The 461,373-nt window shown below is 45.4% G+C and carries 436 protein-coding genes, 8 tRNA genes, 7 pseudogenes, 3 riboswitches and 1 other annotated feature (2 of these 455 cut by a window edge); of the genes and pseudogenes, 234 read left to right on the top strand and 217 right to left on the bottom strand.

Going from position 1 to position 461,373, the window contains the following annotated elements; translation table 11 throughout:
• Together ushA and ybaK are read left to right on the top strand one after the other, a co-directional pair.
• A protein-coding gene (gene ushA, locus VIC_RS24475; protein WP_006963096.1) for a bifunctional UDP-sugar hydrolase/5'-nucleotidase UshA crosses the window boundary here: on the top strand, nucleotides 1-551 show its final stretch. 1,111 nt of this gene lie to the left of the window's left edge; only the last 551 of its 1,662 coding nucleotides appear in the window; its start codon lies off the left edge, out of view; its stop codon occupies nucleotides 549-551.
• Nucleotides 552-636: 85 nt separating this feature from the next.
• Entirely contained in the window at nucleotides 637-1,110 is a 474-nt protein-coding gene (ybaK, locus tag VIC_RS24470; protein WP_006963095.1) for a Cys-tRNA(Pro) deacylase, read from the top strand.
• Between the two features lie 71 nt (nucleotides 1,111-1,181).
• On the opposite strand, the gene VIC_RS24465 is transcribed toward ybaK, so the two are convergent.
• Entirely contained in the window at nucleotides 1,182-2,426 is a 1,245-nt protein-coding gene (locus tag VIC_RS24465) for a uracil-xanthine permease family protein (protein ID WP_006963094.1), read from the bottom strand.
• Nucleotides 2,427-2,675: 249 nt separating this feature from the next.
• Here VIC_RS24465 and VIC_RS24460 point away from each other — a divergent pair, with 249 nt between their 5' ends.
• Nucleotides 2,676-3,896 (top strand): DUF2066 domain-containing protein, encoded by a 1,221-nt coding sequence (locus VIC_RS24460; protein ID WP_006963093.1) that lies wholly within the window; start codon nucleotides 2,676-2,678, stop codon nucleotides 3,894-3,896.
• A 31-nt stretch (nucleotides 3,897-3,927) separates the two neighbouring features.
• Here VIC_RS24460 and VIC_RS24455 read toward each other — a convergent pair whose 3' ends face one another.
• Genes VIC_RS24455 through bepA form a run of 4 tightly spaced genes read right to left on the bottom strand, consistent with a single transcriptional unit; the run spans nucleotide 3,928 to nucleotide 6,761 of the window.
• Entirely contained in the window at nucleotides 3,928-4,347 is a 420-nt protein-coding gene (locus VIC_RS24455; protein WP_006963092.1) for a DUF2069 domain-containing protein, read from the bottom strand.
• A gap of 3 nt (nucleotides 4,348-4,350) precedes the next feature.
• Nucleotides 4,351-4,917, bottom strand: coding sequence for an NAD(P)H:quinone oxidoreductase (gene wrbA, locus VIC_RS24450; RefSeq protein ID WP_006963091.1), 567 nt, complete (start codon nucleotides 4,915-4,917; stop codon nucleotides 4,351-4,353).
• A complete protein-coding gene (gene arsC, locus VIC_RS24445; RefSeq protein ID WP_006963090.1) occupies nucleotides 4,914-5,258 on the bottom strand; it encodes an arsenate reductase (glutaredoxin) in 345 nt (114 codons plus the stop codon). Before arsC ends, wrbA begins: the two co-directional genes overlap by 4 nt.
• Nucleotides 5,259-5,306: 48 nt before the next feature.
• Nucleotides 5,307-6,761, bottom strand: a complete 1,455-nt coding sequence (gene bepA / locus VIC_RS24440; RefSeq protein ID WP_039952595.1) for a beta-barrel assembly-enhancing protease — start codon at nucleotides 6,759-6,761, stop codon at nucleotides 5,307-5,309.
• A 301-nt stretch (nucleotides 6,762-7,062) separates the two neighbouring features.
• Between bepA and VIC_RS24435 the strand changes: the two genes are divergently transcribed.
• The 3 genes from VIC_RS24435 to VIC_RS24425 all read left to right on the top strand — a co-directional run bounded on the left by VIC_RS24435 (nucleotide 7,063) and on the right by VIC_RS24425 (nucleotide 10,449).
• Nucleotides 7,063-7,299 carry a sulfurtransferase TusA family protein gene (locus VIC_RS24435; RefSeq protein ID WP_006963088.1) on the top strand — a complete coding sequence of 79 codons (237 nt, stop codon included), beginning with the start codon at nucleotides 7,063-7,065 and terminating at the stop codon, nucleotides 7,297-7,299.
• Nucleotides 7,292-8,368: an AI-2E family transporter gene (locus VIC_RS24430; protein WP_006963087.1), complete on the top strand. Its 1,077-nt coding sequence runs from the start codon at nucleotides 7,292-7,294 to the stop codon at nucleotides 8,366-8,368. The genes VIC_RS24435 and VIC_RS24430 overlap by 8 nt, the downstream gene beginning before the upstream one ends.
• A 209-nt stretch (nucleotides 8,369-8,577) precedes the next feature.
• Nucleotides 8,578-10,449 carry a methyl-accepting chemotaxis protein gene (locus tag VIC_RS24425; RefSeq protein WP_006963086.1) on the top strand — a complete coding sequence of 624 codons (1,872 nt, stop codon included), beginning with the start codon at nucleotides 8,578-8,580 and terminating at the stop codon, nucleotides 10,447-10,449.
• A 54-nt stretch (nucleotides 10,450-10,503) separates the two neighbouring features.
• Here VIC_RS24425 and bcp read toward each other — a convergent pair whose 3' ends face one another.
• Together bcp and VIC_RS24415 are read right to left on the bottom strand one after the other, a co-directional pair.
• Nucleotides 10,504-10,974: a thioredoxin-dependent thiol peroxidase gene (gene bcp / locus VIC_RS24420; RefSeq protein ID WP_006963085.1), complete on the bottom strand. Its 471-nt coding sequence runs from the start codon at nucleotides 10,972-10,974 to the stop codon at nucleotides 10,504-10,506.
• Nucleotides 10,975-10,986: 12 nt separating this feature from the next.
• Nucleotides 10,987-11,529 (bottom strand): glycine cleavage system transcriptional repressor, encoded by a 543-nt coding sequence (locus VIC_RS24415; protein WP_006963084.1) that lies wholly within the window; start codon nucleotides 11,527-11,529, stop codon nucleotides 10,987-10,989.
• Nucleotides 11,530-11,829: 300 nt separating this feature from the next.
• On the opposite strand from VIC_RS24415, the gene dapA reads away from it, so the two are divergent.
• Nucleotides 11,830-12,708: a 4-hydroxy-tetrahydrodipicolinate synthase gene (gene dapA / locus VIC_RS24410; RefSeq protein WP_006963083.1), complete on the top strand. Its 879-nt coding sequence runs from the start codon at nucleotides 11,830-11,832 to the stop codon at nucleotides 12,706-12,708.
• Nucleotides 12,709-12,763: 55 nt separating this feature from the next.
• Nucleotides 12,764-13,789 carry an outer membrane protein assembly factor BamC gene (bamC, locus tag VIC_RS24405; protein ID WP_006963082.1) on the top strand — a complete coding sequence of 342 codons (1,026 nt, stop codon included), beginning with the start codon at nucleotides 12,764-12,766 and terminating at the stop codon, nucleotides 13,787-13,789.
• A 74-nt stretch (nucleotides 13,790-13,863) separates the two neighbouring features.
• On the opposite strand, the gene VIC_RS24400 is transcribed toward bamC, so the two are convergent.
• The gene (locus VIC_RS24400) at nucleotides 13,864-15,189 is read right to left on the bottom strand and encodes a Na+/H+ antiporter family protein (RefSeq protein WP_006963081.1); all 1,326 of its coding nucleotides are present in this window, start codon (nucleotides 15,187-15,189) and stop codon (nucleotides 13,864-13,866) included.
• Nucleotides 15,190-15,217: 28 nt separating this feature from the next.
• Nucleotides 15,218-15,877, bottom strand: coding sequence for a ribonuclease T (gene rnt / locus VIC_RS24395; RefSeq protein ID WP_006963080.1), 660 nt, complete (start codon nucleotides 15,875-15,877; stop codon nucleotides 15,218-15,220).
• 204 nt (nucleotides 15,878-16,081) lie between these two features.
• Between rnt and motY the strand changes: the two genes are divergently transcribed.
• Nucleotides 16,082-16,963, top strand: a complete 882-nt coding sequence (gene motY, locus VIC_RS24390; protein ID WP_006963079.1) for a flagellar protein MotY — start codon at nucleotides 16,082-16,084, stop codon at nucleotides 16,961-16,963.
• A 47-nt stretch (nucleotides 16,964-17,010) separates the two neighbouring features.
• On the opposite strand, the gene VIC_RS24385 is transcribed toward motY, so the two are convergent.
• The 13 genes and pseudogenes from VIC_RS24385 to flgA form a co-directional block, all read right to left on the bottom strand.
• The gene (locus VIC_RS24385; protein WP_006963078.1) at nucleotides 17,011-17,448 is read right to left on the bottom strand and encodes a DUF2753 domain-containing protein; all 438 of its coding nucleotides are present in this window, start codon (nucleotides 17,446-17,448) and stop codon (nucleotides 17,011-17,013) included.
• Between the two features lie 116 nt (nucleotides 17,449-17,564).
• Nucleotides 17,565-17,981, bottom strand: a complete 417-nt coding sequence (gene gloA, locus VIC_RS24380) for a lactoylglutathione lyase (protein WP_006963077.1) — start codon at nucleotides 17,979-17,981, stop codon at nucleotides 17,565-17,567.
• 12 nt (nucleotides 17,982-17,993) lie between these two features.
• Nucleotides 17,994-18,635, bottom strand: a complete 642-nt coding sequence (nth, locus tag VIC_RS24375; protein ID WP_006963075.1) for an endonuclease III — start codon at nucleotides 18,633-18,635, stop codon at nucleotides 17,994-17,996.
• A 33-nt stretch (nucleotides 18,636-18,668) separates the two neighbouring features.
• Nucleotides 18,669-19,361, bottom strand: coding sequence for an electron transport complex subunit E (locus VIC_RS26945; protein ID WP_019277143.1), 693 nt, complete (start codon nucleotides 19,359-19,361; stop codon nucleotides 18,669-18,671).
• A pseudogene (rsxG, locus tag VIC_RS26940) lies at nucleotides 19,354-19,988 on the bottom strand (electron transport complex subunit RsxG). Before rsxG ends, VIC_RS26945 begins: the two are co-directional and overlap by 8 nt.
• An 8-nt stretch (nucleotides 19,989-19,996) precedes the next feature.
• Nucleotides 19,997-21,043 (bottom strand): electron transport complex subunit RsxD, encoded by a 1,047-nt coding sequence (gene rsxD, locus VIC_RS24365; protein ID WP_006963070.1) that lies wholly within the window; start codon nucleotides 21,041-21,043, stop codon nucleotides 19,997-19,999.
• On the bottom strand, nucleotides 21,043-23,814 hold the full coding sequence (gene rsxC, locus VIC_RS24360) for an electron transport complex subunit RsxC (RefSeq protein WP_006963068.1): 2,772 nt from the start codon (nucleotides 23,812-23,814) through the stop codon (nucleotides 21,043-21,045). The genes rsxD and rsxC overlap by 1 nt, the downstream gene beginning before the upstream one ends.
• 8 nt (nucleotides 23,815-23,822) lie before the next feature.
• Nucleotides 23,823-24,407, bottom strand: a complete 585-nt coding sequence (rsxB, locus tag VIC_RS24355) for an electron transport complex subunit RsxB (protein ID WP_006963067.1) — start codon at nucleotides 24,405-24,407, stop codon at nucleotides 23,823-23,825.
• Entirely contained in the window at nucleotides 24,407-24,988 is a 582-nt protein-coding gene (rsxA, locus tag VIC_RS24350) for an electron transport complex subunit RsxA (protein WP_006963066.1), read from the bottom strand. Before rsxA ends, rsxB begins: the two co-directional genes overlap by 1 nt.
• Nucleotides 24,989-25,256: 268 nt before the next feature.
• Nucleotides 25,257-25,949, bottom strand: coding sequence for a lytic transglycosylase domain-containing protein (locus VIC_RS24345; RefSeq protein WP_006963065.1), 693 nt, complete (start codon nucleotides 25,947-25,949; stop codon nucleotides 25,257-25,259).
• On the bottom strand, nucleotides 25,946-26,389 hold the full coding sequence (gene flgN / locus VIC_RS24340) for a flagellar protein FlgN (RefSeq protein ID WP_006963064.1): 444 nt from the start codon (nucleotides 26,387-26,389) through the stop codon (nucleotides 25,946-25,948). Before flgN ends, VIC_RS24345 begins: the two co-directional genes overlap by 4 nt.
• Before the next feature lie 18 nt (nucleotides 26,390-26,407).
• A complete protein-coding gene (flgM, locus tag VIC_RS24335) occupies nucleotides 26,408-26,689 on the bottom strand; it encodes a flagellar biosynthesis anti-sigma factor FlgM (protein WP_006963063.1) in 282 nt (93 codons plus the stop codon).
• Between the two features lie 150 nt (nucleotides 26,690-26,839).
• Nucleotides 26,840-27,637, bottom strand: a complete 798-nt coding sequence (gene flgA / locus VIC_RS24330; RefSeq protein WP_006963062.1) for a flagellar basal body P-ring formation chaperone FlgA — start codon at nucleotides 27,635-27,637, stop codon at nucleotides 26,840-26,842.
• Nucleotides 27,638-27,715: 78 nt separating this feature from the next.
• Here flgA and flgB point away from each other — a divergent pair, with 78 nt between their 5' ends.
• From flgB to VIC_RS24270, 12 genes and pseudogenes are all read left to right on the top strand, one after another.
• Complete coding sequence (gene flgB / locus VIC_RS24325; RefSeq protein WP_006963061.1) at nucleotides 27,716-28,078, top strand: flagellar basal body rod protein FlgB; 363 nt, start codon at nucleotides 27,716-27,718, stop codon at nucleotides 28,076-28,078.
• A 2-nt stretch (nucleotides 28,079-28,080) separates the two neighbouring features.
• A complete protein-coding gene (gene flgC / locus VIC_RS24320) occupies nucleotides 28,081-28,515 on the top strand; it encodes a flagellar basal body rod protein FlgC (protein WP_006963060.1) in 435 nt (144 codons plus the stop codon).
• On the top strand, nucleotides 28,515-29,195 hold the full coding sequence (gene flgD, locus VIC_RS24315) for a flagellar hook assembly protein FlgD (protein WP_006963059.1): 681 nt from the start codon (nucleotides 28,515-28,517) through the stop codon (nucleotides 29,193-29,195). Before flgC ends, flgD begins: the two co-directional genes overlap by 1 nt.
• A gap of 25 nt (nucleotides 29,196-29,220) precedes the next feature.
• Nucleotides 29,221-30,416 (top strand): annotated as a pseudogene (gene flgE, locus VIC_RS24310) (flagellar hook protein FlgE).
• Between the two features lie 11 nt (nucleotides 30,417-30,427).
• Entirely contained in the window at nucleotides 30,428-31,159 is a 732-nt protein-coding gene (gene flgF / locus VIC_RS24305) for a flagellar basal-body rod protein FlgF (RefSeq protein ID WP_006963057.1), read from the top strand.
• Nucleotides 31,160-31,180: 21 nt separating this feature from the next.
• Entirely contained in the window at nucleotides 31,181-31,966 is a 786-nt protein-coding gene (gene flgG / locus VIC_RS24300; RefSeq protein ID WP_006963056.1) for a flagellar basal-body rod protein FlgG, read from the top strand.
• Between the two features lie 25 nt (nucleotides 31,967-31,991).
• A complete protein-coding gene (gene flgH / locus VIC_RS24295; protein ID WP_006963055.1) occupies nucleotides 31,992-32,663 on the top strand; it encodes a flagellar basal body L-ring protein FlgH in 672 nt (223 codons plus the stop codon).
• 113 nt (nucleotides 32,664-32,776) lie between these two features.
• Nucleotides 32,777-33,874, top strand: coding sequence for a flagellar basal body P-ring protein FlgI (locus VIC_RS24290; RefSeq protein ID WP_269148053.1), 1,098 nt, complete (start codon nucleotides 32,777-32,779; stop codon nucleotides 33,872-33,874).
• Between the two features lie 9 nt (nucleotides 33,875-33,883).
• A complete protein-coding gene (locus VIC_RS24285; protein ID WP_006963053.1) occupies nucleotides 33,884-34,429 on the top strand; it encodes a rod-binding protein in 546 nt (181 codons plus the stop codon).
• Entirely contained in the window at nucleotides 34,430-35,803 is a 1,374-nt protein-coding gene (gene flgK / locus VIC_RS24280; RefSeq protein WP_006963052.1) for a flagellar hook-associated protein FlgK, read from the top strand.
• Between the two features lie 15 nt (nucleotides 35,804-35,818).
• Complete coding sequence (gene flgL, locus VIC_RS24275) at nucleotides 35,819-36,715, top strand: flagellar hook-associated protein FlgL (RefSeq protein WP_006963051.1); 897 nt, start codon at nucleotides 35,819-35,821, stop codon at nucleotides 36,713-36,715.
• A gap of 17 nt (nucleotides 36,716-36,732) precedes the next feature.
• Nucleotides 36,733-37,776 carry a hypothetical protein gene (locus VIC_RS24270; protein WP_006963050.1) on the top strand — a complete coding sequence of 348 codons (1,044 nt, stop codon included), beginning with the start codon at nucleotides 36,733-36,735 and terminating at the stop codon, nucleotides 37,774-37,776.
• Between the two features lie 94 nt (nucleotides 37,777-37,870).
• Here VIC_RS24270 and VIC_RS24265 read toward each other — a convergent pair whose 3' ends face one another.
• From VIC_RS24265 to VIC_RS24180, 18 genes are all read right to left on the bottom strand, one after another.
• On the bottom strand, nucleotides 37,871-38,158 hold the full coding sequence (locus tag VIC_RS24265) for a hypothetical protein (RefSeq protein WP_019277544.1): 288 nt from the start codon (nucleotides 38,156-38,158) through the stop codon (nucleotides 37,871-37,873).
• Nucleotides 38,159-38,206: 48 nt separating this feature from the next.
• Nucleotides 38,207-39,199, bottom strand: a complete 993-nt coding sequence (locus tag VIC_RS24260) for a flagellar motor protein MotB (RefSeq protein ID WP_006963048.1) — start codon at nucleotides 39,197-39,199, stop codon at nucleotides 38,207-38,209.
• Entirely contained in the window at nucleotides 39,199-40,056 is an 858-nt protein-coding gene (motA, locus tag VIC_RS24255; protein ID WP_006963047.1) for a flagellar motor stator protein MotA, read from the bottom strand. Before motA ends, VIC_RS24260 begins: the two co-directional genes overlap by 1 nt.
• Before the next feature lie 9 nt (nucleotides 40,057-40,065).
• The gene (locus VIC_RS24250) at nucleotides 40,066-40,794 is read right to left on the bottom strand and encodes a FliA/WhiG family RNA polymerase sigma factor (protein ID WP_006963046.1); all 729 of its coding nucleotides are present in this window, start codon (nucleotides 40,792-40,794) and stop codon (nucleotides 40,066-40,068) included.
• Nucleotides 40,795-40,806: 12 nt separating this feature from the next.
• On the bottom strand, nucleotides 40,807-41,304 hold the full coding sequence (locus tag VIC_RS24245; RefSeq protein ID WP_021458718.1) for a flagellar basal body-associated FliL family protein: 498 nt from the start codon (nucleotides 41,302-41,304) through the stop codon (nucleotides 40,807-40,809).
• Nucleotides 41,305-41,318: 14 nt separating this feature from the next.
• Complete coding sequence (locus tag VIC_RS24240) at nucleotides 41,319-42,326, bottom strand: flagellar hook-length control protein FliK (RefSeq protein WP_006963044.1); 1,008 nt, start codon at nucleotides 42,324-42,326, stop codon at nucleotides 41,319-41,321.
• A 2-nt stretch (nucleotides 42,327-42,328) separates the two neighbouring features.
• A complete protein-coding gene (locus tag VIC_RS24235; RefSeq protein WP_019277547.1) occupies nucleotides 42,329-42,643 on the bottom strand; it encodes a hypothetical protein in 315 nt (104 codons plus the stop codon).
• Complete coding sequence (gene fliS / locus VIC_RS24230; protein WP_006963042.1) at nucleotides 42,627-43,013, bottom strand: flagellar export chaperone FliS; 387 nt, start codon at nucleotides 43,011-43,013, stop codon at nucleotides 42,627-42,629. Before fliS ends, VIC_RS24235 begins: the two co-directional genes overlap by 17 nt.
• Nucleotides 43,014-43,034: 21 nt before the next feature.
• On the bottom strand, nucleotides 43,035-44,372 hold the full coding sequence (fliD, locus tag VIC_RS24225) for a flagellar filament capping protein FliD (protein WP_006963041.1): 1,338 nt from the start codon (nucleotides 44,370-44,372) through the stop codon (nucleotides 43,035-43,037).
• Nucleotides 44,373-44,714: 342 nt separating this feature from the next.
• A complete protein-coding gene (gene lafA, locus VIC_RS24220) occupies nucleotides 44,715-45,548 on the bottom strand; it encodes a lateral flagellin LafA (RefSeq protein ID WP_006963040.1) in 834 nt (277 codons plus the stop codon).
• 191 nt (nucleotides 45,549-45,739) lie between these two features.
• A complete protein-coding gene (locus VIC_RS24215) occupies nucleotides 45,740-46,546 on the bottom strand; it encodes a hypothetical protein (RefSeq protein WP_006963039.1) in 807 nt (268 codons plus the stop codon).
• Nucleotides 46,539-48,629 carry a flagellar biosynthesis protein FlhA gene (gene flhA / locus VIC_RS24210; protein ID WP_006963038.1) on the bottom strand — a complete coding sequence of 697 codons (2,091 nt, stop codon included), beginning with the start codon at nucleotides 48,627-48,629 and terminating at the stop codon, nucleotides 46,539-46,541. The genes VIC_RS24215 and flhA overlap by 8 nt, the downstream gene beginning before the upstream one ends.
• 30 nt (nucleotides 48,630-48,659) lie before the next feature.
• Nucleotides 48,660-49,787, bottom strand: coding sequence for a flagellar biosynthesis protein FlhB (flhB, locus tag VIC_RS24205; RefSeq protein WP_006963037.1), 1,128 nt, complete (start codon nucleotides 49,785-49,787; stop codon nucleotides 48,660-48,662).
• Complete coding sequence (gene fliR, locus VIC_RS24200) at nucleotides 49,784-50,560, bottom strand: flagellar biosynthetic protein FliR (RefSeq protein WP_006963036.1); 777 nt, start codon at nucleotides 50,558-50,560, stop codon at nucleotides 49,784-49,786. The genes flhB and fliR overlap by 4 nt, the downstream gene beginning before the upstream one ends.
• Nucleotides 50,560-50,829 carry a flagellar biosynthesis protein FliQ gene (fliQ, locus tag VIC_RS24195; protein WP_006963035.1) on the bottom strand — a complete coding sequence of 90 codons (270 nt, stop codon included), beginning with the start codon at nucleotides 50,827-50,829 and terminating at the stop codon, nucleotides 50,560-50,562. Before fliQ ends, fliR begins: the two co-directional genes overlap by 1 nt.
• 11 nt (nucleotides 50,830-50,840) lie before the next feature.
• On the bottom strand, nucleotides 50,841-51,599 hold the full coding sequence (gene fliP, locus VIC_RS24190; protein ID WP_006963034.1) for a flagellar type III secretion system pore protein FliP: 759 nt from the start codon (nucleotides 51,597-51,599) through the stop codon (nucleotides 50,841-50,843).
• A 14-nt stretch (nucleotides 51,600-51,613) separates the two neighbouring features.
• Nucleotides 51,614-51,982: a flagellar motor switch protein FliN gene (gene fliN / locus VIC_RS24185; RefSeq protein WP_006963033.1), complete on the bottom strand. Its 369-nt coding sequence runs from the start codon at nucleotides 51,980-51,982 to the stop codon at nucleotides 51,614-51,616.
• Nucleotides 51,982-52,797: a FliM/FliN family flagellar motor switch protein gene (locus VIC_RS24180; RefSeq protein ID WP_006963032.1), complete on the bottom strand. Its 816-nt coding sequence runs from the start codon at nucleotides 52,795-52,797 to the stop codon at nucleotides 51,982-51,984. The genes fliN and VIC_RS24180 overlap by 1 nt, the downstream gene beginning before the upstream one ends.
• Nucleotides 52,798-53,299: 502 nt before the next feature.
• On the opposite strand from VIC_RS24180, the gene VIC_RS24175 reads away from it, so the two are divergent.
• From VIC_RS24175 to VIC_RS26480, 11 genes are all read left to right on the top strand, one after another.
• Nucleotides 53,300-54,124 (top strand): MotY family protein, encoded by an 825-nt coding sequence (locus VIC_RS24175; RefSeq protein WP_039952640.1) that lies wholly within the window; start codon nucleotides 53,300-53,302, stop codon nucleotides 54,122-54,124.
• A gap of 2 nt (nucleotides 54,125-54,126) precedes the next feature.
• Nucleotides 54,127-55,458, top strand: coding sequence for a sigma-54 interaction domain-containing protein (locus VIC_RS24170; protein WP_006963030.1), 1,332 nt, complete (start codon nucleotides 54,127-54,129; stop codon nucleotides 55,456-55,458).
• A gap of 12 nt (nucleotides 55,459-55,470) precedes the next feature.
• Nucleotides 55,471-55,827, top strand: coding sequence for a flagellar hook-basal body complex protein FliE (gene fliE / locus VIC_RS24165; RefSeq protein WP_006963029.1), 357 nt, complete (start codon nucleotides 55,471-55,473; stop codon nucleotides 55,825-55,827).
• 3 nt (nucleotides 55,828-55,830) lie between these two features.
• Nucleotides 55,831-57,579: a flagellar basal-body MS-ring/collar protein FliF gene (gene fliF / locus VIC_RS24160; RefSeq protein WP_039952585.1), complete on the top strand. Its 1,749-nt coding sequence runs from the start codon at nucleotides 55,831-55,833 to the stop codon at nucleotides 57,577-57,579.
• The gene (locus VIC_RS24155) at nucleotides 57,542-58,561 is read left to right on the top strand and encodes a flagellar motor switch protein FliG (RefSeq protein ID WP_019275543.1); all 1,020 of its coding nucleotides are present in this window, start codon (nucleotides 57,542-57,544) and stop codon (nucleotides 58,559-58,561) included. The genes fliF and VIC_RS24155 overlap by 38 nt, the downstream gene beginning before the upstream one ends.
• Before the next feature lie 3 nt (nucleotides 58,562-58,564).
• The gene (gene fliH, locus VIC_RS24150) at nucleotides 58,565-59,314 is read left to right on the top strand and encodes a flagellar assembly protein FliH (RefSeq protein ID WP_006963026.1); all 750 of its coding nucleotides are present in this window, start codon (nucleotides 58,565-58,567) and stop codon (nucleotides 59,312-59,314) included.
• Nucleotides 59,307-60,653 (top strand): FliI/YscN family ATPase, encoded by a 1,347-nt coding sequence (locus VIC_RS24145; RefSeq protein WP_006963025.1) that lies wholly within the window; start codon nucleotides 59,307-59,309, stop codon nucleotides 60,651-60,653. The genes fliH and VIC_RS24145 overlap by 8 nt, the downstream gene beginning before the upstream one ends.
• A gap of 10 nt (nucleotides 60,654-60,663) precedes the next feature.
• Nucleotides 60,664-61,104, top strand: coding sequence for a flagellar export protein FliJ (locus VIC_RS24140; RefSeq protein ID WP_006963024.1), 441 nt, complete (start codon nucleotides 60,664-60,666; stop codon nucleotides 61,102-61,104).
• A 76-nt stretch (nucleotides 61,105-61,180) separates the two neighbouring features.
• Entirely contained in the window at nucleotides 61,181-62,551 is a 1,371-nt protein-coding gene (locus tag VIC_RS24135) for a response regulator (RefSeq protein WP_039952584.1), read from the top strand.
• 179 nt (nucleotides 62,552-62,730) lie between these two features.
• Nucleotides 62,731-63,699, top strand: a complete 969-nt coding sequence (locus VIC_RS24130) for a M23 family metallopeptidase (protein ID WP_006963022.1) — start codon at nucleotides 62,731-62,733, stop codon at nucleotides 63,697-63,699.
• Nucleotides 63,585-64,025 (top strand): bactofilin family protein, encoded by a 441-nt coding sequence (locus tag VIC_RS26480; protein ID WP_129542192.1) that lies wholly within the window; start codon nucleotides 63,585-63,587, stop codon nucleotides 64,023-64,025. Before VIC_RS24130 ends, VIC_RS26480 begins: the two co-directional genes overlap by 115 nt.
• Before the next feature lie 77 nt (nucleotides 64,026-64,102).
• On the opposite strand, the gene VIC_RS24125 is transcribed toward VIC_RS26480, so the two are convergent.
• Together VIC_RS24125 and VIC_RS24120 are read right to left on the bottom strand one after the other, a co-directional pair.
• The gene (locus tag VIC_RS24125) at nucleotides 64,103-64,696 is read right to left on the bottom strand and encodes an outer membrane beta-barrel protein (RefSeq protein WP_006963020.1); all 594 of its coding nucleotides are present in this window, start codon (nucleotides 64,694-64,696) and stop codon (nucleotides 64,103-64,105) included.
• Nucleotides 64,697-65,094: 398 nt separating this feature from the next.
• Nucleotides 65,095-65,170 (bottom strand) — tRNA-Asn (locus tag VIC_RS24120).
• A 550-nt stretch (nucleotides 65,171-65,720) separates the two neighbouring features.
• On the opposite strand from VIC_RS24120, the gene uvrB reads away from it, so the two are divergent.
• From uvrB to luxU, 3 genes are all read left to right on the top strand, one after another.
• Nucleotides 65,721-67,751 carry an excinuclease ABC subunit UvrB gene (uvrB, locus tag VIC_RS24115; RefSeq protein WP_006963019.1) on the top strand — a complete coding sequence of 677 codons (2,031 nt, stop codon included), beginning with the start codon at nucleotides 65,721-65,723 and terminating at the stop codon, nucleotides 67,749-67,751.
• A gap of 263 nt (nucleotides 67,752-68,014) precedes the next feature.
• Nucleotides 68,015-69,409, top strand: coding sequence for a quorum-sensing sigma-54 dependent transcriptional regulator LuxO (gene luxO / locus VIC_RS24110; RefSeq protein ID WP_019275536.1), 1,395 nt, complete (start codon nucleotides 68,015-68,017; stop codon nucleotides 69,407-69,409).
• Between the two features lie 3 nt (nucleotides 69,410-69,412).
• On the top strand, nucleotides 69,413-69,757 hold the full coding sequence (gene luxU, locus VIC_RS24105) for a quorum-sensing phosphorelay protein LuxU (RefSeq protein ID WP_029236080.1): 345 nt from the start codon (nucleotides 69,413-69,415) through the stop codon (nucleotides 69,755-69,757).
• Here the strand turns inward: luxU and VIC_RS24100 are convergent.
• On the bottom strand, nucleotides 69,743-70,630 hold the full coding sequence (locus tag VIC_RS24100; protein ID WP_006963016.1) for a YvcK family protein: 888 nt from the start codon (nucleotides 70,628-70,630) through the stop codon (nucleotides 69,743-69,745). The two genes, luxU and VIC_RS24100, sit on opposite strands and share 15 nt — an antisense overlap.
• A 179-nt stretch (nucleotides 70,631-70,809) precedes the next feature.
• Nucleotides 70,810-70,947: riboswitch (molybdenum cofactor riboswitch) on the top strand.
• Here VIC_RS24100 and moaA point away from each other — a divergent pair.
• The 5 genes from moaA to moaE all read left to right on the top strand — a co-directional run bounded on the left by moaA (nucleotide 70,936) and on the right by moaE (nucleotide 73,716).
• Nucleotides 70,936-71,925 carry a GTP 3',8-cyclase MoaA gene (gene moaA, locus VIC_RS24095; RefSeq protein WP_006963015.1) on the top strand — a complete coding sequence of 330 codons (990 nt, stop codon included), beginning with the start codon at nucleotides 70,936-70,938 and terminating at the stop codon, nucleotides 71,923-71,925. It overlaps the preceding riboswitch by 12 nt.
• A gap of 89 nt (nucleotides 71,926-72,014) precedes the next feature.
• The gene (moaB, locus tag VIC_RS24090; RefSeq protein WP_006963014.1) at nucleotides 72,015-72,527 is read left to right on the top strand and encodes a molybdenum cofactor biosynthesis protein B; all 513 of its coding nucleotides are present in this window, start codon (nucleotides 72,015-72,017) and stop codon (nucleotides 72,525-72,527) included.
• 12 nt (nucleotides 72,528-72,539) lie between these two features.
• On the top strand, nucleotides 72,540-73,019 hold the full coding sequence (gene moaC / locus VIC_RS24085) for a cyclic pyranopterin monophosphate synthase MoaC (RefSeq protein ID WP_006963013.1): 480 nt from the start codon (nucleotides 72,540-72,542) through the stop codon (nucleotides 73,017-73,019).
• The gene (gene moaD / locus VIC_RS24080) at nucleotides 73,016-73,261 is read left to right on the top strand and encodes a molybdopterin synthase sulfur carrier subunit (protein WP_006963012.1); all 246 of its coding nucleotides are present in this window, start codon (nucleotides 73,016-73,018) and stop codon (nucleotides 73,259-73,261) included. Before moaC ends, moaD begins: the two co-directional genes overlap by 4 nt.
• Nucleotides 73,261-73,716: a molybdopterin synthase catalytic subunit MoaE gene (gene moaE / locus VIC_RS24075; RefSeq protein WP_006963011.1), complete on the top strand. Its 456-nt coding sequence runs from the start codon at nucleotides 73,261-73,263 to the stop codon at nucleotides 73,714-73,716. The genes moaD and moaE overlap by 1 nt, the downstream gene beginning before the upstream one ends.
• Nucleotides 73,717-73,759: 43 nt before the next feature.
• Here the strand turns inward: moaE and VIC_RS24070 are convergent, their stop codons facing one another.
• Nucleotides 73,760-74,713 carry a GGDEF domain-containing protein gene (locus VIC_RS24070; protein ID WP_006963010.1) on the bottom strand — a complete coding sequence of 318 codons (954 nt, stop codon included), beginning with the start codon at nucleotides 74,711-74,713 and terminating at the stop codon, nucleotides 73,760-73,762.
• A gap of 85 nt (nucleotides 74,714-74,798) precedes the next feature.
• Between VIC_RS24070 and nrtS (VIC_RS24065) the strand changes: the two genes are divergently transcribed.
• The 6 genes from nrtS (VIC_RS24065) (at nucleotide 74,799) to VIC_RS24040 (ending at nucleotide 81,422) form a co-directional block, all read left to right on the top strand.
• Nucleotides 74,799-75,008, top strand: coding sequence for a nitrate/nitrite transporter NrtS (gene nrtS, locus VIC_RS24065; protein WP_006963009.1), 210 nt, complete (start codon nucleotides 74,799-74,801; stop codon nucleotides 75,006-75,008).
• A gap of 114 nt (nucleotides 75,009-75,122) precedes the next feature.
• A complete protein-coding gene (locus VIC_RS24060; protein ID WP_006963008.1) occupies nucleotides 75,123-75,539 on the top strand; it encodes a CBS domain-containing protein in 417 nt (138 codons plus the stop codon).
• Between the two features lie 79 nt (nucleotides 75,540-75,618).
• Complete coding sequence (locus VIC_RS24055) at nucleotides 75,619-77,085, top strand: MATE family efflux transporter (protein ID WP_006963007.1); 1,467 nt, start codon at nucleotides 75,619-75,621, stop codon at nucleotides 77,083-77,085.
• Nucleotides 77,086-77,142: 57 nt separating this feature from the next.
• Nucleotides 77,143-79,449, top strand: a complete 2,307-nt coding sequence (locus VIC_RS24050; protein ID WP_006963006.1) for a zinc/cadmium/mercury/lead-transporting ATPase — start codon at nucleotides 77,143-77,145, stop codon at nucleotides 79,447-79,449.
• Between the two features lie 268 nt (nucleotides 79,450-79,717).
• Nucleotides 79,718-80,476, top strand: a complete 759-nt coding sequence (gene udp / locus VIC_RS24045) for a uridine phosphorylase (RefSeq protein WP_006963005.1) — start codon at nucleotides 79,718-79,720, stop codon at nucleotides 80,474-80,476.
• 217 nt (nucleotides 80,477-80,693) lie between these two features.
• Nucleotides 80,694-81,422 carry an outer membrane beta-barrel protein gene (locus VIC_RS24040; protein WP_006963004.1) on the top strand — a complete coding sequence of 243 codons (729 nt, stop codon included), beginning with the start codon at nucleotides 80,694-80,696 and terminating at the stop codon, nucleotides 81,420-81,422.
• Between the two features lie 35 nt (nucleotides 81,423-81,457).
• On the opposite strand, the gene VIC_RS24035 is transcribed toward VIC_RS24040, so the two are convergent.
• The 4 genes from VIC_RS24035 to metG form a co-directional block, all read right to left on the bottom strand.
• On the bottom strand, nucleotides 81,458-81,928 hold the full coding sequence (locus VIC_RS24035; protein WP_006963003.1) for a hypothetical protein: 471 nt from the start codon (nucleotides 81,926-81,928) through the stop codon (nucleotides 81,458-81,460).
• The gene (locus VIC_RS26065) at nucleotides 81,925-82,587 is read right to left on the bottom strand and encodes a winged helix-turn-helix domain-containing protein (protein ID WP_157622148.1); all 663 of its coding nucleotides are present in this window, start codon (nucleotides 82,585-82,587) and stop codon (nucleotides 81,925-81,927) included. Before VIC_RS26065 ends, VIC_RS24035 begins: the two co-directional genes overlap by 4 nt.
• A gap of 187 nt (nucleotides 82,588-82,774) precedes the next feature.
• Nucleotides 82,775-83,587, bottom strand: coding sequence for a hypothetical protein (locus VIC_RS24025; protein WP_039952580.1), 813 nt, complete (start codon nucleotides 83,585-83,587; stop codon nucleotides 82,775-82,777).
• A 202-nt stretch (nucleotides 83,588-83,789) separates the two neighbouring features.
• A complete protein-coding gene (metG, locus tag VIC_RS24020; RefSeq protein ID WP_039952579.1) occupies nucleotides 83,790-85,850 on the bottom strand; it encodes a methionine--tRNA ligase in 2,061 nt (686 codons plus the stop codon).
• A 155-nt stretch (nucleotides 85,851-86,005) separates the two neighbouring features.
• Between metG and apbC the strand changes: the two genes are divergently transcribed.
• The 4 genes from apbC (at nucleotide 86,006) to VIC_RS24000 (ending at nucleotide 91,189) form a co-directional block, all read left to right on the top strand.
• Nucleotides 86,006-87,079 carry an iron-sulfur cluster carrier protein ApbC gene (apbC, locus tag VIC_RS24015; protein WP_006962999.1) on the top strand — a complete coding sequence of 358 codons (1,074 nt, stop codon included), beginning with the start codon at nucleotides 86,006-86,008 and terminating at the stop codon, nucleotides 87,077-87,079.
• A gap of 235 nt (nucleotides 87,080-87,314) precedes the next feature.
• A complete protein-coding gene (gene udk, locus VIC_RS24010; RefSeq protein WP_006962998.1) occupies nucleotides 87,315-87,956 on the top strand; it encodes a uridine kinase in 642 nt (213 codons plus the stop codon).
• A gap of 157 nt (nucleotides 87,957-88,113) precedes the next feature.
• Nucleotides 88,114-90,279, top strand: a complete 2,166-nt coding sequence (locus tag VIC_RS24005) for an AsmA family protein (protein ID WP_006962997.1) — start codon at nucleotides 88,114-88,116, stop codon at nucleotides 90,277-90,279.
• 136 nt (nucleotides 90,280-90,415) lie between these two features.
• On the top strand, nucleotides 90,416-91,189 hold the full coding sequence (locus VIC_RS24000) for a hypothetical protein (RefSeq protein ID WP_006962996.1): 774 nt from the start codon (nucleotides 90,416-90,418) through the stop codon (nucleotides 91,187-91,189).
• 63 nt (nucleotides 91,190-91,252) lie between these two features.
• Here the strand turns inward: VIC_RS24000 and VIC_RS26475 are convergent.
• Nucleotides 91,253-91,429: pseudogene (locus VIC_RS26475) on the bottom strand (cob(I)yrinic acid a,c-diamide adenosyltransferase); the annotation flags it as partial.
• 221 nt (nucleotides 91,430-91,650) lie between these two features.
• On the opposite strand from VIC_RS26475, the gene VIC_RS23995 reads away from it, so the two are divergent.
• From VIC_RS23995 to VIC_RS23980, 4 genes are read left to right on the top strand one after another with little or no spacing between them, the layout of a single operon-like run.
• Nucleotides 91,651-92,151 carry a toxin-activating lysine-acyltransferase gene (locus tag VIC_RS23995; RefSeq protein WP_039952578.1) on the top strand — a complete coding sequence of 167 codons (501 nt, stop codon included), beginning with the start codon at nucleotides 91,651-91,653 and terminating at the stop codon, nucleotides 92,149-92,151.
• Nucleotides 92,141-93,502 carry a protein adenylyltransferase SelO family protein gene (locus tag VIC_RS23990; protein ID WP_006962994.1) on the top strand — a complete coding sequence of 454 codons (1,362 nt, stop codon included), beginning with the start codon at nucleotides 92,141-92,143 and terminating at the stop codon, nucleotides 93,500-93,502. Before VIC_RS23995 ends, VIC_RS23990 begins: the two co-directional genes overlap by 11 nt.
• Nucleotides 93,503-93,513: 11 nt before the next feature.
• Nucleotides 93,514-94,689, top strand: coding sequence for a glycosyltransferase family 2 protein (locus VIC_RS23985; RefSeq protein WP_006962993.1), 1,176 nt, complete (start codon nucleotides 93,514-93,516; stop codon nucleotides 94,687-94,689).
• Between the two features lie 51 nt (nucleotides 94,690-94,740).
• On the top strand, nucleotides 94,741-95,007 hold the full coding sequence (locus tag VIC_RS23980) for a hypothetical protein (protein ID WP_006962992.1): 267 nt from the start codon (nucleotides 94,741-94,743) through the stop codon (nucleotides 95,005-95,007).
• Between the two features lie 196 nt (nucleotides 95,008-95,203).
• Here VIC_RS23980 and VIC_RS23975 read toward each other — a convergent pair whose 3' ends face one another.
• Nucleotides 95,204-95,461: a hypothetical protein gene (locus tag VIC_RS23975; RefSeq protein ID WP_039952576.1), complete on the bottom strand. Its 258-nt coding sequence runs from the start codon at nucleotides 95,459-95,461 to the stop codon at nucleotides 95,204-95,206.
• A gap of 185 nt (nucleotides 95,462-95,646) precedes the next feature.
• Between VIC_RS23975 and VIC_RS23970 the strand changes: the two genes are divergently transcribed.
• Genes VIC_RS23970 through VIC_RS23955 form a run of 4 tightly spaced genes read left to right on the top strand, consistent with a single transcriptional unit; the run spans nucleotide 95,647 to nucleotide 100,744 of the window.
• On the top strand, nucleotides 95,647-96,633 hold the full coding sequence (locus VIC_RS23970; protein ID WP_006962991.1) for a radical SAM protein: 987 nt from the start codon (nucleotides 95,647-95,649) through the stop codon (nucleotides 96,631-96,633).
• Nucleotides 96,634-96,661: 28 nt separating this feature from the next.
• A complete protein-coding gene (locus VIC_RS23965) occupies nucleotides 96,662-97,948 on the top strand; it encodes an HlyD family secretion protein (RefSeq protein WP_006962990.1) in 1,287 nt (428 codons plus the stop codon).
• 2 nt (nucleotides 97,949-97,950) lie between these two features.
• Nucleotides 97,951-100,101 (top strand): peptidase domain-containing ABC transporter, encoded by a 2,151-nt coding sequence (locus tag VIC_RS23960; protein ID WP_006962989.1) that lies wholly within the window; start codon nucleotides 97,951-97,953, stop codon nucleotides 100,099-100,101.
• Nucleotides 100,088-100,744, top strand: coding sequence for an acyltransferase (locus VIC_RS23955; RefSeq protein WP_006962988.1), 657 nt, complete (start codon nucleotides 100,088-100,090; stop codon nucleotides 100,742-100,744). Before VIC_RS23960 ends, VIC_RS23955 begins: the two co-directional genes overlap by 14 nt.
• Before the next feature lie 56 nt (nucleotides 100,745-100,800).
• Here VIC_RS23955 and cobO read toward each other — a convergent pair whose 3' ends face one another.
• The 5 genes from cobO to folK all read right to left on the bottom strand — a co-directional run bounded on the left by cobO (nucleotide 100,801) and on the right by folK (nucleotide 103,806).
• Entirely contained in the window at nucleotides 100,801-101,406 is a 606-nt protein-coding gene (gene cobO, locus VIC_RS23950) for a cob(I)yrinic acid a,c-diamide adenosyltransferase (protein WP_006962987.1), read from the bottom strand.
• A 72-nt stretch (nucleotides 101,407-101,478) separates the two neighbouring features.
• Nucleotides 101,479-102,192 carry a dihydromonapterin reductase gene (gene folM / locus VIC_RS23945; protein ID WP_006962986.1) on the bottom strand — a complete coding sequence of 238 codons (714 nt, stop codon included), beginning with the start codon at nucleotides 102,190-102,192 and terminating at the stop codon, nucleotides 101,479-101,481.
• Nucleotides 102,189-102,827: a GTP cyclohydrolase I FolE gene (gene folE, locus VIC_RS23940; protein WP_006962985.1), complete on the bottom strand. Its 639-nt coding sequence runs from the start codon at nucleotides 102,825-102,827 to the stop codon at nucleotides 102,189-102,191. Before folE ends, folM begins: the two co-directional genes overlap by 4 nt.
• The gene (folX, locus tag VIC_RS23935; protein ID WP_006962984.1) at nucleotides 102,824-103,201 is read right to left on the bottom strand and encodes a dihydroneopterin triphosphate 2'-epimerase; all 378 of its coding nucleotides are present in this window, start codon (nucleotides 103,199-103,201) and stop codon (nucleotides 102,824-102,826) included. Before folX ends, folE begins: the two co-directional genes overlap by 4 nt.
• A gap of 113 nt (nucleotides 103,202-103,314) precedes the next feature.
• The gene (folK, locus tag VIC_RS23930) at nucleotides 103,315-103,806 is read right to left on the bottom strand and encodes a 2-amino-4-hydroxy-6-hydroxymethyldihydropteridine diphosphokinase (protein ID WP_006962983.1); all 492 of its coding nucleotides are present in this window, start codon (nucleotides 103,804-103,806) and stop codon (nucleotides 103,315-103,317) included.
• A gap of 264 nt (nucleotides 103,807-104,070) precedes the next feature.
• Here folK and VIC_RS23925 point away from each other — a divergent pair, with 264 nt between their 5' ends.
• A complete protein-coding gene (locus VIC_RS23925) occupies nucleotides 104,071-104,535 on the top strand; it encodes a low molecular weight protein-tyrosine-phosphatase (protein WP_413788337.1) in 465 nt (154 codons plus the stop codon).
• A 1-nt stretch (nucleotide 104,536) separates the two neighbouring features.
• Here the strand turns inward: VIC_RS23925 and VIC_RS23920 are convergent, their stop codons facing one another.
• From VIC_RS23920 to sodB, 3 genes are all read right to left on the bottom strand, one after another.
• Nucleotides 104,537-105,199, bottom strand: a complete 663-nt coding sequence (locus tag VIC_RS23920) for an SDR family oxidoreductase (RefSeq protein ID WP_006962981.1) — start codon at nucleotides 105,197-105,199, stop codon at nucleotides 104,537-104,539.
• A gap of 198 nt (nucleotides 105,200-105,397) precedes the next feature.
• Nucleotides 105,398-105,907, bottom strand: coding sequence for a VC2046/SO_2500 family protein (locus VIC_RS23915; RefSeq protein WP_006962980.1), 510 nt, complete (start codon nucleotides 105,905-105,907; stop codon nucleotides 105,398-105,400).
• A 132-nt stretch (nucleotides 105,908-106,039) separates the two neighbouring features.
• Nucleotides 106,040-106,624: a superoxide dismutase [Fe] gene (gene sodB, locus VIC_RS23910; RefSeq protein WP_006962979.1), complete on the bottom strand. Its 585-nt coding sequence runs from the start codon at nucleotides 106,622-106,624 to the stop codon at nucleotides 106,040-106,042.
• Nucleotides 106,625-106,879: 255 nt separating this feature from the next.
• On the opposite strand from sodB, the gene VIC_RS23905 reads away from it, so the two are divergent.
• Together VIC_RS23905 and VIC_RS23900 are read left to right on the top strand one after the other, a co-directional pair.
• Nucleotides 106,880-107,215: a Grx4 family monothiol glutaredoxin gene (locus VIC_RS23905; RefSeq protein ID WP_006962978.1), complete on the top strand. Its 336-nt coding sequence runs from the start codon at nucleotides 106,880-106,882 to the stop codon at nucleotides 107,213-107,215.
• Nucleotides 107,216-107,309: 94 nt separating this feature from the next.
• Nucleotides 107,310-109,274, top strand: a complete 1,965-nt coding sequence (locus VIC_RS23900; protein WP_006962977.1) for a DNA topoisomerase III — start codon at nucleotides 107,310-107,312, stop codon at nucleotides 109,272-109,274.
• Here the strand turns inward: VIC_RS23900 and VIC_RS23895 are convergent.
• From VIC_RS23895 to VIC_RS23885, 3 genes are all read right to left on the bottom strand, one after another.
• Nucleotides 109,271-110,056, bottom strand: coding sequence for a helix-turn-helix domain-containing protein (locus VIC_RS23895; protein ID WP_006962976.1), 786 nt, complete (start codon nucleotides 110,054-110,056; stop codon nucleotides 109,271-109,273). The genes VIC_RS23900 and VIC_RS23895 overlap by 4 nt on opposite strands.
• Nucleotides 110,057-110,070: 14 nt before the next feature.
• Entirely contained in the window at nucleotides 110,071-110,604 is a 534-nt protein-coding gene (locus VIC_RS23890; protein WP_006962975.1) for a YbhB/YbcL family Raf kinase inhibitor-like protein, read from the bottom strand.
• A 121-nt stretch (nucleotides 110,605-110,725) separates the two neighbouring features.
• On the bottom strand, nucleotides 110,726-111,406 hold the full coding sequence (locus VIC_RS23885; protein ID WP_006962974.1) for an SDR family oxidoreductase: 681 nt from the start codon (nucleotides 111,404-111,406) through the stop codon (nucleotides 110,726-110,728).
• 258 nt (nucleotides 111,407-111,664) lie between these two features.
• On the opposite strand from VIC_RS23885, the gene VIC_RS23880 reads away from it, so the two are divergent.
• Both VIC_RS23880 and VIC_RS23875 read left to right on the top strand, forming a co-directional pair.
• A complete protein-coding gene (locus VIC_RS23880; RefSeq protein ID WP_006962973.1) occupies nucleotides 111,665-112,591 on the top strand; it encodes a histone deacetylase family protein in 927 nt (308 codons plus the stop codon).
• Nucleotides 112,592-112,600: 9 nt separating this feature from the next.
• Nucleotides 112,601-113,083, top strand: coding sequence for an NUDIX domain-containing protein (locus VIC_RS23875; protein WP_006962972.1), 483 nt, complete (start codon nucleotides 112,601-112,603; stop codon nucleotides 113,081-113,083).
• 177 nt (nucleotides 113,084-113,260) lie between these two features.
• Here VIC_RS23875 and VIC_RS23870 read toward each other — a convergent pair.
• The 4 genes from VIC_RS23870 to VIC_RS23855 form a co-directional block, all read right to left on the bottom strand.
• Nucleotides 113,261-113,351, bottom strand: a tRNA-Ser gene (locus VIC_RS23870).
• A gap of 246 nt (nucleotides 113,352-113,597) precedes the next feature.
• Nucleotides 113,598-115,724 carry a TRAP transporter permease gene (locus tag VIC_RS23865; RefSeq protein ID WP_006962971.1) on the bottom strand — a complete coding sequence of 709 codons (2,127 nt, stop codon included), beginning with the start codon at nucleotides 115,722-115,724 and terminating at the stop codon, nucleotides 113,598-113,600.
• Between the two features lie 31 nt (nucleotides 115,725-115,755).
• Nucleotides 115,756-116,766 (bottom strand): TAXI family TRAP transporter solute-binding subunit, encoded by a 1,011-nt coding sequence (locus VIC_RS23860; RefSeq protein ID WP_006962970.1) that lies wholly within the window; start codon nucleotides 116,764-116,766, stop codon nucleotides 115,756-115,758.
• A gap of 290 nt (nucleotides 116,767-117,056) precedes the next feature.
• Nucleotides 117,057-118,412, bottom strand: coding sequence for a sigma-54-dependent transcriptional regulator (locus VIC_RS23855; RefSeq protein WP_006962969.1), 1,356 nt, complete (start codon nucleotides 118,410-118,412; stop codon nucleotides 117,057-117,059).
• A gap of 166 nt (nucleotides 118,413-118,578) precedes the next feature.
• Here VIC_RS23855 and VIC_RS23850 point away from each other — a divergent pair, with 166 nt between their 5' ends.
• Nucleotides 118,579-120,633 carry an ATP-binding protein gene (locus VIC_RS23850; protein ID WP_006962968.1) on the top strand — a complete coding sequence of 685 codons (2,055 nt, stop codon included), beginning with the start codon at nucleotides 118,579-118,581 and terminating at the stop codon, nucleotides 120,631-120,633.
• A gap of 60 nt (nucleotides 120,634-120,693) precedes the next feature.
• Here VIC_RS23850 and VIC_RS23845 read toward each other — a convergent pair whose 3' ends face one another.
• From VIC_RS23845 to nrtS (VIC_RS26935), 4 genes are all read right to left on the bottom strand, one after another.
• Nucleotides 120,694-121,443, bottom strand: a complete 750-nt coding sequence (locus tag VIC_RS23845; RefSeq protein ID WP_006962967.1) for a putative quinol monooxygenase — start codon at nucleotides 121,441-121,443, stop codon at nucleotides 120,694-120,696.
• 168 nt (nucleotides 121,444-121,611) lie between these two features.
• Nucleotides 121,612-122,331: an EAL domain-containing protein gene (locus VIC_RS23840; protein ID WP_006962966.1), complete on the bottom strand. Its 720-nt coding sequence runs from the start codon at nucleotides 122,329-122,331 to the stop codon at nucleotides 121,612-121,614.
• Between the two features lie 37 nt (nucleotides 122,332-122,368).
• Nucleotides 122,369-123,298, bottom strand: a complete 930-nt coding sequence (locus VIC_RS23835; protein ID WP_006962965.1) for a methyl-accepting chemotaxis protein — start codon at nucleotides 123,296-123,298, stop codon at nucleotides 122,369-122,371.
• A 2-nt stretch (nucleotides 123,299-123,300) separates the two neighbouring features.
• Nucleotides 123,301-123,540 carry a nitrate/nitrite transporter NrtS gene (gene nrtS / locus VIC_RS26935; RefSeq protein WP_050778651.1) on the bottom strand — a complete coding sequence of 80 codons (240 nt, stop codon included), beginning with the start codon at nucleotides 123,538-123,540 and terminating at the stop codon, nucleotides 123,301-123,303.
• 426 nt (nucleotides 123,541-123,966) lie between these two features.
• On the opposite strand from nrtS (VIC_RS26935), the gene VIC_RS23825 reads away from it, so the two are divergent.
• Nucleotides 123,967-125,880: a methyl-accepting chemotaxis protein gene (locus VIC_RS23825; RefSeq protein ID WP_039952572.1), complete on the top strand. Its 1,914-nt coding sequence runs from the start codon at nucleotides 123,967-123,969 to the stop codon at nucleotides 125,878-125,880.
• Between the two features lie 156 nt (nucleotides 125,881-126,036).
• On the opposite strand, the gene VIC_RS23820 is transcribed toward VIC_RS23825, so the two are convergent.
• The 3 genes from VIC_RS23820 to VIC_RS23810 form a co-directional block, all read right to left on the bottom strand.
• Nucleotides 126,037-126,113, bottom strand: a tRNA-Pro gene (locus tag VIC_RS23820).
• Nucleotides 126,114-126,166: 53 nt separating this feature from the next.
• Complete coding sequence (locus VIC_RS23815; RefSeq protein WP_006962963.1) at nucleotides 126,167-127,972, bottom strand: DUF3413 domain-containing protein; 1,806 nt, start codon at nucleotides 127,970-127,972, stop codon at nucleotides 126,167-126,169.
• A gap of 27 nt (nucleotides 127,973-127,999) precedes the next feature.
• Nucleotides 128,000-128,224, bottom strand: coding sequence for a YejL family protein (locus VIC_RS23810; RefSeq protein ID WP_006962962.1), 225 nt, complete (start codon nucleotides 128,222-128,224; stop codon nucleotides 128,000-128,002).
• Nucleotides 128,225-128,309: 85 nt separating this feature from the next.
• On the opposite strand from VIC_RS23810, the gene yejK reads away from it, so the two are divergent.
• Both yejK and VIC_RS23800 read left to right on the top strand, forming a co-directional pair.
• Complete coding sequence (gene yejK / locus VIC_RS23805) at nucleotides 128,310-129,311, top strand: nucleoid-associated protein YejK (RefSeq protein ID WP_006962961.1); 1,002 nt, start codon at nucleotides 128,310-128,312, stop codon at nucleotides 129,309-129,311.
• 109 nt (nucleotides 129,312-129,420) lie between these two features.
• Nucleotides 129,421-130,653 carry an Hpt domain-containing protein gene (locus VIC_RS23800; protein WP_006962960.1) on the top strand — a complete coding sequence of 411 codons (1,233 nt, stop codon included), beginning with the start codon at nucleotides 129,421-129,423 and terminating at the stop codon, nucleotides 130,651-130,653.
• A gap of 58 nt (nucleotides 130,654-130,711) precedes the next feature.
• Here VIC_RS23800 and VIC_RS23795 read toward each other — a convergent pair whose 3' ends face one another.
• Nucleotides 130,712-131,314, bottom strand: a complete 603-nt coding sequence (locus tag VIC_RS23795) for a class I SAM-dependent methyltransferase (RefSeq protein ID WP_039952569.1) — start codon at nucleotides 131,312-131,314, stop codon at nucleotides 130,712-130,714.
• Nucleotides 131,315-131,531: 217 nt separating this feature from the next.
• Between VIC_RS23795 and VIC_RS23790 the strand changes: the two genes are divergently transcribed.
• The gene (locus VIC_RS23790) at nucleotides 131,532-131,960 is read left to right on the top strand and encodes a VOC family protein (RefSeq protein ID WP_006962957.1); all 429 of its coding nucleotides are present in this window, start codon (nucleotides 131,532-131,534) and stop codon (nucleotides 131,958-131,960) included.
• A gap of 47 nt (nucleotides 131,961-132,007) precedes the next feature.
• Here VIC_RS23790 and nhaC read toward each other — a convergent pair whose 3' ends face one another.
• Entirely contained in the window at nucleotides 132,008-133,441 is a 1,434-nt protein-coding gene (gene nhaC, locus VIC_RS23785; RefSeq protein WP_006962956.1) for a Na+/H+ antiporter NhaC, read from the bottom strand.
• A gap of 448 nt (nucleotides 133,442-133,889) precedes the next feature.
• On the opposite strand from nhaC, the gene asd reads away from it, so the two are divergent.
• A complete protein-coding gene (asd, locus tag VIC_RS23780; RefSeq protein ID WP_039952568.1) occupies nucleotides 133,890-135,005 on the top strand; it encodes an aspartate-semialdehyde dehydrogenase in 1,116 nt (371 codons plus the stop codon).
• A 102-nt stretch (nucleotides 135,006-135,107) separates the two neighbouring features.
• On the opposite strand, the gene VIC_RS23775 is transcribed toward asd, so the two are convergent.
• Nucleotides 135,108-135,950: an ion transporter gene (locus VIC_RS23775; RefSeq protein WP_006962954.1), complete on the bottom strand. Its 843-nt coding sequence runs from the start codon at nucleotides 135,948-135,950 to the stop codon at nucleotides 135,108-135,110.
• 51 nt (nucleotides 135,951-136,001) lie between these two features.
• Nucleotides 136,002-136,640: a YchE family NAAT transporter gene (locus tag VIC_RS23770; protein ID WP_006962953.1), complete on the bottom strand. Its 639-nt coding sequence runs from the start codon at nucleotides 136,638-136,640 to the stop codon at nucleotides 136,002-136,004.
• Between the two features lie 637 nt (nucleotides 136,641-137,277).
• On the opposite strand from VIC_RS23770, the gene adhE reads away from it, so the two are divergent.
• Nucleotides 137,278-139,980 carry a bifunctional acetaldehyde-CoA/alcohol dehydrogenase gene (adhE, locus tag VIC_RS23765; RefSeq protein ID WP_006962952.1) on the top strand — a complete coding sequence of 901 codons (2,703 nt, stop codon included), beginning with the start codon at nucleotides 137,278-137,280 and terminating at the stop codon, nucleotides 139,978-139,980.
• A gap of 204 nt (nucleotides 139,981-140,184) precedes the next feature.
• Here adhE and minE read toward each other — a convergent pair whose 3' ends face one another.
• From minE to minC, 3 genes are read right to left on the bottom strand one after another with little or no spacing between them, the layout of a single operon-like run.
• Nucleotides 140,185-140,448, bottom strand: coding sequence for a cell division topological specificity factor MinE (minE, locus tag VIC_RS23760; RefSeq protein ID WP_006962951.1), 264 nt, complete (start codon nucleotides 140,446-140,448; stop codon nucleotides 140,185-140,187).
• On the bottom strand, nucleotides 140,449-141,261 hold the full coding sequence (minD, locus tag VIC_RS23755; protein ID WP_006962950.1) for a septum site-determining protein MinD: 813 nt from the start codon (nucleotides 141,259-141,261) through the stop codon (nucleotides 140,449-140,451).
• Nucleotides 141,262-141,281: 20 nt separating this feature from the next.
• Nucleotides 141,282-141,944 (bottom strand): septum site-determining protein MinC, encoded by a 663-nt coding sequence (minC, locus tag VIC_RS23750; protein WP_006962949.1) that lies wholly within the window; start codon nucleotides 141,942-141,944, stop codon nucleotides 141,282-141,284.
• 162 nt (nucleotides 141,945-142,106) lie between these two features.
• Between minC and VIC_RS23745 the strand changes: the two genes are divergently transcribed.
• From VIC_RS23745 to VIC_RS23730, 4 genes are all read left to right on the top strand, one after another.
• Nucleotides 142,107-142,388: a YcgL domain-containing protein gene (locus VIC_RS23745; protein ID WP_006962948.1), complete on the top strand. Its 282-nt coding sequence runs from the start codon at nucleotides 142,107-142,109 to the stop codon at nucleotides 142,386-142,388.
• A 61-nt stretch (nucleotides 142,389-142,449) separates the two neighbouring features.
• Nucleotides 142,450-143,421 carry a lytic murein transglycosylase gene (locus tag VIC_RS23740; protein WP_006962947.1) on the top strand — a complete coding sequence of 324 codons (972 nt, stop codon included), beginning with the start codon at nucleotides 142,450-142,452 and terminating at the stop codon, nucleotides 143,419-143,421.
• A 50-nt stretch (nucleotides 143,422-143,471) separates the two neighbouring features.
• A complete protein-coding gene (locus VIC_RS23735; RefSeq protein WP_006962946.1) occupies nucleotides 143,472-144,419 on the top strand; it encodes a LysR family transcriptional regulator in 948 nt (315 codons plus the stop codon).
• Between the two features lie 222 nt (nucleotides 144,420-144,641).
• Nucleotides 144,642-145,841 carry a NupC/NupG family nucleoside CNT transporter gene (locus VIC_RS23730; RefSeq protein WP_006962945.1) on the top strand — a complete coding sequence of 400 codons (1,200 nt, stop codon included), beginning with the start codon at nucleotides 144,642-144,644 and terminating at the stop codon, nucleotides 145,839-145,841.
• Nucleotides 145,842-145,875: 34 nt separating this feature from the next.
• Here VIC_RS23730 and VIC_RS26470 read toward each other — a convergent pair whose 3' ends face one another.
• Nucleotides 145,876-146,124 (bottom strand): YkgJ family cysteine cluster protein, encoded by a 249-nt coding sequence (locus VIC_RS26470; protein ID WP_006962944.1) that lies wholly within the window; start codon nucleotides 146,122-146,124, stop codon nucleotides 145,876-145,878.
• Nucleotides 146,125-146,386: 262 nt separating this feature from the next.
• On the opposite strand from VIC_RS26470, the gene VIC_RS23725 reads away from it, so the two are divergent.
• The 3 genes from VIC_RS23725 (at nucleotide 146,387) to VIC_RS23715 (ending at nucleotide 149,205) form a co-directional block, all read left to right on the top strand.
• Nucleotides 146,387-146,794 carry a DUF2850 domain-containing protein gene (locus VIC_RS23725; protein ID WP_006962943.1) on the top strand — a complete coding sequence of 136 codons (408 nt, stop codon included), beginning with the start codon at nucleotides 146,387-146,389 and terminating at the stop codon, nucleotides 146,792-146,794.
• Nucleotides 146,795-146,942: 148 nt separating this feature from the next.
• Nucleotides 146,943-147,386: a YcgN family cysteine cluster protein gene (locus tag VIC_RS23720; protein WP_006962942.1), complete on the top strand. Its 444-nt coding sequence runs from the start codon at nucleotides 146,943-146,945 to the stop codon at nucleotides 147,384-147,386.
• A gap of 157 nt (nucleotides 147,387-147,543) precedes the next feature.
• Nucleotides 147,544-149,205 (top strand): mechanosensitive ion channel family protein, encoded by a 1,662-nt coding sequence (locus VIC_RS23715; protein ID WP_006962941.1) that lies wholly within the window; start codon nucleotides 147,544-147,546, stop codon nucleotides 149,203-149,205.
• A gap of 35 nt (nucleotides 149,206-149,240) precedes the next feature.
• Here the strand turns inward: VIC_RS23715 and VIC_RS23710 are convergent, their stop codons facing one another.
• The 10 genes from VIC_RS23710 to gap all read right to left on the bottom strand — a co-directional run bounded on the left by VIC_RS23710 (nucleotide 149,241) and on the right by gap (nucleotide 159,290).
• Complete coding sequence (locus VIC_RS23710) at nucleotides 149,241-149,525, bottom strand: putative quinol monooxygenase (protein ID WP_039952567.1); 285 nt, start codon at nucleotides 149,523-149,525, stop codon at nucleotides 149,241-149,243.
• Nucleotides 149,526-149,562: 37 nt separating this feature from the next.
• The gene (locus VIC_RS23705) at nucleotides 149,563-149,958 is read right to left on the bottom strand and encodes a VOC family protein (protein WP_006962939.1); all 396 of its coding nucleotides are present in this window, start codon (nucleotides 149,956-149,958) and stop codon (nucleotides 149,563-149,565) included.
• Between the two features lie 84 nt (nucleotides 149,959-150,042).
• Nucleotides 150,043-150,348, bottom strand: a complete 306-nt coding sequence (locus tag VIC_RS23700; RefSeq protein WP_006962938.1) for a ribbon-helix-helix domain-containing protein — start codon at nucleotides 150,346-150,348, stop codon at nucleotides 150,043-150,045.
• A gap of 126 nt (nucleotides 150,349-150,474) precedes the next feature.
• Nucleotides 150,475-152,052: an alkaline phosphatase gene (locus VIC_RS23695; RefSeq protein ID WP_006962937.1), complete on the bottom strand. Its 1,578-nt coding sequence runs from the start codon at nucleotides 152,050-152,052 to the stop codon at nucleotides 150,475-150,477.
• A 414-nt stretch (nucleotides 152,053-152,466) separates the two neighbouring features.
• On the bottom strand, nucleotides 152,467-152,823 hold the full coding sequence (locus VIC_RS23690) for a hypothetical protein (RefSeq protein ID WP_006962936.1): 357 nt from the start codon (nucleotides 152,821-152,823) through the stop codon (nucleotides 152,467-152,469).
• Nucleotides 152,824-153,024: 201 nt separating this feature from the next.
• Nucleotides 153,025-153,951: a ChaN family lipoprotein gene (locus VIC_RS23685; protein ID WP_006962935.1), complete on the bottom strand. Its 927-nt coding sequence runs from the start codon at nucleotides 153,949-153,951 to the stop codon at nucleotides 153,025-153,027.
• A gap of 83 nt (nucleotides 153,952-154,034) precedes the next feature.
• Nucleotides 154,035-154,859, bottom strand: a complete 825-nt coding sequence (rlmA, locus tag VIC_RS23680; protein ID WP_006962934.1) for a 23S rRNA (guanine(745)-N(1))-methyltransferase — start codon at nucleotides 154,857-154,859, stop codon at nucleotides 154,035-154,037.
• Between the two features lie 120 nt (nucleotides 154,860-154,979).
• Nucleotides 154,980-157,016: a methyl-accepting chemotaxis protein gene (locus VIC_RS23675; protein ID WP_006962933.1), complete on the bottom strand. Its 2,037-nt coding sequence runs from the start codon at nucleotides 157,014-157,016 to the stop codon at nucleotides 154,980-154,982.
• 238 nt (nucleotides 157,017-157,254) lie between these two features.
• A complete protein-coding gene (locus VIC_RS23670; protein WP_006962932.1) occupies nucleotides 157,255-158,139 on the bottom strand; it encodes a D-hexose-6-phosphate mutarotase in 885 nt (294 codons plus the stop codon).
• 155 nt (nucleotides 158,140-158,294) lie between these two features.
• The gene (gene gap / locus VIC_RS23665) at nucleotides 158,295-159,290 is read right to left on the bottom strand and encodes a type I glyceraldehyde-3-phosphate dehydrogenase (RefSeq protein ID WP_006962931.1); all 996 of its coding nucleotides are present in this window, start codon (nucleotides 159,288-159,290) and stop codon (nucleotides 158,295-158,297) included.
• 336 nt (nucleotides 159,291-159,626) lie between these two features.
• Between gap and msrB the strand changes: the two genes are divergently transcribed.
• On the top strand, nucleotides 159,627-160,046 hold the full coding sequence (gene msrB, locus VIC_RS26465) for a peptide-methionine (R)-S-oxide reductase MsrB (protein WP_006962930.1): 420 nt from the start codon (nucleotides 159,627-159,629) through the stop codon (nucleotides 160,044-160,046).
• A 38-nt stretch (nucleotides 160,047-160,084) separates the two neighbouring features.
• Here the strand turns inward: msrB and VIC_RS23655 are convergent, their stop codons facing one another.
• Nucleotides 160,085-160,906, bottom strand: a complete 822-nt coding sequence (locus VIC_RS23655; protein WP_021454951.1) for a DUF2989 domain-containing protein — start codon at nucleotides 160,904-160,906, stop codon at nucleotides 160,085-160,087.
• 107 nt (nucleotides 160,907-161,013) lie between these two features.
• Here VIC_RS23655 and VIC_RS23650 point away from each other — a divergent pair, with 107 nt between their 5' ends.
• Nucleotides 161,014-161,301, top strand: coding sequence for a YeaC family protein (locus VIC_RS23650; RefSeq protein WP_006962928.1), 288 nt, complete (start codon nucleotides 161,014-161,016; stop codon nucleotides 161,299-161,301).
• A gap of 66 nt (nucleotides 161,302-161,367) precedes the next feature.
• On the opposite strand, the gene VIC_RS23645 is transcribed toward VIC_RS23650, so the two are convergent.
• The 4 genes from VIC_RS23645 to VIC_RS23630 all read right to left on the bottom strand — a co-directional run bounded on the left by VIC_RS23645 (nucleotide 161,368) and on the right by VIC_RS23630 (nucleotide 164,460).
• A complete protein-coding gene (locus VIC_RS23645) occupies nucleotides 161,368-161,862 on the bottom strand; it encodes a YchJ family protein (protein ID WP_006962927.1) in 495 nt (164 codons plus the stop codon).
• 18 nt (nucleotides 161,863-161,880) lie between these two features.
• The gene (locus VIC_RS23640; RefSeq protein ID WP_006962926.1) at nucleotides 161,881-163,098 is read right to left on the bottom strand and encodes an EAL and HDOD domain-containing protein; all 1,218 of its coding nucleotides are present in this window, start codon (nucleotides 163,096-163,098) and stop codon (nucleotides 161,881-161,883) included.
• Nucleotides 163,099-163,162: 64 nt separating this feature from the next.
• Nucleotides 163,163-163,909, bottom strand: a complete 747-nt coding sequence (gene lpxH, locus VIC_RS23635; RefSeq protein ID WP_006962925.1) for a UDP-2,3-diacylglucosamine diphosphatase — start codon at nucleotides 163,907-163,909, stop codon at nucleotides 163,163-163,165.
• A 56-nt stretch (nucleotides 163,910-163,965) separates the two neighbouring features.
• Entirely contained in the window at nucleotides 163,966-164,460 is a 495-nt protein-coding gene (locus tag VIC_RS23630; protein ID WP_006962924.1) for a peptidylprolyl isomerase, read from the bottom strand.
• A 203-nt stretch (nucleotides 164,461-164,663) separates the two neighbouring features.
• On the opposite strand from VIC_RS23630, the gene cysS reads away from it, so the two are divergent.
• Nucleotides 164,664-166,046 carry a cysteine--tRNA ligase gene (gene cysS, locus VIC_RS23625; RefSeq protein WP_006962923.1) on the top strand — a complete coding sequence of 461 codons (1,383 nt, stop codon included), beginning with the start codon at nucleotides 164,664-164,666 and terminating at the stop codon, nucleotides 166,044-166,046.
• Between the two features lie 71 nt (nucleotides 166,047-166,117).
• Complete coding sequence (locus VIC_RS23620) at nucleotides 166,118-166,696, top strand: thymidine kinase (RefSeq protein WP_021454953.1); 579 nt, start codon at nucleotides 166,118-166,120, stop codon at nucleotides 166,694-166,696.
• A gap of 90 nt (nucleotides 166,697-166,786) precedes the next feature.
• On the opposite strand, the gene infA is transcribed toward VIC_RS23620, so the two are convergent.
• The 3 genes from infA to aat all read right to left on the bottom strand — a co-directional run bounded on the left by infA (nucleotide 166,787) and on the right by aat (nucleotide 168,503).
• Nucleotides 166,787-167,005 (bottom strand): translation initiation factor IF-1, encoded by a 219-nt coding sequence (gene infA, locus VIC_RS23615; protein ID WP_001040192.1) that lies wholly within the window; start codon nucleotides 167,003-167,005, stop codon nucleotides 166,787-166,789.
• 80 nt (nucleotides 167,006-167,085) lie between these two features.
• On the bottom strand, nucleotides 167,086-167,784 hold the full coding sequence (locus VIC_RS23610; protein ID WP_006962921.1) for an arginyltransferase: 699 nt from the start codon (nucleotides 167,782-167,784) through the stop codon (nucleotides 167,086-167,088).
• Nucleotides 167,781-168,503 (bottom strand): leucyl/phenylalanyl-tRNA--protein transferase, encoded by a 723-nt coding sequence (gene aat, locus VIC_RS23605; protein WP_006962920.1) that lies wholly within the window; start codon nucleotides 168,501-168,503, stop codon nucleotides 167,781-167,783. Before aat ends, VIC_RS23610 begins: the two co-directional genes overlap by 4 nt.
• A 17-nt stretch (nucleotides 168,504-168,520) precedes the next feature.
• Between aat and VIC_RS23600 the strand changes: the two genes are divergently transcribed.
• Both VIC_RS23600 and aroA read left to right on the top strand, forming a co-directional pair.
• Nucleotides 168,521-168,976, top strand: coding sequence for an outer membrane lipoprotein (locus tag VIC_RS23600; RefSeq protein WP_019277764.1), 456 nt, complete (start codon nucleotides 168,521-168,523; stop codon nucleotides 168,974-168,976).
• Nucleotides 168,977-169,135: 159 nt separating this feature from the next.
• On the top strand, nucleotides 169,136-170,416 hold the full coding sequence (gene aroA / locus VIC_RS23595) for a 3-phosphoshikimate 1-carboxyvinyltransferase (RefSeq protein WP_006962918.1): 1,281 nt from the start codon (nucleotides 169,136-169,138) through the stop codon (nucleotides 170,414-170,416).
• Nucleotides 170,417-170,460: 44 nt separating this feature from the next.
• Here the strand turns inward: aroA and VIC_RS23590 are convergent, their stop codons facing one another.
• On the bottom strand, nucleotides 170,461-170,709 hold the full coding sequence (locus VIC_RS23590) for a YciN family protein (protein ID WP_006962917.1): 249 nt from the start codon (nucleotides 170,707-170,709) through the stop codon (nucleotides 170,461-170,463).
• A 365-nt stretch (nucleotides 170,710-171,074) separates the two neighbouring features.
• Here VIC_RS23590 and topA point away from each other — a divergent pair, with 365 nt between their 5' ends.
• From topA to VIC_RS23570, 4 genes are all read left to right on the top strand, one after another.
• Nucleotides 171,075-173,702, top strand: a complete 2,628-nt coding sequence (gene topA, locus VIC_RS23585; RefSeq protein WP_006962916.1) for a type I DNA topoisomerase — start codon at nucleotides 171,075-171,077, stop codon at nucleotides 173,700-173,702.
• Nucleotides 173,703-174,221: 519 nt separating this feature from the next.
• A complete protein-coding gene (gene glgC, locus VIC_RS23580; protein ID WP_006962915.1) occupies nucleotides 174,222-175,439 on the top strand; it encodes a glucose-1-phosphate adenylyltransferase in 1,218 nt (405 codons plus the stop codon).
• Complete coding sequence (gene glgA / locus VIC_RS23575; protein ID WP_006962914.1) at nucleotides 175,429-176,886, top strand: glycogen synthase GlgA; 1,458 nt, start codon at nucleotides 175,429-175,431, stop codon at nucleotides 176,884-176,886. The genes glgC and glgA overlap by 11 nt, the downstream gene beginning before the upstream one ends.
• Before the next feature lie 166 nt (nucleotides 176,887-177,052).
• Nucleotides 177,053-177,856 (top strand): alpha/beta fold hydrolase, encoded by an 804-nt coding sequence (locus tag VIC_RS23570; protein WP_006962913.1) that lies wholly within the window; start codon nucleotides 177,053-177,055, stop codon nucleotides 177,854-177,856.
• Here VIC_RS23570 and VIC_RS23565 read toward each other — a convergent pair.
• The 5 genes from VIC_RS23565 to torD form a co-directional block, all read right to left on the bottom strand.
• The gene (locus tag VIC_RS23565) at nucleotides 177,853-178,164 is read right to left on the bottom strand and encodes a putative signal transducing protein (RefSeq protein WP_039952560.1); all 312 of its coding nucleotides are present in this window, start codon (nucleotides 178,162-178,164) and stop codon (nucleotides 177,853-177,855) included. The genes VIC_RS23570 and VIC_RS23565 overlap by 4 nt on opposite strands.
• The gene (locus tag VIC_RS23560) at nucleotides 178,161-178,856 is read right to left on the bottom strand and encodes a TVP38/TMEM64 family protein (RefSeq protein WP_006962911.1); all 696 of its coding nucleotides are present in this window, start codon (nucleotides 178,854-178,856) and stop codon (nucleotides 178,161-178,163) included. The genes VIC_RS23565 and VIC_RS23560 overlap by 4 nt, the downstream gene beginning before the upstream one ends.
• A 139-nt stretch (nucleotides 178,857-178,995) precedes the next feature.
• The gene (locus tag VIC_RS23555; protein ID WP_006962910.1) at nucleotides 178,996-179,589 is read right to left on the bottom strand and encodes a TfoX/Sxy family DNA transformation protein; all 594 of its coding nucleotides are present in this window, start codon (nucleotides 179,587-179,589) and stop codon (nucleotides 178,996-178,998) included.
• A 186-nt stretch (nucleotides 179,590-179,775) separates the two neighbouring features.
• A riboswitch (cyclic di-GMP riboswitch) is annotated at nucleotides 179,776-179,862 on the bottom strand.
• A 145-nt stretch (nucleotides 179,863-180,007) separates the two neighbouring features.
• The gene (gene purR / locus VIC_RS23550; RefSeq protein ID WP_006962909.1) at nucleotides 180,008-181,015 is read right to left on the bottom strand and encodes an HTH-type transcriptional repressor PurR; all 1,008 of its coding nucleotides are present in this window, start codon (nucleotides 181,013-181,015) and stop codon (nucleotides 180,008-180,010) included.
• Nucleotides 181,016-181,231: 216 nt separating this feature from the next.
• Nucleotides 181,232-181,879, bottom strand: coding sequence for a molecular chaperone TorD (gene torD / locus VIC_RS23545; RefSeq protein ID WP_006962908.1), 648 nt, complete (start codon nucleotides 181,877-181,879; stop codon nucleotides 181,232-181,234).
• Nucleotides 181,880-182,116: 237 nt separating this feature from the next.
• Here torD and torR point away from each other — a divergent pair, with 237 nt between their 5' ends.
• Entirely contained in the window at nucleotides 182,117-182,830 is a 714-nt protein-coding gene (torR, locus tag VIC_RS23540; protein ID WP_006962907.1) for a two-component system response regulator TorR, read from the top strand.
• Between the two features lie 52 nt (nucleotides 182,831-182,882).
• Here the strand turns inward: torR and elyC are convergent, their stop codons facing one another.
• The gene (gene elyC / locus VIC_RS23535) at nucleotides 182,883-183,686 is read right to left on the bottom strand and encodes an envelope biogenesis factor ElyC (RefSeq protein WP_006962906.1); all 804 of its coding nucleotides are present in this window, start codon (nucleotides 183,684-183,686) and stop codon (nucleotides 182,883-182,885) included.
• 114 nt (nucleotides 183,687-183,800) lie between these two features.
• Here elyC and cmoM point away from each other — a divergent pair, with 114 nt between their 5' ends.
• The 4 genes from cmoM to mukB are packed head-to-tail and all read left to right on the top strand — an operon-like array spanning nucleotide 183,801 to nucleotide 191,098.
• A complete protein-coding gene (gene cmoM, locus VIC_RS23530) occupies nucleotides 183,801-184,592 on the top strand; it encodes a tRNA uridine 5-oxyacetic acid(34) methyltransferase CmoM (RefSeq protein WP_006962905.1) in 792 nt (263 codons plus the stop codon).
• A 2-nt stretch (nucleotides 184,593-184,594) separates the two neighbouring features.
• A complete protein-coding gene (gene mukF / locus VIC_RS23525; RefSeq protein ID WP_006962904.1) occupies nucleotides 184,595-185,932 on the top strand; it encodes a chromosome partition protein MukF in 1,338 nt (445 codons plus the stop codon).
• Nucleotides 185,913-186,641, top strand: a complete 729-nt coding sequence (gene mukE / locus VIC_RS23520; RefSeq protein WP_006962903.1) for a chromosome partition protein MukE — start codon at nucleotides 185,913-185,915, stop codon at nucleotides 186,639-186,641. The genes mukF and mukE overlap by 20 nt, the downstream gene beginning before the upstream one ends.
• A complete protein-coding gene (mukB, locus tag VIC_RS23515; RefSeq protein WP_006962902.1) occupies nucleotides 186,638-191,098 on the top strand; it encodes a chromosome partition protein MukB in 4,461 nt (1,486 codons plus the stop codon). The genes mukE and mukB overlap by 4 nt, the downstream gene beginning before the upstream one ends.
• A 29-nt stretch (nucleotides 191,099-191,127) precedes the next feature.
• On the opposite strand, the gene VIC_RS23510 is transcribed toward mukB, so the two are convergent.
• The gene (locus VIC_RS23510; protein ID WP_006962901.1) at nucleotides 191,128-192,177 is read right to left on the bottom strand and encodes an AraC family transcriptional regulator; all 1,050 of its coding nucleotides are present in this window, start codon (nucleotides 192,175-192,177) and stop codon (nucleotides 191,128-191,130) included.
• A 175-nt stretch (nucleotides 192,178-192,352) separates the two neighbouring features.
• On the opposite strand from VIC_RS23510, the gene VIC_RS23505 reads away from it, so the two are divergent.
• Together VIC_RS23505 and VIC_RS23500 are read left to right on the top strand one after the other, a co-directional pair.
• Nucleotides 192,353-193,831 carry a coniferyl aldehyde dehydrogenase gene (locus VIC_RS23505; RefSeq protein WP_006962900.1) on the top strand — a complete coding sequence of 493 codons (1,479 nt, stop codon included), beginning with the start codon at nucleotides 192,353-192,355 and terminating at the stop codon, nucleotides 193,829-193,831.
• 98 nt (nucleotides 193,832-193,929) lie between these two features.
• Nucleotides 193,930-195,564, top strand: coding sequence for a GMC family oxidoreductase (locus tag VIC_RS23500; RefSeq protein WP_006962899.1), 1,635 nt, complete (start codon nucleotides 193,930-193,932; stop codon nucleotides 195,562-195,564).
• A gap of 60 nt (nucleotides 195,565-195,624) precedes the next feature.
• Here the strand turns inward: VIC_RS23500 and VIC_RS23495 are convergent, their stop codons facing one another.
• The 6 genes and pseudogenes from VIC_RS23495 to VIC_RS23470 form a co-directional block, all read right to left on the bottom strand.
• Nucleotides 195,625-196,614 carry an alpha-L-glutamate ligase-like protein gene (locus VIC_RS23495; RefSeq protein ID WP_006962898.1) on the bottom strand — a complete coding sequence of 330 codons (990 nt, stop codon included), beginning with the start codon at nucleotides 196,612-196,614 and terminating at the stop codon, nucleotides 195,625-195,627.
• Nucleotides 196,615-196,617: 3 nt separating this feature from the next.
• Nucleotides 196,618-198,123: an inactive transglutaminase family protein gene (locus VIC_RS23490; protein WP_006962897.1), complete on the bottom strand. Its 1,506-nt coding sequence runs from the start codon at nucleotides 198,121-198,123 to the stop codon at nucleotides 196,618-196,620.
• 8 nt (nucleotides 198,124-198,131) lie between these two features.
• Nucleotides 198,132-198,878, bottom strand: coding sequence for an ATP-dependent zinc protease family protein (locus VIC_RS23485; protein WP_006962895.1), 747 nt, complete (start codon nucleotides 198,876-198,878; stop codon nucleotides 198,132-198,134).
• Nucleotides 198,879-199,094: 216 nt separating this feature from the next.
• Entirely contained in the window at nucleotides 199,095-200,075 is a 981-nt protein-coding gene (cmoB, locus tag VIC_RS23480; RefSeq protein ID WP_006962894.1) for a tRNA 5-methoxyuridine(34)/uridine 5-oxyacetic acid(34) synthase CmoB, read from the bottom strand.
• A gap of 65 nt (nucleotides 200,076-200,140) precedes the next feature.
• Nucleotides 200,141-200,877 (bottom strand): annotated as a pseudogene (cmoA, locus tag VIC_RS23475) (carboxy-S-adenosyl-L-methionine synthase CmoA).
• 93 nt (nucleotides 200,878-200,970) lie between these two features.
• Nucleotides 200,971-201,838, bottom strand: a pseudogene (locus tag VIC_RS23470) (DUF72 domain-containing protein).
• Nucleotides 201,839-202,114: 276 nt separating this feature from the next.
• On the opposite strand from VIC_RS23470, the gene aspS reads away from it, so the two are divergent.
• Nucleotides 202,115-203,893: an aspartate--tRNA ligase gene (aspS, locus tag VIC_RS23465; RefSeq protein ID WP_006962888.1), complete on the top strand. Its 1,779-nt coding sequence runs from the start codon at nucleotides 202,115-202,117 to the stop codon at nucleotides 203,891-203,893.
• A 79-nt stretch (nucleotides 203,894-203,972) separates the two neighbouring features.
• Here aspS and VIC_RS23460 read toward each other — a convergent pair whose 3' ends face one another.
• Complete coding sequence (locus VIC_RS23460) at nucleotides 203,973-204,665, bottom strand: pseudouridine synthase (protein WP_039952555.1); 693 nt, start codon at nucleotides 204,663-204,665, stop codon at nucleotides 203,973-203,975.
• A gap of 302 nt (nucleotides 204,666-204,967) precedes the next feature.
• On the opposite strand from VIC_RS23460, the gene VIC_RS23455 reads away from it, so the two are divergent.
• A complete protein-coding gene (locus VIC_RS23455) occupies nucleotides 204,968-207,193 on the top strand; it encodes an NADP-dependent isocitrate dehydrogenase (protein ID WP_006962884.1) in 2,226 nt (741 codons plus the stop codon).
• Between the two features lie 94 nt (nucleotides 207,194-207,287).
• Here VIC_RS23455 and cspD read toward each other — a convergent pair whose 3' ends face one another.
• Nucleotides 207,288-207,509, bottom strand: coding sequence for a cold shock domain-containing protein CspD (gene cspD, locus VIC_RS23450; RefSeq protein ID WP_006962882.1), 222 nt, complete (start codon nucleotides 207,507-207,509; stop codon nucleotides 207,288-207,290).
• Nucleotides 207,510-207,973: 464 nt separating this feature from the next.
• On the opposite strand from cspD, the gene clpS reads away from it, so the two are divergent.
• Entirely contained in the window at nucleotides 207,974-208,294 is a 321-nt protein-coding gene (gene clpS, locus VIC_RS23445) for an ATP-dependent Clp protease adapter ClpS (protein ID WP_006962880.1), read from the top strand.
• 42 nt (nucleotides 208,295-208,336) lie between these two features.
• Nucleotides 208,337-210,610, top strand: coding sequence for an ATP-dependent Clp protease ATP-binding subunit ClpA (gene clpA / locus VIC_RS23440; protein ID WP_006962878.1), 2,274 nt, complete (start codon nucleotides 208,337-208,339; stop codon nucleotides 210,608-210,610).
• A gap of 52 nt (nucleotides 210,611-210,662) precedes the next feature.
• On the opposite strand, the gene VIC_RS23435 is transcribed toward clpA, so the two are convergent.
• Both VIC_RS23435 and VIC_RS23430 read right to left on the bottom strand, forming a co-directional pair.
• Nucleotides 210,663-211,295 (bottom strand): YdcF family protein, encoded by a 633-nt coding sequence (locus tag VIC_RS23435; RefSeq protein WP_021454975.1) that lies wholly within the window; start codon nucleotides 211,293-211,295, stop codon nucleotides 210,663-210,665.
• Nucleotides 211,296-211,310: 15 nt separating this feature from the next.
• On the bottom strand, nucleotides 211,311-212,132 hold the full coding sequence (locus VIC_RS23430; RefSeq protein WP_006962877.1) for an NAD-dependent epimerase/dehydratase family protein: 822 nt from the start codon (nucleotides 212,130-212,132) through the stop codon (nucleotides 211,311-211,313).
• A 181-nt stretch (nucleotides 212,133-212,313) separates the two neighbouring features.
• Between VIC_RS23430 and VIC_RS23425 the strand changes: the two genes are divergently transcribed.
• Nucleotides 212,314-213,090 (top strand): substrate-binding periplasmic protein, encoded by a 777-nt coding sequence (locus tag VIC_RS23425; RefSeq protein WP_006962875.1) that lies wholly within the window; start codon nucleotides 212,314-212,316, stop codon nucleotides 213,088-213,090.
• Here the strand turns inward: VIC_RS23425 and VIC_RS23420 are convergent.
• Nucleotides 213,083-213,316, bottom strand: a complete 234-nt coding sequence (locus VIC_RS23420; RefSeq protein WP_006962874.1) for a TIGR02647 family protein — start codon at nucleotides 213,314-213,316, stop codon at nucleotides 213,083-213,085. The two genes, VIC_RS23425 and VIC_RS23420, sit on opposite strands and share 8 nt — an antisense overlap.
• Before the next feature lie 457 nt (nucleotides 213,317-213,773).
• Between VIC_RS23420 and focA the strand changes: the two genes are divergently transcribed.
• Complete coding sequence (focA, locus tag VIC_RS23415) at nucleotides 213,774-214,616, top strand: formate transporter FocA (RefSeq protein ID WP_029236100.1); 843 nt, start codon at nucleotides 213,774-213,776, stop codon at nucleotides 214,614-214,616.
• 58 nt (nucleotides 214,617-214,674) lie between these two features.
• On the opposite strand, the gene VIC_RS26930 is transcribed toward focA, so the two are convergent.
• Both VIC_RS26930 and VIC_RS23410 read right to left on the bottom strand, forming a co-directional pair.
• Complete coding sequence (locus VIC_RS26930; protein ID WP_006962870.1) at nucleotides 214,675-214,815, bottom strand: hypothetical protein; 141 nt, start codon at nucleotides 214,813-214,815, stop codon at nucleotides 214,675-214,677.
• A 215-nt stretch (nucleotides 214,816-215,030) separates the two neighbouring features.
• Entirely contained in the window at nucleotides 215,031-215,828 is a 798-nt protein-coding gene (locus VIC_RS23410) for an ABC transporter permease (RefSeq protein ID WP_006962868.1), read from the bottom strand.
• A gap of 485 nt (nucleotides 215,829-216,313) precedes the next feature.
• Between VIC_RS23410 and torE the strand changes: the two genes are divergently transcribed.
• The 4 genes from torE (at nucleotide 216,314) to VIC_RS23390 (ending at nucleotide 222,524) form a co-directional block, all read left to right on the top strand.
• A complete protein-coding gene (gene torE, locus VIC_RS23405) occupies nucleotides 216,314-216,493 on the top strand; it encodes a trimethylamine N-oxide reductase system protein TorE (RefSeq protein WP_006962866.1) in 180 nt (59 codons plus the stop codon).
• A gap of 50 nt (nucleotides 216,494-216,543) precedes the next feature.
• Nucleotides 216,544-217,728: a pentaheme c-type cytochrome TorC gene (torC, locus tag VIC_RS23400; protein ID WP_006962865.1), complete on the top strand. Its 1,185-nt coding sequence runs from the start codon at nucleotides 216,544-216,546 to the stop codon at nucleotides 217,726-217,728.
• 24 nt (nucleotides 217,729-217,752) lie between these two features.
• On the top strand, nucleotides 217,753-220,215 hold the full coding sequence (gene torA / locus VIC_RS23395; protein ID WP_006962863.1) for a trimethylamine-N-oxide reductase TorA: 2,463 nt from the start codon (nucleotides 217,753-217,755) through the stop codon (nucleotides 220,213-220,215).
• A gap of 347 nt (nucleotides 220,216-220,562) precedes the next feature.
• Nucleotides 220,563-222,524 (top strand): metallophosphoesterase family protein, encoded by a 1,962-nt coding sequence (locus tag VIC_RS23390; RefSeq protein WP_006962861.1) that lies wholly within the window; start codon nucleotides 220,563-220,565, stop codon nucleotides 222,522-222,524.
• Between the two features lie 132 nt (nucleotides 222,525-222,656).
• On the opposite strand, the gene VIC_RS23385 is transcribed toward VIC_RS23390, so the two are convergent.
• Nucleotides 222,657-224,360, bottom strand: coding sequence for a protein adenylyltransferase SelO family protein (locus VIC_RS23385; protein WP_006962858.1), 1,704 nt, complete (start codon nucleotides 224,358-224,360; stop codon nucleotides 222,657-222,659).
• Nucleotides 224,361-224,524: 164 nt separating this feature from the next.
• Between VIC_RS23385 and VIC_RS23380 the strand changes: the two genes are divergently transcribed.
• Nucleotides 224,525-225,190 (top strand): SDR family NAD(P)-dependent oxidoreductase, encoded by a 666-nt coding sequence (locus VIC_RS23380; protein ID WP_006962857.1) that lies wholly within the window; start codon nucleotides 224,525-224,527, stop codon nucleotides 225,188-225,190.
• 20 nt (nucleotides 225,191-225,210) lie between these two features.
• Here VIC_RS23380 and VIC_RS23375 read toward each other — a convergent pair whose 3' ends face one another.
• Nucleotides 225,211-225,951, bottom strand: a complete 741-nt coding sequence (locus VIC_RS23375; RefSeq protein ID WP_006962856.1) for a substrate-binding periplasmic protein — start codon at nucleotides 225,949-225,951, stop codon at nucleotides 225,211-225,213.
• 353 nt (nucleotides 225,952-226,304) lie between these two features.
• Between VIC_RS23375 and VIC_RS23370 the strand changes: the two genes are divergently transcribed.
• The 18 genes from VIC_RS23370 (at nucleotide 226,305) to nadA (ending at nucleotide 243,674) form a co-directional block, all read left to right on the top strand.
• On the top strand, nucleotides 226,305-227,297 hold the full coding sequence (locus VIC_RS23370; protein ID WP_006962855.1) for a porin: 993 nt from the start codon (nucleotides 226,305-226,307) through the stop codon (nucleotides 227,295-227,297).
• Between the two features lie 378 nt (nucleotides 227,298-227,675).
• On the top strand, nucleotides 227,676-229,415 hold the full coding sequence (locus VIC_RS23365) for a glycoside hydrolase family 36 protein (RefSeq protein WP_006962854.1): 1,740 nt from the start codon (nucleotides 227,676-227,678) through the stop codon (nucleotides 229,413-229,415).
• A gap of 68 nt (nucleotides 229,416-229,483) precedes the next feature.
• On the top strand, nucleotides 229,484-230,005 hold the full coding sequence (ruvC, locus tag VIC_RS23360; protein WP_006962853.1) for a crossover junction endodeoxyribonuclease RuvC: 522 nt from the start codon (nucleotides 229,484-229,486) through the stop codon (nucleotides 230,003-230,005).
• Between the two features lie 123 nt (nucleotides 230,006-230,128).
• Nucleotides 230,129-231,580, top strand: a complete 1,452-nt coding sequence (locus tag VIC_RS23355) for a methyl-accepting chemotaxis protein (protein ID WP_006962852.1) — start codon at nucleotides 230,129-230,131, stop codon at nucleotides 231,578-231,580.
• A gap of 78 nt (nucleotides 231,581-231,658) precedes the next feature.
• Complete coding sequence (gene ruvA / locus VIC_RS23350; protein WP_029236098.1) at nucleotides 231,659-232,276, top strand: Holliday junction branch migration protein RuvA; 618 nt, start codon at nucleotides 231,659-231,661, stop codon at nucleotides 232,274-232,276.
• 20 nt (nucleotides 232,277-232,296) lie between these two features.
• Nucleotides 232,297-233,301: a Holliday junction branch migration DNA helicase RuvB gene (gene ruvB / locus VIC_RS23345; protein ID WP_006962850.1), complete on the top strand. Its 1,005-nt coding sequence runs from the start codon at nucleotides 232,297-232,299 to the stop codon at nucleotides 233,299-233,301.
• A 459-nt stretch (nucleotides 233,302-233,760) separates the two neighbouring features.
• A complete protein-coding gene (gene cydA / locus VIC_RS23340; protein ID WP_006962849.1) occupies nucleotides 233,761-235,347 on the top strand; it encodes a cytochrome ubiquinol oxidase subunit I in 1,587 nt (528 codons plus the stop codon).
• A 15-nt stretch (nucleotides 235,348-235,362) separates the two neighbouring features.
• Nucleotides 235,363-236,499, top strand: coding sequence for a cytochrome d ubiquinol oxidase subunit II (gene cydB / locus VIC_RS23335; RefSeq protein ID WP_006962848.1), 1,137 nt, complete (start codon nucleotides 235,363-235,365; stop codon nucleotides 236,497-236,499).
• 12 nt (nucleotides 236,500-236,511) lie between these two features.
• Complete coding sequence (gene cydX, locus VIC_RS26460) at nucleotides 236,512-236,619, top strand: cytochrome bd-I oxidase subunit CydX (RefSeq protein ID WP_000270284.1); 108 nt, start codon at nucleotides 236,512-236,514, stop codon at nucleotides 236,617-236,619.
• Nucleotides 236,612-236,914 carry a cyd operon protein YbgE gene (ybgE, locus tag VIC_RS23325; protein ID WP_006962847.1) on the top strand — a complete coding sequence of 101 codons (303 nt, stop codon included), beginning with the start codon at nucleotides 236,612-236,614 and terminating at the stop codon, nucleotides 236,912-236,914. The genes cydX and ybgE overlap by 8 nt, the downstream gene beginning before the upstream one ends.
• A gap of 165 nt (nucleotides 236,915-237,079) precedes the next feature.
• The gene (gene ybgC, locus VIC_RS23320; RefSeq protein ID WP_006962846.1) at nucleotides 237,080-237,499 is read left to right on the top strand and encodes a tol-pal system-associated acyl-CoA thioesterase; all 420 of its coding nucleotides are present in this window, start codon (nucleotides 237,080-237,082) and stop codon (nucleotides 237,497-237,499) included.
• Nucleotides 237,489-238,187 (top strand): protein TolQ, encoded by a 699-nt coding sequence (gene tolQ, locus VIC_RS23315; protein ID WP_006962845.1) that lies wholly within the window; start codon nucleotides 237,489-237,491, stop codon nucleotides 238,185-238,187. The genes ybgC and tolQ overlap by 11 nt, the downstream gene beginning before the upstream one ends.
• A gap of 5 nt (nucleotides 238,188-238,192) precedes the next feature.
• On the top strand, nucleotides 238,193-238,636 hold the full coding sequence (locus tag VIC_RS23310; protein ID WP_006962844.1) for an ExbD/TolR family protein: 444 nt from the start codon (nucleotides 238,193-238,195) through the stop codon (nucleotides 238,634-238,636).
• A 13-nt stretch (nucleotides 238,637-238,649) separates the two neighbouring features.
• Nucleotides 238,650-239,723, top strand: coding sequence for a cell envelope integrity protein TolA (gene tolA, locus VIC_RS23305; RefSeq protein WP_006962843.1), 1,074 nt, complete (start codon nucleotides 238,650-238,652; stop codon nucleotides 239,721-239,723).
• A gap of 49 nt (nucleotides 239,724-239,772) precedes the next feature.
• Entirely contained in the window at nucleotides 239,773-241,086 is a 1,314-nt protein-coding gene (gene tolB / locus VIC_RS23300; protein ID WP_050778648.1) for a Tol-Pal system beta propeller repeat protein TolB, read from the top strand.
• Between the two features lie 37 nt (nucleotides 241,087-241,123).
• Nucleotides 241,124-241,663 carry a peptidoglycan-associated lipoprotein Pal gene (gene pal / locus VIC_RS23295; protein WP_006962841.1) on the top strand — a complete coding sequence of 180 codons (540 nt, stop codon included), beginning with the start codon at nucleotides 241,124-241,126 and terminating at the stop codon, nucleotides 241,661-241,663.
• 15 nt (nucleotides 241,664-241,678) lie between these two features.
• The gene (ybgF, locus tag VIC_RS23290; protein ID WP_006962840.1) at nucleotides 241,679-242,455 is read left to right on the top strand and encodes a tol-pal system protein YbgF; all 777 of its coding nucleotides are present in this window, start codon (nucleotides 241,679-241,681) and stop codon (nucleotides 242,453-242,455) included.
• A 157-nt stretch (nucleotides 242,456-242,612) separates the two neighbouring features.
• Nucleotides 242,613-243,674 (top strand): quinolinate synthase NadA, encoded by a 1,062-nt coding sequence (nadA, locus tag VIC_RS23285; RefSeq protein ID WP_006962839.1) that lies wholly within the window; start codon nucleotides 242,613-242,615, stop codon nucleotides 243,672-243,674.
• Nucleotides 243,675-243,742: 68 nt separating this feature from the next.
• Here the strand turns inward: nadA and VIC_RS23280 are convergent, their stop codons facing one another.
• Both VIC_RS23280 and VIC_RS26925 read right to left on the bottom strand, forming a co-directional pair.
• Nucleotides 243,743-244,282, bottom strand: coding sequence for a disulfide bond formation protein B (locus tag VIC_RS23280; protein WP_006962838.1), 540 nt, complete (start codon nucleotides 244,280-244,282; stop codon nucleotides 243,743-243,745).
• A 10-nt stretch (nucleotides 244,283-244,292) separates the two neighbouring features.
• The gene (locus tag VIC_RS26925) at nucleotides 244,293-244,448 is read right to left on the bottom strand and encodes a DUF5993 family protein (protein WP_006962837.1); all 156 of its coding nucleotides are present in this window, start codon (nucleotides 244,446-244,448) and stop codon (nucleotides 244,293-244,295) included.
• Nucleotides 244,449-244,738: 290 nt separating this feature from the next.
• On the opposite strand from VIC_RS26925, the gene VIC_RS23270 reads away from it, so the two are divergent.
• A complete protein-coding gene (locus VIC_RS23270) occupies nucleotides 244,739-245,773 on the top strand; it encodes a potassium channel family protein (protein ID WP_006962836.1) in 1,035 nt (344 codons plus the stop codon).
• 58 nt (nucleotides 245,774-245,831) lie between these two features.
• Here VIC_RS23270 and VIC_RS23265 read toward each other — a convergent pair whose 3' ends face one another.
• Nucleotides 245,832-246,401: a UPF0149 family protein gene (locus VIC_RS23265; RefSeq protein ID WP_006962835.1), complete on the bottom strand. Its 570-nt coding sequence runs from the start codon at nucleotides 246,399-246,401 to the stop codon at nucleotides 245,832-245,834.
• A 123-nt stretch (nucleotides 246,402-246,524) separates the two neighbouring features.
• Between VIC_RS23265 and VIC_RS23260 the strand changes: the two genes are divergently transcribed.
• The 3 genes from VIC_RS23260 to VIC_RS23250 all read left to right on the top strand — a co-directional run bounded on the left by VIC_RS23260 (nucleotide 246,525) and on the right by VIC_RS23250 (nucleotide 249,862).
• Nucleotides 246,525-248,954, top strand: coding sequence for a hybrid sensor histidine kinase/response regulator (locus tag VIC_RS23260; RefSeq protein WP_039952549.1), 2,430 nt, complete (start codon nucleotides 246,525-246,527; stop codon nucleotides 248,952-248,954).
• A 224-nt stretch (nucleotides 248,955-249,178) separates the two neighbouring features.
• Nucleotides 249,179-249,628 carry an L-alanine exporter AlaE gene (locus VIC_RS23255; RefSeq protein WP_006962833.1) on the top strand — a complete coding sequence of 150 codons (450 nt, stop codon included), beginning with the start codon at nucleotides 249,179-249,181 and terminating at the stop codon, nucleotides 249,626-249,628.
• A 146-nt stretch (nucleotides 249,629-249,774) separates the two neighbouring features.
• A tRNA-Ser gene (locus VIC_RS23250) sits at nucleotides 249,775-249,862 on the top strand.
• A gap of 249 nt (nucleotides 249,863-250,111) precedes the next feature.
• Here VIC_RS23250 and VIC_RS23245 read toward each other — a convergent pair.
• The gene (locus tag VIC_RS23245) at nucleotides 250,112-250,573 is read right to left on the bottom strand and encodes a VOC family protein (RefSeq protein WP_038510532.1); all 462 of its coding nucleotides are present in this window, start codon (nucleotides 250,571-250,573) and stop codon (nucleotides 250,112-250,114) included.
• A gap of 388 nt (nucleotides 250,574-250,961) precedes the next feature.
• Here VIC_RS23245 and VIC_RS23240 point away from each other — a divergent pair, with 388 nt between their 5' ends.
• The gene (locus VIC_RS23240; RefSeq protein WP_006962831.1) at nucleotides 250,962-252,053 is read left to right on the top strand and encodes an alkene reductase; all 1,092 of its coding nucleotides are present in this window, start codon (nucleotides 250,962-250,964) and stop codon (nucleotides 252,051-252,053) included.
• Nucleotides 252,054-252,104: 51 nt separating this feature from the next.
• Nucleotides 252,105-252,638 (top strand): YbhB/YbcL family Raf kinase inhibitor-like protein, encoded by a 534-nt coding sequence (locus VIC_RS23235; protein WP_006962830.1) that lies wholly within the window; start codon nucleotides 252,105-252,107, stop codon nucleotides 252,636-252,638.
• A gap of 280 nt (nucleotides 252,639-252,918) precedes the next feature.
• On the opposite strand, the gene VIC_RS23230 is transcribed toward VIC_RS23235, so the two are convergent.
• The 3 genes from VIC_RS23230 to manA all read right to left on the bottom strand — a co-directional run bounded on the left by VIC_RS23230 (nucleotide 252,919) and on the right by manA (nucleotide 256,077).
• Nucleotides 252,919-253,329, bottom strand: a complete 411-nt coding sequence (locus tag VIC_RS23230) for a PPC domain-containing DNA-binding protein (RefSeq protein WP_006962829.1) — start codon at nucleotides 253,327-253,329, stop codon at nucleotides 252,919-252,921.
• 98 nt (nucleotides 253,330-253,427) lie between these two features.
• Nucleotides 253,428-254,585, bottom strand: a complete 1,158-nt coding sequence (locus VIC_RS23225) for a hypothetical protein (protein WP_006962828.1) — start codon at nucleotides 254,583-254,585, stop codon at nucleotides 253,428-253,430.
• 307 nt (nucleotides 254,586-254,892) lie between these two features.
• A complete protein-coding gene (manA, locus tag VIC_RS23220) occupies nucleotides 254,893-256,077 on the bottom strand; it encodes a mannose-6-phosphate isomerase, class I (protein ID WP_006962827.1) in 1,185 nt (394 codons plus the stop codon).
• Between the two features lie 151 nt (nucleotides 256,078-256,228).
• On the opposite strand from manA, the gene VIC_RS23215 reads away from it, so the two are divergent.
• The gene (locus tag VIC_RS23215; protein ID WP_236612205.1) at nucleotides 256,229-257,143 is read left to right on the top strand and encodes an ROK family protein; all 915 of its coding nucleotides are present in this window, start codon (nucleotides 256,229-256,231) and stop codon (nucleotides 257,141-257,143) included.
• 8 nt (nucleotides 257,144-257,151) lie between these two features.
• Here VIC_RS23215 and VIC_RS23210 read toward each other — a convergent pair whose 3' ends face one another.
• The 4 genes from VIC_RS23210 to VIC_RS23195 all read right to left on the bottom strand — a co-directional run bounded on the left by VIC_RS23210 (nucleotide 257,152) and on the right by VIC_RS23195 (nucleotide 260,451).
• A complete protein-coding gene (locus tag VIC_RS23210; protein ID WP_006962825.1) occupies nucleotides 257,152-257,457 on the bottom strand; it encodes a DUF1496 domain-containing protein in 306 nt (101 codons plus the stop codon).
• Between the two features lie 97 nt (nucleotides 257,458-257,554).
• On the bottom strand, nucleotides 257,555-258,448 hold the full coding sequence (locus tag VIC_RS23205) for a 1-aminocyclopropane-1-carboxylate deaminase/D-cysteine desulfhydrase (protein ID WP_006962824.1): 894 nt from the start codon (nucleotides 258,446-258,448) through the stop codon (nucleotides 257,555-257,557).
• Nucleotides 258,449-258,515: 67 nt separating this feature from the next.
• Complete coding sequence (locus tag VIC_RS23200) at nucleotides 258,516-259,784, bottom strand: sensor histidine kinase (protein ID WP_039952547.1); 1,269 nt, start codon at nucleotides 259,782-259,784, stop codon at nucleotides 258,516-258,518.
• The gene (locus VIC_RS23195) at nucleotides 259,777-260,451 is read right to left on the bottom strand and encodes a response regulator transcription factor (protein WP_006962822.1); all 675 of its coding nucleotides are present in this window, start codon (nucleotides 260,449-260,451) and stop codon (nucleotides 259,777-259,779) included. The genes VIC_RS23200 and VIC_RS23195 overlap by 8 nt, the downstream gene beginning before the upstream one ends.
• Before the next feature lie 214 nt (nucleotides 260,452-260,665).
• Between VIC_RS23195 and VIC_RS23190 the strand changes: the two genes are divergently transcribed.
• The 6 genes from VIC_RS23190 (at nucleotide 260,666) to fabV (ending at nucleotide 268,170) form a co-directional block, all read left to right on the top strand.
• Nucleotides 260,666-261,667 (top strand): glycosyltransferase family 2 protein, encoded by a 1,002-nt coding sequence (locus tag VIC_RS23190; protein WP_006962821.1) that lies wholly within the window; start codon nucleotides 260,666-260,668, stop codon nucleotides 261,665-261,667.
• Entirely contained in the window at nucleotides 261,664-263,067 is a 1,404-nt protein-coding gene (locus VIC_RS23185; RefSeq protein ID WP_006962820.1) for an ArnT family glycosyltransferase, read from the top strand. Before VIC_RS23190 ends, VIC_RS23185 begins: the two co-directional genes overlap by 4 nt.
• A complete protein-coding gene (locus VIC_RS23180; protein ID WP_039952545.1) occupies nucleotides 263,064-263,474 on the top strand; it encodes a GtrA family protein in 411 nt (136 codons plus the stop codon). Before VIC_RS23185 ends, VIC_RS23180 begins: the two co-directional genes overlap by 4 nt.
• A 336-nt stretch (nucleotides 263,475-263,810) precedes the next feature.
• Nucleotides 263,811-264,437: a TetR family transcriptional repressor PsrA gene (locus tag VIC_RS23170; RefSeq protein WP_006962818.1), complete on the top strand. Its 627-nt coding sequence runs from the start codon at nucleotides 263,811-263,813 to the stop codon at nucleotides 264,435-264,437.
• 65 nt (nucleotides 264,438-264,502) lie between these two features.
• The gene (locus VIC_RS23165; protein ID WP_006962817.1) at nucleotides 264,503-266,788 is read left to right on the top strand and encodes an acyl-CoA dehydrogenase; all 2,286 of its coding nucleotides are present in this window, start codon (nucleotides 264,503-264,505) and stop codon (nucleotides 266,786-266,788) included.
• A gap of 179 nt (nucleotides 266,789-266,967) precedes the next feature.
• Nucleotides 266,968-268,170 carry an enoyl-ACP reductase FabV gene (fabV, locus tag VIC_RS23160; RefSeq protein WP_006962816.1) on the top strand — a complete coding sequence of 401 codons (1,203 nt, stop codon included), beginning with the start codon at nucleotides 266,968-266,970 and terminating at the stop codon, nucleotides 268,168-268,170.
• 55 nt (nucleotides 268,171-268,225) lie between these two features.
• On the opposite strand, the gene xthA is transcribed toward fabV, so the two are convergent.
• Nucleotides 268,226-269,032, bottom strand: a complete 807-nt coding sequence (gene xthA, locus VIC_RS23155; RefSeq protein ID WP_006962815.1) for an exodeoxyribonuclease III — start codon at nucleotides 269,030-269,032, stop codon at nucleotides 268,226-268,228.
• A gap of 222 nt (nucleotides 269,033-269,254) precedes the next feature.
• Here xthA and VIC_RS23150 point away from each other — a divergent pair, with 222 nt between their 5' ends.
• Complete coding sequence (locus tag VIC_RS23150) at nucleotides 269,255-271,372, top strand: methyl-accepting chemotaxis protein (protein WP_006962814.1); 2,118 nt, start codon at nucleotides 269,255-269,257, stop codon at nucleotides 271,370-271,372.
• A gap of 35 nt (nucleotides 271,373-271,407) precedes the next feature.
• Here VIC_RS23150 and VIC_RS23145 read toward each other — a convergent pair whose 3' ends face one another.
• Genes VIC_RS23145 through dinG form a run of 5 tightly spaced genes read right to left on the bottom strand, consistent with a single transcriptional unit; the run spans nucleotide 271,408 to nucleotide 276,123 of the window.
• Entirely contained in the window at nucleotides 271,408-272,544 is a 1,137-nt protein-coding gene (locus VIC_RS23145) for a ribosomal protein uL16 3-hydroxylase (RefSeq protein ID WP_006962813.1), read from the bottom strand.
• Nucleotides 272,541-272,705, bottom strand: coding sequence for a pleiotropic regulatory protein RsmS (gene rsmS / locus VIC_RS23140; RefSeq protein ID WP_006962812.1), 165 nt, complete (start codon nucleotides 272,703-272,705; stop codon nucleotides 272,541-272,543). The genes VIC_RS23145 and rsmS overlap by 4 nt, the downstream gene beginning before the upstream one ends.
• A gap of 1 nt (nucleotide 272,706) precedes the next feature.
• Complete coding sequence (locus VIC_RS23135) at nucleotides 272,707-273,255, bottom strand: primosomal replication protein (RefSeq protein ID WP_006962811.1); 549 nt, start codon at nucleotides 273,253-273,255, stop codon at nucleotides 272,707-272,709.
• Nucleotides 273,252-274,031, bottom strand: coding sequence for a sulfite exporter TauE/SafE family protein (locus VIC_RS23130; protein ID WP_006962810.1), 780 nt, complete (start codon nucleotides 274,029-274,031; stop codon nucleotides 273,252-273,254). Before VIC_RS23130 ends, VIC_RS23135 begins: the two co-directional genes overlap by 4 nt.
• A 19-nt stretch (nucleotides 274,032-274,050) precedes the next feature.
• Nucleotides 274,051-276,123: an ATP-dependent DNA helicase DinG gene (gene dinG / locus VIC_RS23125; RefSeq protein WP_006962809.1), complete on the bottom strand. Its 2,073-nt coding sequence runs from the start codon at nucleotides 276,121-276,123 to the stop codon at nucleotides 274,051-274,053.
• Nucleotides 276,124-276,640: 517 nt separating this feature from the next.
• Here dinG and VIC_RS23120 point away from each other — a divergent pair.
• From VIC_RS23120 to VIC_RS23115, 3 genes are all read left to right on the top strand, one after another.
• Nucleotides 276,641-277,420 (top strand): porin family protein, encoded by a 780-nt coding sequence (locus VIC_RS23120; RefSeq protein ID WP_236612204.1) that lies wholly within the window; start codon nucleotides 276,641-276,643, stop codon nucleotides 277,418-277,420.
• Entirely contained in the window at nucleotides 277,380-277,736 is a 357-nt protein-coding gene (locus VIC_RS27100) for a porin (RefSeq protein WP_236612203.1), read from the top strand. The genes VIC_RS23120 and VIC_RS27100 overlap by 41 nt, the downstream gene beginning before the upstream one ends.
• 75 nt (nucleotides 277,737-277,811) lie before the next feature.
• Nucleotides 277,812-278,477: a DUF2057 family protein gene (locus VIC_RS23115; protein ID WP_006962808.1), complete on the top strand. Its 666-nt coding sequence runs from the start codon at nucleotides 277,812-277,814 to the stop codon at nucleotides 278,475-278,477.
• A 45-nt stretch (nucleotides 278,478-278,522) separates the two neighbouring features.
• Here the strand turns inward: VIC_RS23115 and bioA are convergent, their stop codons facing one another.
• Entirely contained in the window at nucleotides 278,523-279,800 is a 1,278-nt protein-coding gene (gene bioA / locus VIC_RS23110) for an adenosylmethionine--8-amino-7-oxononanoate transaminase (RefSeq protein ID WP_006962807.1), read from the bottom strand.
• Nucleotides 279,801-279,933: 133 nt separating this feature from the next.
• Here bioA and bioB point away from each other — a divergent pair, with 133 nt between their 5' ends.
• From bioB to bioD, 4 genes are read left to right on the top strand one after another with little or no spacing between them, the layout of a single operon-like run.
• Nucleotides 279,934-280,986, top strand: coding sequence for a biotin synthase BioB (gene bioB, locus VIC_RS23105; protein ID WP_006962806.1), 1,053 nt, complete (start codon nucleotides 279,934-279,936; stop codon nucleotides 280,984-280,986).
• Nucleotides 280,973-282,118, top strand: coding sequence for an 8-amino-7-oxononanoate synthase (locus VIC_RS23100; RefSeq protein ID WP_006962805.1), 1,146 nt, complete (start codon nucleotides 280,973-280,975; stop codon nucleotides 282,116-282,118). The genes bioB and VIC_RS23100 overlap by 14 nt, the downstream gene beginning before the upstream one ends.
• Nucleotides 282,118-282,921 carry a malonyl-ACP O-methyltransferase BioC gene (gene bioC / locus VIC_RS23095; RefSeq protein WP_006962804.1) on the top strand — a complete coding sequence of 268 codons (804 nt, stop codon included), beginning with the start codon at nucleotides 282,118-282,120 and terminating at the stop codon, nucleotides 282,919-282,921. Before VIC_RS23100 ends, bioC begins: the two co-directional genes overlap by 1 nt.
• Nucleotides 282,918-283,601 (top strand): dethiobiotin synthase, encoded by a 684-nt coding sequence (bioD, locus tag VIC_RS23090; protein WP_006962803.1) that lies wholly within the window; start codon nucleotides 282,918-282,920, stop codon nucleotides 283,599-283,601. The genes bioC and bioD overlap by 4 nt, the downstream gene beginning before the upstream one ends.
• Nucleotides 283,602-283,669: 68 nt before the next feature.
• Here bioD and VIC_RS26920 read toward each other — a convergent pair whose 3' ends face one another.
• A complete protein-coding gene (locus VIC_RS26920) occupies nucleotides 283,670-283,837 on the bottom strand; it encodes a hypothetical protein (protein ID WP_006962802.1) in 168 nt (55 codons plus the stop codon).
• Between the two features lie 308 nt (nucleotides 283,838-284,145).
• On the opposite strand from VIC_RS26920, the gene htpX reads away from it, so the two are divergent.
• The 9 genes from htpX to VIC_RS23045 all read left to right on the top strand — a co-directional run bounded on the left by htpX (nucleotide 284,146) and on the right by VIC_RS23045 (nucleotide 291,225).
• Nucleotides 284,146-285,006 (top strand): protease HtpX, encoded by an 861-nt coding sequence (gene htpX, locus VIC_RS23085; protein WP_006962801.1) that lies wholly within the window; start codon nucleotides 284,146-284,148, stop codon nucleotides 285,004-285,006.
• Between the two features lie 185 nt (nucleotides 285,007-285,191).
• Nucleotides 285,192-285,611: a nuclear transport factor 2 family protein gene (locus VIC_RS23080; RefSeq protein ID WP_006962799.1), complete on the top strand. Its 420-nt coding sequence runs from the start codon at nucleotides 285,192-285,194 to the stop codon at nucleotides 285,609-285,611.
• Nucleotides 285,608-286,333, top strand: coding sequence for an SDR family NAD(P)-dependent oxidoreductase (locus tag VIC_RS23075; RefSeq protein WP_006962797.1), 726 nt, complete (start codon nucleotides 285,608-285,610; stop codon nucleotides 286,331-286,333). The genes VIC_RS23080 and VIC_RS23075 overlap by 4 nt, the downstream gene beginning before the upstream one ends.
• A 12-nt stretch (nucleotides 286,334-286,345) precedes the next feature.
• Nucleotides 286,346-287,626 carry an NAD(P)/FAD-dependent oxidoreductase gene (locus VIC_RS23070; RefSeq protein ID WP_006962795.1) on the top strand — a complete coding sequence of 427 codons (1,281 nt, stop codon included), beginning with the start codon at nucleotides 286,346-286,348 and terminating at the stop codon, nucleotides 287,624-287,626.
• On the top strand, nucleotides 287,626-288,423 hold the full coding sequence (locus tag VIC_RS23065) for a DUF1365 domain-containing protein (protein ID WP_006962793.1): 798 nt from the start codon (nucleotides 287,626-287,628) through the stop codon (nucleotides 288,421-288,423). The genes VIC_RS23070 and VIC_RS23065 overlap by 1 nt, the downstream gene beginning before the upstream one ends.
• On the top strand, nucleotides 288,420-289,658 hold the full coding sequence (locus VIC_RS23060) for an SAM-dependent methyltransferase (RefSeq protein WP_006962791.1): 1,239 nt from the start codon (nucleotides 288,420-288,422) through the stop codon (nucleotides 289,656-289,658). The genes VIC_RS23065 and VIC_RS23060 overlap by 4 nt, the downstream gene beginning before the upstream one ends.
• A gap of 2 nt (nucleotides 289,659-289,660) precedes the next feature.
• Nucleotides 289,661-290,185 carry a DUF2878 domain-containing protein gene (locus VIC_RS23055; RefSeq protein WP_006962789.1) on the top strand — a complete coding sequence of 175 codons (525 nt, stop codon included), beginning with the start codon at nucleotides 289,661-289,663 and terminating at the stop codon, nucleotides 290,183-290,185.
• On the top strand, nucleotides 290,142-290,690 hold the full coding sequence (locus VIC_RS23050; protein WP_172974063.1) for a chalcone isomerase family protein: 549 nt from the start codon (nucleotides 290,142-290,144) through the stop codon (nucleotides 290,688-290,690). Before VIC_RS23055 ends, VIC_RS23050 begins: the two co-directional genes overlap by 44 nt.
• 1 nt (nucleotide 290,691) lies before the next feature.
• Nucleotides 290,692-291,225, top strand: coding sequence for a DUF3833 domain-containing protein (locus tag VIC_RS23045; RefSeq protein WP_006962787.1), 534 nt, complete (start codon nucleotides 290,692-290,694; stop codon nucleotides 291,223-291,225).
• Between the two features lie 83 nt (nucleotides 291,226-291,308).
• Here the strand turns inward: VIC_RS23045 and purB are convergent, their stop codons facing one another.
• From purB to mnmA, 3 genes are all read right to left on the bottom strand, one after another.
• On the bottom strand, nucleotides 291,309-292,679 hold the full coding sequence (gene purB / locus VIC_RS23040; protein ID WP_006962786.1) for an adenylosuccinate lyase: 1,371 nt from the start codon (nucleotides 292,677-292,679) through the stop codon (nucleotides 291,309-291,311).
• Between the two features lie 149 nt (nucleotides 292,680-292,828).
• A complete protein-coding gene (hflD, locus tag VIC_RS23035; RefSeq protein WP_006962785.1) occupies nucleotides 292,829-293,446 on the bottom strand; it encodes a high frequency lysogenization protein HflD in 618 nt (205 codons plus the stop codon).
• A gap of 28 nt (nucleotides 293,447-293,474) precedes the next feature.
• A complete protein-coding gene (mnmA, locus tag VIC_RS23030; RefSeq protein ID WP_006962784.1) occupies nucleotides 293,475-294,596 on the bottom strand; it encodes a tRNA 2-thiouridine(34) synthase MnmA in 1,122 nt (373 codons plus the stop codon).
• Nucleotides 294,597-294,790: 194 nt separating this feature from the next.
• Between mnmA and VIC_RS23025 the strand changes: the two genes are divergently transcribed.
• Both VIC_RS23025 and VIC_RS23020 read left to right on the top strand, forming a co-directional pair.
• Nucleotides 294,791-295,060: a hypothetical protein gene (locus VIC_RS23025; protein ID WP_006962783.1), complete on the top strand. Its 270-nt coding sequence runs from the start codon at nucleotides 294,791-294,793 to the stop codon at nucleotides 295,058-295,060.
• 243 nt (nucleotides 295,061-295,303) lie between these two features.
• A complete protein-coding gene (locus VIC_RS23020; RefSeq protein WP_019275705.1) occupies nucleotides 295,304-296,608 on the top strand; it encodes an inosine/guanosine kinase in 1,305 nt (434 codons plus the stop codon).
• Nucleotides 296,609-296,700: 92 nt separating this feature from the next.
• Here VIC_RS23020 and VIC_RS23015 read toward each other — a convergent pair whose 3' ends face one another.
• Complete coding sequence (locus VIC_RS23015) at nucleotides 296,701-297,108, bottom strand: H-NS family histone-like protein (RefSeq protein WP_006962781.1); 408 nt, start codon at nucleotides 297,106-297,108, stop codon at nucleotides 296,701-296,703.
• Between the two features lie 611 nt (nucleotides 297,109-297,719).
• Nucleotides 297,720-297,902: riboswitch (Lysine riboswitch) on the top strand.
• A gap of 113 nt (nucleotides 297,903-298,015) precedes the next feature.
• Here VIC_RS23015 and VIC_RS23010 point away from each other — a divergent pair.
• From VIC_RS23010 to VIC_RS22965, 10 genes are all read left to right on the top strand, one after another.
• The gene (locus tag VIC_RS23010) at nucleotides 298,016-299,617 is read left to right on the top strand and encodes a Na+/H+ antiporter NhaC family protein (RefSeq protein WP_006962780.1); all 1,602 of its coding nucleotides are present in this window, start codon (nucleotides 298,016-298,018) and stop codon (nucleotides 299,615-299,617) included.
• 174 nt (nucleotides 299,618-299,791) lie between these two features.
• Nucleotides 299,792-299,928: a sequence feature (His leader region), on the top strand.
• A 40-nt stretch (nucleotides 299,929-299,968) separates the two neighbouring features.
• Nucleotides 299,969-300,865: an ATP phosphoribosyltransferase gene (hisG, locus tag VIC_RS23005; protein ID WP_006962779.1), complete on the top strand. Its 897-nt coding sequence runs from the start codon at nucleotides 299,969-299,971 to the stop codon at nucleotides 300,863-300,865.
• A gap of 5 nt (nucleotides 300,866-300,870) precedes the next feature.
• Nucleotides 300,871-302,163 (top strand): histidinol dehydrogenase, encoded by a 1,293-nt coding sequence (hisD, locus tag VIC_RS23000; RefSeq protein WP_006962778.1) that lies wholly within the window; start codon nucleotides 300,871-300,873, stop codon nucleotides 302,161-302,163.
• Between the two features lie 12 nt (nucleotides 302,164-302,175).
• The gene (hisC, locus tag VIC_RS22995) at nucleotides 302,176-303,216 is read left to right on the top strand and encodes a histidinol-phosphate transaminase (protein ID WP_006962777.1); all 1,041 of its coding nucleotides are present in this window, start codon (nucleotides 302,176-302,178) and stop codon (nucleotides 303,214-303,216) included.
• A 69-nt stretch (nucleotides 303,217-303,285) separates the two neighbouring features.
• Nucleotides 303,286-304,359 (top strand): bifunctional histidinol-phosphatase/imidazoleglycerol-phosphate dehydratase HisB, encoded by a 1,074-nt coding sequence (gene hisB, locus VIC_RS22990; RefSeq protein WP_006962776.1) that lies wholly within the window; start codon nucleotides 303,286-303,288, stop codon nucleotides 304,357-304,359.
• 26 nt (nucleotides 304,360-304,385) lie between these two features.
• Nucleotides 304,386-305,000, top strand: coding sequence for an imidazole glycerol phosphate synthase subunit HisH (gene hisH, locus VIC_RS22985; RefSeq protein ID WP_006962775.1), 615 nt, complete (start codon nucleotides 304,386-304,388; stop codon nucleotides 304,998-305,000).
• A gap of 12 nt (nucleotides 305,001-305,012) precedes the next feature.
• On the top strand, nucleotides 305,013-305,750 hold the full coding sequence (gene hisA, locus VIC_RS22980) for a 1-(5-phosphoribosyl)-5-[(5-phosphoribosylamino)methylideneamino]imidazole-4-carboxamide isomerase (RefSeq protein ID WP_006962774.1): 738 nt from the start codon (nucleotides 305,013-305,015) through the stop codon (nucleotides 305,748-305,750).
• Nucleotides 305,732-306,505, top strand: a complete 774-nt coding sequence (gene hisF, locus VIC_RS22975; protein WP_006962773.1) for an imidazole glycerol phosphate synthase subunit HisF — start codon at nucleotides 305,732-305,734, stop codon at nucleotides 306,503-306,505. The genes hisA and hisF overlap by 19 nt, the downstream gene beginning before the upstream one ends.
• Nucleotides 306,502-307,137, top strand: coding sequence for a bifunctional phosphoribosyl-AMP cyclohydrolase/phosphoribosyl-ATP diphosphatase HisIE (gene hisIE, locus VIC_RS22970; protein WP_006962772.1), 636 nt, complete (start codon nucleotides 306,502-306,504; stop codon nucleotides 307,135-307,137). Before hisF ends, hisIE begins: the two co-directional genes overlap by 4 nt.
• A gap of 86 nt (nucleotides 307,138-307,223) precedes the next feature.
• Complete coding sequence (locus VIC_RS22965; RefSeq protein WP_006962771.1) at nucleotides 307,224-307,967, top strand: YebC/PmpR family DNA-binding transcriptional regulator; 744 nt, start codon at nucleotides 307,224-307,226, stop codon at nucleotides 307,965-307,967.
• 66 nt (nucleotides 307,968-308,033) lie between these two features.
• On the opposite strand, the gene VIC_RS22960 is transcribed toward VIC_RS22965, so the two are convergent.
• Nucleotides 308,034-309,248 carry a putative manganese transporter gene (locus VIC_RS22960; RefSeq protein WP_039952536.1) on the bottom strand — a complete coding sequence of 405 codons (1,215 nt, stop codon included), beginning with the start codon at nucleotides 309,246-309,248 and terminating at the stop codon, nucleotides 308,034-308,036.
• A gap of 184 nt (nucleotides 309,249-309,432) precedes the next feature.
• On the opposite strand from VIC_RS22960, the gene VIC_RS22955 reads away from it, so the two are divergent.
• Complete coding sequence (locus VIC_RS22955; RefSeq protein ID WP_006962769.1) at nucleotides 309,433-310,338, top strand: manganese-dependent inorganic pyrophosphatase; 906 nt, start codon at nucleotides 309,433-309,435, stop codon at nucleotides 310,336-310,338.
• Between the two features lie 69 nt (nucleotides 310,339-310,407).
• The gene (locus tag VIC_RS22950; RefSeq protein WP_006962768.1) at nucleotides 310,408-310,797 is read left to right on the top strand and encodes a DUF2750 domain-containing protein; all 390 of its coding nucleotides are present in this window, start codon (nucleotides 310,408-310,410) and stop codon (nucleotides 310,795-310,797) included.
• 9 nt (nucleotides 310,798-310,806) lie between these two features.
• Here VIC_RS22950 and VIC_RS22945 read toward each other — a convergent pair whose 3' ends face one another.
• The 7 genes from VIC_RS22945 to pspF all read right to left on the bottom strand — a co-directional run bounded on the left by VIC_RS22945 (nucleotide 310,807) and on the right by pspF (nucleotide 317,964).
• Nucleotides 310,807-311,592, bottom strand: coding sequence for a DUF2927 domain-containing protein (locus VIC_RS22945; RefSeq protein WP_006962767.1), 786 nt, complete (start codon nucleotides 311,590-311,592; stop codon nucleotides 310,807-310,809).
• Between the two features lie 28 nt (nucleotides 311,593-311,620).
• Nucleotides 311,621-312,406: a peptide ABC transporter ATP-binding protein gene (locus VIC_RS22940; protein ID WP_006962766.1), complete on the bottom strand. Its 786-nt coding sequence runs from the start codon at nucleotides 312,404-312,406 to the stop codon at nucleotides 311,621-311,623.
• The gene (locus tag VIC_RS22935; RefSeq protein ID WP_006962765.1) at nucleotides 312,403-313,401 is read right to left on the bottom strand and encodes a peptide ABC transporter ATP-binding protein; all 999 of its coding nucleotides are present in this window, start codon (nucleotides 313,399-313,401) and stop codon (nucleotides 312,403-312,405) included. Before VIC_RS22935 ends, VIC_RS22940 begins: the two co-directional genes overlap by 4 nt.
• Entirely contained in the window at nucleotides 313,401-314,288 is an 888-nt protein-coding gene (gene sapC / locus VIC_RS22930) for a putrescine export ABC transporter permease SapC (RefSeq protein ID WP_006962764.1), read from the bottom strand. The genes VIC_RS22935 and sapC overlap by 1 nt, the downstream gene beginning before the upstream one ends.
• On the bottom strand, nucleotides 314,275-315,237 hold the full coding sequence (locus tag VIC_RS22925; protein ID WP_006962763.1) for an ABC transporter permease: 963 nt from the start codon (nucleotides 315,235-315,237) through the stop codon (nucleotides 314,275-314,277). The genes sapC and VIC_RS22925 overlap by 14 nt, the downstream gene beginning before the upstream one ends.
• A complete protein-coding gene (locus VIC_RS22920) occupies nucleotides 315,237-316,856 on the bottom strand; it encodes an ABC transporter substrate-binding protein (protein WP_039952533.1) in 1,620 nt (539 codons plus the stop codon). Before VIC_RS22920 ends, VIC_RS22925 begins: the two co-directional genes overlap by 1 nt.
• A 109-nt stretch (nucleotides 316,857-316,965) precedes the next feature.
• On the bottom strand, nucleotides 316,966-317,964 hold the full coding sequence (pspF, locus tag VIC_RS22915; protein WP_006962761.1) for a phage shock protein operon transcriptional activator: 999 nt from the start codon (nucleotides 317,962-317,964) through the stop codon (nucleotides 316,966-316,968).
• A 215-nt stretch (nucleotides 317,965-318,179) separates the two neighbouring features.
• Between pspF and pspA the strand changes: the two genes are divergently transcribed.
• The 7 genes from pspA (at nucleotide 318,180) to VIC_RS22880 (ending at nucleotide 325,616) form a co-directional block, all read left to right on the top strand.
• A complete protein-coding gene (pspA, locus tag VIC_RS22910; protein WP_006962760.1) occupies nucleotides 318,180-318,848 on the top strand; it encodes a phage shock protein PspA in 669 nt (222 codons plus the stop codon).
• 183 nt (nucleotides 318,849-319,031) lie between these two features.
• Nucleotides 319,032-319,265, top strand: a complete 234-nt coding sequence (gene pspB, locus VIC_RS22905; RefSeq protein ID WP_006962759.1) for an envelope stress response membrane protein PspB — start codon at nucleotides 319,032-319,034, stop codon at nucleotides 319,263-319,265.
• Nucleotides 319,258-319,647 (top strand): envelope stress response membrane protein PspC, encoded by a 390-nt coding sequence (pspC, locus tag VIC_RS22900; RefSeq protein WP_006962758.1) that lies wholly within the window; start codon nucleotides 319,258-319,260, stop codon nucleotides 319,645-319,647. Before pspB ends, pspC begins: the two co-directional genes overlap by 8 nt.
• Nucleotides 319,648-319,781: 134 nt before the next feature.
• Entirely contained in the window at nucleotides 319,782-320,813 is a 1,032-nt protein-coding gene (locus VIC_RS22895; protein ID WP_006962757.1) for an efflux RND transporter periplasmic adaptor subunit, read from the top strand.
• Between the two features lies 1 nt (nucleotide 320,814).
• A complete protein-coding gene (locus VIC_RS22890; RefSeq protein WP_006962756.1) occupies nucleotides 320,815-321,900 on the top strand; it encodes an efflux RND transporter periplasmic adaptor subunit in 1,086 nt (361 codons plus the stop codon).
• Nucleotides 321,893-324,994 carry an efflux RND transporter permease subunit gene (locus VIC_RS22885; protein ID WP_006962755.1) on the top strand — a complete coding sequence of 1,034 codons (3,102 nt, stop codon included), beginning with the start codon at nucleotides 321,893-321,895 and terminating at the stop codon, nucleotides 324,992-324,994. Before VIC_RS22890 ends, VIC_RS22885 begins: the two co-directional genes overlap by 8 nt.
• 61 nt (nucleotides 324,995-325,055) lie before the next feature.
• A complete protein-coding gene (locus tag VIC_RS22880) occupies nucleotides 325,056-325,616 on the top strand; it encodes a DNA-3-methyladenine glycosylase I (protein ID WP_006962754.1) in 561 nt (186 codons plus the stop codon).
• 21 nt (nucleotides 325,617-325,637) lie between these two features.
• Here VIC_RS22880 and VIC_RS22875 read toward each other — a convergent pair whose 3' ends face one another.
• The 4 genes from VIC_RS22875 to cls form a co-directional block, all read right to left on the bottom strand.
• Nucleotides 325,638-326,495, bottom strand: coding sequence for a lipase secretion chaperone (locus VIC_RS22875; RefSeq protein ID WP_006962753.1), 858 nt, complete (start codon nucleotides 326,493-326,495; stop codon nucleotides 325,638-325,640).
• Between the two features lie 10 nt (nucleotides 326,496-326,505).
• Nucleotides 326,506-327,429 (bottom strand): esterase/lipase family protein, encoded by a 924-nt coding sequence (locus VIC_RS22870; RefSeq protein ID WP_086026974.1) that lies wholly within the window; start codon nucleotides 327,427-327,429, stop codon nucleotides 326,506-326,508.
• Between the two features lie 241 nt (nucleotides 327,430-327,670).
• Nucleotides 327,671-328,876 carry a cystathionine beta-lyase gene (locus tag VIC_RS22865; protein WP_006962751.1) on the bottom strand — a complete coding sequence of 402 codons (1,206 nt, stop codon included), beginning with the start codon at nucleotides 328,874-328,876 and terminating at the stop codon, nucleotides 327,671-327,673.
• 87 nt (nucleotides 328,877-328,963) lie between these two features.
• Nucleotides 328,964-330,418: a cardiolipin synthase gene (cls, locus tag VIC_RS22860; RefSeq protein WP_006962750.1), complete on the bottom strand. Its 1,455-nt coding sequence runs from the start codon at nucleotides 330,416-330,418 to the stop codon at nucleotides 328,964-328,966.
• Between the two features lie 406 nt (nucleotides 330,419-330,824).
• On the opposite strand from cls, the gene VIC_RS22855 reads away from it, so the two are divergent.
• The 3 genes from VIC_RS22855 to VIC_RS22845 all read left to right on the top strand — a co-directional run bounded on the left by VIC_RS22855 (nucleotide 330,825) and on the right by VIC_RS22845 (nucleotide 334,017).
• On the top strand, nucleotides 330,825-332,255 hold the full coding sequence (locus VIC_RS22855; protein ID WP_029236244.1) for a sodium-dependent transporter: 1,431 nt from the start codon (nucleotides 330,825-330,827) through the stop codon (nucleotides 332,253-332,255).
• Nucleotides 332,256-332,377: 122 nt separating this feature from the next.
• Nucleotides 332,378-333,073 (top strand): TIGR01621 family pseudouridine synthase, encoded by a 696-nt coding sequence (locus VIC_RS22850; protein ID WP_006962748.1) that lies wholly within the window; start codon nucleotides 332,378-332,380, stop codon nucleotides 333,071-333,073.
• A gap of 11 nt (nucleotides 333,074-333,084) precedes the next feature.
• Nucleotides 333,085-334,017 carry a class I SAM-dependent methyltransferase gene (locus VIC_RS22845; RefSeq protein WP_006962747.1) on the top strand — a complete coding sequence of 311 codons (933 nt, stop codon included), beginning with the start codon at nucleotides 333,085-333,087 and terminating at the stop codon, nucleotides 334,015-334,017.
• A 272-nt stretch (nucleotides 334,018-334,289) separates the two neighbouring features.
• Here the strand turns inward: VIC_RS22845 and VIC_RS22840 are convergent, their stop codons facing one another.
• From VIC_RS22840 to VIC_RS22820, 5 genes are all read right to left on the bottom strand, one after another.
• On the bottom strand, nucleotides 334,290-334,895 hold the full coding sequence (locus VIC_RS22840; RefSeq protein ID WP_006962745.1) for a CDP-alcohol phosphatidyltransferase family protein: 606 nt from the start codon (nucleotides 334,893-334,895) through the stop codon (nucleotides 334,290-334,292).
• The gene (locus tag VIC_RS22835; protein ID WP_006962744.1) at nucleotides 334,888-335,535 is read right to left on the bottom strand and encodes an ATP-binding cassette domain-containing protein; all 648 of its coding nucleotides are present in this window, start codon (nucleotides 335,533-335,535) and stop codon (nucleotides 334,888-334,890) included. The genes VIC_RS22840 and VIC_RS22835 overlap by 8 nt, the downstream gene beginning before the upstream one ends.
• Complete coding sequence (locus tag VIC_RS22830; RefSeq protein ID WP_006962743.1) at nucleotides 335,501-337,210, bottom strand: ABC transporter permease; 1,710 nt, start codon at nucleotides 337,208-337,210, stop codon at nucleotides 335,501-335,503. Before VIC_RS22830 ends, VIC_RS22835 begins: the two co-directional genes overlap by 35 nt.
• A gap of 27 nt (nucleotides 337,211-337,237) precedes the next feature.
• The gene (locus VIC_RS22825) at nucleotides 337,238-338,380 is read right to left on the bottom strand and encodes an ABC transporter substrate-binding protein (protein WP_006962742.1); all 1,143 of its coding nucleotides are present in this window, start codon (nucleotides 338,378-338,380) and stop codon (nucleotides 337,238-337,240) included.
• Nucleotides 338,381-338,583: 203 nt separating this feature from the next.
• Nucleotides 338,584-339,030, bottom strand: a complete 447-nt coding sequence (locus tag VIC_RS22820) for an META domain-containing protein (protein WP_006962741.1) — start codon at nucleotides 339,028-339,030, stop codon at nucleotides 338,584-338,586.
• Nucleotides 339,031-339,243: 213 nt separating this feature from the next.
• On the opposite strand from VIC_RS22820, the gene VIC_RS22815 reads away from it, so the two are divergent.
• Nucleotides 339,244-339,492 (top strand): DUF1289 domain-containing protein, encoded by a 249-nt coding sequence (locus VIC_RS22815; RefSeq protein WP_006962740.1) that lies wholly within the window; start codon nucleotides 339,244-339,246, stop codon nucleotides 339,490-339,492.
• Nucleotides 339,493-339,564: 72 nt separating this feature from the next.
• Here the strand turns inward: VIC_RS22815 and VIC_RS22810 are convergent, their stop codons facing one another.
• The 9 genes from VIC_RS22810 to VIC_RS22770 form a co-directional block, all read right to left on the bottom strand.
• Entirely contained in the window at nucleotides 339,565-339,786 is a 222-nt protein-coding gene (locus VIC_RS22810; RefSeq protein ID WP_006962739.1) for a hypothetical protein, read from the bottom strand.
• Nucleotides 339,787-340,125: 339 nt separating this feature from the next.
• Complete coding sequence (locus VIC_RS22805; protein ID WP_006962738.1) at nucleotides 340,126-340,518, bottom strand: GspS/AspS pilotin family protein; 393 nt, start codon at nucleotides 340,516-340,518, stop codon at nucleotides 340,126-340,128.
• Between the two features lie 7 nt (nucleotides 340,519-340,525).
• On the bottom strand, nucleotides 340,526-340,822 hold the full coding sequence (locus tag VIC_RS22800; protein WP_006962737.1) for a YciI family protein: 297 nt from the start codon (nucleotides 340,820-340,822) through the stop codon (nucleotides 340,526-340,528).
• A 113-nt stretch (nucleotides 340,823-340,935) separates the two neighbouring features.
• Nucleotides 340,936-341,334: an acyl-CoA thioester hydrolase YciA gene (gene yciA / locus VIC_RS22795; protein ID WP_006962736.1), complete on the bottom strand. Its 399-nt coding sequence runs from the start codon at nucleotides 341,332-341,334 to the stop codon at nucleotides 340,936-340,938.
• 92 nt (nucleotides 341,335-341,426) lie between these two features.
• On the bottom strand, nucleotides 341,427-341,978 hold the full coding sequence (locus tag VIC_RS22790) for a septation protein A (protein ID WP_006962735.1): 552 nt from the start codon (nucleotides 341,976-341,978) through the stop codon (nucleotides 341,427-341,429).
• 125 nt (nucleotides 341,979-342,103) lie between these two features.
• Complete coding sequence (locus VIC_RS22785; RefSeq protein WP_006962734.1) at nucleotides 342,104-342,346, bottom strand: hypothetical protein; 243 nt, start codon at nucleotides 342,344-342,346, stop codon at nucleotides 342,104-342,106.
• Nucleotides 342,347-342,637: 291 nt separating this feature from the next.
• Complete coding sequence (locus VIC_RS22780; protein WP_006962733.1) at nucleotides 342,638-345,151, bottom strand: response regulator; 2,514 nt, start codon at nucleotides 345,149-345,151, stop codon at nucleotides 342,638-342,640.
• 481 nt (nucleotides 345,152-345,632) lie between these two features.
• Nucleotides 345,633-348,158 (bottom strand): hybrid sensor histidine kinase/response regulator, encoded by a 2,526-nt coding sequence (locus VIC_RS22775; RefSeq protein WP_006962732.1) that lies wholly within the window; start codon nucleotides 348,156-348,158, stop codon nucleotides 345,633-345,635.
• Complete coding sequence (locus tag VIC_RS22770) at nucleotides 348,151-349,332, bottom strand: acyl-homoserine-lactone synthase (RefSeq protein WP_039952531.1); 1,182 nt, start codon at nucleotides 349,330-349,332, stop codon at nucleotides 348,151-348,153. Before VIC_RS22770 ends, VIC_RS22775 begins: the two co-directional genes overlap by 8 nt.
• Before the next feature lie 708 nt (nucleotides 349,333-350,040).
• Here VIC_RS22770 and ihfA point away from each other — a divergent pair.
• Nucleotides 350,041-350,337 carry an integration host factor subunit alpha gene (gene ihfA, locus VIC_RS22765; protein WP_006962729.1) on the top strand — a complete coding sequence of 99 codons (297 nt, stop codon included), beginning with the start codon at nucleotides 350,041-350,043 and terminating at the stop codon, nucleotides 350,335-350,337.
• A 119-nt stretch (nucleotides 350,338-350,456) separates the two neighbouring features.
• On the opposite strand, the gene VIC_RS22760 is transcribed toward ihfA, so the two are convergent.
• Both VIC_RS22760 and yeiP read right to left on the bottom strand, forming a co-directional pair.
• A complete protein-coding gene (locus tag VIC_RS22760; RefSeq protein ID WP_006962728.1) occupies nucleotides 350,457-350,777 on the bottom strand; it encodes an HI1450 family dsDNA-mimic protein in 321 nt (106 codons plus the stop codon).
• Nucleotides 350,778-350,779: 2 nt separating this feature from the next.
• On the bottom strand, nucleotides 350,780-351,346 hold the full coding sequence (yeiP, locus tag VIC_RS22755; protein ID WP_006962727.1) for an elongation factor P-like protein YeiP: 567 nt from the start codon (nucleotides 351,344-351,346) through the stop codon (nucleotides 350,780-350,782).
• Between the two features lie 136 nt (nucleotides 351,347-351,482).
• Here yeiP and VIC_RS22750 point away from each other — a divergent pair, with 136 nt between their 5' ends.
• Nucleotides 351,483-352,250 (top strand): nucleotidyltransferase domain-containing protein, encoded by a 768-nt coding sequence (locus tag VIC_RS22750; protein ID WP_006962726.1) that lies wholly within the window; start codon nucleotides 351,483-351,485, stop codon nucleotides 352,248-352,250.
• A 76-nt stretch (nucleotides 352,251-352,326) separates the two neighbouring features.
• Here the strand turns inward: VIC_RS22750 and VIC_RS22745 are convergent, their stop codons facing one another.
• From VIC_RS22745 to VIC_RS22730, 4 genes are all read right to left on the bottom strand, one after another.
• Complete coding sequence (locus VIC_RS22745) at nucleotides 352,327-354,177, bottom strand: leukocidin family pore-forming toxin (RefSeq protein WP_006962725.1); 1,851 nt, start codon at nucleotides 354,175-354,177, stop codon at nucleotides 352,327-352,329.
• 383 nt (nucleotides 354,178-354,560) lie between these two features.
• A complete protein-coding gene (locus VIC_RS22740) occupies nucleotides 354,561-356,924 on the bottom strand; it encodes a DNA polymerase II (protein WP_006962723.1) in 2,364 nt (787 codons plus the stop codon).
• Between the two features lie 74 nt (nucleotides 356,925-356,998).
• The gene (locus VIC_RS22735; RefSeq protein WP_236612202.1) at nucleotides 356,999-358,810 is read right to left on the bottom strand and encodes an Lnb N-terminal periplasmic domain-containing protein; all 1,812 of its coding nucleotides are present in this window, start codon (nucleotides 358,808-358,810) and stop codon (nucleotides 356,999-357,001) included.
• A gap of 170 nt (nucleotides 358,811-358,980) precedes the next feature.
• On the bottom strand, nucleotides 358,981-359,466 hold the full coding sequence (locus tag VIC_RS22730; RefSeq protein WP_006962721.1) for a DUF3015 domain-containing protein: 486 nt from the start codon (nucleotides 359,464-359,466) through the stop codon (nucleotides 358,981-358,983).
• A gap of 349 nt (nucleotides 359,467-359,815) precedes the next feature.
• On the opposite strand from VIC_RS22730, the gene uvrY reads away from it, so the two are divergent.
• The 8 genes from uvrY to tnpA all read left to right on the top strand — a co-directional run bounded on the left by uvrY (nucleotide 359,816) and on the right by tnpA (nucleotide 364,171).
• On the top strand, nucleotides 359,816-360,460 hold the full coding sequence (uvrY, locus tag VIC_RS22725; RefSeq protein ID WP_006962720.1) for a UvrY/SirA/GacA family response regulator transcription factor: 645 nt from the start codon (nucleotides 359,816-359,818) through the stop codon (nucleotides 360,458-360,460).
• Entirely contained in the window at nucleotides 360,460-362,292 is a 1,833-nt protein-coding gene (gene uvrC / locus VIC_RS22720) for an excinuclease ABC subunit UvrC (protein ID WP_039952530.1), read from the top strand. Before uvrY ends, uvrC begins: the two co-directional genes overlap by 1 nt.
• 78 nt (nucleotides 362,293-362,370) lie before the next feature.
• Complete coding sequence (gene pgsA, locus VIC_RS22715; protein ID WP_006962717.1) at nucleotides 362,371-362,928, top strand: CDP-diacylglycerol--glycerol-3-phosphate 3-phosphatidyltransferase; 558 nt, start codon at nucleotides 362,371-362,373, stop codon at nucleotides 362,926-362,928.
• A gap of 236 nt (nucleotides 362,929-363,164) precedes the next feature.
• Nucleotides 363,165-363,238, top strand: a tRNA-Cys gene (locus tag VIC_RS22710).
• A 3-nt stretch (nucleotides 363,239-363,241) separates the two neighbouring features.
• Nucleotides 363,242-363,317 (top strand) — tRNA-Gly (locus VIC_RS22705).
• A 71-nt stretch (nucleotides 363,318-363,388) separates the two neighbouring features.
• A tRNA-Leu gene (locus VIC_RS22700) sits at nucleotides 363,389-363,475 on the top strand.
• Nucleotides 363,476-363,492: 17 nt separating this feature from the next.
• Nucleotides 363,493-363,568: transfer RNA gene (locus VIC_RS22695), tRNA-Gly, on the top strand.
• A gap of 156 nt (nucleotides 363,569-363,724) precedes the next feature.
• On the top strand, nucleotides 363,725-364,171 hold the full coding sequence (gene tnpA / locus VIC_RS22690; protein ID WP_039951144.1) for an IS200/IS605 family transposase: 447 nt from the start codon (nucleotides 363,725-363,727) through the stop codon (nucleotides 364,169-364,171).
• Nucleotides 364,172-364,298: 127 nt separating this feature from the next.
• Here the strand turns inward: tnpA and VIC_RS22685 are convergent, their stop codons facing one another.
• Complete coding sequence (locus tag VIC_RS22685) at nucleotides 364,299-365,339, bottom strand: alkene reductase (protein ID WP_006962715.1); 1,041 nt, start codon at nucleotides 365,337-365,339, stop codon at nucleotides 364,299-364,301.
• Between the two features lie 135 nt (nucleotides 365,340-365,474).
• Here VIC_RS22685 and VIC_RS22680 point away from each other — a divergent pair, with 135 nt between their 5' ends.
• Nucleotides 365,475-366,053: a TetR/AcrR family transcriptional regulator gene (locus tag VIC_RS22680; RefSeq protein WP_006962713.1), complete on the top strand. Its 579-nt coding sequence runs from the start codon at nucleotides 365,475-365,477 to the stop codon at nucleotides 366,051-366,053.
• A gap of 30 nt (nucleotides 366,054-366,083) precedes the next feature.
• Here VIC_RS22680 and VIC_RS22675 read toward each other — a convergent pair whose 3' ends face one another.
• Nucleotides 366,084-367,208 (bottom strand): PQQ-dependent sugar dehydrogenase, encoded by a 1,125-nt coding sequence (locus VIC_RS22675; protein WP_080555966.1) that lies wholly within the window; start codon nucleotides 367,206-367,208, stop codon nucleotides 366,084-366,086.
• Nucleotides 367,209-367,404: 196 nt separating this feature from the next.
• On the opposite strand from VIC_RS22675, the gene VIC_RS22670 reads away from it, so the two are divergent.
• The 7 genes from VIC_RS22670 (at nucleotide 367,405) to pheT (ending at nucleotide 377,729) form a co-directional block, all read left to right on the top strand.
• A complete protein-coding gene (locus VIC_RS22670; protein ID WP_006962710.1) occupies nucleotides 367,405-368,193 on the top strand; it encodes a TetR/AcrR family transcriptional regulator in 789 nt (262 codons plus the stop codon).
• Between the two features lie 181 nt (nucleotides 368,194-368,374).
• Nucleotides 368,375-370,765: an efflux RND transporter permease subunit gene (locus tag VIC_RS22665; RefSeq protein ID WP_006962709.1), complete on the top strand. Its 2,391-nt coding sequence runs from the start codon at nucleotides 368,375-368,377 to the stop codon at nucleotides 370,763-370,765.
• A gap of 11 nt (nucleotides 370,766-370,776) precedes the next feature.
• Entirely contained in the window at nucleotides 370,777-371,577 is an 801-nt protein-coding gene (locus tag VIC_RS22660) for an outer membrane lipoprotein-sorting protein (RefSeq protein ID WP_006962708.1), read from the top strand.
• A gap of 8 nt (nucleotides 371,578-371,585) precedes the next feature.
• Entirely contained in the window at nucleotides 371,586-372,767 is a 1,182-nt protein-coding gene (locus tag VIC_RS22655; RefSeq protein ID WP_006962707.1) for a hypothetical protein, read from the top strand.
• Nucleotides 372,768-372,958: 191 nt separating this feature from the next.
• The gene (locus VIC_RS22650) at nucleotides 372,959-374,101 is read left to right on the top strand and encodes a GGDEF domain-containing protein (protein ID WP_006962706.1); all 1,143 of its coding nucleotides are present in this window, start codon (nucleotides 372,959-372,961) and stop codon (nucleotides 374,099-374,101) included.
• A 220-nt stretch (nucleotides 374,102-374,321) separates the two neighbouring features.
• Nucleotides 374,322-375,305: a phenylalanine--tRNA ligase subunit alpha gene (gene pheS, locus VIC_RS22645; protein ID WP_006962705.1), complete on the top strand. Its 984-nt coding sequence runs from the start codon at nucleotides 374,322-374,324 to the stop codon at nucleotides 375,303-375,305.
• An 18-nt stretch (nucleotides 375,306-375,323) separates the two neighbouring features.
• Nucleotides 375,324-377,729, top strand: a complete 2,406-nt coding sequence (gene pheT, locus VIC_RS22640) for a phenylalanine--tRNA ligase subunit beta (protein WP_006962704.1) — start codon at nucleotides 375,324-375,326, stop codon at nucleotides 377,727-377,729.
• A gap of 175 nt (nucleotides 377,730-377,904) precedes the next feature.
• On the opposite strand, the gene VIC_RS22635 is transcribed toward pheT, so the two are convergent.
• On the bottom strand, nucleotides 377,905-378,651 hold the full coding sequence (locus VIC_RS22635; RefSeq protein WP_006962703.1) for an ion transporter: 747 nt from the start codon (nucleotides 378,649-378,651) through the stop codon (nucleotides 377,905-377,907).
• A 64-nt stretch (nucleotides 378,652-378,715) separates the two neighbouring features.
• Nucleotides 378,716-379,918 carry a low temperature requirement protein A gene (locus VIC_RS22630; RefSeq protein WP_006962702.1) on the bottom strand — a complete coding sequence of 401 codons (1,203 nt, stop codon included), beginning with the start codon at nucleotides 379,916-379,918 and terminating at the stop codon, nucleotides 378,716-378,718.
• A 298-nt stretch (nucleotides 379,919-380,216) separates the two neighbouring features.
• On the opposite strand from VIC_RS22630, the gene VIC_RS22625 reads away from it, so the two are divergent.
• The 4 genes from VIC_RS22625 (at nucleotide 380,217) to VIC_RS22610 (ending at nucleotide 382,799) form a co-directional block, all read left to right on the top strand.
• The gene (locus VIC_RS22625) at nucleotides 380,217-380,801 is read left to right on the top strand and encodes an NAD(P)H-dependent oxidoreductase (protein ID WP_006962701.1); all 585 of its coding nucleotides are present in this window, start codon (nucleotides 380,217-380,219) and stop codon (nucleotides 380,799-380,801) included.
• A 10-nt stretch (nucleotides 380,802-380,811) separates the two neighbouring features.
• Complete coding sequence (locus VIC_RS22620) at nucleotides 380,812-381,378, top strand: carboxymuconolactone decarboxylase family protein (RefSeq protein ID WP_006962700.1); 567 nt, start codon at nucleotides 380,812-380,814, stop codon at nucleotides 381,376-381,378.
• Between the two features lie 75 nt (nucleotides 381,379-381,453).
• Complete coding sequence (locus VIC_RS22615) at nucleotides 381,454-382,110, top strand: DsbA family oxidoreductase (RefSeq protein WP_006962699.1); 657 nt, start codon at nucleotides 381,454-381,456, stop codon at nucleotides 382,108-382,110.
• A gap of 149 nt (nucleotides 382,111-382,259) precedes the next feature.
• Complete coding sequence (locus tag VIC_RS22610) at nucleotides 382,260-382,799, top strand: redoxin domain-containing protein (protein ID WP_006962698.1); 540 nt, start codon at nucleotides 382,260-382,262, stop codon at nucleotides 382,797-382,799.
• Nucleotides 382,800-382,906: 107 nt separating this feature from the next.
• Here VIC_RS22610 and VIC_RS22605 read toward each other — a convergent pair whose 3' ends face one another.
• From VIC_RS22605 to VIC_RS22590, 4 genes are all read right to left on the bottom strand, one after another.
• Entirely contained in the window at nucleotides 382,907-383,272 is a 366-nt protein-coding gene (locus tag VIC_RS22605) for a winged helix-turn-helix transcriptional regulator (RefSeq protein WP_006962697.1), read from the bottom strand.
• A 154-nt stretch (nucleotides 383,273-383,426) separates the two neighbouring features.
• On the bottom strand, nucleotides 383,427-384,011 hold the full coding sequence (locus VIC_RS22600) for an NAD(P)H-dependent oxidoreductase (protein ID WP_006962696.1): 585 nt from the start codon (nucleotides 384,009-384,011) through the stop codon (nucleotides 383,427-383,429).
• Between the two features lie 208 nt (nucleotides 384,012-384,219).
• Nucleotides 384,220-384,816, bottom strand: a complete 597-nt coding sequence (locus VIC_RS22595; protein WP_010451980.1) for a tyrosine-type recombinase/integrase — start codon at nucleotides 384,814-384,816, stop codon at nucleotides 384,220-384,222.
• Nucleotides 384,817-385,079: 263 nt separating this feature from the next.
• A complete protein-coding gene (locus tag VIC_RS22590; RefSeq protein WP_006962695.1) occupies nucleotides 385,080-386,588 on the bottom strand; it encodes a DUF3360 domain-containing protein in 1,509 nt (502 codons plus the stop codon).
• A 374-nt stretch (nucleotides 386,589-386,962) separates the two neighbouring features.
• Here VIC_RS22590 and VIC_RS26630 point away from each other — a divergent pair.
• Nucleotides 386,963-387,097: pseudogene (locus VIC_RS26630) on the top strand (phenylalanine--tRNA ligase subunit beta-related protein); the annotation flags it as partial.
• 68 nt (nucleotides 387,098-387,165) lie between these two features.
• Here VIC_RS26630 and VIC_RS22585 read toward each other — a convergent pair.
• The 6 genes from VIC_RS22585 to VIC_RS22560 form a co-directional block, all read right to left on the bottom strand.
• On the bottom strand, nucleotides 387,166-387,672 hold the full coding sequence (locus VIC_RS22585; protein WP_006962694.1) for a DUF2165 family protein: 507 nt from the start codon (nucleotides 387,670-387,672) through the stop codon (nucleotides 387,166-387,168).
• A complete protein-coding gene (locus VIC_RS22580) occupies nucleotides 387,669-388,397 on the bottom strand; it encodes a metallophosphoesterase family protein (protein ID WP_006962693.1) in 729 nt (242 codons plus the stop codon). The genes VIC_RS22585 and VIC_RS22580 overlap by 4 nt, the downstream gene beginning before the upstream one ends.
• Complete coding sequence (locus tag VIC_RS22575; RefSeq protein ID WP_006962692.1) at nucleotides 388,375-389,007, bottom strand: queuosine precursor transporter; 633 nt, start codon at nucleotides 389,005-389,007, stop codon at nucleotides 388,375-388,377. Before VIC_RS22575 ends, VIC_RS22580 begins: the two co-directional genes overlap by 23 nt.
• A 3-nt stretch (nucleotides 389,008-389,010) precedes the next feature.
• On the bottom strand, nucleotides 389,011-389,244 hold the full coding sequence (locus VIC_RS22570; protein ID WP_129542190.1) for a hypothetical protein: 234 nt from the start codon (nucleotides 389,242-389,244) through the stop codon (nucleotides 389,011-389,013).
• A gap of 73 nt (nucleotides 389,245-389,317) precedes the next feature.
• A complete protein-coding gene (locus tag VIC_RS22565; RefSeq protein WP_021456021.1) occupies nucleotides 389,318-389,824 on the bottom strand; it encodes a helix-turn-helix domain-containing protein in 507 nt (168 codons plus the stop codon).
• A gap of 276 nt (nucleotides 389,825-390,100) precedes the next feature.
• Nucleotides 390,101-390,973 carry a LysR family transcriptional regulator gene (locus VIC_RS22560; protein WP_039952527.1) on the bottom strand — a complete coding sequence of 291 codons (873 nt, stop codon included), beginning with the start codon at nucleotides 390,971-390,973 and terminating at the stop codon, nucleotides 390,101-390,103.
• 106 nt (nucleotides 390,974-391,079) lie between these two features.
• On the opposite strand from VIC_RS22560, the gene VIC_RS22555 reads away from it, so the two are divergent.
• From VIC_RS22555 to VIC_RS22545, 3 genes are read left to right on the top strand one after another with little or no spacing between them, the layout of a single operon-like run.
• Nucleotides 391,080-391,760 (top strand): pirin family protein, encoded by a 681-nt coding sequence (locus VIC_RS22555; RefSeq protein WP_006962689.1) that lies wholly within the window; start codon nucleotides 391,080-391,082, stop codon nucleotides 391,758-391,760.
• A 31-nt stretch (nucleotides 391,761-391,791) separates the two neighbouring features.
• Nucleotides 391,792-392,412, top strand: coding sequence for an isochorismatase family protein (locus VIC_RS22550; protein ID WP_006962688.1), 621 nt, complete (start codon nucleotides 391,792-391,794; stop codon nucleotides 392,410-392,412).
• A gap of 2 nt (nucleotides 392,413-392,414) precedes the next feature.
• Nucleotides 392,415-392,648 (top strand): hypothetical protein, encoded by a 234-nt coding sequence (locus tag VIC_RS22545; RefSeq protein WP_039952525.1) that lies wholly within the window; start codon nucleotides 392,415-392,417, stop codon nucleotides 392,646-392,648.
• 68 nt (nucleotides 392,649-392,716) lie between these two features.
• Here VIC_RS22545 and VIC_RS22540 read toward each other — a convergent pair whose 3' ends face one another.
• Entirely contained in the window at nucleotides 392,717-394,156 is a 1,440-nt protein-coding gene (locus VIC_RS22540) for a sucrose-specific PTS transporter subunit IIBC (RefSeq protein WP_006962687.1), read from the bottom strand.
• Between the two features lie 238 nt (nucleotides 394,157-394,394).
• Here VIC_RS22540 and VIC_RS22535 point away from each other — a divergent pair, with 238 nt between their 5' ends.
• From VIC_RS22535 to VIC_RS22525, 3 genes are all read left to right on the top strand, one after another.
• Nucleotides 394,395-395,384 (top strand): LacI family DNA-binding transcriptional regulator, encoded by a 990-nt coding sequence (locus tag VIC_RS22535; protein WP_006962686.1) that lies wholly within the window; start codon nucleotides 394,395-394,397, stop codon nucleotides 395,382-395,384.
• A 297-nt stretch (nucleotides 395,385-395,681) separates the two neighbouring features.
• Nucleotides 395,682-397,070 (top strand): carbohydrate porin, encoded by a 1,389-nt coding sequence (locus tag VIC_RS22530; protein WP_006962685.1) that lies wholly within the window; start codon nucleotides 395,682-395,684, stop codon nucleotides 397,068-397,070.
• Between the two features lie 227 nt (nucleotides 397,071-397,297).
• The gene (locus VIC_RS22525; protein ID WP_006962683.1) at nucleotides 397,298-398,917 is read left to right on the top strand and encodes a glycoside hydrolase family 32 protein; all 1,620 of its coding nucleotides are present in this window, start codon (nucleotides 397,298-397,300) and stop codon (nucleotides 398,915-398,917) included.
• 131 nt (nucleotides 398,918-399,048) lie between these two features.
• On the opposite strand, the gene VIC_RS22520 is transcribed toward VIC_RS22525, so the two are convergent.
• Entirely contained in the window at nucleotides 399,049-399,714 is a 666-nt protein-coding gene (locus VIC_RS22520) for a YopT-type cysteine protease domain-containing protein (protein WP_006962682.1), read from the bottom strand.
• A gap of 442 nt (nucleotides 399,715-400,156) precedes the next feature.
• Here VIC_RS22520 and VIC_RS22515 point away from each other — a divergent pair, with 442 nt between their 5' ends.
• The 3 genes from VIC_RS22515 (at nucleotide 400,157) to VIC_RS22505 (ending at nucleotide 403,457) form a co-directional block, all read left to right on the top strand.
• A complete protein-coding gene (locus VIC_RS22515) occupies nucleotides 400,157-401,710 on the top strand; it encodes a methyl-accepting chemotaxis protein (protein ID WP_006962681.1) in 1,554 nt (517 codons plus the stop codon).
• 49 nt (nucleotides 401,711-401,759) lie between these two features.
• Entirely contained in the window at nucleotides 401,760-402,065 is a 306-nt protein-coding gene (locus tag VIC_RS22510; RefSeq protein WP_006962680.1) for an NIPSNAP family protein, read from the top strand.
• 186 nt (nucleotides 402,066-402,251) lie between these two features.
• Nucleotides 402,252-403,457 (top strand): EAL and HDOD domain-containing protein, encoded by a 1,206-nt coding sequence (locus tag VIC_RS22505; protein WP_006962679.1) that lies wholly within the window; start codon nucleotides 402,252-402,254, stop codon nucleotides 403,455-403,457.
• A 102-nt stretch (nucleotides 403,458-403,559) separates the two neighbouring features.
• On the opposite strand, the gene VIC_RS22500 is transcribed toward VIC_RS22505, so the two are convergent.
• Nucleotides 403,560-404,489, bottom strand: a complete 930-nt coding sequence (locus VIC_RS22500; protein ID WP_006962678.1) for an aminoimidazole riboside kinase — start codon at nucleotides 404,487-404,489, stop codon at nucleotides 403,560-403,562.
• Between the two features lie 194 nt (nucleotides 404,490-404,683).
• Between VIC_RS22500 and VIC_RS22495 the strand changes: the two genes are divergently transcribed.
• Complete coding sequence (locus tag VIC_RS22495) at nucleotides 404,684-405,682, top strand: LacI family DNA-binding transcriptional regulator (RefSeq protein ID WP_006962677.1); 999 nt, start codon at nucleotides 404,684-404,686, stop codon at nucleotides 405,680-405,682.
• On the opposite strand, the gene VIC_RS22490 is transcribed toward VIC_RS22495, so the two are convergent.
• Both VIC_RS22490 and VIC_RS22485 read right to left on the bottom strand, forming a co-directional pair.
• Nucleotides 405,679-406,140 (bottom strand): hypothetical protein, encoded by a 462-nt coding sequence (locus tag VIC_RS22490; protein ID WP_006962676.1) that lies wholly within the window; start codon nucleotides 406,138-406,140, stop codon nucleotides 405,679-405,681. The two genes, VIC_RS22495 and VIC_RS22490, sit on opposite strands and share 4 nt — an antisense overlap.
• A 36-nt stretch (nucleotides 406,141-406,176) precedes the next feature.
• Nucleotides 406,177-407,517 carry an MATE family efflux transporter gene (locus VIC_RS22485; RefSeq protein ID WP_006962675.1) on the bottom strand — a complete coding sequence of 447 codons (1,341 nt, stop codon included), beginning with the start codon at nucleotides 407,515-407,517 and terminating at the stop codon, nucleotides 406,177-406,179.
• Nucleotides 407,518-407,621: 104 nt separating this feature from the next.
• On the opposite strand from VIC_RS22485, the gene VIC_RS22480 reads away from it, so the two are divergent.
• Together VIC_RS22480 and VIC_RS22475 are read left to right on the top strand one after the other, a co-directional pair.
• The gene (locus VIC_RS22480; protein ID WP_080555965.1) at nucleotides 407,622-408,578 is read left to right on the top strand and encodes a LysR family transcriptional regulator; all 957 of its coding nucleotides are present in this window, start codon (nucleotides 407,622-407,624) and stop codon (nucleotides 408,576-408,578) included.
• A 269-nt stretch (nucleotides 408,579-408,847) separates the two neighbouring features.
• The gene (locus VIC_RS22475) at nucleotides 408,848-409,891 is read left to right on the top strand and encodes a hypothetical protein (protein ID WP_006962673.1); all 1,044 of its coding nucleotides are present in this window, start codon (nucleotides 408,848-408,850) and stop codon (nucleotides 409,889-409,891) included.
• Between the two features lie 39 nt (nucleotides 409,892-409,930).
• Here the strand turns inward: VIC_RS22475 and dld are convergent, their stop codons facing one another.
• The 5 genes from dld to VIC_RS22450 form a co-directional block, all read right to left on the bottom strand.
• Complete coding sequence (gene dld, locus VIC_RS22470; RefSeq protein ID WP_006962672.1) at nucleotides 409,931-411,640, bottom strand: D-lactate dehydrogenase; 1,710 nt, start codon at nucleotides 411,638-411,640, stop codon at nucleotides 409,931-409,933.
• A 352-nt stretch (nucleotides 411,641-411,992) separates the two neighbouring features.
• Nucleotides 411,993-412,826 carry a MurR/RpiR family transcriptional regulator gene (locus VIC_RS22465; RefSeq protein WP_006962671.1) on the bottom strand — a complete coding sequence of 278 codons (834 nt, stop codon included), beginning with the start codon at nucleotides 412,824-412,826 and terminating at the stop codon, nucleotides 411,993-411,995.
• A 267-nt stretch (nucleotides 412,827-413,093) separates the two neighbouring features.
• The gene (locus VIC_RS22460; protein WP_006962670.1) at nucleotides 413,094-414,113 is read right to left on the bottom strand and encodes an ABC transporter permease; all 1,020 of its coding nucleotides are present in this window, start codon (nucleotides 414,111-414,113) and stop codon (nucleotides 413,094-413,096) included.
• A gap of 80 nt (nucleotides 414,114-414,193) precedes the next feature.
• A complete protein-coding gene (locus VIC_RS22455; RefSeq protein ID WP_006962669.1) occupies nucleotides 414,194-415,687 on the bottom strand; it encodes a sugar ABC transporter ATP-binding protein in 1,494 nt (497 codons plus the stop codon).
• A gap of 54 nt (nucleotides 415,688-415,741) precedes the next feature.
• Entirely contained in the window at nucleotides 415,742-416,749 is a 1,008-nt protein-coding gene (locus tag VIC_RS22450) for a sugar ABC transporter substrate-binding protein (RefSeq protein WP_019275214.1), read from the bottom strand.
• Nucleotides 416,750-417,368: 619 nt separating this feature from the next.
• Between VIC_RS22450 and VIC_RS22445 the strand changes: the two genes are divergently transcribed.
• Genes VIC_RS22445 through VIC_RS22430 form a run of 4 tightly spaced genes read left to right on the top strand, consistent with a single transcriptional unit; the run spans nucleotide 417,369 to nucleotide 423,576 of the window.
• On the top strand, nucleotides 417,369-419,285 hold the full coding sequence (locus VIC_RS22445; protein ID WP_006962667.1) for a bifunctional 5-dehydro-2-deoxygluconokinase/5-dehydro-2-deoxyphosphogluconate aldolase: 1,917 nt from the start codon (nucleotides 417,369-417,371) through the stop codon (nucleotides 419,283-419,285).
• A 3-nt stretch (nucleotides 419,286-419,288) separates the two neighbouring features.
• The gene (gene iolD / locus VIC_RS22440; RefSeq protein WP_006962666.1) at nucleotides 419,289-421,136 is read left to right on the top strand and encodes a 3D-(3,5/4)-trihydroxycyclohexane-1,2-dione acylhydrolase (decyclizing); all 1,848 of its coding nucleotides are present in this window, start codon (nucleotides 419,289-419,291) and stop codon (nucleotides 421,134-421,136) included.
• Nucleotides 421,137-421,146: 10 nt separating this feature from the next.
• Entirely contained in the window at nucleotides 421,147-422,043 is an 897-nt protein-coding gene (iolE, locus tag VIC_RS22435) for a myo-inosose-2 dehydratase (protein ID WP_006962665.1), read from the top strand.
• Between the two features lie 21 nt (nucleotides 422,044-422,064).
• The gene (locus VIC_RS22430; RefSeq protein ID WP_006962664.1) at nucleotides 422,065-423,576 is read left to right on the top strand and encodes a CoA-acylating methylmalonate-semialdehyde dehydrogenase; all 1,512 of its coding nucleotides are present in this window, start codon (nucleotides 422,065-422,067) and stop codon (nucleotides 423,574-423,576) included.
• An 89-nt stretch (nucleotides 423,577-423,665) separates the two neighbouring features.
• Here VIC_RS22430 and VIC_RS22425 read toward each other — a convergent pair whose 3' ends face one another.
• Both VIC_RS22425 and VIC_RS22420 read right to left on the bottom strand, forming a co-directional pair.
• Nucleotides 423,666-424,169 (bottom strand): DUF2867 domain-containing protein, encoded by a 504-nt coding sequence (locus VIC_RS22425; protein WP_006962663.1) that lies wholly within the window; start codon nucleotides 424,167-424,169, stop codon nucleotides 423,666-423,668.
• Nucleotides 424,169-424,363 (bottom strand): hypothetical protein, encoded by a 195-nt coding sequence (locus VIC_RS22420; RefSeq protein ID WP_039952522.1) that lies wholly within the window; start codon nucleotides 424,361-424,363, stop codon nucleotides 424,169-424,171. The genes VIC_RS22425 and VIC_RS22420 overlap by 1 nt, the downstream gene beginning before the upstream one ends.
• Nucleotides 424,364-424,480: 117 nt before the next feature.
• Here VIC_RS22420 and VIC_RS22415 point away from each other — a divergent pair, with 117 nt between their 5' ends.
• Both VIC_RS22415 and VIC_RS22410 read left to right on the top strand, forming a co-directional pair.
• Nucleotides 424,481-425,005, top strand: a complete 525-nt coding sequence (locus VIC_RS22415; protein ID WP_031342587.1) for a TetR/AcrR family transcriptional regulator — start codon at nucleotides 424,481-424,483, stop codon at nucleotides 425,003-425,005.
• A 132-nt stretch (nucleotides 425,006-425,137) separates the two neighbouring features.
• Entirely contained in the window at nucleotides 425,138-425,680 is a 543-nt protein-coding gene (locus VIC_RS22410) for an outer membrane beta-barrel protein (RefSeq protein ID WP_006962661.1), read from the top strand.
• 67 nt (nucleotides 425,681-425,747) lie between these two features.
• On the opposite strand, the gene VIC_RS22405 is transcribed toward VIC_RS22410, so the two are convergent.
• The 3 genes from VIC_RS22405 to VIC_RS22395 are packed head-to-tail and all read right to left on the bottom strand — an operon-like array spanning nucleotide 425,748 to nucleotide 428,285.
• Complete coding sequence (locus tag VIC_RS22405) at nucleotides 425,748-426,416, bottom strand: 3-oxoacid CoA-transferase subunit B (protein ID WP_006962660.1); 669 nt, start codon at nucleotides 426,414-426,416, stop codon at nucleotides 425,748-425,750.
• Nucleotides 426,413-427,069 (bottom strand): CoA transferase subunit A, encoded by a 657-nt coding sequence (locus VIC_RS22400; protein ID WP_006962659.1) that lies wholly within the window; start codon nucleotides 427,067-427,069, stop codon nucleotides 426,413-426,415. The genes VIC_RS22405 and VIC_RS22400 overlap by 4 nt, the downstream gene beginning before the upstream one ends.
• Before the next feature lies 1 nt (nucleotide 427,070).
• The gene (locus VIC_RS22395; RefSeq protein WP_006962658.1) at nucleotides 427,071-428,285 is read right to left on the bottom strand and encodes an acetyl-CoA C-acetyltransferase; all 1,215 of its coding nucleotides are present in this window, start codon (nucleotides 428,283-428,285) and stop codon (nucleotides 427,071-427,073) included.
• A gap of 233 nt (nucleotides 428,286-428,518) precedes the next feature.
• Between VIC_RS22395 and VIC_RS22390 the strand changes: the two genes are divergently transcribed.
• On the top strand, nucleotides 428,519-429,268 hold the full coding sequence (locus VIC_RS22390; protein WP_006962657.1) for a sulfite exporter TauE/SafE family protein: 750 nt from the start codon (nucleotides 428,519-428,521) through the stop codon (nucleotides 429,266-429,268).
• A gap of 42 nt (nucleotides 429,269-429,310) precedes the next feature.
• Here VIC_RS22390 and VIC_RS22385 read toward each other — a convergent pair whose 3' ends face one another.
• From VIC_RS22385 to VIC_RS22375, 3 genes are all read right to left on the bottom strand, one after another.
• Entirely contained in the window at nucleotides 429,311-430,396 is a 1,086-nt protein-coding gene (locus tag VIC_RS22385) for an AarF/UbiB family protein (protein WP_006962656.1), read from the bottom strand.
• A 111-nt stretch (nucleotides 430,397-430,507) separates the two neighbouring features.
• On the bottom strand, nucleotides 430,508-431,407 hold the full coding sequence (locus VIC_RS22380) for a LysR family transcriptional regulator (protein WP_006962655.1): 900 nt from the start codon (nucleotides 431,405-431,407) through the stop codon (nucleotides 430,508-430,510).
• Between the two features lie 55 nt (nucleotides 431,408-431,462).
• Complete coding sequence (locus tag VIC_RS22375; RefSeq protein ID WP_006962653.1) at nucleotides 431,463-432,914, bottom strand: sugar porter family MFS transporter; 1,452 nt, start codon at nucleotides 432,912-432,914, stop codon at nucleotides 431,463-431,465.
• 576 nt (nucleotides 432,915-433,490) lie between these two features.
• On the opposite strand from VIC_RS22375, the gene iolE (VIC_RS22370) reads away from it, so the two are divergent.
• The 10 genes from iolE (VIC_RS22370) to iolG all read left to right on the top strand — a co-directional run bounded on the left by iolE (VIC_RS22370) (nucleotide 433,491) and on the right by iolG (nucleotide 444,438).
• Nucleotides 433,491-434,384, top strand: a complete 894-nt coding sequence (gene iolE, locus VIC_RS22370; RefSeq protein WP_006962651.1) for a myo-inosose-2 dehydratase — start codon at nucleotides 433,491-433,493, stop codon at nucleotides 434,382-434,384.
• A 148-nt stretch (nucleotides 434,385-434,532) separates the two neighbouring features.
• A complete protein-coding gene (gene iolD / locus VIC_RS22365; RefSeq protein WP_006962649.1) occupies nucleotides 434,533-436,404 on the top strand; it encodes a 3D-(3,5/4)-trihydroxycyclohexane-1,2-dione acylhydrolase (decyclizing) in 1,872 nt (623 codons plus the stop codon).
• Nucleotides 436,405-436,465: 61 nt separating this feature from the next.
• A complete protein-coding gene (locus VIC_RS22360; protein WP_006962647.1) occupies nucleotides 436,466-437,641 on the top strand; it encodes a Gfo/Idh/MocA family protein in 1,176 nt (391 codons plus the stop codon).
• 26 nt (nucleotides 437,642-437,667) lie between these two features.
• Entirely contained in the window at nucleotides 437,668-438,660 is a 993-nt protein-coding gene (gene iolC, locus VIC_RS22355; RefSeq protein ID WP_006962645.1) for a 5-dehydro-2-deoxygluconokinase, read from the top strand.
• Nucleotides 438,661-438,779: 119 nt separating this feature from the next.
• Complete coding sequence (locus VIC_RS22350) at nucleotides 438,780-439,652, top strand: 5-deoxy-glucuronate isomerase (protein ID WP_006962643.1); 873 nt, start codon at nucleotides 438,780-438,782, stop codon at nucleotides 439,650-439,652.
• 9 nt (nucleotides 439,653-439,661) lie between these two features.
• Nucleotides 439,662-440,489 carry a class II fructose-bisphosphate aldolase gene (locus tag VIC_RS22345; RefSeq protein WP_006962641.1) on the top strand — a complete coding sequence of 276 codons (828 nt, stop codon included), beginning with the start codon at nucleotides 439,662-439,664 and terminating at the stop codon, nucleotides 440,487-440,489.
• A 93-nt stretch (nucleotides 440,490-440,582) separates the two neighbouring features.
• Nucleotides 440,583-441,428: a MurR/RpiR family transcriptional regulator gene (locus VIC_RS22340; protein WP_006962640.1), complete on the top strand. Its 846-nt coding sequence runs from the start codon at nucleotides 440,583-440,585 to the stop codon at nucleotides 441,426-441,428.
• Nucleotides 441,429-441,500: 72 nt separating this feature from the next.
• The gene (locus VIC_RS22335; RefSeq protein WP_006962639.1) at nucleotides 441,501-442,334 is read left to right on the top strand and encodes a sugar phosphate isomerase/epimerase family protein; all 834 of its coding nucleotides are present in this window, start codon (nucleotides 441,501-441,503) and stop codon (nucleotides 442,332-442,334) included.
• A gap of 145 nt (nucleotides 442,335-442,479) precedes the next feature.
• Nucleotides 442,480-443,310, top strand: coding sequence for a 5-deoxy-glucuronate isomerase (gene iolB / locus VIC_RS22330; RefSeq protein ID WP_006962638.1), 831 nt, complete (start codon nucleotides 442,480-442,482; stop codon nucleotides 443,308-443,310).
• A gap of 144 nt (nucleotides 443,311-443,454) precedes the next feature.
• Entirely contained in the window at nucleotides 443,455-444,438 is a 984-nt protein-coding gene (gene iolG, locus VIC_RS22325; RefSeq protein WP_006962637.1) for an inositol 2-dehydrogenase, read from the top strand.
• A 47-nt stretch (nucleotides 444,439-444,485) separates the two neighbouring features.
• On the opposite strand, the pseudogene VIC_RS22320 reads toward iolG, so the two are convergent.
• The 6 genes and pseudogenes from VIC_RS22320 to VIC_RS22295 form a co-directional block, all read right to left on the bottom strand.
• Nucleotides 444,486-445,652: pseudogene (locus VIC_RS22320) on the bottom strand (UDP-N-acetylglucosamine 4,6-dehydratase family protein); the annotation flags it as partial.
• Nucleotides 445,653-445,846: 194 nt separating this feature from the next.
• Entirely contained in the window at nucleotides 445,847-446,686 is an 840-nt protein-coding gene (locus tag VIC_RS22315) for a glycosyltransferase (protein WP_006962635.1), read from the bottom strand.
• A gap of 9 nt (nucleotides 446,687-446,695) precedes the next feature.
• Nucleotides 446,696-447,874 (bottom strand): MFS transporter, encoded by a 1,179-nt coding sequence (locus VIC_RS22310; RefSeq protein WP_039952518.1) that lies wholly within the window; start codon nucleotides 447,872-447,874, stop codon nucleotides 446,696-446,698.
• A complete protein-coding gene (locus VIC_RS22305; RefSeq protein ID WP_006962633.1) occupies nucleotides 447,868-448,755 on the bottom strand; it encodes a phytanoyl-CoA dioxygenase family protein in 888 nt (295 codons plus the stop codon). The genes VIC_RS22310 and VIC_RS22305 overlap by 7 nt, the downstream gene beginning before the upstream one ends.
• Nucleotides 448,748-450,004, bottom strand: coding sequence for a DegT/DnrJ/EryC1/StrS family aminotransferase (locus VIC_RS22300; RefSeq protein WP_006962632.1), 1,257 nt, complete (start codon nucleotides 450,002-450,004; stop codon nucleotides 448,748-448,750). The genes VIC_RS22305 and VIC_RS22300 overlap by 8 nt, the downstream gene beginning before the upstream one ends.
• Nucleotides 450,001-451,098 carry a PseG/SpsG family protein gene (locus VIC_RS22295; RefSeq protein WP_006962631.1) on the bottom strand — a complete coding sequence of 366 codons (1,098 nt, stop codon included), beginning with the start codon at nucleotides 451,096-451,098 and terminating at the stop codon, nucleotides 450,001-450,003. Before VIC_RS22295 ends, VIC_RS22300 begins: the two co-directional genes overlap by 4 nt.
• Nucleotides 451,099-451,580: 482 nt before the next feature.
• Here VIC_RS22295 and VIC_RS22290 point away from each other — a divergent pair, with 482 nt between their 5' ends.
• Both VIC_RS22290 and VIC_RS22285 read left to right on the top strand, forming a co-directional pair.
• Nucleotides 451,581-451,949, top strand: a complete 369-nt coding sequence (locus VIC_RS22290; RefSeq protein ID WP_006962629.1) for a response regulator — start codon at nucleotides 451,581-451,583, stop codon at nucleotides 451,947-451,949.
• A 301-nt stretch (nucleotides 451,950-452,250) separates the two neighbouring features.
• Complete coding sequence (locus VIC_RS22285) at nucleotides 452,251-453,831, top strand: ATP-binding cassette domain-containing protein (RefSeq protein ID WP_006962628.1); 1,581 nt, start codon at nucleotides 452,251-452,253, stop codon at nucleotides 453,829-453,831.
• A gap of 25 nt (nucleotides 453,832-453,856) precedes the next feature.
• On the opposite strand, the gene VIC_RS22280 is transcribed toward VIC_RS22285, so the two are convergent.
• The 3 genes from VIC_RS22280 to VIC_RS22270 are packed head-to-tail and all read right to left on the bottom strand — an operon-like array spanning nucleotide 453,857 to nucleotide 459,172.
• Nucleotides 453,857-455,725: a response regulator gene (locus tag VIC_RS22280; RefSeq protein WP_006962627.1), complete on the bottom strand. Its 1,869-nt coding sequence runs from the start codon at nucleotides 455,723-455,725 to the stop codon at nucleotides 453,857-453,859.
• 14 nt (nucleotides 455,726-455,739) lie between these two features.
• Entirely contained in the window at nucleotides 455,740-458,100 is a 2,361-nt protein-coding gene (locus VIC_RS22275; RefSeq protein ID WP_006962626.1) for an ATP-binding protein, read from the bottom strand.
• A complete protein-coding gene (locus VIC_RS22270; RefSeq protein WP_006962625.1) occupies nucleotides 458,093-459,172 on the bottom strand; it encodes a cytochrome-c peroxidase in 1,080 nt (359 codons plus the stop codon). The genes VIC_RS22275 and VIC_RS22270 overlap by 8 nt, the downstream gene beginning before the upstream one ends.
• 198 nt (nucleotides 459,173-459,370) lie before the next feature.
• On the opposite strand from VIC_RS22270, the gene VIC_RS22265 reads away from it, so the two are divergent.
• Both VIC_RS22265 and VIC_RS22260 read left to right on the top strand, forming a co-directional pair.
• The gene (locus VIC_RS22265) at nucleotides 459,371-460,762 is read left to right on the top strand and encodes a TolC family protein (protein ID WP_006962624.1); all 1,392 of its coding nucleotides are present in this window, start codon (nucleotides 459,371-459,373) and stop codon (nucleotides 460,760-460,762) included.
• Nucleotides 460,759-461,373 carry the 5' portion of an efflux RND transporter periplasmic adaptor subunit gene (locus VIC_RS22260; protein ID WP_006962623.1) on the top strand. It continues 570 nt past the right edge of the window, so 615 of the gene's 1,185 nt are visible here — the first part of the coding sequence; it begins with the start codon at nucleotides 460,759-460,761; its stop codon lies beyond the right edge, outside the window. The genes VIC_RS22265 and VIC_RS22260 overlap by 4 nt, the downstream gene beginning before the upstream one ends.

Below are 461,373 nucleotides of genomic sequence, written 5' to 3'. Positions count from 1 at the left end.
ACGGCAAGCTTGAAGGTGATCGTAACGTCGTTCGCTTTAAGCAAACTAACCTAGGCCGTCTGATTGCAACTGCTCACATGGAGCGTGCAAAAGCGGACTTCGCGGTAATGAACTCTGGTGGCGTTCGTGACTCTATTGAAGGCGGCGATGTAACGTACAAAGACGTACTGACTGTACAACCATTCGCTAACATCCTGACTTACACTGACATGACGGGTAAAGAAGTTCTGGACTACCTAAACGTAGTTGCAACTAAACCTGTTGATTCTGGCGCGTACGCACAGTTTGCTGGTATCTCTATGACAGTAGCAAACGGTCAGGTATCTAATGTTGTTATCGGTGGCGAACAGCTTCGTTTAGATGAGACTTACCGCTTCACAATCCCAAGCTTTAACGCAGCGGGCGGTGATGGTTACCCTAAACTTACAGGTCACCCTGGTTACGTTAATACCGGTTTCGTAGACGCTGAGGTCCTAAAAGAGTATCTAGAAGCGAACAGCCCAGTTGATGTTAACAAGTACGCACCTGCTGGCGAGATTGTTTACAAGTAAGTTGACTAAAACTTCGAAATCTCATTAACTTAAAAGCGCTGCACATTTTGCAGCGCTTTTTTGTTATTTACCCAATGGAATCAAGATGACCCCGGCAATCAATCTCGCTAAGAAGAAAAAAGTCACCCATACCATTCATCAGTATGATCACGACCCTCGTGCAGATAGCTATGGCTTGGAGGCGGTTGAAGCATTGGGGCAAGATCCGGAGCAAGTGTTTAAGACTTTGCTGTTTTGTATGAACGGTGAGCCTAAAAACTTGGCGGTTGCTGTAATTCCGGTCGACCAAAAACTGAATCTGAAGCTTGCCGCTAAAGCCGCTAAAGCTAAGAAGGCAGAAATGGCGAATCCTGAGATCGCGCAGAAAACGACGGGTTACGTGGTGGGAGGAATTAGCCCGCTTGGTCAGAAAAAAGCGTTGCCTACTTTTATTCATCAGAGTGCGGTAAACAGAGAGACTATTTGTGTCAGTGCTGGTAAGCGTGGTTTGGAAATTGAATTAGCACCGAAAGATTTGGCTACATTGACTCGTGGGCAATTTGCAGAGCTGTGTCTGTAACGAGCGATTCTTATCGTCTGATAGGTTCTTTTAAAAAGGGTTGATGTCCATACATCAACCCTTTTTCGATTCTACTTGGCTTCGTCTTCCATTTGAGCGTTATCCACGACGTGGTTTTCGCCCAAATCTTTTGGAAGGAGGAGGTTAAGTAGTATTGCAACGATGCCACATAAGCTGACGCCTTGCAGGCTAAATTCGCCAATACCAAAAGCCATACCGCCGATACCAAATACTAGGGTGATCGCAACGATAACTAGGTTGCGGGATTTGTGCAGGTCGACATTATTCTTAATAAGTGTGTTTAAGCCGACAGTTGCAATTGAACCAAACAGCAGAATCATAATGCCGCCCATGACAGGCATAGGAATGGTTTGTAAAACCGCACCAAGCTTACCTACCAGTGCTAAGACAATTGCGCTCACTGCTGCCCAAGTCATGATGACAGGGTTAAACGCTTTAGTCAGCATGACCGCACCCGTTACCTCTGAGTAGGTGGTATTCGGCGGTGCGCCAACCATAGAAGCGGCAATGGTTGCCACCCCGTCACCTGCGATAGTGCGATGCAATCCTGGCTTTTTGATGTAGTTCTTACCTGTTACGTTCGAGATTGCCAACATATCTCCTACGTGTTCAACCGCAGGCGCAATGGCGACGGGAATCATGAATAAGATGGCGTTGATGTTAAATTCCGGAGTAGTGAAGTTTGGTAATGCAAACCAAGCTGCTTCATGGACTGGCGTAAAGTCAACGATACCGTAACTAAGGCTTAGCGCATAACCGACAACGATACCGCCCAGAATCGGTGTTAACTTCAGGAAGCCTTTGGCGAAAACACTCAGAATGATAGTTGTTAACAACGAGGCTACTGAGATGACCAGCGAGGCATTTGCATCAATGACCTGTGCCCCATCTACTTTACCGAGAGCCATGTTCACAGCGACGGGTGCGAGACCTAAACCAATCACCATGATGACCGGACCGACTACAACGGGCGGCAGTAACTTATGAATAATGTCTACACCGCGTACTTTAATGAGCGCCCCCATTGCAACGTATACACAACCGGCCGCCATTAGACCACCCATAGTTGCAGGTACACCCCAAGTTTGAACTCCGTAAAGAATAGGTGCAATAAAAGCAAAAGATGAGGCAAGGAAGATAGGAACAGAGCGGCGAGTAACAAGTTGGAAAAGAAGGGTTCCGACACCTGCACCAAATAGAGCGACACTAGGATCTAATCCTGTCAGCAGTGGGACCAACACGAGAGCCCCAAATGCGACAAATAGCATCTGCGCACCTTGAATGGCGTTTTTCATGGCTTATTCCTTTATGTGGTGAATCGAAGAGCAGTAGGTAAATACTCAACAGAAAAATAAAATTCGCGGGATTTTATCACCTTGGCAATCGTTTGCAATCTGAAGTGGATCAAATAAACAATAATTAACCAATCAGTAAGCGTGATGGTTTAAGGGTGCCAAAACACATAAATCCGACCTTTAGTTGCTCAAGATTGGATAGTTGCTTATCATCCGAAGCTGCAATGAAGAATTGACCTTAGGAAAGCTATGCGCCATTTAGTTTTGTTGGCTTTAGGGCTGGTGGGATTCCCTGCCGCTGCTTTGACCAATGTAGATTTATATCAGACAGAGATTGTACTTGATCAAAGCGTTGAAAATGCGGATGCCCAAGCTCGTGTGGATGGGATGAAAGAGATTATCGTCCGTGCTTCTGGCGATCAAAGTGCGGTATCAAATCAGGTCGTGCAAAAGGCTCTGAAACAAAACTCTCAGTACCTTTCGCAAATCAGTTATGGGCAACTTGATGGCCAGCAAACACTTCGTTTGGGTTTCAGTGCGCCTCATATCCGTTCTCTGTTAAGTCAGGCTCAATTACCTATTTGGCCTGCTGCTCGCGCCAATCTGCTGGTTTGGTTGGTTGAAGAGACTCAATATGATCGTAATATCAGCTGGGAACATTCTGATTCACCAGTGCTTGGCCAGATGAAAGTGGAAGCCGAAAAGCGCGGCCTACCGCTGACGGTTCCAGTTGGAGATTTTGATGATATTACAGGTGTAGCTGCCTCTGACCTTTGGGGCGGTTTTGCGCGCCCTGTTGGTGAAGCAAGCCAACGTTACCCTGTTGATGCTGTATTGGTTGTGAGAGTACAGGGTAACTCGCTACGTTGGACTTTGTACGACCAAAAACCCACCACGATTGGTATAACGCGTCAAGCACCAGTATCTGGCTCAAACAGCGGTGCGGATTCTGCGACTAAGATGGTGAACCAGATCAGTGACTACTATGCGAGAAAGAGCGCAGTAGTCGTTGCAAGTGAGTCTTCTGAAACTGTGAAAGTTCGTTTTACTTCGTTAAATAATGCGGTGGATTTTTTCACGTTAGAGAAACAGCTGAAAAAACTCAGCTCAGTAGCCGCAACGGATATTCTAAAGATTCAAGGTAATCAGGTAACGTTCAACGTGCATCTGTTGGCTTCTCAAGCGGAATTTGAGCAGGAAGTCAGCCGTATGGGGCAGGTGACTCAACTGGAAAATAGCACTGAGTCTCAACCCGTTGTTATTGACGAACCACAAATTGAATCGCCTGATGATTCGGTCAGTGGAGCGCAACCGAATATTGACACTCCTGTTGAGGTTCCAGCTGTCATTCCATCGGAGCAAATTCTGACATTTGAATGGTTAGGGGCTCCCGCGACAGAAATAGAGCATGAAGCTGAATTGATAGATTCAGAAGAGGTTCAAGAAGCGCTCGAAGACGCAATTGAATAACGAAAAAGGTCTGGCAAATGCCAGACCTTTTTTATTCGAATCGTTCTTTTTCTTCTTTTTCGACTTTCGATAACCGTTTGAGCTTAAGCCCTAACTCTTTACCACGGGAGCGTGCATAAAGAATGTTACCGGCGAAGGCCGCTGCTGTAAGGATTAGTTCTATACCTGCTAGCCAGCGCTCACCACCATCGATATAAAGAATGGTTAACGCATGCAGAAAGTACAGCATCAGCACGAAGTTGGCCCAAGCGTGTGTGTACGGTTTACCAGCAAGAATGCCGGGTAACGGCAACAGCAGAGGAATACTCCAGGCAATGGCAAGTGTAATGCCGCTGATGTGAGGGTGAGGAGATAGGCTAAGTTGCCACAGGGCCACCCAAGCAAGCAGACCGAGGTTTCCACATAACGCCAGAAGCCGGAATAGTTTGGTTTGTGATTGCATTTCCTGCATGCATCAGTCCTTCATTTTTAACGCAGTGGTCGCCAAGCGTTTACCGAGTTGTTGAGCCAGTTCGATTTCATCTTGACTGAGTGAAGCCCCGTCGTGAGTCACAGACGTTGCGCCGTAAGGTGTTCCACCGGTTTGCGTGGTATGCAGCGTCGGCTCAGAGTAAGGAATCCCTAAGATCATCATTCCGTGGTGTAACAGAGGTAACATCATGGTTTGCAATGTCGTTTCCTGCCCGCCATGTAAACTGGAAGAGGAGCTAAAGACACATGCAGGCTTATCGATCAAATCTCCAGAGACCCACAAAGACGTCGTCTGGTCCCAGAAGTGTTTGAGTGATGCGGACATGTTGCCAAACCAGACCGGGCTACCCATCGCTAGGCCATCACAGGCTTTTAGTTCATTTAAAGTCACTACAGGATCTTGAGCTTGTTGCCTTTCATCTATGTCTTCAACCGAACGAATCAAGGCTTCGCAGTGAGGGATAGATTCTATCCCTCTGGCAATTTGCCGCGCTAATGCGCGGGTAGAACCGTGTCGGCTGTAATAAAGGACGACAATCTGGCAACTCATAGAATATCGAGAACCTGCTCTGGTGGACGACCATGTTTTGCCTGACCATTGCTAACGACAATTGGACGTTCAATCAGTTTTGGATTAGCAGCCATGGCTTCGAATAGTTGTTCGTCTGTCGCATCTGCTAGATTGAGCTCTTTGTAGATGTCTTCTTTAGTACGCATCATAGCGCGAACATCATTTAGGCCGAGTTGTGTGAAAAGTGACTTCAACTCAGCCACGCTCGGTGGTGTGTCGAGGTATTTGATGATTTCTGGTTGGATATTTTTTTCTTCGAGAAGTGCCAAGGTTTGGCGGCTTTTTGAGCAACGAGGGTTGTGATAAATCACGACTGACATAAGTTGAGTCTCCGAGTTATTGGGAACGGTGTTCTATCCGTTCCATCATTATTGTAGAGCCATAAAACGATCGCGCTGAACCATAAGCTGATCGATGCGTGCATCGTAGCGTGCTTGCTTTAAGCTGCCAAGTTCGGCCAGTTGACTGGCTTGAGTGTAATACTGAATCGCCTTATTCCAATTAGCTTTCAAAGCTAAAATTTCCGCGCGAGCAGCGAGGTCTTCGTCACTTCGGCCAAGATGAATGCTGGCTTCAGACAGTAAATGCCAACCATTCACATCGTTAGGATTGTCATGGGTGTAGCGCTGAAGGACACGAACCGCTTCTGCATTTTTATCCTGTTTCATCAAAGCATTAGCATAATTGATGGTTAATACGGCGTTGTTTGGCTTACTTTTCAACGCTGTCTGCAGCATTTTCTCTGCTTCACCAGCCTTTTTCTGCGCAATATACAAATCGGACATGGCGTCTAGGTAGAAGTTGTTGTCCGGTTGCTGTTGGATCAAGGATTGTAAAATCGTGTTAGCTTCATCCAGTTCATTGTTGTCTAAGTGAACCAGAGCTCGGCCATATTGGAAAGAAGATTTCAGGCTTGCTGGCGCTTTCTTCTCTGTGCGAGTCAACCAATCCATGGCGGCTTTGGCACTGATGCCAGCATAGCGGGCGACAATACGAGCGCGAGCAAGGTTGTAATTCAGTGATGGGTCAATTCTTCTCGCCGGATAGTTTTGCGCTCTCGCTCGACTGTCGGTAATACGATCTTCCGGCAGCGGGTGCGTCAGCAGCATTGGAGGTGGTTTACTGGCGTATCGGTATTCATCGGCTAAGCGACTGAAGAAACGTGGCATCGCATTGACGTCAAACCCAGCTTTGGCTAGCGTGTCGATACCAAAGCGATCGGCTTCTTTCTCGTTACTACGTGTGTAGTTTATCTGGCCCTGAATATTACCAGCAGTGGTTGCGGTAATCGCTGCGATACCCGCTTCAGGCGCAGCGATAGCGAGAAGCAGTGAGCCTGCCAATGCCGCCATTGTCGCGGGAGATCGTCTTGCCTGTTCTTCCATACTGCGTGCGAGGTGGCGTTGAGTAACGTGCGCTATTTCGTGTGCGACAACGGAAGCCAACTCGCTTTCACTTTTGGCATGAAGAAATAGCCCGGTATGCAGAGCTACGTAACCACCAAAAAACGCGAAGGCGTTGATATTACGGTCACGGATCATAAAGAAGGTAAACGGGGTTTTTACGTCACTGGCGCTAGCAACCAACTGATGGCCTAAGCTGTCGATGTATTCATTCAGAACTGGGTCATTGACGATAGGCTGGTTGTTACGCAGCATGCGCATGTAGGCGTCACCGTATTGTAGCTCTTGATCTATGGTCAAAGTGCTACTGGCTGCCGTACCAATATCAGGTAAATCGAGTGTATTGGCGTAGGTTGGTGTCTGTATACCCAGCGAAGCTGCGACGCATAAGCAGACAAGTGAGCGCGTACGTCTAAACATATTTTATTGGTGATACTCCATGATCATTTGGTCTATCCACTCAGTCTGAGTCATTTGGTTATAATGAACGGTGTCAGGCTGGAGGTATAGCTTTTTGACACTCTTTTACTGAGATGGTTTCACCGTCGATTGGCTGCTGTTTTGTGAATTATGCGCCTATCATTCATCTATCGAGTGTAAAGTGTTCCATTGAATTGAGTTATGTCAAAGTGAAACTTTTCGATGCATCGGTGTATTTGCACTGACGCTTGGAAAAAAACACTATACAATATTCCTCCTATGATAAGCATCGGGCTGAAGAATGGAACTGAATCTTTTGGATTTGCGTCAAGAGCGCTGCCCTATGGCACTATTACTTGCCAAGCGTCACACTAAAGGGCTGTGTGAAGGACAACAAACAACCATTTATGTTTCAGACCCCAGTTCTATGTCAGATATAAAACATTTCCTGCTTAAGCAATCCTTCGAGTTGGTCTGCGAAGAGTTGGATAGTTATTACTGTTTGCAAGTGACTAAAGGAACCTTGTCGAATGTTTGAGATGGTGAGTCGTTGGTACAAGCGACGTTTTTCTGATCCACATGCTGTGAGCTTGGTTGCGATTCTGCTCTTCGGCTTTATCACGATTTATTTCTTCGGCAATCTTATTGCGCCTTTGCTTGTTGCGATTGTTTTGGCTTACTTATTGGAATGGCCTGTTTCTCAGTTGTCCCGCTTGGGTATTCCAAGAACGTTATCGGTCATCTTGGTTATTCTTGGTTTTACGAGCTTAATGATGGTGGCGGTATTTGGCCTGGTCCCGACGATTTGGCAGCAAGTCGGCAATCTCATCAATGATATTCCTTCCATGTACACTGGGCTGCAAAAGGTGATTGCAGAGTTACCGCAACGTTATCCTGAATTGGATAATTTCCAGATTGTCGAATCGCTAGTGACCAACGCGAAGAACCAAGTGATCGTGATGGGTGAGACGGTCGTTAAGGGTTCTCTAGCGTCTTTAGTGAGCATTGCAACACTGGCGGTTTACTTGATTCTGGTGCCACTACTGGTGTTTTTCCTGCTCAAAGATAAGCAAGAGATGATTGCCATGGCGAGTGGTGTATTACCGCGCAACCGTAAGCTGGCAACCAAAGTTTGGCATGAAATGAACGATCAAATCTCTAACTATATTCGCGGCAAAGTGATGGAAATTCTGATTGTCGGCGGTGTGAGTTATGTGACATTCGCAATTTTAGATTTGCGCTATTCGGTACTACTTGCTGTTGCAGTCGGTCTATCTGTGTTGATTCCGTATATCGGTGCGGCTGCGGTAACAGTACCTGTGGCAATGGTTGGCTTGTTCCAGTGGGGGCTGACTCCTCAATTCTATTGGCTGCTGATTGCCTATGGCATCATTCAGGCCCTGGATGGAAATGTTCTGGTTCCGGTTCTGTTCTCTGAAGCGGTGAACTTGCATCCAGTTGCTATCATTGTTGCCGTACTGGTCTTTGGAGGGTTGTGGGGCTTCTGGGGCGTGTTCTTTGCTATCCCGTTAGCAACCTTAGTGAAAGCGGTGTGGAATGCTCTGCCAAGTAACGACGAAGACGAAGTCTATTCACACCCCGGATAGGCCAAATTACAATTTCATCAAATAAAAAGCCTCAAAGCTTTCGCTTTGAGGCTTTTTATTTGCGCAAACGGTATATACTTTTTAAAAGATTGTTTTACAAAGTATGAATTTTGTAAGAAATTTCTTAAGTCTGCTGTGGTTAGGACGATAATAATAGATACGACATAACAACTATAAATTAAAAAACGAATTAATCTTTGAGGGACACTATGAGATTTAGTCAAAAGATCGTTGCTGCATCATCAGCATTGCTGTTAGTAACCGTTGTGTTACTTTCGGTGCAACAACTTAATACAGTAAAGGATGAAGTAGAGGACTTGGTCGATACCAGTCTAATTGAGATGGTGAAAGGGGTAAAAAACACCGTCACTTCAGAAATGGAGAGTAAGAAGTCTCTTGCTCAATCCACTACCGAGGTTATTGAACTTGACCCTCAAAACAAAGCACGCGTTAAAGATATTCTTGAGAAACCAAACCTGAAAGGTAGCTTCTTGGCTGTAGGATATGGCTATGAAGCGGATGGTTTTGTTGTAGAAAATGATGATGGCTGGGAAGCTGGTCCTGATTATGATCCGCGTGTCCGACCTTGGTATAAAGATGCTAAAGCCCAAGGCAAGCTTGTAGTCACAGCGCCTTATGTTGATGTTTCCTCGAAGAAAGTCATCATTTCTATCGGTACACCTGTTCGAGACAACGGCCAGTTTACCGCAGCCATGTTTTATGATTTAGAACTGACAGGCTTAGCGGATTTAGTTAATAGCGCTAATCTGCTCGATGCGGGGTATTTGTTTATTATCACCGCTGACGGTACAACCATCGCTCACCCTGATGCCAAGAATAATGGCCAAAATCTTTCCACTTATTTGCCAGAAGCTAGCATTAAAGAAGGCAACCAGCGTATAGAAAAAGATGGTCAGTCATACCTTATCCACTTTACCAAAGTACCAAGTGAAAACTGGTATATCGGTGCAATTGTTGATGAGAGTATTGCGTTTGCGGCTATTGACGATATGCGTAGCAGCTCGATTCTATACGCAGTAATCAGTGTTGTATTGAGTGTTGTGGTACTGAGCTTCCTGATTAAGTTCCTGATGCGCCCTCTAGGTACACTTAATGAAGCGATCAAAGATGTCGCTTCCGGTCAGGGTGACTTAACCAAACGTTTGGATACGAACACTGACAAAGAGTTTGCTGAGCTGGCAGAAGGCTTCAATACCTTTACTGAGACCTTGCAGAAGCAGATTCAGCAGTCGAAAGCGATTGGTGCTGAAATTCTGCGCGGGACTGAAATGACGGTTCAGGGCTCACAAGAGTCAGCAGAAGCGATGCGTAGCCAACTGCAGGAGCTTGAGCAGCTTGCTACAGCGATGAACGAAATGGCTGTGACGGCAACAGAAGTTGCAAATAACGCTCAAGGCGCCGCTGGTGCAGCGAAAGACGCCGATGAAGCAACACAACAAGGCTCTTCAGTGGTGAGTGCTACCACGTCATCGATTGATGCATTGTCGGCGCGAATCGATCAAGCGGTTGAAGAAGTACAAGGTCTGGAATCTGCGACAGCGAACATCGAAACCATCCTTAAAGTGATTAACGACATTGCCGATCAAACGAACCTGCTAGCCTTGAATGCGGCAATTGAGGCAGCACGTGCTGGTGAGTCTGGTCGAGGTTTCGCAGTTGTAGCGGATGAAGTTCGAACGCTCGCGCAGCGTACTCAGGAATCGACAACTGAAATCCGCAGTATGATTGAGCAGCTACAAGCGGGCGCAAGCTCAGTGTCAGCAGCAATGCATGAAAGCAAGAACACAGCGGTGGATGCGGTGGATAAAGCTCAAGCGGCAAATGAATCCTTGCAACGCATTCGTGATGCGATTCAGAGCATTACTGACATGAACATGCAGATTGCTTCTGCGGCAGAAGAGCAGAGCTTGGTGGCGGAAGAGATCAACAGCAATACGGTGAAGATCAAAGATCTGTCGACACAGGTAGCCGACTCCGCAGAAAACGCCAATATTGCCATGCAGGTACAGACGGAAAATGTCCGAGAGCAAGATGCAATACTGAACAAGTTTATTGTTTAAGGTTAAAGAAACAAAAAACGCCAGCGACAAGCTGGCGTTTTTTATGAGTAGAGATTACTTATTTTCATTCAAGTAATCCAAAACCACTTCATGGTGATTTTTGGTTTTGAACTTATTAAATACGTGCTCAATCACACCTTCTTCATTGATAAGGAAGCTGATGCGGTGTAGGCCGTCATACACTTTACCCATGAACTTCTTCTCACCCCAAACACCGAATTGGTCTGCGGCTGCGTGGTCTTCATCAGACAACAGAGTGAAGTTGAGGTTGTCACGCTCGATAAACTTACCTAGGCGTTTTACTGGGTCAATGCTGACGCCCAGCACTACAACGTTATGAGCATCCAGTTCTGCTTTAGTATCGCGCAGACCTTGTGCTTGTACTGTACAGCCTGGAGTCATCGCTTTTGGATAGAAGTAGAAAAGAATCTTTTTACCAGCAAAGTCACTGAGTGACACTGTGTTGCCGTCTTGATCCAGCAGGGAAAATGCCGGAGCCGGAGTGCCAGCTGTTAGCGTGTTCATTGATTTTCCTTTTTATTGACTGTTCTTTATGAAGTTTAATGAGCCTTGAACGCCAAGGCTTGAGCACAATGCTTCGAATTCTTCCTGCAACTGCATCAAATTACAATCTGCATCAACAGTGGCCGTGATAGCAATATGGAACTGGTTTTGCGTAGACTGAATTTTCGCTTTATCTATGGTCTGCGCGCTGAGTGATGCAAGACCAATATTTTTATCAGCGAAGAACTGAGTGAATTTCTCTGTCAGCCCAACTTCATCATCAGACTCAACAAAGACTTCCAAGCTGTAAGAGTTGTCAGCATGAGCATGTTGAGATGTACGTTTCATCATGGTGATGAGATCAAGTTCCTGACCTAATAAAGGCAGTGTAGTTTCGACGCGAGTGACCGCTGCATTGTTGCCGGAAAGCAGCATAATGAGGGTGAATTCGTTGCCAAAAAGCGCAATGCGACTATCAACAATATTGCATCCAGATTGTGTGACCAGGTGAACCACTTGGTTGCAGACACCGGGGCGGTCCGTTCCTACCGCTGTAATCACCAGATGTTGAGTCATAATATCACTTCGAGCATTGTTATGATTATTAATGAGATAGCTTAGCACAGTTACTGAAGAGAAAAATGTCCGCTCAACAGAAATCTGATGCAATTTTCTGCACTCGTTACTGACCCTGCCTGAGGGCTTGATATTTCTAACCTCAGGCTGACAACGGGCTGTAAAAAAGGCGTAAGTTGCCAAAGTTCTAACATCTGATAAATATTCACTCAAATAGGTGATTTAAGCGGGTTTAATCCCTTGTCTTTTTCAATCGCCTTACAGTACCATGCAGAAAGTATCTAAATTAGGGAGAAAGACATGTTTTCAGGAAGTATCGTAGCGTTAATTACACCGTTTAATAATGATGGCGAAGTAGATTACGTAAGCCTGAAAAAACTTGTGGATTTTCACGTCGAATCTGGCTCAGATGGAATTGTGGCCGTTGGCACAACAGGTGAATCTGCAACGTTAACCGTTGAAGAGCATGTCAAGGTTGTTACCAAAGCGGTAGAATTTGCTGAAGGTCGTATTCCTGTGATTGCGGGGACAGGAGCGAATGCTACTCATGAATCAGTCACTTTCAGTCGTTTACTAAACAACTCTGGTATCGCAGGTTGTCTGAGTGTGACGCCGTATTACAACAAGCCAACTCAGGAAGGTTTGTTCCAGCACTATAAGGCGATTGCTGAAGAAAGCGACGTGCCACAAATCCTCTACAACGTGCCAGGTCGCACCGCAGTAGATTTGTTGCCAGAAACAGTTGCTCGTCTGGCAGAAATCGATAATATCGTGGCGCTAAAAGATGCAACGGGTGATTTAAGCAGAATTGCAATTCACCGTGAACTTTGTGGCGAAGATTTTATCTTACTAAGTGGTGATGATTCGAGTGGCCTTGATTTTGTTAAGCAAGGTGGCCAGGGTGTGATTTCAGTTACGAATAACATCGCGGCGGAAGATATGGCGAAAATGATGAAGCTTGCCCTTGAAGGTAAGTACGAAGAAGCCGAGATTATCAACCAACGCTTGATGCCGCTTCATAAGAATCTGTTTGTTGAGTCGAGCCCGATTCCAGTTAAGTGGGCTGCGCACAAGATGGGCTTGATTGCTCACGGTGACTTAAGACTGCCGCTGACAGAGTTGTCTGAAAATGCTCGTCCAATTGTGGCACAGGCAATGACGGAAGCTTGCATCTACTAAATCAGAATGAATTGCCGAAGCACAAAGCTTCGGCATTTACTTATCAGGAGTTTCAATGAAATTGTCTCACCAGCTAGTTGTTAGTTCGCTAGCTGTTTTTGTTTTAAGTGCCTGTTCTGGTGACGCAACTCAGCGTCGTCAGGCGAAGGACGATTTTGATTACCTCAATACTCCGCCTCTGACTGAGTGGAATAACATCGAAGGTGTGAACCCGCGCAACTACACTAACTACCAGATCCCTCAAGGAGAGTTTAGTGGTGGTGTTGGTCGTGATGTGGATATTCGCCCACCACAACAGGTTCTGGAGCTGATCCCAGGCGCGCGTGCAGAGCGAAAGAATGGCGAAGTAACGTTGTGGTTATTGCGTGAAGATGAGCTGGATAAGGTCTGGCAAACGGCGCTGAAGATGCTGCAAGAGCAGAACATTGCTATTCGTGAGCAAACGGATAACCGTATCGAGACGGATTGGGTTAGCTGGCAGTCTGAAGACGAAGACGCTGAAATCGGTTCTCGCTATGAAATCACCAGTGTTGAAGCGAACAATCGCTATGGCTTTAAGATCTCTTTGATTGATTGGCGCGAAGCAGGCAAACAAATGCCAGTCTCCGCGACGAATAAAGAGCGCTATAACGCCTTGATGACCAACCTAGTGACTGCTCGTTACGACTTGGATATTCGTGAGGAAGCAGCTCGTCGTGCTCAAGAGCTGGTTAAGCAGATCCCGATCTCTATGGGCACAGACCGTAGTGGCTTCCCAGTGATCATCGCACGTACTCCTTATAACGTGCTGTGGCCTCGTCTGCCTAAGCTTCTCCCTGAAATGGGCTTCACCATTGAAGAGCGCAACCAATCACAAGGGACAGTGAAAGCTAAGTACGCTGCACCAGATGATGCATTCTGGACTGAGGTTGGCGTTAAGCCGATTGGCCTTTCATCAGGGACTTATACTTTCCTATTTGGTGATTTAGGTAACCGTACTTCTATCAACGTTACTGACTCTTCAGGTAAGCCTGTAGAAGAAGAGCTGCTGAAAGATATGGTACCAGTTCTGTCTGCGGTGGCAGACAAACACGCTAAGTAACCTCCAATAGGTAATAAAAAAGCTGACTATCAAAGTCAGCTTTTTTTATGTCTGTTGTTTTGCTTTTGGCTCGGTTATAGAACCATAGCCGCAATCCAACCAAACACAATCAATGGGATGTTGTAGTGAACAAACGTCGGCACTACGGTTTCCCAAATGTGTTCATGTTGACCATCAGCATTCAGGCCAGACGTAGGGCCAAGTGTTGAGTCAGAGGCTGGAGAACCCGCGTCACCCAATGCAGCCGCTGTACCAACTAGAGCAATTGTTGCCATTGGCGAGAAACCAAATGCTGCAGCCAGTGGTACGTAGATCGTTGCAATGATCGGGATAGTCGAGAACGAAGAGCCAATGCCCATAGTGACCAAGAGGCCAACAACCAGCATAAGAAGAGCGGCTAGTGGTTTGTTATCACCGATACTAGTCGATAGTGCTTCTACCAAAGACTCTACTCCACCTGTTTGCTTCATTACGGCAGCAAAACCAGCGGCGGCAATCATGATGAAGCCAATCATCGCCATCATGTGCACGCCTTTAGTGAACACGTCATGGGTTTCTTTCCAAGCGATAACACCACCAAACGTGAAGACCATGAAACCTGCTAGGGCACCAATGATCATTGAACCTGTGGTTAGCTGGACAGTAAGTGCAGCGATGATACCAGCACAAGCAATTAGGATGTTCTTTTTGTTGATTGACGGCGTGTTTTCTTCAACGTGTGTCAGCTCCGTTTCCTTGTATTGACGAGGCTTACGGTAACTAAAGAAAATGGCTGTTAATAAACCGAAGATCATACCTGCTGCTGGCAGCAACATAGCGACAGGGACTTGGCTTGCGACGACGGACTCCAAGCCATTATCGTGCAGGTTTTTGAGCAGGATGTTATTAAGGAAGATACCGCCAAAGCCAACTGGTAACACCATGTAGGGTGTTACTAGACCGAACGTCAGCACACAGGCAATCATACGACGATCTAGATTGAGCTTCGCAAAAACGCCTAACAGAGGTGGAATAAGAATAGGGATAAAGGCGATATGCACAGGTACGACGTTCTGAGAAGACATAGTCACTAAGATTAGTGCGATTAACACTGCGTACTTAAGACCTGTCGAAGCAGAGCCGTTTTCTTTACCGTGAATACGTTTGATGACACTGTTTGCCAGTAAATCGGTGATCCCCGATTTAGAGATAGCGACAGCGAATGTCCCAAGCATAGCGTAGCTGAGTGCAATCGTTGCACCGCCACCTAGGCCACTTTCAAATGCAGCAACAGCATCATTTAGGTCCATGCCAGCAACGAGGCCACCGACGATAGCACTGAATGTCAGGGCAACCACGACATTCACGCGCATCAGTGCCAGAAGCAGCATGATACATACTGAAATTACAACAGGATTCATAGTTTACTCGATTGTTGTGTTTACTTTTTTATTTATTGTTTTCTGCGTCTTCGTCGATCAAAGGCCAACCACCAAGAGCTTTCCATTTGTTGACGATGCCGCAGAAGAGTTCTGCTGTCTTTAACGTATCGTAAAGGGCAGAGTGGGCTTCTTTGTTGTCAAAATCCATCCCAGCGGTTTTGCACGCTTTGGCTAATACAGTTTGACCATAAGCCAACCCGCTTAGCGTTGCGGTATCAAACGTTGCAAAGGGATGAAAAGGGACGCGTTTTAGCTTGCTACGTTCACTAGCGGCCATCACAAAGTTGTGATCAAAAGTTGCATTGTGTGCAACCATAATTGCTCGGCTACAATCAGCCGCTTTTTGTTCTTTGCGTACAAGCTTGTAGATTTCTTTGAGGGCTTCCGATTCAGGTACCGCACCACGCAATGGGCTAAACGGATCATGAATGCCGTTAAAGTCCAGAGCTTCCTTCTCGAGGTTTGCTCCTTCAAATGGCTCAACATGGAAGTGGATGGTAGAAGCTGGCTGGAGCTCGCCATTTTCATCCATTTTAAGAGTGACGGCACAGATTTCTAACAGTGCATCCGTTTTGGCATTAAACCCTGCGGTTTCAACGTCGATAACGACAGGAAAATAGCCACGAAATCGTTTTTTGAGCGTCAATGCTTCGTTTTCTACAGTCATGTTGGCCTAGTATTATGTGACAAGGGCAGCATTATTGCAGATTCTCAGGGCAAGAAAAACCGGATTGTCTAATTAATAACGTTCCGTTGTTATTGATAGAAGTGCAGCCAATCACTACGTTCTTGGCGAGGTTTTTGCATTGTAGGTGTTGTAGAAGTATCAGCGGCAACATTGCGCCGTGCTAAGTAAGAGAATCCGTACCCCATGAAAAGACTGTTAGCCACTAGCCTAACATTAACACTTGCTTCTGTTGCCAGCTCCGCTTCGGCAATGGATGTTCGCTATGCTGCTAAACCCCAGCAGTCACAGTGGCAGATGATTGCAAATACGCCACTAGAGTGTCGCATGGTGCACCCGATTCCAAATTACGGTGACGCGGTATTCTCATCCCATGCCAGCAAAAAGATCAACCTCGATTTTGAGCTGAAGATGAAGCGCCCTATGGGTAAAACCCGAGATGTGTCTCTGGTTTCAATGCCTCCCGTATGGCGACCAGGGGACAGCGCTGAGCGTATTACTAATATTCGTTTCTTCCAGCAGTTTGATGGTTATGTAGGTGGGCAAACTGCATGGAGCATTCTCACAGAGCTGGAAAAAGGGCGTTACCCAACTTTTAGTTATCAGGAATGGCAAAGTCGTGATCAGCGTATAGAAGTCTCATTGTCTTCTGTCTTGTTCCAGCACTCCTACAATGCGTTTAGCGACTGTATTGCAAATCTGCTGCCATATAGCTTTGAAGATATTGCTTTCACCATTCTGCATTATGACCGTTCAAGTGTGCAGCTAAACAAAGCGTCGCAGAAACGGTTGGCACAGATAGCAGAATACATTCGCCATAATCAGGATATTGATTTGGTCTTGGTATCGACATACACCTCGAATGAAGAAAGTAAGAGCGCCAGCCAGAATTTGTCTGAGCAACGGGCGGAAGTACTGCGTGACTACTTTAAATCGCTCGGTTTACCTGAGGATCGGATTCAAGTTCAGGGATACGGCCGCCGTCGTCCGGTTGCAGACAACGCTTCACCGCTTGGTAAAGATAAAAACCGCCGAGTAGTGATATCACTGGGGCGGACCCAAGTCTGATAGTAAAAAAGCCAGCGTAATGCTGGCTTTTTTACTGTTCATTCCGATTAGTTAAGTCGGAACTTAGCGATTAGGTTACAGTTAGTGGCAGTGTCTATATCCTGCACCAGTTTCGCTATCTTAGGATTTGGGTGTCGTTTCATGAATTCGATCAGCGCTTTTTTACAGCAGCCCATTGAGTCGACGAAGGCATCACAGTCGCTGTTTGGACATTGAGGCACCAAGGTAAGGACTTTTTCTGAAGCTAGCTGAAGGTATTTGAGTTCGTATTTAGTATCGCCAACCGTTCGCCAAAACGAAGCCATGTTGTGACAGGAAATCACAGAGATCATCAGTCGGTCTTCAACATCAATCTCATTGGAATCACCAATTCGCTCACTTAACGTCAGCGCTTGTTGGTAGTGAAGGATGCTACGCAGGTGATCATCATCGTTCATTGCTAAATCAGCCAGTAGCGTGTGTTTTTCCCACTCGGTGATGCCCATTGTCTTATAACTCTCCGAATTCACAATATTTCGAGATTAAATGATAATTATTATCATGTAAAGTAAAAATAATAGGGCAGCTAAATGCTGCCCTATAGAATCAATGGTGGAGGCGATTATCCCTCAAGGCCTGCCGACGCTTGTTTGTTTTGGATAAGTTCCAGCATATAACCATCAGGATCTTTTACGAAAGCAATATGAGTTGTTCCGCCTTTTACAGGTCCCGGTTCACGAGTGACATTGCCACCGGCGGCTTTGATGGCATCACAGGTTTTGTAGATGTCTTCAACACCAATCGCGATATGGCCGAATGCGCTACCCAAATCGTATTCTGTTGTGCCCCAGTTGTAAGTCAGTTCAATCACAGCACCTTGAGATTCATCACCGTAACCCAAGAAAGCGAGAGTGTACTCATACTCTTTATTTTCGTTGGTGCGTAGTAGCTGCATTCCCATGACTTCAGTATAAAACTGAATTGATTTATCTAGATCACCTACACGTAGCATGGTGTGTAAAATACGCCCGTTTGACATTGCCTTGCTCTCCTAGTTTTCTGGGTAGACTTTTTCTTTAAATTCGCACAAATCTTCGATGATACAACTGCCACAACGAGGTTTACGTGCAACGCAGGTATAACGCCCATGAAGGATCAACCAATGGTGTACATCGAGTTTGAATTCTTTGGGTACGACTTTGAGTAGCTTTTCTTCAACCTGATCGACATTTTTCCCCATCGCAAACTTAGTACGGTTTGAGACGCGGTAAATATGAGTATCAACGGCAATCGTCGGCCAGCCAAACGCAGTGTTGAGTACAACGTTGGCGGTTTTGCGCCCAACACCTGGCAGAGCTTCTAGCGCTGCTCTGTCTTCGGGTACTTCACCATTATGTTGGTCAAGCAGGATACGGCAGGTTTTAATTACGTTCTCTGCCTTTGAGTTAAACAGGCCGATAGTTTTGATGTACTCTTTGACGCCATCGACACCCAAATCAAATAACCCTTGCGGTGTGTTAGCCACAGGGTAAAGTTTGTCGGTCGCTTTATTCACGCTGACATCGGTAGCCTGCGCGGACAAGAGCACAGCAATTAAGAGTTCGAAAGGTGTACTCCAGTTGAGCTCAGTCTGAGGGTTTGGGTTGTTCTCCCTCAGACGTTCCAGTATTTGTACTCGTTTTTCTTTATTCATTTTGAAGCTGCTTTCCAGTGTGTAAACCAGATATTACTGGTTAGTGACGCGAGCTCGTTCAATGGTCGGTTTTTCTTGTTTTGGCTGACGAGCTTCTAGTTGTTTATCTATGATGTTTTTCAGTGCAATGAGTAACCCAACGCCAATAAAGGCACCAGGCGGAAGTAGCGCCAGTAAGAAGCTGTTATCAAACTGGAATATTTCAATGCGCAGGGCACTTGCCCAGCTGCCAAGCAATAGGTCAGCGCCATCAAATAGGGTGCCGTTACCAATCACTTCACGCATGGCACCTAAGACAACGAGGACGCTGGTCATGCCTAGGCCCATCCAGAAACCATCTTGTGCAGAAGGCAATAAATCGTTCTTCGAAGCAAACGCCTCGGCTCGGCCAATGATGATACAGTTAGTCACGATAAGAGGGATGAAGATACCCAAAGACAGGTAAAGACCGTAGGCGTAGGCGTTCATCAGCAGTTGAACACACGTTACCAGAGCAGCAATGATCATTACGAAAACTGGGATACGTACTTCTTTTGGCACGTAATCACGTACCAGAGAAACGGTGACGTTAGAGCCGACCAAGACCAGTAAGGTAGCGATGCCTAACCCCAAAGCATTGGTCACTGTTGAAGACACAGCCAACAACGGACAGAGACCCAGCAGCTGAACTAGTGCCGGGTTGTTGTCCCACATACCGTTTTTAATCAGTGTTTTGTGATCACTCATTGTTGCCTCCACAATTGCGTGGCTGGTTCTGATTTGTGCACGATTTTTGTTCACAAATTGTACTGTATTTTTCACTGCTTTGACGACGGCTCTCGGGGTAATTGTTGCGCCAGTAAACTGATCGAATTGCCCACCATCTTTACGTACTTTCCAATCGGCTTCGTTTTCTGGCGTAACTTTCTTGCCAGCAAAGCTCAGGATCCAGTCGGTAACTCGTAAGTCAATTTTGTCCCCTAGTCCAGGTGTTTCTTGATGACTCAGAACTCGTGACCCTAGAACCATCCCATCTTGCTTGATGCCAACAATGATCTTGATTGCGCCGTTATAACCGTCTGGGGCGATCGCCTCTATGGCCAATGCTGTCGGCTCGCCATTTTTACTCGCCATATAGACGGGCATAGCTTCATCAGTTCCCAAAGCGGGATCTGAGACCATTGTGCAGGACTCGTACAAGCTGTTGTCATGCATCTCAGGAGGAATCACTTGGTTGAGTACAGACAGCAGTTGAGCCTGTTCTTGCTGGCTGATTTGGTCTTTAGTCAAATAGTGCGTGAGCGCAACGACACCTGTTGAAGCACAGGCGAAAATCGCGAGTATTGCACCGTTCTTGCGAATAGCGTTTAACATGCTGCTCCTTAGTGGCCGTACGTTCGAGGCTTAGTGTAGTAATCAATCAAAGGCACACACATGTTGCCAAGCAGTACTGCGAAGGCGACACCGTCAGGGAAGCCGCCCCAGCTGCGGATAATGAATACCATAGCGCCAATGAACGCACCGAAAATCAGTCGGCCTTTCACCGTCGTAGACGCAGACACTGGATCAGTGGCAATAAAGAAAGCGCCAAGCATGGTCGCTCCGGAGAGTAGGTGGATCAGCGGAGACGCCGTCTCTCCCGGAGTTAAGATAGCAAACAAGCCGCTCATCACCGTCAAACTGACAACGAAGCTAACCGGAATATGCCAGTTAATGACTTTTAATTTGATCAGCAGTAGGCCACCCACTAGGTAGGCTAAGTTAACCCACTCCCAACCGATACCTGCCAGACCACTGAACTGAGGCTGGTGGAGAGCTTCTGCAGCGGTATTACCTGTATGGAGTGCGGTCTTGAAGGCATCGAGTGGCGTTGCCATGGTAATGCCATCTACACCTGTTCGAATCTGCTGAAGTGATAAGCCATCAAGATTGAAACCAGTGAAAATCAGTGAAAACGCATCGCCTAAAGAGCTCGTTGTCGGTTGCAGTTCGGTAGGTGAGATCCAACTGGTCATTTGTACCGGGAAGGAGATCAGCAGTACAACATAAGCAACCATTGCGGGGTTAAATAAGTTTTGGCCAATACCGCCATAGAGGTGCTTCGCTATCAAAATCGCAAAAATAAGACCAATGGTGATGAGCCACCACGGCGACAGAGGTGGAATCGCAACCGCAAGCAGCCACGCAGTTACAATCGCGCTATTGTCCCGCAATGCCGACATCGGATGGCGTTTACGAGCCAACATGACACCAGCCTCAAGCAAAAGCCCAAGAATGATGGCAAAGCCGAGCTGAATTAATGTTCCCCACCCAAAAAAGTAGGTCTGGGCGAATAAGCCGGGTAATGCACACAGCGCTACCCATTTCATCAGGTCGGGGGTGCTTCTGCGACTATGAGCGTGGGGTGAGCTGGCAATGAAAAAGGCCACTACTCGTTCTCCTCAAATTTATTATTCTGTTCGCGTTCAGCTTTGCGTGCTTTGGCGCGTGCGATAGCGGCAGCCACAGCCGCTTTCTTCGGATCCTCTGCGGCTACTTCTGTGCTTTCAGGTACTGCTGTGACGGGTTCCGATTTGCCTTCCCGCTGAGCTTTACGTGCTTTGGCACGCGCAATGGCGGCAGCAACCGCGGCTTTCTTCGGATCCTCTTCGGCAACTTCAGCGCTTTCAGATTCAGTGGTGACGGGTTCCGATTTGCCTTCTTGCTGCGCTTTACGTGCTTTAGCGCGCGCGATTGCGGCAGCTACAGCAGCTTTCTTAGGATCCTCTTCGGCTACTTCGGTGCTTTCAGGCTCAGCGGTGACGGGTTCTGACTTACCTTCCTGCTGCGCTTTACGTGCTTTAGCACGCGCAATAGCGGCAGCCACCGCGGCTTTCTTTGGATCCTCTTCGGCAGGCTCAGTGCTTTCAGGTTCTGCTTCCTGCTGCGCTTTTCGTGCTTTGGCACGTGCGATAGCGGCAGCGACCGCGGCTTTCTTCGGATCCTCTTCGGCAACTTCAGCGCTTTCAGATTCAGTGGTGATGGGTTCCGATTTGCCTTCTTGCTGCGCTTTACGTGCTTTAGCGCGCGCGATTGCGGCAGCTACAGCAGCTTTCTTCGGATCCTCTTCTGTCACTTCAGCGCTTTCAGGCTCAGCGGTAATTGGTTCCGATTTACCTTCCTGCTGTGCTTTACGTGCTTTAGCGCGTGCAATAGCGGCAGCGACTGCCGCTTTCTTCGGATCCTCTTCGGCTACTTCAGCGCTTTCAGGCTCAGTGGTTACTGGTTCCGATTTATCTTCTTGCTGCGCTTTGCGTGCTTTAGCGCGTGCGATAGCGGCAGCGACCGCCGCTTTCTTCGGATCCTCTCCTGCTTCAGCGTTTTCCGGTTCAGCGGTGACGGGTTCCGGTTTACCTTCTTGCTGCGCGGCTTTTTTCGCTTTAGCGCGCGCAATAGCTGCTGCAACCGCATCTTTCTTATCACCGGATGAAGTGGTTGGCGTAGCCTCTTGAGTCTTCTGAGCTTTTTTCTCTCTTGCCTGACGTTTGCGTTCTTCACGCAGTTTTGCCATTTCAGAGTTGTCTGGCTCCGCATCACCTGCTTGCATCGCAGCCGCTTGCTTAGCTTTCGCTTTAGCGATTGCGGCCGCTACCGCAGGTTTAACTGCGGGTTCATCTGATTTCGCTTCAGATTTCTGTGCTTTTACGCGCGCAATGGCTGCAGCAATGGCATCATCGCCACCGGTTTTCTTCATATCTTTGCGACGATCATCTGCCGCTTTCTTGAATCGATTCTCGCGCTCGGCTTTATCACGCTCAAGTCGCGCTTTCTTCTCTTCAAAGCGGATTTTAGCGCGTTCAGCGGCTTCGGACTCTTCTTTGCGAGTACGCATCTCAGCTTTGGCTTGGCGGTAGTATTGCACCAGCGGGATTTCACTTGGGCAGACAAAGGCACAAGCGCCACATTCGATACAATCTTTAAGGTTGAGCTCTTCGCATTTGTCGTATTCCTCTGCTTTTGCATGCCATTGAAGCTGCTGAGGGAGCAGTGAAGCAGGGCAGGCCTCGGCACATTGACCACAACGGATACAGGCCATTTCGTACTGATTGGGTGAAATCTCTTTACGAGTCGGAGCCAGAATGCAGTTCGCGGTTTTGGTAATCGGAACGTTGGCATGGGGCAGCGTAAAGCCCATCATAGGGCCACCCATGATTAGGCGAGGCAGTTTTTTATCGGCTTTATAGCCAAACTCGTCGAGCAGTGATTGAACCGGTGTACCAATCAGTGCTTTGACATTACGCGGCTGTTTAAAGGTATCTCCGGTCAGAGTAACGATTCGATCAACCAGAGGTTCGCCATCACAAACAGCACGCTTAATGGCTTGCAGCGAACCAACATTTTGCACTAACAATCCAATATCCGCTGGAATACTGTTTGCTGGTACTTCTTTGTTGGTCAGTATTTTTATCAACTGCTTTTCACCACCCGATGGGTATTTGGTGGGGATGACGCGGATGACGATGTCTTTATGCTCTGCGGCTTGTTCTAACGCTTTGATGGCTTGAGGTTTGTTGTCCTCAATACCAATAATGGTCAGCTTAGGATTTAAGATGTGTTCAACAATCTCGATGCCTTTAATTACTTCATCGGCATGTTCTTGCATCAACATGTCATCGGCGGTGATGTAAGGTTCACATTCTGCAGCATTAACAATCAGAATCTCTGTTCGAGCCAATCCAGCTTGGATCTTTTTCGCGGTTGGAAAGCCTGCGCCGCCCATACCTGAAACGCCAGCCTGACGAATAATCTCAATCAATTCGTCTGGTGTACGTTGGGTAAAGTCGTTATCTGTTTTTCGTTCAATCCAGCGATCTTCACCATCTGGAGAAATGACGATACAAGTTTCTGCCAGACCGGATGGGTGGGCTGTAGTACGAGACTCTATCGCTGTGATTTTACCGGATGTTGGTGCATGGACCGGAAGCATGAAGCTGGTGTCGTATTTAGTCAGCGGCTGACCTTTGAGTACTTGCTCGCCAACTTCCACTGTGATCGTGCCCGGTTTACCAATGTGTTGCTTCACTGGCAGAACGATTTCTTGTGGAATACTCGCTTTGGCAATCTCGCTTTTAACCGACTGCTTTTTGTTTTCTGGTGGGTGGACACCCCCTGGGAAATCCCAAAGTGCGCCTGACTTAATTTGTTCGATGAGTGACAGCATACCAGTCCTTAATTCACGCCATTCTGCGACTTGGCAGAATCGGTAATATCAACAACAGGAATGGCGTCCAGTTGCCACTTCCAGCTCGCTGTAGTGGTTTCTACAGGAATCATTTCAATACAGTCCGTTGGACAAGGTGCAACACACAGGTCACAACCGGTACATTCGTCTTTAATCACCGTGTGAAGAGCTTTAGTACCGCCAACAATCGCATCAACCGGACAAGCCTGAATACACTTAGTGCAGCCAATGCACATGTCCTCATGAATAAATGCGACGGTTTTGACGTTGTCATCCAGATCGTGTGCCGAGTCTGTTGCTTCGACGCCCATAAGATCGGCCAGCTTCTCGATAGTTGCCTGACCGCCAGGAGGACACTTGTTGATCTCGTCGCCATTCGCAATCGCTTCTGCATAAGGGCGACAACCCGGGTAGCCGCACTGGCCACACTGGGTTTGAGGCAAAATGTTATCAATCTGGTCGACAATCGGGTCTGCTTCAACTTTAAAGCGGATCGAGGCAAACCCTAATATGGCGCCAAACAGTGCCGCAAGTGCTGCTAGGGCCAGTACAGCAATAAGAATAGCGCTCATTACAATTTCACCAGTCCAGTAAAGCCCATGAATGCTAGCGACATCAGACCGGCGGTGATCATGGCGATTGATGCCCCTTTAAATGGCGCAGGTACATCGGCCGCTGCGATACGCTCACGCATAGAGGCGAAGAGGATGAGAACTAGTGAGAAACCGACTGCTGCACCAAATCCATAAATGATAGATTCGATGAAATTGTGGTTTTCGTTGATGTTAAGCAGGGCGACACCTAAAACCGCACAGTTGGTTGTGATCAGCGGCAGGAAAATCCCCAATAGGCGATAGAGCGTCGGGCTGGTTTTATGCACCACCATTTCGGTGAACTGAACCACAACGGCGATCACCAAAATAAAGCTCATGGTACGCAAATATTCCAGCCCCAAAGGTTCAAGAATGTAGCTTTCCACAAGATACGAGCACACTGAGGCTAAGGTCAGGACAAACGTGGTTGCCAACCCCATTCCGATTGCTGTTTCCAGCTTCTTGGAAACGCCCATAAATGGACATAGGCCCAAAAACTTCACCAGTACAAAGTTGTTGACCAGCACAGTGCCGACCAGCAACAAAAGATATTCGGTCATAATTATATATTTAAGAGAATCCGATCCCGATATTATCCTGCTTTGCTGAGTCAATAACAACCAACGAAAGCTAGGGTTTTGTATTGTTGAATAAAAATTATACGGGATATTCCCGTTATCGGGGCTAAATTAGTGGCTAAACCTGTAAAAACCATCGTTAAGCAAGGATATCTTTAGAGCTGTCGGGCATTAAGGTTGAAGTACTAATAGCTTGAGAGCATAAGCAACTGTATCGAGTTGTTAACGTATCTGATTAGCCGTTGAGTCTTTATAAGGTGATGAGTGGTGGAAGAGGAGATAGATCGACAAGCGGCGACTGGTTAAATTCGCCAAATAAAAACAGTGTATTAGGCTGTTTTTCAAGTAGTCTCTCTATCTCAATCAAGCTTCGCAGGGCATAAAATCGATGCACATATTGTGTCGTTTCTGAAGGTAGCGCGAGTGTAGAAAACTGTCTGCTGCCAGACTTTTTAATGGCACGGGATACTCGGCCTTCCCCAGCATTGTATGCCGCAATGGTGAGTGCCAAATCATCAAACTTATTGTGCAAAAACGCCAGATATTCGATGGCTGCCTCAGTACTGGCTTGAATGTCAAATCGTTGATCTTGGCTGGCATCGATTTTAAGGCCGAAGCGTTGTGCTGTTGCAGGCATAAGTTGCCATAACCCTGCTGCATTGGCGTGAGAGACAGCTTTAGGATCATAGGAAGACTCTAGCATGGGTAGCAATATCAGCTGTGATGGCAAGGATTGAGATGATAACTGCTTGGCGATGTCCTGAATCAGAGGTCGGTTAACCGCCAAACGTTGTTCTATTTGCTTTTTATAGGGTGTCAGGATAGCCAGTTCGTACTCAAATTCAGTAAGTAAAGGTGAGGCGTTGAGAGGGTATACAGTACAAAGATAAACCGACAAGAGCTTGTACAATGCCTCTTTCCAACCATTGCGAACATTGATCATCTCAACGATGGCTGTTCTTCATAGGTATGTTGGCTTGGTTGAGTGACATGACACATCAGTTCATGAAAACTGGCAGAGCTGTGGCCGTTCTCTTGATTGAGTGCGTGACACTGCTTAACCAGAGATTCTAATTCGCGCCATTGTGCATGAACTTTGCCTGACAACGACGGCGGTAATACAGAAAAAAGTTTGCTGATACCGGCTTGGTCGCTAGTCAGCCGTAAAGCTTTCATGGTCTGGCTACGTTCAGTTGCATGTAGATCAAGCTTTCTAAGCAATGGTTTTTGCTCGGCAAGATTTTGGTTGAGTTTCGCTGCATCAAAAGACAAATACAGCGATTTTTGCTCTTGTAACAGTGTCGCTAATTGGCGATACGACTTGATGTCATCGCCTATGGAGGTGAGAAAGCGCTGAATCATGCGAGAGGTTTCAGATGCCATATTGAACTCCAGCCTGCGTTACTCGTGACCAGTATGAAACTGTAGAACCGCTTGAGATAGCGCTTTGGTATCCAGTGCCAACTCGCCTTTTACCAGCGCATTACGGACTTGTTCAACCTTTTCCATATCTACGTTAGGCAGTGATTGCATTTCTGCCTGTGCTTTGTCGATTGCAGCAGTATTGGTATTGACCATGGCTTCTGAAATCGGTTGAGCAGCCGAAGATTCTGCGGGTTTCTTGGAAGCTTGGTTTAGGCTGGTTTGGGGTACGTGGCCGCCTGCAACTTTGTCGATTTTCATCAATGGGTTCCTTAGTCATCGTGGTTACAGGTTTAATGCGACCATGATGCGCGAAACATTAAGTCAAAGTAATCACTTTTTTATATCTACCTGAAATGATTATCTCTTTACGAGTCATAAACAACGAAAATGATAACCGGAGTCCAAAAATCAGAATTGGGTCTGTACCTGATTCAGTCCGGTGACCACCGCTTTTATGACTTTTCCTGAAGAACTGTTCTGCACATCAATTTGTTCACCACGCGTTCCTTGCTCAAGGGCGACACCTTTGGTGGATGCAGTAAATCCGTTTTTGGAGGCGGTAATCACCACTTGATTACCTTTCGCGACCAGAGGTGTGGACTCTAATTTTCTCGGATCTAATATCTGGCCCGAGCGTATGCGCCTAGAGGCAACCATGCCGGAAACTTGAGATAGCTGGGTGAAGAAATCTTGCTCCCGATTAAGGGTTCTCTTTTCAAGCTTAAGGTTCATCGGTGAAATCGCTTGGTCTCGATTGATGCCTGTTTTGGTGACGACCACATTGAGTGTCAGCGCAGATTTGATGGCGACATTGATACGCCAGTTCGCTGAGGGTACATCGCAGCTGACGGCACGTTTTAGGTTGCCGACAGGGAGCACTTTGTTGTCGATACCTGAAATATTCAGTGGTTTGGGGCACATAGGTAGATGCTCTGCAGCAGCAGGGACGCGAATATCGTAATCGAGTTGATAGTCTCCCCAGTGATTGTTGTCGGCTTGAGTCTGGACCTGTTGTCTAAAGTCGGCCTCTACGGCTTGAATAATGGATTGCTTGGCGCCGATATTTTCACTGCTTAAAACGGCCTGACTGGACAGCACGGTACTGACTATTACAGCCCAGTTTAGAGAGGAAGCAATTCGGTTCCTCTGGCTTTTCAATACTTCCGTAATGCGGAAATTGAATTTCCTTTCTTTTTTGTAAGTCATTGATTTTGTTTTGTTATTTTTGTGGCATGCATCTTGTCTTATTCATCCTTATTCGAGCCGATTTTAAAGGAAAGAGACATGGCAATTTCATTTGAAAATGCGTTGGGTGTTCACCCTGATGCGCTGAATTTTCGGGTTCAGCGTACCAAAGTCCTTGCCAGTAACCTAGCAAATGTTGATACCCCTGGGTATCTGGCTAAGGATCTGAGTTTTACTACTGTAATGAATCAGTTATCACCTCATGGAGTGAACAAACCCGTACCTAAACTGCAGGTCTCTTCTATGTACTCGATTCCTTATCAGAACAGTAAAGATGGCAACACAGTCGAGTTGGGAGTTGAACAGGGCAAATTCACACAAAACAACATGGACTTTCAGACCAGCCTGACCTTTCTGAACATGAAGTTTCAGGGACTGGCGAAAGTGATAGAGGGGCGTTAATTATGTCATTTACCGATATTTACTCGATTGCTGGCTCAGCAATGAACGCTCAGACAGTACGCTTGAATACTGTCGCGAGTAATCTCGCTAACGCGGATGCTGTCTCTGCCAATCCAGATGACGCGTACAAGGCGCTAAAACCTGTGTTTGCTACGGTGTACAGCAAAACTCAGTTGTCAGCTAGTAAAGAGAGTTACCCAAATGCTGAAGTGAGAATTGTCGATGTTGTCCAAAGCGCAGGTCAGGCGGAAAAACGCTTTGAGCCGAGTAACCCGCTGGCTAACGACGAGGGGTATGTTTACTACCCAGATATCGACGTTGTGTCTGAGATGGCAGATATGATGTCAGCCACCCGTAGCTTCGAGACCAATGTTGAAGTGCTTAGCAATGTAAAAAGTATGCAGCAAGGCCTGCTTAGACTAGGGCAGGGCAGCTAATGAGCATCGCTTCTTACAACGCTTTATCTTCTGACACTCCAGTAGGCTCTGGGGCAAATACCACCTCGGTGACTGGTAACCCACAAGATGCCAATAGTGCGACATCGTTAGAAAACGAATTCATCAGCTTGATGGTGGCACAGATTCAGAACCAGGATCCGCTTAACCCACTTGATGGCACTGAGTATGTTAGTCAATTGGCACAGTTCTCTCAGGTACAAAGTACAGAGAACATGGCGTCAATGATGCAAAACAGCATGGTTTTGCTCGATAACATGCAAGTTCTGTCTACGGCCGGGTTGGTTGGTCAGACGGTTTTTGTTTCTGGTAATGAGTTTGAAATGGGTGACGCGGTTCAAGGTGGAAAAATTGAGCTTCAACATCCTTCAAGCCAAGTCAACCTGGTTGTTACCGATGAGTTCGGCCAGTCAACCAAAGTGCCTTTAGGCGCTCATCCCGCGGGTGACGTGGATTTTAGTATCAACCCTGAAGAGCTCGGTCTTAAACCAGGAAAATATACGGTATCTGTTCAGGTTCAGGAGGGGCAATCTGCTCCAAACATTCTTTTAGCCGGTCAGGTTGAGCAAGTTCGTATCCCAAGCTCAGGCGGCGCAGCGTTCGTTAACATCGAAGGTGTTGGCAGCGTACCTTTCTATCAAATCACTCAGTTTGGTGCTTAACCAATAAGGAAGACAGAGGTTAGTTATGAGTTTTAATATTGCCCTAAGCGGTCTTGATGCGACCAACACAGAGCTGAATACCATCAGCCACAATATTGCCAACGCATCGACTTACGGATTCAAGGGAGCACGTACTGAGTTTGCGGCTGTTTATAACGGAATGCAGCCAGGCGGCGTGGAAGTCGCTTCCATCTCCCAAAACTTTGATAAAAATGGTTCGGTGAGCGGAACGGGTCGTGCAATGGATTTGGCGATCAATGGCAATGGCTTCTTTGTGACCAAAGACAGCGCGGGGCAATTGCTTTACACCCGTTCAGGTGTATTTGGCACTGATAAAGACAATTACGTCATAGGTAACACAGGCGCCAAATTGCAAGGTTACAGTGTTGATGGGAACAACAATCTGCTCACGGGTGCAACGGGTGATATCAAGATCTCGACATCCTCATTGGCGGCTAAAGCGACTGATAAGATGGAGTTCATTGCCAACCTAGATGCAACGAATTCGATTGTCGATCAGACCGTGAATCCGTTTGACCCTAACAATACTGATTCATTCAACTCTTCTTACACGACAAAAGTTTACGACTCACAAGGCAAGCCACATACCGTAACGCAGTACTTCACTAAAACTGCTGACAATGTATGGGAAGTGAATGTGCAAGTTGATGGAGGTGCGGGCGCGGTTTCCACTGTGGCGATGACGTTCAATCCAGATGGTTCAATTGCGACGCCGACAGGCGCTTATAACGTTTCGTTCCCGGCTGCGGGCGCAAACCCAATGAGCATCGACATTGACCTGTCAGGCAGCACTCAATTTGGCACAGGCTTTGGTGTTAGCACTAACAACCCGAATGGTTACACATCGGGTGAACTCGCGGGTGTTCGCGTAGAGGATAACGGCATGGTCTACGCCACATACACTAACGGTCAGTCCCAATTGCAGGGCCAAGTCGTGCTGGCAGATTTTGCTAACCCTCAAGGCCTCTCAAAAGTCAGCGGCACTGCTTGGACTCAAAGTTTCAGCTCAGGTGCGCCAGTAATGGGTGTCCCAGGTTCTGGCACTTTGGGTGATCTAACACCGGGAGCGCTAGAAGGTCAAACGTCGATCTGACGAGCGAGTTGGTCAATCTGATGACAGCACAGCGCAACTATCAGGCGAATGCAAAAACCATTTCGACTAATGACAAACTGACTCAGGCGTTGTTTAACGCAATCTAACGGAGCCTGATATGGACAGTTTGCTATTCACTGCAACATCTGGCGCGAGTCGAGTACTCAAGGCTCAGCATGTTCGCTCAAACAACTTATCCAATGCGGATACCGCTGGTTTTCGTGCTGATATGGAGCGTGTCTCGAGTGTACAGCTTCAGGGCTCAGGTTTTGATGGCCGTACTATGGTTGTGACTAACTCTGCGTCTACTCGTTTTGATGAAGGTGACATCGTCAAAACAGGTCGCGCTTTGGATGTTGCCGTTATGGGGGAAGGCTATCTGACCGTTCAGACTGCAGATGGCCAGGAAGCGTATACCCGGGCAGGTAACATCAAAGTCGATCCGTTTGGCGCTTTATCTATTAATGGCTTCGCGGTTATCGGTGAAGGTGGCCCTTTGGTTCTGCCAGATTATCAGAAAGTTGAAATCAGCGAACGTGGTCGTATTTCTGTCGTACCTCCGGGTGGTGGTGCGGAGCTTGAAGTAGGCACGTTGAAGTTGGTGAAGCCGGAAACCAATCAACTGCAGAAAGAGAGCGATAGCTTGCTTCATAGCGTTGATGGCAACCCATTTGAGGTTGACCAAACCGTTCAACTTGCGCCAGAGCATATTGAAGGCAGTAACGTATCAGCAATTGATGAACTGCTGAACGTGATGTCTCTGACACGTAACTTTGAAATGCAGGTGCGGATGATGAAAACCGCAGAGACTTTGGCGCAGGCCGGTAACAAATTAATGTCGTCACGCTAGGCGCGGCGCAAGGAGTAGAAAATGCACTCAGCTTTATGGGTAAGTAAAACGGGCATGGCAGCCCAAGACACCAAAATGACTGCCATTTCCAATAACCTGGCAAACGTTAATACCGTTGGCTTTAAGCGTGACCGAGTAGTGTTTGAAGATCTGTTTTACAGCATTCAACGCCAACCGGGAGCGCTGGTGGATCAGGTTAACGAGCTGCCAGCAGGCGTTCAGTTAGGTAGTGGTGTACGAGTGGTGGGCACACAGAAGGTGTTCACTCAAGGCAATACACAAAACACCAGTCAGGAGTTGGATCTTGCTGTGATGGGGCAAGGTTTTTTTCAGATCGAAAATTCCGATGGCCAGATCATGTACACCCGCAACGGCCAGTTTCACGTTAATTCGGAAGGCTTGATGGTTAATAGCCAAGGCCTGCCTTTAGAACCGCAAATCCAGATCCCAGAGAACGCGTTATCTGTTTCTGTTGGTGTGGATGGCACGGTGTCCGCTACTACAGCTGACAGCACTGCACCACAAGAACTCGGTCAAATCACCTTAGCGAAATTCATCAACCCAGCCGGCCTAGAAGCCGTGGGCGGAAACTTGTTCCGTGAAACGGAAGCCAGTGGTCAGGCGGATGAGCTGATTGCCGGAGAAGACGGCGTAGGCAGCATTAAGCAAGGCTCTTTAGAAGGCTCAAACGTGCAGGTGGTGGAGGAAATGGTCGACATGATCACGACTCAGCGCGCTTACGAGATGAATGCCAAAGTCGTTTCGGCTGCGGATGACATGCTGAAGTTTGTCGCTCAGTCGGTGTAACCGTTAAGTAATAAAGGAACAGGGAATGAAGGCATTATTGAGAGTGTGGCCTCTGGTTGTCATTTTGCTTGCTGGGTGTGCTGGTCGTCAGGAGTTTACGCCTCCTGAGCCTGATGAAGAAAAATACGCACCACCTACGCTGGATTATTCACTTCCAGCTGCACAAAACGGCAGCCTCTATCGTCATCAATACTCCATGACCCTGTTTCAGGACAGGCGAGCATACCGTGTTGGCGATATGCTCACGGTCGTCCTGTCCGAAGAAACGGAATCGAGCAAAAAAGCCGATACCAAGTATGGCAAGAACTCGAGCGTTGGTTTTGCTGCACCGAGTTTAGGAGGCAAAACCATCGATGAGCTCGCCGCCAGTGTCGACGCTCAACGCGCTTTTGATGGCAGTGCTTCCAGCTCTCAGGGAAACAAGCTCGAAGGCGCTATCACAGTAACAGTTCATGAAGTGCTGCCTAATGGTGTCTTGCGTATCAGTGGAGAAAAATGGATTCGTCTCAATCAAGGGGATGAGTTCATTCGCCTAACAGGCATCGTACGTGTTGATGATATCAGCCGTAACAATCAGGTCTCTTCCGCACGAATCGGTGATGCGCGAATTACTTATTCGGGTCGAGGCACTTTAGCTGATAGCAATGCTGCTGGCTGGTTAAGCCAATTCTTCAACAGTCCTTGGATGCCGTTTTAATGAAACAGAAAATGACTATGTTTACCGCCGTTCTTAGCTCTCTATCTCTTCGATTCAGCCCGTTTCGCTATGCGCATGAGAAGAGGGTTGCCAATAAAAGAGATTCATTCTTGATGGGGATGCTGCTGGTGTTGTCACTAGGGGCAGCGTTACCTGCTCAAGCTGAAGTTGAAATCCCTATCATGGACTTAGTTGATGTTCAGGGTATTCGTGAAAACCAATTGGTTGGTTACGGTCTAGTGGTTGGCCTAGACGGGCAGGGCGACCGCAATCAGGTGAAATTTACCGCGCAATCCATCACTAACATGTTGCGACAATTTGGTGTTCAAATCGACGACAGTACCAACCCTAAGTTGCGCAATGTGGCTTCAGTGAGCGTCACTGCAACCGTTGAACCGATGGCAGGTGCGGGCCAGACATTGAATGTAGTGGTGTCTTCCATCGGTGATGCCAAGAGCTTGCGAGGCGGTACCTTACTGCTGACACCATTGCGCGGCATCGATGGTGAGGTGTATGCCGTTGCTCAGGGCAACGTCGTCGTGGGCGGCGTGTCTGCTGAAGGAAAAAGCGGTTCTAAAATCGTCATTAATACGCCTACGTCAGGTCGTATCCCTGGTGGAGCGACACTCGAACGAGAAGTACCCAATGACTTTTCAGAGCAAGATAACGTGGTACTGAACCTGAGAAAACCAAGCTTTACGACAGCTAAGAATATTGCTCGTGAAATCAACAACATTTTCGGACCTAAGGTCGCAGTAGCAAAGAACAATGTTCGTATCAGCGTCAAAGCACCCAAGGACAGCCAGCAGCGTGTTGTTATGATGTCCATGCTGGAAGAAATCAGCGTGGCGGAAGGACGTAAGCCTGCGCGCATCGTTTTTAACTCTCGTACCGGTACCGTTGTGATAGGTAAGAGCGTCAAGGTCAGTGAAGCCGCGGTGAGTCATGGAAACTTAACGGTCACCATTGCAGAGTCGCAACAGGTCAGTCAGCCAAACGCGTTTGCTGATGGTGAAACAAAAGTTGTCGACCAATCGTTATTAGACGTCAGCGAAGAGCAAGCGCAAATGGTGATCTGGCCTCCGGGTACTGAACTCAACACGATCGTCAGTGCGGTAAACAGTTTAGGGGCGACGCCAACGGATTTGATGTCGATTCTGCAAGCCTTGCATGAAGCAGGTGCGTTGAACGCAGAGCTGGTAGTGATTTAAGGAGTTTTTATGAAATTTGACGGACTGAATGAACAGTCACAAATGAACTCGGTGCTTTATCACGATAACAGCGCTCTGATGAACATAAAGAACAGCAACGAACAGGGAGCCGCACTGGAGACTGTGGCGGGCCAGTTTGAAGCGATGTTTTTGCAGATGGTGCTGCGCCAGATGCGCAGTAGCAGTGACGTGTTGGCCGATGAAGACAGTCCGTTTTCCAGCCAACAACAAGGTGTTTTTCGCGATATGTACGATGGTCAGCTAGCGATTGAAATGTCTAAGAAACAGCATTCTGGCATTTCAGAAATGTTGATTAAGCAGCTCAGTCCTTCGATTTCGGAAGTGGAATTTGAAACCAGTGCGTCAACCTTATCGGCGAATGACAATCTCAATGAGGTGGAAGCAAGCTCACACGCTGAAGCATCTGTAACATCTAATTCGGACCAGGCGCTTCATTCCACTCAGGAGACGGTCGCCTCAGTTAGACAAATGTTGGGCGAAGTCAGCGTGACTACAGCCTTCGCCCAACCATTGATTCGAAAAATGGAGCTGTAAATGAACCTCGTCAATATCGCCCTTTCCGGCCTCAATGCGAATCGAGTGGCACTGGATGTCACGGCGCAGAATGTCTCCAACATCAATACACCGGGGTACAGCCGTCAACAAGCCTTGATGGCTTCTGTTGGTGGAACGAAACACGACAAGCTAAGCCCAGGGCTGGGCGTTGAAGTGACCAGCATCCGTCGAGTGACGGATGAGTTTCTAGTCAAGCAAACTTGGGCGACAAACAGTCTTTCTGCTTACGCTACTCGATACAGCAGCACGATGAGCCAACTGGAAAACACACTCGGCGCTGACGGTTTCAGCCTCTCAGCTGGTCTGGATACGCTATTTTCAGCTCTGAATGATGCAACGGTAAAACCAGAATCGGTCCCTTATCGCCAGCAAATCATTAATGAATCAGAAGCCCTTGCGCGTCGTTTTAATACCCTCACCGAATCGCTTTCTCACCAGCATAAAGACGTCAATGACCAGCGCAATGCGGCTATTTCTCATGCCAACAGCTTGATGAGTAACATCGCTGATGTGAACAAGCAGATTGTTGAGATGGAAGGCACAGGGGGTAACCCGGCTCAGTTAATGGATACTCGTGATGCGTTAATTGGTGAGCTGTCTAAAGTTGTGGAAGTGAAAACGACGTCACAGGCCGATGGCAGCTTGCAGGTTACGCTTTCTTCTGGACAGCCACTGGTCATGGGTGGAGATGCTGCAGTGCTTAAGGCCGTGCCTGATCCAAGCGATCCATATCTTGCCGATTTGCATGTTGAGTTTGGTACTCAGAGTTTTGCGATTACTGATACACCGGGTGGGCAAGTTGGCGCACTGACCGACTATCAGACGGAGGTGCTAAAACCATACCGTTCTGCGATTGATGATATGGCTAAGGCGCTCGCTGATGAATTCAACGCATTGTTGGTAACCGGCCAAGACCTCAATGGCAATGCAGGTAAGCCCTTGTTCAGTTACGACCCTGCTAACCCAGCTGCAAGCCTGACGATTACCGACCTCAAACCAGAGGAGCTTGCTTTGTCTGGTGACGGTAATCCTGGCAATGCCGATGTGCTGGACAGCTTAATTGCAGTCAGCAACAAAGCCGTGTCAATCAGTGGTTTTGGTTCAGTCACGTTAAACGATGCGTTTGCTGCCATGGTGGGAGAAACGGCCATCAAAGCACGTCAGGCGGATGCGGATTATCAGGCGAAGCTGTCGATGAGCGAACAAGCAATGGCCGCCCGAGATAACGTCAGCGCAGTAAACAGTGATGAAGAAGCGGCAAACTTGATGACGTTTGCCAACGCTCACAACGCCAACATGAAAGTGATCAGCACAGCAAATCAGCTGTTTGATTCCGTTCTACAGTTATTCTAATTACAGGGAACTCAGATGAGAATTAGCGATACTCAATTCAGTCAGATGATGCTGCAAAGCTTGCAGATTAATAACGCCGGACTTGGACAAGTTATGCAGCAAATGTCCACCGGTGAACGTCTGACCAAATTGTCTGATGATCCAATGGCATCAGTTCAATTGCTTAACTTAGAGCGTGAAGGCTCAGCCATTACCCAGTACAAGAGCAATATTTCCAATGTGAAGACAGCATTATCCAACCAGGAAGTTCAACTTGACTCAGTGAATGAAAGCCTGAAGAAGATGAACGAACTGGTTCTATGGGGAGCGAATGGTACGTTAACCGACAGCGATCGTACTGGCATTATCAGCGAACTTGAAAGTCTACGTTCTTCTGTTGTTTCATCGTTTAACGCTCAGGATGAAGAAGGCCGTTACTTGTTCTCCGGAACTAAAACAGACACGGCAGCTTTGTCTAACGCGAGTGGGAGTTACGTAATCCAAGGCAACAGCGATAAACGCGTTGTGACAGTAGCGAAAGGTGTCACAATGGAATCCAATATGACTGCACAGGAAATTCTGGATCTAGGTGGCAATAACGTTCTTAACGATCTTGATGCTTTGATTGCAGAATTCCAATCACCCACACCAGCTTTTCGAACTACGGTTGAATCGACGCTCAGCTCTATCGAAGCAACATCCAGCAACGTGTTAGCTGCGATGACTGAAATGGGTGGTCGTCACAACAACCTGGATTTGATGGATAGTGCTCATGGTGAGAATAAGTTGTTTGTCGATAAGGTCAGCAGCGATCTCTCCGCACTAGATTATGGTGAAGCTTCAGTTCGTTTGAGTAACTACATGGCCGCATTGCAAGCGACTCAAGCCAGCTACGTTAAGATTAACGATCTCAACTTATTCGACCGCATCTGATAAGCAGGAATTGAAATATGGTAATGAGCACAGTTGAGGTTCGCCCCCACAATGTCAGATTGACTGGGCACGATAGAGCTTCTATTTCTCCTCCTCGTTCTTCGGAGTCTCATGGTGGCATAGGGCAGCGTAAACTAGCTGCCCAAAACCAAACACCAGCATCGTATTCGGTGTCTGGTGTTTTGCTTACTCAGGGGCAGCAAAATGCGACTTCAGTTCAGATTGCGACACGCTCCTTGCAAGCCATTGGCGGTGAATTAGCCAAGATAAAGCAAGGTCTCACTCGGGCAATGAACCTTGGTGCGGGTAATGTCGCTGGTTTAAAAGAAGGCTTAACAGGATCCAAAGCTAACATAGAGCGCATTCTAGACAGCGCACGTTTTGACGGTAACAAAGTGATCGACAACGAGTTGAAGCTCAAGATCGACAAAGCGGATATGCGTCGTTTCTCAATCCCTGGACTTAACATCCATCGCTTGAGTGACAAAGCTGAGCAAATTCGCCTGGATTTCCCGCAAGGCAACTCAGTGATGGTTCAATTTGATGGTCAGTCTGAGGGCAAGCAAACCGTTAAAATGTTAGACCGGAGTCTGATTCCTCTTGGGCTCAGAGCCACGCTGTCTGAGGACGGTACCATTCTATTTGAATCCTCCGAGAAGGCTTATCAGCAAATGCAGCAAAAGGTGATGGTCACTGGTCAGGGACATCGCTTTCCGGCAGGGCAATCCAATGTTATGACGCTCAAAGCTGAGCCAGAAGGCATTGCGGAGCTGAGTTTCGATTTAAGCTCTCGAGAAGGCATTAAACAGACCATTGCCAAGGTAAATCAGCACTTCCGTCAAGTACAGGTAGGGCTAGAGCAGGCAAGTGTGATTGGCTCTGAATTGACAATGCAAATGCAAACACTTCATAAGCAGTCTTCGGTTATTTCTGCTCACCAAGTCGAAGACAAACTTAAACTATTCGATGAGAACTCTGGCCAATTCTCAACAGCCTTTATGGCACTTAATGCTCAGGCGAACGTAAAACGTCATTCTGTGGTGGCGTTGATGAGAAGTTAAGGCGGAAACCCAGCTAAAATAATTTACCGATTTTTATTGCTCGTTTGGCTCTTCATTAATTGAAGAGCATTTTTTTGCCTAAAGGAAAGTCGCGTCAGACCAGAAAGAAGAAGTACAGGAAGCAGACGAAAGCCAGTAGCGTTGCCGATAACGTTGGGTAAATAATGTAAGAGTCGCGTTTATCGGTACGCTGAAAGCAGAGAAAAGTGAGTAGTACATTGTAGAGTAGCAACAGAGTGCTGATGGCCGTGCCTCCGTTTAGAGTCAGGTTATACAGCTGACTGAGAAACAAAGAAAGCAACACGTAGTCGATGACAATCAGCCACATAAAGGCTTTTTGTAATCCATCTTTTTTTGCGTGTCGGACCGTGTATTGAGGCATGTGCTTTTACGTTTGAGTTAGCAGGCGCTGCAAGAGCGCCTGAGAGAGTTAAAGTTGCTGAAGCTTTGGCTTCGAAGGAGCTTGAGTATCTGAAAAGTTAATCACTTCTTGGCGAATAACCGGCTGATTAAATTCCGCCTTCTGTTTGGCTTTTTGCAGTTCGCTGTCAGCATTATTACCAAAGAAGGTTTCCAATACCTTGGCGGCTGGCGTGGTGAGGATAAACAGCTCAATGCGTCGATTCTCACTCGATTCTGGTTCATCACCATTCAGTAATGCGCGATCTGACATCCCTGTGACTTGTAATACTCGCTCGTCGGGCATCCCTCCGGCAACCAGAGTGTGCCTAGCTGCATTCGCACGTGACGCGGACAGCTCCCAGTTAGAGCGACGTTCAACGTGACCTTTAAAGCGAGTAGAGTCAGTATGACCACTGATGATCAGTGGGTTCTCGACACGTTTAAATACAGGCGCTAATGCAAGAAGCAAATCTTCGAAAAATGGCGTCAATTCAGAGCCACCACGACCAAACATGTGTTGTTTGTAGTCGTCTTGAAGAACAATCCGTAGACCTTGTGGTGTTACGGTGACATTGACATTCCCCTGAGCGCTGATTTGTCGAACCGCTTCCTTAATGACTTTCGCCAGTGCAGCCAGTCGTTCCTGTGTGTCGAATGTGCCGGGAATCAGAGAGTCTGTTTCCGGACCTTCACCATCACCCTGAAAGAATGAACTGACAATGTGGGTAGAATCATGTCGGCTCGGTACGGAAGAGTCGGCGGCCAAATCAATAGGAGAGATACTTTGCGAGGTATCAAACGGATTACCGTAACTCTTATCAAACACGCTCGCACTTTGAAGGTGAGCAACAATCGCCTTACGCTCCTCTTTGTCAACAACCTGCATCACCCATAAGACCAGAAACAGTGCCATTAAGGCGATCATGAAATCAGCGAAAGCGACCTTCCAGGCACCTCCATGAAATTCATCGTCGTCGACAGTTTTTGTTCGTTTGAATACCACCTGTTCTTGTCTTTGCATTACCCCTCCTGCTCAGCGAGCCACTTCTCCATCTGATTGAACGTCGGTTTAATGTCTAACTGGATGTGTTTACGGCCAGCATCGATGGCAAGTAAGGTTGGCTTCTTCGCCACATAAGCCACAAGTGTTGCTCTGACGCACTCGAATGCGGTCATGTTGCGCTTCACGCGCTGTGCCATGGCATTGCTAAGTGGGTCAAGACAGCAGTAACAACCGAAGATACCAACGAATGTTCCAACCAGAGCCGCAGCGACGTGGTAACCCACAAGAGCGATTGAGCCGTCAATAGCCTGCATCGTAATGATGATGCCGCCGACCGCCGCTAAGATACCAAAGCCCGGCAGTGCTTCAGCTGTTCTCTGCATTGAGCGAGAAGGGAGGAGCATTTCTGTTTGAATGGCTTCGATTTCCTGTTCCAGTAAACCTTCTAATTCGTGAGGCGACATTTGACCCATGGCCATTAAACGCAAGTTGTCAGTAATAAATGAAATCAGGCGGTAATCTGAACCAACTTTCGGGTAGGCGAGAAAGATCGAGCTCTGATCTGGAGCCTCGATATGAGAATCGAGAAACTTAAAGCCTCTGCTGCGCGCTGTTTCAAGCAAGTTGTTAAGCAGAGCCATCAGCTCCATGTAGTATTCATATTCTTCGCGTGGTGCAGAGATGGTGGCACGAACTTGCTGACGCATCTCTTTCAGGACTTGTGGCGGGTTACCTATGATCAGAGAGCCAGCAGCGGCGCCAATGATGATCAGAAATTCAGCCGGTTGCCAGATAGCGCCAAGCTTACCGCCCGCCCACATATATCCGCCAAAGACACACAGTAAGACGGTGATAGCTCCAAAAAACTTTTGCATTTGTGACTCCTAGGAGGATAAGTAGTGGTTGAGTTGTTTGAGTGCTTGTTTGTGTAGCTGACAAATCCTCGGAGGCGTCAGATCAAGCACTAAAGCGATTTCGTGAAGGTTGAGTTCGTGTTGATAAAACAGCGTCAGTAGCAGTTGATCTCTTTTGGGCAGTTTATTCAGAGCAAATTCAAGACTGCGACGAGTTTGCTCATGGGACATTCCGTCATAAACAGCGTCAGATTGTGCTTCGATACCGTTTTCAATCAATTGATCCAGGCTTTGCATTTCTCCAGCCAATGCCGCATTTTGGCGAGTAAGATAATCTTGTTCGTCTGTTCCCAATGCTTTGATGATTTCGGCATCGGTCGGTTGCCGGCCAAGAGAGCGCATCAGATCACGAGTGACATCATTGAGCTCATGAGCTTGTTGACGCGTTTTTCGTGATCGCCAGTCAAGCCGGCGCAACTCATCCAGTATTGAGCCACGGATCCGACAGACCGCGAAGGCTGGGAAGTTGGGGTCCTCAACGTTTCCGTATCGACGGCCCGCTTCCAGTAAACCAATAAGGCCAATTTGCTGCATGTCTTCGATGCTGCAATGCGGTGTAGCATGGGCTCTGAGTTGATTGACGATACGGTTGACCAGCACTTGGTGCTGTTTGAGCAACTTGTTCTCATCAATAGGAATGGAAGGTGAACTGATTTCACCTTCGACGCCGTATTCTTCCTGAAAGTTCATATCCAACATGGGCCGTGCTCCTTATTGCACGACGTATTTCGTCAGCAAGACGTCATCGATATCGCGAAGAATGTCGGTTTTCTCAAAGGCTAGCAGCACCGTTTGTTTGACCTGATTCTGGAGCAGGTTAACTGCGCCGTCCTGATGCAGATCTTCGTAGGTTTTGTCGCTGAAAAGCTTCAGTAGTGAATTGCGCACAATTGGCATGTAGTCATCAATATTTTGAATGCGTTCTGGGCGGCGAGTTTCAATCGCGACTTCCAGCATGACGAAGTGGGTCTGGCGCTTTCCTTTAACGCTGAGGACAATTTTGTCCAGTGAGTGGAAACTAGGCGTCTGAGCTGGGTTGCGTTCTTCGGTAAGGAAGGCAAGGGGAGAATCTGCGAAAAATGATTCTGAATTGGTACTATTCCCCGATTGCTTTAAGAACCAAATTCCACCAACTACGGTTGCGGCTGAAACCAGGGCACTGGTGAGGATCATCGCTGAAAATACCGCGATCATTTGTTTTTTTGTCATAACCCTATTCCTAATTATGCGTGTGTGCTTAGCCAATGCTCTGATGGATCATTGGGATTGTCTGAATTGGCAAACTCGCGACTATCGAAAATGTGTGTTTGTTGTTCACCTTGATGAGGTGACTGGTCGCGTTCACTTTCTCCTGAGCCTACGTTGACGTCGACATGGACAAAGTTCTGGTCTTGCAACTCAGCTCGCAGCCGGTCAGAAACCTGAAGCAAGGCCTCGCGGGTTGCTGCCGCATTAGCGTTGATTTGCACATTGAGGCGGTCGCCATCAACGCGTACCAGCAAGTCCAGCTTTCCAAGCTCTGGCGGATCTAGACGGATCTTGGCTTCTTGCATGCTTTGTTGTGCTTGAAGTGAGACTCTGTCATGCAATACCTGCATCATTTGTTCGCCCCACTTAGCCGCACTGGTATCAACTTTTACTGCTGCCCATTCTGCTGTTTGTACAGACGTTGCTATAGGTTGCTGGTGAGAGGTTTGAGGCTGCGGTTGCACTTGTGTTGAGGCCAAGGTTTGCAGAACATTCTGAACTGATGGGCTCTGGCTTACAGGCGTGTCGATACTCAAAGGCCCGCTTGTCTGCTTCACCAGTTGATGGCTTATACTCTGCGGTGTCATTCTGTCTGACGAATTTGTGCCCACTGAGCCTGTCATAGCATCGAACGTTTGAGCACCGCTTGCTACTCGCTTTTGTTTCAGCTGTAGCAAAGCTAAAGCGTCCGTGGTTGCAGAGTGTTCTTTTAGTAGATGAGGCTTTGCAATCGGTAGCGTAGTCGTATGATCTGAGCTATTTTCCTGCCCTAACATTTCCTCGCTATCATCCGTTAAGGTCACGACAGTTTGTTCAGCATTTGGCTGACTGCCAGTAAGCGTCGATGCTGGTTGCCCCATGAGAGTAAAGCCAGTGTTTTGTTCGGCAGGCTGACCGAATCCACGGGCTTTTTGGATCGTACCATCAGCGGAGAACTGCTCTGGTCTTTGGCTTGTCATGGTGTGCAGTGAAGGTGTGTTCATTGCTAGTACTCCATGGTCATCGCAAGCTGGTAAGCTTTTGCACGTTCATGCTGAGCGTCGACAACATTAATCTCTGCTTCCAGTTCGTTAATGGCCTTATCCAGTGCGTCAAAAGCTTGTTTGTGTACAGCTTTCACTTCGGTAATGACAGGCGCGAGTCTAGGATCTTTGAGGTAGGGCTGATGGCTTTCCAGCAGCTCTCTCAATTGAAGGTCGTAGCGTTTTAAACCTTGCCAGTCCTGGGTTTTTGTCGCGATATGAATCAGTTTCGCGAGATGGCGAAATCGTTCAGGGGACACTTTATGCTTGCTGACCAAAACTCATCCACCCCTCACGTATATTGTTCATGACATGTTCCACACTGGTGAGTTTGTCCAGGTTGTTTTGTACGCTTGCCTGATAAAGCTCAACCTGACAAAAGTCGTATAGCTGGTGGAGGTTCTCAGCGATTTCGCCGCCATTCTCTGCATCAAGTGCGCTATCTAGGCCAACCAAAATATTCATGCACTTATTGATGCCAGCCCCTTTTTCTGCAAGGCGACCTGAGGCCATGTGGCCTCGAACTCGTTCAATTTCATTGAGTAGTCCGTCTATTAACATCACTACCAATTGATGTGGGTTCGCCGAGGCAGCCTGAGCATCAAGATCGACTTGTTGATAAGAGTTGTAGCCTGAGTCCATTAACATAAAAACGTCTCCTGGTGCCCATTAACCAAACATCGACATGGTTTGGTTCATTTGGCGCATAATGGTGTTCATTTGGGTAAATTGTTTGAGGTAGCGGTCGTAAGCCATATCGTATTTACGGTCCAGCACGACCTGTTTGTCATTGATGCGATCAATGTTCTGCTTTAGTGCGTCTTTGCGAGATTTAAACAAACCGGAAGAGAACTGCAGGTAAGGCTCGACGATGGTGTCGATGCTATCTAGCAGGTTGCCGTCACCGTTGAACATTGCTTCAAGGCCTGTACTGTTATCGATTTGAGCCTGCTCGAACTTTTCTGAATCGAGCTTCATTTTTCCGTCACGATCGATCTCAATACCGACCTGACTCAGGCGAAGGCCACCGAAATCTCCACGCACAACAGACTTCACCTGGCTTTCAATCGCTCGTAGGGTAGGGTCACTGGCTAGAACAGCCCGAGTGTTGTTTTCCGTGTCTACTTTGGTGTATTCGTCAACGGTCGACATCAACTTGTTATAGGCGTCGATAAATTTGTTGACCTGCTCTTTAGTGGCGTCATTGTCACCACCGACGCTGAGGGTTAACGGCGATTCGCCGGTTTCTTGGGCTTTGCTGACAGTGATGTCGAGGCCATCAATAGCATCACTAAACGTATTGCTACTGCCTTCGAGTTTAAGGCCTGAGTCTTTCGCCCCTAGCCAAATGATGGCGTCTTTTGCTTCGCTGATTTGATTGAGGTTGGTGAAGGCATCTTCAAACCAACTCTGTCCAGTCCCTGTCGCCGAGACTTCAATCTTGTTTGCTACCCCAGTTTCTTCACTGGAGAGCATGAAGTGGGTTTTGCCACCTGAGCGAACCAAGGTGGCGTTTACGCCCGGATTATCGGGGTCATTGTTGATGGCCGAAGTTAAGTCAGCCATGGTTGCCTTACCATCTCCATCACTGTCCAGAGTGGAAAGATCCAACGTCATTGTCTCGCCGTTGATTTTAAACTCGAGCGTGCCAGTCAGTGGCACTTCCGTTGTAGGCTCCAGATCGGCAGGCATGCCAGTTGATACCTGATGCGTTGTGGCGACTTGTTCTACAAAAATTTGGTAACTGCCCGTCAGTGCTTTGGAGTCAGCACTGGCAGTGAAGAACCCTTCACTCGACACAGTTGCGCTGTTTTTGATGATCCCTGATGTGCTGTTGTTCATTTCATTCACAGCAGTACGGAACTCACGCAATGCAGATTCGACTTTGCCAAGCGCATCCAGTTGAGATTGATACTGGGAAGCTTGAGTGGTGTAGCGTTGTCTAAACGACTGGACGTCAAAGGTTGCCAGTTGCTGTGCCATGGTTGCTGGATCGATCGAACTCATCAGAGTACTCCCTTGTCTTTTGTGTATGACCGTTGTGGTTCATACCATCATCATCTTTCTGATTTAATTAGAGAAATAGCAAGATGAATGCCATGCAGTTAGCTTTTAAATATCAATGACTTAAGCATTCATTCTTGGTTTTGCGGAAGTACGACTTCCCATTGCTGAGTTCCGCTGCTTCCTTGAATGAAACTCAGCTTTGCTCAATGTTTTAAGGCGACCAAATGGCAGGGTTTGTTAAATGAAAAAGGTATTGACTAGGAGTCTTAAAATGAAAAAAAGCCTCCGCAAGGGAGGCTAAAATCACTGGAGTAAAATAAATAGAAGAGTGTCTCTCGCCAATTAGCGAAGAAGAGACATTGCCATACCTGGCAGCTGGTTCGTTTGAGAAAGAACCGTTGTACCTGCTTGCATCAGCATTTGGTTCTTCGTCATGTTTGAAGATTCAATTGCGAAGTCAGCATCTGTGATTCGGCCTTTCGCAGCAGCAGTGTTTTCAGATACGTTTGCTAGGTTGTTGATGGTGTGCTCAAGACGGTTAATGTTTGCACCTAGTGATGAGCGCACAGTGTTAATAGTGTCAAACAAGCCGTCAACGGTACCGATTGCTGTGGTTGAATTAGCTTGGTTAGTTAGGTCACCGACAGCACCCGCAGAGAAATCAATAGCACCTAGATTGGTTGAAATATCAAGATCGAGTGTTTCAGTTGAAGATGCACCAATTTGGAATTTCACTGCGCCATCAAGTTTACCACCTGATAGGAGCTTTTGACCTGCACCGTATGAAGTTTCAGTTAGGATACGTGTAGCTTCTGCGGCTAGTTCGCCATATTCTGCGGTTAGTGCTGCTCGCTCTGAAGCTCCATTCGTGTCGTTCGCAGATTGTGTAGCAAGATCTTTCATACGGTAAGCAATGTTAGTCAGCTCCTCTAGTGCGCCGTCTGCCGTTTGCAGCATTGAGATTGCATCTTGAGAGTTACGCATTGCAACAGACATACCACGAGTTTGCGCTTCAAGTTTGTTTGCGATAGAAAGACCTGCTGCATCATCCGCTGCAGAATTGATACGCATACCAGTACTTAGGCGCTCCATAGCGGTAGAGAGTAGATCGTTTGTGCTGCTTAGTGTGTTCTGTGTAACTAGTGATGCGTAGTTAGTGTGCATTGATAAAGCCATTATGGTCTCCTTCGTTTTTCACAATACTCAGATTTTGGCTTCAGGATTTCCCTGGTCACTAACAGGAGGCGGACGATAAATATCGAAGATTAATTAAAAAGTTTAAATTACTGGAATATTTAGAGAATTGGCGCTGATTTAGTGAGGTTGATTCCACTAATTGGTGCTGTTAGCGCCAATTAGTGGATTAACTAGGCTTCGTATTCGTTGGTAAACGTCTTAAAAGAGAGTGAGGTTGGGATATCACTGAAGTAACCAAAATAGTAACTAGCGCCAAGTAATTTGTATTGGTTCAGCTCTTTTTGGCTGGCAACCCGACTGGCGACCCACTTTAGTTTATGCTTTTTCAGAAAACGAACGATGGGCAAAAAGGCCATTCGGTCCTCTTTATCTTCCAGTGACACCGAGAGTTTCAGCATTGCAGGCTCATAGCAAGCCAACTGCTCAAGTAAAGGGCAGGGTGGAGCAACTTCAAACCACAGCGCATAAGCATATTCTCCGACAAGCTCGATCAGGTTTTCTACCGACGAGGCAAACCCTAATGAATGGCTAAGTTGCAGTGAAGGAATAACATGCGCGAACGCTTTCTTATGGCAGAGAATAACTTGCTGCAAAAAATGTTCACCCTGCGGCCAGACAAGAGCTTCGACCTGAAGGGGGACGACGACGTTGCTGATTAAGTCCGGATGAAATGTATCTAGTTGAAAGCGGGTCTGGCGCAGCGCTAGGTACAGGCTGAACAAATCTAGGCAGTACTTGACCTTTTGAGACAGGTCGAACTGATACACACTTTGTTCACCGTCTCCGCCAAACCTGAGTGTTAGGTGCTGAAATTCGACTTCACCTGAGTCTGCTGAGCGGATAGCCTGACATGCATGCCGGATGTCGTTGTGGACCAATGCTTCATGGATGATTTGATCGTCTTCGGTCTCAAGGTGCTCTTCCATGAGCTTGGCGATGTATCTGTACATCGCCTGATGTGAGTTGAGGTTAGCCAAGGTTTCCTACCACGTTGATTTGTTTTGTTTCTGGTATTTCGTTGTATGACAATACCGCCAATCCTTGAGAAAACGTGCGAGCATAGCGGGCAATTAGCGGTCTAAGCTGCGGCATAACCAGGAGTATTGGTGCCAGCCCTTGCTGTTTTAGCTGCTGTTTTATCAAAGGTAAATTTTGTTGAAACTGAGCCAGAATGTTAGGTTCCACAGGGAAACTGTCGAGGTTCACACTGCCACTTGCTTGTGCCTGCTGAAGAGATGTCATCAGCATTTGTTCCAGTTCATCGGAGAGTGCATACACCTTCAGTTCCACTTTCTGACCTGCGATCAAGTTGACCAGAGTACGGCGCAATGCGCATCGCACATCAGCCGCCAGAAGTATCGGGTCTTTGGTGTTTTCAGACGATTCAAGCATGGTGTTCGAGATAGTACGAATATCTTGCAAAGGCACCTGATCAAGCAAAAGTTGACGATACACCTTCAGCTGCTGTGCTGGATTGAGTGCTGCGCCAAGAGCTTCTGCCAGCTTCGGCGCTTGCTGGGTCAGCCTCTGCATCATGGCATCAACATCATCGTGATTAAACAGCTCTGAAAGGTGGGTTTTGATCACTTTACTGATATGGGTTGCGATGACAGTCGCATCATCTACCACCTGATAACCCATATTGAGCGCTTTGGCTTTATCTGTGTGCTCAATCCAAACTGCTGGCAACTGATAGGCAGGGTCGCTGCCAAGAATGCCATCGACTTCGCCATACGTCTCGCCAACAGCAATCGCCATCAAACGCTCTGGCTCGATAAAGCCTTGCTCTATCGTTTCTCCATTGAGTGAAATGGTGTATTGGTTGGGTTTTAGGCTCAGGTTGTCACGAATACGCACTTCCGGTAGCAAGAAGCCGACTTGCTCAGACAGGTTACGCCTTACACCGCGGATTCGCTGGGTGAGTGGCGCGCCTTGTTCTTTGTTGACCAGATGAACCAGTCGGTAACCGAGTGCTAAAGACAGTGTGTGTACATGTGGAATGTCTTCCCAGCTTAGCGGAGTTTCTTCCTGTTGCATGGCCTGAGTGAGTACTTCGACGTCTTCAATCTGAGCATCATGAACGGGGCTTTTGTGTTGTCTCCAGGCTGCAAATGCAAGTACAGCAGCAAAAGTAAAGAAGGCAAGGTGAGGCATGCCAGGTACCATGCCGATGATTAGCATTACCGCTGATACAGTAAACAGAGTAGCCGGTGAAGCCAATAACTGCTTTTGCATGGTTTCTGACATATCGTTGTCGCTGTCGTTGATGCGAGTAACGATAATGGCTGCTGCGGTTGCTAAAAGCAGTGACGGTATTTGGGCTACTAAGCCGTCACCAATAGTCAGTAGCGCATAGGTTTTAAACGCCTCGGAGGCAGCAAGTCCGTGTTCAAATACACCGATGCTGATACCACCTGTGATGTTAATGAACAGGATAAGCAATCCGGCGATAGCATCACCTCTAACAAACTTTGACGCACCGTCCATAGAACCGTGGAAATCAGCTTCATTGGCCACTTCACGTCTACGCTGGCGGGCGGCTTCCTGATCGATCAAACCTGCATTGAGATCCGCATCGATTGCCATTTGCTTACCAGGTAAAGCGTCAAGCGTAAAACGTGCTGATACTTCTGAAATACGCTCACCACCCTTGGTGATCACCACGAAGTTGATGATCATCAGGATAACGAAAATCACCATACCGACTACATAGTTGCCGCCGATCACCACTTCACCAAAGGCCTGAATGACCTTACCTGCGGCATCACCACCATTGTGACCTTCGAGCAGGACGACTCGAGTTGAGGCGACGTTGAGCGTCAGTCGTAATAGTGTTGCCACCAACAAAATGGTTGGGAAAATGGAAAAGTCGAGTGGGCGTTTAGCCGTTGTACTGACCAACAGCACCAAAATGGCGAGCACGATATTAAAAGTGAACAAGGCATCCAATAGCAATGGCGGCAGTGGCAAGATGACCATAGCCAGCACCATTAGTAAGACCAGCGGAATACCGACAAAGCCTTTTGTGGAATGTTGTATCTGTTTTAACCGATTGAGCATAGGTTGGTGTCCTTGGGTAAATACGGATGATCAGTGTTGCAAATGCTTTGGAATGGTGAAGTGAGGTAAAGGCATTGGCTTTTCACCATTTCCGGTACGGAATGCTTTGAGTTGCATGACATACGTCAGAATATGCGCCACCGCGATATAGAGCTGGCTTGGAACGGCCTGTTCAATCGCAGTGGTGTAGTAAATGGAACGGGTAAGCGGTGGCGAGTTGATGATTTCAACCTGATTTTCACGAGCGATACGTTGAATATGCATCGCTGTTTCGTCCACGCCTTTGGCAACCACAAATGGGGCGTCTGATAACGCAGGGTCATACTTCATTGCTACGGCGTAGTGGGTCGGGTTGGTGATGACTACATCTGCTGTCGGTACCATCTTATCGATTTTACGCCGAGCAAATTGTTGTTGAATCTGGCGAATACGCTGCTTGACCTCAGGGCGTCCTTCGTTATTTTTGTATTCTTCTTTAAGCTCCTGCTTGGTCATTTTGAGCTCTTTCATGTGCTCCCAGCGTTGATAGGGGATGTCAATAACGCCGAATAGTAGTAAGGCAAACCCCATCATTAACAGGCCATCGAATAGAATTTGCATGACGTTAACCACACCTTGCTCCAGCGAAAGTCGCTGCATGCCCAATAAAGGTTGTAGGTGGTTATCGAGATAAGCGTAGAGCACGCCAAAAATGACCAGTACTTTGAGGGTCGATTTCAGCAGTTCAACCAGTGAACGCGTTGAAAACATCCGTTTTATTCCGCTGAGAGGGTTAAGTTTACTCAGCTTTGGAAAAACGTTCGCTAAACGGAACATCCATCCACCCAGCACCATAGTACTGGCAAGCGTAACGGCAATAATCACGACAAACATTGGCAAAAGCAGCGTAATGATCATGCCGAGGCTGTGGCCGAGCTGCTCGACCATTTGCTTAGGATTCGCTAAATCCTGTTTAGTCAGTGTCATGTTAAAGCGAAAGATACCCGCAATGCTTTCCCAAATTACTGGAAGCTGACTATAGAAATACACTGCAACAGCGAGAAAAATAGCGGCAGTCGTGAACTCTTTCGCTCTGGGAATCTGACCTTCCTGACGCGCTTTCTTGATTTTCTGCGGGGAGGCTTTTTCGGTTTTGTCCTGAGAGGATTGTTCGCTCATCCGCCCCCCACCATGAATTGATTCAGAAAACGTAGGGTGTCGTTGACCAGCACAGTATATCGGCTCGGCACACCAGACACAGAAATGAGCACGCTGAATAGCCCTAGCAGCATGGTCATTGGAAAGCCTAATGCATAGACATTCAGTGACGGTGCTGCTCGGTTCATCACACCAAAGCTGATGTTTGCTAACAACATGGAGACAATGGCTGGAAGGGCGAGTGCCAGTGCAGATGCAAACATCCAACTGAATAAATTAACGATGCCTTGCAGAGAAGCTGAAGTCAGACCGGAACCGACCGGCCAGACAACAAAACTCTGGATAAGGACATCGAGCATCACTAAATGACCTTCGAGGGATAAAAACAGTAAGGTGCAGAAAATCAGAAAGATACGACCAAGAATTGCCACGGACATGCCGTTGACAGGGTCGTTCATCATCGCCATGCCTAAGCCCATCTGCATTGAGACTATCTGGCCCAGCGTCGTAAAAATGGTAAACAGCATGTGCAAAATCAGGCCAAAGAATAGCCCCCAAATGGCTTGTTCGAAGGCGAGAAACAGCGAAGTCATCGAGAAAAACTCGACTGCTGGCATTGGCGGCATCAAAGGAGCAGAGATCATCACAATCGAGAGCGCCAGTAAGCTACGTACCCAGACGGGTATCAATGAGTCGCCAAAGAAAGGCATGGAGATAAATACCGCGCCTATACGGAAGAAAGGCCACCATAGCTGACCAAGGACGCGAGAAATTTCTGCGAAAGTGACCTCCATCAGCCAATCATTCCTGGAATATTGTGGAACAGGTAGTCGAACAGCTCCATGATTTTACGTAGCATCCAGTGCCCAGCAAAAATTACCATGAGTAACGTGACCAGAAGCCTTGGTAGAAAGCTCAGTGTTTGCTCATTGATTTGCGTGGCGGCCTGAAAAATTGCAATGCCAAGGCCGACTATCAGGCCGGGCACAACCAGCACTGCGACCATGGTGATAATCAGCCATACCGCATTGGAAAACAGGGTGACGGTCATTTCTGGTGTCATGTGAACTCCTGCTACCCAAAACTGGCGGATAATGTGCCGACCGTCATGGCCCAGCCGTCGACCAGAACAAACACCACCAGCTTGAATGGAAGTGAGATAATCAGTGGCGATAGCATCATCATACCCATTGCCATGAGGACACTGGCGACGACAAGGTCAATGATTAGAAACGGAATAAATAGCATGAAGCCAATTTGAAAAGCGGTTTTGAGCTCACTGATGACAAAAGCTGGCAGTACCACGGCAAATGAGATGTCCTCCAGCGCGGTATCGAGTGGCTCATTAGCAATGCGCAGCATTTGTTCCAGAGATGTCTGCTGAGTTTGTGCCAACATGAAATTGCGTACGGGCTTTTCTGCAACGGAAAACGCCTGCATTAAAGTAATTTCACCATTGTCGTATGGCTGGAAAGCATTCTGGTAAATGTCTGTCCAGACAGGGCGCATGATCAGTAGCGACAGCGCGAGTGCAATACCGACTAACACTCGGTTAGGTGGGCTTTGTTGGAGCCCTAACGCCTGACGCAGGATCGCGAGAACCACAATAATGCGGGTAAAGCTGGTGGCCATCAAAATAAATGCAGGAAGAAAACTCAGGGCTGTCATCAATAACAGAATCTGCAGTTTTACACTGTATTCTTGTTGGGTTGCTCCGTCACTGACAGACAAAATGGTTAAGCCTGACTCATTCGCAACAGAAGGGAAAGCGAAGAGCAGGCTAACCAAACCGATTAGGATCCCCCATCCCTGAAAGGAAGGTGACTTAGTCATGTTTCGGTGAACCCTTACTGAACCGCAGAAGTTAGAGCTGAATCGACGATATCAATCAGTCTCAGACCATATTTTTCGTTCACGACAACCACTTCCGCATGGCCCATCAGAGAGCCGTTGACTTTAACGTCCAGAGGTTCGCCATTGAGTTTGTCGAGCTCTATGACACTGCCTTCTCCAGCTTTCATCAGATCGCCCAAGGCGATATCTTTACTGGCAACCTCCAAAGTTACGGTAACAGGAATATTCTTGAAAAAGCTCAGATCACGTTCAGGAGTTGGTACTGCAGCATCGAGAATGTCGGTGTGTGTATCTTCTAATTGAAAGTCATCAAAGTTCAGTTCTTCACCATTAAATGCGGTGGTCTCTGTTGTCTCGCTCATTAAAAAGATTCCTTATCTTGATTAAGAATTAAAACTAGCTGCCCATCATTCTCCGCGACTCGACCAGAAAAAAGATGTTCTTGGCCAATACTGACGGGAGCTGAAGACAATAATTCGATGGGTAATACGTCGTTAGGCTGCAGTGAAATCAATTCACTGAGCGGCATGGTTTTTTTACTAAGTAAGACATTGAGCTTGACGGGAGTCGAAGCAAGAGATTGACAGAAAGGTTCGTACATTGACTCTTTGGGTTGTAGGTCCAGCTGTTCTGTCAATGTGGCAACAAGCAGTTCATCTAGCTTAACGTGAATGGTGCCTTGGTGGTCGTTGAGGTTGACGTCAATGGTTGCGTAAAGACCAGTTCCCTGTGCTGGCTCGAATTCGCAGTCAGACCACATTTCCTCTGGAGCCAGCCAGTTGATTATCAGCCGTCCGATTTTTTCCTGAAGCCGCAAGTCACTATTGTTAAGTGAAGTATGGCTTCTTTCCATTTTAGCGTCGTAAAAGCTGTCAGCTAATTTAATTAGTGTCTGGCTATCGGTATGGATAAATACTCGCCCGCCGCCATCATGTCGGAAAGTACTGATAAAAGATTTATCCATTTCACTTGGTGTAAAAGTATGCAGTGAAACTAGATTTATATTGGCTTCTGCATGATGAGTTTTTAACCAGTTTTGCAGCTCATACGTTAGGCCATTACACGAGGTAGATATTAAATCATCCAATTTATCTCGAATAACGTGAATAGGTTTCCCTAACGATTCTATGCTTAGAGGCTGATAATCTGGAATAGATATCTTGCTGCTACTTTCCATTTATATTTTACCGTGTCTTGACAAAGCGATTTTTAAATTTTCTAACTCAATTGGCGCAAGTCTACATAGAAATTTTTGTTCTAAATAACCCCGATTTATAAAATTTGTGACTTTACTCCATATGTTGATTTTAAGTCGTTATATATATCTTCTCATCAAAAATAAAACAGGTTAGTTTGCGATACATACAAATGATGAATGACGATTTTTTGTCGTTATCAGTCACTTGTTCTGTTTTATCTTTATGGTTTTAAATGATTTTTATTGATTTGTTACATGTTAATTACATCGCGATGATGTCATGAACTAACGGTCAATATATAAACAAGTTCCAATTTCTCGAAATTCCAAGAGATAAATTATTTAATTCGAATAGATGATTCTTCTGTTTATTTAATGGCACTCATATAACATCATGAACACGAAAGCTCCGAAATTATATTTATTAGCTTTACTCTTTCATTGTTCTTCTTCTCTCGCTGACACTGAGGTTGAAGTCCCTATGGATGAAGTAAATTGGCTTTATAAAGGAAGTAGCTTAGCGTGTAATTTGAAGTATGAAGATTCTTCCTATGGGAAGTTTTATTTCCGCTCTGAAGAAGTCAGTAAAATATATTTCCACTCTCAAGTGGAAAAAAACAATAAAAATTGGAACAGCGCTAAGTTATATAGTTCTCCAGCACCATGGAGTGCGGTAAATGAACTCAGACTCATAAGTCAGAATGTCGCTATTAATAATCAGCGTTCTACGTTTCAGCATAATATTGATGACTTATTGAACAATATTGAATCAGGACATTGGATAAAGTTTGCTTTTGGCGGAAGGGACGCTTCCGATAGCATGACTTATATTCTGCCGACGATTCGCATTCAGAAAGCATTAGCCCAATTTCGTCGTTGCCAATCATCGTTACCGGGCATGTCCTATGCTCAAGCCCGAAACCTCACTCTCTCATTTGACCTAGGCCAACGTCATTTAACCGTCCAGCAAACGAATACTCTGGGTGCGCTTTACACTTATCTGCGCGCCGATAAAAACATCAGCAAAGTTTTGATTGATGGCTACACCGACAACGTCGGTTCCAACGTCGCTAACCTAACCATCTCTAAGCAACGAGCAGATTTGGTTGCGAAAGCACTTAAAAAATCTGGCGTAGAGGCCGCAAGAATAGAAGTACGGTCTCATGGTTCTCGATACCCCATCGCTAGTAATTCAACACCAGAAGGGCAGGCTAAGAACCGCCGCGTGACTTTAAGGCTGGTGCGCAATGATGAAGCAGTAGTACCAAAACAAAATATAAAAATGAACGATAGGGAAAAGGCTTAAAGATGGCAGAGACAAATATCTTGTTAGTTGAGCCAAAGGATGAATTTGCTCAGCCAGTTATTAGAGTGTTAGAGGATTCGGGTTACCGTGTGACTCATTCTCGGACTGGGCGAAGTGCACTGCTTGAGGGCGCTGCGCCGATTACTTTGGTGAGTTCAAATTTGCCTGACATGTGCGTCAGAGAGTTCGTCAGTTGTCACCAAAAGACATCAAGCAATGGCGTTGCTATTGCAATCGTTGAACAAGAGCAGGGAATCTTAGCCGCTGAAACAATGAAAGCTGGTGCGACGGATTACCTGCTTCGTCCTTTTGAAAACAGCCAATTAGTAAACCTACTGCGTCGTGTTGAGGTGATTGGCAAACCAATGGCAAACATTGTTGCTGAATCATGGCGGAGCAAACAGGTACTTCAGCTAGCTCACCGTGCAGCTTGCACGAATGCCAGTGTTTTGGTTACCGGAGAATCTGGAACCGGTAAAGAAGTGCTGGCGCGTTATGTCCACGAGCATTCTCCACGATCAAGTGGCCCTTTTATCGCAGTAAATTGTGCCGCCATCCCCGAATCTATGCTTGAGGCGGTCTTGTTTGGCCATGTGAAAGGTGCTTTCACTGGTGCCACTCACTCGCAAAGCGGTAAGTTTGAAGAAGCGAACAACGGAACGATACTGCTGGATGAAATTGGTGAGATGTCGCCAGCGGTTCAGGCCAAACTATTGCGCGTACTTCAGGAGCGTGAAGTTGAGCGAGTGGGTAGTCATAAGCCGATTCAGCTTGATATTCGGGTCATTGCCGCCACGAATAAAGATCTGCGCGAAGAAGTGAAAAATGGCACGTTCCGTGAGGATCTTTATTATCGATTGGATGTTTTACCCTTGCATTGGCCTCCACTGCGAGAGCGCAGCGAAGACATCCTACCGATCAGTCAGTTCTTCATTAATAAATATCAAGATGGCAGTCAGTGTCACCTATCTCAAGATGCCATGATGGCGCTCAGTCAGTATCACTGGCCCGGAAACATTCGAGAGCTGGAAAACGTTATCCAACGAGCATTAGTCATGCGACACGGTGACTACATTACTGCGCATGATCTGATGTTACCAGTTGAGTTAATCAGCCCTGTCCAGACATCGACGCCTTCTCAGAGCATGGGGCATGTTGAGGCTAAGAAACAAGCTGAGTACCAGTATATTCTCGAACAACTTCGCCAGTATGGCGGCAATCGCACCAAGACAGCAAACGCACTTGGCGTCACTACGCGCGCTTTGCGCTATAAGTTAGCGGCAATGCGCGAACAAGGTATTGATCTACAGTCGGCCCTAGGCTCGGCTGCTTAAGGAGGATAAGTTATGGCAAGTCAACCAATAAACAGTGCGATGACCGCAGAACAGCTAATGCTATCCAAGATGGATGCAATGCGCGCTCAGATTCAACCGGAGTTCGTGGTTTCTGCTAATCCACTTGATGTGCAGCAGGTGAATCAGCCTCTCTCATTTTCCACAGCGATGACCAATGTGCTTGATACGGTCAATCAGCATCAATCGGCTGCCAGCCAAAAAATGACCGCGGTAGAAACGGGTCAGAGCGATGATTTAGTCGGAGCAATGATTGCTAGCCAGAAAGCTAGCCTGTCATTCAACGCTTTGATGCAGGTACGCAACAAGGTCGTGACCTCGTTTGAAGATATTATGAAGATGCCGGTGTAACCCATGTCAGACTTAACTACCCAAGTTGCAGGTGGCGGAACATTTAGCGCTGCCACCACACAAACTTCCTCCTCGCGAGGAATGGAAGATTTCACTCATAAATTGAAGCAGCTGTGGTCAAACAGTCAGAGAAATCTGGTTTTGTCTGCTGTTTTGGCCGCGATTGTGGCTGCGATCATTGTGGTGGCTCTTTGGAGCTCAACACAGAGCTACCGACCGCTTTACAGTCAGCAAGAAAGATTTGATACCGGTGAAATTGTCTCTGTCCTTGAATCTGAAGGCATAAATTACCGACTTCAAGAGCAAAATGGCCAAGTACTAGTGCCAGAGGGTGAAGTCGCCAGAATCCGCATGTTGCTGGCGGCAAAGGGAGTGAAAGCCAAACTGCCAACAGGTTTAGATTCACTCAAAGAAGACAGTTCTCTTGGAACCAGTCAGTTTATGGAAACCGCACGCTATCGTCATGGTTTGGAAGGTGAACTGATACGTACCATTATCTCTCTCAATGCGGTTTCTAATGCCCGAGTTCACCTAGCCATACCGCGTCAAACACTGTTTGTTCGACAAAACAGCGAAGCGCCTTCAGCATCGGTCATGCTTGAACTCAAACCTGGTGAAGATCTGAAACCGGAACAGGTCGAAGCGATTATTAATCTGATTGTCGGCAGCGTGACTGGGATGAAGCCAGAACAAGTGTCGGTGATTGATCAGTATGGTCGTTTACTCAGTGCTGATGTCGCCTCAGCGGAAGCGGGTAAGGTCAATGCCAAGTATCTTGAATATCAGAAGAACGTTGAGAAACAAATTATTCAGCGCGCTTCCGACATGCTGACACCGATTGTCGGGCCGAGTAACTTCCGCGTACAGGTAGCGGCAGATCTGGATTTTAGTCAGGTAGAAGAAACTCAGGAAATTCTTGATAACACACCAATTGTTCGTAATGAGCACACCATCTCCAACAACTCAATTGATCAGATTGCGTTAGGTGTTCCGGGAACCTTGAGCAATCAGCCTCCAGTAACTGGTGAAGTGCCAACACAAGACAGTCAGAACACCAATGCTCGCTCTGAAGTAAATCGTCAGTACGCTGTGGGCAGCAGTGTACGCCGCACACATTATCAACAGGGCCAGATTGAAAAGCTCAGCGTTTCTGTCTTGCTCAATGAGGCCGCAGCGCCAAATGGTACAGCTTGGACTGCGGACGAAAAAGCTCAGATTTCTACTATGGTCACTGACGCTGTGGGTATTGCAGCTGACCGTGGTGACAGCCTCAGTTTGATGAGTTTTAGCTTTACACCGCTCGCGATTGAGGCACCACCGACCATTCCTTGGTGGCAGGATCCAACGATTCAGCAGCCGATGCGTTACGTGATAGGCGGCATGCTGGGTATGGCGATGATTTTCTTCGTGCTGCGCCCACTTATCATGCATCTGACGGGTGCAGACATGCGCTCTCAAGAATTGGAGTTCGCCGAACCTCAGGAAGAGCCTATTTTCGACAATCTGCAAACGCGTGAAGAACGTGAACGTGAAGAAGCACTGAATCGCAAGTTATCTGAAAAAGGCATTGCCGCTTCCTCTGGTCTGGACGTGGGGAATGACATGTTACCGCCAGCCGGATCGCCACTAGAGATTCAGTTGAAACACTTGCAGTTAATTGCTAACGAAGAACCTGAACGAGTCGCCGAAGTACTAAAACAATGGGTAAATGTGAATGAACACAGCAGAGTCAAAGCAGAAAGCAACGCTTAGTCACGTAGAGCAAACCGCTCTGGTTCTTCTCGGCATGGGTGAAGACGCCGCTGCCAAAGTGCTGCGTAACTTCACTCGAGATGAAACCCAGCGTGTGACAAAAGCCATGGCGAAATTGAGTGGGATAAAAAGTGATAGTGCCAACGGCGTTATCCAGCACTTCTTTGAAGACTTTCGTCAACACAGTGGCATCCGTGGAGCGTCAAAAGAGTATCTATCGAACACACTGCGTAAAGCGCTGGGTAATGACTTAGCCAAAGGGCTTCTCAACAACCTATATGGTGATGAGATTCGGAATAATATGCAGCGCTTACAGTGGGTCGAAGCTGAGGTTTTAGCTCGATTCATATCTAATGAGCACCCGCAGATGCAGGCGATTTTTCTTGCCTATCTGCCACCGGAAAGCTCGTCAACAGTGCTCAAGCATTTACCTGAAGACTACCATGATGAACTCCTGTATCGGATTGCTCAGCTTCAGGATATTGACCATCAGGTTGCGAGCGATCTGAATGACCTGATTGAACGCTGTATTGAACAAGTATCGGTCAGTCAGAGTGCGCCGCTCTCTGGAGTTAAACAAGTGGCGGACATCATCAACCGATTTGAAGGTGACCGTGGTTCACTGATGGAAATGCTCAAGTTGCACGATGAAGAAGTGGTGAGTGAAATTGAGCAAAACATGTTCGACTTCATGGTTCTAGGTCGACAGAGAGAAGAAACAATGGATCGCTTGGTTCAGCAAGTTCCACTCGAACTTTGGGGTGTGGCTCTGAAAGGTGCAGAGATTCTTCTTCAGCAAACCATTAAGAGTGCAATGCCACAGCGCATGGTCAAAGCTCTGGAAGACGACATGGAAATTCGCGGTGCGGTACCACTAAGTCGAGTGGAGCGCGCGAGACAAGAAATCATGCAGATCGTACGTGAGCTGGATGAGGCGGGTGAAATCGAACTCGTGCTTTATGATGAACCTACAGTGGAGTAAAGCATGTCACTAGTGAAATCCAATTTACTGCAAGTTCCAGCATCAGGTTATCGCATTCATCGCTTTCCACCACTGGCGCAGCCCATGGCAAGTGATGATGAATTTGCCATCGATGATTCCTGGCAGGAATCCCAGATAGACCTGCAACAAAAGCTTGAAGAAGGGTTCCAGACAGGCCTCGAACAGGGACATGAAGAAGGCCTCCGTCAAGGGTTGAGCCAGGGGAAACAGCAAGGCTTACTGGAAGGCCAGAAAGAAGGTTTCCAGAAAGGCTTCGTATCGGGTGAACAGTCCGGTAAGCAGACATTTCTTGAAGCGACTAAGCCAGTAAATGAGCTTTATCAAACCTTGTCACGTTGGCAGGCTGAGCGTGAGCAACAGCAGCGACACATTATTTGCGAACTGGTACAAAAGGTCGCACAACAGGTGATTCGAGCAGAGCTGACTTTGATGCCACAACAAATCCTAGCGCTCGTTGATGAAACACTCGAAGCGATGCCCGGAAAAACAGAGAAAGTAACCGTTCACCTTAACCCTCAGGATCTTGACCGCATCACTCAAATCAATGCGGAATTACCTAAAGAATGGAAGCTGGTCGCCAATCCAGAACTGCCGACAGGCGGGTGTCATTTGGTGACCGATGATGCTGAGGCGGACGCCAGCTGTGACTCGCGCTTACAAGCTTGCATGGACAACGTCAAAGAGCACTTGCTCGAAGAAGTGACACCGGTGGTTGAAGCTGACAATGAGTAATACGCTCGCATTTGATCTTCTGTCTGAACGAACCAGTGAAGCCATTGCTTCGCTGGATTCCATTCCCGTGGCTAGAGTCACAGGGCGACTGGTAAAAGTCACAGGGCTGATGCTGCAAGCGGTAGGGTGTCGCTTTAAGCTTGAGCAGCGTTGCCTAGTTGAGACGGCGGAAGGTGACATGATTGAAGCACAAGTTGTGGGCTTTGATCATACCATCGCTTATCTGATGCCAATTCGTCGTCTTGGCGGATTATTTGCGGGAGCGAAAGTGATTCCATTGGATGGAGACAGCACAGTTCAGCTCAGCGAAAACTGGATGGGACGCGTGGTGAATGGGCTAGGTGAAGCCCTTGATGATGGGCCTGTCTTGCAAGGAGGTGATCGCGTTTCACTTGAGCCTAAACCAATCAACCCTCTAAAGCGTAGACCCGTTGATTCACCGCTCAATGTTGGGGTACGAGCGATCAATGGCCTGCTTACGGTAGGTAAAGGTCAGCGTATTGGGTTAATGGCGGGCAGTGGCGTAGGGAAAAGTGTTTTGATGGGAATGATTACCCAAAACACGGAAGCGGATGTCATTGTTGTAGGCCTGATTGGTGAACGTGGTCGTGAAGTCCGTGAATTCATTGAGTCTAACTTGACTCCAGAAGCGCGTGACAAAGCGATTATCATTGCTGCGCCAGCAGACGAATCGCCGCTGATGCGTCTTAGAGCCATGTTGTTATGCCATCGAGTTGCAGAGTATTTTCGCGATAAGGGTAAAGATGTCTTGCTAATGGTGGACTCTCTGACTCGTTATGCGATGGCGCAGCGAGAAATTGCCCTCTCTCTGGGTGAACCACCCGCCACCCGAGGCTATCCACCATCGGTATTTAATGCCTTGCCGCAGTTACTTGAACGTGCCGGAAACAGTGAAAACCCCAATGGTAGCCTGACTGCCATCTATACCATTCTTGCCGCAGGTGATGATCAGCAAGATCCAGTGGTTGATTCTGCGCGTGCCATTCTTGATGGTCATGTCGTTTTATCTCGTAAACTGGCAGAACAAGGACATTATCCGGCGATTGATGTTAATGCTTCGGTGAGCCGCTGTATGACGGCTTGCTCACAACCTGCCCACCTGACCTTGGCCAATGAATTTCGCAAGACTTATTCGAATTACCTTCAAGTTAAAGACCTACTACCACTGGGAGGTTACCAACCAGGACAAGATCCAGAACTGGATCGTTCGGTGGCTTTGTATCCACAGCTGACGGCATACCTTCAGCAAGCGGCAGACTGCTCTGTGGATTTTCCTCAAAGCCTGACAGAACTGGCGCAGCTCTTTCAATCAAATTAGGAATTAACGTATGGAAGCGAAATTGCGTGCTGTGGAGAAGTTTCAGAAAATTCAGCAAAAGCATCGAGATAGAATGTCTGCGCAGTTGGAATCGCTTCGCCAACAGCACACAGTAGCTCAGCAGCGTTTACAACAACTGATGGAATTGAAGCGCCAGACGCAACCACGATCGAGTCATGTTATGGCTTTACATCGAGAGGCATTGCTCAATCGTAGCCGTGTGGATCAGATGCTTCATAAGCTGATTGTCCATCAGGAACATGAGCAGGAGGTGATGCAAGCGCAATGCACGTCGTTGCAAAAACAGCTTGAAAATAAGCACCTCAGAGTCAAAGGTCTGGAAAATACTCTCGAACGTTGGAAGGAAGAGCACAATTCTGACATTCGACACAAGGAAGAGCTCGCGTTAGAAGAGATTATCAATAGCCGATTCGCGCAAAAAGCTCAATAATTCGTCACCCGCAAGGCTTTGCGTCACCTTAAACTGCATCAAGCCTGATTTACCTAAGGAGGAGAGAAAGGTTGGTATGCTTAAGTTAAGAGATGCAAATGTCCTTATCATCAAAGAATTTCCGAATAAAAACATTAGCATATCTAGTCTTATGCTCTCTTTGGGAATCAAGCAACATAAGATTATTCATCTGAATTCTCCACATGAAGCGCTTAATCGGACGTTCCATGGCCGGTTTGATATTCTGATTTGTGATCAGAGCTTTCGCAAAAATACAGTTAAGTCACAGGATCTGATTCTTGAGTTGAGAAAGTCGAAGACTATAGATGAGCGCTCGACAATCATTATGGATTGCGCGGATAGCAGTATACGTGACAGCTCATATTACTTTGGTGATGTCCACCTCAAGCCGGAAGATAATCAGCGGGATATCAGTGTTCTTATCCGCAAGGTGTTTGAGAAGAAGAATAAGGTTTGGCCTCTGCTTCAGCGCAACGATATTGAGTGTGCTGACGAGATGGAAAAACGCTATCAATTCTTTGAGCAGCACTACTTTGAATATCAATATGATTTCAAACTCAATCGTGCTCACCACCACTTGGTAAAACGTGAGCTTAAACAAGCCACGGAGTTATATGGTGCTTTGATAAAAGAGGCGGGTAAGCGAGATTATTCTCTAGAGATCAGCCTGTTTCTCAATGCACTGGTATTAAATGCCCAGTCAGACGACGCGCTGGAGCTTTACAACAAGTTCAATTCTGCCAAGTTTCAGCTCGGTCAGCCATTTGACGAGATAGGGACGTTGCTGATGCTGCAAAATGGCAGCATACAGGATGCTTATCGCCTGTTGACTCGTTCGGGCTCACGTTGGGGGCTTAGTTTGGCTCATCAGACATCGCTGGCTTTGATGAGCATTGCAGCCAGTCGATATGATGATGCTCTGGTTCACTTCTCCTCTGGTCTTAACACCGCCAAACTGATCAATCGAGACGTTGCCCAGCACACCCTGAATTATCTGTTCGCATTGCTAATGCTTTGGATGCGAAGTGAAGAGGGGAGTGGCTTGTATGAGAAGAAATTTGATCAGGTTGTTAAAGAAATGTCTCGTCACAAGCTCACGGAAAGTGAGAGTCAGCATCTGGCATTAATTCAGCTTCATGCTGAATTCCTCACGGGGGCACGACAAAGTGCGGAGTCTGTGCTGGATAGCTTTACCCGTAAGCTCGACAAAGTGAGCTGTGTGGCGAAAATCCATGCGCTATTTCTTTCTACAGGTTTGTCTAACAAGGACAACCTTACCCTCATTTTTGACAACCTTCTTCATCACGACAGTGTATTTATGTTTGAACCACTTCCTCCTGTCTGTGCTGCGTTGGTTAAGCGCATTGATTTTAAGCAGTTTGCAAGTGACATGAAGCGTTTTAATCGCGAGAAAGTTGCTGAGTAGTTGTGACTCTGTATTCAGGGCCAAAATAGCCTAAGCGACCTGTTTTGAACCGCAATTAAATCCAATTTTTATCTCTGGGATAAGGTTTCCGAATTGGAAACCTGACTCTTCTCGCGTCATTTTGCCCTGATAGAATTCCTCTCACTTTAATGATTGTAAGAGTGTGTCATTGAGAAAGTATGGAATCTAATCACTTAACCGTTATGGTCACTGGCATTGAGGGAACGCGCTTTTTTAATCTATCGTTCCGGGCTATTACAGGGATTAAGTACTCGCTGTTATTTATTGCTGTGATGTTCTTTACCTTGCTCGGACTTTTGTCGATTCTAGCGGGCGATGCTTCTGATTCCGAACGGGAAAAAAGTGAACTGTTGAGTAAAGCCTATTCTCTCGAAAAAGAGTTAATACGCTCACACGAATTTCAGAGTGACTTAGAAAGCCACCTGACGAGAAAGAAGCAAGATCTCGCTTACGTGACGGACAAACTGCGTGATATTGAGTCTGCGCTGGAGCTTTCCAACGAGTCTTTAGACTTAAGAGATAGAGTTGATAGCGCGGCGCTCAGTACTGCGGTTCGTCATCAGATGATGCAACTGATACCCAATGGACGGCCAGTTAAAGCAGGTTATCTTTCTTCCCATTACGGTCGCAGGGTGCACCCAGTCACTAAAATGAAAGCCATGCATCATGGTATTGACTACGCCGTTAATGCCGGAACTCCAATTTACGCCCCGGCTGATGGCATTATTGAAGTGGCGAGAAAAAGTAATAAAGGCTCAGGCAATTTCTTAAAACTGGCGCACTCATTCGGTTTTACTTCTTCTTACTCTCACCTGAGTGCATTCAAGGTGAAGCGTGGAGATTACGTTAAGAAAGGTGATTTGATTGGTCTGTCGGGTAACTCTGGGTTATCGACTGGGTATCACCTGCATTATGAGGTTCGTTTGGTGGGGCGCTCTCTGGATCCATTGCCTTTCACCAAATGGGAAATGAATAACTTTGACTCGATTTTCGAATCGAATAAGGACGTAAAATGGGATTACTTGGTAAACAGAATCGAGAATCAAATAGCCACTGCTCTCAAACTGTCATCGCGGAAGGAGGCTATATTGAAGGACAACTCAAGCTTACTTGTAACATCCAGATAGATGGTCAAATAAAGGGCAGCATTGAAACCGATCGTAGTGTCACCATTAGTGCAACCGGATCTGTTGACGGTTCGATTCGTGCTGAACGCCTGATTATCAATGGCCGCTTCCTTGGCAAGGTTTACACCAAAAGCTTAGAGATTCTTGAACACGGCTACCTTGAGGGGGAAGTGTCTGCTACAGAATTTACCATTCAGAAAGGCGGCGTCTTTCTAGGCAACTCAAAGAATGTCTCCACAGAGGAAGTAGTTAATCTAGACGCTGCGAAAAAGACATCTAAGCCAAAGGCAAAAACAGAACAAGGTAAAGTCGAGCAGTGCGCTTAACGAGCATAACAGATTCGCGCGCCAATGATATCTCCCGATGGATCGGGAGATATTTGGACAGTTTATTTGGGCTGAATTTAAAAGTGATATTGGATATTCGTCATCAAGAAAACTTCGTCACCTAGTTTTGATGTTGTTTTAGTGTTCCCTTCTTCATTAGTTAGTTCTGTAGTGTGGTACAGGTAACTGACTTCTGTACCAACACTCCATTGCTCAAATTGGTACTTTAGTCCTGTTTGTGCTCCCAGCACTACTCCATCCAGTTCGTGTGTATCGTAGCTCGCATTGAACATTTCGTAGCCCAGCTTGCCACCTAAGGTCCAGGAAAGTTTCTCCGTGATTGGCACAAGATAGTCGTACCTTGTATAGAGAGTGCCGACTTCAAGGTCGCTATCTGAGTTGTTTTCTTCACTCGTACCACGATAGTCATAACCTAGACTTAGTTGGTGAGCATTATTGAAGATAACACCACCACGCAAACCAAACACCGCGGAGGATGACATATCTTGGTCTTGATTGACGCCATTGGTTTCCACTTCGATTGTACCGCTAATGCGGGCACCTGCATCAAGGCCAATGAAATACTCATAGTTCTCTGAAGCATTGGCATTGAATGCTGTTGTCGCCATCAAGACACCGAAAGTAACCAGTTTTAAGGATTTGTTTTGCATAGTGTGTTTCCTACATTTAACGCTAGCGATTGGCTAACTCTTTTGTTGTTTTCGCTTTCACATCACGATGAAAGTGGCGGTTAAGGTAGAGATACAAACGACAAAAGCGAAAGGAAATGCACGGAATAGTACGGAATAAAGCTAAATTGTTTTTTATTTATAATTGTTGAGAAATTACTTAATGACGAACCCCGTTGTTTATTGGGCTTTTAAACGGTAAGAGAGTGCAAAAATGAAGGGAGCTGTTTGAGCGAATTATGTGATTACCTTGCGTTTAAGATTTGAGGCTAGGTATGCAGGGAAGGCCTAGTAAATCAAAGGAGAGGAAGCACCGCTGTATAGAGTTAAGGGCTGCTGAAACGAAAAAAGACGTCCGAAGACGTCTTTTTTCTTGAATTTGGCTCCCCCTGCGGGACTCGAACCTGCGACATACGGATTAACAGTCCGCCGTTCTACCAACTGAACTAAGGGGGAATTGCGTTTAAGCGCTGCGAATATTATCGGTGAGACGAAACGCTGTCAACCTCAAAATCGCCTGAATGGTCTAAATTTTTTGTTAAAAAGTGCTTTACTTTTTTGTAGCCCTTGATGTGCCTAAGCTAGATTTACTTATCCACCAAAATTGTGGATAACTATGTTGATGAATCTTGAGCAATGAATAAACTGAGCAATAATAGGTGTTTAGCTCTAAAAATAATCAAAAAAGATCATTAGCTAACTTGTTGTATATTAAAGCATCAGGTGAAGGTTAGATCTGTTCTTATGATTTTTAGGATTTTTTGATCAATGTGGACAAGTTGAGATTTTAACTAGAAATGTGAATAAGCTGTGTGAGAATTTTGGGAGATTATTAAGATGGTTCCCGAGTAGGGCGAGAGATAATAGCAGGATTGAATATTGGGATCTAGCGCTAACAGGACAAAATTTCTAAAACAGAGAGTTATTTTTTCTCTAGCTATTGTTTCTGTATATTTATACAGTCAAAATAGACCGAATTTATTCTTCGTGTGCGGGTGAGGTGCAAATGAGCAAAGTTTTTGATTTGGTTTCGGATTACCAACCGTCAGGTGACCAGCCAACAGCGATTAACCAGTTATTGGAGGGGTTGGATTCAGGTCTCGCTCATCAAACTTTACTGGGGGTTACTGGCTCAGGTAAAACTTTTACCCTTGCCAATGTGATAGCACAGGCTCAGCGCCCTGCGATTCTACTCGCACCGAATAAAACTCTGGCTGCACAGCTTTATGGTGAGATGAAATCATTTTTCCCTAATAACGCTGTCGAGTACTTCGTCTCTTACTACGACTATTACCAGCCTGAAGCCTACGTACCGACGACCGATACATTTATAGAGAAAGATGCCTCTGTAAACGCCCACATTGAACAAATGCGCCTGTCCGCGACCAAAGCCTTACTTGAACGCAAAGATGCCATTATTGTGGCTTCTGTTTCCGCAATTTACGGTCTGGGTGATCCTCAGTCTTATCTGCAAATGATGTTGCACGTACGCCGCGGGGATGTAATGGATCAGCGAGATATTTTGCGCCGTCTGGCTGAATTGCAATACAGCCGCAACGATGTGGCATTTGAGCGAGGACAGTTCCGTGTTCGTGGTGAAGTGATCGATGTTTTCCCTGCGGAATCCGATCAAGATGCAGTACGTATTGAAATGTTTGATGATGAAATCGACTGTATCAGTATCTTCGACCCACTGACGGGTGTGGTCAAGCAGCGCGATTTACCTCGTTTTACCATCTATCCGAAAACGCACTATGTTACGCCAAGAGATAAGATCTTGGATGCGATTGAAAATATTAAGGTTGAACTGGAAAGTCGCAAAAAGCATTTGTTGGATAACAACAAGTTACTTGAAGAGCAACGTATTTCTCAGCGGACTCAATTTGATATTGAAATGATGACAGAGCTTGGCTTCTGCTCTGGTATCGAAAACTACTCTCGCTACCTCAGTGGTCGTAGTGAAGGCGAGCCGCCACCGACCCTATTTGATTACTTGCCCCATGATGGTTTGTTAGTGATCGACGAATCTCACGTAACCGTGCCGCAAATTGGCGCTATGTTCAAAGGTGACCGTTCACGTAAAGAAACGCTGGTGGAATTTGGCTTCCGTTTGCCTTCTGCTTTGGATAACCGGCCGCTCAAATTCGAAGAGTTTGAATCTCTCGCACCACAAACCATTTTTGTATCCGCAACGCCAGGTAACTACGAGCTAGAGAAATCAGATGGAGAGGTGGCTGATCAGGTCGTTCGTCCAACAGGTCTGCTTGACCCTGAATTGGAAGTTCGTCCAGTGGCGACTCAGGTGGATGATCTGCTGTCCGAAATCCGTATTCGATCTGCTAAGGACGAACGTGTGTTGGTCACCACGCTAACAAAACGTATGGCAGAAGATTTAACTGAGTACCTGACGGAACATGACGTACGTGTTCGTTATCTCCACTCTGATATCGACACGGTCGAACGTGTGGAAATTATTCGAGATCTGAGACTGGGTGAATTTGACGTTTTGGTCGGGATCAACTTGCTGCGAGAAGGTTTGGATATGCCGGAAGTGTCGTTGGTCGCTATTCTGGACGCTGACAAAGAAGGTTTCCTACGTTCCGAGCGTTCGCTGATTCAGACTATTGGTCGTGCGGCACGTAATATTAGCGGTAAAGCTATTCTTTATGCCGATAGTGTAACGAAATCTATGCACAAGGCGATGGGAGAAACCAACCGTCGTAGAGAGAAACAACAAGCCTATAATGATAAGATGGGCATCGAGCCGCAGGCACTGAAACGTAATATTAAAGATATTATGGAACTTGGCGATATTGCTAAGAGCAAAAAACAACGAACTAATAAGCAGGTTCCGTTGTCCAAGGTCGCAGAGCCGTCCCAGTCTTACAATGTGATGACACCGCAACAGCTTGAAAAAGAGATTAGCAAGTTGGAAGCACAGATGTATCAGCATGCTCAAGATCTGGAGTTTGAAGCGGCGGCTGAGAAACGAGATCAAATTGAAAAATTGCGTCAGCAGTTCATTGTGAATAGCTGATTTCGTGTTATGGCCTCCGACTGACAGATAAAAAAATAGCCAGTAGAAATAAATTCTATTGGCTGTAATTTGTGAATACTAAGTTCACTAACAACGTCAGTTGGCTAGGTGACCCATAAGGGTCAATGTTATAACAGCATTTAACGTGCCAATTTTTTTACGCCAATTTTAGGGCGTTTCTCGTTTTTTAAGCATTAAATTTGCAAAATGCAAAGCGCAATGCAATCATTTATACAAATTGCGAAGAAAAATTCGGCTAGGTTATGCAACACAATACGCAAACACAAAAGTCCAAATATCTTTTGATGGTTGAAGATACTGCGTCGGTCGCGGCGTTGTACCGTTCTTATCTCACCCCTTTGGGTATCGATATCAACATCGTTGGTACCGGGCGTGATGCCATTGAAAGCCTCAACTTTCGCACTCCTGATTTAATCCTATTGGACCTTCGTCTTCCCGACATGACAGGTATGGATGTTTTGCATGCAGTGAAACAGAAAATGCCTGATGTTCCAGTGATATTCATGACTGCCCACGGCTCGATTGATACCGCTGTAGAAGCGATGCGCCATGGTGCTCAGGATTTCCTTATCAAGCCGTGTGAAGCGGACCGACTCCGTGTCACGGTTAACAACGCTATTCGCAAAGCGACCAAGTTGAAAAATGAAGCTGATAATCCGGGTAACCAGAATTATCAAGGCTTTATCGGTAGTAGCCACACTATGCAGGCTGTGTATCGTACCATCGACTCCGCCGCATCCAGTAAAGCCAGTATTTTCATCACTGGTGAAAGTGGTACGGGTAAAGAGGTGTGTGCAGAGGCCATTCATGCGGCAAGTAAGCGTGGTGACAAGCCCTTCATCGCGATCAACTGTGCGGCTATTCCAAAAGATCTGATTGAAAGTGAATTGTTTGGTCATGTGAAAGGCGCGTTTACCGGCGCTGCCACTGATCGACAAGGCGCGGCTGAGTTGGCTGATGGAGGCACGCTGTTCCTTGACGAACTGTGTGAGATGGATCTGGATCTGCAAACTAAGCTACTACGTTTTATTCAGACGGGTACCTTCCAGAAAGTCGGCTCTTCGAAAATGAAAAGCGTCGACGTGCGTTTCGTCTGTGCAACCAACCGAGACCCTTGGAAAGAGGTGCAGGAAGGTCGCTTCCGTGAAGACTTATATTATCGTTTATACGTAATTCCTTTGCACCTACCTCCTTTGAGGGAGCGTGGCGATGATGTCATAGAAATTGCTTATTCTCTGCTAGGCTTTATGTCTAAAGAGGAAGGAAAAGACTTTGTCCGGCTGGCACCAGAAGTTGTGAGCCGCTTCGCTCAATACGAGTGGCCGGGTAATGTTCGTCAATTGCAAAACGTACTGAGAAACGTCGTGGTTCTTAACAACGGTGAAAACATCTCCATGGATATGTTGCCGCCTCCATTGAATCAGCCAGTCGAAAATCAGATCAGGGTAGACTTGCAGGACAAAGACAGTTTTTCTGTGCATGACATTTTCCCTCTGTGGTTAACAGAGAAGAAAGCCATTGAGCAAGCGATTCAGGCCTGTGAAGGGAATATTCCTAAAGCCGCGGGCTATTTAGATGTCAGTCCATCAACGCTTTATCGCAAGCTGCAAAACTGGAACACGAAGGAAACACAGTAATCGATCATGGAAGTGTTAAATCAAACTAAAATAGACCGACTGGCAAGTGAAATTGGTGCTGATAATGTACCGATTTTGCTTGATATCTTTCTTGGGGAACTAGCGCAGTACATCGAAAAGCTCAGTACCGACGAAGGACTGGATAAAGATGCTTATCTCAAAGAAATTAGTCATGCTCTGAAAAGCAGTGCTGCAAGTTTTGGGGCTGAATCTCTATGTGCGTATGCGGTGGAAGTGGACGCGAAAGCTAAATCAGGTCAGACGCTCGATATCTCAGCGACACAGCAACAGATGGTTGCGCTGCTGAGTGAAACCCAACAGCGCTATAAAGCGTTACTCGCACAATAACGACTCAACGGCAGACTGCAATTTGCTTCTGTCGTGGCGCCAGTCTCGATTTGGTGAAGCGAGAGGTGTTGTTATGCAATTCCAATCGCTTAATTCAGGGTGAGGTTCTTCACCCAAAACCACATCAATTTTTCTACCGCGGCAGGCACGCTCGCACCATTCCAGTTTTTCTTTCAGAGTCATCTTACCCGCAGGGCCGTATTCAGGAGATAGGTTTTCAACGAAGACAAGCTGAGCCTTTTGGTTGTTTTCGATTGCTCGGCCAATTTCAGATAACAGCAATGGTGGCATAATACTGGTTAGAAAACTGCCCGGACCAAGAATGATCGCATCCGCTTGTTCTATCGCAAGTACACCCTCACTGGTTGCAGGAACTTCAGGCTCCAAGTCGAGACGAACCAGTTTTTCAGGCATTTCATCGACACTGGTTTCTCCTGTTACCCACTGACCGTTAGGAGCAAGCGCTTTAAGGTCAGCAGGGTGTTCTGTCATTGGGATGATATTCACATCGACTTTAAGCATGTTGCGGATAAGGTTGATGGCATCCAAAGGTCGAACTGACAGGTTATCGAGGCCAGTCAGCATTAAGTTACCTAAGTTGTGACCATCCAATTCGCCAGACCCTTTGAAGCGATATTCAAACATCATCGAACTGATTGAGGGTTCGGTAATTAACTGGTTGATGCAGTTGCGGGTGTCACCCCAAGCGATACCGCCCTGACAATTACGTATCCTACCAGTTGAGCCGCCATTATCTGTAGTGGCAACAATGCCTGTCGCATTCTCACCAAAGTCTTTCAAAGCCGCCAGCATGCGTCCAAGGCCGTGACCACCACCAACGGCGACCACTTTTTTCGTGCAGTACAGAGTCATTAATTTTGTTCTTATTTGATCATATTCATCTACAATCTAGAATAATCGAACCGCTAAAAGTACTCAATACGGGGTATTTTGGGCGTTGGGTGTGATTTTTTTATCTTGAGGGTAGAAACACGCACAATTATTAAGTATTTTATCGTCAGCTACTGTTGTTAAGCATTGGTCTTAATAGGCAGTTGCCATAACTCCGAGCTCATCAGGCTAAGTTCATAGTGAATAAGCGTGCTGAGCCAGTGACAAATTGTCACAAGGGCATAATTGGAAATGATTATCGCCTCCCGTGTTTGGAAAGGTGTTCCGTGGCGCAACAATTCGAAGATAGATTTCAACGCAAGTTTTATTACTTGCGTCTCTCCGTTACAGATGTCTGTAACTTTAAATGCACATATTGTCTGCCTGATGGTTATAAACCTTCGGGACAGAAAAACTCGTCTTTTTTAACGCTTCCTGAGATAAAACGTGTGGTCAGAGCATTTGCTGACTGTGGTACGTCGAAAGTTCGTATCACAGGAGGTGAACCGAGCTTGCGTAAAGACTTCACTGATATCATTCATACTGTGGCCGAAACTGAAGGTATCAATAAGGTGGCTACGACCACCAATGGTTACCGAATGGAGAAGCAGGTTGCTGACTGGAAGCAGGCTGGACTGACACATATTAACGTTAGCGTTGATAGCCTCGATCCTCGCATGTTTTATCAGATCACTGGTGAAAACAAATTTACCGAAGTGATGGCTGGTATCGACCGAGCCTTTGAAGTCGGCTATGAGCAGGTCAAGGTGAACGTGGTATTGATGAAAGACCTCAATTCTCATGAGTTGCCAGCGTTTCTAAACTGGATCAAAGGCCGCCCAATTCAGCTGCGTTTTATTGAACTGATGCAAACTGGTGAGATGGATCAGCTCTTCCACAATCATCATGTTTCAGGTGTAGCGATTCGTAATCAGCTGATTGCCAATGGTTGGCTACTTAAAGCGCGTGCAAACAACGATGGGCCTGCTCAGGTGTTTATTCATCCTGACTATCAAGGCGAAATCGGTCTGATTATGCCTTATGAGAAAGACTTTTGTGAGAGCTGTAACCGCTTACGTGTATCGGCCAAAGGCAAATTGCACCTGTGTCTGTTTGGTGAACATGGTGTTGAGCTGCGTGATTTATTACAGCAAGACTCGCAAGAAAATGCGTTAATTCAGCGTATTCAGGAGCAGTTACAGACTAAATCAGTGAGCCACTTCCTCCACGATGGTAATGCGGGCATGACGCCGCATCTGGCGTCGATTGGCGGCTAAACGCTGATACTCAATTCTCAAATCATATTATGTTGGGCTAAGCCTCAGCTTGGCGCAATCTGAACAAATCGAAATAGGTAGGTGAACAAATGGGTCACGCAGAAAGTAAATTTCAACCAGCAAACATTGCCGTGTTAACCGTCTCTGACACACGTACAGAAGAAAATGATACTTCTGGCGCGTATCTGGTTGAGAACGCAAAAGAAGCGGGTCACAACGTTGTGGACAAGCAGATCGTGATTGACGATATGTACAAAATCCGTGCAATTGTTTCTCAGTGGATTGCGGATGAAAGCGTGCAAGCTGTGATGATTACCGGTGGTACGGGCTTTACCTCTCGCGATAGCACACCTGAAGCACTTAAGCCTTTGTTTGACAAAGAAGTAGAAGGTTTTGGTGAGCTGTTCCGTCAGGTGTCATACGAAGAAATTGGTACGTCGACCATTCAATCACGCGCGATTGCGGGCTTTGCGAACCATACTGTCATCTTTGCAATGCCGGGTTCGACAGGTGCTTGTCGTACTGGTTGGACAAAAATCATTAAGCAGCAGTTGGATGCCAGCCATCGCCCTTGTAACTTCATGCCACACCTTTCTGTATAAGCAGGTAGCACTATGAGTCAGTTCACTCACATTAATGCCTCCGGTGAAGCCAATATGGTCGACGTATCGGCAAAAAATGACACTGTGCGTGAAGCGCGAGCTGAAGCTTTTGTTCATATGGCACCGGAAACCTTGCAGTTGATTGTTTCGGGTCAACATCATAAAGGGGACGTGTTTGCGACCGCTCGTATTGCAGGTATTCAGGCAGCGAAGAAAACTTGGGATCTGATCCCGCTTTGCCATCCGCTTCTTCTTTCAAAAGTTGAAGTTCAGTTGGAAGCGATTGAATCTGAAAACATGGTTCGTATTGAGTCTGTGTGCAAACTTGCAGGTAAGACCGGGGTTGAGATGGAAGCCCTAACTGCGGCGTCAGTGGCTGCGTTAACCATCTACGACATGTGTAAAGCGGTGCAGAAAGACATGGTGATTGGTCAGGTTCGTCTGCTGGAGAAAACCGGCGGCAAGTCAGGTCATTTTAAGGTGGATGCATGATTAAAGTACTGTTCTTTGCTCAGACCCGTGAATTGGTTGATACCGATGAACTTGAACTAGAAGCTCGTTTTGAGACCGTTGAAGCACTACGCGCAGACCTTGCTACCCGTGAAGGTAAATGGGACTTAGCGCTGGAACCTGGTAAATTACTGGCAGCGGTTAACCAGTCCATTGTGGCTTTTGAGCATCCTTTGAACGATGGCGATGAAGTGGCTTTCTTCCCTCCTGTGACAGGAGGTTAATGATGGAACGTGTGTCTGTTCAGTTCGAAGATTTCTCTGTTGGCGCTGAGTACGAAGCTCTCGCACAGGGCACAGCCTCTGGCGCCGTCGTTACATTTGTTGGCAAAGTACGAGACATGAACCTTGGCGACAATGTTACAGGGCTCTCTCTGGAGCATTATCCGGGGATGACAGAAAAAGCACTTGGCGAGATTTGTCAGCAGGCTGAGCAGCGATGGCCTTTGCTTGATGTTCGTGTCATTCATCGTGTCGGTGATTTGGATATTGGCGATCAAATCGTATTTGTTGGTGTATCTAGTGCGCACCGCGGTGCGGCGTTTGAAGCTTGTGAATTCATCATGGATTATCTAAAGACCAAAGCACCATTCTGGAAAAAAGAACGCACTACGGAAGAGACTCGCTGGGTTGAATCCCGAGAGTCGGATGCGAAAGCTGCTGAACGTTGGAAATCATAAAGAAACAGGCCCTTCTTGATGACGGGCCTGTTTTGTATTTGATTTACATTTTGTGGATGGTGCCTCGTTGGTGTTTTTTGGCAAAGAACAAGGCTTTGTCTGCAATTCCCACAAACTTTTCTGCGGTCATATCTGCGGGGATTGGATCGCAATGACGAATCCCAACGGTAATTGTCAGGTATTGCGAAACGTGTGATGTCCTATGCTCTAGCGCGAGTTGCGCGATCGCATCAAGTAGGTCTTGTGCGTGCTGAATACACATATGTTCCGATATGCCGGGAACAAACACCAGAAACTCATCGCCGCCATAACGAAAGCATAGATCGTTGTTGTGCGCCCACTGTTTGATTGCACTACCGACCGCTTTTAATGCTTCATCTCCTTTGATGTGCCCATAGTGATCATTGAACTCTTTAAAGCAATCGATATCGATCATAAACACGGCTGCTCCCATGCCCTTTAATCTTGCCAGCTCAATAGAATCCGGTAATAAAGCATCCATGGCATAGCGGTTATAAACTTGGGTCAAGTGCTCAATTAAGGTCAGCCGCTCGAGCTCATTTTGCTGCTCTGCCAGTTTATTGAGAGCGCGTTGATATTCAGAGATGTTGCGTACGGTCCAAAGCACATACTCCGTATTGGGTAAAGGGATTACCAGAGCGCTAAAGTATTGGATCTCTGCTGGTCCCTGGATGCCTTCAAAGCAAGTGAGGTCTTTGGGATCAAGTGAGTAGCTGAGCTCAGCGGGTTTTTGATTATCGATAACATCGACAATCACTTGACTGAACCACACTGCTTTGTCTGCAGGTAGCACCTGATATTGATTGAGACCGATCAGTGATGCTGGGTTGTGATGGCGTTTGGTGTCTGTGCCACCCCAAGCCTCAACATAGATACCGGATTTATTGATCAGAAAGGTAGGCTCAGGCAGTGATTCAAAAACAGCATGCATCAGGTCTGGGTTTCTAGCGACTGCCGCTGAAAATGTCGAATTCACGAGCCTCATCCTTAACTGCTTTCTATCTTCTAACTATAGTTTATTCAGAGAACACAGTACTTATACAAATATAAGGCTCAATAAGATGAATGTGCAAATGACGAAAAGAGCGCTGATCATTGCAGCGGTGGTGGGCACCTTACTCAATCTGATTAATCAGTATGATGCAATTCTGGGAGAAGGTTCTGTGAATTGGGCCAAAGCGTCTTTGACCTACTGTGTGCCATTTTGCGTCTCACTGTTTAGTAGCTGGTTGGCGGCACGTGACGCTCAGGCTAACTGTCCTGGCGAGTAGTTTTGTGATAGGTAACGCCTATTGGAAAAATTGTTGTTTTCAATTTAGTAAAATCAAGAAATTAGACAACAATTACAATATGGCAAGCGTGACTTGCTCGTTAAGGAGACACAAATGGAATCATTGAAAGTAAGAGATTACATGACATTGCAAGCCGTGACGTTTAAACCTGAAATGTCACTAAGTGCTGCGCTGGAAAAAGTGATGAAGTCGAGTTATCTCGGTGGACCGGTTATTAACGAAAAAGAAGAAGTGATTGGTTTTCTTTCAGGGCATGACTTGCTAGATAAACTGGTTAAGGTCAGTTACTACTGTCAGGATACTCACATTGTGTCGGACTGCATGCATCCTGATGTTATTTCGGTTGGTCCAGATACCTCGATTATTGAGCTGGCAGATATGATGCAAGTGGGTAAACCGAAAGTGTATCCGGTGATTGATAACGGTAAACTAGTCGGCATTATTACGCGTCGAGATGTGCTCAGAGCTGTAGCGAAGAATCTGGACGATTGCTTTAAGCATCCGGTATAGTGATGTGTTACAAACTGTAAAAGAGGCGCAAATATGCGCCTCTTGTTGTTATTGATACCAGCAAAGTCCGGGGAGAAGCATGCAGAATCAGAGCGCTAAATTTGTTGAAGGTTCAACCATGCGCCATATCTTGGTGATGTCCGGCGCAGGTTCTGTTGGTTTAATGGCCCTGTTTGTTGTCGACTTACTGGATATGCTGTTTATCAGTATGTTGGGCCAAGTTGAACTGGCTGCTGCTGTCGGCTTTGCTGGCACACTGGTGTTCTTCTCTACTTCAATTTCTATTGGTACATCCATCGCAATGGGAGCATTAGTCTCTAAGGCGATAGGGGCTAAGCAGCGCGAGCATGCCAGACAACTGAGTAGCAGTATTATTGCCACCGCTTTTGTCATCAGCAGCGTGGTCAGTGCGGTCATGTTTTTCTATATTCCTGAACTGCTGCACGCGATAGGTGCTAAAGGGTACGTGGCTGAACGTGCCGAAGCTTATCTGAGAATCCTTATACCGAGTGGCCCTGTGATTGCCATTGCCATGTCCGCGGGCGCAGGCTTAAGAGCGGCAGGCGATGCGAAACGCTCAATGTGGGCTACACTGGCAGGTGGTATTGCTAACGCTATCCTCGATCCGATTTTCATCTTCGGTTTTGGCTGGAATGTGGAAGGTGCCGCGATTGCTACCGTTTTTGCCCGATTTACCGTGCTGTTTTTCTCTATCTATCCTCTGATTCGTGTTCATAACTTGGTTGCTCGCTTGTCGCTGCCAGTATGGAGTAACAATCTCAAAGCCATTCTGACTATTGCGATTCCAGCCATTATCACTAATATCGCGACCCCGATTGGCAATGCAATCGTAACAACGTCAATCGCGCAATATGGCGAAGATTTTGTTGCAGGTTATGCGGTTATCGGACGATTGATTCCTGTATGTTTTGCGGTGATATTTGCTCTGTCTGGGGCCGTTGGGCCAATCATCGGCCAAAACTTCGGAGCAGAGCGATTTGATCGTGTACGTGACACGTTAAACAACTCACTAATCGTGACCACCACCTACACGATTCTGGTTTGCTTCATTCTCTACTTCGCACAATCGTTGGTGATTTCTGGGTTCAGCTTGAAAGGTGATGCCGCCGTTATTGTCTCCGCCTTTTGCACCTATGTGGCCGTGAGCTTCATTTTTAATGGGGCGCAATTTGTCGCCAACACCTCTTTCAATAATCTTGGTAAACCGCTTTATTCGACAGCATTAAACTTAGGTAAAGCGACGTTAGGGACGTTGCCGTTTGTTTATTTAGGTTCGAGTTGGTTTGGGGCACTGGGCGTGCTGTATGGTCAAGCGCTTGGCTCGATTGTATTTGGCATCCTGGCGACCTTTGTTTTACGCATGCACTTGGCTGATTTAATGAAAGGTGAAACCACTGAGCTGGTGGAGGAAGATCCCTCGATTACCAGTATCAACTCTCAGCCGTTTTGTACTCATGATGCTGTTTTGATTGATGAAGTGGCCAGTCAGAAAGAAATTTTGCCTCAGGAAGCAAAAAATAGTTGACCTTGGAGTTGACTCCAAGGTTTATGATTAAGGTGTACATTCAATGGAGATAAGTTTATGTGCACCAAACATCAAGCATGTCGTTCAGACAAAGTGGCGGTTAATCCTTCAAATACAGGCTCTTGTGCCAGCCCAAAAATTTCAACTATTAAGATGGCAGGCGTAGAAACGGCAGATTCTGGCTGCTGCAGTTCAGACATTTGTGGTAGTGGCACTGATCCAGCCGATGAGGAAAGTGACTCCGGTCTGTCACAAGACCCTCGAATGACGCAAAGCTGGAAAATCGGTGGTATGGACTGCCCATCCTGCGCGCGAAAAATTGAAACGGCCGTTAACAAAGTTGATGGTGTTGTCGAAGCCAAAGTTCTGTTTGCGACAGAAAAGTTGGTTGTAAAAGTAGACCACTCTGGTGTGGCGCAACTGGTTGAACAAACTATTCTTGATACTGGCTTTAGCTTTGCCAGCCCCAATTCTTCTTCTAATCAAAAAACGGCTTCTGGCTGGAAACATATCTTCAAGCAAAACGCCCAGATTATTGCCATTGCATCGGCGATGGCGGTTGCGGCAGTGCTCAAACCGGCTCTTCCTCTAGTCAGCGAATGGATGTTTATCCTAACGTGTTTGGCTGGCCTGTATCCCATCGGTAAGAAAGCCATTGTATTAGCCAAGTCAGGTACGCCCTTTGCTATTGAAACTCTGATGAGTGTGGCAGCACTTGGTGCTCTTTATCTGGGGGAGACCGTCGAAGCGGCCATGGTATTACTGCTGTTTTTGATTGGTGAGCAGTTAGAGGCCTTTGCAGCTTCTCGTGCCCGAAGCGGCGTTCAAGCCTTGATGGAATTGGTGCCGGAAACCGCGACTAAAATTATTGACGGCCAGCGCGTTGAAGTCTCAGCCAGTGAGTTGCAACCTGGCGATATCATTGAGGTCTCGCCCGGAGCAAGATTGCCTGCAGATGGCAAATTGGTCGGTGAAGTAGCCAGTTTCGATGAAAGTGCACTCACCGGTGAATCCATTCCTGTCGAGCGTTACCAAAATGAATCTGTCATGGCTGGTGCCGTTGTGGTGGACAAAGTGGTGCGCTTCACCATTACCTCTAAACAAGGTGAGAATGCCATTGATCGTATTCTTCATCTAATTGAAGAAGCAGAATCACGTAAAGCGCCTCTGGAACGATTCTTAGACAAATTTAGCCGTTGGTACACGCCACTCATGATGCTGGTGTCACTGTTTGTGATTATCGTACCGCCAATGTTCTTTGCTCAGCCATGGGAAACTTGGGTATACCGCGGTCTAGCGTTGCTGTTGATTGCATGTCCTTGTGCTTTGGTGATCTCCACACCAGCAGCGATTACATCAGGGTTGGCGGCAGCAGCAAAACGTGGGGCTCTAATCAAAGGTGGAGCGGCGCTAGAGCAGCTTGGAAAGATTGAAACAATCGCCTTCGACAAGACGGGTACTTTGACCAAAGGTAAACCGGAAGTAACGGACATCATTACTCTTGGTGATGTGCAAGAGTCGGAGTTGCTTGAGAACATTGCGGCTATCGAAGTCGGCTCAAGTCATCCGCTGGCCGTCTCGCTGGTGAACAAAGCCAAATCAGCAGGTATTCACTTACCAGAAGCTTTGGACAAACAGGCATTGATAGGTAGTGGTGTTCGCGGTGTGGTGAATGGGGTTGTGTATCAGGCAATTGCACCAAGTAAGCTTGGGTTTGAGATGAGCGGTGATATCGAATCTCGTATCCAGCAGATGGAAGAGCAGGGCAAAACTGTAGTAGTAGCCGTGCAGAACGAAAACACAGTAATGGGCCTGATTGCTTGGCAAGATACCTTGCGTGAAGACTCCGCGCAAGCAGTGAAAGCGTTGAGAGGCTTAGGCATCAATTCGATTATGTTAACGGGGGATAACCCGCGCAGTGCGCAAGCGATCAGCTCAATGATCGATATTGATTTCAAAGCCAGCCTGCTGCCTCAGGATAAAGTAACCTATGTTGAGGAGCTGTCCTCCAACACTAATGTCGCTATGGTTGGTGACGGCATCAATGATGCTCCTGCGATGAAAGCATCAAGCATCGGTATTGCTATGGGGGGCGGTACGGACGTTGCTCTTGAAACCGCAGATGCTGCAATCACTCACAACCGTTTAGTGGAGCTGGCAGGTATGATTGAGCTGTCGCGTGCGACACTAAGCAATATTCGTCAGAATATCTTCTTAGCTCTGGGTCTGAAGGGAGTGTTCTTAGTGACCAGTTTATTGGGTATTACTGGCCTCTGGGTGGCAGTATTAGCAGATAGTGGGGCAACAGCGATTGTGACGTTGAATGCGCTTCGGCTATTGAAATTCAAGTCTCAGCAGGATTAGCCCATTCACAACATTTCTGGTTAAACGCTCAGCCTCTGTATCTATGGTGCAGAGGCTGTTTTTTATGCAACACAAGAAGCCGATTTGTATAAAAATGTGATGCCAACCGATTTTATGTGCAATGCTAATACTGTTTGCGCTCATCAATGTGAGTTTTATCACTCTTTGGTGGGCGTGAGTCAGATAAAGTATTCCTGTACCCAATGAAATTTATAGAACGAACAGGTTCGTGTGTTGAATCAAGTTTCGTCAAACTAAGGAGCCCCCTATGTCTCAAGCCGTATTTCACTTAGGCGTTACTGAAGCTGACCTTGCAGGTGCAACATTAGCGATTATTCCAGGTGACCCTGCGCGCGTTCAAAAGATCGCAGAAGAAATGGAGAATCCGGTATTTTTGGCAAGCCACCGCGAATACACGCTTTACCGTGCTGAACTAGACGGTAAGCCGGTTGTTGTTTGTTCTACTGGTATCGGCGGCCCTTCTACTTCAATCGCTGTTGAAGAGTTAGCGCAGCTAGGTGTTCGTACTTTCCTACGCGTGGGTACAACGGGCGCAATTCAGCCACACGTTAATGTTGGTGACATGATCGTTTCAACAGGTTCTGTTCGTCTAGATGGTGCAAGTCTTCACTTTGCTCCAATGGAATTCCCAGCAGTTGCTGATTTTGAAGTAGCTACAGCAATGAAAGCTGCTGTTGAAGAGTCTGGTGCAGATGTCCACATGGGTGTAACTGCATCTAGTGACACGTTCTACCCTGGTCAGGAACGTTACGATACTTTCTCAGGTCGTGTAGTGAAGCGTTTCCAAGGCTCTATGAAAGAGTGGCAAGATATGGGTGTGCTGAACTTTGAAATGGAGTCTGCAACACTGCTAACCATGTGTGCGAGCTCAGGCTTGAAAGCTGGCTGTGTGGCGGGTGTTATCATCAACCGTACTCAGAAAGAGATCCCGGATCATTCAACGCTAAAAGAAACTGAAGCGCGTTCAATCAAAGTTGTGGTTGAAGCTGCACGTAAGATGCTTTAATAGCAAACTTTTCCCTTTCTAAAGCCCTGCTCACTGAGCGGGGCTTTTTATTTACTCTATACACATATGCTCTCAAAAAAGCTAAAAACACGGTTTTAGCTTTTTCAGAACCAGTAAGAAACCTTCCGTTCCTATCTCAGCCTAGCTTCTTTACCTTGTGCCAGCTTTGAACGACAGCCAGTCGTTAGGAATTACACAAGTTTTATGAGGGAAATCCGTGTCAAAAATATTCTTCGCTATCAGCACACTTATTCTAACCAGTCAGTGTTACGCCCTAGAAAACCCATTCGATCACGTTTCAGCTGGCCTGCACATTAGCAATGCGGGTGAGGGATTGTATGGAGACGAGGATGCAAGAGAAGGTTTAGGAGCCTATTTGGATGCTTCTTGGAACTTCTATGATCAGCTTTTTATTCAGGCTCGTTACGATGAGTCCAGTTTAGAGGGAGCTGAGCGTCAGACCAGCAACGCATCTTCGCAGTACTCCGGTAAAGAACATTTTGCGAGCGCGAATAAATACATTGGTCTGGGCTACTTTCTGCCGTTGGGAAGATTTAAGCCATATGCCGCTGTTGGTTGGAGTGATTTTAAAACGAGCCAAAGATCATTCAAGACCGAAGAACATGATCCTCTGAACCCACAAGACTATGTCGCTGTTACTGATGAGGTGAACCGGTTTGAAGATGGAATGTCGCTGGAGTTAGGAAGCGTCGTTAGCTTAAGTGACAACGATAGACTGAACATTTTTTACAACATCAGTTATTTCGAAGAGGACGGCATGGACATCTATAAGCACGAAATCCACTTAAACAATGACTATTACTTTTCGAATCACTGGGCGCTCAACACCAATTTTGTCTATCGAGAGCTAAAATTTGCAGATTTTGATTTGGAAAAAAAAGCGAACGACAACATTTTTCAGATAGGGGCGACGTACTCCTTCTAGACAGATTTAGCTGCCTCTTCGGTAAGAGGCAGCCTCTATTCTCTAGTGATCATTAGCGTTTTTAGTTCACCTTCTTTTGCTTCGACTATCAGCTTATCTTTGTCACGATAGATAACGTTGAATGAATCGACCAAGGTCAAATCTTCAGAAAAGTACAGTTGTGTGTAGGGTTCCGAAATCAGCTCCGGTAGTGAAGTCTCTTGCATTGATTTAGTTTTAGAAACGATCTGATAGGCATATTCGGCATCTTTATTGAGTTGGCCAAATACAGAGAAGACTTCAGTTCGTGGCAGCTCATTCCCTTCTAGGATGAGTGTTGCATGAAAGCTACCATCTTCATTGATCAAAATATTGATATTCTCTTGCCACTTTTCTGCTTTGTATGGGTGAGTAATAATATTGCTGTTGAATACGCCACCTCTGAAGTTAATATCACTTTCAAAAAAAACAGAACCCCAAAGCGCTAAAGAACTAATAATAAGTAAAATATAGTACCGCTTCATCATTCATTGCCCCATTCTTTTATAAATACATCCCACTCTCCTTTATCAATAAAGTAATTGTTACTACTCTTATTTTTTGAACTAAATGTTGATAATTCATAAGTGTCTTTATTCTTATAATAAAAATAAGAACATTGGCAGGGCATTTCCTTTATTCTATCGATAAGCTCTTGAGGTAAAGGCTGATCTTTGCGTTTTAATACCGTCTTAGTTGATATTTTCATAATGTGGTATTGTTCATCAATAAAGGTTGTATTAAAAAAGTAATTGTTACTGACAGACCACAGCGCAGTGCTAAGCATTATCGCTGAAAGAGAGACAATACTTGCTTTGATGAACTTTTGGGGGACTTTTTCAACCCGAGAGACGGCCATATTCTCGCTTTCTCTTTCAACACGTTTTGCTTCAAAATAATTGCAAACCCACATATAGCCTTTATTAGGAATAGTTTTTATTTCGATGGTTTTGGAGTGTCGAGTTGCTGAGCGAAGATTAAAAATAGCTTTGTGTAACGAGGAGTCAGTAACAATACTGTCTGGCCAGCCTACTGAGATAAGGTGATTCTTTGATATGACCTGATTATTATTTTCCATAAAGTGGATAATAATCATTAGTTCATTATAGTTTAGTTTGTTTTCATGACTATCTATTTTTATAGACATTTCATTTCTGTCTAAGATTAAGTCATCACAATAATAAACGATACTATCGTTTTTACTCATAGAAAAATAGAATTAAGATTTTAAGTCAATTCTATAATTTTAGACTAAGTTGTAAAGTTTGAATTAAGATATTTTATGTAATTTTTACATTATAGGAGCGCCACAAATCATGTGGCGCTACTACTCATTAGTTAAAAGCAACTTTAGGCAGGGGTAAATACAAACTTTCAGTGATGTTTGACAACATCTGGTCGTACACCTGAGAAATGATCAGGGAGATGTCTGTCGTCAGTTGGTATAGCTCTTCTACGGAAAGCACCATGTCATCGGAAGCCCCGATTTCAGACAAAGTATGCATGGACTTTGAGCTTAGCGGTGAGGCGATCGACATTGGGCAAATCAGTGATAGCTGATTAAGCTTACGCCTAGATTTATCACAATAGTATTTCACACGCAGCATTCCTTCAGGGTAGTGAGCTTCCTGAATGGAAACACGTAATTGAGTCAGCACTTCCATGCTGTCGAGGACTTGCTGCCAGTTAAGGTGATACTCATCACTCAATTCTCCCCGCCCAGATTCGATCAACCAAGCGATGGCGACTTCATCCATTAAGAACATACAGTGGCGAATGGCGTGTCCGTGAACGACTTGATTGCGAGCGATGGAACGATGAGACCACTCTTTATGTAATCCCTTGAGTTTCAATTGCAGAATTCGATACATAGGTTTGTTTTCAAACTGTGCAACTGCAATAAGCTCGCCCGATTTCTCCATCATTTGGCCATAAATTCGTTCTAACTCAGGAAAGCTCTGAGATTGATTTTGGTTGGATAGCGCTTGATGAGTGAGCGATCTGTGCTGTCGACCAAGCAGCAAAACTTGCCTAAGTAATACGAGAATGTCGAATTTTCTCTGTAGTGTCGTTTGACGATGTTTTGAAAAGTGAAACAGCGTCAGCAAAATGCCTACGGATATAATGATAGAAATGAGTACAAACATGACTGACTCCTTGTTGCTTGATACCTCTTAATGGGTAGAGCAGCTTTGGTGCCAGAATTTTATCTATTATATTTCAATGACTTAATTTTATTAGGTGTTCTGCTGTGCTCTTAGAAGGTGCATGAACTCACCAAAAGTGTGAAATAGGGCACAAAAAAGCCCCGCTATAAAGCGGGGCTTGTGTAACTAAAAGTCAGTTGACTTACATGACACGCATGCCTGGCTGGGCACCTTCGTGCGGCTCTAGGATCCAAAGATCACTGCCACCTGGGCCTGCTGCCAGTACCATACCTTCAGACATGCCAAACTTCATCTTACGTGGTTTAAGGTTTGCCACCATAACTGTGTGCTTACCGATCAGATCTTCAGGTTTGTAAGCGGACTTAATACCTGCAAATACCTGACGTACTTCACCACCGATATCCAGCTTCAATTTGAGAAGCTTGTTTGCTTTTGGTACTTCTTCACACTCAACGATTTTAGCAATACGAAGATCAACTTTCGCAAAGTCATCGAATTCGATTTCGTCCGCAATTGGCTCTTTATCAAGCTCAGTCTGGCTCGCTTTGTTCTTTTCAGCTTCCGCTTTTTCTTTCGCTGCAACTTCTGCCGCTGCATCTTCTTTAGATGCTTCAACCATAGCTTCAACCTTCTTCGGATCGATACGGTTGAATAGCGCTTTAAACTTAGTGATTTCGTGACCAGTTAGCGGTGCAGCGATGCCTTCCCAAGTCAGTTCTTCGTTTAGGAAGCCTTCAGTTCGCGCAGCAAGCTCTGGCATTACCGGTTTAAGGTAAGTCATTAGAACGCGGAATAGGTTGATACCAACAGAACAGATGTCTTGTAGCTCTTGGTCTTTACCTTCTTCTTTCGCTACAACCCACGGTGCTTTTTCATCAACGTATTGGTTTGCTTTGTCTGCTAGTGCTGTGATTTCACGGATAGCACGGCCAAATTCACGAGTTTCAAAAAGCTCTGCGATACGATCAGCGGCTGCAACGAATTCGTTGTATAGCTCAGGCTCTACGAACTCTGAAGATAGCTTGCCTTCAAAACGCTTAGTGATAAAGCCTGCGTTGCGAGAAGCTAGGTTAACGATCTTGTTGACCACGTCTGCGTTAACACGCTGAATGAAATCTTCAAGGTTAAGGTCTAGGTCATCGATACGGCTGTTTAGCTTCGCTGCGTAGTAGTAACGTAGGCACTCTGGATCTAGGTGATTCAAGTAAGTAGCTGCTTTGATGAATGTGCCTTTCGACTTAGACATCTTAGCGCCGTTTACGGTCACGTAGCCGTGGACGAATACGTTGTTTGGCTTACGGAAGCCAGAGCCTTCAAGCATTGCCGGCCAGAATAGAGAGTGGAAGTAAACGATGTCTTTACCGATGAAGTGGTAAAGCTCAGTTGTGCTGTCTTTCTTCCAGTACTCATCGAAATCTAGGTCATCGCGCTTGTCACATAGGTTTTTGAATGAACCCATGTAGCCGATGGGGGCATCCAGCCATACGTAGAAGAATTTGTCTTTCTCACCTGGGATTTCAAAGCCGAAATATGGCGCATCACGAGAGATGTCCCACTGTTGAAGGCCTGACTCAAACCACTCTTGCATCTTGTTCGCTGTTTCAGCTTGAAGTGAGCCAGAGCGTGTCCACTCTTGCAGCATGCTTTCAAACTGAGGTAGATCGAAGAAGAAGTGCTCAGAGTCTTTCATTACTGGAGTTGCACCAGATACTGCTGATTTAGGATCAATCAGTTCAGTAGGGCTGTACGTTTCACCACAGTTATCACAGTTGTCTCCGTATTGGTCTTCTGACTTACACTTAGGACAAGTACCTTTTACGAAACGGTCCGGTAGGAACATCTCTTTTTCAGGATCGAAAAGCTGAGAGATAGTGCGGCTAGAGATAAAGCCGTTCTTTTTCAGCTCTAGGTAGATGCGTGAAGCCAGCTCACGGTTCTCTTCAGAGTGTGTGCTGTGGTAGTTATCAAAGCTAATATCGAAGCCAGCGAAGTCTTTCTGGTGCTCTTCACTTACTGCAGCGATCATCTCTTCTGGCGTAATACCCATCTGTTGTGCTTTTAGCATGATTGGCGTGCCGTGAGCATCGTCAGCACAGATGAAGTTTACAGTGTTGCCACGTAGGCGTTGGTAGCGAACCCAGATGTCAGCTTGAATGTGCTCAAGCATGTGACCTAGGTGAATCGAACCGTTAGCGTACGGGAGGGCACAAGTGACCAGTAGTTTTCTTGGATCGTTTGCCATACTTAATAATCGCTTCTTAAGGTGTATAAAAATAGAGAGTAATACTACCTTATCCCACCAGTGACTCCAAGGAGTCATCAGCGCGATTACCTTAGTTTTTTCGGGGTTCAGTCCTGCGCTGCTCAGTGCTACGATTAGATGCATAAGGAGGACCTATGCGTCATTTCACTTCAAAGCAAGATTTTTGTGCTTGGTTAAACCAATTTGAGCACCCGAGCTTAGCTCCGCAATGGGCATCTGTGGCCAATATTGTCACGGTCGGAGCAAATGCTATTCAGATCGTCATTCCATTTGCTGCTAAAGCGCTCGTTAGCGAGTTGTCTGAATGGGTTCAGTCTCAGCAACAAGGTGGTGAGGTTGCTGCTTTTGAGTGCGAGATTACCGTGGCACCTAAACCATTGGAAACTCATGTCGGCCATGAAGTTAAAGGGGTGAAAAATGTCATCGCAGTGACGTCTGCGAAAGGCGGTGTCGGTAAATCCACAACTTCAGTCAACCTAGCGCTCGCGATGGCGCAATCTGGGGCAAAAGTCGGGTTACTTGATGCGGATATTTATGGGCCGTCCGTACCTATGATGCTTGGCCAGCAAAACGCGACACCGGTTGTTCGCGATGACAAGTGGATGCAGCCTATTGCTGCGCATGGCATTTACACACATTCGATTGGTTATCTGGTATCGAAGGATGAAGCAGCCATCTGGCGCGGGCCGATGGCATCTAAAGCGCTGGCTCAATTGCTAAATGAGACAGAGTGGCCAGAGCTGGACTATCTGGTGATCGATATGCCACCGGGGACGGGAGATATTCAGTTGACACTGGCGCAGCAAATTCCGGTGACCGGAGCTGTGATAGTGACCACACCACAAGATCTCGCATTAGCAGACGCGCGCAAAGGTGCGGCAATGTTTGAGAAGGTGCAAGTTCCAGTTGTGGGGTTAGTTGAGAACATGAGTTACCACATTTGTAGCCATTGCGGTGGTAAAGAGCACATCTTTGGAGCGGGTGGCGCCGAAAAGATGTCGAGTGAGTATGGTCTCGACTTATTGGCTCAAATTCCTCTGCACATCTCTATGCGTGAAGACATTGATAAAGGTTGTCCGACGGTGGCAGCGCGTCCAGACTCAGAACATGCAGCTCAGTATATTCAACTGGCTGAATCCGTATGTGCCCGAATGTACTGGCATGGTAAAGAAAAGCCAGCATCCATCCAATTTACAATGGTCGAGTAACGATAAAATGAGTGCTTTTTAAGCACTCGTTTCTTCATCTTATAGCTTGTAATCGTTTGCGTTGAGCTTATTTATTCCATTTGTAGGTTTGGGCTAAATCCTCACTAGTAACTGCAGGCCGAACTCCCTATAATCAGGCGGTTTATCTATTACACACTAATACACAATGTGTGCTTTTATGCACAATGCTAGTATTAGAACATGACACCAATTCAATTCATCGGGTGCAAGAATAATGTCTGATAATAATCAATGCGTCATCGTCGGTATTGCTGGCGCGTCTGCTTCTGGAAAAAGTTTAATCGCCAGCACTATCTACAACGAGCTTCGTGAGAAAGTGGGCGATCATCAAATTGGTGTGATTACGGAAGATTGCTACTACAACGATCAGGGTCACCTGAGCATGGAAGAGCGTGTTAAGACCAACTACGACCACCCGAGCGCGCTGGATCATGACCTTCTGTGTGAGCATCTTGAAATGCTGACTCGTGGCGAAGCAGTCGAAGTACCAGAATACAGCTATACAGACCACACGCGTACAGAAAATACCTCATCTATGACACCAAAGAAGGTGATCATTCTGGAAGGTATTCTTCTTCTGACTGATCCACGTTTGCGTGATTTGATGCACGCGACCGTCTTTATGGACACTCCTCTCGACATTTGTTTACTACGCCGCGTGAAGCGCGATGTGGAAGAGCGTGGTCGTACAATGGAATCAGTACTGAAGCAGTACCAAGAAACAGTGCGTCCTATGTTTATGCAATTTATCGAACCTTCAAAGCAATACGCGGACATCATTGTTCCTCGTGGCGGTAAAAACCGTATTGCTATCGATGTACTAAAAGCTCACATTGCAAAACTTTTGAAAGCTTAAGCCCTTATCTCATTCAGGCGCTTTATTTTTTATGTAAGAAGTGGCACTTTAAGTGCCACTTTCTTTTTATGTCTCATAAAAGTTTTCCGACAAGACTTATACTTGGGATATTTGTCCACTCACGTCTGGCAATACCCGAATAGCAAGGATAATGCTGATGAAGAAACTGTTCCTATTTATAGCGATTCCTCTAGTAATCATTATCGGTGCTCTATTGGCACTGGTACTTTTGGTTAACCCAAACCAATTTAAACCTCTTATTGTTGAGCAAGCGCAGAAACAAACTGGTCTTGAGCTAGTGATTGAAGGCGATATCAGCTGGCAATTCTTCCCATCTATTGGCTTTGAGCTAGGCAAAACGGAACTGCGTAACCCGCAGGGTTTTAGCCAGCCAAACATGTTTAAAGTTGAAACGGTGGGCGTTGATGTCTCCGTTATGCCTTTATTCAGTCAGCAGCTTGAAATTGGCAACATCACTCTTGATGGTGCAGAGTTTTACCTCGAAACACTCAAAGATGGCCGTAAGAACATTGATGCTTTGACTCAGGCTCAAAATACGCATACGGAAGCCGTGACAACGGATGCGCCAAACACAGAAGCGCCTGCGGATGCTGCTCCGACAGAGTCAAGCCCAAGCCCAGCTTCTGCTTGGACGATCAATCTTGCTGGAGTCACAGTCTCTAATGCTGCGGTTGAAATTCAGGATAAGCAGGCTGGTTCCTACACTAAGCTGTACGATGTGTCGCTCAACTTGTCTGAGTTTGCAGTAGATACTTGGACCAAGGCTGATTTTGCCGCCAAAGGCGAAAACAACCAGCAAAATTTCACGGCGCAAGGCAGTGCTGAATTTAAGCTAGCAAAAGGTTTTGCTGAGTATGCGCTGCGTAATATTGATCTCAATGCGAGCTTTAGCGACCCGGCAACTGAGATGGATTCAATCAAGCTAGGATTGGAAACGTTTGAGTTTGATAAGGCAAACGCTTTGACTTACAGCGTTGCAGGTCAAGCTGCTGGCCTAGACATTGATATGAAAGGCGCAGGTGCACTGACGGTCGACAAAGCGATTTCCAAAGTTGTGATGAACAAACTGACTTTGGACGCAACATTCAAAGGTGACTCACTGCCTCAATCGCCAATGAAAGTGGATATGGCGTCTGATTTGACGTTTGATCTGACAAAAAGCCACTTGAGCTTTGTGTTAGAGAAATTAACCGCCAACGCACTTGCTTTTGATGGTAAGGCGGATGTGACGCTGGGTGATATTCCAAAAGTGCGTTTTGCTCTGCACAGTCCAAACATTGATTTAGATGAGTTTCTTGGTCTGAATAAGCCAGCAGAGAATACTTCAGCATCAGGTACAGCAGGTACGCAAAATACAGGCTCGACAAGCTCTAGTAGCGCTTCTGCATCAGCAAGTAAGCCACAGGCCGAAGTAGAACCTGATTTGTCAGCGTTGAAGACGTTGGACGTCAAAGGTGACATTACTATTGATAAGTTCAAAGTCAGCAACGCCAGAATGCAGAACGTCAAAGCGAGCTTTTATGTCGATCGCGGTATTGCAGAGCTGACATCGTTCTCGTCAAACTTGTACCAAGGTTCAATTACTGCAACCGCTAAATTGGATGCACGTAAGAGCCCAGCTTCTTACACAGCGAAGAAGAAAATCAAAGGCGTTAAAGTTCAGCCGTTACTGAAAGACGTGGCAAACAATGACATGCTGGAAGGGACGGGTAATATCGATGTTGACGTTAAAGGCAGCAGTCTGACCCCAACGGGTATTCAGAAAAACTTGGTCGGGACTATTGGCATTAACTTCACCGATGGTGCCGTTAACGGCATCAACGTTGCACAGTTGATTCGTGAAAACTACGCCAAGATAAAAGGCCAGAAAGTTGAGTCTAGCAATGAGACGCAAAAGACTGACTTTAGTGCGATGAAGGCGACACTTAAACTGAACAAGGGCAATGTGTCGACCAACGATTTAACGATGCAATCGCCACTGCTACGCATTCGTGGTAATGGTAGCGCCAATTACCTGAATCAAACCGTCGACTTCACGGTTAGCACTTCAATCGTTGGTTCGCTAGAAGGGCAGGGTGGTAAAGACATTGATGAGTTGCGTGATGTAACGATTCCAATCAACATCTCTGGCTCTTGGCAGCAGCCTAAATTCAAGCTTGTTTTCGATGATGTTCTGAAGCAAAAAGCGCAGAAAGAAATTGATCGCGGCCTGAAGAAGCTTGATGAGAAACTGGGTGACAAGATCAAAGATGAAAAGACTAAAGAAGCAGTGAATAGCTTACTGAAAGGTCTATTCAACTAACCCACTTGGATATCAATTGAAAGCGCACCTCAGGGTGCGCTTTTTTTGTTTCTGGTCCACTTACAAAGTCATTACAAGTGCTTACAGATTCATATTGTGAATGTGAGTAGAGTGGAGTTCTGACTAAGGAGGGAACATGAAACGACTGATTTATCTTTTACCATTTATGGTTGTGCCAGCGCAGGCTGGGGAATTCGATGCTAGCCCCTACGCTAAACAAGGCTGTCCGGCTGATTTCTTTACACAAAAAGCAACGGTGTTTAATGCCGTTACGATTTGTGCAACGAACCAGGTGCCGATTGATAAACTGCGCCACGCTGCGAATGTTGCCGCGCAGTGGCTAGACAACGATCAAGATGGTCAGGTTGACCAAACGGGTATTGTTAATGAGCTTCAGGGTAATCGAGCAACATTGGTCATGAGTGCCAGAGGATTTAGTGACCAAGCGTTTGAACAAATGGACATCGATGGCATTGTTGGGCAGGACTTGTCCGCGGAAGAAACCAATCCAGATGCGGACCGAGATGCCTCCCAGGAAGAGATTCATCATTTGATTCTTAATGCAGGGTGGCAGGGACTGTTTCCGAATGTATTCAGTGATCAAAGTTCTCAGCAGAGTGAGCTGTATCGCCAATGGCAAACTGCAGAGCAGAAAGGTTACTACTTTTATGATGACCCGACATGCGATGACGAGTGTAAAGTTACTGAGTTCTTCTATCTGGCAACCGCTGCGTATTCAGGATCTCAGGCGGATTTGTTTTCTGATGAGATGAGGCTTAAGACGAGAAAAGCACTGAGCGATAAATTGCCAGGTACAGTTGCTATCATGGAATCAGAACGCTATCACTACCCCAATCACATATGGCCTGACGGACATTATAAGCATCAAAACAACATCCATATTGAATAGAGATACAGTGCCAACGGCACGAAAGAGTGGCGTAGACTGACTACGCCACTGACCAGCAAATCTTTACCAATCAACACCCTTGAGCGCTTTCACCCCAGATTCAAAAGCATGCTTAACGTTTTTCACTTCTGAAACAGTATCGGCCATCTCGATCAACGTACGATGCGCGCCGCGACCTGTGATGACGACAGATTGCATCTTTGGTCGGTTGTTCAATGCTTCGACGACTTCATCAAGATCACATCGATAGAGTTTATTGTTTTTTATGCCACATATTTTACATGTGGCATAAAAATGACAAGCAGTTTGCGATCAAATATGAAGTATCTTGCAACTGACATATTTGTCATAGGCATACTTTAAAGAGGTCGTTCGAATGCGTTTCTTACCATTATTCTCTTTCGTCATAACTACCTGTAATTTAGCCACCAACAGAAAGTCATTATAGATCAAGCGTTGCTATGGAAGAAAAGACAGTTTCGTATTACAACAACCAGATAACAGGTATGCCTTATGGAGCCCTATCGAAAGCAGAAGCAATGCATGAGCTAGGCCGATTTGTTGAAACCATGTCTAAGAGTAAGTTGCGACAAAACTTAAATTTATCGTCCTTCATGCATTGGATCAAACCAGCCGTTCTCCATCGGCAATATAAGTTCCTTAAGCTAACTAGTGATGTTGAATATACCGGATATGTATTATGGGCATGGGTGGATGACTCGACTTTGACAAAGTACATGACTCAGCCTCGATTTTTTTTAAAACCAATGCACTGGAATGAAGGTAATAACTTAATAATTGTCGATTGGTTTGTTGAAAAAAACAAGAAGAGTCAACTGAGAGAATTATATAGACACATTACTTCATCTACAGATATTAATAGAAGTGCGATCAATATTTGTATTCGAGACGATCAAGGTTTAATTGTCAGAACAAATAAGCGGAGCATTTATGGGTACTGAACTACTAAAAACGCACAAGTTAGTTGGAGTAGATAACACCCCGTGTATAGGAAATTTATTACCAGAGGAATCTTTTGTATCTTTTGATGCTTATAAATTGTCAGGAACAGAGGTTGTCTGGACTAATAAAAAACTTCTTCAAGATTATGGAATTAACTGCGACGAGAATTTAATTAAAAATGAGTTAGTTAAAAATTTTAGCTATGTTTCCGAAGATTATGCTAAGAAGGATCGGATTAATATCAATGATCAGAAACAATTCATGGCTGATCAATACGGTTCTCGACATGAAGTTTGTAATGGAGGCAGTGCAAGATGTGGAATAAATGGTAATTTTCAGATTAAAGGTATTGGACGAAATCCACTAATCTCTCAAAATATTTCTGAAAGCCACTCTCATGGAAAGTTATTTATCGACGAAGCCATTAGCGAAGCTATATGGGGTGAGATCTGTCACAAACATTTACCATATGGAGCAATACGTACATTAGCCATTATTAAAACCAATACCAAACATGCTTTCACGTATCAAGATGATACTCCAAATAAGCACTGTGCACTAGCAGTCAGAGAAATGTCAGTTCGTCCGGCACATTTTGAACGATGCACATTTTTTTGGCCAGAGAAGAGTTACAGCTTCCTGCGTGACAATGATGCTAACCGTGTAAGGAAAGCAGTACCGTATCTCTCTAAATTGTTAGGTGGGATGGAGGATATCCCTCTAGGTGAAGTTCTAAACGAATTGATAAACCGCCTTGCTTCTCAGATCGCTGCGTCTCGAGTAAAAGGAATTCCACATGGCTCACTAACGAGTTCAAATATATCGATAGATGGTAGGTTTTTGGACTTTGGAACGATAACAGCAGTTCCAGACTTTGGAAACTACGTACTGGCTAATGGAGTGGGTGCCGTATGGGATGACCACGAACTAATTGAATCTTGGCTAGAAAATCTGTTTGATACAGTTAATCACTATTCAAAAGGTGAACTTACTTCAAATCAAATTAAAGATTTATCGTATGGTTTCTCAAAAGCACTTTGTGACTATGAAAATCGGTATTTATTAGATGAATTAGGAATCGAGGATCACTCCGAGAGGAATTTGCAAAGTGCAAATACTTTAAAGGAGCGACTAAAGGGTGATGAAAGGAAAATTATTACTCGATTCAATGATAATGAGTTTCGACAGAAAGTTTTAGTTGAGTCAAAAAAATTAGGTTTCAATATTAGCCATACAAAATTTACTTTAAGAGAAGGAAAGTATTCAGCATTTAATATGCATCAAAATCACCTACATACAAAATATGATTGTCAATCTATTAGTTGTCTTATTAATAGTTATTTATCATAAGTGGAATAATTATGATTGATGTGATCGAAGTGATATTAATTTCTACGTCCCTATTGTCATTCATTTCAACTCTTGTTTTATTTGGTTGTTATAAACTGAGAAAGTCTAAGTGTAAAAATGATAACGACCCAGAAGTTTCCGTATTTCTGCCTTTTTACAACGAAAATGAAGAGTACTTAATATGTGCACTGAACAAGTTAAATGAGCAAAACTATTCAAGTCGAATTCAGGTTATTGTTATTGATGATGGTTCTACAAACGATGCAATCAGTAGGGTTAAAGCGTGGATTACTAGCACCGAGATCAACCACGACTTCCAAATTGTAGAAAGGGCAGTAAATGGTGGTAGAAAAGGTTTCGCCTTAGATCATGTCCTTCATCTTGGCGTTGCAACTGGGGATGTTTACGTTGTGGTAGATAGCGATACTTATATCGAACCCAATGGCATCTATGAGCTGGTCACGAAGCTTTGGTCTGATGAAAAATACGCTGCAGTTTGTGGGTATATCACACCAGAGAACCATGAAGTCAGTTTTATAGGTAAATTGCAACACTATGAACATGTTAGCTTTTATGGTGCGATAAGAGCCGCGCAAGACAAACTTGGTTGTGTTCCAGTATTAGCTGGCGCGTTTGTAGCCCACCGAGCTTCAGTTGTGAAAAAGCTAGGGGGATGGAGCGAGTGGTTAGTCGAAGATATCGCTTGGTGCTGGAAGGCCATTTCTAACGGCTATCGAACAGGATATGCACCTAAGGCAAAGGCAACAACACAATGCCCTACCGATGCTAAAGGGTTGTTTAATCAACGCAGGAGATGGGCGCGAGGTCGGGTGGAAGCCTATACGGAAGCATGGAAAACTCATTGGAGCGCGGGTTTGTGTGCATCTCCTTGGTTTTTGCTTACGGCGGCACAGTATATATTCCCATCTAGCATTATTTTATTTGTATTTATGGTTGCAACAGGTATTTGGGTTCCGATTGCTATAGGTGCTTTAAATATTATTTTTTATTTTTTACTTGTCAATTCATATATAAGAGACTTTGATCTTTCGGGTGATTTATCAAACCAGAAAATTATTAAAGCGCCAATATATTCAGCCTTATTAGAGTCAATTACGTGGATACCTAATTTACTCGGATATTCAGATGAAATCCTGGGCAAGAAGAAGGGATGGCTAACAAGATAGATTCTATGAGCACAGTACTCTTTTACTGTAATAAATATAAGGAAATAACTTATGTATAATTTAAGTGTTGATGAGATTTCAATGGTTGATGGTGGTGGTGATGGAAATTTCATCAAGACTAGTATTCAGGGGTATATAGCTGGTGAAATTATTGGTGCGGGTCTTGGATATGTTAATAATGCATTGGGTGGTAATAATAACTATAGCAATAACTCCGGAGTTGGTACAGGCACTAATCAAAATTACGGAGGTTACGGTCTAGATTCGGGCGGTGGAATGATGCAAGCAGGCGGTTCTAGAGGTGGCTACGGATACTAACATTAATTAATCACATTCAGGGCGGGTTGGCTGTACTTGCCCTATTTATTAGAGGTTCAATTTTGAATAGAAGAGTAAGTGATGTATTTAAAGTTGGGTTTTATATTTCTGTTTTTACTTTTGTTTTTTCAATTTTTATACAGATATCTTTAAATTATTATTTTGGTGAAGAACAAGAAGGTAATAAATATTTCAACTATAATTTTTTTCTATTCGTACTTTTATCTCCAGTTATAGAAAGTATTATTTCTATAATTGTTTTGACTTTGTGTTCTACTTTTATTAGTAAAATTTCATCGTGTATAGCGTTAGGTGTTGTTTGGGCTGGATTGCATTCTACAATGGGATCTGACATGTCGAATAGCATTGGTTTTTGGTTAATATCTTTTATCTCATTTTCTCTGTATGGATGGTTATATTTTAAGTATAAATATCCCAAATTTTCAACTAACATGATTGTAATTACATTTCCTCATTCTCTACACAATCTTTATGTCTATATTTTATTAAGTTGAACACTGAATTTATTATTTGTCGGTGGTTTTTGTTTAATTTTTGTGTGTTATTATTTTTGTTGATTAGGATTATTAATGAAGTGTCTTTTTATATGAATTTTTATTATTTTAAGAGTTGTTAGATATGATGTGTGAAATTAAATCCAATGATGGTTGTTTTTCTGTGAACTGGGCGTTAATGAATAATTGTAACTACAAATGCAATTATTGCCATTCTGGTCTAAATAGTGGTTCAGTTAAGTCTCCATCGAATGAGGTCATAATTGACTTTGTGAAAAAAATATTTAAGCACTCAAACAGTTTAAACTTGAAACCTTACTTTGAGTTTGGTGGTGGTGAAGTTACTCTACTCAGATATTTTTGTGACCTTATAAAATATATCCGTAAAAATGATGGGCATGTTTGTATTGTTTCAAATGGTTCCAAGAAATTGTCTTGGTGGCGAGACAATGCTGAGTACTTATCGGGCGTGAGCCTTAGCTATCATATTAACGATATCAAAAGTGAATCTCATTTTGTTGCGGTTTCCAAAGTTCTCGAGGTATCTCAAAGTACACGTTTCCATGTCAATATCATGATGGTTCCAGAGCGTTTTGATGACTGCTTAGAGTTTGCAAACAGGCTAAAACAAGAAGTTCGTTGCTCTATTGCTCTCCAGCCACTTTTTGAAGGCTTCGGCCATGGTGGAATTACTAAGAAGTATTCGTATACCCCTGAACAAGAACAGATAATGAAAGACTTTCGTGGTAGGCCGGAACTTAAAACACTACCCCCGTCAATAGCTGAACTAGAAGTTAAATATATTGATGGTACAGCTAGGAATTTGTCTACCTTTGACCTAATTGCTAATAATCAAACCAACTTTGTTGGGTGGGATTGCTATGCTGGTATTGATAGTTTAGTCGTGACGTTTAGCGGAGATATTTATCGCTCTTGGTGTATGCAAGATGGACCTATTGGTTCTATTTATGACGAAAATTTTGAACTTCCCGATATTCCAACCAAGTGTAGAACTAAGATTTGCCAATGTGGTGTAGACCTGTCGGCTACAAAGGTGAATACAAAGTTAATTTCACATAAGCAACAAGAAATTGCAGTAACGCAGGTTTAGCCTCATTTGTTTCGGGAAAGGATAACCAGTGGTAGCAAGAGCCAAGCATTTATACCGGCCAGAGTATTTTGAGGCGCAAAGATCAGACAATCAAGGTTCAATTTTAATTGATGCTTCAGTTAGTCAGAACTTGTTCGTTGGCGCATCTGTATTCGTTTTATTGACGATCATTTTTTTCGTTGTTTTTGCTGAATATACTCGGAGAGATACACTGAATGGAGTGGTAAGCCCTACAGGCGGTATTGTTAAGATACAGTCTAACGATGAAGGGTATGCCGAAAATGTATTTGTTACTGAAGGTCAGAAAGTTCTCGCTGGAGAAGCGTTGTACGAGATAAAAACAGAGCGATATGATGAGTTTGGCCAAGGTGTAAAAAAGCGCATTGTTACTACCATTGAAAATCAAATCACCTTGCTAAATGAACGTCGAAATAAAGAAGTAGAAAAATCCCAACATCAACGAGAAGTCATTGAGGATGACCTAGCGCGCCTGTCAGAAGAAGCAAGTATACTGAAAGTTGTCGTTGATTTATCTGAACAAGAACTAAGCCTTGCACAAAGCCTAGTCGATAAGCAACAAGTGTTAGCCAACAAACAATTCATCTCTTCTATTGAGCTTCAAAAACAAAGGCTTGAGCTAATAACACTAGAGGCTAAGGTACAAACTCAACGTCTTAGTTTACAACGCTTGGTCAGAGAAAAAGCTAAGCTGGAAGAATCGAAAGATACCCTCCAGTTGGAACTTGATATTGCCCTACAGGAAATAGACCGCCAGCTTCAGAAAGTTACTCAAAACAAAATAGAATACTTTTATCAGACAGATACTCAGGTTGTGTCACCGATAGACGGCGTCGTTGCGTCAATCTTCGTCAAGGAAGGCCATTCAGTTAATAAAGGTCAGCCTTTACTTGTTGTTATTCCAGAGGGTGAAGACCCAGTCGTTGTTGAGCTTTATGCCCCCAGTCGTAGCATTGGCTTTATTCAAGAAGGTCAGGATGTTCGCTTACGGTTTGACGCGTTCCCTTATGAAAAATTTGGTGTTCAGCAAGGCGTTATCGCATCTATATCAAAATCTGCAGTCTCCGCGGAGATGTTACCAAATAGTCCACTAATACAAAGTCAGCTTTCTCGTACTCTTGGTGGTGTTGGTTTGTACCAAGTGAGAGTTAAATTAGATAAGCCAACCATCACCGTATATGGGGAGGAGCAAGTATTTGTGCCAGGAATGACGTTAACTGCAGACATTGAATTGGATACACGTAAGGTCTACGAGTGGCTTTTAGAGCCTTTGTACACTATTAATGGGCGAATATAGTGATGCATGCAGATGGTCTAATAGATTGGGGGTGGGGAAAGAAACTCCCATTGATCCGACAGACTGAAAAGGCGGAATGTGGTGTTGCTTGTTTGGCGATGGTTGCCGATTGGTATGGTTACAAAACCGATCTTAGGTCACTGAGGGTAAAATGTGGCATTACCCAGCATGGGATGTCGTTTGCCCGGCTAATTGAATGTGCTTCTCTTCTCAAGCTTTCTGGCCGAGCGGTGCGCTTGGACCTGCATGAATTAGAACAGTTAGCCACACCTTGTATTTTGCACTGGAATCTAAATCATTTTGTTGTGTTAAAGAAAGTGAGTGGGAGGAGAATTGAAATTCATGATCCTGCAAATGGAGCATTGACACTGAGTTATGATGAGGTGAACAAACATTTTACAGGTATTGCTCTAGAGTTAACACCCACTCATGACTTTGAAGAAAAAGTCGAAAGCAAAGCCGTTCGGCTATCAACCCTTATTGGTAAAACAGTTGGCCTAAAAGGGGCACTAGGACGAATTTTTGTTTTTGCATTGGTATTGGAGGTATTAGCCCTTACGTTACCTATCTTCAATCAAATCGTGATTGATGAAGTGTTGGTTGGGTATGACAAAAATCTCCTTGTACTCGTCATTGGATCCATCCTTATGATAACGGCGACTCAAACCTTAATCGGTCTCGCCCAGCAATGGGCGACAATCAAGCTTTCAGTAAATTTTAATATGCAGTGGGCTGCAAATGTTTTCCATCATTTGTTCCGATTACCGATAGATTGGTTTGAAAAAAGGGATATAGGGAGTATTAATGCTAAATTTTCTGCTGTAAATGTCATTCAGCAGACGTTAACAACCAGTGTAATTCAAGCTCTACTCGACTTAGTATTAGTCGTTGGCACGCTGTCGGTTATGTTGGTTTATAGTCCTCAACTCTCATTCATTGCCATCGCTGCTGCATTGGGCTACATCGCTCTCAGGTTGGCATGGTTTGGTGCGTTTAAACGCGCTGAAGAAAATACTTGGGAAGCTAGTACTCAAGAAGAAAGCTATTTCATTGAGACTGTTCGCGGTGTATTAAGTTTGCGAGTAAATGGGACGCTACCTTGGCGAGAGTCGTCCTGGAGAAACCTTAACATTAATCGCAGAAATGCGCAGCTATACGAGCAAAAGCTAGGAATGATCTACAACACAATGAATGTGAGCATTGTTAGCCTTGTATCTGCGAGTGTTCTTTGGTTTGGTGCGAATTTGGTGTTAGATGGACTCTTTACTATCGGTATGTTAATGGCGTTCCTGTCTTATCAAGGGCGCTTTTCGGCCAGCATTAGCTCCCTAATAGATAAGTATTTCGAGTTTAAGATGTTATCCGTGTATAACGAGCGTCTTGCAGACATTGTCTTAACGGAAAAGGAAACAGATAGCGCTCCAGATGTTACGGAACTACCTAGTGTGATTAATGACCAGAATGAGAGTGCCATCGAGTTCGACGATGTATACTTTTCCTATGGGAAAGACCTGCCCCCTATTCTTAGTGGTGCTAGCTTTAGTATCAAAAACGACGAAATTGTTGCGTTAGTCGGGCCATCTGGTTGCGGTAAATCTACGATCTCTAAGCTTCTATTAGGCATATACTCAGTCACATCTGGAGACATTTGCTATTTTGGTAATAGATCGACAGCTTCTAAATCACTTAGAGCTCAAGTCGGAGCAGTATTACAAGAAGATCAGCTATTTAGTGGTTCGATTATCGAGAATATTACGTTCTTTTCAGGCGATCTAGATGAAGAGTGGCTCGTTGAGTGTGCTCGAAGGGCAGGTGTTCATGATGATATTGAACGTCTAAATATGGGGTATCACACACTGGTTGGTGAAATGGGCTCCAGTCTCTCCGGAGGTCAAAAGCAAAGAATCCTTATCGCGCGAGCTTTGTACAAGAAACCTAAATTTTTGGTGTTGGATGAAGCCACAAGTAGTTTAGACATCTATACCGAGTCGTTTGTCTGTCAGATGTTTAAAGAAATTAATATTCCCATCCTGATGATCGCTCATCGCCCAGAAACCATAGCATCGGCCGATCGAGTTTTACTTATGGACGGAGGGGTAGTCCAGGAGATACCTAATAATTTTAGGCAGGAGGGTTCAAATGTATCACTCTGAACGCATACTGTGTCCGGATAAGCATTCTGGATTGTCAGGGACTGAATTGATGCAACAGTTTGGGGAGTACTGTGGTGTAGATAATTGGGTGACATTTTCGGGCTGTCCATCAGTGACGCTAACTAAAGTTGGAACAGATAGTTTTGGTAACCACCCCAAAACCAATGAAGTTATTTGTATCGGTTCTAGCTGTTATATTGAGTCCACTCATCTTCCTGCATTTCCTTCGGGAATAACAAAGTTAACTAGTGTATCTATTAAAAACCGTCCATTTGGAAAAATTGAAATCGGGAACAGCTGTGTTCTCCAAGGTACTTCTATCTGTTCTTATCAAGAGATAAAGATAGGGAACAATGTCATTTTTGGCCCTAATGTAGTCATTATGGATTGCAGTGGTCATTCTTTGGCTAATCGAGGTCACGCGAATGAGCTAGATAGCCTAGAAGCCAAGCCTGTTACGATAGGTAACGACGTCTGGGTTGGATACGGGTGCATTATTTTACCTGGCGTCCATATTGGTGATGGGGCAGTTATCGGAGCAGGTAGTGTTGTCACGAAAAGCATCCCTTCCTACTGTCTGGCGGCGGGCAATCCATGTAATATCAAGAGAAAGAACTTACAGGGTCAAAGCACTGAGCGATAGTCATTGTCAGTGCTGTCATTCGTGTTGTTGTTTGTAATGATAGTGGGCAGCCTAGACTACCAATCAACACCCTTGAGTGCTTTCACTCCAGATTCAAAAGCATGCTTGACGTTTTTCACTTCTGAAACAGTATCGGCCATTTCGATCAACGTACGATGCGCGCCGCGACCTGTGATGACAACAGATTGCATCTTTGGCCGGTTGTTCAATGCTTCGACGACTTCATTAAGTTCAATGTAGCCGTAGCTGACCATGTAGGTTAATTCATCAAACAGAATCACGTCGATAGACTCATCGCTCAACATTCGCTTACATTCTTGCCAAACTTTCTGCGCGGCTTCGGTGTCGGTGGCTTTATTCTGAGTTTCCCAAGTAAAGCCCGTCGCCATGACTTGGAATTCTACTCCGAGTTTTTCTAGCAAGTTACGCTCACCGTTGTCCCACGTTCCTTTAATGAACTGGGCGACTGAACATTTGAAGCCATGGCCAACAGCGCGGGCGATAGTGCCAAATCCTGAAGTGGATTTACCTTTACCGTTACCAGTGATAACCAGTAGCAGTCCTTTTTCTTCTTGAGCAGCAGCAATTTTAGCGTCGATTTGCTCTTTCACTTTTTGCTGACGCGCTTGATGACGTTCTTGCTTTGAATTTTGATCAGGCATGAATGCTTCCTTAAGTGTGTTTGGCCTTATCATAACCAAAAAAATTGCTGGTAAATACCAGCAATCATTGTGTCATTTTAAGTGCCTACCACCATCGAGATAGATGTTCCTGCCAGTCATGTATTCGCTAGACATGATAAACCGAATCGCTTCTATCACTTCTTCAAAACCTGCTTCATGAGGTATAAGCGCTTTGGTCAGAGCCTTTTGCTTGTACGCATCATTATCATGCTCATTAAACTTAAGAAGGGCTGGTGAAACAGTGTTCACTTTAACCTTTGGCGCTAACATAGCCGAGAACGAGAGCGTAAGATTGTTAAGCGCAGCCTTACTGGCTGCATAGGCTGCATGCTTTCTACTGCCTTTTTCAGCAACATAGTCACTGATGTGAATAATATCGCTGGTGCCAGAGCCCTTGGAGAGCAATCTTTGTAGTACCAAGTTCATCTGGTATGGTGCGCTCACATGAACCGCCATCATTTTTTGCAACACCTGAGCGTGATTGTTGGACCCTGCAGGTTCATCTGGGCTCCAGTCTGAAGCATTATGAATAACTGCCCGCAGCTCAGAGTACTCAAGATTGAGGTATTGGATAAAAGCATCGAGGCTTGTAGGCTGATAGAAATCAACTTGATGCAAGTCAGCTCCTTGTGCCTGTAAAGCTTCAAGCTCTGGGTATTTGGTGCGATAAGTACCGATCACTCTATAATCTTGAGCGAGAAAATCTTTTGCCAATGCTAATCCCAGTCTTTTACCAACACCTGTTATTACCACCGCTCCTTTCATCCTAGAAACTCCGCGCGGGTCTGAGGGTTGGTTTTGAAGATGCCACCCAGTGCAGTAGTCGATGTCTCTGAGCTAGTATCCATGACACCTCGAGATTTAACGCAGTAGTGAGTGGCTTTTATAGACACTGCGACATTTTCAGTTTCCGTCAGGGTTTGAATCGCCACTAAGATTTGTTGAGTGAGGCGCTCCTGTACCTGTGGTCGCTGTGCAAAGAAGCGTACAATGCGATTTATTTTCGACAAACCAATGATTTTGTTCGACGGAATGTAAGCGACTTGAGCTAGGCCATCAATAGTGATGAAGTGATGCTCACAGGTCGACGTGATGTTCACATCCGATACTTTGACCATTTCATCAACGGCCATTTTGTTTTCAATCACACTGATTTTTGGAAAGTTCTGGTAATCCAGACCAGAGAAAATCTCATGCACGTACATTTTTGAAATACGATGAGGTGTTTCAGCCAAGCTATCGTCGGTAAGATCCAGTCCTAATGTGCTAATGACTTCGGTGAGTAGACCTCGAATACGTTGATATTTCTCATCTGCCGTCATTTCAGAGGGAACGAGTGGCGTTTCCAATCCACGTGCGATTAATGCTTCTTGTACTTTTTGAGCTTCTGGTGAAATCATGCCTTGTCTCCTGTTTCTGCCGTGTAGTTCAAAGTGAGAGAAACAGAGTCTGCAAATCTCAGAGCATGAGGTTTATCAATCTTAACTTGAGCATAATAGACCCAAGGATGATCGATACAGATGCCGAGAACGTCGCTGGTGAGTTTTTCTAACAGTAAGAACCTGCCATTTTCGACATGGTTAATGATTCCTTTACAGATGGTTTTGTAATTCAAGGCATTATCAATGTTGTCTTCTAAACAAAGTTTATTCGCTGGGTAGTGGATTTCTGCGTTGATAATGATGTCTTGCTGCTTCTTTTTTTCCTCTTCGTTGAAACCGATGTAGGTACGAAGTCTGAGGTTAGTAATTGTTATTATTGCGTTGTGATTCATCATATTTTCCTAGTTTAGGACCGTAACAACCTTTACGTAATAGCCGCTTACTGAGATCAATTTGCATATAGCGGTAAGAGGGAAGACTGATTGAGATAGGAAGGATGAGCAGATTAAGGCCATGTAAAATCGGTCACAGTGACATGCTGACTGCTTTTGTCGTATTCACTCCAAAGTTGCTCGTATGTCTTTGTTGTTAGTGGATGAGTTTCGTTTGGAATAATGTCTGCTAGCGGGCGAAGCACAAACGCGTTTTCGGTGATTTCACCTCGTGGGAGCTCAACACCATCAATGATTCCGACTAGATCATCGAAAGTGAGTATGTCGAGGTCTAGTGTTCTTGAAGCGAACTTTTCTCCACTTCTAACGCGATCACTTTCATCTTCGATTTGTCTAAGTAATGTTGCTAGGTCACTTACGGATTGAGAGCACTCAAACCCCACTACCAAGTTTAGAAAGTTGTCACCTTCAAAGCCAACAGGTACACAGTCGTAAGATTTAGATACGGTCAGAGGCGCGAAAAACTGGTCAAGTGCGTTCAACGCTTTGTAAACGTAAAACTCTCTGTCGATGTTGCTGCCAATGCTGACAGTTACGTGATGCATTGTCGTAGGCTTCCCTATGTCTCTTCTCAAACGGTGCCAACCAAAGTTTGTTTTTGGTTAACGCACCCTTGCCTTACTACTTGAATTACTTCCTTAAGTTACGTGAAGTGGGGCAGAAAGGATCATGAATTGATTGGTATTCGATATATGCAAAAATAGAGTTTTGAGATCTGCACTTTACTGGTAATAACTTGAGAAGGTGTTTTAATATTAAATTATGTGAATATTGAGTACGGGATTTGGCAGCGTTATAGGTTTAAAGCAATGAATAATATAAAGAAACCATCAATACTTGTGGTATGCATGGGAAACATTTGCCGTTCTCCCACGGGAGAGGCAATTCTGCGTGCGAAAGCAGAGCAAATGGGCGTGGATGTCGAAGTGGATTCCGCGGGTACGATTGGCTACCACCAAGGTAACCCACCAGATCCTCGCTCGAAAGCCGCGGGTGAACAACGAGGTTACTCATTCAAAGGGATTCGTTCTCGCAAAGTTGTTGATAGCGACTTTGAGCACTTTGACCTGATTTTAGCGGCTGATCGAGACAATTTAGCTGACTTGAAAGCGCAATGCCCATCTCAGTATCAAGATAAGCTCAGGCTGTTTCTTAGCTTTGGAGAAGCGTGTGAAGAGGAAATTCCGGATCCCTACTACGGCGGTGATAAGGGGTTTGAGTTGGTGTTGGATTTGATCGAAGAAGCATCAGAAAAACTTCTTCGATCTCTTTAGCTTAGGCGGCCATCACTCGGCCGCTGAAATAATCGTTTGAAACAATGTATTCCGTATTGCGGATCAGCTCATCGTGGATTTTAGCCCAGTGGGTTTCTTCTTGTTCGTAGCAAGGGACCACACCACCGACTCGAATATTAAACGGTGTCAGTTCTTTCGCCCAGCTCTGGGTAAATCCGGCAACCATAGAAGTCGCGTTTTCAAATCCGGATAAATCATGGTAATCCGCGTGAGCAATCACATTCACAATCACACCGTTTTTCTTATCCTGACGCATTTTTTCTGCTGTAGCCTGGCCAAAACTAAACAATGTCGCGGCCATTAGTGATAAGTGCTGCGTAAAGACATCTCCCGCTCGATCATCAAAAAACTTGGGCATAGCCTGACTGGTCAAGGCATTGATCAAAACATCCGGTGATTGATGAACCGATTGATCAATAAATCCGAAAAGAGAGTGGATAGAGTCCACTGAATGATCCGGCAAAGCGTATTGATATATATCTGGTGAAATGGCTTTGCAACGGACAAAAGTTTCATTCAATTGAGCCGCGCTTTTATCGCAAAGAACAACGGTGGCACCCAGTGAAGCAAAGTGCGTAGCGAGCGTACTACCAAGCTGTGAGCCTGCCGAAGTGATTAAAATCACGGCACTTTTTATATCCATATAGTGAGCCTCCGTCCATAGCTAAAAAGGTTGTCCACATAGCATGGTAGATTAGTTGTTGCTTAAGTGTGAATAAGCTCAAATAACTTGTGCATATCTTGTGCTTAGGGTAAATAATTTGCACTCATTCACATTTATAAGTGATTGATTGAATATAAAGGAAAATCGAAGACAGGATTGTGTGATCTCGACTGATCTTCAAACTTGCGTTTGGATCTGGAAGGTTCGCTGGGCTTTGATCAGCTGATTGTAGAGATCGATAGGTATCAGTTCCTTGGCGTCTTTTTCGCCTAACTGGCGGCGTTGATGGCCAGATAAATTATTGTAAATCTCTTCAGGAAGGTCGTGAGTATCTTCTGGCATGTATGTCAGAACTTCAGGGTGAAGGTAGTGAGTGAGTTTGGCACTTGGTAAACCTGCTCGATGAAACATATCGGCTTGCATCGCCGAGATAGGGTAGGAGTCCTGATCAGAACGAATTTGCTGGGGAGGTTGCAGTTCGAATCGGCGCCTCAAAGCTTCGTCAGTTGCGTCCTGCTCGTTTACCTTCTCGATGGGGGTGTTATCGCGAACGTCATCAGAAAACATCGATAGAATCAAAGCGAAGTCGGCACGACGTCCTTCGTGAACAGCATGGTTAATCCCCTTGCCGAACTGAAGCTCGTTAATAATACCCGCTTTGTCTAAGGTGTGAATCTGAGTTTGCATGTTACCTCGCTTGATGCCTATGTAGCGGCAACATCGAGGTGAACTTTAGGGGAAATGACTGACTAGAAAAGAAAAAAGCCAGCTAAGTGCTGGCTTTTTAAGCGACTAAATTTTAAATCCTATAGGGGAGGATTATTTAGCTAGGTTTTCTGCTACGAAGTCCCAGTTAACTAGCGCCCAGAAACCATTCATGTAGTCTGGACGAACGTTACGGTAATCGATGTAGTAAGCGTGTTCCCATAGGTCAACAGTAAGAAGTGGAGTTGTACCTTCTTCTGTTAGAGGAGTCGCTGCGTTAGAAGTGTTAACGATGTCTAGAGAACCGTCAGCTTTCTTAACTAGCCAAGTCCAAGAAGAACCGAAGTTGTTGATTGCTGAATCAGTGAACTTCGCTTTGAACTCTTCGAAAGAACCGAATGCAGCGTTGATTGCGTCAGCAACTGCGCCTGTTGGTTCACCGCCCGCGTTTGGAGCTAGACAGTGCCAGTAGAACGTGTGGTTCCAGATCTGTGCTGCGTTGTTGAATACGCCGCCAGTAGACGTTTTGATGATTTCTTCTAGCGTTTTGCCTTCGAACTCAGTACCTGGGATAAGACCGTTTAGCTTAACTACGTAAGTGTTGTGGTGCTTACCGTGGTGGAAATCTAGAGTCTCTGCTGAGATATGTGGTTCTAGCGCGTCTTTCGCGTAAGGAAGAGCTGGTAGTTCAAATGCCATTGCTCGATTCTCCATTGATATGAAAGAGTTAAACTCTCTCGATTGCTTCCAGTGTTATTTATTATTCATGGCTCGCCACAGGCCAACCATGTCATTCTGCTGACTTGCGTTATAGTCTAACAAGTTTTTACTTTAATAAAAGCGCCTCGACAAATTTCTTTCTTCTATAAAACCATAGATATTATAGGCTTTTTATTCTCAGCCAATGGTTTAAAATGTGTCAATAACTTGCAGTAACTCCATGAAGAGGAAGTAATGGAAACCATCGACAAAATCAAACAGCAAATCGAAGAGAACGCTATCCTTCTTTACATGAAAGGTTCTCCAAAGCTACCTAGCTGCGGCTTCTCATCTCAGGCTTCACAAGCACTAATGGCATGTGGTGAAAAATTCGCTTATGTAGATATCCTACAAAACCCGGATATCCGTGCTGAGCTACCTGCATACGCACAGTGGCCAACATTCCCACAACTTTGGGTTGAAGGTGAGCTGATTGGCGGTTGCGACATTATTATTGAGATGTTCCAGAAAGGTGAACTTCAGCCACTGATTAAAGAAGCAGCTGAACGCGCTGGTGCAGACGAAGAATAATAGAGAAACTACTGTTTAAATTTACAGTTTTTCTTGATTTTTAAGGGCCACATTCGATAATGTGGCCCTTATTGTATCTGCCTGATTAAGTTTTATGTCACGTCTGTTCATTGCTGAAAAACCGAGCTTAGGTCGAGCTATCGCTGCGGCGTTGCCTAATCCGCAAAAGAAAGATCAGGGTTTTATTCGTTGTGGCAATGGCGACGTGGTGACGTGGTGCATTGGTCACTTGCTTGAGCAGGTAGAACCGGATGCTTACGACGATAGATACAAAAAATGGAATCTGGCTGATTTACCAATCGTTCCCGAACACTGGCAACTACGTCCTCGCAAGTCGGCGTCTAAACAGCTGACTGTAGTTAAGAAGTTACTGAAAGAAGCGTCTGAAATCATTCACGCTGGCGACCCGGATCGTGAAGGCCAGTTATTGGTGGATGAAGTGTTGGATTACTGCAAAGTCAGTAAGACGAAAAAAGAAGCCACACAGCGCTTATTGATTAGCGACCTCAACTTACCAGCGGTCAAACGCGCGCTAAATCAGATGCGCAGTAACCGCGAGTTTATTCCTCTTTCGGTTTCCGCTCTTGCTCGCTCCCGAGCTGACTGGTTGTATGGCATGAATATGTCCCGCGCTTATACGCTACTGGGGCAAAAAGCAGGCTATCAGGGAGTACTGTCAGTCGGCAGGGTTCAGACGCCCGTGCTTGGGCTGGTGGTCCGTCGTGATGAAGAGATCGAGAGCTTCGTCCCTCGTGACTATTTTACCTTGCATGCCTTGATTCCTTATCAGGACGGAAATAGCGCGTTTGATATCCGTGCCCGTTGGAAACCGAGCGAAGCATGCAAGCCTTGGCAAGATGAAGAAGGGCGAGTTCTCAATCGTAAACTGGTCGAGAACGTTGCCAATCGCATCACGAATCAGCCTGCCAAGGTTGTCGAGTCGGAGCAAAAACAATCTAAGCAATCGGCTCCGTTACCTTATTCTCTCTCTGCGTTACAGATTGACGCTGCCAAGCGTTTTGGCATGAGTGCTCAACAGGTTCTGGATACCTGCCAATCTTTGTATGAAAAGCACAAGCTCATCACTTACCCTAGGTCGGACTGCCGATACCTGCCGATGGAACATTATGGACAGGCCAAAAGTGTTTGCGATGCGATATCGAACAACTGTAATGAGTTAGGCCAGGCTGTTCATGGCGCTGATTTAAGCCTCAAATCCAAAGCATGGAATGATAAAAAAGTGGATGCGCACCACGCGATCATTCCCACGCCTAAAAAGGCTTCCGTAAATGCGCTGTCAGGCAATGAGATAAAAATCTATCAGCAAATTGCTCGCCAGTATCTAATGCAGTTTTATCCGGCCGCGATTTATGCAGAAGCGAAGCTGGTATTTGATATCGCTGGGGGGACTTTTATTGCTAAAGGTCGCCAGCTTGTTTCGGCTGGCTGGAAAGCGTTGATGGGAAAAGTGGATGATGACGACACGGGCGTTGACGCGGTTCCGCCGCTTGATGAAGGCACAGTGCTGACTTGTCGCGAAGGCGAGATCAAAGACCGTAAGACTGAGCCACCTAAGCACTTTACTGAAGCGACTTTACTGCAGGCGATGACAGGCATCGCCCGTTTTGTTGAAGACAAAGAGCTGAAAAAAATCCTCAAAGAAACCGATGGCCTAGGTACCGAAGCGACTCGCGCAGGGATTTTGGATACGCTGTTTAAGCGCCAACTGCTGCAACGACAGGGCAAAACAATCCTCAGTTCACCAGCGGGAAGAGGGCTAGTGCATGCATTGCCTTCCGAGTCGACTTATCCCGACATGACCGCACATTGGGAGCATCAGCTTCAAGGGATGGCAGAACGTAATCAAGCCTACAGCCCATTTATGCAGGCATTGCAAACGCGTATTGACGGTTTAATGCAGCAAGTCAAAGGCGGCGAAGTGCCTGAGTCGCTGCGTCATCTACCTAAGGTGGAACGGCCTGCCTTTAAGCGTAAGCGGAGAAACAGTGCGAAAGCTGGTGGTCAGAAACGTGCGACCACAAGACGTAAGAGCAGTTAATGCTCGTTGCCGATAGTTCGTTGATACTCTCTTGGCGTGACGCCAAACCTTTCTCTAAAACGCTGACGAAAGCGTTCTTCCGACTGATAACCGCACATTTGCGCTAACTGGTAGCCATCATATTGATGTTTTTGCATCAATTGCAATGCATGGCTAAGGCGCACTTGCGCCAATAATTGCCGATATTGACTGCCTTCCTGCTTCAGCTTTCGGATCAGCGTTGCCCGGCTCATACCAAAATGATCAGCGACGCCTTCAAGAGAGTGCTCATCTGCCGGGGCGATGGAAAGGTATTGGGTGATAGTTTGTGTCAGTGATGCTTGGGAAGAGCTAAAAATCTTATGCAGAGCGCCTTGTTCTGCCAACTGCTGATAAAGCGGCATTAGCCAATACTGTTGAGTGCGGGGACTGATCGCCTTTAAGTTAACTGTTGCAAGTGTATTGAGTGTGTCTCTGATTGGTTTATCGACCAAGCAGTAAGAGGGACTCGATGAGTGAGCGGCATTTTCGCTCAAACCGAGCATTTCCTGACTAGGTAAATAGTTGAAGCTAAACACTCGTGATAGGAACGGCCCTTTTTGTGGAAGATTGGCAAAGTTCCATGAGCTAGCTGCGCTGCACAATATGAGCGAGTCAGGTGTTAGCGTGACAGACTCTTCCTGCCAGAACAGTCGTTTGTTGCCGGATAAAATCTGGATGATGCTAGGGGAGTGAATCGTCACATTTCTCAAAGCTTGCAAGTGCTGGGCACGAAACTCAGTGATCTGAAATTGGTGAGCCATCACTCCTCCTTCAATTAACGGGTATAGGTCGCTGTAAGCGTCGTTTTCGCTAATGCGATGCTATTAAGGGTAAAACCAACCACAGCCGCCGGTGTATCCTCACCCAACTCCAGCTTCGCTTTTGGTAGTGCCCAAACCGTGAACTGATAACGATGCATACCATCACCCACGGGTGGACAAGCTCCACCAAAGCCTTTGGTGCCATAGTCAATACGGGTTTCTAAGCCACCCAGCTTGCTGATATCTGCCCCTCTAGGTAGCTGACTGACGCCCGCAGGAATATCGAGTGCAATCCAATGCCAGAAGCCACTTTCGGTCGGCGCATCTGGGTCGTAAGCCGTAATGGCGAAACTCTTGGTGCCCTTTGGTGCGTTGTCCCAGCTTAACTGCGGCGACAAATTATCGCCTGAGCATCCCCAGCCAGCAAACTCGAAGGTCTTCTCCATTGGATGACCTTCCTGAATATCCTGACTGGTTAGATCAAAGGCAAATGTGTTGCCTGACAGCATCAAGCCTGCTGTCATTAGTGCTAATGTGATTGCTTTCATGTTGAGCTCCTTGTGTCTGATTTAGTGTCAGTTTAACGAGCTCAATCTGTTTCTATGGATCTAAAAGTATCACATTCAATCTAATATTAGTTAATAGTGATACTTTTTGTTGATTTTGATATTACCAAGGAAGTGCGGTGCCATCGTAGTTGATAAATTCGCCAGAGCGGCTGATATCGGCGCTCTCGATTACTTCAACAAGTCCCGCAGCGGATGTTTGCGTATCAATTAACGCATTTGGCCCGCCCATTTCAGTTTGTACCCAACCTGGGTGAAGCGCTAAAACGGTGAAGCCCTGGCTGGAAAGGTCGTTACTCAGGCTCTTCACTACTGAGTTAAGCGCGGCTTTAGACGAACGATAAATATAACCGCCACCAGACGTATTTTCCGTCATGCTACCCACTTTAGAAGAGAGGCAGGCAATCTTTTTAAGCTGACCTGTTTGTAGATTGGGAAAGAGTGCTTCAACGAGTTTTAGCGGCGCGATGGTGTTAATTTCAAGCACTTTGCGCCACTCGTCGATATCGGTATTACCAAAGCCATAGCCTTTTGGCCCATAGTAGCCTGCATTATTGATCAGCACATCAAGCGCTGGCAGAGCGTTGGCGAACTCACTCAGCCCTTGATAATCCGTCACGTCGAGCGGATGGCACGTCAGGTTGTCACCTTCCAGCTCAAGGAGATCTTGCGAGCTTTTCTCTGAGCGATAGGTTGCGTGAACCTGCCAGCCTTGAGCATGGTAGTTTTTGACTAAGCTCAGCCCGATACCACGGTTAGCTCCGGTGATTAGAACAGTTTTCATGGTGAACCCCTGTTAAAGTATTTTGGCTATTTTGCTAAGCGGTCAACGTAAAATCAACTAGCCACCACACAGAGACCAGCATCAGGGAAAACAAAGATATAGCGCCAACTGAACCGACTATGATTCCTAGCAGTAAAAACAGTTTTGGATGATGCATAAGACTAAATAACTCAAATGATAATTATTACTATTTAAGTTGTTTTGCAACCGTGATGCAACTTGTTACCATACTCAAAACTCAAATATCGACTGATATCAATGATCCCACTGATTTATCATTCCATCTATTCAGAGCTGCCGTTACCTCAAGGCCACCGATACCCGATCCATAAGTATCGTCTGTTATTCAATGAGATCGAGAAAGTGCGCTTTCGTGACGAGCAGTGGCAGGCGTTTTTCCACTACTGTGAACCTCAAGCTTTGACATCAGAGGAAGTGATGAAGACGCACTGTGAACAGTACGTGTCTGAGCTGTTTTCTGGTGGCCTGCCTGCAGCGCGGATGCGACGTATTGGTTTCCCGTGGAGTGAGTGCCTTATTGAACGCACGTTGACGTCGGCAGGTGGAACTTGCCTGACGGCTGAAAAAGCGATTGAACATGGTGTGGCTATCCACCTGAGTGGCGGATACCACCATGCACATTATGATTTTGGCAGTGGGTTCTGTTTACTTAATGATTTGGTATTGGCGGCGAAACGTGCACTAACGCATGAAGGCATCGAAAAAGTGCTGATTGTTGATAGTGACGTCCACCATGGTGATGGGACTGCAACGCTATGTGCAGATCAGGATGACATCGTGACGCTATCCTTTCATTGCGATAAAAACTTTCCTGCACGTAAGCCAGATTCAGATATGGATGTGGCTTTACCACGTGAAACCAGTGATGAAGAGTTTCTTAGCTCGTTTGCCTCAGTTGTTGAAATGGCGATTAATCTGCATCAACCGGATTTGATCCTTTATGATGCGGGTGTAGATATTCATCAAGACGACGAGCTTGGTTACTTCAATGTTTCTACTCAAGCGATTTACCAACGAGACGTTGCCATGTTTGAGCTGGCAAAAGCGAACGTACTTCCGATAGGCTGTGTTGTTGGAGGCGGCTACCGCACTGACCACAGCGAATTGGTACCGATCCACATGCAGTTACTTAATGCGGCCTTTCAGGCCTATGGCAATCAATAAAGGTTAACAATGGAACAGAGAATTCGGGCTGCAGGCATACTCATCGACAATGACGCGATGCTGCTTTTGAAAGTAAGAGACTTTACGGGAGAGTATTGGATCCCACCGGGTGGTGGCATGGAAGCGGGCGACAGAAGCTCAAAAGATTGTGTTGTGAGGGAGTTCAAAGAGGAGGCTGGGCTGGATATTGAAGCAGGAGAGCTGATTTGTGTGCGCGAGTTTCTTGAATCGCACAAAAACCGCTATCACTCAGAATTCTTCTATCGCGTCTCCCGTTATCATGGCGAACCTCATATCGAGAACCTTGCTGGACTTAATGACGAAGAATACATCCAGTCTGTGGAATGGGTGCCTTTGACTGAACTGAACGACAAGCGTATGTATCCGAAAGAGCTTAAAGATAAAGTACTGGAACTGATTCAGACCGAGAGCTTTTCTACTCATCTTGGCAGTTACGCGCAAGGCGATCAGGAAGATCTCAATCAGTTATAGGCTGAGTGAAATTTTGCCGATGAGAGAAGGCGACATGAGAGTAAAAAGTCCGCTCAGATAAGAGTGGGCTTTTTATAGAGAAGTGGGTTGCACTCAACTCGGTGATTAGACAACTTCCGTTTCCGAACAACAAAAATGAAAAAAGCCGCTAATTGCTTAGCGGCTTTTTACTGAATGTGGCGGAGAGATAGGGATTTGAACCCTAGATACGCTATTAACGTATGCCGGTTTTCAAGACCGGTGCTTTCAACCACTCAGCCATCTCTCCGTTGTTGAGGCGAATAATATATAGGTTGGTTTTTCTTGTAAACCCCTAATTTTACTGATTGCTTTAATTGTGAGCACTTGAAGAGGAAAACTAGATCGAGTGCGTGTTTTTAGACCAAATATGACGAATAAACAGAGAGTTATTCGGTAGTGACCTGTGAAAAATAGATTCATGGAGAATAGAAAGAGCGCTGTGATAATCACAGCGCTCAGAAGTATAGCGCTCTTTACTTAATCATCCCGTCGACTAAGAGGAAACAGGCTGTTGTAACGGCGCTGGTTGATAGTGTTTTCGGCTGTACCACACGAAAGCAATCAATATTGCACAGCATGCTAAGCGCACAATCAAAGCAGTTTCAGGCCAGACGAGAGCGAAACCGATAGCGACAAGTAAGATACGCATTACCAGATGGATATTCCCTTCCAGATAACCTTCCATCGCGCCAACAAATGCATAAGTGCCTAAAATAGCGAACACCCCTGCTTCCAGTACTGACACCGTATCCCAACTGACAATACCACTGTAGGCGATCAGCAGAGGAACTAAATATAAACCCTTGGCTATTTTCCACGCCGTAAAGCCGGTTCGCATCGGCGGAGTGCGTGCAATGGTCGCGGCGGCAAAGGCTGTTAAACACACTGGCGGCGTGACATTGCTGTCTTGCGATAACCAGAAAATGATCAGATGCGCAGACAGCAAAGCCAGACTGACTGTTTCCAGCCCCAAACTTTGTTCAAGTAATGTCTGCATAAAATCAGCAGGTACCTGAGAAAGCAGTTGCTGAGCCGTTTCCAGTGACATAGGAGCGGCAAGTGCGCTGAGTTGATCCGGTGCGGTGAGCATAAAGATAGACATCGCTTCCTGTGGCAGTTGACCGGACACCATGAGGTCGAGAAGCTGTTTCTCTGCCAGCAATTCGTACAGAGCAGGCGCAGACAGCGTGCCTAGTACAATGTAAGACGCGGTGACAGGTAAGCCCATTCCCAGTATCAAAGAGGCTAGGGCAACAAACAGGATCATCAGCAGCAGTTGTCCGTTTGCCCAGTGATGAATCATGAGTGAGAAGGTGTTGCCAATGCCTGTGGTACTGATGACATTCACCACTAAACCAATCCCGACCAAAAGCACGGCGGTGGTGGCCATGTTTTTTGCGCCTTGTGCCAAGGCTTCAAAAATAGCGCGTGGGCCCATTCTGTGTTGTTTCGAAAACCATGATGCGACCACAACCGACAAAATGGACAGCCCTGCGGCATAAGTAGGTGTAAATCCTTGCACCAACAGAGTCACTAATACTGCTAACGGAATCAGGTTATGCCAGCCAGATAGTAAGACGCGGAGCAATGACTCGCCACCAGTCGACACCTTTTGTACACCACTACGTTTAGCTTCAATCCGCACGAAGAAAGCCACAGAGAGAAAGTAAATCAACGCAGGTAACAGAGACACTAAGATGATGTCGACATAAGGGATTTGCGTGTAAGAGGCCATGATAAATGCACCAGCGCCCATGACTGGTGGCATTAGTTGTCCTCCGGTTGACGCAGCCGCTTCGACGCCGGCTGCGAAGCGAGGTGGAAAGCCTGCTTTTTGCATCAGAGGGATACTGATGACGCCCGTGGAAACTGTATTAGCGACACTTGAGCCAGATACCGAACCCATTAAACCCGAGCCGATAACGGCGATAAAACCGGGTCCGCCTATGATTTTTCCAGCGGCTGCTTTTGCTACGGCAAGAATATAGTCACCAACGCCAGAGCGGACCAAAAAGGCGCCAAACAGAATGAACATGAAGACAAACGTCCAGCTTATGCGCGAAATAGGGCCGAACATTCCCTCTGATGAGTAGAAGCTTCGATAGAGCAGAGTCTCAAAGCTCAACCCGGGAAAGTGGAATAAACCGGTTGTCCATTTCCCCCACAGTACCACGTAACTGAGGCAGACAAAGATCAGGATCGGAATGAACCAGCCCATGGTGCGGCGTATGAGTTCTATGACGATGGCGATCGCCAGTACGGAAAAGAACCAGTCGCTAGCGATAAAGCTCATGCCTCGCTCGTAGAGTGCATCTTCAGCAAACGGGAGGTAGACGACACAAGCAAGAATGGCGATGACGAGCCCTATATCTGCAATAAGGGCTACTCGACTTTTCTTTAGAGACCCGTGTGCTGGGTACCAGAGTGCACATATGATGGCGAAACCAGCAAAGTGAATGGCGGAAATCCATAACTCAGGCAGTGTCGCTATGGTGTTAAACCAGATATGTAAGAGAGAGAGAACTACGCCGAGTGTTGTGATGACTTTCCCAACCAAGGGAAAGTCAGTACGTGTGGGCAGTTCAAACTTTTGCAGTTCTTGTTGAAGTGAATCCTTCATAACAAACTCCATGCGTGCAGGCCAGAACGGCTTAACGCACAATCAACTCAGGTGGAAGATCGATACCCATTTCTCGGTAATAGCGAGCTGCGCCTGGGTGCAGTGGTACTGGCAGGCCGGAGGTGCCTTTTTCCAACGCCATCGCTTTGGTGGCTTTGTGGATACCTTGCAGGAAGGATAAGTTTTCGTAGATTGCTTTCGTCAGCTGATAAACGTCTTCCTCAGGGATATCGTCGCGCACCGCAAGGAAGTTTGGCTGAGCAATTGTAGTGATGGGTTTGTCTACACCTGGGTAGGTGTTCGCTGGTATCTCATATTTTGTCCAAATGTCATATTCCTGATTTGCCTGTTTGATTTGCTCATCGGTGAAAGAGAGAATTTGAATGTCACTGCCAAGCGCGGCAAACGCCTGAGTAACCGCGCCAACAGGCACGCCCGCTGGTGTGTTCATACCATCAATGGTGCCGTTTTGCAGTGCGCTGGCGCTACCACCATAGCCCATAAAGGCCAGTTTGAAATCTTCCGGATTAATAGAGAGGCTGCGCAGTATCTGACGCCCCGAGTTCTCTGTACCTGAGCTTTTCTTACCAATAGAAAACTTTTTGCCTTCTAGTTTTTCAAGGTCACTTACGGTTCCTGTCTGCGCTAAGTTTGAACGCACAATAAAATGTTCCACGTTTTGCCACAGCATGGAAACTGAACGCAATTGAGTCTGACTGCCTGACTTCTGGTAAGGCCCCGCTCCTTGCCATGCCCAAGCGCCATACAGCCCCTGCAAAATCGCAAATTGTGCCTGATTGTCATTAAGAAGCTTAATGTTTTCTCCGGAACCTGCAGAGCTGATGGCGGCCAGTGAGAAATGTTGCTTAGGGGCGAGTTTCACCTTACTTAACGTTGCCAGTGCCACGCCTACCGGATAGTAAGTTCCACCGGTTGAAGCGGTCGCGAGAATATAGCTGCGATCGCTAGCGAGAGTTGGATGAGTAAATGACAGCGCGCTGAGTGTAAGTGCTGTGGCTGTGAAGATCTGTTTTAACGTCATGATGATGCTCCATATCATTAGATGTTATTAAAATTGGAAAACCACATAGAGCAAGCAGAATGCCAAAGTTTAAGTTATTGTAATAAAAGATATTTTTATTAAGTTATGCTCTAAATAAGCATTAAGTTGCTTATTTGTGGCGGTTGCCGTAAGCAAAAAATGGCTCATCAAGAAGGGAGTGCAGCGAATGACGTATCAGCCCCTAAATAGCGCGATTATTGCTAGTCGGTAAATGGCGCCGACACCTGCAACATTCAGATAAGCGGATTTTTGCCTATCGGCTGAACAAGCTAAGAGGAGATATAGTCGCTTCGGTTTAGCGCGTACTTGACCATCTTTTGGTTGAGTGTTCGTCGCGGTAAATCCAGCTCTTCCATCACATCATTGATGCATCCTTGGTGGCGCCTCAACGCGTCGTGGAGAATTTTTCTCTCGAAGCTCTGCATCTGAACGGCGAGTGGTAAACCTTGCTTGATACCCGCTGTGGTAGCCTGTGGACGGCAAGAGAGAATGTCACCAACAGTCAGTGAATCATCCAGTGCGAAGCGAATCGCGACATTACGTAGCTCACGGATATTGCCCGGCCAAGGGTAGTTGAGTAACGCTTGCTGATCGGCAGGGCTGGCACGTCGCGTGTTGGGGTTGGCTTCCTGAGTAAAATGTTCAAACAGCAGTAAGGCGTCTTCTTCTCGGTCTTTCAGGGCAGGTAGATGCAGCTGGGCGATATTCAAACGGTAAAATAGATCTGGGCGAAAATCAGAGTGATTGAGCAAGTCACACTTAGCGGCCGAGATGACGCGCAAGTTGACCTGCTTAGCGTGATTACTGCCCACACGTTCGACGGTACTTTCTTGCAGAGCGCGCAACAGCTTGACCTGCATTGCTAAGGGTAAACTTTCTATTTCATCAAGGAATAAGGTGCCTTTGTCGGCAAATTCTATCTTGCCGATGTGTCGCTTGGCAGCGCCAGTAAAAGCCCCGGCTTCATGACCAAACAACTCACTTTCAAACAAGTTATCTGGTATTGCGCCGCAATTGAGCGGTACAAATGGATGAGATTGTCGGGCGCTAAAGTGATGCAGGCAGTAAGCGACCAGCTCCTTTCCGCACCCTGTGTCGCCATAAATGATGACGTTGGTGTCAATGTCGGCGACTTTCTGCACCTGCTCACGCAGCTCGCACATGACTTGACTGCGGCCAATCAATATTTGCTCAATACCTTCAAGCCTCTGGAGATAAGCCTGCCGTGATTGCCACTTCTGAGATTCGATATAAGGCAGGATGGCTTGGTTGACGGTTTGCGCTAAGCGTTCGGGCTCAAATGGTTTCTCGATGAAATCGTAGGCACCTTGCTGAAGAGCTTTGACCGCCATATCGACATCACCATGTCCGGTAATGAGGATCACTGGAATGCCCGGAGCTTGCTGCTTCACCTGCTGTTGCAATTCCAAGCCGTTGATTCCCGGCAAACGAACATCACTGATGATCGCCATGAACTTATGCTGAGTAATTTCGGCCAGCGCCGCCTGGCCATTGTCAAAGGTGGTGATATCAAAACCAGCCAGTTGCAGCCATTGAGCGGTCGTCTGGCGAACGATAGGGTCGTCCTCGATCAGCGCTATAGAGTGTTTAGTTACTTGTTCCATATCTAACGTCGTTGTCTTTTTCCGTCACGTTAAGGAAATTGTCCTCAGGCGGAAAGGAGCTGGCTCTCACTTTATGCAACTAGTTTGTCCGTTTTAAAACCGAGCAGTGTAATTCGTCAAAACCTAGTATGTGTGGCCTCAATAAGTGATAAAGGATGAAATTGCTATGGTGGCTCCACAACGATATGGCTTGTTTGCCGTTGCCCTTTTGCTGATAGGCTTGATTCAGGTCGTGAGTGAGGAAGTGGTTAAGCAGTGGAAACTGGAAAGCAAACAACGTTACGCAGAAGAACGTTTTCTCGGTTATATCGAAGAAGTTCGCCGCACATTACGTCGTTTTGACTACTTGCCTTTCTTAGTCACTAAAGATGAAGAGAGTGTGCGTTTTTTAAGCGGTGAGCAACAGCTTTATCGAAAGATTCAGCAGCAACTGATCCAACTGGACAAGGCGGCTAACACCAAAGGTTGGTATGTACTTACCGACAAAGGCACGCTTAAAATTTCTAGTGTTCAATCTAGTCAGCTCGCTGGTGACAGCGCCAAGGAAATCGCGGCTAAAATTCAGCAACATCGTGGCGTGATTTCTCATGTGGCCACTAGCCCAAACAGCTCGGATTATTTTATTGCCGCCCCTCTGTACGATGGCGTGACTATCATTGGTATTGTCGTGGTTCAGATAGATCTGACTCTTCTAATCGATCAATGGTTTTCTCAGGGAGAGGCGATTTTGGCGCACCATCCTGACAGCCAGTTTTTTCTCTCCAGTAACCCTTTCTTTTCATCCACTTGGTTTAATCAGCACTTCGATAGTGGGGAAATGATGGAGTACCGAACTCTGTATGATGGAACGCGCATTGAAACCTGGCAGCTAAAGAAAAAAAGATATTTAGTTCAGTCGGTTACCTTAGATGATCTCAATTGGAGGCTGGTGTACCTAACTCCCTTGCAGTCGATGTTACGCACTACACGCTGGATTAGCGCGAGTGCTGTGGTTGGGTGTTTGATCATCATGCTACTGATGGTGATCAGATATCAACGACATCAGAAACTGCGTAGCCAACAGCGTATACAAAAGCTGGTGGAGGCTTCTGAAAAAAGGCTGAATGTGATGCTCAGTAAAACCCATGTCGGGTTGATATTGATTGATGAAAGTGGTCATATCCGAGACATTAATCCGATGGCGAAGAAGTATTTTAGTTTGTCAGATTCCATGACTCGTCAAATTAAGGTATGGCAGTTGTTTGACAGCGGCCACTCGGATTCACCCACGTTAGAACTACTGAGAAACTTCGATAAGCACACCTATCTGGCTGAAATGACGGAAGTAGAAATTTTAGGCCAGCGCAGCGACGGTAGCTGCTTTCCCGTGATGCTCTCACTCAGTGCCTTACCTTGGCATGAAAGAGGCTATTACCTGTGTACTGTGATTGATATCAGCAAACGAAAACGTGCTGAAATGGCCTTGAAACAGTCAAACCAGATGTTGCAGGTGCGAGTCGAAGAGCGGACGAAGGCACTCGACAATGCTCAGCAAGAGTTGATTGAGTCGAGCAAAATGGTCGCGCTGGGAAGAATGTCCAGTGCCATTGTGCATGAACTTAATCAACCACTGACAGGGCTCAGAACGCTATTTTCGAGTAACCAATTGTTGCTTGAAAGAGGTGACACAGAGTTACTGAAAGACAATATGTCATTGGCAATGACGTTATTTGAACGTATGGCGTCGATGACGCGTCAGCTTAAGTCGTTTGCGTTTCAGCGACTCGATTCTCCACAGCCTGTGTCACTCAAAGAAGCGTTGGATGAAGTACTACAAGTTCATCAAGAGCGTTTGGACAAAGTGGATTTCGAGCTTCGCACTGAGAGCGCAAAGCTGATTGTGCTTGGCGAAGAGGCTAGGTTGCGCCACGTACTCGGAAACTTGGTTGGCAATGCTCTGGATGCAATGGTGAATACTGACTTTCCTCGACTAGACATTGAGGTGAGATGCTCATCGAATGAAGTAGAAATCAGAATCATCGATAACGGCTGTGGTGTGGAACAAGATAACCTAGAGCGCATGTTTGAGCCTTTCTACACCAGCAAAAAAATCGGTGAGGGACTGGGGCTTGGATTAGCGATTGCAGCGAACAATGTCCGTGACATGCAGGGAAGGTTGACTGGGATAAACAATGCCACAAGCGGGATGACGTTTACGCTGGTTTTACGAAAAGCTTGCTGACTGGAGAGTGATACCAAGCCTGCTCAGTCAGCAGGCTTGTTGAAGGCATATTCTCGCTGATCAGTGCTGGAGCAACTCAATGACTTGGTAAGTTTGGATACCAGCGAGTACGCCTTGCTCCCAACCACCTTCAACTAGAGTTGAGGCATGTTGTTTCATTGCAGCAGCAACGCCGCCATTAAAGTGCGCATCAACTCCGGCTTGATCCGCGAAGAAATCTACGATGCCGAAGCGATCATCGCCAAAATGAATGGCAAACCAATGGACTGTGCCGGGCTCTTGCGTTGTTACGATGTGAGCGCCTTGCTTGAGTAATTCCGCGAGCTTTTGTTCTTGACCTGGCTTTGCCTTCAAGGGGATAAAAGTGGCAATCTTGATACTTTCCTGCGTATTTTTGCCGACTTTTGAAGCAATAATGTCAGCATTGTGGATGTTAGGTAGCACGCCGTCGTTCCATCCACCTTTAACTAGTGTTGCAGCACTTTCACTCAGTGCTTTCGGGATTTTTCCAGCAAAATGCGCATCCTGAGCAGCTTGAGAGCCAAAAGCGTCGAAGATCACAAAGGTGTTTTTATCTTCGGTTTGAAGTGCAGACCAGAACAGTGTGTCAGGTTCGTTGTCCTGAACGAGCTGTGCACCAACCGAAAGGAAGTCAGCAAGGGCGGTGTTTTGTCCCTGTTGAGCGGTAATCTCAATAACGCTTGCTCTTGTATGAGTGTGTTCCGTGGTTGCAGCGTTTGCCCCCATAGTAACTGCAAGAAGCGAAAGGGCAGAACAAGCGCGAGTGATTGTGTTGAGTGGTTTTAACATCTGGTATACCTCTTCAAGTTAGGTGGATTTGTTCGACTTGAAGCAAAGTATACTTGTCAGCATTTTTGGATAAATACAGCAGAAACTGATTTATAGTCTCAATAAATAGAACAATAAGAACAAAAAAACCAACGATACATCTTTAGTTGATGGTTGGAGTTTGGTTCTTCAGATGAGTGGCCGTGGCTTATCAAAAAGATAGCCTTGTGCGAGGTCGATATTCAGTTGCTGCGCCATATCGAGTTGGGCTGGCTCTTCAATCCCTTCAGCCAAAACCGCGCCGCCGTAGTCATGAACGGCTGTGACGACGGTTTTAATTTCATCGACCAGAGTAGAATCAAACGTAAGCCTGCTGACGATTTTTATGCACAGTTTAACCACCTCTGGTTTAACTTCATCGATCAGCGCCAAATCAAAGAATCCACAGCCAACGTCATCAAGCCAAAACTGGTAGCCCCGTTTCCTCAATTGAGCCATTCGTTGTTTTATTGGCTGCCAGTCCCTTATCGGTAAGTGTTCGGTAAGCTCGATCTTAATTTTTTCGGCGAGCGGATAGCGGCTAAGTATCTGGAATACGGTCTCATCTAACAATAGGTTAGGAGTGAGGTTAACGGTGTAACACCCTATGGGAGCGTGGGCGACAATGTTTTCAAGATGAACGTCGAGGATGACAATTTCCAATTGCCTGCTGAGTTGCTGTGATTGAGCTGCAGCAAACAATTGATCGGGGCGATGCCACAAGGAATCTGAAGGACCACGAACCAAAACTTCATGCCCATAGGTAGTTTGGCTCTTAAGATCTCTAATAGATTGAACATATGAAGATAGTGAACGCTCACTTAAGATATCATTCAGTGAGATAGAAACACTCGTTTCAATTTTATCCATGTGGCTCCTCTCCTTATTTGCTCACACGCTAACGGTGTTAAGCGCTTTCCTTTCGACCTGCGTGACCACCTAGCTCCAGATAAGATAAAGAGTTGACGATTTGTTCCGCGAGTTCATGGTTATTACCTGAAAGGCTGATTGACAGCTTGGTGTCTTCAACTAAGGCTTCCATGTTTTGCTTAACCGTATTTGAGTCTGACAGCTGCGCTTCAATGGCATCCATGATGGTTTTGGAGGAGGTTTTACTTTCAATCGACATGTCCATCAGGTTCTGCATTTTTAGCATGGTGTCTTTAGTGACTTCTGAACTGAGAATAATGACGTCCTCGACTTCTTTTTGCTTATTGAAAATGCTGTCTGATATTTTTGAAATCGACGCCATTTCAGTATCGATACTCTCTGCTGACTGGTTCGCTGTGTTCGCTAACTGACGGACTTCGTCTGCGACTACCGCAAAACCGCGACCGTGCTCTCCAGCTCGAGCCGCTTCAATCGCGGCATTAAGCGCTAACAAGTTTGTCTGTGCCGCAATGCCTTTGATGGAATCCACCAATTGGGTGACGTTCTTGTTTATCTCATCTAATGATTCAAGAAGGTCACTGAACTGACAGATCTTTTCCTTAGAAACCAGCACCTGTTCTTCCAAAAGCTCCAGCTTATCGATGGTATTGGCTGCAGTTTCAGCCGTTTTGCTGGAATATTGGTGACTCTCACAAGACAGTTTATTAATGCTTTCCGATTGCTCGATAAAGTGATTGACCAGTTCGTAGCTTTGCTCGATAGATTCAGCGCGACTTCGGGACGCTTTATGGACATTGGCCGCATTGACGTGAATTTTCTTTGCATAGTTGGTGGGATCATTCTGTTTGAATAGCGAGTACTTATCAGAGATTTGCTCTAATTCTTCGAGGTGACTGGTTTTGACCTCAACAATATCTGGAGACTGTTTTTTAAAGGAAAATTTCATGATTAGGCGGCCTTGTTTCGTGATTGTAGAGTTGCAGAAACGCTTGCTTGGGTAGATACACAAAAAGGTACGCAGTAAGTCATTAATATCTTGATAACCAGTGTTGCGTCGATGTTGTTGGAGAGCAATTTGTCGCCGTGATTAATGAACATAAGAATAGTGCCAACTATAAGAGAAACCTTTAGCGAGCGTTTTAGTATCGCGGGTTCGCCTGCGGTTTTAAAAAACTGAGCTAGATACATCTGCAACCTCTGTTTGGATTAATTATTGTTCTGGTGAATCATATACCCTGTTGAACGATCGTTCAAATTGATAGTAGTGATCAACGGCAACTTACGCAAAGCTAATTGCTGCATATTCAATAGCTAAAGGTTCTATGTATCGTTGAGATCGTTTGTCGAACAGGCTGTTTGATATTGGTGACTAAAAGCGCTGAAGCCTTATTTAGCTGGCTTCAGTTGTCATGAAACATCGAGGAACGATAAACGGTATTTTTTCGGGCTCGAATACGATTAATCTTCTATTAACTATCAATACTTACAATGACTTAGAAAGATGTTGTTAACTTTGTTAATAGTGTGATCGGCGTAAAAATTTAGATGAAAACAAGGAGCATTATGCAATTGCGATGATACATTTGTCTCACTTATGAAACAGTGGTAAAGGATATGAGTGTTTTAAACAGTTTTAAGGGCAGGATCGTTGCTGTTGTCATTCTCTTACTGACAGCATCACTTACGGTTTCTAGCTTCCTTTCTTACAGGCAAATTTCTTCGTCGATTCACGAGCGAGTGAATGAATACTCGATGCTAAAAATCAGCACAACCAGCGATACGATCTTAACTTGGATTGATTCGATAAAGTCCGGGCTGGTGGCGAATGCGCCTGATTTTGTTCCAGACTACGACGATGACCAAATCTTATTGATGATCAGACAGATCGCAAACACCTCTCCTGCATCGGATATTCTGGTTGGCTACGAAGATGGCCGTTCTTATGGCAATAACAGTGGTAAGCGAGATTTAGCCAAGTATGACCCGCGTACACGTGATTGGTACCAACTTGCAAAGCAGAAGCGCGGTACGATTGTCACGGAAATCTACAGTGATGCTTTGACCAAGAGTCTGATGGTGAGTGTTGCAGAACCTTTTTACGCACAAGGTCAGCTAAAAGGGGTCTTGCTGGCCGATATCGAATTGAGTTTATTGGATGAGCTAGTCAGAAAAGCCCCTTTCCCAGGTGCGATGATGGGTCTATATGACCACAACAGCCTAACAATTGCGTCTAACGGCGAAGTAGATGTTCCCGGTGAAACAAAACTGTATGACTTTGCGGAATTAAATCCTTTGACCGACGCTTTGCTGTCTCAGCCGACAGGGATGAAGGATTATAGTTTAGGAGGTATCGAGAAGGTCGCTTTCTTCCAGACAATTCAATTGGATGAGAACAACAGCTGGCATTTGTTGGTCGGGGTGAATAAATCCGTTGCTTATGCCGAAGTTGACGAAGCACTGAAAAATTCACTCTATACAGCACTGGTGTTACTCGTTGTCGCTTTTATCATCTTGTTCGTCATTCTCAATTATGCCTATCGTCCAATTCTAGCGTTAAAGAGTACTGTCCTCGATCTGTCTCAGGGCAATGGCGACTTAACACGTCGTCTTGAAGTCAAAACTGACGATGACTTAGGCCAGATAGCTCAGGCAGTGAATACCTTCATTGGTAACCTGCAATCAATGATGCTGGAAGTGTCGAAATCGTCCAATCAAATTTCAGGCAACATTGATCTATTAAAATCGCAGACCGACAGCAATGCTCAAGTGCTGACATCTCATGCGATGGAAACCACACAAGTGGTAACGGCGATGAATGAAATGAGTTCAACAGCCGAAAGCGTTGCACAAAGTGCATCTCAAACCGCGGAGTTTACTCGTGTAACCAATGATGAAGCCGAGCAGTCGAAACTGGTCGTTGCCAGTGCCGTTCGCAGTGTTGCTGACCTGATCGAAGAAGTTGAGTCGATGGCGAAAAGTATTCAGGCTATGAACGAAGACTCGCAGAAGATAGGCTCTGTGTTGATGGTGATCGGTGAGATAGCTGATCAAACCAATCTGTTGGCACTGAACGCGGCGATTGAGGCGGCGCGAGCAGGTGAGCAAGGGCGTGGCTTCGCAGTGGTGGCGGACGAGGTTCGCGCTTTGGCTGCCCGAACTCAACAAAGCACCTCTGAGATCAACAATATGCTGGATAACCTTAACGAGGGCACCAGAACGGTTGTTAAAGCGATGGATGACACTAAACAGCGTTGTCAGGAAACGGCTGAGACGACGGAGAATGTGAATGAGAGCCTGGATCGTATGGTTAACTCTATCGTGCGTATTAATGATCTTGGACTTGAAATCGCGACAGCAGCAAGTCAGCAAAATGCGGTGACAGAAGAAGTCAGCCGTAATATGACGACCATTCAAAGCATGGTCGATGAGCTCACCAGTAATGGTTCACAAACGATGGAGAGTACATCAGACTTGTCCAAAAACAACCAACAGCTTTCTCAGATAGTCGCTCAGTTCAAGCTGAGCTAATACTGTTGATGTTCAGTTCGATGATTCTAAAGCCGCCGTTGAGGCGGTTTTTTATTGTTAGCTATGGTGAGTTGATCTGACGAGGAGTAGAACGACAAGGGATACAATCAGCCAAAAACAAAAAAGAGAGCCGAAGCTCTCTTTTTCTAGGTGTAATGGTCGGACTGACTGGATTTGAACCAGCGACCCCCGACACCCCATGACGGTGCGCTACCAAGCTGCGCTACAGTCCGATGCCAATAATCTACCCATAATTTACGACGAGGTCAATTACTAAGGTTATGATTTAGTTACTTTTTACGTAAAAACGCTGTAGCTCTGTCAGACCTTGCATTAAAACTGGCAATGTCGGATTTTCGTCTTTCAGGCGTTGGTAATTACTGTCATACAATTTGTAGTTACCAAACTTATCGATCACCGTTGTGTCTTTGTTTGTGATCAATGCCAACTCTCTTGTGTCGCCTGCAAGAATCCATTTTCTAGAGCGTTCATCAAACAGGTTTTGACCGCTGCTGAAATCTGATGGGTTAGAAGATACACCCAGTAGATCCTGCAGAAGAGTCACAGATAAATCAAGGTGGCTAGTGCGGTGATCGTATTTTCCGGCGACTTTGCCTGGCCAGTGAATAATCATTGGCACTTCAAGTTGATAACGGCTGTAGTTACTGTTTGAACCCCAGCTATTGGTCTTAGTTTCGTTAAACTCAGTACCATGATTTGATGTGATGACAATAACTGTTGAGTCACCAATATCCAGTTCTTTTATCTTCTCGAACAGCACGCCCAGTTCTTCATCGGCGTTGTTCACAGACGTGTGATAGCCCTGTTTCAAGGTCTCTAACGTAGACGTGTTGTTGCCTGTTTCGTTATAGGCGCTAAAGTTATCGACCGTTGTGAGTTCAATAAAGCTAAACCAAGGTTGCTTCTTCTGCTGAGACACCCACGTTGCCCAAGCATTAATGGCTTGAGTATCAGGTGATGTGCTGTCATTAAAGGCAATGCCAGTAAAGTTCAGACCACGGAAGACGGTTTCACCATAAAGCGTATCATCGAAGTTATCGCCACTGAACAAGCCGAAGCTGTACTCTTTATCGAGCAGTGTATCAAGCAAGATTGGGCGAGAACCTTGAGTTTTGATGCTGCTGACATAGCTACTTGGCAGGCCATAGAACAAACCAAACACGCCGAAAGTATCGTTGCTGGAGCTATAGTGATTCGCAAAGTTGAGGTTGTTCGAGGCAAACTCAGCGGCATTTGGCATCAACTGCGGCGTCAGGACATCACCACGTAGGTTATTAACACTGACAACCAGTACATTGAGCGGGTTCGCTCGACGGTTGAATTCAAGCTTTTCAAGAGGATAGCGAACCAAATCTGTGTTCGCTTCACTCTCTTTGAGACGTTGAAGGTATTCTTCTCTATCCAATAAACCATGACGCTCCATAAAGGACTTCGCCGTCATTGGGTACGAAAGAGGGAAGTTGGCTTTTTGCGCCGTAATTGGATTGTAGAAATAGGCATCAGCCCAAACGTAAATCAAATGGCTGGTAATAAAGCTGACAAAGAATAATGCGGCAATTGGACGACCGACATGTTTGTGAGACAGACGACGTTGCTTACGCCACACCCACTCTGATAGCGCCAGTTGTAATAGGAATATCAGTGGAAGTACAACAAACAAGTGCTGTAGATCTATGCTGATCGAACTGCCTTCCTCACTAAACAACACTTCCCAGACGACAGGCGTGAGGTGGAGGTTAATTTTTTGATAGGCTTGAGTGTCAATCAGAAGCACCGTCAATCCGACGGTGGCAAAGCAAACCGCCACTAAGCGAAATAGCTTGCGTGACGGTATCAAGAAGGTTAGCGGAAACAGAACCAGTAGGTAGAGTGCAAAAACGAGGAAACCGAAATGCCCCACCCAAGATACTGCCAGATAGAATTGTCCTAAAAGGGTTTCGGGCCAGGGAGACTGAGTGATGTAACGGGTACCAATTAACATGGCCGCTATGATGTTGAAAAAGGCAAACCAATGCCCCCAACCCACTAAACGCGATACGCGCTCGCCGTATGTATTTCCGTTATCTACCATGTACTGTTCTATTGTCCGTTTATTTTTCTAGTGAGTGTTTTCTTCAATAGAAGACAACAGCGCCTGAGCAAATTTTTCAGCAAGTGCTTTACGTTGTGAAGCATTAACGTTTTGATTTAAGACATTGGTAGCGATATTTCCCGCAATCATCAAAGATAATTCCGGACCCGCACCGTGTTTGTCTAACACTGCAGCCACTTCTGATAGAATAGCTTCAACTTTGTCGTCGCTGTATTTAGATGTAATCGGCATAAAGACTCTAATGGTGATAGTAAAGCGGCTTATGATAACCTACAATGCGTCGCAACTGAAACCTACACGACGATAAAAATTCATCATGAGTCTTCATCTTTCAAACGTTATCTTACACCAGCTACGAAAAAACGATTCAGACGAACTTGTTGTTAACTTCCGAGCTGACTCTCTGGCTAATGACGCATCGACTGAAAACCTAGTGGCTGAGCTTCATCGTGTCTTTAATTCAAAAGCTGGCAAAGGGTTCGGCTCATTCAAATCTGACAGCGAATTCCAGAACTGGTTGCATGAACTTCGTAAAGGTGAGAGAAGCTTCTATGATTTCTCACAAGAAAGTGCAAACCGTCTGAAAGATGAGTTAAGTAAGTACCCGTTTGCTGATGAGGGTATTCTGGTCATTGCTGAATATCAGTCTCTGGCGACAGATTACCTTTTTGTTGCCATCATTCCTTCAAATGAAAGCCTAAAAGTGACAGAAGGTCTCGAAATTAGTGCGACTGATTATCTAGATCTGAGCAAAATGGATATCGCAGCGCGTATTGACCTGACCAGTTATGAGACTGACAAAGAGTCAAACCGCTACCTTGCCTATATTAAAGGTCGAGTTGGGCGTAAAGTCGCAGACTTTTTCCTTGATTTCTTGCAGGCGGAAGTAGGGCTCGATACTAAGCAACAAAACCAAGTTCTGATGCAGGCGGTTGAAGATTTTTGTACAGACTCTAAGTTAGAGAAAGATGAAGCCATCAGCTACAAAAAGCAGGTAGCGGACTACTGTAACGAACAGATTAAAAGTGGTGACGAAGTTCAGGTTCGTGAGCTGTCGGGTGAGTTACCTCCCTCTCAGGATGGTACCAGCTTCCTTGATTACACGCAGGAACAAGGTTATGAACTTGAAGAAAGTTTCCCAGGCGACAGAACGGCAGTACGTAAACTGACTAAATATGTTGGTGCAGGCGGTGGCCTAACGATTAACTTTGACAGCTTGCTGCTTGGCGAGCGTATTTTCTATGATCCAGAAACCGATACACTGACGATCAAAGGTACGCCACCAAACCTGCGTGATCAGCTGACACGCAACCGCTAATTCCTCACTAAATCAGGACTAAGTCGAAGAAATATGCACTTAGTCCTACCTTTCTCAAACTTTGCGTATATGCTTGTAATTATGGAATTTATTTAAAGACGAGCATGACATGGAACGCAAAGCGCTCAAGCTGAGTTGGCTGATTATTGTTGTCTGGGTGATAGGGACAACAGTGCTGTCTCTAAGCTATCGCTCAAACGTAATGACAATGAGCCAAGTCGGAGAATTGAGTAATAGCATAGATGAACTCAAGTATTCCTTGTTTCAAGAGCCTGCCTACAGAGCGGAATTGACCGATGGCCAGTCTCTCAACTTACAGCTTATCTACGCTCTTCGCCTCCAAATTGAAGCGACTTATGAGCAGAGCTGGCTGACACCAGACATTAACCAACTGCTTTATACCACCGATCGATTTATAGAGCAGACCAAAGTCTTCCTTGATAATGAACTTGCTTTAATTTCGTTGGTGGACCAAGTTCGGTTTATTCGCGCAAAATACCAAGACAACAATGAGCTGATGTCACACTCTTACCATTTGAGTGCGAATGTTTTAGAGGCTTTGTTCAGCTCCAACAGATCCAATCCTCAGGTTTTCCGCGAGCTTGATCAGCTTTACGTAGCATCTGAATCTCTTCCAGCGCTGCAAAAGCAAGATCTTCAACAATTGCTGTCACAAACTTCAGCTGTATTGGGTAGCTATGCGCAAGGAAGTTATGTCATCGAGAAAATGATGACACATTCCATTCACACCCAGATCAATGTAGTCGAATCGCAATATCAGTCACAGCAGCGTAATCTCGTCATTGGCGGTGTCATTTTTAGCGGAATTTGTTTGATAGCGATGATGCTCATTACTTATCGATTTACAGGAGTCCAACGTATGGTTGAGCGTTCAGAAAAAGTTGCAGATAACTCTCAGAAAGAGGTTCAATCTATAGTTGAAACAGCTAAAGAATCAGCACCCATGGTTACTGCAGCTGCTGCGTTGGACGATGGTCCAGAGATTGATTTAGACGGCATGCTTGATTCATTGGGAAATGACTACGAATCGGTGTGTATGTTGCTACAGGTATTTGTCGATGACCATACTGGAGACGCTGAACGAATCACTCAGTTGCTCAATGACTCCCCTGAAGAAGCGTTGCGTAAAGCCCATAGTCTAAAGGGGGTTGGTGGTAATTTAGGCGCACTAAAACTTCGTGAATCAGCAGGTAAGGTTGAGCAGGCAATTAAAGATGACATTGGTTCTGTGTCAGGTTTGTTGGATGAGCTCAAAGCTCGTTTGGATAAGGCGATTCTTGAAGCACAAACGTTTCTTAACGAACAAGATGCTAATGGTTGATTCAACTAATTAGTTGAAATCGAGATATAAATACAGCAGAGAGCAAAGGCTCTCTGTTTTATTTTCTAAGTACCAAAGTAAAGTCAGCGTCAGAGTAATCGTCAATTAAAGTGACATTAGGTGTTACTGTTTGGCAAAACTGCAATACCTCAAGCTTGTTATAGGCTTGCAATACCTGTTGGTCAGGAAATGCCTCAATGTTAAGAAGATTAAAGATAGTTGCCTCTTTGCATGCAGAGAACATACGCATAATCATCTCGTTCAGGTAATCTGGGTTTTTCGTTTGGTAATTCAGTGATCCACTGGCGACGATGATGTCCATCTCCGGTAAGGTTGCTCGGCTGATGTCGGCGAATTTAAATCGGCATTGTGAGGACCCTATCCGCTTTCTAGCTTGGTGAAGGAAAGACCAATGTTGGTCGAAACCGAGATAAAACCCAGGGCGTTGGTTCTCTGAAAGGTAGTCATACAACTCTCCCAGCCCACAGCCGAGATCCAACACACGTTTGCCTTTGAACTTCATGTTTCGGGCGAAAGTCTCGAAGCGCACTTGTTGTTCTTCATGGCTGGACCAGCCTTGCACCTTATGATTTGTCCCATTCCAACGCCGAATTCTTTCTTTATGGAATAGGTAGATTTTCAAGCGATCGACAAGATGCATAATGCTCAGAAAATAAAGGATGATAGATTCAGGTTACCCGTTTTCACTGTTGGTGCAAGCGAGTATTTTCTCCGCCTGCATCTCATCAAATTAAATTTAAAAAAGTGCTTTACCTAAAGTTAACTTGAGGAATTAGAGTTAAATCAGTGAAGACAAGATTAGGCGGTAACGCGCTGATTCTTAAATTAACTATCTAATTACTCAAAAGGACTGAATTATGAAAGGCTATGTTGAGCACGCAAATATTGGTGTTGTTGATCCAAACAAAACGGTGAAATTGCTAACGACAGCTTTACCAGAATGGAGAATCCGTGGTGGAGGTGAATACGTTAATGGTCAGGGTGAGACGATTCAGTGGTGTCACGTCGGCGATGAAAACTCTTACATAGCACTTTCTTCAACAGGAAAAGGGGAGGCGCCGGATTGGCAAACACGATTCACTGGGGTTAAGCACGTTGGGATAGTGGTAACCGATCTAGATGCGATGGAAGCAAGGTTGGCTAAGCAAGGCTATTTTGTCGATCATCGAGGAGATGAACACCCTCATCGCAAGAACGCCTATTATATGGATGATCATAACTTGCAATTTGAGTTTATAGAGTACCTCTCAGAGCAACCAGAACAGAAGAACGATTATTCGTTATAGAGTTAATAAAAAAGCGCCGTTTTGGCGCTTTTCTTTTTGGTTATCTATCAAGCGGTTTGTTTGCTTAACTCTGGTGTATCTTCTGCACTCGCTGGAGCTGTGGGTTCGCACTTATCGACAAACCAACCCATGTACGAGGTAATAATCGTTACCAAAATACAAACAAAACTTAGCCACATAAATGGCGCGTATGAAAGTGTGGCGACACCTAAGATGCTTGCCATATAGATACCGTTGTCACTCCACGGAACCATGCCAGATGTTAGCGTACCGCCGAATTCGGCATTTCGTGACAGGTTCTTACGCTTGTAGCCAAGGCGATCGTAGTTTTTCGCGCAGATCTTCGGAGTGAGGATCAGGGAAACATACATCGCAGAGCCAAACACGTTGCCTAGGAAAGCAGTACCAATAGTGCTGGTTGCCAGTGAACCTGAACTCTGGACACGGCGCTCAAACAGTTTGGCGATGGTTTCCAATACGCCGACTTTGTCCAATAGACCACCAAAGCCCAGACCAAAGACGATCACAGCGACAGAACCTAACATAGAAGACATACCACCACGGTTGAGAATTGAGTCGATAAACCCAACGCCAGACTCGATATGGAATGGTGCCCACGCAGTATTAAATGCCTGAAGGAAGTCAACATCTTGAATCATCACCGCCCAGATAATCCCCAGTAGTGAACCAAAGCTGATCACTGGGAAAGACGGCATGCGCATCGCTAACAGGCCAAGTACGATCATGACAGGGACGAACGAGTATGGCGTGATGTAGAACTGACTTTCCATGGCATCGATGACTGACTGCACTTGTGTCATGTCAACATTACCGGCGTAGTGGAAGCCAAAAGCAGTAAACATGATACCAGTGATGATGTAACTGATCAGAGCAATCGGCAGCATACCTTTGATGTGCTCAACGACTTCAACGTTAGACATTGATGAGGCCAAAATTACGGAATCCGAAAGCGGAGACATTTTATCGCCAAAGTAACAACCTGACAGAACAGCACCTGCTGTGATTGGTGCGGGAACGCCTAGACCTTGGCCAATACCCATCATGGCAATACCAGCAGTACCAGCTGCACCCCACGATGTTCCGGTTGCAAGTGCGGTCAGGGAACAGATGATCATGGTCGCCAGAAGGAAGATAGACGGATGAATCGCTTTCAGGCCGTAGTAGATGATGGTTGGAACAATACCGCCTGAAATCCAAGTGCCGACCAAAGCGCCGACCGCTAGAAGAATTAAAACAGCACCTAGACCATTAGAAATGCCATTAAGCGCTGCTTTTTCTAAATCTTTATATTGGTGACCGAGACGAACACCAAGAATCATGATGACAAACCAGCCTATATAGAGTGCTAGCTGAATAGGCAAATCCAATTGGGCGGTGAAAGAGAAAGCCATTAGCAAAAACAAACCAAGCGCAGCGATAACTTGCAGCAGGCTTGGTAAACGGGGAGTGAGTTGCGTCATGCAGAGCCTCTTATATGTGTTATATGCCATATGCTCCTATGTGTATGGGGAAGGAACATATAGAGAGTGTTTACTCGTTTGGGTACTGGATGCACTTTACATTACTCGGAATAATATTTCGAACAAATACAACTCCGATGTGATTTAAATCTATTGATGTATTTGTTGCCAGTTAAAAATATTAAAAATGGTTAAATTTAATGGTTTGAAATGAGTTATTTTGTGAATGGTATGTGGCACGTAAATCTCTCTTATGTACACTAAATCGCATGTTTTGTTGTAACTTGTTGATGGTGAGCAAAGAAGCGACAAAAAGCCATTTGGTGGAGATATTTAAAAAAAGGATGCAAAAGTTACAGAAATAAGTGAATTTTTCCTTGAGATTTTGTTGGGAAAATTGAAATATTGAGGAATTCCTTTTTAAAATATCGTACACGGAGAGTTGAGAATGAGAGTAGGTTTAGTCGGTTGGCGTGGCATGGTAGGTTCAGTGCTTATGCAGCGCATGGTTGAAGAAAAAGATTTCGACCTTATTGAGCCGGTATTTTACAGCACTTCTCAGGTAGGTACCCCTGCTCCAAATCTTGGTAAAGAAGCAGGTCTCCTACAGGATGCATTTGACATCGAAAGTTTAAAACAGCTTGATGCGGTTGTTACCTGTCAAGGTGGTAGCTATACAGAGAAAGTCTACCCTGCACTTCGTCAGGCGGGATGGAAAGGGTACTGGATTGATGCGGCATCAACGCTGCGCATGGCTCAAGACTCAATCATCACTCTTGATCCGGTGAACATGGCTCAGATTCAGCAAGGCATCCATGGTGGCACCAATACGTTTGTTGGTGGTAACTGTACAGTGAGCTTGATGCTTATGGGCTTGGGCGGTCTGTTTGAAAAAGGCTTGGTTGAATGGACCAGTGCGATGACTTACCAAGCCGCATCTGGTGCGGGTGCGCAGAATATGCGTGAGCTGATTTCTCAAATGGGCGTTATCAACGACTCAGTAAGCTCAGAATTAGCAAACCCATCAAGCTCCATTCTTGATATCGATAAAAAAGTGGCTGACACCATGCGCAGCGGCTCATTCCCAACGGACAAGTTTGGTGTGCCACTGGCGGGCTCTTTGATTCCATGGATCGATGTGAAGCGTGATAATGGTCAGAGTAAAGAAGAATGGAAAGCGGGCGTTGAAGCGAACAAGATTCTCGGCTTCCAAGATGCGCCAGTACCAATTGATGGCACTTGTGTGCGTATCGGCGCAATGCGTTGTCACTCTCAAGCGCTGACCATCAAGCTTAAGCAAAATGTACCAATGGATGAGATCGAAGAGATGATCGCTACCCATAATGATTGGGTTAAAGTGATTCCTAATGATCGCGACATCACTGCAGAAGAGCTAACACCAGCGAAAGTGACTGGTACGCTGTCGATTCCAGTCGGCCGACTACGTAAGATGGCAATGGGTGATGACTTCCTTAATGCCTTTACTGTAGGTGACCAACTACTGTGGGGTGCGGCAGAGCCACTGCGTCGCACACTACGCATCATCCTTGCTGAAAAAGCATAGTTTTCAAAGCGAAGAACCATCTCATTCTTGAGGTGCAAGCTTTGTATAAAGGAAGGGTTGACGTATAACGTCAACCCTTTCGTTTTTCCTGTTGTCTATTTTCTAGTCTTCTTCGACAACTATCCTTTGGTCAGGGTCGGCCAACTCACTTCCACAATGTTTGCAATGCATGGCATCTGACTCATGTCCTGACTTAGAGCAGTTTGGGCATTTGACCAAAGACTTGTGGGTGCGCATTTCTTGATTGAGCTCGGCGGTGATGATCCCTGTCGGTACGGCCAATATAGAGTAACCAAGTAACATAGTGATGGATGCAACGGCTTTGCCCAAATTGGTTTGAGGAACAAGGTCACCATATCCGACAGTTGTGATGGTGACGATTGCCCAGTAGATACTTTTAGGGATGCTAGTAAAGCCGTTTTTCGGCCCTTCAATGACAAAGATCAGCGCACCAAAGATGGTAACAAGGATGGCGACCGTACTGAAAAAGATGAAGATCTTTCTTCTCGCCATGAGCAATGAGCGCAACAAAATATTGGAGTCTTGCAGGTAACGCACCAACTTAAGTACGCGGAATATTCGCATTACGCGTAGCAACCTGATGACACCCATGAATGACGCAGACGGAAAGAAAAACGCTAGGTATGTTGGCAGAATAGCCAACAGATCGACGACGCCGTAGAAGCTTTTTGCGTAAGCCACGGGTTTTGGAGAGCAATAAAGGCGCAGCAGGTACTCGATAGTGAAGAGAGCGGTGAATGTGTATTCCAAGTAACGCAGCTCTGTTCGCCATTGGGATGCGACCGCTGGAATTGATTCCAGAACCAGTACCAGTAACGATGAAAGAATCGCAATAATTAATGCGATATCAAAGGCACGCCCAGCCTTGGTATGCGTGCCAAAAATAATGATATAGAGATGGTGTTTCAGGGATTTGCGTGGCATGACGGTACTACCTTTTAATCGATAGCGCTAATCATACCTGCAACACTCTTGTCAGGCTAATCCAGGGAATAAGTTACGTAAGCCATTGGCGATAAATTCAATGCCAAGTGCTCCGAGAATCAAGCCCATGATCCTTGTGATAACGTTAATTCCTGTCTGACCAAGAAAACGTACAATCAATGGCGCAGAACGGAACAGGAACCAAGAGCAAAGGCAGAATAAGCTGACGGTAATAATGATGCCGACAGTATCCAGCATGGTCGGGTAACGTGCACCATAAACGATAGTAGAACTGATAGCACCGGGACCGGCCATCAGTGGCATAGCCAGAGGAACCACGCCAATTTGCTCGCGGCTGACATACTCGGACTTCTCCTGTTTGTTCTGCTTATCTTCACCTAACTTACCGCTCATCATTGAGAAGGCGATACTAAGTAGAAGTAAGCCACCAGCGACACGGAATGAATCCAACGAAATACTGAACATATCGAGCAGCATCTGACCTGCCAGTAGAGATACGATTAGAATCACGGCGACGGCGAGATTCGCAGTTGCTGCGGTCTTATGTTTTTCTTCCAGCGTCATATGGCCTGTTAGAGAAACAAACACAGGCATAATTCCGACAGGGTTAACGGCTGCGACTAAGCCCAGAAAGAACTGTAAAAAAATTGCGATTTCGAACGTTTGCATTGCGTGTGCCTACACAAAGTAAAGACCAGAACAGGATCACCAGAGTGATAGGCGGAATATAGTCGAAAATTTGCTGAGTCACGAATGAAAAAATCTAAAGCTAATCTGAATTCATTACTGAGAAAATCTAATTCCTGACAGAAACGTAAACACTAATGACATACTTTGTTACGTACAATATGTGTGCAGTTTCCTTCGATTTACACAAACGTTAACATTTGCACATTTTTGATAAAAAAAAGGAGGGACTATAGTGCCTCATTTACGATTGGATATAAGCTTAGTAGCACAACATTAGTGGACCACATGTAAGTTGATGGTCAAGAAATGAAACTTTTTTACAGTTTGTGTGCGATTCGATATCTGAGATACGTAATAGCTGTAAATTTATCTCGTGTTTGGATTTCTTTTTATTTTTTAAAATTCAACTAGTTAGATTTTATTTTTGATGTGGGATACCACTTAGTAGGTAAATAATATTTCAGAACTGATCTGGGTCAATTTTTTTCACAACCTGAAATAATATAATCAGCTCTGAAAGCAATTTACTAAGAAACACTGTTGAATCAACTAACAACGAGCACACAGTTTACTTACTAAAAAGTTTTTAATATTTGTTAATTTTAGGAGATTCCCTATGCCTGTAACTAATATGGCTGAACTAGATGCAATGATTGCACGCGTTAAAAAAGCGCAAGAAGAGTTCGCGACATACTCTCAGGAGCAAGTCGACAAGATCTTCCGCGCAGCGTCTCTTGCAGCTAACCAAGCACGTATCCCGCTAGCTCAACAAGCGGTTGAAGAATCTGGTATGGGTATTGTTGAAGATAAGGTAATCAAGAACCATTTTGCCTCTGAGTTTATCTACAATAAATACAAAGACGAACAGACTTGTGGCATCCTAGAAGAGGATGACAACCTAGGTACTATGACTATCGCTGAGCCTGTAGGTATCATCTGCGGTATCGTACCAACAACTAACCCAACTTCTACTGCAATCTTCAAATCTCTAATTTCTTTGAAGACTCGTAACGGTATCATCTTCTCGCCACACCCACGTGCGAAGAACTCTACTAACGACGCAGCAAAACTTGTCCTAGATGCAGCAGTTGCAGCGGGTGCTCCAAAAGACATCATCGGCTGGATTGATCAGCCATCTGTAGAGCTTTCTAACGCTCTAATGAAGCACGATGATATCGCTCTTATTCTTGCAACTGGTGGACCAGGCATGGTTAAAGCAGCTTACTCTTCTGGTAAGCCAGCAATCGGTGTAGGTGCAGGTAACGTTCCTGTAGTTATCGATGAAACCGCTGACATCAAACGTGCTGTCGCTTCTATCCTAATGTCTAAAACTTTCGATAACGGTGTTGTATGTGCTTCTGAGCAAGCTGCAATCGTTGTTGATTCTGTATACGACGAAGTAAAAGAACGTTTTGCTTCTCACAAAGCTTACGTTTTGACTAAAGCTGAAGCAGAGAAAGTTCGCAAAGTTCTGCTCATCGATGGTGCACTAAACGCAAAAATCGTTGGTCAACCAGCTCCAGCAATTGCTGAAATGGCAGGTGTTAGCGTTCCAGCAGACACTAAAGTGCTGGTAGGTGAAGGCCTAGGCAAAGTGTCTTACGATGACGCATTTGCTCACGAGAAACTGTCTCCAACTTTAGGTCTATTCCGCGCAGATGACTTTGAAGATGCCGTGGCACAGGCTGTGACTATGGTTGAGATTGGCGGTATCGGCCACACATCTGGCCTATACACTAACCAAGATGTTAATGCAGACCGCATCCGTTACTTCGGTGACAAGATGAAGACCGCTCGTATCTTAATCAACATCCCGACAACTCACGGTGGTATCGGTGACCTGTACAACTTCAACGTTGCACCTTCTCTAACTCTAGGTTGTGGTTCATGGGGTGGTAACTCAATCTCAGAGAACGTAGGTCCTAAGCACCTAATCAACAAGAAAACTGTAGCGAAGCGAGCTGAAAACATGTTGTGGCACAAACTACCTAAGTCTATCTACTTCCGTCGTGGTAGCCTTCCAATCGCACTGAGCGATCTAGAAGGTAAGAAACGCGCATTCCTAGTTACTGACCGTTTCCTATTCAACAACGGTTACGCTGATGACGTAGTTAGCCTGCTTAAAGCTCAAGGCATGGAAGTTCAAACGTTCTTCGACGTAGAAGCGGATCCAACTCTATCTGTAGTAGAGAAAGGTGCTGAAGCGATGAAGAGCTTCCAGCCAGACACTATCATCGCGCTAGGTGGTGGTTCTCCGATGGATGCAGCGAAAATCATGTGGGTAATGTACGAGCACCCAGATACGCACTTCGAAGAACTAGCAATGCGCTTTATGGACATCCGTAAACGTATCTACAAGTTCCCTAAAATGGGTCAAAAAGCTGAGCTTGTTTGTATTACTACAACTTCAGGTACGGGTTCAGAAGTTACTCCATTCGCGGTGGTTACTGACGACAAGACTGGTGCTAAGTACCCACTAGCTGACTACGAAATTACGCCAAACATGGCTATCGTAGATGCAAACCTTGTTATGAACATGCCTAAGTCTCTAACAGCATTCGGCGGTTACGATGCAGTAACTCACGCTCTAGAAGCTTATGTATCAGTCCTAGCAAATGAATACTCTGACGGTCAGGCTCTACAAGCACTTAAGATGCTAAAAGAGTACCTACCATCAAGCTACGCAAATGGTGCAGCTGACCCAATTGCTCGTGAGAAAGTGCACAATGCGGCGACCATCGCAGGTATCGCATTTGCGAACGCATTCCTAGGTGTATGTCACTCTATGGCGCACAAGATTGGTGCTGAGTTCCACCTACCACACGGTCTGGCGAACGCACTACTAATCTCTAACGTAGTACGTTACAACGCGAACGATAACCCAACTAAGCAGACTGCATTCTCTCAGTACGACCGTCCACAAGCACGTCGTCGTTATGCTGAAGTAGCTGACCACCTAGGCCTTAGCCAAGAAGGTGACCGTACTGCTCAGAAGATTGAACGTCTACTAGCATGGCTTGATGAGCTAAAAGGTAACCTAGACATCCCAATGTCTATCCAAGCTGCTGGCGTTTCTGAAGCGGACTTCGTTGCTAAACTTGATGAGCTAGCGGTAGAAGCGTTCGATGACCAGTGTACAGGTGCTAACCCTCGTTACCCTCTGATCACTGAGCTGAAAGAAGTTCTACTAGCGTCTTACTACGGTAAAGCGTTCGTTGAAGGTGATACTTTCGAAGGTACGACTGTTATCAAAAAGAAAGCAGACCAGGTAGCCGCAAAAGCAGCGCCAAAATCAAAAAAAGCAAAAGCTAACGCATAAGTAGGAGCGTTAGTGTTGAGATAGGTTTTCGCTAGCACGAAACCTAACTATCGGGAAAAGGTTTAGCCCCAATCGAAAGGTTGGGGCTTTTTTTCGTTATAAGAATTGCTGAAAGGTGCTGATAGAAGTTACGCGCGGTAAAACTTGCAGCCATTAAAAAAGCCAATGCTCTCGCATTGGCTTTTAAATTCTATTTCACTGGTTTTACTTCTCGTCTTCCGGAAGTTTTACATTCAGCTCCAGTACAGAAATATCGTCATCTTTGTGTTCAAAAGAGAGATCAACCATAGAAGGATCCACAGCGACGTATTTACCAATTACCTTCAGAATGTCCTCTTTGAGCTGTGGCAGGTACGAAGGTGACGGGTCACCCTGACTACGACGTTCTGCAACGATGATTTGCAGACGCTCTTTGGCTAAATTGGCAGACGTTTTCTTCTGCGGGCGGAAAAATTCAAGTAATGACATTTAGCCTCCGAATAGTCGTTTGAAGATCCCTTTCTTCTGCTCGGTTAGGAAGCGGAAATCCACTTGTGATCCTAATAAGCGCTCGACAGTGTCGTCGTAAGCCATACCCGCGTCTGTCTCGTTATCGAAGATCACTGGTACACCTTTGTTTGAAGCATTCAGAACCGCCTGACTTTCAGGGATCACGCCAAGCAGTGAGATATGCAGAATCTCTTCGACATCTTCTACGCTCAGCATTTCACCTTGTGTAACGCGTGCTGGATTGTAACGGGTTAGCAGCAGGTGCTGTCTAACTGGCTCTAGTCCTTCTTCAGCACGGCGAGACTTCGAGTCCAAAATGCCCAAGATACGGTCTGAGTCACGAACCGAAGAAACTTCAGGGTTCGTTGTTACAATAGCTTCATCTGCAAAGTATAGCGCCATCAGTGCGCCTTGCTCGATACCTGCCGGAGAGTCACAGATGATGAAATCAAAGCCCATTTCATCCAGTTCATCAAATACACGGCGAACCCCATCGCGAGTCAGTGCATCTTTATCACGCGTCTGAGAGGCAGGTAGAATGAAGAGGTTGTCTGTACGTTTGTCTTTGATCAATGCCTGATTAAGCGTGGCTTCACCATTGATTACGTTCACGAAATCGTAAACTACGCGGCGTTCACAGCCCATGATCAAATCTAGGTTGCGTAGACCGATATCAAAATCGATCACTGCGGTTTTCTTTCCTTTAAGTGCCAGGCCTGAAGCAATAGCGGCACTTGACGTGGTTTTACCTACACCACCTTTACCTGACGTGACAACAATAATGCGTGCCATTATGTGTTCCTTATTAATCTTTAAACGGTTAACAACTCGAACTTGAGCGAGTCATTGTCCAAACTGAACATAACTTTCTTCTGCCAGTATTCATCAGCAAACTGTTCTGTGAGCCAATAGTGACCGGCAATTGACATTAATTCGGCATTAAGCTTATTGCAGATGATCACTGCGCCCGTGTTGCCACTGGCGCCAGCAATCGCACGACCACGGAGTGTTCCGTGAATGTGAATAGAACCATCTGCAATAACCTCGGCACCCTCACTGACGTGGCTTAACACTACCAGATCACAGTCCTTGGCGTAGATCTGCTGACCAGATCGTACCGGAGTGCGAATAATCTTGGTTGGTGCCATTTTTGCTGGAGCCTGAGAAGGGGATTTACTGGCTGACATAACAGCAAAACCAGCCTCTGAAGCCAGATTCTGAGTGCGTTTATCGCGACCGCCTGTCACACCAACTGGAATCATTCCAGCGTGTGAAATCCCTTGTTTTAGTCTCGCAAAGTCAATATCACCATCAACTTTTGAAATATTGATGACAACAGGGGCTTGAGCGAAGAAAGCCGGCGCTTGTTCGACTTTTTCACTGAGAAATTGGAGTGTGTTTTCAACATCGTTATTTGAAAGGTGTAAAACGGACAAAGTAAAACTACTACCTTTCAGGTCCGGTGAATTCGACATCTTTTTTTGGGAACCTCGTAAGGACGTTGCCTGAGACTAGGGTTGTCATGTTATATTCCCACAATAAGCACAGCAAGTTATCTTGCGCTCAATTGAGTGTTTTGCTCTCAAAAATAGCGAAACATTGACGTTCTCTGAATCTAAACAGACAAAAGGCTTCCCATGCTTTGTGCAATTTACAAAAGTTCTAAAAAAGAAGGCGCGTACCTATATATCCCGAAAAAGGATGATTTTTCACAAGTTCCTGACACATTGATGCAAATGTTTGGCAAACCTACCATGGTCATGATGGTGAATTTGGACGGGCGTGAGCTGGCTCAAGTCGACATTGAAAAAGTGAAGCAATCGATGAAAGATGAAGGCTTTTTCCTTCAGTTACCGCCACCGCCAAAGAACCTGTTGGACGAATACAAAGAACAAAAAGCGCGCCAGCAATCAGAATAATTTCTCTCATCTATAATAGGGAAGTTGTTGGCGAATCATAATGTTGCTCAAGGAGGGCAATGTGAAAAAATTATTGTCAGTCATACTAGGTGCGACGATTGCGAGCTCAGCTTGGGCTAATGAGCTGAGCTTTGAGCAATACGTTGAAGGATTAAAACAAGAGGCGCGACAAAAAGGCATCTCTGAGCAAACAATTTCTGCGGCTTTTGAGGACGTGACGTATAAACCACGGGCCGTGAAAGCCGATCGTAACCAACCAGAAAAAAAACTCACGCTGGATGAATACATTCCTCGTGCAGTGCCTGACTGGAAAGTAAAACAGGCCAAAGAGTTGTACGTGAAGCATAAAGAAGAGCTGCAGCGTATTGGTGAGGAATATGGCGTTCAACCTCGATTTATTGTCGCGCTTTGGGGCGTTGAGAGTAATTTTGGTAAATTCACTGGTAATTACAGTGTGATTGATGCGCTGTCGACCATGGCTTATGACGGTCGACGTGAAGCATTTTTCCGTAATGAAGCCATGGCAGCGTTAACGATTCTTGATGAAGGGCATATCAAGCCTGAGAACATGAAGGGCTCATGGGCAGGGGCGATGGGCCAGTGCCAGTTTATGCCGAGCTCTTTTCTTTCTTATGCCGCGGATGGCAGCGGTGATGGCAAAAAAGACATCTGGGATAACGAAGCCGATGTATTTGCTTCCGCAGCCAATTACTTGAGCCAGTCTGGCTGGACCGATTCCTATACTTGGGGGCGTCAGGTTAAGCTGCCACACGGTTTTGATACCAGCATTCAGGGTCGCAGTGAAGAGAAAGGGAAATACCTTCAGGAATGGAGCAAAATGGGGGTCACTCGCTATGACGGACGCCCACTGCCTCAATTGGATGAAGATATTAAAGCTTGGTTGATTGCCCCTGATGACGCCAATGGCCGCGTTTATCTGGTATACAACAACTATAATGTGTTGATGAAGTGGAATCGCTCTTATTATTTCGCTTTAGCCGTCAGCCATCTGGCCGATAGAATCGCACTTTAATTGTTTTGATTAGGAGCTCTTCGGAGCTCCTTTTAGTTTGTGGAGTCCTTGTGCTGTCTGATCGCGCGTCTCAAATGGTGGTGTTTGCCGCCTTACTTACTCATAAAAACTTTACTCAGGCCGCCAAGAGTCTGGGTGTCTCTGTTTCACATGTCAGTAAGCAACTGGCTCTGTTGGAAGAGTCGCTAGGGGTTAAGTTAGTCCAACGAACCACAAGGACTTTTACGCCGACTGAGGCAGGAGAACAGTTTTTCTATCATTGCCAGAAAGTGGTGCGAAGTGTTGAAGAAGCACATCTGGAAGTTGAAAGCCAAAAAGATGAAGTGGCGGGGTTGATTCGAATCGGCTTATCGCAGTCGTTTGGTACCTTACATATTCTTCCTGCGATTGATGAGTTACGGTTGCAACACCCAAACCTGCAAGTAGAGATGCATTTGTTTGACTACAAGGTCGACATGTTGCAAGAGGGGCTTGATCTCTGGATTACCAATAACGAGATGCTGCCGGAAGGATATGTCGCACAGCGGTTAGCGGACAGCCAGTTCGTAGTCGCGGCTTCGCCAGAGTATCTGATGAACTATGACACCCCTCATCACCCGAATGATTTGGTTGATCATAATTGTTTGATTTATCGAAGTTGGGAGCGCGATTATACCAGTTGGGCATTTTCCAATCGTGACGATCAAATAAATGTAAAGGTGTCTGGAAATTACTCGGTCGATCTGGCCGAAGCAGTTAGAGATGCGGCTGTCGCTGGATGGGGAGTCGCTTACCTTGCCACTTATCTGATTCGTGACGAGTTTAAACAAGGTCAGCTGATTCAGCTTTTACCTGAGTGGTTACCTAGTCAGAACATGCCATTTTATGCGGTTTACCCTAGCCGCCGTTACCTGCCGACTAAGACAACAGCAGTAATTGAGTTCATCAAGAAGAAAATTGGTTCACCTTGCTACTGGGACAAACGATTGTCTCCCTATATCCACCGATCTAAAGCCTGATTTTCGCCCTGAGATTATTTCTGTTTTTGGAAACATTTTTTCTTTATGGAAATAATAAGAAAAAGCAAACGTTTATCTTGATATAAAACAGCAGCTTAATGCGTTGATTAAAGTTTAAGTTGTGGAAAGTAAACCGGATTTTAACAACTTGGATTTGCATCTCATTTGTAACGGAATATTATCCGACGCCATTCTTAATGCCCCTTTTAGTCGGATATTTCCATGAACTCGATCCTCGGAATCATCGCCATTCTTGCACTGGCATGGCTACTTTCTACCAACAGAAAAAATATTAACCTGAAAACGGTATCTTTAGCATTTGCTCTGCAGATTACCTTTGCGCTGTTAGTCCTCTATGTACCGGCAGGTAAGGAAGTGCTGAACAATGTCACCGGAGCGGTGTCGAATCTGATCAACTATGGTCAGGAAGGGATTGCCTTTTTGTTTGGTGGGTTGGCAACCGGTGGCTTTACCTTTGCCATCAACGTGTTGGGTATTATCGTCTTCTTCTCTGCGTTAATCTCCGGTCTGTATCATATTGGGCTAATGCCGAAAGTGATCAATGTGATCGGCGGCGGATTACAAAAACTGCTGGGAATAGGCCGTGCAGAATCTCTGTCTGCGACGGCAAACATTTTCGTCGGTATGATTGAAGCGCCTCTAGTAGTAAAGCCTTATCTGCGCCAGATGACCGATTCACAGTTTTTTGCTGTGATGACAGGCGGTCTTGCATCTGTGGCTGGTGGTACACTGGTCGGATACGCGTCGCTGGGCGTGGACCTCAACTTCCTTATCGCGGCAGCATTTATGTCAGCCCCTGCAGGTTTGCTGATGGCAAAAATCTTGGTTCCTGAAACGGAAAAAATAGACGCTCAGGTTGAAATAGACAATGTCGATATGCCACGCGCGACCAATGTTGTTGAGGCGATGGCGGATGGTGCGATGTCCGGCTTACGAATTGCTGTAGCCGTTGGTGCCACCTTGCTAGCATTTATCAGTGTGATTGCCATGCTTAACGGCATGCTGGGCTGGATAGGTGGTCTGGTAGGTATGGAGCTAAGTTTTGAGCTCATCTTAGGCTACTTGTTTGCACCTGTTGCTTGGCTGCTGGGTGTGCCTTGGAGTGAAGCGATTACGGCAGGCTCTCTGATTGGCAACAAAGTGGTGGTTAATGAATTTGTTGCCTTCATTCAGCTAATGGAAGTGAAGTCTCAGCTAAGTGAGCATTCACAGGCGATTGTGACGTTCGCTTTGTGTGGTTTCGCGAATATTTCGACAATGGCAATGCTGATTGGTGGACTGGGTAGCTTGGTGCCTGAGCGTCGCAGCTTTATTTCCCAGTATGGGTTCCGTGCCATTGCAGCAGGGGTAATGGCCAACTTAATGAGTGCATCAATCGCTGGTGTGATACTCAGCCTCTAAAACGAAAAAGCCGCTTTATGATAAAGCGGCTTTTTTATGTCAGATTTTCAAGCTCAGTAATGTTGTCGATCGCTTGCTGGTTCGTACTACCACAGACGACAGGACAGGGTTTAAATTCGTGGCACACTTTCGGTCTTTCTGGTTTACCAAACAACTTACACAAATTATCTTCATTGAGCTGAATACATCTTGTCCCAGCCGGCTTACCTTTCGGCATACCCGGAATCGGGGAGGAAATACTTGGCGCGATACAACACGCTCCGCAGCCTAATCGGCATTCCATATTGACGGTCTCATCAAAAACAGGGGCGCGATAGTAGCAAAAAAGATTGCCTATAGCAGTATAAAGTTCATTCGACACATTACATTTTTACTTAATGTCATTCATGACTTGGTCGCCCATATAACTGTGGTGTGAGTAAAAGCAGCTCCGCTCTAATTTATATTTTTGTTAGTTTTATGCGTGTTCCACTAAACTTAAAGGTTAGGGGAAACGCTTTTTAGGCGTTTTGAAATGAAATATACAATCAGGAGTGTCGAGTCATATGAGCGATAAAAGCTTTTGGACAAAACATTCCAGCAAGGTCGCGACTGTCCTTGGCATAGCTGGCGCAGTTATGGTTGGTGTTGGCATCTATTTCGTTATTGATTACGAACACCAACAGGCTCGCCAGGAATTACTTGGTGTGTGGGAAGAGTCGAATGTGGCGACCTATGCCGCCAATACGCTGCATGTGGCGGAAGAAGGGATCTATTGGAACGAAGACTTAATCAGTACACACTTTGCGTTTGATGGTGAAACGTTAGAGTTTAATCTAGGCAGCAGTGAGCAACGTTATCACCTCGATCGATTAAGGGGGACCTTGGTGCATCTCAATGGCAATTACAAAGCAAAATACCTCAAACAATCACCAAAGACTTACGCGCTTGGTCATCGTGCCAGGGGCCGTTGAACTCGCTAACCTGTTGCTTATCTGAGAGAGTTTCAGAAAGCCTCTTAAATGCTGCCTTTGCTTCTCTGTTCCGTACAAAAATTGCCCTTGAACTTTGCGCGTCTAAACGGTATAAAACGCTCCCCTTGTCCGATACCGAAGTAATGTTATGAGCCAGCCATTTTGGGAAAGCAAATCACTAGAACAAATGACCGAGCAGGAGTGGGAAGCTCTCTGTGATGGTTGTGGTAAGTGCTGCCTGCATAAGCTCATGGATGAAGACACGGACGAAATCTACTACACCAACGTGGCGTGCAGTTGGTTAAATAGCAAAACCTGCTCGTGCAAAGACTACCCAAACCGATTCACATCAGGTGAAGAATGTACCAAGCTAACCCGCGACGATATTGATGACTTCACTTGGTTGCCGCACACCTGTGCTTACCGCTTATTAGCAGAAAATCAGCCGATTCCTGAATGGCACCCTCTGATTACAGGTTCTAAGTCTGCGATGCATGCGGCAGGAGAAAGTGTACGCAATAAAGTAGTGTATGAGATTGATGTGGTGGACTGGGAGGATCATATCCTTAACCATCCTGATCGAGCACAATAGATTCCATACAAGAACAGCCGCTAATTGCGGCTGTTTTTGTATTTGCCAATCGCTAACACGGCAAAGACTCGCCAATACGTTTTGTTGATATACACTGTTTAGTAATCATTGTTTAAACAAAAGCTTGCACAAGAAGAGTGCCGCTTTCGAGGTGTATATGAACCACAACTTTGGATTCACCAATCGATCTTTTATCTGTCTGTTCATTGTTATGTTGATGGCGTGGATGCTGAGCTTTCAGGCATTGGCGCAAACTCCTACAGTATCAAGGGCTGAAGCGGCGATCACCAAGATAAACGCTGACCTTAAAGAACTGACGGTGACACTTGAAAGTGCGATTGGTGATGAAAGAGACGCGCTGCAACTGAAACTGTTTCAAAAAAATGAGGAACTAAGATCGATTCTGGCCACTGCCATTGAACAAAATAAGCTGCCTAAAGAGGCGTTGATTGAGCAGGTCGCAACTCAGCAAGCTTATTCTCAAGGAGCATCCGAGTATCTTGAAGGTAAGATAAAGTCACTCAGCGAAAAACTCAATGAAGCGAAAGACGAACAGCGTCTGACGATGCTCAATGATTATCAGGAGCTACAACATTATCTTGATACAGTGGTTGAGTCGAGCTGGCAGAATATCCAGTGGCTCAAGCAACTGGGTGTCGATGAGACTCTAGAAGAAAAGCAATTTAAAAGTTTTATCACCAAGCGATTGCGTCTGGTCTCTGCGTCGGTGGAGTACTTTAGCCAGCAGATTGATGTGGTAGATAAGCAGCTTTCCATTAGCCCAGAGTCAGAAAAATCCAGCCTTCAACTCAGTCGCTTGGTGATTCAACAAAGGCTCAATATTGCTGGTGATAGCCTGAGCTCTCTAGTCTCCATTGCCGATCAATTATCAGTTAAGACCGCCGAATACAAACGTCTGATGTTTGAAGTTACAGGTAGCGTGACGCAGGATTTGTTGGACTGGCAGGTCGCACTTTCTGTTGTAACGCATTGGTCGGACAATTTCTGGAGTTGGATTGCCAACAATGCCCCGCAGCACTTGTTCCAGCTGTTCGTTTTTATTCTGATTCTACTGGTCACTAAGATTCTTGCTAAGTTGGCGAGGAAAGTTGTCAGTAAAACGGTGGTTTCAAAAAACCTCAAAATGTCACAGCTGATGCAAGACTTCTTTATCGCCATGTCAGGCAATGCGGTATGGATTATTGGTATTCTGATCGGGCTGTCTCAAATAGGGCTTAACCTTACTCCTGTATTAACGGGTTTTGGTATTGCAGGGGTAATTGTCGGCTTTGCGCTTCAGGATACGCTTTCCAACTTCGCAGCAGGTATGATGCTGCTCATCTATCGTCCGTTCGATGTCGGGGATTTTGTCTTTGCTGGTGGCGTTGATGGCAAGGTGAGTCACATGAGCTTAGTTAACACCACCATCAAGACATTCGACAACCAAATCATTATTGTACCGAATGGCAAAATCTGGGGTGATGTAATTAAGAATGTTACCCATGAACGAGTGCGTCGCGTTGATATGGTGTTTGGCATCGGTTATAGCGATGACATTCTTAAAGCGGAGAAAGTGCTAAAGGATATTGTCGACTCTCATCCGGCGGTATTACGCAATCCAGAACCTAATATTCGTGTGCATATACTGAATACGTCTTCGGTCGATTTCATCGTTCGTCCTTGGGTGAAAACCGATGATTACTGGGATGTGTACTGGTATGTCACACGTGAAGTGAAACTGAGATTTGATCAAGAAGGCATATCGATTCCTTTCCCTCAGCAAGATGTGCACTTACATATGGTAAAACAGGGTGATTAAATAAGAATAAGAGCGCCAATGGCGCTCTTTTGCGTTTATAACTGATCGTAAAAGGTGATAGTCGGTTCCTGCTCTAGCAAACCTTCCAAACTGTCTAAAAGGTAGAGAAAGTGCGCCTGTTGGCAATGTTCATCAAAAGCCTGCTTGTCAGTGAACTGCTCTTGAAACATAAATATTGCCGAGTTGCTGCTGTCCTTTAATAAGTCATAGCGTAAGCATCCTGGCTCATTTCGGGTAGGTTCTAGCATGGCGATTAATAAGGACTGCAGTACGCTTTCTTGGCCAGCTTTTGCGTGAAAAGTCGCGGTTAAATTTATCATTATGTTTACTCTGTAATTATTGATTTTTCGTTGTTGTTTATTGGTATCTTCCCTGACGTTGTAGGAATTCGATTTTGTATCCATCGGGATCGGTAATGAAAAAGAAAGTTGCGAGATCAGTACCTTGATGCTGCATGGTTTTCGTTTCAGAGGGAGCTAATCCTAGCGTGGCGAGTTTGTGATGTGTCTGATGAATGTCATCGACACAGACTGCAATATGCCCGTAGCCGTTTCCGTGACTATACGGTTCTTTCGTATCGTGATTGTGGGTCAACTCTAACTCAAAACCGGTTTCGCGATTGGCTAGGTAGGTAAGGGTAAAGCCGTCAAAAACGAATTGGTCTTTCATCTCAAGCTCAAGTGCTGTGCGATAAAACTCAATCGAAGCGGTAAGGTCTTGTACTCTCACCATAGTGTGAATTAGCTTTGCCATTATCTTCCCCTTGCTCTGTTGGTGAGAAGAATAAGGGGAAATGTTTAGCGTAAGGTAGTACCGGAGTACGACAGCGAAAAGATTTTAACTATTCACGATGAGCTGCTGTTTGACGGCTTCCATAACATCATCGGGTTGGCGAAGATAGATGAGGCACGCACAGCGAAGTAGGGAGGTGAAGTTTTTGATTTCCCCATTGTATTTCAATGCTTCAGCGTAAATCGCGCTGATAAAGCGGGGCAGTGTCATTGATTGTTGCTGCGCGATTTCCTCTAAGATCTGCCAGAAGCTTGCTTCGAGCTTAATGCTGGTCGCGTGGCCATCAATTCGGATCGAGCGGGCAATAATCTGATAGTTTTCTTGAGGTTGATTAGAAAAGATTTCACACATAATACGATGCTGAATAATGATAAACCGCTATTTCTAACCTGCCATTCAGTACGAGTCAACAGAAAACGATGTCACTAAAAAACGCCCCGAAAGGCGTTTTTATCTTGCTGAAGTCTCAAGGTTTGCTCATTTAACTTGCGTCTTGATGTATTCACCCAGCTCTGAGTGATGCATGATTTTAGACACAGGAATAATGGCCTCTGCTGGCCCCCAGGCAAACACGTTTACCGGTGTATGTGTGTGCGTACCCGTGCCCCAAACAATGTTTTGGCCAGTTGCCTGCTCACGTGCAAGCAGGTTACCGCGATCGTTATATGGGAAGAAGGCATCGAAGTCGTTAATTGCCGGAACTTCTTCAACAGACAAGTACTTATGCCCTGCCAAACGATATGGGTTAGGTTTGCTGGCAAGGACATTCGCAGCTTGACCTGAAGTGATTGGGAAATCGGTATTCTTGTTCACCATTTCAGCAAACTTAGCGGCAGTTTGCTGATTTTTATCCAGCTTTTGGAACTCACTCACGATGCCATAATAGCTCTTCTTCTGGTTGTATAGACCATCTAAGATCTGAAATGCACCAAAGTTAAAGTTAGGGGCGTAGCTACGCTCGGCAAAAGCTTCGCCATCACGTTGCTCAGGTTTTGGCAGATCCTGAGAGGAATAGCTGAAGCCAAAGGATCCCGTTTCATGGTCAGCAGTGACGATGACAATGGTATCTTCACGGCCTTGCGCCCATTGATAAACGGTATTGACGGCTTCATCAAATTTGATCATCTCATGCAGCATGGTGCCGGCATCATTACTGTGTCCAGCCCAGTCAATTTGGCCGCCTTCAACCATGAGGAAGAAGCCGTCTTCGTCCTTCGAAAGGATATCCAGCGCTTTATCTGTCATTTCTTTAAGGCTTGGTTGGGTGCGCTCTGGATCATTTTTACTCACGCTATAAGCAATGCCGTCGTTCATACCAGAGTAGGAGAACAGACCAAGCAGCTTATCGCCTTGCGCTTTTGCCATCATGTCACGGTTAAAGGCCAGTGAGTAACCGTCTTGCTGCGCTTCAGTGAGCAGGTTACGGTCATCTTTGCGCTTAGACTTAAGGTAAACATCGCCCTGGGTCAGCGTTTTCAGCTGGTTGTATGTCTCACCTTTGTCGTTGGTCGACTTTGGAATCCAGTGACGAAGACCGCCGGATAGCATGACATCTGCTCCCGTTTCCAACATGTCAGATGCAATGTCATTCTCTAGAGATCGGTGAGGTTGGTGCGCGGCAAATGAGGCTGGGGTAGCATGAGTGAGGCGAGTATCAGAAACCAACCCGGTTGCTTTGCCCATGCTTTTAGCTTTTTCTAAAACAGTCTGAACATGGTTACCTTGAGAGTCGATACCAATGACCTCGGAGCCTGTATAAATACCCGTTGAAAGCATGGTTGCCGAACATGCTGAGTCAACCACAATCGCATCTTCGGGGTGGGTCAGTGAGGAACCGATAACCCCTTCCTGAGCGAGTTTAAACAGTGCCGTCGGTTGACCTTGGTAAATGGAATTCGGGGCTTGATTGGCATAAGTTTCTAGCAGGCCAACCTGCTGTGGGCCCATCCCATCACCAATCATCAGGATAACGTTTTTAATTTCTGCAGAAAGTGCATTAAAAGAGAGCGCAGAAGTCGCGACTGCCGCGACAAGAGGTTTTGTTAAGTGCTTCATCGAATTGTCCTTATTTGTAAAAGCGTCCTGATTAAATCACTGTTACATTTCACATTTGTGTCATCAATGAATTAATTTATAAAATCGATTGCATGGTGATTTTTGTGTTGATTAACACGAAATAAAGTTCAATTAAGTGAGTCTTTTGATATTAAAAGTAGCGGTAACATCGAGAGGTGAGCAGCAGTGGTTTGTTAGGGGAGGTCGGGCAAGTAAAACTGGAAGAACTGTATTTTTCTTCGCAATAGAAAGATGGCGGGCTTAGCGCACAGTGAAAAAGCCGTTGTCAGTTGAGCGTAACCGAAATGAAATGTGCCACAAATTATGGAGCTACAGCTAGGCGCGGAGTGGTGACACTGTTTAACTTAGCGTCAATTAAGCTTGATGAAGAAAAAACAGATGGTCGGAATAACTCTATATCAGAGCTAGAAGTATTCCGCCCACTGTTGCCGCTGCGGAAAGATATTGCCCCGCAGAATAAGCACCATCATCTTCTTCTTTGATTTCGTCAGGTTTATCAATACCTAACGCACCATGTGTGAAGGACTCTACTTTATCGCCGACGGTTTTATCCGCCTTCTCTGCGGCTTTCGCTTCCTTATCAATTTCCTGCAAAGCGGCAAGCAACGCCTTTCCTTCATCAGAAAGCGTGACTTTATTTTGCTCCACTTTAAGCGGAGCCGGGCCATTATTTGGCTCACTTTGATTCGCTTGAGGCTTGACCTGCTGGGCTGGTGTCAGCTTAGCTGGCTCCATTCCTACTGGTGTCATAGCGATCTCCTTACATCATCCTCATGGAATATATCGACCAATGAGCGAAAAACTTGTGCAAAATATGTCGATTTTGTATGAAATAGAATCAAGCACAAAGCATGCCTGATTTATCCATTACATATCAAAAACTGCTATTTATTGAATTTACATGATGTTAGTTCAATGGATCTTATCAAAGTGAGCAAAATGGATGCCGGGTTAGAGGCAAGATAAATCCTCGTTTCTTTTCGTTAGGCTGTGGTATGCCTTCATTCGATTCTCCATTTGCACATATCGCGCTGGAGGAGCGAGTACCTCTAGTTGGTAGTCGTCGCTTTCAGAGATAACGTCACCTGTCGGCGTAATCACAACAACACGTAAATCTGGATTTCTAGAGAGAATCGATGCTTTGGTCCCTAATCCGTCTTCAATATGAAACTTGCCGGCGATATGAACGATCTGTTTGGAAGGGTTCTGCTCCAGATAGTGAGTCATACTTTCTGCCATGGTTTCATCCCAAGCCACCTGAGCGGCAAACTGTTTTTCTGTCTGTTCAGGTTTGCCATGGTGCATCGAAGCCATGAATTTATCTTTGTATGGGCTCGATGTGACATTCACTTTCTCGGCCACATTCGCGCGTTGCTCAGGGGGAAGTTTATCGAGGTAACCAACCCCTTGCCGCCCAATGCAGCGAACGATGGGTTTCGGCGCATTCGCCGCGATAACATCGAGCTGATTGGCTTTTGCCAGTTCAACTAGCGCGCGATAGTCACTTTCATAGTTTGGCCAAGCGCTGGCGTTTTTAATCAGCGTTTGCTCCCCAATTTCACCAGATAGGTACTGATTGACGATATCTTGGCTGTCACGTGAGAATTGCTCCATAGAGACAGCCACATTATGGCCTTGTGAAATAAGCGCTTTGACTAAGTCGGTTTGAAAGCGATGAACTCCGGAATGGGTATGCCATTCACCCACCAAAATAATGTCAGCTTTTTGAATGTCTTCGGGAAGACTGGTTAGCGAAACGGTTGTAGCGTGTGGGGTGAAGAGTTGATAGTCGTAGAAACTGGTTATTTCTTGATGAGGAGCAGTGGAACAAGCTGACAAAGTCAGACATGCCAAAGATATAGTGAGAAGCTTACGCATGAAATGCCTCCAAAATATGATGCGAGCATACTAATGGAGGCAGGAAGATAACTCAATCTAAATGAGAATTATTATCTAGTAAATTAATCAGGCTGTTTGCGATAGATACGAATCATAAAGTCTGCCTCGCATTCAAATAACTTAGCTGATTTCAGACGATCGCGCAGCTCTTCACTAGCTTTCCATGCAAAAGGTGTCATTTGGAGCAAATCATGTGCATCGCCACCTTGCAATGGCATTGTGTAAGTGAGTTTGAGTGTTTCTTCAAGACTAAATCCATCAATGATTTCTGCTTCTTCGCTATGCAATCTGACATCCTGATAGATACGTTCTCTAAGTTGGTAGAGGTGACGACCCGCAGGCGTGACTGTGATGACGACACCATTGCCATTCACGACTCGTGCTAACTCTTCTGCTTTACAAGGTGCATAGATACGTAGCACGGCGTCAAGGCTGTTGTCTGAAAAAGGCAGGCGAGTACTCGACGCTACGCTAAATGAACAGTTGGTATAACGTTTAGACGCGTAGCGAATAGCCACTTTAGATATATCGAGACCATAAGTTACTGCTTGTGAGTGCTGTATTGAAAGCTGCGTCGCGACTTCTGTGGTGTAGTAACCCTCACCACAGCCAATATCAAGTAACTGGTGCTGAGTGCCTTCAAGGTATTTAGCACAGATCTCAGCCACTTTCTCTTTCATCGGGCGATAGTAGTCTTTCTCTAAAAAGCGACGACGGGCCTGCATCATCTCTTTGTTATCACCCGGATCTTTAGAACGCTTATGCTGAACTGGCATCAAGTTGACGTAGCCTTCTTTGGCTAAGTCAAAAGCATGGTTGTTCTCACAGCGATAGGTGCGCTCAGTGAGTGACAGGCTTTGATGACATAAAGGGCAGGTATAAGACATAACGATCTCAGGATGACAAAATGAGCGCGAATTCTAACAGGAACCGTGTTTTCAGACTAGCATGGGAAGGGCGGCATAGAGGTAAAAAAGGGCAGAAAAAGTCCTGCCCGTTTTTTCGTATTAGTGGAAGAAGTCGACTTGTTGTTTCAACGAACCGGCTTGAGTTTGCAGCTCTTCAGCACTTTGAGTGGTCTTAGCGCTGGTTGCTCGGCTTTCTCGGTTCAATTCACTGATCGAATTTGCATTGGACGCAATCTCCTGTGATACATTCGCTTGCTCTTCAGAAGTCGCCGCTATCGTATCAGCCTGAGTGGCAATAGATTGCACTTGTGACGCAATGGCCTCTAGTGCTGAGCCTGCCTCTTGGGCTTTATCCAATACCTGATTCGCGTTACTTTGGCTCTGAGTCATCAGATTCACGGCGTTACCTGTAGACGTTTTTAGCTTCTCGATGATAGATACGACATCCTGAACAGACGTCTGTGTGCGATGCGCTAAGGTACGGACTTCATCAGCTACAACAGCAAAACCACGGCCTTGTTCTCCTGCACGTGCTGCTTCAATTGCAGCATTCAGAGCAAGCAGATTGGTTTGTTCGGCAATTTCGTCAATCATCTTTGTGACAGTCTGGATAGCTTCACTGTCTTTGTTTACCTGTTCAATGGCTTGCGCGGAATTATCTAGCTGATCATTCAACTGCGCGACATCAATACAAACTCCTTCAACTTTTTCTAGCCCCGACTGGCTATCTTCGTTGGTGAGACGGACGTTTTCAGCAATTGCTTCTACTTGCTCGGCTACTGATTGTGCGGAAGAGGCCATTTCTTCAATAGCAGTTGCGACTTGCTCAACCTGTTGCTGCTGTAGGTCTGATTGGCTGAGATTCTGGTTGGCATCCTGCGAGACACTACGCGACGCTTCCTGAACTGCGTCACTCGTAGAGCGAATCTCGCTGACCAGGGAGTTCAGTTGTCCTGCCATATTGGCGACGCCGTTATTCAGGTTAATGATTTCATTCTTAGATGCTTTGCCTGTCGCTGGTATATCTAAACTTACTTCACCTTTTGCTAGGCGAGACATATACCCGTTCAGTACCGTTAGTGGTTTGAGGTTACGGTTCAGGAAAATAGTCAAAATGATGAAGGTGGCAATCGCCACTACCGTAGCAATCGTAATGATCAGCTTGAGCAAGGTGTCACTGCCTTTGGTGACTTCTTTGATGAACGTCCCCCCAAGCAGCTTCCAGTCCCAACCAGGTACTTCTGTGTAGACTAGATATTTCTCTCCAACCGTACCCTGATACTCGTATGGGTAACGGATCAGACCACTTTTCTGTTCGAAAATCTGATGAAAAGGTTTATTGCCATTGTAGTCGGCGACATCGATGATGGGTGGAGCGTTTTCATCATGAATTGGGTGCAATAGGTAGCGACCCAAATTGTCCTCACGGTTATCTACCACAATGCTATATCCCGTATCGCCCCATTTTATTGAACGTAATGATTCAAAAAGATCTTGGGTCGCTTGTTCGACTGGTAGCCCGATGAAGGTGATGCCACTCACGTTGCCCTGATAGTCTTTGAGGGGGGCGTAATAGGTAATATAGTTTTCGCCAAAAAGCTTAACTTGAGCGTAGTAAGGTTGGCCGCTCATTAGCTTGTTATAACCCGGATGGTTTTTGCCTAATGTTGTACCAACCACGCGAGTACCTGATGGGTTTTTGAGTGAAGTTGAAACACGAATAAAGTCGCCATCTAACGGAGCAAATAGCGTGGCTACTGCCCCTGTATCACGGGTAAAACTATCAACCAGTTTTTCATCATTGATCAGGCTCTCACCATATTGAGTCACATTTAGAACCTGTTTACCATTGAAGTCGACGGTGTAGTCTTCAACATAGACGCCTGCCAGATAACCGTTTCTAAAGGTGGATTCCAAAACTTTTGCGGTATGAAGGTAAGCGTTAAATTGGCCGGCAATGGTCATTGCCATTGCTTCGACCTCTGATTGGTGGCCTTTAAGTGTGGTATCAAGGAGCACTTTAGAGGCATTACGGTAAACGAGGGTAGCGGTCCCTACAAAAGAGACCAACAAGCAAAGCAGTATCACCAACTTTAATTGAAAGCCAACACTTTGGTTTTTGAATTTCTCGAACATTTTTTAATTATCCTGTCTTTAGAGACGTGTCTTATCGCTGAAAAATAGAGCTCTTATTGTAAATTAAGAATAATAATAACGACTTATCCATTTGCTAAAATTGATTCCTATTAATTATTCAAACAATAAGCAAGTCAAAAAATGTGTTTGTACAGCGGGTGTAGAGTAAAAGACCTGAGCGGGCATAGAATAATTTCGGGAGGGAGGTACTGCAGGCTAATAGCCTGCAGAAAAAGAGTTATTGAGCGGAAATAGAGGTGATAAGTTGATGTGACTCACCAGGTTGAAGTGTTTTTCCTAGTTCAATGCTTGGTGCGTGAAGAGTAGATTCGACACACATCATTGTTAAATACCCGTCATTCGTCATATCTGACATAGATTCAGCACCTTGTGCCCATGGGTTCCATAATACAGCCGAGTTGTGGCCTTGGTTCTCCACGCTTAGTGTGCGATCCAACACTGGATCTTTCACTAAAATTTGCGCTTCTGGTTGAGTGTAAACACGGTCGATAGTATCAGTAAGTTGAAGAACCTTGTCACCTTGGCAGATTTCACCTGCTTTTAGGCTATCGATGTACTCAGAGCCCATCCCAGTAGTTTGTGCTTGTTTGATGTTGCCTACGTTAAGATACGTGTGCAATGCCCCTGAAAATGCCCAAGGTGTCGTATCAGTATTGGTGACGTCGAGCGTCACTTTAAGCTCGTTGCTGACTTCTATTATTAAACGCGCATCAAATTTATGTGGCCAGATTGATAGCGTTTGCTCTGAAGGTTTCAGTTCGAGCTCAATCACAACTCCTTGTTCATTTTCACGATGTTGTAGCAGTGACCACTCACTGGTACGAGCAAAGCCATGTGCAGGCGCAGCAATGCGGCCAAACCAAGGCCAGCAAATTGGAATGCCACCACGAAGCGCTGCCTTACCATCAAAAATGGCGCTGTCGCTCATCCAAATCAGATCTTCTTGGCCTGCTGGTGTGAACGATACGACATGGCCACCGTGTAGCGCGATGCCTGCCGTTGCTTTTTCATGAATAACGCGGACGACTTTAACCTGATCAACTTCAACGATAGTGACGTTGTCAGATAACACGGTTAGGGCTGGGAGAGTTTTTAAATCCATGTGTAGTTTCCTATCGCTGGGGAGAGCTTTTCGACATACTTCGCACATTATTTGCAATGTCGAGTTTGTATAACCTCAAAGTCCAGATACAAAAAAGGCGACTCTAGAGCCGCCTTTTCTTTAACGAAGTTATTCGCTAATTGCTAACTATCTAATTACTTAGAGATGTGAGCGATTAGGTCTAGAACTTTGTTTGAGTAACCGATTTCGTTGTCGTACCAAGATACAACTTTAACGAAGTTGTCAGTTAGAGCGATACCAGCTTTAGCATCGAATACTGAAGTTTGAACTTCGCCGATGAAGTCTTGAGAAACAACTTGGTCTTCAGTGTAACCTAGAACACCTTTAAGCTCGCCTTCAGAAGCTTCTTTCATAGCTGCACAGATAGCTTCGTAAGATGCGCCTTCTTTTAGGTTAACAGTTAGGTCAACTACAGAAACGTTAGCAGTTGGTACGCGGAAAGCCATACCAGTTAGTTTGCCGTTTAGTTCTGGAAGAACAACGCCTACAGCTTTAGCAGCACCAGTTGAAGATGGGATGATGTTCTGAGAAGCACCACGACCACCGCGCCAGTCTTTAGCAGAAGGACCATCTACAGTTTTTTGAGTTGCTGTAGTAGCGTGAACTGTAGTCATAAGGCCAGATTCGATACCGAACTTGTCGTTAAGAACTTTAGCGATAGGCGCTAGACAGTTAGTTGTACAAGAAGCGTTAGAAACGATGTCTTGACCAGCGTAAGTGCTGTCGTTAACACCCATTACGAACATTGGAGTTGCGTCTTTTGAAGGACCAGTTAGAACAACTTTCTTAGCACCAGCAGTGATGTGCTGACGTGCAGTTTCGTCAGTTAGGAAGATACCAGTTGCTTCAGCTACAACGTCAACACCGATTTCGTCCCACTTAAGGTCAGTTGGGTTACGCTCAGCAGTAACACGTACAGTCTTACCGTTAACGATTAGGTTACCACCTTCAACTTCAACAGTACCGTTGAAACGGCCGTGAGTTGAATCGTACTTAAGCATGTATGCCATGTACTCTACATCGATCAGGTCGTTGATACCTACAACTTCGATGTCGCTACGCTCTTGTGCTGCACGGAATACGAAACGACCGATACGGCCAAAACCGTTAATACCTACTTTGATAGTCATTATAGTTGCTCCACAACTTAATTTCTGATTAAAGATAACTGGTAGTAAAATTACAGAATCCAGTCAAAATCTGCAACAGATAATCGGACTTAACTTGTTTAAAGTCAAAAAAAAGCGTCGCTTTTTTTCACAATCAGTCGTAATTGACTATCTTTTGAACGGATTATAGGTTTCTTGTCTAACCAGTTGACGTAAAATAGATCAAACGCTTTCACTTTTGATCAAAGTTTAAGCGTCCTTTTATGGATTCAAAGTATGTGCTACAAACAATAAATTGCGCAAGTTTTTGAGAAAAAAAGTCACAGTAATAGTGATTAATTCGGAGAAAAAGACAAAGTGGAACAGGATAATAAAAAAGTCATCAAACCAAATGAATACTGGCGTGAAAAGCTTTCTGAAGAAGAATATCGAGTATGTCGAGAGCAGGGAACAGAAGCACCGTTCACAGGTAAGTTACTGCACAACAAGGAAACTGGGGTATATTCTTGTACTTGCTGTCAGGCCCCTCTATTTCAATCAGATAACAAGTATGATTCCGGTTGTGGTTGGCCAAGTTTTGATGCCCCTATTAATGATCAGGCTATTCGTTATTTGGAAGATCTAAGTCACGGAATGGTGAGAACAGAGATTAGATGTGCAGCTTGTGATAGCCACTTAGGTCACGTTTTTCCAGATGGGCCAAAGACAACAGGCGAAAGATTCTGTGTAAATTCTGTGTCGTTAATTTTCAACAATTCAATAAAAAGCGGTGATTAATTCACCGCTCATTGTTTAATCCTTTCAACTTGTCGACGCTAATTGAAGCTAGGAACCATATTTCTTTGATAAGTGCCGCTATCTAGTGCGCTTTCAATATTATCGGCAATACCGTCAAGCTGTTTGTACTTGTCCTTACTGAACCCGTAAAGAATCTGCATTTCTTGCTCTGAGCCAATAATGGGTACTTCAAAGCGATTTGCGACCATTGCCCAGATATAAGCTTGTTCTTTGCGATTCAATTGATAGGTAATGCTGGCGAGTGTTTTGAAGATATCCGTGTTGAGGTTCTTGCCTTTACTCAGCTCAAGTGATTTGTTGAGCAAGTTTATGGTTTTCTCCAGATCGCGGCTGGTATAGAAAGTCGCCAGTGCATACTGCATTTCTGGCGTGTCTAAAGCGGGTGTACCTTCGAGTTGGAGGAAGCTTCTTTGCGCTTCATCATCGCCAGTTTGGCTCCATAGAAAATAGAGTGATTCTGGTGAAGATGACTTGCGAATTCGTTCGACTAATTTTTCCAGGTCTTCGCCGGAGTTAATCAGCGCGTTAAATCGGCGCTCTTTGAGTCCGGCTTGCTCAATCGGTTGGATTTGCGATGCCAACTCAAGACATTTCTTATACGCGGCCAGAAAATGGTATTCATCAATAATATTGCTGTCGGTCGGTTGTTTACGTACTTCATTCCGATGCCAAATCAAATCGGTTCTAGGAACACGGCATTGACCATCGTTCATATTAAGCCGTTCACATTGTAAGCTAGGGTTGTCTGCGCACAGTTTGTCGGTGTTCTGACGGTTTTCGAAACACCCTGATAACGCAATAGCCAGACTGAAGATTAGTAGTGCTTTTATATGATTCATATTTTGATTTGCTTGTGATCCGTTACACTTATTCTTGGGTGCAATCTTGACTCAGAATGCCAGCCAGTTATGTTCTTTCCATCTCAGTTACAACTTAAGGATAGACCATGGACGCAGAGCAGTTAATTAATGCCATTACACCAGAGGCATACGAGCGTCTACTCTATGCTGTAGAAACGGGGAAGTGGCCTGAGGGTACACCACTTTCTCAAGAGCAGCGAGATTCGTGTATGCAAGCTGTGATGTTGTATCAATCTAAGCACAATGCAGAAGCACAACATATGACAGTGGCCCAAGGGGGCGAGATCAGTTTTAAGTCAAAAGCGGAACTGAAAAAGCAATTCAAGCAAGATCAACAAGATATTGTGAGAGTTAACCCAAATAAGGACGCTTAGTGCTTTACTAAGCTCAGAAACTAAAAGCAGGATAATCATCCTGCTTTTTTACTATCTAGCCTGTAGTTAACCGCAACATTTCTTAAACTTTTTACCGCTACCACAAATACACGGATCGTTTCGGCCGACTTTGAAACTCTTTATAGTTTGATTGAGCCGTGGATCAATGTCTGGCTCTGGAAACGTACCGTCAATGTAATACCATAGCCCATTTTCTCGCACAAAACGTGAGCGCTCTTCGAGACAGTGCTGCACGTTATCTTCTTTGAAATAAGCCTTGAAGGTAACGAAGCCTTCGTCTTTATCGCTGCCTGCTTCTGTATTGATGACTTCAAGTTTGCACCAATCGCTTTCTATCGATTGTTGAATCCCTTCACGTTGTTCAGTGGCATTGCAACTTGGATGATAAGTATCTACGACGTAATCGACCAGATGCTTAACGTGTGCGCTATAGCGGGAGCGCATTAATTTTTCAGGAGTTGTGGCTTTAGAATGATCGAGGTGAATTGGCTCGCAGCATTCGCTGTAGCTTTTTTCTGTACCACAAGGGCAGTGTTGCATGATGGCTCCAATGAAGCGCTATTTTGTTGATACTGAGAGAAGATCTGCAGTCCATTTAACGGATGCGTCATAGCTTTTACTTAAATCTTGTGGATTCAAGCCTAAAGACCCGCTAAGGTCGGATACCTCTTCCCAATCAGCTAACTCATACGCTTCGGTTAACATGAGAATGCTGCCTAGTATGCCTTCATTCTGCGTCAATGCCAGCTTTACGGTTTCTTCAACAGGAATTTCATTCACTATCAGCTCCAACGGCTTATCTAGAAGGCTATCTAGCAGCGAGAACATACCGGTAAGAAAGGCCTGCCCGGATTCGAGCTCAACTTGTAGTTTTGCACCGATCAGCTCACAGAAGCGAGCGCGTTGAATAGATAGCCCGTACAGGTAGTCGGGTTTACTATCCTGAGTCGATGCCAGAGATACCAAAGAAATAAATTTACGCAACTTGTCTTCACCAAGATAAACCAATGCTTGGTGGAAAGACTGAATTTGTGTCTGTACGATGGCTGAGGAATTGACAAAAGTCAGGAGTTTATAAGAAAGCGACAGATCTTTGCTGATCAAAGATTCAATTGCGTTGTAGTCAATGTCCTGTTTCGAAATCTCCGTCAACAATTGAATTACCGTCATGAACGAAGGTTCCAGCGCCTTTTTGCTGATCATTTCAGGCTTGCTAAAAAAGTAACCTTGGAAGTATTCAAACCCAGCTTCTTTCGCTTGTTCAAATTCTTCATAAGTCTCAACTTTTTCGGCAAGGAAACGAATGTTACTGCCCTTGAGTCGCTTCATGAAAATATGGGCTTTCTCAATTGGCACTAATCGGATATCAAACTTAATCAACGCGACATAAGGAAGAAAAGGGCGCCACTCCTTATTAGGGATAAAATCATCTAGTGCAATGGTATAGCCTTTGGCTGCCATATCTTTTATTGCATCAAGCAGTTCTTCAGTTGGCGGGCAGTCTTCTAATATTTCGACGACAAAGTTTTCTGAGGGAAACAACGTTGGCACTCGATTTAATAGGCTTTGATACGGGAAGTTAACGAAGCCAAGTTTGTCCCCGAGCGTCTCGTAATGCGTATTAAGGAAGTGATCAGACAGCAATCGACTGGTGGCTTGTTCTGGATCTACCTCAGGAAAGGTATTTTTAGGACCATCCCTAAAGAGCAGTTCATAGCCAACAGTCTGTTTGTCACTGTTCAGTATCGGTTGTCTGGCAATATATGAGTTTTTCAAAACCTAGTTCCAACGTCTCTTATATTTTTCTGGACCAGCCAAAATCCAATGATTATTGAACCGTTTAAACAACCTTTTCTTGAGAAGGTTGAAATGGCCTAGCTTGTAACTCGAAGTTATTTTTAGCATAGACCAGAACTGAACCTTGGGTGTACCAATCCCCTAAAACAATGCGGGTTTTTTTATGATTGTGCGCGGTGAATACATGGACATCAGGGCGATGAGTGTGTCCATGAATCATCAAATCGACGTTATGGTGTGCCATGACCGCTTCCACTTCTGTTTGTGTCACGTCCATGATGTCGAGTGATTTGGTTTGTTTGTCGGTACTAATATCAGATTGAACTTTCGATACAATCTTCTTTTTAATAAACATTGGGATGCGATTAAACAACCATTGTAGCCATGGTTGATGCACTTTCTCTCGATACTGGAGATACTTTACATCCTCAGTACACAGTGTGTCCCCGTGCAAAACCACGGCTTTTTTGCCGTACAGGTCAATCACTGTCTCATCACCCAGTAAGGTGACACCAGTTTGCTTGGCAAAGCGCTTACCGACGAGGAAGTCGCGATTACCTTGTGTGAAGTAGCAAGGTACACCAAGAGAGGTCAGTTGCTTGAATTCGCGACGAATTTGCTTGGCAAAATCTGAGCGGTCATCATCGCCAATCCAAAACTCGAACAGGTCGCCGAGAACGTATAAGGCGTCAGCATGAACGGCTTCTTCACGCATAAAGCGAATAAAGCAATCAGTGATGTCTGGTGTGGTAGAAGAGAGATGGAGGTCTGAAATAAATAATGTGGTCATATTTTATTAACCTGAAGAAACAACGAGGGAGAGCGTAGTGCTCTCCCTGACAATCATTATTCTTCGATTGTGGTACCTGTGATGACAACGTCTTCAAGAGGTACGTCTTGGTGCATGCCTTGAGAACCTGTGCTTACACCTTTAATTTGGTTAACGATATCCATGCCTTCAACCACTTCAGCGAATACACAGTAACCCCAACCGTCTAGGCTCTCGCTACGGAAATCTAGGAAAGTGTTGTTGTTCACGTTGATGAAAAACTGTGAACTTGCTGAATGCGGTTCCATGGTACGTGCCATTGCTAGCGTGCCCACTTTGTTGCTCAGGCCATTGTTCGCTTCGTTTTTGATTGGTGCGCGAGTTGCTTTTTCACGCAGACCAGATTCCATGCCGCCACCTTGGATCATGAAACCGTCGATAACACGGTGGAATAGCGTGTTGTCGTAGAAACCATCACGGCAGTACTGCAGGAAATTCGCGCATGTTTCTGGTGCTTTCTCTTCGTTTAGCTCAACTTTGATGTCACCAAAATTAGTGTGAAGGGTGATCATGATGATGTCCTTTATTTATGACTTTGACTTAAAAACTGAATTCTATATTAACTTTTGCCACTTTTATACGTGAAAAGTGGCTCTCTAGAGGTGAATAATGAGTTTGGTGGTGTCTTTTTAAGCATTTCAGGGATGACCTGAAGGTAAGCATATTGGTATACTGAGCCACTATTTTGTTTCACCTAAATAATTAGATAGAGATCATGTTAAAGATATATAACACACTCACAAGACAGAAAGAGGAATTCAAACCAATCAATGCTGGCAAAGTTGGCATGTATGTCTGTGGAGTAACCATCTACGATCTCTGTCACATCGGTCATGGTCGTACATTCGTTTCTTTCGACGTAGTGTCTCGTTACCTGCGTTACCTTGGCTATGATCTGACCTTTGTTCGTAACATCACCGATATCGACGATAAGATCATCAAGCGCGCCAATGAAAACGGCGAGAGCTGTGACTCTTTAACAGAGCGCCTTATTGGTGAAATGCACGCTGACTTTGACGCTCTGAATATGAAGCGCCCAGATGTTGAGCCACGTGCGACAGAATTTATTGCTGAAATTATCGAGCTGGTTGAAAAACTGATCGAGCGCGGTTTTGCATACGTTGCTGACAACGGTGACGTCATGTTTGAAGTTGGCCAGTTCGACGAATACGGTAAGTTATCTAAACAAGATTTAGATCAGCTTCAGGCTGGCGCTCGTGTCGATGTAGAAAGCGCAAAGCGCAGTCCGCTAGACTTTGTGCTGTGGAAAATGTCAAAGCCAGGCGAGCCAACATGGGAATCGCCATGGGGCGCGGGTCGTCCAGGTTGGCATATTGAGTGTTCAGCAATGAACTCATCAATCCTAGGTAATCATTTCGATATTCACGGTGGTGGCTCGGATCTTCAATTCCCGCATCACGAAAATGAAATTGCTCAGTCATGCTGTGCTCACGACACTCAATACGTGAATACTTGGATGCACAGTGGCATGGTGATGGTCGACAAAGAGAAGATGTCGAAGTCACTGGGTAACTTCTTTACCATTCGCGATGTGCTTGGTCATTATGATGCCGAAACGGTTCGCTATTTCCTAATGTCAGGTCATTACCGTAGCCAACTGAACTACAGTGAAGAAAACCTGAATCAGGCTCGTGCATCTCTTGAGCGCCTATACACCTCGCTACGTGGTTTGGACCTAACAGTCCCAGCAGCTGGTGGTGAAGAGTACGTTAAGCGCTTTACCGAAGCGATGAACGATGACTTCAATACGCCAGAAGCATATTCAGTGTTGTTTGACATGGCTCGCGAGATTAACCGCATTAAGAACGATAACTTAGAGCAGGCGAGTGCGATGGGTTCATTAATGCGTGAATTGGCAGATGTGATAGGTATCCTTCATCAAGAACCAGAAGCGTTCTTGAAAGGTGATGCAGGTAATGATGATGAAGTGGCTGAGATTGAAGGGCTTATTAAACTGCGTAACGACTCGCGTGCGTCTAAAGACTGGGCAAATGCCGATATGGCGCGCGACAAGTTAACTGAGATGGGAATCGTGCTTGAAGATGGCCCAGAAGGGACGACTTGGCGCCGTAAGTAACTGAATTTTGTTGAGGGCTGTTGATTCAGCCCTTTTTCTTTTTATTTATACATTTATATGGGTAGCAATCAGTGGCTCAGATGTACTTCTATTACTCTGCGATGAATGCGGGTAAATCCACCACTCTTCTTCAATCCTCATTTAACTACCAAGAACGAGGCATGACGCCCGTGATTTTTACCGCTGCGTTAGATGACCGATATGGTGTCGGTAAAGTGAGCTCTCGTATCGGCTTGCAGTCGGATGCTCAACTGTTCCGCCATGACTCTGATCTCTATCAGGATATTGCCGCCTTAAACGAGGTGGAAAAGCGCCACTGTATTTTGGTTGATGAATGCCAGTTTTTGACTAAAGAGCAGGTTTACCAGCTGACAGAAGTGGTGGACAAGCTGAATATCCCAGTGCTGTGTTATGGCTTGAGAACGGATTTTCTGGGCGAGTTATTTGAAGGCAGTAAATACCTTTTGTCTTGGGCAGATAAGCTGATTGAGCTGAAAACTATTTGTCACTGTGGACGCAAGGCGAACATGGTTATTCGTACGGATGAACACGGAAACGCCATTGCTGAAGGTGATCAGGTAGCGATTGGTGGTAACGACCGTTACGTCTCAGTGTGCCGTCAGCATTACAAAGAAGCGCTCGGTAAATAGCAGCACAAATACTAGACAACAAAAAACGGAGCTTTGAGCTCCGTTTTTTGTTGTATTCGACTAATTCGGATTGCGCAAAGCAATCAGAGATTAACGAGCACGGAAGACGATGCGACCTTTAGATAGATCGTATGGAGTCATCTCTACAGTTACTTTGTCACCAGTAAGAATACGGATGTAGTTCTTACGCATTTTACCAGAGATGTGAGCAGTAACTACGTGACCGTTTTCTAGCTCAACACGGAACATTGTGTTTGGAAGAGTATCAAGGACAGTGCCTTGCATCTCAATTACGTCTTCTTTAGCCATTTAATCCTCTTTTAAAAATGGATAATTTCAACCGGCTAATTTCGCCGATAAAAATGAAATAAGTAAAGTTGGGGCGTATTCTACCCTTGCCAACGCTGATTTACTAGCCTTTGATGGCGCTGAAAGCGGACTTTGTAATTCATTGCAGGGCATTCGTCAATCTGATAACCCAAATAGAGCCACTGTTTTCCTTGCTGCTGGCAGTATTCGAGCTGAAACAACACCCCCAGTGTCCCCAAAGATAATTCGTAATCTGGGTCAAAAAAGGTGTAAAACGCGCTGGCTGAGTTGGACAAAATATCAGTTACTGCTATGGCAATGAGTCGATCTTGGTCATAAACATGCAGATATTGAGTATTGAGCCAGTGACATTGTGAAAACTGGGCAAACTCATTTTGTTTAGGCGGGTACATGGTGCCATTGCTATGGCGAGCCTCAATATACTTTGAATAGAGCTCAAACCAGCCTGGAATCATTTCATCTCGTAATTCCCATTTTAGGTGTTTGGCTTTATTTCTTAAGCGTTTTTGACTCTTTGAAAGCTGGATGTCAGGCACAGAGACTCTAAGAGCTTGGCAAGATTGGCACTGATCGCAATGAGGTTTATATATCGTATCACCGCTACGACGAAAGCCATTCGCCAGCAGAACTTCATAACTTGATACTGTGTGCATGGTTGGATCTAGGGCCACAGCAACACGTTCTTGCTTGTCTTGAAGATAACTACAAGGGTGACTATCTGTTAACCCGATACGGATTTGTTGCAGATCAGAACTCATTGATTCTCCCCTGAAGACAGCTCAAGCCACTGAGCTTTAAAGCTGTTTTCAACAACCTTTTCCTGTCTTAAGGATAGCAGGCTTTGCATGAAGTCATCTCTATCGAGTTCCTGAGCACCAAGGGATTTCAAATGTGGATTCATCACCTGACAATCGATTAATTGCCCCTTCATCGACTTAAAATGTTCGCAGAAATACCATAACGCGACCTTGGAAGCGTTGGTTTCTCGGCTGAACATCGACTCGCCGCAGAAAACCTGTCCTATAGATAGGCCGTACAAGCCCCCAATAAGCGCTTCATCTTTCCACACTTCCACTGAATGGCAGTGCCCTAGCGTTGCCAGTTTCTTGTATGATGCGCGCATTTCTTCATTGAGCCAGGTTTCGTGTTCTGGCCGCATTGATGCGCAATGATCGATAACAGCCTCGGTCGCAAGGTTGATGCTGATCTGATATTGATGCTTTTTCTGAAACTTTTTAAGACTTTTAGCGGGTTTGAATGTCTTAGGATCAAACACTGCTCTCGGTGATGGACTCCACCAAAGAAGAGGCTCACCTGGCCCATACCAAGGGAAAATCCCATTCTGGTAAGCGAGCAATAGACGGTCAGGAGACAGGTCGCCACCGAATGCAAGCAACCCATTTGGATCATTTAGGGCTTCGTATGGAGATGGAAACCAAAGTTTGTCTTCGTCGAGTTCAGTTAAATAAATCGCCATGACGCAGGAGAACTATGATGAAAAAATGGCTTTGGATCTTATTCATTTTTCCGCTCGTTGCCAATGCAGCATATGAGAGAAATCAAGCCAGACCTGTGAATCAAGTCGTGTTTGGTGAAGTTGATTCCGTTCGCTATCTCACTCAACAAGATATTGTTAAAGCTGAATCTTCTGGCTGGGAAACGCTGCTTGGTGCTGTCGTGGGCGGCGTTATCGGCAATCAATTTGGTGGTGGGACCGGCAAACAAGTCGCCACTGGCGTTGGCGCTGTGGCAGGAGCAGGCATTGCACACAATCGCGCTAATCAAGAATATAAAGTGGAGTACAAGCTGGTCGAATTGTTGATAAAAACGGACGACGATAAGCTGATCGATGTCATTCAGGATGTCGACAACACTATGTTGTTTGAGCGGGGCGACAAGATACGAATCCTGTATTTCGATAACGGTGTTAGAGTTGATAAAGAGTATTGATTCGCCCTGTGTATTGCTATTGCATAAGCCAAATAAAAGATCACGACTAATTGTGATTTTGGTCTAGTTTTAGATGTCGATTTTAGATAGGCTGCAACTACGAAGAATTTTTCATCGCTTGCTTAGGAAGGCAAAGCGATCAAGGAATAACTGAATTTAATGGAAAGCCTTACGTTACAACCTATCAACAAAGTCAATGGTGAGGTCAACTTACCCGGTTCTAAGAGCGTTTCTAACCGTGCGTTATTGCTAGCAGCACTCGCTAAAGGGACGACTCGTCTAACTAACCTTCTAGACAGTGACGACATTCGCCATATGCTGAATGCACTGACTCAACTTGGTGTGAATTATACGTTGTCGCAAGACAAAACGGTTTGCGAAGTGGAAGGGCTAGGTAAAGCCTTTGATGCTCCGGAAGCATTAGAGCTCTTCTTAGGTAATGCAGGTACGGCAATGCGACCTCTCGCTGCTGCTTTATGTTTGGGTAGCGGAGAGTATGTGCTGACGGGCGAGCCTCGTATGAAAGAGCGCCCGATAGGCCACCTAGTTGAAGCCCTTCGTCAGGCTGGTGCTGATGTTGAATACCTAGAAAATGAAGACTTTCCTCCACTGAAAATTAAAGGAACGGGCCTGAAGGGCGGTACGGTTGAAATTGACGGTTCGATCTCAAGTCAATTCCTGACGGCATTCTTGATGTCTGCGCCGTTGGCACAAGACGATGTAACCATTAGAATCGTTGGTGAGTTGGTGTCGAAGCCATACATCGATATTACTCTGCACATCATGTCGCAGTTCGGTGTTGAAGTAGAGAACAATGACTATCAGGAATTTGTCATCCGTAAAGGTCAGTCTTACGTTGCTCCGGGTGATTTTCTGGTCGAAGGCGACGCCTCTTCTGCTTCTTATTTCCTGGCTGCTGCTGCTATTAAGGGTGGCGAAATTAAAGTAACAGGGATTGGTAAGAAGAGCATCCAGGGTGATATCCAATTTGCTGATGCGCTAGAAAAGATGGGTGCTGAAATCGAATGGGGTGACGACTACGTTATCTCTCGTGTTGGCGAACTGAATGCGGTTGATATGGACTTCAACCATATCCCTGATGCTGCAATGACAATTGCTACTACCGCACTGTTCGCTAAAGGCACAACGGCGATCCGTAATGTCTACAACTGGCGAGTGAAAGAAACTGATCGTTTAGCAGCGATGGCAACAGAGTTGCGCAAAGTAGGCGCAGAAGTGGAAGAAGGCGAAGATTACATCGTTGTGACACCACCTCAACAGCTAACTCATGCGGCTATTGATACCTATGATGATCATCGTATGGCGATGTGTTTTTCTCTGGTTGCGTTGAGTGATACACCTGTAACGATCAATGACCCGAAATGTACGTCAAAGACCTTCCCTGATTACTTTGACAAGCTGGCTTCACTGAGCTGCTAACATAATGAACCCTGATGCTCGTCATCAGGGTTTTATTCTGCTTTCTAATTTTCTAAGGTAAATTCTTTCGACAGTTGATGCGCTAAGTATTTGAACATATTAAATACAGCGGTAGTGTTTGCTGTTGGCAGACCTGCATCATCCAAAAAGTAATTTCCTTTGAATACTAAAACTTCATCTTTTTCTTCGACGCTGTCTGCTCGCATTCCTTCAACATAGTCTTCATGCTCCTGAATGATGTGGTTGGCTATCAGCAACAATTCGAATTTGGAAATGACTTTCTTCTCGCTCATATTTATCACTCGCTTATCAACGCGTTTATATAATAGAGGGGATTGTAGAAGGGTTAATAACGAAAGCAATTGCGTCAGATCAATCTAGCTTGTCCCAATGTTAAACGGGCAATGCGATGGGTTTTGTGACCGAAGGCAAAAATTTTTTTGTTGTACTAGCGGAAGCATCTTTGCCACGTTTAGTATGTGGCACTTTCTAAGCATCGAGACAATTACCATTCGTCGAATTGTCGACCAGTCAATGTTGAATTTAAAAAAAGATATTGATCTTCTTGGTTTCTCGCTCAATAGTAAAAAAAGAAGCAATATATTAAGTATGTCGTGCGTTAAATCGCCGAAATCATATTAAGGACACTTGAGTCAATATGGGTAAGTCACTCGTTATTGTGGAGTCGCCGGCTAAGGCTAAAACCATCAATAAGTATTTAGGTAAGGACTTTATTGTTAAGTCCAGTGTGGGTCACGTACGCGATCTACCTACCGCAGGTCAGAGTACCGGCCAGAAGGCAGCGGCTGTCTCTACGAAAGGTTTGAGTGTTGAAGAGAAAGCTCGAATCAAGAAAGAAAAAGACCGCAAAGCGCTGATCAAAAAAATGGGCATCGACCCATTTAACGGCTGGGAAGCGAATTATCAGGTCTTGCCTGGTAAAGAAAAAGTGGTTGCTGAGCTACAGAAGCTCGCGAAAGACGCAGATAGCGTCTATCTCGCAACCGATTTGGATCGCGAGGGAGAAGCTATCGCTTGGCACCTTCGTGAGATCATCGGTGGCGATGAAGAGCGATACAAACGAGTTGTCTTTAACGAAATTACTAAGAACGCGATTCAACAAGCTTTCCAGAAACCGGGTGAGCTTAGTATGGATGGCGTTAACGCCCAACAGGCACGCCGCTTTATGGATCGTGTTGTGGGCTTTATGGTTTCACCACTGTTGTGGAAAAAGGTCGCGCGTGGCCTGTCTGCTGGCCGTGTTCAGTCGGTGGCGGTAAAACTATTGGTGGAGCGTGAGCGCGAAATCAAAGCGTTTGTTCCAGAAGAGTTTTGGGATATTCACGCGGATACTAAAACTGCTAACAAAACGGATTTCCGTCTTCAGGTTGCCCAGAAAGATGGTGTGGCATTTAAGCCGTCGAATGAAGCTGAAACGCAGTCAGCGATTGCTGTGCTGGAAAAAGCAGCATACGAAGTTTGCAAACGTGAGGACCGCCCAACGTCGAGCAAGCCTTCTGCTCCGTTCATTACGTCAACGCTTCAGCAAGCAGCCAGCACTCGTTTAGGTTACGGCGTTAAGAAAACGATGATGTTAGCTCAGCGTCTGTATGAAGCGGGTTATATCACGTATATGCGTACCGACTCGACGAATTTGAGCGCAGAAGCTGTAGAAACCGTTCGTGGATTCATTGGCGATGAGTACGGTGACGCTTACCTTCCGGCTAAACCTAATGTGTATGGCAGCAAAGAAGGTGCGCAGGAAGCGCACGAAGCAATCCGACCTTCAGATGTGGCAGTTAAAGCTGACGATCTGAAAGGCATGGAAGCGGATGCGCATAAACTGTATTCACTTATCTGGAATCAGTTTGTCGCGTGTCAGATGACACCTGCAAAGTATGATTCTACGACAGTGAGCGTCAAAGCTGCTGAGTACACGCTTAAGGCCAAAGGCCGCATTCTTAAGTTTGATGGTTGGACTCGTGTTCAACGTCCACTAGGTAAGAATGAAGACCAGATCCTGCCTGCCGTTCAGGTTGGTGACAAGGTTGATTTGATTCAATTAGATCCTAAACAGCACTTTACCAAACCGCCTGCACGTTTCACTGAAGCGGCTTTGGTTAAAGAGCTTGAGAAGAGAGGCATTGGCCGTCCGTCAACGTATGCGTCTATCATTTCGACCATTCAGGATCGTGGTTACGTTAAAGTTGAACAACGTCGATTTTACGCTGAAAAAATGGGTGAAATCGTAACGGATCGCTTGGATGATAGCTTCCATGAGTTGATGAACTATGAGTTTACGTCTCGCATGGAAGAAAAGCTTGACCAAATTGCTGAAGGTGAAGCGAACTGGAAGAAGGTTCTGGATAACTTCTTTGGTGACTTTACTGGAGATCTGGAAAAAGCGGAGCAGGATGAAGATCATGGTGGCATGAAGCCAAACCATATCGTCTACACCGATATCGAGTGTCCAACTTGTTCTCGTGAAATGGGTATCCGAACAGCATCGACAGGTGTATTCCTTGGATGTTCAGGTTATGCATTACCACCAAAAGAGCGTTGTAAGACCACCATCAATTTGGGTGACGAAGAAGGCATCATTAACGTTTTAGAAGAAGACGTTGAAACAGCAGCACTTCGTGCGAAAAAGCGTTGTCCGATTTGTGAAACCGCAATGGACGCTTACCTGATCGACGATAAGCGTAAGCTACACGTGTGTGGTAACAACCCTAATTGTGATGGTTACATCGTTGAGCATGGCGAATACAAGGTGAAAGGGTACGATGGCCCTGTCGTTGAGTGTGATAAGTGCGGCAGTGACATGGTTCTGAAGAACGGTCGCTTTGGTAAATACATGGACTGTACTAGCGAGACATGTAAGAACACGCGCAAAATCCTTAAAAACGGTGAAGTTGCACCGCCTAAAGAAGACCCAGTTCATCTTCCTGAGTTACCGTGTGAAAACTCAGATGCATACTTTGTATTGCGTGATGGTGCTTCTGGTCTGTTCTTGGCGGCAAGTACTTTCCCTAAATCGCGTGAAACTCGTGCTCCTCTTGTAGAAGAGTTGGTTCGATTTAAAGATCGTATTTCTCCTAAATTCCATTATCTGACAACAGCGCCTGAAAAAGATCCAGACGGTCTTCCTATGGTAGTGCGTTTCAGCCGCAAATCGAAAGAGAACTATGTTCGATCTGAGGTTGATGGCAAACCATCAGGCTACACAGCGTTGTATATCGATGGTAAATGGGAAATTACCGATAAGCGTAAGAAGTCCGCAAAGTAAAGCCATTAATCCTACATTTAAAAAAGCAGCCTCTTTAGGCTGCTTTTTTATTATTCGTTGAGTAATCAATGGATATTGTTCAGAACAATGGATTAGCTAAGAAATGCATTCGGATTAGGTGATTCATGAAACTGCCATCTGCTCGTAATATCATCTTGGCAATAAATTGTGAACTGCGATCAAAGTCACCACTTTGTATGCGTCGTGTTAACGGCTTGTGTTAAAAGCCCTTGATTCTGTGAGCTGCTTCAGGGCAGGGCAAAGTAAACTTTGTCGCGTTCAAGGTATAGCATCTTTTAAATTGTAAATTTAACGAAATACGGTAATTTATAGTAAACCCTGTGCACAAAGAATTGATGATTATTAGACGAAACATAAAATGGATTTATGTTCGAAAAAACAGGCTAAGCATTCCATATCGTATGTCTGCGTGAAATCAGACTAGCAACTAGGAAGACAAAGATAAGTCCCCGAAATAGAAACTTATCCGCAATTAAAAATTATTATGGAGAATAAATAATGGCTGGTGTTTTAGGAATGATCCTTGCTGGTGGTGAAGGTTCACGCCTTCGTCCGTTGACAGAGTCTCGTAGCAAGCCCTCGGTTCCTTTTGGCGGTAGTTACCGTCTTATTGATTTCGCTTTAAACAACTTCGTTAATGCTGATTTGATGCGCATCTATGTGTTGACTCAGTTTAAATCCCAATCCCTGTTCCATCACCTTAAGAAAGGTTGGAATATCAGTGGCATCACTGATCGATTCATCGACCCAATCCCTGCGCAGATGCGCACCGGTAAACGTTGGTATGAAGGCACGGCGGATGCGATCTATCAGAACTTACGTTTTATGGAGTTGGCTGAGCCCGATCAAGTGTGCATCTTTGGTTCTGACCATATCTATAAAATGGACATCAAACAGATGCTCGATTTTCATAAAGAAAAACAAGCATCACTGACGGTTTCGGCATTGCGTATGCCACTGTCTGAGGCTTCTCAGTTCGGTGTTATTGAAGTAGATGAAGATGGACGAATGATCGGCTTTGAAGAGAAGCCAGCGCAGCCTAAGCCGATTCCTGGTGATCCTCAACATGCGTTGGTTTCAATGGGTAACTATGTATTTGAAGCCCAACCACTGTTTGCTGAACTGATTGAAGACGCGGATAACCCAGACTCTTCTCACGATTTCGGCAAAGACATCATTCCAAAAATGTTCCCGCGTGGTGATGTGTTTGTTTATGATTTCAGTACCAACCGAATTACTGGCGAGAAAGAAGAAGTTTATTGGCGTGATGTCGGTACGATTGATGCCTACTGGCAGGCGCACATGGACTTGCTTGAGAAAGATGCTCCATTCTCTCTTTATAACCGAAAGTGGCCTCTTCACACATTTTACCCAGCACTACCGCCTGCAACATTTACTGACTCGGATAATGGCCGTGTGCAGATCATTGACAGTCTAGTATGTAACGGCAGTTATGTTCGTGGCTCACGAATCGAAAAATCTGTACTAGGTTTCCGCAGTAATATTGCATCTGCGTGTGATATTAGCGAAAGTATCCTTTTGGGCGACGTGAAAGTAGGCGAGGGTTGTGTACTACGTCGCGTCATCATCGACAAAGACGCAGATATTGCACCTGGTACGCAAATTGGTGTGAACCTCACGGAAGACAAAAAGCACTTCCACGTCTCTGATGATGGTATTGTTGTCATTCCTAAAGGAGCACGAATTGGCTACTAAGAATTTATCTATTCTGTTTGTAGCATCGGAAGTTGAAGGACTCATCAAGAGTGGTGGCTTGGCCGACGTGGCCAAGGCGCTACCCGAGGCTCTCCTCAAACTTAATCAAGATGTACGAGTAACATTACCTGCTTATCAAAAAATTCCTCAAGTCACATCAGCTCCAGTGGTGTTGAAGACGACACTCGCGCACTGGCCTCATACTGAGTATTTGGTTCGGGAGCTGCACGTTGCAGGCTTAAAAGCCTACGCGATTGATTGTCCTAAGTACTTTGATCGTCCAGAGATGTATGCCGAAAACAATCAGGCATACAGCGACAATGGTGAGCGCTTCGCTTTCTTTAGTGCTGCCTGTCTGGATATGTTGCCTAAGCTGGGTTTCCAACCGGATATTATTCACGCTAACGACTGGCATACGGGATTTGTCCCTTATCTGCTCAAACACCGATATGGCCGCACAGACTTTTTTGCACAAACCAGAAGTATCCTGTCTGTGCACAATGCGGTATTTAAAGGTGTATTCAGCTACGAGGAGCTTCAGGTTTTGCCTGAAATGCATACTCGCTACGCACCGGACGCGGCAGTAAGCTCAACACACGTAACCATGTTAAAAGCGGGTGTGATGAATGCTGACAAGATCAATGCAGTCAGCCCAACTTATGCAGAAGAGCTCAAAACAGAACTAGGTAGCCATGGTATGGCTGCTGAGTTCAAACAGCGAGAAGGCGACTTAGTTGGTATATTGAACGGCTGTGACTATTCTGCTTGGAATCCGGAGACTGATCATTACTTGCCAACCAATTACAAGGCGAATCGTCAAAGTATGGTGCGCGGCAAAAAAGCCTGTAAGCGAGCTCTTCAGGAGCGCGTTGGCTTAGCAGAAAATGACGGCGCAGTGTATGGCATGGTATGTCGGCTGACGAACCAGAAAGGTGTCCATTACTTACTGCCGATACTCGACCAGTTTTTGCGTTATGAGGTTCAGCTGGTCATTGTTGGTACAGGTGACCCAGTTCTGGCATCTAAGCTTAAAGATATCGAAGCCTTACACAGTGATAAGTTCAAGTTTATAGAGGCCTACGACAACGAATTGGCTCATCTGGTGGAAGCTGGGTCTGATTTCTTCCTAATGCCGTCTGAGTTTGAACCCTGTGGCTTAAACCAGATCTACAGCATGGCTTATGGCACATTGCCGATTGTTCGGGGTGTTGGAGGATTAAAAGACAGTGTTAACGATTATGATGCTGATCCAGAGACCGCTACTGGCTTTGTGTTTGAACTGCCAGAGCCTAAAGAACTGCTTTTAACGCTGCAACGCTCATTGCTGTTGTACGCTCAGCAGCCCGGTGAACTCAAGCGTGTTCAGTTATACGCAATGCAACAAGATTTTTGCTGGAACAAAGCGGCGGATGAGTATTTGAGTTTGTATCACAGTGCATTAGATTGATAACAATTACTATGAAAAAAGGCGCCTATATGGCGCCTTTTTTGAGTTAAATTTAGGGTTAATTTGTGGTAATTGTGGGCTTAATTGGCATAAGCTGACTTAAAAGATAGAGAGTTTGTGATACTCTGCCCGACACAAAATTATTGACCTAACTGATTGCGAGAATATGAGCGAAACGCTTCTCTTCCATAAAACATATTTGCACCCAACCAGTAATGAGTGGGTGGTTTTTGTGCATGGTGCAGGTGGCAGTTCATCTATCTGGTTCAAGCAGATCAAAGCTTATCGACAGCATTTTAACTTACTGTTGGTGGATCTTCGTGGACACGGTAAGTCTAACCCTTTCATCAAAGAGTTGATCTCAAATCGTTATACATTCAAAGCGGTTACCGCGGATATTCTTAAGGTTTTGGACCATTTAAAGATTACATCAGCGCATTTCGTTGGTATGTCTTTAGGAACCATTATCGTAAGAAACTTGGCAGAGATGTCGACTGGCCGGGTTAAGTCTATGGTTCTAGGAGGCGCTGTAACGCGTTTGAACACGCGTTCACAAGTTTTGGTGAAGCTGGGTAACTTGTGTAAGCACATCGTGCCTTATATGTGGTTGTACAGCTTATTTGCTTATATCGTCATGCCACAGCGTACACAAAAAGAATCCCGCCACCTGTTTATCCGCGAAGCGAAGAAGCTATGCCAGAAAGAGTTTAAACGTTGGTTTATTCTCACGGCTGATGTGAATCCGATGATGCGATACTTTAAAGAGCGTGAATTACCAATTCCTACATTGTATCTAATGGGGGAAAGGGACTACATGTTTATTCGCCCGGTCAAAGAAATGGTCGCAGCGCACCAGAAAAGTACGCTACTGGAAATTCCCGATTGTGGCCACGTGTGCAACGTAGAGCGTCCAGAAGAATTTAATCAACACTCTATTGCCTTCATTAAACAACAAGCCATTACCAACTAAGCAGGGCCAGCGGCACCACACTGCCAGCAGATAGCGAATTGTGCTTCGTTAGTTTCTCCGCATTCCTCACATTGCCATTCCGAGCCAACCAGTGTTTGCTGCATATATTGTTCAATGATAGCGCTGGCTTGATTATACATCTTGCTATCGAGAAGCCATATATAGGGTTGGGAGTTTTCACCGAAAGGGACTTCACCCTGCAAGCCAAACATACCTTCTCCTCGCACTTCACATGGAATGCAGTTTGATTTAAGAAGCTCGCAAACAATGTGAGCTTCTGGTGGGTTATTGGCGGTGAATATCTTCAAGAAGGGCTCCCATTTTGTGCTTGAGGCGCGCCTTTAATTTTTGCCATCACCCATTTAGCAATGACAGGGAAAAGCCCTAGTAGTGCGAATGAGGCTAAGACAGACGGAGATACGATTCCTGACAAGCTGTCAATTTGTGCCAATTGTGTACCTGCATTCAGATACACCGCAGTGCCTGGCAGCATACCTAACTGGCTAACGAGATAAAATCTCGCTGTTGAAAGTGGTGTCAGACCCATTAGAAGGTTGATCAGGAAAAACGGGAACACGGGGATCAGGCGCAATGAAAACAAGTAAAAAGCACCGTCTCTTTCAACGCCTTGGTTGATGGCATTCAGCTTGTCACCAAACTTACTCTGAACCCAGTCACGCAAGAGGAAACGACTGCTCAAAAAGGCTAGTGTCGCACCTATGGTACTGGCAAAAGAAACAAGTAGTAGACTGGTCCAGAAACCAAACAAAGCTGCGCCGAGGAGAGTGACCACCGCTGCACCAGGGATCGAAAAGGCGGTAATGGCGACATAAGCCAAGAAATAAGTAACGGCTGCAAGCACAAAGTTGTTATTGATGTATTCAGAAAGCGCTATTTGTTGGGCTTTCGCGTTTTCTAAGGTGAGGTATTGACCAAAGTTAATACCGAGAAAAACGATCAGGCCAACCAGCAGGACACCCAACACAAGTTTCTTATTCATAACGACTTCCTCTGTTTCGAGTCTCAGGCTTTCGACTCAATAAAAATTGTTAACAAATAAGAACCGTTTGGCAAAGATTAAATTTCACAAACAATAAAAAAGCCAACCTGAGTGGTTGGCTTTTCATCAATTTTGTCGATCAGTTGTTCAGTTTGTTGACCAGCTCTTGTCGTCGCTCTGGTGGAATCACTGACCAGTGTTTTCCGTTAATCGCCCCTTCAAGCGCCCATAGCAATTCAAGAGAGACCTCAGCAGAGTGCGTTGCCTGAATGGCCCTAAACGCTTCTACTGAACCTGCCTCTTCAAGGTTTTCAACGCTATCGATACCTGCTTTCTTTAGCATTCGTTCTGTTGCCAGACGGAGGTTCGGTAGGTCTTTGAGGCGATTTGGTCGTGTTTTAGCCTGCGACGTTTTCTCTTTCTTAGCTATCGCCAATGCACTTTGTGCGAGGGCGAGAGCACGAGTTGGGCAGGAAGCCACATCGTCAGTTAAAGCGAAATATTTGGTAACGACCGGAAAACCTCGTTTTTTATAAACGTAGGGTTCTAAGCCTTCAGATTTGAATTGACTAGCCAGTTTGTCATCCGCGCGGATGTGAAGCTTATCGTTGACCACCAATGCGAACATTGTGTCGTCTGCGAAGATTCCGAATCCGCCGAACATCGAACGCGATTTTATACGACCAAGCTGATCAAAAAGCCGCATCGAGTCTTTAAGTATTGGTTTATCCATGCTGTGTTATCTCGGTGTATATTATTATACGCCACCAAATTCAGGTCCGAGAGAATAGCAAAATAATGCAGATAAAGTGTCAGTAAGGTGTCATACCGAAATAAAACTCACACGTTAGTTACTTAGCTCTAGATAACAATTACAGTGTACTGTTTTAAACGATACGGATCGTTTGCATTTTTGCCCATCGGCAACCCCGCTACCTTTCAGTCTCCTGAGTCAGGCCGGAAGCTTTGCGTCCCACTCTTTCGAAGTGGTTTGCCCTGTTCGTGGCATTAGTCGAACATTTTAAGGATAAATAAAATTTGAGGTAAGTATCACATCTCTATTGATCAAATGTGATCTTGGTTCAAGGAAATTGCGTGAAAATGATATGTCCGACTAATAGATTGAGTTATTAGTCGGACTATTGAGCATGCTATTTGTTTAAGTTGTACACCGTATCACGCACGACAATTTCAGGGTGCATTTCGAATACACGCTTTTCGTGTTCTTTGTCCTTGATACGCTCTAGAAGGATTTCAAACGCGTTTTTACCAACACGACGTTTAGGTTGGTGAACCGTTGTTAGCGGTGGTGAGAAGTACTCTGCAAGCTCAATGTTATCGTAACCAATCACAGAAATATCTTCAGGTACGCGAATACCTTTCTGCTGTAGACGACTCATTAAGCCAAGTGCCATAGTATCGTTGAAGCAGAATACTGCGGTTGGCTTGTCGTCCATGGCGACAATTTTGTCTGCCGCTAATACCGCAGTATCACATTCGAAGTTACCTTCAAGAATCCAATCTTCTTTCACGGTTAGATTCGCTTCATCCATTGCACGACGGAATCCTAGGATGCGTTCCTGACAAGCTGCCTTTTCAAAGTGTCCGCTTAAGCAAGCAATGTCTTTGTGACCGTTATCGATAAGGTATTTCGTCGCGAGGTAGCCACCTTCTTCTGAGTTATCAATGATCTTATCGGCTTGAGAACTCTCAGGGCCCCAGTCCATAACTACTTTTGGGATGTCTTTATGGCGGTCCAGCATTTCGCTCAGTTCTTCAGTCAGGTCAGAACACATAACCAAAATGCCATCGACACGCTTTTCTGCCAGCATGCGAATGTAGTCGCGTTGCTTTTCGTAAATACCACCAGTGTTACACAAGATCAAAGTGTAGCCTTGACGATAACAGTAGCTCTCAACACCATCGATGACTTCAGAAAAGAACAGATTGGTAGATTGAGTAACAAGCATACCAATGGTGCGTGTACTGTTGCACTTTAAGCTACGGGCAACAGCACTGGGGGCGTAATTCAGTTCGGTAACGGCTTCCATTACCTTTTCCTGAGTCGCTTCAGCAACAAAGCGAGTTTTGTTAATTACGTGAGAAACGGTTGTAGTAGACACGCCAGCTAAGCGTGCCACGTCTTTTATAGTGGCCATAAGGTTCTGTCCTGTCGATGACTGCCAGGAAGCATATTCAGATTGTAGAATAATTTGGCAGAAAGTATCAGAAACACAAAAACCGCTGTATTCAGCGGTTTGTCTCTAGTTCATTCGTTTTTATCGTTTGCGGTCACGATTTTAGACCGCAAACAACAGAAGAGCAAATAAAAAACGTAACAGTGATAAGTTATGTATCACACAATTACTATATGGTTACTCGCCTTTCAGATAGGCACAATCCAACTCAAGAAAGGCGATCAACAGCAATGAAACTGCAGAATAAAATCCAAACTCATCTAACGCCTGACACTTTTTACTAAATTGTGGAATCCAGCTGAGGAGCTGTTGCTGGATAAATTGCTCTTGCTCTGAAAACGCTTCTTCCATATGTCGGTCTTGCTCTAACTCATTAGAACGGATGATCAGATTGCCAAGGAAATCGAGCTCAATAGCGATATGGTCAGCTGGTTCATTAAGACCCTTTTCGACCTCGATGCCATGCTCTGCCATCAGCTTTTCCATATCAGTAGCAGGCTGATCATTGAGCAGGCCAGACTTGCCAATGTACATTGACGCGTAAGGCAGTGCGGAATCCTTATCTGACTTTAGAAACAAATCGCAGAAATCAGCGGCGAGTTCCAGTTGTGCATCATCGCGATCCATCAGTCGATTTAATGCGTCAATTACGCGCTCTATTGCTGGCTTAAGGTGGGAGTTTTCACCAAGTCCGGTCAAGAAAGATCGGATCTCTGCTGAGTGATACTGCTGAAGGTTATCTTCTGTGAGCTCTTTGGCATAAAGGCTCGACAGCCACCAGTATATTTCGGCACGTTTTTCGTTGAATGCTTTGATTTCTTGCATTAGTTCAGACTCCTGAAAATTCTACCTATTAGTTTAACGAATAAAAATGAATAGCGGTAATGGTGGTTGTTTCAGGTTGAGTGCAAAAATGGAAAGTTATGAACGCCAGAGACTAGGTTTGTTTTGAATCAATAAACACTCAGGTTTCTGGATAGTAAGCGGACAAAGACTAGAATTGTTACTGATTATGAATAGAATACAAGTGAAGACAATTCCAAGTGTAATTAAGTGGTGTAAATGAGCTATCACGTATTAGTAGTTGAAGATGACGCAGTGACTCGCAGCAAGTTGGTTGGGTACTTTCAAAATGAAGGTTATCAGGTCAGCGAAGCCGAAAGCGGCGAGCAAATGCGCGACACGCTACAAAATCATGCGATTGACTTAGTGATGCTTGATATCAATCTTCCTGGTGAAGATGGGTTGATGCTCACTCGCGAACTTCGCAGTCAGTCGGATATTGGAATTATCCTGGTAACAGGACGCACGGATAGCATTGATAAAATCGTAGGTCTAGAAATGGGCGCAGACGATTATGTAACCAAACCGTTCGAACTTCGTGAACTGCTTGTTCGTGTTAAAAACCTATTGTGGCGAATTGCCGCTGCTCGCAATGCCATCGACGTCAATGAGCAGCATAAAAATGAAGGTAATGTGGTACGTTTTGCGGAATGGACTTTCGATGTTCAGCGTCGCGCTCTGAGTAAAAATGGCGAGCCCGTGAAACTGACCAAAGCAGAATACGAGCTGTTAGTAGCTCTTTCCTCATACCCGAATCAAGTACTGAGCCGTGAACGTATCCTTAATATGATTAGTCACAGAGTCGATGCACCTAATGATCGTACTATTGATGTGTTAATTCGACGCATGCGCGCTAAGATGGAATTTGACCCCAAGAACCCACAAATCTTTGTTACCGTCCATGGTGAAGGGTACATGTTTGCGGGTGATTGACCTAAACAGATAAGCAAAAAAATACCGAGGCATGCCCTCGGTATTTTTTTAATTAAACATTACTATCGGAAGCTTGTATTGCTTTCTCTTCGTAATCGGATGCCCAGTCACGCAGAGATTGCCAGATACGGCCTAATGTTTCGTGCCAATAGCGCTCTGTTTGCTCTAGATAGACTGCCTTCGGTGCGTATTTTGCCCAAGCCTGTGTCACCTTATCGTGCGCCAAATAGTTAGTCGGAGCAGGGTAAGGTTTAAGGCCCGCAGAATGGAATTCATTCAGCGCGCGCTTCATATGGCTGGCTGATGTCACCACAACCAACTTTTTGCGTTTAACAAATGCCGCCGCTTGCCTTGCCTCTTCCCACGTATCTTTTGCGGTTTCGAGCAAAATAATATCGGATTTTGAAACCCCCAGAGCTAGAGCCACTTTCGCCATCATACGTGCGTTACTGACTTCAGACCCTCCGGCGTACCCAGACAGGATCAATTTAGACCCCGGATAGATGCGCATAATGCGAATACCTTCTGCCAATCGCATCAGGCCGGTGCGACTAAGCTCAGAAGTGGGCGGAATTTTATCATCCACCACATGACCACTGCCCAAGACCATAACGTAGTCGATCGTCTCATCGACAGGAAAAAATGCAGAATACTGACGCTCAAGTGGCATCAGGAGACGAGATGAAACTGGCTGGAATGCAATGAGAAAAATGCCAATGAAAGAGAATAGAACAACAAAACAGCCTGTTTTTTGCTTCCTTGTAAACATAATCAGCATCAGACCTAAAAAACCGATGATCAGCATTGCTGGCAAAGGCATTAAAAGGGATGACACCATTTTTTTCAGCTCAAACATACTTAAATAGTCCGAAAAAACACCAATTGATTTTAATTTAAGAGAATCCCTCTTTATATCTGCCTTTCTTATGACAGAATAGCAGCACGATTCGACATGATAACCTAAGCCGCCGTGACTGAAGACCGCAATTTCGACGATATTGCCCACAAATTTGCAAAAAACATCTACGGCTCCGATAAAGGAGAGATACGCCAAGTCATTGTTTGGGAAGAACTTGAACAACTACTTTGTGCGGTTAATGGTAGCAGGAAAAGCCTCGATGTGCTGGATGCTGGCGGTGGTTTAGCACAAATGTCGCAAAAGCTGGCTAAACTCGGACATCGCGTCGCTTTATGTGATCTATCTTTGGAAATGCTGCAACTAGCCAAGCAGGATATTGAAAAAAATGGCTTGCTTGAGCAGTATCGCTTGATTCATTCGCCAGTTCAGAACATTGCAGAGCATCTGGAGCAGCCCGTTGATGTGGCCATGTTCCATGCTGTGATGGAGTGGTTGGCAGACCCGAAACCCGCTTTAGAAACGGTGCTTGAGCAGGTGAAACCGGGGGGCGCAGCTTCCATCATGTTCTACAACCATCATGGTCTGGTCTACAAGAATGTCGTATGTGGCAACATTCCTCATGTATTAGAGGGTATGCCGCATCGAAAACGATTTAAGTTACAGCCGCAGAAAGGGCTTAAACCAGAAGAGGTCTACAAGTGGATCGAGGACGCTGGCTTTGAAATCTGTGGCAAAGCTGGTATTCGCTGTTTTAGTGATTACATCGGAAACAGAGAATACATGGGCGACTATAAGACAGAAGATGTGGTGGCACTTGAGCGACAGCTGTGTCGACAAGAGCCCTACCTCTCGCTAGGCCGATACATACATGTATGGGCCAAAAAGAAAGAAGAACAGGAATAATAATGAGTGAGATGACTCTCAACGCTGCTGAGCAACCCATTGATGAATTGGTTGGCTGGGTAAAGCAGCACGATTTCTCATTAAACCTGCCGACTGAACGTCTCGCATTTCTCATCGCTATTGCAGTCCTTAGCAATGAGAGGTTTGATGAAGAATTGGGTGAAGGTGAATTGCACGACGCATTTACTATCGTCACTCGATTATTTGAGGATACCGGAGAAGCGTCGGCTTTTCGGGCTAACAACGCGATTAATGAGATGGTAAAGCAGAGGCTGATTAGCCGCTTTACCAGTGAAGTGAATGATGGCGCAAGTATTTATCGCTTGTCGCCGCTCGCGATTGGAATTACGGACTATTATGTTCGCCATCGTGAGTTTTCTAAGTTACGCCTCTCAATTCAGTTGTCGATGGTGGCGGATGAAATGGCGAAAGCGATTGAATCTGCTCAGCAAGGCGGGACGCCGGGGCACTGGAAAAAGAACGTTTATGGCGTGCTCAAATATTCCGTGGGTGAGATATTCGATCAAATTGATCTCAACCAACGTGTTATGGATGAGCAGCAACAGTCCGTCAAAGTGCAGATTGCTGAGCTACTGAACAAAGATTGGCGTGAAGCGATCAACAACTGTGAAGAGTTGTTATCTGAAACGTCTAGCACCTTGCGTGAGTTGCAAGATACATTGCAAGCAGCCAGCGACGAGCTACAAACTCAAATCCTTGATATTCAGGAAATTGTTTACGGACAAGATGAACTGGAATTTATTGAGGAGGCCTTGTTTGGCTTACAGATGAAACTAGATCGCATCACAAGCTGGGGCCAACAAGCGATTGATTTATGGATTGGATACGACAGACACGTCCATAAGTTTATCCGCACCGCAATTGACATGGATAAGAACCGTGCCTTCAGCACGCGTTTGCGTCAGTCAGTCAAAGACTACTTCGACACACCTTGGTATCTCACTTATGCCGATGCAGAAAGGTTAGTCGATCTCCGCGATGAAGCACTGGTTCTTCGAGATGACGAAGTGACCGGACAAGTGCCTCTGGAAGTGGAGTATGAAGAATTCCAACAAGTGAATGATGAGCTTTCTGAGCGCATAGGTGACATGCTCAAAGTACATAAAGAGCAGGGTACAGCTATCCATCTTGGAGCTGTATTACGCGACTATCTAGCACAGCATCCGCGCACTCATCATTTCGATTTAGCTCGTATCGTCATTGATCAAGCAGTACGTCTGGGTTACTCCGAATCGGATTATCAAGCGATTCAGCCAGACTGGCAGGCAATTAACGAATACGGAGCAAAGGTACAAGCAAATGTCATCGACCGATACTAATGATTACATGTCAGAAAATCTGGCAAAAGCGATTTCAAATCCACTTTTCCCGGCGCTAGACAGCATGCTTCGTGCCGGACGTCATATTTCTACCGAAGATCTCGACAATCACGCGTTGCTGTCTGACTTTGAAGTTGAGCTTTCTTCATTTTACCAACGCTACAACACTGAGTTGGTCAAAGCACCAGAAGGTTTCTTCTACCTTCGCCCTCGCTCTACGTCTCTGATTAACCGCAGTGTGCTGTCTGAGCTCGACATGCTGGTGGGCAAGGTCTTGTGTTTCCTCTACCTAAGCCCAGAGCGTCTAGCTCACGAGGGAATCTTTACCAATCAGGAACTGTATGAAGAGCTGTTGGCTTTATCTGATGAGAAAAAGCTGATGAAGCTGGTCACCAACCGTGCGACTGGTTCAGATTTAGATAAAGAAAAACTGTTTGAAAAAGTTCGCACTTCTCTGCGTCGTTTACGCCGTCTGGGCATGATCATCAACATTGGCGAAACCGGTAAATTCAGTATCAGTGAATCGGTATTCCGCTTTGGTGCTGATGTCCGTGTGGGCGACGACATGCGTGAAGCGCAGTTACGCTTGATCCGTGATGGTGAAGCAGTTGTGCATACCAAAGAGCCAAGCCAAGGCAGCTTACTGGCAGAATCAGAACAAGGTGATGAGTCATCTCAATCAGAAAAATTAGAAGAAGGTGAAGCATGATTGAAAGAGGTAAATATCAATCGCTGACCATGGTCAACTGGAACGGCTTCTTTGCACGAACCTTTGACATTGATGGCTTAGTTACCACGTTATCCGGGGGTAATGGTGCAGGTAAATCAACCACAATGGCGGCATTCATTACAGCCTTGATACCTGACCAGACGCTGCTGCATTTCCGAAATACGACCGAGGCGGGCAGTAGCCAGTCTTCACGTGACAAAGGCCTCTACGGTAAATTGCAGCCAGGTGCGTGTTATGCGGCATTGGATGTTGTGAATTCACGTAATCAGCGCTTACTGTTTGCGGTTAAGCTGCAGCAGGTCGCGGGTCGTGATAAGAAAGTGGATATCAAACCGTTCGTGATTCAAGGGCTGCCAAGCAGTGTGAAGCCGACGGATATTCTGATTGAAAGTGTTTCTGCGACTCAGGCGCGTGTTCGTCAGATCAACGCAATCAAAGAGTCAGTCGCGCAACACGAAGGTGTTCAGCTTAAGACTTTCAATTCAATTGTCGAATACCACGCACAAATGTTTGAATTTGGCGTGATTCCTAAGAAATTGCGTAACTCCAGTGACCGTTCTAAGTTCTATCGCTTGATTGAGGCGTCGCTGTACGGTGGTATTTCGAGTGCGATTACCCGCTCATTACGCGATTACCTACTGCCTCAGAATGGCGGAGTAAAGAAAGCTTTTCAAGACATGGAATCGGCGTTGCGTGAAAACCGCATGACGCTTGAAGCGATCAAAACCACTCAAGCAGATCGAGACCTGTTTAAACATCTGATCACCGAATCGACAAATTACGTGGCGGCTGACTACATGCGCCATGCAAACGATCGTCGTAACAAGCTTGAGCAGACTCTATCTCTGCGCTCAGAATTGTTTGGCTCACGTGAAACACTGGTTGAGCAAAACAATTTACTTAATCGCGTTCAAGAAGAGCTTGAACTGCTGGTGGAGTCCGAGTCGGCTTTAGAGCAAGACTATCAAGCGGCTTCCGACCACTTACAGCTTGTCCAGAATGCGTTGCGTCAGCAGGAAAAGATCGAGCGCTACCAAGAAGATCTTGAAGAGCTCAGCGAACGACTTGAAGAACAGTTGATGGTCGTTGAAGAAGCGCAAGAACGTGTTCTGATGATGGAAGAGCAAGCGACGGTTGCAGAAGAAGAGGTAGATAGCCTTAAGACTCAGTTAGCGGATTATCAGCAAGCGTTGGACGTTCAGCAAACCCGCGCACTTCAATACCAACAAGCAGTTCAAGCGCTTGAGAAAGCCAAAACCTTGCTGGGGGATGAGGACCTTACTGCTGAGCGCGCACACTCCTTGGTCTCTGAGCTGAAAAATCAGGAATCAGAAAGCACGGCAGCTTTGCTGTCGGTGAAACACAAACTGGATATGTCTTCAGCTGCCGTTGAGCAGTTTGAGACGGCGCTTACCTTGGTTCGTAAGATTGCTGGCGACTCAGTGGAGCGTAAAAATGCTGCTGAAGTTGCAAAGGAGTCGATTCGTCAAGCGCGAGATGCTGAGCAAATTGCACAAAATGAACAACAATGGCGAGCGCAGCACAGAGATCTAGAACGTAATCTCAATCAACAGCGTCAGGCCTGTGAGTTAGTCGACGCGTATCAGAAGCAACATCATGCAGAGCTCGTTGATGAGTTAACCTTTGAGCAGGAGCGTGAACGTCACGCTATGCAGGTTGAATCGCTTGAGATGGCTCAGGAAGAGGTACGTGAGCAGCGCAGCGAACAGCGTCGCTTAGAGCAGGATTCTGCTAGCGAAATCAAAAAGCTTGAAGCCATTGCGCCAACTTGGATTGCAGCTCACGACGCGTTGGAAACGCTCAAAGAGCAAAGTGGTGCTGATCTGTATGACAGCCAGGCTGTTATGTCCCACATGCAAGTGGTACTGGAGCAAGAAAAGCAGCAGTCATTGGCGAAAGAAAAGCTCGCTGAGCGCCGTGCTCATTTAGAGAATGAAATTGAACGGTTAGCATCACCGGGTGGCTCCAATGATCCTCGTCTGAAAGGCTTGGCTGATACATTAGGTGGTGTGCTGCTTTCAGAGATCTATGACGATATCACCATTGGCGATGCGCCTTATTTCAGTGCGATGTACGGTCCATCTCGTCATGCGATTGTGGTGTCTGACTTAACGGGTATTGAAGAAAAGCTGATTGAGCTGGACGATTGTCCTGAAGACCTTTACATCATTGAAGGCGATATCGATGCCTTTGATGACAGCTCATTTGATGCTGAAGAACTGGAAGGGGCGGTTTGTGTTCGCATGAACGATCGCCAGATGCGTTACTCACGCTTCCCAGAAATTCCTCTGTTTGGACGTGCTGCGCGTGAACAACGTTTAGAGCTGCTACGTAATGAGCGAGAAGAAGTGGTTGAACAGCATGCGAAAGCTGCGTTCGATTCGCAAAAACTTCAGCGTCTATATCAGGCATTCAACAACTTCGTTGCTAAGCACATTCAGGTTGCTTTTGAAGCGGATCCAGAGCAATCGCTGACAGTGGCTCGCGAGAAGCGCAACCAAGTGTCACGAGTACTGGCAGATTTGGATGCCAAAGAGCAGCAGCAACGTTCTCAGTTGTTAACGAGTAAGCAGGCGTTGTCATCGCTGGATAAGTTAGCACCAATGATGGCGCTGATTGAAGATGATTCACTGACACTACGTTTCGAAGAGCTTGAAGAAAAAATCGTTCAACTGTCTGAAGCGAAAGCATTTTTGAGCAGCCACGCGAAAACAGTCGCTGAACTGGAAAAAATCGCCTCAGCGCTTGAAGCCGACCCTGAGCAATTCGATGCGTTAGAAGCTGAATATAAGGCAGCGGATATTCAGTTACAGGAACTTAAGAAGCAGATCTTTGCATTGTCTGACTTGGTGGAACGTCGCCATCACTTTGCTTATTCTGACTCTGTGGACTTGCTCAACAAGAGCAGCGAGCTGAGTGAACAGCTTAAAGCTAAGCTTGTTGAAGTGGAGAGGCACCGTACACGTTCTCGTGACGAACTGAAGCAATCTCAAGGTCAGATGAACCAGTACAACCAAGTCTTGGCTTCATTGAAGAGTTCTCATCAGGCTAAGCAGGAAACGGTTCAAGAATTTAAGCAAGAGCTTCAAGAGTTCGGTGTTACTGCAGACGAAGGCGCACAAGAGCGCGCCATGCGTCGTCGAGATGAACTGCAGGAACGTCTGCATACGTCACGCAGTCGTAAGAGTGAATACGAGCGTACCATCACGTCGACTGAGCTGGAAATGAAAGGTCTGGCAAAACGTCTTAAGAAGGTTCAGAAAGAGTACATTGAGCTGCGCACCTTTGTGGTTGCAGCGAAAGCAGGTTGGTGCTCAGTACTGCGCTTAGCACGTGAAAACGATGTCGAACGTCGTCTGCATAAACGTGAGCTTGCTTATATGTCAGCGGATGAACTACGCTCGATGTCGGATAAATCGTTGGGTGCGTTACGTCTGGCGGTGGCAGATAACGATGACTTACGTGATGCCCTGCGTCTGTCGGAAGACAATGCACGCCCTGAGCGTAAGGTATTGTTCTATATCGCAGTGTACCAGCATCTGCGTGAACGCATTCGTCAGGATATCATCCATACCGATGACCCGGTTGAGGCCATTGAAGAGATGGAAGTGGAGCTGGCGCGATTGACCGAAGAACTGACGCAACGTGAAAATCGTCTTGCGATTAGTTCTGAATCTGTCGCTAGCATCATCAAGAAAACGATTCAGCGTGAGCAAAACCGCATCCGTATGCTAAACCAAGGCTTGTCGAACATTGCCTTTGGTCAGGTAAAAGGTGTTCGTTTGAATGTGAAGATTCGTGAAAGCCACGAAATTTTGCTTCATGGTCTAGCTTCACAGCAAGAGCAGCACAAAGACTTGTTTGAGACCTCTCGCTATACCTTCTCAGAGGCGATGGCGAAATTGTTCCAGCGCGTTAACCCACATATTGATATGGGGCAACGCAGCCCGCAAGTTCTGGGAGAAGAGCTGCTGGACTACCGCAACTACCTAGAGCTGAGTGTTGAAGTCTGCCGCGGTTCAGATGGTTGGTTACAAGCGGAATCTGGTGCATTGTCTACGGGTGAAGCGATCGGTACGGGTCAGTCGATTCTTCTGATGGTTGTTCAGAGCTGGGAAGAAGAATCTCGTCGTTTACGCAGTAAAGACATTGTTCCTTGTCGACTGTTGTTCCTCGATGAGGCTGCGCGTTTGGATGCTAAGTCGATTTCGACTCTGTTTGAACTGTGTGACCGTCTGGATATGCAATTGTTGATTGCGGCACCAGAAAACATCAGCCCAGAGAAGGGCACCACTTACAAGCTAGTGCGTAAAGTATTTAAAGACCATGAGCATGTTCATGTGGTTGGTCTAAGAGGCTTTGGACAAGCTGAGCAAGACAAGTCAGAAGCTCAAGAACTGATTGAAGAGCTATAAAGACAAGCTGATAGAAAATACCCGCTGAGTTAGCGGGTATTTTTTTGTTTAGCGTCAGCGGCTTGGTTACGAAACGCTTTCGGTGAGCAGCCATTCCATTTGCGAAACGCATGGCGGAAATTTGCACTGTCTGAGAAGCCTACCCGCTCAGAAATTTCTTCGATATTTAAACCTGTTGAAACAAGGTAATATTTTGCGAGGTGGAAGCGGACGTGATCCAATATTTGTTGATAGCCCGTTTGTTCGGCCTTGAGGTGGCGACGTAATGTACGAGATGACATTCCTAGCTCAGAAGAGAGCGCTTCAATCGAGGGGTAGCGACCAGGCCGCTCAATGAATATCTGAGTGATTTTTTCTTTCAAATTTGGCGTACTGCTCACTTTAGCCAACATCTCGTCACAGGACTTTAAGCACATCTGTAGCGTCATTGCGTTCGCTGACGGCAGAGGGTTGTGTAATTGGCTAGCGTCAAATTCCCATTCCAGCTCTTGGCTATCAAATTCAATTTGGCAGCGAAACAGCTCGTTATATAAGTCTCCATACTCTGGCTTCGGGTAAGGAAACTTAAGTACATGGGAAGGAAATGGTTGTTGCATTACCTCTTCACACAGATTCTGAATGGTAGCAAACCAGTACTCGCAGCAAAAAGGAAGCAGCGAATCGAGCTCGATAAGTTGCTCTGCGCGAAAATAACCGTGATTTTGTTCAATCCACATTTTCTTTCTTAGTACGGGGCCGGCAAGACGCAGATATTTGAAGCCAAGTAGCAAGGCATCGAGTAGCGTGCTGCTGCTAAAAGCCGCATAACCAAGAACACCAAAGTCACTGAAACGCGCTTGTTGACCTATTTTTAAACCCAGAGCAGGCTCGTTTGACAGGTTTGTCGCATTACTAAAAATGATTAGCTTCTGAGCGAGGGTGATATGTGTGTCTGGAGAGTAGAGTTCCGCAAGTGATATACCACTGCCTTTAAGCAGATCTTCGACTGGAATCTGATGCTCCAGATATCTAGTTAACAGCTGTACATCTAGGATACCAAAAGCCTGCATATCGGGTTCATAAACCGCACTATACTCCATTTTCCTTTCTTCCCTTTCCCTTACACATTGTCAGCTTGAGGATACTTTATAGCCTAAGGATGTCTTTAGATCTGTTATTTGTGTCCGAATTTCACCGCTTTATGTCTCTCTACCACCTGTGCGTCATGTTAGCAAAATGTTGTAATAAGGTATTGGGACATGCGAGGTCACTTAGATGAATACGATGGCAACACACTTAGCCGACAGCGATACACTGGCGTCTGACGCTTCAGTAAGTGAGCTGACAACTTGGTTCAATGAGCTTCAATTGGCATACCAAAATGAACCATTGCCAAGTTTGAGCGTCAGGAAGCAACGCTTAAGAGCACTTAAGCAACAGTTATCTCGATATCAAGATGTTCTCGCTGATGCGATGAGTGAAGACTTTGGTGGCCGTAGTCATACCGAGTCGATTATGGCGGATGTCCTAGCCCCGATACTGGATATCAATCATGTCTTAAGCCACATTGGACGCTGGATGAAACCGAGCCGTCGCCCTACGGAGTGGCTATTCAAAGGCAATAGGCTTGAGGTGAGATATCAGCCCAAAGGAGTGGTTGGTATTATCTGCCCATGGAACTTCCCAATTTACCTTTCTGTTGGTCCGCTGGTTACTGCTTTAGCCGCGGGCAATCGATGCATGATAAAAATGCCCCCGAACTGCCCAGCAGTGACGAGAGTATTGACGAAGTTATTGAGCGAGATTTATTCAACCGACTTGGTCCGCGTCGTAGAGGGTAGCCATCCACAAGCGATGGATATTTCGAGTCTTCCATTTAACCATCTTGTTTTTACCGGCTCACCGAAGAGCGGCAAAGTTATCATGGCTAATGCGGCTAAGAATCTTACTCCGGTGACGTTGGAGCTAGGGGGCAAGTCTCCGGTTATTGTTTTTGATGACTTTGATATTGAGCTTGCTGCTCAACGTGTGGCTCATGGCAAAGCATTTAACTCTGGGCAGATATGTATCGCGCCAGATTATGCGTTTGTCCCCGAAGACAAAGTGGAGCGGTTTGTCACTGCCGTGTCCCATGCGCACAAAGCAATGTACAAATCGATTCGAGGTAATCATGACTATACCTCTCTAATCGATGATGCACAGGCGCAACGTTTCCAAGAATTGTTAGAGGATGCTCGCCACAAAGGAGCGGTCATAACGCAATGTTCAGAGGATGGAGAGGGACGCAAGACGCCCTTGTTCATCGCCACCCAACTAACGCCTGAGATGCGTATCTGCCAGGAAGAGATTTTTGGTCCACTGCTTCCGGTGCACGGCTATCAGAATTTGGAGCAAGTCACTGATTACATTAATCAGCGTCCAAGACCTCTCGCGTGTTATCTATTTAGTCATGATCAGCAACAGCGCGAAGCGTTACTGGCTCGAACACACAGTGGTGGCGTGACGATCAATGACTGGGGATGGCATGTGCTGAATCATTCAGTGCCATTCGGCGGGGTTGGCAATTCTGGAATCGGCAATTATCACGGGGAAGAAGGCTTTCGTGAACTTAGCCACGCGCGCAGTGTGTTGCAGATGCGTCGGTGGTTTCCAATCGCTTTGTTTACGCCGCCCTATGGAAATCCGATTCAGAAACTGGCGGTTCGATGGTTTGTTGGAAAACCTGATCCTGCACTCAAAGAACAAGCCAAATAGATTCGCAGGGCAGTCTGCACATCCAAGTGCGTACTTGTGCGAATAGGGGCGTTTCCCCACTTCTATATGCCCCTGAATTTGTGCTGAGGAATTAACTGATGGACAGCTATGATTTTATTATTGTCGGTGGAGGTTCTGCCGGGTGCGTGTTAGCGGCCCGCTTATCTGAAGATCCCACTATCAGCGTATGCCTATTAGAAGCTGGTGGTAAAGATACCAGTCCCTTTATTCATACTCCTGTCGGAATGGTCGCAATGATGCCGACTAAACACAATAACTGGGGTTTTGAGACGGTTCCACAGAAAGGCCTCAACGGGCGCAAAGGCTATCAGCCACGTGGTAAAACACTGGGTGGTTCAAGTTCGATCAACGCCATGATGTACGCACGCGGGCATCGCTATGACTATGATTTGTGGTCAAGTTTAGGCAATGTCGGATGGAGCTATGACGAGTGTTTGCCTTACTTCAAAAAGGCTGAACATAACGAAGTCCACCAGGATGAATTTCACGGCCAAGGTGGACCGCTGAATGTCACTGATCTACGTTGCCCAAGTGAGATGCTTGAGAAGTACCTACAGGCATGTGAGTCTATTGGTATACCGCGAAATAAGGACATCAATGGCGTTGAGCAACTCGGCGCGATGGCAACTCAAGTGACTCAGCTCAATGGTGAGCGTTGTAGTGCGGCTAAAGCGTACCTGACTCCCAATTTGTCTCGTCCTAATCTTACCGTTGTAACTAAAGCTACAACTCATAAAGTCCTGTTTCGTGATAAGCAAGCTATTGGTGTGGAGTATGGCTTAGCAGGAAAGCGCTTTCAGATTAAGTGCCGAAAAGAAGTCATTCTTTCTGCTGGGGCATTTGGTTCGCCACAAATCTTGCTGCTATCCGGTGTTGGACCTAAAGAAGAGCTGGATAAACACGGTATTTACCAGGTCCATGAACTCGCGGGGGTGGGTGAGAATCTGCAAGATCATATTGATCTGATCCATTCCTATACATGTAATGCCAAGCGCTCGACTTTTGGTATTTCATTACAAATGGCCGTAGATATAGGTAAAGCGATCCCCCAATGGCGACGCCATCGGAGCGGGAAGTTAACAAGTAACTACGCAGAGGGAATTGGGTTCTTTTGTTCTGATGATGAAGTACAAGTTCCCGATCTTGAATTTGTCTTTGTTGTCGCTGTTGTTGATGACCACGCGCGGAAAATCCATCTGAGTCATGGCTTCAGCAGCCACGTCACCTTGCTGAGACCCAAGAGCAAAGGGACAGTCAAGCTTAGAAGTGCAGACCCGTATGATTCACCAAGCATTGACCCTGCATTTTTCAGCCACCCCGATGATATGTCGGTGATGATTAAGGCGTGGAAAAAGCAGCATCGGATGCTAGAAAATGAGGTGTTTGATGATGTGCGAGGAGACAGTTTTTACCCCGTTGATGTGAGTGATGATAGTGCGATTGAGCAGGACATTCGAAACCGTGCTGACACTCAATATCATCCGGTCGGAACTTGCAAAATGGGAACAGAGCAAGATGCATTGGCTGTGGTAGACAGTAATCTTTCCGTCTATGGGATTGAGGGCTTAAGAGTTGTTGATGCCTCAATTATGCCCACTTTGGTAGGTGGCAATACCAATGCACCAACAATAATGATTGCCGAAAAAGTGGCAGATAAGATCAAGTTAAAATACGGTTTGTGCAAGGAGCACGCTAGTGTGAATTTGGCTTGATAGTTTTACTTCAGCGATTAAAAAACCCGCATGTCGCGGGTTTTGAGTTATTGAAAGCTTTTAGCTTGTCACTTCATTGGCGAATATACCAAACTGCTTGGCCGCATAAGCGACGCGTTCTTCTGCGCTTGGATAAACTCTTGGTGAGCCAAGGTTTTCTATATGATGCAGTCTAGGCAGTAGCCCAGCGCCATTGGCGATTTGGATAGCTAAGCCCGGACGTGCGTTTAGCTCAAGCACCATAGGCCCTTCTTCTTTATCCAGAACCATGTCAGTGCCCATGTAGCCCAAGCCTGTCATTTCCCATGCACTCGAAGCCAATGTTAACAAGCGTTCCCAATGAGGTACTTGCAGCGTAGCGAGTTCTTTACCTGTATCGGGGTGATGCGTAACGGGTTGATCGAATTGTACGGCTCTCACTGCACGACCTGTCGCGATATCAATACCGACACCTACCGCACCTTGGTGTAAATTTGCTTTACCATCAGAGGCGGCAGTGGAACAGCGCATCATTGCCATGACAGGGTAGCCCTTAAAAACAATGATTCGCACATCGGGTACACCTTCGTAGCTGAACCCGTCGAAGCAGTCATCAAACTTAATCAGGTTTTCAACAACAGCAACATCGTTTTTACCACCTAGCGAAAAAAGACCCGCCAGTGCGTTACTAATATGGCGTTCAACGTCTTCTTGGTTGATCGTAGCGCCAGACGGTTTGGTGTAGATACCGTCCTTGTGAGAGGTGATAACCAAGATGCCTTTACCACCACTTCCTTGAGCGGGCTTAATAACGAAGCCAGGCCAGTCTTTGACCATCTTATGAATGGTTTTGACTTCCACTTGGCTACTGATCACGCCAATTAACTCAGGTGTCGTGGCACCATGCTGCTGAGCAATGATTTTCGTTTTAAGCTTGTCATCTACCAACGGGTATTTTGAGCGATCATTGTAACGACCAATGTAGCTGTGGTTACGTTGATTCATGCCCATAATACCTTTATGGCGAAGCTTATCTGGCGATGTAAACTGCGAAGTTAAACGTGTCAGCATCGTTTAGTCCTCCGCTAGTGGTTTAAAGCGACGTAGCTCTGTTAGACGGTAACCCGTGTAAGTACCAAGTAGCAGAATACCTGCCAGAACAATCAGCTGAAGACCAATAAAGTTGAAAGTCAGGTGCTGAATGTAAGTGCTGGTCATCGCTAGGTAAACCAGTACGGCCGTTGCTAATGAACCTCCGCCTTGCAGCATAACCTCTTTAGCGCCTTCTTCTTCCCATAGAATCGACATACGTTCGATGGTCCAAGAAAGGATGATCATCGGGAAGAAGGTAATCGACAGACCCTCTGTCAAACCAATCTTAAACGCGACTACCGTGAAGACCGAGATGATCATGATGACCGTGATAATCACTGCAGAAATCCGAGCGACTAACAGCAAGTTTAGCCTTGAGAGATAACTTCGTATTACCAGACCGGTACCGACAATCAGCAAGAAGCCGACAATACCAGTGACAAGCTGAGTCTGAACGAAGGCAACCGCAATCAGGACTGGCATGAAGGTACCGGAGGTTTTCAGGCCAATGATGACACGTAGGAACACCACAATAAGTGCACCAATCGGAATCAGCATGATGGTTTTAAACATCGCCTGCTCTTCAAGTGGTAAACTATGGATAGAGAAGTTAAGTAGACCGTCTGCTTCAACTTTGTCCAGAGTCGCCTGTTTTGGTGAGACTTCCTGAGCGATCATCGAGAAGTGAACTTGGCTGTTTTGGCCGCCGATGATATCAAGCAGTGATACATTGGACTCATCCCAGACTAGGATGTTCTCAGCGATGACTTGATTAGCGTTCTGAGGATTAAACAGAATCCACTCTTTACCATTCCATACTTGGTTCATCTGCTGAATAGTCTGACGTCGACGGCCATCTTCTAACTCGATGACACCAACCACTTTGCTTGGTATTTGAGCGTGAGCAAGGATTTTATCGACCGCTTCCACTTTGGACATTTTGTTCAGCAATAGAGCAGCGTTTTGGCTATCTGAATCGTTAAGGATTTTGATCAGTTCACGAGTGAACGTGATGTCATCAGCAGAGCGTTTGTTGGCGCGTTCAATTAAAGAGATCGCCGCGGCTTCTGTCGGACCGTCAAAGGTTGGTGGGGTGATATCTTGATCTGGCTTGAGTGGTTCGACTTTCGCCTGAGGATCCACAAGGAATTGCGCTTTGTAGTAGATAGTTTGTGCGCCTACTGCGTGGCGAATTGACCACTCAGCTCTTCTCCCAGTTTCAGTATTAACGTATGAAACGCCGTAGCCTGGTGATGAAGAAGATTCACTGATCAGCGTGAACCCGTTTTGAGTATGTGGTGCGGCTAGTGACGCCTTAACAGGTTTAGCCTGAGCATTAAACTCGACACGGGCTTCAATATCCCAAACTTGACGGGTTTCTCCCGGTGTCCAAGGAACGCCATAAGTCTGATGCCTGAACATACTTAAAGCGATGCCTGCAATAATAAGCAGGACGACCGATATATAAAAAGGGACTTTAGACGTCATAAGCTACCTTATTGTATTTGTTCGTTTTTCGTTTGGATGTATTGTTTACTGACATCCACCACTGCAATATCTCGGATAAATTCACGACCCAATAACACAGGATGGGTCATCTGAGAACGATCTGCCAAAGTGAACTGTGTTTTTTCGTGAATCTTGCCCAATCTTACCCACAATTCTACGACCGCGCGGCGTTCCATTTTATCGCTTGTTGCTTGTCGTATTTTCACAAAGCGGATGATAGGGGCTTCAATCCAATTCGTGTCATCTAACGCGGTTTCACCATCTGATAAGTGAAAACGAACCCAATTCTTGCCATTACGCTCGAATTCTTCGATGTTTACGGCATTGAGTGAAGACGTGGCTGCACCGGTATCGATGCGAGTGTCAAATGCCTGCTTGATAGAATCTATGGTCACTTTTTCAATCTCACCTAACACAACGTCTTGAGTCGGTGCAGCTTGAACTTGGACTTGAGTAGGCACCAGTACTGGTTCGCGCTTTTTCTTTACTTCGGCCATGGCTTCGTATTTGAACTTCATCAGCTCTTTATCCAGCATGTCGACCTTAGATTGTAGATTTTCAATGTGTTCGGCTTGATCGCTTACCTGACTCTCTAAACGAGTAAATTTTTGTGTGAGATTTGTTTCTGAAGATTGAATCGCTGCAAGGGTTTCCTGATGGTATTGCTCACTGTTGGTGAGCGTGCAGCCTGAAAGTAAGGCAATCGCAATGACCGGAGTCAATTTGGTAAACATTGAAAATCCTGAATTAGATTAAGTTGTTTATAAATTAGGAGTTTAGATCATTACTCGTTGGTCTCACAAGGCACATTGCCCTGATAGATTGTATTGAGTATTGATTAGTGATGCACTGCAAAAAAATAGGACGCAGTCAGCATCCTAAATTTTAGAGTCTTTTAGTGTTTAGATTAAGTATTTGAAGTACCTAAAAAGTTAGGAGTCTGTCAATAATTAATCATAATTAGGTTTTTTGGCGACAAGTACTGCTCGACGAGGTGCCGGATGACCTTCCACTGTTTTGCTTGGGTCGTTGGCATCAAGATAGTCTGGCAGGGAATTGTGCGTCATCCAGTCAGTTGTGCGCTGCTCATCGACAGAAGTGACGTTTTCGTCAACGATGCGAACATCCTCAAATCCTACTTGCTCTAGCCACACTTTGAGGGCTTTTGAAGAAGGGAAGAAGTAGACATTACGCATTTGAGCATAGCGGTCAACTGGTACAAGCACGGAAGTTTCATCACCTTCAATGACTAACGTTTCCAAAATCAACTCACCACCCGCCACAAGCTGATCTTTAAGTTGAATCAAGTGGTCGAGTGGAGAGCGGCGGTGGTATAGCACGCCCATGCTGAACACAGTATCAAATGCTTCAAGTTTCGGTAGCTGTTCGATACCCAGTGGCAGCAAATGCGCACGTTGGTTATCGCCCATTAGCTTGCGTACTGCTTCAAACTGAATCAGGAATAAATGTGATGGGTCAATACCTACACACAATCGCGCGCCTTCGCCCAGCATTCGCCACATGTGGTAACCGTTGCCACAGCCAACATCAAGGACACTGCGATTCTTAAGTGGTGAGATGTGTGGTAGCACGCGATCCCATTTCCAATCGCTGCGCCACTCTGTATCAATGTGAATGCCGTGCAGATGATATGGGCCTTTACGCCAAGGGTGGAACGTACGGAGCAAGTTTTCTAGCTTTTTCAGCTCACCAGTATGGAACGGAGTATCGTTCGCAATAGTGACAGAGTGCTTCAGATCAACCTGATCAGGTGAACCTTCAGGGATTTTGTTGAGTGCTTTTAGCCAGCGACCAAAATCACCGTGCTCTGCGTTTTGCCAATCGGTTAGCTGCTGAGGTAAAACATTAAGCCATGGCTGAAGGCGCGTATCCGTGGCAATTAACTGATAAAAATTGGCAAAGTTAAACATAGTTTTTCACTGATAATAAATTAAACAATTTAGCCCAACATACTGAGCGAACGACTCATTTTTCGCTACTTTATCGCGAACATTGAACCAAAGTTGAAACATTGGAACCAGACATCGAAGCTACTAAAGCCGATTTCGGCAAAACGCTCTTTGTGTTCCTTTTTCGAATCAGGGCGCATGACGTTTTCAATCGCACTGCGCTTCTGGCTGATTTCCAATTCGCTATAACCGTTGGCGCGCTTAAAGTCATGATGAAGGTCGATGAGCAGTTCATTAGACACTTGATCTTCAAACACATACTTTTCTGACAAGATCAAAATGCCCCCCGGACGCAGACCCGCATAGATTTTCTCCAGCAAAGTATACCTATCCTGAGGTGAAAGAAACTGCAGCGTGAAATTGAGTACCACGACAGAAGCGTTTTGGATTTCGATATTGCGAATGTCTGCTTCCACCACATCCACAGGTGTATCGCTGCGGTAAGCATTGACGTGCAGTTTACAACGCTCAACCATGGCGGACGAGTTGTCGACTGCAATGATTTGGCAACCTTCCTGCTGAATATGACGACGCATGGATAACGTCGCGGCACCGAGTGAGCAGCCAAGATCGTAAATGTTTGAATGCGGTTTAACGAACCTTTCGGCCAACATGCCAATGGCAGAGATGATATTACTGTACCCAGGAACAGATCGCTGAATCATATCAGGAAAGACTTCTGCAACACGCTCATCAAACGTGAAGTCTCCTATTTATCGATAGGAGCGGAAAACATCGTATCTGGATTGCTCTTAGGATTCATAATCGATTCTCTGACAAGTTTCGCAGTGGCATCAAAAAAGGCGCGTATTTTATGAGAAAATCGCGCTCGTGTCATGTGTTGAGACAATTCTACTCAGAACATCTGTAACTGCGAATTGCCATCATTTGCCGGGGAATGCTGATAAGTCAGGCAATTGAGTATTGTTTTGCAGCATTTTGTACAAATTACCCGCAAGTTCTGGCGCAATAATATTGTCGGCGGTATGAATCATTACATAAGGTTGCTTACCTTCGGCTATCCACTCTGGTAGCTTTTTCAGCCAAGGGGTGAAAAAAGCGTAGTTTTCAGACTCCGTTGGATGACCGATAAAGCGAATCATGGGGTGTGAGGCTGTGGCGATAGCGTGTACTGGGACTTTAGGTTTCTTTTGCTGTGCATCAATGATGGCTTCATTGTCCGGTTTTGCTGCAAACACAGGCCGGCTATCCATGATGATCCGGTCGTAGCCTTTCTCGTGCAGCCACTGGTTCAATTGACGCTCTTCTTCACCTTTAGCGAAAAAAGCGGGGTGTCGAACTTCAACGCCAATAGGGAAGTTTGGTGGGAATAAATCGCAGAATCTTTGCAGGTCGCTGAGATGTTCTGGGCCAAAAGCCGCTGGCAACTGAATGGTCCACTGGCCGATGCGGTCATGCAAAGGTGCCATGATTTGCATGAACTCATTGAGTGGCCCTTGACTGCCTCGTAGCATTTGTTGGTGAGTGATCGCTTTTGGCAGCTTAAAAGTGAATTTGAAATCATCATGCGTCGCAGCTCGCCAGTTCTGCACGGTTGAAACACTTGGTGTGGCGTAGAATGTCGTATTCCCTTCGACAGTATGGAAAACCTGAGCGTACTTTTCTAGCCTTTCGGCGGGCTTGGTGCCACTACCGTAGAAGCTTTGTTGCCAGTTGTTGTGAGACCACATGGTCAAGCCAAGTCTTAGGGGGAATCCATCCATATTGAGCCATCTCTACCTTTAACGCTTAACCACTTTACGAGAGTTTTGAAGAGAACGGTACTTTCAAGCTATAATCAGCGCCAATTTTTTCTGATTGATGTGGTTTTGCTCTTTTATTGCGCTAAAAAGCATCAAAACTAGATAAATAGCAATAAATTGTATTCTGAGTAGTCGATTTTGAATGACTTTCAGCGTATAAATGGATCTTTGCGCTATCAGCTAGGAAAACGCTGATATCGAGTAATTAACGAATTTAAAGAGATTGGGAAATTCATTATGCGTACCCATTACTGTGGTCACCTGAACAAGTCCCTTGCAGGACAAACTGTAGAACTTTGCGGCTGGGTTAACCGTCGTCGTGATTTAGGCGGTCTTATTTTTATCGATATGCGAGATCGTGAAGGCGTCGTTCAGGTAGTTGTTGATCCAGATATGGCAGATGCGTATGAAGTAGCTAACACACTTCGTAATGAATTCTGTATCAAGCTAACTGGTGAAGTTCGTGTTCGCCCAGATAGCCAAGTAAACAAAGATATGGCGACGGGTGAAGTTGAGATCATCGCGAAAGGTCTTGAAATCATCAACCGTGCGGACGTTCTGCCACTAGACTTTAACCAGAAGAACTCTGAAGAGCAGCGTCTAAAGTACCGTTATCTAGATCTTCGTCGCCCTGAAATGAGCGATCGCATCAAGCTACGTGCTAAAGCTTCTAGCTTTGTTCGTCGTTTCCTAGATGACAATGGTTTCCTAGACATTGAGACTCCAGTTCTAACTAAAGCGACGCCAGAAGGCGCACGTGACTACTTAGTACCAAGCCGCGTTCACAAAGGTTCGTTCTACGCGCTACCTCAGTCTCCGCAGCTATTCAAACAGCTGCTAATGATGTCTGGTTTTGACCGTTACTACCAAATCGTTAAGTGCTTCCGTGATGAAGACTTACGTGCTGACCGTCAACCAGAATTCACTCAGATCGATATCGAAACGTCTTTCATGACGGCTGATGAAGTTCGTGCTACGACCGAGAAAATGGTTCGCGATATGTGGCAAGAGCTACTAAACGTAGACCTAGGACAATTCCCAGTGATGCCTTTCTCTGAAGCGATTCGTCGTTTCGGTTCTGACAAGCCAGATCTACGTAACCCACTAGAGCTAGTAGATGTTGCTGACCTAGTAAAAGACGTTGAGTTCAAAGTATTCTCTGGTCCAGCAAACGATGAGAAAGGTCGCGTTGCAGTGATTCGCGTACCAGGTGGTGCTTCTCTAACTCGTAAGCAGATTGATGGTTACGGTGAGTTCGTTGGCATCTACGGTGCGAAAGGTCTGGCATGGATGAAGGTTAACGACCGTGCAGCAGGCATGGAAGGTATCCAATCTCCAGTGGCTAAATTCCTAAATGAAGATGTGATTAACGGTATTCTGGATCGCACTCAAGCTGAATCTGGCGACATCATTCTATTCGGTGCAGATAAAGCGAACACAGTTGCAGAAGCAATGGGTGCACTGCGTCTGAAACTGGGTAAAGACCTTGAACTAACAGACGAGAACGCATGGGCTCCGCTATGGGTTGTTGACTTCCCAATGTTCGAAGAAGACGATGAAGGCAACCTGCACGCAATGCACCACCCATTCACTTCTCCATTAGGTGTGAATGCTGAAGAATTGAAAGCAAACCCAGCAGCAGCGAACTCAAATGCTTACGATATGGTTATCAACGGCTACGAAGTTGGTGGTGGCTCTGTTCGTATTCACAACGCAGAAATGCAGGCAGCGGTGTTTGATATTCTAGGCATCGATGCAGAAGAACAGCAGCTTAAGTTTGGCTTCCTACTTGACGCTTTGAAATTTGGTACGCCTCCACATGCAGGTCTTGCATTCGGCCTAGACCGTCTGGTTATGCTGCTATGTGGTACGGAGAACATCCGTGACGTTATCGCGTTCCCTAAAACAACAGCGGCGGCGTGTCTACTTACCGATGCACCAAGTGTTGCAAACCCAGCAGCACTTGAAGAGCTTGCGATTGCAGTAACGGCTGCAAAAGAGAAAGACGCAGAATAAGCTTTTCGCTGATAGTGAATATAAACGGCGCTTCAATTGAAGCGCCGTTTTTGTATGTGCGGAGTAATCGTGTCTGTAATTAGATCAGGATTTCTTTCCATTCACCTGGCTGTAATTCACCTAGCTTAATATCGCCCATTGAATATCGAATTAGACGTAGAGTTGGGAAGCCAATATTAGCGGTCATGCGGCGAACCTGACGGTTTCTTCCTTCGATAATGGTGATTGCCAGCCAAGTCGTTGGAATATTGGCCCTAAAGCGAACAGGAGGGGTGCGTTCCCATACATTGGGTTCTGCCATCACTTCAACTTTTGCGGGTAGAGTCATGCCATCTTTAAGCTCAACACCCTTCCTCAACTTATCGAGATCAGACTCTGAAGGTGCTCCGTCAACTTGCACCCAATACGTTTTCGGTGACTTAGATTTTGGTTGAGTCAGCTTGGCCTGCAGTATGCCATCATTAGTCAGTACCATTAGGCCTTCGCTATCTCTGTCTAATCTTCCAGCGGCATAGACATCTTTTACTGGGATAAAGTCAGCGAGTGTTTTTCGGCCTTCACCATCAGTAAATTGGCTCAGAGTATCAAATGGTTTATTAAACACGATCACCTTGCGATCTTCAGGGGCTACTTTAGGTTTAGTACTCGCCGGTTTTTTACGGTTCTTTGATGAATGATGTTTGGTTTTATTGGTCGAAGTCGAGTGTTTAAAACCGGGTTTACGCGAACGAGAGGAAGGCGTGGAGGACTCACGGCGTGAGCGTGGCGACATGTTAACTACCTTGCAAAAATGTAAACGAAGTGTGGGCGAAAATTTTCAAAACCATCCATTTTAGGCTATGATGTGCGCGCCCGAAAACAGGATTGGTGCACAAGATAATAGACTATTCTTCCGATTTTGTTTAATTATAAAAGTACAGTTCTCACGGATCTTACGCTTAAGCAAACGTAAGGAAAAAACAAAAGAGACAATAAATCGCAAACAAGTGAGGGGATGACAATTCAACTTGTTGGCGGACACACAACCCAAAGCCGTTCATCCGACGGACTTTGTAAGAACAATAGGGAAATTTCATGCCTACAGAAAAACCTACAATTATTTACACCATCACTGATGAAGCTCCTGCACTAGCAACGTATTCACTGCTACCAATCATTCAGTCTTTCACGGCTTCATCTGGTATTGATGTTGATACTCGTGATATCTCTCTAGCTGGGCGTATTATTGCAAACTTCCCAGAGCATTTGACTGAAGAGCAACGCATTGGTGACGCACTGGCTGAGCTAGGTGAGCTAGCAAAAACACCTGAAGCTAACATCATCAAACTTCCAAACATTTCTGCTTCTATCCCACAGCTTAAAGCAGCAATCAAAGAACTTCAGGACAAGGGCTACAATCTACCTAACTACCCTGAAGAGCCAAGCACGTATGAAGAAGAAGCTATCAAAGCGACTTACGACAAAATCAAAGGTAGTGCAGTAAACCCTGTACTGCGTGAAGGTAACTCAGACCGTCGTGCGCCACTGTCGGTTAAGAATTACGCGAAGAAAAACCCTCATTCAATGGGTGCGTGGTCAAAAGATTCTAAGTCCCATGTATCAAGCATGTCTGGTAACGATTTCTTTGGTAGCGAAAAGTCTCACACTGTAGAAGGTGCGACCGAGGTTAAGATCGAATTCACTGCGGCTGACGGTACAGTTAAAGAGCTTAAAGCACCATTCGCTCTTCAAGACCAAGAAATCATTGATTGTTCAGTAATGAACAAAAAAGCATTAGTAGAGTTCTTTGAAAAAGAAATTGCTGATGCGAAACAGCAAGATGTTCTTCTATCGCTTCACATGAAAGCGACCATGATGAAAGTGTCTGACCCAGTGATCTTCGGTCACGCGGTTAAAGTTTACTACAAAGATGTGTTTGCTAAGTACGGTGACGTATTTGATCAACTGGGCGTAGATGTGAACAACGGTATTGGCGATGTTTACGCTAAGATTGCCTCTCTACCAGCTGCTCAAAAAGAAGAAATCGAAGCTGCGCTGCAAGCTGTTTACGAAACCCAACCACCGCTAGCTATGGTTGATTCAGATCGTGGTATCACTAACCTTCACGTGCCAAGTGACATCATTGTTGATGCTTCTATGCCTGCAATGCTGCGTTCTTCTGGCCAAATGTGGGGCCCAGATGGTAAGCAGAAAGACACCAAAGCGATGATTCCTGATCGTAGCTACGCAAGCATCTATCAAGCGGTTATCGATTTCTGTAAAGAAAACGGTGCGTTTGACCCAACGACAATGGGTAGTGTGCCAAACGTAGGCCTAATGGCTCAGAAAGCGGAAGAGTACGGTTCTCACGATAAAACGTTCATTCTTGACCAAGCGGGCACAATCCGTGTTGTTGACGCTGCTGGTGCAGTGCTACTAGAGCAAGCGGTTGAGGAAGGCGATATCTTCCGTATGTGCCAGGTGAAAGACGCTCCGATTCAAGACTGGGTGAAACTGGCGGTAACACGTGCTCGCGCAACAGGTGTACCAGCGGTGTTCTGGTTAGATGAGAATCGTGCACACGACGCTCAGCTGATCAAGAAGGTGAATGCTTACCTACCTAACCACGATACAGCAGGTCTAGAAATCAAGATCCTAGCACCACTGGATGCATGTAAGTTCTCGCTAGAGCGCATCAAAGAAGGTCAGGATACTATTTCTGTAACAGGTAACGTACTGCGTGATTACCTAACGGACTTGTTCCCGATTCTAGAGCTTGGTACGTCAGCTAAAATGCTTTCAATTGTGCCACTAATGAATGGCGGTGGTCTGTTTGAAACTGGAGCGGGTGGTTCGGCACCTAAGCACGTTCAACAGGTTGAGAAAGAAAACCACCTACGTTGGGATTCTCTTGGTGAATTCCTTGCACTAGCGGCTTCTCTAGAGCACCTAAGTACAGTGACTGGCAATGCTAAAGCTCAGGTACTGGCTGATGCACTAGACAAAGCAACCGGTGAATTCTTGGATAACAACAAGTCACCTTCGCGTAAAGTCGGCGAGTTGGACAACCGTGGTAGCCATTACTACCTAGCAACCTACTGGGCGCAAGCGCTAGCAGCTCAAACTGCTGATGCAGACCTTGCTGCAGAGTTTGCTCCTGTTGCTGAAGCACTATCTTCAAAAGAAGACGCGATCGTTGCTGAGCTTAACGGCGCGCAGGGCGTGGCAGGTGAACTAGGTGGTTACTACGCACCTGAGTTTGACAAAGCTGCACCGCTGATGCGTCCAAGCGCAACATTAAACGCTATCATTAATGGCTAATTAGTCATTTTGAAATTGAAAAACCCGCCAAGTGGCGGGTTTTTTTATTTCTCTATTACGACACTTTAGATGTCGAATGTTGTTTGGCAGCGTATTATTTAATGGCTTGAGCTTCTACTGGTACCACAGAACTTGCGTGATACCCTTTAGGACCTTCTTCCACTTCAAATGTGACTTGTTGGCCTGCTTTCAGAGTACGATACCCATCCATTTTGATTGTGGAGTAGTGCGCGAAGACATCACCGTCTTCACCCTCCGGACAGATAAAACCAAATCCTTTGGCATTGTTAAACCATTTTACTGTACCTGTAGCCATGCTATACATCCCTCATGCATATTGTTACTGAAGTTGTGTGATTACACGATGATTCCGTGTGTAAACAAAAAGTGAATATCCATTCAGCCGCTGCCAAATTTTGAGTCACTATTTGACCAATGTAGCCAATGATTGAGTTCAGTCAATAGGAAAAACGTATCACACTCAACATATTTGCAAACAAATCACTTTTAAGATTTACATTTTTGCAACGAATTTCAGCGTAATCCGGTCTGTTGTATTTATGCCCTGAATGGTTTTTGGTGTCTTTTTAATCAATTAGATAGAGAATGCTGTTTGATAGAAATCTTTTATTTGCAGCGATACAATTGCTGCATTAGTCTCTAAGTAAGGGCACAAATTTGCTTGGCTCAATTTGTTCTTACTTATAAGAGCTAAATCGATAACTTCCGCACAGTGAAGTGGTAAAATTATCTTAAGCAACTTTCTAAACACGATTAGTCATGAGCAAGCAATTTGAATGGGTCACTCCAGACTCTGATTTACTGGAGCTAGAAAAAACAAAAGTAAAGCCGCCGTCCATGTATAACGTTGTTTTGAATAACGATGATTACACACCAATGGACTTTGTGATTGAAATCCTAGAGCGTTTTTTCTCTATGGATATAGACAAGGCAACACAAGTGATGCTCAAAGTGCATTACGAAGGCAAAGCGATATGTGGCACGTTCACTGCCGAAGTCGCGGAAACCAAAGTAGCGCAAGTCACTATGTATTCTCAAGAAAACGAGCATCCTTTGCTTTGTACAATGGAGCAAGCGTAAAGCTGAATCAAGCAACCCAAGTTGCTGCCAAAGGAGGTACTTATGCTGAATAAAGAGTTAGAGTCGAGTCTAAACGGCGCATTCTCCCGCGCTAGAGACAAACGACATGAGTTCATGACTGTCGAGCACCTCCTGCTAGCATTGTTGGAAAACGATGCTGCAAGGGAAGCCCTTCTTGCCTGTCAGGCAGATATCGATGCATTAAGAAGCGAGTTAGATATCTTCATTGATCAGACAACTCCTCTTATCCCTGAAAATGATGAAACTCGCGAAACCCAACCTACATTAAGTTTTCAACGTGTCCTGCAGCGCGCGGTGTTCCACGTGCAGTCTTCAGGACGCAGTGAAGTAACAGGCGCCAATGTTTTGGTCGCTATCTTTAGTGAACAAGAGTCTCATGCGGCTTATCTTCTGAAGAAGAATGATATTAGCCGTCTGGATATCGTTAACTTTATTTCACACGGTATTACCAAAGCATCAAGCTCAGGTGATGACTCTTCTTCATCTGACTCTTTCAGTAGCAGTGACAGTACTGAAGAAGCAGGTTCGGAAGAGCGCCTAGAGAGTTTTGCTTCCAACTTGAACCAGCTTGCTAAGCAAGGCCAGATTGATCCACTGATCGGTCGCGACAAAGAGCTAGAAAGAACTATTCAAGTATTGTGTCGCCGCCGCAAAAACAATCCACTTCTAGTGGGTGAAGCGGGCGTCGGTAAGACAGCCATTGCTGAAGGTTTGGCGTGGAGAATTGTTGAAGGGCAAGTCCCTGAAATTATTAAGAATAGTGTAATTTATTCTCTGGATATTGGTTCGCTACTGGCTGGCACCAAGTATCGTGGTGATTTTGAAAAACGTTTCAAAGCCATTCTTAAGCAACTAGAGAAAGAAGACGACGCGATTCTTTTCATTGATGAGATCCATACCATTATTGGTGCTGGTGCAGCATCTGGTGGTCAAGTTGACGCTGCTAACCTGATTAAGCCTCTGCTAAGTAGCGGTAAATTGCGTTGTATCGGTTCAACCACGTATCAGGAATACAGCAACATCTTTGAAAAAGAACGTGCCCTGTCTCGCCGTTTCCAGAAGATTGATATTGTTGAACCATCGCTTGATGACACAACGAAAATCCTGATGGGTCTGAAACCTAAGTATGAAGCTCACCATGAGGTGCGCTACACCAACAAAGCACTTCGTGCTGCGGTAGAGCTTTCGGCGAAATACATCAACGAGCGCCATTTACCAGATAAAGCCATTGACGTGATTGACGAGGCTGGTGCTCGCCATCGTCTAGCGCCTGCGAGCCGTCGTAAGAAAACAGTTGGTGTTGCCGACATTGAGGCGATGGTAGCGAAAATGGCTCGTATTCCTGAAAAGTCTGTGTCTTCTTCCGATAAAGAGATTCTTCAGAATTTGGATGAGAAGATGAAGATGCTGGTATTTGGTCAGGATGACGCCATTGACGTTCTGAGCGAAGCCATCAAGCTAACACGTGCTGGTCTTGGTGCTGATAACAAACCTGTGGGGTCATTCTTGTTTGCAGGCCCAACTGGGGTGGGTAAAACGGAAGTCACCGTTCAGCTGTCTAAACTGATGGGTATTGAACTACTTCGTTTCGATATGTCTGAATATGGCGAACGCCATTCTGTGAGCCGCTTGATTGGTGCGCCACCGGGGTATGTTGGTTACGATCAAGGTGGTTTGTTAACCGACGCGGTAATCAAACATCCGCACTCTGTTGTACTTCTGGACGAAATTGAAAAAGCTCACCCAGATATCTTTAACCTGCTTCTTCAGGTTATGGATAATGGTACCTTGACGGATAATAATGGTCGTAAAGCGGATTTCCGTAACGTCATTCTTGTGATGACAACCAACGCTGGCGTTCAGGAAACGGTCAAGAAATCCATCGGCCTGATCCAGCAGGATCACAGCCACGATGCGATATCAGAGATCAAGAAGGTGTTCACGCCTGAGTTCCGTAACCGTCTGGACAACATTATCTGGTTTAACAGCCTTGATGAACATGTTATCCATCAAGTGGTTGATAAATTTATTGTTGAACTTCAAGCGCAGCTGGATGCGCGTGGTGTATCACTAGAAGTATCGGATGATGCACGCCATTGGTTAGCACTGAAAGGTTACGACAAGGCGATGGGTGCGCGTCCTATGGGACGTGTTATTCAAGAACAACTGAAGAAACCTCTTGCCAATGAGCTGCTGTTCGGTACGTTGGTTGACGGCGGCACCGTGAAAGTCAATCTGAAGAAAGATGAGCTTAAGTTTAAGTACTTAAGTGAAAAAGAGGCGGCTGTACACTAAGTCGTGTGTTTAATGAAAAAGCCAGAGCATGTGAAGCTCTGGCTTTTTTGTATTAATTGAAAACGGATCTTAATGCGAGATAGGAAGTCTCAATGTGTGGCGGTATTTCCTGTTCTATCTGAAATCCTTTTTTGGGGTATTCTTTGATTCGCTCAAAATCACCCAACATAGCCTCAACGGTAACATCAAGAGATATCTCTTCACTAAAGTAATCAATAAAAGCGGTTTTAGGGGATGTCACGCAGACATGGTTGACTTCATTTGGCCATTGTTTCATGAAAGTAGCGTAAGCTCGCCTCTCCATATAGGGCTTTTGGACCAATATGAATGAGCGAAAATCGTAGCAAAGTTCGGTGAGAAGTTTGGCCGTTAACTGTATATTTTCACCGGTATTGGTCGCTTGATCTTCGAGGATGATATCAACTGAGGGTACCCCGAGATCTCTAGCTATAGCAGCAAAAGTATGTGCCTCGGTTTGATCAAAAATACCGTCTGTTAGTCGTCCAACGCCACCAGAAAACACAATCTTATTTGCCCAACCATCGTGATAAAGTTTTGCTGCATGCTCTGCAACCCTAACGTCGTTGCTACCAAGTACAAATAGGCAGTCAGCTTTATGTAATGGCTGAGCGAGCTGCATGTAATCCCACAGATTTTCTATGTGTTGGAAAAGCTTGGTACTCATATTGGATTCCCAGTGCTATACAAGTTCTAAAGTGTGCTGGTAATGAAAGCGATAGCCCAATTTTTGCAAGCGATCCGCTAGAATTCGCTTGTCTGCTTGTTGTACAACAGGTGGTAGGCGGACATCAGAGCCGACACTGTTGAGCGCTGCTTGATAAAACTCTGCCTTGCTAACCGTGTTGGGTGTCGTCGCATTGATTACAACGTTCTTGCAGTTGAGAGCAACGAAGCTTGTTGCACCTATAGCATCGGTTAGGTGAAGCATATTGGCTGGAGCAAGTTCACTGACTTGCTTCAATTTATCGACAAAGCGAGAAGGGTGACGATCAGGTCCAACGAGCCCACTACAGCGGACAACGCCGTAATCAAGCCCTGAATCAATTACATACTGCTCTGCTTGCAGCATCGTAGCTGCTTTTTCCGAGAATAAGTTGCTGCTGTACGCTTTATTGAGAGAGGCAGCATCTTCATCTAATGCGTCAGCTAGGTTGGGGTATACGGTGGTCGAGCTGACCATGATGACTTTCTTAACCTGAGCAACCAGGCAAGCCTGGCAGAGCATATTCCAGTGTTGAGCGTACTGTTGTCCCATCCCTTTTCTAAAACCGGGAGGGAAACAGCCAATCACAATGTCCGCTTTAGTGTTACTAATGGCTTGAGCGACAATATCCGGATTAGTCTGTAAGTCGATTTTTAGCCCTGTGAGATGCTGAGCTTCCAGCTCTTTTACACCATCATCAGTGGTGCGGCTCACATACACTTTGTGCCCTATGGTTTCTAGGTAATGGGCGAGAGGCTTACCTAGCCATCCGCCACCAATGATCAATATGTTTTTCACACTAAGTCCTTGTCCAAAGTGATTTTCCATTTAACTATCTTAAAGACGTTGAGAATAATCAACAGTTAGTTTGATGGTTTCATAGCCTTTGCTTCGCTAAACCAACAAACCCAATCTCTTATTATTGATTCTATTATTAAGTATTGGGTGCGTTTTGACACTCGACTTTTTAGGTAAGTACATGAAGTGGTGTTTGTTATGGGCCACCTTGTTTTGCTCAAGTGTAGCGGCCGAACAAAAAGTTTATATGACATCTCTAGAGTGGCCACCTTATTCAGGCGCAGACTTGCCTGAAAATGGTTACTCTGTTGCCGTTGCTCGCGAAGCTTTTGCCGCAATGGGATACGAGCTGGTGGTAGACTTTCAACCTTGGGTCAGAGCTGTGGCATTAGCCACTAAATCTGACAGGTACATGGGCTATTTCCCCGAGTACTTTTTTGAAACCTCTGATTTTGTTTTCTCTGACTCTATAGGCAGTGGCCCATTGGGTTTTGTCGAAAATACCCGCTTTCCGATTAAGTGGCAAAGTCTCTCTGATCTCAGATTCCTTCGCATTGGTGTTGTACAAGGTTATATCAATACCAAAGAGTTTGACCAAATGGTGGCAGAAGGCCACCTACAAGTGGAGGCATCAGCTAATGACACCAGAAACATTCATAAAGTAGCCAAAGGAAGACTGGATGCGGCCGTGATTGACCCAAATGTCCTAGAATATCTTATCAGTGTTGATGTGCGAGAGGGGCTGTTGAGGAAACGTTTGAGAATGAATGCTAGGTTGCTTGAGAATAAGCAGCTTTATATGGCGTTTAAAAATCAGCCGGAAGGTAAAGCGATAAGAGAAATATTTAATCAAGGATTGGAAAAAATAGATATAGACTCAATCGTCAGTCGGTTAAAGAAACCGACTGACAACAAGAACGCCTTAAGCAGTGTTCCTACGATAGATAAATCTAACTAGATAAAACGCGTAAAATTTTGTCTGCATGTTCGGCAATTTCGATGCCCTCGTCAGTGAGGTAACCGCCGTCAGGGAGAGTACATAGGCCTTTATCAAATAGTCGTTGAACCGCCGATTGCATATCTTCTGATGCATCATGATGAACTTTAATGCCAGTAGCGGCGCTGCTAATGTCGAATTGAAGTAACAGGTTTAACTCGGCGATCTTATCAGCGGTATATTTCATAATGAATTCCTTAGAGAAAGTATTAAAACAACCATAATCCTCGTATTGGTATTCATCAATTATGGGCAAAGAGAAATGTTATCTACCCCTTAATTTGCATAAAAATAGACGTTGATTCGATTAGTTATTGACCAACTGTTTAACTGTGTTTAAGGTGTTTTTCTTAATGCTTAAACTTCATAACGGTGAAGGTTGATATGAAGAAATTGACTAAATGCCTTTGACGTAAATATTACCGATTTTAAATCATAACTAACTAATTGATTTGAAGTAATATTACACATTTTAAAGGTTCTTATTTTATCTTATTTTATTATTCTAAACCTGACAAACACTCGAAGTTTTTATTGTTTTAAAGCCACTTCGTTACGCGCAGGGAATTAAGGCTTGAAATTGAGCACAATAAGAGTAATTATCCGCGCCCACAAATCCACATTAACTTAAATGTTTTACCATGATGAACTTAAATCAGTTTGATTCTCTATTGCCGCCACAGATGGCGGAACGTGCCGCTGAAATCGGTGTAGGTAAAGTGACGAAAGACCCGATGAAGTCGTTTCTTCTGGCCATTTCGGCTGGTATTCATATCGGTATTGCGTTTGTCTTCTACACAATAGTCACGACTGGGGCCGGGGACTTACCTTGGGGCCTTACTCGCTTGTTAGGTGGATTAGCATTCAGTTTAGGTTTGATACTCGTTGTCGTTACCGGTGGCGAGTTGTTTACCAGTTCAGTTCTCACCTTGGTTGCCCGTGCGAGTGGTAAGATTACGTGGAAAATGCTGATGAAAAACTGGGCTGTTGTGTACAGTGGAAACCTCATCGGTGCGTTATTGCTAGTGGTGTGTATGTTGCTAACCAAGCAGTATATGTTCGATGGCGGCCAAGTTGGCCTCAACGCTATGGCTATCTCTCAGCATAAACTGCATCACAGTTTTGTTTCTGCGGTCGCGCTGGGCATTATGTGTAATGTTTTAGTCTGCATCGCGGTTTGGATGACATTTAGTGGGCGTACACTGACAGATAAAATTGCTGTGATGATTTTACCTGTGGCGATGTTCGTCTCTGCTGGTTTTGAGCATTGCATCGCAAATATGTTTCAGGTGCCGATGGCTATTGGTATCAAGTTTTTTGCACCTGCTGAGTTTTGGCAGATGACGGGAGCGAATATTGCTGATTACGCGGATTTGAATTTGCTCAACTTTATCACCAACAACCTTATACCTGTGACTCTCGGTAACATCATTGGTGGTGGTGTCTTTGTTGGGATGTGGTATTGGATGATTTATCTAAGAGACTAACCCGAATTGAATGAATAAAGGCTCGTTGAAGAACGAGCCTTTTTTGATCTTGCGGATCTCAATGAAGTTGCCCCCACGGCTCTTCAATGATGTCATCCATTTCCAATATTTCTTCTGGTAGAGAGACTAACCAGTCACGACTATCTTCGTTTTCCAGTTGGGCTACGTCGTTAGGGCGATAGAAAGCGTCAAGTTGCATGTTTTTAACCTCACAAGATCAATTGTCTAAAGCATAATCTCGGGATTTGACGGTTTTATGACGTCGTTTGAGCTAATTCATATGCATATGAATACTAACAATTTTTACTGACTAGAATACGTTTGAGAGGAAGAATCGAAGTTATCCTGAGTAGTATGACATGGTTATCCACAGATTCTGTGGATAAGATCTTTTCTACTCGTAGATCCTTATTGTCATGACGGTGTGTTATTAAGATCCACTAAGACTCTTCCTTCTTTATTAATGCAGCTTCGAACAGATAAGCTGAGGGTCAAACTGATGGAGACAGACAGCATGACAAAGATCGCGACCATGATCATTAACTGATACTTGATCGCGATAAGTGGGCTTGCTCCTCCTAAAATCTGGCCTGTCATCATTCCTGGCAATGTAACTAGACCGCTAGTGGTCATTGAGGCCAAAGTGGGAGCTAGGGACTTTTTAATCGACTCTCTTACAAAGGGTAATGTGGCGAACTGAGGAGAAGCGCCTAAGGCAAGCGCAGCCTCATATTCACTGCGACGAGTATCGATTGAGGTAAACATATTCTGTAATGCGACGATATTACCGCTCAGTGAATTTCCCAGAAGCATTCCCGCCAAGGGGATCAGATACTGTGCATTAAAGAGCGGTTGTGGCTGAACGATCACGACACAGATGAGTATCAGAATGGGTAAAAGGCCGACGAGTAAACCAGCGGTAACAGGGTACATTAAAGGCTTCCTAGGCAGCTTAGCCTTGCTGATGATGGAGCTCGCACCAATTAAAGTCATGACCAGCAACCACAAAACGTTTACAAGAAGGCTGTTTATAGTGAACAAGTACTGAAGGTAAATACCGACCAACAATAGCTGTATGGTCATTCTAGCGACGCTAATGAGCGCTTCTCTTTCGATATTAAGCCGGTAATAGCGACTGATGAGTACTGGGATCGTCAGAGTACAAAAAAATAATGCCAGCAGTGGCCAAGAAATATCTACAACGCCGCTCATGATTTCTCCCCTAAAATTTCAATGCGCATTGTATACCTAAAAACTTTAGTAAGGGTCGAATTCCACGAAAAAGTGCCCGATTCAGTTCTAGTACATTCGACTTCACATAGTTAAGCTGCCTGAATTTTGTACATTTCACGATACAACTTATTAACATTTAGGTGTTCTTTTTTTGGGGTAGATAACGTGCTACATCCTTAAAAACACACGCAAAATGTTACTTATTTGTTGTTTGTTGGTTGTTTTTTTAACAATGTTTTTCTGTTAATAAATCTTCATAAAATTATGCATGTTGATATATGAATTATTAATCAAACACATCTCTGGATGAGCTCAAAAAAGTGTTGAATAACAAGGTGTGGTGGGGCGGATTTAATTGAACCCTACGATTAGTATGGTCTAACATTTTTATCTAGAGATTGTAAGAAACGTTAGCTCGGTTACAAGAGCTATCCAATAACACTAAATACAAAATAGGCAAATGTATGAGTGATGTTAACAAAATTGAGAGTGGTGAAAAACGCTCGCTGGAGTGGAAGTCTTTTCTCTTCATCGCGGTTGTTCTCTTCCCGGTTCTAAGTGTGGCTTTCGTAGGCGGCTACGGATTCATTGTTTGGATGCTACAAGTATTCTTCTTTGGACCACCTGGCGCCCATGGCATGTAAGCCAGTGAGCTCATTTCCACATTTTTGAAAAGATTTTAAGAGAGCAAACCATGAAATCATTTATCGTTAAACTGTGGCGTACCATGACGCGCCCAGCAGTGCATATCAGCCTTGGCGTGCTGACTATGGGCGGTTTTATCGCAGGTGTCATCTTCTGGGGTGGTTTCAACACAGCACTAGAAGCAACGAACACCGAAGAATTCTGTATCAGCTGTCATACCATGCGTGACAACGTATACGTTGAACTTCAGGAAACTGTTCACTGGAAAAACCATTCTGGTGTTCGCGCTACTTGTCCTGACTGTCACGTTCCTCATAACTGGACTGATAAAATTGCTCGTAAGATGCAAGCCTCTAAAGAAGTATTCGCCCAAGTGTTTGGTAACTACGACGAACCAGGTGTATTTGAAGAGCGTCGTATCGAACTCGCTAAACACGAATGGGATCGTTTCTCTGCAAACAAATCCTTGGAGTGCAAAAACTGCCACAACTATGAGTCAATGGACTTCGAACAAATGTCCCCAACGGCTCGCATCCAAATGAAGCAAGCGGCGGAAAAAGATCAGAGTTGTGTTGACTGTCATAAAGGTATTGCCCACAAGCTTCCAGCTGGTATGGACAGTATTGGTGGGATTGTTGGTGAACTGGAGCAGCTGACTTCCAGCACAGATTACTCGGTGGGTAACGCCTTGGTGAGCGTTCGCCATTTACCTGTCTACTTTGATGAAACGGGTGCTGAAGAAGCGGGCCTGCTTAACCCAGCATCGACAGTTACTGTTTTAGAAGACAAGGGTGAAATGATGAAAGTTGAGATTGATGGCTGGCGCAAAGCAAAAGGCTTTGGCCGAGTTATTCAGGAAGACTTTGGTATGAACATCGCAGTTGGTTCACTACTTAAAGAAGCGGCAACCAGTGATGATGTGGTTACAAAAGGCGAGAAAAAAGTCGATGAGCTAACTGGTCTCCCATGGGAGAAAGTGGCAGCAACCGTTTGGATGAAAAAAGAAGCAATGCTAAACGACGTCACTCCAATCTGGGAAAAAGCGAGCGAAGCGTATAAGACCAACTGTTCAGTTTGTCACACTCAGCCTGATGAAGCGCACTTCGATGCGAACACTTGGCCTGGTATGTTCAATGGTATGTTGGCGTTTGTTAACTTCGACACAGATAGCGAAGCCCTAGTATTGAAGTACCTACAGAAGCACTCTTCAGATTTTGCTGAAGGTCATCACTAATAAGCGTCGGATGGAGTAATTGAAATGGCTATTACACGAAGAAGTTTTCTTAAAGGTGTAGCAACGACCAGTGCAGCGTCAGTAATCGGTCCAAGCTTATTGGCATCTGCTTCTGCAAGCGCAGCTGAAACAACAGGAACTTGGAAAGTCTCCGGTTCTCACTGGGGCGCATTCCGTGCCCATATCTACGCGGGTAAAGTTCAAGAGATCAAGCCGCTAGAAACCGATACCAACCCAACTGATATGATCAACGGTATCAAAGGTGTTATTTATAACCCGTCTCGTGTCCGCTACCCAATGGTGCGCCTAGATTGGTTGAAAAAGCACAAGTACAGCGCCGAAACTCGCGGCGACAACCGTTTTATTCGTGTCACTTGGGATGAAGCTTTGGATCTGTTCTACCGTGAGTTAGAGCGCATTCAGAAAGACTATGGACCTTGGGCATTGCACGCAGGCCAAACGGGTTGGCGTCAGACAGGTCAATTCCATAGCTGTACCAGCCACATGCAACGTGCGGTAGGTATGCATGGTAACTTCATTACTAAAGTTGGCGACTACTCAACAGGTGCAGGTCAGACGATTCTGCCTTACGTTTTGGGCTCGACTGAAGTTTACGCACAAGGTACATCGTGGTCTGAGATTCTGGAAAACTCAGACAACATCATCCTATGGGCTAATGATCCGGTGAAGAACCTTCAGGTTGGTTGGAACTGTGAAACTCACCAGTCATTCCCTTACTTGGAGCAACTGAAAGAGAAAGTCGCTAAAGGCGAAATCAACGTACTTTCTGTTGACCCAGTGAAGAACAAAACTCAGCGTTTCCTACAAAATGATCACTTGTACATTAACCCAATGACTGACGTTGCGTTTATGTTGGCGGTCGCTCATGTGTTGTACAACGAAAAACTTCACGATCAGAAGTTCATTGATACCTACTGCCTTGGTTTCGACGAGTTTATTAAGTACGTTCAAGGTGAGACGAAAGACAAACTTGAAAAAACACCTGAATGGGCGGCTGAGATCTGTGGCGTAAGCGCTGACAAGATCCGTGAATTTGCGCGCATGCTGGTTAATGGTCGCACACAGATCCTGATGGGATGGTGTATTCAGCGTCAGGAGCACGGTGAGCAGCCTTATTGGGCGGCGGCAGTAGTTGCGGCGATGGTCGGTCAAATTGGTCTTCCGGGTGGCGGTATTTCTTATGGTCACCACTATTCTGGTATTGGCGTACCTTCAACTGGCTTCGCTGCACCGGGTGGTTTCCCACGTAACCTTGATCAAGGTATGAAGCCTAAATGGGACAACAATGACTACAATGGTTACAGCAAAACCATTCCTGTTGCCCGTTGGATTGACTGTCTGTTGGAACCGGGTAAAGAAATTCGCTACAACGGCAGTAAAGTGAAGTTACCGGGTTACAAAATGATGGTGATTTCAGGTAACAACCCATGGCATCACCACCAAGATCGCAACCGTATGAAGAAGGCCTTCAAGCAGCTTCAGACCGTGGTGACTGTAGAGTTCGCTTGGACTGCAACGTGTCGATTCTCTGATATCGTTCTACCAGCTTGTACCCAGTTTGAACGTAATGACATCGACGTCTACGGCTCATATTCAGGTAAAGGTTTGATTGCGATGCACCGTCTAGTGGATCCATTGTTCCAATCTAAGACAGACTTCGAGATCTTCACCGAGCTCAGCCGTCGATTTGGTCGCCATAACGAGTACACGCGTGGTATGGATGAAATGCAGTGGGTTCGCTCATTGTATGATGACTGCCGTGAGGCAAACAAAGGTAAGTTCGACATGCCATCGTTCGACGATTTCTGGGAACAGAGCGTTCTTGATTTCGGCGAAGGTAAACCTTGGGTTCGACACGCTGATTTCCGTGAAGATCCAGAAATTAACGCACTTGGTACTCCTTCTGGCTTTATTGAGATTACCTCCCGTAAGATTGGTCGTTATGGCTATGAGCATTGTCAGGAACACCCAATGTGGTTTGAAAAGACAGAACGCTCACATGGTGGACCGGGTTCAGACAAGTTCCCATTCTGGCTGCAATCGTGTCACCCTGATAAACGCCTACACTCGCAGATGTGTGAGTCGGAAGAGTTCCGTGCTACCTACGCGGTGCAAGGTCGTGAGCCGGTTTACATCAACCCTCAGGATGCCAAGGAGAAAGGTATCAAAGACGGTGACTTGGTTCGCGTGTTTAACGACCGTGGTCAATTGCTGGCAGGGGCTGTGCTTATGGATAGCTATGCTCGTGGCGTTATCCGTATCGAAGAGGGCGCATGGTATGGTCCTCTGAACGAAAAAGAAGGTGCGATCTGTACTTACGGCGACCCGAATACGCTAACAATGGATATTGGTTCTTCAGAGCTTGCTCAGGCAACCTCTGCCAACACCTGTATCGTTGATTTCGAGAAGTTCACTGGTAAGGTTCCACCAGTAACCTCATTTGGTGGCCCAATCGAAGTCGCTTAATTGTATTGAATATGAGCCTGTTATGTGTTGATTAATACTTAGCAGGCTCATTTTTATTCTGAAATTTTAATTGAGTAAAATACGTCGAACTAACTCGACCAATAGATATTTTAAATAGTATTAATTTATCCCTAGCTACCATATATATAAACTCATTTCTATTTTGTAAATTCTTTTATTCTTAATTTTACTAGATATGTTTTTCTTGTATTTATCTAATAAAATCATATTAATATTTTTTCTTTCTGAAATATTTTTTAATAAAAGAGTTAAATTTAATGTCATCAATTTAAAATCAAAATTGACCAATATTTGTCGCTCTTTAAATTTTTAGTAGAGAGTAACTTTTGAAAAAACAAATAATAGTTTTATCTTTAGTGCTGACCCTGATTGGCTGTCAGGAGGAAGACAACGTAGTCTCTTTGAATACTAGGGAGCAGGTCAACTTCATCATTCATCCGTATCTACAAATGCCTAGTAGTGACAGCATGACAGTACGTTTCGAGACCGTCGATAAGCATACTCAAGTTTGGGCTAGGCCTAAGGGTAGTTCTAATGGTTTCATCGTGGTAGATGCCGAGTTGATTGATGAGTCTATTTCCGATACTCGAACAGCTGTGCTCGAAGGGCTAAAACCATCAACAATGTATGAATACTTTATCGTTGCGCTTAACCCTCAAGATGAAGAAAAAATAGAATCCAAGTCTCCTACGTACGCATTTAAAACTCTCCCTAATCAGGGGGATAATACAGAGTTGAATATTGTGGCAATAGGAGATACCCAAAATGGTGATACGATAGGTGTACTCGCCGATGTGGTTAATAAAGGTATTATTCCTTATGCATGTGAGGATAATGAAGCAACATGTGCTGAAAAAATATCAGCAATAACTATTGCAGGGGATATTGTCTCTACTGGTAATGTTATGGCGCAGTGGCGCTATGAACTTTTTGAACAAATGAAGAATATTACTCCTTATGTCCCATTAATTACGGTTCCAGGTAATCACGACTATTATGACGGCTCAAATTTAAGTATATACAAACACTTCTTTGAAAAACCGACAAATGAAGTAGAAGGATACGAAGAGACTTGGTATTCGATGGACTTGGGGCGTTTACGTATTATCGGCTTAGACAGTTTTCCAATCTCGCACGATCACTCAAATTTTCAAAAGGATGTAATGGCGACCCAACGTCAGTGGTTGAGCGAGAAACTGAATTCGACGAAAAACAACGAAAACATAAAGTATGTATTTTCCATGTTCCACCACCCATGTTTGTCTGAGCTATGGATCACCGGTGAGAGCTTGGGCTCTTGTGAGTTAGTCGCGGAAACAGAAAAATACTCAAAAGATACGGGGAATATTTCTGGGCATTTCTTTGGGCATACGCATGCTTATTCGCGTGGACAATCGATGGACACCAATCACCTTTGGGTTAATGCATCAACATCACAAGGTTATCGTGAGCCAATTCATGACAATCATATGCTCTACGATGTTCATGATTACAATACCTTTGCTATCAGTAGAAGCGAATTTGGCTTCAACATATTGACCTTTAACGCTGGCGGCAGTGAGAGCGTCAATATGAAGCGATACTCTGCGACGGTGGCGAATAAAGTGGGTGGATACGGTTCACTTCAGGATGGGTTTGAAATGACAGACGAAGTTACAGTGAACCCGGGTAAGACGGTGCTTCCCGCTCCACAGATCATCTCTCCTAATGGTGAAGTGAATACCAAGGACATCATGCTTGAAATTAGCCATAGTGATCCGGATTCGATTTATGAAGTGCAATGGCAGCTGTCTAAAGACGATAAGTTTGAGAACGATGTCTATGACTTATGGGGTAACCATACGCGTAAACACAATGTAATGCCCAAACCTAAACCGGGTGAAGATCCTGGGGACGAAGTAGATCCAACATGGCGCGAAGGCGATCTAGTGGATAGCCAAGAAGGTGTGGATCTTACAAAATTGGCGCTTGCTAACTTTATTGAAAAGTTCTACATCGGTGGTGATGAAGCTTACAAATGGAGTAATCATAAATACACCGAAGAACATCAGCATATGAGTGAGAATGATTCAGTGGAAGGGAATGAAGTCACGGCGGGCACTGTGCGTCGTGAGAAAGTGACTCATATCAGTTCATACGATAGGTTCTCAGGTCAGGGCAACCAAGCACCACAATTCGATATTAAACATGGTGATAGATGGTATTGGAAAGTACGTGTTCGCAGCGCTGACATGAATTGGTCTGAATGGAGTGAGACGAGTGATTTTGAGCTCAACCTGTTCCCGTAATCTATGGTTTGATTAAATGATGCAGTTGCATACAACTGGTATGCAACTGCTATTGTTCAATTTTATGTTTGCCTGTTTTTACTGGGGTATGTTTTGCGCAAACTTCGTTCGTTCAGTGACTATTGAAAGTGGTTATGAAGAACAGCTGTAATGAGAGACCCCGCCTGCTGCGAAATACTCTAACGGTTTTAGCTTGTAGTATTTCTCTTCGACCTCTTTAGATTGCTCACCATACGGGTCAGATAATATCTCTTGTAACTCATGGATAAGCGAAAAATCTCCCAGTCTAGCTTGCTCATAAGCAGGGACAATAAGCCACTCGCGCCAAGTGTATTTAGGGTTTACTTGCTTCATGTTACGAGAGATAACCTCGATACCTTTTTCAACATTCAGTGACTTACGCCATGATGTTAACCACTCACTCCACTCATTTTCTAATAGTTCATCAGGCTCAGTGTAAAAGCTCTTGGCAATTTCAGAGACATCCTCTGGAATATCACAGAGTTCGCGGAAGAACATCGTGTAATCGACATGGGTCTTCATCATCAGAGCGAGTAGCGAGTTAAATAGAGGAGCATCAAATGTGTCGAGACCCAATTTGTCTGCCCACATCTGGGTAATTTTGTCTTGCATGAGTGAAGAGAAGCCATCGCGAATCTCATCCAATTGTTGGATGAGCTCTGGGGAAGACTGCAATAACACTTCTAACGCGGAGCAGAAAGATTCAAAGTTCTTTTCGGCGGCCAATGGCTGGTTAAAGAAGGCAAAGTGTCGACCACCACCTGTCCAAGGTTGAAAATAGGGTTCAAAACGTTCGCAAAACCCGAACGGACCATAATCTAAGGTGAATCCACCTACTGCACAGTTGTCACTGTTAAAGTTGCCCTGACAGTAGCCGACGCGTAGCCAGTGTGTAATTAATGTCGTGAGCCGTTCGCGAAACTCAACGGCTAACCGGAGTGCTTTGTCAGCCAAAGGAAGGTTAGCATCTATCTTATCGTCATACTCTCGTTCAATCATGTGTAAAGCCATCATCTCCAATTCAACTACAGCGTTGGGATGTTCCTGACAACGAGCGCGGCGCCCGAAGAGTTCAAGTTGACCAACACGCAAGAAAGACGGCGCGACGCGAGTTGAGATCGCCACAGGGTTTGAGACCATGACATCAGGATCTTGAGAGCGAGAGCCTTCACGATACCAAGGGCGATCAACCGTTTCCGATTGGGATACAAATAAGCTTAAAGATCGTGATGAAGAAACCCCAAGAGCATGCATATGTTCTTGTGCAAGGAATTCGCGGATACTTGAACGAAGTACCGCTCTGCCATCTGCACCGCGGCAGTATGCTGTTGGACCACCGCCTTTTAACTGCATTTCCCAGCGCTGGTGGTTGAGTACTCCTTCAAAGACTGAGATAGCACGTCCATCACCATAACCATTGCCCGTTCTAAATGGGCACTGTTCTGTGTATTCATTACCAAAGATAGACAAGGCGTAGCCTGTCGCCCAGCCTAGGTTGCGCATGGGAGCTGGTACCTGACTCACATCACCAGAAAATAGCTGTTTGAATTCTTCGCTTAGTGCAAGGCTGTCTTGCAAGCCCAGCTCTTTAAAAAAAGGGCGACTGTGGCTGACAAATACAGGGTCAGAAATGGGAGTAGGTTTGACTGGCACGTAATGACCTGAAAACACCTGTCTTGGGAAGTGATCTTCGCCATCTTGCGTCGCATCTGGGTCACAGATAAGCGTGTTGAGCAAAGAGTAGTCAGAGGCTCGGGCAAGATCGGCCAAGTTATCAATATCTACTGGGCGTTTCATCCCTTCCTGTTTATTCATGCTTTTTATAATTCCTGACGGCAAGTAGAATCTATCAGCAATGATACGTCGGTAATGGGTAAAAGGCATCAATAGCCGGCGATAAAATCTTGGCAGACCACTTGAGCGATATTCGCACGCTTTGTTAGGTTCAGCATGGTTAGGTCCAACATGAAAGGAATATTATGATTGTAATTACAGGTGGCAGCAGCGGATTGGGCGCGGCGTTAGCAAAACGGCTTGATGCGGATGGGCAGACGGTTTTGTTAACTGGTCGCAGTCGAGAGAAGCTTGCAGCAGTCGACGCGCAGCTATCGGAGCAATCAAGCTACCAAACATGTGATCTGGCTAATCACAGCTCGGTCTCTGATTTGTTTGATGGTTTTCAGGGCCTGCCGACTACCTTAATTCACTGTGCGGGCTCAGGGTACTTTGGTCTGCTTGAGCAGCAAGAACCTGATGCGATTCAAGCGTTAATCGACAATAACCTGAAATCGGCAATTAATGTGCTGCAAGAAGCGGTCAAGCGATACCAAGATAAACCCGTTAATGTAGTTATGGTGATGTCGACAGCCGCTCAACAACCAAAAGCTCAGGAATCGACTTATTGTGCGGTCAAGTGGGCAGTTAGAGGTTTATTGGAATCGGTGCGCCTAGAACTGAAAGGCAAACCAATGAAGTTGATTGCGGTGTACCCTGGCGGTATGGATACAGAATTCTGGCCGTCAAGCGGGAAGGATTTGAACACAGCCGGATTTATGGCAGCAGAGGACGTAGCTGAGATGATTCATTCGTCGTTGTCTAGTTTCGGCAATGGCTTCGTTTCTGACATTACGATCAATCGGGTTTAAAATCCTCTAAGCTGAAAGTACTAGTCAGTCAAGCCGTACTTTATTCGCAGATCATGAAGTTTCTGCTCCGCGTGATGTTTAAAATACAGGTTGAGCGCTGTCACGATTTGCTCGGCTTGAGGATGATCTTTTCTCACTGCGGCGTGCAGTGGGGTTGAGTCAAGGTAGGCTTCGCTAAAATGAAGCCTGTCCTTTTTGATTCGCATCTCTTTCACTGTCCATCTTCCCACTGCTTCATCAGTGACGAGAACATCTGCCCGATCGGTAAGCACCAAGCGGATGCTATTGGGTAAGTCTATCGAGTCTGCTGGGATCATTTCTTTGTAGTCACGTAATCCGGCGCCGTAGGCATAGTTGTTGATTAACGCAACACGCAAGCCTTTCAAACTGTTCATTGAGGTATATTCAAAATTGGTGTCGGTGCGAGAAATAAAGGCCATCTGGTTATACATGTATTCATCTGTGAACAAGTAATCTTTGTTGCGTTGTTCTGTCTTCCAGATGGCGATGATGACGTCATTTTTGCCGTTAATGGTTTCTTTAAGCACCCTAGACCAGGGTTTGACAGAATATTCTATTTCAAAACCAGCAGAGACTAACGCTTCTGTCACCAAATCATGGGCGATCCCGCTGCCAAGTGCAGAGTTCATGACGTAAGGAGGCCATAAGTCTTGCGCGAGTCGTAATGGCGCAGCCCATCCTAGGCCACTCCATAGGCTGAGAGTAAGGAAAATCAATTTTCCAATTTGGTATCTATACACCAGTCTGTTCCATCAAACCTCTTAGTAATTAAGTTTAGTTGAGGTTGAGAAAGCCAAAAATATTTTTATCATCAGAGTTATCTCTGTGCTCATTTTACAATGAGTATTTGCTTTCGCGTATTCGAGCGTGGCCTTACGGCTATTACGCTCAGAATAGAAATTCCTCTTTGTATTGAGTTGTTTGTCATTAGTAATTAAGGGAGCTTGACCTTTTTCGTGAATCTTAATTAGGTGACTACGTTTATTTTTTATTGATTTATTTGTTAATAATGATTGGCGCCAATAGTTTCTATAGCCAGAGCGAGCAGATGGTATTTGACGCTCATAAATAAAAATCTATAGGAACATAGAAAATGAAAAAGACAGCATTAGCAGCAGCCCTATCTCTTGTTGCAGGTTCAGCCGTAGCAGCAGAAGCACTTTCAGGCGACCAATTCACAGTATCTGGTGAAATCGCAGTCGGTGGTTACTACCAAACAGATCGTAAAGAAAATGGTAGTGATTATGTTGTAAGCAACGATGATTCTCTGAAATCAGAAGAAATCTACAACGGCGGTGTAACGGGTTTTGATATCTTCGCTGATTACGAAAACGGTAACATTGTTGGTAAGTTTGGCGGTGAGTTTGACGTAGAAAATGACTACGGTACATCAGATTCAGAGTTCAATATTACTGACACTTGGGTTGGTTACAAAACTGGTGCTGGTGTTGTTTCTGCTGGCTATGCAAATGACACTGCTCTAGACGCGGTTGATGGTGCAGCAGACCAAACTATCGAGTTCCTATGGTCACCAAATGATGCATCTGACGCACGTCAGGTAGTTAAATTTGAAGGCGATAAAGAAGGCGTTAAATACGGTATCTCTTACTATGGTGACCGTAACTATACGGACGGCTCTGCTGAAGAAGAGCGTCAACCAGGCTACAACGGTTACCTAGGTTATGAAAACGACACTTTCATGGTTAACTTTGGTTACGAAGATAACGATGAAGATAAAGGTACTACCGACAAACTATACCTAGTGAACGGTTCTGTGAAGCTTGGTTCTGTTGGCATCGGTGCTACTTTTGCTGAAGAAGAATTTGCAGATGGCAAAAAAGTTAAGATGTACAACACATCTGCAGGTTACACCATTGATGCACTATACTTAGCAGCAGGTTACGTAACGATTGAAGACACTCGCGAAGCAGTGAACTTCGGTGGTTCTTACGCGTTTACCGATAACGTGACTGCACTAGTTGATATTGCTTACCACATTTCTGATGAAGGCTTTAACTCAACGACAGGTGTTGGCGCAGAAGAAGGCGACATCGAATCATTCGTTAAACTAGCTTACGCATTCTAATTTAACGATCGGGTTTATTCATATCTCTTAAAGCCCACAAAGGTGGGCTTTTTTTAAGCAGGACGCTTATCGCAATAATCCACTGCCTTTTCGCCCTCCGGAGTTGGAGGGCTTTTTCGTTTTAAGACACCCCCAGATTCATCTCCTACTAGGGTTCTTTCATTCTTTCCCTCAAAAACTCTACCTGTGAATGGATGCTAATACCGCTTTGTGCGGGCAGGCATCTAAAAGTGATTCTTCATCACCATCACAAATGATATGAAAACAATTCGTGACCCAGACCAATATTACCTAAGTTAGTGATTGGACAATAAAAAAACCTAGTGCTCTAATTTGATTAAGGGCACAGCAAATTTGATTGATCTGGGGGGCTCATTTATGTCGTTTTCAGTCAGCTTGGAAAATGGTCGTACTCTGCGGGTCAGAGACATCAATTTGCAAGCCGAGCTCCATCACAATGAAATATCGTTTAGTTATCAAGGCTTGAATAATGATCGTATCAGTGGGCGCTATGTTCTGGCGATTACGGAGTTTGAGTTCGAACATAATGCGACTCTGCTAGGTGATGGTTTCCAGATGCTTGCTCAGACTACGGGTACTGTCGACAACCCTGTGGATATTGGACGCTGTCCGGACAACTCTTCAAGTTATCGTATCTATTCTTCAACAGGACCAAAGCGCTATTACAATTATCTGGTGGTTGAAGACTCCTTAGGTTACAGCTTGTTTGGTTTTACCTCTTGCCATCGTTTTGCCGGCTATTTTGAAGTGGTTGAGTTAGAGAATCACAACTGGTTGAAGATTTGCATTGATGGCGAAGATACCTACCCACTGGATTGGGCATCTAATCAGTTGGAGTCTGTCGTGGTACTTCAGGGAGAGTCGTTGTCAGCGCTCTTTTCTGAGTATGCTCAATTGATTTCGCGTCATCATCCGCCAAGAGCTGGCGTGAAGAAGACGGCGCCTATTGGTTGGTGCTCCTGGTACGCTTACTATGCTGACGTTACGCAGAGCCATGTCCTCGATAATTTGAATCATATGAAGGATGAGTTGGCATCGCTCGAATATGTACTGCTGGATGACGGTTATCAGGCTTTTATGGGAGACTGGCTCACGCCGTCTGACAAATTCCCCTCTGGCGTAAAAGCGCTGATAAAAGAAATCAAACTTCAGGGCAAGAAGCCCGCGATTTGGCTAGCCCCCTTTATTGCTCAGCCAGAATCGGAGCTTTTTAAGCAACATCAAGATTGGTTTGTGACTCATGAAGATGGCTCTCTACTGAAAGCCGAAGACGTGACTTATGCCGGTTGGCGCTGCACACCTTGGTACATCTTGGACACGTCTCACCCAGATGTGCAGGAGCATCTTACCCAAGTGGTTAAAACGATGCGAGAAGAGTGGGGGATAGAGCTGTTCAAGCTTGATGCGAATTATTGGGGAACGCTAAAAGGGCGACGAGATCAGAGCGGCATCACTGGTGTCGAAGCGTATCGATTGGGTATGGAAGCCATTGCCGAAGGAGCGGGGGATGCCTTAATTCTTGGCTGTAATGCTCCAATGTGGCCATCGCTAGGACTTGTCGATGCGATGCGAGTGTCAGACGATGTGGAACGAGATGAACGGCGCTTTGAGCAAATCGCGAAAGAAACGTTTTATCGCAGCTGGCAGCATCGAAAACTGTGGCAGATTGATCCAGACTGCGCCACGTTTGTCTCTTTGCCGAATCAGGCCACAGAGCGTCGTTATTACGAGTTTCATCGGGACACACTGCTAGCCTGCGGTGGCATGTTGTTATCTGGTGACCCGTTGCCCGAACTGACGCCCTTCGCTCAGAAAACACTCTCCCGCCTGTTTATCCGCCAAAAACATAGCCAAAACGCGGCTAGATTTACTTCGTTGAGCTTGCACCATGCTTATTTGAAAATGACGGAGCAGAATGATCTGCACTGTTTGTTTAACTTCCAGCAACCTGCTCGAGAAGTGACTTTAACCTCTGACTTTCCAGTGTATTGGTATGATTACTGGAGCGGCGAAAAACTCAGTCATGAACGTACTGCGGTGATCGAAGTCACCTTGGATGCTGGATTATCAAGCAGAGCGATTGTGACCGCGCGCTGAAACCTCGCTAAAGATCATGGGGTAAGCTAAGATACGCGCTGGCTAAACGAATAGGTTTTATAAGCACTATGTCAATCATCTTGGGCATTGACCCAGGTTCCCGCATCACCGGATACGGCGTCATCCGCCAGACCGGACGTCACCTCCACTATTTAGGCAGTGGTTGCATTCGAACATCAGAAAAAGAGCTGCCCGGTCGACTGAAGCAAATTTACGCCGGAGTCACAGAAATCATCACCCAATTTCAACCGGATGTGTTCGCTATTGAGCAAGTGTTTATGGCGCGCAATGCGGACTCCGCCTTAAAGCTTGGTCAAGCCCGCGGCAGTGCGATCGTAGCTGCCGTCAACGCCGATCTCCCTGTCTATGAGTATGCGGCGCGCTTAATTAAACAAGCGGTAGTTGGAACGGGGGGCGCAGATAAAGAGCAGGTGCAGCACATGGTACAGTCAATGCTCAAGTTGCCTGCTAAGCCTCAAGCGGATGCCGCTGATGCCCTAGGCGTTGCTATCTGTCATGCAAATACCAATAAAACCTTAGTTGCTTTGGCTGGCAAAGCAACCAGTGCACGACGAGGTCGTTACCGTTGATTGTGCATAGTGATTTCAAAATTGAGACGTCCTAAACAGATCTAACAATGCGATTTGTTATGAAAATGTTGCAAATCTATAGTGGTCGGAGGTCTTACAACTTTCAATCAAGGATGATTGACAATGAACCCAGCCACTCTCTGGCGTCGTGCGTGTATGCCGAGCCAACACAATTGGACAAAATCACAACAGCGACAGGCTGATATCCTGTCTCTATTCACTTTTATTGCTTTCCTCGTCGGCCTTTATAGCTTTATTAAATGGAGTAAACACAGCCATGACAGCTTAGTGCTGACTTCTGTGTTTCTTATTGTATTAGAGCTGATTTCTGCGGCGTGTTTGAAGTGGTTTAAACATCCCGGTTTTGCGCTCAATCTTGGATTTGTCGGCATGACGGTCCATGCGCTCAACATCATTTATCAAAGTGGTGGCGTCGTCGAGTCAACTCAAACCTATTGGGTGCCTTTACTGGTTGTTGCATTTTTCCTCTCGGGAACCCGCTTCATGGCGATCTGTTGGAGTGCGATTGTCATTTCGTTATCGGCTGCCATGACGTATCTTCATCTCTCGGATTTTAGCTTTCCTCAATTGATTCTGTCTGAACCGGCATTGCGCATTGAAATATGGTCAGGAACCATTCTCCCGCTGGTGGTGATTTGTATTGCTCAAGCTTTTACGGCGAAACAGCGTGACCAAGCGATTGAGCTAGCTGAGTACGCAAAACAAAAAAGTGAAGCGGTAGCTGATAAAGCTACGCAAGGTGAGCGCCATTTATCGAGTGTACTAGATCAGGCAAATCAGAATTCTCATCAATTGAAAGAAGTCTCGCAAATTTTGGAGTCTCAGTCGGAAGCCCTCGACAGCCAGGTCAGTCAGCTCAACATCAATAGTGAATCGCAGGCCAGTGCAGCTGAACAGATGAGCCAGCAAGTCCATCAGATGACCGAGGGGCTTGAAGATTCTAGCCACTTTGTCACTGAGTTGCGCGGACGAAGTGACGCTGTTCATAAACAGGCGGAGAAAAGTTCAGAACTGCTTGAAGCTTCTACCAGTGCAATAAGCCAGATCATCGACAGCCATGAGCAAATCATGAAAGTCGCTGATTTGATCACTTCGGTTGCGGAACAAACCAATTTACTGGCACTGAATGCAGCGATTGAAGCCGCTCGTGCAGGTGAACAGGGCAGAGGTTTTGCTGTGGTGGCGGATCAGGTACGTGAGTTATCAGCTAAGAGTAGTGAGTCTGCGGTGGAGATTCGTAACTTGCTTGACCGAAGCGAACAGGAAGTGCGGCACGGTCAAGATGTGGTCCATGCTAGTGCGACGCGAATGAAAGAAGTCATCGAACAAGTGACGGGTATCTCGAAAGATGTAAACGGCTTAGCCAATATCATGACTAACCAAATGTCGGCACTCAAAGAACTGGATGAAGCGAGCAGTGAAGTGGCCAATGGTGTGGTGGAGACCAAGACCATTTCCGAGCTTGTTGCACAAAATGGTGCGCAGTTAAACGGGCAGGTCGAGACAGTTCGCACTCTCACATCCCAACTTGATCTAGTGGTCTCAAAAATCTAGATACACTGTATAAAGAACTGGATGTCTATCCAGTTCTTTATTATCCTGTCGCAAATTCATTTCCAAAGAGTATTGAGTGTGATTGGACGTTTGCGTGGCATTCTGCTTGAAAAGCAACCCCCTGAATTGTTGATTGAAGTAAACGGTATTGGCTATGAAGTTCAGATGCCGATGAGCTGTTTTTACGAATTGCCGAATATTGGTGAGGAAGCAATCATCTACACGCATTTCGTTGTTCGCGAAGATGCTCAGCTACTCTATGGCTTTAATACCGTTAAAGAACGCGCTCTATTCCGCGAAGTGATTAAAGCTAATGGTGTTGGCCCGAAACTGGGCTTGGGTATATTGTCAGGTATGACAGCCAGCCAATTTGTTTCATGTGTTGAACGTGAAGACATTTCAACACTGGTTAAATTACCGGGTGTTGGTAAGAAAACTGCAGAACGTCTGGTCGTTGAGATGAAAGACCGTCTCAAAGGTTGGGGGGCGGGTGATTTGTTCACGCCGCATACAGATGCAGCGCCAGTCGATTCAGCGCCTCAAGTTGATCAAGCTAACGCCGAAGAAGAAGCAATTAGCGCATTACTTGCACTTGGCTATAAACCGACACAAGCTTCTAAAGTAGTGTCTCAGGTCAAAACCGCGGATATGAGCAGCGAAGAGCTAATCCGCGAAGCACTAAAGTCAATGGTTTAAGTGACGACTAGGAACTGTTAATGATAGAAGCGGATCGTCTAATCGCGCCGGAAAATGCGGTTTATAAAGAAGAAGACGTTATCGACAGGGCAATTCGCCCGAAAAAACTGGCGGATTACCAAGGACAAGATCACGTTCGTGATCAGATGGAGATTTTCATCAAGGCCGCCAACCTACGTGAAGAAGCGTTAGATCATTTGCTGATATTTGGCCCTCCTGGTTTGGGGAAAACCACATTGGCGAATATTGTGGCCAATGAAATGGGCGTAAACATTCGCACTACATCTGGTCCTGTTCTGGAAAAAGCCGGTGACTTGGCCGCGCTTCTGACCAACCTAGAAGAAAACGATGTGTTGTTCATCGATGAAATCCACCGTTTGAGCCCGATGGTTGAAGAGGTGTTGTATCCAGCGATGGAAGACTACCAGCTCGATATCATGATTGGTGAAGGTCCTGCCGCACGTTCCATCAAGATCGATTTACCACCCTTTACCTTAATCGGTGCTACTACACGAGCTGGCTCGTTGACGTCACCACTTCGAGACCGTTTTGGTATTACCCAGCGCCTGGAATACTACAAAATTCCTGATCTTCAGCATATTGTCCAGCGTAGCGCTGATTGTTTGGGCTTGTCGATGGAGAGCGAAGGCGCGCTTGAAGTCGCAAGACGTGCTCGTGGTACGCCACGTATCGCCAACCGCTTGTTACGCCGCGTACGAGATTACGCTGAAGTGAAAGGTAACGGTCATATATGTGCAGATATCGCAGACAAGGCCCTTAACATGTTGGATGTTGACGCACAGGGCTTCGACTACATGGACCGCAAATTGCTGCTGGCCATTATGGAGAAGTTCGGTGGTGGACCTGTTGGGCTGGATAACATGGCAGCCGCCATTGGCGAAGAGAAGGACACCATTGAAGATGTCTTGGAGCCGTATCTGATACAACAAGGCTATCTGCAGCGAACGCCAAGAGGGCGTATTGCTACCGATAGGGCATACCTTCATTTCGGAATTGAAAAATAAGTTTTCAGGACCAGCTCATCATGAGCTGGTCTTTTACTATGAGTGATATTGATCACAATAATTAAATCTCGTTACTACTAATTAGGTAACTAAAATGCACGAGTTGTTAAGCGCTTGTTTTGCATAAATACCTTGGTCTACCTCCCAAATAACCGCAAATTAACAAAAGCTCGCTTAAACTGTTGATGTGGATCAATGTGATGGATTTTTAGACAAAAATGCCGCACAAAATTTGATACAAATCAAAGCGAAGTCCAAAGATAAACCTTTTGAAACAGACAGTTTTTAGGAGTAGCATTAGCGCCAGCTATATTAGCTGATGCTTAACAATTAACTAACCGTTACGGTACATTTTTGCAACAACATACTGTTCTTTAGCAACATTATTTAAGTTGGCTAAACGCCTACTTATGCTGCATGAATGTAGAAAGTGTCTTCAGCCGACACATAGGAGTAAACATGATTGATGTAGTCGATCTGTCGCGGTTGCAGTTTGCGCTCACTGCGATGTATCACTTCCTCTTCGTACCATTGACTCTGGGTATGGCTTTCCTTCTCGCCATCATGGAATCTCTGTACGTAATGACGGACAAGCAAATCTACAAGGACATGACAAAGTTCTGGGGTAAGCTTTTCGGTATTAACTTCGTACTTGGTGTTGCCACCGGCCTGACCATGGAATTCCAGTTTGGTACTAACTGGTCTTACTATTCTCATTATGTCGGGGATATCTTCGGGGCTCCACTGGCCATCGAAGCTCTGGTTGCCTTCTTCCTTGAGTCCACTTTCGTTGGCCTTTTCTTCTTCGGCTGGGACCGACTGACAAAACGACAACACTTAGTTGTAACTTGGTTAGTCGCATTGGGTTCTAACTTCTCGGCACTGTGGATCTTGGTTGCAAACGGCTGGATGCAAAACCCAGTTGGAGCAGAATTCAATTTTGAAACCATGCGAATGGAAATGGTGAGCTTTGCTGAGGTTGTACTTAACCCGGTCGCTCAGGTGAAATTCGTACACACAGTAGCTTCTGGCTATACGACAGGCGCGATGTTTATTCTTGGCATCAGTTCTTACTACCTATTAAAAGGTCGTGACATCGCTTTCGCTCGTCGTTCATTCGCCATCGCAGCCTCTTTTGGTATGGCGGCAATCCTGTCTGTAATCGTGCTTGGTGACGAATCTGGTTATGAACTAGGTGAAGTGCAGAAAGTAAAACTGGCAGCAGTAGAAGCTGAATGGCACACCGAACCAGCGCCAGCCGCTTTCACTCTGTTTGGCCTGCCAAATCAGGAAACCATGCATACTGATTACGCGATCAAGATTCCTTACGTTATGGGCATCATCGCGACTCGTTCTTTAGATGAGCAAGTAACAGGTCTACGTGACCTTCGTGATGAACACGTTGAACGTATTCGCACTGGTATGTACGCCTATGAACTGCTTGAAAAGCTTCGTGCAGGCGATAAGTCAGAAGAAAACATGGCTGCCTTTGATGAAGTGAAAGGCGACCTAGGTTACGGCCTTCTTCTGAAGCGTTACACAGAAAACGTGGTTGATGCGACTGAAGATCAAATCCAAGCGGCGGCGGATGATTCTATCCCAACAGTTTGGCCACTATTCTGGTCGTTCCGAATCATGGTTGCGTGTGGCTTTATCATGCTATTCGTATTCGGTGCCGCATTCATCCAGACTTGTCGCCAGAAGATCGAGCAAAAACCATGGGTACTAAAAGCCGCGTTGCTGAGTATTCCACTGCCTTGGATTGCTATCGAAGCAGGTTGGTTTGTTGCTGAATTCGGTCGTCAGCCATGGGCTGTGGGTGAAATTCTACCTGTACATGTGGCGGCATCTGCACTCACCGCTGGAGAAATCTGGACGTCACTGTTTGCAATCTTGGCGCTATACACCGTCTTCCTGATTGCAGAAGTGTACTTGATGCTGAAATTTGCTCGCAAAGGTCCTAGCAGCCTGAAGACAGGTCGTTACCACTTTGAGCAAAACGCTGACTCTGTTGAAGACAAAGTTAGTCGTCAAGTAGACGCGTAAAGCAAGGAGAAACATATGTTTGAATACGAAATCTTGCGACTTATCTGGTGGGTTCTGATCGGTGTTCTCCTGGTAGGCTTCGCAGTGACTGATGGCTTCGATATGGGTGTTGGTGCGCTAGTACCTGTAATCGGAAAAAATGACACTGAACGTCGTGTGATGATCAACTCGATCGCACCTCACTGGGAAGGTAACCAAGTTTGGTTGGTGACAGCGGGTGGTGCTCTATTTGCTGCATGGCCTTTAGTTTACGCAACGTCGTTTTCTGGATTCTATCTGGCGATGATTCTGACGTTGGCTGCTTTGTGGCTAAGACCGTTGGGCCTCTCTTATCGCTCAAAGATTGAAGATACTAAGTGGCGTCAAACGTGGGATATTTGTATTTCTATCAGTGGCTTCGTTCCACCAATTATCTTTGGCGTGGCGTTTGGTAATCTACTACAAGGTGTACCGTTCCAGTTGACTGAATTTTTGATGCCAACGTATCACGGTTCATTCTTTGGTCTGTTAAACCCATTCGCATTACTATGTGGCTTAGTTAGCTTGTTCATGATCTTAATGCAGGGCGCTACTTGGCTACAGATGAAGACTACAGACGCAGTTCACGCTCGCTCACGCAGTGTTGCACAAATCATGGGTCTACTAACGGTTGCGACTTTCGTTGCTGCTGGTTTCTGGGTTCAAAGTATTGAAGGCTACGTGATTACCAGCGCAATTGACCATAATGGCGCGTCTAACCCACTTGCTAAAGAAGTAGTTCGTGAAGCGGGTGCTTGGATGAACAACTTCGAGCAGTACCCGTTGATGTGGATTGCTCCAGCGCTGGGTGTAGTGATGTCTCTTGTTACTGTACTGGCTTCACGTCTTGAGCGTGGTGGTATCGCATTCTTCGCTTCAAGCCTAGGTAATGCAGGTATTATTTTCACAGCGGGTCTTGCGATGTTCCCATTCATCATGCCTTCTGATTTGATGCCTAACCACAGCCTGACCATGTGGGATGCAACGTCATCTGAATTGACGCTCAATCTGATGACAGGTGTAGCCTTTATCATGGTGCCTGTTATCTTGGCGTACACAATTTGGACTTACTACAAGATGTTCGGTCGTCTGGACAGCAAGTTCATTGAAGACAACAAAAACTCACTTTACTAAGGAGCTATTACTATGTGGTATTTCGCATGGATTCTAGGTGTACTACTTGCTTGTGCATTCGGTATCATCAATGCTCTTTGGCTAGAGCATTCAGAAATGATGGATAAAGACAGTGAGTAATCTCACTGAGCAGGTAGCTAAGCTGCATGCGCCAATGGATAAGGCTCTGTTTAGAGCCTTATCTCTGATTCTTGGTTTTTATCATGTTGCTATGGTGATGTGGGATCCGGAGCAGTATTCAGCTTCAATAGGCGGCTTCAATGCACTGATCTCACCGCTGATGATTTGGGCAATTTGCTCCAGTATGATCTTTGGCTTGAGTTTCAAACCAAAAAACTGGTATTGGCAAGTATTATTCAGTCCCTATTTTTCCTTAACGATTCTAATTTATTTAACTCTAATACGTGTTTTGTAAATTGAACTGACTGAAAATTATCCACTAATTAGTCACAATAGCGCCACTATTTGATAGCTGGCGCTATTTTTTTGTTTCAATCTTTGAAAACCTCCATTAACCCTTGCATAAACGGCAATGAGTTGCGTTATAGTAAAGCACCTCAATTGTTAGAAAGGGATTGATGTGCAAAGCGAACCTGCTGTATTTGAGCTGCCTGTAACGGTTTATTATGAAGATACTGACGTCGGTGGGCTGGTATTTCACGCCAATTACGTTAAGTATTTTGAGCGTGGCCGTTCTGAATATCTGTCCAGTATTGGTGTTTCACAATCGACTCTTTTGGAACAAAACATCGGTTTCGTAGTCCGACACATGGACATCGATTTTCTGCAAGGCGCTCGTCTCGAAGACCGTCTAACGGTTAAGACATCAGTTGCAGAAGCGAAGAAAGCAAGCCTTATTTTCTGTCAGGAGATCGTAAATCCTGCCGGTAAAACATTGTGTAAAGCAATGGTTAAGGTAGCATGCATCGATAATGAAAAAATGAGGCCAAAAGCGATCCCTCAATCAATAGTTATGGAGTTTACTCACAGTGACCGCTGATATTTCAATGCTTGACCTGTTTTTGCAAGCAAGCCTGCTCGTAAAAATGGTGATGTTGACCTTGTTAGGTATGTCGATTGTTTCTTGGGCAATGATCATTAAGCGCAGTAAAGTGCTATCCCAAGCTGCGAAAGGAGCTGAAACATTCGAAGATAAGTTCTGGTCAGGCACTGATCTTTCCGTCCTTTATCAAAATGCTAAAAAGCGCAAAGACGAACTGGAAGGAACGGAAGAGATCTTCTATTCAGGTTTCACTGAGTTTGCTCGCCTAAGAAAATCCAACGCTGACTCACCTGACTTCATTATGGAAGGCACTGGTCGCGCAATGCGTGTTGCAGTTGCCCGTGAAGTCGATGAACTTGAAACTAACCTACCATTTTTGGCAACGGTTGGCTCAATCAGCCCTTATATCGGTCTATTTGGTACAGTTTGGGGCATTATGCATGCCTTTATCGCACTTGGTGAAGTTAAGCAGGCTACTTTAGCCATGGTTGCGCCGGGTATCGCTGAAGCATTGGTTGCAACTGCGATGGGTCTATTTGCAGCGATTCCAGCTGTGATGGCTTACAACCGATTGAGTAATAAAGTGGGTAAGTTGGAACACAACTACGCCACTTTCTCTGAAGAATTCCACAGCATCCTGCACCGCCAAGCGATGGCTGGACGTGATTCTGCCAACAGGGATTAATGGATATGGCAGGCTATCAACCTAAAAAACGTAAGATGACGGCAGAGATTAACGTTGTGCCTTACATCGACGTTATGCTCGTGTTGTTAATTATCTTCATGGTGACGTCGCCTTTCGTAACACAGGGTGTTGATGTTGAGTTGCCAAAAACAGCAACAGCGAAACCTGCATCAGAGCTCGCCGGAGATAGCGACTCAAGTTTCATCATCGTAGAAATTGATCGTGAAGGCAATTTAGGCCTGAGTGTAAACGATGAAGAAGTCATGCGTGGTATCTCGCTGCAGGACGTGATTGTACGTGTGAAAGCAGAACTGTCCTTGAAGCCAGAGTCACCTGTCGCTGTTGGTGGTGATGCGGCGACTCCTTATGCTGAAGTGGTACTGGTTCTGGACGAATTAAGCCGTGCTGGGATCCCTAAAGTGGGGCTTCTTACGGACATAAAGGAATAAGCGCTCTCAGGTTATGAAAGAGACCAAACCAAAGAAAAAGAGTGATTACACCAAGCCGATAGCGATATCTGCAGCTTTGCATGCACTGTTGGCTGTGGCGCTTATTTGGGGAACAGACTTTACCATGTCAAAGCCAGAGCCTTCTGGTCAGATGGTTCAGGCGGTTGTTATTGACCCCAACTTGGTGCGCCAGCAAGCTCAGCAAATTCGCAGTCAACGTGAAGAAGCAGCGAAGAAAGAGCAGGACCGTTTAGATAAGTTGCGCCGCGAAAGCGAGCAGCTTGAGAAAAACCGCAAAGCGGAAGAAGAACGCATTCGTAAGCTGAAAGAGCAGCAAGCACGAGAAGCGAAAGCTGCACGTGAAGCTGAGAAAGCCAGACAGCAGAAAGAAAAAGAACGCCAAGCCGCTGAAGAGCGAGTTAAAAAAGAGCGCGAACGTGCGGCTAAATTAGAAGCTGAGCGTAAAGCGAAAGAAGAGGCGATCAAAAAAGCGGAACAAGAACGTTTAGCTAAAGAAGCCGCTATCGCTAAAGCAGAGAAAGAGCGCGTTGCACGTGAGAAAGCGGCAAAAGAAGCGGAAGAAAAAGCACGTCGTCAACGTGAAGCGGCTGAAAAAGCTGAAAAAGAACGTATAGCGAAGGAGAAAGCTGCTAAAGAAGCTGCTGAGAAAGCGCGAAAAGAGAAAGAACGTTTAGAGCGCTTGGAGCGTGAACGTAAAGAGCAAGAAGCTGCTTTAGATAACATCTTCTCTGGTCTAGAAACTGAGGCTGAGCAAAACAGTTCAGCTAGACAGCAACACGTGAATAGTGAAGCGGATCGATACGGTGCTATTTATACCCAATTGATTCAGCAGAACCTGCTACTGGAGGACAGTTTCAGGGGAAAGTCATGCCGAGTTAATCTGCGCCTGATTCCTACAGGTGCTGGCGCCATTGTCGGTAATCTAAGCGTGCTTGATGGTGACAATCGACTGTGTTCGGCGACGCGACGAGCGGTTGCGCAGGTAGGAAGTTTCCCATTACCTAAAGAACAAGACGTCATCAATCAGTTAAAGAATATCAATTTAACCGTAGAACCTAAGTCATAAGGAAAAGCTTGTGTTAAAGCGACTAGTATTAGGATGTTTGCTCACAGTGATGAGCGCGTTTCAGGTAGCCAATGCGGCACTGGAACTTGTGATTACAGACGGCATTGACTCTGCACGTCCGATCGCTATCGTCCCATTTAAGTGGGAAGGTTCAACTAAATTACCTCATAATGTATCAGCTGTTATTGCTTCTGATTTGCAACGCAGTGGTAAATTCAGCCCAGTTGCAACCAGCAAAATGCCACAAACACCATATAGTGAAAGTGAAATTAACTTTGATGCTTGGACAGGGTTAGGCGTTGATGCGTTACTAACAGGCACTATTTCGCAAAATGCGGAAGGTAACTATGTAATCAACTACCAGTTGGTGGACGTAGTTCGTGGTCAATTAACTCAAGGGCAAAGCAAAGCGTTAAGTACTGATGGCCAACTCGTGTTGTCTAAAGATCACGTGCTTTTCAACAAGCGTGCAACAGTGCCGGGGGAGCGTATGCGTGAATATGCTCACCGAATTTCAGACTTGGTATACAAAGAGTTAACTGGTGAGCGTGGTGCGTTCCTGACTCGAATCGCTTACGTTGTGGTTAACGATAAAGACAGCTATCCGTATCAACTACGTGTTGCTGACTATGATGGTTATAACGAGCGATTGGTTCTACGTTCTAAGCAGCCACTTATGTCTCCAGCTTGGTCACCAGATGGTAAGAAACTGGCTTATGTGAGTTTCCAAAATGGCCAGGCAGAAATCTTCATCATGAACATCTACACGGGTGAGCGTGAAAAAGTAACGTCATACCCTCGTCACAATGGTGCGCCACGATTCTCTCCTGATGGTAATAAACTCGCTCTCGTGTTGTCGAAAACAGGCAGCCTGCAAGTTTATACATTGGATTTGAAAACCCGCAAGTTGACGCAAATAACACGTGGTAGATCAAATAATACAGAACCATTCTGGCATCCTGATGGCAAATCACTGATCTTTACCTCGGATCGGGGTGGTAAACCTCAAATTTATCAAGTAGATTTGGCAAGTGGTTCAACCAACCGCCTTACCTGGCAGGGTCGCCAGAACCTAGGTGGGCAGATTACACCTGATGGACGATTCCTAGTAATGGTCAATCGCAGTAACTCGGGCTTCAATTTGGCAAAGCAGGATCTTGAAACGGGCGCCGTTCAGGTTCTGACAAAAACATTGCTGGATGAATCACCGAGTATTGCGCCAAACGGCGGTATGGTTATTTATAGCTCTATCTTCAACAAAACCAATGTGCTTTCAATGGTTTCAATAGATGGACGCTTTAAAGCTCGATTACCGGCAACAAACGGTCGCGTTCGTGCACCTGCATGGTCACCGTTTTTGTAGCAAGTAATAAGTATCAAAAAGTAAGGAAAATATAACAATGCAACTAAACAAAGTTCTTAAAGGGCTATTGATTGCGCTACCAGTTCTAGCTGTTACAGCATGTAGTTCAAGCGATGACGCAGCTAACGCTTCTGGTTCTGAAACTAACCAATCAACGTCTGGCTCTGCTAACGGTGTTGATACAACTGTAGTTTCACCAATCGGTGAGAACGGCCAACTTTCTGAGCAAGAGCTTAAAGAGCAGGCACTTCGTGAGTCTCAAACAATCTACTTCGCGTTTGACAACGCAACCATCGCTGGTGACTACGAAGAAATGCTAGCTGCACACGCGGCTTACCTAAGCAAAAACCCTGCACTAAAAGTGACTATCGAAGGTCACGCTGATGAGCGTGGTACTCCTGAGTACAACATCGCACTAGGCGAGCGTCGTGCAACTGCAGTTGCTAAGTACCTACAAGCACTAGGTGTTCAAGCAGACCAAATCTCAATCGTGAGCTACGGTGAAGAGAAGCCTCTTCTACTAGGTCAGTCTGAAGATGTGTACGCTAAGAACCGTCGTGCGGTTCTAGTATACTAATCAAGGAAAGACCTTATGTTCAGTAACCTTAAGCGCGTAGTTACGCTTACGTTACTGGCAAGTGCAGCGAACACTGTGTTCGCTGCACCAGCTCCAGTATCTGATCTTGGTGGTAGCAACTCTGCACCATCGTCTTCTGCCGTACCGGCAAATGAAACCGAAGTTCAACGCCTCGAACGCTTGTTAGAAAACCGCAATCGCGTTCAGTTGCAAATGCAACAGCAGCTTGATGAAATGGCGTTGGAAATTAGTGACCTTCGTGGTCAGCTAGAAAAGAATAATTACGACATGCAGCAGATGCTGCAGCGTCAGCGTGAATTGTTTATCGAGCTTGATAAGCTTCGCGGCCAGATCAACAGCGCTCCAGCAGTCGATACTGCAGCTAAAGATGACCAAGCGAAGCCTGTTGGTAAATTCAGTACTAATGTGGATGAGCAGACTGCGTATCAGAATGCCGTTGATCTTATCCTTAAGAAACGTGATTACACGGGTGCTATTGCTGCATTCCAGCAATTTCAGAAAGACTTCCCTGACTCAACGTTTGCACCAAACGCCCATTACTGGCTAGGGCAGCTTTATTTTGCTAAGAAGCAGGATAAAGAAGCAGTTAAGAGCTTTGCCTCGGTAGTGTCTTACAAAGACTCGAATAAACGTGCGGATGCTCTGGTGAAACTTGGTGACCTTTCGCAGCGTAACAACAATGCAGCGCAAGCGAAAAAGTACTATCAACAGGTACTTGACGAGTATCCAGATAGTGCGTCTGCAAAACTTGCGGCAGAACGTATTAAGTAGATAAACAAAGGAGCGCAGAGTCGCTCCTTTTTAATACCCTCTGTACGGACATTCCATTCACTATTTACTCAACAAGTAATTCTTGCGGAAACTAGCATCTTGATCTGGGTTAAGGTTACAATACTCGGATTACTGGAAGTTGCGTAGAGCAAGAGCAATGAGCCACATTTTAGATACAATCGAAACTGTTTACCCATTCCCACCGAAACCAACACCGCTGACAGATGACCAAAAGCAAGCGCACATTAAAAACATTAAAGAGCTGCTTAAAGAGAAAGACGCGGTACTGATCGCCCACTATTACACTGACCCTGAAATTCAAGCGCTTGCTGAAGAGACCGGAGGGTTTGTTGGCGATTCACTAGAGATGGCCAAGTTTGGTAACCGCCATCCTGCGAGCACATTGATTATCGGTGGTGTGCGCTTTATGGGCGAATCTGCAAAAATTCTGACACCTGAAAAACGCATCTTGATGCCAACGCTAGAAGCGGAGTGTTCATTAGACTTAGGTTGTCCAGCGGACAAATTCACAGAATTCTGTGATGCGCACCCTGATCACACTGTCGTAGTTTATGCGAATACCTCAGCTGCGGTGAAGGCCCGTGCTGACTGGGTGGTGACGTCAAGTATCGCTTTGGAAATCGTTGAGCATTTAGACGCTGAAGACAAACCTATTATCTGGGGCCCCGATCGCCATTTAGGCTCTTACATCGCCAATCAAACTGGTGCTGATATGCTTTTGTGGCAAGGCGAATGTGTCGTTCACGATGAGTTCTCTGCTGATGCGTTACGTAAGATGAAAGGTCTATACCCTGAAGCGGCGATTTTGGTACACCCTGAGTCACCAGCGAGTGTAGTCGAGCTGGCGGACGCTGTCGGCTCAACTAGCCAACTGATCAAAGCGGCTAAAGAGCTACCTCAGCAAAAAATGATCGTTGCGACTGATAAAGGTATCTTCTTCAAGATGCAGCAATTGGTGCCTGAAAAAGAACTGATTGAAGCACCTACTGCTGGTGCAGGAGCCACTTGTCGTAGCTGTGCACATTGTCCTTGGATGGCAATGAACGGTCTGAAAGCAATCGAAGAAGCATTGCGCGACGGTGGAGAACAACACGAAATTTTCGTTGATGAAGCATTACGTGTGAAATCGCTTATTCCATTAAATCGTATGCTTGATTTTGCCGAGCAACTGAACATGCAGGTTAAGGGTAACGCTTAAATCCGCATACAAATAACTCAAAAGCCAGCTTAACTAAGCTGGCTTTTTTGTCTCTAATTATTCACGGTTTAGTTAAACAACCAGTAGCTCACAGGGTTATCTGGACATTGGTATGGCCCGCACTCAACAAACGTCGATAGCATATTGAGAGCCACTACCGATATCGCAAGCAGACACACCCAGCGACCAATCTTGCTCATTTCGAAAGGTTCCGTATTCCAAGCCTCGTTCCACAGCATGAGCAGTATCGCGACAGCCAAAATAGTCGCTGAGAACAAGACGAACGCCCAAGTGTAGTAATGCATACCAAAGATAGCGCTGCCATATCCAGGAGTACCAGGGATAACGTGCAATGAGACTTGGCGCAGGGCGGTCGCTGCCCCAAACAGTGCCCCTATCAACACGACACCATAATGTCGTTGCTGTGGACCGTATTTTACGTTGAGCAGAAAGCCAAACATCACCATGACAAAACCAATGCGCTGAAGTAGGCAAAGGGGGCATGGCAACTCGTTGAGTGAGAATTGGAGGACAAAACCAATTAGCAAGACTAACGTCATGCCGAAAAGGCCGAGGGTATTAAGAATATTGATTTGATTTCGGTTCATCGTGCTCTCCTTACAGCAAAATAGAAAGAGCGTCGTTGGCATGGTGGTTAAACCAATACAAACCAATCAATATCGATGTGGCGAACAGAGTGTAGCCAAGTGACTTTTTGCCGCAGAATGCGAAAAGCATCGCAGCAAAAAGTACTAAAAAGATGAAAGACATCATGTGAAAACCCTTACTTTCTTATCTTAATTACAGCGAGTTTAATACTCGTCTATCCCCAACATAGACCTAGCCGATTTGAGATTCGATAGATAAACGCAAAACCTAAGATTGCAGAAAGCGAGCGTCGGTGTGTAAGCCGCCCATTTAAACGTTATTACCCTGATTTTTCTGACTATAACCATATAGAAGTGACAAGGGATCAACAGTTTAATACAGGGAATTGGCTCATCGGTCCTAAGTGAGTTAACCTAGTTAGAATATTGATAGTAATCAGTCGAGTAACAGGAAATATGTCAGTTTGGTTTGTTTTCAAAAAGTGGTTGAAATCACGATTATTCCAGCTGAGTAATCGCAATCTGATCATTTTGCTGCTGGCGTATGTGGCTTTGTCTTGGGGAATGTTGGTAGTTAGTGGTGAAACGGCACTGACTGAAGATATCTCCACTTTTGTCTATTACCTCATGGTCACGGCATCGACAGTCGGATATGGCGATTTGTCTCCGACAACAGCAGCAGGAAAATGGGTGGTGATTTTATTCGTCATACCTGGCGGATTAACCTTATTTGCTGCTCTTGTTGGTAGGTTAGCTTCGGCATCAGTAGATTATTGGCGCGCAGGAATATTAGGAAAACGGAGAGTTGGTGTGGAAAATCATATTCTGCTTTTAGGTTGGAACGGTCAGCGTACTATGCATTTAATTCGTATGCTGCAACATGAAGAAGAAGGGAAACGACCTATCGTATTGTGCAGTAGATCTGATATCGAGAATCCTTTACCAGGAGAAATCGGCTTTGTAAAAGTGACTAGCTACACCGATGAGCAGGAGATGGAAAAGGCATCGGTCGCACAGGCCAGTTGCATCGTGGTCGATAACTTGGAAGATGATATTACGCTATCTGCGGCGCTTTACTCAGCCAACGTGAACCCAAAGGCGCACCTATTAGCTTATTTCAAAGATGAAGCGTTGAGCCAATTGCTCAATCAACATTGCCCGAATGCTGAATGTATTCCGGCCGTTGGAGCCGAAATGCTTGCCAAAGCCGCTGTAGACCCGGGATCTAGCGCTCTTCATCAAGAGCTGCTCGCTTCCACTAGAGGAATGACTCAGTACTCAACAACCTACCCAGAAAGCGCTTCTGCAACAGATGTGCAGTCTATCTTTGTTTACATTAAACGTGCTTACCAAGCGACACTCATCGCGATTGATACCGGAAAAGGGATCGAACTCAACCCCGACTTAGAAAAGGTTATCCTTCCAGGAACTAAGTTGTTTTACATCGCAGATGAGAGGATAGATGCTTTTGAGTGGTCATCAATGAAGTGAGCAATGCTGTTTACAAAGAAAAAAGGGCCATTGGGCCCTTTTTAGTTTTGAGTAGTTTTTATTCCGCTTCCACCAACATGGAGCCGCGCATTGCTAGGCCACATAACATAGTTGGGATTGCATTAAATATCTCTTCAAACTGCTCTAAGCCTTCAATACCTTGCTCAGCCAATGTAGCGATTGAAGTCTCTGGGTCGTAAAGCATGCTGAGAGAAAGCAGTACACCGCCAAGAAGGGCGCTGTCTTCGCTGTCTTCAGGCATGATGGTTTCCCAGTCATCTCTGGCTAGCTGCCAGCCTTGCAAAACACCTTCACAGAAATCACGTGCTTCCTGATTAACGATATCCGCTTCATCCAGCGAACATTCGCTTGGCCATACCCACTGGTTTTCTAGTAAAGCAGGGCGGTATTCGTTCCACATTGCAATAATCAATTCAATGTAGGTTTCTAGCTGCTCGCCATCAGAAAAAGGCGCAACTTCTTCTCCACCCCATAGAAAAGGAAGCCATTCTTGAGGCGGCAATACATTGGGTGCAGCAGCCATAGCTGTAACGAATCCTTGAGTTTTTGGCTCGTTGATCAGTCGGTTTTCCAGTTCTGGCTGAGAAAGGATTTCTTGTAGTGTCAAAATGAATACCAAACGGGTTTGATGAAATTGGGCTAATACTAACAGCCAAAACGAGACATAAAAAGGTGGCAGCTTTGTTATCTTCGCTATAATTGGAGTTAAACGGACAAAATTCAAAGGCTTATGGAAATTCGTTCCTCCCTCAAAAGAAAGAGCTTTTTGGCGCTCGCCATGTATATGGCGTTGCTGATTGCGATCATTGGTACTGTGAGCTATTTGGTGGTGGAGCCACCTATTAGGGATCAGTTAGAAAAGAATTTGGACCTGAGAACGCAAATAATAGCCGCTGAGATCAAAGAGCCTTTGAACAGTTCTCTGGGCATACTCCAGAGTGTGGTCAGTATCGGTAATACTCATGAATCGCAGAGCCATCAGGAAGAGATGCTGTTTGAGTTATTTTCGGTAATCGATGGTGTCGCGGTCAGTGGTGGACTTTGGCCAATTCCTTATTCAATCGAGGAAGGCAAAGCTTATAAAAGCTTGTTTTTCAATCGAGCCAGTGATGGACAGATAGATCAAGTATTCTCTTGGGATAACCCAGAGTCTGGCGGCTATGACAAAGAATCTTGGTATACCTCTGTTGTTGGTAAGCCAATGGGCACGGTTTCTTGGTCACAGGTGTATATCGATCCTTTTACCCATGTCCAGATGATCACCGCTTCTTCTCCTTATTACGTCGATGATGTTTTCGCCGGTGTGGCAACGGTAGACATATCGCTCGAAAGCCTAGTTGCCTTTGTGCGTAAGCATGCTGAAGAGTATGAATTAGGCGTGGTGCTAAAAGACTCATATGGTGATGTCATTACTGAGCACAATTTCCAGGTAGTGGAGGGCATTTACATCAGTAGTACCGACTTCGGCGACTTTAAATGGTACATCGATGTTGTGAATGCGAATCGCTTGGTGACAGAGCAAGTCTATGATCTAGTCTCTAAAGTTGAAGCCGGCATCATACCGATTATGCTTGCTTGTGTGATGATGGGGTATTTCCTTATCAATCGCTTCCTTATTTCACCTATCGTGATTATTGCTCAGAAGGTTGATGACTCTATAGAAGGAGGCATCATCGATTTGCGTTACAACAGTCAAGATGAGATTAAACACCTGATCGAGACGTTTAATCAAAAAACCGTATTCCTGGAAGCCGAAAAGCAGAAAGCCCAAGCTTCAACCAAAGCGAAAAGCGCCTTTTTAGCCACATTATCACACGAGATTCGGACGCCAATGAACGGCGTACTGGGCACTGCTCAGATATTGCTTAAAACAGACTTGAGTGAAGAACAGCAGAAGCACATGAAAACGCTCTATGAGTCTGGCGACCATATGATGACACTGCTCAATGAAATTCTCGATTTCTCTAAAATTGAACAAGGCCATTTGGAGCTTGAAAACAATCCGTTCCCGCTAGAGGCCATCATTGGCAGTATTAATAGTGTCTATTTTACGCTGTGCTCTGAAAAAGGGCTGCAGTTCAAGGTTTATTCCGAAGTGCCACCTGATCGCTGGTATATGTCAGACAAGGCACGCCTGCGTCAGATACTATTCAACTTGCTCAACAATGCGGTCAAGTTCACCTCACGCGGATATGTTGAGGTGTATTTCAAGGAGGTAGAAAAGCAGGGGCAAAACTACTTAGAAATCAAAGTCCGAGATACGGGAATAGGAATAGCAAAAGAAGCTCAACAAAAGATATTCAAACCTTTCGAACAAGCGGAGTCTTCTACAACTCGCCGATTTGGTGGTACAGGTTTAGGCTTGGCGATCGTCAAGCAGTTGTGTGACCTCATGAATGGTAGCGTGACATTGACCAGTGAGCTGGGTATAGGTACCAGTTTTGATGCTCTGGTTGCGATGGACCGCTGCGAGCCTCGAAATCAAGACGCCAAAGAGCACCGCAAGTTGAATTACAACGGCCTGAAGGCACTGATTGTTGAAGATAACCGGACCAATGCCATAATCATTAACACCTTCATGAGTAACAAAGGTTTTGAGTGTGAAGTGGTAGAAAATGGCGAGTTGGCTATCCATGCGATAGCAAACAATGAATATGACTTAATTCTAATGGACAACCACATGCCAGTAATGGATGGCGTGGAGGCTACTTCTGCAATCCGCTCACTTCCTAGCTCTAAATCTAAAATCCTTATATTAGGCTGCACAGCTGACGTATTTAAAGAAACCCGAGAGCGTATGCTTGGAGTGGGGGTTGATTACATTGTCTCGAAGCCTATTGATGAAAACGAACTTGACGATGCGCTCTATCGATATTCTGAACGCCTTTATCAATATAAACCCACACTATTAAAGAGTTCGAATGCTGAAGATGAAGAGACAGAGTCATTGTTGCTGACGTTCTATATGGCTCTAGAGAATGGTGACCTAGAAGAAGCACAAGAGCATTTTCAAGCCCTGAAAGCGGCGACAACAGGCATTGAAGATAACCACTTGGAAGAAACCCTGAAAGCGATACAGATGAAGCTTACACTAGGCGAGGTTCCTTCCCAATCAGATTTGGACGTATTAACGGTTCTACTAAAAGACTTCTGTAAGTAAATTACGTAATTTTGATTAATTTGTGAGCAGATTGAGGATTTGTAGCGAATTGTTCTAACCTTTTTACTGAATTTGGTGGTTTATTTACTGCCTTTGCATGAATTTGAAATCTAAAACTGCATAAATCATGAAATAATAGTTTTATGTGCTGGTAATTTAAATTTTATCCAGTTTATATCACTACTTTAATTGTTTTAATTTGGATTTATATACTGAGGTTTTAGATGAAGCCGCGTGGGCCGTTTTGTATTCGTAATGCAGCAGCAGACACTTTTGCTATGGTGGTATTCTGCTTTATTTCTGGGATGATCATAGAAATCTTTATTTCCGGGATGACGTTCGAACAATCTCTGGCTTCACGAACCCTTTCTATTCCCGTGAATATTGCGATTGCTTGGCCATACGGCATGTTCCGAGATTTCATGCTTAGGCAAGGTGAGCGAGTCTCATCCACGAGTATGATGAAGAATATGTCCGACTTGCTTGCTTATGTACTGTTTCAATCGCCAGTGTATGCTGCGATCCTATTTGCAGTTGGCGCATCAAGTGATCAAATCCTAACGGCGGTAACCTCGAATGCAGTGATCTCATGTGGAATGGGTGTCTTGTATGGTTACTTTCTCGATATGTGCCGCAAGTGGTTTAGAGTACCGGGTTACTATCAGCAAGCCTGATTTTGCAGGAAATCTGGTCGAATTAGCCATTAAGTAATCAAACGATCAATGAGTGACGCTTTTTTTCCTCATTAGGCTTGACCTAACCTAATAGAATCATTAAATTAGCGCCTCGTTGGTGAGCAAAACCAACCACAATTTGATTCGGTGAGTTGTCCGAGTGGCTGAAGGAGCACGCCTGGAAAGTGTGTATACGGCAACGTATCGAGAGTTCGAATCTCTCACTCACCGCCACATTTTAAAAAAGACGTCCTAGGACGTCTTTTTTTGTGCCTCAACTTCATAAAACAAGCCGCAGCTCTCGATACTTGTTTGAAGCTTACCTAGCGAACAAATTTAGCGATTAATGCAGAATTCATCCAGATAGTTTACCTTCTGATCTTATCGGCTGATAAAGCGATACAGCAAGAGCAAAACGGGTTTAGCATAAAATTCATCAGCGGCTAGATATCCCCTAAAATCAAAGAGAAAACGCCCACATTGTTAAGTGAGCTCGACCACGGGTAAGAGGGAGCCTACTATTTTGTTGTCGGGTGAAAAAGGGAAAATAATTTCAATCGTGATACCGTTTGGATCGTCGAAAAAGATCTGATGCTCATTGATTTGCGGGATCACGCGTTCACGAAAAGGAATCTTCAGGTGAGCCAAGTGCCGCTGAGTTGATGCAAGGTGGTGGCCTTTGAATGAGATATGGTCTATGGCCCCTGAGCCTGATTGGCCTTCTTTGCCTCCTAAATAATCCACCAGAGCTTTGGGAGTATGCCCTTCAGAGAGAGACACTAGATGTAAAATAGGGTTTCCATCATCGTCATACATCCAAGCACCTGGAAAAGCAAATTGAGGGCGAGGGCCGCGCTGTAGCCCAAGAGACTGTTCAAAGAACTGTATGGTTATATCTAGGTTAGAGGTTCTGATGGTAAAGTGATCGATGGCCTTTATACGCATATGACTACCTTGTGCCTGAAGGGAAAACGTATACTCCACAATACGTGATCGGTGACGGCAAAGAGAAGGGCAGCTAATCTAAAAACACTTTTCATTCGAACCGAATAATCTATACCTACCCTACCGACACACTAGTCATAGGCTTGTCGAACCCTTGTTCGCTGTCACTTTGTTTATGGTGTCATGCTGTCAACTTCTTGCTCTTGAGTGGAGGGGCTCACCCATTCGGTCACTCATACGTCATTGTTTAGCTGAGCCAAATAGTTAATTCAGATTTACACCAATTATCAAACTAACTCTGATCAATATACTGATTCCATGATTACCAGGTCGGCTGGAGTTCGTGAGCAATCATCCCAGTGACCAAGACTTAACTGAGGAACCGATGATGAGCAAACTGTTTGATACAACACAACTAAAGCAACTGGATCTGCAAAACCGTGTTGTGATGGCTCCCATGACCCGAGCGCGCACTAGCCAGCCGGGTAATATACCTAACCCAATGATGGCAACCTATTATCAGCAACGCGCGACCGCGGGCTTAATTATTTCTGAAGCGACACAGATTTCTGACGATTCACAAGGCTATTCTTTCACTCCGGGCGTCTACACCGATGAACAAGTGGCGGGTTGGAAAACCGTGACTCAAGCGGTCAAACAACAAGGCGCAGTGATGTTTTGCCAGCTATGGCATGTGGGTCGAGTATCGCACCCAAGTTTTCAAAACGGCGAGCAACCTATCGCACCATCGGCCCTGAAACCCGTAGATACGCAAGTGTGGATCGCTGACGAGAATGGCAACGGTAATATGGTGGATTGTGTCGAGCCAAGAGCCATGTCTCAGGCGGATATTGACCGAGTGGTGAGCGATTTTGCTTACGCGGCAAAGCGTGCGATTGAAGCGGGTTTCGATGGCATTGAAATCCACGGTGGTAACGGTTACTTGATTGATCAGTTCCTGCGTACAAACTCCAATCACAGAACCGATCAATACGGTGGAACTCAGGCAAACCGCATACGCTTTTTATTGGAGGTGGTCGATGCTGTGAGTGTTGCCATTGGCGCCGATAAAGTCGGAGTACGACTGGCACCTTTCATCACGTTTAAGGATATGAATTGCCCAGAGATTGTCGCGACGATTCTACAGGCGTCTCAGCAACTTCAAGCTCGCGACATTGCCTACTTACACCTGTCGGAGGCCGATTGGGATGATGCGCCAGTGATTCCTGAAAGCTTTAGACAAGAGCTGCGCAACTACTTCACCAACACCATCATTGTCGCCGGCAGTTACACTCAGCAACGTGCGGAGACTGTACTCGAAAAAGGGTATGCAGATTTAGTTGCTTTTGGACGTCCGTATGTTTCTAACCCAGATTTAGTCGCACGCCTAAGGCATCAACAGCCTCTGCAGGATCTGGACGGTGCGACACTGTTTGGTGGTGATGAACGCGGGTATACCGATTACCCCACGTATGGCTAAAGGCACTAGGCTCAACGCCGCAACTTTTAAACAAAATAGGAAAGGACAACAATGAAAAAGATAGCCAAATCCTTACTGGCAGTAGGAATCCTAACGACGAGCTCTGTTCAGGCGTTTGAACTCATGAGCGAAGACATTATTGAAGGCCACCCGATGCAGAAAACCTTTGAGTATCAAGGTTGGGGTTGTGATGGTGACAATATGTCTCCGCAGCTGACGTGGAAGGGTGCGCCTGCTGGGACCAAGAGCTATGCGATTTCTGTATACGATCCCGATGCGCCTACAGGCAGTGGTTTCTGGCATTGGTTGGCGTTTGACATTCCAGCTTCCGTCAAAGCATTACCTCGTGGAGCAGACATTAACAAGTTAGGTGGGACGGAATCACGCATCGACTTTGGCACCACTGGGTATGGCGGTGCATGTCCGCCAGCTGGGGATGGTATGCATCGCTACCAGTTTACAGTTTGGGCGCTGCCTACCGCCAGCTTAGAACTCAATCCACAAACACCCGCGGCAGTGGTTGGGTTTACCTTAAACAGTGTGGCTTTAGGTAAAGCGACATTAACCGCAACGTATACGCGCTAGACAGCACAAAGCTCAGAGCGTATTTTAATTATTGCTTACTCAAAAGGCCGCATACATTACTCATGCCGAATAGTTAAGCCAAAAATGAACGTTTGAACGATCCTACGAAGATATAAAAATCCAAGTGTATTCATGCGCTTGGGTTTTTATGTTCTCAATGTAAGATCTAAACAACGTACATGATTTTTCAGATGAGCCGCATGTTTGTGGCCTGTCAGACTGATGATCATCCTGAGATGATAGATGGGTGTCTTAGAGAAACTGGGGTCACTACCATTCCTCATTTCTTATTTCGACACTCCCCAACTACCAACTCGGTATACCCCGTTGCTTCATCCTGCTCTCTTGAAAAGCTTTGGTTAGGGTACTTGTGAAGGATCAGTTCGGCGGTGGTGTCTATGATGCTGTTTTCGAGAAGGTGTCCACCAATGACTTTCCCTTCGCTATCTGCAACGGAAATGTGGATGTGTTGGTGGTTTGGGGTCAGTGTTCCCATCACGGAAACAATTTCAAAAGGCTGAGTTAGTGTTATAGATTGTTCAGCACCTGCCAAGCGCATGCTAATTTGTTCTAAACACCCTACACAAGATGCAATAGACCCTGCTTGAATATCATATTGTGTCACCAGAGACTGGATTTGCTTTTTTAAGTCTTGGCCTTTGGTGAGTCGAACAGCGATTGGCTGAATCATAGTTGGTTCTCGGTGATAAAAGTGTTGTGTTTAATGCAAAAAGGAGCAAATTGATTGCTCCTTTAAGTCGTTTACAGGTTGAGTCCGAGTTTCATGAGTTAAATTCCGTGAATCCGAAATACTGCGGCTCCAATATAGCTGCTGCCGCCTATTTCTTGCTTAGGCGCAACAAGTAACCTGTGATGATTGAGGCCGATGTTTGTACTACCGCCAATATTGTGGCTATCTGCTTGATAGTACTCGTTGATGTCATACAAGTTACCTTCTGTATCCCAAATCTGTGGGCGATCAAAGTAGTAACCGGACATCACTTGTCGGGCTGAGCCTAGAATCATACCACCTTCTGTAATGGAGTCGATGCTTGTGGCGCCATAAGGTGACTCGGTCAATTGAGTAAAGCTCGATGGGTCATTGAGGTTTATTGTCCATGGACGAGTATATAAGCTGGCATCGACACCAACGATATCGCCGGAGTTATTGATGCTCATAGCCACTGAACCATATGGGTATAAAGCTTGTGGTACGTCGAGTTTATGATGTGTGTTGGCGGTATCCCAATAGCTTGCAAACTCGCCATCAGGGATAAACTCATCGTATGCACCACCTACTGCGATCCCGTTTATGTTACCGGCACTAACACGTTCAAATCCTTGAGATTCTCCGCCTCCTCCCGGCAAAATAGTCAATCCCTCATTGTTTGACCATGTCCATGCTAAAATGCCGCGCGCGCCGTTATGAGTGAAGAAATTGGTAAAGCCAAATACTTCTCCATGAACATTGACGTCGTAAGGGAAATTACTTGGATTCGATCCCAATTGATTTTCTGCAATGAATTTGGCGATTTCCCTATCGACTTCCTGATTGAGTTTTACTATTTCGCCGTCAGCTTTCCAAAATACTGCTTGGCACCCTGAGTGCGTAAAACAAGCTGTACCCACTGCGTCACCATTGTCATTGACTGCGTACAACTCAGATTGTGTCAGGTTAGGTGCAGTCAGCCATTCTACATTGGCTTCTGCTCCTTCTTGCGACCAACGGAAGCCAGCTCTGCTCAGCTCTGGTGCGCCCTCCCAATCCCAGTCGCCATTAGAAAAACCGACAACGTAATTGCCATCACTTATATCACGAGGGTATCCAGGAAGCTCAGCTTCAAGTGTGACTGTGATTTGATTTTGATTGGCTTCAGCGATTGCGGAAGCCGTAGTTACTGCCGAAAATACAACAAGTGGAAGTAAACTTGATCTAAACGGTTTCATACCTATCCCTATTATTCATCATTTAACAAGATCGCATACAACAGTCCATATGAATCAATGCGATATCCATATTGAACAATTTAATGTTGAAAAATTGTTAATGATTAAGAATGAATGATGATGCCATTTTCTTAAGGTATGAATTTTTAATGATATTTATGCTGTTGATAGAAAATTCAATTGATAGATATTTTCAACTATTTATCTATTTTTTGAGTGAGGAGAATTTTATGCGACTAGTTGCTTTTCTTTGGCAATAAAAAAGCCCACTCAATAGTGGGCTCTATGAATTGTCAGAGTACGTAGCCTAGTGAGCTCTTGCAACAGAGCCTTTAGAGCTCACGTTAATCGCTTGAGTAGAGTAAGGAACAAATGCTGACTGGCCTCGGCTTAACACTAGCCTCTCTGTACCTGAATGAAGCGTTACATCGCTATCAATAGCGAAGATTATCTCAGCGCGGTTTAGCTCGAGCTGCTTACTTTCTGGCTGCTTAAGAACAGAAAACTTAAAGTCTTCAACAGGCACTGGGAAGTTGAGCTCACCCTCGTTAGCGACAGGTTGCGTTAAGATTTTACCTTTATCCAGCGCTTCAAATTTGCAGCTGCTCACCAATTCTTCAACGTCCATATATTTTGGCGTCAAACCCGCTCGCAATACGTTATCCGAGTTGGCCATGATCTCTAGACCTGTACCTTTGATGTAGGCGTGAGGGGTTCCCGCATCTAAGAACATCGCTTCGCCTGGTTGAAGCTCAAGCACATTAAGCATTAGAGGGGCGAGGAGACCGACATCGTTAGGGTACTGGGTGTTCAATTCCACAACCAGTGCCGCTAATGAATCTTCGCTGTTATTAGCCCAGCTTAGCAATGCATCTAAGGCATCGGATTTTTTGCCGCCATCCAGTTCTAGCATGGCTTTGAAGAATGCCTGCAGACCTTCTGACGTAAGGTTCTCGCGAAAAGCATCAATATCCTGCTGCAGAGCATGAGCATTGATCTCATCAAACAGCGTAATCATCTCTTCGAAGTCGCGGAAGCCATTCATGGCCATATAAGGCGTTAGAGCGTACACCAGCTCTGGCTTGTGATTAGGGTCTTTGTAGTTACGGTTAGAGGCATTACGCTCAATGCCTGCTTTATCCTCTCTGGCAAACCCTTCTTCCGCTTGTGCTTTGGACGGGTGAACCTGAATGGAGAGTGCTTGCGCGGCGGCAAGTACTTTGAAAAGAAACGGCAGTTCACCGAAACGCTGCTGAGTTTCTGTGCCAATGGTTTGCTCTGGGCTCTGGTTGATAAAATCAGACAGTAGGACGGTCTCATTCTCTAACTGAATTTTTGAACATCCATTCGGGTGAGCACCCATCCAGATTTCAGCCTGAGGCTGTTGCTCAGGGTTTGCAATACCAAATAGCGTGTTAATCGAATCTCGGCTACCCCAAGGGTAGTTTTGAATGACGTTTTCCAGAAGGAAAAATGGAGCAGAGTTAGACATTCTTATACCTTACAAAACAAATGCAGCTAGCAAAAAAGCCCAAACGAATAGGCCTAAACAACCGTAGTTTACAAACTTGCCAATATCATGAGCAAGATAAAAGAGATAAGAGTGTGACTGTGTCATGATGAGGTGAAACTTTCAGGTGTTTATGAAGAGGAAAACTATGCTAGTTGGGCTAGATATTGGTGGTACGAAAATAGAAGGTGTAGGTCTGGATAAGGAGACTTATGCAACCTTAGTCAAACATCGTGAACCGACCAATACAGAAAGCTATCAGGGTTTTCTGGAATCGGTATTAGCTGTGATAAAAGAGGTGGAGAAGCACGGCGAAATCCATTCTATCGGCATCGGATGTTGTGGTTCGGTAGGCAATGATGGTTTGATGCAAGGGGCCAATGTCACCGTGCTCAATGGTCAGGACTTTATCGGCGATTTAAACCGCTACATTGATGTTCCTGTTGCTTTAGCCAACGATGCTGATTGCCTTGCTTTGTCAGAGTTCAAAGATGGGGCTGCGAAAGGTGCACAGCATTCGTGTGTCGCCATCATCATTGGCACGGGCTGCGGCTCAGGTGTGGTCATCAATAACGGCTTAGTGACAGGTTTGAACAAACTGGGTGGAGAGTTAGGGCACAATCCTTTGCCTGGATACGATAAAAACAAAGACGGTCAGCCTATTGAATGTTATTGCGGGTCGTTGAACTGTACAGAGTCATTTGTGTCTGGCACCGGATTTGGTCGCTTGTTCTCTGAAAAATACTATCCAGCAGATTCCAAACAAATCATGGCGTTATGTGCCGAGGGCGATTTAGATGCACAACAGCATTTTGATCTCTATTGTGATCAACTGGCGCGCGTGTGTGCATCCATCGTCAACTTTGTCGATCCAGAAGTGATAGTGCTGGGTGGAGGCATGTCGAATGTTGAAGCGATTTACCCGCTGGTGAATGAAAAGCTGAACTTATACACCTTTAATAAATCAGCAAAAACGCGCATTGTGAAGAATGTCCACGGTGACTCGTCCGGCGTACGAGGCGCAGCGTTTTTGCACTCACTTAGTTAGTTCGCCAATCATTTAATCGAATAGCTTTTAACTTTTGGGTTACTTTCTTTTGGCTCGACTTGAGTTTGGCTGTTGAGAGGCGCCCATTTTAACGCACCATTGGTTTCAAAATCGTTGGCTTCGGTACAAATCATGTAGTGTTCGCCAACTTGGAGTATTGCGCCCAGAGAATAGCCCTGGTCTTGGTAGTAACACACTCGCTTGGCGGCTTCGCTTCCATCGATGGCAATGACGGCTTTACCGGGCGTCGTAATAACGTTTGCCGAAGCGGATACCGATGCCAGCAATAGCAAAGTGTATAGATTGATTCGCATAAACTCTCCTTAGATTAACCCGTAGGATATAGGCGACCAGTTCTGAATCGCGATTAAGTTGCTACCGAGAAAAATGTGTGGTTGTGTTTACTTCTCTTCAATCTCCAAATTTACGCTGATAACGAGGCAACATACTTTCGTTTCCCAGCAAGCCACCTTGATGCACATAAATGATCGTTTTTTCTGGGTTTTCTTCAGACCAAGATTGTAAACATTGCCACATCATTGGGTCATAAAGCAGGTCAAACTCAACATTCGTTTGTTCCAGAAGTTTACGCCAGATTCCATAATCTTGACGATAAAGTTTGCCAAAATGGTGTTTGTTCTCTAGCTCAAGTATCTGAGGGAAATCGGTTTCACCGAGCTGCTTAAATTGCTCTATTAAATAGTCTTTGCCGCCGACACAAGGGCAGGTCAGCACGTCGATTCCATGAAGTTTTAGAAAGCGATGCAAGTACAATGCTGTTGTGCCAGTACCTGATGGTAGTGCGACGACAAACTCTTTACCTGTTTCGAATCTAGTCCAAGACAGTATTTCACGGGCAAGTTGCTCAATGCCCAGTCTGGCATCGGTGGAGCGACCACCTTCTTCGACGACTAGGCAGGTGGAATCTGGTCGACGGACAGCTTTAATGAATTCAGCAGGATGAAGGTTGATCTCATTGACAGGGATGATGCTCGCACCAAGGTCTAGCGCACCTCGATAGTTACCAATCGGCCGTTCCACTAACCATTGGGGAATGTGGTCAACGTAAAACTCCAGAGACCAGCCTTTGATAGCGCACAGGGCCGCTAATGAGTAAAGTGAGTTTGCTTGCGCACTGCCATAGCTAATCAATGTGGTGACGTCTGGATAGTTTCCATCTAACAGCGTCATGAACTTGCGAGCTTTGTTGCCACTAAAGTGGCTATGTAGTTGATCATCCCGTTTGAGGTAAAACGTGGTTCCATCAAATTGGTGCTGAGTTATTGGTGTATCGCAAAGTTTCATCAGATTCGTTGAGAGATAAAATGGACGATTATCTTACCTGATTTCACTTTAAAAGCATGAATATGGATCAAAACAGGATGCGCGCGCTACAGCCTCGTCTAGGGTGATTTTCCAGCTCAAATGACCAGCCATAGCGCTGGCTTAAATCATCGACGATCAGAAGCCCTAGTCCGTGTCCATCTGCGTTGGGCGTTTCACTTAACCCTGGCCCGTCGTCGATAATCACCAACTGCTGCTCTGACAGGTCAATGGTAATCTCTCCCTCCGCGGACGCCGCGACAGCATTACGAATTAAATTGCCCAGAATCATATTCATGACCGCAGGGGTAGCCCTTACGGTAGGCAGCCCTTCAATCGTTAGTCGGATAGCTATGTTTTTCTCGGTCGCTTGAACGGAATTGGCATCGACAATCGATTGAAGCTCTGCTTCTTCGATGCCTCTCAAAGGCGCGTCATCGACATTTCGCTCGTAGCGAACGATGGAGAGCAAGGCATCCACCATAGTTGTCATTTGTGTCGTCGCATCTTCTATCCGACTGATTTGCCGTTCCTGAAATTCGGAGTGCTCTGAACGAGACAGCAATTTGTTGGCACCTTTGACGACGGTAAGCGGTGTGCGCAGCTCATGGCTGGCGTAACGTGCAAAGGCTTGTTCGCGTTTGAGTGCAAGGTTAAGGTCTTGCCGGTATTGGTTGAGTTGTTCGGTTAATGCTTGAAACTCGTCCGCGGCTCCTTCACGAATCGTAAAGGCTTGCGTGGCGCTACCTGAGTGACTTTCCAGCTGTTTAGCGATTTCATTGACGGGTTCAATCAAGCGTGTTGAGAGACGATATAACAAGGTACCAAACAGAAACATCAACACTGAAACAAAGCTGATGACAATCACACCTGAATAGATGAATTCATCCGTCGCGAACTCAACTTGATCGATCAGAGACAGCAGAACGACGACTTTCTTTTCACCTTTATCGGTATAGTAGCCCTTGTAAACCATGTGCCCGTTGGGAGACAACGTGGAGCCAACCTCTCCAAGATAAGTGTCGTAAGTATCCGTATACTTTCGATAAAAGTCAGGCACTAACGATAAGTCGTTATAGGCTCGGGTAAGGGCATCAATCTGAATTTCACCATCTTCACCAGCAATAAAACGCGCGACAGCTTCATCTCTGTCAATTAGAATCCTGCGCTCCCCCACTCGATCTTCTGACCATTGGAGCGATAGAGTAAAGATGAGGAAAATGACGACGCCTATGATGCAGGAAATCGTCGTGAAAAACAGCGCCAATCGACCAGTCAGCGAACGCGTACTAGAGAGAACTCGGTTCACGTTAGACATCCTCTAGACGAAAGCCAATTTTTGGCAATGTGGTTAACATTGGTTGGGCGAAAGGCTTATCGAGTTGGTTACGTAGTTGGTAGATATGACTTCGCAGGACGTCATTATTGGGTTCTTTTTCTTGCCAAAGCTTTTCAGAAATCTCTTGGCGGGTCAGGATCTCAGGCGCCTTGTGACATAGTGCCTCAAGGATGGTGTAGGTAGTAGGATTGAGCGCGAGTAACTTGCCTTCTCGGAATGCTTGACGTGTTTTTTGATCGATTTTCAGGCTGCCAAAACTCAATACGGTGTTGGCGACCTGTCCCCGATAGCGCTTTACCAATGCATGCATACGGGCTTCAAGAATCTCCAAATCAAAAGGTTTGGTTAGGTAATCATCTGCACCATGCTCAAACCCTTTTAGCATGTCTTCACGATTATCCAGTGCGGTGAGCATCAAAACAGGGGTATTGTTACCAGCTTCTCGCAGTTTATTGCATACCGTTAAGCCGTCCATTCGCGGTAGCATCAAGTCCAATAAAATCAGGTCAAAATTCTCGCTGAGTGCAAGTTGCAAACCCAGCTCGCCATTGTCTGCGTAGTCGAGCTCCATCCCCATACTTTCGAAGTAATCAAACAGAATACCGGCTACTTCCCGGTTGTCTTCGACCAATAAAATTTTGTTCATGCAACGGCTCTCTATTTCTATCGCCTTATGACAGCAAAACCTGCGTGGAAAAAACGTGAACAACATCGTTTTCACGTTGCGATTGATAATCTGCCAAAAAGTCGCAGAAGCTGGGCGGGACAGCGAGTTAGGTTTCCATCTCAGCTTCTTTTAGATAATCAATACGTATAGTGAAGCATCTCATGGTACGTATGCAACTATAGTGAGTTTTGCTATGGGGCTAGTCAATTCGGTACCAAACAGACTAAAAGCAGTGACATTATCGGTCATTGTTCCTTACTACAACGAAGCAGAGGTTTTGCCTGAGCTGCACCAGCGGATAACTGAGGTGCTGAGCGCTCTGCCAGATTCCTGCGAAATCATCTATGTGGACGATGGCAGCAGCGACAACAGCTTACAGTTGGTCGAATCCTTTACCGCTGACGGTTGCACGATTCGCAGCATTGGGCTGAGCCGTAATTTTGGCAAAGAAGCAGCAATGAGCGCTGGGCTGGAGCATTCTCGCGGGCTGGCAGTGATACTTATCGATGCTGATCTACAAGACCCGCCCGAGTTGATTCCTCAAATGCTAGCCAAGTGGCGTGAGGGTTATGACGTGGTCAATATGCAGCGCACGGAAAGGCAGGGGGAAACTTGGTTTAAAAGAGCCTCTGCTGCCGCGTTCTATCGTTTGCTCAATACACTCGTCAAATCGGACATTCCAGAAAATGTAGGTGATTTCAGGCTGTTAAGCCGTGAAGTAGTGGATCATATAAACCAACTGCCTGAGCGCAATCGTTACATGAAGGGCATCTTCGTTTGGCCGGGATTTAAACAAGCGACGTTGCCTTTTCAACGTGATGCGCGTTTCTGCGGCGAAACCAAATGGAATTATCTCAAGCTGATCGGGCTGGCGGTGGACGGCATCACTTCTTTTTCTATTAAACCACTACGTTTAGCCACCTTGCTTGGCGTTCTGATTGCAGGAAGTGCGTTTGGGTACGGTGCTTTTATCGTGTTTAAAACCCTACTTTTTGGTGAAACCGTCACAGGTTACCCGTCAATGATGGTGGTCCAACTCGCTCTGGGAGGGATTCAACTGCTGAGTATTGGCGTGCTTGGTGAGTATATCGGCCGCATTTTTATTGAATCCAAAGCGCGACCGCTTTATTTGGTTCAATCCGTCAGTGAGAAACCAGCAACCACTCAATATCAACAATTGGAGAAACGCGCGTGAGTTTTAATCGAGTCCACTTATGGGCGCTGCTAGGTGTTGCATTACTTATTCGCTTGTTGAGTTTGGGGGCTTACCCACTGATGGATACGACAGAGGCGCGCTATGGTGAAATGGCGCGTCTGATGATTGAAACCAATAACTGGATCACACCGCAGTTTGATTATGGAGTGCCTTTCTGGGGAAAGCCGCCCTTATTCACTTGGTTAAGTGCTGGTGGTATCGAATTGTTTGGTATCAATGAGTTTGCGGTGCGTGCTCCCCATTGGTTGGCTGGAGTCATAGTGATCGCTTTGATGGCGTACTTTGCAAATCGACAAGGCTTCAGTGGGCTGATCACGGCGCTGGTTTTAGCCACGTGCGGTATTTTTTCCATTGCGGCAGGCGCGGTGATGACGGATATGGCGCTGACGTTAGGGCTGTCGCTCGCTATGATAGGCTTTTACCTGTGTTGGCAAGGCTCTAAGCCTTGGGGGTATTTCGGTTTTGTTGGCTTGGCGATTGGCTTACTGGCGAAAGGGCCACTGGTTATTGTCTTGATGGGCTTAGCGGTTGTGCCATGGCTGGTGGTTCAGCATGGTTTGCTGGGTGCATTCAAAGTGCTTTGGCAACGCTTTCCAGTATTGGGAGGCAGTCTACTTATGCTGATTATCGCTCTTCCATGGTATTTCGCCGCTGAAGCGGCAACCCCAGGTTTTCTAGATTATTTTATTGTTGGCGAACACTTTAACCGTTTTCTGGTGAGTGGCTGGCAGGGTGATCTCTACGGCACTGCCCACGATGAACCGAGAGGAACCATCTGGTTGTTCTGGCTCTATTCAGCTGCGCCATGGTCGATAGTATTGCCCATCGTTTTTTGGTTGAAACGCAAAAAATTGGGGCGAGACATCATACTAAAAGATGGCATCTTTAGTTTTCTTGTGTGCTGGATGCTCGCTCCTATGCTTTTGTTTACCTTTTCAGGCAACATTCTTCCTGCCTATGTGTTACCGGGTGTTCCTGCGATTGGAATGCTTATGGCGATACTGCTTTCGGATGTGCGAGAGGATAAGAAGTGGTTCAAAGTAACGGCAGGCATCTTGCCTTGTTTGTTAATTGCCGCTGTTATCTACATTCAGCTTGGAGTAGGGGATCGTAAAAGTGACAAGGTCATTTTTCGTAATGCTGATCCTCAGGTAGTAACGTATTACGTAGGGAACCGCCCGTTCTCAGGTCAGTTCTACAGCCATGGTCAGGCCAAGCAGCTCACAGACAGTTCTGTTCTGAATCGATTGGATAAGGTTCAGTTGATTGGTGAGAAGAGTCAGGTGGAGCAACTGGTCAAAGAGAAGAAGATGAGTTGCGCGATTGATTTTGTCGCCGATAGCAAACGTGCATTATATCGATGTGATCGAAACTCATGATGAACAAATTATGGCGTTTTGCCCTAGTCGGGGGCGTTGGCTTTATCGCTGATGCCTCTCTTTTTGCCTTACTGTTTTATGCCATTGGGTTGCCGATATTGGACTCGCGCATTGTGGCTTTTCTCTTTGCGGCAACGGTAACTTGGTTAGGCAATCGTGTTTTTACCTTTGAGAGTCGAAATCCATCTGGGAAATTCTTGCAGTGGGTGAAATTTATGGGGTGTGCCACGTTTTCCGCTGTGCCCAATTTCGGAGTATTCAAACTCACCACTTATTATTGGGGAAGTGAAGGCGTGTTGGCGATGTTCGCGCTGGTCTTGGGTGTGCTTGCTGGAATGTTGAGTAATTTTTTGCTGAGTCATTGGTGGGTATTTCGTACTCAACGTCACTTACAAACTGAGCGGTAGTAGCAAATAAAAAAAGCCCAGAGCAAACTGGCTCTGGGCTGATACAAAACATAGGAGTTAATAAGAAAAAGCAGCGTAAATTAGTAGTGTCAGTCAAGAAAACAAGTTTTACGGCCTGTAAACTTAAGAAGGCTCTGCTAACTACACTTATTCAGACTCTCGTTATTCAATTCAGTTCCATTCACAGTGAAAATTTTTTTAATTTTTTCTTCAGAGGCTTACAACACATAACTTGCAATCTGGTCGGACCAATCTTCAAAAATGTGATGTTAAAAACTTGTTGGTTAATTGTTTCGGTTGTATATTTCAAACAGTTGTTTAATACGAGTGATTGAAATGTCGATGAGAAATACGACCAAAGAGAAAATCCTAGATGTTGCGGAAGCTCTGTTTGCTGAACATGGTTTCAATGACACGTCATTGCGCACGATTACCAGCAAAGCGGGTGTCAACCTAGCTTCTGTGAACTATCACTTTGGCGACAAGAAAACTCTGGTTAGAGCGGTTTTAAACCGTTATCTGGAAGCTTTCATGCCAGCGGTTCAAGATGCGTTGATCAATCTTAATCTTAATGAAAGTTACGAAATGGCGGATGTGTTTGAATCGCTAAGAGGGCCACTGCGTGCACTCAACGATGTCAGACCGAATGGAACCAGCCGTTTTATGCTGTTGATTGGTCGTGGCTATACCGATGTGCAAGGCCACTTACGTTGGTTCATCACCACTCGTTATCAGGATGCGTTATCTCTGTTTACTCAATCAGTGATGAAAGCGAATCCTAAGCTGTCTCAGGAAGAATTATTTTGGCGACTCCATTTTACGCTGGGTACGTGCGTATTCACTATGGCTTCAAGCCAAGCGTTAATGGAAATCGCAGAAAATGCATACGGAAAGCAGATGGACGCGAAATCTGTTGTCGATCAGCTTATTCCATACTTAGCAGCAGGTGTAGCGGCTGAGTAACACAAAAATCGAAACATAAAACAAATATAAATTGGACCACCAACTGTGAACAAAAGGATCTGATTATGTGCTCTCTACGTAGAAAATGGGTCAGTGACCCAGCTTTCAAAATGTTTAAAAAAGTACTGCCACCGCTTTCCAGCACGGAGAAGGAAGCAATGGAAGCGGGTAGCGTTTGGTGGGATGGGGAGCTGTTTTCAGGTCGCCCAGACTTCTCCAAGCTGCACAAGTATCCAACACCAACGTTAACTGCGGAGGAGCAATCCTTCGTTGATAACGAGTTGGAAACCCTGCTTAGCATGCTAGACGATCATAAGATCGTAAAAGAAGACCGTGACCTACCCCCTGAGGTTTGGGAATACCTACGTAAAGAGCGTTTCTTCTCACTCATCATTTCAAAAGAATACGGTGGTCGAGAGTTCTCTGCATTAGCCAACTCAACAATCGTTACACGTATCGCAACGCGCAGTATTAGTGCAGCGGTGTGTGTGATGGTACCTAACTCTTTAGGCCCGGGTGAACTGCTTTCTCACTATGGTACTCAAGAACAAAAAGATTACTGGTTGCCACGTTTAGCCGATGGTACCGACATTCCATGTTTTGCCCTAACGGGCCCTGAAGCCGGTTCTGACGCTGGCGGTATCCCTGATGATGGCATCGTTTGTTATGGCGAACACGAAGGCAAAGAAGTGTTGGGTATCCGCCTTAACTGGAATAAGCGCTACATTACGTTAGCACCAGTAGCAACGGTACTTGGCCTTGCATTCAAGATGTACGATCCTGATGGTTTAATGGGCGATAAGAAAGAGTTAGGCATTACTTGTGCGCTTATCCCAGCGTCCCACAAAGGGGTTGAAATTGGTGAACGTCATGACCCACTAGGTCTTGCGTTTATGAATGGTCCAACGCGCGGGAAAGACGTTTTCATTCCGATGGAATGGCTGATCGGTGGTCAGGATTACGCAGGTAAAGGCTGGCGTATGTTGGTGGAATGTCTTTCTGCGGGTCGTGGTATTTCTCTACCGGCACTAGGTACCGCAGTTGGTCACCTAACGTCACGTACTACGGGCGCTTACGCTTATGTTCGTAAACAGTTTGGTATGTCGATTGGTAAGTTTGAAGGTGTTGCTGAGGCGATGGGCCGAATCGGTGGCCTGACTTACTTGCTTGAAGCGACGCGTACTCTAACGACAACGTCTCTGGATCTTAAAGAGAAGCCAGGCATTGTGACTGCGATTGCCAAATACCATATGACAGAAATGGCGCGTACTATTCTCAATGACTCAATGGATATTCATTCTGGTCGAGCGATTCAGGATGGTCCGATGAACTATCTAGCGTCGCCTTACCTCGGTATTCCGGTAGCAATCACGGTGGAAGGTGCAAACATTCTGACCCGTAACCTGATGATTTTTGGTCAAGGTGCTACTCGCTGTCACCCATACGTATTGAAAGAGATGGAAGCCGCGGCAAATCCTGATGAGAAACAAGGCGCTAAAGAGTTTGATGACTTGCTGTTCAAACACATCGCTCACGCGACCAAGAACACTTTTGGCGCATTTGGTGCAGCCCTTACAGGCTCTCGCTTTATCAAAGCCGATATGAGTGGCCCAACTCAAGGTTACTACAAAGATCTGACACGTATAAGTCGTGCGTTGGCAGTGAGTGCAGATATTGCGATGGCCACCTTGGGTGGTGATCTAAAACGTAAAGAAATGATTTCTGCCCGCCTTGGTGATGTTCTGGCTTACCTTTACATGGGGTCAGCGGCGCTTAAGAAGTACGAAGACGAAGGGCGTCAGCAGCAAGATCTTGATTACGTACATTACGCTGTTCAACACTGTTTGCATAACGCCGCGAAATCACTGCAAGAAGCGTTTACTAACTACCCGCAAAAAGCGGTCGGCCGCCTACTCAAAGTGTTGATCTTCCCATTAGGGAATCACTTTGCTAAGCCAAGCGACAAACTGATAGTGAAATTGGCAGAAAGCTTGATGACACCAGGAGCGCACCGAGACCGTCTGACGCACCTTTGCTATGTTGGCAAAGAAGCAGATGATAGCGTTGGTCTAATGGAGAATGCCTTCCTTGCGATGTATGGTGTGAAGAGCCTTGAACGTAAACTGATGCGTGCTGCTAAAGAAGGTAAAGTTGCTCGTAAAGGCCTACTTAAAGATCGTCTGGCACAAGCGCTAGAAGCCAATGTGTTAACTCAGGACGAAGTCGACCAAATCGTTGCAGCAGATGCGCTGCGCTACAAAGCGATTCAAGTCGATGACTTTAGCCACGACTTTAGCGAAGTGAGAACAGGTAAAGCTCGGGTAAAGCCAAAGTTAGATAGCGTGGCTTAGAGCTAGCTGACCGATATTGAGTAAAGGCACCTTAATGGGTGCCTTTCTTTTTGCTCGAAATCTAAAACTTGTATGAAAGAGCTCCAACCACTTGCATTTTACCGACATTTTTACAGAAATTAGATGCGAACTGGCGTTGAACCTTTTATCCTAGCGAAGTTTTTTAAAGGAAGTTGAATATGATCATCAAACCTAGAATTCGTGGATTTATCTGTACTACAACGCACCCTGTGGGTTGTGAAGCTAACGTAAAAGAACAAATTGCTTACACAAAAGCACAAGGCCCAATCAAAAACGCGCCTAAGCGTGTTCTTGTTGTTGGTGCTTCAAGTGGCTACGGTCTATCTTCTCGTATCGCTGCGGCATTTGGGGGCGGCGCTTCAACTATCGGTGTGTTCTTTGAAAAAGAAGGCACAGAGAAAAAGCCAGGCACAGCAGGTTTCTACAACTCAGTTGCATTCGAAAAGCTTGCACGTGAAGAAGGTCTTTACGCGAAGAGCCTGAATGGCGACGCTTTCTCTAACGAAGCGAAGCAAAAAACAATCGACCTAATCAAAGAAGATCTAGGCCAAATCGATATGGTGGTTTACTCACTGGCTTCTCCAGTACGTAAAATGCCAGAAACAGGTGAAGTGATTCGTTCGTCTCTAAAACCAATTGGTGAGACTTACACTTCAACAGCCGTAGACACCAACAAAGACGTCATCATCGAAGCAAGCGTTGAGCCTGCAACGGAAGAAGAAATCAAAGACACTGTCACAGTAATGGGCGGTGAAGATTGGGAACTTTGGATCAACGCATTGTCTGAAGCTGGCGTTCTAGCTGAAGGTTGTAAGACAGTTGCATACAGCTACATCGGTACTGAGCTGACTTGGCCAATCTACTGGGATGGTGCGCTAGGTAAAGCGAAAATGGATCTAGACCGCGCTGCGACGGCTCTTAACGAGAAGCTTTCAGCAACAGGCGGAACAGCAAACGTAGCGGTATTGAAGTCCGTCGTGACTCAAGCAAGTTCAGCAATTCCTGTTATGCCACTGTACATCGCAATGGTATTTAAGAAAATGCGTGAAGAAGGCGTACACGAAGGCTGTATGGAGCAAATCTTCCGCATGTTCAGCCAGCGTCTATACAAAGAAGATGGCTCTGCGCCTGAAGTCGACGACAAGAACCGCCTACGTCTGGATGACTGGGAACTACGTGACGATATTCAACAGCATTGTCGTGACCTGTGGCCACAAATCACGTCTGAGAATCTAAAAGAGCTAACTGACTACGTTGAGTATAAAGAAGAGTTCTTGAAGCTATTTGGTTTTGGTGCGGAAGGCGTCGATTATGACGCTGATGTTAACCCAGACTACAAAGCAGACTTTATTGCTATCTAATTGATTGCACTGCGTTAAAAACAAAATCCGGAGCCTAGGCTCCGGATTTTTTGTTTTACTTAAACGTTGACCAAATCGGTGCGTGATCTGATGGTTTTTCGATGCCACGCAGCTCGTAGTCGATATCTGATTCAATACATTTCTCGGCGAGTTTTGGAGTCGCGAGTACAACGTCAATGCGCAGACCACGGTTGTCATCGAAACCACGTGAACGGTAATCAAACCACGAAAATCGGTCTTCTACCTCTGGGTGGAGTTGACGGAAGGTATCCACAAATCCCCAGTCCATTAATGTTTTCAACCATTCACGCTCTTCTGGTTGGAAAGAACATTTGCCCGTCTTTAACCAGCGCTTACGGTTAGGTTCACCAATACCGATATCGGCATCAATTGGGCTTATATTAATGTCACCCATCACGATAAGCTGTTCGTCGTTGTTGTGGTGATCATTAAGGTAAGTCATCAAGTCTTTGTAGAACTGGCGTTTGTACGGGTACTTGGTTTCGTGGCTGATGTTGTCACCCTGTGGAAAGTAGCCGTTGAGCACGGTGACTTTCTCGCCATTGTCGTCTTCAAACGTCGCCATGATCATACGTTTCTGGTGATCTTCATTGTCAGTAGGAAAGCCTTTCTGCACAGAAAGCGGTTCTTTCTTACATAGCATGGCAACACCGTAGTGTGCTTTCTGACCATGGAAGTAGACTTTATAGCCCATAGCTTCAACGTCTTCGATAGGGAAGGCTTCATCATGTACTTTGATCTCTTGAAGACCGATTACGTCTGGCTGATGTTTATCGATGACAGCTTGCAGTTGATGCAAGCGTGCGCGAAGACCATTGATGTTAAAGCTGATAACTTTCATTTTTATTCCTTGTTATTGAAATAATTCAACGAATCGAAATTTCCCCAGATATTACCACTTTCTTTAGTAACCGCCTAAAGTTAACAGTTGGTGTATTTGTATTAACATATCTGTAAACTTTCGATTGATAATTGATTGCAATATGTTGTAATTGGTCTCGAAATGTAGAATTTAGTTTTCGTTCTCATGCGATATGAATGAGTTTGCTCATAAGGATGTACTATGCGAACCCTTTCCGTTCAATGGAAAATTACCCTTCTTGCAGGTTGCTGCCTGCTCATTACCTCTTTATCCCTGATCGGATTTTCTGTTTACAACGCAGTGACTAACCAACAACAGATAAAGGCACAAAGTGCAGAGTCTGTGATCAACAAATCAGAGCAACTGCTTGAAACACGAGCACTACTGAATGCCACTGAAGTGGCTGAATATCTTAATGAAGCCTTATATCGAGCGGAAATGCTGGCATCTAATGCGCTGTTTTTGAAAACCAATACTGAAGAAAATTTTGGTGATAGCGAAGAATTGCGTACTGCTTTGGATGAAATGGTTCGCAAGTCGGTACTGAGTTTTGATTCGATTCAAGGTGCTTATCTCGTCTTCAGGCCTAACATGCTAGATGGTGAAGATAGTAACTATGTTGATGCGGAGTATGTAGGCTCGAACGAACGAGGGCAGTTTGCACCTTACTGGGTAACCGCTCAAAACGGTGAGAATGTCGTGTCTAATGTGCTGAGTGAAGCGGCGCTGGAAGATACTCAAAACAGTGAGCGATTCTTTTGTCCGCTTTCCAGTGGCGATTCATGTGTCAGTACTCCAAGACTTATTAACCAAGCTGGCGGACAGGTTTTGGCGACCTCTATATCTGTTCCGATCATGATCGATGATACTGTGATTGGTTTCTTTGGTATTGATCTTCGACTTGATGCGATGTCGGGTATTGTTGTCGAGTCAGACAGCCAACTCTTCAACGGCAGTGGTAATGTCAATATCATCAGCCTAGATGGTTCATTGATTGCTAGTGATGATTCCTCTCGTGCCATTGGACAATCGTTCGACAGCAAAACACTTTCCAGTGATCAATTGACTGATCTTCTGTTTGGGCAGGAAGTTCAAACCCAATGGAGTAGTGATGGTGAATGGCTGAGCGTATTTGCCCCTATTATGGTTGCCAATCAAACTTGGGGCGTATTATTTGATATGCCTAGAAGCAGCGTGTTGGCAGACGCAGAAATGCTCGATCAAACCATCAGCCATCAGGTGGAGTCGAGCGTGAAAACCGAAGTACTTGCGGGCTCAATTTTGGTTGTTTTCGGTTTAGTGACTATCGCGGTGATGGCATCTCGTTTGGTTAAACCAATTCGTGAGGTGGTCGCGAGGTTAGATGATATTGCATCTGGCGAAGGGGATTTAACTCAGCGCTTGGATGTGAAATCCCAAGATGAGATTGGTCAGCTTGCCACAGGGTTCAATAAATTCCTTGATAAGCTTCAGTCAATTATTAGTGATGTCGTAGAAACGACGCTGCAGATCGGTACGACGACAGAGCAGTCTCGAATAGCAGCTCAGCAAACTCGCTCAAGCAGTGATTCCCAGTTTAAAGAAGTGGATTTGGTGGCAACAGCCTCTGAGGAAATGACTCAAACGGCAGGTCTGGTGGTTCAAAACGCAGAAGTTGCAGTGAGCGAAGCTGAAAAAGCCAACGTCGCTGCAGATTCCGGTAAGAAGGTTATTGAGCAGTCTCAAGACGAAATGGTTCGATTAGTTGAGAGAATGACGGCAGCGGTTCCTGTTGTTGAAGAGCTAGCGAAAAACAACGCCAACATAACCGAGATACTGACTGTTATTGAAGGAATTTCAGAGCAAACGAATCTTCTGGCCTTGAACGCTGCCATTGAAGCCGCGCGAGCAGGTGATCAAGGGCGTGGTTTCGCTGTAGTTGCCGATGAAGTTCGCAGCCTAGCCAGTCGCACTCAATCGTCAGTTGGTGAAATTCGTCAGGTGATCGAAGATGTACAGAAAGGGACGCAGGATGTGGTCAACGCTATCCAAGATGGTAATGATTTAGCGAATGATTCCGCCCAACAAGTTGAAAGAGCAGTTTCTCAGCTCAACAATATCTTTGATGCGATCTCATCCATCAATGATATGAACTCGCAGATCGTGAAAGCCGCTGAAGAGCAGCAGTCGGTATCTGCTGAGGTAAATCAGAGTGTCAGCAACATCCGTGACTTGAGCGCGCAGATTTTATCTCAAGCAGAAGAATCTGAAACTGTCAGCACGCAAATCGGAAATCTCTCAGAAAGACAGCAAAAACTGGTGAATCAGTTTAAAGTATAAAAGTAAAGGGCCTCTTGATGAGGCCCTTTTGCTATCTAATCTAGATACCAGTAACCAAGGTTAACCAGTGTTGTAAGCAGCTGCATTTGTGAGCCAGATAACTTGCCGTCGATATCTTCAATCTCAATCGACTCTTGATTACACAGTAGGTGGACGAGGTGCGGTGACTCAGCTGGGTAAGCATCACCGTTAATGTAAACATGTGCAGATTCGTTCTCATGGTAGAGCGCACGTAAACCAGAGACTTTGCGTAAACTGCCTAGTGATTCTAAGTGGTGGTAGATTTCCAGAGTGCTGATTGGCTCTTCAGGTTCAACAATATCGAGCTGATGGCGAGATTGACTTAGCATACCCCCCATAAATTCACGGATATCGGATTCTGATTGCAGGGCCGAGCGAAGCATGGCTGTCAGCTTATCTAAATCAGTATTGAGTATTTTGCCGTATTGATGCTGAACCGTTATCTCTGGGTTATGTAGGTGAACGTCACCTTTTTCATTGGCTAGTACATAATCAGCGAAATTACTGAGCAGTTCTTGCTCCTTAGGTGAACGAAAGCCCATTGAGTAACTCATACTCGGCTCTAGCGTATTCCCTTCGTGCGGGAAACCTGGCGGGATGTATAATATGTCACCGGGTTCCAATACTTCATCAATGATGGCATCAAAGCCTTCAATCTGACGCAAAGCGTCGGCCTGAATCGACTCTTTATACTGACCTTTATCTAGATCTCCAACACGCCAGCGGCGTTTACCACTGCCTTGGATAATGAAAACATCATATTGGTCGATGTGAGGGCCAACACCACCTTCAGGGGCAGAAAAGCACACCATTAAGTCGTCAAATAACCAGTTGGGCAGCTGTTTGAATGGCTCTATTAATTCGGCTGCACCTAGGTGCCAATGGTTGCAAGCTTGTACCACTAATTGCCAATGGGACTCAGGCAGGTTTTCAAACAGAGAATCGTCAAAAGGACCGTGTTGTGCTGACCACTTACCTTCAACGTTAGAAATGTAACGCGAATCTACCTCTTCCTCCATGGCAAGTCCTGCTAACTCGTCTGGAGAAATCGGGTCGATGAAATCATTGAATCCGCCTTTAATCACAGTCGGTTTCTTGTGCCAGTATTGAGCAAGAAACTCTGTCATGTCAAAACTTAGTGGATAGCTCATGATTTCTTCTCCAATTTGTTTTCCAAATCAGATTTAACAATGTTGATGGCCGCCAATGCTACTTCGGGATCTATCTCATTGCTTTCAATTAAATAGATGAGATCCACAGCGAGTTTTATTTCATCAGGTGCTTGATCCAGATTGGACGAGTTTGAAGACATATTACTGGTTCCGCTCTTTGTAACTAATTTGCTTTTCAATTTTGATTTTAGCTTGCTGGCATCGTTGCAAACGACGCTGAGCAGACTGCAAAGTTTGTGCAGCTAGAGACTTATCTCTTGGTGTGGCGAGCTTATGTTCTTGCTCCTTGTTTTTCACCAATGTTTTAAGCCGTTGTTCCCATTGTTGGTGCTGAGCCAAGCTTTGGTAAAGTTCATTGAGGTTGCGTTGACTGAATGACTTGCCGGTCGGTTCGCTTTGTCTGAGAGCTGTTGTAGCTAATTCTCGTTTAATTGCGCTAATTTGCCACAACAGTTTTTCAGACAAAAACTCTGCTTGGTCAGGCGATAGTGATCCTGATGATTGTTCGCAGAGAATTTTGTCGAGTGTTTCATGTGCTTCATAAGTGTAAGGCGTCAGAAGCTTGGATTGGCAGCGAAATAGTTTTTGGTCGAAAAGGGCTTGCTGCTGTTCGCCTCTTTGGTTATCCAACAAAGTGGCTTCTTGTTCCAACTGTTCTAATAACGATGATAGCTGGCCAAATTGCTTCATAGATTCACAAACCACGCTTCATAAGCAAGTTTCACGGCAAGGATACTTACAACGGTAACAAATACAGGGCGGATAAACTTAGCGCCGAATCGTATTGCCGAATGAGCACCAACAAAGGCGCCTGCCATTAGGCAAACACCCATAGTCAGCCCCAGCACCCAATCAATGTGACCTAGGATGGCGAACGTGATCAGCGAGGTGAAGTTACTGGTAAAGTTCATCGCTTTCGATAGGCCCGACGCCAGCAAAATGTTCAATCGATACAGTGCCATTGAACTGACAGTCCAAAATGCGCCTGTCCCTGGGCCTGCAACGCCATCATAGAAGCCGATACTGAACCCTTGAATATATTGTTTTTTATTAAACTTAGGGCAAGGTTGTGGCATCTCATTACTGTTTGATTGTGGTGTTTTGTGCCAGATGGTGTAAATCGCGGCAAGCAGAATGATGATAGGGAGAATCTTTTCCAGCCATTCGGTACTAATTAGATCGACAACTAGGGTCCCGAGGGTTGCACCAATTAAAGTCGCAATAAACGCTCGACCCCAGCAATGAGGTTTGAACAGTCGCTTTTTATAATAAGTAAACGCTGCTGTTGATGACGCGAACGTAGCTGCCAGCTTATTGGTACCTAACGCGATATGTGGTGGTAAGCCAAGGGAAAGCAGAGCAGGTACGGTAAGCATACCGCCACCGCCAGCTACGGCATCGATAAAACCTGCCACAAAAGCAACCAGCGCTAACACCAACAACATTGTTGGTTCAAAAAGTTCCATACAGTTTCTTATATTCTAGTTATTCGATGACACGTTTAAATGGTGGTAGTGAGTCGAGTAGAGCCTTGCCATATCGCTTAGTAACGATACGACGATCAAGGATGATGACTGTACCAGAATCTCGCTCTTTTCGCAGCAGACGGCCGACAGATTGGATCATTTTTTTGCTCGCTTCAGGTACTGTGATTTGCATAAATGGGTTTCCACCTTTGCTCTCAATATACTCTGCGTGAGCTTGTTCCACTGGTGAGGTAGGGACGGCAAAAGGTATCTTGGTAATGATTAGGTTTTCAAGTAAATCTCCAGGAAGATCAAGGCCTTCTGAAAAACTTCCGGTACCAAATAAGATGCTGGTTTTCTTACACTGTACTAAGGTTTTATGTTTTTTTAGAATCTCTGAGCGTGATTCTTTACCTTGAACCTGTAGTGACCAACCTTTTTTTATAAAGTATGACGATAACGCGTCCGTGACTTGATTCATTTGCCAGTAGGATGAAAACAACACCAAGTTGGCTTTCTTCTCTTCAATCAATTCTGGCAGTCGTTCAATTAAGCTATCGGTAAATTGAGGAGCTTGAGGTTCATAAGCCATTTTAGGCACTCTAAGCTCCGCTTGGTTTTGGTAGTCGAACGGAGAAGCTAAGGCTAAAAATCTCACGCCGTCTTCTGGTTTTTCACTGATCCCAGCTTGTCGACAGAAGAAACTAAACGAGTTAAGTGCTCGCATGGTTGCAGACACAAGCACCGCACCAATACAGCGGCTCCAAAGCTGTTGATCTAATTGCCACCCAACTTCCAAAGGTGACACATTGACAACAAAATCGCCTTCTCGTTCAGGTGCGACTTCCAGCCACCTTGCTAGAGGGGCGCCTTTCTCTCGTTGAGGCTCAGCCATTAAGTTCCAGACTTGAGCAAGGTTATCCATGCGTTGAATGTAAAAACCAAGCTCGGCTAAAGCAGGTTCGGCAAGTCGGTTAGCAAGCTCGCCATCTTTCACTCGCTCAGCAATAAGATCTGCAATCTTTGCAACAGACTGCGCAGCTTTTTGGGTGACAATCTTTAATTGTTTTGACTCTTCTTCTAACCATGTGGGTAACTCACCATTCTCAAACCGATAACAGCCATCTTCAAATTGGTCAGCATTAAAACGACTCGCAAGTTGAGTCAGTGAAGGAATCAATTGTTGAACTGCGTCTTGCAATTCATTGCGAAAGCGGCCTACGCGTTTTTCATCTGCCAGATTGGCAAACTTAGTTACAGACTGATTCAAACGCTCGAGCCAACTTGCCGCGCCTTTTAAACTCGCTGCAGCTGAGGAGTGGTCTCGTGCAACATGTGGGAGGTGATGAGCTTCATCAAAAACATAAATAGTATTCTCTGGTTCAGGGAGAATGACCCCACCACCGAGATCGGCATCGGCCATAACTAAGCTATGGTTGGCAATGATGACATCCGTTTTATCTAGCTCTGAACGCGCTTTTTGGAAAGGGCAGTCACGGTGAACGGGTATGCTGTTGTTACAGCTGTGTTTGTCGCTGACGATGGATTGCCAAATTTCATCGGAGATCGGCTTTGGCCAAGAATCCCTGTCACCATCCCATTTGTTTTGCGCGAGCTTTTTATACATCAGCTCAAGCTGTTCGACATCTCTACGCTTTGGTTTGCTGTCAAACATCGCCATTTGACCACCATCCGCTCCACATGCAGCGGCGAGTTTCTCTGCACAACAATAGCGTTGCCTGCCTTTGGCCAGTATGAAAGAAAATTCCCTGTCAATCAGTCTTCTGTACAAAGGGAGGTCTTTATTGAGCAACTGTTCTTGCAGCGCGACTGTCGCCGTCGAGATCACAACTTTACGATTATTGAATAATGCCACTGGGATCGCTGCCATCAAATATGAGAGTGATTTACCGATACCAGTCCCTGCTTCGGCGACAATCATTCGTGTTGATTTGTGGTACTCACCACATAGGGATTTGGCGATTTCTGCGACTAAATAGTTTTGAGCTCTGCGAGGTACAAAGTTATCCAGCTGAGATTGTAAATTTTGATAACTGGTACGTATGGATTGCTGGATTTTACTGGTGGTCATACTGGTGCCTTTAATTAGGGAAGGCGATGTTACCACATTTTTTTAAATGATAAGTAGTTCACGAAATGAGAGCATTTCATATCAAATCTAGATCTCCTTCACAAAAAAAAACTGAACCTTCATAAACTTAGAGCATATTTTTAGATTTAAAAATATATCTCTCCATAAGTGTTTTTTATGTAGATGAAAATTCCGTTTGTTAACTGCTTGTTTACTTTGGTTAGTTTAAAATATCGCAAAACTGCAATTTCCTTTTTGATGATAATTTACTTAATTTGATTAGAACTTGCTCGAAAAAATACCCTATTTATATGTAACTATATGTATTTAAAGCATTTTATTTTTTTTGATTTGTTTTATTTAGGTCATTTGACAGGTAGCTGAATCTTTTGCAATCTAGACCCCGAATTTTAGTGGCGACAACATCTGACCAGTTAGAGTTCAGAGTTGTCATCAAAAAACATAAAGGGAACCGGATAAGGATTTCCCCATTCTATAGAAAAGGCAGTGGATTATTATGAAAAAGACTCTAGTAGCTCTTTCAGTTCTAGCGGCAGCAGCAAACGTAAATGCAGCTGAAATTTACTCTACAGATGCTTCTAAAGTATCTTTAAAAGGTGAAGTTGACGCATACGTTGCAACTACTGATATCGAAAAAACTGGTACTTCAGCAACTACTCGTACTGAAACAGACCCATTTGTTACAGTTTGGGGTAAAATCCAGCTAGATGCAGAGCACAAGGTAAGCGATACACTAACTAGCTTTGCTTCTTTCGAAATTGAATCAAGCACTGGCTTTGATTCAGCGGCTACAGATAACAATGCTAAGTTTGACGACGTTTACATCGGTGTTAAATCTGATTCTTGGGGTGTTGCGATCGGTGAAGTAGGCGATCTTGCTGAATCTCTAGACGCAATCGAGAAAGGTGATATCACAAACGAAGGTCAATTCTTTGGTTCTGCTGGCGGTCACCGTGCTGAATCAAATGGTAACGGTGTCGTATTCAAAGCTGAGCTTGCAGAAGGTCTAGTATTCGTAGCTGACGCTAACACTGAGTCTAATGAGAACATCGACAACACTTACGGTGCTTCTCTAGACTGGACTATCAACGACATGTTCTCCGTTGGCGCTTCTGCTATTAACGGTGAGCAAGCACAAGACACAGATTACCAAGTAGTTGGTCTGTCTGGTTCTGTTAACGTTGGCGGTTTCTATTTTGCAGCTACAGTAGCTCAGTTTGAGGGTGTTAACTCTTTTGGTCTATTCGGCAGTTCAGTTACTGAAAGGTACAACTAAAACTAGCTACGACTATGTAGATGGTACTGCATACGGCGTTGCAGCTCAGTACACTATTGATAAAACTCGCCTTTACGCAACGTACGATGTAATGGACCTAGATGAATTCACGGTAAGTGGTGCAAATGCGAAAGGTGATACAACTAACCTAGTTGTTGGTGTTGATTACGCTCTACAAGACAATGTTACTATCTTCGGTGAATACCAAACAGCTGAAACTTCTAACGACTTTGAAGGTGCATCAGCTGCTACTCTTCAATCGAGCGCTGGCCTAGATGCAGATACATTTGTGATCGGTGCATACTACACATTCTAATTGCTAGTCATTTAGAATAGGTTAAAGCCAACGCGAAAGCGTTGGCTTTTTGTTATTGATAAAAGGAAATACCACGTGAATAAAATTAAACATATAGTTCTGGCTGTACTGGCGACTGCTGTTTCTCTTCCTTCTCTGGCGCTTGATTTGGATCTAGACAGTGGTATTTCAGCTGAAGTATTGAACGGCAAAAAAGTCAAAGATGAGAATTATGAACTGGTCAAAGGTGATAATCAGTTTGTATTTGAATTCAGTGGCAAGTTGAAGGATGGTCATAAGCGAGAGTATTACTCTTCTCGTCCTTATATTGTTACTCTGGATCTAGAAAATGCTGATGTTTTGAAAGTAGAGCTGGTTTCAAACAGATTGAGTAGTATTGAAAAAAAAGTTAACAAACGAGAGCCAATTTTTAAGTTCACGATTGATGGCAAGGCTGTAAACGATTCTCAAGAAATGCTCCCACCGGCTGAAGGTGCATTCCCTTACTCAAATGTTCCTGCTTTAGTTGATACATACAACAAAGAGCGAGGATTAGTTTTTGACTCAGGTAAGGTAGTGGAACTAAAAGCAGAGTTAGCGAAACTGGAGCAAAGTGAACCTATTGCTTCGGGTGAAAGAAAGACAACAACTATTGCTGGTGTAACCGAATCTGAAAATACACTGCAGCTAAAACTCTGGTACTTGCGCGCAAGTGATGAAGAGCGAAAAAACTTTAAGCGCTGGATGATCGAACAAGACTAATTTGATTTAAAAAGGCTTCTTAAGAGAAGCCTTTTCAATACGTACTCAATTAAAGCAAGTAGGCTCCACTAGAGCATTTTCAATTGCTCCAACAAGCTTTTCTATATGATCGGGCTCACTAATAAACGGTGGCATCATATAGATGAGTTTACAGAAAGGTCGAATCCATACGCCTTGCTCAACAAATAGTTGTTGTATCTTTTCCATATTGACTGGTTTAGTTGTCTCAACGACTCCAATTGCACCTAACCACCTCGCATCGGCGACTAAGTCATATTGCTTTAATCTAGGCAGCAATTCTGAAAACGCATTTTCAATTTGAAGTGTCTGATGTTGCCAGTCTCCTTGCTCTAAAAGCTCTAAACTGGCTGTTGCCACTGCGCAAGCAAGCGGGTTGCCCATAAAGGTAGGGCCATGCATAAAGCAGCCTGCTTCGCCTCCACATACGGTGTCAGCGACGTCTTTTGATGTGAGAGTGGCTGACAGTGTCATGTACCCGCCTGTCAGCGCTTTGCCTACGCAAAGAATATCGGGTTCTACTTCTGAGTGTTCACAGGCGAACATCTTCCCTGTACGGCCAAATCCAGTTGCGATTTCATCAAGAATCAATAGTACACCAAATTGGTCGCACAATTTCCTTACACCTTTTAGGAAGCTCGGATGGTATATCCGCATGCCACCAGCACCTTGGACAATGGGTTCTAGAATTACGGCCGCGATCTCAGTGTGATGAGCTTCTAACTTAGATTTGAAATCATTCAGATCAGCTTCATCCCACTCCTGATGAAAACCGATTTTTGGAGAGTCAGCGAATATGTGTTCCGGAAGAAAGCCTTTGTATAGCGAATGCATTGAGTTGTCTGGATCCGTCACTGACATTGCGGCGAACGTATCACCATGATAGCCGTCCCTTAAAGTTAAGAACTTAGGTCGTTTCTCACCTTTCGCATGCCAGTACTGAAGTGCCATTTTTAGACTTACTTCGACGGCTACCGAACCTGAGTCAGCTAAAAATACATGTTCGAGATTATTGGGCGCGAGAGAAAGGAGCTTCTTGCATAAATTAATCGCTGGCTCGTGAGTTATGCCCCCAAACATGACGTGCGACATCTTGCTTATTTGTTCTTGAGCCGCGTTATTCAGAGCAGTGTGGTTGTAGCCGTGAATCGCCGACCACCAAGAGGACATGCCGTCTATCAACTCTCTCCCACCTTCAAGCTTTATGTAAACACCATTCGCTGAGGTGACTGGATAGCAGGTCAGAGGTGTTAGCGTTGATGTATAGGGATGCCAGATATGGCGGCGGTCAAAGTCGAGATCCATCAATATTTCCTCAATGATGAGTGGTCATATAATGACCATATGTAAACTTTTGAAATTTAATAGTGTTGACAGTTTACATCGCGTCGGTAGACTAGCCAAGTCAAGAAACTAACAATAATAGTAAGGAATACACGTGGAAGTACGTCACAACTGGACGGTAGCCGAAGTTCGCGAATTAATGGCGAAGCCGTTTATGGATCTTCTTTTTGAAGCGCAGCTAGTTCACCGTCACTATCAGCAACACAACCACGTACAAGTCAGTACATTGCTCTCAATTAAAACTGGCGCCTGCCCTGAAGATTGTAAGTATTGCCCGCAGAGTGCTCGTTATCAGACAGATGTTGAAAAAGAACGTTTGATGGAAGTTGAGCGCGTGCTTGATGCAGCCCAAAAAGCCAAAAGTGCTGGGTCTACTCGTTTTTGCATGGGAGCAGCTTGGAAGAATCCTAAGGCTCGTGACATGCCTCACCTGACAGAAATGATTAAGGGCGTGAAGGGGATGGGGCTTGAGACCTGTATGACTCTCGGCATGCTCACACCTGAACAGGCCGCTGAACTGGCTGATGCAGGCTTGGATTATTACAACCACAACCTTGATACTTCTCCTGAATTCTACGGCAGTATTATTACCACACGTACATACCAAGATCGTCTAGATACCTTATCTCACGTACGTGATGCCGGTATGAAAATCTGTTCTGGCGGGATTATTGGTATGGGGGAAAGTGCCAATGATCGTGCTGGTCTGTTAGTTGAGCTAGCAAACTTACCGACTCACCCTGAGAGCGTTCCTATCAACATGTTAGTGAAAGTCAAAGGGACACCACTTGAAGAAGTCGATGATGTTGAGCCATTCGATTTTATTCGTCTTATTGCTGTCGCGCGTATTTTGATGCCTAAGTCAGCGGTGCGTCTATCTGCTGGTCGTGAAGATATGAACGAGCAGATGCAGGCGCTTTGTTTTATGGCAGGTGCTAACTCAGTGTTCTACGGATGCAAGTTGCTGACTACACCTAACCCTTCCGAAGACAAAGATATGCAGTTGTTCAATAAGCTGGGCATCAACAGTCAAGAAGTGTCCCAGCGACCAGATGAAATTGAGGAAAATGATCTGCTTGATCGTGTGGTAGAGCGTGTTGCTGCACGTCCAGCCAAGGATGATCTGTTTTACGATGCCAGTGTTTAGTGAACGCATTGATCGAGCTCTGAACGAAAGAAAACGTCAGGGGCTTGAGCGCAGTATGCGCATGGTTGGAGCGGGTAATAGCACGACGCTAACGCATGGAGACAATCTGTTTACCAATTTCTCCAGCAACGATTACTTAGGCCTCGCGACAGACAAAGAGCTGTCAAATGCTTGGCAAAAGGGCTTGAATCTGTATGGCAACGGAAGTGGTGCATCTCCTCTGGTTACAGGGCACTCAAAAGCGCACTCAGATCTACAAGCCGCGTTATGTGAGTGGCTTGGCTTTGAACGAGCGATATTGTTTAACTCCGGATTTTCGGCCAATCAGGCCTTACTTTTCAGCTTGTTGGAAAAAGATGATCTGCTTATCCAAGACAAATTAAATCATGCCTCTTTAATGGAGGCTGGCATGCTTTCTCCTGCGACGATGAAACGCTTTCACCACAATGATGCTGAACATTTGAAGGTAATCATGAAGCAAAGCGCGTTAGTTGTGACTGAAGGGGTGTTTAGCATGGATGGTGATCTCGCACCGTTAGCCGATATTCATGCTGTCACTGAAAATAAGTCTTGGCTTGCCGTTGATGACGCGCATGGCATTGGCGTTCTGGGCAGCGACGGTCGAGGGAGTTGTGACGTAGCGAACGTTAAACCTGATGTGCTGATAGTGACGTTCGGCAAAGCTCTGGGTTTGTCAGGAGCAGCGATTATGTGTAGTAAGGCATTGGGTGAGTATTTAACGCAGTTTGCTAGACATCACGTTTACTCAACGGCTATGCCGCCTTCACAAGCTTATGCGTTAACTCATGCGATCACTATGGTTCAAACTCAACATTGGCGACGAGACAAGCTTTCGGATCTGCAAGGTGAATACGCCCAGCACTTTTCTTCGTTTGATGGTTATGTAGAGACCTCAACACCTATTAAACCCTTGTTGATTGGGAAGAGTGGCGCTGCATTGGAAGTCGCGAATGACTTAAAGGGTGCGGGTTTTTGGTTAACGGCGATTCGACCTCCCACGGTTCCTAGTAATTCAGCAAGGTTAAGAGTGACGCTCTCGGCGAATCACTCGGTGACACAAATTAAAGAACTCGCAAAAAGCATAGAAGTTTCAATGGAAAAGGTGCATTGATGGAACACGCTATTTTGATGCATGAGTCTTGGCCTCAAGACAAAACCGCCATTGCAGAAGCGTTTGGTAAAGCAGCCAATACTTATGACTCTCATGCTGCTTTTCAAAGAATGGTAGGGGAGCGGTTACTGAATCAGTTACCTGAAGATTTAAGTAATAAAACGGTCCTCGATCTTGGCTGTGGGACAGGGTATTTTTCAGACAAGCTGCGCCAACGTGGTGCGTTGGTGATCTGCTGCGATCTTTCACAGCAGATGTTGAATAAGGCTGAGGAAAGGTGTGGCTCTGCAGGAATGCGCTACCAGCTTGGAGATGCTGAAGCTTTGCCGTTTCCAACTGCTTCTGTTGACTATGTATTCTCAAGTTTAGCGTTGCAGTGGTGTGAAGACTTGTCACGCCCCTTGAGAGAAATGCGTAGAGTTGTTAAACCAGCGGGCCAAGTGTATTTTTCTACCTTGCTTGAGGGATCATTGGAAGAGCTGAAATGTGCTTGGCGCCAAATTGACGCATATCAACACGTCAACGACTTTATCAGCACCAATCAGGTAAAAATTGCGTTAGCGCAATCTGGTTGCCAGAGTCATCATCTAGACTTGCCTACCATGAAGGTTTGGTACGACACTGCATTTTCTTTGATGCGCGATCTGAAGGGCATTGGAGCTAATCATGTAAGCGGGCGTTCACATGGGTTAACGAGCCGTCGCACACTACTCGAAGTTGAGCGTGCATACCAAACGTTTAAAAACCATCAAGGTCTTCTACCTGCAACTTATCAGGTTTGTTTAGGGGTTATTCATCTATGATTGATGCATTTTTTATTGCTGGTACGGATACCGATGTTGGTAAAACAGTTGCTTCAAAAGCAATTCTTAACGCGCTTGCGCTAAAGGACTTAAAAACAATTGGCTACAAGCCCGTTGCAGCGGGTAGTGAGAAAACAAGCGAAGGCTACCGAAATTCAGATGCTTTGTATCTGCAAAAAGCCTCCACACTTGACGTTGACTATGATCAGGTCAATCCATACGCTTTGGAGTTGCCAGCTTCACCGCATATAGCCGCTCAGCGTGAAGGTATTGAAATTCAGTACTCCGTGTTGAGTGAAAAATTAGCGGAGCATAAAGATAAAGCGGATGTGGTTCTGGTCGAAGGGGCTGGGGGCTGGCGAGTGCCGGTCACGGAATCTAAATGCCTGTCTAGTTGGGTACAGCAAGAGAAATTGCCTGTGGTGTTAGTTGTTGGCATCAAGTTGGGGTGCTTAAGCCATGCTATGTTGACTGTCGATGCGATTAAGGCGGATGGGTTGGAAGTGATTGGTTGGGTTGCAAACCGAGTCAACCCTGGTACAGAGCATTACGCTGAAATCATTGAAATGCTGGAACAAAAAATTGGTGCGCCAAAGCTGGGTGAGATTCCTTACGTACCAAGCGTTAAACAAAAAGATCTAGCGAAATATATTGATGTGTCCACGCTAATTGATAGTTGATTTTTCCTCGTGACCTAAAACATAAAGGCTGCCATATGGCAGCCTTTATTGTATTTATAATCTGACACTTACTTATCTTGGTTTAGACCCATGAGCGCTTGCTGGGTATCAGAGATACGTTTCTGTGCTTGCTGCTCTGAAGAAATACCAAGTTGCTGCTTTGCTTCTTCCTCTGAAATACCAAGGTGGCAGCATAGTAGGTCAATAGCCATTTGATAGTTGTTAGTTTCAACCATGATTTTGTCCTTTTCACACATGGATATTTTAATCTGACAACAATCTAGCACGCTTCAGTCTAGGTACAATAAGACCAAAGTCTAATACTGCTGCTGTTGATTAATATATCGGGCAAACTGCATTTTGGCTGTGAATTCTTACGGAAAACTTTCACAATTTTTGCAGTTAAGAAAACAAATGTTTCAATTTGCATCTATCCCTTGTATTTAAAAGGGATAGACTATATCTATGAGTTAGATATAAAGCCTCGGCGCAAGATTCGTATTGCCAAGGCAAATAATTAAGCTTCCTGTTTCGGAGAAAAGTAATGAAGCGAGTAATGTTATTTTTGGCAACGAACTTGGCCGTTGTTCTGGTCCTAAGTGTTGTTCTAAATATTGTTTATGCTGTTACAGGTATGCAGCCTGGCAGTTTGTCTGGTCTGCTTATTATGGCGGCGGTGTTTGGTTTTGGTGGTTCATTCATTTCATTGATGATGTCGAAAGGTATGGCGCTGCGCTCTGTAGGTGGCATGGTGATCGAAAGTCCTCGTAATGAGACTGAGCACTGGTTGTTGGAAACGGTTCGTCGACAGTCAGAGCAAGTGGGTATTGGTATGCCAACTGTCGCTATTTATGACTCGGCTGACATTAACGCATTTGCAACAGGTGCCAAGCGCAATGATTCATTGGTCGCAGTCTCAACGGGTCTTTTGCACAACATGACTCGAGATGAAGCCGAAGCAGTGCTAGCTCACGAAGTGAGTCATATTGCAAATGGTGACATGGTTACTATGACGCTAATGCAAGGTGTTGTGAATACGTTCGTCATCTTCCTATCACGCTTCATTGCGAATATCGTTTCATCTAATGATGAAGAAGAAGGTGGCAGCAATATGATGGTGTACTTTGGCGTATCCATCGTTCTTGAACTTGTATTTGGCTTCCTAGCAAGCTTCATTACTATGTGGTACAGCCGCCACCGCGAATTCCATGCTGATGCAGGTGCGGCGCAGTTGGTAGGCAAGCACAAAATGATTGCAGCTTTGGAGCGCTTAAAAGTGAGTCATGAATCTCAGTTAGAAGGTTCAATGATGGCATTTGGTATTAATGGTAAGCGCTCAATGACGGAGTTGCTGATGAGCCACCCTCCACTAGATAAGCGTATCGCAGCCCTACGCAACTCATAAGTTTTTGATTTAACGAAAAGGCTTGATTTTATATCAAGCCTTTTTTGATCCCTTCTAATTTAACCGCCGTACAACTCTGCAAATTAAACTTTTACAAAATTTATATTTGTACAACTCATAAAAGGTGCCTAATCTTCATTATGAATTGTACATAAAAATATTTTGTATAACTAATTGGAGAGGACATGAACGTCGAGTCGGTTGGTCACATATATCAGCAACTAAGCAAGAACAACCTCTATCTTTTAGATGATGTCTATCATCAAGATGTTGTCTTTGAAGATTCAGCGCATCGTCTTCAAGGTTGGCAAGCTTTGCAAAGCTATTTCGATAGCCTATATACAAATGTCAGGCGATGTGACTTTGACATCAAAGAGCACCAGCAATCGGGCGACAGTGGGTTCTTGACTTGGTCAATGTCTCTAGAGCACCCCAAGCTTCAAAAAGGCAAAACGGTTGTAGTCAATGGAGTTAGTCATCTGAAGTTTAAAGATGGCAAAGTCATATATCACAGAGATTACTTCGACCTTGGCGAAATGCTTTATGAGAATCTTCCACTGCTTGGGTCGGTTATAAAGACGATTAAGCAGAGGTTAGGTCAATGACTTGCGTTCTAATCACAGGCGCTACGTCTGGCATCGGCAAACAACTGGCCGAGGATTACGCCCGAGAAGGCTATGAAGTTATTGCTTGTGGAAGAAACAAACAAGCACTTGAAGAGCTTGAATCTTCCTCCAGCTTGATTACTTCGCTTCAGTTCGATTTAACGGACTTATCCAGCACAAAACAGGTGTTGGAGAATCTAGCAGTCACGCCGAATATTTGGATATTCAATGCTGGTGATTGTGAATACATAGATGATGGCATTGTAGACGCTCAGCTTGTGAAGCGCGTGTTTGATATCAACGTCGTTGGTCTTGCCAATGCTATAGAAGCAAGTCAACACCATTTTCAAGCTGGTCACACGGTGGCTTTGGTGGGTTCTATCGCCAGCGAGGTGGCATTGCCTAGAGCAGAGGCCTATGGCGCATCCAAAGCCGCTGTGAGTTATCTCGGCAGAACCCTTCAGCTCGATTTAGCCAGTAAGAACATCTATGTATCAGTAATATTTCCTGGTTTCGTGAAAACGCCTTTGACTGATAAAAACACATTTCCTATGCCGATGTTGGTAACTGTACAACAGGCATCGCGAGCCATACGCAAGGGGCTTGCTGCTCGAAAACAATATATTTACTTCCCTCGAAGATTCACAACGCTATTGCGTTTCATCGGTGCCATGCCTTACAGCTGGCAAAAGCGAATAACCGCTAAATTGATCTCAGAGTAAGAGGATTCCAAAATGAAAATAGCCATAATCGGGACAGGTATCTCTGGGTTGACATGTGCTTACCATCTCAACAAGCAACATGATGTTACTCTTTTTGAAGCCAACGACTATATCGGTGGGCACACAGCGACGGTCAATGTTGAGGTTGAAGGCGAGAGCTATGCAGTCGACACCGGTTTCATCGTGTATAACGATAGAACTTATCCGCACTTCATGGCCATGATGGAAGAGATTGGTGTGGAAGGTATACCGACGCAGATGAGCTTCAGTGTTCGTAATGACGATTGCGGATTGGAGTACAACGGTCACACGTTATCTACGCTTTTTGCGCAAAAAAGAAATTGGTTCAATCCTAGGTTTTACGCTTTCATATTCGAGATCTTACGCTTTAATAAGCAAGTCAAAAGGTTAGTTGAACAATCTCAAGAGTCCGAAAAAACGCTAGGAGACTTTTTATCAGAAGAGAAATTTAGCGACTACTTTTGCGATAATTATATCTTACCCATGGGGGCTGCCATATGGTCTTCTACACTTGCAGATATGCGTGCTTTCCCTCTTCAGTTTTTCGCTCGCTTCTTCTTGAATCATGGATTACTAGACGTACTGAACAGACCACAGTGGTATGTAGTAAAAGGAGGTTCAAATGCTTATGTTGAGCCGCTAACAAGAGATTTCGCCGATAACATAAAGCTGTCTACACCTGTGAAGTCTGTCCGTCGAGAGCAACTTGGCGTGCGAATTGAACTCGACGATCGAACCGAACGTTTTGATCAGGTGATTTTCGCGTGTCACAGCGATCAGGCGCTAGCCCTGCTTAGCGATGCTAATTGCATTGAAAGTGAAGTCTTGGGTCAGTTGGAGTACCAAGCGAATGAGGTGACGCTTCATACTGATGAGAGCTTACTTCCTAAGAGGAAGTCAGCTTGGGCTTCTTGGAATTATTGGTTAGATGGAGCGCAAGGTGAGAGCGAACGCCCGCCAACGCTCACCTACAACATGAACATATTGCAACATATACAAGCGCCTGTGACATTCTGTGTTTCATTAAACAGCGCGCACCTGATTGAGCCGAATAAAGTGCTCAAAACGTTTACTTATCATCATCCTGTCTTTAGTGAGCAATCGATGCAGGCCCAGAGACGACGTCAAGAAATAAATGGTCAGGACAAGGTATGGTTCTGTGGTGCGTATTGGTACAACGGATTTCATGAGGACGGGGTCAAAAGTGCTTTAGATGTTGTGAGAGAGCTTAAACAGCTCAACAAAGTTGAGCGCCAAAGAGGTGCGGCATAATGAACTCAGAGCACAGTTGCTCATTGCTTGTTGGGGACGTAAGACATCGCCGCTTTAGTCCAGTAGAGCATCAGCTAAAATACCCAATTTTTATGCCTTGTATCGATTTAGACCAGATCAGCGCAGTGGAGAAATCTGTGTGGGGTTTCGGGCAAAAGTGGTGGCATTGGGCGAGATTCAAACGGGATGATTATCTAGGAGAGGGAGATTTAAAACACGCGGTATTTGACAAGATAAAAGAGCTGACAGGAGAGAAAGTAGACGGTCGTGTTGAGGCAGTCATCCATCTTAGATATCTCGGGATCTATTTCAGTCCGGTAAACTTCTACTATGTTTATAACAAGGATGGAGATTGGCGTTATCTGTTGGCTGAGGTAAGTAATACCCCCTGGAATCAAAGGCATTACTATGCTGTTCCTGCTTTTGATGAAACTTTGTGGCGACACAGCAAAGCGTTTCACGTGTCCCCCTTTAACCCTATAGAACAAGAATATGTTTGGCGGTTAAAACCCTTAGGGAAAAAGCTTTCGATTCATCTTGAGTGCCATCGGGATAAAAAGGAATTTGATGCCACGCTCAGCATGAGTAAGCAAGCGCTTACATCAAGGATACTCCTAAAACAACTAATTAGGACACCGCTAATGGCAGCTAAAATGTTGGTCGGTATCTACTGGCATGCGCTTAAGCTCTGGTGTAAAGGTGCCCCGTTTTACTCTCATCCTAAATACAAAACAAAGCCAGAAGCATCTTCTGAAAAACATAAATCGAGAGAACAGGTTAAGGAGCATAGGACATGATGAACTCCCAAACTTTAGGTTACTCATCGTCACTAAGCACAGGACAAAAAACAGCGCGTAGTTTGGCAATGTCATTCCTAAAAAAAATCACATCAGGTTCACTAACTGTGATTGAGTCTTTCTCACAGTCAGAAAACAGGACCACTTTTGGTGCACCCCAGACGTCACGCTTGCACGCGATAATTGAAGTCAAAAATCCGGGCTTTTACGCAAGATTGCTAAAAGGTGGCAGTATTGCAGCGGGTGAGGCTTATATGGAAGGCTGGTGGGATAGCCCAGATTTAACCAAGCTTATGGAGCTAATGGCCTTAAATTTAAAAACACTCGACTCTATTGAAGGACAGAGTAGCTTTATTTCTCGAATATCTTACCAGCTTGGGCATTGGTTCAATCGAAATACTGAGAAGAATGCGGCTAAAAATATTAGTGCTCATTATGATTTGAGTAACGAGCTTTACCAAACGTTCCTTGACCAAGAAATGTTGTACTCCGCTGCAGTGTTCAGCTCGACTGCTGATAGTTTAGAGCAGGCTCAGATCAACAAAATGGAAAGGTTGTGTCAGCAGCTTGAACTGACCTCTAGCGACCGAGTTATTGAGATTGGTACAGGTTGGGGTGGTATGGCGATATACATGGCGGAGACATATGGTTGTCACGTTACAACCACAACGATTTCCGAGCAGCAGTATCAGTACGCTCAGCAGCAAATAGTTGAAAAGGGACTAGAGCATAAGATAACACTGCTAAAAAAGGACTACAGGCAGCTAAAGGGGCATTACGACAAGCTGGTATCCATTGAAATGATCGAAGCAGTAGGCAAGGAGTATTTGGGCTCATACATTGAAAAGTGTCAGTCTCTTTTAAGGCCAAAAGGACTGATGGCAATCCAAGCCATTACCATTGCTGACCAAAGATACGACTACTACAGTAATAACGTAGACTTTATCCAGAAGTATATTTTTCCGGGTGGCTTCCTGCCTTCGATTACTGCTTTAACTCAAGCAACAACTGCACACAGCGACTTAGTCTTGAAGAACTTGTTTGATATAGGCTTAGATTATGCGCAGACGTTGAAAGAATGGCACACAAGATTTATGGCAGCCGAAAGCCATGTCAGGAAATTAGGCTTTGATGACACGTTTATCCGTATGTGGAAATATTATTTCTGTTACTGCGAAGGTGGATTTCGAGCGAAAAGTATAAGCACTGTCCACATGACTTTTCAAAAGGCGTGAATATGACGACGAAGAGGCTAATTTTCTATTCTCTCTGGTTTCAAATTGTCTGGATCATCGCAGTATTTGGTCAGGAGAAACTGCAGTGGTTAGCAGTTAGCCTTGTCGTTGGTACCTATGTATACAGCCAATTAGTTGCACCGATTAAGCTTGAGCGAGTGTTTTTGATGGCGTTATTCGGTGTCATGGTCGATTACGCCAATATGGCGCTTGGCATTTTTCGTTTTGAATTCAATGAATTCCCTATTTGGCTTATGGCACTTTGGTTTATTTTTGTTTGGTATGCATATTTTCTTGTGCCAATAGTGAGCCGATTTTCTATCTTGCTCGTATCTATTTTCGGGGGAGTTGGAGGAACGCTCAGTTATTTAGCAGGAGAAAAATTGGGCGCGGTCTATTTTCCTTTACCAACGACAACCACACTTCTTGTATTAATGGTGGAATGGCTGCTGATTGCGGCAGTCATAATAAAGGTTTATGGAAATGCATCGGATAAAATGGGGTATGCTGGCAGGGTTGATCGCTAGCTCTTTGATTGTTAGCGCAAGTGTAGAAGCAAATACTGCTAACGATGAACAATGGCAGGAATGGCGTAAAGTGGGTAGCGCACAGCTCACTTATTTCTTTTTTGACGTATACAAATCTCAGCTTCTTACACCCTCTGGCGACTACGCACAGAGTGAAGATGTTTCACCACATCCACTCGCGTTATCCATTGAGTATCAAAGAGATATTAGTCAAAAACAGTTGGTCGATGCCACTATCGAGCAATGGGAAAAACTGGGTTATTCCGACACTAGCTCTTGGGTGACTCAGCTCGAAGACATTTTTCCAGACATCAAAGATGGCCAACAACTGATCTATGTCTCCGATGGAGATATAGGCAGATTCTTTTTTTCCTCTCTCAGCGAAAAAAATCAGTTGATAGGTTCTATTACCGATCCTCAATTAAATGATGCGTTTCTCGCGATCTGGTTGTCTCCACAGACGCAATACCCAAAACTCAGGCAAGAACTGATAGGAGCTAAATAGAATGCGAAAGATTAAAACGTTTATTTTCGCTAGCCTATTCGTTTTACTAACGGGGTGTTCTGCAGATATCTCTGAATATAAAGACAGCACACCTGCTTTCAATCTATTCGAGTACTTTGACGGCGAGGTGACCGCTTGGGGGATGGTTCAGGATTATACCAACAAGCAGCAACGTCGTTTTAAGGTCGATATTGTAGGCTCAATCGATGGAGATACTTTAACACTTGTTGAAGATTTTGTATTTGACGATGGCGAGCTTGACCAGAGAATCTGGAAGATTAAGCGATTGAGCGATAGTACCTACGAAGGAGAAGCTGGAGACATACTAGGTACTGCGAAAGGTAACGAAGTGGGTAATGCGCTCCACTGGGTATATGACTTTGAGCTCGTCGTGGATGGTTCAAAGGTAACTGTAGCTTTTGACGATTGGTTATTCAGGCAAGACGAGCGACATGTCTTTAATATTACGAGTATCCGAAAGTTAGGTTTTGAAGTAGGCAAAATCACTTTGTTCTTTCAAAAGTCAGATGTGTAGTTAATGTAATACCCATCTACGAGTAGGTATAAAAAAGGGTTGACGCTTTCACGTCAACCCTTAAATTTTATCGGTGCTTGATCTTACAGTTTGTCAGTGAGCTCGATTGCCTGACCAATATAGTTCGCTGGCGTCATCTCTTTTAGGCGAGCTTTCTCGTGCTCTGGTAGCTCAAGGCCGTCGATAAAGTTACGCATTGCTTCACCATCTACACGTTTACCACGAGTTAGCTCTTTGAGCTTCTCGTATGGCTTTTCGATGCCGTAGCGACGCATAACAGTCTGCACAGGTTCAGCAAGAACTTCCCAGTTTTGGTCTAGTTCAGCAAGTAGTGCTTCACGGTTCACTTCTAGCTTGCTGATACCTTTCAGCGTAGAAGTGTAAGCAATGATTGCGTAGCCAACACCAACACCTAGGTTACGTAGAACGGTTGAGTCAGTTAGGTCACGCTGCCAGCGAGAGATTGGTAGTTTCTGTGCTAGATGGCCGAATACTGCGTTAGCAAGACCTAAGTTACCTTCAGAGTTTTCAAAGTCGATTGGGTTAACTTTGTGAGGCATGGTTGAAGAACCGATTTCACCAGCGATTGTCTTCTGCTTAAAGTGACCTAGTGCGATGTAACCCCAAACGTCACGATCAAAGTCTATTAGGATAGTGTTGAAACGTGCAACCGCATCGAATAGTTCAGCAATGTAATCGTGTGGTTCGATCTGAGTTGTGTAAGGGTTCCAAGTAACGCCTAGTGACTCAGTGATGAACTCTTCAGAGAACTTGTGCCAGTCTAGTTCTGGGTAAGCAGATAGGTGAGCGTTGTAGTTACCTACAGCACCGTTAATCTTACCTAGGATTTCTACGTTAGCGATTTGCTTGTATTGACGCTCCATACGGTACGCCACGTTCGCCATTTCTTTACCCATAGTAGATGGAGAAGCTGGCTGGCCGTGTGTACGAGATAGAAGAGGAATATCGCGGTATTCAACAGCAAGTGTTTTAATAGCGTCAATGATGTTTTTGATCTCAGGAAGAATTACTTCATCACGAGCTTCTTTAAGCATTAGTGCGTGAGACGTGTTGTTAATGTCTTCTGAAGTACAAGCAAAGTGAAGGAATTCATTGACGGCATGGAGCTCTGGTACACCTGCAACCTTTTCTTTCAGGAAGTATTCAACAGCTTTTACGTCGTGGTTCGTCGTACGCTCAATTTCTTTAATTCGAGCAGCGTCTTCTTCACTGAAGTTAGCGGCAAGATCATCAAGAAACTGGTTTGCTTCTGCACTGAAAGCTGGTACTTCTTTGATTGCATCAGTTGCAGCAAGCTTCTGCAGCCAACGAATTTCAACGATAGAGCGGTACTTTAGAAGGCCAAATTCGCTAAAAATGCTGCGAAGTGCAATCGTCTTACTTCCGTAACGGCCGTCTACTGGTGAAACAGCAGTCAGTGCTGACAGTTCCATGATGTTCTCCTGAATTGAGTTTCTAAATTTCGTGTGCTTTATACCAATAACCGCATAGATTGTCACGCAGATTGCGCAATCGTTTGCGTTAAGTTTATTTTGGTAGAAAAAATCAGCTCGCGATAGGCGCGAGCTGTATTGTTAAGTCATTACATTCTGGCTAAGAGGATTTGAGCCTGTTCAACCATTTTTTTGCGTCCGAAAATGAGGTGACGACGCTTTCCGCCGACTTGGCGCCATAGTACAGCACTGCGAATACCTGATAGTAACAAGGCTCGAACTTTATGTTGGTTACCTGTCTGTTGCAGTACAGAAGGGGTTCCAGTTACTTGAATTCTCGGTCCAATTGGGCTGATGACATCTAAATATACGCTGGCAAGGTTGCTGATCATCTGGTCGTCTAGCAGCTCAAAATGATCAAGTTGTCGCTCTATCATTTGAATACGATCAGCCAATTGAGACATTGCATCGTTACGTCCACTTAGCTTACGTTCAAGCGCCATCAGGCTAATGATATAGCGAGTTACTTCACTGCCAGAAGGCGTACTATCGATGCCTTTCACCAAGCATTCTAGGCCGAGTTTCAAATCTGATTCTCTACCATAAACACCCACGGTGTTGTTTGGGTTTGTGTTTAAGATAGCTTTGAGCGAAGTTTCAAATGCGTCAGAGTCACAGTGACCGTTTTTCGCGACCTGTTGAACCAGAGCGACAGCTTGGCAAATTCCTGCAAATGCGATGGTGCGGTCGTAAAGAGCGTTAGCCACGTAGTATTACTCCTGAAAATACATTGAATTAAATACGTTTTTCAATGATGCCGCCACCAAGGCAAACATCATCTTTATAAAATACCGCAGATTGGCCAGGGGTTACGGCTACCTGAGGGTCGTCGAAAATGACCTTAATATTTTCGTCATCAATTGGGATAATGGTACAAGGGATATCCGTTTGACGGTAACGTGTTTTCACACTGCATTGAAGCGGTGCCTTAATTATCTCTCGATCAACCCAATGAAGCTGAGAAGCAATGAGTCCCTGGGATTTTAACAATGGGTGTTCAGCACCTTGTACCGCAATTAGTACGTTACGTTTAAGATCTTTGTCTGCCACGTACCACGGGTCTTCATTACCACCGCCGCCTTTCTGACCGCCGATATGCAGACCTTTACGCTGACCCAATGTGTGATACATCAAACCTTGGTGTTCACCGATTACTTTGCCTTCAGGTGTCTCAATTTTGCCTGGCTGAGCTGGCAAATAACGAGATAGGAAGTCGGTAAACTTGCGTTCACCGATGAAGCATATACCTGTCGAGTCTTTTTTCTTCGCGGTAATAAGGTCCTGCTCTTCGGCGATTCGGCGTACTTCAGGTTTTTCTAGTTCCCCCACAGGGAACAGGCTGCGAGCTATCTGATCACTGCTCAGTGTATACAGAAAGTAGCTTTGATCTTTGTTGCCATCTAGGCCACGCAGCATTTGAGGCTTCTCACCGTTATCAGGGAAAGTACGTCGAACGTAATGACCCATTGCAATGTAATCTGCATCTAGTACTTCATCTGCAAACTCAAGGAAAGCTTTGAACTTGATTTCTTTGTTACAAAGGATGTCTGGGTTCGGTGTGCGACCCGCTTTGTATTCCGCCAGAAAATACTCAAACACGTTGTCCCAGTATTCGGCAGCAAAATTAATGGTGTGAAGGTGTATTCCCAGCTTGTCACAAACCGCTTGTGCATCGGCCAAGTCTTCTGCAGCTGTACAGTATTCTTCGTTATCGTCTTCTTCCCAGTTCTTCATGAACAGACCTTCGACCTGATAGCCCTGTTGCTTTAGGAGATACGCGGAAACGGATGAGTCCACACCGCCAGACATGCCGACGATAACTTTCTTTTTACTGTTGTCAGTACAGTTCTCAGACATTACTAAACACCACACAATTTAACTGGAGGCAGATCTTAACAGAAAGCGTTTCGAGGTGACAGATCCGAGATCGAACTCACACTTCAAATTTGCCGCAATTTTACTCGTTCACTATCTTAATCTGCGAATTTTCACTATAGACAGGCTATATGTGGCATAGTTGGCAAAATTCAAGTTAGACAAGGTACAAAAATATGAGTGATGACAGTCAATTCATGGCAGAAGCAGAGCTGATTGAAATTGTTGAGAATCAGTTGGAAGATGGTGAACCGCTCAAAGTGAAAGAAACTTTGATGCGTTTGATGATGACAGGAACACCGCGAGACGAGGCTGTTGCAATGATGGCTTGTGCTGTCTCTATTGAGATCTTCGACGTAATGAAAAACGAAGGTGAGTTTAATCTCAAACGTTACTCAGAGCACCTTGACCGCCTGCCGGACATTAGTTTTATGGAAGGCGAATAAGTTGTCATCATACGCCAACTGGTAGTCAGTTGGCTTTTGCTATTAATGGGTACGGTGCCGAGAAACTCTTCGCGTTAATTGCTTAAGATCTTCCTTTCTCTTTAACACTTCTTATTTATTACCTCTCGATAGGTAGAATTTAATTTTTATCGCAATCGTTTGCTATAATTCCGGTTATTGCCGCGTCAGGTAGTGCGCGGTAGAATCCGGCATCCTTTGACCCCTTACTCAGAATATTTTGTTATGAAGTTTCCAGGCCAACGAAAGTCCAAGCACTATTTTCCTGTCCATGCGCGTGACCCTTTAGTGAGTCAATCTCAAGAAAGCAAGAAAATGTCCAGTACGCACATTATCGGTATTGACCAAACTTTGGTGGATATTGAAGCGAAAGTTAGTTCGGAACTCATTGAGAAGTACCAATTGAGTAAAGGTCACTCACTGGTTATTGACGATGTGACTGCGGAAGCGCTCTATAATGAGCTAAAGGAAAATGGACTGATTACCAATGAATACGCTGGTGGCACGATTGGTAACACTCTTCATAACTATTCTGTTCTAGCTGATGACCGCTCAACACTTTTGGGTGTAATGAGTCAGGATATTAAGATCGGTAGCTATGGTTTCCGCTATTTGTGCAACACTTCCAGTCGAATGGATCTTAATTATTTACAAGGTGTTGATGGTGCAATTGGTCGCTGTTTTGCTTTGATCTCTGATGATGGTGAGCGTACGTTTGCCATCAGTGAAGGTCAGATGAACCAGCTTCACCCAAATAGTATTCCGGAACATATTTTTGAAAATGCTTCTGCTCTAGTGCTCACGGCTTATTTGGTTCGTTGTAAAGAAGGTGACCCAATGCCAGATGCTACGATGAAAGCGATCGAATATGCGAAGAAATATAACGTTCCTGTTGTACTGACACTTGGAACGAAATTCGTTATTCAAGATGATCCAGTATTTTGGCAAAACTTTTTACGTGACCACGTCAGTGTTGTTGCAATGAATGAAGATGAAGCAGAAGCGCTAACGGGCGAATCTGATCCACTAGCCGCATCAGATAAAACGCTTGAATGGGTGGACTTGGTGCTTTGTACCGCAGGCCCTGTAGGTTTATTTATGGCGGGTTATACGGAAGAAGCGGCTAAACGTCAGACTTCTCTGCCATTACTCCCTGGTAGTATTGCTGAATTTAACCGATATGAGTTCAGCCGCCCTGCTGCAAAATGGGCGTGTGACAACCCAATCAAAGTGTATTCACATATATCTCCTTACATGGGTGGCCCGGAGAAAATTAAAAACACCAACGGTGCTGGAGATGCAGCATTATCTGCACTGTTACATGATATGGCTGCGAATAAATACCATAAAGAAAATGTGCCTAATTCGAGTAAGCATGCCCACACTTACCTGACATATTCTTCTTTCTCTCAGGTATGTAAATATTCAAATCGTGCCAGTTACGAAGTATTAGTACAACATTCTCCGCGCTTGTCTCGAGGTTTGCCTGAGCGTGAAGATAGTTTGGAAGAAGCATACTGGGAACGCTAATTAGCAACATATAATTACAAAAAAGCCTCGCATTGCGAGGCTTCTCTTTTGTTTTATAAAAGTGTTGAGTCACAACACTTCTATAAATTCAATTAGATAAGGAAATCGTCTAGTGATTTACCTGCGTCTAGTTGCTCTTGGATTGCTGAAGGCGTGCGGCCTTGACCTGTCCACGTCTTTTCTTCACCAGTGTTATCTAGGTATTTGTATTTTGCTGGGCGAGGAGCACGTTTAGATTTTGGCTTACCTGCTGCTTCACCTGCAAGTGCAGAAATAACCATGTCTTTATCTAGACCTAGTTGCTTAATTTGTTCTGCGATATCGGCTAATTTAGCTTCTTGTGCCGCTTGAGCTTCACGTTCAGCTTCTTCAGCTTCTTTACGTTCAGCTACAACAGTTGATAATTTGTCTAGAGCTTCTTCTAGTTGTTCCAGAGTTAGCTCACGCGCAAATGCGCGTAGACTGCGAATGTTTAATAGAGTTTTTGTTAGTTCCGACATGTAAATTCCCACTTATTTAAGGAGCCGATAAAATAAATATTAAACCCGTATTATTAGCAATACAATATTTTCTGGTTAAATTGTTATAAAAATTTATTAATTAATCGCTAGCTCATTTGAATAATGAGACCTTTCAATTTAATCAACAAGTTTTTGTTGCATAAAATATCGGTGGTTTTGTGATTTTGACAATACTTATAGCGGATAAGTTTCATACGTTGAGCGATATTATATTTTATAACGTCAAAATTATTTGGATTATCCTTTTGTCAGCTATTTATCAAGATAGTAACAAATCTTCATCAATTCACGAATTTTTCACTCTAATTTTCGTTGTTAGAGCTTAATACCTAGTTTCAGACGTATAATTCCGCATTGGCTACTCAAATTCTGAATAATTAGATTCATATTGAGTAGCCTGAATATGATATTGGTTGATGGCTATGCAATTGTTGAGAAACCTTACGCACTGTTGCGTTAACAATTAGAGTGAGTAAATTTGGCATGATGTATTGAAATGGTGCTTTAGATGAGTACAATGGGCGCCACCTAATGCGATGTGTTGGTTAAATTGTTGTTAAAAACTATTTTTGACAGTTTAAAATATCAACACTCGCGGTAGAGGCGCGAAATAAATCAGTAGTGTTTGTTGGGGTGATGCCAATGAACAAATACGAAAGGTTGTTTCGCCGAAGTGAGTATTCAAATCAAAGATGCTTGCTGGGGTTACACTCGAAAGGGGTAACACTGCCATAGTCTATAATTTTGTAAAACTATGGAGCGCTACTGTAGGGCAGGGTGAAGTTTTCGCTTCCCTTTCGCTTAGTTCAACTTAATTGCTTGGAAATCTTTCCTTCAATTTGTCTGCAGTAGATCTCTAACCATTTATTACTGGTTTTTGAAGATCATGAATTTAATTGATTTTGCATCATCCCCTATTTCTTTGTTACCTCCTTTGGTAGCTCTGAGTTTGGCAATTATTACTCGTCGTGTATTGGTGTCTTTAGGTGTTGGTATTGCTCTTGGAGCGATACTTCTAAATGACTATTCGGTGGGTGATACTTTAAGCTACGTTGGTTCTACAGTATCAAGCGTCTTCATCGAAGATGGCGGTATCAATACTTGGAACATGAGTATTGTCGGTTTCTTGCTATTGCTTGGTATGATGACAGCGTTATTGACGTTGTCTGGTGGTACTCGCGCTTTTGCAGAGTGGGCGCAATCTCGCGTTAAAAGTAAACGTGGTTCTAAGTTACTGGCGGCTTTTCTAGGCGTATTCATTTTTGTTGATGACTATTTTAACAGCCTAGCCGTTGGTGCGATTTCTCGACCTGTTACGGACCGCTTTTATGTATCCCGCGCTAAGCTGGCCTACATCTTAGACTCAACCGCAGCACCTATGTGTGTGATCATGCCTGCGTCTAGTTGGGGTGCTTACATCATGACGATCATTGGTGGCATTCTCGTCTCTCATGGCATCACTGAGTATTCTGCCCTTGGTGCTTATGTACGCCTTATTCCAATGAACTTTTACGCTGTTTTCGCTTTGCTAATGGTATTTGCAGTGGCTTGGTTTGGTCTTGATATTGGCAAGATGCGTAACCATGAAATCGCAGCATCTCAAGGGCACGGCTTTGAAAAAGAACAAGCTGATGACTCTCAAGAAGCTCATGATATTAATGAAGAATTGGATATTCAGGAAAGTGAAGGCGGTAAAGTTTCCGACTTAGTTCTACCGATTGTATTCCTGATTGTTGCAACGATTGCCTCAATGCTATATACGGGCGGACAGGCATTAACCGCAGATGACAAAGCCTTTAATGTTCTGGGCGCTTTTGAGAACACAGATGTAGGTACTTCGTTGATCTACGGTGGTCTTGTCGGGTTGGCTGTAGCTCTGTTTACAGTGCTTAAGCAAGGTATCGCATTTAGCGAAATATCTCGCACGCTTTGGATCGGTGCGAAATCGATGTTTGGTGCGATTCTGATCCTAATATTTGCTTGGACTATTGGTTCTGTGATCGGTGATATGAACACTGGTAAATACCTATCGACACTAGCACAAGGTAATATCAACCCCCATTGGTTGCCAGTTATCCTTTTCTTGCTATCTGGTCTGATGGCGTTCTCTACCGGCACATCATGGGGTACGTTTGGTATAATGCTACCAATTGCTGGTGATATGGCAGGTGCAACGGATCTTGCTCTGATGCTGCCTATGCTAAGTGCTGTATTGGCAGGCTCGGTATTTGGAGACCATTGTTCACCAATTTCAGATACGACGATTCTCTCTTCAACGGGCGCACGTTGTAACCATATTGATCACGTAGCCACTCAGCTGCCGTATGCACTATCTGTCGCTGCTGTCTCTTGTATTGGTTTCATCACGTTGGGTATGACTGCATCTGTAGGTATCTCATTCGCTGTATCCGCAGTTGCTTTTGTTGGCGTCTGTGTCTTGCTATCGATTCTTTCAAAAGCGAAGATGGCAAGCTGTCAAAACGTTTAATGATTTGAACGATAAAAGAATTTTAAAGGGAGCTTTCGCTCCCTTTTTATTTGTCTTATACAAACTGAAAAAATCTTTAATTTTTAGTTGAAAAATGGTTTTGCCTTGGTTAGTGTGGTTACCAAGCAAGCGAACTGAAGAGCTTATAAGTATGCGTAATTTTGTAATGAACATTCATCACCATCATCACCCAGTCTAGTCTTTCGGGAGATGTACGCATACCCGGGGGACAGGAAACTCCCGGAGGCAGAAATCGCAAACTACAAGATTCAGAACCCTCGGGAGACCAACTCTTCCGAGGGTTTTTTAGTTTTAACGATTTAAAAATTAATTTGCACAGGGATAAAAGCAATGCAAACACAACGCCTAAGAATCGCAATCCAAAAGAAAGGTCGCCTAAGCAAAGAATGCCAAGAACTGCTTAAAAAGTGCGGCGTAAAATTCAACATCATGGGTGAGCGTTTAGTCGTTCACTCGCTGAACATGCCTATTGACCTACTGTTAGTTCGTGATGACGACATCCCTGGCCTGATTATGGATGGTGTCGTTGACCTTGGTTTCATTGGTGAAAACGAGCTTGAAGAAGTCCGTCTTGACCGTATCGCTTTGGGTGAACCAAGCGAGTTTGTGCCACTTCGTCGTCTCGATTTCGGTGGTTGCCGTTTGTCTATCGCCATCGACAAAGATGAAGAGTACAACGGCCCTCAAGATCTGGCAGGGAAGCGAATTGCAACCACCTACCCACAACTGCTTAAAGCGTACATGGATGAAGCAGGTGTACCATTTTCTACCTGTATGCTGACTGGCTCTGTTGAAGTTGCTCCACGTGCTGGCCTTGCTGACGCCATCGCTGATTTAGTTTCTACTGGTGCAACATTGGAAGCGAACGGCCTAAAAGAAGCGGAAATCATCTTTAAATCAAAAGCAACGTTGATTCAACGTACAGGCGAATTCGATGCGGACAAAGTGGCGCTAATCGAAAAACTGTTGACTCGAATGCAGGGTGTACAGCAAGCGAAAGAGTCGAAGTACATCATGCTACACGCTCCAACGGATAAGTTAGACCAAATCAAGTCATTGCTACCTGGTGCGGAAGATCCAACTGTATTACCTCTCTCTGCAGACCAACAGAAAGTGGCTGTTCATTTGGTCAGTACTGAAAACCTGTTCTGGGAAACCATGGAACAACTGAAAGAACTGGGTGCGAGCTCAATTCTGGTACTACCAATTGAGAAAATGATGGAGTAATCGCCATGAGAACCGTCGTATGGCAATCGCTAAGTGAAACGCAGCAAGATTCTATTTTAGAGCGTCCGGCAATTACTGAAGGTGCGAACATCACGGCTGCGGTTTCTGAAGTTATCGCGAACGTTCGTAATGAGGGCGATTCGGCTCTGCTTGAATTGACAGAGAAGTTTGACCGCGTGAAGCCGGAATCCATTCGAGTGTCGGCTCAAGAGATTGAGGAAGCGTCAGCGCGTCTTTCCGAGAAGATGAAGAGCGCACTTGAGCAAGCTTATGCCAACATCTCTAAGTTTCACAAAGCGCAGAAGCCACAACCTATCAAAGTAGAAACTCAACCGGGTGTACTTTGTGAGCAGGTAACGCGCCCAATTCAAAAAGTGGGCTTGTACATTCCAGGTGGCAGCGCGCCATTGCCATCGACTGTTTTGATGCTTGGCGTCCCTGCGAAAATTGCCGGCTGCCGCAAAGTGGTGTTGTGTTCTCCACCACCAATCGCAGATGAAATTCTGTATGTCGCGCAGCTGTGCGGCATTGATGAAGTGTACAACGTCGGCGGTGGTCAAGCCGTTGCTGCGATGGCTTATGGCACCGAGACGGTATCCAAAGTTGATAAGATCTTTGGGCCGGGTAATGCTTACGTGACAGAAGCAAAGCGTCAGGTAAGTAATGACTTCCGTGGTGCGGCGATTGATATGCCAGCGGGTCCTTCAGAAGTACTGGTTTTGGCTGATGAAACTGCGGACCCTGATTTTATTGCTGCCGATCTGCTAAGCCAAGCAGAGCACGGCCCTGATTCTCAAGTAGTGCTTGTCACGCCTTCACCTGTGATTGCGGACCAAGTCACTGACGCAGTTCAGCGCCAACTCAAAGAGCTATCTCGTGCGGATATTGCTGAGAAGGCACTCGCTTCAAGTTTGGTTATCATCGCGGAGTCGTTGACTCAGGCGGTTTCAATCTCAAATTACTACGGCCCTGAGCACTTGATTGTTCAGACCAAGAACCCACGTGAGCTTCTACCTTTACTCGATAATGCAGGTTCCATCTTCTTAGGGGATTGGTCACCAGAATCGGCGGGTGATTACGCATCGGGCACTAACCACGTTCTTCCTACTTACGGTTACACACGTACGTATTCAAGCCTAGGCTTGGCGGATTTCTCTAAGCGTATGACAGTTCAAGAGCTGTCTGCTGATGGTCTAAAAAACCTTGCTCCAACAGTGGTCACGATGGCTGAAGCAGAAGGTTTGGATGCACACAAACGTGCCGTGACTATTCGTGTAGAAAAACTAGCAGCTAAGTAAGAGGGTAATGAGATGGAAAAGCTAGCGCGTAAACAGGTCCAACAGCTGACCCCTTATTTATCAGCTCGTCGTATCGGTGGTACAGGTGATGTATGGCTAAATGCCAACGAATCGCCATTCAACAATGAATACAAAACTGATTTTGCTAGGCTTAATCGTTACAGCGAATGCCAACCGAAAGAATTGATTTCTGCTTACGCTGCGTATGCAGGGGTGAAACCAGAACAAACGCTGACTTCTCGCGGTGCAGATGAAGGCATCGAGTTACTGATTCGTGCTTTCTGTGAGCCAGATGAAGATGCGATTCTTTACTGCCCACCGACTTACGGTATGTACTCCATCAGCGCTGAAACCATTGGTGTAGAGCGCAAAACCGTGCCGCTAACATCAGATTGGCAACTAGACCTTGCTGGCATCGAAGCTAATCTGGATAACGTTAAACTGGTTTTCGTATGTTCACCAAACAACCCAACGGGTAACTTGGTTAAGCGTGAAGACATTGTCTCTCTGCTTGAGATGACAAAAGACCGCGCAATCGTGGTGATGGACGAAGCGTACATTGATTTTTGCCCAGAAGCATCAACGGTAGATTTACTGACACAGTATCCAAATCTCGCAATTCTGCGTACTCTGTCGAAAGCTTTTGCGCTTGCGGGTCTACGTTGTGGATTTACGCTTGCGAACGAAGAGCTGATTAATGTACTTCTTAAAGTTATCGCACCATACCCAGTCCCAGTTCCTGTTGCGGAAATTGCCACTCAAGCGCTTTCTGAAGCAGGTTTAGCGAGAGCGAAGTTCCAAGTTCTCGATTTGAACGCGAACCGTGCTTATTTGCAGGTGGGCTTGTCGATGATTCCGGGCTTGGAAGTCTTTGAAGGATGGGGTAACTACCTATTGGTTAAATTCCCAGATGGTGATGATCTTTTCAAAGCCGCTTGGGAAACAGGCATTATCTTGCGTAACTCGCCAATTGAGAACTGCGTACGTATCAGTGTGGGTAACCGCGACGAGTGCGAAAAAACACTCGGATTTATTAGAAACTACTACTCATAAGTAGAGACAAAATTAATTGCTTTCGCTGACAAAGCGGAGGCGCCAAAGATTAGCAATAAGGAAGTTCGAGTGAGCAAACAACAAAAAATCCTTTTTATCGACCGTGATGGCACCTTAATTGTTGAGCCGCCGGTTGATTTTCAAGTTGATCGTTTAGATAAACTAAAACTAGAACCATTTGTTATCCCAAGTCTGCTGTCGTTGCAGGATGCAGGATACCGTCTAGTGATGGTCACTAACCAAGACGGTTTAGGGACTGACAGCTACCCACAAGCAGATTTTGATGCACCGCACGATATGATGATGGAAATCTTCGAATCTCAAGGTGTGAAGTTCGATGACGTACTGATTTGCCCTCACTTTGAAGAAGATAACTGCTCATGCCGCAAGCCTAAATTAGGCATGGTGAAAGAGTACCTTCAGGGTGGCAAAGTGGACTTCCAAAACTCTGTTGTGATTGGCGATCGTCAAACCGATCTTCAACTTGCAGAAAACATGGCAATTCGTGGCATTCAGTACAACCCGGAAACCATGGGCTGGAAACAGATCCTGAAAGATCTGACGGTGAAAGCTCGTGTTGCTGAAGTGGTCCGTACTACGAAAGAAACTGATATTAAAGTCGCGGTAAATCTTGATGACCAAGGCGGTAATGATATTTCTACTGGCCTAGGCTTCTTTGACCACATGCTTGATCAAATCGCAACACACGGCGGATTTAAGATGGTGTGTAAAGTGGAGGGCGACCTACACATAGACGATCATCACTCAGTAGAAGACACCGCACTTGCGTTGGGCCAAGCTCTGAAAGAAGCACTTGGTGATAAGCGTGGTATTGGCCGATTTGGCTTTAGCCTGCCAATGGATGAGTGTTTAGCACAATGTGCGCTAGACCTGTCAGGGCGTCCTTACCTTAAGTTCGACGCGAAGTTTAGCCGTGAGCAAGTCGGTGACCTTTCAACCGAGATGGTGATTCACTTCTTCCGCTCTCTAACTGACACCCTAGCGTGTACGCTGCACCTTTCTTCTGCTGGCGACAATGATCACCACATCATTGAGAGCTTATTTAAAGCGTTTGGTCGTACTCTGCGCCAAGCAATCAAAGTAGAAGGTACAGAGCTGCCAAGTAGTAAAGGCGTGCTGTAAGGTTAACGCTAGCAAGGAGAAAAACAGTGACAGAGCAGAAAGTTGTCATTATCGATACTGGCTGTGCCAACGTTTCTTCGGTGAAGTTTGCCATTGAACGCCTAGGCTATGACGTAACGATTTCAAAAGACCCACAAGTTGTATTGTCGGCAGATAAGCTATTCCTACCGGGTGTAGGAACCGCCAGTGAAGCAATGAAAAACCTAGCTGAGCGTGATCTTATCAGCTTGGTAAAACAGGTAGAGAAGCCGCTGTTAGGTATCTGTTTAGGCATGCAACTGCTAGGTAAATTGTCTCAAGAGAAAGGGCAGAAAGCAGACGAGTTGGTTGAGTGTCTTGGACTTTGTGATGGCGAAGTGAAGCTACTACAAACTGGCGACTTGCCGCTGCCGCATATGGGCTGGAACACAGTCTCTGCGAAAACAGGCAACCCGCTGTTCAAAGGCATTGAAGAAGGTGAGTACTTCTACTTTGTACACAGCTTTGCCATGCCAGTAGGGGACTACACCATTGCAGAATGTGAATACGGAAATCCGTTCACGGCAGCGGTGCAAAGCGGTAATTACTACGGCGTGCAATTCCACCCTGAGCGTTCTTCAAAAGCGGGCGCAAAGCTTATTCAAAACTTCTTAGAATTATAAAAGGGATTTAGTGTGATTATTCCAGCTCTTGATTTAATTGAAGGACAGGTGGTTCGTCTTTATCAAGGTGATTACGGTCAAGTAACCGAGTACAAAGTCGACCCAGCAGAGCAGTTCAACTTGTACCACCAAGCAGGTGCTAACTGGCTGCACTTGGTGGATTTAACTGGCGCGAAAGACACGACAGCACGCCAGCTTGATTTGATTGCAAAGCTATTAGCAAGTACGCCAGCGAACATCCAAATCGGTGGTGGTGTGCGTACTGAGCAAGACGTGATTGATCTGTTAGAAGCCGGTGCTCAACGTGTTGTAGTTGGTTCTACAGCAGTAAAACAACCAGAGCTTGTGAAAGGTTGGATGGAAAAATACGGCGCAGAGAAAATCGTTCTCGCACTAGACATTAACATCGACCAAAACGGTACACGTAAAGTGGCGATCTCTGGTTGGCAAGAAGACTCAGGCGTGACCATCGAATCGCTTATCAACGATTACCTAACAGTAGGTCTACGGCATGTGCTTTGTACCGACATTTCACGTGACGGTACGTTAGAAGGCTCAAACGTAGAGCTTTATGTTGACCTATGTAAACAGTACCCACAAGTGCAGTTCCAATCTTCAGGCGGTATCGGATCGCTAGCAGATATCGAAGCACTAAAAGGCAGTGGTGTGGCAGGCGTGATTGTTGGTCGCGCACTGCTAGACGGAAAGTTCACGGCAGAGGAGGCATTTGCATGCTGGCAAAGCGAATAATTCCATGTCTTGATGTTCGCGATGGACAAGTGGTGAAGGGCGTTCAGTTCCGCAACCACGAAATCATTGGCGACATCGTTCCTCTGGCACAGCGTTATGCGGAAGAAGGCGCCGACGAGCTGGTGTTTTACGATATTACCGCTTCCAGTGATGGTCGTGTCGTCGATAAAAGCTGGGTCGCTCGCGTTGCAGAAGTGATTGATATTCCGTTCTGCGTCGCTGGTGGCATTAAATCAGCCGAAGACGCAGCACGCATTCTTGAGTTTGGTGCGGACAAGGTGTCGATCAACTCACCGGCATTGGCGAACCCGCAACTGATTACCGACCTTGCTGATAAATTTGGTGTTCAGTGTATCGTGGTTGGCATCGACTCTTATTACGACAAAGATACTGGCAAGTATCAGGTTTACCAGTTTACTGGCGATGAGGAACGCACTAAAGCGACCCAATGGGAAACGCGTGATTGGGTGCAAGAAGTGCAAAAGCGTGGCGCTGGTGAAATCGTATTGAACATGATGAACCAAGACGGCGTGCGTAACGGTTACGACATCGAACAACTGAATATGGTACGTGAAGTGTGTAACGTTCCGCTGATTGCATCAGGCGGGGCGGGTGCCATGGAGCACTTCGCGGAAGCTTACCAAAAAGCAAATGTGGATGGTGCGCTTGCCGCATCGGTATTCCACAAACAAGTCATCAATATTGGTGAACTAAAGCAGTATTTGAAACAACAAGGTATTGAGGTGCGACTATGAGTTTAAACACCACCGAAGTGAGTTCTCTAGCTGAGCGCATCAACTGGGACAAGGTGGATGGTTTAGTGCCTGCCATCGTACAAGATTTCCAATCAAGTCAAGTGCTGATGATGGGTTACATGAACCAAGATGCGTTGGCAAAAACGGGTGAAACGGGTCAAGTGACGTTTTTCTCTCGTACCAAACAGCGTCTATGGACCAAAGGTGAGACCTCAGGTAACGTATTGCAATTGGTGAACATGCAGTTAGATTGCGATAACGATACGCTGCTGGTGAAAGTGAATCCCATTGGCCCTACGTGTCACTTGGGCAACACCACTTGTTGGGATGTCGATCCGCAAGAGGAGTCACAAATGGTGTGGCTTCATCAACTTGAGCAGTTATTGGCTGCCCGCAAGAGTGCCGACCCTGATTCCTCTTATACTGCCAACCTTTATTCCCGTGGCACCAAGCGTATTTCGCAGAAAGTGGGCGAAGAAGGCGTTGAAGTCGCGCTTGCGGCGACGTCGGGTGACAAGGCGGAGTTAGTGTGTGAGTCAGCGGATTTGATTTATCACTTACTGGTTCTACTTCAGGATCAAGGTTTATCAATGAACGACGTGGTTAATAAGCTGAAAGAGCGTCACAAGTAAAGCTGTCTTCATTGTGATAAACTGAAGAAAATTCAAAGCCGTAAGCATCACTTACGGCTTTTCTTTTTGTTAGGGAGTATTCATTTATGGCTGGTCATAGTAAATGGGCTAACATCCGTCACCGCAAAGCAGCACAAGATGCAAAGCGCGGTAAGATTTTCACTAAACTGATCCGAGAAATCGTCGTTGCAGCTAAAGAAGGTGGCGGTGAGCCAGAGAATAACCCACGCCTTCGCGCTGCTATCGACAAAGCTCTTTCCAATAACATGACGCGTGATACGGTGAATCGCGCAGTGTCTCGTGGTGCTGGTGGTGAAGGGGACGATGGCATGGAAACCGTCATCTACGAAGGATATGGGCCTGGTGGTACCGCGGTAATGGTTGAGTGTATGACAGACAATCGTAATCGAACTGTGTCTGGTGTCCGTCATGCATTTTCTAAGGCAGGCGGAAACCTAGGTACGGATGGCAGCGTAAACTATCTGTTCGATAAGAAAGGCGTGATCTCTTATGCTCCCGGATTAGACGAAGATGAAGTGATGGAAGTGGCACTCGACAGTGGCGCAGATGATATTGAGACAGCAGAAAATGGCGCCATTGATGTCTTTACCGAGCCTCATGATTTTGGTGCCGTAAAAGATGCACTCGATGCTGCTGGGTTCGAAGCGGCAAACGCTGAAGTATCACTGATTCCATCGACTAAAGCTGAGTTAGACGCTGATACCGCGCCGAAGTTACTTCGTTTGATCGATGCATTGGAAGACTTAGATGATGTTCAGGAGGTCTACCATAATGGCGACATTTCTGACGAGGTAGCAGCAACGCTATAACGTAGGTTGATCAAAAACGCCCTCAATTGAGGGCGTTTTCGTATTTACGTATTAGCCAACACGTTATTATATCTCGAATAAGAAATAGTAGCCGTAGCCGACGAACAGCGCAGGAATAGCGGAATAGATAGTCGCAACCAGTGCTGCCCTTGGTGCCAGAGCGATAGCTGGGAATAGTGCATCGCCATCGTTTGAAATCGCGTTAGCTAATTGAGCTGACAGTGGCGCAGCGCCTGAAATATATAAGCTGGTTACCAGAATTTGAGGCCCACACCCAGGCAGCATACCAACCGCTAGCCCCATCAGTGGCATCCACACTCCCCAACCGGAAAAGGTAGCGGCTAAATCGATGTGACCAAAGAAAGCAATCAGCTCGAATGCCATAAAGGCCAGAATAACCCATGCGGTAACGAAGTTTGTATCCTGAGCCGCTTTCTGTAGAGGATGTGATGAAACGGTCTTCTTATCTTCTGATACTGTTGACTCGTAATCTTTGATTTCTTTAGTCAGCGACCAAAGCAGCATACTCAAAATGATCAGCCCTGCACCGAGCCACTCAATGCTCATAGCAGGCAGAGAAAGAAGCTCATTGATATCGACCTGGAATGAACCCAATACTGCTACCACAGTCGCAGGAACGATGAGCCACTTCCAGAAGGCTCCTTGCAGGTTGATGGCTTTCTTTTCAAGACCAGAAGGATCGCTTGCTTCTGAACGACAACAAAATTTGTCCGCAAGTACCGACTTAGCGGCCGGCCTTAGGAAATCATCTTGGTGGATAGCGTTGACGGCCCATCCAGATACTGAGCCTACCACAACGCCCAATGCAACAACGGCCAAACCAATATCAGGTTTACTGGCCAACAGCAGAAAAGCAGCATCACCCATAGTGGACGTTAATACTGCGACAATGGCGCCAAAGCCAACTCGCCCGCTGACAAATTGAGTCGTTACTATAATGGCACCGCCACACCCAGGCAGGGCGCCCAGTAAAGAAGCAAAGAAAACCTGATAGCTACGTGAGCTCTGGTATAGATTGACCAGCTTGCTCTCCTTGTTCATCCACAGGGAAACGTAGTGATAGATGACCAGAGTAAAAGCAACGTAGGCAGACACTGCCCAGAAGGCATCAGACAGAGTAGAAACGGTGACTTCACGTGTCGTTTCACTCAGTACCAGTGCCAGTAGAGTCACAGGCAGGAGAAGGCGTTTATAGGCAGGCCGAAACTGGGAAAAAGACAGCCAACCTGGCAGTGTTTGAGAAAGTCTTATCGAGTCCATTGAGCTTTAAATGCAAATACGAATAATTCTCAATATATGTTAATGAGAATTATTTGCAACTAAAAGTTGTGATTTACACTTTTCTTTTTGCTAACTCATGACAAATTTCAAAATTCAGGTAAAGTATCGGCCTTTGTGAGTAATTGCCCAATACGGGCCTATTTAAGTCGTAATAGGAAAAAAGATGATTCTAGTTGTAGGTCACAAGAACCCTGATAGTGATAGCATCTGTAGTGCATTGGTAGCAACTGAGCTGCTAAAAGCTCGTGGCGTTGAAGCAATGCCAATTCGCCAAGGCGAAATCAACCGTGAAACACAGCACATTCTTGAAGTCGCAGGCGCAGAAGTACCTGAACTTCGCACCTCTGTTGCTGGTGAGAAAATTTGGTTGGTTGACTACTCAGATCTAGCGCAAGCACCGGATGACGTGGCCGAAGCAGAAATCTTAGGTATCGTTGACCATCACCGCCTAGGTGATGTTATGACTGTAAACCCAATGGAAGCGTGGATTTGGCCTGTTGGTTGTACGAACACAGTACTTTTCAACATGTTCAAAATTGAAGGACATGAAATCTCACCGCAAATCGCTAAGCTAATGATGTCGGCTATCCTGTCTGACACCGTCGGCTTTGCTTCTCCAACTTGCACACAGAAAGATAAAGATGCTGTTGAAGAGCTAGCGAAAATTGCAGACGTATGTGATGTTGACGCTTTCATTAAAGATCTTCTTATCGCAAAAACAAACATCGAAGGTCTTTCTGCGGCTGAGCTTGTAGAAAAAGATCTGAAAGGCTATCCATTTAACGGCCGTGATGTTGTTGTCGGTCAGGTTGAACTTGCGACTCTAGAGCAAGTAGACGGCATGATTGAAGCGCTGGAATCTGATCTAGAACGCCGCTGTGCAGAAGAAAGCCTAGCCTTTGCTGCAGTAATGCTAACTGACATCACTACAGCTCAAACTCGTCTACTATACAAAGGTGAGTGGGCAGAGAAACTGACTCAGCACGAGCAAGACGGCATACTGATGATGGAAAACACGCTAAGCCGTAAGAAGCAAGGTTGGCCTTGGCTTCAGACTGAACTGGCTTAATTCGCCGGTTCATTAACAAAATTCGACGCCCACGGACTTCCGTGGGCGTTTTATTTGAGGAGTAAGGAAATGTCAGAACCACTTTCACCGCAGCAGATTGAATCCGTGCTTAAAATGCGTGAAGACGAACGATTGAAGTACACAGTCAAAGAAATTGCGAAGCATAGAAAAGTTTGGATTCTTACAGATGAACACGGCTGTGTCATGCTCAACACTGAAGATGAGGATTGTGTACCTGTTTGGCCTCACGAAGAGTTTGCCAATCAGTGGGCAACGGGTGATTGGGAGCACTGTAAAGCAGAGTCGATCTCGACGGCAAAATGGTTTAGCCGCTGGACTTACGGTCTTGAAGACGATGAATTGGCAATCGTAGTCTTCCCAAACCAAAATGAAGAAGGTTTAGTGCTCTATCCGGATGAGTTCGAGTTTGAGCTGAAAAAGCAGGAAAATAGGAACTAATCTAGCCTGTTAATACCCTGCAATCTGAAACAACTCACCCGACTTGGACATAGCTACGGCGTCATTCAACACCCCTTGGCGTTGATACTGATCCAATATCTTTTTAGCGAGCTTTTTCACTTGAGCTCGCTCCATCCCTGGCTCTAACGTTGGCTCATAAAGCATTTTCAATAGAATAACATCCAACGGTGAAAGTAGATCCTCGGGCGTTTCATCATTGAAAATGGATGGATAGGCTGACTCGGCATCATTGGGCAATCCCATCACCTGAGTGATTTCTTCTACGATACAAGCCAACAATTTTCCATGCTCTCTTGCTTGGTCGACCGGAATAATGACAGTTGCAGAATCAATTTCACTCGTGGCCTGGTTTACCCGATATCCCGCTTTGCAAAGGGCGCCATGAATGTTTTTGAGAGCACTAGGGCCGATTTCTTTTTCGATATCTTTTCGCCAGTCTGATTCGCGGGTATAGATCCAGATGATATTGGCCTGTTCTCTGCTGGATACGCGTTCGATTGGGTGGCGAGTTATCGACGAGAGATCTCTAAGTTGAGCATTGGTTAGCTCATCATGGAGATCTTGGTCAGCCACTTTGTGTTCAACCCAAACCTTGATCGGTTGTTTCCATTTAACCAGAGGTTTATTGCCCTCTGAGTATTCGTTCTTTAACGCGACATCCAAAAATGCCTGATTGATAAAGCTAGGATCTAGCCAAGTTTTGGTGGTGGTGTAGGCCAGTGCGGGGCTGAATAGAAGCAAACCAAATACGAACCCAATCGCTATCCTTAGCATGTGGGACTCCTGTCAATCTTCAAACAGATTACTTAAAACAGGTCGCTTTATTGAAGTGGCTTTCCACCATACGTTGAGTGATGATGTTGTCCGGGCAGCTTAGAATCTGCTGAGTTTCTCCTGCTTCGACCACTTCACCATTATGCATGACCATCACCTTATCTGTGATGTGTTTCACGACCCCCAGATGCTGCGATACGTAGATAAACGACACGCCCATCTCTTCCTGTAATTCTAAGAATAGGTTAATAATCTGGGAACGCATGGCCATATCTAGACCATTCAGCGCTTCATCGGCAACAATAATCGAAGGTTGTAGAATCAAAGCGCGTGCTAGGCATATACGCTGTTTCTGTCCTGCCGCTAACATCTGCGGATAAAAGTAGGCGTGTTCAGGAAGTAGACCGACTCTCAGCAAGACATCCTTGACCCGCTTCATACGCGCTTCAGGCGTCATATTGGTGTTTCGCTTTAAAGGACCTTCAAGAATTCGACCAATTTGAATGCGTGGGTTGAGCGAGGTATTTGGGTCCTGAAAGATCATCCGAATCAACTTACAGCGAGTTGAGTAATCTTTGTGTTCTAAAAGCTCGCCATTGACTCGAATTTCGCCTGCGGTGGGCTCGACCATACCTGCCAACATGCGCGCTAACGTCGACTTTCCTGAACCATTCTGGCCGATGAAACCAAGGGTTTGGCCTGCTTCAAGCGTAAAACTGACGGGCTTCACTGCTTGATGGACTTTTTTACGAAATAAGCCTGAACGAGTAACGAATTCTTTGCTCAGGCCATTAACTTCTAGCAGCGCACTCATACTTTTTTCTTCTCCATATTCAGCGGGAAGTGACAGGCGAACTTGTGGTTCTTAACTCGTCGTGTCATTGGCATCTCAACACACTGGCGTTGTGCATAAGGACAACGTGGTCCGAGTCGGCAGCCAATCGGTAAGTGCTGCAATGGAGGGATGGTACCGGGGAGAGATTGCAGTTTCTCTTTGTGAGGAATCCACTCACTGAAGTCCGGCATCGCTTTCAGTAAAGCTACCGTGTACGGATGTTTTGGTTTCTCTAAAATCTTTTTGGTGTCTGCGGACTCAACGGACTGGCCACAGTACATGACGGTAATTCTGGTCGCCCACTGAGTAATGGTTGTCAGATCGTGGCCGATCAGCATGATCGATGTGTTGTTGACCTGATTCATGCGACTTAGCAGACGAAGGATCTGCGACTGAGTGATTGGGTCGAGGTCATTGGTTGGCTCGTCGGCAATCAGAAGCTTAGGTTTTGCTGCGATAGCCATGGCAATCATGATTTTCTGACATTCACCGTCAGTCAGCTCATACGGGTAGCTAGACATGATCTGCTCGTGGTTTTTGATCCCAACCTTGTGCAATAGAGTGACTGCCTGTTTTTTACGCCACTTAAAGCGTTCCCACCATTTGCCGTCAAAAGAATGCGCGGGAATCGATTCGATCAGCTGGCTGCCCACTTCTTCCGAAGGATCAAGACAGGTTGATGGTTCCTGAAAGATCATCGCGATATCGCGTGCGATTACGCGGCGACGTTCTTTTGGGGTCAGTTGGAGTAAGTCAACATTGCCCAGACGCATTCGGTCAGCAGTTACTTTCCAGTTTTCTTTACATACGCCAACAATCGCTTTAGCGACTAGGCTTTTGCCTGAACCCGATTCGCCCACCAAGCCACGAATTTCTCCTTCGTTCATGGTAAGGCTCATGCGATCTACAGCTTTCATCAGTCCTTGAGGCGTTTCAATCTCAATCGTCAGGTGGCGAATATCTAGTAATGGCATTATTCGATCCCCGCGTTCAGTGCCTGACGAACCCCTTCGCCGACTAAGTTGATGACTATCACGATAAACATGATGGCGAGGCCCGGTAGTGTCACGGTCCAAGGTGCTAGGTAGATTAACTCGACTGAATCACCAAGAATGGCTCCCCATTCCGTGCTAGGCGCTTGTGCGCCTAAGCCAAGAAAACCAAGGGCGGTGATATCAAGAATGGCGATCGATAGCGCAAGTGTGACCTCTGAGGCAATCACCACCAAAATATTGGGCAGGATTGAGTTCCAAAGCAGGTAGAAGTCGTTTGCTCCATCAAGGCGTGCCGCCATGATGTAGTCTTTTTCCACTTCTGTGTGTACGGCAATGTAAACCGAGCGAACGAACCTAGGTATCAATGCAAGGCATATCGCAAGGAGAATATTGAATTCGCCGAAACCCAGGAATGCGACAAAAATGATCGCGAGCAGCAGCGAGGGAATCGACATAACCGTGTCTAGCAGGTGGTTAAGCGTACTCGAGATGAGTCCTTTGGTCATTCCGGCTAAAATACCAATCAAGCAACCAACCACGGTTGCGATGAGGGTAATGATGACTGCAGCACCAAATGTCAGTTGAGAGCCAACAATGAGACGAGACAGAATATCTCTGCCCAAATCATCTGTGCCAAGGAAGTATTCAACAGTACCTGCGGGATTCCATGATGGCGGAACCAGCAGTTCGCCCGTTTGAGCTTGAGGATCATGTGGTGCAAGCCAAGGAGAGGCGATGGTCACTATGACGATTAAACCAAGGCACCAGAGCCCAAACATCGCCAAGCCATTAGCTCGATAGCTGCGCCAGAAACGTTCGAACTGGGTTGGGATCTGTTCTTCCTGATATACGTTATCGGTTAGCATACCACTCTTTCCTTACTAACGGATTGACCATAGCGCCGATCAAATCTGAAAGAATATTAGCAGTCAGAACTAACGTTGCGACCACAATAACACCTGCTTGAATCGAGACGTAATCTTGATTGGATAACGCATCCAAAAGCCAGCGTCCGATGCCAGGCCAGTTAAAGATCGACTCGGTGATGATGGCCAGCGTTAACATACTTGAAAGCTGCACACCAATCTTAGGAATGATTGGTGGGATAGCATTCCTCAGTACGTGTTGAGTAACAATCTCATGTGTTGAAAGACCCTTGATACGAGCCGCACGGATGTAGTTTTGCCCCATGACTTCTGCTACCGAGGTGCGCATTAAACCGATGACTTGTGTTGTTGGTGCAAGCGCGAGTACCAAACAGGGCAGCATTAGGTGCTCGAGCACACTCTGCAGTGCGTGGGCGCGGTATTCACCACGAGCGAAAAAGGCGTCCACAATGGCAAAACCAGTGATGTGGTCAATTTCATAGAGTAGGTCGTAGCGGCCAGCAACGGGGAATATTTCAAAGTGCAGCGAAAACGCCATGATCATCAAGAGCGCGACCCAGAAAATCGGCGCTGAGTAGCCAGACATAGAGGTAAAGGAGATCGCGGTATCAATCCATTTACCTTGTTTCATGCCAGCCAAGGTTCCAATTGGAATGCCGACTAGAAGAGAAAGGACAAAGGCGATCAAGCACAGCTCTAGTGTTGCAGGGAAGACCAATGCCAGTTCGTCGACAATAGGAACACCGCTTTTGGTGACGCCAAAGTTTAGGTGCATTAACTCGCCAATATAGGTCATCCAGCCGGGCCAGAAATCCTGAATTGCCCACGGAGAGTTAGGGTCGAGTCTAAGCAGACTAAAACCGACCATGGTCAGGATGAGCAAAGTGATGATAAACAGGTTGATACGTCGAACAGTATAGAGAAACATTATTTAACCCTCTCTACTGCATCGAAAGGTTGTGCGTTAAATGGACTCACTTTAAACCCTTGTAACGAAGCATCATAAGCTTGAAATTGCATGCCGTGACTGAGTGGGATGACAGGGAATTCTTCATTAAGAATGTTTTGCGCTTGTTTATATAGGTTGAGACGGTAGCGTGGCTTGTCGACTTCCAAAGCAAGGTCGAGTAGGAAGTCGAAATCAGAATTACACCAGCTTGACACGTTTAGCCCCACTCTTTTTGAGTCACATGACAGTAGTGGTCGCAAGAAATTATCTGGGTCACCGGTATTGGCAATCCAGCCTGTTAGATAGAGATCGATATTGGCGTTGCTGGCAACGTCAGTACGGTCGTAGCGATCATCGGTGAGTAGATTGAGGGTAATACCGATATCTGCGAGATTTGCTTGGATCAGCTCAGCGGTTTTGCGTGGGCTTGGGTTGTATGCTCTTGGTTCCAGCGGCACTGACATGGTCAGTTCTAACCCTTTATCGAACCCAGCTTCTTTAATCAATGCAATGGCGTAATTTCGGTCGTAACGAATCTGGACGCTGTCTTTTAGATAAGCCCAAGAACTGGGCGGAAGAACAGAGTATGCTTGACTGCCGGTACCGTAATAAACTGATTCCAGAATGTTTTGGCGGTTAATGGCGTAGTTGAGCGCTTTACGAACTCGTGGATCGTTGAGCGCTGGATGAGTCGTGTTGACGGCAATAAATGAAATATTCATCGCGGGTTTCGCCATCAATTCAATATCATTCTGCTGCTCAATGATGGGGATTTGGCTAGAGAGCGGTGAATTTAACACATCGCACTCATTGCGCAGCAATTTAGCGAGTGTTCCTGTACCGCGGTGAGAAATATCGAACACCACTTGAGCCATTTTAGGGCGGCCTTTCCAGTAATCATTATGACGTTTTAAGCGTACTAAATCGTTGACCTGAAAATCATCGAGGTAGAATGGGCCTGTACCGACAGGGTGGCTATCAAGCATCGCTTTGTCATCGGTTAATTCGAGCGTGCTGGCGTATTCCGCTGAATGAATTACTGCATGGCTGGTGGCAATGTTGGATAAAAAAGTATTGTCTGGGCGGCTTAAGGTGAATCGGACTTGGTATTCAGATGTGGCCTTTACATCAATCAAGAGATTCTGAAAGTCGATACCACTAAACCAAGGGTACAAGCCGCTGCCAACGTAATGATAAGGGTGTGAAGAATCGATGATCCGGCGGAAGCTGAATACGACATCTTCCGCATTCATTGGACGTTTTGGGGTAAACCAAGCCGTCTTCTGAAACTTCACGCCCTTGCGCAAATTAAAAGTGTATTCCGTACCTGCTTTGTTCACTGACCAACTGGTTGCAAGGTTTGGTATCGGCTTGAAGTTATTCGAGTCCAATGTCAGCAGAGTATCGAAGAGCTGCGGGCTCAATGTTTCAGATGTAATCCCGCTATCGACCAATTGAGGGTTAAAACTCGTCGGGCCGCCTTGACCACAGTAAACGAAGCCGTTTTGACGAATTTTGTTGTGATCAAGTTCTTCACCGCAGCCTGTAAGCAGGGTGACGCCGAAGATACTCAATGTCAGTTGAATGAATGCTTTCATAGAAAGAACAATTGCCGGAGACAAAGCATAATAGAACTCCCCATTATGCCCTAAGATCTCAGTAATTTACCATTATTAGTTTATGGTTTTTAAAATAACGTTCGCACGATCAGGAGAGTGTCGAGAGGTCGTACTTTCTGATCATCCCTCTTAGCTGATGATAGCTCAGACCCAGCATATCGGCCGCTTTCCGTTGGTTAAACTTACTTTGTTCCAGCACTGCCTTTAGTAGATGGATGTCTTGATTCTCTTGCCAAGCTTTATAATCCATTGGAAAGGTAAAATTCGTGCTGGCGATTTCTGGTTCCGCTTCTTCAATGGCTTCTTCAGGCTCAGGTTGCCATTCGGTCGCAAAAGGATCGAAGATCAGGTCATGAATCGGGTTTTCTTGTTGACCGTGTTGATAGACTGCTCGCTCAATGACGTTTTTTAATTCTCGCACGTTACCCGGCCATTGATAATCAAGCAATGCTTGTTCTGCTTTGGGAGAGAAGCCAACGAAGTAATCAAAGCTCAACTCACGACACATTTTAATTGCATAGTATTCAGCTAACAGCAGAATGTCCTCTTTGCGCTGGCGTAGGGGCGGTAAATGAATGACATCAAACGCCAGTCTATCGAGCAAGTCTGCTCTGAATTCACCATTGGCTGCCATCTCAGGCAGATTAGCGTTGGTTGCGCAGACTAGCCGAACATTCGCATTGAGCAATTGGTGTCCGCCAACACGCTCATACTGGCCGTATTCGATTACTCTGAGTAGTTTCTCTTGTACCAGCAGTGGAGCAGTAGCCAGTTCGTCCAAAAACAAGGTGCCATTCTCCGCTCGCTCAAATCGGCCTTTGTGCCGGCCTTTAGATCCTGTAAACGCGCCTTGTTCATGACCAAAGAGCTCTGAATCGATAAGGCCTTCGCTGAGTGTCGAGCAATTCAGTGATATCAGCGATTGATCCCAACGTTTGGAGAGATAATGCAGGCGTTGAGCAATCAATTCTTTACCTGTCCCTCGCTCACCAATGATCAATATCGGTCGTTCTATGGCGGCCAGTTTCGACACTTTATCAAGTACTGAAAGGAAAGCGGGTGACTCGCCGATGAGATTTTGTTGCATGAAACCACTCCGTTGGTGAAATTTACCTACTGTTAGTTAAATTCATCATAGATTAGATTTAATTACAATGGTTGTTTTCGTAACTTAATGTTTTATATGAATTTATAAGTTGGCACGCATCTTGGTTACTAGATAGGTAAGTGAAACCTACAATGAACATCAGATACAGCCAAGCCGTCTTAGAAGTGATTGACTGTAGAATTAAGGAGTAAACTATGGGTATTTTTTCTCGTTTTGCCGACATCGTAAATTCAAACATTAGCGCATTGCTAGACAAGGCTGAAGATCCTGAAAAAATGATTCGCCTTATTATCCAGGAAATGGAAGATACCTTGGTTGAAGTGCGTACTAACTCAGCCAAAGCTATTGCTGATAAGAAAGAGTTGGCACGTAAAGTAGAAGCGCTAGAAGATCAAATTAGCGAATGGCAAGAAAAAGCAACGCTGGCTTTGACGAAGCAACGTGAAGATCTTGCTCGTGCTGCTTTGATTGAAAAGCAGAAGCTGCAAGACGTTTTGAAAGGCTTACACACTGAGCAGACATTGGTAGAAGAAACCATTGAGAAGCTGACAGGTGAGATTAGCAAGCTTGAAAGCAAAATTACGGAAACCCGAGCTAAGCAACAAGCGCTGGCTATCCGCTCTCAGGCGGCGTCTAACCGACGTGATGTGCAAAAGCATCTCCACACCGCGCGTACTTCCGAAGCGATGGCAAAGTTTGAGCAGTATTCTCGTAAAGTCGACGAGCTAGAAGCGGAAGCGGATGTGTACGCCAAAACGGGGAACTCTAAGTCGTTGGAACAAGAATTTGCAGAGTTACAAGCTCAAGACGAAATTGAAAAAGAGCTAGAGAATCTTAAGCAACAGATGAACGACAAAAAGTAATTTAAGTCGCGAGCGAGAAAGCACGATAGGTCGGGCGTCTGTCGCCTGACCAGTCTCAGATTATTCTTACCGCTTTCCATTTTTATTTCGAAGTTCTTATCTTTATTTAATTGATTTTATAACATCTTACGGCAGAGTAGAGGATCTACTCACGTAAAACTGTTGTCTATTTAGGAGTCGCGTATGTCGTCTTTTCTTATTGCCGGGCCTTTGATTGTATTTCTGATTTTTGTCGCACCTCTGTGGTTGATACTTCACTACCGCAGTAAGAAGAAAACAGCTGGTGGGTTGTCTGAAGATGATTTTCAAAGGCTACAGACACTGTCTGAAAAGGCAGAAAAAATGCAAAAGCGTGTAGATACATTAGAGCGTATTTTGGATGCAGAAACACCTAACTGGAGACGCCGATATGAATAAGCGAGAGCTATATCGTGATACCGCCAATGGTAAGATCTCTGGTGTGTGTGCTGGATTGGCAAATTACTTCGGCACTGAAGTTTGGTTAATTCGAATTCTGGTGATTTCGGCGGCATTACTCGGTGGCAGCTTTTTGGTCTTGCTGGCCTATATTGCAATGACGTTTATGATAGAAAAACAGCCGGCGAATTACGTAGAGTCGATTAAAACGGAACAAGAACATAAGCTGAAAAGTAAACCGTGGCAGCAAGGGCAGACCCCAGGAGCACTTTTGGATACGTTGGAGAAAGACTTTGACGGACTGGAAGGTAAAATCCGCGACCTTGAGGCATACGTCACTTCTGATACTTTTAAGGTCGACCGAGAGTTTAAAAGCTTATAACTTAATAATGAGAACTTAAGCTATATTTTGTCAGCAAATTATTAATTTTCATAATAATTTACTGGTATGTCTCTGGCAGTCGCGTAATCATTCATCTATCTTTGTAACTAAAAGTGACAAATGGATGTTTGACTATGCACAAAAATCTCGTGCTTCTTGCCATTGCCGCAACACTAGGTGGCTGTGGTAAGGAGCTCCCTCCTGTCCCTGAACCCGAATCCAGACCCGCAAAACTCTTTACCGTTTCAGTTGGCAACGCTCAGTTTGAAAGACATTTTCCCGCCACATCTGAAGCCGGTGACAAAGCTGTTTTAGCTTTCCGAGTCCCAGGGCAACTTCAATCTATCGATGTGCTTTCAGGTCAGCCTGTGAGTAAAGGTGAAGTACTGGCGTCATTAAACCCAGACGAATATTCGTTGTTGGCTAAACAGGCCGAGGCGCAATATCGTTTGGCCGACGTTCAATATGAACGTTATAAAAAGCTTCGCGTTGATAAAGTCGTTTCTGAGCAAGACTTTGATCAAGCCAAAGCCAATCACAATTCAGCGAAAGCCAGTTTGGAACAAGCACGCGCCAATTTGCGCTACACCAAATTGGTTGCGCCATATGATGGCACAATTTCAATCATACCAGCTGAGAACTATGAGTACATTGCGGCTAAAGAAGGCGTAATGAACATTCAGACCAATCAGTTGATGAAAGTACAATTCCAACTACCTGATCATCTGCTTAATCGTTTCGCGAGTGGTATCAATCTTACCGCTACGATGAAGTTTGATGCTTTCCCCGAGAACAGCTACGACCTCACTTTCCAAGAAGTCGATACTGAAGCAGACCCAAAAACTGGCTCATACAAAGTCACCATGGTGATGGAGCGCCCAACCGACATCGGTATTCTTCCTGGTATGGCAGGTGAAGTGCACGTCAAAGTGGATTCAACTGGTGCGACTCGAATTCCTAGTGCCGCTATTTTCGAAGAAAACGGAAAAACCTGTGTATGGCGTGTCGGGCAGACAGGCGTGGTTGAGAAAGCCACGATTGTGTTAAACGACAAACGTCAGGTGAAAAGCGGTTTGAATGACGGCGATCGAATCATCATCTCTGGTGTCAGCGGTATTGAGCCTGGCATCAAAGTCAGAGAGTGGGTCAAGGAGCGAGGGTTGTAATATGAAGCAGTGGATTAGCCTAGGTATGCTTTCTACAGCTGCAGTTCTTGCTGGCTGTGGTGCTGAAAATCAATATGTGGATTTTGGGCTACCTAAAGTAAAAATTATGGAGATCGGTAGTGGAGTACAAGGTGACAATCTGTATTTCCCAGCAGTGGCCAATGCCGCAGAGCGCTCCCATCTCAGTTTTCGTGTTGCAGGAGAAATCAGTGAGCTAAACGTCAAAGAAGGTGATCAAGTCAAAAAGGGTGATGTATTAGCTAAGCTAGACCCTACGGATTATAAACTGGATGTTGATAATGCCTCGGCGAAGTATAGTGTGGTCGATAGCCAGTACAAGCGTTCCAAACCTTTAGTCGATAAAGGCCTGTTGGCAAAATCTCAATTTGATGAGATTGCGGCGAATCGACAGATTGCCTTCGCAGAATTGAGGCTTGCTCAGCTCAGGCTCTCTTTCACCAAATTACTTGCTCCCGTGGACGGAATTATTTCTCGCGTTAATGTTGACCAGTTTGAAAATATTCAGGTTGGACAACAGATCGTCAATATCCATAGTCTCGAAAACGTTGAAGTTCTGATTCAGTTGCCTGACCGGTTGTACGTCAATCAGCCTGATCAGGAAACCCTGTCACGCATTGAAGCATTGGTCAAAGTACCAAGTGGTAATGAATATTCAGCCTCTATCAAAGAGTTCACCACTGAGCCAGACCCTGCTACCGGTACATTTACCGTGACTCTTTCACTTCCTATGCCAGAAGAAGAGTACATTCTGGATGGTATGGCCGTTGAAGTGACTTCGGAAGGTGATGATGTCGGGCTGAATTTGAACGCTGGTGTTTTGGTTCCGATTGAAGCTGTGTTCAATGCCGACGGTGACAAGATTGATCGGCTGAACAAATATGTTTGGGTGCTGAATGATGACAACACCGTTTCTAAGCAAGCAGTGACGATCGGTAAAGTCACCAAACAAGATTTGCAGATTCTGGATGGCCTCGAAAGTAAACAACAAGTGGTTGTGGCAGGAATTTCCCGCCTAAGAGAAGGAATGAAGGTGGAAGTCGTGAAGCAGGAGGCAGGCAATGAGTGAGCAAAATAATCAACTGTCTCAGAAAGATGAAGATGTAACAGGCATCGCTGCCTATTTTATACGTAATCGCGTCATCAGCTGGATGATCTCGCTGATCTTCTTGATTGGTGGTGTCGCGGCGTTCTTCGGGTTAGGCCGTTTAGAAGATCCAGCATTCACCATTAAAGATGCCATGGTAGTGACATCCTATCCGGGGGCGACGCCTCAACAAGTTGAAGAAGAAGTCACGTACCCGATAGAAAAAGCCATTCAGCAGCTCACTTATGTTGATGAGATAAACTCGATTTCTAGTCGCGGGCTATCTCAGATCACCGTGACGATGAAGAACAACTACGGCCCGGACGATTTACCACAAATCTGGGATGAGTTGCGTCGTAAGGTGAATGACCTTAAAGGCCAGTTTCCTCCTGGCGTCAATGATCCTCAGGTGATTGACGATTTTGGTGATGTTTACGGTATTTTGCTTGCTGTGACGGGGGAAGGATACAGCTATAAGGAGCTACTTGATTACGTCGATTATTTAAGGCGTGAATTGGAGCTGATTGATGGCGTTAGTAAGGTTTCTGTTTCTGGTCAGCAACAAGAGCAAGTCTTCATCGAAATTTCGATGAAACGTTTGAGCAGTTTGGGTTTAGCCCCCAATACCGTGTTTAACCTGCTGTCGACGCAAAACGTGGTGTCCGATGCTGGTGCGATTCGGGTTGGCGATGAGTATATACGTATTCAGCCGACGGGGGAGTTCCAGAATGTTGACCAGTTAGGAGATTTGATCATTACCGAGAGCGGTGCTCAAGGGCTGATTTATCTTCGTGACGTTGCGGAAATTAAGCGCGGATATATCGATGTACCGGACAACATTATTACCTTTAACGGTAAGTTGGCGTTGAACGTAGGTGTTTCCTTTGCACAAGGCGTTAACGTGGTTGAAGTGGGTAAACGTTTTGACCGTCGCCTCGCAGAGCTTAAATATCAACAACCTGTTGGTGTTGGGATCTCTGAGATTTACAGCCAGCCAAAAGAAGTGGACAAGTCAGTCAGTGGTTTTGTCGTCAGCCTAGGGCAAGCCGTGGCGATCGTCATTATCGTCCTGCTGTTCTTTATGGGTCTACGCTCAGGTTTACTTATTGGCTTGATCTTGTTGCTCACTGTATTGGGCACCTTCATCTTCATGAAGTATTTTGCCATCGACTTACAGCGTATTTCGCTTGGTGCATTGGTTATCGCTCTCGGTATGCTGGTGGATAATGCCATCGTGGTGGTCGAAGGGATACTGATAGGAACGCAAAAAGGCCGAACGCGAATGCAGGCGGCGACTGACATTGTGACTCAAACCAAGTGGCCGTTGCTGGGTGCGACAGTCATTGCGGTGACAGCGTTTGCACCTATTGGACTGTCTGAGGATGCAACGGGCGAATACTGTGGCACTCTATTTACCGTGCTCCTAATTTCTCTCATGCTCAGCTGGTTTACTGCGATTTCCCTGACGCCGTTCTTTGCAGATATCTTCTTTAAAGGGCAAAAAATTAAAGGTGGCGGAGAAGAGAGTGATCCATATAACGGCATGATATTCGTGCTGTACAAGGGCTTCCTTGAGTTTTGTATGAAGCGCGCTTGGTTAACGGTTGCTGTGATGATTGTTGGCTTGGTCGTTAGTATTTACGGTTTCACTTTCGTCAAACAGTCATTCTTCCCATCGTCTACAACGCCAATATTTCAAGCAGATATCTGGCTTCCGGAAGGGACAGACATTCGAGCAACCAACACAAAGCTGAAAGCATTGGAGTCTTGGTTATCCGAGCAAGATGGTGTTGAGCACATTACGACGACAGCGGGCAAAGGCTTACAACGCTTCATGCTTACTTACGCCCCAGAGAAGAGTTATTCTGCGTATGGTGAGATCACGACTCGGGTTGAGAGCTATGACCAATTAGCTAAGTTGATGTCTGATTTCCGAGCTCACGTCGAAAAAGGGTTCCCGGAAATCAATTATAAGCTTAAGCAAATTGAATTGGGCCCGGGTGGTGGTGCGAAGATAGAAGCTCGAGTGATCGGTTCAGATCCGACCGTACTGAGAACAATTGCGAAGCAAGTTGAAGACATCATGCATGCCGACCCAGGTGCGACCAACATCCGCCATGACTGGCGTGAACGTACTAAAGTACTGGAGCCACAGTTCAACGAAGGTCAGGCTCGACGTTACGGTATCACTAAGTCAGATGTGGACGAATTTCTTGCTATGTCATTCTCTGGTAAATCGGTCGGTGTGTACCGTGATGGTACGACGCTGATGCCAATTGTGGCGCGATTACCAGAAGAAGAGCGTGTGGATATTCGTAACATTGAAGGGATGAAAATTTGGAGCCCGGCATTAAGCGAATACATTCCATTGCAGCAAGTGACGCTAGGTTACGACATGCGCTGGGAAGACCCAATCATCGTACGTAAGAACCGAAAACGTATGCTGACGGTGATGGCAGATCCAGACTTGCTTGGTGAAGAGACGGCAGCAACCTTACAAAAACGCTTGCAGCCTCAGATTGAAGCCATTGAACTTCCACCAGGCTATGCATTGGAGTGGGGGGGCGAATACGAGTCATCTGGTGATGCTCAAGCGTCATTGTTCACGACCATGCCGATGGGTTACCTGTTCATGTTCTTAGTGACGGTGTTCCTGTTTAATACCGTGAAAGAGCCTCTGATCGTATGGTTAACTGTTCCGCTCGCCATTATTGGTGTGACGACTGGTTTGCTGGCATTAAACACTCCGTTTGGCTTTATGGCGCTACTCGGTTTCCTCAGCTTATCGGGTATGCTACTTAAAAACGGTATCGTACTGCTCGATCAGATAGAAATCGAAATGAAGTCAGGTAAAGACCCATATCTGGCCGTCGTGGACGCTTCTCTGAGCCGTGTACGTCCAGTTTGTATGGCTGCCATTACCACGATTCTGGGCATGATTCCGCTGCTACCGGATATATTCTTTAAACCAATGGCAGTGACCATCATGTTTGGTTTGGGATTTGCGACCGTACTGACACTTATTGTCGTGCCAGTGTTGTATCGTATCTTCCACAAAGTGAAAGTGCCAAACTGATTCAACTAAGATCGAAGACGCCCCTGACTTTGTCGGGGGCGTTTTATTTAAGGAGAAAGCAATGGATACCACTTGCGCATGGGCGATGAACCATGAGCTTGAGCGTGAATACCACGATAAAGAGTGGGGTGTTCCCGTTTATGACGATAAGGTATTGTTCGAGTTTATTACTTTAGAGGGAGCCCAAGCAGGATTGAGTTGGATCACCATCCTGAAAAAACGCGAAGGCTACCGACAAGCCTTTGAAAACTATGATCTGGATAAATTGGCAGCGTATGAGGACGAGCACGCTGAGCATATTGTTGAAAATTATGATGTGGTTAAGCACAGAGGAAAAATTAAATCTGTGTTCAGTAACGCGCGAGCCGCGAAAGCATTGATTGAAGAATACGGTAGCTTATCGCAGGCGTTATGGCAGTTTGTGGATGGCAAGCCTAAGGTCAACCAGTGGCAGGATATGAGCGAAGTGCCAGCCTCGACTGAGCAGTCAAAGGCTATGAGCAAATTCCTGAAAAAGAAAGGCTTCAAATTTGTTGGAGAGACCATCTGCTACGCGTTTATGCAGGCGGTAGGTATGGTCGACGACCATATGGTGAGTTGCCCTAAGAAACCCAAGTATTAACGGTTTAAACGCATCCTTCGATTATAAACTTTGATCATGGATGCGTTCTAATGCCTGGATTCTTCGCCATTGCACAGAATCGAAACTTTGCTCTCTCAGATATGCGATTTGAGATTGCTTGTCATCGTCCGACAAGGTGTTGTCAGACAGGATTACACTTCTTTGCTGCAAGTAGCTGTCGAGCTGAGTGTTAAATTGTTCACGTTTGGTGTCTAGTTTATCAAGCCTCTCTGCGGCTTCTTCCCCTACTAACTCGACACGTGTCAAATGTTTGTTTTGCTCATCCATCTGAGCCGATTGGTTAAGCCCGATAATGAGGTGATTATTGCGTTCTGCTTGCTGAATGTAGTCAGGTTGGTCGGCTAAGGTCTCTTCTAACCATTGCGCTTGCGACTCCGCATCCAAGTTTTGATTGGCTATCGCGAGTTTATCGATCGCGAGCTGGCGTAGTCGATTTTCTTCACCAAACAATGTCTGTATCTGTTCGTCAGTAAAATACTGGCTTTGCAGCGCCATAATCTGCTGATGAAGCTGCTCTAAATCGGTCAAGGTAATTTGTTGTGAGGTTATAGATTCCAGAGTTTCTAGCTCTGTTTTGTATTGTAAATAGGTCTCGAAAAGTGCTTCATCGACGACTAGCCCTTGTTGGTCTTTAGGAAGACTTTGTATCCGAGCTTTAATTTGGTCTAACTCTTGTTCACCTAAGCTGCTTAACGCGTAATCAAACAAATCTCGACTTGAGGAGGTATCTATCTGGGTATCTCGTTGAGATTGTGATTGGTTTGCAATCTCTTCACTGTCTTCTTGATTGATAAAATAGACCGCTCCAAGACTCATCGAGGCGATCATCACTGTTGTTATTAGAGCGGTCTTTTTCATCTTATAGTTCCTACAAACCTTGCAGTTTCAGGCGGTTGGCATGTTGGCGATAAAGAGTCACTGGATCGGTTTCAAACAAATGGTGGATACCAAGTAAGCCATTGATCTCATCCAAGTGATTCATTTTGTAGTCGTCACGAATAACTTGACCTAGGTGCGTGCTACAAGCGCCAACCAGACCGTCATTCGGTTCGTTAAATGCTAGGCCAAGAATGGTCATTGCGGCATCCGTTGGATCAAAGATATTGGTAAAGGTAGATGAACCTGTCCAAGAGTAGTAATAAACACCGTTACCAGCGAGCAAATCACCGCTGCCACACTCTGTGGCCGGAATGCCTTCTGGGTAATGTTGGTTAAAGGCAAGTGATCCTTCGGTGGTTAATGCATCCAAAGAGGCAAGAGGATCTTGGTCGAGGTCACCACCACCAGACAATAGATTGATCAGTGTCGTCAGTCCTTGAGCTAGCTTTACTGCCAAGGCTTCTAAACCAGAGTCTTCTGGTACGGTACCGCGAACGAGGTCAGCCACTTTAGAGCCTTTATTGACACCACCGATACTTGTCACAGAAGCGACAAGGTCCGGTCTGACAGACGCTACATAACGCGCAGTAGGGCCACCATGGCTATGTCCGACTAAGTTAACTTTTGCTGCGCCTGTTGCTGCAAGTAAAGTTTCCACTTGTTCTAGCAACTGCTCGCCACGAACTTCAGAACTGTTCGTCGCAGAGACTTGAGCAACGTAAACGCTTGCACCGTCTTTAGTTAGGGCGTGTGGAATGCCATAGAAATAGTCAACGCCCGCTAATGTATCAAAGCCGAATAATCCGTGAACTAGCACAATGGGGTATTGAGTTTGAGTGTAGCCACTAGCATTGGACGCGCTAGTAGTTGCCGATAGCCCTAAACTGAAGATACAGAGCACAGCAAGTATCAGTTTGTGTTTCAAAATTAGCTCCTTCTGGTATGACCTCTGATGAGTAACTAAACAGTAGAATAGAAAATGAGCTATACGAAATTTGAATGAAAAGTAAGCAATAGAATTGTGAATTAGAGATGGAAAACAACACAATTGTTTAACGTGTCATTATTAAGTAAGTAATTGATAAAATATTCAATAATATCATTGGGTTAAAAATAAAGCCCCTGAGTCAGGGGCTTGATTGAATTGGCTAGCGTTAAGCCGTCGCGGACTGCTCTAAAATGAGTGAGTTATAGCGTTCAAAACCTCGCTCAAGGTCAGCGATCAGATCCTCAACATTTTCCAAACCGATATGCAGACGGATCAACGTGCCATCAAAGTTTGGATTGGCGATGGTTCTCAAGCTGTTGAAGCTTTTTGGCTCGTTGGCCAGAATCAAACTTTCAAAACCGCCCCAAGAATAGCCCATGCTGAAATGTTTCATGCCATCAAGCAGTGCCGTAGTGGCACGTGGGTAGCTTGTTTTTAGTACGAATGAGAATAGGCCGTTACCGCCAGTGAAATCACGCTGGAAAAACTCGTGACCAGGACAGCTTTCTAAAGCTGGGTGGCGCACGTGATCGACTTCAGGTCGGCTTTGCAGCCACTGTGCAACCTTGAGGCTATTTTCGGCATGTTGACGTAGTCGGACATCCAGAGTGCGAATACCACGTAACCCGAGATAGGCATCATCTGGTGAAACACATTGACCCATCAGATAGCTTTGTTCGCGTAGCTGATCCCAATGTTTCTCATTGGCGATTGCCGTACCTAACATGACATCGGAGTGGCCAACAATGTACTTGGTCGCAGCCTGGATAGAGATATCAACGCCATGGTCAAAAGGCGAAAAGTTCACGCCAGCCGCCCAAGTGTTGTCGAGCATTACAATGATGTCATGTTCGTGAGCAATCTTGGCTAATGTTGGAACATCTTGCACTTCCATAGTGATAGAGCCAGGTGACTCTAGAAACAGCACTTTGGTATTGGGCTGAATTAAATCGCGAATACCTTCTCCAATCACCGGATCGTAATAGGTGGTTTCCACTCCCATCTTCTTCATGATCTTGTCACAAAAGTCACGGGTTGGTTCATAGCAGGTATCAACCATAAGGATATGGTCACCCGACTCAACAAAAGAGAGAATTGCGTTCGAAATAGCTGCAGTACCACATGGGTACAAAGCGCAACCAGCGCCACCCTCAACTTCAACCATTGCATCTTGGAAAGCAAAGTGAGTGTTGGTGCCGCGGCGGCCATAAAAGAGTGTTTTGTTTGCGCGGTTAACGGTTGCATGGTGTTTTTCGGCAACCGTATTAAACACGACAGTAGAAGCTCGTTGAACTGGTGGATTAACGACACCATTGGTCCATTTTTCATCACGACCAGCGGTGACCAGCTTCGTTTGCTTACCTTCTGACATTGGAAGTCCTTATCTGAAAATGCGTTGCCCTATTTAAAACATGGCAACGCATTAATAGCAAGAGGGTCAGGAGTAAGAAATAACGGATTACAGAAGTGGGTTAAATAGGTAATAAGTACGCTCTAAGAAACGTGAATATAGAGAGCGCTTTTTCCATTCTTCTAACTTCACTTGATGGGAGGTTTCCATGTAGTTCTTCTGAAGCCAGTACATCTCTTTAGTGAAAGCTTCGTCGTCGATCGCCAATGTGAGCTCGAAATTGAGCCATAGGCTGCGCATGTCCATATTAACCGTTCCCACTAAACAGAACTGCTGATCGATAACAACAGATTTGGTGTGCAGCAGGCCACCATAGAACTCATAAATTTCTACGCCTGCTTCCATCAACTCAGCGTAAAACGCCCGCGAAGCCCATTGCACCATGAGCGAGTCGTTCTTGTGCGGGATAATAAGCTCAACCGTAATACCCCTTTGTGCCGTCATTTTCAGTGTTTCGAGTAAATCGGCACTAGGAACGAAATAAGGCGTGGTGATCCTCACCGACTGGTTGGCCTGATTAATGGCGAGTGTCAGTACCTGAGAAATGAGATGCTCTGGCATCCCCGGTCCAGAAGGCACAACTTGCACGGGATGTTGAGGTTCGTTTGGATCGAGCTGGCATTCTGGTAATTGAGGGAGTGAACGCGAGCCGGTTTCCACCTCCCAATCCCAGCAGTGAATAGCAGAAAGAACGTTAACCGTCGGACCTGTCACGCGGACCATCATATCGATCCATTGCCCAACACCTGATTCTTGCTTGAAGAAAGCCGGGTCAACGAGGTTCATTGAGCCTGTATAGCCAATTTTGTCGTCTATAACGATAATTTTCCGATGCTGGCGAAGATCGAGGCGACGCAGGAAAATACGCCAAGGGCTCACTTCTAAGGCTTGCACGACTTCCACGCCGGCGGCTTGCATCATCTTGAGCCACTGACTGCGGAAGAAGCGCGGGCTACCCGCTGAGTCGAGAAGTAATTTCACTTCTACGCCTCGTTTCGCAGCTCTTATTAGCGCTGAAGCTACGGCATCCGCGAGCCCACCTGGATGCCAGATGTAAAACACCATTCTTACGCTAGTTTGTGCATTCTCAATATCATCAATGATCGAATGGAGTATTTCGTTGGGCGAGCTTTGCAAAGACAGAGTATTACCACTTAAGGCAGGTAAACCTAGGCGATTGTTGCAGAGTTCATCGATACGATAGATATGACGGCCAAAGCTTGTGGTGTCGTGGGCGTGACATTCATTCAGGCTGGAAAACCATTTGGCAAAAGGCGCAAACATCTCTTTTGCGCGCTCGGCTCTCTTTCGCCCGAGATTCAACTCACCGAATAAAAAGTAGCAAGCGACCCCAACAATGGGAATGATATAGATGATCATCAGCCATGCGAGAGAAACACTAACTGCTCTCCGTTTCAGAACGACGCGTAAAGTCACCCCTGCTACGAGGATCCAGTAAAAGACAATGCCCGCCAATGTGAGGAAGTGATAGAACTTTTCCATTCAATTTCCTGCGTAAATCAATCGCTTGAGTAAGGTTGATGTTCAACCTAGATATTAAATCCAGTTGGAAGCGCCGACAACAAACATTTCGTTGCCAAATGTTCTTACAAGTAATGTGACACAAGTGGTTAGATAAATGTCAGGAATAGAATTATTATGTTATGACAATGTAAAATGTAGATAAAAGGGGAGGTTTTTGATTAAAAAAGCAGCGTTTAAGCATGCTATACCGTGCGGTGGTGGGAATTTACACTTTTTGGGGTTCCAATTTTAATCTCAAACTGGTTTACTTGCCACATTGTTAGGGTCACCTAGAATTCTAATAAGTGTAAATTTTTTTATACACTCAACTTTTCGACGCCTAACGTAGCAAACACAACTGATAAAATTTTTTAATGGAGTAACCGTGGCTACTAGTACAAGTGCACAGCCCCGTGATACGTGGGGGTCTAAATTAGGCTTCGTAATGGCCGCAGCAGGTTCTGCTGTAGGTTTGGGCAACATATGGAAGTTTCCATACACAGCAGGTGAGAGCGGTGGCGGTGCGTTCGTTGCTATCTACCTGATTTTTGTAATTTTCATCGGCTTTAGCGTTATGCTGACAGAATTCGCTATTGGCCGTAAGACAGGTCTATCTGCAGTAGGCGCGTTTAAGTCTACTGATCGTCGTTGGACATTTACCGGCGTTATCGGTGTTGTGAGTGGCTTGCTTATCATGGGTTTCTACCCAGTAGTAGGCGGTTGGGCACTGGCATACATCTTTAAAGTGGGTGGTGGTCTACTCAGCACGCCAGAAGCTATCGGCGATAGTTTTGGTGGCTTTATCTCTGACCCAGTACAGCCACTGATGTGGATGGGTATTTACCTGATGTTTAACATCGTTATCGTGATGAAAGGTATTTCTGGCGGTATCGAAAAAGCAGGTAAGATTCTGATGCCACTGCTATTCCTTATCCTGATCGTTGTATCAGTGAAAGGTCTGATGCTTCCAGGTGCGATGGCAGGTCTAGAGTTCCTGTTCATGCCGGACTTCTCCAAAGTGGATAGCAACGTAGTGCTAGCGGCGCTAGGTCAGGCGTTCTTCTCTCTAAGTCTTGGTATGGGTTGTATGATGACGTACGGTTCTTACCTGAAGAAGAAAGAGAACCTAGTTCAGACTACCGGTATGGTAACAGCTATGGATACGGGTGTTGCTATCCTAGCAGGTGTGGCAATGTTCCCAGCAATGTTCGCATTCGGTATGGAGCCGGCAGCAGGTCCTGGTCTGGTGTTTGTTGTTGTGCCTCAGCTATTTGCTGAAATGGGCGGCGTTATTGGTCTTCTGTTCGCACTACTGTTCTTCATTGGTCTAACAGTAGCGGCACTGACATCTTCGGTATCATTGCTTGAAGTTGTGGTTTCTTACCTAATCGATGAGAAAGGTATGAAGCGCCCAACAGCGGTAATCGCAGCAAGCTCAGTAATGGCAGCACTGTGTGTGTTTGCTTCTCTATCTCTGGGTGGCGTTGGTCCAACTCTGTTTGGTACTGGTGCATTTGATATCTTCGACCTACTGACTGATAAGATCTTCCTAGCAGTTGGCGGTATGTTGGTATGTATCTTTGCGGGCTGGCGTCTAAGCCGTGCAGACCTTGAGAAAGAAATCACTAACGACGGTGAAGTTTCTTTTCCACTGTTTGGCCTATGGTACAACCTAGTGAAATACGTAATCCCTGTTGCTATCGCAATCGTTGCTTTCATGGGCATCAAGTCCGGCTTCGATAGCGGCAAAGGTGAAATCATGCTACTGGGTATCGGAATCATTGCGTTTGCAGGTGTTCTTTCTAAGAAATTGTAACGCTGAATCCAGATAACAACGTAAACGGGGAGCCTACATGGCTCCCCGTTTTTATTTGCTTATCTACTTATGGAATTAGATCGCATAACAGGTATACTCATCCGTCCAAAGTGGAGTCCTCTATGTTTGATATCGTTTTTTCTCATTCAGACTTTGTCGTCATTAATAAACACCCCAATGTTTCAGTTCATAAAGATGATGGCGAAACCATGTTGCTACATGAAGTGGCATTAGTTACTGGTGATGAGCAACTCTATCTTGTGCATCGATTGGATAAAATGACTTCTGGGCTTCTTTTACTTGCGCGCAACGCTGCAGCTGCGAGTGAGTTGTCGACACAATTTGCTCAGCGCCGTGTGGAAAAGTTCTATTTGGCGATTGGTAGTAAGAAGCCGAAGAAGAAACAAGGGCTTGTCAGTGGTGATATGGAGCGCTCGCGTCGCTCGGCATGGAAACTGACCAGCTCTCATTCAAACCCTGCGATCACGCAATTTCTTTCAACTAGCGCAGAACCGGGTGAGCGTTTGTTTTTGTGCAAGCCCCATACAGGTAAAACTCATCAAATCAGGGTGGCACTAAAGTCGGTCGGCTCACCTATCGTCGGTGATGCGATTTATACCCCCGCCAGTAAATCAGACCGAGGTTACCTCCATGCATTTGCGCTTGAATTTGAGTTTTATGGAAAAGCATTCCAGTTTGTCTGTGACCCGAGAGAAAGTGCTCTGCTTGGAGAAAAATGGCAGCAGGAAAATGTCAGCCAAGGCATTAATGCTTGGTTAAAACCTTGGGAGCTTTCATGGCCGAAAATCAAAAAATAACAGGAACCAGTATGCAGGTTGAACAACTTCCTACATTCTTCGCTCACATTTCGGAGCAGTTATCGAGTACTTCCAACGAAGTCAGGCGTTTATTTCATGGTCGAGGCCGTGTTTACCAAGGTTTAGAGCAGATCACTTGTGACTGGGTCGAATGCCAATTGCTGATCAATATATTCAAGAGTGTTGACGATGAGTTTCTTGAACAGCTCAAACAGGGATTGCATGAGCTGTCTAAGACTGCGCTATGGCAGGAGAAAGGTGTCAAGTGTGTGGTTATCCAACATAGATACAGCGAAGGTGCGCCATCGGAAGTGCTTATCGGTGAACTGAACACTAAACCTGTTGTGGTTGAGTCAGGGCTGAAGTACCAACTCGATATTGGTCGCAACCAGAACTTTGGTTTGTTTCTCGATATGCGCCTAGGCCGAGAGTGGGTTCAGCAGCATGCTAAGCATAAAAATGTTCTCAATTTATTTGCTTATACCTGTGGATTTTCAGTTGCGGCTATCGATGGTGGGGCTAATCAAGTAGTTAACGTAGATATGGCAAGAGCGTCATTGTCGAAAGGGCGAGATAACCATAGGTTGAATGAGCACAACCTAAATCTAGTGAAGTTTCTGGCTTACGACATATTCAAGTCATGGGGAAAAATAAAAAGATCCGGACCATATGATCTAGTCGTCATCGATCCACCTTCATTTCAAAAAGGCAGCTTTGCGCTAACCAAAGACTACAAGAGAATTCTGCGTCGTTTGCCTGAGTTACTCACTGATAAGGGCGAAGTGCTTGCTTGTGTGAACTCTCCTCAGGTCAGTAGCGATTTCCTAATTGAAAGCATGAAGGAAGAAGCGCCAGAGCTTAGCTTTGTGCAACGGTTAGATAATCCGCCTGAATTTGCTGATGTTGATAGTGAAGCTGCGCTTAAAGTGATGCTGTTCCGCTAATTTTATTGAGATCTTTGTAAATCCGTCTTGACCTCAACTTAACTTGAGTTTCTATGCTGAAGTCAGAATCACTTCAGTTGGGAGAACGGACATGCAGAATGATTACATCAAGGAATTATCAAAGAAAACATTTCAAGAAGGGCCAGTACTAGAATATCAATCTATGCCGAAGCGTCAGTTTCATGTTCCGAGTTTCTTCTCCGGATTGCTGGTCGCAGTGATAATCAATTTTGTCTTTTAAAAAAGGTCGCATTGAGCGACCTTTTTTATGTCTATTTCAGAGTGTGGAAACCTGAATAGATGCGAGTAAAGGTCGTGAACCAGCAGGCTGTGCCAAACAGGTATGCAATGATGGCAAAGTGCTGCGGGAAAAGACAAAACGCAATGAAACACGCTATGGTTTCAGTGCCCTCAGTCAGCCCACTCATATAGTAAAGGGATTTGTTTTTATAAATAGGATTCTCAATTCCACGTTTCCCTGCCATGACGGCAAAAGCAAGAAAGCTGCAGCCAGTACCAATGAATGAGAAAATGAGAAAGGCGCCCGCAACTGCGTTTTGCTCTGGATTAGCAACCACAAAGCCAAATGGGATCAGAGAATAAAACAGGAAGTCGAGGCTGATATCGAGAAATCCACCTGCATCTGTGATGCCCTGACGCCGAGCTAACGCGCCATCCAAACCATCAAATACTCGGTTCATAACGATGAACACAAGTGCCAGCTCGTATTGCTCAAAGTACAGAGCAGGAAACGCCAGACACCCAAGAAGAAAACCACTTACCGTCGTTTGGTTCGCGGTCACACCGAGTTTATCTAATCCGGCGGCTGTAATAGCCAAAGGGGAGCGAATGACTTTGATACTGAACCGATCAAGCATGATGAGTCTCCCACGGCCAACTTAATACCCGTCCATTCTCAGGAACATCATCCCTGTCATGCGTGACCATCAGAGTAGGAATGTTGGCTTCTGCCAGTTGAGCGATGACCCAGTCACGAAACTGTGTTCTAAGTTCTTTATCCAGTTTGCTAAATGGTTCATCTAACAGCGCCAGTTTAGGCTTAGCCAACAGCATCCTGAGCAAGCTGACACGAGCACGTTGGCCGCCGGAGATCTGGTCAGGAAATGAATCTGCGAGTTGTGATAGCTCAACCTTGTTCAATGCAACCATGGCTTGGTGGCGTCTTTCATCGCCTTTGATTGAGTTAGGAAGGGCAAAAGCGAGGTTCTGCCACACGTTTAGGTGTGGAAACAGCAAATCATCCTGAAACAGAATTCCAACTTGTCGCTGATGAGGTTCAAGTTCAGCCAAGTTAATGCCATTCAGTAGCACGCGCCCGGAATGGACAAACTCGCTACTCATATGTCCTGCAATCAAGCTTAACAAGGTTGATTTTCCGCATCCACTGGGGCCCATTAGACAAACAACTTCCTGCGCTGAAACGGATATATTCAAATCAGAAAAGAGGGCTTCACCGCTGGTTTTATGGATGGCGAGGCTTTCTAGAGACAGCGTCATGCTTAAGGGCATCCTTGTTCGTTTGTTTTTGATAATCAGGTTGTCGCAATGCGAATCTGCCAATAAGGATGGCAGAGACAAAGAAAACAAATGGCAAGATGGCTTGCCAAATCGCGTAGATGGCAGTAACGCGTCGATCGAAGCCACTTGAAAGAGCTACGGCTTCCGTGGTCACGGTTGCAATCCTGCCCCCACCGAGCATGAGAGTCGGTAGATATTGCGCCAAGCTCACACTGGCTCCGACAGCCCAAGCGTACAAGATGGCTGGTAGCAGCAACTTAACCTTAATATGAAAAAAGACAAAGAGGGGCGTTTTGCCAAGGCTTAATGCCGCTCGAGTATAGTTGTTGTCATAGCTTCGCCATGGGCCATCGAGTGCTAAGTACACAAATGGGAAAGCAAAGAATACATGTGACCAGATGACCCAGGTGTAATAGGCATCACCAGACAAGTAGAGCGTGGTTATCTGGATACCAAATAAGATAGAAAGCTGCGGGATAAGCATAGGTAAAGCAATGACATAACCTGGCAAGTGTAAGCGAAAACGGATACGACTTTCCTGAGCCACCACGCCCAATATCAAAGCAAAACAAGCGGTAACGGCGGCAATGATCAAACTTTGGTTAATCGTTGGTAATATATTGAGCCACTCATTGATCCAAAAGCGGTCGCTATATCGGGTAGGGATAAGGTCCGGAAAGCGCCATCGATGAGCGAAGCTCCAGATCAACATCAGTGGAAACATAATGCCGGCTAAAATGGCCGAAAAGGTAAATAGCGTTTTCCCGGGAAGGCTAAACCCTCTTCGACCTGAGTATTGCCACTGACCAAAATGGCCGACGAGAAGCTTTTCGACCAGTACGATTAAGACTAAAAGTAAACTTGCTAACACAAATAACATGACCGCGCCTGATGCCGCACGAGGTATCAGTGATAAGTCGGGGTCATTAAACCACTGCCATACTAAAACGGCCAAAGTAGGTGGATTGGTTGGACCCAAGATCAAACTCAAATCGACCACTGAAACGCCATAAGCCATCACGGCAAACAAAGCGAAGCGCATTCTTACCAACCAAAGAGGGAAGACCGCCTTCCACCACATTTGTGTGGGTGAATACCCTAAAGAAGTGCTGACTTGATACAGCTTGTCGATTTTAATCTGCTGCAAAACGGGAATGCTCATGAGCAGTAAAAATGGCACTTCTTTAAATGAAAGTGCCATGGCTAACCCCAGCGCATAAGGGTCATGCACTAACCAAGTTGCTTCATGTGTGTCTACGTCAATACCTAAGGTTTGAGCCAACATACGTGCAACCATACCTGTAGGAGCGAACAGAAAAGCAAATCCAATCGCGAAAGCGACGTGAGGCATTGCTAGCAAGGGTGAAAGTAGTGCTTCAACTTTTCGCCAATGGCGGTCTAACCAAAGGCTTTGAAGAATCGCAAAGCAGATTAAACAAGAAAGATAAGTACTGGTTATGGAGCTGAGTAAAGTGAGACCAATGGAGTGCTCAATCCCCGGCCATTCGAAAAACTGCTGATAGCTGCTGAGTGAGAAATCGAACAGGCCGACAGGAGGAACGTAGCCAAATGATGAAAGCAATACACCAACTAATCCGGGGATTGTTGGCGCAATGCAAAGCAAAATTAATACTATGTACGCAGCTCTTAACATCTGGCTCTCGTAACCTAATGATTGTTCTTAATTACCGTAGCGTTTTTGCCATTCTGTTTCCAGAGCAGCCTGCCAGCTTGGATGTGGTTCGGCAACGGATTTAAACAACGTTGTTTTCTTTGCACTTTCTGTCAGGTATTGATTTTGAAGTACGGATGGGTCGCCCCAGATAGACAAATCGCCTTTGCGTGATTGAGCTTCAGGGCTCAATAGGAAGTTAATCGCGACTAATGCACCTTCTGTCGCGTTCGCATTCCATGGAATCGCTAGGAAATGAATGTTCGACAAAGCGCCGCCATCCATTGCGTAAACAGTGGTAGTCTCAGCCAGATTACCGTTCGCTTGTGCTGAATAAACTGAGTTTGGATTAAATGTGATGGCTAAGTCCAATTGCCCATCGTCAAGCAATTGCACTGTTTCAGCAGAGCTTGCTGGGAATTGTTTGCCTTGGCGCCATGCGACTTTGTGAAATTCGTCTAGGTATTTCCACAAAGGCGCAGTGACGGCATTGAAATCCACCTGTTCAACGGGTTTGGCTAAAGACGGATCATTGGCGGTCAGTTCAATTAATACGGCTTTAAGAAAGCTGGTGCCATGGAATGCGGGTGGGCGAGGGTAGCTCAATTTGTTCGGAAATGCTTTAGCATAGCTGAGCATTTCAGCATACGATGCTGGAGGGTTGTTGAGCGTCATTTTATCGTGAATGAATACTAACTGGCCTACCCCCCAAGGTGCTTCTAATCCTTCGGTAGGCTCTGAGAAATCACTATCAACGGGTAAGGATTTATCGACTTGTTGCCAACTTGGTAAACGTTCGACGAAAGGACCGAAAAGCAATTGGTTGTTCTTCATTGATTTGAAGTTCTCACCATTGATCCAAACCATATCGACACTGCCGCCAGTGTTCTTTCCAGCCGCTTTCTCCGCAATCAAGCGTGTTGTGGTTTCGGCGATATCAGTGACTTTGACATGTTTTAGTGTCACGCCATATTGTGATTGCAACTGTTTATCTGCCCAGCGCAGATAGTTGTTGATTTCTTGACTGCCACCCCAAGCATGGAAGTATACGGTTTGTCCTTTTGCTTTCTCTGTTACTTGCTGCCAATTGTCTTGTGCTGTTACTCCAACAGACAGAAGTACAGTGGAGATGAGAGTGATCAGCCTTTTCATGGTTGTCCTTACCCTTTGAATGAATCTATAAGTTTTGTGATAGACCGTGCTATCCATGTTTTTCATTCATTATGACTGAAAAAATTTAATTTTTTTATGTATTTGAAGGAATTGTAGGCGGGTTGTATGAGATTTGTTCTCTTTTTCTACGGGCAACAAAAAAGCAGTCATAATTGACTGCTTTGGTTTCTAGTTGTGGGTGATTAGTTTTTCCAATCACTTAGCTTGAAAGTCAGAGTATGAAGGTCATTTTTTAGTACCATACCTTCATTGGTCAGGGACATGTCGCTCCATTCAGCGAGTGTTTTCGAGAATGACTGCTCTAAATCCATCGCGTCACCCATACACATCTTCATCGTCATGCCCATTTTCTCAATACGGAACTGATTATCTTTGAGCTCAGCCTGACCGAAGAAGTTGTTACAACCTGCGTTACCGTTAGCCATCATGTTCTCGCCCAATTCTAGGCGTGGTCGTTTTTGGTGACCTTCCGCTTTTACTTCTTTTCCATCAATACTAACCAGTTCCCAGTTATGATGCTGAAGATCTTTAACTGTTATTTGCTTCACATCGCCTCCATTGCTCGCGCAAGCCGTCATGACAAACGGTAGGGTGACAGCTGCAAGTAATGTTTTTGGACTAAACTTCATAGTAATGAACTCCGAAATATAGAAACGTTAATCGACACTTAGTCGACTTTAATGGCACAAAGTATAGGTTATAAAACACTGTTTTTGTCAGGTTAAGGTCATAGTTTGTTTACAGTCACATAATGAAAGTTATTGAATTTTATTTAATTATAGATGCAATAAAGTAGTGATGGGTGCTTAACGCGTAGCTGAGAAAACTATGAAGAGGCACAGATGGAGCAGCTAGAATTTTTTGTCGTCCCTAGCCCATGTGTAGGTGTATGCACAGTAGATGAAAAAGGCTACTGTAAGGGCTGTATGCGTAAGCGTGAAGAACGCTTTAATTGGCTGACTTTTACCCCTGCCGAGCAACTGCACATTATTAAACTTTGTCGGCAGCGTTATCGTCGAAAAATGCTAGGCTCTAGAATAGAGCAGCAAGCGGAGTCCGATCCGAAAAGCCCTCAGCAAGATCTCTTTTAACTGCTTTAAACATGCTCAATAAACAGGAAAGCGAGAAATGTTCCCTCTCGCTTATAGTCCTAACCTTACGGGTTACTTTAATCCCCACTTGTCACTTACCCACCCCCCGACATGATCGTCGAAGTGGTTGCCACTAAAGCGATAATTTTTTTCTTCATGCAGCTCAGACTCAGATTTGGAGTCTAATAGTTGTTGGATATAGTTGGCCATGGGATCACCGCAGCTCAGCCGCTCTTGCCGGGTGGCAACTTCTTTTATTAATTGCAGACGGTAGGAATTGCTTGCGCGCTTCATTGGGTGATCCTCCTTGGTTATGACACTAATATGAAAAGTTAGAAGGCGATTGGATAAGCGTCAATGCAAGATCACAGTTTTAAAGATTATATATCTTTTATTTGTTGGATAAATGGCCGGCTTTAGGTGAATTATTTTAATAATCGATAGGCACTTAGCGGTTTTTATCCATCTTATGATTCAATATCGGTGTCATAAAAACTTCATTTATTCGTGCTATGCCCATTATGCAACTAGAGTGTTATCAAGTTGATGGGCTAGATTACGTGAGCAGATGTTTCAATGACTTAGACCCCGCATTGCGAGGTCTAAGGAGTCGTTACCCTGCTGAAGGGAAGGTTACGGTTTAGCTTGGCAGGTTTGTTGAGTCACTATTTCGTCAACCATTAATTGACCGCGGCTGTTACGCATCTTCAATCGATAGCTCAACCCGACATCCAAATTGTTTTTGGTATCGGGATTCGTACAGTAACTGTTGATGCTGTGGCGAAGCACTTGCTGGATGGGTTTAGCACCTCTAGCATCTTGATTGTATACCATCATAATTTCTATCATGGTGCCTTTCGCAGTGGCTCTCATAATAGAAAGCGGGCCAGCTTCCATTGGCAGTTCTGAGGCCAGCAGACTGGCTCGGTTGCTTGCGAGCAGCTCCAGTTCTCTTTGCTTGTCTCCTTCCGGTGACGCACATCCTGCCAAAAGAACGGCAGAAAGCACACCTAACGCAATCTTCATTCTCATCTTAAAATACTTTCTTGAAAGGTTTGACGATCACTTTCTCGTAGACACCTGCTTCGATATACGGATCCGCATCAGCCCAGTTTTGAGCTTGTTCAAGAGAATCAAACTCAGCAATAACGGTAGAGCCTGTAAAACCCGCTTCGCCAGGATTGTCCGAATCAATAGCTGGCATTGGGCCTGCGGTAAGCAGTCGGCCTTCGTTTTGAAGTGTTTGAAGGCGCTCTAGATGAGCAGGGCGCGCACTTAAACGTTTTTCCAGTGAGTTTTCAACGTCTTGAGAGAAAATTACATACCACATGTATTGATGTCCTTATAATGAATAAGCGACAGCGCAGCCGCTTATTGTGTGATTAGCCTAACTCTACAGAATGTAACAGCTTTTTAAAGACTTTCTGACAGCAAAGTGTGAGATTAGTTTTGTTTGATTGGACGAGGTTTCCCCTCAGTGTCGATGGCCACATAGTTGAACGTCGCATCACACACCATGAAGCGATCTTCTATCCCGTGCTCTTTGACAGGTTTTACCCAGACTTCAAGATCAATACTCATCGATGTGCGGCCAATCTTGGTACATTCACCGTAGCAGCAGACAACATCGCCAACCTTAACTGGCTTTTTGAACGTAATACTTGAAACAGACACAGTGACAATCCGTCCACCCGATATTTCTTTTGCCAGAATGCCACCTGCTAAATCGAGCTGTGACATGATCCAGCCACCAAATATATCACCATTTGCATTGGTGTCTGCAGGCATGGCAAGGGTGCGTAAAAGCATTTGTCCACGAGGGGAAGTGATTTCATTACTCATTTTGACATCCATAAAACTAAACAGCGGCCAATCCGGCCGCTGTAATACCCCAATGGGGAAAAATTAGTGTGGATTATATCAAAAACGCTTGGTTAGTCACCAGGGTCGGCTTCGGGCTTGTCTTTTGGCAGATGTTTGTAGATGTAGATACCGGTCAGCAAGGTAAAACCAAATGTTGCTGCAAGTAGACCAAAGACTTTGAAATTGACCCACACATCAAGTGGTAGCTCAAACGCAACATACACATTGAGTCCTGCACAGATAGAAAAGAATACAACCCACGCCCAAGTTACCTTTGCCCATACTGTATCGGGTAGACTAATCTCTTTGCCAAGCATGCCTTTTATGGCGGATTTGCCAATGGCGTGGCTGACGGCAAGGCCGATTGCGAAGACCATATATACGATGGTAACTTTCCACTTAATGAAATTGTCATCGTGTAGGAATATGGTTAGGCCACCAAAAAAAGCCACCATCAAAAAGGTGACAAGCTGCATTTTTTCAACTTTTTTGTATAGGGCGTAGGTAACGATTATTTGAATTGCTGTCGCTACGATGAGAGCGCCTGTAGCCACGTAAATGTCGTGCATTTTATACAGGACAAAAAAGATAATGAGTGGAATAAAATCAATCAGTTGTTTCATTGTAAAGCTTGTAGATTGCGAAGTTGCCTTCAGTGTAACCAAATCTGAACAATTCACAAAGGCTTAAGCAGTACTCGCTTTAACAGTTCAAGGCCAGCAATATATTGCTGGCCTTGAACTGTAGGCTAAGAGTGCATTTCGAGGCGTCGAATCAAGGGTTTGATGTCTTCTAAGTAGCCTTCGTTTTTCAGGTTGGTGACGGCAACTTCGAGTTCTTCATTAGTCATGGCAAAACAGCTGGATTTGCCGGTCATGTAATTGAGATAATCATGGTACTCGTGTTCGGTAAAATGACCTATGCGATCGACTAACAAGCTTTTAATGCCATGATGGATAAGGCGATAATAAGTATGACGATGAATTTCCATAAGCTGCCTCTCTTATCTATGCCAGCCTGACAACATTCTCAGGCTGAGAAAGTAGCGAAGACAAAACATCGCCACTTTTTTATTCATAGTTCTCTAGAAGCATAATGAATGCCACAACCAACTTGAATTAGGTTGTAGCCAACTTTCATCATGTATATTAAACAGTTAGTGAATCAAATCTCGGTGTCAAATTTCAAACACAAGTATAACGTCATAAAGAAAGATAACCGTTTTATTTATTCACGACTGAGCGATACGCAAACTGCGAGTCGTTTTGAAACTACGGAAATGTTATTGCATTGTAGTAGGCAAAGCCGATATCAGTATCTGATTGAGCGCTTGCTTTGACGTCGGTTTGGATAAACGCCCGTCCATAAGTTCGCTGATTCTTTTCAGTTCTTTTTCTCCCGATTCACCTGATAGAGCAATGATTGGGAGAGATGGGTGTGAACGCTTGATTAGAGTAGCGGCTTCAAATCCATCCATTACCGGCATTTGTATATCCATAAAGACGAGATCAATTGGGTTATTCTGAACCATCTCAACTGCGATTTTTCCGTTATTTGCCAGTAGGACGTTGTAACCCAGCTGCTCAAGGTAAAGCTTAGCGAGTGAAAGCTGAACTCGTTTGTCGTCTACGACAAGGATTAGAGGTTTATCTGGGTTAGTTGTTGGTGTTAATTCTGAAGTAGGGGGGAGTGTTGGCAAAGTACCTACATTGCCTGAGGTCACAACCGATTCATTGATTTGACACTCTTCCACTTTATCTGAAGTAACAGGAAAATTCAGATAGAACGTTGTATATTCACCAATTTTCGAGTCGCATCGAATAGAGCCGCCAAAGGCTTTCATTACTCTCTTACAGTATCCCAACCCTAGACCACTGCCGCCACTCTTATTGTGGCTGAAAAAATCGTCGAATATACGTGCTAGATAGGTTTGAGGAATTCCTGGACCTGTATCTGTAAACATTACAGTGTTTCTATTTTGCCCTTTTTCAGTGCGAATAGTGATAATGCTCTCTGGGTAAGATTCAAAATAATAAACAGCGTTGCGTAGTAGGTTAAACATGACAAAGTTGAACAGAGTGTTGTTAATCTCTACGATGAAATCGTCTCTTGTCTCGAGCATTACCCTGCTTCTTAGCGAATCATCGTCAAACCCGTATTGATTAACCGCTGAGGTCACAGCTGAAGTAATGGAACAAGCAGTCGCTGGTTCTTGATCGAGAGATGTGTTGTCAATTTCCCTTAAAATAATATCGATGAGTTGTTTGCCTCTAGCTATCGCTTGTTTACCACTACCAACATGGGACGCGAGATCTTGATAGGATTGCCTTCCATCTATTTTTTGCGCGAGATTTTCGAACTCCAACTGAACTTGGGTTAGAGGGTTACGCATTTCATGAGCTATAGAGTTCGCTAATGCCTGTGATTGGCGTACTTTTTGTTCGTACGTGATATGAAGTTGAACTTTTTGAAGCACATGCTCCAGCGCTGATAGTTCTTCATAGGAAAAATAAGCTCCTTCGGATTTCGAGCTCGAAACGAGAACATGGGACAGATCTTTATTATTATCGTAAATTGGTAAGACAAGAGCTGATTGAGTCTCTTTCATATTACGATGTACGAGATTGAGTGTAGTATCGCTGGTCTGTGCAATTCTTTCCTCAACTTCATCTATCACCAACGGAGTGCTTTGTTTCTCGAAGTAATGCTGATAGACGTTCGCACCTTGATAGTTGTCTAAGAGACGGAGTTTCCCTTTAGGAACTCCGAGATATTTAGCGAGTTTTACCATGGCTTGGGTTGGTGATTTGTGAAAGTCCTCTTCGAGGAGAGCTATTTTGGCTACTGGAGATAGTGATTCACCATAGAACAATTTACAGCTTGTTAGTTGAATCGTTTTATAAACCTTTGGCCAAGATACTCCGATTATTAGAGCAACTAATGCAAGTTCCGAGATACTTGTGTTTTCAAATGAATAGAATGAGGAGATAAAGCCCGCATAGGCAAATGCGGTTATCGTAAAACTTGTCATAATGTAGCTAATGTATCTAGGGCTATAAAATCTAGAGGTTAGTATTGCGTAGCCCATGAACAGAACTTCTCGGACAGATAATGTTGGAGGTAGCCAAGTTAGTGAGAAATCGTCAAAGAACAAAGTGAATCCGAGCTGTATAATCACGGTTGAAAGCATGAATATTGTCATTCCCCAAATCATGTAAATTACACGAGTTCTTCGAATTAGATTGGGATTGTTCTTTAAAGATATTAGGTTCACTAGCGTGAGTGTGACTAAAATAGCAAGCCCCAAAAAAAATGGTTTAGTGTATGGGCCGAAATCTAGCTCAAAGTCGCTTGGGCCTATAATACTTATTCCACGCACAGTTAATCCGGGTATCAGATTGCATGATACGGCGAATATTATTGTGATTACAACAACAGCACTTTGCCAATGTCCAATAGATTTTTGAGCGTAAAAGTTATGTAGTTTTGCCGAAAATAAATACGCAGAAACAAATGCAACGAGGGTGGCTAAGTTAGCGATGATTGCCACGTTTACTGCAGCACTATTACCAAATGCTTTAAGAAGATCTGTATGAAAATAACTGTTACTGATAATCCATACAAATAACCCCGCCATGTAAAGAATGTAATAGTAATAAAGCCGCATACCATCTTTTCCATAGCGTTTGATTATCGCTGAGCAAAAGTATACAGCCCATATCAATAAAGACAGCGCTGCACCAATCAGTACCATAGCTTTAGGGTATGAAACCTGGTCTAACATATAGCTGAACATAATGTTCCGATTTCACCAATTTCTGACGTCGTTTTATTAAATTAAATATCGTATTTTATAATCACCCTAGCTCGCTATTTATAGTGTTCCATTCAAACCTTTTATTTATTAAGCCATATATAGTTCGATGAATTATGTCTGGTCGCGATATCTTTTTGGGTATTATGTGTTATAAATTTATAATTATCTTCTTTTCTAAAGTCGTTTATTGATTGAATTGATATTTACATAAGCTGTTACTTTGGGTTTGAAAATTGAAGCAATATTGTTTACCCGATAAAAATATTTTTGCAACCTGTTTTTATTCGTGTTCAGATCTAGTCCCATTTTTAATCGAAAAGTATTTACTAATTTTATTCCTTGTTGTTTTAGATTGATTCAATACTGCATCATAACTTTAAATTTGATTAATGAGCCGATTTAAACTTAGAGCGGTAAAAAACTAGCTCTTGCTACCGCTCTCGCTTAATGGGCGTCTTTCTTAATGCGTAGTTACAGGTAAAGAAGAAGTAAGCATTTGGTTTAAAGCCTGCTTAGTGGTAGGTTTAGAGAGTCGTCCATCCATCAATTCACTTATCAGATTAAGTTCACGCTCTCCTGATTCACCAGACAGAGCAATTATTGGTATGGTTGGATAGGAACGTTTTATTATGCTTGCTGCTTCAAAACCATTCATAACAGGCATCTGTATATCCATAAAAACAAGGTCAATTGGGTTACTATGGATTATTTCTATTGCCACTTTTCCATTGTTTGCCAAAACAACATCATAACCTAGTTGCTCTAGATATAGCTTAACAAGCGAGCGTTGAATCTCTTTATCATCAACAACTAGGATTAAGTGATTATCAGATTTATCAATACTGTGAGTTAAGCTACTTATAAAACTATTTTTATCCTCTACCAGTTCTTCGTGTAAATAAGGAGAACAGCCTTGAACGGACTTTACTGGTGGCGCAATCGATATTGATGGGAACGATAGATGGAACTCGGTATAATAGCCTAGCTGAGAGTAGCAGCGTATCGAACCTCCAAACGCTCTCATAACACGCTGGCAATATCCTAATCCTAGCCCACTACCACCACTCTTGTTGTGGCTAAAGAAGTCATCAAATATACGTTTGGTTAAATGTTCTGGAATGCCGGGGCCTGTATCTCTGACAATAACATAATTTTCATATTTACCCGCAATGGTTCGTACTTCAATAGTACTGTCTGGGTAAGAGTCAAAATAGTAAATGGCATTACGCATTAAGTTAAACAAAACGAAGTTAAACAAGGTGTCATTTATTTTCACTACAAAATCTTGGTCGATATTGAGAATAACGCGTTTCTTAATCTTATCATCTTCAAAGCCATATCGCTCTACTGCTGTACGTATAACAGGTTGTATTGAAGTCGATATCGCAGGCTCCTGTTCCAAAGAAGAATCACTTACTTCTCTTAATATAATATCTATAAGTTGTTTTCCCCGCTCAATCGCATTTTTACCATCCAATACATGCCTATTAAGTTCATCACGCGAGGTACCATTACCTAATTTGAGTGCAAGGCTTTCAAACTGAAACTGAACTTGAGCGAGTGGATTTCTCATTTCGTGAGCAATGGAATTTGCTAATGCTTGAGATTGTCTTACCTTTCTGTCGGCATTGATGTATCCCTGTACTTTTTTTAGTACAGACTGTAAGGCTTGGATCTCTTCACTGAAGAATAAGCGGCCATCACTTTTCTTACGTGCAACTAACAGATGCGACATATTGTTTGTATGATCGTATATAGGAAGAACCATAGCAACATTGTCTGCACTCATTTTCTTATATAGTTTTGATAGAGAATGAGCGACGTTTTTACTAGGAACAGGCAAAGATTCTTCAATTTCTTCATAGATTAGAACACTTCCAGCTCCTTTCAAGTGAGACGTATAAAGTGTTTCATCTTGAATGTTTGACAATAGCTGTAAGGAAGTTTCATTTACCCCCAAAATTGCTGCCACTTTTCTCAACGCTTGATTGGTCGAAACCTGAAATTCATTTTCTAATTGATAGAGCTTATCTTGTGGTGAATATGCATCATTAAACACAATTCTGCTCGCTAATCGGCTACACGAACCTATTAGTGGTTTCCAACTGATTCCCGTAATAGTTATAAACAGTAACCCAACTAAAACTATGTTCTCTGTTTCAAGTACACGAATAACAAATAGTGTAGGGAACAAGAGCACAGTAACAGCTAGGGTAATTGCTGATAGTCGATGTATTATATGTCGGCTACTATAGAAGCGAGATGTAATCAGTGCATACCCCATTAATAACATTTCCGTGATGGAAAGTGCTGGCGGTAGCCATGCTAAAGAAAAGTCCTCAAATAACATTGGAACGACAACATGAATCGCAAGCGTGGATAGCATGAAAACACCTATACCGAATAGCATGTATAGCGATTTGAGCTGCTGGAGTGGCTTTGCGTTACGTGCGTATCGAATTACGTTTTTAAACGACAGCAATATTAATACCATAACGGTCAGGAAGAAATAGTTGGTTCCCTCACCAAAATGAATGTTAAACATTCCCACATTATCAATCGTAATACCACGTATCATGGAATGATTACCGATATTAGCTAAGAGTACGATTGCAGAAACAGTACATAAAAAGGCTATTTCTCTCCAAGAACCTTCGCCTTCTTTCTTCGCGAGCATTAAACACACTAGGTATGCATTAGCAAATGCAAGATAAGATGTGACATTTGCAAACAAAGCCATCCCTATAGCAACGTTACTCCCCCAGCTAACTAAATACGGAGAGTAGAAAAAAGCGTTGCTTAAAGTCCAACCTAGAATTGATAGGGAATAGCATAAATAAGGTAATTTTATCTTTCTTAGCTGGACGCTGTTACTGCGATTAGCGGTTTTTGCAAAGTAAATACTCCAAGTAAGAACAATTGAAGCAACAACAAAAAGCAGCAGAAATGCTGGGTGGATCTGGATATTTGTAAGCAAATCAGGCATCGCTTTTTTCCAAAGTCATGATTTTTTGCCTAGCCATAGACTTATATCGCTTAAAGTTGATATATGAATATTGACGGTTAAATTCTTTTACAAGCCACATGCCTCTATAGGTTGGACACTCGCCTTGATTAATGCCGAAGCTACCGCAGTGAACGTATGCGTTACCTTCTAGCTGGGCGTAAAAGTTTAACAGCCACGGGTTATTAATAATTGTATAAGCACAACCATAGTCAGATTGGGCCAATTGCTTTGCCATTTGTTTCTGAGCCAAATAGAGAAGATAGAGTTGCTGAATTTGATTACCGCATACAGTTAACCTAAGTATCTCACATCGCTTGTATGAAGAGTTAGCTTTTGCCATACAATCTGAATCAAACTGCTCTAGAGTTGGTAGATTGTTAGAAAGCCCGTTAAAAACTCCCGTTTTGTTCAAGCTATCAATTGCTTCTTTCGAGATAAGCAGTGACCATCTTTCATGCTGAAAAAAGGGACTAAAGCTAAGCCACCGATGTTTGTGCTGCCAGTCTGTGATCATGGCTGATGAACATAGGCAAGGATACTTGTTTTCACCTGACTTATGAAACATAACGAAATGTTGACCAGATGAAGAATGTTCCATAAGAAAAAGGAGCTCGTACCACTTTTGCTTGATGACAAATAATTCGATATTTGAGAGCAAGATGGCATCACTTAATCGATAGAGGCCGTCATCAAATGGGACAGAAACGATTTGTGGATCTTCTGATATTTCTTCGATCAGGTCACTGTAATACTCAATGTCACTATAACTTAACTTAGGAGTATCTGTGAGAGCACTCAATTGTTTAGATCTCAATTTATGGCGTTCTACTTGTGCCCATAGCAACGGTAAAGATTCAAAGTGTTTTAATGCAACTTGTTCTAAAAAAAACTTTAGCTCCTCAGTCAGATCTCCAGTAACTGGTTTTTTCCTTGTAAAGAAAGCGTATTCATCAGTTCCTAATAGTGTATTTAGATCTTTAAGTTTCAAGTCCGAACGTACTTGTAGTACTTGGAACTTTCTTTTGCTAATGAGTGCCCCAAGTATTTCTGCATGTTGTGGTGTATCTGCAATTTTGTGTAAAAGCTCTTTAGATTGAGCTCTAGATAGCATGTCTTCCTGTAAAAAAGAAGACAGCATTTCTATAATATTCATGTTCTGATTGCCAACAATAGTTTAGATTATTTATTTATTTATTTTTTTGTCAATATTTAAATACTAACTTCCATATTCTAAACATTTATTGACTTGGAGAATAAATGCGCAGTTCACGTTATTAATATAAATGTTTGTCAATTGATTGTGTCTTGCTCGGTGTGTACAAGTAATGGTGCATTGGACTGTAAAAAACCTATTAGATGCTGGTGTGAATATTTCTTTTGTGAACGTTTTTAATGACTTTACATTCAGCTAGTTAGAGAAAACTAAAAACGAAAGTGTTGTTTTATTATTCTTCTATTCTTTACAGTGAGCATATAAAGTTATGCTGCAGTGTTATTTGATAAGAATCCATATGCACAAAAGCATATCTAACAGACTGAATTCGCTATCATGTTAAGCGTAAGAAAATTTTTTGCCAATAAATTCAGGCTCTAATACTGATGGTTCTGATTTTTATGAGTTAATTATCTGAAAAATAAAGATTTTTTGAACTAACAGCTTAGTCGGCATGTTTGTTTTAGGTCATATATCTATTTGTTTTTAATGATTAATTTGCCTTCAATTAATAAAAAAGTTGGCGAAAATCAGAAGGTTGGCATACACTTTCCCAAGTAAAGCCGATATGTTGTTGATTGGCTGGGCAAAATGCTTTGGCGCTGCCAACTCGGCAGCATTGTTTAACACAGCTTTGAGGAAAGTTTTATGGCGCTCACAAAGGCCGATTTGGCTGAAAACCTGTTTGAGAAGCTCGGATACAGTAAACGGGATGCCAAGGAAACGGTTGAGGCGTTTTTCGAAGAAATTCGTAAGGCACTAGAGAGTGGCGAACAGGTAAAACTGTCTGGATTTGGTAACTTTGATCTTCGAGAAAAAAACGAACGTCCAGGTCGAAACCCAAAGACGGGTGAAGACATTCCAATCAGTGCTCGTCGCGTTGTCACCTTCCGCCCGGGGCAGAAACTAAAAGCCCGTGTAGAAAATGCCAAGGTAGAAGGCTAACAAGCACGCGTTTGTCAGTTGAAACCGATAGAATTCTAGAAGACGGATTTGTCTATAATTCGTCTTCTAGTTATTTATAAAAAATACCCAAGTTAAAAACTTGGGTATTTTTTTGTTGTTTAGTCTCGCTTCCAAAGAACGTGGCAGAACTTATGCTCTGGATCTCGGCTTACCAGTAGGCGGGCGAAAACTTCATCCAAGACATCATTCTCTTCGTTCACTAAGCCAATACGGACTTCCGCATAGATTTCTTTATCGACTTCAAAGCCGACATGACCAGCCCAATCATCGCCAGTTTCAACCAGCTCAGCAGCACCACGGTCGTCAAATTGAGCGGTGAATATAATAACGTCTGCGGTTTCAAGATTATCTGGAGCCATCTCTAGAAAGATGTCATAGGCCGTTTCAATGGCGTCATCATAGGAGATCAGTTCGGACATAATTACGCTCGGCTCATGTATTTACGTTCAGTGGTATTGATAACAATACGGTCACCTGTTGCAATATACTCAGGAACTTGAACTGTCAAGCCTGTCGCGAAACGTGCAGGCTTTGTGCGCGCCGAAGCTGAAGCCCCTTTTATTGATGGGTCAGTTTCTTCGATTACAAGCTCAACAGAAGCGGGAAGCTCTAGTCCTACTGCATTGCCATCCACGACAATCACATGTAAGCCTTGAATTTCTTCTGTAACAAACTGTAGTTCGTCTTCAATTTCTTCTTTCTTGAAGGTGTATTGAGTGTAATCTTCATTATCCATGAAAATGTACTCGTCACCATCCACGTAAGAGAAAGCAACAGCACGTTTAAACATATCTACCGTTTCAACTACGTCGTCTGATTTAAAGCGCTCATCGACACGTCCACCTGTCGCAAGATCAGTACAACGAAGTTTGTAGATTTTTGCGCCGCCGCGTCCACCCGGAGTGGTGACTTCGATATCTTTAATCAGAAGTGTTTTGCCACTAGATTCGATAGCAAAACCTTTTTTAAGCTCACTTGCCCTTGGCATAAAAGTGTTTCCTTAGTGTGAGATGGAATTGTCGTATTATATACATAGTGTTTAAGGGAAGGAATATCTTGATTCGTGTCTGTGTGTGGGCGAACATTAAAGAATCGAAAGCCTAAAAATTATTGTTATCAACTAAATGCATCTTTCTGTTATTGACCCTAAGCAACCTTTTCAGGAAAGGTATCAGCCTGCCATTAACGATCTTATCGCTTTTCTAAAGGGAGGGTTGGGTGACAATCTACACAGTGTCTATCTTTACGGCAGTGTCGCTCGTAAGAGGGCAAAGCCTAATCGTTCTAACTTAGACGTGTTGGTCGTTACGCATGACAGCTTTAGTGATGTCAGAACCACCTTGTTCAACTCTATTAAATGGCGTTTTCAGAAGTCCTATCCATTCTTAACAGATGTATCGCTAAAGAATACGCTTGTGAAAGAAGTGGCGAGCTTGGACAGCATTTTTTCTTGGGGATTTCAGCTTCGTCATTGCTCGGTGTGTATTTACGGTGAAGACCTTTCTGAGTGTTTTGGCGACTATGAGCCAAGCTGGGAAATCGCCAAACATTGGAATATGGATGTTGAAGATTGGGTCGCAGTGTACCGCAATCGTATTGCACGCTCTGCGACGCCAGAGGAACAGTCAAAAGCACAGATAGTTATTGCCAAGAAGCTGCTGCGTGCGAGCTATTCGCTAGTGATGTACAAAGATAAAAATTGGTTCGATGATCCTATTGAATGTGGGCAGAACTTTCTTCGCTACTATCCTGATAAACAGGTCGAAATTGAACGGTTAGGGATTTTGCTCACAGGACGAGTGATAGCAAAACGATCCGTCGTTGGCATTCTTGATGGTTTCGGTGAGTGGCTAGCTAAACAGTACAAGAAAACCGAATTTAAGATAGGCTAAGATACTGATTATGCGGCAATAAAAGCTAAAACGTCTATTATTGCCGCTCAATTTCTCGCTTTAGGTATGCGGCTGATTACTTATACGAGTTGGTTTCTACCGTAGAAGCATCAAAAACATTGACATATCGTGTGTACATCTTGGTACTAAGGCTAGCCTCCGATTGCGTACTGGCAGTCATACTTAGTTTCTCAGTCTGTTTATCGTATGTCAGATAATGGCCGAGGTGAGCACTTTTTAAGTTATCTTGGTTAGCTTTTTCTTCCCAACTCCATTTTTGGGTGAGGCTAAAGTTGCATGATTGAGCTTGAGTTAGGTCGGTACTGTCTAAGCAATATTCTGTATTGTATGCACTAATATAATGACCATCTTGACTGTAGATGAAAGCTTGTTGGTTATCGTATTCATCACACTCTTTAGCGGATATCTGCTGTTGAGTATCGATAGCCAGACATTTGTTCTTGAATCCGCCAAGTTGCAGATTCACTGGTCTGCCACCAGTGAACACAGGGTGGTCCCAATCAACTACAAAATTAATGTTCTTATTGACGCTATTGACTTGGTGATCGTCGTCTTTAGCGTAGTAAGTTCGTACTCCGAAGAACGGCGTCACGTTCGTCATATACCTAAATCCAGTGATGTCGACAGTGGAATCAATATTAAATTTGGTGTTGCCCGTTGCATCAGGGGCTGCAGAGTATATGACTTCCATTTTTGGTAGGAAGCTTGCGTGCCCCATTTTGTTAATACGACTTTCATCGACAGGCAGTGTTATCCCTGCCGTATAGCCATGAATTGTGGTGACCATAACTGATTCCGCGGTTGGGTATTGCTCCCTTGCCCACTCGAAACCTACATGCTGAGGGCCATTTGAATGGCGATCGACTCGATAGTCATTGGTTTCAAAGGATAGCCATTTTGATTCTGTCCAGTTTGCCGAAGCTTCAAGTTTGCCTTTTGCGCCGTCACTACTTGCCTCACCTCCCGCGACCACACCGAATGAAAAGGTTGAAATCTCACGGTTAGTGTAGTTCTTGTTTAAATTGCTTTTAGGCACGGTACGCAGGATACGAGCTTTTTCATTTGAAGCATTGAAATTGAAGTCATAGCTTTGGGCGAGAGCTGTGGTCACCATCTCATGCTCGTCGCCGCCCTCAGGCCATGGTATACCGCGTGTATGAAGCAGAATGTTGTCGAAGTTTTGGTTCAGTTGAATACCTGCACCGGTCGTTGAATCGTCAATTGCAATTCTCACTATTTTGGCATCGGGCGTTGCGCTTCCTTGGGTTCCAAATGGCAATGAACGTTGCAGCGTCACCTGATAAATTAAAGAAATATGGGCATTGTCACACATGCCTGTACTTTTAACGGGGCCTTGGTAAGTATTCCAGGTAGGATTGCATGCTGCGTCACTGATGGTACGTTTCGCCTCGATATAGAAAGCGACCCTAGGTATGCTGTTATCCACCTCTGCAAGAGGGGAGATGCTTTTCTTTACTCGGCGTGGTTTAGGTTTGTATTCAAGACGTTTAAGGTTGGTGTCATCAGAGCTCTCTAACTGACTAAACAGGAGTTTACCTTTGTGCTCACTAATGATTACCATATCTCCGAGAGTCAATAATCCCAAGCTTCTGCGGAGTTTGGCTCGAGCAATGTTTTTTTCAGTCTCATGTTCTATGTTACTAAAGTCGATCAAATAGCGTTTGTTCTCCACCAACACCTGAGTTTTTACATGGGATAATGTTGGTGGTGTGCTGTTTCCGCTGACGAGATTCTCAGCATTGATGTAAATCACCGCACTTGAATCTTGTAAGGCACTGAGAATATTAATGGCTGCTCCAGCAGGCTCGTCAAATTCTGACGCCCAAATGTTGGCACTCAAAACGCTTGATACGGCTATTAGAAGCAGGTTGAACTTTCTTTTCATACTATCTCTCTTGTCATTTGATGACATAAACCTGAACGCAGGCAGTCTGGACACCAATCAAGTTGCTAACGGGAATAGTCAAGATTTGTGTGATTCGCTAGGTTTGGTCAAAATAAAGAATTAAGCAGCACCGAATGTTCAAATGGTGGCTGCATGTCGTTAATAGTACAAATGGGGTTAAAAATGAGTTAAAAATCGCAAGCAAAGATGTATGTTATATGATCAAATATTTGATTCTGAACGAGTGTCTCGCACCGTTGGCGGTTAACTCATAGGTGAGCGCATCACTACTTGCAGTACGAACGATAGAGCGAACATCGATACGTAAAAATGGAGTGTACTCATCTGGAATAACAGCGCCCTTCAATATAGTTTCTTCAGTGTTAGAACAAACCGAGTTGAGGCTCACTGAGCGTTGAAAAATCGATGCCAATAAATGGCAAGATAGCCTCTGCAACAGGCTGAAGCTGTTTATCAATGTAGTGCTGATAATCAATGTTGCTTTTAAGGTATTCTTTGGGTTCAGGGCCAGAAATCGTAATCAGGTATTCAATTCGTCCTTTGTTTTGGTATTGCAAAGGGCGACCTAACTGGGCATTGATTTCATCTGCTAACCGAGCTGCACGCACTTGTGGTGGTACGTTTTTCTGATACTCGTGTAGCTTCCGGCGTAGCCTTTTTTGGTAAACCAGCTCATCATCAAATTCGCCCGCCATGGTTCTTTCGACAAAATCCCGAACGTAGTCAGAGGGATCTTTACCATGGAAAACCAGTGAATACAGATCTTGCTGAAAGCGCTGAGCGAGCGGAGTCCAGTCGGTGCGAGCACTTTCCAATCCCTTAAAGACAATTTTTTCCCTGTCGCCTTCGCCAATCAAGCCTGCGTAACGCTTTTTGGATCCTGTTTCTTGACCACGGATAGTTGGCATCAGAAACTTCTTATAGTGGGTTTCATACTCCAGTTCGAGGATTGAGGTAAGGCCGTACTCTTGTTTGAGATGGGTCGTCCACCACGAATTGATATGCTCGACAAGCTGGTGGCCAATCTCATCGGCTTGCTCTTGAGAAAATTGCCCGTTCAAAGAAACAAACGTCGAATCTGTATCCCCATAAATCACTTGATAGCCTTGCTCTTCGATGAGTACTTTCGTCTGCTTCATGATTTCGTGACCACGCATAGTGATACTTGATGCCAAGCGAGTATCAAAGAAGCGACAGCCAGAAGAGCCCAGTACGCCGTAGAAGGAGTTCATAATGATTTTGATCGCCTGTGAGAAGGCCTTTTCGTTGTTTTTCTTGGCGATATCACGCGCCGCCCACAGGTTTTCGATCATCTCGGGCAAAAAGTGTTTACTACGATGAAATTGACCGCCACGAAATCCTTCAACAGCTTGGTTTTCCTGTTTACCCACGTCCAATTTCAACCCTTCGATCAAACCCATTGGGTCAATTAGGAATGAACGGATAATGGAAGGGTATAGGCTCTTAAAATCCAGAACTAACACCGAATCATACAGGTTTGGGATGGAGTCCATTACATAGCCCCCTGGGCTAGCCAACCAGTTTTCAGAATGTAGGTTAGGGGCAATGTACCCAGCACGATGGATTTGTGGCAGGTAAAGATTGGTAAATGCCGCGACCGAGCCGCCGACACGGTCCAGTTCAACACCAGTCAATTTAGAGCGTTCGATGGCAAACTCAAGCAAGTGGGTGTGGGCAAAAATCTTGTTGACCAGAACACAATCTTGCAGGTTGTACTTTGCAAGTGAGGGTTTGTCCTTTTTGAACATGTAATTGATTTCGTCCATTCGATCATGAACGTTGTGGATTTGTTTACCCTCTCCGAGTAACTCCTGAGACACTGATTCTAGCGACCAGCTTCGAAAGTGATAAGTGGCGGTTTTTAGCGTATCGATACCATCTAAAACCACGCGACCTGGGATTGATATGAATGCTTGTTGAGTGTTACTTGAGGTGCGGAAAAAACTCGCCTGATTCGCACGCCCAATTGCTAATCTGACTTTATTCCACTCGGCACGTTTATGTAGCAGCCTAAAGTCAAAGTCAATGACGTTCCAACCTACGATGACATCGGGATCAAATTGCTGAAACCACGTGATCAGTGAGAGCAATAAGTGTTTCTCGTCTTGGACCCACTCAACAGCGGTTTCAGCAGCTTGCGGTTCTCCAATCATGATGACACGGCTGTCCATAGGACTATCGAGTCCTATAGAGTAAAGAACGCCTTTCTCTGAACATTCGATATCGAGTGAGACAACCTTTAACTGAGGGGTATAGTGACCCTGACGGCATTTGACGTTTGAAAAGCGAGTGTAGTCTTTCCTGCGTTGGGGGTGACCGGTAAATTCGACACTGCCTTGAACAAAGCGCTCCATTAAATATCGATCGGCAAGGCGTATATCGTCTTCGAGTACAAGAATCTCATGATGTTTGAATTTCTGACTTAGCCGTTGTCCGTCTTTAACGGTTAAGCAGTAACAAGCCGCAAGTTTTACATCATCAAAGCTATGCAACGCCAAAGGTTTTATCTCAGCCTGAATGGATAACTCGCTAACTAAAGCTTGGCATTGTTCGATATCGTCTTGAGGAATAAAGAAGACGGGTTTTTCTCCCGGTATAACAAGCTGTACCGGCCCATTATCAGTAGATAACCATAAATCGATCTGAGTTTGACCAGAAACATCTCTGGCGTGGCGAGTAAGTAGGAAACCTTGTTGGACGGACATTTGTACTGCTCTAAATGAAAACCAAGCAACGGATGAAGCTTGGTTTCACTAGCTTAGCATAAGCAGGCGTTCTCTTAATAATAGATAAAGCCTGTCAGTCTGGCGCCAATGTTCTCAGACTGCCAACTTTGATAACTCAGTTGCGTTCGCACAGCAAAATTACGATTGAAGCTCCAGTTCCAGCTTGCATCAATTTCGACATGGCTCTCTTCCTGAGAGTTAATCAGCGCCATATATTGAGCTTGTAATCCTATTCTATGATTACGTCCAGCTTGGAAAATTGCTCCCGTTTCCAAGCCGACCCCAGAGACTGCGTCATATTCCGTCAGATTGCCGCCACTGACTGCACCTGAAAAGAGTGTGTATACGTGGATCTTGTCTGGTGAGCCCCAAGCCTTGCCAAAGCCACCTTGTCCAAACCATCTTCCTGCCAACTTATTAGACAGAGGCTGTCTATCAAAGCCAGTGCGAATATTCCAAGCCCAACTGTCGAATACTCTATTACTTGGAGCAAGCGCCATTGTGTCGATAAAGTAAAACCTATCGAGTCGAGAAGTGCCTTGCTGATCAATACTCACTTGAGTATCTAGAAAGTTGATCTGTGCGCCAGGTATGAAGCCATCCTGTGAGTCAAGCAAATCATGATACGCCGCTCTCCATTCAATGGTGGCTTGATTACTGAACTCATCCCAGTATTGGTAGCTCAGTCCGATACGGGCGGAAGCGTGCCCTTTTTCTGGTGGAACGTCAGGCTGAGGAACTGGGGTAAACGGAGACTCTACTTTGATTCTGCTGCGCAGATAGAGCAATTTGGTTAGCCGTTTGGCTGTCGGATCTCGTTCTAAACCGGAGTCATACAATTGAAAGTTTAACCACTCGTAGGCGAGTTCTAGAATTGCTGCTCGTTCTTCATCTGAGAATTCGTTTTCACTCGGGTACTCGCCTTGTGTCGCTTTTTTAGCAGCCTCGAAGATTTTCTCATCGGCTTCATTGGCTTGATGTAGCAATCTGGTGCCAAATGCCTCGCGATATTGAGTTTCTTCCAATAATCCGCTTTCCGCTAATGCATAAACTGTATCTGACGGAATTGCCTGTATCGAGAAGTCTTTGGTCAAGCTTAAGTCTTCCCGAGCGACATCCAATAGAGACAGCAACTGATAAGAACAGTTTTCGTCTAAGAAATAGTAATCAAACTCTGCTCTTTGCATTTCCCATAAGTGTAATAAAACCCGATTTACTTCCTCTTCATTGAGTTTAAGTTTGTACTCCCAAATATCTCTCGATTCGATGTCGTTGTATTCACGAACTTTTCGATAATATGGCATCACGATGTAACGACCGGGGTAGCTGCCGATCAATCCTTTGATCGCAAACAGAGCGGGGTTGTCATCTGTTTCTGGCTCAGCAGCAAAATTAATGGCAAATGCGACCAATTCTTTATGTCTGGTTTGATCCTTAGCGTCGACACGCAATAGGGTGTGACCAAACATAGAAGAAGGGTTATTCATAAATGCGGTTGGGAAAACAAGCGTAAGACCAGCCGGGTCGATGACTTGGCTCCAAGTTTCTAGCTCTGGGCAGTTCAATATCGCCTGGCGACCTTGTTGCTGTTCAAGCCAACTATAGCGTGCTGGATATTGACACTGAGTCTCCAATGCAAGTTGCTTATCCTCTGAATAAAGCCGACTGATGGTTGCCTCAAGCTCCGCTTTTGGAGAGTACTTTCCTTGTTCCGAAAGAAAAAATTCGCTTTTATCGACGGTACTTTCGTATCCAGATAGAAGCGCAGGCAAATAGTGGCCGAGCTTATGCCAGTATGAGTGCTTGGAGAGCTGTTCTACATCGAATTCACTAGCGATTGATGCTGAAGGTAATAAAAGGCTCAAGCTTAAGCCACACAACAAAGAGGTTTTTAGCAAAGGGGACTTCATCTAATACACAGTCTTACAGTTCGATTGAGCTTCTACTTTTAGCGTCAGGATACAACAAATAATAGGGAGGCTTTAGGGTGGTGTGAAAAAGGTGCCTAGAAAGGCACCTTTTAATAGGGCATTGATTAAATAGCGTAACCCGCTAATTGTGCGTTATCCGCAACAACGTTGTTCAGGTTTACAAATACTTCTTGAGAAGTGACATTTTCAGATTTGAATACTTGCGCAAAGTTTTCTTGAGCTAGAGTGTTGAATGCTGCTTTGTCAGCTTCATTAATACCCCAAACTTCAGAAAGTGTTGCCAGAGTTTCACCTTCGCCTTTAGCGATATCACGTGCTAGGTTGTCCATGTTGCCATCAATGAACATGGCTAGCTTTTCAGATGATGAAATTGTACCTGTGCCGTCACAACCTAGAGTACCGAAAGTGATACCAAAAGTTTGGTTACCTGAAGTGCCGTTAGTTGTAGCAGCTAGAATTTTAGAAACTTTGCCTGACTGACCGTCGAATACCATAGTACCCAAACCACAACCAATATCATTGTCAGCAAGTGCTAGATTAGACATAGGAATAGTTGTTGCTAGGGCTGCCACTGCTAGAAGCTTTTTCATAACATATCCTTATAAGATGATATTTAAAATGTACTTTAAAGTGTGCAACTATGCGCACTGCACTATGTATTAATAGGTGAAGTTAGATTCGTTTTCAATGGTAAGCCTTGTGTTGTGTGTGCGTATGCCGATTTTTGACTCATAACCTCATTGTATGACTTAACTTATTGATTGCATGGTTATTAACGTGCTAAGCAGCAGATATGAAAATAAGTACTTGCTAAAGTTTGCGTTTGAGCACATATTCAGAGTAAGTAAAAAGCGTAATTTAAGTTAAAATAGGCTGCCATGCTGTTATCCACTACAAATAGTGGGTGCAGAGCCAATCAAGAAGTGTGGAGATACAAGTTTGATAAGTGTTTTCCTTGTAGATGATCACGAGCTGGTTCGCACAGGGATACGACGTATTATTGAAGACGTCCGTGGAATGAACGTAGCAGGGGAAGCTGAAAGCGGTGAAGACGCAGCAAAATGGTGTCGTAGCAATCATGCCGATGTCATTTTGATGGATATGAATATGCCAGGTATTGGTGGCTTAGAAGCTACCAAGAAAATCTTGCGGTTCAATCCTGATGTGAAAATCATCGTTTTAACTGTTCATACGGAAAATCCGTTTCCAACTAAAGTGATGCAAGCAGGTGCCGCAGGCTACCTGACTAAAGGTGCGGGGCCAGATGAAATGGTCAACGCAATTCGTGTTGTAAATAGCGGCCAACGTTATATTTCTCCTGAAATTGCTCAGCAGATGGCGCTTAGCCAATTCTCTCCAGCATCGGAAAATCCTTTTGCCGATCTTTCTGAGCGTGAATTGCAGATCATGATGATGATCACCAAAGGGCAGAAGGTAACCGATATTTCAGAGCAGTTGAATTTGAGCCCGAAAACTGTCAACAGTTACCGCTACCGCTTGTTCAATAAGCTGGACATCAGCGGTGACGTAGAGTTGACTCATCTAGCCATCCGCCATGGAATGTTAGACACTGAGACATTGTAGTGACCGCCACATTCGACTCGGCTTCCTTTCTAAAAACCGTTACTAATCAGCCCGGCGTGTACAGAATGTATAACGCCGAGGCTGTTGTCATTTACGTAGGTAAAGCCAAAGACCTTAAAAAGCGTCTTTCTAGCTATTTCCGTAAGAAAGTAGACAGCGAAAAAACACGAGCTCTAGTCAGTAATATTGACAAGATTGATGTTACGGTGACGCACACCGAAACAGAAGCCCTGATACTTGAACACAACTACATTAAGCAGTATTTACCCAAATACAATGTATTACTGCGTGATGACAAGTCATACCCTTACATTTTTGTCAGCGGCCATAAGCACCCGAGGCTATCTATGCATCGCGGAGCAAAAAAGCGCAAAGGTGAATACTTTGGTCCTTACCCTGACTCGGGAGCAGTTCGGGAAACGCTGCACTTAATTCAAAAAATTTTCCCGGTTCGACAATGTGAAGATACGGTTTACAGTAATCGAACTCGGCCTTGTCTGATGTACCAAATTGGCCGATGTGCGGGGCCATGTGTTAGCAGTATTATCTCCGATGAAGATTATGCCGAGCTGGTGGGTTTTGTTCGTTTGTTCCTGCAAGGAAAAGATCAGCAAGTTCTCACGACCTTGGTTGAAAAGATGGAGCTGGCTAGTAAAAGTCTTAAGTTTGAAGACGCGGCAAAGTTTAGAGACCAAATACAAGCGATACGACGTGTTCAGGAGCAGCAGTTTGTGTCTGAAGACTCTCAAGATGATATGGACGTTTTGGGTTTTGCTCAAGAGAACGGCATTGCCTGTGTCCATATTCTGATGATTCGCCAAGGTAAGATTTTGGGCAGTCGTAGCCATTTTCCTAAAATTCCAAATGATACGACTCAAGAAGAAGTGTTTTATAGTTTTTTGAGCCAGTATTACCTGAGCCACAACGAAGCACGAACGATCCCGACACGAATCATCCTTAACTCCGGCCTGATGGAAGAATCGCTGCCATTACAAGAAGCTTTAGGCGAGATTGCCGGACGTAAAGTCAATTTTCATGTTAATCCGACGGGAACTCGTGGGCGCTACCTTAAGCTGTCGAATACCAACGCACTGACGGCAATTACTACCAAAATCAATCACAAGATGACGATATCCCAACGCTTTAAAGAGTTACGGGAAGTCTTAGGTATGGATATCATCACTCGTATGGAATGTTTCGACATATCGCATACGATGGGCGAAAGTACGATTGCTTCTTGTGTTGTGTTTAATCAAGAAGGGCCAGTGAAGCAGGAATACCGTCGCTACAATATTACTGGGATTACCGGTGGTGACGATTACGCCGCGATGGGACAAGCACTCGAGAGGCGTTACTCTAAGCAGCTGGATGTGGAAAAAATCCCGGATATTGTGTTTATTGATGGTGGTAAAGGGCAGCTTAATCGAGCGTTTGAAATCATTTCACAGTACTGGGGAGATTGGCCTAAGCGGCCACGTTTGATTGGTATTGCGAAAGGAGTGACGCGTAAACCAGGATTGGAAACTTTGATTACCACAGACGGTGAAGAGTTCAACTTGCCTAGTGATGCACCAGCTCTACATTTGATGCAACATATCCGTGATGAAAGCCATAACCATGCCATTGCGGGGCATCGGGCTAAACGTGGAAAAACAAGAAGAACCAGTGCCTTGGAAGGCATTGAAGGGGTGGGGCCGAAACGTCGTCAGGCATTGCTCAAATACATGGGGGGATTACAGGAACTTCAACGTGCTAGCGTTGAAGAAATCGCCAAAGTCCCTGGGATTAGTGTTTCTTTGGCAGAAAACATTTATCAAGCATTGAAACAATAGGAAAAATCCCGCACCATAAGAGCCCTGTTTTTAAGCAGTGAACAGAGCAATACGCAAACGATAAGAGCCTCAATAAATATGCGTTTAAATATCCCTAACATTTTATCTTTGTTACGACTTTTCCTTATTCCAGTATTTGTCGTGGTTTTTTATCTTCCTTACAGTTGGGCACCTTTTGCAGCGGCAATGGTGTTCTGGGTTGCAGGGTTCACGGACTGGCTAGATGGAATGTTAGCGCGAAAGTTGGGGCAAACCTCTCGTTTTGGTGCTTTTATTGATCCTGTTGCTGATAAAGTCCTTGTCGCGACCGCTCTGATTCTTGTCACTGAACACTACCACTCCATTTGGGTAACAATTCCTGCTGTGACTATGATTGCTCGAGAAATCATTATTTCTGCATTGCGTGAATGGATGGCAGAAATCGGTAAACGTGCCAGTGTGGCAGTTTCATGGGTAGGTAAAGTAAAAACGCTTAGCCAAATGTTTGCTTTATGGGTGCTTATCTGGCGTTATGATGACTGGATGATTTGGTTAGGTTACGCCGCGCTTTATGTTGCTACCGTATTGACCTATTGGTCTATGGCACAGTATTTAATGGCAGCCAAAGACGATCTTCTCAGTGAAGAGCATCATTAAAGAAAACTGGCAATAGCCCGTTTTTTTATGCCTCTCATCTACTTTGTTTAAGTTAACTTGGTCAAAATCAAAAGAATTTTGAGAGTAAATTAATCAAATTAGAAGCTTTTGACTGTTAATTAGACAAACGATTCAAAAAATTAAAAATAGTGTTGACTCATTAGTTCGAATCCGTAGAATGCATCCCGTACCCAAGAGGAACGCAGCGAAATAAGCGAGACGATTGGTGTTACGAAGGCGCGTTGGCAGAGTGGCTATGCAGCGGATTGCAAATCCGTGGACCTCGGTTCGACTCCGGGACGCGCCTCCATTTGCGACACTAGCTCAGTTGGTAGAGCGCAACCTTGCCAAGGTTGAGGTCACGAGTTCGAACCTCGTGTGTCGCTCCAAATTTTATGATAGCGATTCCTAATGGGTCGATGTCAAAGATGGTGTCTCCATCACAAATTTAGATTTGTGTGCCCTGGTGGTGGAATTGGTAGACACAAGGGATTTAAAATCCCTCGGCGTTCGCGCTGTGCCGGTTCAAGTCCGGCCCGGGGCACCATCTAACTAACGCATTATGCGACACTAGCTCAGTTGGTAGAGCGCAACCTTGCCAAGGTTGAGGTCACGAGTTCGAACCTCGTGTGTCGCTCCAAATTACGAAGCCCTGACCATTTGGTCAGGGCTTTTTTTTTCTGGCCCTAAACCACCTTCTTTAGAAGGTGGTGATCGTTCTTTTGGGCTTTGCCCGAAGAACGCTCATGTTCAAGATGTCCTCGTTTGCAACCAACAAATGAAGGAAATAACGAACATGAGCAGATATGAATCCGCTTCACACGTTTATCATCGGTGCCAATATCATATTGTTTGGACACCTAAATATCGACTAAAGATTCTGAAAGGAAATTTAGGCAAAGAGCTGTATCGAAGTATCTACGTTTACAGCAATATGAAGAAATGCAAGGTTGTCGAGCTTAACGTCCAAATTGATCATGTCCATTTAGTCGTGAGGCTTCCGCCGAGCATGAGTATCTCAAATTACATGGGGTTTGTTAAAGGTCGTACAGCGATTAGGTTGTTTAACAAATTTCCGTATTTGAGAAAGAAAAAGCTCTGGGGTAATAAGTTCTGGCAACGAGGTTACTTTGTTGATTCGGTAGGGATGAACGAGGAAATTATACGTAGATACGTCAGGCACCAAGATCGTGTGGGGAAAGAAGAAGAGGAGCGACAAATGCTTCTAGGGTTAGATAAATAGCAGTGAGCCCCCTTATAGGGGGCCAACCAAAGCCACCTGCTATGCAGGTGGATTTTTACTTATCTTCATTACATAAGGAATCAGCGGCAACAAGCCGCTGATTTTTCACTCACCAAACGTGAATGGGTTATACAAGCTCGGCAAGCATTTCATCCGAGTATTCGGTCAACACTGAGCCTGATTTTACTTTTTCGATATAGTCAGGGTTGGCGATTAATGGACGACCAATTGCCAGCAAATCAAATTTGCCAGACTCCAACGCCGCATTCCCAGTTTCTGGTGTAAAACCACCGACACCCATTAACGTCTTACTGTAGTTTGAACGCATATACTCTGAAACGGTGCCATCTAGGTAATCAAATGACATGCTATCGTCAAAAATTCCCACGTGAAGGTAGCTTAGATCACGGCTTTCGAGCGCTTTGAGCAAGTAATCTGAAACCTGACGATCACGATTGTCTGGTTCCATGTTGAAGTAAGCACCCGGAGAGAGTCGTAGCGCTGTTCTATCTTTACCAATGGCATCAACGATTGCATCGACGACTTGCAACGGGAAGCGCGCCATATTTTCTGCTGAACCACCAAATTCATCGTCTCGAGTATTGCTTGAATAATGCAGGAACTGGTCGATCAGATATCCATTTGCTCCGTGGATTTCAACCCCGTCAAAGCCGGCTTCTAGAGCATTAATAGCGGCCTGACGATAATCTTCAACAAGTTCTTCAATCTCTTCTCGGGTCGCTGGCTTAGGCGTGGTGTAGGTCAGTTCTCGCATGCGGGGTACGCTGCCTTCAACAGCCACTGCTGAAGGCGCCAGCACATATTCTCCATTGAAGAAATGAGGGTGCGCAACACGGCCCGTGTGCCACAACTGCACAAAAATCTTACCGCCTTTCTCATGAACCGCGTCTGTCACCTTACGCCAGCCAGTAATTTGCTCCTGACTGAATATTCCGGGGGTATTTGGATATCCCTGACCATCTGGGCGAATGATGGTCGCTTCACTAATAATCAAACCAGTATCTGCTCGACGAGCATAGTAATCCACCATCGCTTGAGTTGGAACTAGGCTGTCATCAGCCATACAACGAGTCAGTGGTGCCATCACAATTCTGTTGTTCAATGTAATAGTGTCGTTCAGCGCTAATGGTTCAAATAGGTTATTCATGACGTTCCCTTTGTGGTTTTTCTTGAATGCCCATTCAAGTTAGTCTAATTTGAACAAGCATTCAACTACTTTTTTGAATGCTTGTTCAAAATAAAGTAGAATCAATCCATATTGATAATTGAGATAAGAGAGCCAATGCGCAGCGCTGAATTTGATCGGAAAAAAGTATTACGTTCTGCAATGGATGCTTTTGTAGCTAAAGGGTACGCTAAGACCAGCATGCAAGACCTAAAAAAGGTAACTGGACTGCACCCCGGTTCGATCTATTGTGCCTTTGAGAACAAGCGCGGCTTATTGATTGCGGCGTTGGAACAGTATCGTGACGATAAATCGCAAGAGTTTCAGGCCTTGTTTGACTCTCAACCAACAGTGATGGCTGGCTTTGAAAAATATCTAAGCTGGGTGGTCGAAGAGTGTGAAACGGAAGAAATCAAAGATTGTTTGCTGCAGAAATCACTCAGTGAGATGGCACAGCAGGATGATGAAGTGGAACATCTTATCAGCATGATGCTTCAAGACTGGCATCAGTCTATTGAAGAGAAGCTTTCCCAGGCGCAGCAGGCGGGTCAAGCATCTCAAAAAAAATCGCCAGCTCAGTTAGCTCAGTTTTTGGTCATGGGTATCTATGGCATGCGGACTTTATCTCACACTCAGCCAAAACCTGGGGTATTAGGTGAGCTCAAGGATGAACTGCTGGAGCATATCAGTGCTTAAGAAAAGGCCCGTAATAACGGGCCTTTTTTCTTAGCTGCGAGTTGGAACAAGGCGGTATATATTGCCTTGATCAGTACTAAAGATGAGTTCATCCATAGGGCTGACGATGACATGGCGAATGCGTTCGTTAAGTTCGGACAATATTCGAATTTCATCTACTGCTTGATTGTTTTTGTTTAGCGTGACGACATTAATATGGGTCAGTTTCAAAGCGGGTGCGAGAAGCTTACCGTTCAGTTCAGGGTAGTTTTTACCTCGATACAAAAGCAAACTTGAGGGAGCGATGGAAGGAACATAAACCTTGATTGGTGACTCGATCCCCTCTTTTTCTTTAGATTCCCCGACATTAATCGGCCCCCAGTATTCTTTACCGTGAGAAGTGATTGGCCAGCCATAGTTTGAGCCTGCCCGAATAAAATTTATTTCATCGCCGCCTCTTGGGCCATGTTCTATCGACCATAAAGCGCCAGCTGCTGAATCGTAAAACAAGCCTTGTGGATTACGATGACCAAAGCTCCAGATTTCCTTTTGCGCGCCTTTTTGCTCGACGAAAGGGTTGTCTTCGGCTGCTGAACCGTCAGGGTTCAACCTCAGAATCGATCCCGCATGGGTACTTAAGTCCTGTCCATTATCGCGTTCTCCGCGATCACCAACACTCATGTAGAGGTACTGCTCATCGAAGGTCACACGACTACCATAGTGGCGATTGGTCGAGGAATTGGACGTTGTTGTGAGGATGTTTTTCCAGTCTGAGAGCTTACCGTCTGAAAATGTGAAGGTAGCAAGAGTGGTATCTGAACCGCTAGCGGTGCGTTTACTGTAGGTCACATACGCTTTGTTCGGTTCGAAAGGGGACATCGCGATATCGAGCAACCCTCCCTGACCGTTGGCATAAAGGCCAGCAGGGTCTTCCATAAGCTGAGTACTTTTCCCTGTAGCGATATCGACCGAGAGAATATGGCCGTTGCGTTCGGTGACCAGTAACGTGTTGTCGTCGGCAAACGCCATTCCCCAAGGAACCAGTAAACCTGAAGCAATTTTTTCTGTTGAGTAGTCCGCTGACAATGCCGGACTTGTCCAGCATGTAAAAGTAACAAGCGGTAAAGCTAAGTATTTGAACACGTGGGAATGTCTCTCTAGTTCAGATAAGTGCATAAAGTGTAGCACGATAATAATTCATAGTTTTTATATATGTATCTACGAATAAATCTTTTATTTGAGTGATATATGATCTATTATGACGAAGTGTCAAAAATGACGAATCGTCATGATTGTGGTTTATCGCAATATTATGATTCGTGTTACAATTAGAAAGTTAAGGAGCAACAGACGGGTACGGATCGAAATAATCATGTTTGGCTTTAGCTGTAAAAAAAGTGATAAAAAAGACGGCGTCCGTTGTGGTTTTGGGTTAACCAAGAAACAACAGGCCATTGCCGATAGAGAAATAGAGCTGATTCTACTGGCGAAAGCGCTGGTTCAAAAGGAAGGGTGGAGTAACCTGACCATGGACAAGCTAACGGCAGCAAGCCCTTACTCGAAAGGTACGATTTATAATCACTTTAGTAGTAAAGAAGACGCGATTGTTGCGCTTTGTATTCATTCTCTGAAAAGCGAAGCTGTGTTATTCGCCCGCGCTGCAGAATTTGAAGGCTGTACACGGGAAAAAATCATAGCGATGCATGTAGGCTATCGTATCTACACGCGCATGGAGCCGATTTTGTCCATGTGTGCACTAATGGCGAAAAATCCTTTTGTACTTGAGAAGGCGTCGCCAGAACGTGTTAAAGAGCTAAATGAGCTGGAAGAGCAAGTGATAGAAGGCGCCGATCAACTGGTTAACTACGCGGTTGAAAGTGGTGACCTCAAGTTCTCACCAGGTATCAGCTCAGATGCGATAGTGTTTGCCAATTGGTCGATTGCTTTTGGGTCAAATGCCCTTACGCAAAATGCGTCCAATAGCCATTGTATCAATCGCCTACAGGACCCGTTCTCAGTGCTCCATAATGCGAATATGCTGTTAGATGGGTTGAACTGGAAACCTCTCTCTAGTGAGTGGGATTACAAGAAAACCTGGCGCCGAGTAGAGCAGGAGCTATTTAGTCAAGAGATCGAATATCTCAACTCCGTCGGACGCTAATCTGCTTCAGCCTAAAATAAAGCCCGTTATGGGTTTTATTTGACTCTCTAAATGACGAATCGTCAAAAAAGACACTCGATAAGGTTTGAATAACTCAAACACGAGCTTTGTTACTTAAGTGCCAGCGTTAGCTGGTTTTTAAATAACAACTTTTGACGAAACGTCACAAACGGAGAGTGTGATGAAATCAGCCAACTCTAATCCAAATCAACCACATCCGTGGTTAACCTTACCTACCCGATTTAGCGGTTGGGTACTCCTACTGTCATTAGCACTGGTCACCGCTGCCACTTTTGGAGGAAAGAATCTTTATTTCCGTGGTGACTACAACATCTTTTTTGACGGAAAAAACCAACAACTGCTCGCCTATGAGGAAATACAAACCACTTTCGCCAAATCCGACAACATCGCAATCATCATTTCCCCCCAAAGCGGCAACGTTTTTGAGCCAAAAACTCTAGAACTGATTCAACAGCTTACCCAAGATGCCTGGCTAGTACCTTATTCAAGCCGAGTCGACTCCATTGCCAATTATCAGCATACCGAAGCCATTGAAGATGACCTGATTGTCGAGGATCTTCTGTTGGAAGATTATCCTCTTACGCCAGAACGCATCGAAAAGGTTAAGGCAATTGCTTTGTCTGAACCTGTGGTCAAGCACGCCCTGATCTCTGAAAAAGGCGATGTGACAGTGGTGAATGTCACTGTTCAGTTACCTGAAATTGATGAGACGACGGAAGCACTCGAAGTGGTTGCCGGAGTCGATGAACTGTTAAGCAAATATGGTGAGTTGTATCCTCATGTCGAGTTCCATAAAGCGGGGATCATTGCAATGAACCATGCTTTCATGGTCGCCGCTCAGGATGACAGCTCAACATTAGTGCCAGCCATGTTGCTGGTAATACTAGTATTTTTGACCATTATGCTGCGTTCCTTCCTGAGTGTGATAGCCACTCTGGTGGTGATCATCGGCTCAGTCGCCGCAACCATGGGGTTATCGGGTTGGGCTGGTATGTTCCTCAGTACAGCTACGGTCAATATTCCCACCTTAGTGATGACGTTGGCTGTAGCAGACTGCGTTCATGTTATCGCAACGATGCGTCAGAGCATGCAGAAAGGCCATTCTAAGCAGTACGCGATCGACCACAGTGTTTCGATTAACTTCATGCCGATCGTCATCACCTCTGTGACTACAGCGATTGGTTTCCTGATGATGAATATGTCGGATTCACCGGTATTGAGAGATTTCGGTAACTTGGCAGCGCTTGGTGTTATGTTGGCGTGCTTTCTGTCAGTCAGCTTGTTGCCAGCGCTACTCAAATTGCTACCAATTAAAGTGAAGCGAAAAGAGACCGATAATGGGAAAACCAGTGACTCGATGGATAAGCTTGGCGATTGGGTAGTGAATAACCGCAAAGCCTTGCTGCCTATTTCTGTTGTTGTCATTGCGGTATCTGCTGCACTGATTCCACTGAATAAGGTGAACGATGAATCGGTGAAGTATTTTGACTCGCGCAATGATTTTCGCCGCGCCGCAGATTTCATGGAAGAGCGCATCAGTGGCATGACAACCATCAGTATTGTGGTGAAAACCCATGAGTCCCAAGGGATTGCGGATCCTATTTTTCTCCAGACGATTAGCAACTTTACTGACTGGCTTCGTATGCAGCCAGAAACGGATCACGTCGCCACGCTTTCCGATGTCTATAAACGCCTGAACAAAAACATGCATGGCGATGATGACAGTTACTACAAACTGCCTCTGCAAAGAGAGCTCGCTGCACAATATTTGCTGTTGTATGAAATGTCACTGCCATATGGCCTTGATCTTAATAACCAGATTAATGTCGATAAATCGTCGATCAAACTGGTGGTGACCATCGACAACTTGGGCAGTGTTGAACTGGTCGATTTAGAGAATCGAATTTACGACTGGTTTAAGGCGAACGGCTCGCAGTACGGCGTGTTGGCTTCAAGCCCATCGCTGATGTTTGCACACATTGGTGAGACCAATATGGCAAGCATGCTGTCGACACTGCCTATTACTCTGATCTTGATTTCAGCTTTGATGATTTTTGCTCTGAGATCAATGCGACTTGGTGTGATCAGCATTGTACCTAACATGGCTCCGGCAGTTATTGGCTTTGGTTTATGGGCCTTGATCTCTGGCGAGATAAACCTAGGTCTGTCTGTGGTTGTCACGCTGACACTGGGTATCGTTGTTGATGATGCGGTCCACTTTCTTTCGAAATATCAACGTGCACGTAAACAAGGGCAAAACGCGGAACAAGCGGTTCGCTACGCCTTTCACACTGTAGGCCGAGCTCTATGGATCACCACCATTGTTCTGGTTGCAGGGTTCACTGTGCTGGCCATGTCCACGTTCAGACTTAATGCAGATATGGGCCAGCTGAGCGCCATGGTGATCTTTATTGCTCTTGTTGTTGACTTTGTTTTCCTACCAGCGCTGTTGATGCGCTTTGATACCGCGAGTTATGCGCAGGAAAACGAATCACTGACATCAGCCGCCACTTCAACTCAGCCAACAACGGCTCCTCAGACACAAAGTTAAGGGAATACACTATGAAACGTTCAAATTATTCATTGATCACATCGGTCGCGCTGTCTGCTTTGTTGACAATTGGCAGTCAGTCTATGGCGTTTGCCAACGCTGAAAAAGGTTTGGAAATTGCGACCGAACGCAAAGCACGAGATGAAGGCTGGGGTGACTCAATCGCAACCATGCAAATGGTGCTGAAAAACGCTCAAGGAGAGAGCAGTACTCGCGAAATGCGTATGAAGTCATTTGAAGTGGCTGATGACGGCGATAAAGGACTGACGATTTTCGATCAGCCAAGAGACGTCAAAGGAACGGCATTTCTCAACCACTCGCACACTATCGATGCTGATGACCAATGGTTATATCTACCAGCGCTTAAACGAGTTAAGCGGATTTCCTCACGCAATAAATCGGGCCCGTTTATGGGCAGTGAATTTGCTTATGAAGACTTGAGCTCGTTTGAGCTGGAGAAATACACCTTCACTTACCTCCGTGATGAAGAGTTCGGAGGGCGCAGCACTTTCGTTGTCGAGCAGATACCAACAGACAAAAACTCGGGTTACACCAAACAGCAAGTCTGGCTGGATAAAGCGCATTACCGACCAATGCAAGTTGAATTCTATGACCGAAAAGGGTCACTGCTGAAAACGCTTAAATTCGATGATTACCAGCTTTATCTAGATAAATATTGGCGTGCGCACACCATGGCGATGACGAACCATCAAACAGGCAAGAGCACGTTGCTTACTACTAGTGATCTCCAGTTTCAGACTGGTTTGAGAGCAAGAGATTTTGAGAAGAATATCCTCAAACGGGTGAAATAAGGATCGCTATGAGCAAAATATGGAATAAGACAGGTCGCCTCGCGGCCTGTGTATCACTGACGCTAGCTGCCTTACATTGCCATGGTTTCGAACTCTCAGGTCAGGTCAATCTTGAGCATAGACAGTTCTTTTCCGACGGACTTCAGGGGCAAGGTAAAGGTCAAAGTTCAATCGTCTTACAGCCTGAATTTTATTGGGAGATTGATGACAATTCAGATTTTACCTTCACGCCTTTTTATCGTTTAGACAGCGAAGATGATGAGCGAAGTCACGGCGACATTCGAGAAGCGCTTTATTTAACTTACTGGGATGACTACGAACTACGTGCCGGGATCGGAAAGGTTTTCTGGGGTGTTACTGAGTCTGCACATCTGGTCGATGTGGTGAATCAAACCGATGCGATTGAAGCGGTGGACGGCGAAGACAAGCTAGGGCAACCCATGTTGCACCTAACTTCAGTCAAAGATTGGGGAATTCTTGACGCGATGCTTCTTCCTTACTTCCGTGAGCGTACCTTTGCAGGCCAAGATGGGCGTTTGAGGACGACATTGCCAGTCTCAGAGGATGCGATTTATGAATCTTCTCATGAGGAGCAGCACGTTGATTATGCGGTGAGATACACCCAGATGTTTGGAGATTGGGATTTAGGGTTGAGCTACTTTCAAGGGACTAACCGCGATCCGTATTTCCGCCTTCAAGGGACTGACTTGAAGCCTTACTACGCGCAGGCGAAGCAAGTCGGCGTGGATATTCAAGGCATCGTAGGTGACTGGTTGTGGAAGCTCGAGAGTATCTATCGTGACAGTTTTGATCACCACATTGGGTTGGTTTCAGGATTTGAATACACCATTGTTGGTGCATTGGAAAGTGTTTGGGATGTTGGGCTTATCGCAGAGTATCTCTATGACAGTCGAGGTAACAATGCTCAAAGTACAGGTCAAAACGATGTGTTCATTGGTTCACGTTTCGAGCTGAACGATGAGGATGGTACCGAAATATTACTCGGATTCACACAGGATCTGGATAACAGTGATGTGTTCAGTGCTAAGTTGGAAGCGTCAAGTCGATTGACCAATCACCTTAAATGGCGAGTTGATGGGTGGTGGTTTGAGAATGACACACCTGACGACTTATTGTACTTTGCGCGTAAGGATGACTTCATTGAAGTGTCGTTAGAGTATTACTTCTAAGTGAGAGCTCAATAACACTTTTTAAACGTGATCTTTATTCCAAACTCTAGGGGGCTGATCCAGCTCCCTTTTTTGTATTTAAGTCCTTAGCATCGCTACATTCCTATGTAAAATCCATAAATCATTTATGGTTTTTATGCATCGTGCTGACAGTGCAATGTGATAAATATAATTCTGAAGGCTATTAGCGAATGAAGTCATTTCAATGGGATAACTGCTACGAAACCGGCTTAGACGATGTTGATGAACAACACCAATACCTAGTCGAGATCATCAATCGATATGGAGAGTTACTCACCAAGAATAATATGTCATTACAAGACATTCGCATGGCGCTGTTTGAATTATCTCGATACGCAGAATTTCATTTCAAGGAAGAAGAAGCGCTCATGCATTCGGTAGGGCTTCACCCCGCTCATATTGAAGGCCATATCAAAATACACCGTGCTTTTATGACGGATATTATCAGCATGCAGGCGTTCATCAGTGATGAAAACAAGAAAGCTTCTGAGCAGTTGTTTAACTTTCTGATTCATTGGTTGGCTTACCATATCCTTGGCATTGACCAGAATATGTCTCGTCAGGTTAAACAGGTTCAGGCGGGTGTGGATCCAAAGACCGCTTATGAGCGCGAAGAGAAGAAACAAGACAGCTCGACGGAGCCGCTTCTTAAGGCGCTTAATGGCTTGTTCGAACAGGTTTCTGACCGAAACAAAGAGCTGCTGGAACTGAATCAGTGCTTAGAAGATAAAGTGAAAGAACGGACTAAACAGTTATCCAAAGCGAATAAGCAGCTTGAAGAGCTATCTTTAACTGATCCACTCACTCAGCTTCCCAATAGACGCTGTGCTATTCGCAAACTGAAAGCATACTGGCATGAGTCAACCCTCAATCAAGAGCCTTTGGTGTGCATCATGATTGATGCTGACAACTTCAAACAGGTGAATGACAGTGCGGGGCACGACGCAGGCGATCGCTTGCTGGTGGAGTTAGCTCAGACGCTAAATGACTCATTTCGCAGTGATGATCTGGTGTGTCGTCTTGGCGGGGACGAGTTCTTCGTCATCTGCCCTAATACTGACGTCGAAGGAGGCGCGCATGTGGCGGAACAAACGAGACAAATTGTTGCTCAAATGCGTGTGCCCGCAGGTGATGACATCTGGTGTGGCAGCATTAGTGTCGGTGTGGCAGAGCGTACCTATGAAATGAGAGATTTCAACGATCTCATTAAGGGGGCAGATAACGCGGTCTACAAAGCCAAATCGCAAGGACGCAACTGTGTTGCGACGTGTGAGCAACCGCTCCATTCCTCTGCCTATGACACTTCACGCTAGCGTCTAATTTACCCAGTTTCCTCGTCGATACAGACCCAAATAGCTGAGCTTAATGAACTCGAACAATCATTAAGCTGTTTTTTTACCCAAAGAGAGGTCGAATCCCGATTTCAGATTGGATTTAGACCTCGCTTTCGTTACTATGTACAGCTATTTGAAAATACCAAAAATCCCTCGCGGGAACCCTTATGGAAACTACCTAAAGGTAGATGAGGAAACGATGCAACATCTAGAAGAGATCATTGCTAATGCGGGCGCAGCAATTGAAGCTGCTGATTCGCTAGTCGCACTTGATGAAGTGCGTGTTCAGTATCTAGGTAAGAAAGGTGAGCTAACGGCTCAACTTCAAAGCCTAGGTAAACTACCACCAGAAGAGCGCCGTACTGCTGGTCAAGAGATCAACAAAGCAAAAGGTGCAGTTCAACAAGCGATTGCCGCACGCAAAGACGCACTGCAACGTGCAGAGCTAGAAGCGAAGCTGGCTGAAGAAACTATTGACGTGACTCTACCGGGGCGTCGTATCGAGAACGGTGGTCTTCACCCTGTGACTCGTACAGTTGAGCGTATTGAACAGTTCTTTGGTGAGCTAGGCTTTAACACTGAGTCTGGTCCTGAGATTGAAGATGCATTCCACAACTTTGATGCACTAAACATCGCAGAAGATCACCCAGCGCGTACTGACCACGACACGTTCTTCTTTAACCCAGATCTAATGCTACGTACGCACACGTCTGGCGTTCAGATCCGTACGATGGAAAATGGTAAACCACCATTCCGCTTCATCGCACCGGGCCGTGTTTACCGTAACGACTACGACCAAACGCACACGCCAATGTTCCACCAAGTGGAAGGCATGCTAGTAGACGAAAACGTAAACTTCGCACAGCTAAAAGGCATCCTGCATGACTTCCTATGTAACTTCTTTGAAGAAGAAGTTGAAGTTCGTTTCCGTCCTTCTTACTTCCCGTTCACAGAGCCTTCAGCAGAAGTAGACGTGAAAGGTAAGAACGGCAAATGGCTTGAAGTTCTAGGCTGTGGCATGGTTCACCCGAACGTACTTCGCAGCGTAGGCATCGACCCTGAGAAATACTCTGGCTTTGCATTTGGTATGGGCGTTGAGCGTCTGACTATGCTTCGTTACGGCGTAAACGATCTTCGTGCGTTCTTCGAGAACGACCTTCGTTTCCTAAAACAGTTCAAGTAATCCAGGGGAACCATCACTATGAAATTTAGCGAATCTTGGCTTCGTGAGTGGGTAAACCCTGCGGTATCGACTGACGAACTTACACACCAAATCACAATGGCGGGTCTAGAAGTAGACGACGTACTACCTGTTGCTGGTTCTTTCACTGGCGTTAAAGTAGGTAAAGTGGTTGAGTGTGGTCAACACCCAGACGCTGACAAACTACGCGTAACCAAAGTAGATGTTGGCGCTGAAGAACTTCTAGACATCGTTTGTGGCGCATCTAACTGCCGCCTAGGTATCAAAGTTGCTGTAGCGACTGTTGGTGCTGTTCTACCAGGCGATTTCAAAATCAAAAAAGCAAAACTACGTGGTCAACCATCACACGGCATGCTGTGTTCATTCTCTGAGCTAGGCATCGACGTTGAATCTGATGGCATCATGGAACTAGCAGAAGACGCTGCAATCGGTACTGATTTCCGTGAATTCCTAGGTCTTGACGACGTAACAGTAGACGTAGACCTAACGGCTAACCGCGCTGACTGTTTCAGTATCCGTGGTATGGCGCGTGAAGTTGGCGTTCTAAACCGTGCAGACGTGACTGAGCCTGCGGTAAACCCAGTTGCTCCAGCGATTGACGACACTGTTTCTATCGAAGTGAAAGCACCTGCTGCATGTCCACGTTACCTTGGCCGTGTAGTTAAGAACGTAAACGTTCAAGCTGAAACACCACTTTGGATGCAAGAAAAACTGCGCCGTTGTGGTATCCGTTCTATCGATCCAGTAGTAGACATCACTAACTTCATTCTTCTAGAGCAAGGCCAGCCAATGCACGCATTTGATCTTGCTAAGATTGAAGGTGGCATCGTCGTTCGTATGGCAGAGCAGGGCGAGAAGCTAACTCTTCTAGACGGCAACGAAGCTGAGCTAAACGCAGATACTCTAGTTGTCGCAGACCACAACAAAGCACTTGCTATCGCAGGTATCTTCGGTGGTGAAGAGTCTGGTGTAACCACTGAGACTAAAGACGTACTACTTGAGTGTGCGTTCTTTGCACCAGACCACATCCGTGGCCGCGCGCGTAGCTACGGTCTACATACAGATTCTTCAATGCGTTTTGAGCGTGGTGTCGATTTCGCACTACAAACGAGCGCAATGGAGCGTGCAACAGAACTTCTTGTTGAGATCTGTGGCGGTGAAGTAGCCCCTGTTGTTGCTGAAGAGTCAGAAGCTGACCTACCAAAAGCAAACACAGTGTCACTACGTCGCACTAAGCTAGACAGCCTACTAGGTCACCACATTGCAGACAGCGATGTTGTTGAAATCCTAGAGCGTCTTGGCCTAACAGTATCAACAACTGACACTGGTTGGACAGCGACAGCACCGACATGGCGTTTTGATATCGCAATCGAGCAAGACTTAATTGAAGAAGTAGGTCGTATCTACGGTTACGATAACATTCCTAACCAAAACCCAGCGGCAGCACTTAAGATGCACGACCACGTTGAAGCGAACATTCCGCTAAAACGCGTTCGTAACCTACTAGTTGACCGTGGTTACCAAGAAGCAATCACTTACAGCTTCGTTGAGCCAGAGCAGCAAAAGCTTGTTGTTCCAGGTGTTGAGCCGCTAATTCTGCCATTCCCAATCTCTGCGGATATGTCAGCAATGCGCCTAGGCCTAATTCAAGGTCTACTAAACACTGTGGTTCACAACCAGAAACGTCAACAGCCACGCGTTCGTCTATTCGAATACGGCCTGCGTTTCATCCCATGTGAGTCTGCTGAAAACGGTATGCGCCAAGAGCCTATGCTTGCCGGTGTTATCGCAGGGACTCGCAGCGAAGAGCACTGGGACATAGAAACTAACACGGTTGATTTCTTTGATCTGAAAGGCGATCTAGAAGCGGTTCTTGAGCTTACAGCAAACGAAAACGCATACTCTTTTGCTGCGCTTTCGGCTGAAGATAAAGCAGCGAACCCAGCACTTCACCCAGGTCAATCTGCAGCAATCATCGTTGATGGTAAGCAAGTAGGTGTAATCGGTACCGTTCACCCAGAACTTGAGCGTAAGTTTGGTCTAAACGGCCGTACTATCGTATTCGAAGTGGAATGGTCTGCAATCAACACTAAAGTGATTCCAGAAGCGGTTCAGCTTTCTAAGTTCCCATCAAACCGTCGTGACATCGCGGTAGTTGTTGATGAAGCAGTAGCCTCTGGCGACATCGTTGCAGCGTGTCTAGAACAAGGTGGTGAGTTCCTGAAAGATGCCAAGCTGTTCGACGTATACGTTGGTAAAGGCGTTGAAGAAGGTAAGAAGAGCCTAGCAATTGCGCTAACACTACAGTCAGTAGAGCGTACGCTTGAAGATGCAGACATCGCTGGCGCGGTTGACGCAATCGTTGCTCACGTATCTGATAAGTTTGGTGCATCGCTACGCGACTAATCACTACTGATTAGATAGAAAATCAAAGGCCTCGCATAGCGAGGCCTTTTTGTTTGGGGCGATTAAGGAGCTAGGGTGTTAGCTCATTAGTGGACAAAAATGAGTTACGAAAAATTGAATATTAACAACTCATGAATAACTACAAGTATGGTAAGTCTAGCTGCAGGATAGCAGACTACTCATTTCTTTCAGTTTGCTTTTTTAGTATTGATTTCAATTCCCGAACCTCTGCTTTGAGCTCATGCACCTCTTCTAAGATCTGAACCTCCATCTTACGCTCGTTAGAAGTGTCCATGATCCACGAGGCGAGAACCGCGGTAAAGCTACCAAACATACCAACGCCAGTCGTGATTAAAACAATGGCAACAATGCGCCCTTCTAGAGTCACAGGGAAAAAGTCACCGTATCCAACCGTCGTGATGGTGACGAATGTCCACCAAAACGCATCACCAGCGGTGTGAATATTGGCACCCGGCATTTCTTTCTCAAGATAGAGAATATAAATAGAGCCAAACACCATCATCGTCAATGAAGTCACTACCATAAAATGCAGTGACGTGGACGCTTTGTTCTCATTGATTGCATGAGAAAACATAGAGATAGATTTGATTGCACGGATTAGGCGAAACACACGAATCAAACGAGCAAACTGGTTCATCTCCATTAACGGAATACAAGAGATAAGGTCAAGCCAGCCCCATTTCATGTATTCAAGCTTTGATGGCGCAGCACGATACTGCTGCACAAAATCGATAAAGAAGATCATGCAGATAAAGGTATCTACGTAAATCAATATCTGAAGAATTTCAGGCGGTAACTTAAAGATAAGTTCAATGGTTAATGAGACCACAACAAACAAAGACAGTATTAAGACTGCCAATTGAAAGCTTGTGATTTGTTCCGGTACTTTTGGTCGATACATAATGGCAATCCAGTGAACCGCAAAGTAGACTGCCCTGCGGTTCAAACAAAAGGGCTTAATCGAGCTATTGCTCAGCTTCTTCAGTCAGGGTTTTAAATGCAGTTCTCACAGGAATGAGGATCTGAGAGAACAATGCTGCTCCCCATACGACATTGGCTACAATTGAAGGAACAAACGACACAATAGCAAGCGTCACAAAGCACAGCGCAATACCAATATAACGAACTTTAGCAGTAGCAAAACGATGGGCCGTGCGAAGTTCAATAACGTTTTGAATCTGAAGCAAGCAATACAGGTATGTCGCCAAGCCTAAACAACCAATCAACGCATATTTGAATGGGTATTGATCCATAAAGCTAATCTTCACTTCCGCTGACAGTGCAACACCTATCATGACAGCAGAAAGCATCAAGAACAGGTGAGCGACCGTCCACTTGATGAATGTTTTCGGCTCATTATCACGCGGCTTGCCATTACCAACAAAATCAAAATAGATCCAACATAAAACGAAAATAGAGAGACCACCAAATGCGTAATTAACAAACACATCGCCAACCACATCATCGATGCCCTTTTCTGCAAGAGTAATGACAAGCTTAAAAAAGCCCTCGCCAGCAACGATAAGTAGTAGCAGTACAAAACGTTCCGCCATATGTCCAAAGCGCGGTAAGAATCGCTTGCTGTAAAGTACGCCAACTTTTGGCGCGACATACAACGCAGCTAAAATCACCATCCCGGCAGCAAAGACCATGTAGCTATATGGCGCAGGGAGAAACGCACTAATAAAGAAGATGACTGAGCCAATAGCAAAGTTTCGTGACATGCGACTTGGTAGACAAGTCTCACTATCTTCGACCGTTTTAGCCCTGAAATAGAGCAGTGACATAATCGCTCGGTTTATCGCGTAACCTATAGCAAAGTAAGCCCAACCAGCACCATCAATATGCACTATCGCTGATGACATGATCATAATGGTGATAATCTGCGCCGCCATAATGTAACGGTGCTGGACATCGGTGCTGACATAAATGGAGTTAAAAAGGCTTAAGTCAAACCAGGCAACCCAGATCACGGTAAACAGTGCAGCAAAAATGGCAAAACCACCAAAGCCAAGATGATGACTTAAGAAGTTCCCAAGAACAAAAATCGATACCACATGGGCTAAATCGTAAAAAAGCTCAATCCAATGCACATGATCATTGCTGCTATCTGCATCAAGATGATGTTTTGGTTTACGCCACAATGGGTGTTTTTGGGATAAATCCATACAGTTATGTCCTATAGGTTAGTACTCTATTCTGTTTATGTGGTTTATTATTGTAACCTCCTGCGATATTTCAAGTAGTATCCTTTTGGTAACCTATTTCTGCTTATCTATGCCTGCCCTTAACCCTTAAAAAATAAAGTGCCTATTAAACATCAACTTACTGTCAATTTTGCTGAAATTTATAGTGGTTACTAAAAGTTAACTAGTTGTAGTCTAATTCTAGGTAACCATAATAAACCGCAAGACAGCGAAATCATTATTCGCTCTGTAAACATCCAAATATTGAAGGGTTAATATCATGAGTAACGTTCTAATCATTAACGCACACGAACCATCTCCATTTTCTGAAGGCAAACTAAATGCGGCTTTAGTTGAGAAAGCTCGCACCCAGTTAGAATCAAAGGGCCACGAAGTTTGTGTAGTTACAATGCAAGATGACATCGTAGTTGATGAGCAACTGGCGAACTTTGAATGGGCAGACCGAGTGATCCTTCAATCACCTGTCAACTGGATGACCATCCCATGGTCTTTCAAGAAATACATGGATGAAGTATTCACTGCGGGGATGGGTGGTGCGCTATGTGCCTTTGATGGCAGAACGCCAGAAGAACCAAAGAAAAATTATGGAACAGGCGGGACTCGTACAAATACGAAATACATGCTTTCTTTCACATTCAATGCGCCAGAAGAATCATTCAATGATGATAGCGAATACCTATTCCAAGGTTGTAGTGTTGATGACTTGATGTTCCACATGCACGCAAACTTCCGCTTCTTTGGCATGTCTGCACTGCCAACCTTTGCTTGCTACGACGTTATGAAAAACGCAGACATTGAGAACGACTTTGCTCGCTTTGAAGCGCACCTAGACGCTAACTTCTAAGGAGATAACCATGAGCACTGAGTTTACTTGTTACAACGCCGAAACCGCACCTGAAGAGTCTAAAGCTCTGGTAGAACAGTCTCTTAAAGGCTTTGGCATGCTACCCAATCTGCACGCAGTTCTTGCTGAAGCACCAGCGACGTACGAAGCATACAACACGGTTTTCGAACTGTTTATCAAGAACACAACATTCAGCCCGCTAGAGCAGCAGGTGGTCTTCATGACAGCGAACTTTGAGAACAACTGTCACTACTGCGTTCCGGGTCATACATGGATGATGAAAGCAGGCAAAATGCCAGATGAAGCGATTGAAGCGCTGCGCGAAGGTACTCCAATTCCTGATGTGAAGTTACAAGCGTTGCATGATTTTACCAAAGAGCTGCTTGATAACCGTGGTCATATTGGTGATGAAAGACTGCAAGCCTTCCTAGATGCAGGTTTCACCAAGCGTCAAGCACTTGAAGTATTGACGGGTTTGTCTGCAAAGCTTATCTCGAACTTCACTAACGCACTGGCACATACTGAACCTGATGCGCCATTCCAAAAATATGCGTGGACGCATCCTAACGAGCGTTAATCTAAATCAACAGCAATAACACCACTCAAGTACTGTTTGCGTAACGCCTACAGTACTTTCTAATAAGGAATCATCATGAGTAATATGATTAAACTAGACATTATTAGTGATGTCGTTTGCCCTTGGTGCATTATTGGTTACAACCACTTACAAGCCGCTATTAAAGAGCTTGGCATTGAAGACCGCATCGAGATTGAATGGCAACCTTTTGAGCTCAATCCGGATATGCCTGCTGAGGGAGAAAACCTTCGTCAGCACGTTGCACGTAAATATGGCAGTAGTGTAGAGGAAAGTAAAAACGCGCGTATTCGTATCGCCAGCATTGGCGCGGAGCATGGCTTCAAGTTTAACTACTTTGATGACATGAAGATGGTGAACACATTTGACGCACACCTTCTACTTGATTACGCCAAGAGTTTGGGCAAGCAGACTGAACTAAAAATGCGTTTATTTACCGCATTTTTCAGTGAGCAGAAAGACGTCTCTGACCGCGAGATTCTCAAGCAAGAGCTAATCTTTGTAGGCCTTGACCCTGAAGAAGGAATGCGCTGGCTAAATGATGCGGAGCAACGTAGTGCGATACGTAACGCAGAGAAACAATGGCAGCAAATGGGTGTTTCAAGTGTGCCAACGGTCGTCTTCAACCGTGAGTCTGGCGTTTCTGGGGCGCACCCAGTTGAAGGTTATAAACAAATCCTATCTGAACTGATGGCTAAGGCGGATGCAGAATAATGCTTTGCCGTTTTCATCCAGACGAGGTAGACATTCTCACGCCCATAACTAGGTTACTAAAAGTATACCAGTTGCAACTGGTTTCCTAGTGGCTTATCTTTTTATCTACTTTTATCTACTTAGTTGTAAACCCAATTCAAGGAGTCGAGATGACATACTCACAGAAGCTCAAAGCCGGTGACACTTTCCCTACATTAGAAGCAACAACCTTGGATGGGACCAAAGTTACGCTAGGTCAGCCTCTAGGTGATGCAACATGGCAAGCGGTGTTTATCTATCGTGGTAAGCATTGCCCGCTTTGCACCAAATACCTTAACGAAATTGAGACTCACAAGCAGGCCTTCAGCGATGCAGGCGTTGATATTTTGGCTGTCTCTGCCGATTCAAAACAACAATTAGAACAACATCTAGAAAAGCTCGATATCAGTTTCCCTATTGCTTATGGTCTAAGTGAGCAACAAATGAAGACGTTAGGGCTTTATATTTCTCTACCGCGTTCAGAAGCAGAAACTGACCATAACTTTGCAGAGCCGGGGCTGTTTGTCGTCAATGAGCACGGCAATGTCCATGTAGTTGACCTATCAAACAACCCATTTGTAAGGCCAGAGCTTGGCGCATTAACTCGCGGTCTAGCCTGGATTCGTGATCCAAATAACCATTACCCAATCCGAGGAACGCTAGACTACTAAGTCTCAAACCTCACAAGGCAAGAATGAAAAAAGGCAATCTAGTAACAGGTTGCCTTTTTGTATCGGTTGTTCAGTGATTGTTTGAACCAACACTACATAGCCGAACATCATTTAATCTGAATATTGTTACTTTCAGACCACTTCCTCAATTCATCAAGAATTGTCAGAGCGCTTGTGCCAAACTCAGTCAGCTCATAACTCACCGCTAGTGGCTTGTCATTGATCACGCGACGTACCACCATATTTTCACTTTCTAGCTCTTTTAGGCGTTGGTCAACCATCTTCTTACTGGCTCCGCCCAACATTCTTGTAAGATCATTAAATCTGACTGGGCCGTCTTTCAGATGATAGATGATGGAACCTTTCCACTTAGAACCCAAGATCCGCATGCCTTTTTCTATCGCACAAGGCTCAGAGCAGGCATCGATAACATTTTTACGCCCTCTTGGATCTACTTCTACTCTTGCTTTCATACAATCTCACAAATCAAGAAACCAGATAGCAGGGGTTCATTCATTGAAAGAAGCCACAAGTCCCTAGTTTAAGTTTTACACTATAGTAGCACTATGCGCTGATTGAATTAAGTTCTCAGTAGAGGCAATTAGCGACCCCTGCTGGTCTTGTTAATTAAAATAGCTCATTAAGGTGCGATTCAAAGCGTGCAAAGTCATTTTCAATATCGCCATTCTTCATCACGTCATAACAAGCGAAAGTCGGCAATGCTGACATACCAAAGAAACGAAAGTTAGCGTGCATGTGGAACATTAAATCATCCACACCTTTACCTTGGAATAAGAATTCATCTTGATCATCAAAAGATTCTTTTGGTGCGTTGAATGTCAGTGAAAGCATATATTTGGTGTTAGTACGCGTGCCACCTGTACCATAGTTCTTAGTTGGCTCTTCTGCGCTACGACCATCAAAAGCACACAATTCGCCGCCCATACCAGCAGTGAATACTTCATCCATATATTTTTTGAAAGACCAAGGGATCGTCATCCAGTTTACTGGGGATTGCAGAATAACACGATCAGCCCACTCAAAATGCGCTAACTGTTCATCAACGACCCATTCCTCTTGCATGGTTACGATACGAACTGAATGACCTTTCTGCTCTAATAATGTCGCCGCTTTATCTACCAAAGAAGCGTTAAGTTTACCTTCTGAGAATGGTGATGGTTCGTGGGCATTGATGATAAGAACGTTACTCATAGCTAATTACTCCGCAAAAAATAGATTGGATACACAAATGAAACCCTCGTATCTTGTGTCTTGCGGTATATATTAGTTACCTGATATTGGATTACAATTAGTATACTTTTAGTAACCTACTCTTAAGAGTATATGGAATGACTCATATAGGGTCACAGACTGTCAGAGACTAGCTAATTGGAACCCTAAGAAATAGGGCTCCTTTCAACTAACAATCAGTGTCTTCTGAAAGTAATAATGCATCTTCTAGTTCAACACCAAGATAGCGAATCGTGTTATCTACCTTTGTATGTCCCAGTAAAAGCTGCACCACTCGAATGTTTTTCGTTTTTGCATAGACTAATGTAGCTTTGGTTCGCCTCATTGAGTGAGTACCATAAAGATGAGAATCCAACCCAAGATCTGATGCCCACTTTCTGACTAGGGACCTATAGTACGAATAACTAATTGGTTGTTGCTCTCGTCTTTGGCTTGGAAAAAGAAAATCGCTGGCGTCTAAAGCAGAAATCAAAATCCATTTCATTAGACTTTGTTGAGTTCTTGTAGTTATTTCAAATTGAACTTCAATGTCTGTTTTTCGTTGAGTATGCTTAGCACGACTGAATATCCTACCTTGAGAAGATACATCGCAAACCCTGAGCGAGAGCAAGTCACTTGCTCTAAGTTTGCTATCAATAGCTAAGTTAAGTAGCGCAAGCTGCATCAAACTATTTTCAATCTCTAGTCTGGTTCTGATCCGCCAAATTTCCTCAAGCCGAAAAGGCTTTTTGACGCCACTTCGTTTTGTTTTGTTGAAAACCACCATAATGACCTCCTCCTTATTTGGTCATCACGATTGTAGTTGGAAGGAAATGGGCAAAACTGATTGTATAATTAATCATTAGTAAAAGTAGGTCACTAGTGATGCAATAAACAAGTCAATATTGTTGCGCTAAGTAACTTTGGGGCAAAAATGATTTGGCTAGTCATCACCTCAGAAACCAAAGGCCTCGCTATTGCGAGGCCTTAGTTTTTACAGATATAGCCGAGAGGTTAAATACCCATTGGTTTTAACTCGGCGTCTAGCGGTTAGCGAAAGCTAGGGATAATCGCAGGAATCCCTGGTAGAAGCCCAACTAACGCCATCACACTGGTTAGCACCACAAACATAATGCCAGGCAACACCCAACGGCTCATTTTACTCAGTTCACCGCTACGTTCTTTACAACCGACTAAACCTAAGTTGTCTAACAGCATAGTGAGCGACCAACCAAATGCAGGGTTTACTAGCGCTGATGAAAACACAACGATTGCGGCAGATTGAGTGGTTTTCCCTTCGCGCGTCATTTCCATGCCAGCTTCTAGCAATGGGACGAATACACCAACGATTAGTGCAACACAAAGTACAGGTTGCCAGATAGCTAAATCCATCGGGTAGCCCCAAATTGCGGCGATGATACAAAATAGCGCCGTCAGCAAAGCACCCGCAGGAATAGGGCGTTTAGCTATTGCTGCTGGCACGATGTAAGTCCCCCATGAAGAGGTAAAGTTAGTACCACCAAGAAGAGAACCAAACGTCTGACGAATAGAAGCCGTGGTCATGGTATCGTCAATGTTCATGTGTACTTTTTCCGTACGTTCCGGGTAGCTGATTTTTTGAAAGACTTGATGCCCTAAGAAGTCCGGTGACCACATAGCCACTGCTAAAATCGCAAACGGCAATACCACCATGAAATGTTCAATTGTCGGTAGGCCTAGCATCCAACCTGTATTCTCCCCCCACCAATACATAGGGTTCATGTTAGGTAAACCAGGCTCGGTTTGGAAAGAAAACGGTGCGCCCATAGCAAAAGCTAACGTGCCACCCAGCAAGCAACTAAGAGGTACTGCTAGCCAACGCTTACGGAAATGTTCCAATAGCGCATACAAAATAATGGTACAAAAGATCACAACAAAAGCGATGTGACTCATACCAATTCCTTCAGCCCAGGCGAATAGCTTTTTGACTTGAGAAACGGTCCCAACAAAGCCTAGGTAGAGCAATAAGCCACCGCACACACCTTTACTGGTGAGATTTGCCAGCATGCTGCCACCTTTACTGATGGCCAACAATAAGCCAAACGCGCCAATCAGCAAGCCAAAGGCCATCGGGTGTCCGCCAGCGGCAACAACAATCGGAATCAAAGGGATAAGTGGTCCGTGTGTACCTGCGAGGTTAGCGGTTGGCAGTAAAAAACCAGAGAAAAGAATAATGAACACTGAAGCGATAAGTAATTCATAACGAACATTTTCTAGAATAAACCCTTCGTTTAGCCCTAGAGCTCCGGCAAAGGTTGCTGCAATAGCGCCCACCATTACCACTTTACCAATGGTCGCCGCCATTGCTGGGATGGTGTCTTCAACCTCAAATCGATAATCTTTAAACGGCAAATTTGGGCGCCAGCGTTTAGGCGACATAATTTGCAATTCGTGCTCTAGGTACTGCTCTCGAGACTCAAATTCAGAGCTTGGTTTGTGTTGTTGTTCATAAGTTAGTTGATCCTCATTGGGTTGAGGCTTATCTGTTCTTATATGTGTGGACTCTAAAGTACTGCTCATTTTGATTCCTTTCGTTCACACTCTGAGGTGTGTTGTTCCAACAAACGTAATTTACTCCCGATATTAAGAGGTAGCGGAGTAGTTAGTGTTTGCTACAAAGAATGCGACAAATCTCTATTAGGTGTAACTTGAGTTATTATCAAAAAGTGAAGATGACTGACTAAGAATAGGGTCGGAAACAAGCAAGAATATCGTTGGTATTGGTGTAAAGAGCTTGAGGTTCACTATTAAAGATAAAGAACAAGTTACCCTATAAATAAACGCAATTATTGAAGTTGTTAGTACCTTAAACCAAACTGAAAAAAACAAATAGTCTCAGTGAGTTAGACATTAGTCGTAGAGTTAGCCTAAAGTATGAAGAGGTTAGATTTTAAGGTAAGAAGAGCCTAGCAATCGCACTGACGCTACAGTCAGTTGAGCGTACGCTAGAAGATGCTGATATTGCTGTTATGGTTGACGCTATCGTTGCTCACGTATCTGAGAAGTTTGGTGCGTCACTTCGCGACTAATTACTTGTGATTAGATAGAAAAAACCCTGCTCAATCAGCAGGGTTTTTTTATTGCTATTAGTAATGAACTAGTCGTTATTTGGCCTTGGCATCAGGACATAAATCAACGTCAGAATGATAAACATAGCGAAGGTGTATGCCTTCATCTGGCCATTCCATGAGTTTGCCCACATCGAGAACCACTCAGCGCCAACCACGCCAAAACCGAAATACCACACACCTAAAGCGACGGTGACACCGGCTACATAGAAAGCCTGACCTTTGGAGAATCCGGCCGCTTCACGTTTGAAGAACATAATTACCGCGCCGACAACGCATAAAGCGCCCGCAAGGAACTCAAGTGCGATGATCAGATTGTAAAACACAGTGTGAAGTGTCGGAGAAGTGATCGCACGTCCATACAGATTATCGCCTGTAAAAAATGCCTTCATTTGGTCCATAGCCAATACGTGTTGCACAAATTGGAAGTTTGTATTGTAGTCAATCACATTGTTATAGCTGACCAGTACGCAGAATACCCCCACATACATCGCGACAACGGCTTTCGAAATATCGAGAACCAAGCTTAATCTCATAGCACAACCTCATTTACAGTTATTGTTTGTTTTGAAATAGTAAATTTGTTCATTCCGATACGCTCACTTCGATTGTATTCAGGAATGGAGTGATCAAATCCATAAGCGGTTGCTGGCGCCATGTACTGCGTAACACCTTCTTTGGTGCAGGTAATATGATCATGGCCATGACCACAAATAACTTCTCTGACGCCAGATTGCTTAAGGATGTTGAATATCTGTTGGTCGTTCTCAAGGCAGATGGCCTTCATCCACTCTGAGCCAACACGAATGACAGGGTGATGTACGACCACAATAGGTTTTTTTTTCTTACGGATTTGCTTTCTCAGGTGAGCGATACCGCGATTGTCTATTCTGCCTGAGCCGAGAGGGTGCTGAGCATCAATAGGTTTCTGACTTGAGTCGAGGAAGACGAAATGACGCCCTGCAATCTCACATTGATCCACCACCTGAATCAAAGAGCCCTTCAGCTCATCTTTCATCAAAACGATATCATCATGGTTACCTGCAATGGCATAAACCTGTTTTTTGCTATCAACGTGCTGGGAAACAAAACTCAGCAGCTTTGTATAATCGCCTGATTTAGGGCCACAGCAGATATCACCGGTCAGCAGAATTGTGTCGCAATCACTATCAGCATTTGCAACATTCAGCGCCTTCTCAAGGTTTTGAAAGCTCGACTCATCGCTCAAATGGCAATCGCTAATTTGAAACACAGTACTCATGTTTGTTCCTGATCAGGTTAATTATTAAGAGGGTTGGCCCCAGCAGAACCAGCTGTGCAACCAGCTTTTTAATGCTCGCCCAGAACATAATGTCCATCAGTAGGCTGCTTGCTTTAACACCCCAGAAAGCCAGGATGAGGAAGAGGTTTACATCCGCGAGTGCGACGATTAGCGTGGCCAACGCAATTCTGATTGCGATGCTTTCAATCTTCAGTGAGTTAAATAGCACACCAAACAGGAACATTGAGACGAAGTAGGCACACAATGAGGATAAGTAAATTCGGTAATTACTGAGATTGTAGATTAGGTCAAAACTCTTGTTGTAAGTCGACTCGGCATTGACACCGGGCAGAATCGCCGCAATGTACATCAGGCTGATAAACGACAGATAACCGAAATAGGCAAAGGTAATACATTTGAAGTACACGTCCGGAGAACGCGTCGCCATGATGATGGAAGAGAAAAGGTAAACAAACGGGTAGGTGAAGAATCCCGCCGTAAGATGGATGCCGAAGAATTCAACAGCTTTTGCTGCGGCCATGTTTGAAGCAGTTAGGAAACAGAACAGCCCTAGAGTCGCGAGCATGGTCGACTTTTCTAGTACGTTCATTGGTTATTGCTCCATTTGGTGATAGATGGCGACAAAATTTTCATTACTAATATCGAGTTCTTGTCTGATTGAAGGTGTAAGCAGGCTTTTCATCGTCACGGTCACTGGAATATCAGATATTTCCATTTCGATGGTTTTTTCCTTTACATTGATAGCGCGGATCCGCTTGTCGGAAATAGAGTATTTTCCGTTGTGAAGATCGACGTCGTGTTTATCAATATAAGCGTGTCGAAACATCTCTTTGTCTATAAAACCTACCAATCCATCGATAGAATAGAGTCGAGAGCGTTTTTTCCTTATTTTGAAGAAGTTATATTTTGACATTCTTTAGTTGCATTATTGGATAATCATTCTTGTGAATTATTCTATTTGAAGAGATAAATAGAAATTTATTATCTTCTTCAATGGCTTTTCTCAAGACAATTTCACCAGTTTCTGTGAGGCAAATATAATGATTTTTGTTTTTCAAAGGGGGAGTGAATTTTTCAAAAATCAACTGGCTACTTTTGGGTAAACTATCAATAAGGTGGTTGTTTTTAATGAAAACATCGACACCTTCATGCTGGGACAGCCTGACTATTTCAGGGTGCAACGAGTCAAAATGATGAGGTGCTGCTGCTTCATCAGAGAGGTCAGAAAAGGTAATGTTGTAGTAATCACAAATCTTTCCAACCGTATCGATTGTGGGGTTACTATTCTTGCCGGAATACAGGCTATACAGCGTGCTATACTTAATGCCCATTTCCTGAGCGAGGAATTTCACACCACCTGTGTCATGCTTACTTTCTGTAATAAGCCTTATTATCTTATCTATCATCTACTAGTCAACCAAACGTGATTTAATTCATGCTTGTAATTCATTAAAATAAATTTCTTTGATTTATTTTATTCTAATGTGTAATTTTTATTTGTTTCCCGAGAATCTAAATGTTTTTAGACTATTAATCCAGAGTTAATTATCAGTTAATTGAGCTGATTAAAGTCGTCACCTGTTTAATCGGGAAATAATTATATTATTGCCAATTATATTTTTCTTATTTGGAATCATAGCCCGCCTAAGGCGGGCTTTTTTCATTGCTTTGCGGCTGGAAAATCACAGAGCTTGCGAAAGATGAGTCAATAATGCCCGAACTTTAGGCGTCGAACCTCGATGACTTGGGTAGAGCGCATACAAATCGACAGGTTCGAATTGCCAGTCGGGAAGAATATTAATGAGCGTACCTTCCGCAAGCTCACGCTTCGCCATGTACTCGGGTAATTCTGTGATTCCCAAGCCCTTTATCGCCATTCTCATCAGCATAGAAAAGTCGTCGCAGCGTACATTTGGTTCAAATCTCAATGCCGTTTTTTCTACTCCGCAACGTAGATGCCAATCGGGGCTGCGCTCTTTTGCGCTCATCAGCATTAGTGGATGTTTTAGCAGGTCACTGGGCGTATTGATCCTGTGTTTTGCAAAACTTGGCGCGGCATAAAGGCGGAGATTAATGGAACACAACTTCTTAGCGATCAGCCCCGAGTCTGGCAGATCTCCAACTCGGAATGCTAGGTCGTAGCCTTCCTCAATGAGATCAACACGTCGATTCGTTAGGCTGAGATCGAGTTCAACATCCGGATAATGTCGACAGTACTCGGCAAGGTGATCGCCTAGTAATGACTGGCCAACACCAAGAGATGTACACACCCTAAGGCGGCCTTGAGGCTTCTCCAGCATAGATTCCACCGCACTGCCTGCGGCTTCATATTCTTCTTTGATTCGTTTGCAATATTGATAGTAGCGCTGACCGATTTCAGTCAGATGCAGTGTTCTCGTTGAGCGTTCCAGTAGTCGCACACCTAATTGTGACTCTAACCGAGTAATTTTACGGCTGATGTTGGATTTCGGTGTATTCAGTGCTTCCGCTGCCTGAGTAAAGCTACCTCTCTCTACTACTGTCGCGAACACCATCAGATCATTAAGGTCAGTCATTTGTTATCAAATATTGAACAGTGTTGTATCTGAATGAATATATATCAATTTTAGGCAACAAACTAATCTAGCTTCATCACTTAACGAGATAACCAAGGATTGAGCGATGGAAATTTTGACACTAGACCAATTACCACAAGGCGGATTCGCTGGGCTTAAAGAGAAACAGGTAGTGACAGATTACCGTGTGTTTGGTGCGCGCAAACGTCCCGAAACCGCGAATGGGATTGGCAACTTCGTCTATCTTGCTGACGCTAACTTCTTGCCACATGGCGAGACCGGTATGCACCCTCATCACGAAATTGATGTCATCAGTGTGATGGCAAAAGGTCGAGTAAGCCATGGAGGCTCACTAGAACATGGTAAAGGTTTGGTCGCAGGTGAAGCACAAGTGCAGCGAGCTGGTGGCGAAGGGTTTGCGCATAACGAAGCCAATCCAGATGACGAACCCAACCAACTGATTCAACTCTGGGTTCTACCGGAAACTAAAGGCGAACCAGCAGGTTACAAAGCCTATACCCCTGAAATCAACGTTCGAACACGTATCTATGGTGGAAGTAAAAACCAGACGGAGACCTTTGATAGCCACACGGTGATCGAAATGGTTCAGGCGACAGAAGGTTACCAAACAACACATAACGGTGAGGTCTTGGCCTACCTAAGCAGCGGTGAAGCACGCATCAACGGTGAAACGATGCAGGCCGGAACTTTGGTTAGAACAACAGAGCTGGATTTCGTCGCTCATAAAGACAGTCAGCTTATCCTGATTTTTACCGAATCTTTTTAATTAAATAGACACAATAAGTGAGGAAGTGACCATGACTACAAAATACTCTGAATTCTTAACAGCAGACAACTCTGTATTAGCGATGATTGACCACCAGACTGGCTTGATGGTGGGGCTTGGTGATGAACACCCGACTGTGCTGAAAAACAACATTGTCGGCCTGACCAGAACAGCGAAAGCGATCGGACTGCCTTCAGTTGTAACGGCAAGTTTACCAGAGGGTCCAAATGGTCCTGTGATGCCAGAAATTACCCAAGTACTTGGTGAGGAAGTGATCGAACGTGAAGGGCAAATCAATGCCTGGGATAGCTTAGCGTTCAAGCAGGCGATTGAGAAAACAGGTCGTAAAAAGATCATCATGGCGGGTATCGTAACGGATGTATGCCTACTTTTCCCTGCACTGTCAGCAGTCGAAGAAGGTTACGATGTCTACGCAGTGATTGATGCATCTGGCACGTGGAATAAAACGGTTCAGGAAGTGACGATACAACGACTGACTCAGGCTGGTGTGAAAGTGACAACATGGGCTTCAGTTCTGGCTGAGCTAATGAACGACTGGAGAAGTGAGCACGGTGAAGCGTTAGGTCAGGTTTTGGCTGAGCACACCACCAAATACGGTTACGTGATGAACAGCTATTTCGCAAGGGGATAATCATGAGTGGCGAGCGTAATGGTTCGCCACCCAATCGTCATTGGGTGGCGTTATATACTTTTATTATTCTTTTACCATTGGTGTTTTTTATTCCAGCCTGGGTACAAAACCATGTCACTGAGCATCCGTTTGTGATGACCTTTGTTTCAGTTGGAATCATTGTCCCTATAGTGTCCTATCTGGCGTTACCAATGTTGATAAAGCTACACATTCGAGTGGGGAGTACTAAAAAGTAAAATACCCCGCCTGAGGCGGGGTAGGAGTGAGCTAAAAACATATTTTAGCTACGGGGGACTGCTCTCAGCTATGTTGTTGCAGCGTTGCCTGACTCTTGGCCGGAGCGAGCACCAAGAACTAGTGTTAGAGCAAACGCTATAACGAATGAAATAGCCATGCCTGTGACATAGTAGCCTAGCTTGTCAGGCACAATCGAAATCACGCCAGGTAGACCTGCAGCACCTAATGCCTGAGCTTTGACGTTAAACAGAGTAATAAATGCACTGGCCGATGCCGCTCCGATAATCGCCGCAATAAACGGATAACGCAGCTTAAGATTGACACCAAACATGGCTGGCTCGGTAATACCCAGTAGAGCAGTGACACCCGAAGGCATTGCAATTCCTTTAAGTTTATTGTCCTTAGTGGTAAAGCCAACCGCCAATGCTGCAGCACCTTGTGCGATGTTAGACATGGCAGCGATAGGGAAAATAAAGGTGCCGCCAGTGACTGCAATATCGGCGAGCAACTGAGTTTCAATTGCGATAAAGCTATGGTGCATGCCGGTAATCACAAACGGTGCGTAGATGAAGCCGAACAGTGCGCCGCCAATGAAACCAGCAGAATCGTATAGCCAGTTCAGACCATCGCCAAGCAAGAAACCAATATCACGCGTGATTGGACCAACCAATGTAAAGGTCAGGAAACCTGTGATAAAAATCGCCAGCATCGGCGTTAGGAGGTTATCCAGCACAGAAGGAATCACCTTGCGTAGGCCATTTTCAACCTTGGCAAGGATGAAGGCAGAAACCAATACAGGTAGAACTGATCCTTGGTAACCGACTTTTTGGATTTCGAAACCAAAGATGTTCCATGTCGGAATCGTCCCAGCTACGCTTGCTCCACCGAATCCCCAGCCGTTCAGCAGATCTGGATGCACCATCAGCATACCTAGAGCAGCCCCGAGGAACGGGTTTCCACCAAATTTCTTACTGGCAGAAAACGCTAATAAAACAGGAAGGTAAACAAAAGGTGCGTTAGCGAATGTGTTGATCATGCTAGCGAGATCAGCAAGCCCCGGATTGGCATCAATCAGAGATTGACCATCAATGAAGAGGCCTTTCGCTGTCAGTACGTTGAACAGACCCATCAACAGACCACCAGCAACAATTGCAGGGATGATAGGTACGAAAATGTCGGATAAACCTTTCACTGCACGCTGAATGATATTCTGTTTTTGTGCACCCGCACTGGCCACATCGTTGGTCGACATGTCTGCCATGCCCGTCAGCTTCGCCATTTCAGCGTGTACCTGATTAACAATGCCTGAACCAAAAATGATTTGATATTGTCCAGCAACTTTGAATTGGCCTTTGACGCCATCTAAGTTGCTGATCGCTTCTTCATTGATGATTGAATCGTCTTTCAGTGCAAGGCGCAGTCGCGTCGCGCAGTGGGCGAGTGCTTGAAGGTTGTCTTTACCTCCAAGTAACTCCAGCAGCTCTCTGGCAATTTTTGGATAATTCATTCCAAACCCCGATTATTATTTTGCTAATAATTTATAGTTCAAAAAGGCAGTAAACTTTTCTGGGAACGTTTGCAAAATGAATTCTTCTCTATCTGTCAGTGTCAGTCAAAGGTTAATAAAAGGTAATGTGAGTTGGATCGGCTAAACTTTTTTGCTAAACCGATTGGGCGAAGTGGAAATTCCGTCAGATTCTGGTAACTTTTGCAAACATTCCCAATAACTTAATGAAGGCATAGACATGGCAAGCCTGCATGATGTCGCCAGACTGGCCGGAGTATCTAAATCCACAGTCTCTCGTGTGATCAACAACGAGTATGGTGTAAAAGAAGCGACCAAGTTGAAAGTCATGAAAGCTGTCGACGAAGTGGGCTATGTGGTCAATCAAGTGGCGAAAGATCTCAAGTCACAGAAAACCAATTTGGTGGGTGTCATTGTGCCGCGAGTCTCATCTAATGCCACGTCTCAAGGTGTTGATGGCCTAAGCCGCATATTTGAAAAGGCAGGAAAGCATGTTTTGCTGGCCAGCACTCAGCAATCTGATTCGAAAGAGATCGAGTTCATTCGTTTATTCAATCAAAAACGAGTGGAGGGTATTGTTTTGTATGCGACACACATTGACACTCAGTTGGTTGAAGCCATTTCTCAGTCTAGAGCTCCGATTGTTTTAATTGGCCAGGATGGCTCATTGTTTAATATCCCGAGTATTGTCCATGATGATCTGCGTGTAGGGTACGAAGCAGGAAAGCGTTTGCTCAATGCTGGGTGCGAAAATATCGGATTTATTGGAGTAGCGGATTCAGACCTCGCCGTAGATAAACTGCGTTCTGATGGATTGAAGCAAGCGCTTACGATGCACAGTGAACAAGAGTTATTGTTCCATTGTCACGGAGAGTTCAGCATTGAATCTGGTTACGCCAATATGCGGCGTCTTATTAAAGAATATCCTCAGGTTGATGGTGTTTTTTGTGCAACTGACCGAATTGCCATTGGTGCAATTAAAGCACTGCAGGAAGAAAACATAGTGGTTGGTGAGCAAGTTAAAATACTGGGAGTAGGTAATGATGAGCTTGGTTTTGTTGTTTCTCCAAGTTTATCGACGTTTAGTTATCCATTTGATAAAGCAGGAGAAAGTGGTGCGGATGTGCTGCTTGAATTGATAGAGGGTAAACCTCAGGTGATGAGTAAAGTTGTACTGACTTTTCAGAATATACAGCGCGAAACCTGCTAGCCTTTCCACGCCTGAACTTCGTTTTAGGCGTTTTTATTCCCACATATGAAAATCCTCTCATTATATAAGATCACACTTCTATAGATATTCGTGATGAGTATTCTGTTTTTATAATTATTTTCGGGAACGTTACCGAAAATGTATTTATAGTCCACTCACTATCACTGAGGTGAAGTAAATAAATCGAGAACGAGTATTGAGGTTTATATACCTAAAATTCGACGGTTCGCATTGGTTGTGAATTAACTGGGAACGTTTGCTGCTGAATCCAAGTTATTTACTCAATGGAGAATTAGAATGAACAATATGAAGTCTTTACTTGCGTGTGCTGTCACTCTGGCAATCACACCTAATGCCTTTTCTCAAGACGATATGGCTTCTCTTGAAGCAAGGATCTCGGAATTAGAAAGCCGCCTAGCTCAAACAGAGCAAGTAGCAAAAGAGGCTGAAAAATCTGCCGGAAGCTTTGAGTTCCACGGTTATGCGCGAGCAGGGTTGTTGATTAATGATAGCCTGAATGGTGCGACAGGAAGTGGCCCATATATGACGGCGGCAGGAACCTTAGGTGCTCCGGTTGGACGTCTTGGTCTTGAAGATGACAACTATCTGGAAGCGAACCTTGTCCATAATCGCGTGGCCGAAGATGGTTCAAAAGCGTATTACAAAATCATGTTGGCGGACAGTGTCGAAACTAACAATGAATGGACGGCAAGCGATAGTCAGCTAAACGTTCGACAGGTGTACACAGAGTTCTCTGATTTAACCTGGTTTAGCGGTGCGTTTGAAGATGCGAAAATCTGGGCGGGTAAGAGATTTGATAGAGACAATTTCGATATCCATTTCTTTGATTCGGACATCGTATTTCTCTCTGGTACGGGCGCCGGTCTGTATGACGTGAAACTAGGTGAGGACTGGAAAGCAAACTTCTCTCTTTATGGCCGCGATTTTGGCGAAATCGATAGTTCAAGCACTGATGTGGAGAACTATGTTGCGACTATGAACAACTACTTTGGCTCATGGCAGTTAATGCTCAACGCGATGAAATCAAACGATAATGCAGACCGCTCAACCAGCTCATCGTCACCTACAGAGCGAGCAGAAGACGGCCTGCATGCAATGTTCGCCTACCATGGCAATGACTTTTTCGGTGTCAGCGAGGGCTTCTCGAAGTCTGGTGTATTGATTGGCCAGGGCCTTGGTGCATCACTCAAAGGTATTGGCTCTGATGGTGATCTGAATGATGATGCTCAGGCAGTTCGAATCTTTAGTTATGGCGTCACTAAATTCTCCGATAACTGGCGTATCGCACCCGCATTTATGGCTGAAATGAGCAAAGATCGTGTTAAAGATAACGATGAATTCCTATGGGCATCTGTTAACGTTCGATTGGCTCAAGAGCTAAATTCGAACTTTGAGATGGTTTATGAAGGCTCCTACCAGTACATGGATCTAGATAACAGCGTGGAAAAAGCAGACGGTAGCTTCTACAAGTTAACGGTGGCTCCGACTGTGAAGCTGGCGACGTCAGCTGGATTCTTTGACCGCCCTGAAATTCGCTTTGCTGTAAGTTACGTTGACTGGAGTGAAGATCTGGACAACTACTCAGTAAGCTTGGATTCAGGTGCCAGCACAATGGGACAAGGTGGTGAAACCTTGTTTGCCCTACAAATGGAAACTTGGTTCTAGCCCTGAGTTTTCAAAGAATCATTGCTCGATAAAAAGGCTTCCGGTCGGGTGTTAGCTTAGTGCCGGAAGCCATTTTCAATTTCTGAATCTCACCGGATTCGGCGTATTTATTTTCGTTTCGGTACACTCTGTCACCACCTGAATAGTGAAGGCGAGTATCTACTGATCTTGTTCAAATAGAACAAATAGTGTATTTTGCAAACGTTCCCAGTTTTTAGGTTTTAAAGATGTCGGTTGAAAGCCTGATCACCCAGTGTGGTGGTGAGACAAACATAACAAGAGTTCTGATGCCGCAAGGTCGATTGATATTTGCAATCAGAGATTGTTCGCTAGTGGCGAGCACTGTGTCAGGTTCTCAAATCAAAATTGTACTAGATGAATATCAAGTAGAGTTCCCAATTCCAGACTCATTAAGTCCCGCGGATCTGCTGTCTATAGGACAGCGTATAGGCGAAAAGCAAAGGTTGGAACTTGAACACGCGCTCGACGCGGTTAACTGTCCGTTTCGACCCGATTGGCACATTTCTCCGCCACAGGGGTTACTCAACGATCCTAATGGTTTTGTTTACCATGACGGGCAGTATCACTTGTTTTATCAATGGTACCCCCATGGCTGTATCCACAAAGACAAATACTGGGCACATTTAACCAGCAAAAACTTGATTGAATGGCAGTGGCAACCAGTTGCGCTCACACCGTCTGATTGGTTTGATAGCCATGGTGTTTTCTCCGGGCACGCACTCAGTCATGGCTCTGAGTTGATGCTGTTCTATACGGGTAATGTTCGTATTGGCGAGAATCGCGAACGTCACACAACTCAGTGTCTTGCCACATCCAAAGATGGTGTGAATTTCGATAAACATGGGCCGGTTATCAGTGAGTTACCCGATGGAGTTACCGCACACATTCGCGACCCTAAAATCGTCCGACATCAAAACCGATGGTTTATGTTGTTGGGTGCACAAACTACGGACCTAAAAGGACGCCTGGCTGTTTACACCTCAACAGATCTTAGGGCCTGGAAGTTTGATGCGCTTTATGGTGAAGAGCTGGGGGACTTTGGCTACATGTGGGAGTGTCCTGACATGTTTGAACTCGATGGGCAGATGCTTGTCGTCATCGGGCCACAAGGGATTGAATCTTTCTCTAAGCACAACACCATTCCTCATCACAACGGGATTGCTAAAGCTTGTTTGGAAAATGGTTTATCTTTGTCGCAGTTTGAACATCTAGACTATGGTTTCGATTTTTACGCTCCTCAGACACTTGAAACACCGGATGGCCGGCGGGTGATGTGTGGCTGGATGGGATTACCTGATGAAGTTGACCAACCAAGCAGCGAAAATGGTTGGGTGCATCAGCTCACTTGTATGCGTGAGCTCAGTTACCAAAACGGACGGCTGTACCAATGGCCTGTTAAGGAACTCGAAGAACTCGTTCATAGCCAACGCTACATTGAGTTAAGCGATGAGCCGTATCGCTTGGAGCGTAACTCGTTCGATCTTGAAGTTGAGCTGGAGTGGGGGCAGAGCCTGAATTTGTTTGAAAGTAGCCAGCACAAAGTTGTCTTGTACGCAGATGAAGATCGCCAAACACTTATACTGGATCGCAGCCAGACACTGAATCGAGCGGTAGATACTCAAAGAGAACTCAAGATCGATACAGATAAGATTCAGCTGCGCATTCTTGCCGATACTTCCTCAATAGAAGTTTTTGTAAATCATGGCCAGGCAGTGATGACATCACGAGTTTTCGTTGAGCAGGCAGCGACAGGTATTTCACTGTTGCATGGCTGCCAGACCGCCAGATTAAAAACACTCAAAGCAGCACGACCGCCATTTGCTTGATTAGGTAACGGACTGCGGCGGTGAGTTGGCGTAACCGGTATTCAGACATTGAAGCTATATTTGGCGAAGAGCCAAGCGCGTAAGATTTTAAAAGGCTAATCAATTGAATAGCCTTTTTTTATTCGTATCGTTTACACAGGCGCAACCTGCCAGATGCCATTGATTGAGCGGTAATCTGACAGTAACGACTTATCCAGAAAGCGTTTTAAATCGGTGCGTCTGCGCCATCTCACGACCTTTTTCAGATTTGGATCGTAGTAATAGAGGTAACCCGATGGGCTGAAAAAGCCCTTGGCTTTACTCGACGCTACCGCAATGGCGTGTGAACCACTGTTCGCGCGCACTGAAATCAGATAAAAGCGCTTATTGTTATCCAGTTTGGAAAATTCTGCCTTCAACCCATTGATATCAATTTGGTTTGTTGAGCGGACAACTTTCATGTTTCTCACTCGCGACAGCATCACCTTTTGTGTTTTCTGAGTTGAGAGAGACTCAATTGCAGCGCCACGCGCTGACAATAAGCTCATAGCTTCTGCGGGATGTCTCTGAATAAACGGTGTCTTGGATAACAAGGTCTGAATGTTTTTCATCGACTGAATTTGTTGAGTGCATTCCAACTGTGCCTGATCAAGGTGATGCCGTTGATAAAACTCTCCATTTTCTGTCGCTCCGTTGGCGTGAGTACACCAGAGCTTCCCATAGTGCGAGCCCTTCATCATTTCACCAAGCCACTCTGTTGTCAGAGACTTGCAGATATCTGGCTGAAAACGATTCGCTTCATACAATGTCATACTCATAGTTTTAGACCTTCTCGTAAGAGCCGCAGCTCAGGTGAGCATTAATACATCCGCCTGCGCCGTTGAATTGCTCACTCTTTAATCTTTGAGTGCGTATATAACTCGATCAATTCCTATAGTGCTTTCATTGTGTGGTCGTACCTATTTTCTGAACAATATAGTGATGGGGTGTTTGATAAATATACGTTTTGAGCTCGGAACGCAGCCAATGTCTTGTTGTTTGGGAGGTTGAACACCCGTTTTGCTATGCTACTGGTTGCATCTGAAATGACGATATTTACCTCTTTAAGCCGTAGATTAAGAATCAAACAATAGACAACTATTAAGAAAAAGAAAATTTGCGCCAATGTAAGGGTGACATGGTTGTAACAACATGTTACAAAGCGCAAAAACCATTATAAAAATAAGTAGTTATTGCAAGCCTGCTTCATTGAGAAAGACCATGACCATAAAAACAAAACTATTTGGCCTTACCGGCCTCTCTATTCTTGCGCTTATTGCCATTGTAACCATTACAGAGCTGAGTAACCTCAAACTGCTCAAGCTTGAGAAAACCCTAATTGAAGTAAAAGATATGGAAGTCTCACTATTAGAGATGAATCGTATCGAATATGAGTTTTTAGACAAACCAGATGCCAGTAAGCTTGAAGAGTTCAAGGCCGAGTATGCGAATTTCCAGACCCTATCAAGCATGCTTTCCAATGATCTTGATGCACTTGGCATTGTTGTTCGTCAACTTCCTACCTTAAGTAAGAAAATTACTTTGTACCGCAAAGATCTGGAAATGTTAGCGGTGAGTTATGATTCTGATGCTGCGCAAGTTGAACACCTCAAGCATGAGATGAAAGGGCTGTTCACTGACATCTTTACTATCTTCCATGGAATTGAATCGACACTAGACGCAGAAATTGAACGCGCTCAGGCTAGTATTGAGCGTTTCATCGCTGGCTCTGTCATCTTTGTTGCCGGGTTACTATTATTGGGCTCGTACTTCCTTATCCGCAGTGTTCAGAGCAACATCCAGCAGCTGAGTAATATGATGTCGACTATTGCCAATACACATGACCTGACTCTTAAAGCCAATACCGATCGAAAAGATGAAATCGCAGAAATGGCAGGGCAGCTTAATAGCCTTCTGGCTAGTATTCAGGGGCTGATATCTCGTGTGCAAGGCAGCGTCAATGAGCTGGGAGCGGCTTCTACTCAGTTACAACAAAGCAGCGTGGATACCGAACAGGCGTTAAGTCAGCAGCAGATTGAAACTGATAGTGTTGCGGCGGCAGTAACTGAAATGGGTGAGACAATCAAAGACGTCGCCAGCACAACGGAAAGCGCTGCGGACAACACTCAGAGAAGTTACGACACAGCTCAGCTTGGCTTTAATGATATTGTGGAAACACGCGATACCATTTCATCGCTTTCAGAAGACTTAGCCACTGCCCGCGGTGAGGTGAATCATTTGCTGGCACTGTCTGATCAGATCAGCAGTGTATTGAATGTGATTGGTGAAATTGCAGAGCAGACGAACCTCTTGGCTCTCAATGCTGCGATTGAAGCCGCACGAGCAGGGGAGCAGGGACGGGGCTTTGCTGTAGTTGCTGATGAAGTTAGAACACTTGCAGGTAAGACTCAGCGTTCAACCGCGGAAATCTCCGATATTATCAGCGCGGTACAACAGCAGACTCAAACGGTGGTTTCTACGATTCAGTCATGCAGCAACAAAGGGGCAGACAGCGTAGACATGTCAGAGCAGGCCCTAAGTCACATCAAAGCGATTATGGAAGAGATGAAACACATCCTTGACAGCAGCACGCAAATTGCGCTGGCAGTGGAACAGCAAAGCACGGTCTCAGAAGAGATCGCTCGTAACGTTAATACTATTCGTGACCTGACTTACGCTAACGTAGGCGCTGTGTCCGAAAACGCGCAGTCTGCCACTGTAGTGGCGAGTCAGGCCACGGATCTGACACTGGCGATTGACCGCTTTAAGGCGTAAGTTAATTAGCCATACATTAAGGCATGGATTCAAATCAAGGAGTAGAGAAATGGTCACCTGTTACATTCGATATGTTATCAACCCGAAGAAGGTCAAAGAGTTTGAGGAGTACGCCAAAATGTGGATCCCTCTGGTAGAGAAATTTGGCGGCCAGCACAACGGCTATTTTCTGCCTTCGGAAGGTGCTAGCAACATCGCACTGGCATTGTTCACCTTTGAAAGCCTGACAGCCTATGATGAGTATCGCAATAAGTCTTTCCAAGACGAAGCGTGTATGAAAGCATTTAAGTTCGCCGAAGAGACAGAGTGCGTCATCAGCTACGAGAGAAGTTTCTTCCGACCTGTGTTTGAATAAAATGTATTGTTTTGTTGTTTCTAACGGCGCCTGTGGGCGCCGTTTTTGTTGCGCTAAAAATAACCAATGAAGAGACTAAGCGGTATCTCACTTTCTGCCCTTCAAATCGCACAATTGCAATGGCTCTGTACTATAGTTTTTTAGCAAACCGATAAGAATTCTAATTAAATAACGTCAGGTAATACTATGAGTAGCAAGCTATCAATTGTCGCTAGGCAGCCTATCATCGATAAGAATAAGGAATTATTCGCCTACGAATTGCTATACAGAGAAAGTGATACAAATGCGTTCCAATCAGAAAATGCAAAAAGAGTCACCATGCGCCTTCTTTCTGAGCAATTTCTTACCTTTCAAAAGAAAAACTTAGACAACAAACAAGGCTTTGTGAATTTTGAATATAAAGATCTGATAGAAGGCGTACCCTTTGATTTCTCTTCAAATGATATCGTTGTAGAAATCCTCGAATCATGCAGCCCAACTGACGAGCTTTTCAATGCTGTGAGTGAGTTAAAACAAAAAAATTACCTTGTGGCACTGGATGATTTTGAACCTTCTCCTGAATGGGACCGATTTTATAAACTCATTGATTTTATTAAATTAGATCTTAGAGCGCTTTCAATGAAAGAATGCGCTGGAATCATTCGTGATTTTCAGCATTCCAACATTCAGTTTATTGCGGAAAAAATAGAGGATAACACTGAATTCCAACAAGCTTGTCAGTGTGGTTTCGACTACTTTCAAGGGTATTTTTATCAAAAACCAGAGCTGATAAAAACAAAAAAACTGTCTGCGTCTGCCGTTGATATTTTTAAGCTTTCAGCCCTTGTTGCAAAAAGAGACATTGAAGTTCATAAGGTCAATCAAGTCATAGAAAGAAACCCAATCTTATCGGTCCAGCTTCTAAATTTTGTTAACAATGATTCCAGACTCAATAGATCTATAGAAAGTACGCAGCAAGCTTTAGCATATCTAGGCAATGACAGAATAAGAAAGTATGTCACCTACACAACGTTGTCGGCGCTTTCGCCTAGTAAACCTAACATTATTCTCAGGAATTTACTCACAAGAGCAAAACTATTGGAAGAGTTAGCAGCTAACATTAGGCAGCCTCATTTAGCGGATTCTGCCTATCTCTGTGGAATGCTTTCACTTGTTGAGGGTTTGTTAGATATGGCATTGGAAGACATTGTTTCGTCTTTGTCATTATCTGATGTGATCACCGAGGCCCTCATACATAGGAAGGGGGTATTAGGTTCTCTACTCTCAATAGCAGAAGCGATAGAAAGTTCTAATTGGAAACTTTTGGAGTCTTTACTGAAAGATATTGAGCTCCATGAAGAAACCGTCATGGATTGCATCACCAATTCAAATGCATGGGTGAGCGAGATGTGAGGGTAATGAAGTGTTCCCTGAATTGTTGAGTTTTCGCGTAGGTGAGTTAGGAGAAAAAGGCAGAACTCTCTGCCTTTTTTCTTATCCAGAATTTCCTGCCAATTACCTCAGAATATATTCCTCAAGAGCCTGATAGGAAGGTAGAGCAGTCATAGCGCCTTTCTGAGTAGTAGCAAGTGCGCCACAGCCGTTAGCCCATTTTACCGCAGACTTAATGACCTCAAGCTGCTGCCAATCATTATATTGAGACAACTTAGCGAGCAAGCCTCCGACAAAAGCATCGCCTGCACCTGTAGTATCAACGGGTGATACTGCTTGGCTGGCAATAAGCTGTTGTGTTTTTTCAAACAGGACTAACGCACCTTTCGCTCCCTGAGTGATTAAGACTAGTGTATTTTTAAACGGTTTTAGTGCTTCCACACCTTGTTCAAGGGTATCGCTGCCTGTCAAAAACAGCAGCTCATCATCCGAAAACTTGACGACATCGGCCAGCGCAATTGCTTCACGTACGATAGGTTTGAGCTCTTCTGGATTTGCCCACACCTCTTCTCTTAAGTTAGGGTCAAAACTTACATATCCACCTGCGGCTTTAATCTGACGCATCGCTTCCAGTGTGCTGCTGCGACTTGGCTCGTTCGCTAGTGCAATTGAGCATACGTGCAGCCACTGACCCTGGGTGAAGGTCGGTAGGTCACTGGTTTCAAGGAATTGGTCTGCACTAGGCTTGACCATAAAGGTAAAGCTTCGCTCGCCAGAATCATCAAGGTCAACAATAACGGTCGAAGTGCGCTGTGCTTCGTCGAGTATCATCATCTGCGTATCGACTTGCTCTTGCTTGAGTGTCTGTTGCATAAAACGGCCGAGGGGATCTTGCCCGACGCGACCAATAAAAGCAGCATCACCGCCCAATCTGGCGATGGCGACTGCCACATTAGCAGGCGCGCCACCTGGGCATTTCAAGTAGCTGGACTCGCTATCTGGAATCAGGTCTACAACTGCATCTCCTGTTACCCAAACTCTGTTTTTCATCATTGCATCTCTTACTTAACTAAATTAAGCTGATTGTATAGCTAAAACGGTTTAGCGATCTAGGTTTGCAGAGATCATTTATCACGATAAAGATCAAATTGTGATCATTGTCAGAGTCTAAACATGAGAGCGCAGTGGCGTTGATTGAGCTAGCAGCAAGGCAGGCTGATAAAGACACCGAGTAGGAAAAGAGAATAATGGCAGGTAAAAAACTGAAATTGGCAGACATCGCAGCATTGGCGGGTGTTTCCAAGTCAACAGTGAGTTTTGTGCTCAATGGACACGCAAAAAAGCACCGTATTCATGAAGACACGGTGGAGAAAGTACAGGCTATTGCTGAACAGTATCATTACAAGCCGAGTATCTACGCCAGAGCGCTCAAGTCTAAGCAGACCTATACCGTAGGCTTAGTCATTCCAGATTTAGCGAACATGGGCTTTGCGAACATTGCTAAACGGTTGGAAATACTGTGTCGGAATAATGGTTATCAGCTACTTATCGCCTCGTCCGACGATGATCATGAACAGGAACAACAGGCAGTAAAGAGCTTGATTGAACGGCAGGTGGATGTCCTGCTAGTGGCAACTTGCATGATGGATGACACCTTCTATCAACCTATCAGTCCAAGCACTCCAGTAATTTTCTTTGACCGTATATTAGAAGATAGCGATTTCATCAATATCAAAACCAATGCTGAAAAAGCGACAAAGGAAGTGGTGGCTCAATTAGCCTTAAGTGGTGAAGAGTGCGTGTATATCGGTGGTCAGCTTAACTTGTCTACGAGCCGAGATCGTTTTAAGGGCTATCAGCTCGGGCTTAAGGATGCAGGTGTGCGTTTTGATGATCGCTACGTGTATACCAAGGATTATCAACCTGAGTCAGGCTACGAGCTCATGGCACTGGCTGTAGAAGATCTAGGGCGTCTACCTAAAGCCGTGTATACCGCCTCGTATTCATTGTTGGAAGGGGCTTTGCGTTTTTTGACCGAGAAGAACATGCTGGATGAAGATATTCGCTTGGCGACCTTCGATAACTACGACATTCTGGATTGCTTACCTGTGAAAATTGACTCGGTTGAACAGGACTGCGATCTGATTGCTCAGACACTATTTGATTACGGACAAGCCATTCTAAAGCAGCCGGAGATGAAAACAGGAATTACGGTGTTGCCCGCCAGAATTCATCGTAGGCGCTAATCTCTTGATTGGTCTTGCATCTCGATATTTGCGGCTGCGAACCTTGATATCGGTGATTTGTCTTTGGATTGATACCAAAAGGCTGGCATTGCGTTGAGAAAGCCTGCTTGTTTTAAGACGTTCTTTTCTGCTTTGGTAATGGTCGCGTAATCCAGAAGGCTGTCGAGAATACGGCGTAATGCTCTTGGTGTGAGTAAACCATCACGCCAGTAACGTTTGATTTCTCCGGTGATCACTTCGTGCGGAACCAGCGGCTCAAGCTCAGCGTGCTTAATGATAGTAAGAGAGCGGGAACGAGGGCAGCGCTGGCGGGCGAGTTCCCAATCTGGCTTGCCTTTCTTAGTGAGGTAATTTTCCCGGAAGCAAAAATAGCTGAAATAGAATCGCTCGATGCTGTGCCAGCGTTCGGCTTTTACTTCCAGAAAAATATGTTCAAATTCAATATCGAGGTCTGTCATCGCTTCTCTCACTTATGGTCGAAGCGATACTACCGACTAACCCATGGCTACGGCAAGAGAATCTGTATTGCGTTGCTTTTTAATCGCCAGCAGAAGCTGAACAAGTAGCAACATACCTGTGACGCCTAGACCAATACCGATACCGCCCCAGATGCCGCCTAAACCAAAGTCTGGCAGTAGCAGCCATGCAGCAGGCAGACCAAACAGCCAGTAGCCGACAGCCGTCACTACAGTCGGGCCAACAACGATCTTCATGCCGCGAAGTAGGTTAATCGCCAGTAGCTGCCACGCATCAACAATGAAAGAGAGCGCGACTACCCATAGAACGGCGACGAGCAGTGTTGAAAGCTCAGAATCCAGATTGAAAATGGAGCCGATCAGCTCAGGCCATAACATGAACACACCTGCCAGCACTACGCTGATCACTGTCGTCAGGCCAAAGCTACGAAGGGCTGTGCGCTTAATACCATCATAGTCTTCCGCACCATAGTCCTGCCCGACCAAAATTGCTGCGGCTTGCGAGAAACCAAAGTTGATGTTCCAGGTGAAGCTCAGACATTGCAGAAGAATTTGGTGCAATGCGAGCGCAGCGATACTGATGGTGCCTGCCATCAAAGTGCCACCGTAAATCAAACCGTGTTCAAGCAGCGCAGCCAGTGCAATAGGCAAGCCCATGGCCAGTAAAGGTTTAAGCAATGATAGCGAGTATTCTTCTGTATTTTTCCACGGCGCAAACGGCATGTATTCAGGGCTCTTAAACACCCAGTAGCCGTAGCCCAGCATCACAATGAATGCCGCTAAAGCGGTACCCGCGCCAAGTCCTGCCAAGCCAAGCTCTAGCTGGAAAGCAAGCAAATAGCTGATAGGTACGTTGAGCGCAACCGTCAGTAATGACATCACCATGATTGAACGTACATTACCGAGCGCACTGGTTAAGCCGCGCAGCACCAGTAGCATCAGAGACGGCAACATGGCCCATTTTAATGCGTCTAGGTATTCCATAGCTGGGCCAGCGAGCTCTTGAGGCTGCTTCGCCAGTGCCAGCAGTTGCGGTGCATATGCAAAACACAAGGTTAAGATCGCAGACAGGATCACCGTCAGTAGTACAGCCCCTTTTACTGCTAAGCGGATTTGCTGATTGCCATATTCCGGCCTCGCAATACGTTGACCATAAGCAATCGCAATTAAGTTCGCCACACAACCCACGGTGCTGCTCGCCACAATAAAGACGAAACTGTAGATGGACGCACCCAATCCTCCGGCTGCCAGCGCAGACACACTGAGTCGCGACATCATCCAGACATCAGTCAGAACCAGTGCCATTGCGATGAGTTGCGAAATTATCAGTGGAAATGCCAGAGAGAGAATTTTTTTCATTGTGTGCCTCGTGATCGTTATCACAATAAGGTACGAGTTTGCTGGCTAGCCTTCAAATGACATTTATGCCACTCTTACATGAGTTCAGATCATGCGAGTGAATTATGTCCCCTTATAACCGTCTCCCTTATTCACACAACGGATTGAAAGTCTTTGAATCTGTGGCGCGCCTTATGAGCTTTACCAAAGCGGCTGATGAGCTTAACGTTACCCAAAGTGCAGTCAGCCGTCAGATAAAGCAACTTGAAGATGAGCTAAAAGCATCTCTAGTGATCCGAAAACACCGAGCGATTGAGTTAACAACGCAAGGGAAAGATCTCTATGAAGTGCTGCGCAAAAACTACGTTGCGCTAGACAGCTTGATTGCTCAGTGGGCGGTGCCGAATAAGAAGCGTATTGTGATCAAAAGTGCGCTCAGTTACGCCACGCGTATTCTGATGCCTAAGGTTGCGATGCTCAACGAGCGATACCCTGAACACGAGATTGTCATCATCCCATCGATTGAAGAAGATCCACCGCTTGATTCTGAAGACTGCGATCTGCTGATCGTGAACACGCGAAAGCGTGAGCGATACCAGAATCGCTCAGATGTAACCTTTCTTCGTGATGAGTTTATGGCGCCGGTTTACGCTGAATCCCTCTCTAAGCAGCATATTCAGTTAAGTGATGTTCTGACGTTGCCACATCTGCATGCCACCCTTGATCATCAGGATTGGAAAAACTGGTTAAGCAACGCTGATCTGGAAGGGGCGAAAAAGGGCAGGGATACTGTGTTCTTCAGCTTGGATTTAGCGCTAAGTGCCTGCCTATCCGGCCAGGGAGTGACAGTGACGGATCTGCTGTTGGTATTACCTGAACTCAAGCGTGAGTTTCTCAAATGCCCTGAACAGCTTTCACTTCAACATAGCGATTGGCAGTACTACTGTTATCAACGTAATCATTCTCCCATGATCAGTGAAATCCTGAACTGGTTGGTCGAACAGACTCAAAATGAGCTGAACCAACTTAAAGTGCTGTGCGACAAATTTGGTTGGAGCCAAGCAGACGTGACCTTGGATTGAACTCACCATCCTAACCAGTAGAGTGGGGGCTCTTTTCCCTCTCTGTAGTGTAAAAATTGCTAAATAAGCTCTGTAAGACAACTCGTTATTCTTCCTATTATTCAGTGTGTTAGATGTAAATAAATGTGCTGTTAAGTTTAGTGTGGAAACGTTTTTTGATTTAACGACATCCGTGCGGATACTTCCCATCATCGATTTATACACACCAGATTTCATGGTGTTCTGGTGTGCATACGTCTCAGTTGGGTATGTGATGAGTGGGAAAACTTATGTTTAAAAGAGCGGCGATTTCGGTTTCGGTACTAACTGCGTTACTTGTTGGTTGTGGCGGTGGTGGTTCTGGCGATGCTGGAAGCACTGGCAAAAATAATATTAATGGTGGTCAAAGCCGTGTTGTTTATCCTATGGGGATCTATGTTGCGACACTAGGAAATGGAAGTGACGATATTCTACGCGCTAGTGATACATCACCGCGTTACATGGGGGTAGGCATTGGTTATCACTATACAGGTGAGCAACAGTTTTGGAGCCAGTCGGTGAGTGTAGATGCTTCAAACGATTATCACAAAGTAGAAGTGTCGGCTGGGTATGAAGTCGCTCAGTCAACAGTGAGTGATGCAATGGAATATGCTTCTAAGCAAGTGAAACCAAGTGGTGAGGTGCTTAGTCGCTCATTACGCAACGCTAAATTGTCGAACTTAGGCTGGATTTTTGGTGAATGGCGAAAAGATCTTTCTGCTGTGCAAAAGGCGCAGATTAAGTCAATTCACTTGGATGATTATGAGTTTAATACACTGGATTATGGCTTTCGGATGACTTCGGAAGATTCTGGCATCCAAGGAGAAGACTTTAATGTTTGGTATCAACAAGTTGAAACTGAAAAACTGATTGACGTTTTGGCTTCTCTGCCAGATACAGAATGGAAAAGCATTGATGCTTACAACCAACCTAATGCCTATAACCGTTACAAATTTACCCAAGTTAACAACGGCCCATTGATGGTCACCGCTTTCATTGAAGACAATGGCGTCGAGTACTGTAAGACTGAGCCAAAGGGTTTCGCCATGTACAATGATAATCAGATTATGCGTTTTGAAACTAAGCTTGAAGCGTCTAACGTTGAGGCGTGTAAAACCTATCTGAAGCAGTCAGGTACCAAGCCATTTGAAGGTGAACACGGCATTCTGATTGGCTTTGTGAAAAGTACCAGTGGTCAATCTCAGATGGCGGTTTATCACACAGGTTTTTATCAAGAAGGCGAATTGGAGAAGCATCAAGCCTTGAGCGGTTCAGGCATGTTTGTGAAGAATTAATCGTAAAACGGAGCTCAATGAGCTCCGCTTTCCTTTCTGTTAACCGCCACAGCAGCTGCAGTTACGTTTGTACTTACTCATTTTACCTATACCTGGGTTAAAGGTATTGGTTGGATCCAATGAGTGGTAGAACTCCTGAAGCTGCTTTTCGGCTTCATAGAGGTGGCCTACGTTATGCTCTGCTGGGTATTTGGCGCCTTTCTGAGTTAAAAGCTCAAGCATTTTCTGTTTGATCTTCTTCGTATCCGCGCCCTTTCTAAAGATGTAATCCTGATGGAAGACATGACACATAAAGTGACCGTAGTAGAGACCCATAACCAAGTCTTTGGTGATCTCTTCTGGTAACTGTTCCACCCAGTCAATGTCGTTTCGGCGCAGGGCAATATCTAGCGCAAGAATGTCTTCCACTTCATTGGAGTGAATGGTTTCATAGCGAATCGCAGCACCCGCAGCCGCAAAGCGATGAAGCAGAGCTTTCTTGCCTTCATCAGCATCACAAACAAAGTACTCACACCCGTCCTGCTTAGACCAGACGTTCTCCAGGTATTCTTTCGCTTCATCGATACCACCATCACTCATTTTTAGGATCAGATGGTGCTCGTACTTATCTCTGAATTCCAGCATGCGCTTAGGAAGGTGCTGTGGGAACAGTTTGGTGAGCCAGTAAAGTGTAATATCTGGCAAATCTTTAGATACAAACGGAATGCGTTTCAGGATCGACTCAACTTTTGCTTTTAGCGCAAAGAACTTAGGCAACTTGTCAGTGCCTAGGTGATGAATCGACAGGAAGACATCTTTACCGTAAGTTTCCGCCAGATTGAAAATGTCGCGGTGCATGTATTCGCCCATTTCTGGCAAATGCTTAAAGCCACTCAGCATGTCACGGCGCAGCATCGTCATCTTCGCTGGATCGCTACAGCCGATGTAGAAAAGCTGTTCTTTTTCAGCGACAGGGTTGGTATCGACACGGACTGCAAACACTGCGAGCTTACCTGCACAGCCACTGGCTTCAAACAGGCGTCTGGAATCAGCATTAAAACGGGAAGGGGTTTCTGCATCGACGTCACGAACGCGAGCTTCGTACTCTTTGTCTGATGCCATCGCATCACTGTGGATGATCTTAGAAGGGTCAAAGTTGCCTTGTTCAACATTGGTCAGGATTTCTTCTGGCGTTTCACCAAGGCCTTCGATACCTAAATGATTCACAAGTTCTAGTTTGCCTTCTTTGGTGACCTGGCCAAACAGCGCTAATTCCGTGTACGCAGGGCCGCGTTTGACTAAAGCACCACCGGAGTTGTTGGCAATACCACCAACAACTGTTGCGCCAATTGAAGAAGAGCCAATCACGGAATGAGGCGCACGGTTAACGGATTTAAGCTTCTTCTCAAGTTGGTGAAGGCTCACACCCGGTAAGCTGATGATCTGTTTGCCGTTTTCAATCAAATGCAGCGAGTTAATACGCATGATGTTGATCACCACAACTTCTCGGTCGTAATCGTCACCACTTGGTGCAGACCCTTCAGTCAGACCGGTTTTGGCGGCCTGCATGATCACAATGCAGTTCGCTTCTACCGCGGCCTGAAGCAGGCGCCACTGTTCAACTAATGAACCGGGAAACAAAACTGCCAGTGCTTTGCCTTTACCCGAGCGGAAGCCTGAGCGGTAATATTCGGTTTTTTTGTTATCGGTTAACACATGGTCTTGGCCGACAATGTTGATGAATGTCTGAATTAGCGCTTGATTACTCATGGCGTCCCTTTGCTTCCTTTGTGACGTGCTTGTTATTTTCTGGTTTTGCATATTTTAAATTCGAAACTCAATTCGAACCAGAAGCAGAAATTCACACTTGTGTGTTTTCTCGGTCAATAAAACACGCTTTGGAAGCTGAATCACCAAATATCAATCACTTAAGCCAGTATTATTCTTCGATTATTGGAAGAAGTATCATTGTCTTTTTCCAAAATTGACATAATAAGTGAGGAGCTAGAGGCGTTGAATTGTAAAAAATAAGTGATCAAACCCTCACTTAGCTCAATGATTTGACCTTGGCAGGTATAAAGAAGAAATAAGCGGCAGTGATCGACCACTGCCGCTGAGAAGGCTAGAGTTTTTCAGCCTGATCGAAGGCCATAGACACCGCGAGAGTTTGCGCTAGGCACAAAGACGCAGACTGAGAACGAAATGCATCCACTTTGGCTTCTTTGACCACAAAACACACGTCGCTGAACGCTGCGAGCGGGCTGATTTGGCTATCGGTAATCACAATTTGATGTGCACCGGCTTTGGATGCGACTTCGCTTAGCATCACGGTTTCTTGCGCGTAAGGGCTGAAACTGATGGACACGATGGCATCTTTAGGGCCAATCATGCTCAGTTGTTCTTTGAACATTCCACCAAGGCCATCAATAAGGAAAGCGCGCTTATCCAGATGACGTAGTGCGTAAGTCAGATATGACGCGACGCTAAACGAGCGTCTAAGTCCAATAAGATAGATATTCTCCGCATTACGCAGGATATCAACCGCCTGCTCTAATTTTTCAGCTGAAGTTTGAGCGGCAAGGTGATTCATTGCCTGAGAATTAGCGCGGGCAAATTCCTCCAGAATGTCTTTTGGCGTTTCTGGTGGGTGAGGTTCTCCCTCTAGCTGTTTATACAGTCTGGCTCGATCGGTATAGCTGGTGGTTTCCTCAACCAGATTACGACGAAACAGTTGTTTCATATCATTGAATCCGCTGAAGCCAAATGCACTGGCAAAACGAATTAGAGTCGATGGAGGTACTTCGGCTTGCTGAGCAATAACGGCAACAGTATCAAATGCAACACTGTTAGAATTATCAAGCACATACTTAGCTACTTGCTGGAGTCGCTTACTCAGGTCAGAGTAATTATTGCGGATCTGATCCTGCAGCTCTCCGAGCGAACTGGCCGCTTTCATGTCACTCTCCTAGGTTCGGAATCTGAAATAAATCTTCCGTAAAGATACCTTAAATTCGAAAATCGTGAAATATTTGTTTCAGAACGAGATTAGTGATGGCTTCCAAAAATGGTCAGAAGCTGGATGCGAGAAGAAAAAAGCGCCGCAACGTAAAGCGGCGCAAACAGGGTAATCCCCAGAAGCTATTGCCATATCAGGGCTGACGTTGTGAGCGCAGCGTCAGACAAGATATTCGTGAAAGGACAATAGCTTCAGCCCTACAAAACGTTATTTGCTTTTCTTGTGACGTTTCATATCGAACATCACAGCAAAAATGATGACTAAGCCTTTGACGATTTGCTGCCAGTACGCTGAAACATTGAGCAAATCGAGCCCGTTTTGAAGCACACCCATGATCATAGTGCCTATGATGGTGCCCTGAATTGTACCGATACCGCCTGCATGGGATACACCACCAACGGTTGCAGCGGCAATCGCATCCAGTTCATACATGACCCCAAGACCCGGTTGACCAGAGTTAATGCGTGCAGCCAGAATCAAGGCCGCAATACCCGCCAGAAGGCCTGCGTAGGTGTAAACCAGAATTTTGTATTTATTGACGTTGATACCCGAGACGTAAGCTGCAGTTTCGTTGCCGCCAATCGCGTAAGCGTACTTACCGAAACGGGTGTAGTTGAGCAGAATGTAGGAGACAAAAGCCATGACGATGAATATCACCACAGGTACAGGAAGTCCAGCAATGTTGCCTTGTCCAATCCACTGATAGGACTCTATCAGACTACTGACCGGGCGGCCATCTGAGTAGAGCAGGGCAGCGCCACGCGCGACGATCATCATCCCTAGCGTTGCAATGAATGGCGGAATACCTGTGTACGCGATTAAGGCGCCGTTAATGTAGCCACACAATGCACCTACCGCTAATGCTGCGATGATGGGCACGATCACTGGAAACTCTGGCATGTTCGGATACATGCGCATACTCCAGTCGAGTGTTTGCGCCATACTGGCCGATACCACCGCTGCGACGGCCAGCACTGAGCCGGATGAAAGGTCGATACCACGAGTGATAATGATGATGGTCACGCCCAACGCTAGCAGACCGATACTGGCCATCTGAGTAACCACATTGAGCAGGTTTGCCACGGTCAGAAAGACGGGAGACAAAATCGTCATCACGATACACATGGCAACAAAAACAATGTAAATCGCGTACTTAGAGACAAGACGTTTGAAATTTTTGTTTGGCTCGCCTTCGGTTGAGGTAGCCTTAATCAGTTTTGCAATCATAACTGCATTCCTTGAATTACTTCTTAATCACCTGCCAGGCAGGTGAACAAATCCTGATAAACGAATGACGATCTGAGACCTTAATTGAGCGCCATTGACATGATTTTCTGCTGCGTTGCTTCTTGCCCTTCAATCGCACCTTTTAGCTGACCTTCATGCATGACTAGAATGCGGTCACTCATCCCCATCACTTCGGGCAGCTCGGAGGAAATCATCACCAAACTCTTACCCATACCGGTAAGCAGGCGCATGAGTTTGTAAATTTCAGACTTAGCACCAACATCAATACCGCGTGTGGGCTCATCGAGGAACAAAATGTCAGGCTTGGTCAGCATCCAACGGGCAAGCAGCACTTTTTGCTGGTTACCACCACTGAGGTTGTCGATGGTTTCGTACATGCCTGGAGTTTTCACTCTGAGCTTTTTACAGTGGTCTTCGCTGTCTGAGCGCATCTTGCGAACATCAAGCACATTCACCACTTTGTTACGGTATGCGTCGAGATGAGCAATGGATGTATTCGCAAAGATATCGAGCATCAGATATAAGCCGGAATGGCGTCGATCTTCGGTCAGGAAAGCCATCTTGTGGCTGATTGCGTCTTGTGGGGTTTTGATTTCCACTTCATTTCCGTTGATGCGGATCACTCCGGTGTCTTTCTCGCGAACCCCAAACAGAGTTTCAATCAGTTCCGTACGACCTGCACCCACCAGCCCGGCAATGCCAAGAATTTCGCCTTCGTGAAGGTCAAAGTTAATGTTGCTGAAGGCGCCTTCAACGGAGAGATCTCGCACTTCAAGACGAGTTTTGCCCGGTTTGGCTGTCGGAGGTGGGAATACGTCACCAAGATCTCGACCCACCATCATCTGCACCAGTTCTTCGTTATTGGTCTCTTTGGCTTCTCGTTCACCAATAAAGCAACCATCACGGAAGACGGTAATGTCGTCGCAGATGCGGAAAATCTCATCCATTTTGTGGCTGATGTAGACGATAGCGCAGCCACGACTTTTCAACATTTCAATGATTTCAAACAGATGGTCGACTTCTTTGTCGGTTAGAGCGGAAGTCGGCTCATCCATGATGATGATTTCTGAGTGGTAGGAGATGGCTTTGGCTATTTCAACCATCTGCATCGTTGCCACCGTCAGTTCAGTCATCGGGGTTCGTGGATCTAAATCCAGATCGAGCTTTTTCAGCAGCTCTTCGGTATCGCGATACATCTTATCGTGGTCAATTAGCTTTAACGGCCCCTTAAGCGGTTCGCGTCCCAGCCAGATGTTCTCTGCAATACTGCGATATAAAATAGGAGAAAGCTCCTGATGGATCATAGAGATACCTGATTCCAGCGCTTCTTTTGCGCCCGAGAACTCAACGGCTTCTCCTTTGTAGCGAATGGTGCCACTGTCACGCTGATAAATACCGAACATCACCTTCATCAGGGTTGATTTACCAGCGCCGTTTTCCCCCATCAATGCCATGACTCGGCCTTGTTTAAGGGTAAGCTGAACGTTGTCTAATGCTTTAACACCAGGGAAGGTTTTGGTGATACCACGCATTTCGAGTAAAACTTGACTCATAACTACTACTCCAAAAAGTGCTCTGCACTGAAGGTGCAGAGCGCTGTTATTCCATTAACCTTTTTGTTTCGCTTCGAACGCGGCTAGGTTGTCCTGTGTGACCAGCTCTGCTGGGATCCAAGTAATTTGATCGTGCTGTTTACCTTTAACGGCATCAACTGCGGCATCAATCGCGCCACGAGCCTGACCACCTCCGTCTTGGAATACCGTCGCATTCAGAGAACCATTCTTAACTGCGATCAGACCATCTGGCGTAGCGTCGACACCAACGACTAAGGTGTCATCAAGTTTGCCCGCTGCACGTAGAGCCTGAATTGCACCCAGTGCCATGTCATCGTTGTTAGCCAAGATAATGTCTAACTGGTCGCCAGAGTTGAGCCAGTTTTCCATAACGGTCATCCCTTGAGCGCGCTGCCATAGACCTGTTTGCTTACGAACCACATCGAAATTTGGTTTGTCTTGGAAGAAATCTTCCACACCCTTAGTTCGCATGATGGCGGCTTCCTGAGTCAGCATCCCCATCAGGATACCCACGTTGCCACCGTCTTTAATGTTGGCGGCGTATTCCGCCTGCGTTTCGCCGAACTTCAGCTCTTCAGAGCCAACGTAGAAAACGCTTTCCGGCAGGTAAGAAGGACGTCGGTTGAGATACACCAGCTTAATACCGGCATCAAGGATGCGGTCGGTCATTGGTTGAGTTGCGTCAGTGTTTACAGGGACGAGAATAATTGCGTCCATTTGCTGGACGATAAAGTTCTCTACCTGACCCAACTGCTTCGCTGTATCTTCCTTGGCATCGACAAAGGTCAGTTCAACTTTGCCGTCAAATTGTTGCGCGTATTTGTCCATTGCATCTTTCATGTACACCATGAAGGTGTCATCAAAGTTGGGAATGGCAACGCCGACCCGTGTGACGTCCGACTTGGCTTCTTCCTGACCACAAGCTGTCAGTAGAAGTAACCCAGAAGTCACGAGTAGGCCTTTAAGTAAGGTTTTAGAGGTAGTGGCGAGTTGTTTCACCTTGGTCAGCAGCATGGTAAGTCCTTGATGTAATGATGGCATCATTGCCTCCTTCGTTCTTGTTCAACCGCGTTCCACACATAATGAAATTTTCATTTCATTTTTGCTTGAATGCGGCTGTGAGTCCTATTCAGCTGTTTCAATCGTTATCTTTTCAAACTTGCAAAACATACTTCATTGGTTTGAAAAATATTTTTTATTGGTGTCGGTGAGAAACTATATGTGGATGTTTGAATTCTGACCAGTCGAATTGTTTCTCAATTGTTAAAACTGTTATCGCGATCTCACTGAAATTTACATTTCAATATGCCGTTCAATATTAAATTATTGATTTATAATAAATAAAAAATTTTTGTGACCTGTTTCTGATATTTGTGTTAATTGAGTCTTTCATTTGTGGAATTTTTGTTTCAGCGGAAAATATTGAATGGTATTTTGATAAATATTTTTCATTTTATGTGTGTCTTAGAAATGAAAAGAATGGATTTGAGTAAAAAATGGCCATGGATCACAGTCTGGATTTTGCATTTCATTTTTCATTGAAAATGAAACAAATGTTTCGTATAAAGGTTGTGAAACACAAATAACCTTATTCGGCGATAGTTGGAAACCGGGTTGGTGTCCCCGGTTAAAACCAGCAAAGTATTAAAGGAGTAACCAAATGAAGGCCATCGATAAGAAACTCGATCTTATATGTATGGGACGTGTGGCCGTTGACCTGTATGGGCAACAGATTGGTGCCCGTCTAGAAGACATGGGGTCGTTCGCAAAGTATCTCGGTGGGTCATCGGGCAATGTTGCCTACGGTACGGCGCGTCAGGGCTTGAAGTCATCTATGCTAGCGCGTGTTGGTGATGAACATATGGGCCGATTCGTGCGTGAAGAGCTGCAAAGGCTCGGAGTAGACACCAGCCATCTGATCACCGATCAGCAACGCCTGACCGCGCTGGTGATTTTAGGGATCAAAGATGAGGACACGTTTCCACTGATTTTTTATCGCGATAACTGCGCAGACATGGCAATAACGTCTGACGATGTAAGCGAGGAATATATCGCTTCAGCCCGTTGTCTAGCGATTACAGGTACGCATTTGTCTCATCCTCAAACAAGGGAAGCAGTGCTAACAGCGCTGAAATATGCTCGCAAACATGGTGTAAAAACAGCGCTGGATATCGACTACCGACCAGTATTGTGGGGGCTGACTTCCATTGGTGATGGTGAAACACGTTATATTGAATCAGAAAACGTTACAGCATCACTTAAAGAGGTGCTGGGATTATTCGACCTTATTATCGGTACAGAAGAAGAATTCCATATTGCTGGAGGGTCTGAAGATACTTTGCAAGCGTTGAAGAGTGTACGTGAAGTATCGGATGCGGAACTGGTCTGCAAACGAGGGCCACTTGGCTGTTCTGTGTTTAGTGGTGAGCTACCAGACGATCTTGACGGTGGTATCAACGCTCGCGGCGTAAGAGTAGAAGTGCTCAATGTACTCGGAGCTGGGGATGCGTTTATGTCTGGGTTATTGCGTGGCTACCTCAATGGTGAGAGTTGGCAGCAGTCTTGTGCGTACGCAAATGCATGTGGCGCGCTGGTGGTTTCAAGACACGGCTGTGCGCCAGCAATGCCAAGTAAGGAGGAGCTGGATGATTATCTGGCGCGAGCAGAAGAGGTACCGCGTCCGGATCTTGACTCACACCTCAATCACCTTCATCGAGTAACAACGCGAGATAAAGAGTGGGATGAGTTGTGTGTACTGGCGTTCGATCACCGTATTCAGTTTGTCGATATGGCGCGTTCAGTCGGTGCTGATATCAGTCGGATTTCTCCCCTTAAAGAACTGATCTATAAAGCCAGCCAGGAAGTGGCGTGTGAGGCCGACTTGCAAGGTAAAGCTGGTTTATTGTGCGATGGCTCTTTCGGTCAATCGGTATTGAATCAGGTTACGGGCAGCGGTTGGTGGATAGGGCGTCCAGTCGAGCTACCGGGATCGCGCCCACTAGAGCTTGAGCACGGCAACATCGGTTCACAATTGATTGACTGGCCACTTGAGCATGTCGTTAAGTGTTTGGTGTTCTTCCATCCGGAAGACAATCATGCGTTGCGTTTGGAGCAGGAAAAACAGGTGCAGGAAGTCTACACCGCCTGCTGCAAATCCGGCCATGAAATGCTTTTAGAAGTTATTCTACCCGCTGACATGGAGCGCGATGACGCCCTTTACCTTCGCGCCATGCAGCGCTTCTATAACCTAGGTGTGAAACCTGACTGGTGGAAGCTTCCACCGATGCAAACAGAAAGCTGGCAAACGGCTGAGGCACTGATCAACGAGCGTGATGCGCATTGTCGAGGCGTAGTATTGCTCGGGCTAGATGCGCCGGAAGAGGTGCTGCGTGAAGGCTTTAAGCAAGCTGCGCAGAATAATGTAGTCAAAGGCTTTGCGGTCGGGCGAACTATATTTGGTCAGCCGTCTCGTGCTTGGTTAGCTAATGAGATAGATGATCAAACTCTCATCGATCAGATTAAACGTAATTACCACAACCTGATAAGTCTGTGGCGTGAACGTGGTCAGGAGGGGTAAAGAATGACGAAGACAATCCGACTGACCATGGCTCAAGCGCTGGTGAAGTTTATGCAGGCGCAGAAAGTGGAAGTAGATGGCCAACTGCAACCGATATTTGAAGGTGTATTTGCCATCTTTGGTCATGGCAATGTTGCAGGTTTAGGAGAGGCGTTGTTCCATGTGAACGATGAACTGCCGACCTATCGCGCGCACAATGAACAAGCAATGGCGCACAGTGCGATTGCCTTTGCAAAAGCCAACAACCGCCGCCGCATGATGGCAGCAACGACATCGGTTGGTCCGGGCGCGCTGAATATGGTGACCGCTGCGGCTTTGGCTCACGTTAACCGTTTACCCGTCTTGCTTTTACCGGGCGATACGTTTGCGACTCGCGAACCGGATCCTGTCCTTCAACAAGTTGAAGACTGGAGTGACGCCACCATCACGCCGAACGATTGCTTTAAGCCAGTGAGCCGTTTTTTTGATCGCATTACTCGCCCTGAGCAGTTGTTGAATAGCTTACCTCAGGCAATGCGAGTACTGACCGATCCGGTTGAATGTGGCCCTGTGACGCTTTCTCTCCCTCAGGACGTGCAGACCATGGCTTTTGATTACCCTGAACATTTCTTTGCAGAAAAAGTCCATCGCATCCGCCGACCTGGGGCAGATGAGCATGAACTCCAACTTGCTATTGAGAGCATAGCGCAGGCTAAGCAGCCACTGGTTATCGCGGGAGGAGGTATCCATTACGCAGAAGCAACCCAAGAGTTCAGCGACTTTGTGGAAGCCTTTGGCTTGCCCGTCGGTGAAACACAAGCGGGCAAAGGCGCATTGGCATGGGATCACCCGAGTAATCTAGGGTCGATCGGAGTTACGGGCTCAGAAGCAGTTAATACGCTTGCCAGTGAGGCAGACGTAGTCATCGCTGTCGGGACTCGCTTACAGGACTTTACTTCCAGCTCTCGTGCGTTGTTCCGTTCTGATGCCAAGATTGTGTCACTCAACGTCAATGGATTCGATGCGACCAAGCACTACAGCACCCCTTTGGTTGCTGACGCCAAACATACCTTGCCACAACTCGGCAGTGGTCTGATTGGTTGGAACATTTGCCCTAACTGGAAGAGCAAAGCGGAATCACTGCGATTGAAATGGAATGAAACCGTCGAGATTGCGATGACTGATCGCCAAAGCGAGTTACCCACCGATGCGGAAGTGATTGGTGCTGTTAACCGTGCCGCGCAGGAGAAAGACATAGTTGTCTGCGCGGCAGGCGGCCTGCCGGGTGAGCTGCATAAACTGTGGCGGACACGTTACGACAAGGGTTACCACCTTGAGTATGGTTTTTCGTGTATGGGGTATGAAATCGCTGGTGGGCTTGGCGTCAAAATGGCGAAGCCTGATTCAGAGGTTTTCGTCATGGTGGGTGATGGCTCGTATCTGATGCTTAACTCTGAAATCGCCACTTCGGTGATGTTAGGTCAGAAGTTGGTTGTGGTGGTGTTAGATAACCGCGGTTATGGCTGTATTAACCGCCTTCAGCAAGCTTGTGGCGGTGCGGGTTTCAATAATCTGCTTCAGGATTGCAATACCGTTGAGGCGGGGGCACCGAAGACCGACTTTGCCGGACACGCGCGCTCACTTGGCGCTAGCGCAGAAAAAGTGGGCAACATTACTGAACTGGAGCAGGCGTTGATTCGCGCGAGAGCTGCGGACAGTACGTATGTCATCACGCTGGATACCGATCCGCTCAGTACCACTGAATCTGGTGGTTCATGGTGGGAGGTCGCTGTGCCAGAAGTTTCAGTTCGTGAGCCAGTGCGAGAAGCGCGTAAACGCTACGAAGCAGCCAAGAAAGATCAGGTTATCTAAGGGAACAATCATGACAGTACAACTAGGAATTAATCCACTAACGTGGACGAACGATGACTTGCCGTCTCTTGGGGCTGAAACACCACTTGAAACGTGTTTGTCGGAAGGAAAACTGGCGGGTTTCGCTGGATTTGAATTGGGTAATAAATTCCCGCGTGAAGCGAGTCAACTTGGGCCAATCTTAGCCGGACATGAGTTGCAATTAGTCTCTGGCTGGTACTCTGGCGAGTTGCTGACTCGTAGCGTTGAAGAAGAGATTGAAGCCGCGCAGTCGCATCTGACGTTGCTGCGAGAACTCGGTGCGAAAGTGATGGTGTTTGCTGAAGTGACAGGTTGCATTCATGGCGACCAAACAACATCAGCGCATTTACGTCCTCATTTCCCGGAAGACAAATGGGAGGAGTATGGCGAAAAACTGTCTGAGTTTGCCAGATACACCCAGAGTCAGGGCGTTCAAATTGCTTATCACCACCATATGGGAACGGTTATCGAGTCGGCACAAGACATCGACAATCTAATGATGCACACCGATAAGGAAGTTGGGCTGCTTTTGGATACCGGACATCTCACTTTTGCTGGTGCGGATCCGCTTGCTGTTGCTCAGCGCTGGGCTCATCGCATCAACCATGTTCACACCAAGGATGTGCGTCTTGATGTTCTGGCAGACGTCAAGAACCGTAAGACCAGCTTTCTTGATGCGGTATTGGATGGCGTGTTTACGGTGCCTGGTGACGGTGGCGTGGATTTCCCGCCCGTACTTAAATTGCTGGCAGAAAACGGTTACCAAGGCTGGTTAGTGGTGGAAGCAGAGCAAGATCCGTCGGTGGCGCATCCGCTGACTTACGCCAAATTAGGATTCAAAAATTTACATCAATTTGCCTCTGATGCTGGTTTGTTTAACCAGTAGAGCAGGGAAGGAGCTCGATAAATGGAAACGGTTCAGAATTTTATTAATGGTCAACTAAGCGAGAGTCATACAGGTCGCTTCGCACCTGTATTTAACCCTGCGACAGGCGAGCAAAGTCGCCAAGTCGTGTTAAGTTCGGCCGCGGAAACCGCCGAAGCGATTGCTGTAGCTGAGAGGGCTTTCCCTCTATGGGCGAAGACACCGCCTCTCAAGCGTGCCCGTGTGATGTTCAAATTCAAAGCACTACTTGAACAAAATATGGATCGTTTGGCGCGAGTGATCTCCAACGAGCACGGTAAAGTCTATTCAGACGCTGTTGGAGAGGTGACGCGTGGTCTGGAAGTGGTTGAGTTCGCATGTGGCATACCACATCTTCAAAAAGGGGAGCATTCAGCCAACGTCGGGACGGGTGTCGATAGCCACTCACTGATGCAACCTCTGGGGGTTTGTGCGGGTATCACGCCGTTTAATTTCCCTGCTATGGTACCAATGTGGATGTTCCCAGTTGCCCTTGCGACAGGTAACACCTTTGTCCTTAAGCCATCGGAAAAAGACCCGAGTATGGCCCTGATTATGGCTGAACTACTGAAAGAAGCAGGGTTGCCTGACGGGGTGTTCAACGTTGTTAATGGCGATAAAGAAGCGGTGGACGTACTACTTACAGACCCTAGAGTTCAAGCCGTCAGTTTTGTTGGTTCGACGCCAATTGCCGAGTATATCTACAGCACCGCTTCTGCACACGGTAAGCGCTGTCAGGCATTAGGGGGAGCCAAGAACCATTGTGTGCTAATGCCAGATGCAGACCTTGATATGGCAGCTAACGCTATCATGGGGGCGGCCTTTGGTGCCGCAGGAGAACGTTGCATGGCGTTGTCAGTGGCGGTTGTGGTTGGCGATGAAACTGGTGACAAGCTCATCGCCCAGCTTGAAGAGAAAATTGCGCAAATGCGTGTCGGGCCGGGGATCGTAGATGGGCGAGAAAATGATATGGGACCTGTGATCTCAGCACCGCACAAAGCGAAGATTTGCGACTACATCACATCAGGTGAACAACAGGGCGCCAAGCTAGTGGTTGATGGTCGTGATTTTGTGGTGGAAGGACACGAAACAGGTTACTTTGTTGGCCCGACGCTGATCGACAATGTTTCACCAGACATGACGATCTACAAAGAAGAAATCTTTGGCCCCGTCTTGTCGGTAGTGCGAGTTGAAGACTACGAGACAGCGCTGGACCTGATCAATCGTCACGAATACGGCAATGGAACCGCAATATTTACCCGTGATGGTGAAACGGCTCGTCAGTTTGGTGAAGACGTGCTGGCTGGCATGGTTGGAGTGAACGTGCCTATTCCAGTACCTATGGCATTCCACAGCTTCGGCGGCTGGAAGCGTTCGGTATTTGGCCCACTCAATGTCCACGGCAATGATGGTGTTCGTTTCTACACCCGAATGAAGACGGTAACAAGCCGCTGGCCTACGGGTGTGAGGCTCGAACAACATGCGAGTGCCTTTACTATGCCGACCATGGACTAAGTGACTGCTCCGGCTTATTGACGAAAAATCCCAGCATAAATCGCTGGGATTTTTTATGTTCAAATGCCTGAGAGTGGGGTAAGCAGACCCTAAGTGTTGACCCTTTTAAGCATTGCACGAATGCTAGCAGCGGCGATCAACTTATGAAAAGGAATGATCGCCAGCAAGTAGGCGTAACCAATCCATGTCCGAGTATTGACTAAAGTGGAGAGCGTGAACCGCCCCGGAGCGAGTTTGACCACTGAAAGGGAGACTTGCATATGTTTGTCCTCACTGGTGCAAATGATCTCACTCTCTGAGAGTAATTCGACTTGATGTAATCCGATGCCTTGTCCCTGCCGTAAATCTTCGACCCGCAACGTCATCTTTTCTGCTGACGCAGCAAAGCCTAACGGAGCGACCAAACGGTTTCTCAGCGCCATCAGTGTTTCAACGATGTTTGGAAGGTGGCCAAATACATCCACGTAAACCTGACTAGGGGAGCGTTGTTGGTCTGGGATCTCAAAGCTCAATGCGTCACAAAAGCCCCGTTTCTTTAAGCGCCCAACCAGTGCACTTTGTGCTGGGAGCTCACTGCTTGCGAGTGTTTTCATCATCTCTCCTGCATCATCTGTTTTAACGTGTCTCTTACTTCCGAGCCTCCAATGAGAGCGAGAAACAAAAGGCCTCCCGGGATCAACAGCGCCATCATTATCGGCCTTAATACGTAGGAGAAACAAAACAAGCTCGGCATAAATACCAACCACTGGCCTAATAGAGTCACGACTTTCTTGAGGTTATCTTCCATTGCATTCTTTCCTAATTATAAAATTGAGCGCGCTCAATTAATAAGTGAGCACGCTCAATTTGTCAACTCATCTGGGTAGAGGTATGATCTAGCAGCAATATTTTGGATGAAAAGAGCATGGGAAAAAGAGAACAAACGAGAGAGCGGATTCTTAGCGCTGCGTGGGAATTGTTTGAAACGCAGGGGTATCAGGAAACGTCTACGCGTCAGATAGCAAGGCAAGCGGGAGTGGCAGATGGCACGGTCTTTAGCCACTTTGAAAACAAGCTCGCGATATTACGTGAAGGTATGCTCAACCAGCTAACTCAGCTTGCGCAGCAAGGCTTGGCCAACCCTGTGAATGACGCAATGGAAATGGGGATGCAGTTCGCGACAACCTATTACGGTTACTATTTTTCCAATGTGAACCTGAGCCGAGCGCTGCTTAAAGAAGTCATCTGGGATATGGACTACTACCAGTCATACAATGATGCGGTATTTGCAAACTCGAACCTGCCGGTCAATGTAGCAGAGAAAATGCCGCTGATTATGGACTGCTATTTTATGACTCTGATTACTCACTTGAGCAAACCAGAACCCACTTTAGAAGCTGCCCTGAAAGAACTTGAAGGCAAATACCGCACTATATTGAATATCGGGTAGTTGAGGAGTAGGCGCAACGGCTGCAGAGCCTGATACATTCTTCTGACAAAGCCTTACAAAAACGATATACAACTTATTGAAAGGTTGTCGTATTTTCCAGCTCTGTTTCGTGTCTATGGTGAATACTCAACTATGAAAAAAGCGCTTTTACTCTTGCCATTATTGCTGTCTTCAACGGCGTTCGCGGGGAATCATCAAATCGGCTTTGGCATTGGGGGCGGTAGTACGGATGGCCCGAACGACTGGAGTGACTCAGGCTTTGCAGGCAAAATTGATTACGCGTATCAGTTCCACCCCAACTTTGCCGCGGAGATCGGTTATGCCGGAGTTGCGGGTATGACAAGTAATATCGTTACAACCGTGCTAGGAACGACCAAGCAAGAAGTGCAATACTCCACGGGTTTTGTGGGTTTGAAAGCGGGAGTATCTCCTGTCTCTTTTCTCAACCTTTACGTTGTCGGTGGTGCTAACTATTCCGATGTTGAGAAGACGTATACGCCTTCTGGTGGAACGGAACGAACCGACTCTCATACAGGGTTACATCCATACTATGGAGCGGGTACAGAACTGGTTTTTTTTAGTACTGTTGGCCTGAACCTAGAGTACAGAAAGTTTGTTTTGGCGGATGACTTTGAATCCGATGTGGTCTTTGCTGGTATGAATATTAAGTTCTGATCTAGCCCTAGATTCAAAAGAGAATGAACGGGAGTAGCATGGAAGTGCTATTCCCGTTTTTGATCGCCTAGCAAGGCATGGCTTTGAGGTTAGGGGAGACGATTAGCTCGGCTGCTGTTACTGACTGCACATAATCCAAGTCAGTGTCTGGAGCTATTTCAATGATTTCAATACCTTGTGGTGTGATGGTAAAGACACCCAGCTCGGTCACAATCAAATTAACCTGATTCATCGCCGTGAGCGGCAAGGTGCAGTGCTTCAAAAGCTTAGGTTTGCCTTTTGCTGTGTGCTCCATGGCGACAATGACCTTTTTTGCACCGACAACCAAATCCATTGCACCGCCCATTCCTGGTACCATCTTGCCCGGAATGATCCAGTTCGCCAGATTCCCTTGTTGGTCAACCTGCAGCGCACCCAGTACGGTGGCGTCAACGTGTCCGCCTCGGATAATGGCAAAGGAGTCAGCACTGTTGAAATAGCAGGCCCCTTCGATAGCGGTAATAGGTTGTGCGCCAGCGTTGACCAAATCTGGGTCCTGATTATTTTCATCGGCCAGTTCATCAATGCCCAATAGGCCGTTTTCTGCTTGCATCAAGATTTCGATGTCTTTGTCGACTTCGTTGGCAACCAGAGTCGGTAAACCTATGCCAAGGTTAACGATATCACCGTCTTTCAGTTCTTGAGCAACACGGGAGGCGATACGTTTACGGATAAGGTGTTTTTCGCTGTGACTCATGAGGCTTCTCCAACGAAAATATGATCAACATATAAGCTTGGGGTGTGGACGGCTTCCGGTTGAATACCCCCGATTTCCACCAGTTGTTCAGCTTCAACAATGACACGTTCAGCAGCCGTTGCCATCAACGGGTTAAAATTTTGGGTTGTTTTGCTGTAGAAGACATTACCTCGGTGGTCGACTTTAGAACCGCGAATCAAGGCTAGGTCAGCTTTAAGTGGTTTCTCTAGAAGGAACTGCTCACCGTCCACTTCAATAAGCTGCTTACTTTCGGCAACAAGTGTCCCTAATCCCGTTGGCGTCAAAACGCCGCCCAGACCAGCGCCGCCACAACGGATCCTTTCAGCTAGTGTGCCTTGAGGCACTAGTTCAACGTCGATTATGCCATCGTTCATCTGGCGGCCAGTTTCAGGGTTGAGCCCGATATGTGATGCGTACAATTTGGAGACGCGCTGCTCAGCAATCAGGCGACTGGTGCCGATATCTGGCAAGGCAGTATCAGTGCTTATCAAGGTGATATCCCGCACGTCATTTTCAATCAAAAGGTCGATGAGTTTTTCTGGTGTCCCTGTCCCCATAAAGCCACCGATCATAATCGTCATGCCATCTTGCAAGTATTGACTCACCTGCTCTGAAGAAATGCATTTTTTCATATCATTGCTCCTCGCAGCGCTTTAAGATCACTGCCGCGCCCATTCCGCCGCCGATACACAGTGAAGCCAAGCCCATGCGTTTATTGTTTCTTTCAAGCTGATAAACCAGAGTAGTGAGAATACGGTTACCAGAAGCCCCGATTGGGTGACCTAGAGCAATCGCACCGCCACTCAGGTTGCTGTTGTCGAGTAGCCATTGCGGCTCGACGTTGTGCTGGTGGCTAAGCTCTTTGATTACCCCTAATGCTTGAGCAGCGAAGGCTTCATTGAGTTCGAACACATCAATGTCACTTAGGTTTAGCCGCGCTTTTTCGAGAGTGTTATTGATCGCGGTGACTGGCCCAAGGCCCATGATTTCTGGCTTCAATGCGCCCTGACCATATTCGACAATTTCCGCGAGTGGTGTCAGGTTGTAGCGCTCCAACGCTTCTTGGTTAACAAGAATGACAGCCGAAGCACCATCGTTGATTCCAGAAGCATTGCCTGCGGTCACCGTTCCGTCTGGGTCGAAAGCCGCTCTTAGTTTGGCTAGACCTTCGATTGTCGCATTAGCTTTCGGATATTCGTCTTGTGAGACTTCGGTTTGCGCGCGACGTTGAGTTACGGTGATGGGCTCAATTTCAGCATCAAAGTGACCTTGTTCAATCGCTGTCGCCGCTTTGTTTTGGCTAGACAGGGCAAATTCATCTTGTGCTTCGCGGCTGATGCCGAGGTGTTTAGCTACGTTTTCCGCCGTGATGCCCATGTGGTAGTGATGAAACGCATCGGTCAGGCCATCTTTAATAATGGAATCTTCCAGATTTTGATGGCCCATTCGATAGCCACGTCGGATTTGGCCATTGGTAATAAAGGCTGCGTTAGACATGCTTTCCATACCGCCTGCGATCACCACTTCTGCATCGCCAGCGCGAATATGGCTTGCCGCGTCCATCACAGCTTTCAGGCCGCTACCACAAATCATGTTGATGGTATAAGCAGGGACAGAGTCTGGGATGCCTGCTTTGATGGCTGCCTGTCTTCCTGGCCCCATGCCTGAACCTGCAGTTAGGACATTGCCCATGATGACTTCGTCGACTAAATCGACAGAGAGATTTGCTTGAGCGATTGCGCTCTGAATGGCGTGGGCACCGAGCTCAACCGCTGACAATGGCGCTAACGAACCATTGAAACTGCCGATTGGCGTTCTCTTGGCAGCAACAATAAATACTCGTTTCATTTCTCAATCCTTTTGCCTGAATCCGATGGCTCTAGTCTATGAAAAGCCATCGCTAAGGTGTTATGCCCAGGAATTCAAAGCGACTTTGCAAATATGCAAAGTAACAATGTGGAACGGTTCACTGTTGATTGGTGACTTACTCATTAATGTATTGAAAATTAATGAGATAAGAGCATTTCTATGTCTATTTCTGCTGTTGAAACCTGTATCGCCACCGACACCGGAGTATTGGAATGACGCTAGTGACTGACCCATGGTTTTACGCCACGGCGATTCCCGCAGTATTGATCTACGGGATTGGCAAGGGTGGGTTAGGCGGCGCTTTAGGTATTATCGCCGTGCCTTTAATGGCCTTGGTGATTTCACCCACCCAAGCCGCGGCAATATTGTTGCCTATTTTGGTGGTTATGGATGCGTTTGCGGTTAAACAGCACTACCGAAATGCCGACTATGCCGTACTTAAGACAATGTTGCCTGGCGCTATTCTGGGTGTTGGTTTGGCGTGGGCATTTCTGAGTGTGACTCCGGAAACAGGGTTGAAGCTGACGATTGGATTGCTGTCACTTGGCTTTTGTTTACAACACTGGTTGAGTGGCCGCTCTTCTACCCGAAAGCCGGGTACAATCAGTGCTTGGTTCTGGAGCTCATTGAGTGGTTTCTCCAGCACTGCGATTCACGCGGGAGGGGGGCCAGCGAGTATTTATCTTCTGCCCTTACGATTAGAGAAGATACCTCTTATCGCCACGATGGCTGTGCTATTTGCGATTATTAATCTCTTTAAGCTGATCCCATACGCTGCATTGGGTGAGTTTGATAAGACGAACCTGTTGACTGCGCTTGCGCTGATTCCTTTGGCGCCGATTGGCGTTAAGTTGGGTGTGTTTCTGCTTCACAGAGTCAGCCAGGAAAGGATTTATCAGCTGTGTTATCTGTTCTTGTTTCTGTCTGGTATGAAGTTGTGCTGGGACGGGGTTGTTGACTGATTACCCCGCCTATTTAATACAGACGGGGAGGACATTCATCGGTTATTTTATCTGGTAGTTAAGCGCCAGTTGATACTTTTCCGCGTAGTCTTCAAGTAGCTGTGATTGGCTTTTATCGGCGTTGCCATAAAACAGGCCACCATTGTCTAACAGGTATTGGTAATCTTGTTCGATTTCTCTTCGAACTACGTCAATTCTTTTTAGTGTTGTTGGCGTACAGGACTGGCCGTGTAAGTCATCTTCAATGTCCAGAACATGTGAGCGAAAGGCTTCAAGTCTGAATTGTTGATTGAGTGCTTGTTCGTTATCCAATGCTGCTTTCCAGCGCTGAGCAATGGATTGAAAGTGAGTAATAACTTCGGGCAAAGCAGACTGTGAGTTAAGCCACTGAACCTTGCGCTGAAAGCTCTCAAATCCGAGTTGTTTAACGCTTTCATAAAGGGATAACTGATGCGCTGAACTAAGGTTTTGTTCCAGCAACCAGCCAAAGAAAAAACGGGTTTCAAAGCGTTCGACAAAGTGGAAAATTGGATCACTCAACCCGTTGCTGTTGAGCTCAGAGAGTGGATCAAACGGGTACATATACCCAAAATCAAACAGCCAGAGTTTGCCTACGTTATCTACCAGCAGGTTACCACTGCACAAATCCCATTCCATCAGGCCGTGCTGCTCGCACGCTTCCAGCGTGGTGAACAGCTGTTTGATGATCGATGGAGTGAGAGTTTGTACATGCTCACCTTCGATCCATGGGGAGATCATAAACCCGAGACGATAGTCGGCATACAAAGTGGGCACAATATTCTGAAACAGAGCGGATGTAGCTGGGTTTTCGCGTAACTGTTGGAATTGTTGTCGGCGCTGGACTTCATTTAAAAACGAATACTGGCCATCTAAGTTTTTCACCTTAGCGGTAGGGCGGCGCTTTTTCATGTTGTAGTCGCGACCATTGATTCGCAGGTGATAGACCTCAGCCGTCAAGCCTGAGTCGACAACTTTAACTACATAGGGTGATTCGTGGGTCAGTGATATGAGTTCTTCAGGTGGCAAAGGGCAGCGGTTTTTGTCACCAACGATAAGCGGTTCTCCGCTAAGGTCGAAGTCTTGTTGAGCTTTTTGTCTCGCGTTCATTTTCTTTCCTTTTCTTTTTTAATTATCAGGAGGATTTAAACGCGAAGGTGTACAAAAAACATCCTACTGACATGAATGTTTTTAGGGTGAGCTATAACGCTTACTTAAGCCTTATAGGGAGGAGCCCGTACTCCCGAGCAGGAAATCTTTGAAGCGGGTCACGAGTGGAGAGGCTTTTTGGGGAGGATGATAGTAGAGATTAAGGCTCCAGATACTGGTTTCGTAATCTTCCATTAAAGGAACTAAAGACTTGTTTGATATTGCTTCTTCGACAACAAACTGGGGAAGATAGGCGATTCCGGTACTTTTGAGCGCCGCTTTCAAGAGAAGATCGCTGTCGTTGACTTCGACACTTTTCGGAACCTTCATTTGTAAGGTTTCCGCGTCTTGTCGAAATATCCAGTCGTTACTGCCGGTTAATGTCCTTGCGAACAAGCAATGATGTTGAGTGAGGTCCTGAGGGTGCTGAGGTTCACCGTGGCGCTGTAGGTAATCCGGTGAAGCGACAACGATAAATGGGCATTGCATCACTTCACGCTTTACAAGCAGCAGGTCTTTTTCACGATACCCCTGAAATGAGGCATTGGCGCTGATCATCAAATCACATTCACTGGCATGATCTAAAGCCCAGGGCGTGACATTCAAATTGAAAGTCACGTCTGGGTTTTCAGTAATGTAGTCGGCGATCTTGTCGATCAGAAAATGATTGGCGTATACGGGCGTAACGGCAATATTGATGTGGCCTTTGTCACTGGCCTGAAAGTCTTCCAACTTACGGCTGATGCGTTCAGCGTTATCGACCAGTGGAGAAAACTCATCGAAAAGAGTCTGGCCAGCCTGTGTTGCGGTAAGAAGGCGGTTGGAGCGGTGGCAAAGTGGCACGCCAAAATGATTTTCGAGCTCTTGCAACCAGCGGCTGCCCGCAGAGACGCTGAGATTAAAATGGCGTGATGCAGCGGAGATGGATCCGGTGCGGATCACGTATACAAAAAAGGCCATTTTATCCAGCATGCGACTTCCTTATTCGCCAAAGCGAGCACCTGAGTGCTCGCTGTATTTTCCAATGTTATTGTACGTGCGCACTTTCCTGTTGAGTGGAGGAAGGTTTGGCTTTGCCAAGTTTTTGAGCCATCACTTCTTCCATTTTTTCCAGCGCTACACCTTTGGTCTCTGGTACATATCTGACCACAAAATACATGCAGATCATAGAGAGGGCGGCAAATAACCAGAAGCTGAACCCACCATTAAACTGTTCTTTGAGGAAGGCATTTTCATTGAGCATTGGGAATGATTGCGTGACGACGAAGCCAGCACACCACTGGGCACCAACGGCAATAGCCATTGCACGTGAACGAATGCTGTTAGGGAAGATTTCAGAGATCATTGTCCAGCACGCACAGCCCCATGAGGTCGCATAAGAGACTACGTACAAGCAAAGTGCAAACAGTGCAGAGTAACCCTCAGACTGGTTGAAAACTACGAAACCCACATAAGTCATGCTCAGAGCACAGCCAAGCGTACCCCATTTCATTAACGGTAATCTTCCCACTTTATCAATCAGGTACATACCCAACGCATTGCCGAGAATAAACACTAAACCAATAAAGGTGGTTTGGAATAGCGCGTTTTCCGTGCTGCCTACAATCGGTTTTAGGATCTCTGGGGTGTAATACATGATGACGTTGATCCCTGTGAACTGCTGCGCCGCGGCAACAAAGGTACCGACAGCGACGATTGACAGCATAAGGGGAGATTTAAGGCTGACTTGGCTTTTCTTCACAACACGGCTGGCCATCAAAGAGTCTTCTATTTCATTGATTACGCGTTGGGCATGCTCGGCATCTGAAATGCGGGTAAGTACTTGCTTAGCCTTCTCTTTCTGGCCTTTTAGCACTAACCAGCGTGGGGATTCTGGAATGGTGAAAAGCAGAGCACCAAAGATGATTGCGGGAATGATCTCTGAGCCCAGCATCCAGCGCCAGCCAAGATCCTGAAGCCACATTTCTGTCATACCTTTAGCGATCACAAAGTTGACGTAGAACACCACCGTCTGGCCGACAACAACGGATTGCTGAAACATGCTCACTGCGCGACCACGAAAATCCTTGGGTGCGACTTCAGACATGTACATAGGTGAGACAACAGCGGCTAGACCAACCGCGACGCCGCCAACAATTCTTAACATCGTATAGAAAGTGAAAGTTGGGGCGAGTGCTGAACCAACGGCCGATATAGCAAACAAAATAGCGGCCAAGAATAAAGTGTTACGACGGCCGTATTTGAGTGAGAACCAGCCTGCGCTGACTGCGCCAACAATACTACCTAATACTACGCTGGAAACTGCCCAGCCTGTCTGCGCAGGTGTTAGGCCAAAGTAATTCGTAATGGGGCCAATGGCTCCGGATATGACAGCCGTGTCGTAACCGAAGAGGATCCCACCTAGTGCGGCGACGCAACAGATTTTAATAATGTAGGCAAAGTTTCGTTGACTCTTATCCGTCGAATGACTCGATGACATGTTTCTCTACTCCTTTATATGAGAACCCGTCTCTCGCTCTACCATCGAACAGTGTGAGCTGGGTTTGGATGTTTGTTCACGTAATGGCAATTCCAGTTGGCTGCTGAGTGTCTTTGACGACTTATTAAAATGTTGCAGCTATGTTGGGTTTGTTAATGATAAGAATTTTTCATTGTTTCGGTTTTTTATCCTAGTCGTTCAAAACTTGTTCGGGAAGTGCAGTTAGTGTGTTTTCCGGAAAACTGTTACACAAATCAAATTGTGGAAAATATTTTCCAATGGCAGGTGTTTGTTTTAAGTGTTTGATTTTGTGGTGTTTATTTTTAAATGTGAGCAAGGTCAATTTTATGTCTGAGGCCTTATTGTGATTACTGTTAGCAGGCTTTTTCAGCAGTTTTTAAAGGTTTTCTATCGTTTGAAAAATATTTTTCATATCATGAATGTTGTTTTATAGTAAGCAGCAACTCAACGAATTGGTGCGATTGAACGAGAGATGAAAAGCATTTTCCAAAAAACACCGCTTTAGCGCTCTGATTCAATCCGTTTTTCGAAAACTTAAATCTTTGGAGTACAAACATGAGTAAGGTGCAATACGGAATTAGCCCACTGACCTGGACCAACGATGATATGCCTGAGTTGGGGGGAGAAATCCCATTGGAAACATGTTTGAGTGAAATGGCGCAAGCGGGCTTTACCGGTACGGAGCTGGGAACAAAGTACCCGCGAGAGCCAGAAGTGCTGATCCCACTTTTAGAGAAGCATAATTTGGTTCTCGCATCAGGGTGGTACAGCGGTAACCTAATGACGCTTACAGCGGATGAAGAAATCGATGCTATGCAACAGCACATTCGTTTGCTTAAAGCCGCTGGTTGTAAAGCGATGGTGTATGGAGAAGTGAGCAACAGCGTTCATGGCGATATCGATACTCCGCTCTCACAGCGTGTCATCCTCAGCATGGAAGAATGGAAAACGTACGGTGAAAAGCTGACCAAAGTGGCGAAGTATCTTTTAGAAGAGCACGATATCAAACTGTCCTTCCACCATCATGTTGGCACCATCTGTGAAACGGAAGATGACATCAACCTACTGATGGAGCTGACGGGACCGGAAGTATTCCTAACGTTAGACACAGGACATGTGACTTATGGCGGAGGCAATCCAGTTACCATGATTGAGCGTTGGGGACATCGCATTGGCCATATGCATTTTAAAGATTTGCGTCTTGGCGTGATGAAAACGGCTCGTGACGCCGATAAATCTTTCCTCAATGCCGTGCTTGATGGCGTCTTTACCGTCCCAGGTACAGGTGATGTTAATTATGACGATGTCTTCGCTGCCCTAAAAGCGCGCAACTATGAAGGCTGGTTGCTGGTGGAAGCTGAACAAGATCCAGCCAAAGCACATCCGCTCACATTTGCAAAAACCGCCTACGAAAATATCTCAGGTTATGCTGAAAAATACGGTTTATAACGGCTAACAACGTCATGCAGGAAGCACGCGTAAAGCAGGGACGCTTTGCTTAAATGCGCATCAAATATCAATGTGAATTAAAGGTCGACCCTGAGCCTCAAACGAGTGGCTTAACGAGGCTTAGGGACAAAACTAAGGACAGACAATAATGAAAACCATACGTCTTACGGTAGCAGAAGCACTGGCACAATATCTGGCTGCACAGAAAATTGAAGTTGACGGTAAAGTCGAGCAGTTGTTTGGTTGTGCATTTGCCATTTTTGGCCACGGTAATGTGACTTGCTTTGGTCAGCAGCTAAAGAATATTGAAGACAAAATTCCTACTTGGCGCGGCCAGAATGAGCAGTCGATGGCAACAGCGGCTATTGCCTACGCCAAGGCTAATCAGCGCCGACGCATCGGTATTGCAACGTCATCTATTGGCCCAGGCGCAACCAATATGGTGACAGCAGCAGGGATAGCCCATACTAACCGCCTGCCAGTTCTACTTATCTCGGGAGACGCGTATGTCAGTCGCCTGCCAGATCCGGTCTTACAGCAGCCAGAAAACTTTTACGACCCGTCGATCACCTGTAATGATGCTTTCAAACCGTTAACGCGTTACTGGGATCGAATCGTATCACCTTCGCAGCTGATTCATACTCTGCCGCAAGCGATCGATACTATGTTAGATCCGGAAACGTGTGGCCCAGCATTCCTAAGCTTACCTCAAGATATTCAGGGAGTAGCGTACGATTTCCCAGAAGTGTTCTTTGAAGAAAAAATCCACCGTATCCGCCGCCCTGAGCCTGAGTTAGCAGATTTAGAGGACGCAAAGGCTGCGCTGATGAAGGCGGAGAAGCCGCTGATTATTTCTGGCGGTGGCGTTCACTACTCACTGGCAACCGATGAGCTAAAAGCGTTCGCTGAAAAGCATAATATTCCGGTTGTTGAGACGATAGCAGGCCGCGCAACTATGCTGCAGGACAACCCACTGAACGCTGGTCCAATTGGCGTGACTGGCTCAGACTCAGCCAACTACATGGCTGCACATGCTGATGTGGTACTGGCAATCGGTACGCGTCTTCAAGATTTTACAACCGGGTCGTGGAGCGTTTTCCGCAATCCAGACATGAAGCTTATCGCGATGAATGTCGCCCGTTTTGATGCGATTAAGCACCGAGCACTGGCGGTAAAATGTGATGCGCAACGTGGTATGGCGCAGCTGTCACAACTGCTGGGAGACTGGCGCAGTAGTGATGACTGGGCGTCGACGGCCAAAGCGCAAGCCGACGAATGGAAAGCGGTCGTTCAACGCCGTACTAACCCTCAAGAAGGCGACTTGCTACCAGGCATGTCTTCTTATGCAGAAGTGATTGGCAAGCTCAACAAATCCATGCAACCCGGTGACACCGTTCTGACTGCGGCAGGAGGTTTACCTGCTGAGCTGGCTATGAACTGGCAGAACTACCAGATTGGCAAGTTTGACATTGAGTTTGGTTTCTCTTGCATGGGGTATGAAATCGCAGGGGGCTGGGGTGCGAAAGTCGCAAATCCAGACAACGACGTAGTCGTGCTTGTCGGTGATGGCTCCTACCTAATCCAGAACTCAGATATCTACTCGTCCGTTCTGACGGGTCACAAGATGATTGTGGTTGTGTGTGACAACGGCGGATTCGCTGTGATCAATAAACTGCAAACCAACACAGGTAACCAGTCATTCAATAACTTACTGGAAGATTGTCGACGCCCTGATGGTGAGCTGGCACGTGTGGACTTCGCTAAGCATGCGGAAGCGCAAGGCGCGATCAGCGAGAAACTGACCGACATTACTGAGTTTGATGCTGCGTTCCAGCGCGCTAAAGAAGCGGATCGCACCTACGTCATTGTGGTCGATATCGATCCTATCTCTCCTGCAACTTGGTCTAAATGCGACTGTTGGTGGGAAGTTGGACTACCAGAAGTAACTCGCAGCGAAGAGACCGCCAGCATTGTGGCGGAGTGGGAAGAAGGCCGAGTCAATCAACGTCGTGGCGTCTAAAAAGTTATTAGTGCATTGTTAAGCCGCTCTGAAAAGTGTGGCGTTAAGAAGGAATTGAAACATGTTTAATGAAGAGCGTCGATTTGAACAACCTATTCGCTGGGCAATGGTCGGTGGCGGGCGTGGTAGCCAGATTGGATATTCTCACCGTAATGCTGCGCAGCGCGATGGCTTATTTAAGTTAGTTGCGGGTGCATTCGATTTGGATGCCGAGCGTTGTCGTGATTTCGGCACCAATTTAGGTCTGGATAGCGATCGTTGCTACTCAAGCTATAAAGAGATGTTTGCCGCCGAAGCGCAGAGAGAGGATGGTATTCAGGCGGTATCAATCGCAACGCCGAATTCGACTCATTACGAGATCTGTAAAGCGGCGCTGGAAGCTAATCTGCACGTGGTGTGCGAAAAACCTATTACCTTTACTGTGGCTGAAGCCGAAGAACTGAAAACCATCGCAGCGCAGAACAACCGCGTACTTGGAGTTATGTACGGCTATACGGGCTTCCCTATGGTCCAGCAGGCGCGTGAGATGGTTCAACGTGGTGATTTGGGTGAGATACGTGTTGTAAACATGACCTTTGCGCATGGTTTCCACAACATTGAGCATGAAAAGAATGACCCTGGCTTAAAGTGGCGTGTTAGTCCTGAAGTCTCGGGCCCTACCTACGTGATTGGTGACATTGGTACACACGCTTTTTACCTGTGTGAAATGATCACAGGACTGGAGGTCAAACGTCTGGCTTGTATGCGCCAAAGCTTCATCGAATCACGTGCTCCTCTGGAAGATAACGCTCATGTAATGATGGAATTTGAAGGCGGCGCAGTAGGCACTTTGTGGGCGTCTGCAGTTAACTCGGGGGCTATGCATCAGCAGAAGATTCGCATCGTTGGCGAAAAAGCATCCATTGAGTGGTGGGATGAGCATCCAAACCAGCTTAAGTATGAAATTCAGGGTGAGCCACCACGTCTATTAGACCGTGGTATGGGTTACCTGCATAACGACGCAGAGGGCGTGGCCTCGAACCGCATTGGCGGTGGTCATGCGGAAGGTTACTTCGAGTCTTGGGCGAACCTTTACCACCGTTTTGCTCTCGCGTTTCAGGCGGCGAATAACGATGATCAGGAAACTCTGGCAAACCTGTGGTATCCGGGCATTGATGCGGGTATCGAAGGTGTTCGTCTGTGTGAGAAGTGTGTTGAATCCGCTGACCAGAATGCCACTTGGGTTGACTACAAATAGTCCAGAGATCACAGAGAGGGAACGATATGACCAAGATTGCTATCGAACACGATCGTCAACTCGATGCCATCGTGCTGGGACGAGCTGGTGTGGATCTCTACGCGCGCGAACTGAATACTGATATTCAGGATATTTCTGGATTCAACAAGTTCGTGGGTGGCTCTGCAGCTAACATTGCGGTTGCGGTAAACAAGCTCGGAGGCAAAGTCGGTTTCATTGGCTGTGTGGCCAAAGACTCGTTTGGTGATTACGTCAAACACTATATGAGTGGTTTGAGGATCAATCTGAACGGCATGATGACGGATGATTCTGGCTCACGGACTTCAGTTGCATTCACCGAGATGAAACCTTCCGACTGCGACGTGCTGATTTATCGTAACAATGCGTCAGATTTGACGCTCAAACCAGAGCAAATTGACGCTGACTATATTGCCAGCTCTAAGGTGTTGATTGTCACAGGAACGGCGTTGGCACAAAGCCCAAGCCGAGAGGCGACGTTGCTTGCGATGCAGTATGCAAGATCCAGCGGCACCTTGGTGGTACTGGATGTAGATTACCGCCCATATTCATGGCGCACAGACGTCGACGCGTCTATCTATTTTGGTATTGCATCTCAACTGTCAGACATCGTGATCGGTAACCGTGAAGAGTTCGACATGATGGAAACCGTTGTCGCACCGGGTAATAAAGATGATGACGCGACCGCGCAGCGGTTCCTGACTGGCTCAACTCAGGTCGTCATCATCAAAGCCGGAGAACTCGGCTCAAAAGTCTATGGCCGCGATGGCAGTTACTTCGAGCAGGGGATTTTCCCAGTCGAAGTGACCAAGCCATTTGGTTCGGGTGACTCTTTCGCTGGCGGTGTCATCTGGACACTGGTCAATGGCGGTGAGCTGGAGCAAGCGGTCAAACATGGCTCTGCGGCTGCAGCGATCAATGTGAGTGGCACCAGCTGTACGGAAGCCATGCCAACCAGAGAAGCGCTGTTTAATTTTATTGAGACCAGAGAACAACGTTAAGTGTCGGAATGCCACTAGCGTCTTAGGTCTTGCCGGGCCAGTGTGATCAATAATGATCACCGACTACCTACCATCGTGGTCCGGCTTTCTTTTGGTCAGTCAGTATTAAAGGAAGAACAATGGGAAAGCATATTCCACCTTTTGATAACCACAATGAAGCGATTATTGATGTCAATGATGACACTACGCCGTTGTGTTATTTCAATCACGTTCGCCTTGCTCAGGGTGAAACGTTCGATTACATGTTAGACGACTACGAAACGGTTGTCGTTCTGGCTGGAGGCACTTGTAGTGTAACTGTCACTGAACAAAACGGGCAAACGCACGCTTTCGACAATATTGGTCAGCGTGAATCAGTCTGGACCGGAAACCCTGAATCCGTCTATGTGCCTGTGGGTATGACAGCCAAGCTTGAGTGTGTCAGTGACCATGCGGATATCATGATCGCAGGTGGCCGATTTGAAGAGACACTGTCTCCGTTCTGCGTTCGTCAAAACGATGTCGACATCGTTCAATACGGCTCAGACGATACAAAAACACACCGTAAGATCAAGCATGTACTAGGGCAGAGCAATGCGGACAAGCGTGGTCGCCTATTGGTGAGTGAGTTGTTTACGGTTGGCGCTGGTGGTTGGTCGGGTTTCCCCCCACATAAACACGATGAAGACCGCGTTAAAGAAGATGGCAGCAAAGAAACCCTTTATGAAGAGGTGTATCAGTTCCGCTTTAATCCGGACTTCGGATTCGGTGCTCAGTTTCTGTATGAACATGAGGACGACTTTGGTCCGGTTTACCACGTGCGTACTGGCTCTGTCATAGCGATAGACAAAGGCTATCACCCGAGTGTTGCTGCCCCTGGGTACGAAATGTATTACTTCACGATCATCGTGGGTAAGACATCTAAGTCACTGATTCAACACTTCGATCCGCATCATGAGTATCAGGTTGAAACTATTCCGGGCATCAAGGACATGATCGCCAAATTCAAATAGGGAGCTTTTATGCTGGTTAATTTAAAGGATTTGCTGCCGGAAGCGGCGGCAGGGGATTTTGCTGTTCCTTGTTTTAACGTTTTTGGCTATGAAGACGCCAAAGCCGTTGTTGAAGCGACTGAGGAAACCAATCGTTCGGTTATTCTGGCGTGCAACAAAGACGTGGTGGATTTTTACGGTGTTGAAACTGCGGCATCCATGTTTCTCAATCTCGCGAAGCAGAGCAGTGCACCAGTTTGTTTGCATCTTGACCACACTTACGAGGAAGAGATTGTTTTCCGTGCACTCAAAGCTGGCTTTAGCTCAGTTATGTTTGATGGCTCGCAATTAACATTGGATGAGAACATCCGTCGTACGCGTAATGTCGCGCGTGTTGCTCATGCTTTGGGAGCGAGTGTTGAAGGTGAAATCGGATCAGTGCCTTATGAAGAAGGTCGTGATCACATTAAGTCGATATACACCAGTCCACAAGATGCTCAGCGATTTGCTGAAGAAAGTGAAGCGGATTGTGTCGCGATATCGGTCGGCAATATTCACCGCCTTACTCAGCCTGTCTGCGAGATAGATTTTGGCTTACTTGACCAAATTGCTGCGCAAGTTGATATTCCACTGGTGATTCACGGCACCAGCGGTATTCGTGAAGTGGACATGCTCAAGCTTAAGCAGAGCCGCGTCGCCAAATTTAACATAGGCACTTGCTTGAGGCAGGCATTTGGTCATGGACTGCGCGACTTGCTCAATCAGGAGCCGGATAAGTTCGATCGCTTGTACTTTATGCAGAAAGTCATACCTGCGGTAAGACAAGAAGCAATCCGAAATTTTGAAATTCTGGCTTAAAGTATTTCCAGAATAGATAGCTTGATGTATTCAGTTGTGCACCAATCAGTTATTATTTGAATTAGAAAAGCTTTTCGAGGAGAAGTGCAGGGTATGACAGTGGAAAACAGCCAGTTGGAATTGGTTCCTGCGGATTTAGATACACTACGTGATCGCGTGGTAAAGCGCTACGATAGGCTCAGCCAGCGTTTACAGCAGGTAGCGGATTTTGTGATGGCCCAGCCCATGCTGGTGGCCGTCGAAACTATGGCGACCATTGCCGAGCAAGCGAACGTGCCGCTCTCTACTCTGAGCCGTTTTGCCAATACTATGGGTTTCTCAGGCTTTAGCCAGATGCAGGCGTTGTTCCGCGAGCAGTACCTGAATCGCCCGCGTGATTATAAAGAGCGTGTGCGACAGGCTCGTGAGCACGATGATATGGCATCGGACTCGCCAGCGGCAGTGTTCCAAGACTTTGGCCATGCCAATGTTGAAGCTATTGAGCAGTTACAAATAGCCGTTTCTCCACAAAAACTCGAAAAAGCGGTCTCTCTGCTTGATGAAGCAGAAACCATCTACATTCAAGGCATGCGCCGCGCTTATCCGGTTGCATTCTATCTCTGGTACGCACTGATGAAGTCAGACAATAACGTGGTCTTAATCGATGATCATGGTGGTATGCTGAAACCTCTGACAAAGCGTATGAACAAAAAAGATGTCCTGTTGTGTGTGACATTCACACCTTACGCGCCGGAAACCAGTGAATTGGTGGAAAATGCGCACGAGAAGCAGGTGCCTATCGTTGCTATTACCGACAACCAAATGACGGAAAATGGCAGCAAGTACGATGTTTGTTTTGAAGTGAAGGAAGGGGAAGTCATGGGCTTCCGCTCGCTCAGTAGCTCCATGTATCTGGCACAAACTCTGGCAGTCAGCCTGATGTGTCGGGAAATCGGTTAATTCTCACTTAATCGAAGGGCCACTATCCACTGTGTGGCCCAAAATCTTTCAGACTCCCAATAAGGAGCTCTTATGCGTTTTGCTCTTCATGGCATGTGCTCGTTGCACAATAACATCCTGTCCGATATTCGCTTGGCCAAAGAAACCGGATATCAGGGATTAGAAATCCACACGGAAAAACTCTGGCGTTATATTCATGCTGGATTTACCGCTGAGCAGTTTAAATCTCGCCTTGACCAGTTTGGTATCACGCCCAGTGCGATCGATATTATTGGTGGTGTTGAAACAACCGACAAAAGCCAGCAGAAAACCTTGTGGAAAGAGACAGAAACCTTGTGTCAGTTTGCAGCCGATATTGGTGCGCCAACCATTCAGCTTAACGCCTTTGAAGGGCTGAACGGGCTCAGCGTCGAAGACAATATTCAACTGACGGCACGAAACATACGTTCCATTGCCGATATTGGCCGAGATTTTGGCATTCGCTTTCAATACGAAGGTGCGGCATGGACACCCATCGCTAAACTCAGTGATTGCCTCAAATTGCATGATGCGGTGGCTAGAGACAATTTTGGTTTCGTGCTTGATACCTGGCATTTCTGGGCCTGCCGCGGCGCATCACCAGAAGAGTTCGCCTCGTTGGATTCATCTCTCATTTATAACGTCCATATTTCCGATGGCAAACGTCCTGAACCTAATCAAGAATGGCCTGACGAAAGACTACTGCGCGGTTATTTACCTGGTGATGGCGATATCCCGCTCGAGGAATATCTTAATGCTATTCGTGCCACTGGCTACGACGGATTTTATTCCGGCGAGTTCCTAAATGATCAACTGTGGGAACATGATCATCATGATGTCGCATCCGCGATGTTAGAGCGTATGAAGGGCTTACTTTTATCTGGCTAGTCGTTTCAGTATTTGAGCCACCTTTGGCTATTTGTTACTCAGTCCACAAAATGAATATTTCAAACTAAAATATTGGTGAAATAATTATTTCATTTGATAGTGTAATGGAAAATTCGTTTTATTGTGAAGAATGGAGTGTCTCGCAATGTCGTATCTGCTTTCCAAATATCAGCCCGATGGCGCACAAGGGCTTGTGCAGTCTATTACGCCGCAATCGGCAGGCTGGCAATACGTTGGCTTTAAGGTTTACGAGTTGAACGCTGGTGATTCGATACAACTGGATGCTAATGAGGATGAGCTCTGCTTGGTATTGGTTGCTGGCAAAGCGACCATTTCTACCGATAGCCAGAGTTTTGAAAACATCGGTCAGCGTATGTCTCCGTTTGAGAAAACCAAACCTTACGCTGTGTATGTGGCACCAAAAGAAGCTGTGCAGGTTGTGGCAAATACACAGCTAGAGCTGGCCGTATGTCAGGCGCCGGGGAAGGGAAACTTTCCAACTCGCTTGATCGCTCCGCAAGATATTGATGCGGAACATCGCGGTCAGGGACAGAATCAGCGCTATGTGCACAATATTCTTCCTGATGACAAAGAAGCAGATAGCTTGTTAGTGGTTGAGGTGTACACCGATGAAGGCTGCACCAGTTCGTATCCGAGTCATAAACACGATCAAGATGCAGAGCCTGAGGAAACTTATCTCGAAGAAACCTACTACCACCGACTAGACCCTGAGCAGGGGTTCTGTATGCAGCGCGTCTATACAGATGATCGTGAGCTGGATGAGTGTATGGCTGTTTACAACAAAGACGTTGTTATGGTGCCAAAAGGTTACCACCCAGTGGCGACAATGGCGGGTTATAACAGCTACTACCTCAATGTGATGGCTGGCCCAACTCGAAAATGGTTGTTCACATGGGAAAAAGACCACGCTTGGATTAATTCTGAGCAATACGCAAAGAGTTCAGATACTGAGTGATTAGCCTGAGTAAGAACTTATATCGCTAAAGTTTGAGCGTACATAAGCGCTCCTGAAAAGTGCGTCACCCCCAATCACGCACATTTATGCCCACTGAGATATGCCAGTGGGCCTCTTTCCTACCTAATCTGTAAGGAGTACAGAATGTTTAATATCGCACTGTTTGGAGCAGGGCGGATTGGACAAGTGCATGCTGTTAACATTGCCAATCACCCGGAAACCCGTTTGTTTTCTGTCATCGACCCCTATGACGTTAATGCCAATATGCTGTGTCAGCAGTATGGCGCTAAGCGACAGAGTATCGAAGAAGCAATGCAAGACAGTGAGATTGATGCGGTGTGTATTTGTTCTGCAACGGATACACACGCAGATTTGATCGAACTGGCGGCAAAAGCAGGGAAAGCCATTTTCTGTGAGAAACCGATCGATCTTGATTTGAGCCGAGTCAGAGACTGTTTAGCGGTGGTTAAGCAGCATCAAGTACCGATGCTAGTCGGTTTTAACCGACGTTACGACCCTCAATTCAGAACACTGAAAAACAAATTGAATCAGGGAGCAATTGGTGAGCCTGCGACACTGACCATAACGTCTCGTGATCCAGAACCACCGGGCGCTGATTATGTGAAGGTGTCTGGAGGCATGTTCCGCGACATGACGATTCACGACTTAGACATGGCGCGTTTTATTCTTGGGGAAGACCCTGTTTCCATTACAGCGCATGGCAGTTGTAAAGTGAACCCGGAAATCGGAGCTGCGGGTGATATCGACACTGGTGTTTTGGTGTTGGAATTTCCTTCCGGTGCAATGGCAACGATCCAGAACAGCCGCCGTTCAGGCTATGGTTACGATCAGCGTATCGAGCTTCATGGTGAGCTTGGCATGCTTCAGGCAGCGAACCAAAATGAAAACTTGGTTAGCCAGCTTAGCGACCAGGGCAGGCAATCAGCCAAGCCAATGCATTTCTTCCTAGAGCGATACAAAGACGCTTACATCGCGGAATGGCAACACTTTGTTGATGTGCTCAATGGCGCTGAGCCTGAGTGTTCAGGTGATGATGGCGAATATGCACTCAGACTGGCTGATGCGGCGCTGGAATCACTGCGTAGCAAAAAGACCGTTTCACTATAAGAAATTCAACCGGAAGCCCATTTAGGTTTCCGGTTCGTTTTACCTTGTTAGCAAACGTCGCTGGTTTCTTTGTGAACGTTAGCGGTTTGGTAGCCCGTTGGTGCTGACAGAAGTGTCTGCTTGATGGCGACCACATCATGTTCGTTGCAGTTACGTTCAAGCTCGCTTAAGACTAACGCCATCTCCTGCCAATTAAGCTTCTCTTCCATGGCCGTCATTATTTTGTGATGGCAGGTTTCTTCTACATTTCCGCCAATCAGTAACTCTTCATACAGTTTCTCGCCCGGACGGAGGCCAATGAACTGGATAGCAATTTCATCGTGATGCGTGTTGCCCAGTAAACCTTCTTTCTTACCCGATAATTGAATCATCTTACGTGCCAGCTCAACGATCTTGACCGGCTCGCCCATATCCAGCACAAACACCTGTCCATTGTGGCCCATAGCGCTGGCTTGAATGACCAGTTCCGCTGCTTCTTGAGTAAGCATGAAATAGCGGACGATTTCCGGATGTGTAATAGTGATTGGGCCGCCTGCTTCGATCTGCTTTTTGAACAGTGGAACAACCGAACCCGATGAACCAAGGACATTGCCAAATCGGACAATGGTAAAGGTAGTCGCGGTTTTTTTGTCTGCTAAAGCTTGCAGAACTAACTCAGCCAGTCGTTTACTGGCGCCCATAATATTGGTCGGCCTGACTGCCTTATCCGTGGAGATAAGGGTAAAGTTTTCTACTTTGGCCTCAATCGCGGCTTGAGCACACGATAACGTACCAAACACATTGTTCTGGATGCCCGCGATGATATTGTCTTCGACCAATGGAACATGCTTATAGGCGGCGGTGTGGTAGATGGTGTCCACTTTGTGGTTTTTCATGAGCGTTATCAGGCGTTGCTCGGTTTGGACTGAGCCCAGTATTGGAATAATCTTTACTGTGCCTGTGCTGTTTTTCGCACCGCCGCTTAACTCTTGATCAATTTGATAGAGGTTATATTCATTCAGCTCAAACAGAATCAGGCTTTTGGGGTTTTGCTTGAGCACTTGTCGGCACAATTCCGAGCCAATCGAGCCGCCAGCGCCTGTCACCATGACATTCTTGCCGGTAATGTTTTTTGCCAGTAGCTGCTGGTTTGAAGTGATCGCCTCACGCCCGAGTAAAGCGGCGATGTTCAGGCTAGGATCATTCATTGGAGGCGAATGCTTTACGATAATAGGCTCTTGCTGCCCTCCGGTTCTAAGGTCTAGTTTGGCAACGCCTTCAGCAGACATCGCCGCAGGTTGTAATGGCTCTCTGCTTGAAATATCACATACACTTGTCATGGTCGCTTCCTGATTTCACTCAATAGCAATGATTTATGCCCGATAATGTTAAAAAGGTTCTGGGCGGCTCATTGGGTTGATTGCCCTGATTAACTGACGCTCCGGACGATGTCTTCCCAGCTCTCCGCCAACATACGTTCTGTAATCGGTAACTGGTGCTTATCGTGGATGTAATGGCAGTTGTTATGTGTCGCTTCCGACCCAGCAGTTTCTGCTTTGGGGTGTGGGATGTGGTAGGCCTTGGCATCCAACAGTAGCGTAAACTTATGTCCGGCGTTAAATAGCCTCAGCCCCAGCTCGACATCTTCGCCGCCCCAATGGGTAAAGTTCTCATCAAAACCGCCGGCTTCAACAAAATCAGAGGTTTTAGCAAATAGGTGTCCACCCCAGAAAAACAGCCACGGATGAGTGTCGAAGCCTCTCATATGCCCGATTTGATTGAGCAGTTGCTGGCGGCAATCTAAATTCGAATCTTGTTGCGTCAAAGAGTCAAACAACGTGTTGAAATCGTTGCTATCGAGTAACTGAGAGAAGGTATTGTTTGCGACGAAATGCTCTTCAAAACCGTGGCAGAATCCAATCTGGATGTGATCTGGGTTTCTTTCCATTTCGGCAAGGTGTATTTGTAGTGCGTGTTGTTCAAGAACTACGCCGCTATCCAAATAAAATAGATATTCGCCAACCGCTTGCTGACTGCCAAGGTTGCGTGCGCTCGCCGCTCTGAATCCTAAATCGGGCTGAAAGCAGTAACCGATGTTCAGCCGAGAAGCAAAGCTTTTGACCATCTGTTCGGTATTGTCTGACGACCCATCATCAGCAACGATGACTTCGAAGCACTCGGTTTGCAACGACTGTTGGCAAAGTGATTCGAGCGTCTTCTCTAGAAGGTTAGCGCAGTTGTAAGTCGGAATAATGATACTGATTAACATGCTGTTTTCCTAAAGTGATGCGTATTGAGGTGTGTGCTGATGCTTGGCAAGCTTTAAGGCCGCAATACCAATGACTAAGCCGCTGGCGGCGACGAAATACATGCCGCTGGTCAGGCCAAAATGCGTGGCGATGAAACCGATAGTCGGTGGGCCCGCTAAACCGCCAATGGAACCAAAGGTGGAAATTAGCGATAAACACCCGGGGCCAATGGCAGCCGCTGAAGCGTAAATGATGGGTGAAACCAAAGAGACGGTTAAGCCGACAATAGCGAATGATATCCATGAAGCGTAAAGCCCAGACAGCCACACGCCTGTTGCAAGTGAAAAGCTGACGATAAGTCCGGCAAAGGCAATCAGGATGGCGTCGTTGTATTGTGAGCGCAGGCTGTCAGCAAAGAGTCGGCCAATGAACATCGCAGCGGAGAACACCAAGACACCCGAAGGGGCGAGCGACGGGCTAACGTCAATCACATCTTTGAGATAAATCGCGCTCCAATCATTCATTGAGCCCTCGATGATGGTTGCACTCAGGACTATGATGCCAAGCACTAAGGTTGTTTTGTTGATCAGTTCTGGTTCAGGCTGTTTGTCGTCTGAATCGGATGTTCGGCACTGCTCCGAGGTTCGATAAGCAACGGCAAACAACATCAAAAGCGATACACAAATGACGGCGCCATGAACAATCAGTTCGGACGAAACAAAGCGAATCAGACCCATTGAAATCAAAGCCGCTGCCGCCAATCCTAAGCTGAACACGGCATGCAAGCGGGACATGCATTTAATGTCGTGTTTACGTTCGATGTCACTGCCGTAAGTGTTAATCGCGGCGTTAAGCCCTGCGCAGCATATGCCCTCAATAAACATCAAAACCAAACCTAAGTGATAGGAAGTGTTGTTCATGATTAAAGGGAGCAAACAAGCGGCAATACTTCCTAGTAGCAGTGCCATTTTTCGCGCACCTACATGGCGCAGTAGCCAGATGGTGAGCGGAAAAGCGGAGATCGCACCAAGACTTGTCGCGAGAAGGAAAAAACCGAGTTCCATGTCGGTAATGCTCATGGCGATTTTCAAGTCCGCGAGTCGCGATGCCCAACTGCCAATGTTCAAGCCTAACGCAAAGAACAGCCACAGAGCGGGCATAGTAACCGCCAACCAACTTGGCTGCCGTGAGTGACTTGGCTTTACCATGACTCTAGTCCTACCAATTTTCTGCCCAGAGGAGTGAGTTCAAGCGGTGTAAAGGGTTCAGGATCGAGCTGACCGCGCCAGCCACGTAGCCACGCTGGTGGACGAGCGTTTTGGTAGCAATTCACGCGCTCTTCTCGTGATTGGTACAGCACTGGGGGCACGTGCTCTTGGCTGTCGGCTTTGTACATAGCAATAAACTGAACAAGGCGAGGGTTGAGATGGTGAGTACAAACGTTGCCATGCGGTAAACGGCTGTCAAAGATAACTAAACTGCCAGCAGGGGCATCTATCTTCGTGACGTCTTGCTCGGTGAAAGGGTAGACATCCTCCAGATACAATCCATTAATCGTGAACTGATCAAACAGGCTTGGATCGTGGAACGTGTTGTCGATAATCTGGCGATACACTTGTGGTAGACCACCAAACGCACCTTGTTCTTTTTCTGTATCAGTCAGGTAGATCAATCCCTGGTAGACAGGAATATCCATTTGACGGAAATCATAATCCCAATGCATTCGATTCGAATCATTGCCATATTGCGGTAGGTCATAACGGCACGGTGGTTTAAAAGAAGCGCGATCCATGGTGACCCACAATTGTTCTTCGTTTAGAAGCTGAGCGAAGGCCTGATAAACGTCTGGATGTTGACGAACCTGCCAAAATGCTGGGTGATGATGCATCGGGACGGAACCCGTGTCATTGATTGGGTCCTGTTTGTACCAGGTGTCTCTATTGTTGAGGTCGACTTCCATAAAAGAGCAGATCGCTTCTATGGATGACTGGCATAACTCCTGCGGGACAATGGACTCGATAACGGTATAACCTTGTTCTGCAAGCTGCGCTCGTTTCTCATCCCAGTAGCGGGTATTTTTACTATCCATGATTGCCTCCTTGAACTTCTGCCAATACGTCGAGTAGTGTTGATGCACATTTTTCAATGTGCTCTGCATTCCAGGTTGGGTGGAGGTGCAGGTTGAGTGTGCGCTTAGAAAGCGAATACGCCATTGGGCATATCTGATTGTCATACTGAACCGATTGAGGGTCGGTGTATTCGCTTGAGTGAAATGGGAAGTTGGCTTTACCGAAACCAATCAAATCGGTGTAGGCTTTTTCACGGTATGCTTCAGGCCACAGCACTTTGGTTACCGGAATTCCTTTCTCGACCAGCTTCTTGTAGACGGACTCTGTGCGTTGCTCATCAAATGACTGGTCGAAAACAATTGGGAATAGCCAGTAAGCATTTTGTCTGTCTGGTGTATCGAGCGGCAGGCTTTCAATGTATTGGCACTGAGATAAACATTCGCGATAAATGAAGGCATTTTTGCGTCGGTTGAGTAGGTTCCAGTCGTCAAAACGCTTCAGCTCATTGAGACCGATAATCGACTGAATTTCGGTCATTCGATAGTTGTAGCCAACACGGTGATGGATGTATTTTTCCTTTTCTTCCATCTCCAGTAACGCCAGCTTGTGTTTAACGTCGAAACCATGATCTCTAAACGAGCGACATTCCCACGCTAGGCTCTCGTCATTGGTGGTAATCATTCCACCTTCACCACCGGTGGTGAAATGCTTGCTTTGACAAAAGCTAAAGGCCGCTGCATGCCCCAATGTACCGACTTTCTGGCCGTAATATTGGCCACCAATGCACTGCGCGGCATCTTCAATCACCTTAATTTGATAGCGTTCAGCGATCTCCATAATTGGCTGCATATCGCAGACCACACCATACAAGTGAACGACGATAATCGCGCGGGTACGCTTAGTCACCAAAGCTTCAATTTTGTCCGGATTGATTGTGTGATCGGCGCTTACATCACAGAAAATCGGGATGGCACCAGCCTGTAAAACCGCATAGGAAGAGGCGATAAAACTGTAAGAGGGCACGATGATTTCATCGCCCGGGCCAATATCCATCGCACTAATGATGGTGTGTAGAGCAGAGGTACCAGACGAGCAACTGATGGCAAACTCAGAGCCACACCACTTCGCAAAGGCGTCTTCGAATTCTCGCCCTTTGTTTCCAGTCCAGTAATTGACCTCACCAGACTTCAGTGGCTCTATAACATCTCGAAGAGAATCGGGGTGAAATGCGGGCCACTTGGGGAATGTTGTTGTGTGTTGCTCATTCATAATGCTTTCTCTGTAATGTGTTGATATTCGGTGTTGCCAATAGAAGAGCTGCGATTGAGCAGCTGGATAATTTGATTGATGATTCTGTTCATGCCGTTGCTCAGATCGAATGTCTGGAGTCGGTTGGAGATAGTGCGCCTTAGCTGATTGTTGGTGGCGAGTTGTAAGATCTGACGTTCAATAACAGAATGATCCACCAGTTGGCCATTTCCGCAGTATGGAAAAAGGGCATCTCGATAGAAGGTATGGAGGCACTCTCTCGCATTAGCCGAGATCACCACGGTAGGTAAGCGCATAAAAGCGGCTTCAAAGACAGTTCGGCAATTGGCGGTAATCGCCATGTCCACCTGAGCCATCAGCGGTGCGATGTCCTGGCCGATAAACACTTCCGCGTTAAGTGATTTTTTCTGTATGAATCGCATGACTTCTTTTGGCTGTTGATAAGAGCCGCCTAAAGCGATGACATAGTTCAATTGGCAGAGGTAGTCGTTGCGGGCGATGACTTCCAAGGTTTTTTGGGTTAGATTGCTTGGGTCTTCGCCACCAAAAGTCAGCAGAATGCTACGTACCGAAGGGCTTAAGGTGTTGCTGATTTTTCGGTGGAGAAAAAACTCTTTTCTTATATCAACATAATCATGGCCAGACAGCTCTTGGCCCAGACCGGTTTTCGGATAGACGGCATTAATGACGCAGTCTGCATGTATTCCACCAGTGCCGAGATCCTCAAAATTGATGATTGGAGTGTTGAGCTTTTTCAGCGTACTCACATACGCTTCGGATGTATTGAGGACATCATTAATAATCAGATCAGGCTTTGCTTGGGCGATGATGTTCAATAAGTCGTCGTCGCTTGCCGCTAGTTGGTATTGTGAGATGTTTTTTTGCTCGCAAAAGGATAAACCAAGGGAGCTATTTGGAGTCAGTACAAACTTGGATTCAATGAAACTGGGTAAGGATTGCGCAATCGTCCATGCACGGTAGCAGTGCCCAAGACCTTTTCCTTTTTCTCCTTTGATGACAAAAACCACTTTGTTTAGCCGCGGTAGCCGAGTATCAATACGCTTGTTGAGGTTTTCAGTGACGTAGCTGTCCATAGTTTGGTCCCATTTCTAAGTCGTGGAGATGGATGTGGTTTAATTTCGCGACAAAAAATAACATCAAGACACTAGCATTTATTTGATAACATTGAATTAACATTTGTGGAAAGAAAATCACAAATGAGCATTTTTTATTCTTAATTAGTCTTATTTATGCAGTATTTAAAGCATTTTTATTAGAGTTAATACTCTTTGTTATTACTTTTTCTTAAGATATTTAGTGGTGAGAAATAACCAGTTGATATGAATCGTAATGCTTAATAAGTTGATGGTTGAAGCTGACAAACTGGTTTTATGTTGGCAAGAATCGCTAGGGTTTGGTGAATCGTTTGATACCAACATTTCCAAGTGATTTAGCTTTACTGTTTGTTGTTACTCGAAACAACAAACAAGATATATTGATAAGTAACGGAAATAGGTCTTAACTCATACAGATAGAAAAAATTGATAACCCAGAGTTATCTTGGCTAGGAAATAAAATGAAACTGTTGATTGTAGACGACTCGCCCACGATCGCTGCGCTGATAGAAAGCTTTATGGAGCAGCGATTTGCTGACAAGTTTGAAGTAGAAATTTGTACTCATAGTTCAGAGGTCCCTCAGCTCTTGGCTGAAAATCACTTTGATGTTGTTTTGACCGATGTGTTTATGCCGGAAATGGATGGTTACGAGGTGATACAGCACCTTAAGAGTCATCATCCGGATACTGCGGTTATTGCTATGTCGAGTGGCTATACACATGCCTCTGCGGAAAGCAGCCTGCAGGCTGCCAAGTTTTTAGGTGCAGTAACGTCTATAAACAAAAACAATCTCAGCAGTGATCTAGAAAGGGTGTTTGCGACCTTTTAGATCTTATCTTTTGTTTGGCACTATCCGCTTCACCGTATTGCAACGTTTGAACGAAGCTGGTTATAATTCGCGCATCACATTACTAGGAGCCAATGCCTAAATGAACAGCTAACTTCCTGACATCCAATATAAACAATACTTTGGACACTCGGGGTTAGTGGGCGTTGCCGCAATCTTAGTACATTTCTAAAATCCACCAATGGTGGTTCTTTCCAGTTTATCTGGATTATCTCGGCATTTTATACGCTCGGCCATATCACCGCACAATGGCGACCCCTTTTTGAATAAAAAAGGAGGCGATATGCCTGCATTAATTGCATCTCAAATTTCACATCAGCTCGAAACGGGTGAATGGTTATTCCGTTCGATCAATCTATCGTTGAATCATCGTATTACTGGCCTAACTGGAAAAAATGGTAGTGGTAAGTCGGTGTTGCTTTCCATCTTGACGGGGGACTGCTTGCCTGACGCTGGCAATGTCGAACGTCAAGGGAGGATTGCTACGTACTCTCAGCTACCTTCAGAGTTGTTAGTCAGTGATATGACCATTGCGCAATACCTTGGCATCGATGACAAACGTCAGGCTCTGAGAGCGATAGAGCAAGGAAGCACGCGGCAGGAAGATTTTGACCGCCTTAGCGATGACTGGGAGGTAGAGCAGCGAGCAATCGAGCTTATGGCTCAGTTGAGCATTGCGCTGTCATTGGACGACTTTTGTTACCACCTGAGTGGAGGGCAATTGGCTAAGCTGCAGCTTTATCATCTGTTTGAACAAAGCCCGGATATTTTGTTGCTTGATGAGCCAACTAATCATCTCGATACCCAAGGAAAGCAGTGGTTGATAAATAAACTCAAAGCATTCCCCGGTAAGATTCTATTGGTCAGTCATGATAGAGCGTTACTACGTTGTGCGGATGTTGTCTGTCACCTCTCATCATTAGGTTTGAAAAGCTATCGAGGTGGCTATGATGAATTCCAGCGCCAATATAACGTAGAGAAACAGGCTTTAAGCAGCAAGATTGACAACCTCAAATCAGAAAAGAAGAAGATTGAGCGTCAGATCCAGCTCAATGCCGAAAAAGCCCAGCAGCGAGAGGCGATGGGCAATCGCGCAAGAAGATCAGGCAGTCAACCAAAGATTCTTATGGACGCGATGAAAGACAGCGCGCAAGTCACTCGCTCTGCTGCTATCACGAATCAAAATAATCAGTTGAAGCGGAACCAACACAAGCTGGAGACGTTAAAGAGCCGGCAGGAAGACGGGAAGGAGCAGAGTTTTTATCTTGCCCATACTAAAGTGGACAAGAGACACAATCTGGCTTCTATTGCGGATTTCAGCGTAGATAAAAGTCGTTGGCAAACCGTGAGCATAAGAGTGGAAACACAGGATCGGATACACCTATCTGGCAATAATGGCTGTGGGAAATCGACTTTATTGAAAGCACTGAGTTCACCAGCGGGAAGGCTTGTACAAGGGATTATATGTAATGTAAAGACTGTCTATCTTGATCAACATTTTAGTTTGCTTTGTCCGAATATGAGTATGTTGGATACGTTACGCAATTCTTGCCCCAAGCTGGCAGAGAGTGACGCTCGGACTTTGTTAGCTGGAGTTGGCTTTCGCAGAGACAGTGTTTACAAGATGGTCTCAGCGCTGAGTGGTGGAGAAAAAATGAAGCTAGCGGTATTAATGGTGAGCCACCAATCTTGTTCGCCGTTACTTTTGCTTGATGAACCAGACAATCATCTCGATATCGATTCAAAGCAACGGCTGGCGGAAGCACTATCTACGTACCCAGGCCCTTTTATTTTGGTCAGTCATGATGAAGATTTTGTCGATGAAGCCGGAATCAACAAAACGTTAGAAATTAAAGCCGTGTAAGGCAGGTAGGGGCACACTGTGGCCGCTAACCATTTCCAACACTTTGGCCATTTGATTGAGAGGAAGTTTCCATTGCAGCATACAGCGCATCTTTTTTAACGGGTTTAAGCAGTACTTCTTTCGCTCCGTACTGATAGAACTGCTGCCTTGCGGTGTTAGTAGTGTCAGCCGTACAGGCAATTATTGTGGTTGGAATATTGTGAAACTGAATAATCAGTTTGGTCGCTTCTAACCCAGTGAGTCGTGGCATGTGATTATCCATAAAGATGTATTGGTAATTGCCCGCTAGTGCCATCTCTACGGCTTCCTGCCCGTCTTTTGCCCGATCAATATTGTAATACCCCAACCCTTTGAGGAATTTCGACAAAATAAGTGCATTCACTTGGTTATCTTCCGCGATCAAAATACGAGTACCGTTCGAAGCCTTATCTGGTGTTTCTTTCTCTGTATGTGTTAGCGGCACTCTGATTGATATAAGTGAGTGACCTTCCGGGGTATAACTTAATTGAATATTTCCACCGTTTTGGCAAATGAGAGCTTCAACTTTGTGGAAGCCGGCACAGATGCCTTCCATCAATCCATGACGCTGCAATGGGCTTCCTGGCAGTTCAGACATCAAACGACAGCTAACCCCCTTGTCGGTAGAACGTATCTGTACAATTAGAGATTCCGAGTCTCTATCGTCAATCACTTCTGCGCTCACTTCAACGTCTCCTCCTGGGGCTTGGTTAATCGTTGTGAGGGCGAAGAAACACACGGTTTGGTTGAGTAAGTTCCCATCAAGCAGATATTGTTTGCTGTCGTTGACGTTAAATTGAGTAGAGAAGTTGACGTCGTTACCGTTGGCGAGCGGTGTTAACTTTTTGCTCAATGATTGCAAGTGCTCGGCCAATTTAATCTCTTCCGCTTTGCTTGCCAGAGAATCCACATCCTTCGTCGACAGGGTGAGAATATGTTTGATCGAAGCATGGAGTAAATCACCGGAATGCTTGAGTCGAGTGGCTAATGATTTGATCTGTGAAAGGTCATCGCTGCGTTCGATTTGTTTTAACGGCATAACGACACTGTTGCTATAGACTTTGAGTTCATGATTAATCAGCCGCATGAAGCGCGACTTGTTTTCCATGGCTGACTTCGCCAGTTGAACCTCTTTCTTAAGTTGCTCTTCTAATTGTTTTCGTTCAGTGATATCTCGTTCTACAGCCACGAAGCGGGTGAGTGTACCGTCCTTGAATACGGGGACGATTGACATGTCAATCCAGTATTCGGTGCCATCTTTGCTGTAATTAATCAGTTCACAATCGATTTGTTTCGCTTGTTTGATAGCTTCTGACAGTGCTTGGACTTGTTTAATATTGGTGTTGGGACCTTGAAGAATATCACCTGGCTTTTTACCTTTTATCTCGTCCAGTTGGTAACCCGTCAACTGTACAAAACCCTCGTTGACCCATGTTGTGTACCCCTCGGGGTCTGTTACCACAATGGCATCACGGGCATACTCTGCGACAAATCCCTGTGTTGAACGAAAATCAGAAACAACCAGCTCGGTTTCAAGCTTTGATAGCTTCTGCTCTCGAACCTTGATAGCCAGCGATATTATCGTGACGACCCAGATTACAGAAATTGCGAGCAGACGATTCGCTATCTCACTCCAAACAGCGTTCCCAGCGGACGTTACGTAATGGCCCACGAGAGTGAGTAAGGTACAGATAATCGCCCAAGCAACGATAGAATGCTGGTTTCTCAATGCCATGGAGAGAAGGATTATGGCGATGTAGGGGAGGCCTGATGCCACTTCAGCTGGCATTATTAAATCAAGGTACAAGAACAATCCTGCGAGTAGGGCAAGAACGGCGTGTAGTTCGTATCGACTTTTCGTGAAGGTCCATTTCATAACGTTGCTTTACCTTAGCCAGTCTTGTTGTGCGGATTTAATCGGGTTATCAATCGGCTGGCTTCGTGGCTATTCACCATCAGTCGGTTGACTAGTTTTTGCAGCAGCTCGATTTCAGGAATTTCCCCTTGTCTTGCAATGTCTTCTGTCTTTTTCGTCAACAGGAGAACTTCTCCCATCGAGAACTCGAGAGCGATACCTTTGATGGCATGCAGAATAGCGTGAAGTTCTGTTGGCGTTGTATTGGAATGTAGTTCGATCAGAGAGTCGGTTTTAGTATCCAACTCAAATATTAATGATTCGAGCAAGTCAACTTTTTCTCTATCCTGAAGTTCAAGCTGATTGATCAGCGGGCTCTGTGAGACTTCCTCTTCTGTAAGCGGCAACTTATCAACGGGGAAGCGGATGAGAGTCGATATGTTGTTGTTTGCGTTTTGAGGTAACTGTTTCACGGCTTCAGCCACTTCCCGGTGGGTGGAAAGCTGACGTGAAAACTGACTTAATGCGTTCTGTAGACTGCTCTTTTGTAGAGGTTTAGTCAGGACAAAATCGGCGCCTCGGGCGATGAATTCATCGTGTGCTTCTTTGAATACGTCGGCAGTACAAGCAAAAATGACGGTGCTGAGCCTGAGTTTGGTACGTATATGTTCAATCGCATCCAGACCATTCATGTTTGGCATGTGGTTATCCATAATGATCAGATCATAATTGGAATGCTTAAGACGGCTGATTGCCTCAAGCCCGTCATTGGCATGATCAACCAATAGTCCCATAGATTCGCAGAACTTCCTCGCTACCATAGCATTCACTCGGTTGTCTTCGACCAGCAGAACGGTGAAGTTATCAAGTAAGGAAAGCTCATCTGAGGGTTGCAATTGAGCTTCGCTTATTTCCAACTCTTTGAGTTCAAATGGAATAGTGAGGGTGAATTGTGTTCCCACATTTGGCTGGCTGAAAACGGACACTTTGCCGCCCATCATTTCGACCAACCGCTTAACAATCGATAAACCAAGTCCGGTACCACCAAATTTACGCGTTGTGGAGAGCTCAGCTTGCTCAAATGGAGTAAAAATAGTGTCGAGCTTCTCGCGTTCTATTCCTATGCCGCTATCTGTGACGGACATACAGACATTGGGTGGTATTGACGTGTCGAGCGCAAATTCGACCTCGATTTTGCCAGTTTGGGTAAATTTAATCGCGTTGCCGACCAAGTTAAATAGAATCTGTCGGGTTCGAGCAGGATCACCATGCAGTTCAATATTGGCTGGCACTTTATTTTGGATGACAAACTTCAAACCTTTGTTTGCCGCTTGAGGGCCTAATGTTTTTTCCAGACTGAGTACTAATTCGCCTATAGAGAAAGGGTGAATCTCTAGTTCCAGTTTTCCTTGTTCGACCTTAGAGAAATCGAGTATGTCATTGAGTATCGTCATCAGATGTTGACCGGAGTCGATAAGGATCTGAGCTTGCTTCTTGGTTTCCAGCTCTTGAGATTCATCTTTGATAATTTGAGCAATACCTAATACGCCGTTCATGGGTGTCCGCAGCTCGTGGCTCATGGTGGCGAGGAATATGGATTTTGCTTCATTAGCTTTTTCAGCATTCTCAGTAGCAACTTGATAAGCTAGGTTGTTACGCTTTAATTCTGAAATTCGACTCACAAAACCAAGCCCAGAGAGAACGACTAGCAACAACGCAATGGCAAACAACACTTGGGAAATGGTATCTCTCAGCTGAGCTGAGGCGGCCGACAGCCCACGTTCGGTTTGTTCTACAAACATCGCGCTTTCATGCGAGAGAATACGAGACAGTAGCTTTTCTCGTTGCGCGTTGAGCTGGATAAATGTCTGTGCAAAACGGGTCAATTCTTCATCAGCGCCAATAGCATTTTGATCGAGTATGTGGGCAATAAGCTGTTCCAGTGACCGATTATCTTGGCCAGAGTTGCCATTTTTTGTCAGGTTGTTTTTTAGCGAATGCAGGACAAATTCTCTGGCGACGATTAAGCCGATGGTTTGATCAAGCGCTTTAGAGAGTTCAAGGGCGGACTGGTGAAACTGTAAAAGTAGAGCTTCGGTTGGTAAATGTTGGAATAACGGGCTGTGAACTGAATCTATTTGTTGCTGTTGATGGAATGTCTGTATATCTTTCTCGATACTGACCAGATGATTCGTCAACTCATAAGGTGAGGTCAGACCGCGAATAGAAGCACCCACGATTTCATCTTTTAGCTCGACCACTTCATGGCCCAAATTACGAACCAGATCATCATACTTCGCGAGTTTGGTCAGCTCGACATAAGCCAGATAGACGTATCCACACATTGATAGGAAAAGTAAACTAAACACTGCGAAGGTCAGCTTGATCTTATTCATTTTCAAACTCCTTCAAAATGGCTGGTCTATCACCACTTAGCGAATGCAGGAACGCTTCGAGATGCGCGATGGTTTCATCGCCAAATGTTTTACCTAATTGGCTTTCCCCCATGATTTTAATCGCTTCAGAAAGGTGTTGTGTTTTTCCATCGTGAAAGTAGGGGGGTGTCAGGGCGACGTTTCTTAGACTCGCTACGCGAAAGAGGTAAAGATCATTTTCATCCTGAGTGGTCCTGAATCGTCCTTTATCTAAGCTACGGTTTTCTCCAGTGGTTGATTGGCCAAAATATCCGAACCTCATGACCATACCACCGCCAATGTTGGCGCCCTGATGACAACGAATACATCCTTCTTTCTGAAATGTTTGCCATCCGAGTTTTGCTTCAGGACTAATGGCATCTTCGTTGCCTGCCAAATATCGATCAAACGGGGAGTTTGGTGTGCTGAGGGCATTCATGAACTCAACTAAAGCAGTTTTTATATTGTGCTCTGTTATAGGCAGCTCTGCCTGAGAAAAATACTGCTGATAAATGGGCGATTGGCTGACATATTCGGTAATCTTGGACCAACTTGAGTTCATCTCAACCGGGTCATGAATCGGGCCATCGAGCTGCTCATGGAGACTGTTTACTCGCCCGTCCCAGAAAAATCGATAATTCAGGCTGGCATTAAACACAGTGAGGGAATTACGGGTTCCTAGGCCTTCAACTCCGGTCGAAACTGCAGTCATTTCAGCGCCGTTGGTGCGCAGATTGTGGCAACTCTCACAACTGACTTTTCTGTTTGAGGAAAGATTAGGGTCGCGAAAAAGCACCCAGCCGATCTTGGCTTGAGTACGGTTAAACTTTGGGTGTTCTGGAATCGGAGAAACTAAACCATAGTATTGGCTTTGTTCGGTTTCACCGTGTTGATGGTCGTGTTGGTGCGAGTCATGGTGGTCGGGTTCTGAAGCGTGATCATGCTCTGCGTCATTGTGTTTTGAATGTGATGAGCTGAAACCTTCAAAAAGAAGAAGGCCAATTGAAGCAGCTGCAATAAAGAGCCCTATCCACAATAACGTTTTCTTTTCCATCTTATGTCCACTCTTACAGGCACTTAGCACCTTCCGTGAGTTTGTTCTTAATATAAATCTAGTTGCGCACTATTCTTGAAGCAATGTCAAAGCAAAAAGAAGTATAGAATACTACTTTAGGGGTATTGGAAATGCCTTAACCCGGCGTTAACCCCATCGTTTGTTACCGTGCTTGTAGATTAGCGGGAGATAACAACGATGACATTGCGATATTCCATTCTTGCTCTGACGCTGGCTGGCGTTATGGGCTGTGCGACGGGGACCGATGCCGACTTTGCCACACAGGCTGAGCAGAATAGTGCTCAGTCTGTTGAGCAACTGCTAGCACAGGTGATAGCCGAGCGACAACTTTCATTTGAGGCTGAAGACATCAGCCAACCAACTCAACTGACGGATCTGATCTCTGTCCCTGAGCTTGAGCAATACTTAAACGCCGCGTTTGCTCATAGCCCTAGTTTGCAGCAAAGCGTGATCGCGCTGAAAATTGCTTATGCTCAGCAAGGAGTCACGGTGGCAGACCAGCTGCCTACAGCGAATGCCAGCTTTACAGGTCAATCCAAAGAAGATACCGACGACAACTATACCGGCGAAGTGACCGTGAGCTGGGAGCTGGATCTGTGGCAAAAACTGGCAGATAGCAGCGAGGCAGCACGAAAAGATGTTGCGGCCTCTCAGGCAAGCCTGCAATCAGCAAAAGATTTGTTGGCGGCCAATATCATGCGCAATTGGTTGGAAATCAGCGTCAATCAGCAATTACTTGATATTGAGCTGAGAAGGCTGGATGTATTGGAAAACAACGAGGTGTTGGTATTAGAGCGCTATCAGGTGGGCTTAGGCAGTCTGGAAGATTTAGATAACGCGAAAACCAGCACGGCGTCGACGCGCTCGACTGTCGCTGAGTATGAAGAAAACCTAGAACAGAGCAGACGCAGCCTCCAACTGTTAACCGGGCAATGGCAACCCGAGTTGCAGCAGCCAGAGGTAGCGATGACGTTTCCACAAGTCGTCAACCCTCTCGATTCTCTTGCCCAGCAGAATATGGCAGGCCGACCAGACCTACAGCAAGCTTTCTACAATATCGAAGCTGAAGCCCTTCGTACCGACGCAGCTTACAAAGCTATGCTGCCATCGTTCAGCCTAACGGCAAGTTTAACGGATATTGCACAGTCACCCAGCGAAGCCTTGCTAACAGATCCATTGTGGAGCCTACTCGGACAACTATCGGCGCCACTTTTTCAGGGCGGAAAGCTTAAATCTCAGGCCGAAATTGCTCAACTCACCACAGAGCAAAGCTATTGGGCTTATCAGGAAACCTTGCTGACGGCGATCAATGAAGTGGAAAACGCTGTTGGGCAGGAGTATTCGCTTGAACAGCAGCAATTGCATCTTAATCAAGCCTTCACAAGTTCGAAGCGTAGCTTTGTCAGTTACGAAGAGAAATATCGAAAAGGTCTGGTCGACATCTTTAATTTACTGTCCGTTCAGCAGCAGACCTACGACACCGAAGCACAACTGGTTAATGCCACTTATCAACGTTTATTAAACCGAATCGATTTAGGCCTAGCTCTGGGCTTGGGAGTATCATCATGAAAAAAAATGCCATCACTCTAGCGGTGACACTTGTCGCTGCCGGAAGCATCTTTGTCGCTATTGGCTATAACGGTAGCCATATGGCTCAGGCGAGTGAGAATAGCCAGCCTGAGCAACAAGCAACGGAAACTTTGCAGTCACCATTGGTGAAAGAAAGCTTAAACTTCCAGCAAGTTGCAGTGCAGATGACAACCAGTGCCAGCTATCAGGCTCAGGTTGTGGGTTATGGTGAAACTCGATCTCGTTACCAGCTTAACTATGCCAGTGAGATCAGTGGCCGAGTGATCAGCCTATCTGATGACTTTGAGACAGGAAAAGTCATCACCAAAGGTACGATACTGGCCAAGCTGGATGATACGTCATATCAGCAGGCGTTGGCTCAGGCCAAATCTGATGTTGCGACGGCTAAGCTTGAGTTGTTGGAAGAGCAGCGAGAAGGAGAGCAGGCGAAATCGGAATGGCAGCGATCAGGCCTGAGTGGCGAGCCGAGCTCACCCCTGGTCCTTAGAGAGCCTCAACTCGCCAGCGCTGAAGCAAAATTAGCCAATGCAAAGCAGGCGTTAAACAAAGCAGAAAAAGACCTAAAAGACACGGTAATACGTGCGCCTTTT

Source organism: Vibrio coralliilyticus ATCC BAA-450 (genome assembly GCF_000176135.1).
Lineage (GTDB): Bacteria > Pseudomonadota > Gammaproteobacteria > Enterobacterales > Vibrionaceae > Vibrio > Vibrio coralliilyticus.
This window is presented reverse-complemented; position numbering and strand designations above follow the sequence as displayed.

Bases quoted from the DNA above. Each gene is read 5' to 3' on its own strand.
- ybaK (WP_006963095.1), top strand. From the start codon at position 637: ATGACCCCGGCAATCAATCTCGCTAAGAAGAAAAAAGTCACCCATACC.
- VIC_RS24465 (WP_006963094.1), bottom strand. From the start codon at position 2,426: ATGAAAAACGCCATTCAAGGTGCGCAGATGCTATTTGTCGCATTTGGG.
- VIC_RS24460 (WP_006963093.1), top strand. From the start codon at position 2,676: ATGCGCCATTTAGTTTTGTTGGCTTTAGGGCTGGTGGGATTCCCTGCC.
- VIC_RS24455 (WP_006963092.1), bottom strand. From the start codon at position 4,347: ATGCAGGAAATGCAATCACAAACCAAACTATTCCGGCTTCTGGCGTTA.
- wrbA (WP_006963091.1), bottom strand. From the start codon at position 4,917: ATGAGTTGCCAGATTGTCGTCCTTTATTACAGCCGACACGGTTCTACC.
- arsC (WP_006963090.1), bottom strand. From the start codon at position 5,258: ATGTCAGTCGTGATTTATCACAACCCTCGTTGCTCAAAAAGCCGCCAA.
- bepA (WP_039952595.1), bottom strand. From the start codon at position 6,761: ATGTTTAGACGTACGCGCTCACTTGTCTGCTTATGCGTCGCAGCTTCG.
- VIC_RS24435 (WP_006963088.1), top strand. From the start codon at position 7,063: ATGGAACTGAATCTTTTGGATTTGCGTCAAGAGCGCTGCCCTATGGCA.
- VIC_RS24430 (WP_006963087.1), top strand. From the start codon at position 7,292: ATGTTTGAGATGGTGAGTCGTTGGTACAAGCGACGTTTTTCTGATCCA.
- VIC_RS24425 (WP_006963086.1), top strand. From the start codon at position 8,578: ATGAGATTTAGTCAAAAGATCGTTGCTGCATCATCAGCATTGCTGTTA.
- bcp (WP_006963085.1), bottom strand. From the start codon at position 10,974: ATGAACACGCTAACAGCTGGCACTCCGGCTCCGGCATTTTCCCTGCTG.
- VIC_RS24415 (WP_006963084.1), bottom strand. From the start codon at position 11,529: ATGACTCAACATCTGGTGATTACAGCGGTAGGAACGGACCGCCCCGGT.
- dapA (WP_006963083.1), top strand. From the start codon at position 11,830: ATGTTTTCAGGAAGTATCGTAGCGTTAATTACACCGTTTAATAATGAT.
- bamC (WP_006963082.1), top strand. From the start codon at position 12,764: ATGAAATTGTCTCACCAGCTAGTTGTTAGTTCGCTAGCTGTTTTTGTT.
- VIC_RS24400 (WP_006963081.1), bottom strand. From the start codon at position 15,189: ATGAATCCTGTTGTAATTTCAGTATGTATCATGCTGCTTCTGGCACTG.
- rnt (WP_006963080.1), bottom strand. From the start codon at position 15,877: ATGACTGTAGAAAACGAAGCATTGACGCTCAAAAAACGATTTCGTGGC.
- motY (WP_006963079.1), top strand. From the start codon at position 16,082: ATGAAAAGACTGTTAGCCACTAGCCTAACATTAACACTTGCTTCTGTT.
- VIC_RS24385 (WP_006963078.1), bottom strand. From the start codon at position 17,448: ATGGGCATCACCGAGTGGGAAAAACACACGCTACTGGCTGATTTAGCA.
- gloA (WP_006963077.1), bottom strand. From the start codon at position 17,981: ATGTCAAACGGGCGTATTTTACACACCATGCTACGTGTAGGTGATCTA.
- nth (WP_006963075.1), bottom strand. From the start codon at position 18,635: ATGAATAAAGAAAAACGAGTACAAATACTGGAACGTCTGAGGGAGAAC.
- VIC_RS26945 (WP_019277143.1), bottom strand. From the start codon at position 19,361: ATGAGTGATCACAAAACACTGATTAAAAACGGTATGTGGGACAACAAC.
- rsxC (WP_006963068.1), bottom strand. From the start codon at position 23,814: ATGCTGTCACTCATCGAACAAATTAAGTCAGGCGCACTTTGGGATTTC.
- rsxB (WP_006963067.1), bottom strand. From the start codon at position 24,407: ATGAGCGCTATTCTTATTGCTGTACTGGCCCTAGCAGCACTTGCGGCA.
- rsxA (WP_006963066.1), bottom strand. From the start codon at position 24,988: ATGACCGAATATCTTTTGTTGCTGGTCGGCACTGTGCTGGTCAACAAC.
- VIC_RS24345 (WP_006963065.1), bottom strand. From the start codon at position 25,949: ATGATCAATGTTCGCAATGGTTGGAAAGAGGCATTGTACAAGCTCTTG.
- flgN (WP_006963064.1), bottom strand. From the start codon at position 26,389: ATGGCATCTGAAACCTCTCGCATGATTCAGCGCTTTCTCACCTCCATA.
- flgM (WP_006963063.1), bottom strand. From the start codon at position 26,689: ATGAAAATCGACAAAGTTGCAGGCGGCCACGTACCCCAAACCAGCCTA.
- flgA (WP_006963062.1), bottom strand. From the start codon at position 27,637: ATGACTTACAAAAAAGAAAGGAAATTCAATTTCCGCATTACGGAAGTA.
- flgB (WP_006963061.1), top strand. From the start codon at position 27,716: ATGGCAATTTCATTTGAAAATGCGTTGGGTGTTCACCCTGATGCGCTG.
- flgC (WP_006963060.1), top strand. From the start codon at position 28,081: ATGTCATTTACCGATATTTACTCGATTGCTGGCTCAGCAATGAACGCT.
- flgD (WP_006963059.1), top strand. From the start codon at position 28,515: ATGAGCATCGCTTCTTACAACGCTTTATCTTCTGACACTCCAGTAGGC.
- flgF (WP_006963057.1), top strand. From the start codon at position 30,428: ATGGACAGTTTGCTATTCACTGCAACATCTGGCGCGAGTCGAGTACTC.
- flgG (WP_006963056.1), top strand. From the start codon at position 31,181: ATGCACTCAGCTTTATGGGTAAGTAAAACGGGCATGGCAGCCCAAGAC.
- flgH (WP_006963055.1), top strand. From the start codon at position 31,992: ATGAAGGCATTATTGAGAGTGTGGCCTCTGGTTGTCATTTTGCTTGCT.
- VIC_RS24290 (WP_269148053.1), top strand. From the start codon at position 32,777: ATGGGGATGCTGCTGGTGTTGTCACTAGGGGCAGCGTTACCTGCTCAA.
- VIC_RS24285 (WP_006963053.1), top strand. From the start codon at position 33,884: ATGAAATTTGACGGACTGAATGAACAGTCACAAATGAACTCGGTGCTT.
- flgK (WP_006963052.1), top strand. From the start codon at position 34,430: ATGAACCTCGTCAATATCGCCCTTTCCGGCCTCAATGCGAATCGAGTG.
- flgL (WP_006963051.1), top strand. From the start codon at position 35,819: ATGAGAATTAGCGATACTCAATTCAGTCAGATGATGCTGCAAAGCTTG.
- VIC_RS24270 (WP_006963050.1), top strand. From the start codon at position 36,733: ATGGTAATGAGCACAGTTGAGGTTCGCCCCCACAATGTCAGATTGACT.
- VIC_RS24265 (WP_019277544.1), bottom strand. From the start codon at position 38,158: ATGCCTCAATACACGGTCCGACACGCAAAAAAAGATGGATTACAAAAA.
- VIC_RS24260 (WP_006963048.1), bottom strand. From the start codon at position 39,199: ATGCAAAGACAAGAACAGGTGGTATTCAAACGAACAAAAACTGTCGAC.
- motA (WP_006963047.1), bottom strand. From the start codon at position 40,056: ATGCAAAAGTTTTTTGGAGCTATCACCGTCTTACTGTGTGTCTTTGGC.
- VIC_RS24250 (WP_006963046.1), bottom strand. From the start codon at position 40,794: ATGTTGGATATGAACTTTCAGGAAGAATACGGCGTCGAAGGTGAAATC.
- VIC_RS24245 (WP_021458718.1), bottom strand. From the start codon at position 41,304: ATGACAAAAAAACAAATGATCGCGGTATTTTCAGCGATGATCCTCACC.
- VIC_RS24240 (WP_006963044.1), bottom strand. From the start codon at position 42,326: ATGAACACACCTTCACTGCACACCATGACAAGCCAAAGACCAGAGCAG.
- fliS (WP_006963042.1), bottom strand. From the start codon at position 43,013: ATGTTAATGGACTCAGGCTACAACTCTTATCAACAAGTCGATCTTGAT.
- fliD (WP_006963041.1), bottom strand. From the start codon at position 44,372: ATGAGTTCGATCGATCCAGCAACCATGGCACAGCAACTGGCAACCTTT.
- lafA (WP_006963040.1), bottom strand. From the start codon at position 45,548: ATGGCTTTATCAATGCACACTAACTACGCATCACTAGTTACACAGAAC.
- flhA (WP_006963038.1), bottom strand. From the start codon at position 48,629: ATGCTCAATCGGTTAAAACAGATACAACATTCCACAAAAGGCTTTGTC.
- flhB (WP_006963037.1), bottom strand. From the start codon at position 49,787: ATGAGCGAACAATCCTCTCAGGACAAAACCGAAAAAGCCTCCCCGCAG.
- fliR (WP_006963036.1), bottom strand. From the start codon at position 50,560: ATGGAGGTCACTTTCGCAGAAATTTCTCGCGTCCTTGGTCAGCTATGG.
- fliQ (WP_006963035.1), bottom strand. From the start codon at position 50,829: ATGACACCAGAAATGACCGTCACCCTGTTTTCCAATGCGGTATGGCTG.
- fliP (WP_006963034.1), bottom strand. From the start codon at position 51,599: ATGACTAAGTCACCTTCCTTTCAGGGATGGGGGATCCTAATCGGTTTG.
- fliN (WP_006963033.1), bottom strand. From the start codon at position 51,982: ATGAGCGAGACAACAGAGACCACCGCATTTAATGGTGAAGAACTGAAC.
- VIC_RS24180 (WP_006963032.1), bottom strand. From the start codon at position 52,797: ATGGAAAGTAGCAGCAAGATATCTATTCCAGATTATCAGCCTCTAAGC.
- VIC_RS24175 (WP_039952640.1), top strand. From the start codon at position 53,300: ATGGATGAAGTAAATTGGCTTTATAAAGGAAGTAGCTTAGCGTGTAAT.
- VIC_RS24170 (WP_006963030.1), top strand. From the start codon at position 54,127: ATGGCAGAGACAAATATCTTGTTAGTTGAGCCAAAGGATGAATTTGCT.
- fliE (WP_006963029.1), top strand. From the start codon at position 55,471: ATGGCAAGTCAACCAATAAACAGTGCGATGACCGCAGAACAGCTAATG.
- fliF (WP_039952585.1), top strand. From the start codon at position 55,831: ATGTCAGACTTAACTACCCAAGTTGCAGGTGGCGGAACATTTAGCGCT.
- VIC_RS24155 (WP_019275543.1), top strand. From the start codon at position 57,542: ATGAACACAGCAGAGTCAAAGCAGAAAGCAACGCTTAGTCACGTAGAG.
- fliH (WP_006963026.1), top strand. From the start codon at position 58,565: ATGTCACTAGTGAAATCCAATTTACTGCAAGTTCCAGCATCAGGTTAT.
- VIC_RS24145 (WP_006963025.1), top strand. From the start codon at position 59,307: ATGAGTAATACGCTCGCATTTGATCTTCTGTCTGAACGAACCAGTGAA.
- VIC_RS24140 (WP_006963024.1), top strand. From the start codon at position 60,664: ATGGAAGCGAAATTGCGTGCTGTGGAGAAGTTTCAGAAAATTCAGCAA.
- VIC_RS24135 (WP_039952584.1), top strand. From the start codon at position 61,181: ATGCTTAAGTTAAGAGATGCAAATGTCCTTATCATCAAAGAATTTCCG.
- VIC_RS24130 (WP_006963022.1), top strand. From the start codon at position 62,731: ATGGAATCTAATCACTTAACCGTTATGGTCACTGGCATTGAGGGAACG.
- VIC_RS26480 (WP_129542192.1), top strand. From the start codon at position 63,585: ATGGGATTACTTGGTAAACAGAATCGAGAATCAAATAGCCACTGCTCT.
- VIC_RS24125 (WP_006963020.1), bottom strand. From the start codon at position 64,696: ATGCAAAACAAATCCTTAAAACTGGTTACTTTCGGTGTCTTGATGGCG.
- uvrB (WP_006963019.1), top strand. From the start codon at position 65,721: ATGAGCAAAGTTTTTGATTTGGTTTCGGATTACCAACCGTCAGGTGAC.
- luxO (WP_019275536.1), top strand. From the start codon at position 68,015: ATGCAACACAATACGCAAACACAAAAGTCCAAATATCTTTTGATGGTT.
- VIC_RS24100 (WP_006963016.1), bottom strand. From the start codon at position 70,630: ATGACTCTGTACTGCACGAAAAAAGTGGTCGCCGTTGGTGGTGGTCAC.
- moaB (WP_006963014.1), top strand. From the start codon at position 72,015: ATGGGTCACGCAGAAAGTAAATTTCAACCAGCAAACATTGCCGTGTTA.
- moaC (WP_006963013.1), top strand. From the start codon at position 72,540: ATGAGTCAGTTCACTCACATTAATGCCTCCGGTGAAGCCAATATGGTC.
- moaD (WP_006963012.1), top strand. From the start codon at position 73,016: ATGATTAAAGTACTGTTCTTTGCTCAGACCCGTGAATTGGTTGATACC.
- moaE (WP_006963011.1), top strand. From the start codon at position 73,261: ATGATGGAACGTGTGTCTGTTCAGTTCGAAGATTTCTCTGTTGGCGCT.
- nrtS (WP_006963009.1), top strand. From the start codon at position 74,799: ATGAATGTGCAAATGACGAAAAGAGCGCTGATCATTGCAGCGGTGGTG.
- VIC_RS24060 (WP_006963008.1), top strand. From the start codon at position 75,123: ATGGAATCATTGAAAGTAAGAGATTACATGACATTGCAAGCCGTGACG.
- VIC_RS24055 (WP_006963007.1), top strand. From the start codon at position 75,619: ATGCAGAATCAGAGCGCTAAATTTGTTGAAGGTTCAACCATGCGCCAT.
- VIC_RS24050 (WP_006963006.1), top strand. From the start codon at position 77,143: ATGTGCACCAAACATCAAGCATGTCGTTCAGACAAAGTGGCGGTTAAT.
- udp (WP_006963005.1), top strand. From the start codon at position 79,718: ATGTCTCAAGCCGTATTTCACTTAGGCGTTACTGAAGCTGACCTTGCA.
- VIC_RS24035 (WP_006963003.1), bottom strand. From the start codon at position 81,928: ATGATGAAGCGGTACTATATTTTACTTATTATTAGTTCTTTAGCGCTT.
- VIC_RS26065 (WP_157622148.1), bottom strand. From the start codon at position 82,587: ATGTCTATAAAAATAGATAGTCATGAAAACAAACTAAACTATAATGAA.
- VIC_RS24025 (WP_039952580.1), bottom strand. From the start codon at position 83,587: ATGTTTGTACTCATTTCTATCATTATATCCGTAGGCATTTTGCTGACG.
- metG (WP_039952579.1), bottom strand. From the start codon at position 85,850: ATGGCAAACGATCCAAGAAAACTACTGGTCACTTGTGCCCTCCCGTAC.
- apbC (WP_006962999.1), top strand. From the start codon at position 86,006: ATGCGTCATTTCACTTCAAAGCAAGATTTTTGTGCTTGGTTAAACCAA.
- udk (WP_006962998.1), top strand. From the start codon at position 87,315: ATGTCTGATAATAATCAATGCGTCATCGTCGGTATTGCTGGCGCGTCT.
- VIC_RS24005 (WP_006962997.1), top strand. From the start codon at position 88,114: ATGAAGAAACTGTTCCTATTTATAGCGATTCCTCTAGTAATCATTATC.
- VIC_RS24000 (WP_006962996.1), top strand. From the start codon at position 90,416: ATGAAACGACTGATTTATCTTTTACCATTTATGGTTGTGCCAGCGCAG.
- VIC_RS23995 (WP_039952578.1), top strand. From the start codon at position 91,651: ATGGAAGAAAAGACAGTTTCGTATTACAACAACCAGATAACAGGTATG.
- VIC_RS23990 (WP_006962994.1), top strand. From the start codon at position 92,141: ATGGGTACTGAACTACTAAAAACGCACAAGTTAGTTGGAGTAGATAAC.
- VIC_RS23985 (WP_006962993.1), top strand. From the start codon at position 93,514: ATGATTGATGTGATCGAAGTGATATTAATTTCTACGTCCCTATTGTCA.
- VIC_RS23980 (WP_006962992.1), top strand. From the start codon at position 94,741: ATGTATAATTTAAGTGTTGATGAGATTTCAATGGTTGATGGTGGTGGT.
- VIC_RS23975 (WP_039952576.1), bottom strand. From the start codon at position 95,461: ATGTTAGTTGAAAATTTGGGATATTTATACTTAAAATATAACCATCCA.
- VIC_RS23970 (WP_006962991.1), top strand. From the start codon at position 95,647: ATGATGTGTGAAATTAAATCCAATGATGGTTGTTTTTCTGTGAACTGG.
- VIC_RS23960 (WP_006962989.1), top strand. From the start codon at position 97,951: ATGCATGCAGATGGTCTAATAGATTGGGGGTGGGGAAAGAAACTCCCA.
- VIC_RS23955 (WP_006962988.1), top strand. From the start codon at position 100,088: ATGTATCACTCTGAACGCATACTGTGTCCGGATAAGCATTCTGGATTG.
- cobO (WP_006962987.1), bottom strand. From the start codon at position 101,406: ATGCCTGATCAAAATTCAAAGCAAGAACGTCATCAAGCGCGTCAGCAA.
- folM (WP_006962986.1), bottom strand. From the start codon at position 102,192: ATGAAAGGAGCGGTGGTAATAACAGGTGTTGGTAAAAGACTGGGATTA.
- folE (WP_006962985.1), bottom strand. From the start codon at position 102,827: ATGATTTCACCAGAAGCTCAAAAAGTACAAGAAGCATTAATCGCACGT.
- folX (WP_006962984.1), bottom strand. From the start codon at position 103,201: ATGAATCACAACGCAATAATAACAATTACTAACCTCAGACTTCGTACC.
- folK (WP_006962983.1), bottom strand. From the start codon at position 103,806: ATGCATCACGTAACTGTCAGCATTGGCAGCAACATCGACAGAGAGTTT.
- VIC_RS23925 (WP_413788337.1), top strand. From the start codon at position 104,071: ATGAATAATATAAAGAAACCATCAATACTTGTGGTATGCATGGGAAAC.
- VIC_RS23920 (WP_006962981.1), bottom strand. From the start codon at position 105,199: ATGGATATAAAAAGTGCCGTGATTTTAATCACTTCGGCAGGCTCACAG.
- VIC_RS23915 (WP_006962980.1), bottom strand. From the start codon at position 105,907: ATGCAAACTCAGATTCACACCTTAGACAAAGCGGGTATTATTAACGAG.
- sodB (WP_006962979.1), bottom strand. From the start codon at position 106,624: ATGGCATTTGAACTACCAGCTCTTCCTTACGCGAAAGACGCGCTAGAA.
- VIC_RS23905 (WP_006962978.1), top strand. From the start codon at position 106,880: ATGGAAACCATCGACAAAATCAAACAGCAAATCGAAGAGAACGCTATC.
- VIC_RS23900 (WP_006962977.1), top strand. From the start codon at position 107,310: ATGTCACGTCTGTTCATTGCTGAAAAACCGAGCTTAGGTCGAGCTATC.
- VIC_RS23895 (WP_006962976.1), bottom strand. From the start codon at position 110,056: ATGGCTCACCAATTTCAGATCACTGAGTTTCGTGCCCAGCACTTGCAA.
- VIC_RS23890 (WP_006962975.1), bottom strand. From the start codon at position 110,604: ATGAAAGCAATCACATTAGCACTAATGACAGCAGGCTTGATGCTGTCA.
- VIC_RS23885 (WP_006962974.1), bottom strand. From the start codon at position 111,406: ATGAAAACTGTTCTAATCACCGGAGCTAACCGTGGTATCGGGCTGAGC.
- VIC_RS23880 (WP_006962973.1), top strand. From the start codon at position 111,665: ATGATCCCACTGATTTATCATTCCATCTATTCAGAGCTGCCGTTACCT.
- VIC_RS23875 (WP_006962972.1), top strand. From the start codon at position 112,601: ATGGAACAGAGAATTCGGGCTGCAGGCATACTCATCGACAATGACGCG.
- VIC_RS23865 (WP_006962971.1), bottom strand. From the start codon at position 115,724: ATGAAGGATTCACTTCAACAAGAACTGCAAAAGTTTGAACTGCCCACA.
- VIC_RS23860 (WP_006962970.1), bottom strand. From the start codon at position 116,766: ATGACGTTAAAACAGATCTTCACAGCCACAGCACTTACACTCAGCGCG.
- VIC_RS23855 (WP_006962969.1), bottom strand. From the start codon at position 118,412: ATGGAACAAGTAACTAAACACTCTATAGCGCTGATCGAGGACGACCCT.
- VIC_RS23850 (WP_006962968.1), top strand. From the start codon at position 118,579: ATGGTGGCTCCACAACGATATGGCTTGTTTGCCGTTGCCCTTTTGCTG.
- VIC_RS23845 (WP_006962967.1), bottom strand. From the start codon at position 121,443: ATGTTAAAACCACTCAACACAATCACTCGCGCTTGTTCTGCCCTTTCG.
- VIC_RS23840 (WP_006962966.1), bottom strand. From the start codon at position 122,331: ATGGATAAAATTGAAACGAGTGTTTCTATCTCACTGAATGATATCTTA.
- VIC_RS23835 (WP_006962965.1), bottom strand. From the start codon at position 123,298: ATGAAATTTTCCTTTAAAAAACAGTCTCCAGATATTGTTGAGGTCAAA.
- nrtS (WP_050778651.1), bottom strand. From the start codon at position 123,540: ATGTATCTAGCTCAGTTTTTTAAAACCGCAGGCGAACCCGCGATACTA.
- VIC_RS23825 (WP_039952572.1), top strand. From the start codon at position 123,967: ATGAGTGTTTTAAACAGTTTTAAGGGCAGGATCGTTGCTGTTGTCATT.
- VIC_RS23815 (WP_006962963.1), bottom strand. From the start codon at position 127,972: ATGGTAGATAACGGAAATACATACGGCGAGCGCGTATCGCGTTTAGTG.
- VIC_RS23810 (WP_006962962.1), bottom strand. From the start codon at position 128,224: ATGCCGATTACATCTAAATACAGCGACGACAAAGTTGAAGCTATTCTA.
- yejK (WP_006962961.1), top strand. From the start codon at position 128,310: ATGAGTCTTCATCTTTCAAACGTTATCTTACACCAGCTACGAAAAAAC.
- VIC_RS23800 (WP_006962960.1), top strand. From the start codon at position 129,421: ATGGAACGCAAAGCGCTCAAGCTGAGTTGGCTGATTATTGTTGTCTGG.
- VIC_RS23795 (WP_039952569.1), bottom strand. From the start codon at position 131,314: ATGCATCTTGTCGATCGCTTGAAAATCTACCTATTCCATAAAGAAAGA.
- VIC_RS23790 (WP_006962957.1), top strand. From the start codon at position 131,532: ATGAAAGGCTATGTTGAGCACGCAAATATTGGTGTTGTTGATCCAAAC.
- nhaC (WP_006962956.1), bottom strand. From the start codon at position 133,441: ATGACGCAACTCACTCCCCGTTTACCAAGCCTGCTGCAAGTTATCGCT.
- asd (WP_039952568.1), top strand. From the start codon at position 133,890: ATGAGAGTAGGTTTAGTCGGTTGGCGTGGCATGGTAGGTTCAGTGCTT.
- VIC_RS23775 (WP_006962954.1), bottom strand. From the start codon at position 135,950: ATGCCACGCAAATCCCTGAAACACCATCTCTATATCATTATTTTTGGC.
- VIC_RS23770 (WP_006962953.1), bottom strand. From the start codon at position 136,640: ATGCAAACGTTCGAAATCGCAATTTTTTTACAGTTCTTTCTGGGCTTA.
- adhE (WP_006962952.1), top strand. From the start codon at position 137,278: ATGCCTGTAACTAATATGGCTGAACTAGATGCAATGATTGCACGCGTT.
- minE (WP_006962951.1), bottom strand. From the start codon at position 140,448: ATGTCATTACTTGAATTTTTCCGCCCGCAGAAGAAAACGTCTGCCAAT.
- minD (WP_006962950.1), bottom strand. From the start codon at position 141,261: ATGGCACGCATTATTGTTGTCACGTCAGGTAAAGGTGGTGTAGGTAAA.
- minC (WP_006962949.1), bottom strand. From the start codon at position 141,944: ATGTCGAATTCACCGGACCTGAAAGGTAGTAGTTTTACTTTGTCCGTT.
- VIC_RS23745 (WP_006962948.1), top strand. From the start codon at position 142,107: ATGCTTTGTGCAATTTACAAAAGTTCTAAAAAAGAAGGCGCGTACCTA.
- VIC_RS23730 (WP_006962945.1), top strand. From the start codon at position 144,642: ATGAACTCGATCCTCGGAATCATCGCCATTCTTGCACTGGCATGGCTA.
- VIC_RS26470 (WP_006962944.1), bottom strand. From the start codon at position 146,124: ATGGAATGCCGATTAGGCTGCGGAGCGTGTTGTATCGCGCCAAGTATT.
- VIC_RS23725 (WP_006962943.1), top strand. From the start codon at position 146,387: ATGAGCGATAAAAGCTTTTGGACAAAACATTCCAGCAAGGTCGCGACT.
- VIC_RS23720 (WP_006962942.1), top strand. From the start codon at position 146,943: ATGAGCCAGCCATTTTGGGAAAGCAAATCACTAGAACAAATGACCGAG.
- VIC_RS23715 (WP_006962941.1), top strand. From the start codon at position 147,544: ATGAACCACAACTTTGGATTCACCAATCGATCTTTTATCTGTCTGTTC.
- VIC_RS23710 (WP_039952567.1), bottom strand. From the start codon at position 149,525: ATGATAAATTTAACCGCGACTTTTCACGCAAAAGCTGGCCAAGAAAGC.
- VIC_RS23705 (WP_006962939.1), bottom strand. From the start codon at position 149,958: ATGGCAAAGCTAATTCACACTATGGTGAGAGTACAAGACCTTACCGCT.
- VIC_RS23700 (WP_006962938.1), bottom strand. From the start codon at position 150,348: ATGTGTGAAATCTTTTCTAATCAACCTCAAGAAAACTATCAGATTATT.
- VIC_RS23695 (WP_006962937.1), bottom strand. From the start codon at position 152,052: ATGAAGCACTTAACAAAACCTCTTGTCGCGGCAGTCGCGACTTCTGCG.
- VIC_RS23690 (WP_006962936.1), bottom strand. From the start codon at position 152,823: ATGACACCAGTAGGAATGGAGCCAGCTAAGCTGACACCAGCCCAGCAG.
- VIC_RS23685 (WP_006962935.1), bottom strand. From the start codon at position 153,951: ATGCGTAAGCTTCTCACTATATCTTTGGCATGTCTGACTTTGTCAGCT.
- rlmA (WP_006962934.1), bottom strand. From the start codon at position 154,859: ATGTCTTATACCTGCCCTTTATGTCATCAAAGCCTGTCACTCACTGAG.
- VIC_RS23675 (WP_006962933.1), bottom strand. From the start codon at position 157,016: ATGTTCGAGAAATTCAAAAACCAAAGTGTTGGCTTTCAATTAAAGTTG.
- VIC_RS23670 (WP_006962932.1), bottom strand. From the start codon at position 158,139: ATGGATTTAAAAACTCTCCCAGCCCTAACCGTGTTATCTGACAACGTC.
- gap (WP_006962931.1), bottom strand. From the start codon at position 159,290: ATGACTATCAAAGTAGGTATTAACGGTTTTGGCCGTATCGGTCGTTTC.
- VIC_RS23655 (WP_021454951.1), bottom strand. From the start codon at position 160,906: ATGAATCATATAAAAGCACTACTAATCTTCAGTCTGGCTATTGCGTTA.
- VIC_RS23650 (WP_006962928.1), top strand. From the start codon at position 161,014: ATGGACGCAGAGCAGTTAATTAATGCCATTACACCAGAGGCATACGAG.
- VIC_RS23645 (WP_006962927.1), bottom strand. From the start codon at position 161,862: ATGCAACACTGCCCTTGTGGTACAGAAAAAAGCTACAGCGAATGCTGC.
- lpxH (WP_006962925.1), bottom strand. From the start codon at position 163,909: ATGACCACATTATTTATTTCAGACCTCCATCTCTCTTCTACCACACCA.
- VIC_RS23630 (WP_006962924.1), bottom strand. From the start codon at position 164,460: ATGATCACCCTTCACACTAATTTTGGTGACATCAAAGTTGAGCTAAAC.
- cysS (WP_006962923.1), top strand. From the start codon at position 164,664: ATGTTAAAGATATATAACACACTCACAAGACAGAAAGAGGAATTCAAA.
- infA (WP_001040192.1), bottom strand. From the start codon at position 167,005: ATGGCTAAAGAAGACGTAATTGAGATGCAAGGCACTGTCCTTGATACT.
- VIC_RS23610 (WP_006962921.1), bottom strand. From the start codon at position 167,784: ATGAGTTCTGATCTGCAACAAATCCGTATCGGGTTAACAGATAGTCAC.
- aat (WP_006962920.1), bottom strand. From the start codon at position 168,503: ATGGCGATTTATTTAACTGAACTCGACGAAGACAAACTTTGGTTTCCA.
- VIC_RS23600 (WP_019277764.1), top strand. From the start codon at position 168,521: ATGAAAAAATGGCTTTGGATCTTATTCATTTTTCCGCTCGTTGCCAAT.
- aroA (WP_006962918.1), top strand. From the start codon at position 169,136: ATGGAAAGCCTTACGTTACAACCTATCAACAAAGTCAATGGTGAGGTC.
- VIC_RS23590 (WP_006962917.1), bottom strand. From the start codon at position 170,709: ATGAGCGAGAAGAAAGTCATTTCCAAATTCGAATTGTTGCTGATAGCC.
- topA (WP_006962916.1), top strand. From the start codon at position 171,075: ATGGGTAAGTCACTCGTTATTGTGGAGTCGCCGGCTAAGGCTAAAACC.
- glgC (WP_006962915.1), top strand. From the start codon at position 174,222: ATGGCTGGTGTTTTAGGAATGATCCTTGCTGGTGGTGAAGGTTCACGC.
- VIC_RS23570 (WP_006962913.1), top strand. From the start codon at position 177,053: ATGAGCGAAACGCTTCTCTTCCATAAAACATATTTGCACCCAACCAGT.
- VIC_RS23560 (WP_006962911.1), bottom strand. From the start codon at position 178,856: ATGAATAAGAAACTTGTGTTGGGTGTCCTGCTGGTTGGCCTGATCGTT.
- VIC_RS23555 (WP_006962910.1), bottom strand. From the start codon at position 179,589: ATGGATAAACCAATACTTAAAGACTCGATGCGGCTTTTTGATCAGCTT.
- purR (WP_006962909.1), bottom strand. From the start codon at position 181,015: ATGGCCACTATAAAAGACGTGGCACGCTTAGCTGGCGTGTCTACTACA.
- torD (WP_006962908.1), bottom strand. From the start codon at position 181,879: ATGCAAGAAATCAAAGCATTCAACGAAAAACGTGCCGAAATATACTGG.
- torR (WP_006962907.1), top strand. From the start codon at position 182,117: ATGAGCTATCACGTATTAGTAGTTGAAGATGACGCAGTGACTCGCAGC.
- elyC (WP_006962906.1), bottom strand. From the start codon at position 183,686: ATGTTTGAGCTGAAAAAAATGGTGTCATCCCTTTTAATGCCTTTGCCA.
- mukF (WP_006962904.1), top strand. From the start codon at position 184,595: ATGAGTGAGATGACTCTCAACGCTGCTGAGCAACCCATTGATGAATTG.
- mukE (WP_006962903.1), top strand. From the start codon at position 185,913: ATGTCATCGACCGATACTAATGATTACATGTCAGAAAATCTGGCAAAA.
- mukB (WP_006962902.1), top strand. From the start codon at position 186,638: ATGATTGAAAGAGGTAAATATCAATCGCTGACCATGGTCAACTGGAAC.
- VIC_RS23510 (WP_006962901.1), bottom strand. From the start codon at position 192,177: ATGGAGTATAGTGCGGTTTATGAACCCGATATGCAGGCTTTTGGTATC.
- VIC_RS23505 (WP_006962900.1), top strand. From the start codon at position 192,353: ATGAATACGATGGCAACACACTTAGCCGACAGCGATACACTGGCGTCT.
- VIC_RS23500 (WP_006962899.1), top strand. From the start codon at position 193,930: ATGGACAGCTATGATTTTATTATTGTCGGTGGAGGTTCTGCCGGGTGC.
- VIC_RS23495 (WP_006962898.1), bottom strand. From the start codon at position 196,614: ATGCTGACACGTTTAACTTCGCAGTTTACATCGCCAGATAAGCTTCGC.
- VIC_RS23490 (WP_006962897.1), bottom strand. From the start codon at position 198,123: ATGACGTCTAAAGTCCCTTTTTATATATCGGTCGTCCTGCTTATTATT.
- VIC_RS23485 (WP_006962895.1), bottom strand. From the start codon at position 198,878: ATGTTTACCAAATTGACTCCGGTCATTGCGATTGCCTTACTTTCAGGC.
- cmoB (WP_006962894.1), bottom strand. From the start codon at position 200,075: ATGTTTAACTTTGCCAATTTTTATCAGTTAATTGCCACGGATACGCGC.
- aspS (WP_006962888.1), top strand. From the start codon at position 202,115: ATGCGTACCCATTACTGTGGTCACCTGAACAAGTCCCTTGCAGGACAA.
- VIC_RS23460 (WP_039952555.1), bottom strand. From the start codon at position 204,665: ATGTCGCCACGCTCACGCCGTGAGTCCTCCACGCCTTCCTCTCGTTCG.
- VIC_RS23455 (WP_006962884.1), top strand. From the start codon at position 204,968: ATGCCTACAGAAAAACCTACAATTATTTACACCATCACTGATGAAGCT.
- cspD (WP_006962882.1), bottom strand. From the start codon at position 207,509: ATGGCTACAGGTACAGTAAAATGGTTTAACAATGCCAAAGGATTTGGT.
- clpS (WP_006962880.1), top strand. From the start codon at position 207,974: ATGAGCAAGCAATTTGAATGGGTCACTCCAGACTCTGATTTACTGGAG.
- clpA (WP_006962878.1), top strand. From the start codon at position 208,337: ATGCTGAATAAAGAGTTAGAGTCGAGTCTAAACGGCGCATTCTCCCGC.
- VIC_RS23435 (WP_021454975.1), bottom strand. From the start codon at position 211,295: ATGAGTACCAAGCTTTTCCAACACATAGAAAATCTGTGGGATTACATG.
- VIC_RS23425 (WP_006962875.1), top strand. From the start codon at position 212,314: ATGAAGTGGTGTTTGTTATGGGCCACCTTGTTTTGCTCAAGTGTAGCG.
- VIC_RS23420 (WP_006962874.1), bottom strand. From the start codon at position 213,316: ATGAAATATACCGCTGATAAGATCGCCGAGTTAAACCTGTTACTTCAA.
- focA (WP_029236100.1), top strand. From the start codon at position 213,774: ATGAACTTAAATCAGTTTGATTCTCTATTGCCGCCACAGATGGCGGAA.
- VIC_RS26930 (WP_006962870.1), bottom strand. From the start codon at position 214,815: ATGCAACTTGACGCTTTCTATCGCCCTAACGACGTAGCCCAACTGGAA.
- VIC_RS23410 (WP_006962868.1), bottom strand. From the start codon at position 215,828: ATGAGCGGCGTTGTAGATATTTCTTGGCCACTGCTGGCATTATTTTTT.
- torE (WP_006962866.1), top strand. From the start codon at position 216,314: ATGAGTGATGTTAACAAAATTGAGAGTGGTGAAAAACGCTCGCTGGAG.
- torC (WP_006962865.1), top strand. From the start codon at position 216,544: ATGAAATCATTTATCGTTAAACTGTGGCGTACCATGACGCGCCCAGCA.
- torA (WP_006962863.1), top strand. From the start codon at position 217,753: ATGGCTATTACACGAAGAAGTTTTCTTAAAGGTGTAGCAACGACCAGT.
- VIC_RS23385 (WP_006962858.1), bottom strand. From the start codon at position 224,360: ATGAATAAACAGGAAGGGATGAAACGCCCAGTAGATATTGATAACTTG.
- VIC_RS23380 (WP_006962857.1), top strand. From the start codon at position 224,525: ATGATTGTAATTACAGGTGGCAGCAGCGGATTGGGCGCGGCGTTAGCA.
- VIC_RS23370 (WP_006962855.1), top strand. From the start codon at position 226,305: ATGAAAAAGACAGCATTAGCAGCAGCCCTATCTCTTGTTGCAGGTTCA.
- VIC_RS23365 (WP_006962854.1), top strand. From the start codon at position 227,676: ATGTCGTTTTCAGTCAGCTTGGAAAATGGTCGTACTCTGCGGGTCAGA.
- ruvC (WP_006962853.1), top strand. From the start codon at position 229,484: ATGTCAATCATCTTGGGCATTGACCCAGGTTCCCGCATCACCGGATAC.
- VIC_RS23355 (WP_006962852.1), top strand. From the start codon at position 230,129: ATGAACCCAGCCACTCTCTGGCGTCGTGCGTGTATGCCGAGCCAACAC.
- ruvB (WP_006962850.1), top strand. From the start codon at position 232,297: ATGATAGAAGCGGATCGTCTAATCGCGCCGGAAAATGCGGTTTATAAA.
- cydA (WP_006962849.1), top strand. From the start codon at position 233,761: ATGATTGATGTAGTCGATCTGTCGCGGTTGCAGTTTGCGCTCACTGCG.
- cydB (WP_006962848.1), top strand. From the start codon at position 235,363: ATGTTTGAATACGAAATCTTGCGACTTATCTGGTGGGTTCTGATCGGT.
- cydX (WP_000270284.1), top strand. From the start codon at position 236,512: ATGTGGTATTTCGCATGGATTCTAGGTGTACTACTTGCTTGTGCATTC.
- VIC_RS23310 (WP_006962844.1), top strand. From the start codon at position 238,193: ATGGCAGGCTATCAACCTAAAAAACGTAAGATGACGGCAGAGATTAAC.
- tolA (WP_006962843.1), top strand. From the start codon at position 238,650: ATGAAAGAGACCAAACCAAAGAAAAAGAGTGATTACACCAAGCCGATA.
- tolB (WP_050778648.1), top strand. From the start codon at position 239,773: ATGAGCGCGTTTCAGGTAGCCAATGCGGCACTGGAACTTGTGATTACA.
- pal (WP_006962841.1), top strand. From the start codon at position 241,124: ATGCAACTAAACAAAGTTCTTAAAGGGCTATTGATTGCGCTACCAGTT.
- ybgF (WP_006962840.1), top strand. From the start codon at position 241,679: ATGTTCAGTAACCTTAAGCGCGTAGTTACGCTTACGTTACTGGCAAGT.
- nadA (WP_006962839.1), top strand. From the start codon at position 242,613: ATGAGCCACATTTTAGATACAATCGAAACTGTTTACCCATTCCCACCG.
- VIC_RS23280 (WP_006962838.1), bottom strand. From the start codon at position 244,282: ATGAACCGAAATCAAATCAATATTCTTAATACCCTCGGCCTTTTCGGC.
- VIC_RS26925 (WP_006962837.1), bottom strand. From the start codon at position 244,448: ATGATGTCTTTCATCTTTTTAGTACTTTTTGCTGCGATGCTTTTCGCA.
- VIC_RS23270 (WP_006962836.1), top strand. From the start codon at position 244,739: ATGTCAGTTTGGTTTGTTTTCAAAAAGTGGTTGAAATCACGATTATTC.
- VIC_RS23260 (WP_039952549.1), top strand. From the start codon at position 246,525: ATGGAAATTCGTTCCTCCCTCAAAAGAAAGAGCTTTTTGGCGCTCGCC.
- VIC_RS23255 (WP_006962833.1), top strand. From the start codon at position 249,179: ATGAAGCCGCGTGGGCCGTTTTGTATTCGTAATGCAGCAGCAGACACT.
- VIC_RS23245 (WP_038510532.1), bottom strand. From the start codon at position 250,573: ATGCGTATAAAGGCCATCGATCACTTTACCATCAGAACCTCTAACCTA.
- VIC_RS23240 (WP_006962831.1), top strand. From the start codon at position 250,962: ATGAGCAAACTGTTTGATACAACACAACTAAAGCAACTGGATCTGCAA.
- VIC_RS23235 (WP_006962830.1), top strand. From the start codon at position 252,105: ATGAAAAAGATAGCCAAATCCTTACTGGCAGTAGGAATCCTAACGACG.
- VIC_RS23230 (WP_006962829.1), bottom strand. From the start codon at position 253,329: ATGATTCAGCCAATCGCTGTTCGACTCACCAAAGGCCAAGACTTAAAA.
- VIC_RS23225 (WP_006962828.1), bottom strand. From the start codon at position 254,585: ATGAAACCGTTTAGATCAAGTTTACTTCCACTTGTTGTATTTTCGGCA.
- manA (WP_006962827.1), bottom strand. From the start codon at position 256,077: ATGTCTAACTCTGCTCCATTTTTCCTTCTGGAAAACGTCATTCAAAAC.
- VIC_RS23215 (WP_236612205.1), top strand. From the start codon at position 256,229: ATGAAGAGGAAAACTATGCTAGTTGGGCTAGATATTGGTGGTACGAAA.
- VIC_RS23210 (WP_006962825.1), bottom strand. From the start codon at position 257,457: ATGCGAATCAATCTATACACTTTGCTATTGCTGGCATCGGTATCCGCT.
- VIC_RS23205 (WP_006962824.1), bottom strand. From the start codon at position 258,448: ATGAAACTTTGCGATACACCAATAACTCAGCACCAATTTGATGGAACC.
- VIC_RS23200 (WP_039952547.1), bottom strand. From the start codon at position 259,784: ATGTCTAACGTGAACCGAGTTCTCTCTAGTACGCGTTCGCTGACTGGT.
- VIC_RS23195 (WP_006962822.1), bottom strand. From the start codon at position 260,451: ATGAACAAAATTTTATTGGTCGAAGACAACCGGGAAGTAGCCGGTATT.
- VIC_RS23190 (WP_006962821.1), top strand. From the start codon at position 260,666: ATGGGGCTAGTCAATTCGGTACCAAACAGACTAAAAGCAGTGACATTA.
- VIC_RS23180 (WP_039952545.1), top strand. From the start codon at position 263,064: ATGATGAACAAATTATGGCGTTTTGCCCTAGTCGGGGGCGTTGGCTTT.
- VIC_RS23170 (WP_006962818.1), top strand. From the start codon at position 263,811: ATGTCGATGAGAAATACGACCAAAGAGAAAATCCTAGATGTTGCGGAA.
- VIC_RS23165 (WP_006962817.1), top strand. From the start codon at position 264,503: ATGTGCTCTCTACGTAGAAAATGGGTCAGTGACCCAGCTTTCAAAATG.
- fabV (WP_006962816.1), top strand. From the start codon at position 266,968: ATGATCATCAAACCTAGAATTCGTGGATTTATCTGTACTACAACGCAC.
- xthA (WP_006962815.1), bottom strand. From the start codon at position 269,032: ATGAAAGTTATCAGCTTTAACATCAATGGTCTTCGCGCACGCTTGCAT.
- VIC_RS23150 (WP_006962814.1), top strand. From the start codon at position 269,255: ATGCGAACCCTTTCCGTTCAATGGAAAATTACCCTTCTTGCAGGTTGC.
- VIC_RS23145 (WP_006962813.1), bottom strand. From the start codon at position 272,544: ATGAGCTATCCACTAAGTTTTGACATGACAGAGTTTCTTGCTCAATAC.
- rsmS (WP_006962812.1), bottom strand. From the start codon at position 272,705: ATGTCTTCAAACTCGTCCAATCTGGATCAAGCACCTGATGAAATAAAA.
- VIC_RS23135 (WP_006962811.1), bottom strand. From the start codon at position 273,255: ATGAAGCAATTTGGCCAGCTATCATCGTTATTAGAACAGTTGGAACAA.
- VIC_RS23130 (WP_006962810.1), bottom strand. From the start codon at position 274,031: ATGGAACTTTTTGAACCAACAATGTTGTTGGTGTTAGCGCTGGTTGCT.
- dinG (WP_006962809.1), bottom strand. From the start codon at position 276,123: ATGACCACCAGTAAAATCCAGCAATCCATACGTACCAGTTATCAAAAT.
- VIC_RS23120 (WP_236612204.1), top strand. From the start codon at position 276,641: ATGAAAAAGACTCTAGTAGCTCTTTCAGTTCTAGCGGCAGCAGCAAAC.
- bioA (WP_006962807.1), bottom strand. From the start codon at position 279,800: ATGGATCTCGACTTTGACCGCCGCCATATCTGGCATCCCTATACATCA.
- VIC_RS23100 (WP_006962805.1), top strand. From the start codon at position 280,973: ATGCCAGTGTTTAGTGAACGCATTGATCGAGCTCTGAACGAAAGAAAA.
- bioC (WP_006962804.1), top strand. From the start codon at position 282,118: ATGGAACACGCTATTTTGATGCATGAGTCTTGGCCTCAAGACAAAACC.
- bioD (WP_006962803.1), top strand. From the start codon at position 282,918: ATGATTGATGCATTTTTTATTGCTGGTACGGATACCGATGTTGGTAAA.
- VIC_RS26920 (WP_006962802.1), bottom strand. From the start codon at position 283,837: ATGGTTGAAACTAACAACTATCAAATGGCTATTGACCTACTATGCTGC.
- htpX (WP_006962801.1), top strand. From the start codon at position 284,146: ATGAAGCGAGTAATGTTATTTTTGGCAACGAACTTGGCCGTTGTTCTG.
- VIC_RS23080 (WP_006962799.1), top strand. From the start codon at position 285,192: ATGAACGTCGAGTCGGTTGGTCACATATATCAGCAACTAAGCAAGAAC.
- VIC_RS23075 (WP_006962797.1), top strand. From the start codon at position 285,608: ATGACTTGCGTTCTAATCACAGGCGCTACGTCTGGCATCGGCAAACAA.
- VIC_RS23070 (WP_006962795.1), top strand. From the start codon at position 286,346: ATGAAAATAGCCATAATCGGGACAGGTATCTCTGGGTTGACATGTGCT.
- VIC_RS23065 (WP_006962793.1), top strand. From the start codon at position 287,626: ATGAACTCAGAGCACAGTTGCTCATTGCTTGTTGGGGACGTAAGACAT.
- VIC_RS23060 (WP_006962791.1), top strand. From the start codon at position 288,420: ATGATGAACTCCCAAACTTTAGGTTACTCATCGTCACTAAGCACAGGA.
- VIC_RS23055 (WP_006962789.1), top strand. From the start codon at position 289,661: ATGACGACGAAGAGGCTAATTTTCTATTCTCTCTGGTTTCAAATTGTC.
- VIC_RS23050 (WP_172974063.1), top strand. From the start codon at position 290,142: ATGCATCGGATAAAATGGGGTATGCTGGCAGGGTTGATCGCTAGCTCT.
- VIC_RS23045 (WP_006962787.1), top strand. From the start codon at position 290,692: ATGCGAAAGATTAAAACGTTTATTTTCGCTAGCCTATTCGTTTTACTA.
- purB (WP_006962786.1), bottom strand. From the start codon at position 292,679: ATGGAACTGTCAGCACTGACTGCTGTTTCACCAGTAGACGGCCGTTAC.
- mnmA (WP_006962784.1), bottom strand. From the start codon at position 294,596: ATGTCTGAGAACTGTACTGACAACAGTAAAAAGAAAGTTATCGTCGGC.
- VIC_RS23025 (WP_006962783.1), top strand. From the start codon at position 294,791: ATGAGTGATGACAGTCAATTCATGGCAGAAGCAGAGCTGATTGAAATT.
- VIC_RS23020 (WP_019275705.1), top strand. From the start codon at position 295,304: ATGAAGTTTCCAGGCCAACGAAAGTCCAAGCACTATTTTCCTGTCCAT.
- VIC_RS23015 (WP_006962781.1), bottom strand. From the start codon at position 297,108: ATGTCGGAACTAACAAAAACTCTATTAAACATTCGCAGTCTACGCGCA.
- VIC_RS23010 (WP_006962780.1), top strand. From the start codon at position 298,016: ATGAATTTAATTGATTTTGCATCATCCCCTATTTCTTTGTTACCTCCT.
- hisG (WP_006962779.1), top strand. From the start codon at position 299,969: ATGCAAACACAACGCCTAAGAATCGCAATCCAAAAGAAAGGTCGCCTA.
- hisD (WP_006962778.1), top strand. From the start codon at position 300,871: ATGAGAACCGTCGTATGGCAATCGCTAAGTGAAACGCAGCAAGATTCT.
- hisC (WP_006962777.1), top strand. From the start codon at position 302,176: ATGGAAAAGCTAGCGCGTAAACAGGTCCAACAGCTGACCCCTTATTTA.
- hisF (WP_006962773.1), top strand. From the start codon at position 305,732: ATGCTGGCAAAGCGAATAATTCCATGTCTTGATGTTCGCGATGGACAA.
- hisIE (WP_006962772.1), top strand. From the start codon at position 306,502: ATGAGTTTAAACACCACCGAAGTGAGTTCTCTAGCTGAGCGCATCAAC.
- VIC_RS22965 (WP_006962771.1), top strand. From the start codon at position 307,224: ATGGCTGGTCATAGTAAATGGGCTAACATCCGTCACCGCAAAGCAGCA.
- VIC_RS22960 (WP_039952536.1), bottom strand. From the start codon at position 309,248: ATGGACTCGATAAGACTTTCTCAAACACTGCCAGGTTGGCTGTCTTTT.
- VIC_RS22955 (WP_006962769.1), top strand. From the start codon at position 309,433: ATGATTCTAGTTGTAGGTCACAAGAACCCTGATAGTGATAGCATCTGT.
- VIC_RS22950 (WP_006962768.1), top strand. From the start codon at position 310,408: ATGTCAGAACCACTTTCACCGCAGCAGATTGAATCCGTGCTTAAAATG.
- VIC_RS22945 (WP_006962767.1), bottom strand. From the start codon at position 311,592: ATGCTAAGGATAGCGATTGGGTTCGTATTTGGTTTGCTTCTATTCAGC.
- VIC_RS22940 (WP_006962766.1), bottom strand. From the start codon at position 312,406: ATGAGTGCGCTGCTAGAAGTTAATGGCCTGAGCAAAGAATTCGTTACT.
- VIC_RS22935 (WP_006962765.1), bottom strand. From the start codon at position 313,401: ATGCCATTACTAGATATTCGCCACCTGACGATTGAGATTGAAACGCCT.
- sapC (WP_006962764.1), bottom strand. From the start codon at position 314,288: ATGCTAACCGATAACGTATATCAGGAAGAACAGATCCCAACCCAGTTC.
- VIC_RS22925 (WP_006962763.1), bottom strand. From the start codon at position 315,237: ATGTTTCTCTATACTGTTCGACGTATCAACCTGTTTATCATCACTTTG.
- VIC_RS22920 (WP_039952533.1), bottom strand. From the start codon at position 316,856: ATGAAAGCATTCATTCAACTGACATTGAGTATCTTCGGCGTCACCCTG.
- pspF (WP_006962761.1), bottom strand. From the start codon at position 317,964: ATGCAACAAAATCTCATCGGCGAGTCACCCGCTTTCCTTTCAGTACTT.
- pspA (WP_006962760.1), top strand. From the start codon at position 318,180: ATGGGTATTTTTTCTCGTTTTGCCGACATCGTAAATTCAAACATTAGC.
- pspB (WP_006962759.1), top strand. From the start codon at position 319,032: ATGTCGTCTTTTCTTATTGCCGGGCCTTTGATTGTATTTCTGATTTTT.
- pspC (WP_006962758.1), top strand. From the start codon at position 319,258: ATGAATAAGCGAGAGCTATATCGTGATACCGCCAATGGTAAGATCTCT.
- VIC_RS22895 (WP_006962757.1), top strand. From the start codon at position 319,782: ATGCACAAAAATCTCGTGCTTCTTGCCATTGCCGCAACACTAGGTGGC.
- VIC_RS22890 (WP_006962756.1), top strand. From the start codon at position 320,815: ATGAAGCAGTGGATTAGCCTAGGTATGCTTTCTACAGCTGCAGTTCTT.
- VIC_RS22885 (WP_006962755.1), top strand. From the start codon at position 321,893: ATGAGTGAGCAAAATAATCAACTGTCTCAGAAAGATGAAGATGTAACA.
- VIC_RS22880 (WP_006962754.1), top strand. From the start codon at position 325,056: ATGGATACCACTTGCGCATGGGCGATGAACCATGAGCTTGAGCGTGAA.
- VIC_RS22875 (WP_006962753.1), bottom strand. From the start codon at position 326,495: ATGAAAAAGACCGCTCTAATAACAACAGTGATGATCGCCTCGATGAGT.
- VIC_RS22865 (WP_006962751.1), bottom strand. From the start codon at position 328,876: ATGTCAGAAGGTAAGCAAACGAAGCTGGTCACCGCTGGTCGTGATGAA.
- cls (WP_006962750.1), bottom strand. From the start codon at position 330,418: ATGGAAAAGTTCTATCACTTCCTCACATTGGCGGGCATTGTCTTTTAC.
- VIC_RS22850 (WP_006962748.1), top strand. From the start codon at position 332,378: ATGTTTGATATCGTTTTTTCTCATTCAGACTTTGTCGTCATTAATAAA.
- VIC_RS22845 (WP_006962747.1), top strand. From the start codon at position 333,085: ATGCAGGTTGAACAACTTCCTACATTCTTCGCTCACATTTCGGAGCAG.
- VIC_RS22840 (WP_006962745.1), bottom strand. From the start codon at position 334,895: ATGCTTGATCGGTTCAGTATCAAAGTCATTCGCTCCCCTTTGGCTATT.
- VIC_RS22835 (WP_006962744.1), bottom strand. From the start codon at position 335,535: ATGACGCTGTCTCTAGAAAGCCTCGCCATCCATAAAACCAGCGGTGAA.
- VIC_RS22830 (WP_006962743.1), bottom strand. From the start codon at position 337,210: ATGTTAAGAGCTGCGTACATAGTATTAATTTTGCTTTGCATTGCGCCA.
- VIC_RS22825 (WP_006962742.1), bottom strand. From the start codon at position 338,380: ATGAAAAGGCTGATCACTCTCATCTCCACTGTACTTCTGTCTGTTGGA.
- VIC_RS22820 (WP_006962741.1), bottom strand. From the start codon at position 339,030: ATGAAGTTTAGTCCAAAAACATTACTTGCAGCTGTCACCCTACCGTTT.
- VIC_RS22815 (WP_006962740.1), top strand. From the start codon at position 339,244: ATGGAGCAGCTAGAATTTTTTGTCGTCCCTAGCCCATGTGTAGGTGTA.
- VIC_RS22810 (WP_006962739.1), bottom strand. From the start codon at position 339,786: ATGAAGCGCGCAAGCAATTCCTACCGTCTGCAATTAATAAAAGAAGTT.
- VIC_RS22805 (WP_006962738.1), bottom strand. From the start codon at position 340,518: ATGAAGATTGCGTTAGGTGTGCTTTCTGCCGTTCTTTTGGCAGGATGT.
- VIC_RS22800 (WP_006962737.1), bottom strand. From the start codon at position 340,822: ATGTGGTATGTAATTTTCTCTCAAGACGTTGAAAACTCACTGGAAAAA.
- yciA (WP_006962736.1), bottom strand. From the start codon at position 341,334: ATGAGTAATGAAATCACTTCCCCTCGTGGACAAATGCTTTTACGCACC.
- VIC_RS22790 (WP_006962735.1), bottom strand. From the start codon at position 341,978: ATGAAACAACTGATTGATTTTATTCCACTCATTATCTTTTTTGTCCTG.
- VIC_RS22785 (WP_006962734.1), bottom strand. From the start codon at position 342,346: ATGGAAATTCATCGTCATACTTATTATCGCCTTATCCATCATGGCATT.
- VIC_RS22780 (WP_006962733.1), bottom strand. From the start codon at position 345,151: ATGTTCAGCTATATGTTAGACCAGGTTTCATACCCTAAAGCTATGGTA.
- VIC_RS22775 (WP_006962732.1), bottom strand. From the start codon at position 348,158: ATGCCTGATTTGCTTACAAATATCCAGATCCACCCAGCATTTCTGCTG.
- VIC_RS22770 (WP_039952531.1), bottom strand. From the start codon at position 349,332: ATGAATATTATAGAAATGCTGTCTTCTTTTTTACAGGAAGACATGCTA.
- ihfA (WP_006962729.1), top strand. From the start codon at position 350,041: ATGGCGCTCACAAAGGCCGATTTGGCTGAAAACCTGTTTGAGAAGCTC.
- VIC_RS22760 (WP_006962728.1), bottom strand. From the start codon at position 350,777: ATGTCCGAACTGATCTCCTATGATGACGCCATTGAAACGGCCTATGAC.
- yeiP (WP_006962727.1), bottom strand. From the start codon at position 351,346: ATGCCAAGGGCAAGTGAGCTTAAAAAAGGTTTTGCTATCGAATCTAGT.
- VIC_RS22750 (WP_006962726.1), top strand. From the start codon at position 351,483: ATGCATCTTTCTGTTATTGACCCTAAGCAACCTTTTCAGGAAAGGTAT.
- VIC_RS22745 (WP_006962725.1), bottom strand. From the start codon at position 354,177: ATGAAAAGAAAGTTCAACCTGCTTCTAATAGCCGTATCAAGCGTTTTG.
- VIC_RS22740 (WP_006962723.1), bottom strand. From the start codon at position 356,924: ATGTCCGTCCAACAAGGTTTCCTACTTACTCGCCACGCCAGAGATGTT.
- VIC_RS22730 (WP_006962721.1), bottom strand. From the start codon at position 359,466: ATGAAAAAGCTTCTAGCAGTGGCAGCCCTAGCAACAACTATTCCTATG.
- pgsA (WP_006962717.1), top strand. From the start codon at position 362,371: ATGCGTTTAAATATCCCTAACATTTTATCTTTGTTACGACTTTTCCTT.
- tnpA (WP_039951144.1), top strand. From the start codon at position 363,725: ATGAGCAGATATGAATCCGCTTCACACGTTTATCATCGGTGCCAATAT.
- VIC_RS22685 (WP_006962715.1), bottom strand. From the start codon at position 365,339: ATGAATAACCTATTTGAACCATTAGCGCTGAACGACACTATTACATTG.
- VIC_RS22680 (WP_006962713.1), top strand. From the start codon at position 365,475: ATGCGCAGCGCTGAATTTGATCGGAAAAAAGTATTACGTTCTGCAATG.
- VIC_RS22675 (WP_080555966.1), bottom strand. From the start codon at position 367,208: ATGCACTTATCTGAACTAGAGAGACATTCCCACGTGTTCAAATACTTA.
- VIC_RS22670 (WP_006962710.1), top strand. From the start codon at position 367,405: ATGTTTGGCTTTAGCTGTAAAAAAAGTGATAAAAAAGACGGCGTCCGT.
- VIC_RS22665 (WP_006962709.1), top strand. From the start codon at position 368,375: ATGAAATCAGCCAACTCTAATCCAAATCAACCACATCCGTGGTTAACC.
- VIC_RS22660 (WP_006962708.1), top strand. From the start codon at position 370,777: ATGAAACGTTCAAATTATTCATTGATCACATCGGTCGCGCTGTCTGCT.
- VIC_RS22655 (WP_006962707.1), top strand. From the start codon at position 371,586: ATGAGCAAAATATGGAATAAGACAGGTCGCCTCGCGGCCTGTGTATCA.
- VIC_RS22650 (WP_006962706.1), top strand. From the start codon at position 372,959: ATGAAGTCATTTCAATGGGATAACTGCTACGAAACCGGCTTAGACGAT.
- pheS (WP_006962705.1), top strand. From the start codon at position 374,322: ATGCAACATCTAGAAGAGATCATTGCTAATGCGGGCGCAGCAATTGAA.
- pheT (WP_006962704.1), top strand. From the start codon at position 375,324: ATGAAATTTAGCGAATCTTGGCTTCGTGAGTGGGTAAACCCTGCGGTA.
- VIC_RS22635 (WP_006962703.1), bottom strand. From the start codon at position 378,651: ATGTATCGACCAAAAGTACCGGAACAAATCACAAGCTTTCAATTGGCA.
- VIC_RS22630 (WP_006962702.1), bottom strand. From the start codon at position 379,918: ATGGATTTATCCCAAAAACACCCATTGTGGCGTAAACCAAAACATCAT.
- VIC_RS22625 (WP_006962701.1), top strand. From the start codon at position 380,217: ATGAGTAACGTTCTAATCATTAACGCACACGAACCATCTCCATTTTCT.
- VIC_RS22620 (WP_006962700.1), top strand. From the start codon at position 380,812: ATGAGCACTGAGTTTACTTGTTACAACGCCGAAACCGCACCTGAAGAG.
- VIC_RS22615 (WP_006962699.1), top strand. From the start codon at position 381,454: ATGAGTAATATGATTAAACTAGACATTATTAGTGATGTCGTTTGCCCT.
- VIC_RS22610 (WP_006962698.1), top strand. From the start codon at position 382,260: ATGACATACTCACAGAAGCTCAAAGCCGGTGACACTTTCCCTACATTA.
- VIC_RS22605 (WP_006962697.1), bottom strand. From the start codon at position 383,272: ATGAAAGCAAGAGTAGAAGTAGATCCAAGAGGGCGTAAAAATGTTATC.
- VIC_RS22600 (WP_006962696.1), bottom strand. From the start codon at position 384,011: ATGAGTAACGTTCTTATCATCAATGCCCACGAACCATCACCATTCTCA.
- VIC_RS22595 (WP_010451980.1), bottom strand. From the start codon at position 384,816: ATGGTGGTTTTCAACAAAACAAAACGAAGTGGCGTCAAAAAGCCTTTT.
- VIC_RS22590 (WP_006962695.1), bottom strand. From the start codon at position 386,588: ATGAGCAGTACTTTAGAGTCCACACATATAAGAACAGATAAGCCTCAA.
- VIC_RS22585 (WP_006962694.1), bottom strand. From the start codon at position 387,672: ATGAGATTAAGCTTGGTTCTCGATATTTCGAAAGCCGTTGTCGCGATG.
- VIC_RS22580 (WP_006962693.1), bottom strand. From the start codon at position 388,397: ATGAGTACTGTGTTTCAAATTAGCGATTGCCATTTGAGCGATGAGTCG.
- VIC_RS22575 (WP_006962692.1), bottom strand. From the start codon at position 389,007: ATGAACGTACTAGAAAAGTCGACCATGCTCGCGACTCTAGGGCTGTTC.
- VIC_RS22570 (WP_129542190.1), bottom strand. From the start codon at position 389,244: ATGTTTCGACACGCTTATATTGATAAACACGACGTCGATCTTCACAAC.
- VIC_RS22565 (WP_021456021.1), bottom strand. From the start codon at position 389,824: ATGATAGATAAGATAATAAGGCTTATTACAGAAAGTAAGCATGACACA.
- VIC_RS22560 (WP_039952527.1), bottom strand. From the start codon at position 390,973: ATGACTGACCTTAATGATCTGATGGTGTTCGCGACAGTAGTAGAGAGA.
- VIC_RS22555 (WP_006962689.1), top strand. From the start codon at position 391,080: ATGGAAATTTTGACACTAGACCAATTACCACAAGGCGGATTCGCTGGG.
- VIC_RS22550 (WP_006962688.1), top strand. From the start codon at position 391,792: ATGACTACAAAATACTCTGAATTCTTAACAGCAGACAACTCTGTATTA.
- VIC_RS22545 (WP_039952525.1), top strand. From the start codon at position 392,415: ATGAGTGGCGAGCGTAATGGTTCGCCACCCAATCGTCATTGGGTGGCG.
- VIC_RS22540 (WP_006962687.1), bottom strand. From the start codon at position 394,156: ATGAATTATCCAAAAATTGCCAGAGAGCTGCTGGAGTTACTTGGAGGT.
- VIC_RS22535 (WP_006962686.1), top strand. From the start codon at position 394,395: ATGGCAAGCCTGCATGATGTCGCCAGACTGGCCGGAGTATCTAAATCC.
- VIC_RS22530 (WP_006962685.1), top strand. From the start codon at position 395,682: ATGAACAATATGAAGTCTTTACTTGCGTGTGCTGTCACTCTGGCAATC.
- VIC_RS22525 (WP_006962683.1), top strand. From the start codon at position 397,298: ATGTCGGTTGAAAGCCTGATCACCCAGTGTGGTGGTGAGACAAACATA.
- VIC_RS22520 (WP_006962682.1), bottom strand. From the start codon at position 399,714: ATGAGTATGACATTGTATGAAGCGAATCGTTTTCAGCCAGATATCTGC.
- VIC_RS22515 (WP_006962681.1), top strand. From the start codon at position 400,157: ATGACCATAAAAACAAAACTATTTGGCCTTACCGGCCTCTCTATTCTT.
- VIC_RS22510 (WP_006962680.1), top strand. From the start codon at position 401,760: ATGGTCACCTGTTACATTCGATATGTTATCAACCCGAAGAAGGTCAAA.
- VIC_RS22505 (WP_006962679.1), top strand. From the start codon at position 402,252: ATGAGTAGCAAGCTATCAATTGTCGCTAGGCAGCCTATCATCGATAAG.
- VIC_RS22500 (WP_006962678.1), bottom strand. From the start codon at position 404,489: ATGATGAAAAACAGAGTTTGGGTAACAGGAGATGCAGTTGTAGACCTG.
- VIC_RS22495 (WP_006962677.1), top strand. From the start codon at position 404,684: ATGGCAGGTAAAAAACTGAAATTGGCAGACATCGCAGCATTGGCGGGT.
- VIC_RS22490 (WP_006962676.1), bottom strand. From the start codon at position 406,140: ATGACAGACCTCGATATTGAATTTGAACATATTTTTCTGGAAGTAAAA.
- VIC_RS22485 (WP_006962675.1), bottom strand. From the start codon at position 407,517: ATGAAAAAAATTCTCTCTCTGGCATTTCCACTGATAATTTCGCAACTC.
- VIC_RS22480 (WP_080555965.1), top strand. From the start codon at position 407,622: ATGTCCCCTTATAACCGTCTCCCTTATTCACACAACGGATTGAAAGTC.
- VIC_RS22475 (WP_006962673.1), top strand. From the start codon at position 408,848: ATGTTTAAAAGAGCGGCGATTTCGGTTTCGGTACTAACTGCGTTACTT.
- dld (WP_006962672.1), bottom strand. From the start codon at position 411,640: ATGAGTAATCAAGCGCTAATTCAGACATTCATCAACATTGTCGGCCAA.
- VIC_RS22465 (WP_006962671.1), bottom strand. From the start codon at position 412,826: ATGAAAGCGGCCAGTTCGCTCGGAGAGCTGCAGGATCAGATCCGCAAT.
- VIC_RS22460 (WP_006962670.1), bottom strand. From the start codon at position 414,113: ATGATTGCAAAACTGATTAAGGCTACCTCAACCGAAGGCGAGCCAAAC.
- VIC_RS22455 (WP_006962669.1), bottom strand. From the start codon at position 415,687: ATGAGTCAAGTTTTACTCGAAATGCGTGGTATCACCAAAACCTTCCCT.
- VIC_RS22450 (WP_019275214.1), bottom strand. From the start codon at position 416,749: ATGCCATCATTACATCAAGGACTTACCATGCTGCTGACCAAGGTGAAA.
- VIC_RS22445 (WP_006962667.1), top strand. From the start codon at position 417,369: ATGAAGGCCATCGATAAGAAACTCGATCTTATATGTATGGGACGTGTG.
- iolD (WP_006962666.1), top strand. From the start codon at position 419,289: ATGACGAAGACAATCCGACTGACCATGGCTCAAGCGCTGGTGAAGTTT.
- iolE (WP_006962665.1), top strand. From the start codon at position 421,147: ATGACAGTACAACTAGGAATTAATCCACTAACGTGGACGAACGATGAC.
- VIC_RS22430 (WP_006962664.1), top strand. From the start codon at position 422,065: ATGGAAACGGTTCAGAATTTTATTAATGGTCAACTAAGCGAGAGTCAT.
- VIC_RS22425 (WP_006962663.1), bottom strand. From the start codon at position 424,169: ATGAAAACACTCGCAAGCAGTGAGCTCCCAGCACAAAGTGCACTGGTT.
- VIC_RS22420 (WP_039952522.1), bottom strand. From the start codon at position 424,363: ATGGAAGATAACCTCAAGAAAGTCGTGACTCTATTAGGCCAGTGGTTG.
- VIC_RS22415 (WP_031342587.1), top strand. From the start codon at position 424,481: ATGGGAAAAAGAGAACAAACGAGAGAGCGGATTCTTAGCGCTGCGTGG.
- VIC_RS22410 (WP_006962661.1), top strand. From the start codon at position 425,138: ATGAAAAAAGCGCTTTTACTCTTGCCATTATTGCTGTCTTCAACGGCG.
- VIC_RS22405 (WP_006962660.1), bottom strand. From the start codon at position 426,416: ATGAGTCACAGCGAAAAACACCTTATCCGTAAACGTATCGCCTCCCGT.
- VIC_RS22400 (WP_006962659.1), bottom strand. From the start codon at position 427,069: ATGAAAAAATGCATTTCTTCAGAGCAGGTGAGTCAATACTTGCAAGAT.
- VIC_RS22395 (WP_006962658.1), bottom strand. From the start codon at position 428,285: ATGAAACGAGTATTTATTGTTGCTGCCAAGAGAACGCCAATCGGCAGT.
- VIC_RS22390 (WP_006962657.1), top strand. From the start codon at position 428,519: ATGACGCTAGTGACTGACCCATGGTTTTACGCCACGGCGATTCCCGCA.
- VIC_RS22385 (WP_006962656.1), bottom strand. From the start codon at position 430,396: ATGAACGCGAGACAAAAAGCTCAACAAGACTTCGACCTTAGCGGAGAA.
- VIC_RS22380 (WP_006962655.1), bottom strand. From the start codon at position 431,407: ATGCTGGATAAAATGGCCTTTTTTGTATACGTGATCCGCACCGGATCC.
- VIC_RS22375 (WP_006962653.1), bottom strand. From the start codon at position 432,914: ATGTCATCGAGTCATTCGACGGATAAGAGTCAACGAAACTTTGCCTAC.
- iolE (WP_006962651.1), top strand. From the start codon at position 433,491: ATGAGTAAGGTGCAATACGGAATTAGCCCACTGACCTGGACCAACGAT.
- iolD (WP_006962649.1), top strand. From the start codon at position 434,533: ATGAAAACCATACGTCTTACGGTAGCAGAAGCACTGGCACAATATCTG.
- VIC_RS22360 (WP_006962647.1), top strand. From the start codon at position 436,466: ATGTTTAATGAAGAGCGTCGATTTGAACAACCTATTCGCTGGGCAATG.
- iolC (WP_006962645.1), top strand. From the start codon at position 437,668: ATGACCAAGATTGCTATCGAACACGATCGTCAACTCGATGCCATCGTG.
- VIC_RS22350 (WP_006962643.1), top strand. From the start codon at position 438,780: ATGGGAAAGCATATTCCACCTTTTGATAACCACAATGAAGCGATTATT.
- VIC_RS22345 (WP_006962641.1), top strand. From the start codon at position 439,662: ATGCTGGTTAATTTAAAGGATTTGCTGCCGGAAGCGGCGGCAGGGGAT.
- VIC_RS22340 (WP_006962640.1), top strand. From the start codon at position 440,583: ATGACAGTGGAAAACAGCCAGTTGGAATTGGTTCCTGCGGATTTAGAT.
- VIC_RS22335 (WP_006962639.1), top strand. From the start codon at position 441,501: ATGCGTTTTGCTCTTCATGGCATGTGCTCGTTGCACAATAACATCCTG.
- iolB (WP_006962638.1), top strand. From the start codon at position 442,480: ATGTCGTATCTGCTTTCCAAATATCAGCCCGATGGCGCACAAGGGCTT.
- iolG (WP_006962637.1), top strand. From the start codon at position 443,455: ATGTTTAATATCGCACTGTTTGGAGCAGGGCGGATTGGACAAGTGCAT.
- VIC_RS22315 (WP_006962635.1), bottom strand. From the start codon at position 446,686: ATGTTAATCAGTATCATTATTCCGACTTACAACTGCGCTAACCTTCTA.
- VIC_RS22310 (WP_039952518.1), bottom strand. From the start codon at position 447,874: ATGGTAAAGCCAAGTCACTCACGGCAGCCAAGTTGGTTGGCGGTTACT.
- VIC_RS22305 (WP_006962633.1), bottom strand. From the start codon at position 448,755: ATGGATAGTAAAAATACCCGCTACTGGGATGAGAAACGAGCGCAGCTT.
- VIC_RS22300 (WP_006962632.1), bottom strand. From the start codon at position 450,004: ATGAATGAGCAACACACAACAACATTCCCCAAGTGGCCCGCATTTCAC.
- VIC_RS22295 (WP_006962631.1), bottom strand. From the start codon at position 451,098: ATGGACAGCTACGTCACTGAAAACCTCAACAAGCGTATTGATACTCGG.
- VIC_RS22290 (WP_006962629.1), top strand. From the start codon at position 451,581: ATGAAACTGTTGATTGTAGACGACTCGCCCACGATCGCTGCGCTGATA.
- VIC_RS22285 (WP_006962628.1), top strand. From the start codon at position 452,251: ATGCCTGCATTAATTGCATCTCAAATTTCACATCAGCTCGAAACGGGT.
- VIC_RS22280 (WP_006962627.1), bottom strand. From the start codon at position 455,725: ATGAAATGGACCTTCACGAAAAGTCGATACGAACTACACGCCGTTCTT.
- VIC_RS22275 (WP_006962626.1), bottom strand. From the start codon at position 458,100: ATGAATAAGATCAAGCTGACCTTCGCAGTGTTTAGTTTACTTTTCCTA.
- VIC_RS22270 (WP_006962625.1), bottom strand. From the start codon at position 459,172: ATGGAAAAGAAAACGTTATTGTGGATAGGGCTCTTTATTGCAGCTGCT.
- VIC_RS22265 (WP_006962624.1), top strand. From the start codon at position 459,371: ATGACATTGCGATATTCCATTCTTGCTCTGACGCTGGCTGGCGTTATG.